280 protein-coding genes and 3 tRNA genes (1 of these 283 cut by a window edge) are annotated in these 323,997 nt (G+C 34.6%); 135 read left to right on the forward strand and 148 right to left on the reverse strand.

Annotation, left to right across the window (positions count from 1 at the left end; genetic code table 11):
* On the reverse strand, positions 1 to 76 hold the 5' portion of the coding sequence (locus WBG07_RS10790) for an acyl-CoA thioesterase (protein WP_340201178.1). Its footprint begins 437 nt before the window's first position; the window shows 76 of its 513 coding nt (coding positions 1-76); it begins with the start codon at positions 74 to 76; its stop codon lies off the left edge, out of view.
* Between the two features lie 94 nt (positions 77 to 170).
* Positions 171 to 1,112, reverse strand: coding sequence for an HU domain-containing protein (locus WBG07_RS10795; protein ID WP_340201181.1), 942 nt, complete (start codon positions 1,110 to 1,112; stop codon positions 171 to 173).
* Between the two features lie 223 nt (positions 1,113 to 1,335).
* Between WBG07_RS10795 and dprA the strand changes: the two genes are divergently transcribed.
* Complete coding sequence (gene dprA, locus WBG07_RS10800) at positions 1,336 to 2,439, forward strand: DNA-processing protein DprA (RefSeq protein WP_340201184.1); 1,104 nt, start codon at positions 1,336 to 1,338, stop codon at positions 2,437 to 2,439.
* A 2-nt stretch (positions 2,440 to 2,441) separates the two neighbouring features.
* On the opposite strand, the gene trpS is transcribed toward dprA, so the two are convergent.
* The gene (trpS, locus tag WBG07_RS10805) at positions 2,442 to 3,410 is read right to left on the reverse strand and encodes a tryptophan--tRNA ligase (RefSeq protein ID WP_340201187.1); all 969 of its coding nucleotides are present in this window, start codon (positions 3,408 to 3,410) and stop codon (positions 2,442 to 2,444) included.
* 76 nt (positions 3,411 to 3,486) lie between these two features.
* Between trpS and WBG07_RS10810 the strand changes: the two genes are divergently transcribed.
* Complete coding sequence (locus WBG07_RS10810) at positions 3,487 to 4,245, forward strand: lysophospholipid acyltransferase family protein (protein ID WP_340201189.1); 759 nt, start codon at positions 3,487 to 3,489, stop codon at positions 4,243 to 4,245.
* 64 nt (positions 4,246 to 4,309) lie between these two features.
* On the opposite strand, the gene WBG07_RS10815 is transcribed toward WBG07_RS10810, so the two are convergent.
* The 4 genes from WBG07_RS10815 to recA all read right to left on the reverse strand — a co-directional run bounded on the left by WBG07_RS10815 (position 4,310) and on the right by recA (position 8,143).
* On the reverse strand, positions 4,310 to 5,989 hold the full coding sequence (locus WBG07_RS10815; protein ID WP_340201193.1) for an outer membrane beta-barrel protein: 1,680 nt from the start codon (positions 5,987 to 5,989) through the stop codon (positions 4,310 to 4,312).
* Between the two features lie 2 nt (positions 5,990 to 5,991).
* Positions 5,992 to 6,534, reverse strand: a complete 543-nt coding sequence (locus tag WBG07_RS10820) for an RNA polymerase sigma factor (RefSeq protein ID WP_340201195.1) — start codon at positions 6,532 to 6,534, stop codon at positions 5,992 to 5,994.
* 35 nt (positions 6,535 to 6,569) lie between these two features.
* A complete protein-coding gene (locus WBG07_RS10825) occupies positions 6,570 to 6,980 on the reverse strand; it encodes a hypothetical protein (RefSeq protein ID WP_340201198.1) in 411 nt (136 codons plus the stop codon).
* A 155-nt stretch (positions 6,981 to 7,135) separates the two neighbouring features.
* Positions 7,136 to 8,143, reverse strand: a complete 1,008-nt coding sequence (gene recA, locus WBG07_RS10830; protein ID WP_340201201.1) for a recombinase RecA — start codon at positions 8,141 to 8,143, stop codon at positions 7,136 to 7,138.
* A 227-nt stretch (positions 8,144 to 8,370) separates the two neighbouring features.
* Between recA and trhO the strand changes: the two genes are divergently transcribed.
* The 7 genes from trhO (at position 8,371) to WBG07_RS10865 (ending at position 17,960) form a co-directional block, all read left to right on the forward strand.
* Positions 8,371 to 9,402: an oxygen-dependent tRNA uridine(34) hydroxylase TrhO gene (gene trhO / locus WBG07_RS10835; RefSeq protein ID WP_340201203.1), complete on the forward strand. Its 1,032-nt coding sequence runs from the start codon at positions 8,371 to 8,373 to the stop codon at positions 9,400 to 9,402.
* Between the two features lie 112 nt (positions 9,403 to 9,514).
* Complete coding sequence (locus WBG07_RS10840) at positions 9,515 to 10,687, forward strand: PSP1 domain-containing protein (protein ID WP_340201206.1); 1,173 nt, start codon at positions 9,515 to 9,517, stop codon at positions 10,685 to 10,687.
* A complete protein-coding gene (locus tag WBG07_RS10845; protein WP_340201209.1) occupies positions 10,687 to 11,169 on the forward strand; it encodes a gliding motility lipoprotein GldH in 483 nt (160 codons plus the stop codon). Before WBG07_RS10840 ends, WBG07_RS10845 begins: the two co-directional genes overlap by 1 nt.
* Before the next feature lie 12 nt (positions 11,170 to 11,181).
* Positions 11,182 to 13,512 (forward strand): penicillin-binding protein 1A, encoded by a 2,331-nt coding sequence (locus WBG07_RS10850; protein ID WP_340201212.1) that lies wholly within the window; start codon positions 11,182 to 11,184, stop codon positions 13,510 to 13,512.
* A 120-nt stretch (positions 13,513 to 13,632) separates the two neighbouring features.
* Positions 13,633 to 14,334, forward strand: coding sequence for a CoA transferase subunit A (locus WBG07_RS10855; RefSeq protein ID WP_340201216.1), 702 nt, complete (start codon positions 13,633 to 13,635; stop codon positions 14,332 to 14,334).
* A 1-nt stretch (position 14,335) separates the two neighbouring features.
* Positions 14,336 to 14,992 (forward strand): CoA transferase subunit B, encoded by a 657-nt coding sequence (locus tag WBG07_RS10860; protein WP_340201220.1) that lies wholly within the window; start codon positions 14,336 to 14,338, stop codon positions 14,990 to 14,992.
* 661 nt (positions 14,993 to 15,653) lie between these two features.
* Positions 15,654 to 17,960, forward strand: a complete 2,307-nt coding sequence (locus WBG07_RS10865; RefSeq protein WP_340201225.1) for a M43 family zinc metalloprotease — start codon at positions 15,654 to 15,656, stop codon at positions 17,958 to 17,960.
* A 172-nt stretch (positions 17,961 to 18,132) separates the two neighbouring features.
* On the opposite strand, the gene WBG07_RS10870 is transcribed toward WBG07_RS10865, so the two are convergent.
* The 5 genes from WBG07_RS10870 to WBG07_RS10890 form a co-directional block, all read right to left on the reverse strand.
* Positions 18,133 to 19,290, reverse strand: coding sequence for a methionine aminotransferase (locus WBG07_RS10870; protein ID WP_340201230.1), 1,158 nt, complete (start codon positions 19,288 to 19,290; stop codon positions 18,133 to 18,135).
* 727 nt (positions 19,291 to 20,017) lie between these two features.
* The gene (locus WBG07_RS10875) at positions 20,018 to 20,413 is read right to left on the reverse strand and encodes a hypothetical protein (RefSeq protein WP_340201234.1); all 396 of its coding nucleotides are present in this window, start codon (positions 20,411 to 20,413) and stop codon (positions 20,018 to 20,020) included.
* 242 nt (positions 20,414 to 20,655) lie between these two features.
* The gene (locus tag WBG07_RS10880) at positions 20,656 to 21,009 is read right to left on the reverse strand and encodes a VOC family protein (RefSeq protein WP_340201236.1); all 354 of its coding nucleotides are present in this window, start codon (positions 21,007 to 21,009) and stop codon (positions 20,656 to 20,658) included.
* Between the two features lie 184 nt (positions 21,010 to 21,193).
* Positions 21,194 to 22,735 carry a BBE domain-containing protein gene (locus WBG07_RS10885; RefSeq protein WP_340201239.1) on the reverse strand — a complete coding sequence of 514 codons (1,542 nt, stop codon included), beginning with the start codon at positions 22,733 to 22,735 and terminating at the stop codon, positions 21,194 to 21,196.
* Positions 22,736 to 22,969: 234 nt separating this feature from the next.
* Positions 22,970 to 23,287, reverse strand: coding sequence for a DUF3784 domain-containing protein (locus WBG07_RS10890; protein ID WP_340201243.1), 318 nt, complete (start codon positions 23,285 to 23,287; stop codon positions 22,970 to 22,972).
* A 318-nt stretch (positions 23,288 to 23,605) separates the two neighbouring features.
* On the opposite strand from WBG07_RS10890, the gene WBG07_RS10895 reads away from it, so the two are divergent.
* Complete coding sequence (locus WBG07_RS10895; RefSeq protein ID WP_340201247.1) at positions 23,606 to 24,229, forward strand: hypothetical protein; 624 nt, start codon at positions 23,606 to 23,608, stop codon at positions 24,227 to 24,229.
* Positions 24,230 to 24,367: 138 nt separating this feature from the next.
* On the opposite strand, the gene WBG07_RS10900 is transcribed toward WBG07_RS10895, so the two are convergent.
* Positions 24,368 to 24,973: an OmpA family protein gene (locus WBG07_RS10900; protein WP_340201250.1), complete on the reverse strand. Its 606-nt coding sequence runs from the start codon at positions 24,971 to 24,973 to the stop codon at positions 24,368 to 24,370.
* Between the two features lie 265 nt (positions 24,974 to 25,238).
* The gene (locus WBG07_RS10905; protein WP_340201253.1) at positions 25,239 to 27,185 is read right to left on the reverse strand and encodes an OmpA family protein; all 1,947 of its coding nucleotides are present in this window, start codon (positions 27,183 to 27,185) and stop codon (positions 25,239 to 25,241) included.
* A gap of 705 nt (positions 27,186 to 27,890) precedes the next feature.
* Here WBG07_RS10905 and WBG07_RS10910 point away from each other — a divergent pair.
* Positions 27,891 to 28,160, forward strand: a complete 270-nt coding sequence (locus tag WBG07_RS10910) for a hypothetical protein (RefSeq protein WP_340201256.1) — start codon at positions 27,891 to 27,893, stop codon at positions 28,158 to 28,160.
* On the opposite strand, the gene WBG07_RS10915 is transcribed toward WBG07_RS10910, so the two are convergent.
* From WBG07_RS10915 to WBG07_RS10930, 4 genes are all read right to left on the reverse strand, one after another.
* Complete coding sequence (locus WBG07_RS10915) at positions 28,157 to 28,906, reverse strand: succinate dehydrogenase/fumarate reductase iron-sulfur subunit (RefSeq protein ID WP_340201259.1); 750 nt, start codon at positions 28,904 to 28,906, stop codon at positions 28,157 to 28,159. The two genes, WBG07_RS10910 and WBG07_RS10915, sit on opposite strands and share 4 nt — an antisense overlap.
* 172 nt (positions 28,907 to 29,078) lie before the next feature.
* On the reverse strand, positions 29,079 to 31,082 hold the full coding sequence (locus tag WBG07_RS10920) for a fumarate reductase/succinate dehydrogenase flavoprotein subunit (RefSeq protein ID WP_340201260.1): 2,004 nt from the start codon (positions 31,080 to 31,082) through the stop codon (positions 29,079 to 29,081).
* An 11-nt stretch (positions 31,083 to 31,093) separates the two neighbouring features.
* The gene (locus WBG07_RS10925) at positions 31,094 to 31,759 is read right to left on the reverse strand and encodes a succinate dehydrogenase cytochrome b subunit (RefSeq protein WP_340201262.1); all 666 of its coding nucleotides are present in this window, start codon (positions 31,757 to 31,759) and stop codon (positions 31,094 to 31,096) included.
* Between the two features lie 168 nt (positions 31,760 to 31,927).
* The gene (locus tag WBG07_RS10930; protein ID WP_340201265.1) at positions 31,928 to 34,780 is read right to left on the reverse strand and encodes a VPS10 domain-containing protein; all 2,853 of its coding nucleotides are present in this window, start codon (positions 34,778 to 34,780) and stop codon (positions 31,928 to 31,930) included.
* Between the two features lie 128 nt (positions 34,781 to 34,908).
* On the opposite strand from WBG07_RS10930, the gene WBG07_RS10935 reads away from it, so the two are divergent.
* Complete coding sequence (locus tag WBG07_RS10935) at positions 34,909 to 36,204, forward strand: aminopeptidase P family protein (RefSeq protein ID WP_340201267.1); 1,296 nt, start codon at positions 34,909 to 34,911, stop codon at positions 36,202 to 36,204.
* Positions 36,205 to 36,377: 173 nt separating this feature from the next.
* Here the strand turns inward: WBG07_RS10935 and WBG07_RS10940 are convergent, their stop codons facing one another.
* Both WBG07_RS10940 and WBG07_RS10945 read right to left on the reverse strand, forming a co-directional pair.
* Complete coding sequence (locus tag WBG07_RS10940; RefSeq protein ID WP_340201269.1) at positions 36,378 to 37,199, reverse strand: ankyrin repeat domain-containing protein; 822 nt, start codon at positions 37,197 to 37,199, stop codon at positions 36,378 to 36,380.
* A gap of 784 nt (positions 37,200 to 37,983) precedes the next feature.
* Positions 37,984 to 39,162 (reverse strand): hypothetical protein, encoded by a 1,179-nt coding sequence (locus WBG07_RS10945; RefSeq protein ID WP_340201271.1) that lies wholly within the window; start codon positions 39,160 to 39,162, stop codon positions 37,984 to 37,986.
* A gap of 428 nt (positions 39,163 to 39,590) precedes the next feature.
* On the opposite strand from WBG07_RS10945, the gene WBG07_RS10950 reads away from it, so the two are divergent.
* Together WBG07_RS10950 and WBG07_RS10955 are read left to right on the forward strand one after the other, a co-directional pair.
* Positions 39,591 to 40,085 (forward strand): hypothetical protein, encoded by a 495-nt coding sequence (locus tag WBG07_RS10950; protein ID WP_340201273.1) that lies wholly within the window; start codon positions 39,591 to 39,593, stop codon positions 40,083 to 40,085.
* A gap of 75 nt (positions 40,086 to 40,160) precedes the next feature.
* The gene (locus tag WBG07_RS10955; protein ID WP_340201274.1) at positions 40,161 to 40,343 is read left to right on the forward strand and encodes a hypothetical protein; all 183 of its coding nucleotides are present in this window, start codon (positions 40,161 to 40,163) and stop codon (positions 40,341 to 40,343) included.
* Between the two features lie 89 nt (positions 40,344 to 40,432).
* Here WBG07_RS10955 and brnQ read toward each other — a convergent pair whose 3' ends face one another.
* Entirely contained in the window at positions 40,433 to 41,719 is a 1,287-nt protein-coding gene (gene brnQ / locus WBG07_RS10960) for a branched-chain amino acid transport system II carrier protein (protein ID WP_340201275.1), read from the reverse strand.
* A 35-nt stretch (positions 41,720 to 41,754) separates the two neighbouring features.
* On the opposite strand from brnQ, the gene WBG07_RS10965 reads away from it, so the two are divergent.
* Positions 41,755 to 42,531 carry an alpha/beta fold hydrolase gene (locus tag WBG07_RS10965; RefSeq protein WP_340201276.1) on the forward strand — a complete coding sequence of 259 codons (777 nt, stop codon included), beginning with the start codon at positions 41,755 to 41,757 and terminating at the stop codon, positions 42,529 to 42,531.
* Between the two features lie 88 nt (positions 42,532 to 42,619).
* Complete coding sequence (locus WBG07_RS10970) at positions 42,620 to 42,883, forward strand: hypothetical protein (RefSeq protein WP_340201277.1); 264 nt, start codon at positions 42,620 to 42,622, stop codon at positions 42,881 to 42,883.
* On the opposite strand, the gene thiL is transcribed toward WBG07_RS10970, so the two are convergent.
* Positions 42,880 to 43,935: a thiamine-phosphate kinase gene (gene thiL / locus WBG07_RS10975; protein ID WP_340201279.1), complete on the reverse strand. Its 1,056-nt coding sequence runs from the start codon at positions 43,933 to 43,935 to the stop codon at positions 42,880 to 42,882. The two genes, WBG07_RS10970 and thiL, sit on opposite strands and share 4 nt — an antisense overlap.
* A gap of 86 nt (positions 43,936 to 44,021) precedes the next feature.
* Here thiL and WBG07_RS10980 point away from each other — a divergent pair, with 86 nt between their 5' ends.
* The 7 genes from WBG07_RS10980 (at position 44,022) to sufD (ending at position 51,646) form a co-directional block, all read left to right on the forward strand.
* Positions 44,022 to 45,278, forward strand: a complete 1,257-nt coding sequence (locus WBG07_RS10980; protein WP_340201281.1) for a choice-of-anchor B family protein — start codon at positions 44,022 to 44,024, stop codon at positions 45,276 to 45,278.
* 7 nt (positions 45,279 to 45,285) lie between these two features.
* Positions 45,286 to 46,617: a lactonase family protein gene (locus tag WBG07_RS10985; protein ID WP_340201282.1), complete on the forward strand. Its 1,332-nt coding sequence runs from the start codon at positions 45,286 to 45,288 to the stop codon at positions 46,615 to 46,617.
* A 168-nt stretch (positions 46,618 to 46,785) separates the two neighbouring features.
* Positions 46,786 to 47,115 (forward strand): HesB/IscA family protein, encoded by a 330-nt coding sequence (locus tag WBG07_RS10990; protein ID WP_340201283.1) that lies wholly within the window; start codon positions 46,786 to 46,788, stop codon positions 47,113 to 47,115.
* A gap of 68 nt (positions 47,116 to 47,183) precedes the next feature.
* Positions 47,184 to 48,629, forward strand: a complete 1,446-nt coding sequence (gene sufB / locus WBG07_RS10995; protein WP_340201285.1) for a Fe-S cluster assembly protein SufB — start codon at positions 47,184 to 47,186, stop codon at positions 48,627 to 48,629.
* A gap of 14 nt (positions 48,630 to 48,643) precedes the next feature.
* Positions 48,644 to 49,537 carry an N-acyl homoserine lactonase family protein gene (locus WBG07_RS11000; protein WP_340201287.1) on the forward strand — a complete coding sequence of 298 codons (894 nt, stop codon included), beginning with the start codon at positions 48,644 to 48,646 and terminating at the stop codon, positions 49,535 to 49,537.
* Positions 49,538 to 49,559: 22 nt separating this feature from the next.
* Entirely contained in the window at positions 49,560 to 50,315 is a 756-nt protein-coding gene (gene sufC / locus WBG07_RS11005) for a Fe-S cluster assembly ATPase SufC (protein ID WP_340201289.1), read from the forward strand.
* Between the two features lie 14 nt (positions 50,316 to 50,329).
* Positions 50,330 to 51,646, forward strand: a complete 1,317-nt coding sequence (sufD, locus tag WBG07_RS11010) for a Fe-S cluster assembly protein SufD (protein WP_340201291.1) — start codon at positions 50,330 to 50,332, stop codon at positions 51,644 to 51,646.
* A gap of 3 nt (positions 51,647 to 51,649) precedes the next feature.
* Here sufD and WBG07_RS11015 read toward each other — a convergent pair whose 3' ends face one another.
* A complete protein-coding gene (locus tag WBG07_RS11015) occupies positions 51,650 to 52,990 on the reverse strand; it encodes a serine hydrolase domain-containing protein (protein WP_340201292.1) in 1,341 nt (446 codons plus the stop codon).
* A gap of 94 nt (positions 52,991 to 53,084) precedes the next feature.
* On the opposite strand from WBG07_RS11015, the gene WBG07_RS11020 reads away from it, so the two are divergent.
* On the forward strand, positions 53,085 to 54,299 hold the full coding sequence (locus WBG07_RS11020) for an aminotransferase class V-fold PLP-dependent enzyme (RefSeq protein ID WP_340201294.1): 1,215 nt from the start codon (positions 53,085 to 53,087) through the stop codon (positions 54,297 to 54,299).
* A gap of 7 nt (positions 54,300 to 54,306) precedes the next feature.
* Here WBG07_RS11020 and WBG07_RS11025 read toward each other — a convergent pair whose 3' ends face one another.
* From WBG07_RS11025 to WBG07_RS11040, 4 genes are all read right to left on the reverse strand, one after another.
* Positions 54,307 to 56,013: a hypothetical protein gene (locus WBG07_RS11025; protein WP_340201296.1), complete on the reverse strand. Its 1,707-nt coding sequence runs from the start codon at positions 56,011 to 56,013 to the stop codon at positions 54,307 to 54,309.
* 34 nt (positions 56,014 to 56,047) lie between these two features.
* A complete protein-coding gene (locus tag WBG07_RS11030; RefSeq protein WP_340201297.1) occupies positions 56,048 to 56,770 on the reverse strand; it encodes a hypothetical protein in 723 nt (240 codons plus the stop codon).
* A 383-nt stretch (positions 56,771 to 57,153) separates the two neighbouring features.
* Positions 57,154 to 57,822 (reverse strand): hypothetical protein, encoded by a 669-nt coding sequence (locus WBG07_RS11035; RefSeq protein ID WP_340201298.1) that lies wholly within the window; start codon positions 57,820 to 57,822, stop codon positions 57,154 to 57,156.
* Between the two features lie 315 nt (positions 57,823 to 58,137).
* Positions 58,138 to 58,803 carry a hypothetical protein gene (locus tag WBG07_RS11040; protein ID WP_340201300.1) on the reverse strand — a complete coding sequence of 222 codons (666 nt, stop codon included), beginning with the start codon at positions 58,801 to 58,803 and terminating at the stop codon, positions 58,138 to 58,140.
* A gap of 312 nt (positions 58,804 to 59,115) precedes the next feature.
* On the opposite strand from WBG07_RS11040, the gene WBG07_RS11045 reads away from it, so the two are divergent.
* From WBG07_RS11045 to WBG07_RS11070, 6 genes are all read left to right on the forward strand, one after another.
* Positions 59,116 to 60,159 carry a zinc metalloprotease gene (locus tag WBG07_RS11045; protein WP_340201301.1) on the forward strand — a complete coding sequence of 348 codons (1,044 nt, stop codon included), beginning with the start codon at positions 59,116 to 59,118 and terminating at the stop codon, positions 60,157 to 60,159.
* Positions 60,160 to 60,240: 81 nt separating this feature from the next.
* Complete coding sequence (locus WBG07_RS11050) at positions 60,241 to 60,663, forward strand: hypothetical protein (protein ID WP_340201303.1); 423 nt, start codon at positions 60,241 to 60,243, stop codon at positions 60,661 to 60,663.
* A gap of 31 nt (positions 60,664 to 60,694) precedes the next feature.
* Complete coding sequence (locus tag WBG07_RS11055; protein ID WP_340201305.1) at positions 60,695 to 61,117, forward strand: SufE family protein; 423 nt, start codon at positions 60,695 to 60,697, stop codon at positions 61,115 to 61,117.
* 5 nt (positions 61,118 to 61,122) lie between these two features.
* Positions 61,123 to 61,449 carry a DUF59 domain-containing protein gene (locus tag WBG07_RS11060; protein ID WP_340201306.1) on the forward strand — a complete coding sequence of 109 codons (327 nt, stop codon included), beginning with the start codon at positions 61,123 to 61,125 and terminating at the stop codon, positions 61,447 to 61,449.
* Positions 61,449 to 61,955, forward strand: a complete 507-nt coding sequence (locus WBG07_RS11065) for a DUF2480 family protein (RefSeq protein WP_340201307.1) — start codon at positions 61,449 to 61,451, stop codon at positions 61,953 to 61,955. The genes WBG07_RS11060 and WBG07_RS11065 overlap by 1 nt, the downstream gene beginning before the upstream one ends.
* Positions 61,956 to 62,042: 87 nt before the next feature.
* The gene (locus tag WBG07_RS11070) at positions 62,043 to 62,924 is read left to right on the forward strand and encodes a DUF3078 domain-containing protein (RefSeq protein WP_340201310.1); all 882 of its coding nucleotides are present in this window, start codon (positions 62,043 to 62,045) and stop codon (positions 62,922 to 62,924) included.
* 44 nt (positions 62,925 to 62,968) lie between these two features.
* Here the strand turns inward: WBG07_RS11070 and hflX are convergent, their stop codons facing one another.
* Positions 62,969 to 64,186 carry a GTPase HflX gene (gene hflX / locus WBG07_RS11075; RefSeq protein WP_340201312.1) on the reverse strand — a complete coding sequence of 406 codons (1,218 nt, stop codon included), beginning with the start codon at positions 64,184 to 64,186 and terminating at the stop codon, positions 62,969 to 62,971.
* Positions 64,187 to 64,261: 75 nt separating this feature from the next.
* Here hflX and WBG07_RS11080 point away from each other — a divergent pair, with 75 nt between their 5' ends.
* Both WBG07_RS11080 and WBG07_RS11085 read left to right on the forward strand, forming a co-directional pair.
* On the forward strand, positions 64,262 to 65,248 hold the full coding sequence (locus WBG07_RS11080) for an endonuclease/exonuclease/phosphatase family protein (RefSeq protein WP_340201314.1): 987 nt from the start codon (positions 64,262 to 64,264) through the stop codon (positions 65,246 to 65,248).
* Between the two features lie 202 nt (positions 65,249 to 65,450).
* A complete protein-coding gene (locus WBG07_RS11085; protein WP_340201316.1) occupies positions 65,451 to 68,753 on the forward strand; it encodes a M4 family metallopeptidase in 3,303 nt (1,100 codons plus the stop codon).
* A gap of 50 nt (positions 68,754 to 68,803) precedes the next feature.
* Here WBG07_RS11085 and WBG07_RS11090 read toward each other — a convergent pair whose 3' ends face one another.
* The 6 genes from WBG07_RS11090 to hemB are packed head-to-tail and all read right to left on the reverse strand — an operon-like array spanning position 68,804 to position 73,779.
* Entirely contained in the window at positions 68,804 to 69,517 is a 714-nt protein-coding gene (locus tag WBG07_RS11090; RefSeq protein ID WP_340201317.1) for a 3'-5' exonuclease, read from the reverse strand.
* Positions 69,510 to 70,673 carry a serine hydrolase domain-containing protein gene (locus WBG07_RS11095; protein ID WP_340201319.1) on the reverse strand — a complete coding sequence of 388 codons (1,164 nt, stop codon included), beginning with the start codon at positions 70,671 to 70,673 and terminating at the stop codon, positions 69,510 to 69,512. Before WBG07_RS11095 ends, WBG07_RS11090 begins: the two co-directional genes overlap by 8 nt.
* 43 nt (positions 70,674 to 70,716) lie before the next feature.
* Positions 70,717 to 71,190: a methylated-DNA--[protein]-cysteine S-methyltransferase gene (locus tag WBG07_RS11100; protein ID WP_340201321.1), complete on the reverse strand. Its 474-nt coding sequence runs from the start codon at positions 71,188 to 71,190 to the stop codon at positions 70,717 to 70,719.
* Positions 71,190 to 72,266 (reverse strand): CNNM domain-containing protein, encoded by a 1,077-nt coding sequence (locus tag WBG07_RS11105; protein WP_340201323.1) that lies wholly within the window; start codon positions 72,264 to 72,266, stop codon positions 71,190 to 71,192. Before WBG07_RS11105 ends, WBG07_RS11100 begins: the two co-directional genes overlap by 1 nt.
* A gap of 25 nt (positions 72,267 to 72,291) precedes the next feature.
* On the reverse strand, positions 72,292 to 72,792 hold the full coding sequence (locus tag WBG07_RS11110; RefSeq protein WP_340201325.1) for a DinB family protein: 501 nt from the start codon (positions 72,790 to 72,792) through the stop codon (positions 72,292 to 72,294).
* Between the two features lie 12 nt (positions 72,793 to 72,804).
* Entirely contained in the window at positions 72,805 to 73,779 is a 975-nt protein-coding gene (gene hemB / locus WBG07_RS11115; RefSeq protein ID WP_340201326.1) for a porphobilinogen synthase, read from the reverse strand.
* 52 nt (positions 73,780 to 73,831) lie between these two features.
* Between hemB and WBG07_RS11120 the strand changes: the two genes are divergently transcribed.
* The gene (locus WBG07_RS11120) at positions 73,832 to 76,468 is read left to right on the forward strand and encodes a DEAD/DEAH box helicase family protein (RefSeq protein WP_340201328.1); all 2,637 of its coding nucleotides are present in this window, start codon (positions 73,832 to 73,834) and stop codon (positions 76,466 to 76,468) included.
* 77 nt (positions 76,469 to 76,545) lie between these two features.
* On the forward strand, positions 76,546 to 76,719 hold the full coding sequence (locus tag WBG07_RS11125; RefSeq protein ID WP_340201330.1) for a hypothetical protein: 174 nt from the start codon (positions 76,546 to 76,548) through the stop codon (positions 76,717 to 76,719).
* Positions 76,720 to 77,091: 372 nt separating this feature from the next.
* Here the strand turns inward: WBG07_RS11125 and hemF are convergent, their stop codons facing one another.
* Genes hemF through hemA form a run of 6 tightly spaced genes read right to left on the reverse strand, consistent with a single transcriptional unit; the run spans position 77,092 to position 82,446 of the window.
* Complete coding sequence (hemF, locus tag WBG07_RS11130; RefSeq protein ID WP_340201332.1) at positions 77,092 to 77,997, reverse strand: oxygen-dependent coproporphyrinogen oxidase; 906 nt, start codon at positions 77,995 to 77,997, stop codon at positions 77,092 to 77,094.
* Positions 77,994 to 78,536, reverse strand: coding sequence for a GNAT family N-acetyltransferase (locus WBG07_RS11135; RefSeq protein WP_340201334.1), 543 nt, complete (start codon positions 78,534 to 78,536; stop codon positions 77,994 to 77,996). Before WBG07_RS11135 ends, hemF begins: the two co-directional genes overlap by 4 nt.
* Before the next feature lie 3 nt (positions 78,537 to 78,539).
* Positions 78,540 to 79,565 (reverse strand): uroporphyrinogen decarboxylase, encoded by a 1,026-nt coding sequence (hemE, locus tag WBG07_RS11140; protein ID WP_340201336.1) that lies wholly within the window; start codon positions 79,563 to 79,565, stop codon positions 78,540 to 78,542.
* Positions 79,566 to 79,625: 60 nt separating this feature from the next.
* Positions 79,626 to 80,282: a uroporphyrinogen-III synthase gene (locus WBG07_RS11145; protein WP_340201338.1), complete on the reverse strand. Its 657-nt coding sequence runs from the start codon at positions 80,280 to 80,282 to the stop codon at positions 79,626 to 79,628.
* Entirely contained in the window at positions 80,279 to 81,193 is a 915-nt protein-coding gene (gene hemC, locus WBG07_RS11150; RefSeq protein WP_340201340.1) for a hydroxymethylbilane synthase, read from the reverse strand. Before hemC ends, WBG07_RS11145 begins: the two co-directional genes overlap by 4 nt.
* Complete coding sequence (gene hemA / locus WBG07_RS11155; RefSeq protein ID WP_340201343.1) at positions 81,190 to 82,446, reverse strand: glutamyl-tRNA reductase; 1,257 nt, start codon at positions 82,444 to 82,446, stop codon at positions 81,190 to 81,192. The genes hemC and hemA overlap by 4 nt, the downstream gene beginning before the upstream one ends.
* A gap of 200 nt (positions 82,447 to 82,646) precedes the next feature.
* On the opposite strand from hemA, the gene WBG07_RS11160 reads away from it, so the two are divergent.
* From WBG07_RS11160 to WBG07_RS11200, 9 genes are all read left to right on the forward strand, one after another.
* Complete coding sequence (locus WBG07_RS11160; RefSeq protein WP_340201345.1) at positions 82,647 to 83,543, forward strand: AraC family transcriptional regulator; 897 nt, start codon at positions 82,647 to 82,649, stop codon at positions 83,541 to 83,543.
* A 200-nt stretch (positions 83,544 to 83,743) separates the two neighbouring features.
* Positions 83,744 to 84,769 carry a ferrochelatase gene (gene hemH / locus WBG07_RS11165; RefSeq protein ID WP_413788823.1) on the forward strand — a complete coding sequence of 342 codons (1,026 nt, stop codon included), beginning with the start codon at positions 83,744 to 83,746 and terminating at the stop codon, positions 84,767 to 84,769.
* 245 nt (positions 84,770 to 85,014) lie between these two features.
* Positions 85,015 to 86,376, forward strand: coding sequence for an MATE family efflux transporter (locus tag WBG07_RS11170; protein ID WP_340201347.1), 1,362 nt, complete (start codon positions 85,015 to 85,017; stop codon positions 86,374 to 86,376).
* 74 nt (positions 86,377 to 86,450) lie between these two features.
* Positions 86,451 to 89,588 carry a VPS10 domain-containing protein gene (locus tag WBG07_RS11175; RefSeq protein WP_340201348.1) on the forward strand — a complete coding sequence of 1,046 codons (3,138 nt, stop codon included), beginning with the start codon at positions 86,451 to 86,453 and terminating at the stop codon, positions 89,586 to 89,588.
* A gap of 11 nt (positions 89,589 to 89,599) precedes the next feature.
* Positions 89,600 to 90,151, forward strand: coding sequence for a CopD family protein (locus WBG07_RS11180; RefSeq protein WP_340201349.1), 552 nt, complete (start codon positions 89,600 to 89,602; stop codon positions 90,149 to 90,151).
* A 101-nt stretch (positions 90,152 to 90,252) separates the two neighbouring features.
* Positions 90,253 to 91,665 carry a sensor histidine kinase gene (locus tag WBG07_RS11185; RefSeq protein WP_340201677.1) on the forward strand — a complete coding sequence of 471 codons (1,413 nt, stop codon included), beginning with the start codon at positions 90,253 to 90,255 and terminating at the stop codon, positions 91,663 to 91,665.
* Between the two features lie 3 nt (positions 91,666 to 91,668).
* Complete coding sequence (locus WBG07_RS11190; RefSeq protein WP_340201350.1) at positions 91,669 to 92,451, forward strand: enoyl-CoA hydratase/isomerase family protein; 783 nt, start codon at positions 91,669 to 91,671, stop codon at positions 92,449 to 92,451.
* A gap of 77 nt (positions 92,452 to 92,528) precedes the next feature.
* Positions 92,529 to 94,082 carry a hypothetical protein gene (locus tag WBG07_RS11195; protein ID WP_340201351.1) on the forward strand — a complete coding sequence of 518 codons (1,554 nt, stop codon included), beginning with the start codon at positions 92,529 to 92,531 and terminating at the stop codon, positions 94,080 to 94,082.
* Positions 94,083 to 94,147: 65 nt separating this feature from the next.
* Positions 94,148 to 95,221, forward strand: a complete 1,074-nt coding sequence (locus WBG07_RS11200; RefSeq protein ID WP_340201353.1) for a PA0069 family radical SAM protein — start codon at positions 94,148 to 94,150, stop codon at positions 95,219 to 95,221.
* Here the strand turns inward: WBG07_RS11200 and WBG07_RS11205 are convergent.
* The 7 genes from WBG07_RS11205 to WBG07_RS11235 form a co-directional block, all read right to left on the reverse strand.
* Positions 95,213 to 95,659, reverse strand: coding sequence for an arsenate-mycothiol transferase ArsC (locus WBG07_RS11205; protein WP_340201354.1), 447 nt, complete (start codon positions 95,657 to 95,659; stop codon positions 95,213 to 95,215). The genes WBG07_RS11200 and WBG07_RS11205 overlap by 9 nt on opposite strands.
* Positions 95,660 to 95,669: 10 nt before the next feature.
* Positions 95,670 to 96,326 carry an HD domain-containing protein gene (locus tag WBG07_RS11210; RefSeq protein ID WP_340201355.1) on the reverse strand — a complete coding sequence of 219 codons (657 nt, stop codon included), beginning with the start codon at positions 96,324 to 96,326 and terminating at the stop codon, positions 95,670 to 95,672.
* Positions 96,326 to 97,060, reverse strand: coding sequence for a lysophospholipid acyltransferase family protein (locus tag WBG07_RS11215; RefSeq protein WP_340201356.1), 735 nt, complete (start codon positions 97,058 to 97,060; stop codon positions 96,326 to 96,328). Before WBG07_RS11215 ends, WBG07_RS11210 begins: the two co-directional genes overlap by 1 nt.
* A gap of 198 nt (positions 97,061 to 97,258) precedes the next feature.
* Positions 97,259 to 97,669 carry a BrxA/BrxB family bacilliredoxin gene (locus WBG07_RS11220; RefSeq protein WP_340201357.1) on the reverse strand — a complete coding sequence of 137 codons (411 nt, stop codon included), beginning with the start codon at positions 97,667 to 97,669 and terminating at the stop codon, positions 97,259 to 97,261.
* A gap of 512 nt (positions 97,670 to 98,181) precedes the next feature.
* Entirely contained in the window at positions 98,182 to 98,529 is a 348-nt protein-coding gene (locus WBG07_RS11225) for a toxin-antitoxin system YwqK family antitoxin (protein ID WP_340201358.1), read from the reverse strand.
* Between the two features lie 216 nt (positions 98,530 to 98,745).
* Positions 98,746 to 100,062, reverse strand: a complete 1,317-nt coding sequence (locus WBG07_RS11230; RefSeq protein WP_340201359.1) for a RagB/SusD family nutrient uptake outer membrane protein — start codon at positions 100,060 to 100,062, stop codon at positions 98,746 to 98,748.
* An 11-nt stretch (positions 100,063 to 100,073) separates the two neighbouring features.
* The gene (locus WBG07_RS11235) at positions 100,074 to 103,052 is read right to left on the reverse strand and encodes a SusC/RagA family TonB-linked outer membrane protein (protein WP_340201361.1); all 2,979 of its coding nucleotides are present in this window, start codon (positions 103,050 to 103,052) and stop codon (positions 100,074 to 100,076) included.
* Positions 103,053 to 103,280: 228 nt separating this feature from the next.
* On the opposite strand from WBG07_RS11235, the gene aspS reads away from it, so the two are divergent.
* The 4 genes from aspS to WBG07_RS11255 all read left to right on the forward strand — a co-directional run bounded on the left by aspS (position 103,281) and on the right by WBG07_RS11255 (position 107,520).
* Positions 103,281 to 105,029 (forward strand): aspartate--tRNA ligase, encoded by a 1,749-nt coding sequence (aspS, locus tag WBG07_RS11240; protein ID WP_340201362.1) that lies wholly within the window; start codon positions 103,281 to 103,283, stop codon positions 105,027 to 105,029.
* A gap of 119 nt (positions 105,030 to 105,148) precedes the next feature.
* Positions 105,149 to 106,939, forward strand: coding sequence for a chloride channel protein (locus tag WBG07_RS11245; protein WP_340201364.1), 1,791 nt, complete (start codon positions 105,149 to 105,151; stop codon positions 106,937 to 106,939).
* A 50-nt stretch (positions 106,940 to 106,989) separates the two neighbouring features.
* Positions 106,990 to 107,244 (forward strand): hypothetical protein, encoded by a 255-nt coding sequence (locus WBG07_RS11250; RefSeq protein WP_340201366.1) that lies wholly within the window; start codon positions 106,990 to 106,992, stop codon positions 107,242 to 107,244.
* An 81-nt stretch (positions 107,245 to 107,325) separates the two neighbouring features.
* Entirely contained in the window at positions 107,326 to 107,520 is a 195-nt protein-coding gene (locus WBG07_RS11255) for a cold-shock protein (RefSeq protein ID WP_340201368.1), read from the forward strand.
* A gap of 68 nt (positions 107,521 to 107,588) precedes the next feature.
* Here WBG07_RS11255 and WBG07_RS11260 read toward each other — a convergent pair whose 3' ends face one another.
* Positions 107,589 to 108,038, reverse strand: coding sequence for a nucleoside deaminase (locus WBG07_RS11260; RefSeq protein WP_340201370.1), 450 nt, complete (start codon positions 108,036 to 108,038; stop codon positions 107,589 to 107,591).
* Between the two features lie 38 nt (positions 108,039 to 108,076).
* Here WBG07_RS11260 and WBG07_RS11265 point away from each other — a divergent pair, with 38 nt between their 5' ends.
* Entirely contained in the window at positions 108,077 to 109,849 is a 1,773-nt protein-coding gene (locus WBG07_RS11265; RefSeq protein WP_340201679.1) for a 1-deoxy-D-xylulose-5-phosphate synthase, read from the forward strand.
* 55 nt (positions 109,850 to 109,904) lie between these two features.
* Here the strand turns inward: WBG07_RS11265 and WBG07_RS11270 are convergent, their stop codons facing one another.
* The 6 genes from WBG07_RS11270 to WBG07_RS11295 form a co-directional block, all read right to left on the reverse strand.
* Positions 109,905 to 110,612 carry a hypothetical protein gene (locus WBG07_RS11270; protein WP_340201371.1) on the reverse strand — a complete coding sequence of 236 codons (708 nt, stop codon included), beginning with the start codon at positions 110,610 to 110,612 and terminating at the stop codon, positions 109,905 to 109,907.
* A complete protein-coding gene (locus tag WBG07_RS11275; protein WP_340201372.1) occupies positions 110,609 to 114,076 on the reverse strand; it encodes a thrombospondin type 3 repeat-containing protein in 3,468 nt (1,155 codons plus the stop codon). Before WBG07_RS11275 ends, WBG07_RS11270 begins: the two co-directional genes overlap by 4 nt.
* A 197-nt stretch (positions 114,077 to 114,273) precedes the next feature.
* Positions 114,274 to 115,608 (reverse strand): deoxyguanosinetriphosphate triphosphohydrolase, encoded by a 1,335-nt coding sequence (locus tag WBG07_RS11280; RefSeq protein WP_340201373.1) that lies wholly within the window; start codon positions 115,606 to 115,608, stop codon positions 114,274 to 114,276.
* 136 nt (positions 115,609 to 115,744) lie between these two features.
* Positions 115,745 to 118,168 (reverse strand): ribonucleoside-diphosphate reductase subunit alpha, encoded by a 2,424-nt coding sequence (locus WBG07_RS11285; RefSeq protein WP_340201374.1) that lies wholly within the window; start codon positions 118,166 to 118,168, stop codon positions 115,745 to 115,747.
* Between the two features lie 121 nt (positions 118,169 to 118,289).
* Positions 118,290 to 119,273, reverse strand: a complete 984-nt coding sequence (locus WBG07_RS11290) for a ribonucleotide-diphosphate reductase subunit beta (RefSeq protein WP_340201376.1) — start codon at positions 119,271 to 119,273, stop codon at positions 118,290 to 118,292.
* A gap of 452 nt (positions 119,274 to 119,725) precedes the next feature.
* The gene (locus WBG07_RS11295) at positions 119,726 to 120,295 is read right to left on the reverse strand and encodes a DUF3109 family protein (protein ID WP_340201378.1); all 570 of its coding nucleotides are present in this window, start codon (positions 120,293 to 120,295) and stop codon (positions 119,726 to 119,728) included.
* Between the two features lie 149 nt (positions 120,296 to 120,444).
* On the opposite strand from WBG07_RS11295, the gene WBG07_RS11300 reads away from it, so the two are divergent.
* From WBG07_RS11300 to WBG07_RS11310, 3 genes are read left to right on the forward strand one after another with little or no spacing between them, the layout of a single operon-like run.
* The gene (locus tag WBG07_RS11300; protein ID WP_340201380.1) at positions 120,445 to 120,648 is read left to right on the forward strand and encodes a hypothetical protein; all 204 of its coding nucleotides are present in this window, start codon (positions 120,445 to 120,447) and stop codon (positions 120,646 to 120,648) included.
* Positions 120,648 to 121,250 carry an FAD-dependent oxidoreductase gene (locus WBG07_RS11305; protein ID WP_340201382.1) on the forward strand — a complete coding sequence of 201 codons (603 nt, stop codon included), beginning with the start codon at positions 120,648 to 120,650 and terminating at the stop codon, positions 121,248 to 121,250. Before WBG07_RS11300 ends, WBG07_RS11305 begins: the two co-directional genes overlap by 1 nt.
* A 9-nt stretch (positions 121,251 to 121,259) precedes the next feature.
* Positions 121,260 to 121,817, forward strand: a complete 558-nt coding sequence (locus WBG07_RS11310) for a DUF1697 domain-containing protein (protein ID WP_340201383.1) — start codon at positions 121,260 to 121,262, stop codon at positions 121,815 to 121,817.
* Here WBG07_RS11310 and WBG07_RS11315 read toward each other — a convergent pair.
* Positions 121,811 to 123,409, reverse strand: coding sequence for a S41 family peptidase (locus tag WBG07_RS11315; RefSeq protein WP_340201384.1), 1,599 nt, complete (start codon positions 123,407 to 123,409; stop codon positions 121,811 to 121,813). The genes WBG07_RS11310 and WBG07_RS11315 overlap by 7 nt on opposite strands.
* A gap of 9 nt (positions 123,410 to 123,418) precedes the next feature.
* A complete protein-coding gene (locus WBG07_RS11320; RefSeq protein ID WP_340201385.1) occupies positions 123,419 to 123,850 on the reverse strand; it encodes a deoxycytidylate deaminase in 432 nt (143 codons plus the stop codon).
* A 578-nt stretch (positions 123,851 to 124,428) separates the two neighbouring features.
* Here WBG07_RS11320 and WBG07_RS11325 point away from each other — a divergent pair.
* Positions 124,429 to 125,151: a thioesterase II family protein gene (locus WBG07_RS11325; protein WP_340201386.1), complete on the forward strand. Its 723-nt coding sequence runs from the start codon at positions 124,429 to 124,431 to the stop codon at positions 125,149 to 125,151.
* Between the two features lie 30 nt (positions 125,152 to 125,181).
* Here WBG07_RS11325 and WBG07_RS11330 read toward each other — a convergent pair whose 3' ends face one another.
* The 6 genes from WBG07_RS11330 to WBG07_RS11355 form a co-directional block, all read right to left on the reverse strand.
* On the reverse strand, positions 125,182 to 125,766 hold the full coding sequence (locus WBG07_RS11330; RefSeq protein ID WP_340201387.1) for a HupE/UreJ family protein: 585 nt from the start codon (positions 125,764 to 125,766) through the stop codon (positions 125,182 to 125,184).
* Positions 125,767 to 125,884: 118 nt separating this feature from the next.
* Entirely contained in the window at positions 125,885 to 126,631 is a 747-nt protein-coding gene (locus WBG07_RS11335; RefSeq protein ID WP_340201388.1) for a hypothetical protein, read from the reverse strand.
* A 209-nt stretch (positions 126,632 to 126,840) separates the two neighbouring features.
* Complete coding sequence (locus WBG07_RS11340) at positions 126,841 to 130,347, reverse strand: efflux RND transporter permease subunit (protein WP_340201390.1); 3,507 nt, start codon at positions 130,345 to 130,347, stop codon at positions 126,841 to 126,843.
* A gap of 6 nt (positions 130,348 to 130,353) precedes the next feature.
* A complete protein-coding gene (locus WBG07_RS11345) occupies positions 130,354 to 131,520 on the reverse strand; it encodes an efflux RND transporter periplasmic adaptor subunit (protein WP_340201392.1) in 1,167 nt (388 codons plus the stop codon).
* Positions 131,521 to 131,559: 39 nt separating this feature from the next.
* Entirely contained in the window at positions 131,560 to 132,909 is a 1,350-nt protein-coding gene (locus tag WBG07_RS11350; RefSeq protein ID WP_340201394.1) for a TolC family protein, read from the reverse strand.
* Between the two features lie 5 nt (positions 132,910 to 132,914).
* Positions 132,915 to 133,520 carry a TetR/AcrR family transcriptional regulator gene (locus WBG07_RS11355; RefSeq protein WP_340201396.1) on the reverse strand — a complete coding sequence of 202 codons (606 nt, stop codon included), beginning with the start codon at positions 133,518 to 133,520 and terminating at the stop codon, positions 132,915 to 132,917.
* A gap of 124 nt (positions 133,521 to 133,644) precedes the next feature.
* Here WBG07_RS11355 and WBG07_RS11360 point away from each other — a divergent pair, with 124 nt between their 5' ends.
* A complete protein-coding gene (locus WBG07_RS11360) occupies positions 133,645 to 134,619 on the forward strand; it encodes a polyprenyl synthetase family protein (RefSeq protein WP_340201397.1) in 975 nt (324 codons plus the stop codon).
* A 5-nt stretch (positions 134,620 to 134,624) separates the two neighbouring features.
* Here the strand turns inward: WBG07_RS11360 and WBG07_RS11365 are convergent, their stop codons facing one another.
* The 4 genes from WBG07_RS11365 to WBG07_RS11380 are packed head-to-tail and all read right to left on the reverse strand — an operon-like array spanning position 134,625 to position 138,961.
* Positions 134,625 to 135,782: a lycopene cyclase family protein gene (locus WBG07_RS11365; RefSeq protein WP_340201398.1), complete on the reverse strand. Its 1,158-nt coding sequence runs from the start codon at positions 135,780 to 135,782 to the stop codon at positions 134,625 to 134,627.
* Positions 135,783 to 136,433 carry a carotenoid biosynthesis protein gene (locus WBG07_RS11370; protein ID WP_340201399.1) on the reverse strand — a complete coding sequence of 217 codons (651 nt, stop codon included), beginning with the start codon at positions 136,431 to 136,433 and terminating at the stop codon, positions 135,783 to 135,785.
* Between the two features lie 12 nt (positions 136,434 to 136,445).
* Positions 136,446 to 137,918 (reverse strand): 1-hydroxycarotenoid 3,4-desaturase CrtD, encoded by a 1,473-nt coding sequence (crtD, locus tag WBG07_RS11375; protein ID WP_340201400.1) that lies wholly within the window; start codon positions 137,916 to 137,918, stop codon positions 136,446 to 136,448.
* Positions 137,919 to 137,965: 47 nt separating this feature from the next.
* Positions 137,966 to 138,961 carry a hypothetical protein gene (locus WBG07_RS11380; protein WP_340201402.1) on the reverse strand — a complete coding sequence of 332 codons (996 nt, stop codon included), beginning with the start codon at positions 138,959 to 138,961 and terminating at the stop codon, positions 137,966 to 137,968.
* A gap of 174 nt (positions 138,962 to 139,135) precedes the next feature.
* Here WBG07_RS11380 and WBG07_RS11385 point away from each other — a divergent pair, with 174 nt between their 5' ends.
* The 4 genes from WBG07_RS11385 to WBG07_RS11400 all read left to right on the forward strand — a co-directional run bounded on the left by WBG07_RS11385 (position 139,136) and on the right by WBG07_RS11400 (position 143,187).
* Positions 139,136 to 139,798, forward strand: coding sequence for a metal-dependent transcriptional regulator (locus WBG07_RS11385; protein ID WP_340201404.1), 663 nt, complete (start codon positions 139,136 to 139,138; stop codon positions 139,796 to 139,798).
* Positions 139,799 to 139,801: 3 nt separating this feature from the next.
* On the forward strand, positions 139,802 to 140,626 hold the full coding sequence (locus tag WBG07_RS11390) for a ZIP family metal transporter (RefSeq protein ID WP_340201406.1): 825 nt from the start codon (positions 139,802 to 139,804) through the stop codon (positions 140,624 to 140,626).
* A 73-nt stretch (positions 140,627 to 140,699) separates the two neighbouring features.
* Complete coding sequence (locus WBG07_RS11395; RefSeq protein WP_340201408.1) at positions 140,700 to 142,742, forward strand: S9 family peptidase; 2,043 nt, start codon at positions 140,700 to 140,702, stop codon at positions 142,740 to 142,742.
* A gap of 82 nt (positions 142,743 to 142,824) precedes the next feature.
* Positions 142,825 to 143,187: a dihydroorotase gene (locus WBG07_RS11400; RefSeq protein WP_340201410.1), complete on the forward strand. Its 363-nt coding sequence runs from the start codon at positions 142,825 to 142,827 to the stop codon at positions 143,185 to 143,187.
* Between the two features lie 59 nt (positions 143,188 to 143,246).
* On the opposite strand, the gene WBG07_RS11405 is transcribed toward WBG07_RS11400, so the two are convergent.
* The 4 genes from WBG07_RS11405 to WBG07_RS11420 all read right to left on the reverse strand — a co-directional run bounded on the left by WBG07_RS11405 (position 143,247) and on the right by WBG07_RS11420 (position 147,869).
* On the reverse strand, positions 143,247 to 143,867 hold the full coding sequence (locus WBG07_RS11405) for a S1 family peptidase (protein ID WP_340201412.1): 621 nt from the start codon (positions 143,865 to 143,867) through the stop codon (positions 143,247 to 143,249).
* A gap of 461 nt (positions 143,868 to 144,328) precedes the next feature.
* A complete protein-coding gene (locus tag WBG07_RS11410; RefSeq protein WP_340201413.1) occupies positions 144,329 to 144,943 on the reverse strand; it encodes a response regulator in 615 nt (204 codons plus the stop codon).
* A 26-nt stretch (positions 144,944 to 144,969) separates the two neighbouring features.
* The gene (locus WBG07_RS11415; RefSeq protein ID WP_340201414.1) at positions 144,970 to 145,332 is read right to left on the reverse strand and encodes a sensor histidine kinase; all 363 of its coding nucleotides are present in this window, start codon (positions 145,330 to 145,332) and stop codon (positions 144,970 to 144,972) included.
* A gap of 152 nt (positions 145,333 to 145,484) precedes the next feature.
* Positions 145,485 to 147,869 carry a hypothetical protein gene (locus WBG07_RS11420; RefSeq protein WP_340201416.1) on the reverse strand — a complete coding sequence of 795 codons (2,385 nt, stop codon included), beginning with the start codon at positions 147,867 to 147,869 and terminating at the stop codon, positions 145,485 to 145,487.
* 270 nt (positions 147,870 to 148,139) lie between these two features.
* Here WBG07_RS11420 and WBG07_RS11425 point away from each other — a divergent pair, with 270 nt between their 5' ends.
* On the forward strand, positions 148,140 to 149,663 hold the full coding sequence (locus WBG07_RS11425) for a DEAD/DEAH box helicase (RefSeq protein WP_340201418.1): 1,524 nt from the start codon (positions 148,140 to 148,142) through the stop codon (positions 149,661 to 149,663).
* A 60-nt stretch (positions 149,664 to 149,723) separates the two neighbouring features.
* On the opposite strand, the gene WBG07_RS11430 is transcribed toward WBG07_RS11425, so the two are convergent.
* The 7 genes from WBG07_RS11430 to WBG07_RS11460 form a co-directional block, all read right to left on the reverse strand.
* Complete coding sequence (locus WBG07_RS11430) at positions 149,724 to 152,975, reverse strand: S41 family peptidase (protein ID WP_340201419.1); 3,252 nt, start codon at positions 152,973 to 152,975, stop codon at positions 149,724 to 149,726.
* A 112-nt stretch (positions 152,976 to 153,087) separates the two neighbouring features.
* Positions 153,088 to 154,602, reverse strand: coding sequence for a carboxypeptidase-like regulatory domain-containing protein (locus WBG07_RS11435; protein ID WP_340201421.1), 1,515 nt, complete (start codon positions 154,600 to 154,602; stop codon positions 153,088 to 153,090).
* A 314-nt stretch (positions 154,603 to 154,916) separates the two neighbouring features.
* Positions 154,917 to 155,756, reverse strand: coding sequence for an ROK family protein (locus WBG07_RS11440; RefSeq protein ID WP_340201422.1), 840 nt, complete (start codon positions 155,754 to 155,756; stop codon positions 154,917 to 154,919).
* Between the two features lie 5 nt (positions 155,757 to 155,761).
* Entirely contained in the window at positions 155,762 to 157,009 is a 1,248-nt protein-coding gene (locus tag WBG07_RS11445; protein ID WP_340201423.1) for an MFS transporter, read from the reverse strand.
* A 69-nt stretch (positions 157,010 to 157,078) separates the two neighbouring features.
* Positions 157,079 to 159,178, reverse strand: coding sequence for a ferrous iron transport protein B (gene feoB / locus WBG07_RS11450; RefSeq protein ID WP_340201424.1), 2,100 nt, complete (start codon positions 159,176 to 159,178; stop codon positions 157,079 to 157,081).
* Positions 159,175 to 159,420: a FeoA family protein gene (locus WBG07_RS11455; RefSeq protein ID WP_340201426.1), complete on the reverse strand. Its 246-nt coding sequence runs from the start codon at positions 159,418 to 159,420 to the stop codon at positions 159,175 to 159,177. The genes feoB and WBG07_RS11455 overlap by 4 nt, the downstream gene beginning before the upstream one ends.
* 114 nt (positions 159,421 to 159,534) lie before the next feature.
* A complete protein-coding gene (locus tag WBG07_RS11460) occupies positions 159,535 to 160,203 on the reverse strand; it encodes an SCO family protein (RefSeq protein WP_340201428.1) in 669 nt (222 codons plus the stop codon).
* Between the two features lie 174 nt (positions 160,204 to 160,377).
* Here WBG07_RS11460 and rseP point away from each other — a divergent pair, with 174 nt between their 5' ends.
* Positions 160,378 to 161,697 carry an RIP metalloprotease RseP gene (rseP, locus tag WBG07_RS11465; protein ID WP_340201430.1) on the forward strand — a complete coding sequence of 440 codons (1,320 nt, stop codon included), beginning with the start codon at positions 160,378 to 160,380 and terminating at the stop codon, positions 161,695 to 161,697.
* A 70-nt stretch (positions 161,698 to 161,767) separates the two neighbouring features.
* Positions 161,768 to 161,841, forward strand: a tRNA-Asn gene (locus WBG07_RS11470).
* Between the two features lie 275 nt (positions 161,842 to 162,116).
* On the opposite strand, the gene WBG07_RS11475 is transcribed toward WBG07_RS11470, so the two are convergent.
* The 8 genes from WBG07_RS11475 to WBG07_RS11510 form a co-directional block, all read right to left on the reverse strand.
* Positions 162,117 to 163,670, reverse strand: a complete 1,554-nt coding sequence (locus WBG07_RS11475) for a thiol-activated cytolysin family protein (protein WP_340201432.1) — start codon at positions 163,668 to 163,670, stop codon at positions 162,117 to 162,119.
* A 241-nt stretch (positions 163,671 to 163,911) separates the two neighbouring features.
* Positions 163,912 to 164,661, reverse strand: a complete 750-nt coding sequence (locus tag WBG07_RS11480) for a hypothetical protein (protein WP_340201434.1) — start codon at positions 164,659 to 164,661, stop codon at positions 163,912 to 163,914.
* A 55-nt stretch (positions 164,662 to 164,716) separates the two neighbouring features.
* Entirely contained in the window at positions 164,717 to 165,259 is a 543-nt protein-coding gene (locus WBG07_RS11485) for a hypothetical protein (RefSeq protein WP_340201436.1), read from the reverse strand.
* Between the two features lie 130 nt (positions 165,260 to 165,389).
* Positions 165,390 to 165,923 (reverse strand): hypothetical protein, encoded by a 534-nt coding sequence (locus WBG07_RS11490; RefSeq protein ID WP_340201438.1) that lies wholly within the window; start codon positions 165,921 to 165,923, stop codon positions 165,390 to 165,392.
* A 59-nt stretch (positions 165,924 to 165,982) separates the two neighbouring features.
* A complete protein-coding gene (locus WBG07_RS11495; protein ID WP_340201440.1) occupies positions 165,983 to 166,525 on the reverse strand; it encodes a hypothetical protein in 543 nt (180 codons plus the stop codon).
* A gap of 38 nt (positions 166,526 to 166,563) precedes the next feature.
* On the reverse strand, positions 166,564 to 167,118 hold the full coding sequence (locus WBG07_RS11500; RefSeq protein WP_340201442.1) for a hypothetical protein: 555 nt from the start codon (positions 167,116 to 167,118) through the stop codon (positions 166,564 to 166,566).
* A gap of 20 nt (positions 167,119 to 167,138) precedes the next feature.
* Entirely contained in the window at positions 167,139 to 167,681 is a 543-nt protein-coding gene (locus tag WBG07_RS11505; RefSeq protein WP_340201444.1) for a hypothetical protein, read from the reverse strand.
* Between the two features lie 43 nt (positions 167,682 to 167,724).
* A complete protein-coding gene (locus tag WBG07_RS11510; protein ID WP_340201446.1) occupies positions 167,725 to 168,327 on the reverse strand; it encodes a hypothetical protein in 603 nt (200 codons plus the stop codon).
* A 296-nt stretch (positions 168,328 to 168,623) separates the two neighbouring features.
* On the opposite strand from WBG07_RS11510, the gene WBG07_RS11515 reads away from it, so the two are divergent.
* The 13 genes from WBG07_RS11515 (at position 168,624) to WBG07_RS11575 (ending at position 190,543) form a co-directional block, all read left to right on the forward strand.
* Positions 168,624 to 170,498, forward strand: coding sequence for a tetratricopeptide repeat protein (locus WBG07_RS11515; protein WP_340201447.1), 1,875 nt, complete (start codon positions 168,624 to 168,626; stop codon positions 170,496 to 170,498).
* A gap of 61 nt (positions 170,499 to 170,559) precedes the next feature.
* On the forward strand, positions 170,560 to 172,431 hold the full coding sequence (locus WBG07_RS11520; RefSeq protein ID WP_340201449.1) for a hypothetical protein: 1,872 nt from the start codon (positions 170,560 to 170,562) through the stop codon (positions 172,429 to 172,431).
* A gap of 750 nt (positions 172,432 to 173,181) precedes the next feature.
* A complete protein-coding gene (locus WBG07_RS11525) occupies positions 173,182 to 175,230 on the forward strand; it encodes a tetratricopeptide repeat-containing sensor histidine kinase (RefSeq protein ID WP_340201451.1) in 2,049 nt (682 codons plus the stop codon).
* The gene (locus WBG07_RS11530; RefSeq protein WP_340201453.1) at positions 175,220 to 175,870 is read left to right on the forward strand and encodes a response regulator transcription factor; all 651 of its coding nucleotides are present in this window, start codon (positions 175,220 to 175,222) and stop codon (positions 175,868 to 175,870) included. Before WBG07_RS11525 ends, WBG07_RS11530 begins: the two co-directional genes overlap by 11 nt.
* 809 nt (positions 175,871 to 176,679) lie before the next feature.
* The gene (locus WBG07_RS11535) at positions 176,680 to 177,024 is read left to right on the forward strand and encodes a zinc-ribbon domain-containing protein (RefSeq protein WP_340201455.1); all 345 of its coding nucleotides are present in this window, start codon (positions 176,680 to 176,682) and stop codon (positions 177,022 to 177,024) included.
* 532 nt (positions 177,025 to 177,556) lie between these two features.
* Positions 177,557 to 177,892 carry a hypothetical protein gene (locus WBG07_RS11540; RefSeq protein ID WP_340201457.1) on the forward strand — a complete coding sequence of 112 codons (336 nt, stop codon included), beginning with the start codon at positions 177,557 to 177,559 and terminating at the stop codon, positions 177,890 to 177,892.
* An 81-nt stretch (positions 177,893 to 177,973) separates the two neighbouring features.
* Entirely contained in the window at positions 177,974 to 182,305 is a 4,332-nt protein-coding gene (locus WBG07_RS11545; protein ID WP_340201459.1) for a CusA/CzcA family heavy metal efflux RND transporter, read from the forward strand.
* A gap of 10 nt (positions 182,306 to 182,315) precedes the next feature.
* The gene (locus tag WBG07_RS11550) at positions 182,316 to 183,464 is read left to right on the forward strand and encodes an efflux RND transporter periplasmic adaptor subunit (protein WP_340201460.1); all 1,149 of its coding nucleotides are present in this window, start codon (positions 182,316 to 182,318) and stop codon (positions 183,462 to 183,464) included.
* 150 nt (positions 183,465 to 183,614) lie between these two features.
* Positions 183,615 to 184,013, forward strand: coding sequence for a DinB family protein (locus WBG07_RS11555; RefSeq protein ID WP_340201461.1), 399 nt, complete (start codon positions 183,615 to 183,617; stop codon positions 184,011 to 184,013).
* Positions 184,014 to 184,464: 451 nt separating this feature from the next.
* Positions 184,465 to 185,772: a TolC family protein gene (locus tag WBG07_RS11560; RefSeq protein ID WP_340201463.1), complete on the forward strand. Its 1,308-nt coding sequence runs from the start codon at positions 184,465 to 184,467 to the stop codon at positions 185,770 to 185,772.
* 36 nt (positions 185,773 to 185,808) lie between these two features.
* Complete coding sequence (locus WBG07_RS11565; protein WP_340201465.1) at positions 185,809 to 186,891, forward strand: efflux RND transporter periplasmic adaptor subunit; 1,083 nt, start codon at positions 185,809 to 185,811, stop codon at positions 186,889 to 186,891.
* 19 nt (positions 186,892 to 186,910) lie between these two features.
* Positions 186,911 to 190,117 (forward strand): efflux RND transporter permease subunit, encoded by a 3,207-nt coding sequence (locus WBG07_RS11570; protein WP_340201466.1) that lies wholly within the window; start codon positions 186,911 to 186,913, stop codon positions 190,115 to 190,117.
* A gap of 237 nt (positions 190,118 to 190,354) precedes the next feature.
* Entirely contained in the window at positions 190,355 to 190,543 is a 189-nt protein-coding gene (locus WBG07_RS11575; RefSeq protein ID WP_340201468.1) for a YgaP family membrane protein, read from the forward strand.
* A 168-nt stretch (positions 190,544 to 190,711) separates the two neighbouring features.
* Here WBG07_RS11575 and WBG07_RS11580 read toward each other — a convergent pair whose 3' ends face one another.
* From WBG07_RS11580 to WBG07_RS11595, 4 genes are all read right to left on the reverse strand, one after another.
* Positions 190,712 to 190,903 carry a hypothetical protein gene (locus WBG07_RS11580; RefSeq protein WP_340201469.1) on the reverse strand — a complete coding sequence of 64 codons (192 nt, stop codon included), beginning with the start codon at positions 190,901 to 190,903 and terminating at the stop codon, positions 190,712 to 190,714.
* 649 nt (positions 190,904 to 191,552) lie between these two features.
* Positions 191,553 to 192,218, reverse strand: coding sequence for a response regulator (locus WBG07_RS11585; protein WP_340201472.1), 666 nt, complete (start codon positions 192,216 to 192,218; stop codon positions 191,553 to 191,555).
* 11 nt (positions 192,219 to 192,229) lie between these two features.
* Entirely contained in the window at positions 192,230 to 194,176 is a 1,947-nt protein-coding gene (locus WBG07_RS11590; RefSeq protein ID WP_340201474.1) for a tetratricopeptide repeat-containing sensor histidine kinase, read from the reverse strand.
* Between the two features lie 82 nt (positions 194,177 to 194,258).
* Positions 194,259 to 194,420, reverse strand: a complete 162-nt coding sequence (locus tag WBG07_RS11595) for a hypothetical protein (protein ID WP_340201476.1) — start codon at positions 194,418 to 194,420, stop codon at positions 194,259 to 194,261.
* Between the two features lie 381 nt (positions 194,421 to 194,801).
* Between WBG07_RS11595 and WBG07_RS11600 the strand changes: the two genes are divergently transcribed.
* Positions 194,802 to 195,503, forward strand: coding sequence for a hypothetical protein (locus tag WBG07_RS11600; protein ID WP_340201478.1), 702 nt, complete (start codon positions 194,802 to 194,804; stop codon positions 195,501 to 195,503).
* 21 nt (positions 195,504 to 195,524) lie between these two features.
* Here the strand turns inward: WBG07_RS11600 and WBG07_RS11605 are convergent, their stop codons facing one another.
* From WBG07_RS11605 to WBG07_RS11615, 3 genes are all read right to left on the reverse strand, one after another.
* Positions 195,525 to 196,625 carry a hypothetical protein gene (locus tag WBG07_RS11605; RefSeq protein WP_340201480.1) on the reverse strand — a complete coding sequence of 367 codons (1,101 nt, stop codon included), beginning with the start codon at positions 196,623 to 196,625 and terminating at the stop codon, positions 195,525 to 195,527.
* A 249-nt stretch (positions 196,626 to 196,874) separates the two neighbouring features.
* Positions 196,875 to 198,077, reverse strand: coding sequence for a histidine phosphatase family protein (locus WBG07_RS11610; RefSeq protein WP_340201482.1), 1,203 nt, complete (start codon positions 198,075 to 198,077; stop codon positions 196,875 to 196,877).
* Positions 198,078 to 198,139: 62 nt separating this feature from the next.
* Positions 198,140 to 199,456: a phosphoglycerate mutase family protein gene (locus WBG07_RS11615; protein ID WP_340201484.1), complete on the reverse strand. Its 1,317-nt coding sequence runs from the start codon at positions 199,454 to 199,456 to the stop codon at positions 198,140 to 198,142.
* 289 nt (positions 199,457 to 199,745) lie between these two features.
* Between WBG07_RS11615 and WBG07_RS11620 the strand changes: the two genes are divergently transcribed.
* From WBG07_RS11620 to WBG07_RS11655, 8 genes are all read left to right on the forward strand, one after another.
* On the forward strand, positions 199,746 to 200,906 hold the full coding sequence (locus WBG07_RS11620; RefSeq protein ID WP_340201486.1) for an alpha/beta hydrolase-fold protein: 1,161 nt from the start codon (positions 199,746 to 199,748) through the stop codon (positions 200,904 to 200,906).
* Positions 200,896 to 202,308 (forward strand): leucyl aminopeptidase family protein, encoded by a 1,413-nt coding sequence (locus WBG07_RS11625; RefSeq protein WP_340201488.1) that lies wholly within the window; start codon positions 200,896 to 200,898, stop codon positions 202,306 to 202,308. The genes WBG07_RS11620 and WBG07_RS11625 overlap by 11 nt, the downstream gene beginning before the upstream one ends.
* Before the next feature lie 10 nt (positions 202,309 to 202,318).
* Positions 202,319 to 203,527, forward strand: coding sequence for an ATP-grasp domain-containing protein (locus WBG07_RS11630; protein WP_340201490.1), 1,209 nt, complete (start codon positions 202,319 to 202,321; stop codon positions 203,525 to 203,527).
* A gap of 13 nt (positions 203,528 to 203,540) precedes the next feature.
* On the forward strand, positions 203,541 to 204,257 hold the full coding sequence (locus WBG07_RS11635) for an alpha/beta fold hydrolase (protein WP_340201491.1): 717 nt from the start codon (positions 203,541 to 203,543) through the stop codon (positions 204,255 to 204,257).
* Between the two features lie 83 nt (positions 204,258 to 204,340).
* The gene (locus WBG07_RS11640) at positions 204,341 to 205,441 is read left to right on the forward strand and encodes an ATP-grasp domain-containing protein (RefSeq protein WP_340201492.1); all 1,101 of its coding nucleotides are present in this window, start codon (positions 204,341 to 204,343) and stop codon (positions 205,439 to 205,441) included.
* A gap of 11 nt (positions 205,442 to 205,452) precedes the next feature.
* On the forward strand, positions 205,453 to 206,553 hold the full coding sequence (locus tag WBG07_RS11645) for a carboxylate-amine ligase (RefSeq protein WP_340201494.1): 1,101 nt from the start codon (positions 205,453 to 205,455) through the stop codon (positions 206,551 to 206,553).
* Between the two features lie 104 nt (positions 206,554 to 206,657).
* Complete coding sequence (locus WBG07_RS11650; protein ID WP_340201496.1) at positions 206,658 to 207,494, forward strand: type 1 glutamine amidotransferase; 837 nt, start codon at positions 206,658 to 206,660, stop codon at positions 207,492 to 207,494.
* Entirely contained in the window at positions 207,494 to 208,684 is a 1,191-nt protein-coding gene (locus tag WBG07_RS11655) for a hypothetical protein (RefSeq protein ID WP_340201497.1), read from the forward strand. The genes WBG07_RS11650 and WBG07_RS11655 overlap by 1 nt, the downstream gene beginning before the upstream one ends.
* A gap of 33 nt (positions 208,685 to 208,717) precedes the next feature.
* Here the strand turns inward: WBG07_RS11655 and WBG07_RS11660 are convergent, their stop codons facing one another.
* Entirely contained in the window at positions 208,718 to 210,223 is a 1,506-nt protein-coding gene (locus tag WBG07_RS11660; RefSeq protein WP_340201498.1) for a hypothetical protein, read from the reverse strand.
* 5 nt (positions 210,224 to 210,228) lie between these two features.
* Positions 210,229 to 210,771 carry an RNA polymerase sigma factor gene (locus WBG07_RS11665; protein ID WP_340201500.1) on the reverse strand — a complete coding sequence of 181 codons (543 nt, stop codon included), beginning with the start codon at positions 210,769 to 210,771 and terminating at the stop codon, positions 210,229 to 210,231.
* A 259-nt stretch (positions 210,772 to 211,030) separates the two neighbouring features.
* Here WBG07_RS11665 and WBG07_RS11670 point away from each other — a divergent pair.
* Positions 211,031 to 211,102, forward strand: a tRNA-Arg gene (locus tag WBG07_RS11670).
* Positions 211,103 to 211,691: 589 nt separating this feature from the next.
* Here WBG07_RS11670 and WBG07_RS11675 read toward each other — a convergent pair.
* From WBG07_RS11675 to WBG07_RS11690, 4 genes are all read right to left on the reverse strand, one after another.
* A complete protein-coding gene (locus tag WBG07_RS11675) occupies positions 211,692 to 212,144 on the reverse strand; it encodes a DUF1569 domain-containing protein (RefSeq protein ID WP_340201501.1) in 453 nt (150 codons plus the stop codon).
* 140 nt (positions 212,145 to 212,284) lie between these two features.
* Positions 212,285 to 212,662 (reverse strand): hypothetical protein, encoded by a 378-nt coding sequence (locus WBG07_RS11680; RefSeq protein WP_340201502.1) that lies wholly within the window; start codon positions 212,660 to 212,662, stop codon positions 212,285 to 212,287.
* Between the two features lie 227 nt (positions 212,663 to 212,889).
* Entirely contained in the window at positions 212,890 to 213,213 is a 324-nt protein-coding gene (locus WBG07_RS11685) for a hypothetical protein (RefSeq protein WP_340201503.1), read from the reverse strand.
* Between the two features lie 61 nt (positions 213,214 to 213,274).
* The gene (locus tag WBG07_RS11690; RefSeq protein WP_340201505.1) at positions 213,275 to 214,228 is read right to left on the reverse strand and encodes an NAD-dependent epimerase/dehydratase family protein; all 954 of its coding nucleotides are present in this window, start codon (positions 214,226 to 214,228) and stop codon (positions 213,275 to 213,277) included.
* A 273-nt stretch (positions 214,229 to 214,501) separates the two neighbouring features.
* On the opposite strand from WBG07_RS11690, the gene WBG07_RS11695 reads away from it, so the two are divergent.
* The 4 genes from WBG07_RS11695 (at position 214,502) to WBG07_RS11710 (ending at position 220,525) form a co-directional block, all read left to right on the forward strand.
* A complete protein-coding gene (locus tag WBG07_RS11695; protein WP_340201506.1) occupies positions 214,502 to 215,017 on the forward strand; it encodes a hypothetical protein in 516 nt (171 codons plus the stop codon).
* A 13-nt stretch (positions 215,018 to 215,030) separates the two neighbouring features.
* Positions 215,031 to 215,537, forward strand: a complete 507-nt coding sequence (locus WBG07_RS11700) for a nuclear transport factor 2 family protein (protein WP_340201507.1) — start codon at positions 215,031 to 215,033, stop codon at positions 215,535 to 215,537.
* A gap of 75 nt (positions 215,538 to 215,612) precedes the next feature.
* The gene (locus tag WBG07_RS11705; RefSeq protein ID WP_340201509.1) at positions 215,613 to 219,824 is read left to right on the forward strand and encodes a thrombospondin type 3 repeat-containing protein; all 4,212 of its coding nucleotides are present in this window, start codon (positions 215,613 to 215,615) and stop codon (positions 219,822 to 219,824) included.
* Positions 219,821 to 220,525 (forward strand): hypothetical protein, encoded by a 705-nt coding sequence (locus tag WBG07_RS11710; protein ID WP_340201511.1) that lies wholly within the window; start codon positions 219,821 to 219,823, stop codon positions 220,523 to 220,525. Before WBG07_RS11705 ends, WBG07_RS11710 begins: the two co-directional genes overlap by 4 nt.
* Positions 220,526 to 220,727: 202 nt before the next feature.
* On the opposite strand, the gene WBG07_RS11715 is transcribed toward WBG07_RS11710, so the two are convergent.
* From WBG07_RS11715 to WBG07_RS11725, 3 genes are all read right to left on the reverse strand, one after another.
* Positions 220,728 to 221,435 carry a tetratricopeptide repeat protein gene (locus WBG07_RS11715; protein ID WP_340201513.1) on the reverse strand — a complete coding sequence of 236 codons (708 nt, stop codon included), beginning with the start codon at positions 221,433 to 221,435 and terminating at the stop codon, positions 220,728 to 220,730.
* A 64-nt stretch (positions 221,436 to 221,499) separates the two neighbouring features.
* Positions 221,500 to 222,306, reverse strand: a complete 807-nt coding sequence (locus WBG07_RS11720) for an SDR family oxidoreductase (RefSeq protein WP_340201515.1) — start codon at positions 222,304 to 222,306, stop codon at positions 221,500 to 221,502.
* Entirely contained in the window at positions 222,299 to 224,617 is a 2,319-nt protein-coding gene (locus tag WBG07_RS11725; protein WP_340201517.1) for a M28 family peptidase, read from the reverse strand. The genes WBG07_RS11720 and WBG07_RS11725 overlap by 8 nt, the downstream gene beginning before the upstream one ends.
* Positions 224,618 to 224,848: 231 nt before the next feature.
* Here WBG07_RS11725 and WBG07_RS11730 point away from each other — a divergent pair, with 231 nt between their 5' ends.
* On the forward strand, positions 224,849 to 225,316 hold the full coding sequence (locus tag WBG07_RS11730) for a CBS domain-containing protein (protein ID WP_340201518.1): 468 nt from the start codon (positions 224,849 to 224,851) through the stop codon (positions 225,314 to 225,316).
* Here the strand turns inward: WBG07_RS11730 and WBG07_RS11735 are convergent.
* The 4 genes from WBG07_RS11735 to WBG07_RS11750 are packed head-to-tail and all read right to left on the reverse strand — an operon-like array spanning position 225,313 to position 230,874.
* Positions 225,313 to 225,663, reverse strand: a complete 351-nt coding sequence (locus WBG07_RS11735) for a hypothetical protein (RefSeq protein WP_340201520.1) — start codon at positions 225,661 to 225,663, stop codon at positions 225,313 to 225,315. The genes WBG07_RS11730 and WBG07_RS11735 overlap by 4 nt on opposite strands.
* A gap of 5 nt (positions 225,664 to 225,668) precedes the next feature.
* A complete protein-coding gene (locus WBG07_RS11740; RefSeq protein WP_340201522.1) occupies positions 225,669 to 226,169 on the reverse strand; it encodes a DUF6265 family protein in 501 nt (166 codons plus the stop codon).
* A 7-nt stretch (positions 226,170 to 226,176) separates the two neighbouring features.
* Positions 226,177 to 229,332 (reverse strand): VPS10 domain-containing protein, encoded by a 3,156-nt coding sequence (locus WBG07_RS11745; RefSeq protein WP_340201524.1) that lies wholly within the window; start codon positions 229,330 to 229,332, stop codon positions 226,177 to 226,179.
* Positions 229,333 to 229,338: 6 nt separating this feature from the next.
* Positions 229,339 to 230,874 carry a carbon-nitrogen hydrolase family protein gene (locus WBG07_RS11750; protein ID WP_340201525.1) on the reverse strand — a complete coding sequence of 512 codons (1,536 nt, stop codon included), beginning with the start codon at positions 230,872 to 230,874 and terminating at the stop codon, positions 229,339 to 229,341.
* A gap of 188 nt (positions 230,875 to 231,062) precedes the next feature.
* On the opposite strand from WBG07_RS11750, the gene WBG07_RS11755 reads away from it, so the two are divergent.
* On the forward strand, positions 231,063 to 231,395 hold the full coding sequence (locus WBG07_RS11755; RefSeq protein WP_340201527.1) for a single-stranded DNA-binding protein: 333 nt from the start codon (positions 231,063 to 231,065) through the stop codon (positions 231,393 to 231,395).
* 237 nt (positions 231,396 to 231,632) lie between these two features.
* Here the strand turns inward: WBG07_RS11755 and WBG07_RS11760 are convergent, their stop codons facing one another.
* The 3 genes from WBG07_RS11760 to WBG07_RS11770 all read right to left on the reverse strand — a co-directional run bounded on the left by WBG07_RS11760 (position 231,633) and on the right by WBG07_RS11770 (position 237,282).
* Positions 231,633 to 234,212: a CHAT domain-containing protein gene (locus WBG07_RS11760; protein WP_340201529.1), complete on the reverse strand. Its 2,580-nt coding sequence runs from the start codon at positions 234,210 to 234,212 to the stop codon at positions 231,633 to 231,635.
* Between the two features lie 15 nt (positions 234,213 to 234,227).
* Entirely contained in the window at positions 234,228 to 236,183 is a 1,956-nt protein-coding gene (locus tag WBG07_RS11765) for a PKD domain-containing protein (protein ID WP_340201531.1), read from the reverse strand.
* Positions 236,184 to 236,307: 124 nt separating this feature from the next.
* Entirely contained in the window at positions 236,308 to 237,282 is a 975-nt protein-coding gene (locus tag WBG07_RS11770; protein ID WP_340201533.1) for a hypothetical protein, read from the reverse strand.
* Between the two features lie 140 nt (positions 237,283 to 237,422).
* Here WBG07_RS11770 and WBG07_RS11775 point away from each other — a divergent pair, with 140 nt between their 5' ends.
* The 15 genes from WBG07_RS11775 to WBG07_RS11845 all read left to right on the forward strand — a co-directional run bounded on the left by WBG07_RS11775 (position 237,423) and on the right by WBG07_RS11845 (position 253,050).
* Positions 237,423 to 238,004: an RNA polymerase sigma factor gene (locus WBG07_RS11775; RefSeq protein ID WP_340201535.1), complete on the forward strand. Its 582-nt coding sequence runs from the start codon at positions 237,423 to 237,425 to the stop codon at positions 238,002 to 238,004.
* Positions 238,005 to 238,009: 5 nt separating this feature from the next.
* Entirely contained in the window at positions 238,010 to 238,744 is a 735-nt protein-coding gene (locus WBG07_RS11780; protein WP_340201537.1) for a hypothetical protein, read from the forward strand.
* A gap of 1,346 nt (positions 238,745 to 240,090) precedes the next feature.
* Positions 240,091 to 241,080 carry an AraC family transcriptional regulator gene (locus tag WBG07_RS11785; protein ID WP_340201539.1) on the forward strand — a complete coding sequence of 330 codons (990 nt, stop codon included), beginning with the start codon at positions 240,091 to 240,093 and terminating at the stop codon, positions 241,078 to 241,080.
* Positions 241,081 to 241,184: 104 nt separating this feature from the next.
* The gene (locus WBG07_RS11790) at positions 241,185 to 241,556 is read left to right on the forward strand and encodes a hypothetical protein (protein WP_340201541.1); all 372 of its coding nucleotides are present in this window, start codon (positions 241,185 to 241,187) and stop codon (positions 241,554 to 241,556) included.
* Positions 241,546 to 242,037, forward strand: a complete 492-nt coding sequence (locus tag WBG07_RS11795; protein ID WP_340201543.1) for an anthrone oxygenase family protein — start codon at positions 241,546 to 241,548, stop codon at positions 242,035 to 242,037. Before WBG07_RS11790 ends, WBG07_RS11795 begins: the two co-directional genes overlap by 11 nt.
* A 51-nt stretch (positions 242,038 to 242,088) precedes the next feature.
* Entirely contained in the window at positions 242,089 to 242,493 is a 405-nt protein-coding gene (locus tag WBG07_RS11800; protein WP_340201545.1) for a DUF5367 family protein, read from the forward strand.
* 66 nt (positions 242,494 to 242,559) lie between these two features.
* Entirely contained in the window at positions 242,560 to 243,405 is an 846-nt protein-coding gene (locus WBG07_RS11805) for an NmrA family NAD(P)-binding protein (protein ID WP_340201547.1), read from the forward strand.
* A 23-nt stretch (positions 243,406 to 243,428) separates the two neighbouring features.
* On the forward strand, positions 243,429 to 243,590 hold the full coding sequence (locus WBG07_RS11810) for a hypothetical protein (protein ID WP_340201549.1): 162 nt from the start codon (positions 243,429 to 243,431) through the stop codon (positions 243,588 to 243,590).
* A gap of 475 nt (positions 243,591 to 244,065) precedes the next feature.
* Positions 244,066 to 245,553 carry an ArnT family glycosyltransferase gene (locus WBG07_RS11815; RefSeq protein WP_340201551.1) on the forward strand — a complete coding sequence of 496 codons (1,488 nt, stop codon included), beginning with the start codon at positions 244,066 to 244,068 and terminating at the stop codon, positions 245,551 to 245,553.
* A 177-nt stretch (positions 245,554 to 245,730) separates the two neighbouring features.
* A complete protein-coding gene (locus WBG07_RS11820; RefSeq protein ID WP_340201552.1) occupies positions 245,731 to 246,864 on the forward strand; it encodes a glycoside hydrolase family 26 protein in 1,134 nt (377 codons plus the stop codon).
* 136 nt (positions 246,865 to 247,000) lie between these two features.
* The gene (locus tag WBG07_RS11825; RefSeq protein WP_340201554.1) at positions 247,001 to 247,351 is read left to right on the forward strand and encodes a ribose-5-phosphate isomerase; all 351 of its coding nucleotides are present in this window, start codon (positions 247,001 to 247,003) and stop codon (positions 247,349 to 247,351) included.
* 209 nt (positions 247,352 to 247,560) lie between these two features.
* The gene (locus WBG07_RS11830; RefSeq protein ID WP_340201555.1) at positions 247,561 to 248,709 is read left to right on the forward strand and encodes a helix-turn-helix domain-containing protein; all 1,149 of its coding nucleotides are present in this window, start codon (positions 247,561 to 247,563) and stop codon (positions 248,707 to 248,709) included.
* A gap of 129 nt (positions 248,710 to 248,838) precedes the next feature.
* Complete coding sequence (locus WBG07_RS11835; RefSeq protein ID WP_340201557.1) at positions 248,839 to 250,482, forward strand: serine hydrolase domain-containing protein; 1,644 nt, start codon at positions 248,839 to 248,841, stop codon at positions 250,480 to 250,482.
* 341 nt (positions 250,483 to 250,823) lie between these two features.
* A complete protein-coding gene (locus tag WBG07_RS11840) occupies positions 250,824 to 251,999 on the forward strand; it encodes a DmpA family aminopeptidase (RefSeq protein WP_340201558.1) in 1,176 nt (391 codons plus the stop codon).
* A 187-nt stretch (positions 252,000 to 252,186) separates the two neighbouring features.
* Entirely contained in the window at positions 252,187 to 253,050 is an 864-nt protein-coding gene (locus WBG07_RS11845; RefSeq protein WP_340201560.1) for a hypothetical protein, read from the forward strand.
* An 861-nt stretch (positions 253,051 to 253,911) separates the two neighbouring features.
* Here the strand turns inward: WBG07_RS11845 and WBG07_RS11850 are convergent.
* Positions 253,912 to 254,748 (reverse strand): hypothetical protein, encoded by an 837-nt coding sequence (locus WBG07_RS11850; RefSeq protein WP_340201562.1) that lies wholly within the window; start codon positions 254,746 to 254,748, stop codon positions 253,912 to 253,914.
* A 251-nt stretch (positions 254,749 to 254,999) separates the two neighbouring features.
* On the opposite strand from WBG07_RS11850, the gene WBG07_RS11855 reads away from it, so the two are divergent.
* The 5 genes from WBG07_RS11855 (at position 255,000) to WBG07_RS11875 (ending at position 257,972) form a co-directional block, all read left to right on the forward strand.
* A complete protein-coding gene (locus WBG07_RS11855; RefSeq protein ID WP_340201564.1) occupies positions 255,000 to 255,656 on the forward strand; it encodes a hypothetical protein in 657 nt (218 codons plus the stop codon).
* 8 nt (positions 255,657 to 255,664) lie between these two features.
* The gene (locus tag WBG07_RS11860; RefSeq protein WP_340201565.1) at positions 255,665 to 256,312 is read left to right on the forward strand and encodes a hypothetical protein; all 648 of its coding nucleotides are present in this window, start codon (positions 255,665 to 255,667) and stop codon (positions 256,310 to 256,312) included.
* A gap of 89 nt (positions 256,313 to 256,401) precedes the next feature.
* The gene (locus WBG07_RS11865; protein WP_340201567.1) at positions 256,402 to 257,070 is read left to right on the forward strand and encodes a sensor histidine kinase; all 669 of its coding nucleotides are present in this window, start codon (positions 256,402 to 256,404) and stop codon (positions 257,068 to 257,070) included.
* The gene (locus WBG07_RS11870; RefSeq protein WP_340201569.1) at positions 257,071 to 257,721 is read left to right on the forward strand and encodes a response regulator transcription factor; all 651 of its coding nucleotides are present in this window, start codon (positions 257,071 to 257,073) and stop codon (positions 257,719 to 257,721) included.
* A gap of 89 nt (positions 257,722 to 257,810) precedes the next feature.
* Positions 257,811 to 257,972, forward strand: a complete 162-nt coding sequence (locus WBG07_RS11875) for a hypothetical protein (protein ID WP_340201571.1) — start codon at positions 257,811 to 257,813, stop codon at positions 257,970 to 257,972.
* 402 nt (positions 257,973 to 258,374) lie between these two features.
* On the opposite strand, the gene WBG07_RS11880 is transcribed toward WBG07_RS11875, so the two are convergent.
* The 5 genes from WBG07_RS11880 to WBG07_RS11900 all read right to left on the reverse strand — a co-directional run bounded on the left by WBG07_RS11880 (position 258,375) and on the right by WBG07_RS11900 (position 266,590).
* Positions 258,375 to 259,277 (reverse strand): histone deacetylase family protein, encoded by a 903-nt coding sequence (locus tag WBG07_RS11880; RefSeq protein WP_340201573.1) that lies wholly within the window; start codon positions 259,275 to 259,277, stop codon positions 258,375 to 258,377.
* 68 nt (positions 259,278 to 259,345) lie between these two features.
* A complete protein-coding gene (gene metG, locus WBG07_RS11885) occupies positions 259,346 to 261,427 on the reverse strand; it encodes a methionine--tRNA ligase (RefSeq protein WP_340201575.1) in 2,082 nt (693 codons plus the stop codon).
* Between the two features lie 253 nt (positions 261,428 to 261,680).
* Positions 261,681 to 263,270, reverse strand: a complete 1,590-nt coding sequence (locus WBG07_RS11890; protein WP_340201577.1) for a T9SS type A sorting domain-containing protein — start codon at positions 263,268 to 263,270, stop codon at positions 261,681 to 261,683.
* 214 nt (positions 263,271 to 263,484) lie between these two features.
* Positions 263,485 to 265,113 carry a DUF1501 domain-containing protein gene (locus WBG07_RS11895; RefSeq protein WP_340201578.1) on the reverse strand — a complete coding sequence of 543 codons (1,629 nt, stop codon included), beginning with the start codon at positions 265,111 to 265,113 and terminating at the stop codon, positions 263,485 to 263,487.
* Between the two features lie 7 nt (positions 265,114 to 265,120).
* Complete coding sequence (locus WBG07_RS11900; RefSeq protein WP_340201580.1) at positions 265,121 to 266,590, reverse strand: DUF1800 domain-containing protein; 1,470 nt, start codon at positions 266,588 to 266,590, stop codon at positions 265,121 to 265,123.
* Positions 266,591 to 266,863: 273 nt separating this feature from the next.
* On the opposite strand from WBG07_RS11900, the gene WBG07_RS11905 reads away from it, so the two are divergent.
* Both WBG07_RS11905 and WBG07_RS11910 read left to right on the forward strand, forming a co-directional pair.
* Positions 266,864 to 267,223, forward strand: a complete 360-nt coding sequence (locus WBG07_RS11905) for a YraN family protein (protein ID WP_340201582.1) — start codon at positions 266,864 to 266,866, stop codon at positions 267,221 to 267,223.
* Between the two features lie 71 nt (positions 267,224 to 267,294).
* Positions 267,295 to 267,954, forward strand: coding sequence for an aspartate kinase family protein (locus WBG07_RS11910; RefSeq protein WP_340201583.1), 660 nt, complete (start codon positions 267,295 to 267,297; stop codon positions 267,952 to 267,954).
* Positions 267,955 to 267,969: 15 nt separating this feature from the next.
* Here WBG07_RS11910 and mfd read toward each other — a convergent pair whose 3' ends face one another.
* The 6 genes from mfd to WBG07_RS11940 form a co-directional block, all read right to left on the reverse strand.
* Positions 267,970 to 271,371, reverse strand: coding sequence for a transcription-repair coupling factor (gene mfd, locus WBG07_RS11915; protein ID WP_340201585.1), 3,402 nt, complete (start codon positions 271,369 to 271,371; stop codon positions 267,970 to 267,972).
* A gap of 71 nt (positions 271,372 to 271,442) precedes the next feature.
* A complete protein-coding gene (locus WBG07_RS11920) occupies positions 271,443 to 272,594 on the reverse strand; it encodes an aminotransferase class V-fold PLP-dependent enzyme (RefSeq protein WP_340201587.1) in 1,152 nt (383 codons plus the stop codon).
* A gap of 45 nt (positions 272,595 to 272,639) precedes the next feature.
* The gene (pdeM, locus tag WBG07_RS11925) at positions 272,640 to 273,281 is read right to left on the reverse strand and encodes a ligase-associated DNA damage response endonuclease PdeM (protein ID WP_340201589.1); all 642 of its coding nucleotides are present in this window, start codon (positions 273,279 to 273,281) and stop codon (positions 272,640 to 272,642) included.
* 32 nt (positions 273,282 to 273,313) lie between these two features.
* Complete coding sequence (locus WBG07_RS11930) at positions 273,314 to 275,773, reverse strand: ligase-associated DNA damage response DEXH box helicase (protein ID WP_340201591.1); 2,460 nt, start codon at positions 275,771 to 275,773, stop codon at positions 273,314 to 273,316.
* A complete protein-coding gene (locus WBG07_RS11935) occupies positions 275,760 to 276,674 on the reverse strand; it encodes a hypothetical protein (RefSeq protein ID WP_340201592.1) in 915 nt (304 codons plus the stop codon). The genes WBG07_RS11930 and WBG07_RS11935 overlap by 14 nt, the downstream gene beginning before the upstream one ends.
* A gap of 93 nt (positions 276,675 to 276,767) precedes the next feature.
* Positions 276,768 to 277,574: a class I SAM-dependent methyltransferase gene (locus tag WBG07_RS11940; RefSeq protein ID WP_340201594.1), complete on the reverse strand. Its 807-nt coding sequence runs from the start codon at positions 277,572 to 277,574 to the stop codon at positions 276,768 to 276,770.
* Between the two features lie 137 nt (positions 277,575 to 277,711).
* On the opposite strand from WBG07_RS11940, the gene WBG07_RS11945 reads away from it, so the two are divergent.
* Positions 277,712 to 278,260: a hypothetical protein gene (locus WBG07_RS11945; RefSeq protein WP_340201596.1), complete on the forward strand. Its 549-nt coding sequence runs from the start codon at positions 277,712 to 277,714 to the stop codon at positions 278,258 to 278,260.
* Between the two features lie 147 nt (positions 278,261 to 278,407).
* Here WBG07_RS11945 and WBG07_RS11950 read toward each other — a convergent pair whose 3' ends face one another.
* A complete protein-coding gene (locus WBG07_RS11950) occupies positions 278,408 to 279,997 on the reverse strand; it encodes an ATP-dependent DNA ligase (RefSeq protein WP_340201597.1) in 1,590 nt (529 codons plus the stop codon).
* 7 nt (positions 279,998 to 280,004) lie between these two features.
* The gene (locus tag WBG07_RS11955) at positions 280,005 to 281,033 is read right to left on the reverse strand and encodes a ligase-associated DNA damage response exonuclease (RefSeq protein WP_340201599.1); all 1,029 of its coding nucleotides are present in this window, start codon (positions 281,031 to 281,033) and stop codon (positions 280,005 to 280,007) included.
* Between the two features lie 93 nt (positions 281,034 to 281,126).
* Between WBG07_RS11955 and WBG07_RS11960 the strand changes: the two genes are divergently transcribed.
* Positions 281,127 to 281,558 carry a TerB family tellurite resistance protein gene (locus WBG07_RS11960; RefSeq protein ID WP_340201680.1) on the forward strand — a complete coding sequence of 144 codons (432 nt, stop codon included), beginning with the start codon at positions 281,127 to 281,129 and terminating at the stop codon, positions 281,556 to 281,558.
* Positions 281,559 to 281,681: 123 nt separating this feature from the next.
* On the opposite strand, the gene fbp is transcribed toward WBG07_RS11960, so the two are convergent.
* Complete coding sequence (fbp, locus tag WBG07_RS11965; RefSeq protein WP_340201600.1) at positions 281,682 to 282,692, reverse strand: class 1 fructose-bisphosphatase; 1,011 nt, start codon at positions 282,690 to 282,692, stop codon at positions 281,682 to 281,684.
* Positions 282,693 to 282,813: 121 nt separating this feature from the next.
* Here fbp and WBG07_RS11970 point away from each other — a divergent pair, with 121 nt between their 5' ends.
* The 3 genes from WBG07_RS11970 to WBG07_RS11980 all read left to right on the forward strand — a co-directional run bounded on the left by WBG07_RS11970 (position 282,814) and on the right by WBG07_RS11980 (position 286,488).
* On the forward strand, positions 282,814 to 283,287 hold the full coding sequence (locus tag WBG07_RS11970) for a GNAT family N-acetyltransferase (RefSeq protein ID WP_340201601.1): 474 nt from the start codon (positions 282,814 to 282,816) through the stop codon (positions 283,285 to 283,287).
* Between the two features lie 2 nt (positions 283,288 to 283,289).
* Positions 283,290 to 284,558, forward strand: a complete 1,269-nt coding sequence (locus WBG07_RS11975; protein ID WP_340201602.1) for an aspartate kinase — start codon at positions 283,290 to 283,292, stop codon at positions 284,556 to 284,558.
* Positions 284,559 to 284,670: 112 nt separating this feature from the next.
* Complete coding sequence (locus WBG07_RS11980) at positions 284,671 to 286,488, forward strand: GNAT family N-acyltransferase (protein ID WP_340201604.1); 1,818 nt, start codon at positions 284,671 to 284,673, stop codon at positions 286,486 to 286,488.
* Between the two features lie 354 nt (positions 286,489 to 286,842).
* Here the strand turns inward: WBG07_RS11980 and WBG07_RS11985 are convergent, their stop codons facing one another.
* From WBG07_RS11985 to WBG07_RS12085, 21 genes are all read right to left on the reverse strand, one after another.
* Positions 286,843 to 287,154, reverse strand: coding sequence for an ArsR/SmtB family transcription factor (locus WBG07_RS11985; RefSeq protein WP_340201605.1), 312 nt, complete (start codon positions 287,152 to 287,154; stop codon positions 286,843 to 286,845).
* Between the two features lie 66 nt (positions 287,155 to 287,220).
* Positions 287,221 to 287,574 carry a TM2 domain-containing protein gene (locus tag WBG07_RS11990; protein ID WP_340201606.1) on the reverse strand — a complete coding sequence of 118 codons (354 nt, stop codon included), beginning with the start codon at positions 287,572 to 287,574 and terminating at the stop codon, positions 287,221 to 287,223.
* Between the two features lie 154 nt (positions 287,575 to 287,728).
* Complete coding sequence (locus tag WBG07_RS11995) at positions 287,729 to 288,121, reverse strand: VOC family protein (protein WP_340201607.1); 393 nt, start codon at positions 288,119 to 288,121, stop codon at positions 287,729 to 287,731.
* A 14-nt stretch (positions 288,122 to 288,135) separates the two neighbouring features.
* On the reverse strand, positions 288,136 to 288,516 hold the full coding sequence (locus WBG07_RS12000) for a hypothetical protein (protein WP_340201608.1): 381 nt from the start codon (positions 288,514 to 288,516) through the stop codon (positions 288,136 to 288,138).
* A gap of 7 nt (positions 288,517 to 288,523) precedes the next feature.
* Complete coding sequence (locus WBG07_RS12005) at positions 288,524 to 289,030, reverse strand: DUF4199 domain-containing protein (RefSeq protein ID WP_340201610.1); 507 nt, start codon at positions 289,028 to 289,030, stop codon at positions 288,524 to 288,526.
* Between the two features lie 88 nt (positions 289,031 to 289,118).
* On the reverse strand, positions 289,119 to 289,535 hold the full coding sequence (locus tag WBG07_RS12010) for a response regulator transcription factor (protein WP_340201612.1): 417 nt from the start codon (positions 289,533 to 289,535) through the stop codon (positions 289,119 to 289,121).
* A gap of 128 nt (positions 289,536 to 289,663) precedes the next feature.
* Complete coding sequence (locus tag WBG07_RS12015) at positions 289,664 to 290,605, reverse strand: 2-hydroxyacid dehydrogenase (RefSeq protein WP_340201614.1); 942 nt, start codon at positions 290,603 to 290,605, stop codon at positions 289,664 to 289,666.
* Positions 290,605 to 290,970 carry a cupin domain-containing protein gene (locus WBG07_RS12020; RefSeq protein WP_340201615.1) on the reverse strand — a complete coding sequence of 122 codons (366 nt, stop codon included), beginning with the start codon at positions 290,968 to 290,970 and terminating at the stop codon, positions 290,605 to 290,607. The genes WBG07_RS12015 and WBG07_RS12020 overlap by 1 nt, the downstream gene beginning before the upstream one ends.
* A 36-nt stretch (positions 290,971 to 291,006) precedes the next feature.
* Entirely contained in the window at positions 291,007 to 292,359 is a 1,353-nt protein-coding gene (gene mgtE, locus WBG07_RS12025) for a magnesium transporter (RefSeq protein ID WP_340201617.1), read from the reverse strand.
* Positions 292,334 to 293,131, reverse strand: a complete 798-nt coding sequence (gene rsmA / locus WBG07_RS12030; RefSeq protein WP_340201618.1) for a 16S rRNA (adenine(1518)-N(6)/adenine(1519)-N(6))-dimethyltransferase RsmA — start codon at positions 293,129 to 293,131, stop codon at positions 292,334 to 292,336. Before rsmA ends, mgtE begins: the two co-directional genes overlap by 26 nt.
* Positions 293,132 to 293,134: 3 nt before the next feature.
* Positions 293,135 to 293,560: a hypothetical protein gene (locus tag WBG07_RS12035; protein ID WP_340201619.1), complete on the reverse strand. Its 426-nt coding sequence runs from the start codon at positions 293,558 to 293,560 to the stop codon at positions 293,135 to 293,137.
* Entirely contained in the window at positions 293,553 to 293,873 is a 321-nt protein-coding gene (locus tag WBG07_RS12040; RefSeq protein WP_340201621.1) for a DUF4286 family protein, read from the reverse strand. The genes WBG07_RS12035 and WBG07_RS12040 overlap by 8 nt, the downstream gene beginning before the upstream one ends.
* A gap of 211 nt (positions 293,874 to 294,084) precedes the next feature.
* On the reverse strand, positions 294,085 to 294,876 hold the full coding sequence (locus WBG07_RS12045; RefSeq protein ID WP_340201622.1) for an alpha/beta hydrolase: 792 nt from the start codon (positions 294,874 to 294,876) through the stop codon (positions 294,085 to 294,087).
* 69 nt (positions 294,877 to 294,945) lie between these two features.
* Entirely contained in the window at positions 294,946 to 295,533 is a 588-nt protein-coding gene (locus tag WBG07_RS12050; RefSeq protein ID WP_340201624.1) for a Crp/Fnr family transcriptional regulator, read from the reverse strand.
* A gap of 28 nt (positions 295,534 to 295,561) precedes the next feature.
* Positions 295,562 to 296,215 (reverse strand): hypothetical protein, encoded by a 654-nt coding sequence (locus WBG07_RS12055; protein WP_340201626.1) that lies wholly within the window; start codon positions 296,213 to 296,215, stop codon positions 295,562 to 295,564.
* A gap of 97 nt (positions 296,216 to 296,312) precedes the next feature.
* The gene (locus WBG07_RS12060) at positions 296,313 to 297,053 is read right to left on the reverse strand and encodes an SGNH/GDSL hydrolase family protein (RefSeq protein WP_340201628.1); all 741 of its coding nucleotides are present in this window, start codon (positions 297,051 to 297,053) and stop codon (positions 296,313 to 296,315) included.
* A 231-nt stretch (positions 297,054 to 297,284) separates the two neighbouring features.
* Positions 297,285 to 297,914: a hypothetical protein gene (locus WBG07_RS12065; protein WP_340201629.1), complete on the reverse strand. Its 630-nt coding sequence runs from the start codon at positions 297,912 to 297,914 to the stop codon at positions 297,285 to 297,287.
* A 15-nt stretch (positions 297,915 to 297,929) separates the two neighbouring features.
* Positions 297,930 to 299,714 carry a tetratricopeptide repeat protein gene (locus WBG07_RS12070; protein ID WP_340201630.1) on the reverse strand — a complete coding sequence of 595 codons (1,785 nt, stop codon included), beginning with the start codon at positions 299,712 to 299,714 and terminating at the stop codon, positions 297,930 to 297,932.
* A gap of 314 nt (positions 299,715 to 300,028) precedes the next feature.
* A complete protein-coding gene (gene serS / locus WBG07_RS12075) occupies positions 300,029 to 301,300 on the reverse strand; it encodes a serine--tRNA ligase (RefSeq protein ID WP_340201631.1) in 1,272 nt (423 codons plus the stop codon).
* 84 nt (positions 301,301 to 301,384) lie between these two features.
* Positions 301,385 to 302,743: an HTTM domain-containing protein gene (locus WBG07_RS12080; RefSeq protein ID WP_340201632.1), complete on the reverse strand. Its 1,359-nt coding sequence runs from the start codon at positions 302,741 to 302,743 to the stop codon at positions 301,385 to 301,387.
* Positions 302,712 to 303,644: a bifunctional riboflavin kinase/FAD synthetase gene (locus WBG07_RS12085; RefSeq protein ID WP_340201634.1), complete on the reverse strand. Its 933-nt coding sequence runs from the start codon at positions 303,642 to 303,644 to the stop codon at positions 302,712 to 302,714. The genes WBG07_RS12080 and WBG07_RS12085 overlap by 32 nt, the downstream gene beginning before the upstream one ends.
* 79 nt (positions 303,645 to 303,723) lie before the next feature.
* Here WBG07_RS12085 and WBG07_RS12090 point away from each other — a divergent pair, with 79 nt between their 5' ends.
* Together WBG07_RS12090 and WBG07_RS12095 are read left to right on the forward strand one after the other, a co-directional pair.
* Positions 303,724 to 307,416 (forward strand): reprolysin-like metallopeptidase, encoded by a 3,693-nt coding sequence (locus WBG07_RS12090; protein ID WP_340201636.1) that lies wholly within the window; start codon positions 303,724 to 303,726, stop codon positions 307,414 to 307,416.
* Positions 307,417 to 307,442: 26 nt separating this feature from the next.
* Positions 307,443 to 308,357: a PorP/SprF family type IX secretion system membrane protein gene (locus tag WBG07_RS12095; protein WP_340201638.1), complete on the forward strand. Its 915-nt coding sequence runs from the start codon at positions 307,443 to 307,445 to the stop codon at positions 308,355 to 308,357.
* On the opposite strand, the gene pth is transcribed toward WBG07_RS12095, so the two are convergent.
* From pth to WBG07_RS12110, 3 genes are read right to left on the reverse strand one after another with little or no spacing between them, the layout of a single operon-like run.
* Positions 308,358 to 309,029 (reverse strand): aminoacyl-tRNA hydrolase, encoded by a 672-nt coding sequence (gene pth, locus WBG07_RS12100; protein WP_413788824.1) that lies wholly within the window; start codon positions 309,027 to 309,029, stop codon positions 308,358 to 308,360.
* A gap of 31 nt (positions 309,030 to 309,060) precedes the next feature.
* Positions 309,061 to 309,660 carry a 50S ribosomal protein L25/general stress protein Ctc gene (locus WBG07_RS12105; protein ID WP_340201639.1) on the reverse strand — a complete coding sequence of 200 codons (600 nt, stop codon included), beginning with the start codon at positions 309,658 to 309,660 and terminating at the stop codon, positions 309,061 to 309,063.
* Between the two features lie 24 nt (positions 309,661 to 309,684).
* Positions 309,685 to 310,626 carry a ribose-phosphate pyrophosphokinase gene (locus tag WBG07_RS12110; protein ID WP_340201641.1) on the reverse strand — a complete coding sequence of 314 codons (942 nt, stop codon included), beginning with the start codon at positions 310,624 to 310,626 and terminating at the stop codon, positions 309,685 to 309,687.
* Positions 310,627 to 310,868: 242 nt separating this feature from the next.
* On the opposite strand from WBG07_RS12110, the gene WBG07_RS12115 reads away from it, so the two are divergent.
* Positions 310,869 to 310,950 (forward strand) — tRNA-Leu (locus WBG07_RS12115).
* Between the two features lie 380 nt (positions 310,951 to 311,330).
* On the opposite strand, the gene WBG07_RS12120 is transcribed toward WBG07_RS12115, so the two are convergent.
* Positions 311,331 to 311,660, reverse strand: coding sequence for a hypothetical protein (locus tag WBG07_RS12120; protein WP_340201643.1), 330 nt, complete (start codon positions 311,658 to 311,660; stop codon positions 311,331 to 311,333).
* A 167-nt stretch (positions 311,661 to 311,827) separates the two neighbouring features.
* On the opposite strand from WBG07_RS12120, the gene WBG07_RS12125 reads away from it, so the two are divergent.
* From WBG07_RS12125 to WBG07_RS12200, 16 genes are all read left to right on the forward strand, one after another.
* The gene (locus tag WBG07_RS12125; protein WP_340201646.1) at positions 311,828 to 312,745 is read left to right on the forward strand and encodes a tyrosine-type recombinase/integrase; all 918 of its coding nucleotides are present in this window, start codon (positions 311,828 to 311,830) and stop codon (positions 312,743 to 312,745) included.
* 540 nt (positions 312,746 to 313,285) lie between these two features.
* Positions 313,286 to 313,972, forward strand: coding sequence for a DUF6602 domain-containing protein (locus WBG07_RS12130; RefSeq protein WP_340201647.1), 687 nt, complete (start codon positions 313,286 to 313,288; stop codon positions 313,970 to 313,972).
* Positions 313,969 to 315,003, forward strand: a complete 1,035-nt coding sequence (locus WBG07_RS12135; protein WP_340201648.1) for a phospholipase D-like domain-containing protein — start codon at positions 313,969 to 313,971, stop codon at positions 315,001 to 315,003. The genes WBG07_RS12130 and WBG07_RS12135 overlap by 4 nt, the downstream gene beginning before the upstream one ends.
* A 224-nt stretch (positions 315,004 to 315,227) precedes the next feature.
* Complete coding sequence (locus tag WBG07_RS12140) at positions 315,228 to 315,722, forward strand: MarR family winged helix-turn-helix transcriptional regulator (protein WP_340201649.1); 495 nt, start codon at positions 315,228 to 315,230, stop codon at positions 315,720 to 315,722.
* Positions 315,719 to 316,189 (forward strand): OsmC family protein, encoded by a 471-nt coding sequence (locus WBG07_RS12145; RefSeq protein ID WP_340201651.1) that lies wholly within the window; start codon positions 315,719 to 315,721, stop codon positions 316,187 to 316,189. Before WBG07_RS12140 ends, WBG07_RS12145 begins: the two co-directional genes overlap by 4 nt.
* A 21-nt stretch (positions 316,190 to 316,210) precedes the next feature.
* The gene (locus WBG07_RS12150; RefSeq protein ID WP_340201653.1) at positions 316,211 to 316,576 is read left to right on the forward strand and encodes a cupin domain-containing protein; all 366 of its coding nucleotides are present in this window, start codon (positions 316,211 to 316,213) and stop codon (positions 316,574 to 316,576) included.
* A 3-nt stretch (positions 316,577 to 316,579) separates the two neighbouring features.
* Positions 316,580 to 317,023: a VOC family protein gene (locus WBG07_RS12155; protein ID WP_340201655.1), complete on the forward strand. Its 444-nt coding sequence runs from the start codon at positions 316,580 to 316,582 to the stop codon at positions 317,021 to 317,023.
* 21 nt (positions 317,024 to 317,044) lie between these two features.
* Positions 317,045 to 317,863 carry a PhzF family phenazine biosynthesis protein gene (locus WBG07_RS12160; RefSeq protein WP_340201657.1) on the forward strand — a complete coding sequence of 273 codons (819 nt, stop codon included), beginning with the start codon at positions 317,045 to 317,047 and terminating at the stop codon, positions 317,861 to 317,863.
* A 16-nt stretch (positions 317,864 to 317,879) separates the two neighbouring features.
* Complete coding sequence (locus WBG07_RS12165; protein ID WP_340201659.1) at positions 317,880 to 318,473, forward strand: GNAT family N-acetyltransferase; 594 nt, start codon at positions 317,880 to 317,882, stop codon at positions 318,471 to 318,473.
* Between the two features lie 8 nt (positions 318,474 to 318,481).
* Positions 318,482 to 318,826: a n-acetylglutamate synthase gene (locus WBG07_RS12170; protein ID WP_340201661.1), complete on the forward strand. Its 345-nt coding sequence runs from the start codon at positions 318,482 to 318,484 to the stop codon at positions 318,824 to 318,826.
* Entirely contained in the window at positions 318,827 to 319,558 is a 732-nt protein-coding gene (locus tag WBG07_RS12175) for a carbon-nitrogen hydrolase family protein (RefSeq protein WP_340201662.1), read from the forward strand. It begins immediately after the preceding gene.
* 14 nt (positions 319,559 to 319,572) lie between these two features.
* Positions 319,573 to 319,860 carry a DUF1272 domain-containing protein gene (locus WBG07_RS12180; protein WP_340201663.1) on the forward strand — a complete coding sequence of 96 codons (288 nt, stop codon included), beginning with the start codon at positions 319,573 to 319,575 and terminating at the stop codon, positions 319,858 to 319,860.
* A 675-nt stretch (positions 319,861 to 320,535) separates the two neighbouring features.
* Positions 320,536 to 321,186 carry an AbiV family abortive infection protein gene (locus tag WBG07_RS12185; RefSeq protein WP_340201665.1) on the forward strand — a complete coding sequence of 217 codons (651 nt, stop codon included), beginning with the start codon at positions 320,536 to 320,538 and terminating at the stop codon, positions 321,184 to 321,186.
* A gap of 17 nt (positions 321,187 to 321,203) precedes the next feature.
* Complete coding sequence (locus WBG07_RS12190) at positions 321,204 to 321,872, forward strand: hypothetical protein (protein ID WP_340201666.1); 669 nt, start codon at positions 321,204 to 321,206, stop codon at positions 321,870 to 321,872.
* A 53-nt stretch (positions 321,873 to 321,925) separates the two neighbouring features.
* Entirely contained in the window at positions 321,926 to 322,378 is a 453-nt protein-coding gene (locus WBG07_RS12195; RefSeq protein ID WP_340201667.1) for a hypothetical protein, read from the forward strand.
* Between the two features lie 234 nt (positions 322,379 to 322,612).
* On the forward strand, positions 322,613 to 323,812 hold the full coding sequence (locus WBG07_RS12200) for a hypothetical protein (protein ID WP_340201669.1): 1,200 nt from the start codon (positions 322,613 to 322,615) through the stop codon (positions 323,810 to 323,812).
* Positions 323,813 to 323,997 lie beyond the last annotated feature (185 nt).

Consider the following 323,997-nt stretch of genomic DNA (forward strand, 5'->3'; position numbering starts at 1 on the left):
TTAAAGGATTGGTTTCACTAGGAAGAACAAGATCTGTCATGATAGTTCTTGAATTCTCAGGAGTTCTAGGTTCCATAAACTAATTTTTTGCAAAGATATGGTGAGAATAGACTAAGAAATAGTAATTCAATAAATAATTAAGAATTTGTTTGAGAGAACATGGAAGGGATTTATTTCGTTTCAGAAACAAATAACCAAGCTTCAGGAGAATCTGTTCTTTTGATTTTTCGCAGAAACTCTAATGCTTCTGGAACATCAGAAAAGCTAGCGTAAGACACCTGATGTAACCCGTAACGATTCATACCAATACGCTCGGCGTTGTATCCTTTTTCCTGAAGTTGTTTTACCTTCCTCTCAGCATTCGCCTCAATTCTAAAAGCTCCTGCAACTATATGATATTTATAAGATTCTTTTACTACATTTAAATGTACAGAGGGAAGTAAAATAGGATCTGTATCGAAGAAAGTAGCACGCTGTATAGTTTGTTCTACCCGCTCCACGGCTTGATCTTCTGCAATTTGCAGTTGTTCGTCACGATAATTTTGGAAAAATATATAACCAGTTGCTCCTATGGCCAAAGTAACCAATGCAATAGCTGCATATTTTAAATAGGGTCTTTTTGCTCTTCTTTCTGGCGTAAAAAGAACCGGAACTTTTGCCTCAATTTTTTCAACCTCTTCCTTCAAAACTTCACGACTGATGGAAGGAGAAACAAATGAACTAAGACCAAAAGAAGGTGTGTGGTAATTTAAATGATAAGAAGGTTCAAATACAATACGACCTTCTTCTGTGTATTGAAAAGAACCAATATTCTTTAAGGTAATATCTTCGTTTTTGGTTAACTGAGATTTCCAGAAATCAACTAACTTCTCTAATTTTTTAATAGCTTCTTCGTAAGGAATATTTTCTACATCAGAAATATACCTAGCTAACAAACCATCATTAGAATGTAATTGCTCATTAAAAGAAACCACTTTAGAGGGCGGATAAAACGCATTGGTGGTTTCATGAACTTTAGAAGGTTTTCTATGCGTAAGAAATGCACCAAAGTTAGGAATGGTAACACACTGATATCGATATAATAAATCACTTATATAATTCTCTACCCTCATTGACACAAATATTAAAAAATTTTAACGCTATGAAAAGCACTGAGGTGATTTTTTATTAACAGATAACACGCTTTTTTTCAACCATCTTGTTTTCAATTCTTAACAGTTGATTTTTATAGAAATAGTGTAGCATTAATTCTTATTTTTGAAGGAAAAATCAATTAATTTTTGAAAGACATTATTTCAATTAAAATTATCTTTAGCATGAATATATTAAACATGTATGAATTATAATGATTTAAGAGCTGCTATAGCACTCCAGTCAACTCCTAATATTGGAGATGTTAATGCTAAAAAATTGATTGCTCATTGTGGTAGTCCTGAAGCTATTTTTAAAGAACGTAAAGACAGATTGCTTAAGATAGACGGTATTGGAGCCTATACTATAGCACATCTTTTTGATTCTATTTATTTAAAAAAGGCAGAGGAAGAAATTGCCTATATTGAGAAGTATAATATTAAGTATCATTTTTTTTCTGATGAAGACTATCCTGTGCGATTGAAACACTGTATAGATAGCCCTATTTTATTATTCAGGAGTGGAAACATAGATTTGAAAGGAAAAAAGATACTCAGTATTGTTGGTACCCGTAAAATAACGAATTATGGGATGTCTTTTTGTGAACGCCTATTGGAAGAACTAGCTCCTTTAGATCCCATTATTGTGAGTGGCTTTGCGTATGGGGTAGATATAACCGCACAGAAAGCTGCTTCAAGATTGGGGATGCAAACAATAGGTTGTTTGGCTCATGGTTTAAATCAAACCTATCCTAAAATTCATACGCCTTATAGAGCTAAGATTGAAAAAAATGGAGGTTTTTTAACGGAGTTCCATAGTACCTCCCAGCCAGATCGTGAGAATTTCTTAAAAAGAAATCGAATTATTGCTGGAATTTCAGAGGCAACTGTGGTAATAGAATCTGCTGAGAAAGGAGGAAGTTTAGTTACTGCTGCAATTGCTAATTCTTATAATAAAGACGTATTTGCCGTTCCCGGAAGATCTGAAGATAAGTTTAGCGTAGGCTGCAATAATCTTATTAAAATGCAAAAAGCACAAATGCTTACTTGTGCTGCAGATTTAGTTTACCTGCTGGGGTGGGATGTGGAAACCATTGCTACACCGGTCATACAAAAACAATTGTTTGAAGAGTTGAATACTGAAGAGCAAAAAGTGTATAGCTTTCTTATGAAAAATGGAAAAGAATTACTAGACCTTATTGCTTTGGAATGCAAACTACCTATTCATAAAGTATCAAGCTTACTTTTGGGCATGGAATTAAAAGGCGTAGTGAGACCTTTACCTGGTAAACTTTTTGAAGCAGTATAGAATTAATAACCTAGTTTTATGCGAACGCGATGTAAAACTTCATCAGCAACTTTTGAAGCTTTGGCTGCACCAACTGCTAATGCTTCATCTATTTTCTCCGGATGATCCATATAAAAATGGAACTTTTCTCTTACATCAGAAAAACGTTCTAAAATAAGTTCAAACAAGGCTTGTTTGGCATGGCCATAGCCGTAACCTCCTTTTTGGTAATTACGCTTCATTTCGGCACTCGCTTCTGGAGTAGCTAATATTTTATACAAAGCAAAAACAGTATCGTTTTCTGTACTCTTAGGCTCCTCTAAAGGAGTACTATCTGTTTGAATACTCATTACTTGCTTTCGTAGTTTTTTATCAGATAGAAAGATATTGATCAAATTCCCTTTGCTTTTACTCATTTTTTGACCATCTGTACCGGGGATATACATAGTATCTTCTTGTACTTTTGCTTGTGGAAGCACCAATGTTTCCCCAATCAGATTATTAAATCGGGCAGCTACATCACGGGTCATTTCAAGGTGTTGTAATTGGTCTTTTCCTACAGGAACAATTTCTGCATCATACAGAATAATATCAGCAGCCATGAGCATTGGATATGTGAATAAACCAGCATTTACATCTTCTAAGCGCGCTGCTTTGTCCTTAAAAGAATGCGCTAAGGTGAGCCTTTGATATGGAAAAAAACAGCTTAGATACCAAGATAATTCGGTTACCTGAGGGACATCACTCTGGCGATAAAAAACAGTTTTGCTTACATCAAGACCTGCAGCTAGCCAGGCAGCGGCAGTAGCATAGGTATTTTCTTTTAATTGTTCCCCGTTTTTAATCTGCGTAAGCGAATGCATATCTGCAATAAATAGAAAAGATTCATTGGTAGTATCTTCCGCCATCTTAATCGCCGGTATGATAGCCCCCAAAAGATTTCCTAAGTGAGGTATTCCGGTACTTTGCACGCCTGTTAATATTCTTGCCATATCAATTCTTTATCAAAGAGGCACAAAGGTAAAAGAATTACTAAAAAACCTCATCAAATTTGTTATTTTTGGTGGCATGATTGTTCTGTTAAGGAATCTTTTTTACATAATTTGGCGTATCTGGTTTTACATCTTGGTCGCAATCCCTATTATTATTCTTTTTCCGGTGCTATTAGTATTATCTTCAAGAGATAAATTCTATAAACAGTTTTTTTGGTTAGCTAGAAATATTTGGGCTCCTTTTGTTCTTTTTGGAATGGGTTTTTTTCCTATTATTAAAAAGGAAGAAAAAATAGTGAAGAATAAAAGCTATATGCTAATAGCTAATCATACTAGCATGACTGATATTATGTTAATGCTTCGCACCTCTCATAACCCTTTTGTCTTTGTTGGTAAAAAAGAACTGGCTAAAATTCCTTTGTTTGGACTGTTTTACAAACGCGTATGTATTATGGTAGACAGAACCAGTGCCAAAAGTCGTACAGCCGTGTATAAAAGAGCGCAGGCAAGATTGAACAGTGGGTTAAGTATTTGCATCTTTCCAGAAGGAGGTGTTCCAGATGATGAGAGTATTTTGTTAGATGAATTTAGGGATGGTGCTTTCAGGTTAGCAATAGAATATCAAATTCCTGTGGTTCCCATTTCTTTTGCAGATAATAAAAAGAGATTTCCGTTTCGCTTTTTTGGTGGCTCCATGGGAAAAATGCGCGTACAAGTGCATCATTTTCTGCCTACAAAAGGTATGAAAATTGAAAATAAAACAGTTTTAAAAGAACAGGCATATACGGTTATTAAAAACCAACTTAAGAAGTTTCAAAAAGAGAAGGCCGCATAAAGCGACCTTATCTCCCATCATTGCTTTTTTTCATAGCAATAATCAACCTAACCAACTAATAATTCTAAAACCTAAAACTTAAACCTGTATAGACACCTATAGTATAAGGTCTAAAGCCACCATCTTCATTTGAAAATGTATTCAGTTGATACTTAAAGATAGGTTCAAGGTTTAATAGTATTTTATCAGATAATTTATAATCAAGACCAAAACCAATATTGGTGCTAAAGCTGGTATTGTTTAAGTTGTTGGCTTCTCCTATATTAGTTACAAGATCATCTGAAGCAACAGAGATTGCATTATCTGTAAGAAATAAAGAACTAAATCCTCCAATAATATGTATACCCAACTTTCTATCTATCAACCTATATTTTAACTCTAAAGGCACTTCTAAATACCCTAACTCCTGCGTTAAGATTCCATTAACTCCGGGAGCTTCTATATTTATCTCCCTATCAGCAATATTAGGGGTATTATTCAAAGGGCGATCACTAATTCTAAGATTAGCGGTAGTATTTGCATAAGCAATTGTAGCAATAGGAGCCGCCTGAAGTGCTTGAGAAGTAATGGCAATATCATCAGTTTCGTATCCGTAATTCACCATATTAACACCAGAACGGATGCTAAGACGATTGGAAATCTCATAAGCTACGTTAATGCCATAGCTCATATTAATATTCCCAGATTTAGAATTATCAGCAAACTGCGAATGAATGGGAGAGCCCTCCCCTAAAGTATTATAGTATACAGGTGCTATAGAAGGATTCACACTCCATTTGGCAACGTTGACAGTTTCTTCTACATCCTTTTCCTTTAATGCTTCCTGTTCTGCAATAGCATCATAAATAGACGTTTTCTTTTCTAAAACGTTTTGGTCTGAAACACCTGTTTTTTGAGTTTCTTGTTTTTTGAATTTTTCATTTTCAACAATTGTATTATTTGTTGAATTTTTCTCAGGCAAATTTTGATTATTTACAATCACAGCTTCTTGTTCTTCCTTGTTAGAAATGGGAAGCTTATTGGAAGTTAGAGAATCTTTTTTTATAGTTTTCTCAGGATTATTATGTTCAACAACTGCATCTATATTTTTGTTTTCAATGATGGTTTGCTTCTTTTTTATTCTATCCTGCCGGAGGGGAAGCTCTTTTTCTTTAGTCTTAATATTATTGTTAGATTCAACCACTACTGCATCTTCAGCTTTGTTATGTGGTACAGTAATTAATTCCTCTTTCTGAGTCGTATGCGTATTAGATTTTAAAGTTTCTTTTGTTTGCTCAACAACATGTTCTCTTTTCTGTCCCTTAGAAGGAGAAGGTATTTCACCATTATTTTTCTCGCTAATTACAACTGTTTCTTCTTTTTTAGGAGTATCAGAGACATTGGTAAGAGTGTCTATCTCTACAACAACTTCTTCAGCAGTGATTTGTTCTTTATCAAGCTGAAAAAGCTCTTTCTCCTTGTTTTCATTTTCAGGTGTTTTGTCTCTCTTTTCTTTAGTATCTGTAACAGGTAACTGCTGCGTATCAATATTAGAACTTAAGAAATAATAGCCAAGAGTAAATAGTAGCGCTAATGCCGCAGCTATACCTCCCAAACGCCACCAAACAGGGATCACTCTCCGCCGCTTATCTGGTTTTTCATCCAGTTTACTTTCAATTTTAGACCATAAAGCATCCTCAGGCGAAACATCAAGATCTTTGAATCTTTCTCTAAATAAACGGTCTATATTTTTTTGTTCACCCATAATTAAAGTGAGTTAATTTTTTTTTTTGATTGATAATCTTCAATCTTGTTTTTTAAAATCATTCGTGCTCTAGACAAATTTGATTTAGAAGTACCTTCAGAGATGTTCAACATCTCACTTATATCCTTGTGAGAATAGCCATCTAAAACATACATTGAAAATACAAGTCTATACCTATCTGGTAATTCTTGTATAATACTTAATAAATATTGTAATGACACGTTTTCATCTTCTACATATACATCTACCTCTTCTGGTATATCATCAGAAATAATATCAAAAACACCTTCTTTTCTATACTTTTGAAGGTTGGTATTAACAGTTATTCTACATATCCAGCCTTCAAAAGATCCTTTAAAATTATATTGATCTATTTTATTAAAAATAGTAATGAAGCTGTCTTGTAAATTATCATCGGCTTCGGTTTTATTTCTTGAATATTTTAAACATATTCCATATAATTTGGACGAAAATAGCCTGTACAATTGTTCTTGGCCTTTTCGTTCTCTTTTTTTGCAAAGATGAATGAGTTGTTCTAAACTCACAAATTGTTGGTTTTAGTTTAAATTAGTAAGAACGTCTATTCTTCAATAACCGGAACTTCTATAACAAGATAATCAGGGTCTCCATTTGCATCATTTCCACGCCAGAATCTGAATGTATAGATCCCCGTATTAAGTACTACGAAGTCAAAAGAAACTTCTACTTCTTGGTTTATCTCATTACAGGTCGTTCTATCAAAAACAGAAGTAACTAAGGTTACAGAACGTTCGTTTTCTCCGGTTCTCAAATAATCAAAGCCTTCAAAGAAATAACAATCATTTGGCCGTAAATAACTTACCTTAATATTGTATGACTCATTTAATTCAAAGGATTCTGGCAGCGTTGCTCCCGTCACTGGAATAGCTTCAAAGTGAAAATTGGCACCATCATCAAGACTACAAGAGGTGATAGTTGCAATTAGTAGGCATAAGGCAAAAATCTTCTTCATAAAAATATCTTTTTAATAAGATGCTTAATTACTAAAAAGGTTGCGTAATCACAAATATTTTTGATAGATATGATATAGAATAATGAGGTTTCTATTAAAAATGATTTATTTGCTTTATCATAGGTACTAAAAAAACCGGCTTCTGCCGGTTTTTGTTAATCTTTTAAAGCTTTAAGTGCCTCCCTTATTTTTATTTCGAGTTCTTCTAGTAATTCAGGATTATCCATGAGCAGGAGCTTTACAGCATCTCTTCCTTGGCCTAATTTAGTATCTCCATAACTAAACCAAGAACCACTTTTTTTAATAATCTCATATTCTACTCCAATATCTAATATTTCTCCAATTCTTGAAATACCCTCCCCATACATAATGTCAAATTCGGCCGTTCTAAAAGGAGGCGCTACCTTGTTTTTAACAACTTTTACGCGTGTTTTGTTACCAGCAACACCACCATCACTCGTTTTTATTTGGGTAGAACGTCTTATGTCTAACCTTACAGAAGCATAGAATTTAAGCGCATTTCCTCCAGTTGTGGTTTCTGGATTTCCAAACATAACACCAATTTTCTCCCGCAATTGGTTGATAAAAACAACAGTACATTTTGTTTTACTAATGGTACCAGTTAATTTTCTAAGCGCTTGAGACATTAATCTGGCGTGAAGCCCCATTTTTGAATCGCCCATTTCTCCTTCAATTTCACTTTTAGGGGTAAGCGCTGCTACAGAATCTATAATTACAATATCAATAGCTCCAGATCTAATAAGGTTATCTGTAATTTCCAAAGCCTGTTCTCCATGATCTGGTTGTGAAATGATTAAATTATCAATATCAACACCTAGTTTTTTAGCATAAAAGCGATCAAAAGCGTGTTCTGCATCTATAAAAGCAGCAATTCCACCCGCTTTTTGAGCTTCAGCTATGGCATGCAAGGTTAGCGTTGTTTTACCTGAAGATTCAGGACCGTAGATTTCAATAACCCTCCCTTTTGGATAGCCACCTACACCTAAAGCGATGTCAAGGCCAATAGAACCTGAAGGAATAACTTCAACATCTTCAGCAACACTATCACCCATCTTCATAACGGCACCTTTGCCATAGGTTTTATCTAATTTGTCTAATGTTAGTTTAAGGGCTTTTAATTTCGCATCTTTTTCAGAACTCATACTGTATTTTCTATTGAATTAACTACCGCTAAAATACCACTTCTTTTTACCACTTACAATGCATCTAATACCTTTTAATTAACACTTTTTAAAAGCTGTTTTTAGAACTATTTCTTTCCATTAATAATACTATATATAGCGGCCTAATGATGGTAAAAATGATTGTATGATTATTTTAAAAATAATACATTTGTCAAAGATTCTTTAACCTTTAAAATTAGTATAGCATGCAACTGTACAATAATTTAAGTGCTAAGGAAAGAGCAGCATTAATAAACGAAGCAGGCAAAGACAGGCTTACGCTCTCTTTCTACAAGTACCATCATATTAAAAATACTCGAATTTTTAGAAATCATCTGTTTCTCGCTTGGGATGAACTTGAAGTTTTAGGTCGTATTTACATTGCGGCAGAAGGGATTAATGGGCAACTTTCTATACCAGCAGATAATTTTATCAAATTTAAAGAGCATCTAGATAGCATTAGCTTCTTAGAAAATGTTAGGCTTAACATTGCCATAGAACAAGATAATATGTCTTTTCTTAAGTTAAAAATAAAAGTGAGACACAAAATTGTAGCTGATGGCTTGAATGATCATACTTTTGATGTTACCAATAAAGGAATTCATGTAGGTGCAGATAAGTTTAATGAGCTTATTGAAGACCCGTACACCCTATTAGTAGATATGCGAAACCACTATGAAAGTGAGATAGGGCATTTTAAAAATGCCATAACTCCAGATGTAGATACCTTTAGAGATTCGCTTCCTATCATAGAAAATAATTTAGCCCCTCATAAAGAAGACAAAAAGCTGGTAATGTATTGTACTGGAGGCATTCGTTGTGAGAAGGCAAGTGCTTATTTTAAGCATAAAGGATTTAAAAATGTCTATCAATTAGAAGGTGGTATTATAAATTATGTAAGGCAGGTTGAAGCAAAGGGATTAGACAATAAGTTTGTAGGGAAAAATTTTGTGTTTGATGACCGAAGAGCTGAGCGGATAAGTAATGAAATCATTGCAAATTGCCATCAATGTGGTCAAGCTTGTGATACACATACAAACTGTGAAAATGAAGCGTGCCATTTGCTTTTTATTCAATGTGATCACTGCAAGAAAAAAATGAACAATTGTTGTTCAAATGAGTGCAAAGAAGTAGCTGCCTTGCCTTATGAGGAGCGAAAAGCACTTCGCAAAGGAACTATAAAACCTAATAATATTTTTAAGAAAGGAAGGTCTGAAGTATTAAAATTTAAGGAATAAGAGTGGACTATTATCTTAATTTATCATCTTAATAAATAATAGTATCTTTACCTTTTTAGAAATTATTTACGAATCTTACTCGGTTTTTTTGATACCGATTAATATATAAAAAATGGGTTGTAACAGTTGTTCGACCGGAAAAGACGGACAACCGCGTGGTTGCAAGAATAATGGTACTTGCGGTAGCGATGGTTGTAATAAATTAACTGTTTTTGACTGGCTTTCAAATATGTCTCTGCCTTCTGGGCAGAAAAAGTTTGATTGTGTTGAAGTACGATTTAAAAATAGCAGAAAGGATTTTTATAGAAATAAAGAAAATCTAACCTTATCCATAGGCGATATTGTAGCAACTGAAGCCGCCTCCGGACACGATGTAGGTATTGTTACTTTAACTGGGGAACTCGTTAAAGTTCAGATGAAGAAAAAGAAAACAGACTGGAATAATCCAGAAGTTCCCAAGATCTATAGAAAAGCTTCTCAAAAAGATATTGATGTTTGGTCTAGAGTTAGAGATAGGGAAGAATCTGTCAAAAAGAGATCTAGAGAATTAGCTATTTCTTTAGGGCTTCACATGAAAATCTCAGATGTAGAGTTTCAAGGAGATGGTTCTAAAGCTACTTTTTTTTATACCGCAGAAGAACGTGTAGATTTTAGACAACTTATCAAAGAAATGGCCAAAGCATTTAGCATTCGTATTGAGATGCGTCAAATAGGCTTTAGGCAAGAAGCTGCTAGGCTTGGTGGAATTGGTTCTTGTGGCAGAGAACTTTGTTGTTCTACATGGCTAACAGATTTTCGTTCGGTAAATACCTCAGCAGCAAGATACCAGCAACTTTCACTCAATCCGCAGAAACTGGCTGGGCAATGTGGTAAATTAAAGTGCTGCCTAAACTATGAATTGGATTCTTATCTGGATGCACTTAATCAATTTCCTAAAATGGATGTTCGACTTAAGACCCAGAAAGGGAGGGCCGGATGCCATAAAATAGATATCTTTAAAGGCCTTATGTGGTTTGCTTACGAAAAAGATGGGATGAACTGGCATAAACTTACCGTTAGGCAAGTAAATGAGATTATTGACGCCAATAAAAAAGGTGGCGAAGTAGCAAGTCTGGAAGAATATGCTTCAGAATTAATGGAAACAAATACTAAAAAAGAGTTTGAGAACGTTGTAGGTCAAGATAGTTTAACTAGGTTTGATACTCCCAAAAAACACAAAAGCAGAAGGAAAAATCGCAATAAAGGACGTTCTAATTACAAGAAAAAATCGAATTCTCAGAAATAATGCTTAGGCAATTTTCATATTTCACTATACTATTTTTATTAGTATCCTGCGATTCAAAGAGTGTGTATTCTTCCTTTGAAAGTGTAGATAATAGTTGGAAAGAAGGAGAAAAGATTTCATTTGATTTTAAATCACCAGATTCCATCCAAAAATATAATTTATATGTATTAATAAGGAATGATGAAAATTATGCCTTTAGCAATTTGTATTTAATTGTTGGGATGGATTTTCCTAATGGGAATCGTGTTGTTGATACTCTTCAGTATGAAATGGCTAAACCAGATGGTACTTGGTTAGGAGAAGGGTTCACTTCTTTAAAAGAAAGCAAACTTTGGTATAAAGAGGATATTATTTTTTCCGTACAAGGAGAATATAAAGTACAGATAGAGCATGCTATGCGTATAAATGGCAAGGTAGAGGGCGTAAAGACCCTTGAAGGAATAAAAGATATTGGCTTTAAAATAGAAGCTACTACAAATTAAAAACGGATTAAGATGGTAAAGAAGAGTTCTAAAACTTCTGTTACTCAACCTGCAGGATTTAGAAAGTATATTTGGTGGTTTTGGAAATTACTTGGAACCATGTTACTGTCCATTGTATTGATATTTCTATTTGCATCATGGGGTTTTTTTGGAAAATTACCCACCTTTGAAATACTAGAGAACCCAAAAACGAATCTTGCAACTGAGATCATATCTTCTGATGGTGTAACCCTTGGAAAATTTTATTTCAACGATAACCGTACTCCAATATTTTATAAGGATTTACCTGAGCATCTGGTGGAAGCGTTGGTAGCTACAGAAGACGAACGTTATTATGAACACTCAGGGATAGACGCAAGGGGAACACTGAGAGCAGTACTTTTTTTAGGAACAAAAGGAGGTGCAAGTACCATTAGTCAGCAATTGGCTAAACTATTGTTTACAAATCAAAGATCTAAAAATATAGTAGGCCGTGTTATTCAGAAAATTAAGGAATGGATTATTGCTACTCGCTTAGAAAGACAATATACTAAACAGGAAATCGTAGCGATGTATCTTAATATTTATGATTTTGGCTATAATGCAGACGGGATTCGTTCGGCGGCTCGAATTTACTTTGGTAAAGAACCAATTGATCTCAATATTGAAGAATCTGCTATGTTAGTAGGAATGCTTAAAAACTCATCTTTATTTAATCCTATTAGAAGGGAAGAAAGGGTCACAAAACGGCGTAATGTGGTTTTGAAGCAAATGGAAAAGAACGATTATATTACAACTGCAGTTAAAGATTCGCTTCAAAAACTACCACTGCAAATAAGATTTAATCCAGAATCACATAGGGAAGGTATTGCCACCTATTTTAGAATGTATTTACAACAAGATTTTCTAAAAAAATGGATTAAGAAGAATCCAAAAGAAGACGGTTCTGAATACAATATCTATTTAGATGGATTAAAAATTTATACTACCATAGATTCCAGAATGCAAGCGTATGCTGAAGAAGCGGTAAGTGAGCATATGAAAAGGCTTCAGACAGAATTTTTTGTTCAGAATACTCCAGAAAGAAACAAAACAGCTCCGTTTCTGAATGTGAATGAAAAAGAAATCAGAGGTATTTTAGGACGCGCCATTAAACAATCTGATAGGTGGCGAAAAATGAAGGCTAAAGGAATTAGTGAAAAAGAAATATTTACCTCTTTTAGCAAAAAAAGAGAAATGTCCGTTTTTAGTTGGAATGGAGAGAAAGATACCATAATGACGCCTTTAGACTCAATTAGATATTACAAGCATTTCTTGCGAACTGGTATGATGAGTATGGAGCCGGAAACAGGGCATGTAAAAGCTTGGGTGGGAGGAATAGACTACAAACACTTTCAGTATGATCAGGTATATATGGGTGCCAGACAAGCGGGATCTACTTTTAAACCCTTTGTATACACCACCGCTATTGATCAGCTCCACTTGTCTCCATGTGACTCGCTTCCAGATGTATATAATTGTATAGAGGCAAATAAGTTTGGAAACTTAGAGCCTTGGTGTCCTAAAAATTCTGATGGAAAGTATTCCGGCGAAATGCGAACGCTTAAAAATGCATTAGCCAATTCAGTAAATACAATTACTGCCAAATTAATGGATAAGGTAGGCCCTCAACCCGTTGCGAATCTTGCCAAAAGATTAGGGATTACTGCAGATATTCCAGAAGTACCTTCTATTGCACTAGGAACACCAGACATTACAGTATATGAAATGGTAGGAGCATATGGTACTTTTGCAAATCAGGGAGTTTACGTAAAGCCTGTAATGATAACTCGAATTGAAGACAAAAATGGAAAAGTACTCTATGAGTATGTGCCTGAAACCCGAGATGTATTAAGTCCTGAGGTTGCCTATGCTACAGTAAATTTAATGCAAGGAGTAACTGAGGCGGGTTCTGGATCCCGTTTGAGGCATGCGTGGGCAAAAGATCAGACGCTTTACAAAGAAATAATTACTGGATATCCTTACAATCTTACAAATCCAATAGCAGGAAAAACAGGAACTACTCAAAATCAGAGTGATGGATGGTTTATGGGTATGGTACCAAACCTAGTAACTGGTGTATGGGTTGGTGGAGAAGATAGAGCAACTCACTTTAGATCTACTTCTTACGGACAAGGCGCTAGTATGGCCTTACCCATCTGGGCGTTGTACATGAAAAAATGTTATCTAAATAAAGAATTGGATATTTCAAAAAGCGCTTTTGAAAAACCTGAGGAGATGACTATCAATACAGATTGCTCTAAGAAGCCGGAAGGTAAAGTGGAAGTAATAGACACAGAAGAATTAGATGGTATAAACTTCTAAGTACAGAATAATTTGTAATTCTTTAACCGGATTAGGTTCTCATTTCATTATTTCAAAATTAACCAATTTATAGGAGTGGTCTTTTGAGAATTTCGTAATTTTCCCTAAAAATAACACGAAATGATTAACAAGAAAGTAAAGTCAGTTCATGTGGCACTTTCAGGTGTACAGAGCAGTATGACATTTATGTTTGGTGGCTTTGGTCTCTGTGGAATTCCTGAAAATAGTATTGAGGAATTGGTCAACCTTAAAGTAAAAGATCTTACCTGTATTTCTAACAATGCTGGTGTAGATGATTTTGGACTGGGGTTATTGCTGCAAAATAGACAGATTAAAAAGATGATTTCTTCTTACGTAGGTGAGAATGATGAATTTGAACGACAAATGCTTCATGGTGAATTAGAAGTTGAATTGATCCCTCAAGGCACATTAGCAGAACGCTGTCGAGCAGCACAAGGAGGATTTCCCGCTTTTTATACACCAGCTGGTTTTGGCACTGAAGTGGCACAGGGCAAAGAAACAAGGGAATTTAATGGTAAGATGTACGTCTTAGAACATGCATTTAAAGCCGATTTCGCTTTTGTGAAGGCATGGAAAGGAGATGAAGCCGGCAATCTTATATTTAAAGGAACCGCACGTAATTTTAATCCTTGTATGTGTGGAGCAGCCAGAATAACGGTTGCGGAGGTAGAGGAGTTGCTCCCTGCAGGCTATTTAGACCCAAATGAAATTCACATCCCAGGAATATTTGTTCAACGCATTTTTCAAGGGAATAAATATGAAAAAAGAATAGAGCAAAGAACCGTAAGATCAAAAAACTAAGATGAGTTTAACAAAAAATCAAATTGCACAACGCATAGCCCGAGAGGTAAAAGATGGGTATTATGTAAATCTGGGAATTGGGATACCAACGTTAGTAGCCAATTTCGTCAGGGAAGATATTTCTGTTGAGTTTCAAAGTGAAAATGGGGTTTTAGGTATGGGACCTTTTCCTTTTGAAGGTGAAGAGGATGCAGATCTTATAAATGCTGGCAAACAAACCATTACAACGCTCCCAGGAGCTTCTTTTTTTGATTCGGCAATGAGTTTTTCTATGATTAGAGGTCAACACGTAGACCTTACCATACTAGGCGCTATGGAAGTAGATGAAAATGGTGATATTGCCAATTGGAAGATTCCAGGTAAAATGGTAAAAGGAATGGGAGGGGCAATGGATTTGGTTGCTTCTGCAGAAAACATTATCGTAGCTATGATGCACACTAATAAAGCAGGAGCTTCTAAGCTTCTTAAAAAATGTAGCTTACCTCTAACGGGCGTAAAATGTGTTAGAAAGGTGGTTACTAATTTGGCCGTAATGGATATTACTGACAGAGGTTTTTTATTATTAGAGCGTGCACCAGGGGTTAGTGTGGAAGCTATAAAGAACGCTACCGAGGGTAATTTAATCATAGAGGGTGCTATTCCTGAAATGAAATTTTAAAGCATTTTGTAAGTAATTTCTGCAAAAACGTGTATTTCATCGATTTTTTAATGTATTTTATCGATTATTCCGAAATATTTTGTTATGTTTGATCAAGTTTTTACCCCAAAGCTTAGTAACATGAAAATCAAATTACAATTAACCTCAAGATCAAACTTTCACCCCAATCAAGATTGGAATTCCCAAGATTCTTATTTTGAAGGATTGCGCTCAACTACTAAACTTCTAAGAAGTTTAATAATTGTAGCGAAGAAAGTTTTTATGCTTTAATGAAAAACGTGAGTCTGATACTTTTTTGCCCCAAAAAGGAGTATCTCACTGTAAAGGATCAACGCAGCCCCAAACAATTCACCTGCAGCCCCTGAAAGTGGAACCACTCAAAATTGTTATAATAAGTTAATAGTTATGTTTGTTTAGTCTTTACAATTATCAGACTCACGTTTCATTAAATTTCTTCCTTTCATTTCTAGTTGTTAACAAATATTTAATAAGAATTACGGGATAACCGTAGTGCTTTTGAATTTTAGAGAACATTTTACCTAAAATGTTGTGATTAATATACTTAAAAGCTGTTTTTCATCGAATAAATCACACTAATTTGGTTGTTTTCATAAATTTTTAACAAATTTGTAAGATTATATACCAATTAAATCTCTTAAAAATGATTAGAAAAATTACACTTTTACTCTTTATGTGTTTGACCGTGGGTGTTATGTCTGCGCAAAAAGCACAAAGAGATTGTGCTTCCATGGAAAATTTGGAGTACAGAATGCAGCAAGACCCGCAACTTGCGGATCGTATGGCAGAAATTGAAACTTATACTCAATCCAAGATTGAGGAATTAAGGCAAAACAGAATTGATGGAAATATAATCACTATTCCCGTTGTAGTGCACATTATTTATAGCAATGCACAGGAAAATATCAGTGATGCACAAATTCAGTCACAAATTGATGTTCTGAATGAAGATTTTCGTCGTTTAAATGCAGATGCTGATGGAACATGGCCTCAGGCCGCAGATACGCAAATAGAATTTTGCTTATCAACCATCGATGAGAACGGAAATGCAACAAATGGGGTAACCAGAAAATCTTCTACAAGAACTTCATGGGGTACTAATGACGCTATGAAAAGTTCAGCAAACGGTGGTGTAGATGCCTGGGATACTACAAAATACCTTAACATGTGGGTATGTAATATTGGAGGAGGAATTCTTGGATATGCTCAATTTCCAGGTGGTAACGCTGCTACAGATGGTATTGTAATGAGTCCTCAATACTTTGGTAGTTCTGCTAAAGGTACAGGGTTTTATCTTTCTGCTCCTTTTGATCTAGGTAGAACAACTACTCATGAAGTAGGTCATTTCTTAAACCTTAGACATATTTGGGGTGATGGTAACTGTAACTTTGATGATTTTGTAGCAGATACTCCTGATTCAGACGCACCAAACTTTGGATGTGCAGAAGGAACTGTTTCTTGTGGAACCGTAGATATGGTTCAGAACTATATGGATTACTCGGATGACGGTTGTATGAATTTGTATACCCAAGGTCAAACAGATCGTATGAGAGTTACCTTATTACCAGGTGGTGTAAGAGAGTCTTTAGGAGCATCAGATCAATGTGGTACTCCACCAGATCCAACCTGTGACGATGGAATCCAGAATGGAGATGAAGAAGGTGTAGACTGTGGTGGTTCAGATTGCCCTGCATGTCCAGATCCAACCTGTGATGATGGAATCCAGAATGGAGATGAAGAAGGTGTAGATTGCGGTGGGTCTTCTTGTGAGCCATGTGAGACTGGATGCTCTGAAAACGGAGTAACGCTATCTATTACTTTTGATAACTTCCCTAACGAAACATCTTGGGTATTAACAGATGCTAGTGGTTCAACAGTAGCCTCTGGAGGTACTTATGGTAGTGAGCCAGACGGTTCAACGCTTACAGAAGATATTTGTCTACCAGATGGATGCTATACTTTTACATTGAATGATAGTTTTGGTGACGGTATTTGCTGCGCCTTTGGAAATGGCTCATATAGCCTTACAAGTGCAGACGGAACTGTATTGGCATCAGGTGGTGACTTTGAATCTTCTGATTCAACAGATTTCTGTGTAGGTGAAGGTTCAGAACCCACATGTGATGATGGCATCCAAAATGGAGATGAAGAAGGTGTAGATTGTGGTGGTTCTGCTTGTGCACCATGTGAAATAGGAGGAATAGATACACTAAATCAAGTATTCTTTGAGACTGGGTTTGATGGATGGATTGATGGAGGTAGCGATTGTGGTTACTATTCTGGTCCACGTTCTTGGGAAGGTGTTTCTTCAATCTATATTAGAGACAACTCTGGTACAAGATCATCACTAACTTCTCCAGCCTTAGATATGTCTTCGTACAATCAAGTAGAAATTGAATTCTATTTCTATCCTTTCAGTATGGAGAATGGTGAAGATTTCATCGTAAGTTTCTATGATGGTGCAAGCTGGATTGATGTAGCTGCTTATGCTGCTGGTACTAGCTTTAACAATAATGGTTTCTATGTGGCAACTATTACGTTGAGTTCTAATGATCTTAACTTTGCCGCTAACTCTGCATTTAGATTTACAAATGATGCTTCTAATAATTCAGATCTTATTTATTTAGATGAGATTACTATTAAAGGAATCTCATTTGCTAGAGAAGCAAGATTAAACGGTGAGCCTAGATTATTACGCTCTATGAGAGATGGTGAAGGTACTTTTGATGCATTGCTATATCCAAATCCGGTAACTAATGGTGTGCTTAACATCAATACTTTTGGTGCAGAGAGTGCTAAATATCGTATTATGAACCTTCTTGGACAAACCGTACAGGCTGGTTCACTTAAAGAAAGAAACTTAAACGTAAGCGGTCTGCAGGCAGGTGTTTATATTTTCGAGTTAAATGATGGTGAAGAAATTACAACAGAGAAATTTGTGAAACAATAATTCTAATTCCATATTATATGAAAGGGCTGCCACTGGCAGCCCTTTTTTATTCTGATTTATCTATTTTAACCTGTGAATTTTTTTTAACGAAGTAATTATATTTCTGGGGTATAATTGAAATTGTATTTTTTACATCAAAAGGGATTCTATAATTTATAATTAAAACGTTTTTTTAGAGCTTATTCAAAATTGCTGCTGCTTTTTCCAAAGTTTGAGTCTCTTTAGCAAAACAAAACCGTAATAAATGATCATCCCTTTCATTTGTATTAAAAACGGAAACAGGAATAGACGCTATGCCATGTTCTTTTACCAACCTAATAGCAAATTCTGTAGCTCCTTCTTTAGTGATTTCGCTATAATCTAATAACTGAAAGTAAGTGCCTTTACAAGGGAGAATTTTGAATTTTGAATTTTGTATGAGAGCTCTGAAAGTATTTCGTTTATGTTCATAGAAATTAGGTAAAGAAATATAATGATCCTCATCCTTTAAGTAATCAGCAAAAGCTTTCTGAACGGGATGATGGGTACTAAAGACATTAAATTGATGCGTTTTTCTAAATTCATGCATTAATTTTTCTGGTGCTACACAATAGCCTGTTTTCCAACCTGTATTGTGAAATGTTTTACCGAAGGAAGCACATATAAAAGTGCGTTCTGCTAGCTTAGGAAATCTACAAGCACTTTGATGTACCTCTCCATCAAAAATGATATGCTCATAAACTTCATCACTAATCAAAATAATATTAGTGTCTTTTAATAAATTTTCAAGAATACCCATATCACTTTTGCTTAAAATAGTTCCTGTAGGGTTATGAGGAGTATTAATAATGATCATCTTTGTTTTAGCGGTAATTTTTTCTTTCACCGTTTCCCAATTCACTTGAAAAGAAGGAGCTGCTAATTGAATGAGCACTGGGATACCTCCCTGCAACGCAATAGCAGGCTCGTAACAATCATATGCAGGCTTAAGCACTAATACTTCATCTCCCGGTGAAATAAAAGTTGCTATGGCAGTAAAAATAGCTTCTGTAGCACCTACTGTAACTGTAACTTCAGTATCGGGATTATAAGAAATAGCATGCATTTTTTCAATTTTTTTTGCAATTGCCTCCCGCAATTCTAGCAAGCCCGGCATGGGTGCATATTGGTTAAAACTTCCATGCATAGCTTTTGTTGCCAGCTGTGTAAGCAAAGGGTCGGCGGGAAAATCTGGAAATCCTTGTGATAGGTTGATCGCATTATGCTCATAAGACAGACGACTCATAATGGTAAAAATGGTAGTCTTAACATCAGGCAACTTTGAATTAAATTGAATGGGTGAGGCTTGCATAAAACTATTTTCTATGCAAATTACAGTTTTAAACAGACTTAAACTGCTATTTTTTTCAAAGTTAATAAAAGAAGCTGCTTTCAATTCTAAACACCGGAAAGGGTCAAAGAGAAAGGTATAATTCCAAGAAAAGCAATCTTTATTTTAAATGCCAAAAGCCTTAAAATGTATTAAAGAATCACCATGGGAGGTATTTCTAGCTGTTTATTGAAGAAAGTAACTTGGTATAATGAGTGAGCTAGTTAAGCTCAGGTAAAAGAATCGAAGTGATTTTTGGGCTTAATCTAAAAAAAAGGCTTTGCTAATACAGTAAAACCGTAATGTAAATAAAAACTTACCGTAAAAATTTCCATAATACGATAAACCGTAATTGATCCTTCAATAATTTTTATAACTTCGACATCAGAAAATTCTTAATAATGTGTTCGCCCTCCAAATAGTAATCCTCATTAATTTGAGATGTTAGCAAAAGAAATTCATAAGGAAATTAGCTAAAGATTAAAACCTCATGACGGACTAACTAACGGTTTTATTTTTGGATGGGAGCACCGTCTTCTCGTAATCAATCAGAGGGCGGTGTCTCTTTTAAAGGTTTCAGACATTAATTTGTCTGTTTTTAGAAATGACTTAATTTGTTTAGTTAATTATATTGAGTAGGGTTGGAGATTTCTCCAGCCTTTTTCTTTACCGATATTTAAGTGAATTATTTTAAGTAGTATTTTTCCGTTTAAGGAAATCGTCTATATTTTTGGGAAAATCCTTCATTGGAAATAAAATCAAGTATTAAAGCTCCATTTTTCACCTCAAAAAAAATAGTTTTAATGAATTCATTTGAGCAACTAGTGTTTATGATGCCCGTTTCTATGGAGTAGGTACCAGATGCAATTTGCTCTTCTGAATATGGATCACATAAAGATTTATTGGTAACTACAGAACCATTTTCTAGAAATTGCAACGTCTTTTCACTTCTAACGGGTTGAAAAGTTCCGCTTCCGTCTCCAGGATCGGCCAGTTGTTCTACCAAACGCCAAGTACCTGAAGTAATATCTATATTTTTTGTATCATCATCATCACATGAACTTAATAGTAAAAATGCTAGAAAAGGAATTGCTAATTTTTTCATCTTTTGAATTATTGTTCTCTCTAATACGATTCAAAAAGTACAAAATAGTTGCTTGTTCAAATAAATTTTTTCATGCATAACACCTTTAAGGATAACTTAAAGAATTGGTTTCATTCAATGGTCCAAACGCTCACTGCTTTGAATTTAACAACCTCTACCTGCTCTTTTAACGGCTTGCTTTGCTTATGTTTTGCGTACTTACCTGAACAGGAATTAAGATTTCCTATCTATTTTGGCAGATACTATTTATCAGACCAAATAGCAAGCTCATTACCTGAAGGATCTTTAAACTGAAAACGTTTACCACCGGGAAAAGAAAAAATATCTATACAAATAGAACCGCCTGCGGTTATAATATCACTTTTAATTTTATGGAGGTCTTCATGATATAAGACCACTAGTGCACCGTTAAGAATTTCCTCTTCTGTAGTTTCAAAACCTCCCGCTACACCACTTTCTTTTTCTTCAAAAGAGGCATAGGTAGGCCCATAATCTGTAAAAACCCATCCAAAGACTTTTGTGTAAAACGTTTTTATAGCATCTAAATCTTTTGCTTTGAATTCTATATAATTTATATGGTTGTTTTGTTGGCTCATAGCTATATAGGTTAACTGAAAGAGTTTACTATTTTAAAGATACTTAATAAGTATCATTTCTGTAAGTTTTGTATTTACGTATTTTGTTATGCGTAATGAAGTTTCAGTGTATTGCTAAATGAAATACGCAATTGGTCACTTTTTGATGAATTTAAATCTTATATGGAACTCATGATGCTCATAATTATGTTTCATCCAAAGAAACAGGAAAAGACTGTGCGTGGTTAAAATAGTTGTTAGGATCCCATTGTTGTTTAGTGCCTACTAATCTGGGTAAATTGTCTAGAAAATACAGTCTAAGCGCTCCTTCTTTACCTACGATATCATTTAAATCAGAATCGCAGTAATTATAATAACATCCATCAACATTGTTATTTGGGTCAAGAGCCGGACTGGGTGTGCCTCCTGTAGCTGCATAAACAGTACTATAAAAATCTCGAATCCATTGTAAATGAAAGGCATCTTTACTTTCATCTGTCCAATAGGTTTGATATTGTAGCTTCATAATAGAACTGCGTTGTGCAATAGCAGTAGTACTAGGGTTTATGGTATTGATTCGTCCACCATAGGTGTCTACTTGGAGTAAACTTTGTTGCATATCAACCAGCGTAAGTCCATTTGGAACTATATGTAAATATTCATAAATAGCTTTTATGTGTGCAGGTGGAAATGCTTTTCTCATATAGGCAGATTTGTATTTTCCACGTTGGTTGGCACCAGATCCATTTAGGGTTTGGGATATTTCATAATAGGTGTATTCTGTAGTATGTGAAGACGAAGGGTGTACTTGAATATTACCATGTCCAAAAATAGGAGCCTGAGGAGTATGATGTGATGCTATAGCTGAAAGTTCCTGAAGTTGTTGCTGGATTAAATTATAGGCAGCTTCTCTTTTGAGGTCTTTGGTAATGGTAGTTTGAATAATTAATTGAATTTCCTGATTGGCCACATGCAGCAATTTGAACAACCCAAATTGATTGCGTGGTGTAGTAGCAGAGAAATTAGCATACCAATCTAGTAGCTTCTTAAAAGCAGGGAGATTTAGAGCATCCCATTTAAAGGCAATAGTAGTTAAAAGGGCGGTTTGGGGTACTGTTGGCAATTCTTTAAAATAGTAGCGTGTAATCACTCCAAAGTTTCCACCACCACCTCCGGTACTTGCCCAAAATAAGTTGCCAGCATCATTATCTGAATCTGCGGTAACATATACCGTTTTAGCTGGCTTACGGGCAGATGGTTTTACTACAATCTCTAATCCAGTAAGCCAATCCGTAGTCAAGCCATTTAGACGGGAAAGCAACCCATATCCACCTCCGCAAATATGTCCGCCAAGCCCAACAGAATAGCAAGATCCGGCAGGAAGTACTTTACCATAATCTCTGAATAAGGTTTTAAATGCACTCCAATTGGTACCACCAGAACCAAGGTAATAACCTTTGTCTGCCTCATAGCCCACATCATTCATAGGACCTACATCTATTATTGCTTTAGTATCATTGCTAAATACAAAATTTTCATAGCAATGTCCTCCTCCTTTTATCTTCACTTTATCTCCATAATTAATAATCGCATCTTCTAACGCTTGTGCCGTGCCTTGTGCATTATAGCACAAGTAGATGGCTTCACAATTACCAGCAAACCATCGGCGATTAAAACCTTGTAAAAAACTTGGGAATTGAGGTGTGGCGTCTTCTACAGCTATCTTTACGTAGTTGTTAGTGTCCATTGGTTTTTTGATTAGGTATATTTGAATTATGTAATTCAAATATACCTAATCGTCTTGATTTAACCTTCTGTATTTGTGCGTATTAATTTATAAAAAATGTAGTTTAAATAAGTTAATTCTTATTAAGAACCTAGCAAATGAATAGTGTTTTAGAATCTTGCATTACTTATAAATAGACCAAAAAAACACTAAACGATTTATTACAATAGATAGTGATGGAAACAGAATTTTAATCTATTTCTTCTTTTTGATTTTATATTTATTGGAATTTGATTTGATCAATAAGTATGGAAACCCTATTAAGATTGCTAAAAATAAGGCATAGAATTCTATCATTTGATTTTTTAAATATTCTGCCACAAAATATCCAATAATCAGAATAAACGCCATGCCAAACATGGAATTTCTAAAAACGGTGGCAATCCCTTCTATATCATAGTTTTCTTTTTCCTTCTGAGGCATTGTATTATACCCAGCAATTAGAAAATATAACTTCCCATACTTGATGAGTATGCCTAGAATGACAAAAACAACGGCTACAAAAATCATCATTTAGTTTTTTTACTAAATATTTTTCTTAAAGATATGAATTTTTTAAAAGTAGCTCACTAAAAAGTAGTGTTTGTATTGGTCTTATATTAATAGCAAGGCACTGAAACGGTTTGTATGAATAACCAATATGAAAATAATTGAAATAGTATCTAGCAGCCGCGAAATCTATACGAGATTATGGAATAATAGAAAAAGATCATGAATGCTTTTAGTATGGTTTTAAAGAATGAGTTTGGATAAGATTCTATTAGAAATTTTTTGTGAGATTTTTCTATGGGGGAATTGCATTTTTATTCATACTTCTAACAAACCACATATATGGACAACGAACTGAGAAATACAACACAAGACCCTGCTAGGCAAAGGAATGTAGCTTACCAGAGAAGAGTTTTAAGAAACAATGTACTACCAGGTCTAGTTATGGGCGAAATGGGAAATCTACCAATGATGCATATGGAAAACCTAGTCCGTATGATGGAACGCGAGTATGAAAGGCTTAACCCTGAACAGAGACGAATATTAAGACGATATATTATTGCCCCAACTACTGTGCTTGTGGCTGCTGTTGGAGCTATTAATATCTTTAACAACCAAAAGCATCAAAATGACCGCACCACTGCTAACATTAATTCTGCTTTGTGGAGCGTTGCTTTGGTACCACTATTAGCGCTTATAGCAGAGTCTGTAAAAGATGCAATTAACCGTTCACAGGAGATACCACAAAGACAGGATGATGAAACAGCATCGCTAAGTATGCACTCCGCCCCAGAATTAGATACTTTGGGTGGTATGGAAATGGGTAACCTTCAAGAATTAAACAATCTTGCGGTCTTACCGGAATCCATTAGTAACAGTTCCCAGCAGTTCCCGGTAAATCGGCCTGAACCTTCAATACTCCCACCCCAAAGGCCTAAACCTGCTAGATCACGAAGTTTTCCTTGAATAAAAGAGGTTGATAAACCCATGGATGGATTAGTTAAAGACAAAACAGAGCTTTTGGGGAAGCTCTGTTTGGATCAATTAACACTAATTACAAATAAATAAAAAAATGAAAAAAATAGGTTGGAGTTATAGTAAAGACTATGGATTAACAATAATAAATTCAGATCTTCTGTTGAATTGATGAGCGCTTTCACTACATTCAATTCCATCACCACATTCGTTGACAAGTTGTTGTTCACCAAAACCTTTGGCACTTATAATACGGTCTGGATGAATACCTTTTTGTATTAAATAATCTTTAGAAGAGTTAGCTCTTCGGTTTGATAATTTAAGATTGTAAGCTTCGCTTCCACGTGAATCTGTATGCGCTTCAATACGAATAATCATACTTTTGTTAGCATTCAAAACAGCTACTAGTTTATTCAATTCTACACTTGCATCTGGTCTAATGAAGGACTTGTCATAATCAAAGAAGATTTCATCGGTTTTAATCTTGGTAATTCCGTTTTCTACCACTATAAGATCAGAATAATTTTCATTTGCATTATGAATCGTTTCTCTGCTACCATAAGTTAATTTGTAGGTGTTACCTGTTAAGTTTGGGGCAAAAAAGGCACTGTTTGGGGTCGAAGCAGAGAAACGACTCTCTTCTTTTGCGTTTATATCCGTAAAAAAAGAATTGATAGAAACACATGTGAGGGCTATATATATAAATATTGTCTTAATGTGTAATGGTATTGCCATAGCATTATAAATTTAAAGCTCGTAATAGGTAATAAGATTGGGTTCTTAATTTATAATTTCAAATATAAGAGGCTTTTTAACAGGCTTTTAAAATATGTTGTGAGTACATGTCAATCTGTTGTGAACTGCCATTTAAACGTAATTCAGGTGAGGTTATTTGTATTATAAAATGGTATTCTAGATCATTTTAAGTTTATAAATATGTAAAAAGCAGGGCAAATAGACCCTGCTTTTTCAAAAATTAATAAGTAATAACCAGATATCTTTAAGGATTGATAATTATGAATTCTGATCTTCTATTGCGTTCGTGCACTTCTTTGGCACATACTACTGTGTCATTACATTCATTCAGTAGTTGTTCTTCTCCATATCCAATCGCACTAACAATACGATCTGTATCAATACCATTGGCTACAAGATATGCCTTAGATGCCTGAGCACGACTTTCTGATAATATTTTGTTGTACACTTTACTGCCGCGAGCATCTGTATGTGCTTCAATTTTGATAATTAGGTTTTCATGCTGTTTTAGGACTAAAACAATTTTATCAAGTTCAAGAGCTGCATCCTTATTGATGCTAGACTCGCCAAATCCAAAGTGAATACCGTTATTTTTTAGTTTTGTGATTCCATTTTCAACAATAAAATAGCTTTCTGATTTAACAACATCTTCCGTTTTAGATTTGGTAATACTAGCATTCATGTCTTGTTTTACAATTACTTCTTCTTTTGCTTGTACAGAAAGCTCATTTGAATCTACTAGCATCTTAGATGCTTCAACTATTGTTTTAAATAAGATAGGAGAAGCTGGCTCTTTAGAAAGATGCTTGCTTTTAGTGGTGGCAAGTTCTAGACTCTGGGTTGGTGTTTGAAAGGCATAGATATCATCTTCTCCTTTTCCTCCAGCACGGTTGGAAGCAAAATACCCTTTATTGCTTATAGAATTAATTACAAATGAGAAATCGTCATTTTCACTATTATAGGGCGTTCCCAGATTTTGAACTTTGTTGAATCCGCCTTCCTTTAATAAAGTTGCCTGAAAGATATCCAAATTTCCTAATCCCAAGTGACCTTCAGATGAAAAGTATAGTTCTGTATCCGTCACAAAAGGAAACAATTCTTTTTGAGAAGTGTTGATTTCAGGTCCTAAGTTACGAGGGATTGAGAAACTCTCGTAGGGTAAAATATCTACTACAAAAATATCTGTATCACCAAGTGTTCCAGGCATATCGGAAATAAAATATAGTTTTTTACCATCGGGACTCACAGCGGGATGCGCGGTAGAATAAAGATCGCTATTAAAAGAAACTTCTTTAGGCCTAGTCCAGCTTCCTTTTTTAAAAGTAGACATGTAAATTTTTAAATGACTTACTCCATTTTTATCTTTTTTAAGTTTTTTATCAAAGTTAGTACGTGTAAAAAACATGGTTTTAAGATCTGGAGTAAAGGCAACACCTGCTTCGTGATATTTGGAATTAATAGTCTCAGGAAAGGGCATTGTTTTTTCAAGATCCAAAGTTTGACTGTTAATGTTCGCGATATATAAATCCATATAAGAATCATCATTAGTAGCTGCATAGACTAGTTTGTCATTGCCTAAAAATACAGGTGAAAATTCTGAAGATGTGCTATTTATTGAAAGGCTAGTAAGGATTAATTTAGAATGATTAATTACAGGCAAAGGTAAATTACCAGCACTAGTTTTGGCGGGGATATTACCTATTTCTTTTTTATACCTACGTAGTATTCTTTTAGCTTTCCCCTGCTTGCCTATACCTTTTAGCGTATTAGCATATTGAAAGAGCATAGCAGGTGTCATTTGTTTTCGGTGTTTGTTATAAAGCTCTTCATACCAAATATTAGCCATATACATTTCGGTATTGAGATAATGTGCATTGGCCGCTTTTTTCAAAATTTCAAAGCTGTAGATTGGTGCTTGATCAGCCAAAATCTTTTCATAGAGAACAGCCGCTTGTGTATAAGACAAGTTTTTAAAATAAGTGTTTGCTTTTTGTAATAAGCTTACATTAGGTCTTTTGTTAAGTGCTTTTAAGAAAGGAGCACTGTTAATACCCGATGAAGTAAGAGGTTTTTCGAGACTGGTAAACGCATAATTTTCCTGCTGTAAGGCAAGACTATTTTTATTGTTATAAGTCTGTGCATGAGAAAGAGCAAAGAACAGGGTAAGAATTAGGACAAGACGGAGTTTCATGAGAGTCAAGATTTAATGGTTATACTATGTATTTAGGTTATCTATTATAAATTAGTTGATATGAAGGCAACAAGCCTATTGGATATGAATGTTTGTAAAAAAAGAATTTGTTGGTGATACCTCTTTGATGATGCTTCCACACAAGAAGTTGAAAAGTAAGCACGTACTGATAAAGAGAAGCCAACAATAATTGGCAGGCATATAAGTAATAAGCACTAAGGTTATAACACCATAGTGTAGATTGTTGAGGGCCCATAAGTTCAATTTCTAAGCATCAATAGGAGATGCTTTATTAGGTCTTAAATAGGATACAGAGGTATCTATTTATAAATCAAATATATAAGAGAATAAAGAGAAGTAGCGATTAATGTTGTGATCTGTTAGGTTTCTGTGGTGAATAGATGCTTTTTGTATAGAATAGGAGGGTTACAACCTTTTAAACATCAGGTAATTATCTTTTTATATAAAAGTAAAATTGCTTTGAAATTAGAATAATCTTTTAACTATGGCATTAATTTAATAACAAATGAACAGCTTAAAATCCCCAACATATATGAAACTCATGTATTTTAAAAGGGAAGAGATCTGCATTTAAGAATTTTAGGCTATTAGATTTTTAGATGATTCGCTTGGAGATAAAAAAACTACTATACTTGTAATTAATCAATTAGGTTTTTAATGAGCTATTGTGTCAAAAGAATGGGAATGTTTTGTCTGTTATGTATGCGTTATCAAATGGCTCAGATTCCTCATGGTTTAATAACCCCGAAATCTGTTTTAGATTGGGTTCAAACTACTCCTTATGAAATTTTATTTCAGCGAGATTTTTACAATAAAAAGTATAAAGGAATGCCTTTTGTGGAACAAATTGCTGAGGAACTTACATTTAGAATGGATAATTTAGACACTTCAAAAAAAAACATCCCATTTCTCAATGGGATGTTACATGTAATTATTATACAGTTAAGCAATTAGTCTGCTGTTACAGTTGCTTTTAAATATTCCCTGTTCATGCGAGCAATATTTTCTAAAGAAATACCTTTTGGGCATTCTACTTCACATGCGCCTGTATTCGTGCAGTTACCAAAACCTTCCAAATCCATTTGTCGAACCATATTGATAACACGGTCTGTAGCTTCAACTTGACCTTGTGGCAACAAAGCAAATTGTGAAACCTTAGCCGAAGTAAATAGCATTGCACTTGCATTTTTACAAGCAGCTACACAGGCACCGCAACCTATACATGTAGCAGCATCAAAGGCACGGTCTGCATCGTGTTTTTCAATAGGAATTGCATTGGCATCAACAGTGTTTCCAGAGGTATTAACGGAGACATATCCACCTGCTTGTTGAATTCGGTCAAAAGCGCCACGATCTACAATAAGATCTTTAATAACCGGAAAAGCTTTGGCTCTAAAAGGCTCAATATAAATAGTATCTCCATCTTTAAACCTTCTCATATGCAACTGGCAGGTAGTGATACCGCGATCAGGGCCATGGGGTTCTCCGTTGATCTGCAAAGAGCAGGAACCGCAGATACCTTCACGGCAATCATGATCAAATTCTACAGGTTCTTCTCCTTTTTCAACAAGACCCTCATTAAGAACATCAAGCATCTCTAGGAAAGACATATCTGGAGATACCTCAGCGATATCATAGTCTACTATTTTACCCGATGATTTAGCATCTTGCTGGCGCCATATTTTTAGTTTAAGATTCATATCTCAAAGTTATTTATTATTTGTTATCAGGTTCTTTTGAGTTTTATATACAATTCATCAATTATATTTTCAAATGAACCTAATTAACTGATTATATTTTTCTTTTTCTACACACTTTTTTTACTTTATAAACAATGACATTGGAAAACCTATAGGCCATGTCCAACTTTCATTACTTATAACTACGTGTTTTAAGTTCAATATTTTCATAAGTAAGCTCTTCTTTGTGTAAAACAGCTTTTGAAGGCTCTCCTTTGTATTCCCATGCTGATACAAACCTAAAATTCTCATCGTCTCTAAGAGCTTCTCCTTCCGGAGTTTGGTATTCTTCTCTAAAATGTCCTCCACAAGATTCATTTCTGGTCAAGGCATCTTTTGCAAACAATTCTCCTAATTCTAAGAAGTCAGCTACCCGCATGGCCTTTTCCAATTCTTGATTCTTGGTATAGGCAGTTCCTGGAACTTTTACATTGGCATAAAAATCTTCTCTTAACTCTTTGATTTCTTTGATGGCTGATTTTAAATCTTTTTCATTACGGCTCATGCCGCATTTATTCCACATGATTTTACCTAATATTCTATGGTAAGAATCTACGGTTTTGGTTCCATTATTATTAACGAATCTTTCTAATTGAGCTTTTACATTTTGCTCTGCTTCTTCAAATTCAGGAGAATCTGTTGAAATTGGCCCAGTTCTGATGTCATCTGATAAGTAGTCACCAATAGTATAAGGAAGTACAAAATAACCATCTGCCAGTCCTTGCATCAATGCTGAAGCACCCAAACGATTCGCACCATGATCTGAAAAGTTTGCTTCCCCGGCAGCATAACAACCAGGTATGGTAGTCATTAAATTATAATCAACCCAAACACCTCCCATGGTGTAGTGAACTGCTGGATAAATCATCATAGGAGTTTTGTATGGATTCTCATCTACGATTTTCTCATACATCTGAAAAAGGTTTCCATATTTATTGGAAATTACCTCTTCACCTAGTTTTATGACTTCCTCCTTGGAAGGGTTGTGATTACCATGAATAGCAGCTTGCTCTTTTCCATAACGTTCTATAGCTGCTGCAAAATCCAGATATACTGCTTCTCCAGTTTTGTTAACCCCATAACCTGCATCGCATCTTTCTTTAGCAGCTCTGGAGGCTACATCTCGTGGCACTAGGTTACCAAACGACGGATAACGTCTTTCTAAATAGTAATCTCTATCTTTCTCTGGAATAGCGGTAGGTTTTAAGCTACCTTCACGAATTGCTTTTGCATCTTCAATTTTTGCTGGAACCCAGATTCGTCCATCATTACGAAGTGATTCAGACATCAGCGTAAGCTTAGACTGGTGATCCCCGGAAACCGGAATACAAGTTGGGTGAATTTGTGTAAAACAAGGATTTGCAAAGTATGCCCCTCTTTTGTGTACTTTCCAACCTGCGGTAACATTACTACCCATCGCATTTGTAGAAAGAAAAAATACATTGCCATAGCCACCAGAAGCAATTACAACTGCATGTGCAGAATGTCTCTGAATCTCTCCAGTAACTAAATTACGAGCAATAATACCTCTTGCCTTGCCATCTACAATTACTAAATCTAGCATTTCATGCCTATTGTAAGGCTTGATTTTTCCACGATTAATTTGACGGTTCATAGCGGCATAAGCACCTAATAAAAGCTGCTGTCCGGTTTGTCCTTTTGCATAGAATGTTCTTGATACCAATACACCACCAAAAGAACGGTTGTCTAGAAGGCCACCGTATTCACGGGCAAAAGGAACTCCCTGTGCCACGCACTGATCAATAATATTAGTAGAAACTTCTGCCAATCTATAGACATTGGCTTCGCGCGATCGATAATCACCCCCTTTTACGGTGTCGTAAAACAAGCGGTAGGTAGAATCACCATCTCCTTGATAGTTCTTTGCGGCATTAATACCTCCCTGAGCTGCAATAGAGTGTGCACGGCGCGGTGAATCTTGATAACAAAATGTTTTAACGTTGTAACCTAATTCTGCAAGTGTAGCAGCAGCAGCACCTCCTGCAAGACCAGTCCCTACTACAATTACATCAATGTTACGCTTATTAGCTGGATTTACCAGATTAATATCATTTTTATGCTTTGTCCACTTATCTCCTATGGAGCCTTGTGGTATTTTAGAATCTAATGTTGCCATAGTCAATTTTTTTAATGTCCGTTAAAATGATGAAACACTGCAATAAAAATGAATCCTAACGGAATAAGAATTGCATACGCTTTCCCCAATTTTTTTAGGAGGGGTGTGTACTTATTATTAAAACCCATAGACTGGAAAGCAGATTGGAAGCCATGAAGTAGGTGTAATGCGAGCAATATAAAGGCAATTACATAAGCTCCTACACGAAGCGGGCTATGAAATTTTTCTACCGTTTCATGATAATAGCGAGTAGGGTCTTCTGGCAGCACCTCTATATATTTGTAATTCATTTCTGGAAACCAAAAATCAATAAAGTGAAGAATTAAAAAGGCTAAAATCACCAAGCCACTTATAAGCATATTACGTGACATCCAGGAAGCATTTTCTCCTCCAGCGTACTTAGCATAACCTACAGGTCCTCTGGCTGCCCTGTTTTTGGCTTCAAGAATAAAGCCCATAACAAAGTGAAACACGACGCCAAAAATCAAAATTGGCTGCGCCAGAAATTGGACAAATGGATTGTTTCCCATAAAATGAGACCACTCATTAAAGGTGTCTGGACTGAATACTGAAGTAATATTAATAGTAAAATGTTGTAAAAGAAAAACCAGCAGAAAAAGTGCTGAAAGAGCCATAGAAACTTTTCTAGCTATGGAGGAACTAATGATTTTGCTCATTGGGTATTTAATTTAAAGTGGCACAAAATTACAGTACAGCCTACTCATTAACAAACTTTAAGAAGGGTTTTCCCCTTATTTCCAGTTAATTTAGAATAAGTTTAAGCCTTGTTTAACTTTCATTGTAAATCCAACTTGTTTTCAAGGGCTTGATTAAACAGTTTACGGTTAGTTAACGTCAAATTTAGCGGTTTTCTGAGTTCCATTACCAGAAATAACTACTTTATAACTTCCTTTAGGTAAAAAGTAATCTCCGTTAGCTGCTTTGGATAATTCTTCATTCTTATGTTTTTTCAGAAAACTTTTTCGTCCTTTTTCGCTTACGGTAATGTCATATGGGACGTAATTAAATCCAGCATCTGCTGTGAAATCAAAAGTATGCATTAAAATTCCTTTACTAGACATAATTTCTACTTTGTATTCTCCAGCTGTAGAGCTATACATTTGGAAGTTTATAGAAGGCTTATATGCTTTTAACCATTTACTCCAAGTGCTACCCCACCTTCCTGTTTTTCTAATGGATGGAATATTAAAAATATGCAATACCTTGTCTTTAATTTGGTCTGTGAAAAGCTGTAAAGGTTCAATATTGGTTTTGTAGATACTTCTACCATGGGTTCCTACCAGTAAATCTTTTGCTTTAGCTTGTATTTTCAGATCATGCACCGCGACATATGGAATGCCCTTATGAAACGCTTGCCAATTGCTTCCAGTATCAAACGAAACATAGACCCCATTATCTGTACCGATAAATAAAAGGTTTTCATTTTCAGAATCTTCAATAATTACATTCACCGGAACATTAGGTAAGTTATTAGAAATTGATTTCCAAGTAACCCCATTATCATTGCTCATATATACGTAGGCATTAAAATCATCCCAACGATACCCATTTAAAGTTACATAGACTCGGTCTTTTTTATGTTTTGAAGCAACAACACGACTCACCCATAAATCTTTAGGAAATGTGCTGGAGATTAACTTCCAGTTAGCACCCCCATCTTTGGACATGTGTACAAGACCATCGTCGCTTCCGGTGTAAAGTAAACCAAATTGAAAAGGAGATTCATCAATAGTGGTGAGTGTACCATAGGCTACATTTCCCTTCTTACCACCACTTGTAAGATCCTTAGAAATTGGTACCCAATCTTCTCCCTGATTCATAGATCTATGTAATTTATTTCCACCTAAGTATAAAATATCCTGATTGTGTGGTGAGAGTAGTATAGGAGTTTGCCAATTAAATCGGTACGGGCTTTCACCTAATTCATGTTTTGGCTGAATATATTCTGAAGTATCTTCTGCTAAGTTTATTCTGTAATAATTACCAAACTGAAAACCAGTGTAAACTATATTAGGATCTCTGGAATCTATTTGAATTTGCATTCCGTCTCCCCCCATAATACTCTTCCATGGGTATTGACCGGTTTGATGCCATCTACTATTTTGCTCAGCGTCATGTGGTCCCATCCAAACCCCATTGTCTTGTAATCCCCCATAAACATGATACGGTTCTTGATGGTCTACGTTAATAGCATAAAATTGTCCTACAGACGGAGAGTTGTTTTTTATCCATGTTTCTCCATCATCATAACTAATGTTAACGCCTCCATCATTTCCATTAATAATATGGCCGGGCATTTTTGGATTTAACCAGATCGCATGATGATCTGCATGCACATTTTCCCGATTGATAGAGGTAAAGGTCTTACCACCGTCTTTTGATTTTATGATGGGAACTCCTGCAGTATAAATATGCTCTTTATTGGTAAGATCTACTTCAATTTGTGCAAAGTAGTAGCCATAGCTGTAAAAAAGATCATCTATGTATCCTTCATGTGTTTTTTTCCAGTTTTTTCCGCCATCATCACTTCTATATATTTCAGCACCTACAACAGGAGTATCAAAAAGCATGGCATTGGCATTTTCTAAATATTTTGCCAAATCTGCTGGTTGTACAGTACCACTCCGCACCATTTGCTTAACATTATCTGCACGGTATTTTTCTTGAAACCCATTAAGTTTTAAATAGGTGTTTAATTTTTTATCGTCAAGCTTCAAGAAAGCATCTAGGGTCATTGATTTAAAGTCTTCTTTAGAGAGCGTTTCAGATTCTTTTTTCTCTTCTGATTTTTTTCTTAAATACTGACTATCATGCACGGCGTAGACGGTATTTTCATCATAAACTGCTAGCCCAATACGTCCAAGCCCATTTCCTGTAGGGAAGCCACTGTCTTTGGTAGAAATTAGTTGCCAGCTGCTACCGCCATCAGTACTTTTATAAATTCCCGAGTGCTCACCGTTTCCAGTAAAATTCCAAGCTTTTCTATCTTTTTGCCAAGCAGCGGCATACTGAATATTGAAATTATCAGGTGCAAAAGCTAAATCTATAATACCTGTATTTTCATTTATAAAAAGAGTTTGTTTCCATGTCTTACCTCCATCTGAGGTTTTGTAGATACCTCTTTGTTTATTAGGAGAGTATAAATGTCCAGTAATACCAATCACTACTTCATCAGAATTAGAAGGATTGAGGAGTATTCTACCAGTATGATGTGAATCTGGGAGTCCTACATAATCCCATGTTTTACCATTATTTGTTGATTTCAGGATACCAATACCTGCATAAGAAGAGCGGGAAGCATTGTTTTCTCCCCCACCTACCCAGATGGTTCTTGTAGACCAGTCAACAGCAATATCTCCAATATTTTGCGTGGGTGCTGAATCTAAGATAGGTGTAAAACTAGTGCCATTATTTTTGGTGTGCCATAGACCGCCCGAAGCATAGGCAACATAAAATTCAGTAGGGTTATCTGGATTTACATCCAAATCTACTACACGACCACTCATTACTGTAGGGCCAATATTATCAAAAGGAATATTTTTCACTATTGAATTGGCACGTAGTTGTTTGGTTTTTTCAATAGAACTTTTAATTGCTTCTTGAGAAGAAGCGGGCTGTTGTGCAGATGTGGTCATAAATAAACACATGGCAAAGCCCAAGAGTATATATTTTCGCATTAGATGGTTTTTTAGTGTTGATGAAATTAGAGAATGTAATATTGCTGTCAAAACTTTTAAAAAGAGTTTAACAAGAATTGACATCTAAGTTGTTATTTTTGAAGATATAAACTAACTGAATTTAAATCATGAAGTACCACCCGATAGACCGAAATCTTTTTGTAAAAAATCGTTCAAAATTTGCGGCTCAGATGAAGTCTAAGAGCCTTGCAGTTTTTAATTCAAATGATATATACCCTATTGGCGCAGATAGTACTTTGCCTTTTGAGCAGGCAAGAGACATTTTTTACCTAAGTGGGGTAGATCAGGAAGAATCTATTTTGGTGTTGTTTCCGGATGCTTTGAATCCCAAACACAGGGAAATCTTGTTCTTAAAGGAGACCAATGAGCATATTGCCATATGGGAAGGTGAAAAACTATCCAAGGATAGAGCCTTTGCTACCAGTGGTATTAAAAAGGTATATTGGCTTACTGATTTTGAGAAGGTTTTTTATGACTTAATGACAGAAACAGAATTCATTTATTTCAATACAAATGAGCATTACCGGCAGACTGTTAAAACGGAAACCAGAGAAGACCGATTTATAAAAGCAACTAAGGCCAAGTTTCCAGCCCATAAATGGGAACGAAGCAATCCTATTTTGCAGGATATTCGCGGGGTAAAAGAACCAGAAGAAATTCATATAATGCAAACGGCCTGTGATATTACGGAGAAAGGGTTCAAGAGAGTTTTACAATTTGTAAAACCGGGGGTATGGGAATATGAAATTGAAGCGGAGTACCTGCATGAGTTTATTAGAAATCGCTCTAAAGGATTTGCCTATACACCTATTGTAGCTTCTGGTTACAATGCAAATGTTTTACATTATATACAAAATAATAACCAGTGTAAAGAAGGTGATATGTTGCTAATGGATGTAGGTGCAGAGTATGCCAATTATTCTAGCGATATGACTCGTACTATTCCGGTTAACGGGCGTTTTACAGATCGGCAAAAAGCAGTCTACAATGCAGTTTTAAGAGTAAAAGATGAAGCCACTAAAATGTTGATACCTGGAACGCTCTGGGAAGCGTATCATAAAGAAGTTGGAAAACTCATGACATCTGAATTGTTAGGGTTAGGATTACTGGACAAAGCCGATGTACAAAATGAAAGTGTAGACTGGCCGGCGTATAAAAAATATTTTATGCACGGTACTTCTCACCATATTGGATTAGATACACATGATTACGGGGCATTAAAAACCCCTATGAAGGCAAATATGGTCTTTACCGTAGAGCCAGGTATTTATATTCCAGATGAAAATATGGGGGTACGTATAGAAGATGATGTGGTTATTCAGGAAAATGGAGCGCCAATTAATTTGATGAAAAACATACCAATCACGGTAGAGGAAATTGAGGATTGGATGCATGCAAAGTAAATTATTTTGAAATCCGTCTTTGTAATTTTTAAAACTTTAATAATAGCGTACTCATTTAAGTGAAAAACGTACGCTTTATCTTGTAGATACGTAAGTCGCATATACTATCTGATAAATCTGAATGCTTCTAAAATCATTAAAACCCGTACAATGGTATTTTGTATCAAATAATATTAACGGTTGGGTCGATTGGCTTTTCTTACAGGATTACTTTTAAAATGCTTAACCGCTACATCTTTAATAACTTTTAATAGACCGTTAAGAGGCTTTAGAAACCCTTTAGCTTCTTTCTTGGAATGCATAGGATCAACAAATTTTACCGGATTAATTTCAAAATGTTTAACCGCTACATTTTCAATAACTTTTAAGCTAAGATCAGGTATTCGTGAGCTGTTAAGAGGTTTTAGAAGCTTTTCAAGTTCTTTCTTGGAACGCATATGATCAACAAAGTCATTGAAAAAAGGGTCTCTAAAATGAAACCTAGAATCTACATCATATCCAGCTTCTACTATATTAGAGGCAACTTCTATATCTTGGTTAATTAAAGCATGTTTAATAGCTTTCTCTATTATATCTTCGCCTATATTTACAGGCAGACCTACTTTTAGTAAATATTGTTGTGCCTCTTGAAAATCTAACATCCCCGAACTTCTTCCAATTCTATCAAAATTAGCTCCTCTTTCCGAAAGAACCTTGCCCAAATGATAGTTCCCATTATTGACAGCTGTATCCATAGCCGTCCATCCATCCTCAGATGCGGCATGTATATTGACTCCACCATGATCTAATAAAGAAGTGACTACCTTGAGGTTCAAATCGCGTGGGCTAACACCAGCAATAGCCATAAGTAGCGTACGACCACCTCTACTTCTGTCTACCATATTAGGATTTGCCCCACTATCTAAAAGTGTTTGGACATTACTTACGTTTCCTTGCTCTAAAGCCTTAATTAGATTCTTATCAATTCTTGAGTCTGCATCAATAATTAGTTTCATATACCTAAATTTTTAAATTTATAATTGGTTTTTGAGGAAGAGTGTGTCATATTCAAAAACCGTTTAATACCTTATTAATATTGATTCACAGTAAAAACGATTAAATCATAATTAACCCTTCGATTATCAATAAGTACATAAAAAGCGTTTAAACCCCCTATCAACCAAGTGATAAAACTTGAAAAGGTTCCCGAGCCTTGACCTTCCTTCTTGGATGCATGTAAAGCAAAATATTTTGAAATGCGTCATAGTAATTTAGGTGATTTAAAACTCCTTTTCGATTTTTACTTAATAGCTATTGAATACCAAAAACCAACCATTTAAAAACAATTGGCCTCAATTTTCAAAGGAAATGGTGTAAAAGGAATTGGAAGAAAACAGGCAGTTTCAATTATCAATAAACATGGAAGTAGCTTGTAGTTGGGCAATTGCTTTTTTCAGATTTTAAACTTTAGCAAAAAAGAAATAGGGAAGCAGCCGTGTATTTACATAGAATAGCTACCAACACCAAATACAGAGGGTGTCAATTGGTGAAAATTATAGCCAATTAGGTAATCACATTTGCCAAACAATATCAAAAAGACTTTATACGTATGGATACAGTTGGTGAGAATAAAATTGCACATTATCAAAAATGCGGCTTCATAATATTTAAGGCTTTCACAACTTAAAAACACCAACACCTTACCGGCACATTATCATAACGCTATGGTGAGCTTATTTAAAATAAAAATAACCCTGTAGCCATCAAGAGTACAGGGTTATTTTATGTATTGTTTTATGATTAATCAATAATAGCTGTTACATTGAGACTTCCTACATTACCTACTGCCCCAAATTGATCTCTGCATACAGCAACATACCAATCCGGACCCCACCAGGTTCTTGAGATTCTGAATGATTTTTTCTTCTTTGTTTCACTTAGGCTTATGTTGAAAGAGAATGCTGGATCGCAGTTTTCGTCTAGAGAAGCTCTATGTGCAATAGCAATTCCTCCCATAAACAGGGTTTTGGTGAACCTGCGTTTTTTCCATCTTCCCCTTCTCCTTTTCCAACCAGTGATTTTGGATTTGATAATTTTATAGGCAACATAGTTTCTGACTTTTGCAACTACTCTAAGCCGTCTACTTCCATTGTTTCCGGTTTCAACTTCTTTTCGCCAAGTTCTGCATCCGTTTGCCCTACTTAGAAAAGACCCACCATTATTGGAATTGATCTCTACGTCTTCTGTAAATGTTTCCACCTTACCTAAAATACTAGCCTGAGAATCCTCGTTCAAAAATAGAGATGCAATCTCATCGTCTATATAAAAATTCGAAGGGTCCTTTGATACATCTAAATCTTCTCCACTTGCCGCAAGCCAGTTGTCTGATAAAGTTTTTACTTTGTTCCATAAGGTGGGAATTGGCATACGGTCTGAAACGCATTGTTGAATGTTTTCTGCAAAAACTCCGTCATTCCACATAAGTTCTTCTATACCATTAAGAATCTCCTCATCTACATCATTGGATATAGCAGCTTCAAGGGTATAATAATTAACAATTGAAGGATTTTTTTTAGCTTCAACTAACAACTCTTCTAATCTTGCTTCTACCGTATCCTGAAACCTTCTATCCACATCTTCAATGGCTTCGTATAGGCTTTGCATGCTTCTTTCATCAGGAAAAACAAGATACCCTCTTTCCGAATTTATTCCACTTAGATCAATCAAACTACAGAGACTAGATTGAAGTGAGCGAAGTTCAGATACAGAAGATGCATAGGAGCTATAAAACGTTTTTTGACCAGAAAGAAAAGTCACATCCGAATTGGATTCTCTAGCAGTGACTTCATTGATTGAGGTGCTTTCCTCATTCGTTGATTCTACTGAATCTTTAGAGCATGAATAAATTGCAATTAATACAAATAATACACTTACATTTTTTAAAACCGAAATCTTAGGTTTAAAACTAATTTTTTTCATAGCAAACAATTTTATGTTAGTAAATTACTTTAATAAATGTAAGAAAAATATTTATTTTTTTTTGAAAAAACAATCATAAATTTTACTTCTTAGAAGACATTTATAAAAATAGTTGTGATTGATTTAATTGGTTTTTCTATAAAAAGTAGTGGATACCTGATGATAGTTTATTTATGGTGTTAAAACTATCTTTTTTCTATCAATTAAGTTGGTTTTTTCTTTTTGACTGTATCTTATTAATTTCAAACATAAAATAGTTCATTTTTTGTTGGGGGCTTTTGTAATTCTATCATACTATTCTCTAAACCATTTAGTTTTTGGTCATTAATTCCAATAACTAGTAAATAATAGTAAATGGAGGTCCAATATTAAAAAGATGCAAAGTCTTTTCTTGGAAATCCCAAAACATAACCTACCAAATACGTAAGATGGAGACGAAAATTGTAATTATTAATAGAAGATCTGTTTGGCTAACCTTTGGTTATCTTTCAAATAGTGAAGAAACCTGTGAGCGTGAGATTTCAAAACCTGTAGTTTGCTACTTTAAATTGTCACAGCCTAGAAATTTAAATTATGGGGAGCCCATAAAAAATGAAAACGAAGAGATTTTGGTGTTTGCTAATAAGATAGAAGCCCAAAAAGAAGTATGCGAAATATTAAAGGCTAAAATCTATCCTCCTAATTTTAAACATCCTTTGGAGTATACGATCTCTGATATTGCCGAGATTATGCATAAGCAATTAGTAATAGATATAGGTTATATAGATTCAGAAGAACCCACAGAATCTTTAGAGGGAACCATATTCTATTGTTCTTTTGCTGGCAACCCATCATACCTTCCTATGTCTGCTAGCATAAAATTACGTACAAATGAAGAAAGAGAGGTTAATGTATTTGAGATAAAAAAGATTAGGAAAAATTGAAATTATTTTTAGATAAGCTCAAAAAACGAGGCTTTTACTTTATATTTATATAAGAAAAAACTTAAATAAATAAAAATGAAAAAAGCAAAGTTAAATCAGTTGAATTTAAAGAAGTTAACCGTTTCTAAACTAAGTGAAAGTATTAAAGGAGGGAAGCATACAGTTGAGGTGTCAATAGTTTATGACACTATTGTCACTTGTCAAAATGATACGGAACGTAGCACCTGTGCAGATTCAGTAAGAGTATGTTGGGCTTAAAGAACTCATTGATTACAAAATGCTGCTTTCTGCGGCATTTTGTAATTATATCTAACAACAGTTAATGTTTTATCAAAAAAATCCTGAATCTAAATAGAATTAACTTTAGAGAGATATAAACTCCAGAAATTTACAAAAACAAAAACAATACTAGCAGGTAGCAGCCATGCCAGACTATAGCCTGCAAGTGGTAATAATTCAAGAATTGAATTCATTTCTTTGGTAAAACCAATTGAGGTTAAAAAATCTGGAATACTAAAAATAAGGGTTGTAAATACGACGGCTCTAAAAACCAAAACCGAAGTAAAGCGTTCTGGTATGATATTGAGAAGTATTAAAATAATAGTAACAGGGTAAATAAACATAAGAGCGGGCAGGGCAATATCAATAATATAATGTACATCAAACTGGCCCATAATTACTCCAAGTATAGAAGCAATTACCGCAGTAATTGTGTATACCTTAGAGGAGCCTTTAAAAAGTCCTTTAAAATAATCTGCAGTCCCCGTTACAATCCCCACGGCTGTGGTAAAACAAGCTAATGAAACCAGTACACTAAGTAAAGAAGTGCCAATGGCACCCAATGTCTTGTTACTTATTCCGGTAAGAACTTCTATACGGGTGGCATCTGGGGAAAATTCATTTCCAAATAAAGCCCCAGTAAGTATAAGTCCGGTGTAAATAAGAAATAATCCGGTACCTGCTAAGAGCCCTGCCTTTGTAATAAGTGATTTTTTCTCTTTAAACGAACCAAAGCCTTTTAAATTAAGTGAAATAATGAGTACTCCACCCACTACCACTCCACCAATGGCATCAAAGGTTTGATAGCCTTCAATTAATCCACTAACTAATGGCAATTTATAATTTCCACCTGTCATGGAATCATAAGGTGCAAATACGGCCATGCCAATAATAAGGAGAAGTATACCAATAATTAAAGGAGTTAAAATACGCCCTAGAATGTCTAGTATTTTAGATCTATTTAAAACAAATAGGAGCACGAGAATGAAATAAATGGTGCTTGTGAGCCACGATGTTGTTCCAAAAAAAGGAGCAATAGCAATTTCATGTGTAACTGAGGCTGTTCTAGGGGAAGGTAATGTGATGGAAATGATGTACACACACAGACAATAAATCACACTAAAAACAGGAGATACTTTTTTAGCAAAATCAAACATTGTGCCTTGAAGCCTTGCGTGAGCAAAGATAGCCATGATGGGTAAAAGCACACCGGAGATTAAAAAACCTAAGGCAACAATAATCCAATCTTCCCCAGCATTAAAACCCAAAAACGGAGGTAAAATAAGGTTACCAGCACCAAAAAAAAGAGAAAACAAGGCGAATCCGGTAATTAGAGTTTCTTTCGATTTATTCATTTGGTGGAGTTATCTTTGCGAAAGATAGTTCAAAAATGGTTTTAGCATATAAGGGAATTGAAATTTTTTATTCTGATGAGGGAAGTGGAGAATCTGTTGTATTCCTTCATGGATTTATGGAAAATATATCCATGTGGGAAAGTTTACTGCCTTCTATTCGTAAGCAGCGGCGAGTAATCTGTATAGATCTTCTAGGTCATGGAAAAACAGGGAATCTTGGTTATATTCATACCATGGAAATGATGGCAGATGCTGTTTTAGCAGTATTAGATTATTTAAGCATCAAGAGGAGTATATTTATTGGGCATTCAATGGGCGGCTATGTTGCTCTTGCCTTAGCAGCTAAAAAGCCGCATAGAATTTCAAAACTTGTTTTGATGAATTCTACTTGGAAAGATGATAATCTGGAAAGAAAAATGAATAGAGATCGGTCTGTTGAAGCAGTAAGAAAGAGTCATAGGGTTTTTGTAAATCTTTCCATACCAAGTTTATTTGCAGATAAGAATAGAACGCTCCTAAAAAAAGAACTTGCTAAAATCAAGAAAGAGGCTTTAAAAATTTCACTGCAGGGAATCATTGCAGCTTTAGAAGGAATGAAAATAAGACCAGACTACACTAAAATAGCAAAAAGACTTGCAGTAGATAAGTATCTTATTCTTGGGAAAGAAGACATTCTAATTGATGAAAGGCAACTGATTTCTCAGGCGGGGGAGTTGGGTTTTTCTTCACTATTGTTGGATGGAGGACATATGTCTTACATTGAAAATAGAACAGAAGTATTATTGCTACTCGCTAAAATTGTTCATAACTAGAAATTTTTGTTAAAAATTAAGGGACTGATTGCTTGGCTATTAGAAATTTTTGTTTATATTTATCGTCCAAATCTTAATTACCCAAATCATGAATACCCCTACAAAAGCACCGAGAAGCTCGGTTGGCAGACTACTTTGCCTATTCTTCGGACACCGTTTTATGATCACCAAAAAAGTAACCGCTCATATTAATGAGTTTGAATGTACTTGTTGCAAAAAACAAGCAACCATTGATGTACAAGGAAATTTGGCTTCTTTAACACCTCAACTTAAAGAAATCAATGAAACTTTGGCACTGTTGCATCAGAAGCGAATGGCACATACCCATAGACCTACACATTCTGCAGCTTAATCTTTTGTTTCATCAAATGAGTTCCAACCTTTTGCCTTAATAGGTATTTTGGTATTAGCTCTTGTGATAAGATGTAAACCCTCTTTTTCCTCGGTCATATGCCCAATGACGGTTAAATTAGGGTTGCCTTTTATTTTATCAAATTCCTTTTGGTCTATGGTAAATAATAATTCGTAGTCTTCCCCACCACTAAGTGCGATAGTAGTACTGTCTATATTAAATTCCTCACAAGTATTAATAACTTGTGGGTCTAAAGGTATTTTATCTTCATATAGATTGCACCCTACTTTACTTTGCTTTGCTAAATGAATAATTTCAGAAGAAAGACCATCACTAATATCAATCATAGAAGTGGGTTTAATTTCTAATTGTTTTAGCAATTCATAAATGTCTTTTCGTGCCTCTGGTTTGAGTTGACGTTCCATTAAATAGGTATACATAGACAAATCAGGTTGATTATTTGGATTTACCTTAAAGACTTCTTTTTCTCTTTCTAAAACCTGTAAACCTAAATAAGCAGCACCAATATCACCACTCAATACTAATAAATCATTTGGTTTTGCTCCACTTCTGTACACAAGCTCGCTTTCCTGGGCAATCCCAATGGCGGTAATAGATATTACCAAACCTTTAGTAGATGAGGTGGTATCTCCCCCTACTAAATCTACTTTATATAATGTACTAGCTAACTTGATACCAGAATAGAGTTCTTCTAGTGCCTCTAGAGGAAATCTGTTAGAAACAGCAATAGAAACAGTTATTTGAGTAGGCATGGCATTCATGGCATAGATATCTGATAAATTAACCATTACTGCCTTGTAGCCCAAATGTTTTAAAGGAACATAACTTAAGTCAAAATGAACGCCTTCAATAAGCAAGTCTGTAGAAACAACTGTTGAAACATCATTAAAATTCATTACTGCCGCATCATCACCAACTCCTTTAAGCGAAGTTTCTTGTTGCAAAGAAAAATCAGTAGTTAAATGATCTATAAGTTTAAATTCGCCAAGAGTGGAAAGCGGCGTTCGTTTCGGATTTTTATCTTCAATCATGGCGCAAAAGTAAAAAACAAGTGGTTTAAAATACATTAATTAACAATTCAAAATATGAAAAACCCATTTTTTTAAAATAAATTTACATGACAACCCTAAAGTTTGAGTTAATGATGAAGGTAAATAAGTTGTTAGTAAGCATTATCATACTATGTACATATTCATGTGTTTCTTCTAGTGATGATGTAATTCAGATAGATAATCCAGATCCAACAAACGCGAGTCCTGCGTCTTGCGAAAATGGTTTTGCAGGCGCCTACCCATGTAAAGGCTACGATTTACAAGCGCAGATTCCTCTTTCTATTCTTGAAGCTATCTCAGCAAGTGATATTTGGGGATGGACGGATAGTGCTACAAATAAGGAATATGCAATTTTAGCACTTGATAACGCAACCGTATTTATTGATATAAGCAATCCTAAAAATCCCGTCATTTTGGGTAAGTTGGCAACCGCTACTGGTTCAAGTAGATGGCGTGATGTAAAAGTATTTAATAACCATGCTTTTATAGTCAGCGAAGCAGCGGGGCATGGCATGCAAATTTTTGACCTAACTAAGTTGAGAAATGTTGCAAATCCGCCACAGCAGTTTAATACAGACACTAATTTTACGGGTTTTGGCAATGCACACAATGTTGTTATCAATGAAGCTTCAGGCTTTGCCTATGCTGTAGGAACTGCTAGAAATGACATTTATAATGGCGGAGCACATTTTGTAGACATATCTTCACCTCAAGCCCCTGTAGCTTCGGGAGGTTTTGCCAGTGAAGGTTATACACACGATGCACAGGTAATTACCTACCAAGGTCCAGATACAAGATATGTGGGTAAAGAGATTTTTTTAGGAAGTAATGAAAGTCGTTTAGTAATTGTAGATGTAACCAATAAGATGAGCCCAGAACTCATATCATCTATTACCTATAGTAATCGTGAATATACACATCAAGGTTGGTTCACAGAAGATCAACGCTATTTTCTATTAGGTGATGAATTAGATGAAGTAGAATTTGGCTTTAAATCCAGAACATTAATTTTTGATTTATCAGACCTTGAAAACCCATCGTTACATGATCAATATTTGGGCACTACAAATGCGATAGACCACAATGGTTATGTAAAGGGGAATGAATTTTTTCTGGCAAATTATACCGCAGGAATAAGAGTGTTAGATATCTCAGATATAGCGAATAAGAATATTTCGGAAACAGGATTTTTTGATACTTATCCGCAAAATAATAATGCAAATTTTAGAGGAGTTTGGAGCGTCTATCCATACTTTTCAAGTGGAAATATTATTATAAGTGATATCAATAATGGATTTTTTATTATTAGAAAAAGCAATTAGCTTTAAGATGAAATTAAAGAATGAATACATATTAATTTTAGCGCTACTCATTTTATTGGGATGTAACTCAAATGACGATAATCAGCAAGACGAGACATTAGCGAATTTTAAAGCAGAGCTAGATTGGATGCGTAATTATGGAGGCAGTGCAGACGATACTGCTCAGGATATAATTACCACTTTAGACGGAGGTTTTGCCGTTTTAGGCTATACAAATAGTATTGATGGAATTATTGCAGATAAAACAACACCTGTGAATGATTATTGGTTATTAAAGTTTGATAGCGAAGGTAATTTACAATGGAATAAGACTTATGGAGGGTCTAAAGATGATAGGGGGCAAGCATTAATTCAATCCAATGATGGTAGCTATGCTATTGCTGGCTACAGTATGAGTTCAGATGGAGATGCATCTGCCAATCAAGGTTTTCATGATAATTGGATTTTAAAACTCAATACTTCCGGAGAAATTTTATGGGAAAAAAGCTTTGGTTATGCAGGTCATGACCATGCCTATGATATTATTCAAACTTCAGATGGTGGTTATTTTGTGTCTGGTTTTTTAGATGTTACAGGTTCTGGAGGAGCTGGAAACACAGGTCGTTCTTCCGTTTCAGCGCATGGTGTGGGAGAGTTTTGGGCAACTAGGTTAAATGCGTCAGGTGCTATTGTTTGGCAACGTTATTTTGGTGGTACAAATAATGATCGTGCACACGCAGTAGTACAAGCCAATGATGGAGGCTTTGTTTTAGCGGGATATACAGAGAGTGATGATTTTGATATTTCTGAGAGTAATGGGAGTTACGATTTTTGGGCGCTTAAGATTAGTGCAGATGGGGCGCAGTTATGGGAGCGCACTTATGGTGGTAGTGGAATAGATAGAGCAAATGCTATTGTGAAAACCTTAGATAATGGATATATTATTGTAGGCGGTTCTAACAGTTCAGATGGTATGATAAGCCGTAATTTTGGCAATAGTGATGTTTGGGCTATTAAAATCAATGATGCCGGAAAAATGGAATGGGAGCGCAGTTATGGCGGGTTAGATTTTGAAGACGCTGAAGGAATTACTGCAACAGCAGATGGAGGTTTTCTGATTACCGGAAACTCTAAGAGTACAGATAATGATTTGATTGAAAATAAAGGAGAAAACGATATTTGGGTATTTAAGATCAATGCATCAGGACAGTTAAAATGGCAAAAAACAATGGGAGGAACAGGACTTGACCTCGGATTTGATGCTTTTCAATCTCCTAATGGGAACTATGTAATTATTTGCGGTGAAATAGTAAACGCACTTAATGGAACTAAAGATGCAACAATTATTAAGCTCAAATAGAAAGAAATGATTTTTTCTTAGCAGCAGGAGTAACTACAATGTAAGGCTAAGGTGTATTATTTAATAAGAAAAAACTATTTTAACATTTGTTATATATATGTTACAGATTGCTATAAATAGCTTTTTATACACTATTTTTGTAATTAATTAGAATCAATCTATATTAAAATGATTAAAGTTTCAGAACAAGCTAAGGCTAAAGTGATACAACTCATGACGGAAGAGGGTTTTGATGCTACTAAAGATTATGTACGAGTAGGTGTTAAAAGTGGAGGATGCTCTGGTCTATCCTACGAGTTGAAGTTTGATGATCAAATAGCAGATGAAGATAAACTTTTTGAAGACAATGCAGTCAAGATTATAGTAGATAAAAAAAGCTTTCTTTATTTAATAGGCACAGTACTTGAATATTCTGGTGGTCTCAATGGTAAAGGATTCGTTTTTAACAACCCAAATGCCCAACGTACTTGTGGATGTGGGGAGAGTTTTTCATTATAAACATACTTAAAACTAATAAATCAATATGCATTGCTTATAGCAAGTAATATTGATTTTATTCCAAACAAATGGCATATACCGAAGAAGAATTAAAAAAAGAACTTGAAACCAAGGAGTATGAATATGGTTTCTATACTGATATTGAATCTGATACCTTTGCAAATGGCCTAAATGAGGACGTTGTTCGAGGTATTTCTAAAAAGAAAAATGAACCAGAATGGATGACCGAGTGGCGATTAGAAGCCTTTAGATATTGGTCTGAAATGAAAGAACCAGAATGGGCAAATGTGCACTATGAAAAACCAGATTTTCAAGGAATTTCCTATTACTCTGCACCAAAGAAGAAAGATAAATATGAAAGTCTTGATGAGGTAGATCCAGAATTATTAGAGACTTTCAATAAATTAGGAATTTCTATTGATGAACAAAAGAAGTTGGCAGGTGTAGCAGTAGATATTGTGATGGACTCTGTTTCTGTAGCAACTACTTTTAAGAAGACTCTAGGTGAAAAAGGAATTATTTTTTGTTCTATTTCTGAGGCGATTCAAGAACATCCTGAGTTGGTTAAAAAATATTTAGGGTCCGTAGTGCCTCAAAGAGATAACTTCTATGCTGCTCTTAATTCTGCGGTGTTTTCAGATGGTTCTTTCTGCTATATACCAAAAGGAGTTCGTTGCCCTATGGAACTCTCTACTTATTTTAGAATTAATCAGGCAGGTACGGGTCAATTTGAACGTACCCTAGTTATTGCAGATAAAGGTAGTTATGTAAGTTATTTGGAAGGATGTACAGCCCCTAGTAGAGATGAAAACCAATTACATGCAGCCGTGGTAGAATTAATAGCTTTAGACGATGCAGAGATTAAATATTCTACCGTACAAAACTGGTATCCAGGCGGAAAAGATGGCAAAGGAGGAGTGTATAATTTTGTGACTAAAAGAGGTATCTGTGAAAAAAATGCCAAAATCTCATGGACACAAGTAGAAACAGGTTCTGCAGTAACTTGGAAATATCCATCTTGTATATTAAAGGGTGATAACTCTGTAGGAGAGTTTTATTCCATTGCTGTAACCAATAACTATCAACAAGCAGATACAGGAACTAAAATGGTTCATCTAGGGAACAATACCCGCAGTACCATTATTTCCAAAGGGGTTTCTGCAGGTAAATCTCAAAACAGTTATCGCGGACTAGTACAGGTAAGTAAAAGAGCTGAAAATGCACGTAATTTTTCACAGTGTGATTCTTTGCTAATGGGAAACCAATGTGGTGCTCATACCTTTCCGTATATAGAAGTTAAAAATAAAACCGCACAGATAGAGCATGAGGCTACTACCAGTAAAATTGGAGAAGACCAAATTTTCTATTGCAATCAAAGAGGTATAGATACTGAAAAGGCAATTGCCCTTATTGTGAACGGTTTTAGTAAAGAGGTTCTAAACAAACTCCCTATGGAGTTTGCAGTAGAAGCCCAAAAATTACTGGAAATAAGTCTAGAAGGATCCGTAGGATAATATTCATTTAATTTATGAATCAACTAATAATGATACGAAATTTATTGATAATTACAGGTTTCACCTTATTTGTTTCCTGCAAGGAAACGCCAAAAAAAGCGGATGAAATAACGGTTCAAAAAGAAGAAGTAAAAAAACCTATAGTTAAACTTTATACTTTTAATGGAGGTTCTGTACTGGTAAACAAATTAGAACTCTTTTCACAAGACACTACCTATCAGGGAAAAACAAAACAATTTTCAGATGCATTTTATGTAATTAGTCATCCCAAAGGAAATCTTATATGGGACTCGGGTTTACCAGAAGGATTGGTAGGGCTTCCTGAGCCTTTTACTTCACCAGACGGCGCTTTCACAATTTCAAGAAAAGATTCCGTTAAAAACCAGCTAAAAACAATAAATCTTGTACCAGAAGACTTTACATATGTTGCGCTTTCACATACTCATTTTGATCATACCGGTACTGCAAATGTTTTTAAAAATGCAACTTGGTTAGTACAGGAAGCGGAATATGATTATGTAACTAGTGAAGAGGTTCAAAAAGCAAATACAGATGTTTATAATTCAATTAAAGAACTCACCAATGTTAAAAAACTAAACGGAGATTTTGATGTATTTGGAGATGGTAGCGTTGTGATCAAATCAATGCCAGGCCATACACCAGGTCATCAGGTGTTGTTTTTAGACCTTTCTGAACATGGTCCAGTGTTATTGTCTGGAGATTTATACCATTTCAATGAAAATAGAACACACCAAAGAGTTCCAAGTTTTAACTTTGATGCGGATATTACTCTAGAAAGTATGGAAGCTTTTGAAATGTTTGCCAAAGAAAAAAATGCAACAGTTTACATACAGCATGAGCTTGATGATTTTAATAAAATGCCTAAGGCACCAAAATATTTACAATAAAAACGAACAATACTAACAGCATATGTTAACGATTAAGAATCTTAAAGCAGGAATAGAAGACAAGGAGATTTTAACAGGAATCAATCTTAATGTAAAACCAGGTGAGGTACATGCAATTATGGGACCTAACGGGTCTGGTAAAAGTACATTATCTGCTGTAATTGCAGGTAAAGAAGAGTACGAAGTAACAGAAGGTGAGATTCTATTTGAAGGAGAAGATATAAGTGAATTGGCAGCAGAAGAACGCGCTCACAAAGGAATCTTTCTCTCTTTTCAATATCCTATAGAAATACCCGGTGTAAGTGTAACCAACTTCATTAAAACAGCAATTAATGAAACCCGCAAGGCACAAGGTCTGGCAGATATGCCAGCAAATGAAATGTTGAAAAAAATTCGCGAAAAGGCAGAGCTACTTGAGATAGAAAGAAAATTTCTTTCCAGATCTCTAAACCAAGGTTTTTCTGGGGGAGAAAAAAAGCGAAATGAAATTTTTCAAATGGCGATGTTAGAACCTAAATTAGCGATTCTTGATGAAACAGATTCAGGTTTAGATATTGATGCATTGAGAATTGTTGCCAATGGTGTGAATAAATTAAAAAGTAAAGACAATGCGGTAATCGTAATTACACATTACCAGCGATTATTAGAATATATAGTGCCTGATTTTGTACATGTACTTCACAATGGAAAGATTGTGAAATCTGGAGGAAAAGAATTAGCCCTTGAACTAGAAGAAAAAGGGTATGATTGGATTAAACAGCAAGTAGAAACCGTTTAGGTTACCTAATTATTATGGAACTAAAAGATAAACTAGTATCCTCTTTTATGGCCTTTGAAGAAAAGGTTGATGTAGATTCATCTGTGCATGAAATGAGGTCTGAAGGAATTGAAGTATTTGAGAAAAATGGGTTTCCTACTAAAAAAGACGAAGCCTGGAAGTATACCTCATTAAATACATTGCTCAAAAATAACTATAGCGTTTTCCCTAAAAAAGAATCTGCGTTAGATTTTAAAGATGTCAAGCGTTATTTTATTCATGATATTGAATCTTATAAAGTAGTTTTCATAGATGGACTGTACAGCTCTCATCTCTCAGAAACCACTCATGAAGGTTTAGATGTGTGTCTAATGAGTGCTGCACTTAGCAAGCCAAGATACAAAGCCACGGTAGACAAATACTTTAATAAGACAGCTCAAAAAGAGGATAGTCTTACTGCTTTAAACACTGCTTTTTCCTATGAAGGAGCATATATCAAAATTCCAAAAGGGAAAGTAGTTGATAAGCCTATTCAAATAATTCATTTTTCTACTGGGAGTGAATCAGCAATGATGCTTCAACCACGTAATCTTATTGTAGTAGAAGAGAACGCAAGTGTACAGATAATTGAAAGACATCAAAGTCTTACGAGTAATGAAGTCTTAACCAATGCAGTCACTGAAATATTTGTAGATAAATATGGGATGGTTGATTATTATAAAATTCAAAATGACCTGATTTCTGCATCTCTTATAGACAATACATACATTTCCCAAGAGCGTAATAGTAATGCTAGTGTGCATACCTTTTCTTTTGGAGGTGCCTTAACACGTAATAATCTTAATTTCTACCAAAAAGGGGAGCATATAGAATCTACACTTAAGGGAATTACTATTATTGAAGGCAAGCAACATGTAGATCATCATACGTTAGTACATCATGCACAACCAAATTGTGAAAGTCATCAAGATTATAAGGGTATTTATGCCGAGAAAAGTACGGGTGTATTTAATGGTAAAATATATGTGGATAAAATAGCTCAAAAGACAAACGCTTTTCAACAAAACAATAATATTCTACTAGATAATAATGCTACTATCAATACAAAACCACAATTAGAAATTTTTGCCGATGATGTAAAATGTTCTCATGGTTGTACTATTGGTCAGTTAGATGAGAACGCCATGTTTTATATGCAATCTAGGGGAATACCCAAAAAGGAAGCAAGAGCCTTATTAATGTATGCGTTTGCCAATAATGTATTGGAGAGTGTTAAAATACCTCAGGTAAAAAGCCGAATTAATAAATTAATTGCAACTAAACTTGGCGTGAATTTAGGTTTCGATTTATAATATTTAAGATGGCTTAACGGAAGCGAGGATTTCTTTTAAAAACGCGTTGAAATCAATATTTGATAATCCAAAGCGTACCACAATCATATCGTGAGAAGGAATAATAAATACCCGTTGTCCCTGAAAACCATCTGCATAGTAGATACTTTTAGGGACATCTGGTAATTTAGCTCCAGCATTTAGCCAGAAATGAGCCCCATAATCTTTACCTGAATTGGGCGCTGGCGTTGTAACATACGAAACCCAATTGGGATTAAAAACTTGTGCTCCATTCCAGTTCCCTTTGTGTAAATAGAGTACCCCAAATTTTGCCCAATCTCTAGCAGTTCCCCAGCCATAAGAAGATGCTACATAATTTCCATCAAGGTCAGCCTCCATTAACATAGAATGCATTCCAATTTTGTCAATTAATGCTTCATAAGGAAAATCTAAGTACTCTTGATGTGTAGCAAATTGATCTCTTAGAATTCCTGAGAGTAAATTACTAGTTCCAGAAGAATAATTCCATACTTCTCCGGGATTGGCTATTGCGGGCTTATAAATTTGAGGGGTTGTCATGTTGCTTTCCAAAAACAACATTTTAGTAACATCGCTTATAGTGCCATAATTCTCATCCCATTCAAGTCCACTATTCATTTGCAAAAGATCACTCAAATCAATAGCCGCTCTATTATCATTTTTCCATTCTTCAATGGGAGCTTTATCTGTGATAGACAATTTCTTTTGATGTTCCAAAACACCGTATAGTGTACTAATAATACTTTTGGTCATAGACCAACCTAGGAATACTGATTTTTCATTAAAACCTGCGGCGTAACGTTCTCCAATGATGTGATCTTTGTAGAGCACTAATACAGCTCTGGTCTGCTTTATGTTTTCATTCTTCTTATCAAATGCATTAGAAATAGCATTCTTTAATTGATTGTAGTCAAGGGAACTAAATAAACTATCAACTGGCTCTCCTGAGCCAAAGGGATAGGCTATAGAATCAATTTTATTTTTAGTGCGATTAGGAGTTAAATAAGGCTTATTTGGGTCATAGGTTTCATTTATAAGAACACTACCAAGACCTTCTCTGTAAATAGCTGTTCTTTCTAACATACCAAAGACCGAAGCACTTGCTTTTTTTATATTAAAATCAACCTCATCTTTTGCCAGATTTACGGGGCTAAACGCATTATCTGTTGAATCAGTCAAGGCAAGATTTCGATGTCCTACAAAAACTGAAGAACTGGTATTTTTGGCAGAATATCCTGATATGATATTTAATTTTGGATAATTGGATATCAGGGCAAAAATGAATATTCCAAGAAGTAAGATTAGAAGCCATTTAAAGATCTTCATAAGGCATAAGTTTTTAGTACAAATCCTTCCAAATATACCAAAATAACTACAGAAATAGTTAGTACCTTTGTATTGAAATTAGAAGGATTGAACTATGTTTGACGTACATGAAATAAGAAAAGATTTTCCCATTCTTCAAAGGCAGGTAAATGGATATCCGTTAGTGTATTTAGACAACGCTGCAACTTCTCAGACACCTACTCAGGTAATAGATACCATTGTTGATTATTACTCAAGGTATAATGCAAATATTCACAGAGGGGTACATACCTTATCGCAAGAAGCTACAGATGCATATGAAAATGGAAGAAATAAGATTCAGGCTCATTTTAACGCTGCAAAAGCCCATGAAATTATTTTTACCTCAGGCACTACACACAGTATCAATATAGTAGCTAATGGCTTTTCTTCCTTTTTAACGAAAGGAGATGAAATTATTGTTTCTGCTTTAGAACATCATTCTAATATAGTACCCTGGCAAATGCTTTGTGAGCGCACAGGTGCCATCATGAAGGTGATCCCTATGAATGAAGAAGGAGCGCTTTTAATGGATGTCTATAAAGAATTGCTTTCAAGCAAAACAAAGTTGGTATTTTGCAATCATATTTCTAATGCATTAGGAACCATTAATCCAGTAAAGCAACTAATTGAGATGGCTCATCAAGTGGGTGCGGCTGTATTAATTGATGGAGCACAGGCAGTACCTCATATTAAAGCCGATCTGCAAGAGCTTGATGTTGATTTTTATGTTGCCTCCGCTCATAAAATGTGTGGTCCTACTGGTATAGGGATGCTGTATGGAAAAGAATCTTGGCTCACCAAGCTTCCACCTTATCAAGGAGGTGGTGAAATGATTGACGAAGTTACTTTTGAAAAAACTACGTATGCAGGTCTACCCCACAAATTTGAAGCGGGCACACCTAATGTATGCGGTGGTATTGCTTTTGGTGCCGCTTTAGATTATATGAATAGTATTGGTTTTGAAGAAATAGCAGCACATGAAAATGAACTCTTAAGCTATGCTACGGAACAGCTATTAGCCATAGAAGGACTTAAAATCTATGGGACTTCAGAAAACAAAACTTCTGTAGTTTCATTTAATCTAAAAGGCATTCATCCTTATGATGTAGGTACTATTGTAGATAAATTAGGCATAGCAGTGCGTACAGGGCATCATTGTGCACAACCTATTATGGACTATTATAAAATTCCTGGAACAATCCGCGCCAGTTTTGCTTTTTATAATACCAAAGAAGAAGTAGATGCGTTGATAAAAGCGGTAAAAAAGGCTAAAGAAATGTTGTCTTAAACTATGTTTAAATCATTTTTGGTTTTTTATCTCTTTTACCCCTTCTTTTTTCCTTGCCTTCCTTGCTTTCATTTTTGCTCTTAAGTTTCTCGGTGTCATTTTTAGCTGTGGGAGTGCTCGCTAGCTTTTCAAGGTTTTCTTCTTTGTTACTTTCTTGAGAGGTTGAAATGCCAAAATTAGCTTGTATTTCTGCTGCAGAAAGCCCTTTTATCTGTTCAAAATTTTTCTGTGTAATAGCTGCAAGATTAGCATCCAAAGGCATGGTAAATTCAAAATTTTCCCCTGTTTCTTTAAGTATATTAATAGCATCTTCCAGTAAATGGTCAAGTGCTTGAATGGTATGTTTGCCAAATTCTTCTATACTTACTTGATCAATGGTGAGTCCATAATTAAGAAGTCCATTTGTTTGGTTATGGTTTAAAGTTATTGCTTCTGCATAGGCTTGTTGAGAAGTTAAGCCATTAGCAACCATCATATCCATAACGTTTAGGATTCGCTCAGAAAACGTTTCTACTAAATCATCTACTGAAAGTTGATGATCAACAATTGCACGAAGCTTGTAGGGTTCCATATTATTTACGTCTTCAAAATGCATTCCTTGTTCTGCAATTGCTCTTAAACTATATTCAGGAGTAGATTTTACCTGTTCTATGCCCAAAGTAGATTTAAACATAGTTTTCGCTTGAAGTTCTGTAATTTCACGAGCTTGCGCATAGTTATTTATAAGTGCTGTTTCAGTAATAGTAGTGGCGTATGTTCCATTTCTGTTAGGATCAATAGCATTTACTGTTTTTAAACCGAAGTCCTTATCTGTTATCATATTTAAGGTAAGTCCTAACAAAAGACCTTCTGTTTGTATTTCGGTAAGAGTACTAATATCATCAACAGTTAAATTCTCTTTTTTATAGCTGTTTTTTTGCGATTCATTTTTCACATCTACATTTTTCTTGAACGGCCTTATACGTTGAGAACCCAAAGCAACTAGATGATGAGGCTTTAACGAAGCATTTTTAGCTTTTTCAGGTGACAACATCATATCTTGTATCGCTTCTAATTGCACATAATTCATTCCAGTTATTTTTTGTACAATATCCATTCTGTTAAGAGGTCGAGCTGGTAAAAAGCTACGTAGGGTATTTGTAACAGAAGATGAAGCACGTAAATCGGCAACTACAAGAGGATTACGGTTTGATAGTACAAATTGAAGGAACCCTCTTTCAGGACGGCGTAATTCTCTATTGAAAACCCCTAAAGAATTTGTGTTGTAGATTGGAGCATTATTGCCAATAGGTGGTTGACCGTTATTCAGCATAAGATCATTTAAAGGTTTGTTGGTAACAGCAGCTAGCATTAAATCGTTATTCCAGCTAAGTTTTGTAGGATTTATACCTGACTTTTCTGAAACATCTTGTGTTACCTTGTCCAGATATGCTACCATATGGTTTCTAATATCACCAAGGGTAGCTCCCTTCCCAGGTTCTGGGATTCCAAATGGATTTGGAATCTCTAGCGTCTGGAGTCCCCAAAAAAGATTTGGTTCATTAAAATGTGTAACAAAAAGATCAGTATCCTCAGATGGAGTACTATTATTTAAAATGGCTTCATTAATATCTTTGAGTTCTTGTTGAAGTTTGTTTTGATCACTTCGCTCTGGAAGCAAAATAGAGTCTAGTCTTCCTTCAATAAAGCTTTGTTGTTCCGTATTTAAAGCCATGGTTTAATTTTATGTTCTTATAATTACCAATATACTAAAAACTCAAGAATCTAACTTTAGATTCATTTGAAGATACTTGTGAATCTAGGCGGGTAGTTGAATTACTTCTAATCCGTTTTTCCGGAACAGCCGCTAAGTTACTTAATGCCAATTCCATGCTTTTTGTATCGTGGATTGCATTTTCTGGAGTTTCCGATTGATTTTCACCAGATAAGCTGTTGCTATTTTCAGCGTTATTAGCTTGTTGAGAAGTTAATTCTACAGAGGATGATTCCACATTTTCTTGTTGATTTCCGAGTTCTTCATCTCGCATTGCTTCTTGTTCCTGTCTTAAATCAGTACTTGAAGCAACAGTAGGAGAATCTGTTTGATTTTGTATTGATCGCTTTGCTAAAAAACCTAAGGCAAAAGTTGAAAGGGCTATAACCACTGCATTAAAGGGGATAAGACTTTTATCTGCTTCTGATTTATTCTTTTTTGCTAAGAGAGCTATATTATATATGCTCGTAATTGCTGAAGCAGTAAATCCAATCGCATTAAATTTTAATGCTTGTTGGTTGATACGTGGTAAACGTCTTTGTAAGGCGTTAATTGGATTTTGACGAATAGGAGTTCCTACTCTTTGTCTTAAATCATTTGCATTAATAATAGGGGGCTCATTTAGATTATTATTTCCTTGAGCCGGCTCCTGTGGCTCGTTTAAGCCATTATTTACTTGAACGGGTTCTTGCGCTGTATTTGGGAGTTCGTTTTGCATGATGAAATAGTATTGATATTTTTTAAATAGCCCTTATTTAAAAATTTAGTTGTTAATTAAAGTATACTGTTTTTATATTAGGTATTATTTATGATCAATTTCCCCTAGAAAAATCTAGTTTTTTAGGAAGGTTTACAATAATAGTAAAGTATTCAACCCATACATATTGGTATAAATACAAATTTTATACAATCAGTATACCTAGTACTTCTTTTTTGAATACTGAAGAGAAATTACCGTGTTTAAAAGAAATCTAAACTTTTTTTGTCATTTGTAGTTTTGTTCTTAGCATGATCATATTAAATATAACAGATCAATTCTTCATCATTAACTATATAAAAATGCCTGTGAGATTTTAAAATAGATACTTATACTAGGCACCATTAAATACTGAAAGATCTCGTTTTAGATTCATTTGAGGAGATTTGTGAATCTAGGCGGGTAGTTGAATTACTTCTAATCCGTTTTTCCGGAACAGCCGCTAAGTTACTTAATACTAATTCATTGCTTGGTTTGTCGCTGATTGCATTTTCTGGAGTGTTAGACTGATTTTCTACTGTTAAGTTATTACTATCTTCAGGGTCATTAGTTTGTTGGGCAGTTAATTCTATGGATGCTACGGCAGTTTCTTGTTGATTTCCTAGTTCTTCATCCACCTGAATTTCTTGCGCTTGTCTCAAATCATTACTTAAAGCAACAGTAGCGTCATCTGTTTGATTTTGTTGAATACGCGCATTTTTTCGCCTTGCTAGTATACCAAAGGTAAAAGCTGAAATTGCTACAATTGCTGCATGAAGGGGAATGAGATTCTTATCTTCTTCGGATTTATTTTTTTTTGCCAACTGCATGATGTTGTAGAAACTAATTACTCCTGCACTAGCAAACTTAGCTGCATAAACTTTTAATGCTTGTAGGTTAATACGTGGTAAACGATTTTGAGAAGGGTTGCCAACTCTTTGTCTTAAATCGTTTACATTAATAACTGGGGACTCGTTTAAGCCATTATTTACTTGAACGGGTTCTTGCGCTGTATTTGGGAGTTCGTTTTGCATGATTAAATAGTATTGATATTTTCAAATAACCCTTATTTAAAAATTTAGTTGTCAACTAAAGTATATTGTCTTTATAGTAGGTATTATTTATGATCAATTTCCCCTAGAAAAATCCAGTTTTTTAGGAAGGTTTACAATAATAGTAAAGTATTCAACCCATATATTGGCATAAATACAAATGTTATACAATCAGTATACCTAGTACTTTTTTTTTGAATACTGAAGAGAAATTACCGTGTTTAAAAGAAATCTAAACTTTTTTTGTGATTTGTAGTTTTGTTCTTAGCATTATCATATCAAATAAAACAGATATTATTAAATACTAAAAGATCTTAATTTAGGGCTGAATTCTGTTGAAGCTTTTTGTTGATTTTGCATAGTTGAACCTAAAGAATTACTGCTCGTTGTTCTTTCTGGAATCATAGCTAGATTACTTAATGAAAATTCATTGTTGTTATCATTCTCAGTATCTCGAGAGTTAAGAATCTCAGGTTCTATTGTTTCTTCCGCAGTTTCTTGTTGATTTCCAAGTTCTTCATCCTGCATTGCTTCTTGTTCCTGCCTTAAATCGGCACTTAGCGCAACGGTGTCACCGTCATATGTATTTGTTTGATTATTAGTTCTATTTCTTTTTAAGCGCAAGACTATTGCCGTAGCCACTAGTAAATCTGTTGTTGCAAGTATAGTAGCAATTAGCGGAGCCAGCTTCTTTTCTTCATCAGACCTGTCTTTTTGAGCAAGTGTTTTAATACTGTAAATGTTGCCAACACCAAGGATAATAGTTCCCATAGCATTTCCAAATTCTTTAATAGTATTTCTTGTTTCAGGGTTAAGAGTTTGAAATTGTTCCTGTAAAGCACGAATTGGATTTTGCCATATAGAATTTGCGGGAGCTACTTCTCTTAAATTGTTGTTTACATTAGTAGGATTTTCATTTAATCCTGTGTTTACCTCAATTGTATCTGGTATTTCATTTTGCACGATATCTTCTTTTCTTTTTAAATGTTAATTAGCGTTTATAGCATCTTTGTATTAAGTACAGCTTAGAGTGAATACCCCCTAAAATTTTGCTTTGTATTTTTTGAATAGCACATAATACTGGCTAAAGGGATTTTTAAAATTAAGGGTATGCATAAGGTTTTAAATAGACAATTGGCGAATAAAATGGAGATTAGTTAGCGCTAATTAATCTATTTATTGATAAGATTTTTTGTAAAATTATTAACTTTTAGTTAATAATTTGTTAAAAATTTATATATTCGGGTGCGAAAATTTAACCAAAACTTTATTTACATGAAAAGAATTTTTCTTACAATGGCTGTTGTTGCCACGATTTTAACCTCTTGTTCTGAGGAGGCAAAAACAGAAAACAACAACACTATTCAGGCTATGGAATTAGATGAAAGTGTTAAAAACAGCTTTTCTAGAAGTTGTGAATCTATGGGTGTTCTAGACAAACAATTGGCAGAAAACCCTATGCTTGCCATTAAGATGGCAGAAATTGAAAAACATGGATATGAATACGCACAAAGAGTAGCTGCCAAAAAGGGAGGAAATGGAAACGGAAATGGCGGCGGTGGCGGCGGTGGCGAAGATCCTACTCCAGATAATTTAGGAACCATAAATATACCAGTGGTTGTTCATGTGATTTATAGCAATGCTAATGAAAACATTAGTGATGCTCAAATCAATTCTCAAATAGATGTGTTAAACGAAGACTTCAGTAAAACTAATTCTGATGTTAATCAAGTTCCGGCAGAGTTTGCAGATGTAGCTTCTGATGTAGATGTTCAATTCTCCTTAGCGCAAGTAATCAGAGTATCTTCTACCAGAACTTCATGGGGTACTAATGACGCTATGAAATCTTCAAATAATGGCGGTTCAGACGCGGTTGACACTTCAAAATTCTTAAATATTTGGGTATGTAATATAGGAGGAGGTATTCTTGGATATGCTCAATTTCCAGGAGGTAATTCGGCTACCGATGGCGTAGTGGTAGGGCCGCAATTTTTTGGTTCTCAAGGATTTTTGGCAGCACCATTTGACAAAGGAAGAACTACGACTCACGAAGTGGGTCACTGGTTGAATTTACGCCATATATGGGGAGACGGAAGATGTCGTCAAGATGATTTTGTGGCAGATACACCCTCTTCAGACAGACCAAATTACGGATGCCCTTCTTATCCAACAGAACATTGTCGAACTAATGATATGACTATGAATTATATGGATTACGTAGATGATGCTTGTATGTACATGTTTTCAGAAGGACAAAAATCTAGAATGCGCGCTTTATTTACTACAGGTGGTGTTAGAGAAAGTTTCTTAACCCCTTAACTCCTGTTAATTTTATCATATAAAAGGCGCCTTTAAGGCGCCTTTTTTGTAATATTATACTTAATTTCAAAATTGTATGCTATGAAACTCTTACTACTCATTTTGACACTGGCTTCTATTAAAAGCTGTGCACAAACCAGTGATGCAGTAATCACTTATAATGCTTCTACAAGAGGTTTTTATTACAATGTAATAGTAAACAAAAGCGGTATGATCGTGCAAAAAACAAGAGGTGCTGAAAAAGGACAGGAATTAAAGATGACAGAGGCACAATGGAAAGAAATTACAGAAATACTTGAAAAAATAGATCTTTCTCAAATGGAGAGTCTAAAATCAGACACTACAAAAAGTCAGGTAGATGCCGCTGCCATGGCAACATTGGAGGTTAAACTTGATAAAGATAACATACATACCGCTTCATTTGATCATGGTAACCCTCCCAAAGAATTAGAAGCATTAGTAAATGCTATTTTATCATTGTCTGAAACTATTGAAAAGCAGTAATACTTATTGTATTTTTGTATAAAATCTTAAAATGACTATTAAAGATATACAACAAGACATTGTTGACGAGTTTTCTATGTTTGACGATTGGATGCAACGATATGAGTATATGATTGAACTAGGGAAGTCATTACCAATTATTGATGAGCATTACAAAACAGACGAACATATCATAAAAGGTTGTCAAAGCAAAGTATGGGTGCATGCAAATCTGGAAGGAGATAAACTAATGTTTACAGCAGATAGCGATGCTATTATTACAAAAGGGATTATCGCCATATTGATTCGTGCTTTTTCAAACCAAAAACCGGCAGATATCATTAAAGCAGATACTGCTTTTATTGATGAAATTGGCCTAAAAGAACATCTTTCGCCTACAAGAGCAAATGGTCTTGTAAGTATGATTAAACAACTTAAGTTATACGCGGTTGCTTATCAAACCCAATTAAACTAATTGCTATGTCTGAAACAACAGTAAGTACAAATGAGCTCGGTGAAAAAATAGTTAGAGTGCTTAAAAGCATTTATGACCCGGAGATACCTGTAGATATCTATGAATTAGGTCTTATTTATGATGTTTTTGTAAATGAAGATTTTGATGTCAAAATTTTGATGACACTAACTACACCCAACTGCCCAGTAGCAGAAACATTGCCTGTGGAGGTAGAAGAAAAAGTGAAATCAATAGATATGATAAAATCTGCTGAAGTTGAAATTACATTTGATCCGCCATGGAGTCAGGATTTAATGAGTGAAGAGGCAAAATTAGAGTTGGGATTACTATAATGGACAAAGAGATTGTAAACAGAGTTGCGCAAAGTAAGTTGGTCACTTTTGATCTGGAAGACTATTACCCAGAAGGCAAAAGAGTGATTATTGATATTAAAGATTGGTTGTATGAAGGTTTTGTGCTTCGCGAAAAGGATTTTAGAGAAAAAGCGAAGGCGCATAATTGGGAAACGTATCAAAATACATTCGTGGCATTAACATGTACCTCAGATGCAATTATTCCTGCCTGGGCTTTTATGCTGTTAAGTACTTATCTCAATCCTTTTGCAAAAAAAGTAGTTATTGGTGATCTTGAACTATTAGAGACAACGCTATATCAGGAAATCATTAACAAACTAGACCTTTCTGAACTTAAAGGTCTCTCTATCATCGTTAAAGGATGTTCACATAAACCAGTTCCTCAAAATGCTTACTTATACCTATTAAAAAAACTACAGCCAATTGCTAAAAGTATGATGTATGGTGAAGCATGCTCTGCTGTACCTCTTTATAAAAAGAAATAAAATTTGTATTCTTTTTCTTATCCGAATTATTTGTGAACCATAAACTATTCATATTTTTGTAACTTGAATTTTAACGAATAAAAAGTTATGAAAAAAGTTATTTTATTGTTAGTTGTTGTTGGTTTTGGAATATTTACAACCAACGCCCAAGATGATAAAAAAGAACCACCAAAGGAGGGTTGGACTACCAAGGGGAACATCTCTTTTCTTTTAAACCAAGCGTCATTTTCAAACTGGATAGCAGGAGGAGAGAATAATATCTCAGGAACCCTAGGCCTTAATTATGATTTTAATTATTTAAAAGGTGATTGGACTTGGAATAACAAAATTATCGCTTCCTATGGTTTGGTAAAAACAGAAGGCAGTGAATTTGCAAAAAAAACGGATGACCGTTTAGAAATTAATTCGTTATTAGGAAAAAAAGCAGGAGGCAATTGGTATTATTCTGGATTCTTAAATTTTAAAACTCAATTTGCAAAGGGATATGTTTTTGGAACTGATCCAGTTACTAATGAAGAAATTAGAACAGAGCAAACAAATTTCTTCTCTCCGGCCTATCTGCAATTTGGTCCTGGTATGTTATGGAAAAAGAGTGATAATTTAAGTGTAAATATTGCGCCAGCAACGGCACGTTTTATTTTTGTAAATAGTGATTTTACTCTGCCAAATGACGCCTATTTTGGTGTTGAAGAGGGAAATAGCACTCGATTTGAGCTAGGAGCTTCTCTTTCTGCTTATTATAAGTTTGAATTGATGGAAAATGTATCTTTTGAAAATATTCTTAATTTGTATACGAATTATTTAGAAGACCCTCAAAATGTGGATTTAGATTACCAGTTAAATATAGTGATGAAAATCAATAAGTATTTAAGCACTAATTTAGCTTTGCAAACCATTTATGATGACAACGCTATTGGTAGATTGCAGGTAAGACAGGTATTTGGATTAGGAATTAATTATGGTTTTTAACAAAAAACGTATATATAAAAGGGGCTTCATTTGAGCCCCTTTTTTTATAAATTCATATCTTCTTTATATTCCGGATATAAAAACTTATTGTAAGGAAAACGTGTTACGTGAATTTTTCGAACCTCTTCATACACTTTCTTCCTAAATTCCTCAAGGTTTTCTTTATTCAGAGCAGAGATAAACAATACATTTTCTCCCATTGTTTGCATCCAGGTACGTTTCCACTCCTGTAAGGTAAAATGTGATTTTGTTTTTTCGGTAACCAAATCATCTTCCTCAATAGTGTCATAAGTATATTGATCGATCTTGTTAAAAACCATAATCACAGGTTTATCAACACACTTAATTTCTGCAAGAATTTGGTTTACAGACTCAATATGCTCTTCAAAATTGGGATGTGAAATATCTACTACATGCAACAAAAGGTCTGCTTCTCTTACCTCATCTAAGGTGCTTTTAAAGGATTCTACTAGCTGTGTGGGGAGTTTGCGAATAAATCCAACCGTATCACTTAATAAAAATGGAAGATTGCCAATTACTACTTTTCTAACCGTGGTGTCAAGTGTAGCAAAAAGTTTGTTTTCTGCAAAAACTTCACTTTTACTAATAACATTCATAAGAGTAGATTTACCCACATTGGTATAACCAACTAGCGCTACCCTTACCAGCGCACCCCGGTTGCCTCTTTGCGTAGCCATTTGCCGGTCTATGGTTTCAAGCTTTTTCTTTAGCAAAGAGATCCGGTCTCTAACAATACGTCTGTCTGTTTCAATTTCGGTTTCTCCAGGTCCTCTCATACCAATACCTCCTTTTTGTCTTTCAAGGTGGGTCCATAAGCCTGTTAACCGTGGCAGCAAATATTTGTATTGAGCTAATTCTACCTGTGTACGTGCATAGCTCGTTTGGGCACGTTGGGCAAAAATGTCAAGAATAAGGCTGGTTCTATCCAGAATCTTAGACTTTAATAATTTCTCTATATTTTTTTGTTGAGCTGGAGAGAGCTCGTCATCAAAAACAATGGTTCCTACATCATTTTCATCTACAAAAGTTTTCACCTCCTGCATTTTACCAGAACCAATGAATGTTTTAGGGTTGGGGACATCAATTTTTTGTGTAAACCTTTTTAAAACTTCACCTCCTGCAGTATATGTTAAAAACTCAAGCTCATCCAAATATTCTTTGGCTTTCTTTTCATCCTGCTCTTGGTTAATAACTCCAATGAGCACTACCTTTTCATAATTTAATGTGTTTTTTTCTAGCATAGATACTTATCGAATTGCAAATTTAAGCATTTGCTTGCTTGGATTTTAGTAAATTACCAGTTCAAGATCATTCCTATGAAGAAAGAGTCATTTTTTAAGCGTAATTCCAAAGATACTTCAACTTATACAGTTGCTTTTTATAATTTAGAAAACCTTTTTGACACCAAAGATGATAAGAGAACTCTAGACGATGATTTTCTACCGAATTCAGAAAAAAAATGGACACCTAAAAAGTATGAAAGCAAACTATTTAAATTAGGCAAAGCAATTTCCAATGTAGGTTTTGATAAAACCAGAAGACCTCCATCTATTATTGGGTTGGCAGAGGTTGAAAATAAAAATGTGGTAACAGACTTGATTGAATCAAAACATTTAAAAAATAAAAACTACGGAGTTGTGCATTATGATTCACCAGATGAGCGCGGTATAGATACGGCGCTTATTTATCAAAAAGACACCTTTGAAGTTAAAGACACCAAAACAATCCCACTGCTTTTGTTTAATGAATTTGGGGAACGTGATTATACCAGAGATGTACTGCACGTTACAGGTGAATTAAACAAAGAGCGCATTCATGTGTTAGTAAATCATTGGCCATCCAGACGAAGTGGTGCAAACGAAACTAGTGATAAACGTATAGCAGCGGCACAGAATGTAAAACAAGTAGTGGAAGGAATTCAGAATCAAGAAGAAGATCCGGGTATTTTGATTATGGGAGACTTTAATGATGATCCACACAGTGAAAGTATTAAGAATCACTTATTAACCTCCACCCTTATAAATCCTATGGAGCAATTGATGGGGCAAGACAGAGGAAGCCTTAATTATAGGAAACAATGGAATTTATTTGATCAAATTATTCTTTCTCATAATTTTCTAAAAATGGAAAGAGGAACTCATCATTTTGCGCACGCAGATATCTTTGATGAACGCTTTCTTGCAGAATGGAAAGGCAGCTATAAAGGGAATCCCTTTAGAACCTATGTAGGTAAAAAATACTTAGGCGGTTACAGTGACCATTTCCCTGTATATGTGCAACTTAAGTATACAAGAGCCGATTAAGAAATCTAATTTTTACGGTAAAACCATACTATTTAGTCAGGTTTCTTTAACACCTGATGAGACTTTTTTGGGAAAAATTAAACAGTTATGTTAATAAAGTGCATTTCATCGAATTGAATTGCTCTTTCATCTACTTTTTTAACTTTTTTTAACATATTTGTTAGAAACCAATCACTTAAATATTAAATTTTAAACACTTTACATGAAGAAAAATTTACTCAAAAGTACTTTCTTATTAACTTTAGGATGTTCCTTGCTATTGAATGCACAGGAAACAGATAATATTGTTAGTAGGGTAAGTGACGACAACGGAAAGCCTAAGCTGGTAGTTTTTCAAAAATCAGCCGCTTATCAACTAAACGAACCTATGAAAGTTCTTCGTGAACAGCTTAAACTTTCAAGTAATGATACTTATTCAAGACTTCGTTCTGAAGTAGATAAAATAGGATTTACCCACGAAAAATATCAACAATTTTATAAAGGAATCAAAGTAGAATTTGGTACCTATTCAATTCATGCCAAGAATGGGAAGGTTTCTTCTATTTCTGGAGAATATTATGAAATTACGGATTTAATTACCACTCCTAAATTATCTAATCAGGATGCGTTCTCTAAAGCAATTAGTCATATTGGAGCACAAAACTATTTATGGGAGTATCCAGAAGCAGCGAAAGAAATGGATAATTACCAAAAACCAAAAGGAGAGTTGGTAGTGATTCCATTATTTGATCAACAATCCAGAGGAAATATTTACAAACTAGCCTATAGATTTGATATTTATGCAACTAACCCTGTAAGTAGAGGAGATCTTTATATTGATGCTTTAACAGGAGAAGCCTTGTTTTATAATGCCATTATAAAACACGCTACTACTTTTGGTCATGTTGGAAAGGTATCCAAAGAAGAACTCGCTAAAGCAAAAAAAGCAGTAGGAATGATGGTTTCTGGGACTGCTCAAACACGATATAGCGGTACTCAAACAATTGAGACTACTTTAAGTGGTTCAAATTATACCCTGAACGATGCTTCTAGAAAAGTATACACCAGAGATGCCTTGAATCAGGCTCCTGGAAGTACTTATCCGTATATCAACAACTATGCTGATTTTACAGATAATGATAATAACTGGACAACATCAGAGCATAGTATCAACAAAGATGACGCTGCACTTGATGCACATTGGGGTGCGATGATGACTTATGATTATTGGTCTAGTATTCACGGAAGAAATAGTTATGATAACTCTGGGGCGCAGATAAGAAGTTATGTGCATGTAGATAATAACTATGACAATGCTTTCTGGAACGGTTCTGTAATGTCTTATGGAGATGGAAGCTCCAATGGAAATGAAGGAAACGGAAACTTTGATGCATTGACAAGTATTGATGTAGCGGCTCATGAAATTGGTCATGCCGTATGCTCATTTACGGCAAATCTTGCCTATCAAAGAGAGTCAGGTGCTTTAAACGAAGGTTTCTCTGATATTTGGGGAGCAGCGGTGGAGCATTTTGCCAAAGGAAATGGAAATGATACAGCACCTTCTGCGGCAGTTTGGTTGATAGGAGATGAAATTGACCGCAGAACTGGCTCATCAGCCTTACGTTCAATGAGTGATCCAAAATCAAAAGGACAACCAGATACTTATGGAGGTACTTATTGGATAAATCCTAACTGTGGTACACCTACACGATTTAATGATTACTGCGGAGTACATACCAATTCAGGATTACTAAACCATTGGTTTTACTTATTATCTGCTGGCGGGTCTGGAACTAATGATATAGGAAGCAATTATACGGTCTCTGCTATAGGAATTTCTAAGGCAGCAGCCATTGCTTATAGGTTAGAGAATGTGTATTTATCTGCTAATTCTACACATGCAAATGCACGTTCATTTGGAATTCAGGCAGCTATTGATTTATACGGTGCAGGATCTGCAGAAGAAATTGCTGTAACCGACGCTTGGTATGCTGTAGGGGTTGGCTCTTCATACGGTGGTGGCGGTACTACTAATTACTGCGCATCTCAAGGAACCAATGTTGGAGATGAATTTATTGGGACTGTACAATTAGGAAGTATAAATAACACATCAGGATCAAATGGGGGCTATGCAGATTTTACGTCTCTTAGTACAGATCTATCTAAAGGAGCTTCGGCAACCATTACAATTACTCCTACATGGACAGGAACAGTCTATGCAGAAGGCTATGCAGTTTGGATAGACTATAACCAAGATAACGACTTTGATGATGCTGGTGAATTGGTATACAGTCGTACTGCTTCAACCACTACGCCCGTATCTGGAAGCTTTACAGTACCAACGTCTGCAACAGATGGAGCTACCAGAATGAGGGTTTCTATGAAATATAACGGAATACCAACAGCATGTGAAACCTTTACGTATGGAGAGGTTGAAGATTATACAGTAAATATTGGAGGCAGTGGAGCAGATACACAAGCACCAACTGCTCCTTCTGCCTTAACTGCTTCTAATGTAACGCAAACTACCTTAGACCTATCTTGGAACGCGGCTACAGATAATGTAGGTGTTACGGAGTATGATGTATATCAAGGTACTACCTTATTAGGATCAACAGCAAATACCTCTACAGGTATAACAGGTCTAACTGCTTCTACAACCTATAGTTTCTCAGTACAAGCCAAAGATGCAGCAGGTAATATTTCTCCATCTAGTAATGTTGCTACGGTCACAACTCAGTCTGGAGGTGGCGGAGGCCCCGTAAGTGATGTACTTCATCAAGGTTTCTTTGAAACCGGTCTTGACGGATGGGTAGATGGCGGTTCTGATTGTTTCAGATACTCAGGCACTTTCTCTTATGAAGGAAGTCGTTCTATGAGGCTAAGAGATAATTCAGGAGTTCCTTCTTCTATGACTTTAGGCTCTTTTGATGTTACTTCTTACGATGAAATTGATGTAGAGTTCTATTTCTATGCAAATAGCATGGAGAATGGAGAAGACTTTTGGGTAAGGTTCTATGATGGTTCTTCATGGAACACTGTGGCTACCTACGCTAGTGGTAGTAGTTTTAATAACGGAAGTTTTTATTCTGCAACAGTCACTATTAGTAAAGCAAACTATAGCTTTCCAACGAATGCTCAATTTAGAATTCAATGTGATGCGAGTACCAATAGTGATCAAGTCTATATTGACCAGATTACGATTACGGGTAAGAGCGGTGGAGCGGGTGTAAGTACATTTAATGCATTAGCTTTAGGCGGAGGAGTTCAAACTTTTACAGGCGAAAATGGCGTTGAAATTGATGGTTTCAATATCTATCCTAACCCAGTTTTAAATACACTTTCTTTAAAACGAATAGATAACGCTGAGGCTACTTATAGTATTACCAATTTAATTGGACAGACGATGATGTCTGGTAAACTTCAAGACAATCAAATTAATGTGTCTTCATTGGCAAAAGGTGTTTACCTTATTTCCGTAAGCGATGAAGAAGAAACAATGATTAAAAAGTTCATTAAACAATAAATAACACAAACCAACCAAAGAAAAAACCGAGCTGAGAGGCTCGGTTTTTTTTATACACTTAAAATATCACTGTCTTCAAGCAATGGTTTTCCTTTAAGTCTTAAAAGTATTTGAGCAACTGCTATAGTATCCCGCTCACAGTATTCTATAATCCTATCAATATCATTATCATTGTAATAAACGTCTCGTACCTGGCTACCATCTATATCACCCTTTGGAGAGGGAATTCCTAAGATGTTAGTTAATAATTTTAAAGAGGTATAATGTTTATAATCACCAAATTTCCATAGCTCCATCGTGTCAAGATGAGGAATTTCCCATGGTTTTTTACCAAAAAGATTCAGCTTGGTGGGTAAAGTAATATGATGAATAATCATACGTCTTGCGATGTATGGAAAATCAAACTCTTTTCCATTGTGTGCACAAAGCAAATGAGCAGGTCTATTAAAATGGGTTTCTAGCAATGCTTTGAATTCTTTTAACAATTTCACTTCATCTCCATGGAAGGTAGTAACTCTAAAGTTTCTTACACTTCCTTTTAAGACAAAATAACCAACAGAAATACAAATTATTTTACCAAATTCTGCCCAAATTCCTGCCCTATCATAAAATGCTTCTGCACTGTATTCATCTTTACGTTGGTATTTTGATTTTGCTTCCCATAACTCTTTGCGCACTTCATCAAGCTCTGCAAAATCCATATATTCTGGAACTGTTTCTATATCTAAGAATAGAACATTTTCAAAATTAAGTTTACTAATCATACAATCCTGTCATTTTATAAGCTTCTTCTATATAGATGTAGATATCGTCTGTAAAATTAGTTTTTGGTCGGTAATATTCGGTTCGCCTATGTCCTAAACGCACAATAATCATGTTATCTTCTGGTTGTACGATAACATATTGACCCAAATGCCCGCGCATCATAAAAAATTGTCTATCAAGATGAAAAGGTAACCACCAACTATATCCATATGCAGGAGTTTCCTTAAATCTTGGTGTAACAGACATTTTTACAAAAGCAGTATCTAAAATTTGTTTTCCCTTCCAGTTACCTAGATCCTTATATAATTTTCCCATTCTTGCAAAATCTCTGGCATTACTTCCAATACAGCAATACGCTTTTTCTAAACCATTTTCTTTACTATCTAATTGCCAAACCGCATCATTTTCTGCACCCATAGGTTGCCAAAACCCTTCTGATAAATATTCGGCAAGTGTTTTCCCGGAAGCCTTGCCTATTAGCATTCCTAATAATTGAGTACTTCCGCTTAAATATTTAAATTCCTTCCCGGGTTCTTCAATAATTTTCAGATTTAGCATGATCTTATCTAATTCATCTTCAAAATAAGCTCTGGTAGTAACAGAAAAAGGGCTATAGTATGCTTCATCCCAATCCAGACCACTAGACATGGTTGCAAGATCTCCTACAGTGACTTTCTTTGCAAAATCACTAGTAAATTCTGGATAAAAGTCTGTGAGAGGTTGATCTACACTTTTAATATACCCATCTTTAATTGCTTTGCCTAATAAAGCAGAAACGATACTTTTAGCCATAGAAAAGGAATTACTCTTGGAATCTTTTGTGTAATCTTCTCTGTATTCTTCAAACCAAATGCTATCATTTTTAATAATTAGGAAAGCAACAGTGCCGTTTTTTACATGAAGTTTGTTCAGAATTTCTGTAGAAGTAGCATTATTATAGTCTTTGTGAAGAGACCAAGATTGCGGATTGGAAGATTTTTTAATAATTCGGGTATCAAAAACTTTATAATCATCTAGATATGCCGTTTTATGTCCTTGCCCGTAAATGGTTCTTGCCGCTTTGAGAATATAATCATAATCAAAAATGTAAAGGGCTGCTACAAAAAGGGCAATTAGAATAAGTAACCATTTAAAAAAAGATTTGACAAAACGCATATTATAAGATTTTACGTACTAAATATAATCTATTTTATGAATACTAAAAAAGGGATTGTTGCGGAGATGGATTTTCATGTTCTAACAGCCATTTTTTGCGCCATAGACCGCCTGCATATCCAGTTAATGAACCATCACTACCAATAACTCTATGGCAGGGAACAACAATCCAAAATGGATTTTTACCATTAGCAGCAGCTACTGCTCTGATGGCTTTTTCGTCACCTAACGTTCTTGAAAGTTCTAAATAGGAGACAGTGGCTCCATAAGGGATTTCCTCCAATGCTTTCCAAACACGTTTTTGAAAACTAGTACCCTCTGGTAGTAAGTTAAGATCAAAATTTGTTCTTCTTCCTTCAAAATATTCTTGAAGTTGATACACTACATCCTCCAGTTCGGGCGGAATTACAGTTGTGGTTTTAATTTCAGCATCTAAGATATGTATAGAAGTTAAACCCTTTGCAGAGCCTTTTATATAAGCCATTCCTAGAGGAGTTTTTATATAAACCTCTTCCATTATTCTTTTGTATCTGTACCTTGAATAATACCTAAACGTTCTGCTCTTTTTTGCCAATTGCGACGCGCTAGTAGTTGTAAATCTTCTACATGATCACTTTCATCTACAATTTCTAATCCTAGTAATGTTTCTATGATGTCTTCCATAGTGACCAAACCGCTAACCGAACCGAACTCATCTACCACTAGTGCAATATGATCTTTGTTAGAAATAAAGGTTTCAAATAAATCAGGTAAAGGTGTAGATCTTTTGGTAATTAGTAAATCTCTTTTTATGCTGGACATGCTAGCGCTACCATTCCCATTTATAATTTCCTCTAGCAATTGATCTTTTAATACAAAACCGGTAATATTATCTTCCTTACCTTCAAAAACAGGTATTCTTGAGAAGCGTAATTTTGGATTGGCTTTAAAAAAGTCTTCTATAGGCGTTTCTCCCTTTTCAATTTTTATGACCGTTCTAGGAGTCATTATATCTTTAGCTTGTACTTCTTTAAATTTTAACAAGTTTTTAATCACCTTACTTTCAGATTCTTCAAAAACACCTTCTTCTTGTGCAATCTCTGTCATTGCCGTAAAATCTTCCCTGCTAAATACAGAGCCATGGGCACTTTTCCCACCTATAAGTTTTGTGGTAAGCTGTAAAAGCCATAAAATACCAGTATATTTTAAAGGAAATATAATAATATCTAATGTAGTAGCAGCAAACCCAGAGAGTTGTTTCCAATAAGTAGCCCCAATAGTTTTTGGAATAATTTCTGAAACAATAAGAATAAGTGCTGTCATAATCGCAGAGACAATACCTACTACATTATTTCCTGTGCCAAAAGCCTCTTCTGCAGTAGCGCCTACACCAATGGCTCCAACAGTATGAGCAATAGTATTAAGGGTAAGTATAGCAATTAAGGGCTTATCTATATCATTTTTAAGGGCTTCCAGTTTTTCTCCAGTTTTTTTACCTTCCTGTTTTTTTACATTTATGAAAGTAGGAGTTATACTCAGTAAAACTGCTTCAAGTATGGAGCAAAGGAAAGAAACTAAAATCGATAAAATTGCAAATGTTAAGAGACCTGCCATAAAGTTTTGATATTTATTATTCTATTTACCACCCACTATACCGCGGAGGTTTAATATTTTTAAGGTTAAGATAGACAACAAGTTGCCCTCTGTGGTGAGTAACATGGTCTTGTAAGAGATTCAAAATTTGAAGCTTACTTTTTTTACCTGCAAAAAATTCAACTTGCTCTTTTAAAGCTTCATCTGGGATATTTTTGACCACTTCTTCAATCGCTTTAAAAGACTCTCGAAGATATACAATAAGAGTTTCTTTTGTAAAGTACTCTGTTTTTTTTGATACTTTTTTTTGTTTGAAATACGTACTTCCTAACCAATTCATATTACTTTGAATATGCAAAAGTTGTTCTTCAAAAGACATTTGTCTTTCAGAAGGTTTGTAATCATAAAATTCCTCTGGCATAGCCTCTGCTATTTCCAATAGATAATTTTTAGAATTTTCCCATTTAATCAAGAAAGCAGAAATAGGTGTATCCTGTGCTGATGCATATAATGGAGTTAATAATATAAAAAATAAGTATTTCTTCATGTACATTATTTTTTATGATATCAACTGTACTACTTCTTTTGCAAAATAACTAGCTATAACATCAGCTCCTGCTCTTTTAATAGCGGTAATTTGTTCTATCATAACTGCATCATGATCCAACCAACCCTTTTCTGCAGCCGCTTTTAACATTGCGTATTCTCCACTTACTTGATAAACGGCTACGGGCACATCTACCGCGTCTTTAATCTCACGAACAATATCTAGATAACATAAACCGGGTTTCACCATAACAATATCTGCACCTTCGTCTACATCCATTTCTGTTTCTCTAATGGCTTCAAAACGGTTTGCAGGATCCATTTGATAGGTTTGTTTATCACCAAAACCAGGAGCAGAGTCCAGCGCATCTCTAAAAGGACCGTAAAAAGCAGAGGCATATTTTGCACTGTAACTCATAATACCAGTATTTAGGAACCCTTCTTCTTCTAATGCTTCTCTAATAGTGAGAATACGTCCATCCATCATATCACTAGGTGCTACAAAATCGGCACCAGCATTTGCATGGGAAACGCTCATTTCTGCAAGAACCTCGCAGGTTTCATCATTTACAATTTCTCCATTTTCTACAATTCCATCATGTCCGTAAGAAGAATAAGGATCTAATGCTACATCTGTCATCACCACCATTTCAGGAGCTGCATCTTTTACTGCCTTAATAGCTCTTTGCATTAACCCATTGCTATTAATTGCTTCCGTACCTCTGTTATCTTTTAAAATATCCGGAACTTTAACAAACAGAAGTACTGCTTTTAGCTGCATCTCCCAAAGCGCTTTCACTTCTTTTTGTAAAAGGTCTAGACTATACCTGTAGTAACCAGGCATTGAAGGTATTTCTTCTTTTACTTTTGTGCCTTCCACCACAAATAAAGGTACTAAAAAATCATTAGGGGTAATATGTGTTTCTCTTACTAAGCTTCGGATAGCATGATTTTGACGTAACCTTCGGTTTCTTCGTAATGGGAACATATATTTTACTATTTTTAAAAGCACAAAGTTAACCATTAAAAATGAGTGTTTCTTGCCGAATTTCTTAGACGATTTACAATTTAAATTTCCATGGAGAAGTTACCAGACAGTCTTTCTTGAAAACCTAGAAAAACATAGTACGGACCAACATTTGCATTTGATTGCGCCTCCAGGATCTGGCAAAACAATTTTGGGTCTTGAAATTGTACGGCGCATCAATAAAAAGACATTGGTATTAGCACCTACACTCACCATTAGAAATCAATGGAAAGACAGGTTATCCACCTTTTTCACGCATCAGGATTCTTTTAAAAAGTATTCTTTCGATATAAAAAAACCAAACGAAATTACTTTTAGTACCTATCAATCCCTACATGCTTTTTTCAAGAGTTTTGATGAAAAAAAGGACTTCTTTAGCTTTTTTCATGATCATGATATTGAATGTATTGTTTTAGATGAGGCGCATCATTTAAAAAATGAATGGTGGAAATGTCTCATCGCTCTTAAAGAAGATAAACTTTTTACTGTAGTAGCGCTCACGGCCACCCCTCCCTATGACAGTGAGCAACTGGAAATTTCAAGATATTTTAATCTTTGTGGCCCTGTAGATGAAGAGATTGCAGTACCCAGCCTAGTCAAAGAAGGTGATTTGTGCCCGCATCAGGATTATGTCTATTTTTCAACACCTGAAGAAGCTACTATAGAGGCTATTGTAAGATACAGAAGAAAAATTTCTGATTTTGTAGATCAGATAAAGGAGGATTCCGTTTTTCTGAATTTTTTGAAATCACACAGGTTTTATGCAGCTACAGAGGAGGCTTTTGATGACATTTATAAAACGCCAGAATATTTTTCATCCCTATTAATTTTTCTGAACGCATCAGGAATAGAAATTCCCAGAGCTAAATTGAAGGTATTGGGTTTTGACAATGAAAAAATAGAATTTCCAGCTTTAGATTATCAATGGGTAGAAACACTATTTCAACATTTATTGATCAGAGATCGAGAAAATATGTTGGAGGCTGAAGACTATTTAAAAAAACTAGAAGGGCGGCTTAGAAAATTGAGCATTTTGGAATCTGGAAATGTAAATATTGTAGGTGATGATAAACTCTATCGCTCTTTGGCTAATAGTCCGGTAAAAATGAAAAGCATTGTAGAAATTTGTGCTTCCGAATATCAAAACTTAGGAAACCAACTTAGATGCGTGGTGTTAACAGACTATATTAGAAAGGAATTCCTGAAAACACCAGATGATCTTTTTGATACCATAAATCGTATAGGGGTAGTTCCCATATTCAGATATTTAAGAAAGCACTCTATACACAAATCTTCCTTAGGGATATTATCCGGCTCACTTGTATTAGTTCACAAGAACGCATTGGCAGACAGAATGGTTGAAAGTAGCTTTAACAAACATTATGGAGTAACCGAATGGGAAATTGATAAAGATTTTGTGATTATTTCTGCTAAAACTTCGGGAAAAACAAGGCTTACAAGTATGGTTACCAGCTTGTTTGAAAAAGGAGCGATTAAAATACTTATTGGTACTAAATCATTATTAGGTGAAGGCTGGGATGCACCTAGTATTAATTCTTTGATTCTAGCCTCTTTTGTAGGTTCTTTTGTAACCTCAAACCAGATGCGAGGACGAGCAATTAGATCTCAAAATGGAAATAAGAATAAAACTGGAATTATCTGGCACTTGGCAAGTGTAGATCCAACAATACCAGATGGAGGAAAAGATATAGCAAAATTAAAACGTAGGTTTAAGGCATTTGTTGGAATTTCAGAAAGTGAACCAGCCTATATTGAAAATGGGTTTGAGCGTTTAGATTTACCTGAAATTTTTGAAGTAAATAGATTGGAAAATCTAAATGAAGCAACCTTGGTAAAATCTCGGCAAAGAGCATTAATTGCAGAGAAGTGGCAAAATGCGGTAGCTAAGGGTTCTGGGATGTTGAGAGAGCTAAAATTAGGGTCTGAGGGTAAATATCCTTATCAAAAACAAAAGAAACTCTATTATAGAGATGCCGTAATGTATACATTTTTTGAGCTTTTGATTGGCATTTCATTTTTTTTACCAGAGTTTCTATTGAGAAACTTTAAAATACTAATGGAAAAAGGAATTTTATATTTTGTCTACATATTATTAATAGCACTTGCTTTAGGATTTGGACGAAAATTTTGGAAAGCATTATCGCTTTTAGTAAGATTTGGCACTCGGCATACCAAAGTAGACAACATTGCAAAGGTTATTGTCTCTGCACTTGCTGAGATGGGATATCTAACCACTTTAAAAGAGACTGTTAGTATTGAAACAGAAGTTCGCTCTAATGGAGAAGTGATATGTATAGTGGGTGGATGTAGTGATCTGGAAGGAGAATTGATAATTAAAGCGTTAGAAGAAGTTGTTGATGAAATAAGAAACCCGAGATATTTGTTAACGAATAAAAATTGGTTCAGAAAGCAAGTTAAAACAGAGCAGCAGTATCCTGTTCCCGAAATTTTTGGAGGCAAGAAAGAGTACGCACAACTTTTTCAGCAACATTGGAAAGCAAAACTGGGAAAAACGAAGCTCATTTTCACTCGTAATCCTGAAGGTCGTAAGCTATTGGTGCGTGCTAGAATTTATCATATCAGTAACGCTTTTAAAAAGAAAACCCGCAAAGCGGTTATTTGGAGGTAGTATTAATTAACATTTTTTGCGTAAGAAAAAATAAGAAATTTACTACTTTTATAATATAACTTTAGAAAACAAATAAGATGAAAAAAAGTAAAATCAAGTTTCTAAAGATTAGAAAAAGTATAATTTCTAATTTAAATGTGGAACAGGTTAAAGGAGGATGGGTTACTAGCGGATGTACGTATCTGGCACCTTGTGGTCCATCAGGAGAGTGTACAACCGGTAATGGATGTTTAAAACAATGTGAGCGTTAACTGTGAATGTTACAATGCGTAAAAAAATTAATAAAAAAGAAAAATAAAAAATTTAGAACTAAAGAAGAATTCCATAGCTGTTTTTTTAAATATTCAGGAAATTAAAGGGAGAAGAAGTGGAGCCTGTACTTCTAGCATAGACAATATGCATTGTTATTTTGCTTGCCCGGAGAGCGTGCACGCCTCATGTTGATAATTGATATTAAATTCAATACAGTTAAAGGGTATTATTGGGTTGCAAAATCTTATACGAATAAAAAGGTGAGCGATTTTTGTTAGGATGCTTAAACTATCAGTAGAAGAAACAATGTATATTGTACGAACTAAATATTAATAAACCTTATTTGATCCTTTGCAAAGAGGTTTATCCTTTTATCTAACCCATTCTTTAGGGTTGCTCAAAACCTTTAAAAGCCTTTCCTCTTCAGTTCCTTCTTTTGGGTGATGATCATAACGCCATTGAACATGAGGGGGCAAACTCATTAAAATACTTTCAATTCTACCATTTGTACGTAGGCCAAATAAAGTTCCTTTGTCGTGCACCAAATTAAATTCAACATACCTTCCTCTGCGAACTTCCTGCCAGTCTCTGTTTTTCTGACTATATAAATTATTTTTTCTTTTTTGAACTATGGGCACGTATGCTTTTAGAAAGCTATTGCCAACATCTGTAACAAAATCATACCACTGCTGCATAGTTTTTCCATTTTCCGCCTTGCAATAATCAAAGAAGAGTCCGCCAACACCTCTTGCTTCATTTCGATGCGTATTCCAGAAATAGGTGTCACATTTTTCTTTAAAGTTCTTATAAAAGTCAGGGTCGTGTTGGTCGCAAACAGTTTTACAGATTTCATGAAAATGAGAAGCATCTTCATCAAACAGATAATACGGAGTTAAATCTTGTCCGCCTCCAAACCAACTATCTACTATTTCACCAGATTTATTATACATTTCAAAATATCTCCAGTTGGCATGAACAGTTGGAACAAAAGGGTTTGTAGGATGCAAAACCAGACTAAGACCACAGGCAAAAAAGTCAACCTCTCCAACTTTAAAATAATGTTGCATTGCGGGAGGTAATGCTCCATGTACTGCGGAGATATTAACGCCCCCTTTTTCAAAGACAGCTCCATTTTCAATTACACGGGTACGGCCTCCGCCACCTTCTTCGCGCTCCCAGAGGTCTTCTTTAAAAGTGGCTTTGCCATCAACTTCTTCCAAAGCAGTAGTTATTTTATCTTGTAACTGCTGGATATACTTGTAGAATTCGGTTCTCATGGTTTATAATCATCTTTAAGAAGCCCAAAATAGACTACATCGTGTACCTGCCCATCTGGATCTTTAAATTCGTTTCTCAGAATACCTTCTTGCAAGAAACCGTTTTTTAATGCTACCCGCTGACTCCCAATATTGGATGGATCTGTACAAATAAAAATTTTATTCATTTTCATTTGTTCAAAACAAAACTTTACAATGATAGCTACTCCTTTTGATATGATACCTTTTCCTTGTAATTTTTCATCAATAAAATACCCTAACTCACACATAGGAATTTTTCTATTAATACTTTTAATGTTAATAAGCCCTACTAGGGAAGAGGTCTCTGTATCAAAAATAAAAAAATAGTATCCTTTTTTTTGCTGTTGCGTTTTTATGTTCTTCTCAAGAAATTCTTTTGTTTTCTCGAGAGTTGAACAGGCGCGAATGGTATATGGAAATCCAATTTTAAGATGCCTTATATTTTGGTTTATTAAACTGTAAAACGTTTCATAGTCTACCTTTTCTGGATGAATAAAAGTATATTGGTCAAAGAGCATACATTACTGTTTATATTCTTTTACGGCATCTACAAATGCTTTGGCATGATCAACGGGAATGTTGGGTAAAATACCATGTCCTAAATTGGCGATATATTGATCTTTACCAAAAGCGGTAATCATTTCATGAACCATTTTCTTAATTTTCGGAATTGGAGATAGAAGTCTTGATGGGTCAAAATTTCCTTGTAATGTTATTTTACCTCCACTGAGATAACGTGCATTTCTAGGAGAACAAGTCCAATCAACCCCAATAGCAGAAGCATTACTTTTAGCCATATCATTTAAGGCAAACCAGCATCCTTTTCCAAAAACAATAACTTTAGTTAATGGAGCTAAGGCTTCTACAATCTGATTCATATAGAACCATGAAAACTCCTGATAATCAACAGGAGATAACATGCCCCCCCAACTATCAAATAATTGCACGGCATTCACCCCTGCTTTCACCTTTTCTTTTAAATATAAAATGGTAGTATCTGTAATTTTTTGAAGCAGCGCATGCGCTGCTTCAGGTTGTGAAAAACAAAATCCTTTAGCAGTGTCAAAAGTTTTGGAACCTTGACCTTCTACTGCATAACAAAGTATGGTCCAGGGAGAACCTGCAAACCCTATAAGAGGTACTTCATCATTAAGAAGTTCTTTAGTATGTTTAATTGCCTCCATTACGTACCCTAATTCTTCATCAATATCAGGAATGATCACTTGTTCTACATCTTTAGCAGAGCGCACTGGATTTGGTAGCCAAGGACCTACTCCAGGTTTCATTTCCACATGAATGTTCATTGCTTGCGGAATTACCAAAATATCTGAGAATAAGATGGCGGCATCTGGTTTTATAATGCGAATAGGTTGAACCGTTATTTCAGAAGCTAATTCTGGAGTACGACAACGGGTAAAAAAATCGTATTTATTTTTAAGAGCCATGAATTCTGGCAGATACCTTCCTGCTTGACGCATCATCCATACTGGCGGACGTTCTACAGTTTCTCCATTTAAAGCTCTAAGAAAAAGATCGTTTTTTATCATGAATACTATATTGTAGGTGTAAAAACTTCACTAAAAGCGAAATTATATTTTAATTCTTAATTAATTTATCATTTTTGAATGTTTAATTACTTGTACCAGAACATTTTCTATGGAGGGAATATTTGCGGTTATAATTTTGTTAGTATGTTTTTGAGCCAATGTTGCCGTTGTATGACCAATACAAAAAGCAATGGTGTTGGAAAGAGCGTTGAGTTGCACATAACTTTCTACAGCACTGGGGCTAAAGAAAAGAACTCCGTTATACCTACTATCCATTTTTTTGGGTGTTAAAAAAGTATTATAAGTAATAATTTCTTTTAAAGCTATATTTTTGGCTTTAAGCGTGTTTGGTAAGATGTCTCTTCTTTTTGCACCACAAAAAAAGGTAAATGATTTTTCTGCGTATTCTTTTACAAGAATGCTTGAAAGATTTTCTGCATCATTTGCAAATGCAATTACTTGTAGGTTTTGGGATTCTGCAAAAGCTTTTGTTTTGGTTCCCACGCAAAAACAATTTTGTATTTCTATTTTATGATCAAGTACAATTTTTAAAGCATTCATACTTGTAAAAATTGCATTTTGAATAATTAGTGGCGAATTAAATGGTATTGCTTTAATTTGAATAAAGTTGGTGTGTACAAAAGAGACATCGGCGTTCAATAATAGTTGTTGCTGTGCAGCGCTAAGTATTTTTGTAGAAAGTACTCGAAAACTCATTTGAGTTGCTGCTTAATTTGTTCCATAATATTGGCTCCACCTTGATTCAGAATCTTTTTCGCCCAATATTCACCATGGCCTTTTGCTTCATTTAACGGAATAGTTTCATTACATTCAATCTTCTCCTTTCCATCTAGAGAGAATACGGCACCTTTAAAGTGCAAATCGTTCTTTACAATTGTTGCTAAAGCTCCAATGGGGGCAGTACATCCTCCTTCAAGTGTTCTAAGAAAATTACGTTCAATACGTACAGCGATTTCCGTTGGTAAATGATTTAGTTTTGCCAGCGCCTCTTTACAATAAGAATCTTGTTCTTTTACCACCACTAACATGGCTCCTTGGGCTGGTGCTGGAACCATCCAATCTAATACCAAATGATTTTTGGGAGTAAGGTGAATTCTTTCTAAACCAGCTTTAGCAAAAATGGCTCCGTTCCAGTTGTTATCTTCCAGTTTTTTAAGTCGGGTATTTACATTTCCTCTAAGATCTGTGATCTGATGATTAGGATATTTATGAAGCCATTGTGCTTTTCTTCTCAAACTCCCAGTAGCTATGAGACCATTTGATTCAAGAAAAGATAAATTTTCGTTATAGACAAGGATATCTTCTGTTGCGGCTCTTTTCAAAACGGCTGCCTGAACAATACCTTTTGGGAGCTGCGTTGGTACATCTTTCATGCTGTGCACAGCAATATCTATATCCCCTTTAATCATGGCAACATCAAGAGTTTTAGTGAAGATACCAGTAATGCCTAATTCATAAAGTGGCTTGTCAAGTACCAGATCTCCCGTAGATTTAACAGCGGTTAATTGGGTATTGTAACCTAGGGCTTCTAATTTATCTTTAACGGTATTTGCCTGCCAAAGCGCTAATTCACTATCTCTGGTGCCTATGCGAATGGTTTTGTTCATTTTTTGAGATCCTCCAGTTTGAATATCTTTTGAATAAGATCAATGCTATCATCAGAATTGTCTACGTGTTCCTTTAAATGATTCGCAAAATGGGTGGTTATTTTTTGAATGATTCGGTTTGAAATTATTTCTGCTTGAGACTCATCGAAATCATTAATTTTTTTTCGTTGGAAATCGATTTCAGCATCTTTCATCGATTTTAGTTTTTTCTTTAGGGCCTGAATGGTTGGAGCAAACTTTCGGGTTTCTAACCAAGTTATAAATTCATTTTTAACTTCCTGTATAATTTCTTCTGCCTGCGGTATAAATTGTTTTCTCTTCTCAAGCGTATTATCAGTTATTTGCGATAATTGGTCCAGATGCACTAAAGTAACATTAGGAAGCTCTTTTACATTTTCATCTACATTTTTGGGTATAGATAAATCGAGAATGAGCAATGGTTTAGTAGAATGAATAAGTTTTTTTGATATCGTAGGATGTTGTGCCCCAGTAGCCACTACTAAAACATCCGTATTTTCTATCTCCGCTGAAAGTTCGCTGTATTCTTTAACCAAGAGATTAAATTTTCCAGCAATTTTTTCTGCTTTTTTCTTGGTGCGGTTTATTAGCGTTATATGGTCATTACGGGTGTGCTTTACAAGGTTTTCGCAAGTATTTCTCCCAATCTTTCCAGTGCCAAAAAGCAGAATGTTTTTTTCAGAGATATAGGGAACTCTGGCCAGAATATATTGTACAGATGCGAAAGCGACCGAAGTTGCACCAGAAGAAAGTTTGGTTTCATTCTTAATTCTTTTACTTGCTTGAATTACGGAATTGCATAAACGTTCTAAGAAAGGATTGGCTAATTGTAATTCTTTTGATTTGGCAAAACCTTGCTTTATCTGGCTAATAATCTCAAAATCTCCTAGAATCTGACTGTCAAGCCCAGTGCCTACTCTGTAAAGATGCTTAATCGCTGCTCTATTTTTATGTACGTAAGCCACTTTTTCAAATTCTTCTACGGTGCCGTGAGAATGTTCACAAAGGAGTCTTATAAGTTGAAAGGGATGTGCTGCAAAGCCATACATTTCAGTACGGTTACAAGTAGATATCAAAATAAGTGAATCAATACCTTCTCTTTTGGCTTGAACCAAAATATGGTGCTTTTGTTCTTGGTTTAGACTAAAACGTCCACGAATGGTTGCGTCTGCCTTTTGATAACTAAGGCCTATCGCATAAAACGTAGCATGTTTAGAGAGGTGGTACCCTTTCATACAAAGATTCAACTGAAATTTGAAGCAAAAATAGAAGGGTGCTGCGCTAAAAAATAACGCTCAAAGGACTTTTTACAACGCTGGAAGTGATTTTAAAGAACACAAGGCTTAAAATAAGGTAAATATACTACATTTGTAGGGTTAATAGGAGTTCTACACTTTTTTGTTTAGAACAATTCTAAATAATAAAAAGAATTTTTATGGAAAGCAATAAGGAAGAAAATAACGCTCAAAGGTCTGTTAAGGAATTGGAGGTTGAAAAAGGATTTATTGTTTTGACAATGCAAAACGAAACCGATATTCATCAACGAATGACACGTGAAATAGATAGCTCATTCATTCAGTTTCACTTTAGTTTAAAAGGTGTTTCTACCTTTAATTTTAATCAGGGAAGATATCAATTAGATGTTCATGAAGATAAGTCGTTGCTGTTGTATAATCCGCAACGTGATTTACCTATAGATATGGATATTGCCCCTAAATCATGGTTAATTTCGGTACTGATTTCCATTCAAAAATTTCATTCTTTATTTTCTAATGAGGCGGGGTATGTAGATTTTTTAAGTACAGATAATAAGGATAAAAAGTATTACCAAGACGGTGTTATTACACCGTCTATGAGTGTTGTGTTACATCAGATTATTAATTTTAATTTACACACATCGGTAGAAAATTTATACACAAAAGGAAAAGTATATGAGCTACTGGGTTTGTATTTTAACAAACCTGAAGATGCAGATATTGAACAATGCCCATTTTTAGTAGATGAAGAAAATGTTTTAAAAATTAGAAAAGCAAAAGATATTATCATTTCACATATGGCAGAACCTCCCGGTTTACAAGAACTGGCGAATCAAGTAGGTCTTAATTTAAAAAAGCTTAAAGTTGGTTTTAAAGAGTTGTATGGTGATTCTGTCTACAGTTTTCTTTTTGATTACAAAATGGAATATGCTCGTAAAATGATGGAGAGTGGTGAGTATAATGTCAATGAAGTTGGGCTAAAAGTTGGTTACAGCACTTCAAGTCATTTTATAGCTGCTTTTAAAAAGAAGTTTGGAACCACTCCAAAAAAATATTTAATGGCTCTTGGGAGTTAGTATTTTTCTATAGTAGCTCCGTTATTAAAAACACTTCTCAAAATTAGAATTTTTTGATATGTTTTGACTTTTCTCAAAATTATGTAAACGTATAATTAAGTAGTATTTTTGAAAAAAAAATTGAAGTGAAACGGACAGCATAAGAGTATTTATTTAAAAATATTTGCTCAAGTCCTTTTTTGCGATTATAAATAGTGAAAATGGGAATTAAAAAAGGAGTGTTATTAGTAAACTTGGGTTCCCCAGATAGTCCGGAACCAAAAGACGTTAAAAAATATCTGGGAGAATTTTTAATGGATGAACGTGTTATTGACCTTCCAGGGTGGCTTCGTACTTTTTTAGTAAAAGGAATTATTCTAAATACGCGTCCAAAAAAATCGGCTAAAGCGTATAAAAAAATCTGGTGGGAAGAAGGTTCTCCGCTGATTGTTCTCTCTGAGCGTTTACAAAATAAAGTGAAGGAAATTACATCTGTGCCCATATCACTAGGTATGCGTTATGGAAAACCTTCTATAGAAAGTGGCTTAAAGGAGCTTCACGAACAAGGTGTTAATGAGGTGTTATTGATTCCATTGTATCCGCAATTTGCGATGGCAACTACTGAAACTATTTTGGTATTGGCAGAAGAAATACGCAAAAAACAATTTCCAGAAATGCAATTTACTTCGGTACCTGCCTTTTATAGTCATCCAGATTATGTAAGGGTGCTTGCCAATTCTATTCAGGAATATTTAAAAGATAAAGAATGGGAATATATCTTATTTTCTTATCACGGAATTCCTGAGCGTCATATTCGGAAAACAGACATTACAAAATCACATTGTAAAATAGATGGCCTATGTTGCAAAACTGCTTCACCTGCACATCAGTTTTGCTACCGCCATCAATGCTATGAAACTACAAGGCAAGTAGCAGCATATTTAGAATTAAAAGAAGGTTCTTATTCAACTTCTTTCCAGTCTCGCCTAGGTTTTGATCCATGGCTACAGCCGTATACGGATAAAACAGTAAATGCTTTTGCAGAGAAAGGGATTAAGAATATGGCAATTGTAACTCCTGCATTTGTTTCTGATTGTCTGGAAACCTTAGAAGAGATTGCAATGGAAGCGAGAGAAGAATTTGAAGAGAGAGGAGGGTCACATTTTCATGTAGTTCCTTGTCTTAACGACGATCCTGCCTGGATAAAGGTTATGGGAAGATGGATAGATGAATGGGCAATGAATTAATTCAAAACCATATTTTAGTTTAGAGGGAACACTAGTGCTGTTAATTTCTTTGGAAAGAGGTCATTTTATTACTCAGATGAGGTGTTTCTAAATGCCTAAAGTCAGATTAATTAAAAACTAAAAATTCCAGTGATTCCCCAATTTTAATGGGCTTTGTTTTTAACTGTCTAAAAATATCTCTTTTTAGAGTAGTTCAATTATTTTGTCTTTTAAACTGTATCTTCGCCAGTATTAAAAATGGTTAAATGGCGAGTGTTTCTTCAGCTGAATTAGGTACCGATTCAATTGGAAAGTTATTGATAAAACAAGCAGTTCCAGCTTCTATTGGAATTCTTGTTATGTCTTTAAATATATTGGTAGATACCATTTTTGTAGGACAATGGATAGGCTCTACAGCCATTGCAGCAATCAATGTGGTGCTTCCGGTTTCTTTTTTTATTGGTGCATTGGGTATGGCAATTGGTATTGGCGGCTCTTCTATTATTTCTAGGGCATTAGGTGCAGACAATCACAATAAAGCCCTTCGTTCATTTGGTAATCAAATTACACTTACATTACTACTTACTATAGGCCTTGTGGCTTTAGGGCTATTTTTTGTAGATACATTAATTCCCGCATTTGGAGGTAAAGGGGCTATTTTTGAATTTGCTAAAATCTATTACATTATTGTTGTTTGTGGAGTTCCATTCCTGGCTTTATGTATGATGGGTAACAACGTAATTCGCGCAGAAGGAAAAGCAAAATTTGCTATGATCGCTATGATTATTCCTTCCATTAGTAACCTGGTGATGGATTACGTTTTTATAAACCTTCTAGACTATGGGATGCATGGTGCAGCCTGGGCAACCTCCATATCTTACTTTTTATGTTTTTCATATGTAGCGTGGTTTTTTCTATCCAAAAATTCCGAATTAAAAATTGGATGGAAGCATTTTGGATTAGACTTATCTATCGTAAAAGAAATTAGCTCTTTAGGTTTTGTAACCTTGTCAAGACAGGCAGTAGTGAGTGTCACTTATTTATTTATGAATAATATTCTGTACGATTTGGGAGGCGAATCATCAGTTACCGTTTATGCTATTATAAGCCGAATGCTTATGTTTGCCTTATTTCCAGTATTAGGGGTTACACAAGGTTTTTTGCCTATTGCAGGATTTAATTATGGTGCAGGAAAATATGTGAGAGTAGAAGAAACAATCAGAACTGCAATGAAGTATTCTATAGGGTTGGGCCTTTTTATTTTCATATTTATAATGATTTTCCCAGAAGGGATCACCAAAATTTTTACAGATAATCCAGAAGTGGTCAGTAGTGCTCCAGGAGCCATGCGATGGGTTTTTGCTGCCACCCCAATAGTAGCGGTACAATTAATTGGCGCGGCTTACTTTCAGGCAATAGGTAAAGCGATTCCCGCCTTATTGCTTACCCTTACTCGTCAAGCACTATTTTTTATTCCACTTATTTTTATGCTCCCTTATTTTTTTGGTGAAATAGGAGTCTGGATTTCTTTTCCAATTTCAGATCTTATGTCAACTATTATTACTGCCCTATATTTACATAGAGAAGTAAAGAGAACCCTGAAAAAAGATGCGCCTCCAGCTTCCTAAAAGGACTTAATTTTTAAGGCGGTTATATTTTTTATTCCTATTTTTAGACATAGCTAACTCAACAAAATTTTATCATGCGTTTTTCCTTCAACAGTGCCTTTCTGGCCGTTTTGTTTTTACTCTTTTTTCAAACGGATGTTATTTCACAACGAAATAAAAAATCGGTTTCTGAACCGCTCTATCCAGAGAAAGTGTACGATGCGTTGCAGTATCGGTTGGTGGGACCTTTTCGTGGAGGTCGCTCTGCAGCGGTTACGGGTGTGCCGGGTAAGCCTAATCTTTTTTATTTTGGAGCAACGGGAGGAGGAGTCTGGAAAACTGAAAATGGTGGACGCAGCTGGGAAAATATTTCTGATGGTTTTTTTGGAGGTTCTGTAGGGGCTATTACAGTTGCTAAAAGTGACCCTAATGTAATCTACGTAGGAGGTGGTGAAGTAACTGTTAGAGGTAATGTATCTTCTGGATATGGTATATGGAAAAGTGATGATGCAGGAAAAACATGGAAAGCTTCCGGCTTGGAAAAATCAAGACATGTACCCAAAATAGCGGTACATCCAAATAATCCGGATATTGTATATGCCGCGGTCTTGGGAGATATCTATAAGGCAAGTAATGAGAGAGGTGTTTACAAAAGTATTGACGGAGGTAAAACTTGGAAAAAAACCTTATTTACAAATACTCAGGCAGGGGCGGTAGATTTGATTCTGGATCCTAATAATCCAAGAATTTTGTATGCAGCTACATGGAGGGTACAGAGAACACCCTATAGTCTCAGTAGTGGTGGAGAAGGATCTGCACTTTGGAAGAGCACAGATAGCGGAGAAACGTGGCAAGAAATTTCAAAGAAAGAAGGTTTCCCAACAGGAACTTTGGGGATTATAGGCGTAACAGTTTCTCCACAGAATTCTGAAAGAGTATGGGCAATTATTGAGAATAAGGATAAAGGAGGCGTTTATCGTAGTGAAGATGGCGGCGATACCTGGAAATTGATCAATAGTGAAAGAAGCTTAAGGCAACGTGCATGGTATTATACCCGTATTTATGCAGATACCGAAGATGAAGATGTAGTGTATGTGGTGAATGTAAGATATCATAAGTCTAAAGACGGAGGTAAGAATTTTAGTATGTACAATGCACCACATGGTGACCATCATGATTTATGGATTGCGCCAGAAGATGCTAAAAGAATGATTATTGCGGATGACGGTGGTGCTCAGGTAAGTTACGATGGTGGAGAAACCTGGAGTACGTATCACAACCAACCCACAGCACAATTTTATCGTGTAACGGTAGATAATCATTTCCCCTATCGTATTTATGTAGCACAACAGGATAACTCAACTATTAGAATCAACCATAGAAGTGACGATGGTTATATTGACGAAGATGACTGGGAAGAAACCGCTGGAGGAGAATCTGCACATATAGCGGTAGATCCTAAGAATAATGATATTGTATACGGAGGAAGTTATGGTGGTTTTCTAACTAGGGTAAATCATAAAACAGGAACCGTAAGAGCAATCAATGTTTGGCCAGATAACCCAATGGGATATGGAGCAGAAGGTATGAAATATCGTTTTCAATGGAACTTTCCCATTATTTTTTCAAGACATAATCCCAATAAATTATATACATTTTCAAATCATGTTCATGTAAGTACAAATGAAGGACAAAGTTGGGAATTAGTAAGCCCCGATCTTACAAGAAATGACCCTGAAAAGCTAAAGTCTTCTGGAGGACCAATTACGCAAGATAATACGGGAGTTGAGTATTATTGTACCATTTTTGCTGCAAATGAAAGTCCCCTAAAAGAAGGTTTATTATGGGTAGGCAGTGATGATGGATTAATTCATATTACTAAAGACGGTGGAAAAAATTGGACTAATGTAACCCCAAAAGGTTTGCCGGAATGGAGCATGATAAACAGCATAGAGCCCTCTGCATTTGATGAAGGCACTTGTTATGTAGCGGCTACAAGATATAAGTTAGGTGATTTTCAACCATATTTATACAAAACAACAAACTACGGTGAGACTTGGACACGTATCAATAAAGGAATTGACAAGGAACATTTTACAAGAGTATTACGTGAAGATGCCAAACAAAAGGGTTTGTTGTATGCAGGTACAGAAACAGGTATGTATGTTTCTTTTAATGATGGAAGTAGTTGGCAAAAATTTCAATTAAACCTACCTATTGTTCCCATAACAGATTTGGTAGTTAAAGATGACAATCTGGTAGTAGCTACGCAAGGAAGAAGTGTATGGATATTGGATGATTTAACTCTTTTAAGACAATTAAATCAGGAGTTAATTAAGAAAGAAATGGTATTGTTTAAACCCAAAGACACCTATAGAACGAAAGGCTGGGTAGGTAAAGCTACTAAAACTGCCGGAGCCAACCATCCAAATGGTGTGATTACCTATTTTTACCTAAAGGACGTTGATATGGAGAAAGATTCCGTTTCTCTGGTTTACAAAGATGTGAACGGCAAAGAAATAAAAATATTTAATAATAAGGCAAAGGAGAAATCAGAACAACTTAAAATTAAAAAAGGAGCCAATGTTTTTGTTTGGGATACTCGCTATAAAGGTGCAGAAAAACTACTGGGAATGATTTTATGGTGGGCAAATCTTAATGGAGCCAAAGCAGTGCCTGGAGCATATGAGGTAACCTTAGATGTGAATGGTAAGAGTAAGACGCAAAAGTTTAACATACTGCCAGATCCAAGAGCAGAGGTAGATGTAACAGGAATGCAAAGCCAGTTTGATTTTGTGAAGGATGTCAATGAAACAGTGGATAGGGCACATCAATCCATTAAAAAAATTAGAAAAATAAATAAACAATTAAAGGCATTCCAAAAACAATATAAAGAGAATGAATCTGTTAAAGAGTTAGTTGAAAAAGCAAAAGAGCTGGAAAAGGAATTTACTAAAATTGAAGAAGCGCTTTACCAAACAAAAAACAGAAGTAACCAAGATCCTTTGAATTTCCCTATAAGGCTTACTAACAAATTAGCACATATCAATAGTTTGGTTACTATAGGTGATTTTCCTCCAACCGACCAGGATATAGCGGTTAAGAATGAGTTGTCTAAGGCTATTGAGGAAAAATTAAATGCTTTTGACAAATTGGTAAGTAATGAAATAAAACAATTTAATGAAGCATTTAACAATGCCAAATTACAATATCTTTTTATTGAGGATAAATAAAATAAAGATGAATGTCTGAGTATTATAACTATATTAAATCTTTACATCTCATTTTTGTGATCACTTGGTTTGCAGGACTATTTTATATGCCCAGATTATTTATTTATCAAATTGAAGCATCACAAAAAGAATCACCAGATCGCGAAATATTAGGTAAACAATTAAAATTAATGGCTAAGAGGTTATGGTTTATCATAACTTGGCCTTCTGCTATTCTTGCTACTTTTTTTGCAATTTGGCTATTGCTCATTCAACCAGCTTGGTTAGATCAGAGTTGGATGCAGGTAAAATTGGTTTTTGTAGGGCTACTTCTTGTGTATCATTTAAAAAGCCATCAAATCTATAAACAACTTCAAGGAGATATCGTCAAGTATACCTCTGGTTTTATGCGTATCTGGAATGAAGGTGCCACCCTTATTCTATTTGCGGTAGTTTTTCTTGCCATCTTAAAGAGTTCAGTGAATTGGATCTTTGGGGTAATAGGTATTTTTGGTTTAGCCATATTATTGATGTTAGGAATAAGGTTGTACAAAAAAATTCGGACTAAAAATCCGGACGCATGAGATCTTTGAAGCAGGTAAAATGGCTTGATTATTGCTGTAATTGCATGAAAATATAGTTTGTGAGTAAAAAATTATCACTTAGAACCCGCATTTTCTTAACCATGATCCTTCTGGTGGTTATTGCTTCTATACTTATTGCAGGAGTAACCATCTATCAATATCGGGAACAATCAAAAGATTATCATAGAGATCGTTTAGAACGAAAAGAAGAGCAAGTAAAAGCAAGTGTAGACTATGTGATTTTGAAAACTACCTATCCAGTAGAAACTTCATATCTGGATCTTATTTTTAAAGATGAAATTTATCAGATTGCAGACGTGCAAAATGTAAATTTCAATATTTATGATCTTGAAGGAAATCTCATTAAAAGTTCTCGTCCTAAGTTTGAAGAAGACAGTATTTCTAGATGTTTAAGTGGAGATGTATTATATGGCCTTTCCATGTCTCCAACCGAGCGGTTCGTAGAGAAGAAAATAGCTGCTGGAGGCCGTTTCCAATCTTCTTATACGTATATAACAGATAAGAGGTTTAAACCTATTGGGATTTTAAATCTCCCCTATTTTGAAGACGATTCTTTTAATGCTATGGAACTTAAAGAATTCCTGATTCGTCTTGGATTGGTTTATCTCTTCATGTTGGTAATTGCTATTTTTCTTGCTTATGTGATTTCAAAGTATATAACAAGATCCTTAAAAACCATTTCTCAGAAAATAGATCAGACCAGACTTAGCCACCGCAATGAAAAAATAATTCTAAAAGGGGCAAGTCAAGAGATTGAAACATTGGTAGGCGCATACAATAGTATGATTGATGAGCTGGAGGAAAGTGCCGTGAAATTAGCACGCAGTGAAAGAGAGCAAGCCTGGAGAGAGATGGCAAAACAAGTAGCTCATGAAATAAAAAATCCTTTAACACCTATGCGATTAAGTGTTCAAAGTTTCCAACGTAAATTTGATCCAGAAGATCCAGATGTAACTAAGAAACTAAATGAGTATACACATACCTTGATTCAACAAATAGATACCATGAGCAATATTGCTTCTGCTTTTTCAAATTTTGCAAAAATGCCGGCACAGCAAAATGAAACGCTTGATGTGGTTAAAGTAGTTAAATTGGCATTAGATATCTTTAGTGAACAATACATTTCTTTTATTGCAGAAGAAGAAAGCATTATAGCGAAGCTTGACCGTACTCAGCTTATACGAGTGGTGACCAATCTGGTCAAAAATGCAACCCAAGCTATAGATGAAAATAAAGAACCCAAAATTGTAGTCTCGGTTGCTACAAAGAATGATACCGTTGAGATTATGGTTGCAGATAATGGTAAGGGAATACTAGAAGAGTTTCGAGATAAAATATTTGAACCAAAGTTTACCACTAAAAGTAGCGGCATGGGGTTAGGTCTTGGAATGGTTAAAAATATTGTGGAAACCTATCAGGGAAGTATTAACTTTACATCACAAACTGGAAAGGGAACTGTTTTTACGGTTACTTTCCCCATAGAAAAAATATAAATCATGAACTTTGAAAACATTCTGATAGCGAAAGAGGGTCATTTAGCTATCATTACCATTAACAGACCCACCAAACTCAATGCACTTAATAAAAATACCATTGAAGAACTCCATAAAGCTATTGATGAGCTTGATAAAAATGTAGATATAAAAGTAATTGTTATTACAGGGAGTGGTGAAAAGGCTTTTGTAGCTGGAGCAGATATTTCTGAATTTTCTGAATTTTCTGTTAAAGAAGGCGGTAAGCTAGCCAGAAAAGGTCAGGAAATGTTGTTTGATTTTATTGAGAATTTAAAAACTCCTGTAATCGCTGCAATTAATGGTTTTGCTTTGGGTGGAGGATTGGAACTAGCAATGGCTTGCCATTTTAGGATCGCTAGTGATAATGCTAAAATGGGCCTGCCAGAAGTCTCTCTAGGTGTAATTCCAGGATATGGAGGAACGCAACGGTTACCTCAATTGGTAGGTAAAGGAAGAGCCATGGAAATGATCATGACAGCAGGAATGATAGATGCAGAAAAAGCACTTTCTTATGGCCTTATAAACCATCTGGTTCTGCAAGAAGAGCTGCTACCCTTGTCTAAAAAAATTGCGGGAAAAATAGGTAACAACTCTTCTGTGGCTATAAGTTATGCAATTGAAGCTGTCAATGCTGGTTTTAAAGCAGGAATAGATGGCTATGATGTAGAGGTAAAAGCCTTTGGAGATTGTTTTGGAACAGCCGACTTCAAGGAAGGAACCACTGCTTTTTTAGAAAAGAGAAAAGCCAACTTCCCAGGGAATTAAAATTTAAAATTGATTTTTACGTTTCATCATAAAGAAGAATGCCCTTTTCTTCTTTTAATCACTTAACCTTTTCAACCATGAGAATCTTATTCTTTTTTTTTACTGTATTCTTTTTTCAATTCCAGATAACTGCACAATCTATAGAAACTTCTTACAAGGCAGGTGAAAGTATGAGTGACCGCTATAAATTTTCTAATATTATAGCAACTGAAAATGATGGGAATGGAGGAGTAGTAATCGTGAGAGCATATTACGGAGGCATGATCATTAGGTTACAAGGCTATTATATTGAACATTATAATGAATCTTTAGAGCTCATTAACAAATACAATTATAAGGCAGATGATGTTGAGATAATGGGTGTTGTTGCAGGCGAAAATGGAATATCAATAATTGAAGTAGGATATAATAAAGAAAGCGGACATTACATTTACTGGGCAAATACTACCAAACTAGATAATTTTCAGTTTAGGAAAAAAGAGCTATTTAGATTTAAAAGGGAGCGAGAAAAAAGAATAAATTTTCTTACCAAATACGAGGTGCCATTTAATGATAAGTTTTATTCTCAGCTTTTGTTTGATAGCAAGAAATCAGTATTTATGATTTCTATTGATAGTAAAATCAAAAGTAGAGACCTTCATAAAGTTTACTTTTTTGATGCGAATCTAAACAACTTATTAGCATATGAACTGAAGGAAGAAACGTTAGACAGACATCTTGTTTTTGAGAATCTAGAGTACAATAAGACAAATAACTCTTTCTATCTGTTGTCTAAAGCATATGAGCAGGGGAAAAGAACCAAAGCTATCTCTTTAAAGTACCGGTATCAACTATTTCGTTTTACCAAAGAGTCACCACCCATTATGCAATACTTTGAAAAGAATGACCTTTTTGCGAGTTCTTTAAAACTCATTGCAGATAAAGAAATCCTTAAATGTGTAGGATTCTATTCAAATTTTAGTGATCGTAAATACAGAGGTTTGGTCTTTGTTGCTTTAGATGCTAATACGCTATCCATAAAAGATCAACTATTTAATCCGTTTTCAGCACAATTTATGACCGATAAATACGGTGCAGAAACAGATAAAGAATTAAAAAATCTAGGCTTTCGGGATCTGCATATACAAGAAGACGGATCTATAATATTTAATGCTGAAGAGGAGTATGTTTCCAGTAAATATAAAAACAATCCAGACGATTCGCGAACGCAAATTTTTATTTACCATTATAATGATATTGTTTGTGCCAAACTAAATGCTAACGGAAAAATGGAATGGGCAAGAAATATTAACAAAGCAGAAAGAACCATGGGAGATGAAGCTTATGTTTCCTATACCTCTGTAGTTAAAGATGGCAATACCTGTTTTTTTGTCAATTCGGGATCTGTGCCTCAACGAATTTCCGGAGAGCGAATTTTATTTAAAAAAGGATATTCTAAGAGTCCTGAGGTTTATATGATTGTGGTAAAAAATAATGGGGACTTAAGTTACAAACAAGTCACAAATAAAAAGGATATTAGGCTTCCAGTAATGGTGAGCAAAGGAGTAGTGGCTCCAAATAATGAATCAGTATTTTTTCTAGCAAGAAGAGGCAATCGTAAGCAACCCATTAGGGTTCCCATAGAGTTTTAGAATTAACTTTTAACGATTCTATTTATTGGATAAATTCCGTATTTTTGGAAAATATCCAATAAAAAATGTCAAACTCAAAACTTATTAAAGGTCGGGGAGCTCAAATTCAAGTGAACAATCGCTTTGATACGTTTACCAACGAACAGCGAAGTGACTTTTTAGAATATTGCAGGTTAGAAGGTGAGGAAGCAATCAAAAGTAAAACTCAGTACTTAGAGGTTTTTCCAAAAACCATTGTAAACAAGGTAGATAGTCCAGATGTAGGTATGGAGTATTCCTTAAACCCATATCAGGGATGTGAGCACGGTTGTATTTATTGCTACGCAAGAAATACTCATGAATATTGGGGATATAATGCAGGACTTGATTTTGAACGAACCATTCTTATTAAGAAAAATGCACCTGCCTTACTAGAAAAAAAATTACAGAGTAAGCGTTGGAAAGCTCGTCCTATAGTACTTTCAGGAAACACGGATTGTTACCAACCCGCAGAGCAAAAATATCGTATTACCAGAGCTTGTTTAGAAGTGTTTTTAAAATATAGGCACCCAGTGGGTATTATCACCAAAAATGCATGGCTACTTAGAGATTTGGATGTATTAAAAGCGCTGGCAGACCATAAGTTGCTAAGAGTAAATATAAGTATTACCTCACTACTTGAAAGTACTAGAATACTTCTAGAGCCAAGAACGGCTAGTATAAAGAAACGACTTAATGCAGTAGAGATACTCTCAGAAAATGGGATTCCTGTTAATGTAATGATAGCTCCTATTATTCCTGGAATCAATAGTCATGAGATACTTTCACTAGCAAAAAAGGCTGCAGAGCTTGGCGCAGTTTCCATTGGTTTTACGGTGGTTAGATTGAATGGAGCTGTTGGTAAGGTTTTTACAGATTGGATTGAAAAAGCAATGCCAGATAGGGCACAGAAAGTGCTACATCAAATTGCCGAATGTCATGGGGGAAGTTTGAATGATAGTAGGTATGGAATAAGAAATAAAGGAGAAGGTAAGATCGCAGAACAAATACATAGTTTAATAGCTTTAGCCAAGCATACTTATTTTAAAGATAAAACAGTTCCTAGAATGAATTGTGATTTACATGAAGGCTACAAAGATAGACAGTTGAAGTTATTTTGAATGGACAAGAAATTGCTCAAAAAATTCATCTACTTTTAGTTGTAATGCAGGAAGAATAATTTTAGGCTCTGTAATATAATCATCAGCAAAAGACCAATACTCAATGCGTTCTTGATATTGTGGAAATGAATTTTTCATCATAGGTTCGTGTTCTTCTCTATCCATAGCAATAACTTTTGCAGGAGCCTCAAAGTCTTCTATATTTGTGATTTCTGGCCATTTAGGAATTGGTATTTCTAATCCTTGTGTTTCCAAATACTTTTTTGTGTGAGGAGAAATAGGACCTTCATTATTTGGAGAAGGTCGTAAACCTTTAGAGTAGGCTCTAATAGTAAGATCTTGAGCACTAGCAAGATGATTAAAATAAAGTTCGGCGAATCTACTTCGGTAATAATTACCAGTACAAAAGAAAAGAATATGATTATTTTTTAGCTGCATAATTTTTAGTTTAAATGGGTTCACCATTCCATTCTCTATAAAATTGCTTTAGATACTCTTCCATAAATTGGTGGCGTTGCTGTGCAATTTGTTTACCCGTTTTAGTATTCATCCGGTCTTTAAGGAGTAGTAATTTTTCGTAAAAGTGGTTAATGGTTGGTGTAGTAGATTTTTTATACTCTTCACGGTTCATATGTAGATTAGGTTTAATATCTGGGTTATAAAGTGAACGATTTTTGAAACCACCGTAATTGAAAGCTCTTGCTACTCCAATGGCACCAATGGCATCTAATCTATCTGCATCTTGAACTATGTCTAGTTCTTTAGAACTAAATTCTTGTTTTTCATTGCCACCCTTAAAAGAAATATGTTTAATAATATTTTCAACATGGGTTATTACGGTTTCTTCTGCCTCTACTGATTCAAGAAAAGTTCGAGCTATCTTAGGGCCAATTGTCTCGTCACCATCGTAAAATTTGGAATCTGCAATATCATGTAGTAAAGCACCTAAACCAACTATTAAGGAATCTGCTTTTTCACCATTTGCAATCAACAAAGCGTTATTGAATACACGTTGCGTATGAAACCAATCATGACCTCCTTCGGCATCTGCCAAAGTCTCCTTTACAAAAACAATGGTTTTTTCAATAAGAGTTGAGTGTTTCATTAAATATGTATAGCATCTTTAATTGTTTTTTCAATATGCTCAAGTAGTTCTTTAGGAGTCTTATCAGCTACTGGAATGGGGGCATGTACTTCAAATTTTACAAATACTCCTATACCCATAGGAAACTTGCCATATTCAAGTAATTTCCAAGAATTGTTAATACTAACAGGCACCACTATAGCGTCTGGAACAAATTCAAAGAGTGTTTTAAGACCGGCAACAGCAAATTTTTTCGGGTTTCCATCTCTACTTCGTGTTCCTTCTGGAAAAATCACAGCTGCTCTCTTTGTTTTATGTATATATTTTGCAAATTCTCTAAGATCTGCAATCGCCTTTGCCCTATCTTTTCTATCGATTAATACAGAGCCTCCATGTCTTAAATTATAGGAAACACTTGGAATTCCTTTTCCCAGTTCTTTTTTACTTATAAATTTTGGATGGTATTTACGCATATGCCATATAATGGCAGGAATGTCATACATACTTTGATGATTGGCAACAATAATTATAGGCTGTCCTGTGGGAATGGGTTCTGAATATTTAAAACTATATCGAGTACCCAAGATATTAGTACAACGCATAATAAAGAAGTTGAGAACATCTACACTTTTTTTATGCGCTTGATAGCCAATTACATTGAAACAAAACCATTGAATTGCATGAAAAATGACTAATAAAAGCCCAAAGGCAATAAAGTATAAGACCGATAATGGATAAGCAACTAATTTTTTCATCTGTCAAAAATATAAAACGCAAACGAGAAATAATTAATCATTTTTTATTCTCTTGATGAAGTATTCCAAACCTTGGGTTGGTGTAAAATTTACCAGATAGAATTGCGTTTTTTGAAAACAAAGAAATGGTTAACAATCTATTGATTAATAAAAAAAACCGCCTAAGCGGTTTTCTATATATTTCAAGGAATATCTTAACTAGCAATGTTCGTTATATGCGTCTATAAGATTGTCTGAAATTAGCTCTGCTGGCCTACCTTCAATATGATGCCTTTCTAACATATGAACTAATTCTCCGTCTTTAAATAAGGCTATACAAGGAGATGAAGGAGGAAAAGGAACCATATAAGCTCTTGCTTTGTCGGTAGCTTCACGATCTACTCCTGCAAATACGGTTACTAAATTATCAGGAATTTTTGTGTTTTGTAAAGATACTCTGGCTCCTGGACGTGCGTTAGCAGCAGCACATCCACATACTGAATTAACCATCACAAGGGTGGTTCCTTCCTTACTCATTGCGGCATCTACTTCTTCCGCAGTATGGAGCTCTGTAAACCCTACCTTAGTAAGGTCTTCTCTCATAGGTTTTACTAATTCTGCTGGATACATATCTACAATTTTTATTTTTTTCTGTGGTACAAAGATACATATTTATTTATCGGTATGCGCTAAGCACATCTGCAAAGTAATTCTTATTGCATAGAATATATAGTTTTAGTTAGTTAAGATAAATACTACAATTTTTAATTTAATTAAAATGTCATTTTGCATTCATATTTATTAATTTCAAGTATAACTTTTAATTTGTTAAACATGAAAAAGCAAAATCTTAAAAAATTACAGCTTTAGAAAACAGCTATTAGTAAACTAGAAGCAGCCTGTGTTAAAGAAGGAACTTATACTCAACCAATCCAAGTCTATGAATGTTGGGAGACTGTTTTTGTAACTAGATGTAATGTAAGGTTATACTGTGAACTTTTCGATCTTGATGTGAATTAAGAGGTATGAGAGGTTAGTGGTAGAATAAATACTTAGAGCATTTTATAAGTAAACTTGTATTAATAAGAGAAAAGCCTGAAATTTCTATTTCAGGCTTTTATATAATTTTTAAGGATTAAACATTAATTAATTACGATAGATTTGGCATTATCCCATTTGGTGACGTTTACAATACGTCCTTCTGTATAGTCAACTTCACTTAGTTGTGTATCATTCCAAAAGAACCATTTGCCTACTTTCTTACCTACATTGTATTCGCCAATAGCAATTTTATCACCTTCATTGTTGTATGCAATCCACTCCCCATGGGGTTTCTCATTTTTATAAAAACCAATTTGAGCAACTTCTCCATTATCATGATAATAAGTAGCTTTCACTAGTTCTCCTTGCTTTTCCAGAACGGGTTTATTCTCCTGAGCAAATAAGGTTACTGTAAATATAAGTGCGAATATGAGGACTATCTTTTTCATGTAGTGAATATTTTAAATTAATGTTTACATAGCATTTACATTACAAAAGTACATAAATTTTACAATATTCAAACATTCAGATAACATTTAATTTACATTAAGTTAACATTAATTGCTTAATAAACTGTGATTCAACAAATTGACCTCATGTTCTAGGATTATAAAAAAAGGGCATTCTTTAAGAATGCCCTTTTATGGATATTGTTAAATGAATGATTATTGATTTTCATTTAGTGGGATAGGAAACTGTGTCCATACATCATCATCAGTTCTATCTATAGGTAGTTCACTTAATTTTTCAAATCTTCTCATATCTATCCATCGATGTCCTTCTGCGTATAAAGAGTATCTTCTTTGTATTAAGATTTCATTCACCAAATCTTCTGGTGTTACTCCTCCTGAATAATTCTGAAGGCCGGCAGCGTTACGAACGATATTTATTGCAGCAACCGCTTCATTAGGATCGCTAATATGATTAGCTTCGGCATACAATAAAATCAGTTCTTCATTTCTAATAATGGGTATAGGCGATGTGTTTGAAGTATATACAAAAACATCATAATCACCTGTCAACCCATCTAAGGTTAATGAAGAATTCCTCAAAACTACTTTTGAAAGTCTTTCGTCTCCTGTTTCTGCATCGGGCACAAAGTCTGGTTGAGCAATTCGTGCACCTGCTGTGGATGAATTTAAAGCAAAGAACATTGGATTAAACACATCGTTACCATCTGATGAGAATACATAAAATGCTCCTGTATTTAAATCGCCAGTAAGATCAAAAAATGAATCATCAAGAAAATTAGACAATGCCGAAAGATCTCCCTGATACGCCGCTATTCTTGCAGAAATTGCTTTATTAACTTCAAGAAATGAAGCGGGGGTAGAAAATCCATTAAAGCCATTTGATAATTCAAAGGGAAAAGAATCTCCTCCAGCACTTAAATTGGTAGCGCCTTCTTCTAATAAACTTCTTATAGCCGCTAGAGAAGCAGTATAATCTAAAAACGGTCCTAAATTAGCAGGATCTTCCACGTCAACACGAATACCGTTGTTATATGTAAGATTTAGATTAAGTAATAATTCATACGCTTTGATGGTTTTAGAGAAACCACGAATAGCATCTTTTTCTTCATCAGAAATAGCAGAATTAGTAATATCTACAGCCTCTAATACAACATTGGTACTTTTAACCACGTTGTAGCGGGAAGCCCATGGATTTGTAATGTAAAAGGTATTATTATCTAGAATGGCAGTACCACGTCCTAACAAATCTGAAGTAAATCTAGGGTCTGAACTTGAGAATCTGTAATATTCTCTGCCAATTACCCCTACATCGTCATAGTAAGTACCTAATCTATTTCGCATGCTCGCTTGCATTCCTCCTAATAGATCTTGAATATCACCCAAAGTTGGATTTTCTAGAATTGCTTCCAGTCCAGGACTGTTGAGGTCTGAAAACTCTTCTACTTCACACCCTGTAATACATACAGTTGCGATAAGAGCTAAAGATATATTTTTGATTGTTTTTCTCATGATTATCGCTTTTAAAAATTAACTGAAAAATGGAACATAAAACGCTTGGAAGAAGGGAATGGTGTCACTTCAACACCCGTAGAAATTCCATTTGATCCAAAATTTGACACTTCAGGATCATAACTGTTGTAGTCAAAGATATTAATCAGGTTTGTTCCTGTAAATCCTAACTTTGCTCCAGATACAAACTCTCCAAACCATTTCTCTAAAAGAGAAGAGGGTAAATTGTAATAAAAACCAAGTTCTCTCAACCTCAAGTAAGAAGCATCTTCTACAAATACAGCAGCAGAAGTTCCTAATTGACTCACTCGGTAGTCTCCATTAGGCAATGTTCCAGAAGGATCTAAGCCGGTATCGTCATAATCAGCACTTGTGCCATTAAGATCTGTCAATAAGGTAGTAAGATTTATATTATCTCCTCCTTGTTTCCAATGAAACAAGAATGAAAGCTCAAAGTCTTTGTATGCGAAGTTGTTACTAAATGTCATTTGAAAATCAGGTTCTGCATCGCCAAATTTTACTAAGCCGTCTGGGCTTATCCCTACGATTTGAGTAGCACTTTTTCCTTCTTCTATTCTAAAAGTACCTAAAGTTGCACCAAAAGCTCCTAGATTAAAAGCGGGTACATTAAGTTCTGTAATTTCAGATTGGTTTTTCCAGAAATTTACATCACTACTCCAACTAAAAGTTTCTGTGCTATAGGGAGCAAAATTAAGGCCTATTTCAAAACCGTTATTCTTAAGACTACCAGCATTCACTACTTCCGTAGTAAATCCGGATGACGGTTCATTTGCTGCATTTAATATAAGATCGTCTACTTGTTTATTGTAATAAGTAAAGCTAACACCTATTTTATTATTGAGAAAACCAGCATCAAAACCAAGTTCCAGTTCTTTTTGTCTTTCAGGGCCTAAATTTGGATTTCCTAGTACCCCTGCAAGGCTTATACCATTAGTACTTACCCCACCAATTCCCGCGATAAGAGTACTATTGAATGAAGTAAATAATTGTCCGAATGCCGGAAAGTTACCAGCTTCACCATAAGCAACCCGTAACTTTAAACGATCTATCTCCTGTAGACTCCAAAAATCAAAGTTGTGAAGGTTGGCCGCTAGAGAAGCTTTTGGATAGTAATAGAATTTGTTGGCATCTCCATTATTAGAAGACCTATCTCCTCGTAACCCCAGAGTACCAATAAGTTTATCTTGGTAGTTTACCTCTTCCTGTACAAAAAAACCAGAATCTTCTTGTCGTAACCTAAATTGAGTTGCCTGTTGTGATCCGGCTTGATCTATATTAGTTTCTGATGCAATAAGGTCTTGCGCAGTAATAAGATAAGAATTACGATTAAAATTTTCATTTGTCAAACCTGCCTGAGTACGAAAGTTTAAGTTATTATCTGTAAAATAGTTGTGAATAAGAAAGGCTGAAAAATTCAGATTTTTATTTACAGTGCTTCCTTGAACAGATACCCCATTTACTCCTCCATTAGAAGGTTTTTGAAATTGCAATTCTTTAGGAAAAATGGCAAGAGTGGTCAAATCATAACTATCTAAACCAGCACGCGCTAATAATTTAAGACTAGATTTACTATTTTTATAGATATCCCAGTCAAGTGATCCACCCATAATGATTCGGTTTACCTGTTCATTATTTGTAATCAAATCCCTTGTTTGAAGCGGATTTGATGCACCACTAGGGTTATCTGGATAATTACCATTCTCATCTGGGAATAAATCTACCCAAGGCGGTAAGCCAGTAAGTGTAACTCCAATGGTAGTTCCGGAATTATCATTATTAAAAAATCCTCGGTCAGTAGAAGAATTAATGTAATTAGTATTGAGGCTTAGTTTTAAGTTATTTGAAACCTTATGCTCCATATTAAGACGTATGGAAGTTTTTTCATATCCTGTTCTTTTTACAATACCATTTTCGTTTTTATGACTAAAGCCTGCAAAAAAGGTGGTCTTTTCACCACCACCACGAGCACTAATAGCGGTATTGCTTATGAATCCGTTTTCACCGTAAAGCTCGTCTTCATAATTTGTTAGGTTTCCAGCATCCCTCGCCGCTATGAAATCTGCTACAGCATCATCTCCAAAAGAAGCTCTAACGCGATCTTCATTATAATTTCTAAGCCCAAGAAGGTTTATGGCAGCTGTAAAACCAACAGATTGTGTAAAATCAAACTGTGTTTTACCTTGCTTTCCTTTTTTAGTAGTTATGAGTACAACCCCGGCTGCTGCTCTAGAGCCATAGATAGCCGCTGCGGAAGCACCTTTTAGTATTTCAATATTTTCAATATCATTTGGGTCTATATCCGCAATACGATTGGAAGGATTATCTTGATTGGAAGCACTACCGCCTGCAGCAGCAGCAGATACGGCGTTTAAACCAGCTGGAATAGAAGAATTATCAACATAAACTCCGTCTACAATGTAGAGCGGTTGTGAATTTCCAAAAACAGACGTAATACCTCTAAGTTTTACAGATAAACCTCCACCAGGTGCTCCAGAATTAGCACTTACGATGGCCCCAGTAAATTTTCCAGCTAAAGCTCCGTCAAGTGTTTGTGGTTGCGCAATCCCAACTAGTTTTTCTGCCGAAATGGATGAAACTGCATTGGCAGAGTTAGCTCTTTTAACGGAAGTTGCAAGACCAGTTACCACCACTTCTTCTAATCCGGTAGCGGCTTCGGATAGTGATACTGTAATATTTTGAGCAGAAGGAACTAAGATTTCTTTATCTGCAAAGCCTAGGCTTGTAAAAACAAGTGTAACCGGAAAGTTGGTAACCTCTAAACGAAAGTTACCATCAAAATCGGCTGTAGTTCCTATTGTAGTTCCTTTCACAACCACATTCGTACCAGGAATAGGCAAACCAGATTCGGCTTCTGTAACCGTTCCGGTAATTACTTCCTGTGAAAATAAGGTGAAGGAACAAAACAACATAAGAACCAACGAAGCCCTTTTAAATACATTTTGTTTCATAATAATTAAGGATTTAAATTTTTAGTTTTTGTGTGAGTTCTGGTTTGTATATTTTGTAAATTTTTTCATAAAATTAACATAATTATTAAATTAACCTTATAGATATGCTAAAATTCGCGCATTTATTATATCATACTTCTGATTTTCAATCGTTTATTTCTTTTATTTACGTGATTATTGTTCATGCTATTTCTTTAGTACCTTTGCAGCGCAAAAATAGGAATTGGTATGTATAGAAGTCATAACTGCGGGCAGCTTAGACTTGCAGATGCTGGTAAAAAGATAACCTTAGCTGGCTGGGTTCAAAAGACAAGAGATAAAGGATTTGTAATTTGGGTTGATTTAAGAGATCGCTATGGTCTTACTCAGTTAATTTTTGATGCAGAACGCACTCCAAAAGAGGTATTAGATAAGGCAGGAGCCCTTGGCAGAGAATTTGTTATTCAAGTAACTGGTGAGGTTATAGAGCGGGTTTCCAAAAATTCCAAAATTCCAACTGGGGAAATAGAAATTTTAGTAGAAAAACTAACAGTTCTTAATGAAGCGCTGATTCCACCATTTACTATTGAAGATACTACTGATGGTGGAGAAGATTTGCGAATGAAATATCGCTATCTTGACATTAGAAGAAACCCTGTTAAAGAAAGCTTATTATTCAGGCATAAAGTTTCTATGGAAGTGAGGAATTACCTTTCACAACAAGGATTTATTGAAGTAGAAACGCCTTATTTAATAAAATCAACACCAGAAGGTGCCAGAGATTTTGTGGTTCCTTCACGTATGAATGAGGGGCAGTTTTATGCACTACCACAATCTCCACAAACGTTCAAGCAGTTGTTAATGGTTGGTGGTATGGATAAGTACTTTCAGATTGTGAAATGTTTTCGTGATGAAGATTTAAGGGCAGATAGGCAGCCAGAATTTACACAAATAGATTGTGAAATGTCATTTGTAGAACAAGAAGATATATTACAAACATTTGAAGATCTTACCAAATATCTTCTAAAATCTATTAAGGGATTAGAGGTAGATGAGTTTCCGAGAATGACATATGCGGAAGCTATGAAAACCTATGGCAATGACAAGCCAGATATTCGTTTTGGGTTGAAATTTGGTGAACTTAATGAAGTTGCCCAACATAAGGACTTTGCAATTTTTAATTCGGCAGAATTAGTAGTAGGAATTGCTGTTCCTGGAGCTGCTACTTATACAAGAAAACAAATAGATGCATTGACAGATTGGGTAAAACGCCCTCAGATAGGTGCCTCAGGAATGGTGTATGTTAAATATAATGAAGATGGGAGTTTTAAATCATCAGTAGATAAATTTTATGATCAGCAGGACTTGGCAAACTGGGCGGAAGTCACTGGAGCGAATAAGGGAGATCTTATTTTAGTTCTATCAGGGTCTGTAAATAAGACCAGAACGCAGTTGAGTGCCCTTAGAATGGAGATGGCAGAGCAATTAGGTTTTAGAAATCCAGAAGAATTTGCACCGCTTTGGGTGGTAGATTTTCCATTGTTAGAATGGGATGAAGAATCAAATCGCTATCATGCAATGCATCATCCTTTTACATCTCCAAAACCAGAAGATATTGAACTTCTTGATACCAATCCTGGAAAGGTAAGAGCTAATGCTTATGACCTTGTCTTAAACGGGAATGAAATTGGAGGAGGATCTATCAGAATTCATGACAAAACTTTGCAGGCACGTATGTTTGAGCTTTTAGGCTTTACAGAACAGGAAGCAAAAGCACAATTTGGATTTCTAATGGATGCCTTTCAATATGGGGCGCCTCCACATGGAGGAGTTGCCTTTGGGTTTGACAGGTTGGTTGCCATCTTGGGAGGTCAAGAAACCATTCGCGATTATATTGCGTTTCCTAAAAATAATTCAGGACGTGATGTGATGATAGATGCGCCAGCAGTTCTTGATCAAGAGCAGTTAGATGAGTTAGGCATTGCCTTGAAGTCTTAAGAAAGATCTGTTATAGTATGATTTATCGTAAATGATATGTTGTGAGTGCTCATGGTTACTATTGATTTTTTGTTACATTAGTAGAGATAATAATGTATTCCTAAGTGATCCCATAAGTCATGCATAACATAAAAAGATCGTTGCTAACCCGGTTTCTCATTTGGAAGGCAAAGCATATATCTCATAAACAATTTGTTGCATTTCTCAGTATTTTAATAGGAATTATCTCCGGTTTTGGAGCACTACTGATTAAAAATTTAACACATCTTATTCAGCATTTGTTAGAAGGTAATCTGGTACAATATTATCACAAAGCCTTTTACTTTGTGTTTCCAGTTATTGGTTTCACGATTGTATTTCTTTTTATAAAGTATATAATCAAAGCAAGGGTAAGTCATGGTATTCCATCTACGCTGTTCGCTATTTCAAAGCGTAAAGGAATTATGAAGAGCTACCAAATGTTTGCCTCTTTAATTGCAGCACCTATTACCGTGGGTTTTGGAGGGTCTGTAGGTCTTGAAGGACCTACGGTAGCAACGGGGGCTGCCATAAGCTCCAATATTGCCCGAATGTTTCATATGAATCAAACAACCCGTACTCTTTTAATTGGTTGTGCTGCGGCTGGCGCAATGTCTTCTATTTTCAAGGCACCTGTAGCTGCGATCATATTTGCGGTAGAGGTTTTTAGTTTAGATCTTACATTGGCATCATTATTACCACTATTATTAGCTTCAGTCTCAGCAATTATTACCTCTTATTTCTTTTTTGGTTCAGATATTTTACTGCCTTTTCGTATTGAAGATAAATTTGTAATTAGTGATGTACCCTTCTATCTTATTCTAGGAGTTATAGGCGGAATTACATCCATTTATTTTACGGAAGCTTATGATAGGATACAGCGCTTATTTGATAAAATGAAATCAAAGATGAGGCGTTTGATTTTTGGGGGATTAGGCATTGGTATTCTTGTGTTCTTTATACCTCCATTGTATGGTGAAGGTTTTAATGTGATCAATAATCTGGTTCAGGGAAACCCCGAATTAGCTTTAAAAAACAATTTTTTTCAACTTGACCTTTCAAATGTGTGGGTTGTAATTGGTTTACTCGCAGGATTGGTCTTTTTTAAGGTAATAGCAAGTTGTCTTACCTTTGGTGCTGGAGGGGTAGGTGGTATTTTTGCGCCTACTTTGTTTATGGGAAGTATTATGGGTAACTGTATTGCTAAGATACTAAACAATATAGGATTAGGAGTTCAGGTTTCAGAAAGTAACTTTACCTTGGTAGGGATGGCTGGTGTGATGGCAGGGGTTTTACATGCACCATTAACGGCGATATTTTTGATTGCAGAACTTACAGGTGGTTACGAATTATTTATTCCTCTAATGATTACCGCTGCAATATCCTTTTCACTTACAAAGTATATATATCCGCATTCTGTTTACACTATGGAACTCGGTAGAAAAGGAGAACTTCTTACACATAATAAAGATCATGCAGTACTTACGCTTATGAATATTGAAAGAGTCTTGGAAACTAATTTTATTACACTATATCCAGAAATGAATTTAGGAGAAATTGTGCATAACGCAGTCGTAAAATCCAATCGTAATATTTTCCCTGTTGTTAGTAAAGAAGACCATTCTTTATTAGGAATTATATTGTTGGATGATTTAAGACCTATTATGTTTGATCGCTCATTATACAATGATCTTACAGCTCAAGATGTAATGCAGCATCCCCCTGAAATTATTGAAGCAGACAAAGATAAGATGACTCAAGTGATGAAAAAATTTCAAGACAGTAGTGCTTGGAATTTACCTGTAACTGAAAACGGAGCATATAAGGGATTTATATCTAAATCTAAATTACTTACTGTCTATAGAAGAAAGCTCATTGAAGTTACCAGATAAAATCATAACTAGTTTAAAAGTGTAACTTTACAGACTAAAAATTTTCTTGAATGAAATGGATTATTAGAATTATTTTCATCTCCATCTTATTGGCCATCTGTGTGGGCTATTATTATAAGAATTCTGGCGATCACATTTTTGGAGATCGTTTAATTGGGATTGCCATTTTAGCGTCAGCCTTTATTTTAATGCCCATATTTATTTACTATTATTCTAAGGGGAAAAATATAAAAGATTATATGTTTACTCAAGAGAATCTCAATAAAATGCATCAGAAAAACTCTGAAAAGCCTGATAATCAATAAATTTTTTACAAAAATATGTTTTTATTTTCGTGACTATTAATTATATTATATTTTTGTTTTTTAATTAATTTATTTATTACAATGACAGGTACAGTTAAATTTTTCAATGAGTCTAAAGGATATGGATTCATTACAAACGACGAAACAGGTAAAGACATTTTTGTTCACGTTTCAGGTTTAAATGGGGTAGAACTCAGAGATGGTGACAAAGTAGAATATGAAGAAGAAGAAGGAAGAAAAGGTAGGGTTGCTGCTGATGTAAGAGTAATCGATTAAATAATATTTTATTTTGATTGTCAAGCGCTAATTTGAATTAGCGCTTTTTTTATACCTTAGAATGAGGTTTAATTTAGGTTTCTTTTTTCTATAAAAAAGCGTTTTAACAAAGCACTAGATTCATTCTCCAAAACACCTCCAGAAATAATGGTTTTAGGATGTAATTTAGTTCCCATAACTCCACAGCCTCTTTGATTATCTATAGCTCCAAAAACAATTTTATGGATTTGACTCCAGTACAAAGCTCCAGCACACATCTGGCAAGGCTCTAGCGTGACATATAAAGTACAGTTCTTTAAATATTTGCCACCTAGAAAATTGGCTGCAGCAGTGATGGCTAACATTTCTGCATGTGCCGTCACATCGTTAAGAGTTTCAGTCAAATTATGCCCTCTAGCAATAATACGGTTATCAATAACAATTACAGCACCTACAGGAATTTCTCCTTTATCATATGCAGTATTAGCTTCCTGAAGTGCTTTGCGCATAAAGTAGTTGTCATCAAAAATGTTTTCCATTGAAACAAAAATACAATTTCATGGCGTACTTTTGTACGATGCCAAAAGATTTACTTTCTCAAATAAATGATCCTGCAGACTTAAGGAAAATTGATCAACGATTGCTTCCTGAGTTGGCTCGTGAATTAAGAGCGTTTATTATTGACATAGTTTCGGCTAAAGAGGGGCATCTCGGAGCAAGTCTGGGAGTTGTAGAAATCACCATTGCCTTGCATTATGTTTTTAATACTCCGGATGATTTGCTGGTATGGGATGTTGGGCATCAAGCGTATGGACACAAAATACTTACTGGAAGAAAGGATATATTTGATACGAACCGACGTCTTGATGGGATAAGTGGATTTCCCAAAAGAGGGGAAAGTGCATATGATACTTTTGGAACCGGACATAGCTCAACGGCTATATCGGCAGCATTAGGTATGGCAATTGCTTCTAATTTGAAGGGAGCACTAGAAAAACATCATATTGCAGTAGTAGGAGATGCTTCTATTGCTAGTGGAATGGCGTTTGAAGGCTTGAACCATGCAGGAGTAACTGATGCTAATTTACTGATTATTCTCAATGATAATGCGATTGGTATAGATCCAAGTGTGGGAGCACTTAAAGCATACCTTACAAATGTAAAAAATGACAAAAAATTAGCTGCTAATAATATTATTAAAGCACTAAATTTTGATTATTCGGGACCTATTGATGGGCATAATCTGGAGTTACTTTTGAAAGAGCTGGAGCGTCTTAAGAAAATTAAAGGACCTAAGTTATTGCATGTAATAACTACAAAGGGTAAGGGGCTTAAGAAGGCAGAAGAAGATCAAGTGCTTTATCACGCTCCAGGAAAATTTAATAGACATACTGGAGAACTACTTGCTAAAAGCGATGAGAATCTACCACCAAAATACCAGGATGTTTTTGGCTACACACTGGTAGAATTAGCAAGATTAAATAAAAAAATTGTGGGTATTACGCCTGCGATGCCTACCGGAAGTTCTTTAAAGTTTATGATGGAAGCTATTCCCGAAAGGGCTTTTGATGTAGGTATTGCAGAACAGCATGCAGTTACATTGGCAGCAGGTATGGCAACACAGGGTGTAATCCCTTTTTGTAATATCTATTCTACTTTTTTACAACGTGCCTATGATCAGGTAATTCATGATGTGGCCTTACAAAAGCTTCCTGTAATTTTCTGTTTAGATCGAGCCGGATTGGTAGGCGAGGATGGAGCTACCCATCACGGCGTATTTGACTTGGCTTATCTTAATTGTATTCCCAACCTCATTATTTTCGCACCAAGAAATGAAATAGAGCTTCGTAATATGATGTTTACCGCTCAGGAAAGACTTGATTTACCTATTGCGATTAGATATCCAAGAGGAAGAGGTGTAACCATAGATTGGCAAAAACCTTTTAAAAGAATAGAAATCGGCAAAGGAGTTTGCTTGAAAGAAGGTAATAGGATTGCAGTATTAAGTATTGGTAGTGTAGCAAAAAACGTAACAGCTGCTATTGAAATAATGGAAGACGCTACAAATGTGGCTCATTATGATTTGCGATTTTTAAAGCCACTGGATAAAAAATTATTACATCATATTTTCAATAAATTTTCTAAAGTAATTACCATTGAAAATGGTGTTAAAAAAGGTGGTTTTGGAGAAACCGTTGCTGCTTTTGCAGCTACTCACAATTACCATTTGGAGATTAGAATCTTAGGAATTCCTGATACTTTTATTGAGCATGGCACTATAGAACAACTTGAAAAAATTTGTTTTTTAGATCCTTCTTCTATCACCTCTGTATTACAGAATTACGTTTAAATAAAAAGCCATAACACAAAGGTTATGGCTTTTTCATTCTCATGTAAACTTACTGCTAATTCGTTTTGAATTGAAATAATTCTGAAGTGGATGTATTACCTTCAGCATCACGTGTTACTACCTGCCAGAAATAGACTGTTGATGCGGTAACATTTACATTCAAGGTAGTACCTGCTTGAGTGGCTTGTAAATTTGTTGGTGGATTTGCTGTACCAAAGAAAATATCGTATTGCGAAATATCATTATCAATATCACTTCCAGACCATCGTAAAGTAATGGAACCAGAAGAGCCATCTACAGTTTCCCCAATGTTTGGGGCTACAGCCGCCGCAGGAAATGGCGCAAAATTTTCAATAGGCTCACCTGCATTATAAAACCTAAAGGTTTCACTACGTGCAGTTTGTGAAGTACCGTTAGCTCTTGATTCAACCTGCCAAGAATATGGAGTGCCTCTAGAAATGGTAATATCGATATTTGTATTAGTAGTAGCGCTACTATTAGTTAATTGATTGGTTTCAAGATTCCTAAGAATTACACCATAAGAATCTGCATTTTGGGCAGCATTCCATCTAAAGGTAACCCTACTTTGTGAAGCTGATAGAATGGTACCTTCATTACATTCGGTATTGTTTTCTGGAAATATTAGGGTAGCCGCAGAGGGAGGGGTTACATTACCGCCACCACCTCCGTCGTCACCATCACCGCCTCCGCCACAGGCAAAAAGAAACATACAACCTATAGTTACAAGCATTAATTTTTTCATTTTCTAATAATTTTATAATTGAATTCTGAATTATTTTGAGTGACAATTTTTACTACATAAATGCCTTGCGATAAATTTGTTACAGGCACATTGATACGACTGTTACTAACTTCAAAGTCTTTAGAGATCATTCGTTGTCCGTTAATAGAGAATACTTGAATCTGAACCTGACGATCATCAAACTGCCCCATATTTATTTCCAATGAGTTCCCGGTTAATGGATTAGGGAATAATTGTATTTCATCGCTTAGGAGGAAACGTTCTGTGTAAATACCTTGGCATTCTTGATCTGTTTTTACTGTTAGTATGTTTTCAGTAAAAGGAAGATTCAATGTAATTTCACTTTCTTGCGTGGTATAACTTATATCATTTAAGGTGATATAGTAATTATCACCACCTTCTAGTGTTAAGGTTACTTTTTTGTCTGGCGCACTAAACCTTGCAAATACGGCTAGATCTTCAGGCTCCGTAATCGTAACATTAAAACATTGTTCATATCCAACTTCTCCTTCAACCGTAACGCATATTTCATAATCACCCGCTTGTAAATTGTCTTGTGTAAACGTAGTGGTGAAATTTATACTTTCATTTACGCCGTTACCTGTTATTACTGCGGTGTAATCAAGGGAAGTCTGAGCAGTAATGCTAATGCTTCCGTTGTTGCTAGATCTACAGGTTTCACTTTCTATTTTTAAGGCGAAGTTATTAGCTGGAAGCGAGAATATTTCGCAACCTGTAACATCTACTACGGTTCCTGATGCAGTATTAGGACAGAGATCGTTGTCATCTGTAACACCATCGTTATCGGCATCATCATCACATACATCTCCAATACCATCATTATCTGCGTCTGCTTGATCTGCATTTGGAGTATCTGGGCAGTTATCTGTTGCGTTTGGCACACCATCAGAATCATCATCAGCGGTAGTATCCACTTCAAAAGTTCCAGTAAAAAAACCACGACCGTAGGTGCATGCCAAAACTGTATTATCTGTTGCACGATAGTCTAGATCATTTACAGAGACATTACTCATTCCATTAAAGGAAGCTTCCCAAACAGGACTGGTATCATTGAAATTACTGGTTTTCCATACACCAAGTGCAGTACCAACCAATACTTCATTTCTACTTAATGGATTTTGAAGAATGGTAAATACTGGTAAATTAGGAAGATTTCCTTCTTTTGGGAACCAAGTGGCACCATTATCATCTGTAACCCAAATGCTAATTACCCCAAAATTATAAAAGCTAATCATAATATCATTACTGGTTTCTCCAAATTCTATATCTGAAATACTACCCACAAATTGAGGCCCTGTAATCTCGGTCCATGAAGGACTTGCCGTATTTGCATTTGCAACAGAGAATAGACGATTACTTTCTGTACCTACCAATAAGCGAGTTGAGGAAGTTTCAAAAGGAGAAACCTTCAAAGCGGTAATAAATTCTCCGTCAAGGCTAGGGTCTGTAATAAATTCTTCTACTACATTAGCTTCTCCGTTGGTTAAATTTGATAACCTTGCGATACGTTCGTTTCCTGCATCTTCTGCATTGAAGTAAAAAATATCCAAATTTGAATCTAAATCTGCAGCATTTATAAAATCACCTCCGTCTGGACTTGGTAATAGATAGGCGTCCGAAGAGGCTGTTAAAGGAAGTTCAAAAAGAAAATAATCTATAAATTGTCTACCTCCAATAAAATATTCACCTTGTTCGTCAAATTGACCATAGGTTCCATCACCACCAGAGATGTCTGTAAGCCCATTTACACCTGCATTAAGATCAACTTCTGCTAACACCCCATTATCTTGGGTTCCACCTACAAAGTCGTCACCATTACCCAAATCTTGTGAATTGATTGACCCGTTATAGAATTGGGTAACATTTAGATTTGTAATTCTCAGTTCTATATTTTGATTAGGTTCAATACCACTAGTAGCCGCATCAGCAGTATAGTAAGTACCTCCATCTGTCCCAAAAACTATTTGATTTGCGTTACCAGGTCTAAAAACAATTGCATGAATATCTGCGTGTACTAATGATACATCTAAATTAGCAAGCTGGTTATTATTAGACCATTTAGATATTTGAGCCCAACTTACTGTGTTTGCCGTTTTATTAACAACGCCCCTAAAAGTATCAATACCTCCGATGTAGAGGATATTGTCATCGGTTGGATCAACTTCTATAGGGAGGTTATAAAATGCCTGCCCTCGCGCATAGTCTGTAGCGGGGATTTGTGTATCTGCGTCATCAGGTTCTGGAAGTGGTGTTACAGTGGTAAAAGAATCTGTAGTGATAAAGAGATCTGCTTCGTTATTAACTTCTGTAGCTATGTAAAATACATCTGAACTTTGCGAAGAGACTTCAAGTTCTGTTCGTTGTGCATTGGGAACTGTGTGACGCAGGGTAAAATTGGTTCCATTAGAAGATTCATAAATACGACCTCCAGGGACGCCAAAGATATCACTAGTTGTGGCAACCCAGATGTTGTTATCAATATCCAACTCAAGATCGTTGGCATTAATATTTTGACCACTTACCGTTATGTTTATACGTTGCCAGTTGTTACCATTATTTGTAGAGCGATAAATACCCCTATCTGCTCTACCTAATACGTTGAAAGGAGGTTCATTAAAACCAGTATTTGCAAATGGACTACTTCCAACTGCAATGTACAATTCGGTAGTGGTACCTACATCTCTTGCAATAATATCGTTTACATAAAAGATACCATTAACATTTAAAACATCTCCATTTTGTGTTGATGTGCCATCTGGCCCACCAAAAATTTGTTCCCAGTTGGCACCGCCATCAGAAGATTTATATACTCCGTTACCAATAGCATCTCCCTGTACATAAGATTCACCGGAAGCTATATAAAAAGTATTTAAATCATTTGGGTCAAAAATAATTTCTTTTACTGAAATATTTTCAGGGACACCTGTAACCATAGTCCATGAAGAATTGGCATCTGTAATGTTTTGATTTACCCAAAGTCCACCAGAAACACCACCCGCAAATACACGTTGGTTTTGTGCGTCATTAGGATCAAACATAATGGCTCTAACACGACCAGCAATATTATTAGGGCCTCTTTCCACCCATGCATTATCAATAGCACCTGGAACTCTTGAAAATCTATTTTTGCCTTGATTATCTTTCAGCATTTGAGATTGTATTTTGGCAACCTCGTTATAGGTAGGATAACCTAGAGAAGGATCCATTGTTCTTTCAAAAAGCATTTCATAATAACGATTAGGAGGAAGTCTCCTTGCTTTTCGTTCTTTTTTAGATAGTTTCTTGGTTTCGCGGTAAGGGCTTTTCTCAAGAAATTTTTTATGATTCTTACGAAGTTGAGCAATATCAGAAGAATCGGACTGAATTTGATTTTTAGTAAATACTAACCATACAATACCAGCTGAAACAACCCCAAGAAGGGCTAGCAGTAATTTCTTTTTCATTTGTTTTTTTTTAATTGTCGTGCTAGAAATGAAGTAATTAATACTTTGCAATATGCTAATCATGTATTAATTGTCAATTGAAAAGGTTAAATTATTTCAACTTACGAATTCATTTAAAACAGTCGTATAAGGTACTACGAACTTACATTTTGTCAAAAAAATATCGATGAAAATAACAATTTAACAATACAAGGAGCCTATTTTATCATTTTTTTATACAATCTTGTTACTTTTCCATCGGTTAAACTTGCTACAAAACAGCAGATTTGTAAGATGGTGAGATAGACAGAATTACCTTTGTGTTGGTATTTGGAGGGCACTAGGCTCATAACTAGTTTATCATAATTATCTGCAATACCCTGTTGGGTATGTATTGCTGCATTACAGAAGACTTCTAGTAATTTATTTATAATAGCGTATCCATTAATCTCTTTTTCTACAACCTCTCTTGAGTGATAAATTTTTTCAACACTTACTTTGATTATATCATTAATCTGAGCCTTAAAAGATGATTTTTCTAGTAATGAAGTATGAAATTTATTAGCGAGAATAGCATCTTCATTTTCAATAAAAATATTTACAGCCTCATCAATTAAAGTACTAATTGCAATAGCACGTAAATAGCTGAGTCTATCTTCTGTAGTGGTTAGCATGGCATATTTTTTTGAATTAATTCTATCTTTCACTAGTTTGATGAGGTATTCTAATGCGAAAGATTCATCAATCAACCCAAGATTTATTCCATCTTCAAAATCAATTATGGTATAGCAAATGTCGTCTGCCGCCTCTACTAGAAATGCTAGGGGATGCCTTGCATAAGCGATATTTTTATGGGTTCCTGTAGGGGTAAGCCCTAATTCTTCGGCAACTTCGTTAAAGAAATTTGCATCACTTTGAAAAATTCCAAATTTTTTATCGGCTATATGGGAGGTAGGTTTCTTGGGAAGGGATACTTTTGGGTATTTAATAAACGTTCCAAGGGTAGCATAGCTTAATCTAAGACCGCCTTCTACTCCTTCACGAGTTTCTGTAAGTATTTTAAAGCCGTTAGCGTTGCCTTCAAAATCTATTAAATCTTGATATTCTATAGGTGAGAAGTATTCTTTAAATTTTTTTCCATTTCCATTTTTAAAGAAAGCGCCTATGGCTTTTTCTCCACTATGGCCAAAAGGAGGATTGCCTATATCATGCGCTAAAGCGGCAGCGGCAACAATAGCTCCAAAATCGTTAAATTGGTATCCGAATGTTTTATTTAAGTAAGGATGTTTTTCAAGTATTTTTCTGCCAGCCAATCTACCGATACTTCTACCTACTACCGATACTTCTAAACTATGGGTTAGCCTGGTATGCACAAAATCTGTTTGTGACAAAGGTATTACCTGTGTTTTATCTTGAAGACTTCTAAATGCTGCTGAGAAAATTATTCGGTCATAATCTACCTCAAATCCTAGTCGAGTTTCGTCTTGTTCTTTACGAATACGTTTGGCTTTGTCTCCATATCTTTTGAGTGAAAGTAATTGCTCCCAGTTCATTGCTTGTGTTGAAATTGAAGGGTTTTAGTGATTAATGAATACAATCTAAAATGGAATAGGTTGCATATAAAAAATGGTAAATAAAAAGGGAAGCATTACACTTCCCTTTTCTGGTTAAGTTCAAACAGATTAAAAATTAAGAACCACACATAAGACAATCATCATCCTCGCTTTGGCGAGACTTTGCTAACATTTCTTTCAACTCTTGGGGCGTCAGAGGTTCTACTGCTACTGGAGCTTCGTTAATAGTCGCTTTTGTAGCTATAATTTCCGGAACTGGTTCCGATTTTTTTGTGTTGTCTAGGGTAAATTTAATAGCATCTACCGCAGATTTGGTCCTAAGATAATACATTCCAGTCTTAAGTCCGCTCTTCCAAGCATAAAAATGCATAGAAGTTAGTTTTGCAAAGTTAGCATTTTCCATGAAAAGATTAAGCGATTGTGACTGATCAATAAAATATCCTCTATGTCTTGACATGTCAATGATGTCTTTCATACTTAATTCCCATACGGTTTTATAGATTTCTTTGAGGTCTTCAGGAATGGCATCTATATTTTGTACGGAACCATTTTCACGCATTAACTGTTGCTTTAAATCTTCGTTCCACAACCCTAGTCTTACCAGATCTTCAAGTAAAAACTGATTCACTACAATAAATTCTCCAGAAAGTACTCTTCTAGTATAAATATTAGATGTATAGGGTTCAAAGCACTCGTTATTGCCTAGGATTTGAGAGGTAGATGCAGTAGGCATCGGAGCAACTAATAGGGAGTTACGCACCCCATATTTTGCTATATTTTTACGTAATTTACCCCAATCCCAACGATCACTTAATTCTTCATCTTTTACACCCCAAAGATTGTGTTGAAACTGTCCTTGTGAAATAGGAGAGCCTTCATAGGTTTCGTAGGCACCTTCTTCTTTGGCAAGTTCCATAGATGCAGTTGCAGCTGCAAAGTACAAGGTTTCAAAAACTTCCTGATTTAATTTTTTGGCTTCATCAGAAGTAAATGGCAGGCGTAGCATAATAAACGCATCTGCTAAGCCTTGCACTCCCAATCCTATAGGGCGATGACGTAAATTAGATTTTTTAGCTTCTTTTACAGGGTAGTAGTTTCTGTCAATAACCTTGTTTAGGTTTTTCGTTACCCGTTTGGTTACTCTAAACAATTCTTTGTGGTCAAACGCATTGTTTTTTATAAACATAGGCAATGCGATAGAAGCCAGATTACATACGGCTACTTCATCTGGTGACGTGTATTCTAAAATCTCAGTACAAAGATTAGAAGATCTTATGGTACCCAGATTTTTTTGATTTGACTTTCTATTCGCAGCATCCTTGTAGAGCATATAAGGAGTACCGGTTTCTATTTGAGATTCAAGTATTTTTTCCCATAACTCTCTTGCATTAATAGTTTTTCGTCCTTTACCTGCAGATTCATATTTGTGATACATGGCTTCAAATTCATCTCCATAGGCATCAAATAATCCCGGACATTCATTAGGGCACATAAGTGTCCAAGTGCTGTCTTGCTCAACTCTTTTCATAAAAAGATCTGGAATCCACATTGCGTAGAACAAATCACGAGCACGCATTTCTTCTTTACCGTGATTTTTCTTTAAATCAAGAAAGTCAAAAATATCAGCGTGCCAAGGCTCTACATAGATAGCAAAGCTACCTTTTCGCTTTCCACCTCCTTGGTCTACGTACCTAGCTGTATCGTTAAACACCCGTAGCATTGGTACGACTCCATTAGAGGTTCCATTAGTACCACCTATGTAGGATCCTGTTGCACGTATATTGTGAATAGACAACCCAATACCACCAGCTGACTGAGAAATTTTGGCGGTTTGCTTAAGGGTGTCATAAATGCCATCTATACTGTCTTCTTTCATTGTTAATAAAAAACAAGAAGACATTTGAGGTTTTGGTGTACCTGAGTTAAAAAGTGTGGGTGTGGCATGTGTAAAAAACTTTTTAGACATCAATTCGTATGTTTCTACTACGCTATCGATATCATCAAGGTGAATACCTACAGAAACCCTCATCAACATATGCTGTGGTCGCTCTACAATCTTACCATTTAGTTTTAACAGGTAAGAACGTTCTAATGTTTTGAAACCAAAAAAGTCATAACCAAAATCACGATTATAGATAATGGTTGAATCCAGCATATCCGCATTATCCATAATTACTTTATAGACTTCATTTGAAAGTAGTGGTGCTTTTTTACCAGTTCTAGGGTTAATGTACTGATAGAGATCAGTCATTGTTTCTGAAAACGACTTTTTTGTATTTTTATGAAGGTTAGATACAGAAATTCTTGCTGCAAGCCTTGCATAATCTGGATGCGTAGTGGTCATAGTTGCAGCAATTTCGGCGGCCAGATTATCCAGTTCGGAGGTAGTAACACCATCATATAAACCTTCAATGACACGCATAGCTACTTTTACAGGATCAACCAGATTGTTTAATCCATAACAAAGTTTTCTTACCCTTGCGGTAATTTTGTCAAACATGATGGGTTCTTTACGGCCATCTCTTTTTACTACGAACATATATATTTTATTTTATGCCTAAAGGCAAAATTAGTTAGGTGTACACCTGCGAACAGCATACAGAGGTATTGTTATATTGTATAAAACCAGGCCGTTAATGCCCGTGAATAGTTCTGCTTAATTAAAAGTCAGCATCAAAACTAATTTTCTTACTGGATTCATTGTCTTTATTAAGCACTCCAGCTTTTTGGTATTCTGAAACTCTTTTCTCGAAAAAGTTTGTTTTACCTTGTAAAGAAATCATGTCCATAAAATCAAAAGGATTGGTTGAATTGTAAACCTTAGGGCATTGTAATTCTACCAGTAATCTATCTGTCACAAATTCAAGATATTGAGTCATTAATTTAGAGTTCATACCAATTAAACTAGCGGGTAATGACTCTGTAATAAACTCTCTTTCGATAGTAAGGGCATCTACTATAATTTCAGTAATACGTTCTTTAGAAACTTTATTAACAAGATGATTGTTGTGCAAGTGTACTGCAAAATCACAGTGCATTCCTTCATCCCGTGAAATCAATTCATTAGAAAAAGTAAGTCCGGGCATAAGACCTCTTTTCTTCAACCAAAAAATGGAACAGAAAGCACCAGAGAAAAATATTCCTTCTACAGCTGCAAATGCGATAAGACGCTCTGCGAAGTTTGGTGAATCAATCCATTTAAGTGCCCAATCTGCTTTCTTTTTTATTGCAGGAAAGTTTTCAATTGCTTTGAACAAAGTATTTTTTTCAACCTCATCTTTTACATAGGTATCAATGAGTAATGAGTAGGTTTCTGAATGAATATTCTCCATCATAATTTGAAAACCGTAGAAAAACTTTGCCTCAGAATATTGTACTTCATTGACAAAATTCTCGGCTAGATTTTCATTTACAATTCCATCAGATGCAGCAAAAAAAGCAAGAATATGCTTCACAAAATAACGCTCATCAACACTCATTTTGTTGTTCCAATCATTTAAATCCTGATGAAGATCAATTTCTTCAGCGGTCCAGAAACAAGCTTCCTGTTTTTTATACCATTCCCAAATATCATGGTGTTGGATTGGAAAGATTACAAAACGGTTTTCATTTTCTTGTAAAATGGGCTCAAAAGCTTCAGACATGTGTTTAAATTTTTTAAGGAATCAACAATTTTTTTTGGGATGATTCGGGTTAACAAAGATTCAAAAATGTACTCGGATTTGAAAGCTTGTTTGCTTGATAATAATACAAAGTTTTTAACATGAGTTGTTGAAATGTAAAGTGCGTAGTGATAAATATTGAGATTGTTAACTTATTGTTAAGTAGAATATTATTTTCAAAAAAGCCCTTCATACATAACGAAATGAGTACAATAAATAAACCACTCTAAAATAAGAACATAAATTCTTACAAAAATAGATTGTATATCTTGTAGAAATCTTTCAAATTCTTAATATCAGGTTTTGAAAATGTGAAAAATGGAAGAAATATGAATTTTTTGAACTGAAAATTTATTTTAACCCATAGAAAGATGACAAAATAGTAAAAACGTAATTAAGAATATTACGGTTGAACTTTTTTGAACAAAATTTATTCATCGGTTCAAATCTTTGGCCACCTCTTCAAGTTCTGCATACCATTGCTCACCAAATTTTCGTATCAATGCTTGCTTTACAAATTTGTAAACCGGTACTTGAAGCTCTTTACCTAAACTGCAGGCATCATCACAGATGTACCATCTATGATAATTTACAGCAGCAAATTCTTTATATTGTTTAACACGTACTGGGTATAGATGGCATGAAATAGGTTTTTTCCAAGAAATTAAGCCAGAGTTATATGCCTCTTCAATTCCGCAAAGTGCGGTTTGTTTCTCATCAAAAATTACATAGGCACATTCATTGCCGTTAACTAAGGGAGTTTCCCATTCTCCATCCTCACCTTTTATATAAGTGCCTTCTGTTTCTAAAACTGCAATACTTTCAGGTCTTAAAAAAGGTTTCACGGCAGCATAAATAGTATTAAGAATGGGGAGTTCACTTTCTTCAAGGGGTGCTCCTGCTTCTCCGTCTACGCAACAGGCTCCTTTACAAGCCGAAATATTACAAACAAAATCATTCTCGATGATCTCTTCTGAAACGATAGTTTTACCTAATTGAAACATTGGATAAAGGTACATTCAAAAATAGAAATCCAAAAGGCTTAACAACTTTAATTTTAGAGTTATATCGTATCTTTGCAAAGTGAAAAAGATGTTCTAAACTTTACCATGTTTTGAAAAGTAAGAGTGGTCATTAAATTAATTCAAAAGCTATGAAAATTTTTACATTGATTTTAATAATTATTGCTGTTGCCCTTATAGGATATAATGCAACAATTGTAGATTTTAGCGCTCCTTTAGAAGGAAAGAGTCAGATTGCATTAATCCTAATTGTAGCCTCCTTATGTGCTATAGTATTATTGATTATAATGACCCTATCTAAAAGGATACAAGAAAAACTAAGAAACGGTAATTAATGTTTGATGTATTAATTATTGGTGGAGGTGCTGCTGGTATGCAATGCGCATTGGTTTTAGGATCTGCAGCCAAAAAAGAGTTCGCAGCTTCAAAGGCTATGGCGATTGTGCTGCATCAAAAAACCTCACATTTGCAAACGGCTCTTTTTAATAACGTTTTAGGAATTCCAATAGGGACTACAGGAAAACAAATTTTAGAGTATGGAAAACAACAACTCACAGATCTTTACCCGGAGGTAATTAAAATAGAAAAAGAAAAGGTGCAATCAATTAGCGAAGAAGAAGCTTTTTTTAACGTTATAACCAATAAAAGTGCCTATAAATCCAAAATTGTTGTAGTCGCAGTTGGGTATACAGATCTTTTCTCAATTAAAGGACTTGAAGAATATAGGGCTCCTCATCCAATGGCACAACCTGAAAAAAACAGAATCTGGTTAAAAAATGAAAATTACATTATTAAGCCAAGACTCTACGTAGCTGGAACTCTTGCTGGGGGAAGAAGTCAGTTTGCTATTGCAGCAGGAAGTGGTGCACAAGTAGCTACGGATATTCTAACATTATGGAATAATGGAAAACACGTAAAGATTCATGACAAAATATAAGGGTTCTGAATGTTCAATGAGCGTCTTAGAATGAGTAAAAAGTATGTTTTATTGCTTAGAGCGGTTAATGTTGGTGGTAGAAACCTCATTAAGATGGCGAATTTAAGACATGCTTTTGAGGAGCATGGGTTTTTAAATGTAAAAACATATATCCAAAGTGGAAATGTTGTTTTTGAGGTGAACAATAAATTCCATTTACTTTTAAAACAAAAAGTAGCCACTATTCTTAAGGAAAATTTTGATTACGAATTGGCTTTTGTTCTTATTGATTTTGAAATTTTCTTGCGTATTTTAGATACTATACCGGCGTCCTATACTAAGTTAACTGAGCATAAAAAAATATTTGTAAGTTTTTTAGCAGAAAAACCTCTTGAAGAAAATATAATCAAGCTGCACTCTTTCTCTAATGACAATGAAAATTATTTGGTAAATGGCACTGTAGTATATGTGTGGTGTTTAAAAGATGGAAGAAAGCTTAATTTTAGTAATAAATGGATAGAACGCTTGCTGCAAGTTTCTGCTACCACAAGAAACTTAAATACAGTAAAAAGGTTAGCAACCTATTGATTCGTAGATTTACTTAATTCAATGGTCTTTAAAATCATATTATTATCTTCGTTTTTTATCCTTTCGTATGCATTAGAACCAAAAAGCTGTTGTGCAATAGTAGCTTTAATATACTTTTTAATTACACCGTAATAACTTCCAAAGTTGAGTGCTAATTTATTAGACTGCGCATAATCAATAAACTTAGATACCATGGTGTCTTCCACATAATAGGAATCAATAAAATCATTTTCATCATATACATCAAATAGATTTCTATCCTTTTCAAGTTCTTCAAATATAAAGTAGGAGAGAAAGCCTGATTGAAGTACATAGGTTAATGATTCTTCTTCTCTATTAGATGTCAACGGTACGAAAACATCTGGAATTATTCCACCACCACCATAAACCACTCTTCCTTTAGGCGTAGTAAATTTAAGAGAGTCCGCAACTTTAATGCTATCTACAGATTTCATTTCTCCGTTTTGGTATCTATCATAATAATCATTATAATAATCATCTGTACCATTTTCATAAGAGCGTTGTATTGATCTGCCCGTTGGGGTATAATACCTGGAAATGGTTAATCTAACTGCGGATCCGTCTGGAAGTGGCATTTCTCTTTGTACCAAGCCCTTACCAAAAGAGCGTCTGCCTACAATGGTTCCTTTGTCATTGTCCTGTAGGGCTCCAGCTACTATTTCACTAGCAGATGCAGATTTTTCATCAATAAGTACAAATACTTCTCCATTTTCAAAATCTCCCTTCCTAGTGGCAAAACTTTTTTCTATAGCCCCTTTTTTATTTTTAGTGAAGAGTATTAATTTATCATCTTCTAAGAACTCATCTGCAATTTGCTCTGCAATGCCAAGGTAACCTCCAGGATTATCTCTTAGGTCTAAGATTAGTTGAGAAGCTCCTTTTGCTTTAAGTTCAGTAAGCGCCTTTTTGAATTCTCTATAAGTAGATTCTGCAAATCTGTTGATTTTAATATATCCCAAAATATCCGTGAGCATATAAAATGCATCTACACTTTTTATAGGGACCAGTGCTCTGGTAACCTCGATAACTAATTTTTCTTGAGTTCTAGGGCGAAAAACCTCTAGACTCACATTTGTATCTGGCTTTCCTTTAAGCAAACTTACAATATCTTCACTCCTCATGTTTTTACCATAAATAGTATCATTATTTGCTGTAAGTATACGATCTCCTGCTTTAATACCCGCATTGATACTTGGTCCGCCTTCTATAGAGCGAATAACGGTGAGCGTATCTTTATACATATAAAAACTTACTCCAATGCCTACAAAATCACCTTTCATGTTTTCCGTTTCTTTTTGCATATCCTTTTTAGGGATATATACGGAGTGTGGGTCAAGCTTATTTAGAATGTTGTTTACAGTAATGTCTACTATACTATCTGTGTTTACATCATCAACATATTCATAATCTATATAATCAATGAGCCTATTGAGTTTATCTTTCTTTGAGTTGGTCGTAAAAAGTTTTTCTGGAGTATCATGAAACCTCAATTTACCACCAATAAATATGCCCAGTGCAATGCACCCTGCAATAACCAATGGAAGCCAATAATAATCTTTTTTGTTTGGCATTTATTTAATCTAATAATCTAAGTCCGAAACATGTTCTAATTGAACGCCTGCTTTACTTAGAAATTGTAATCCTGAATTGTCTTTATAGGCATTTTCATATACAACCCTTGTAATTCCTGCCTGATGTACTAGTTTACTACATTCCTTACAAGGAGATAAGGTTATGTACAGCGTGGCTCCTTTACAGGATTGAGTGGAAGCAGCTACTTTTAAAATAGCATTTGCTTCTGCATGTAAAACATACCACTTTGTGTAACCTTCTTCATCTTCACAAGGATTTTCAAAACCTGTTGGAGTGCCATTATAGCCATCAGAAATAATCATTCTATCTTTTACAATAATTGCTCCTACCTGTTTGCGTTGGCAATGAGATAATTTACCCCATTCTCGAGCCATTCTTAAGTAAGCCCTGTCGTATTTAAGTTGTTTTTTGCCCGACATCTATTCAATTATCTGATGTTACAGATAAATTTTTAATTTAATGCATTTGTTGTTAAAGAGATTTGAATATTTAAAATAAACGTGTTTCTCCTTAATAGTAACGAATATACTTGCTTTACCGTCCAATAACAACCGCTTAAAGTTAAAAATCATTTAAAAATCAATATCATGAACAAAACAATCATCTTAAATTATTGTCATAATAGATAGCTTAAAAAATCTATATGCATAGAAGATCGTCAAAATTTTGATCTCTACTAAATTATAATTAGGTGAAAATAACTAAGATTAATTTCAAACTAGAGATTAAGCAAATATGTTCTTAAGCTTCACTTGATTTTGAAACGGCAATTGTCTTTATGAAAGTAGAAATGGGTACAAATTGTATTCAGCTTTTTACAAATGTGGATCTTAGTTAGATTAATAAAAAGCAAATCCGTAAAGAGTTTAGATAGTTTGTGCCGATAAGAATTACAAAATAACAATTCTTTTTAGAGGAATATCTTCTATAAAAGCAGCCATAATTTTATGATAAGTTATTGTAAATTACGTTTTTTGCATTTCTAAAAGAATGAATTATGAAGATTATTGGAATTCCTTTTGCGGGAGGAGATAAAAATGGATTTAGAGCTTTTAAAAAGTACATTCCTTCTGGTATTGAATGGATCACTTTGGAACTCCCGGGAAGGGGTAGAAGATTTGGGAGTAATGTTTTAGAAACTATAGAAGAGGCAACTCAGGATTTGTTGGAGCAGCTAAAGCCTCTTATTGCTTCAGAACCCTACATGATATACGGACATAGTATGGGTACTTTACTAGGATATGAACTTACCAAGAAATTGATTGAGCTACAGCTACCATTACCTGCTTGTTTATACTTTACGGGAAGAGCAGCCCCGGGAGCAAGGGATTCTGAAAAAAGAGCAGGTTTGCCTCCAAAACAATTCTGGGAAAAGGTAAAGGAAATAGGAGGATTGCCAGAAGAAATACTGGACCATGCTGAGCTTTTAGAGTTGTATTACCCAATATTAAGTGCGGATTTTAAAATGATTGAAGAGTATAAATATGAACCGTTGAAAACACCGCTACCTGTGCCAATTTTTATTGCAATGGGTACAGATGAGTTTGGGGACGGGCTTGATAAAACTACTCGTGAGCAAGTGAAAATGTGGGAACGTGAAACTAGTCATCCCTGTCATTTTAGTGAAGTACCAGGAAACCATTTCTTTATTCTCAAACACCCAGAATTAGTAGTACGTAAGATTACGAAAGCATTTATAGATGTGTTGTCAACTCACTAAGCACTATAATGTGAACACTAATTAATTTTTTTATGGAAAAGTATCTATCAATAAAGGAATGGCAAGCCCTAATACCACTGAAGATACTACCAGTGTCCATTCTTTTTTGTTCAGTTTTAACAAAGTAGCTCCTGAAAAACTTAAGGCGAGAACAGCAGCAACTACTAAGATTTGTGCAAGTTCTATACCCAATGCAAATTCTAGGGTGGGTGCTAATTTTGCATTGTCTACAGCAACAATTTCCTTAAAATAATTTGAAAACCCTAAACCATGTATAAGCCCAAAAAATGTAGTAATAAAATACATGATAATAAAACGTTCATTGCCTACAGACTTTCCTGCTGTAATAATATTGAATGCAGCCGTACATACAATTGTAAGTGGAATCAAAAATTCTACTAGTACACTTTTAATACTAATCCATCCATAAATAGAAGCTAATAGAGAGAGCGTATGGCCAGCCGTAAAAACGGTAACCAGACCTAAGACTTTTTTCCAATCTTTAAATGTATAGGGAATGGTGAGTACAATAAAATAGATTACATGATCATATGCGTTTACGTCCAGTACATGAAAGAGCCCTAGTTTTACGTAATACAAAAATAAATCAAACATATACAAAAGTTATTACTTTTCAAACATACAATTTATTTGGGAGGTAGCAGAGAATGAAGTTTTGATTCTAGTAAATTCTCATTTTTTAATTTCTAGTGAAACCTTAAAAACTATTAACTTAATTTATTAGTTTATGGTAAACATTCAATATGTTTTTAATTTCAAAAGCCATTTCTTTTGGTAAAATTTGAGTTCTTCCTCCGTTTTCTCCAATAAAAGTGATTTTAAATTCATTTTCATGTTTAGCAATTGCTTTAAAGAGTTCCAAAAAATTAGTAGTATTAGTTTCAATGGAGCAATATTCAGCGGTTTTGCTATTAGATTTTACCCAATTTAGATAATAAGGAAATTTTTGATTATCTACCTCTATCAACGATTTATATATATTGAGTTTTTGAACTCCATCTGTATAATTAACAAACTCTAAATACATTTTCTGCTCGCTATTAATGAACAAATAGAGATAAACTCCAGTGTTATTTTCTTTAATAACGCTTCTAAAGGATTCATCCGGTTCTATGTAGTATTCGGTGCCAGATTTTTCAAATGACAAATTATAAGCACCTACTAAACTATCAGTTATTTTAGTGAGATCTGCTGTTGGAATTTTAATATACTCAAGGTTGTCCAGATATATTTTATGATCTAATATTCTGTCTTTAAAATCTCCTTCATCAGCTATTGATAGCATACCATTCAACATTTTAACAAGAGCATTTCTTTTCTTTTCTGTTCCTGCATCAGCTGAGGTTATTGTTGAAGTGTAGACCTCTTTTGCTAATTGTTGATTTATATTTTTTTGAGTAAAACTCAGAAAAGGAAAGAGCACTAAAAAGAGGAGTACTATTTTTTTAAAAGTTTGCATAGTTAATTTGGCTTACCACAAAACTAATTGAATTCAACTAAAGCAGCAAGCATACAAGAATGCTCTTAATTATTCAAAGTTTAGTTAGTAGAAACAAGTTATTAAGAATAGATTGCTTAATGAAAATAAGTTGATAAATGATCAAACAAATTCCGTTTCAAATAATATTTAAAAATAAAAAACCGAAGTTTTTCACTCCGGTTTTAATGTTAAGCTGCTTCTTGCAAATCTCCGGTGTTTGAAGTAGTTGCTTTTTTCTTTAAACCACGTATATACAGTTTTAATTTATATACCATAAAGAATAATACGGGCACTACAATTAATGTAAGGAAGGTGGCTATAATCAATCCATAAATCACCGTCCATGCTAATGGTCCCCAGAAAATCACATTATCACCGCCAACGTATATTTTGGGATCAAACTCACTAAACAAGGAGAAGAAATCAATATTAAAACCTGTTGCTAATGGTATTAACCCTAACACCGTTGTAATTGCTGTTAATAATACTGGACGTAAACGTGCTTTACCACCTTTAATTACCAGCTCACGCACCTCTTCTTTAGCGAGCATTTCATCATCCTCTAGTTCCATTGCTTCCTGTTTCCGATCTATTAATAGCTGTGTATAATCTAGCAATACCACACCATTATTTACCACAATTCCAGCGAGGGATATAATTCCCATCATGGTCATCATGATCACAAAAGAAGATCCGGTAATTAAAATTCCTCCAAATACACCTACAAAGCTTAAGAAGATAGCAATCATGATAATGGTGGGCTTAGAAATAGAGCTAAATTGAAAAATCAATATCAACATTATAAGACCCAACCCAGAGAAAAACGCTCCCATCAAGAAAGACATTTGCTTGTTCTGTTCTTCAATTTGGCCTGTATAATCAATTTTTACTCCTTTTGGTAAACCATCATAACTTTCCATTTCTGCTTGAATCTGATTTACAATAGCTTGTGCGTCTGTAAACCCTGGCTTTAATCCAGAGTATACTGTAACTACACGCTTTGCTTGTTTGTGTTTAATAGCACTAAAGGCAGAAGTGTTTTTTTGTCTGATTAGGGAAGATATTGGAATCTCTTTTATCTGTCCGGTAGACTGTTCTCTAAAAATAATGTTTTGATTAAAAAGTGCACTCGTGTTATAACGGTTCTCTTCATTGAAGCGTATGTAAATATCGTAATCTTCTCCATCTTTTTTATAAATACCAGCTTTTTCACCAAAGATAGATCGCCTAAGTTGGTTACCTACTTGTCCTGCAGCAACCCCTAATTCTCCAGCTTTTTCACGATCTACTGAAACCTGCATTACTGGTTTACCTTTGTTTACATCAATTTTTAGTTCCTCAATTCCATCCAAATTTTTAGAATTAATGAATTCACGCATGCCTTGTGCAGCAGCAATTAATTCATTGTATGAATCACCCTCCAACTCTATATTAATTGGGTAACCCGCCGGAGGACCTACTGCATCTTTTTCAACGGAAATGGCTACTCCGGGGTAAATACCTTTAAGACCATCCTGTATTTTTTGTCGCAATAGTTCACTGTCTTTACCATTGCGATATTTATATTCTCGCATGGTAGCAGTAATTTTCCCTCTATGAGGCATTTCGGCTGCTGATCCTCCATCAGTTTGTGGATTTCCAGCACCTTCACCAACCTGAGAAACTGCAGATTCTACCAATACATTTCTAGTACCCTCAGTATAATTATCAGAATTAATAATCTCGTATACTCTTTTTTCTATTTCTTTGGTAATTGAGTTGGTTTTATTGATATCGGTACCTTCTGGATACTCTATGTAAACAATAATCTGATTGGGCGTATTATCTGGGAAGAATTCAATTTTTGTACGTTGACTCCCAACAGACATTCCAAATAATATGAATACCAAAATCAATAAAGCAAAAGTTCCACCTACAAGGAAAATAGATCTCTTTGTGTAAAGTGCGTAGTTTAGAAACTTTTCATATTTACGCTCCAACCAAACCAATGTGTTTCGTTGGAAATAGTTTGCTCCTTTTTTAAGGAAATATTTATACACCCAAAACATAATGGCAGTTACAATCATAAGAGACCCTAGTCCGCGCACTTCACCACCAAAAAGAAGAATGAGCATTCCAAACCCTCCTAGTAATATACTTAACCTAATAAGTTGCTTAACACTTAGGATCTTTTCTTCTGTTTGCATAAATTGTGAAACCAACATGGAATTCATAAAAATAGCTACAAAAAGAGAAGACCCTAGCACTACGGACAGAGTAATTGGAAAATAGATCATAAACTGCCCCATAACCCCTGGCCATAATCCTAATGGAATAAAAGCAGCTACAGTAGTGGCAGTAGAGATGATGATAGGAAATGCTATTTCACCTACACCTTTTTTGGCAGCCTCAATACGAGACATACCTTCTTCTTCCATAAGCCTATATACATTTTCTACTACAACTATCCCATTATCTACCAGCATCCCTAACCCCATAATTAGCGCAAAAAGGATCATCGTGTTCATTGTATACCCCAAAGCTTGTAATATCATAAAAGACATAAACATAGACATAGGTATTGCAAATCCAACAAAGAGTGCATTTCTAAACCCTAAGAAAAACATTAAAACACCCACAACAAGGAGAATACCAAAGATGATATTATTGACAAGGTCATTTACATTATTGAGTGTTTTTGCAGATTGGTCATTTGCTTTTGTAACTGTTAAGTCTGGTGGAAATACTTCTGCCTCTGCTTTTTTGAGAATTTGATCAATTTGCTCTACAGCACGAATCATATTTTTCCCAGCACGTTTTTTTATATCAAGCATCACTACGCTATGGCCAAATTCTCTGGCAAAAGTGGTTTTGTCTTCTTCTGAGAAACTAACTTTAGCAATATCTTTTAGGTAAACCGCTCCTTTTTCTGACTTTACGACAAAATTTTCCAATTGATCTGGTTGAACAATTTCCCCCATAATTCTAATGGTTCTTCGTTGTCCACTGGTTATCAAGTTGCCCGCAGAAATTGTCATATTACCGTTTCTAACTGCGTTTATAACATTTTCAAAGCTTATTTTTGCAGCCATCATTTTATAAACATCTACGGCAATCTCTACTTCCTTTTCTTGTGCACCTCGAATATCTGCTTGCTTAATTTCTTCAAGATCTTCAATTTCATCTTCAAGATATTCGGCAAATTCTTTTAGTTTTTCAATTGGATAATCTCCTGAGATATTAATATTTAGAATAGGAATCTCTTCTGATAGGTTTAAATCGAAAACATTTGGTTCTACCTTTGCATTGTTAAAGGTAGGCCAATCTTCTCCTGCTTTTTCGCTATCAGTTTCATCTTTCACTTTCTGTTTTGCTGCTTCAACCGTAATATCTTCATCAAATTCAACCGTTATAATTGAATAATCTTCCTGGGAGGTAGAAAGAATTTCTACTACGTTTGAGACATTTTTTAACTTATCCTCTAACGGATCGGTAATTAAACGTTCAATATCTTCTGCGGTGTTGCCAGGATATAAAGTGCTGATATAGATTTTAGTTTCTTTAATTTCCGGAAAATCCTCCCTTGGCATACTATTGTATGCGGAGAGTCCCAAAATTAAAAAGATAAAGATAGTGACCCAGATGGTTGTTTTATTATCGATAGCCCAGGAGGAAAGCTTGAATTCTTTACCCGTCTGTTTTTTCTTATTGCTCATCTAAAATTAATTTTGTTTGATAGCTACTTCTTGTCCTTCTTTTACGCTTCTAGCACCTTCCAGAATAATTTCATCTCCTGTTTTTAAACCTTCTAAAACTTCCACATAGTCTCCCTGAGTTTTGCCAGTAACTATCAGATTCTTTTTAGTAACTGGAATATTTTCACCTTCTTTTTGAAGGATAGTGTATACATATTGTTCCCCTTCGGCATTTTCAGAAATAATATTCTGCGGTATTAAAATAGCATTCTCATTAGTGTAATCGTTAATTAAAAGTTTGGCGGTAAGATTAGGCTTAATATTGCCTGATTTATTAGGAACAGAAACCTCTATTTTAAAAGATCGGTTACTCGGATTGATAAAACTGCTCACTTGTTTTATTTTGGTTTCCAAAGACTCATTGAGTACCGGAAAATCTACCTTTACATTGGTTGCCTTTTTAACCGTGGTTAAATAGGTTTCTGGCACTTCTGCTTCAATAAACATATCATTGAGATTTACAATACGTGCAACAGCTGTGCCTGCGCTTACAATTGTTCCTTGATCTGTAAAAATTTCATCTACCACTCCATTAAATGGAGCAGTAACCACAGTTTTTGACAATTGATTTTTCATTTGTGCAATTGCTTTCTCTTGAGCCTCATAGTTACTTTTGTATTGTAAGTATTGAATTTCAGAACCAATTTTTTGCTCCCAAAGCCTTTTTTGTCTTTCAAAAGTAGTTTTAGCTAAATCAGACTGCACTTGCATTTGTGCCAATTGTTGGCTAAGGCCACCATCATCAATTCTCCCTAAAACCTGGCCTTTGTATACTCTTTGTCCTTCTTTTACAGGGACACTGTATAACAAACCATTAAATTCTGCGAAAACAGAGATATTTTGTTTGGTATCTACACTGCCTTGAAGCTCAATATAATGATTAAACAAGCTATCCTTTACAATAAATGTTGTAATCAGTTCCAGTTTCTTTTCAGTATCTAGTTTACTGATTGCCACATCAAGAAGCTTAATTTCTGCTTCAAGGGATTTATTTTTTTCGTTCAAGGCTGCTTTCTTCTCTTTAAGTGTAGCAAGATTGCCTTCACTTATAATGTCTTCAACAGACTTCTCTGTACTACTGCCGCAGGAGATAAGTAAAAGAGTAAGTAATAGGCTGGAAAATATATGTTTCATTACTTGTTTGGTTTTGTTAGTTATACTTTATAGAAATGTTTATCTAAAAATGTCGCCTGAGTATTGTATGGTTTCCAGAATAGTTTGAGCTGTAATTACATCTATCATGGCTTGTAAAAATTCACGTTGGCTGCTATACAGCTGAAGTTGCGCCTGCCTTAGTTCAAAACTAGAAGCAATTCCCTCTGTATATTTTATCTGATTTTTTCGTTCAATTCTTTCGGCAAGATTCAAATTCTTTTTAGATGTTACGTATTGTTCAATTGAAAATTGGTAGTTACTTAACGCTCTTTTGTGTTCAAATTTTATATTTAATTTCGTTTCAGTAAGCTCTGCTTTTGCTTTTTCAAAATTAATTTTAGCTCTCTGAGTTCGTGCAGATCGCTGTAAAGAACTAAAAATAGGAACTTGCAAACTTACCCCTAAAAGAGAGTTTCCAAACCAGCGTTGATCTCCGTTAAGAAAAGTAAACTCATCACCAAAACCTTGATATCCTCCATTAATAAAAGCATCTAATGAAGGGAGTGCTTTACTTTTTTCAAGTTTTACAAGCAGTTCCTGTGATCGCTGATTGTTAAAAGCAATTTTATAATCAATGTTATTCTCTATAAGAAAGGGAGCAGAGTCAAATGGATTCTCTGCATTTTTCATGGTAAGTGATTCTAAAGTATCGGTAGTTGTAACCTTGGCATCAAGGTCTAGACCTAAAGTAATATTAAGCATTTGATAAGACAGTGATAGTAATCTTTTTAAATTACTTAGATCACTTTCCAGATTAGCAAGGGTAATTTGTAATTGTTCTAAATCTTCTTCTTCCGTGAGTCCGTTTTCAAAAATCTTTTGAGTTTCATTTACATTCTTTTGCAGTGCTGCTACATTTCTTTCGGCAATGAATAGACTTTCTTGTGTAAGTAATACATTACCATAAGCTTGAATCACCTGTTGTCTTACTTGTAAATCTGTTTTTTCCTTTGCATTTTTTGATATTTCCAGAAATACTTTAGAGGATTGAAGACCTACCAAATAAGAACCATCAAATATAACTTGTGATAAAGTAGCAAATGCATTTACATTTTGTTTTGTTCCAAAAATAACTTCTGAAAATTCCCCGGGTTCTCCTCCAAAAAATTCTGCAGGGATAAGAGAGACTTGTTGTTTTAAGAAATTTTGGTAATCTACAGTAGCACTTATTTGGGGTAACCCAATAGAAATAGCTTCCCATTGCTGTTTTTTAGCTGCTTCAATATCTCGAGAGGCATTTTTGGCGATTCTATTATTTTCAAGGCCAAAAGCAACCGCTTCATCCATGGTAAAGCTATATGATTTTTCTTGCGCTATAGCAAGATGGCATAAAAATAAAACAGGAAGTATGAAGATGATTTTTTTCATCGTTGTTACGATTGATGCGTGTTTATAAATTGATTAAGAATTTTAAGTCCTTTACTAGTAACTATTGCTCTTAAATGATATTCGAGATAATTTTCCATCAAATGATTCATATCAAATTGGTCCTGAGGAAATAATTCACGAGATTTAATCCCTGTCATACCAGTAAAGTACATTCGTGAAACAAAATCTACATCCATTGTGTCTCTAAAAAGATTTTGTGCAATTCCTTTTTTAAGATTGTCCTTTACGCTTTCATGCATCACTTCAAACTGTTTCAACATGAGACGGGCATAAATTTTTGGATAATATTTGCTAAGCTGATATTGAGGAGAACTGCGTTCATCTTTCAAATGCTCCATCACAAATTTTTTAATATGGTAAAGTTCTTCAATAGGATTAGGTGCTCTTTCGCAGATTTCGTCAATACCTATACAAATGCGGTCAAATAAATCAAATGTACAGGCCTCCACAAGTTTGGTTTTGTTTTCATAATGCGCATAAATTGTTTTCTTTGAGATTCCCATTTTATTGGCGATATCATCCATTGTTACACTTTTGAAGCCAAAAGTGAGAAACAAATCTTTTGCGTTATGGAGTATATTTTCTTTCATTAACAGGTACAAATGTAGTGCAGGAAACTTTAAAAACATTAAAAGTTTCCAAAGTTTTACAATTTTTTAACAAACCTTTCAGTTTTGCTATGATTCGATTTACTGTATTTTTACAAAAAAAAGGATGTTAACAATTCCTGAATACCATACTAGTTTTGTTAAAGCGCTCTCTGAGAGAGTGGAAACAAAAGAACCCGCTAATTTATATGACCCTGTCTCCTACATTCTTCAATTGGGCGGTAAAAGGCTTAGACCTATACTTACATTAATGTCTACAGATATTTTTGGAGGTAATCATAAGGATGCGATGGATGCGGCATTGGCGGTAGAAGTTTTTCATAATTTTTCCTTAGTCCATGATGATATTATGGATGATGCGCCCCTAAGAAGAGGTAATAAAACAGTACATGAAAAATGGGATTTAAACACGGGAATTCTTTCTGGAGATGTTATGCTGATTATTGCATACCGGTTTTTTGAAGCTTATGAGCCTGCGATTTTTAAAGAATTGGCAAAGTTATTTAGTAAAACAGCTATTGAAGTATGTGAAGGACAACAATACGATGTAGATTTTGAGAGTAGAGATGATGTTGAAATTGCAGAATATCTCAAAATGATTACTTGTAAGACGGCGGTGTTAGTAGCAGCAGCTATGAAAATGGGAGCCATCATTGCCAATGCTCCAAAAGAAGATGCGCAATTTATTTATGAATTCGGACTTAATTTGGGGATAGCATTTCAGCTTCAAGATGATTATCTTGATGCTTTTGGCGACCCGGAAAGATTTGGTAAGCAAGTAGGAGGAGATATTATTGAGAACAAAAAAACTTTTCTATATCTAAAAGCAAAAGAACAATCTTCAAAAGAAGAATCAAAACAGTTACAACATCTTTTTACCATTCAGCCTACAGACCCTGAGGAAAAAATTAATACCGTGTTAAGTATCTTTGAAGAAAGCGGAGCTGCAGAAATTACACGAAAAGAAATTATTAATTATACGGTGAAAGCATTTGATGTGCTAAACAAATTACAAATAAGTGATGAAGGAAAGGTAATTTTAAGTGATTTTGGTAATGCTCTAATGGATAGAAAATTTTAGCAAGTTTATTTAGATTTAATTTTTGAGACAAGGTATCTAAAAAAAGCTTTTGTAAAATGAATGTCAGCTACCGAAGCCATAATTCTTATTTCTTCTAGAATGGTCGTTTTATCTTCTAAAAATTTAAAAATTTGTTGTGCCTTATTTCTTTTAAATAACCTTGAAAAGATAGAAGCTCCTAAATGATTTTTTTGTTTTAAAATATCAAGTAATATTCCATCATAAAAAGTAAATCTATTTGCACTATTAAACTTTTTAATAGGATCATTTCTTTTGATAATGCTAATAAGTTCTTGAGCTTTTCTTTGCGAATTTTTAAAAGTATATCCAGTACTAGCTTTTGTCCATCCGCCAGCAATTCCAATTCTTAAAAAGTTAGCAGTATTATCTGAAGTAAAATCAAAAGTGGTCATTGGAATGCTTCCTCTTTCAACATCTACAATCTCATATGCTCCAGCTTGTTTTTCATCAAGATAGTTTTTAATTGCCAGCTCATACTCAGCATCTGAAAGAAGGGTTTCAGAAAACAAGGTATATTCAACTAAGGCTTCATTTACTGAAAATGGCAGTACATACATAAATCTAGTATTCCCTTTTTGAGGAATAGCAAAGTCCATAAAGGTTACTTCTTCCGGATTAAAAATAGGATTCTCCGTCTTTACAAACCAGCCAATAAAATGCTGTTGTAGCAATGGATATTTTTTTTGGGTGCGCATTGCTTCCGGATTAAAAGCACTACTAAAGACTTTTGAAGCTTCGTAGATTCCATTTTCTGTAACTACATTTACGTGAGAGTGTTCATCTTTAATTTGCGTTACGCGCTCATATTTAATGTCAAAAGCAACATGTTGTTCAAGAGCAGCCAAAATAAAGTTATATAAATCAATTCCTTGAATCATTTTATAAGTATACGGTTCTAAGGAAATACTTTCGGTAAAAAAATCGCTGGCAAACAGAGCGGTATTCCATGATTTATAAACAATGTCTTCAAAAATACCCTTTCCTTCTTCCCAAAAGCACCAGGTTCGGTCATTTTGAGTTTTTGGAGTTTTGTCAAGAATTAGAATTTTTTTTGAATCAAAATAAGAATCTTTTGCCATTAAATAGGCGAGTTGCAATCCTGCAGCACCAGCTCCTACTATGATGTAATCGTAATCTCTCATTTAGATATATAAGAAAACCGTAAAGTATATAGTAATAGCTGTGAAGATATGAAAAGAGAGCATGAAATGTCCTTTTTTATAAAATTTCTGGAATGTGAAACAGGAAATTAGTGAAATAAAATACCAGCCTATATAATTTTGAACAGGTGCAAATCCATTATCAAATCGCCAATAATCAAATCTTGGAGCTGATACTTCAATAAGCACGTCTAAAGATGTCATAAGTAATGCTGCAATAGCAGCAGATAAAAAAGTGTTAGGGTGTATTTGTCTACTTATATTTGAAGTAATATAGGTGAGAATTGCCCAATTAATACCAATAATAATCGGGACATCAAGAACTTTAATCCCTAGATTTTCTCCGTAGACATAATCTCCAAAAATAAGACCAAAATTAACCCCTAAAACCTCCGCAATATAACCTATGATAAATGGAATCAACAACAGTAAAAGAATATTTTTTTTATGATTGGACACCCAAATTATAAGGGCAAATAGAACTAATAAATTAATTGGAGTTAAAGAAATAAACCATTCCTCAAAACCAAAAGCGATTCCAATAATCGCACTTAAATGCAATAACCAAACAATACCAATAGCTATTCTATCTTTGTCTTTTTTTATTTTGTTCACAATTCCCCCTGCCTCCATAAAAATATCTCTTTAATTATACTTTTTCTCAATTAACTCTGTCACTATTTTGCCAGAAAGTAAGCAAAGCGGTATTCCGCCACCTGGGTGCACACTACCACCGCAAAAATAAAGATTTTCAATACGTTGGCTAAAATTAGGATGTCTAAGAAAAGCTGCAAACTTATTATTACTTGCAGCCCCATATAGAGACCCTTGATAAGACTGGGTTTTTTGTTCTATTAATACTGGGTCAAGAATTGCTTCTTCTTCAATAAGCTCTTCAATATTAACCTGCAAGAGTCTTGATAATTTTTTTAGAATCTGTTGTCTGCTTTTACTAACGAGTTCTTTCCAATTCTGCCCTGTATTTCCTGGAACATTAATCATTACAAACCAAGTTTCACAATCTTTTGGTGCATCATCTTTTTTTTCTTTGCTAGTTATGTTTATATATACCGTAGGATCTTCATAGATCTCTTGTTTTTGAAAAATGGTATCAAACTCCTCCTTGTAATTCTCGCTAAAAAAAATATTATGCAAGTCTAATTCTTTGAATTGCTTTTTTATTCCCCAATAGAAAATAAGTGCAGAACTGGAACGCTCCTGAGTTAAAACTTTTTCAGGTGCTTTTTCATTTTTTAATAGTTTTCTATAAGTGGGTACTACATCCATATTGCTTATCACAATGTCTGATGCGTGAAAAGCACCATTGGCAATTACTCCTTCTGTTTTTTTATTCTTTACTTTAATTTCTTCTACTTTGTGATTAAAGAAAAAATTCACCCCAATTTCAGTGGCAAGTTTATAAAGGCTCATAGTAATATGATGCATTCCTTTTACTGGAAAGAAAGTGCCAAAATGTTGCTCTAAATGTGGAATCATGCTCATAATACCAGGAGTGAGATAGGGAGAAGAGCCATTGTAAGTAGCAAACCTATTGAAAAACTGCACCAATCTAGCATCTGAAAAAGCATTTTCGTTTACGGTATTTAGTGTAGAAAGCACGTCTAAACTACCCAGATTTGCCAATGCTTTTACGGTTTGTTTGTTAAGAAAAGTTTCAGCTTTGTGTAAAGATTTTTCCAGAAAAAGACTAGCAGTTAGATCATATTTTTTTTTGTTATTGGCAAAATAATTTAAGATCTCTTCCTTATTGGTTTTAAAAACCTCACTAGCATGCTTGGCAAACTTATTTTTATCTGAATATGCCGTAAATTTTGTACCATCTTCATAGAAATATTTACAGATAATCTCTTTTCTAAAATAAGTAAAATAGTCTTCGGGATTCTTATTAGTATCTAAGAAAATAGCATCTACAAAATGTGGCATTGTAAATAAAGAAGGCCCGGCATCAAAGCGGTATGCTCCTAGTTTTACTTGCGACAATTTACCTCCGGGATATTCATTTGCTTCAAATACATCAACTTCATATCCGGAATTTCTTAATCTAATGGAAGCTGCGAGTCCTGCAATTCCAGAACCTACAATAGCGATCTTTTTCATAGTCTCGTATTGCAAAGATACAAATTGCCTTTTGGTTTAAAAAGTGGTTATTCTATGTAAGGAACTTTATAAGAAGTAATAACAGGAATGTTAATCTTCTTGGTAACATAGTCTCTCTCTTTTACAATCGCAATTATTTCAAAACTCACATGAATACCATAAATATTATCTGGATTATTTATACCTAAGAACAATTTTCTTTTAGAATTTTTACTTACTTCAACAATACCAGATTTATAGTTTTCACGGGAAGCACTTAATTGATATTCAAATTCTTTTTTATTTATAAATATTCTTGCATTTTTCTCATCCATTAGATAGATATCACAGATATCTGCTCCAGGAGGTGCACTCAAATTACCTACAGAATTTTGCAAAGACCTATCTTGATCAATGAATTTGCTAAGACTCCCAGCAAGATCAAACGTTTTAAGTGTATTTTGAATATCTGCTTCATTTCTTGAGGCAGTAAATACATAAAACCACTCTATAGTATTTTCCGGTAGATTCACAGGAAAAATGATTCGGTTTTTACCTCCTTTAATTAATGCGTTGGACCTGCTATTTAGATAGAATTTTTCTTGCTGTAGAGGTTGAGTCTTCTCTACTTCAATAATAGTTGAATATGAAGTAGGATAGGCATAGGTAGTATCTTTTTTCACCTTGTAACCAATTTTCAAAGCATTTTCTTTCTTGCTTATTAATTGAACTTTAAATTGGTAGGAAGTAGATTTCTTAGAAGTATTTTTAATCACAAAACGATAAATCCCCTTCTTTCCACTGACAAGATTTCTTGATAATTTCTTAATTTTCTCTTCTTTAAATAATAGTTTATTTGGAAAGGAAAAAAGTGAAAATTCAGCAATTTTACTACCTTTTATTCGCTGTAGTCTTATCTCAATTTGATCACCCGTATTGGCGGCTATCAAAAATTCTTTTTCTTCTCTAGGATTTAAAATTTCTGAAACATTCACCAACTGTTGCTGTGCATTAAGTGATGTAAAAAGAAAGATCGTAATTAAAGACAAAACAGGTCTACTCATGTTAAGCGGGTTTCTTCAAAAATAGTAAAAGAAATAGTAAATAGGTTTCAAATTAGCACCAGATAGCGAGAATCTTTTGAATTCTTCTTATTAAACAAAGTATTCAATCATAGCCCTTGCTTTTAGAAGTGCCTAAAAATATATTTGTATAAATAAAAATGTATTTTTGCATGTATGAAAAACATAACCTTTTCAGAAGAAAATTATTTAAAAACAATCTATCATCTTTCAAAAGAAGACAGTAAAGGGGTTTCTACCAATGCCATTGCTTCAAAAATTGAGACTAAAGCATCTTCTGTAACAGATATGCTTAAAAAGTTGGCGGAAAAGAATTTAGTAGAATACAAAAAGTACCAAGGTGTAAAACTCACTCCTTCTGGAAGATTAAATGCAGCCAGAATAGTTAGAAAGCATCGTTTGTGGGAGGTGTTTTTGGTAGAAAAACTTAATTTTTCTTGGGATGAGGTGCATGAGGTGGCAGAACAATTAGAGCATATTAGATCTGAAAAATTGATCAAAGAATTAGATGCTTTTTTACAACATCCAAAAGTAGATCCGCATGGTGACCCTATTCCAGATGAAAATGGAAATATAATTACTTTTCATAAAAACGTATTGGCTTCTTTTAAAAAATCAGATCGTGGTATTTGTGTAGGTGTAAAAAATTCGTCTTCAGATTTTCTTCAATACTTAGACAAATTAAATTTAAGTTTGGGAGATACGCTAGAGGTTTTGGAAATAGAGCCATTTGATGCTTCTATGGTCATAAAAAACGGTACAAGAACAATTATTATCTCTGCGCTTACAGCACAGAATATTTATCTGCAAAAAATATAACTTATGTTTAATACAATTATTCAATTTTTTGAATCTATAGACCCTGTCTTAGGGGCTTTTTTGGCAACTCTTTTTACTTGGGTTGTTACCGCTGCTGGGGCATCTTTAGTCTTTTTTTTTAAAACGATGAAGCGAAGCGTATTAGATGGGATGCTTGGGTTTACAGGAGGGGTTATGGTTGCAGCGAGTTTTTGGAGTCTGCTTGCACCGGCTATTGAAATGAGTGAGGGTGACGGTTTTGTAAAGGTTATGCCTGCCGCTATAGGGTTTGGATTGGGAGCACTCTTTCTTTTTGGATTGGATAAATTATTACCGCATTTACACATCAACTTCAAACCAGAAGAGAGTGAAGGAGTAGATAGCAATTTTCATAAAACTACCTTGTTAGTCCTTGCCATTACCTTACATAATATTCCTGAGGGATTAGCGGTAGGAGTTTTATTTGGGGGGGTTGCTGCAGGAATCCCAGAAGCATCAATAGCTGGTGCAGTGGTCTTAGCCATGGGTATAGGGATTCAAAATTTCCCAGAAGGAATAGCGGTTGCAATGCCTTTAAGACGACAAGGTGTAAGCCGTAAAAAGAGCTTTTGGTACGGGCAACTCTCTGCGATAGTTGAACCAATTGCAGGAGTTGTTGGTGCACTTGCTGTTACTTTTTTTACACCTATTTTACCCTATGCCTTAGCATTTGCAGCAGGTGCTATGATTTTTGTTGTGGTAGAAGAAGTAATTCCAGAGACCCAACGTGATAAATATACAGATATCGCAACCCTTGGTTTTATAGGAGGTTTTTTAGTTATGATGAGTCTTGATGTAGCCCTTGGATAAAAGCCTTTTTCAATTTCTCTTTGTGTAAGTTTCTCAGAATATGTAAGTTTAGATGTTTCTAAAAACACTAAACATGCAAATCAGGAAATTTATTTTAGTAATAACCCTCTTGGGCATTTCTATTATTTACAGTCAACAAAAGGAAAACACATTCTTTGAATATTTAGATGTATTTGAATTGGAATACGCTTCCGATCCTCAAATCTCACCAAATAGCAAACAAATTGTCTATAGAAGAATGGGATTTGATATCCAGAAAGATAGATCTAAAGGAAGTCTTTGGATTGTATCTTCAAAGGGTGCAAATCATCAAAAACTAACTTCACAAGAAGCAAATGAATCACAACCAAGATGGTCACCAAATGGCAACCAGATTGCATTCGTAAGCAGCACAGACCAAGGGAGTGAACTTTTTGTGTACTGGAAAGATAGTAAGCAATTTGCACGCATTACGCAACTTAAAGAAAGTCCGTCCTCTATCTCTTGGTCTCCAGATGGTAAGCAGATTGCCTTTTTGATGAAGGTGCCTAAAGCACCTCCGGTAATTGCTAAAATGCCAACTAAACCAAAGGGTGCAAAATGGGCAAAAAGTCCTAGAATCACAGATCGCTTAAAACATGAGGCAGACGGAAGAGGATATCTTTCACCGGGATTTACGCATGTCTTTATAGTTCCATCAGAAGGGGGTACACCACAACAACTTACTTATGGAGATTTTAATCATTCTGGTACTATATCATGGCACCCTAATAATCAGGAAATGTATGTTTCGGGGAATAGGAATGAAGATTGGGAATACGATTATGTAAATAGTGAAGTATATAAAATAGGCATAAAAAATAAAACCATTGTGCCTTTAACGGATAGAAAAGGACCAGATTTTAGACCTGTTGTTTCACCTGATGGTAAAAAAATAGCGTATTTGAGTTTTGAAGATAAGGTTCAGGCATATCAGTTAAGGCAACTGCATATTATGAATACTGATGGATCTGATAAACGCATTATATCACAAAACCTAGATCGTACTATTTCAAGATTTCAATGGGATTCTAAAAGTAAAGGACTTTATATTTCTTATGATGAATATGGAAATAGCAAAATTGATTACATCAATTTAGAAGGAACTACAAAAAGACTGGCTAATAATATGGGGGGAACTTCTATAGGAAGACCTTATGCCGGAGGCTCTTTTAGTGTTTCTAATGAAGGGGTTATTGCCTATACGCATTCATTACCTGCGTATCCGGCAGAGGTAGCAATATTAAAGCCAAAAGATAAAACACCCAAACTGATAACTCAATTGAATAATGATCTTCTGGGAAATAGAATACTTGGAGAAGTGGAAGAGATTTGGTACAAAAGTAGTATAGATAAAAGAGATATTCAAGGATGGGTTGTCTACCCGCCAAATTATGATCCTTCTAAAAAATACCCATTACTAGTTGAAAATCATGGAGGGCCTATTTTAAATTACGGAGATCGTTTTTCAGCAGAAATACAGTTGTATGCAGCAGCCGGATATATTGTTTTTTATCCTAACCCCAGAGGGAGTACTAGCTATGGGGAGGAATTTGGAAACCTTCTTTATAACAATTATCCCGGTGAAGACTATAACGATGTGATGGATGGAGTAGACGAATTAATCAAAAAAGGGGTTGCCCATGAAGATCAATTGTATGTTACTGGCGGGAGTGCCGGAGGAATCATGACCGCTTGGATTATAGGGAAGAATACCCGTTTTGAAGCTGCTGTGGTAGCAAAACCAGTGATGAACTGGATTAGCAAAACCTTGGTAGCCGATAACTATTACGGATATGCCAACTATAGATATCCGGGACAACCTTGGGAAAATGTTCAAGGGTACTGGAAATTTTCACCAATCTCTTTGGTTGGAAATGTGCAAACCCCTACAATGGTGATGGTAGGAATGAATGATTTAAGGACCCCACCAAGTGAAGCAAAGCAGCTATATCACGCATTAAAACTTAGGAAAATAGAAACGGTTTTGGTGGAGATTCCAGAAGCATCACATGGCATTGCTGCACGCCCCAGTAATTTGATTACTAAAGTTGCCCATACACTGGCGTGGTTTGAGAAATATAGGATTAAAAAATAGAAACACAAATTTGCAAAAAATTGAATTAATTATTAAATTTAAAAATATAATAGTATAAAATTAATAATTAATCAATTTAGTCATGTTTAAAAACACAATTATTGCGATATTCTTAATTTTATTATTTTTAGGATATCACCCATTAAGCGCACAACAAAGTAGTCTTTTAGGAGATACTTATGTCATTAAATCAGTTCCTCACGATACATATCTGCATATCAATTTCCCTAAAAAGAACTTTATTATTAAAAAAGGTGGAATCGCCGATATGAAATCCGTTATAGGTGTTAAGGTAAAAGTATTGTATTCAACAACAAACAAAGAAGGCATTAAAGTAGCAACGGTTCAAAGAACAGATGGGCGCGCCTTTTTTAATGCTTACAGAACTATTACCGTTGAACTAGATGAAGCGGTATCTTCTGGTGAACTGCAGAAAAGTAGTTAACTTACACAATTACCCCCACACTGTAAAAGCAACCTTCAAAACAAAGGTTGCTTTTATCATTAGAGCGTCTGTAAAATCTCTAGTAATGCAGAATTATTAACTGCGCAATTATAAAGCCCAAAGTAACCTTCATCGTACATACCTATTACGGTACCGTCTTCAATATTAATAATTGGTGAGCCGGAAGAGCCGCCTAGAGTTGAACAATCATGATAGAAGTAATCTTTTGTTTTACATGAATTGGAATTTAATTTTGCCGGAGCGATTCTCTTTATTTCATAGTTATGATTAAATATTTTTTTTATTGCATTTCTATGTTCTTGGCAAGCTACTCGTTCATGTGAAGGATAGCCAATAGCAGCAATTTGAATTTCTTTTTTTATTGAAGTATTTTTTTGAGTGATTGTTAATCCTAATATCTGCTTCCTATCTTTTGGTTTAATATCAATTTTAAAAATTGCTATATCAGGAGAATTCCTATCAGCAATATAGTGTAAACTCGAAATTTCAAATTTTTGGGAATCAGATTCCAAGGGATAATCATCAAAACTAATGTAGGAACTAACCAGATCATTTTTTTCATCAAAAAGTTGGTCCGCTACATGTTTATTAGTGAAGATATAATCTGTTCCATCTATAATCCATGCCGATCCTTTATTTTTGTTATCTCTAATGACCATGCCTACACCAGATAAATTTCTATTTATTTGCTCTTGATTACTTTCAAAGGTTGCTTTCCAATATTTATTATCATTATGTAGAAACGTGTTTTTATTTATAAAAAAAGATGGACGGAGTTTTGGGTACTGAATTCCTAAACAACTTATTTTCTTTTCTGTTAAGACTATCTTTTCCCTTAAAAAAGGAAAACTTTTTAGAATACATGGAATAGCTGAATTAGTAGGAGGGCAATTTGCGTTGGGAGCATTTAATTTTTTAAAAATTTGTAATTCTTTACGAATCGTACTAATAGGAAAACTGATTTCTTCATTAAGTATGTATTTTTTAATCTCTTCTTGTAAGTCATAGCTTAAGCCTCCTTTAAAATGATCATCTTAAAATTTTAGATTTAAAAAAACAATCTAATAGTTTTAATTTTCAAAGTGATCAAAATGGACATTTTTTTTCATAACTTGAATCTTTAAAAATTGTATTTTTTCTCAATAGCATAGCGAAGTAATTCCCCAGAACCTTTCAGTCCTAAGGCACTAATCATGTTTTTTCGATGGGTTTCTACGGTAGTTCTTCCTATAAAAAGAAGGTCTGCAATTTCCTGATTGGTTTTCCCTTGTGCAATCAATTTTAAAATTTCAATTTGCCGTTTGGTAAGAATGCTATTTTTATGTGAATGTTCTTGTTCAGGTAGAATAATATTAGCATCATAGAAGGTTTCGCCATTGGCAACTTTTCTAATAGCTGTTAAAAGGTCTTTTAAACTGGAATTCTTAAGTAGATAGCCTTTGGCGCCTGCTTGTACCATTTCTGTTATGGCAGCATCTTGTTCAAACATAGTAAAAGCAATTACTTTGGTTTGAGGATAATCTTGAATGATCTTTTTGGTGGCTTCTATGCCATCCATTATGGGCATCCTAATATCCGTAACCACAACTTGAGGTCTTTTTTGCTCCACCAATTGGAGGAGTTCTTTGCCATTATTGGCAAAGCCAACCATTTCAATATCTTCTTCGTATTCCAAAAATAATTGGACGCCTTCTATCAAGGCGTTATGGTCTTCGGCAAATACAATTCGTATCATAGTGGAATGTCAATTATAAGGGTGATTCATTTACTTTGGAGTGCTATTATAGTTAATGTTCCGTTAAGATTCTCCACCGGTCTTTGAATGGAATGAAGCCCTATAGTGGTCTTAGGATCAAAGCCTTTACCGTTGTCTTCTACCAATATGTTTAAACGCTCTTCATGATAAGTCAATTGAATAAAAGCTTCCGTAGCCACCGCATGTTTTATAATATTGATGATCAATTCCTGAATCATTCGGAACAGACTTGCTTTCAACGAATTTCCTAAGCGCTTGTCCAGTCTGATGTCTATCACATCAATCACCAGTTGATTGGTAGCAAAATTTTTGACTGCCGACACCAACCCTTGATTGGCAATGACTCCAGCATTTCGCGTATTTACCATTTTACGTACTTTTTAATAGGCTTCTTCAATTAAGCAATCGATTTTGTCTAGAAGCCGACCTTTTCGAATTCTTAAATCTCGAAAAGGAGTAGTATAAACAAAAAGCAAACGGATGTAATTTCCGTTTGCTTTTTTATTTTCATAGGCAGCAACTAATCTTTCTTCTTAAGAAGAATCGCTTTTTCATTTCCATCCTTATCGGTGTATTTAATCTCAAGTTGAGATTCAACAGCCTTGGTAATTCCCTTTATTTTGGCCATCTCAAGAAAATAAATACCCAATGCTTTTATACAAAATTGAAATGCCCACCCGCTTTGCATATCTCTAAAAGCTCTTTTAACCACTTTCTCATATTTAGGGTCTTTGGTTTGAATGGCAAATAGCAGGTCTTCAAGCCCATTCAAAAAGCTTTTGATATTTTTAGCTGGATTGTTTATTCGTATAATCCCTCCAAACCATTTATTATCTCCTGCCTGATTGGGATTGTCATATTTTCCTTCCAATCTACTTAGATCAAATTCACGGGTTTTAAAATAATCTTCGGCTTTCTGGCTATAATGTGCAAAACCAACTTCATTTGGGATTCCTGTTAAACCTTCATTTCTAAAATAGTAATTCCAAAGTTCCCCATACGCCTGTCCGCGAAGCTGACTATCTTTTCGATACTTAAAATCTGCGTCATAGGGCATTGCTTTTCCAAATGCTTGCGAGATAAGTCTAAGGTTTTTATCAGGCTGATTTACTATCAGGTTAGTCCAATCTGCTTTAAGGCTATCAAAAGCTTCGGCTGTAAAATTAAGTTTAAAAGAGAAGCTTATATCTTCTGATTTTGTTTTGTGGTTTAAGATACTCCATAATTCATCTGTACGATTATCTCCTTCCTTTTCAGAGACAATATTCCAGAGTTTTGCCATATCCATAATTTGAAGAAACTTGTCTTTTTCAGAACGCCTGAGTTTTCCTTCTCGATGTTCTAAAAAGAAAGAGAAGCCGTAATCAAAATCACTAACCGTGGGTTCTTTTTTAAATTCATCCATAGAGGCGTTGAATGCTACCCAATAATCATTTCCAAAACCACCTAGATCTCCTGTTTCTTCATATTTGCGAATTCCATCAAAAGCAACTTTCTCTACCTTAACGTTATCAATAATAGTTTCCTGTATCTTGCTTTCAATCTCTTTGGTATCTGAACCTCCAAACTTATAATTACCAATACCTAATGAAATTCCCCAGTTACGGGTTATTTTCAAACTTTTCTCTTTAAGATACTCTTTTACACTGATCTTGTTTTTATTGGTAGCTTTAGTGGCAAGGTCTACAAAAGAAGTGGTATTGAATAAAACCAGGTCTTTATGTGTTTTTGTAAGAATGCTTTCATCCATTTCTGCCTTTAGAAGAATATCGGTAGAACTCATTCTGGAATATTCATAGTTAAATCCAGCTTCAATTTTGGTTTTAGCTGCTTCGGCTATTTTAGTTTTAATATCCCCTCGTATTTCACCAATTTTATTAAGTAAACCAGTTACTTTATCTACTTCATCTTTAAGTTTTAATCTATCAATAAGTAAGGTAACTACTTTTTGTTCATTTTCTTCCAAATCTACTAAGCTAAGATTAGCCGCAGAAGCATCTTTAAGTTTCTTTTCCAGATCAGTTATTTCTTCTATATCTAAAGTAGTTACTGCTTCTAATAGTTTGTCTAATTGTTTTTCAAGAAAATCAGATACTGCTTTTGGGTTGTTAAAGGCAGCAGAAGCTCCTAGTTTAGCATTTGCTTTGGTTTCTGAAGCAACAGCACTTTTAACAAAAAGCCCATAACGGGTTCCGGAAACTTTTGTAAAGATGAGTTCATAATTTCCCGTTAACGAGAAATTCACTCCTATTTTGGCGCCTAAATCAATATCTAAAGCAATACTTTCACTGCTTTTAATAAAATCTGTGAGGCCGTCAAGCCCGGCTGAAATTACATCGGTAGTTTCAAAAGCAAGCGAGAGACCTATATTGGCATTGGTAACTACTGCCAATGCCTCTCCTACTTTTAGCTTTTTTACCTGGGGCAAAAAATACCCAAAAGACATTCCCTTTAAGTCGCTTAAAAGTGCATCCCTAACTTTATCTTCTTTACCGTGTTTGAAATAGGCAATAGTTTTTAATGCAGCCCCTGTCTCAATTCCAAAATCTACTCCTTTTACATTACCCGATGCGCCCGCAGTTACCCCAAAGGAAAGTGCGTGCTTTAATATTGGATAGTTTGTATTTAATTTTAGAGCTGCCTTTTTATCATTTCCTAAAATACCATCTTTATCTTTATCTCCAGGCTCATTAAATAGTTGTGTTGTATGTGATAGATTTGCACTACTTCTTAGTTTTAAATCAGTAGAATCACTTTCCAGAATAATTAATGGAGGCAGTTCGTAAGTAATAATTTCTTTGAGAGCGGTTGGGTCACTCAATTTCTCACCTGAAGTAATTTGATCTAGGTTTAATTTTTTGAGGAAATCAGCGTCTTTGAGACCAATCTTGTCTAGAATATCCATAAAGTTATTTTTGGTTTGAATTGAAGGTTAGTGTCTTATATATGACATTTTTTTCTGAATGTTAAATTGTAAGATTATTGGAATCTCCCTAAAGGTAATCAAAAATATAAAAATGAGAATCCTGACTTTTGAGAACTATTAAATTTAATATTGTGAAGTTGATAATAGAGGTGTAATATTTTTTGGAATATCAAATAAAATACCAAAACTGTCTAAAAAATTGTAGGTAACCTTAAAAATAGCTTAATTTTGCATGTTTCATCGAATTCAATGCAAGAACAAATAACAACCATAGGGACAAAGGATAAGGAGTTGTATGATTATCAACTCAAGGATTTGGATGCAATTTTCAAAAAGATTGATGCGTCAGGGCCTAATGGTAATATCTTATATCAACTTCCAACAGGAGGTGGCAAAACAGTGATATTTTCTGAAATTGTTCGTAGATATATAACCAATCAGAAAAAAAAGGTATTAGTACTTACGCATCGAATAGAGTTAAGTGTGCAAACTTCCAAAATGCTAAGTGGTTTTGGAGTTAGAAATAAAGTAATTAATAGCAAGGTTAAAGAGCTTCCGGATCAAGATGAATTTATGTGTTTTGTGGCCATGGTTGAAACACTAGCAAACCGATTACAAGACAAGAAGTTTGAAATGAAGGAGATAGGTCTTGTGATTATTGATGAGGCACATTATAATTCTTTTCGTAAACTTTTCAGTTATTTTAATAAGGCTTTAATTCTGGGGGTTACTGCAACACCTTTGAGTTCTAATATTAAACTCCCAATGAAAGATCATTATGAGGAGTTATTAGTAGGTGAAAATATTTCATCATTAGTTAAAAAAGGTTTTTTAGCAAAACCTGAAATTTATACGTTTGATGTGGGGCTTCAAAGTTTGCAAGTTGGTGTAAATGGTGATTATACAGTGAAATCTTCGGAAGAACTGTATACAGCAGATGGGATGCAGGCTAAATTGATCACTGCTTATGAAGAAAAAGCCAGAGGAACAAAAACCCTCATATTTAATAACGGAATTAATACCTCTCTTTTTGTTTATGACACTTTTAGAAGAGCAGGTTACCCTGTTAGACATCTTGATAATACCAATACAGAGAAAGAGCGTAAAGAAATCTTAGAATGGTTTAAACTAACTCCGGGTGCCGTGCTTACATCGGTAAGTATTTTAACAACGGGTTTTGATGAGCCTACGGTAGAAACAGTGATACTAAATAGAGCCACCCGTTCCTTAACTCTTTATTTTCAGATGATAGGAAGAGGTTCCAGGGTCTTGCCTAGTAAGTCTACTTTTCAGATTATTGACCTTGGAAATAATGTAGCTAGATTTGGTCCATGGGATGCCCCTATAGATTGGCAGGAGATTTTTCATCATCCAGAATATTTTCTGGAAAATATTTGTACGGATGAGGAGATTGAAAGACATTTTATTTTTGAAATGTCTGATGAACTAAGAGCAAAATTCGCAAAAACCAAAGAGATAGATTTTGATATTAAAGCTGCTTACAAGAAGGCACTTTCTCAAGGGAGACCCTCTAAAACGGCCTTAAAATGGTCTATAGAACAGCATGCAAAAATGTGTGTTGAAAATGCAGAAAATGCGACTGAAGCTAGAAATTTGGCCTTTTTGTTAAGAGAAGATATCGCCTATAGAATTAAGCGATATACCTATTTAATTATGAATAGCACCAAAAACTATCGCAACTGGTTAGAAGAAGATTATATGCGTAAACTTCGTTTACAGATTGTACAGAGTTTTTCTGGTGTGCGTGGTTAATTTATAGAATCTTTATAAAACAAAAACAAGTACCCGCATGCGAGTACTTGTTTTATAATTCTATTCCTTATTATAACCAGCTGGGCGTTTCCAGCGAACAGGAGCCGCGGGTTCTGGTTTGATTTTAAATTCCTGAGTTTTCAAAAGTCTTAAAGCTTCTTCCACTGCTTTTTCCAGTTGAGGATCTTTACCTTTCAACACTAGTTTTGGTTCTTGAATTACGTTTATATCTGGGGTAATGCCTTCCCCTTCTACAGCCCATTCACCATTAATATCATAAAAACCACCTCTAGGTGCTACCATGCGGCCTCCATCAATAAATCGAGGAGTATCCCAGGTGCCTACAAGTCCGCCCCAAGTTCTAGTGCCAATGAGAGGACCTAGCTTGGCAGCTTTAAACATATAAGGCAATAAGTCTCCTCCAGATCCGGAGCGCTCATTAATAAGCATTACTTTTGGACCCCAGATACCAGAAATTGGTGTGGTCCAAGGTCTCCGGTCATTTGCCTTGCTATTAAAATATCCAAACGGTTTGCGAGACATAATATCAATCATATAATCTGCTGCAGAGCCACCTCCATTATTTCTTTCGTCTATAACAACACCCTTTTTATCTTGTTGAGAGAAGTAGTATCGGTTAAAAGAAGTAAAGCCATTACCGCTAGTATTGGGTACATAAACATAAGCAAGCTTACCACCAGATAGTTCGTCTACTTTTCTTCTATTGCCTTCTACCCAATCAATGCTCCTTAAACTACGCTCGCTGCGAATAGGGGTTACTAAAACTTCTTTTGCTCCTTCGTTAGAAGGTTTTGAATTTACTTTTATGCTAATGGTTCTTCCTGCTGTTTGTTCTAAAAGGCTATATGGATTTAGAGGCTTCTTTAAATCAACTCCATTTATAGCTATTAAATAATCTCCTTCCTTAACTCCTATGCCCGGAAGTGCTAGTGGAGCCTCTGTATTAGGATTCCAGTTTTCTCCCGTATAGATTTTGGTTATTTTATAGAATCCTTTTTCTTCTTTCAGATCGCAACCCAATAGTCCTATTGGTACACGATCAATATCAGGAAAATCACCCCCAGAAACATAAGAATGTCCAATAGCAACTTCACCACTCATAATGTCTACAACATAATTTAAATCTGTACGATGTTTTACATGATTTATCCAGGGGGCATACCATTCATATACTTTGTTCCAAGGGGCTCCATGTATATTATCTACATAAAGAAAGTCACGCATAAAACGCCACCCTTCTTTAAAAATCTGATGGTATTCTTCTTGTGGATTTACCTTAACTTTTATATTCATTTTTAGCTTGCCATCTCCTTTTTTGGGCGGACTGGCAGTACTGTTTAGATACCAATTACTTCCATTCCTCCAAAGTACCTGCTTCCTATTTTCAGAAACCGTAATGGCATTAACACCGGAAGCAAATTCCGTAGCCTCCATTTTTTTTATATCGTAAAGATGAATTTTTAAACCCCTAGCATTTGGAACAGCTTCTGCAATAAAAACTTGATTTTTAGGTGCTTTTTCTAAGGCTACGTAATTTTTATCTTCCAATTTTAATGCTACAATTCGGTTCCATAGACCGTCTTTATCTATGGTTACAGTAAACGTATTTTTTTTATCGGATGTTTTTTTATCATCTTTCTCAGCCTGATCATCTACTGGAGGCAATGCTTTTTCTTCATCACTTTCTGGAAGGTTAGGGGCCTTGTCTTTTTTGGAGAGCACTAATGCATATAGACTTCGGGTAGTATCAGGATCGTAAGAACTCATATCTAACCATCCAGAACTCAATCCGTAATTTGTACTTGCGAGGAAGTAAATATATTTACCGTTCTCTTCCCAAACGGGGCTAATTGCATCTGCAATACCATCTGTAAGTTGAATAGTTTCTTTGGTGTCTACATGATATGCAAAAATTGCTTTAAAATGACTTTCCAATTGCCTTGCATAAGCAATCCATTTACCATCTGGTGACCACACAGGATTCATTGCGCGATTAGGATGTGCATACCTGTCTGTAGCTGCTTTAGCTGCCTTACCTGTTTTGAGGTTCACTACCCAAATATTATAATCTGTATCTGTATAAGCAATATGCTCACCTGTAGAAGCCCATGCTGGGCGATAATAGAATGTTGGATTTGGCAAAGAAATGGTTTTCTCTATCTCACCTTGCTGATCTGCTAAAACTAATTTATATTCTCCTGAATTATCTGAAAACCAAGCTATTTGATCTCCTTTTGGAGACCATACAGGAGATCTATCTGCAACCCCAGAAGAATTGGTGAGATTACGCCAGCTTCCTTTTTCTTTTGGAATCGTAAAAATTTCTCCCCGATGTTCAAAGATAGCACGCTGCCCAGTTGGGGAAAGATTAGGATTTTGAAGCATGGTACCTTTTACTTCTTCCCATCTGGTTCTGGCAAAATTCATATCGCCTTTAACTTCAATTTTAAGTTGTTTACTTTCCCCATTGGTTGGGTTCAACAGATGCAAATAGCCTCCTTGTTCGTATACAATAGAATTTGGCCCTGCATCTAGACTCTTTACATCAAATTTTTTATGAAATGTATGTTGTGTTTCTGTCTTTGTACCAAGATTGTAAGACCAAATATTGCTTGCGTAATCTCGCTCTGATAAATAGAATATTTCACCTCCAAACCAAACGGGGTCAAGATGCCTCTCTTTGGTTGTTTGAGGAGTAGTAGTTAATTCTTTTGTTTTCATATCAAGAATCCAAATGGGCATGGCTTGTCCGCCTCTATAATTACGCCATTCAGCATCCCATGAAGTGATAGGAGTATAGGCTATTTTGGAGCCATCTGTGTTAAATTCTCCATAGGCTGCGCGGGGAATTTCAATAGCTTCTGGCAAGCCGCCTTTCGCATCAATAGTATATAATTTATTAATTTGAGTAGGTCTACCTTCTCTTGAAGAACGAAATAATATTTTCCCGTCTGGTGTCCAGCCTTGAACAAAATCTCTTGATGGATGCCAAGTTAATCTTTTTGGGCTTCCCCCTTCCGAAGGAATTATGTAGACATCTTGGTTGCCATCGTACTCTGCACTAAAAGCAATCCATTTTTCATCAGGCGAAAAATGTGGAGCCAATTCACTTCCCTCATTACTAGTAAGTCTAATTGCATTACCTCCATTAATAGAGACCTTCCAAAGATCGTTTGCGTAAACAAAAACAATTTCATTTGAAGATATGGTAGGTTGTCTTAATAGTTGAGTTCCTTGCGCCATTAGGCTAGTAACCCCTAAGAGTGTTAGAATTGTATACAAATATTTCATATTATGGCAGTTATTTTGTTGGACATCAATATATTAAAAATTAATACTAAAACTACTATTAAATTAAAAACACTAACTAACGTTCATAAAAAGTTTTGATAATCAATTGAGATTATTCTTCAGCTGTAAATTCTTTAATGGCTTGATTGGGTTCTATTATATTGTAACCTTTCCAAAACTCAGGATCATATGCCGGCATATAAGTAGGAAGCTGATCTTTTTTCTCTTCTAAACTTTGGAAATAGGAAGAAGTAATTTTTTCAGTATCAAAAACAACCAATTCATATTTGCGCACAAAATTAGTCGCCATATCAAGCTTCAATACCAACTCATTTTGTTTGCGACGGCCTTTCACATTTTTATTTTTTTCTACTATTTTTAAAGGACGACGAATACCAAATCTACCGCCGGTTTCATGCTCTAGAAATAAGAGGGAGTAAACGGCATTTGCTTCTTTGGAGAATATCATTTTTCCTTTGGAAAGATATTCATTAAATGAAATCCCAAGAAGATTAAAAGTGCGAAGTGATTTTACATTTGCATAATCTGCCCTAATAATGGCAAAATCGTCAATATCTATATAAAGCGTTCCCTTATAATCAGCATTGCCTTTAGGCTTAAAATTTAGAACATAAACTGGCTGGTTCCCAATATAACTGTAGTCTTTTAATTCAAATGTGTACTTTCTTGATTTATTAATAAAGTTAAGATTAGTATCATCCATATAAAAGAGGTTATCCATAAGCCCCTTTACAGTTTTTTTGCGGTATTCTGCAAAGTTCTTTCGTTCCTCTTCTTTTTCTTTCTGTTCTTTGAGTTCTTTTTCTAGGGTCTCTTTTTCAGTAGTTTCATCTGTATTTAGAACTTCATCAGCATCTACTTTGGTACCAAACCATCCAGATTTTATTTTTAGATAAGAGTCTGGTTTGATGTTTTTTTTCAGAATTTCATTAAACTTATTTTCCATCGCCTCTATCCCGATTTCATTATTTTTATCATATAACTCAGAGGCTTTGATCAATTTTATTTTTTGCTGATCTTTTTCTTGATTTCCATAAAAATCACAAAGTATTTCTGAGTAGTAAGCATATTTTTTAGGAATGATATCTAATACACTGTCTAGAAATTGTTTATTGAGTGCCGGGATTGTAGATTTTTTAAATGTATAATTGGTTTTGGAAAGATTTTGAAAGTCAGATTCTCTTAAAAACAGTCTTTTTCTACTCAAATCCTTACCATAATTTTTATCAAGATTTTCTTTTACTTTTTCAATAATTTCTTCTACAGTAAAATTCTTGCTACTCACAAAAACCTCATTGAGTTCTATTGTCCTAGGGTTTAGAACAATAACTTCCTCAGTAAATTTATTCAAGGGTTTAGCAATGGTTTCATAACCCATGCAAGAAATAAAGAGCGTGTCTGATTCTTTGACGGATTCATTTAATTGAAGGCTGAATTTACCTTCTTCATTTGAGATGACGCCCTTTTTATTCGCCAATAGCACAGTTACATAGGGAATTGGCTTTTGGGTGGTAGAATCTATAATTCTGGATGTTATTGTTTGGCCGTAAGCGAAGGAAGTACAAATTAGTAGAAGGAAGAGAAAAGATTTTGTGAGAATTTTCATGGGTGGGTTGTTAATTCATGGCTAAATAAAGAATCACAACCGTAACCACAAGGTGCGTTTAGAATATTTTAAGTACGATTTATTGTTTTTTTAACGAATAAGATAAAAACTAATGGCAACCACAATTATCTGTACAACATGTTTTTTTAGCGATTTTTTTCTGTCCAGAAAAGCTGTAATTAGGGAAAAAGAATTTTTTGACGAGAAAAACAACTGCGATTATTACAGTGAGGTAAACCAATATGTTTTGAATTATGGTGTCCATAACTTTGTATATGGTTACAAAAATACGAAATTTACATTCATATTGTATTTTATGATTCCGTAAACTCAATACAAAGTGCGGCAGCTCCTAGAATTCCCATATTAGCCTGTTCAGAAGTATGAACATTAAAATTTGAAAGCTGTTTCTGAAATGGAAAAGTGGCTAATTTTTGATTCATAGATGATTCAAAGAATGGAAATGCTTTAGCAATAGCTCCTCCTAATACAATAGCCTCAGGTGCATAAACATGAAGTATTATGGATATTACATTGCCAAGATGTTCACCGTATTCCCTAAAAATAGCAAGCGCTTTCTGATCGTTTTCAAGAGCTTGTTGATATGCAATAGCTCCGGTAGTACCATGCTTTTTAAAGAAAAAGCTTCCGGTATATTGTTCTATGATTCCGTTTTTGTAAGGGAGTATTCCAATCTCACCTGCACCACATAATACCCCTGAATATAAGTGATTTTTAATAATAATACCTGTACCCAGGCCTGTACCTAAGGTGACTCCTAGAAAATTAGCATACTGTTTTCCAACCCCAAAGTAATTTTCACCAAGTACAAAACAGTTGGCATCATTATTTACAAAAACAGGGATTCCAAATGCTAACTCAAGGGTTTCTTTTAAATGAACCTCTTTTAACAATGGAATGTTCTGAATGTTGTAAACAATTCCGGCTTCAGGATCTACAATTCCTGGGATTCCAATGCCTATCGCTCTGAGTGTATGTGATTCAAATAACGAAACAAATGATTTTACTTTTTCTAAAAACAGTTTAACATCTTCTTGTCCAGAGATAGAGATGCGATGCGTTTTTAGTAGATGATCTCCGTGTAATAATCCACCTTTAATACCGTGGCCTCCTATATCAATACCTAGAAACATAATAATTAAACGTTTTTTAAGGAAATGGTTTTATTGGTAATAATGGGCTTCGCCCAAAAACCAATACTCAGAATATAAACTAATGGTAATAACATAAATAACATACCAAATTGGATGGAAGTATACTCACTCAACCATCCAATCAAGAATGGAATAATGGCTCCTCCGGCAATTCCAGTGCAAAGAATGCCAGACAAAGTTCCATGTTGGTTTTTAACAGAATTAAGTGCAAGAGAAAAAATAATGGACCACATTACTGAAATAAAAAATCCGGCTAAAGGAAATGTAACTAAGGAAACAGATCGGTTTCCAAATAGGGCAAAAACCAAAGAAATAATGGTGAGTAATGTAAAGGCTATCAAGACTTTTCTGCTATCAAAAAATTTCAGAAGAATGAGTCCCAAGATGCATCCAAGAGTAAGCATTCCCCAGAAGTATGCAACCACATCTGCACCTAGATTTTGTGGGTTCACCGCATGATACTTCTCTAAAAACACAGAAATCCAGTTTCCAATACCTTGTTCTACGCCCACATAAGCAAAAATGCCTGCGAAATACAACATGGCAGTCTTGTTTTTGAGAATTTTAAAATAATTTGATTTGGCTCCTATTTTTTCATCTTCAGATTTTTCAAAGGAGGGAAATTTTGTTAGGGAAATAATACTAAGAAGACCGATGGCTAAAAAGGCAAACAAAATATACAAGCCAATCCAAGATAAATCTGGAGGCACCAATGATGTTAGTTTAGTAACCAACCAATTCGGATTCTTTGAAACTATTGATTGATATACATACGGGCTTGCAAAAGAGGCAAGTCCAAACACTAATTGAGCCATTACGGAATTAAAAGCAAAATTTGATTCTCCACCTGCAATCCTTAAAAGGGGATTAATTACTACTTGAGCTACAGCCATGCTGCTACCCAAACAAAAAAGTGTCGCCAAAAAACTTAGATAAGCAGGAAATAGGGTGAAACCCAATGAAGCTAAAGCAACCAGAATGAATGAAGTTTTGAGGATTAATTTCTCTGTATATTTTTCAGCGAGAAATCCTGCGGGAATAGACATGATGCCATAAGCAATAAAAAATGAAAAAGGAAGAAATCCAGTAGCGGTAAGGCTCAAGTCAAAACCTTCCCTAACATCGCTAATAATTGAGTTTAAAATATTAGTAATAAACGAAATGACAAAGAAGATAAAAAATACCAATAGAATGATATGGTAATAGGGTTTCCTATCTTGAGATGTGATCATTAAACTTCAATTTCGCAGGGAAGATACAAATTATTATAGAAATTCTATGGAATGGATATGGTTGTTAGATTACTTAAGTAGTTGATATGCAATTAAAGCCACTAGATAGGCAAATAAGCTCATAGTTACTAATTGAATAATAGGCCATTTCCAACTATTGGTTTCTCTTTTTACAATAGCTAACGTACTCATACACTGCATTGCAAAAGCATAAAATAAAAGTAATGAAATACCAGAGGCTAGGTTGAAAAGGGCGGTGCCATCTTTTTCTCTAACTTCTGCGGCCATTCTGTTTTTAATGGTTTCTTCTTCATCATTCCCCACACTATATATAGTAGCCAAGGTACCTACAAAAACTTCTCGTGCTGCAAAAGAGCTTATAAGAGCAATGCCTATTTTCCAGTCATACCCCAATGGTTCTATAGCAGGCTCAATTGCTTTACCTACAATACCAATATAGGAGTTTGAAAGTTTATAAGCTGCTACTTTTGTGTTGAGCTCTTCGGTAGAGAGATTTGTATTTCCGGGTTGTGAACTTATTATTTGGGTTGCGTTTGAAAAATTATCTGTAGGGCCATTTGAGGCTAAGAACCACAAAACAATGGATATGGCAAGAATTATTTTACCAGCTCCAAAAATAAAACTTTTGGTTTTTTCAATAACCGTTAAAGCTACATTCCTTAGCAGTGGTAACTTATAATTAGGCATTTCAACTACAAAGAAACTTCGGGTTTTAATACGTAAAATTTTGTTTAGAATCCATGCAGAAAGCACAGCAGCACCAAATCCTAAGAGGTAGAGTAGCATGAGTGTTATTCCCTGAAGATTAAGTCCTAAAAATGTTTTATTAGGAATTACAAGAGCGATAATAATAAGGTATACGGGAAGCCTTGCAGAGCATGTGGTGAACGGGGTTACTAAAATAGTAATTAATCTTTCTTTCCAATTTTCAATATTACGTGTGGCCATCACCGCAGGAATAGCGCATGCAGTGCCAGAGATTAATGGAACTACACTTTTGCCGCTTAATCCAAACCGTCTCATAATTCTATCCATTAAGAAAACGACTCGGCTCATATAACCAGTTTCTTCAAGAATTGAAATAAAGAGAAATAAAAATGCAATTTGAGGTATAAAAATAACAATACCTCCGAGTCCAGGAATAATACCTTCAGCAATTAGATTGGTAAAAGCACCAGTTGGAAGTGTATTTTTTGTCCAATCACTAAAACTAGCAAAAAATCCGTCAATAAAATCCATGGGATACCCGCTCCAATCATAAATTGCTTGAAAAATCGTAAGTAGTATTAAAAAGAAAATTAAGTAACCATATACTTTATGAGTGAGGATTCTATCCAGACGACTTCTTAAATCTCTGGCAGCATTAAGATCTACTTTATACCCCTCTTTTAATACACCATTAATAAATTGATATCTAACGATCGTTTCTTTTTGTTGTAACCGTTTTAGTTCTGATTTTGATTTGGTTGAAAAATTAGAAGTATCCTTAACTAGTTTCCGGTCTAATTTTACAAAATTCACATCTTGTGTAATGACTAACCATAATTTATAGATAGATTGTTTTGAAAATGCTTTTCGTAAACCTTCAAAATATTCAGGATCAATAATACTTGCATTTAGGCAAGGTTCTGTTGAGAGATTTTTATAGTCTAAAATAAGTTCCTTAATATGTTCTATTCCCGTGCCTTGTCTTGTACTTACGAGTGCAATTTTGGTACGCAGTTTTTCTTCCAAAAGAGAAATATCCAAACTAATGCCTTTACGCTTCATTCGGTCTGCCATATTTATGACCAGAATAACTGGAATCTCTAAATCTTTTATTTGAGTAAATAATAAAAGGTTTCGTTTCAGGTTTTCTATATCAGTAACCAATATGGCAACATCTGGAAAATCTTTGTCATTTTTATTAAGCAATAACTCAATAACTACGTTTTCATCTAGTGAAGTAGCATTTAAACTGTATGTACCTGGAAGATCTAAGATATGTGCTTTAATACCTCTAGGGAGTTTGCAGACACCTTCTTTTTTCTCTACCGTAATTCCGGGATAGTTACCTACTTTTTGATTAAGCCCCGTCAATTGATTAAAAACAGATGTTTTTCCTGTGTTTGGATTGCCAATGAGGGCTACTTTAATTTGCTTACTCATAAAGAGGATTTTTCCGAGATAATATCTATTTCAATATGAAGAGCTGTTTCTTTCCGTATCGCTAAAAAAGAACCATTAATGTTAATATACATGGGGTCTTGAAAGGGAGCGTATTGAATTAGCTCAACCGTATTTCCGGGGAGGCATCCCATTTCAAAAAGTTTGATAGGTATCAAATCTGCTGAAATGTCTTTTATGATTCCTTTTTCTCCCCTCTTAAGATTTGCGACGGTTACCTTCAATTTTTATTTAGATTCATTATAATTAAGAACAAAAATAGTATAAAAAAATAGGATAGAGAAGTAGGTGAACCGGTTTTTAAGAATTAGGGCTATTGTAAATTGATTTCTAGTAATTTAATACTCCTCTTTAAGTATTTGTAGATCAGCTAATAGCTTTTGTATTTCTTCAGGATTTGTTCCGTCATAAAATCCTCTAATACGTTTTTCTTTATCTATTAGAATAAAGTTTTCAGTATGAATCATATCATAAGGTCCGCCATCACCATCCGTTTTTACGGCCAGATATGATCTTCTTGCTAATTCATAAATCTGCTTTTTATCACCTGTTACTAAATTCCACTTTTTAGCAATCACTCCTTTTTCTGCGGCATATTTCTTTAGTTGGGCTACAGAATCAATTACCGGTGTAACCGAGTGTGATAATAGCATGACTTCGGGGTCATTCATAATCTCATTTTGAATTTCCGCCATATTTCCAGTCATAATAGGGCAAATGGTAGGGCATGTGGTAAAGAAGAAATCTGCAATATATATTTTTCCATTATAATTTTTTTCGGTGATCGTATCACCATTTTGATTAATTAATTTAAATGGAGCTATTGTATGGTATTTTCGAATATGCTGCATGGAGTCATCAACCAGTTCATTATTTACATCTGAAGGCTGATAGATACGTAATTTCTGTTTTGGTTTTAAAGCATTGTAGAATAGGGTGATAATGATACTGGAAAGGATTAGAAGCGTAATTCCAAGTATTTTAAATTTTTTAAAAAAAGATAGCATAAACTCCCGAGTAATTAGGCACAAAATTACATATTTTTTGTGGTGTTGAAAGGGTATTTAAAGGCGATTTATCTTAAAACGATCTTAAAAAAATGTAACCTCTTCAAGTGGTCTTTATATACTAAAATGAAAACCGTACTTTTGCGTGTTTTATAAATGATGTAATAAGATTTTATGAGTCCGATTTTAATTAAGACCCTTGGCCTTCTGTTGAGTTTATCATTCCTTATAGTTCTTCATGAACTAGGTCATTTTATACCCGCTAAACTCTTTAAAACGAGAGTTGAAAAATTCTTTTTGTTTTTTGATGTAAAATTTGCGCTTTTCCAAAAGAAAATCGGTGAAACTGTATATGGAATCGGATGGTTACCTCTAGGAGGTTATGTTAAGATTTCTGGAATGATTGATGAGAGTATGGATAGGGAGCAAATGGCACAAGAGCCTAAGCCTTGGGAATTTAGATCTAAACCAGCTTGGCAACGACTTATAATTATGGTTGGCGGGGTTACAGTGAACTTAGTGCTAGGCTTTCTTATCTATATGATGATTCTTTTTGTATGGGGACAAGAACAGTTAAAACCAGACCAGATGCCTTATGGATTTGATGTGGCCAATGAGCTTAAACAGTTTGGTTTTCAAACAGGAGATGTAGTACTAGATGTAAACGGACATGAATTGGATAATGCACTAGAAATCAACCGATATCTTCTGGTAAGAGATGTTTCCAAAGTTCGTGTAGCCCACAGTAATGGTAAACAAGAGACTTTGATGCTTCCTGATAGTATTGGAGATTATATTTTTAAATCAGGAGTACGCGCACCTTTTGTGCCTAGAAGAACAAATGTACTAGATACGGTTCTGACGGATGGGAAAGGGTATGAAGCTGGTCTGAGAAATGGGGATGAAGTTATTGAGGTAAATGAATTTAAAATTGAATTTTTTGATCAGATAAAGCAGGCATTAAATAAAAAAGAATCAAATGCCATTTCTTTTGTTCGTGATGGAAGAACGCAGACAATTAATGTAATTCCTGATAAAGATGGGAAGTTAGGAATAAGTAGCCTTACCTATGTAGAGTTAAACCCTTCAAAAAAAGAATTTTCTTTTGGGGAGTCTATCTCAAAAGGGTTTAGTTTTGGTTATTGGACACTACATGATTACGTGGTTCAGTTTAAATATATCTTTACCAAGAAAGGAGCTACGCAGGTAGGAGGCTTTGGAACGATAGCAAGTTTGTTCCCATCTGTTTGGAATTGGCAGCAATTTTGGGAGACTACGGCATTGATTTCAATCATATTAGCATTTATGAATATTCTTCCTATTCCTGCTTTAGATGGCGGTCATGTAATGTTTTTATTGTATGAGATGATCACGGGAAGAAAGCCTAGCGAGAAGTTTTTAGAGTATGCACAAATGGTTGGCTTTATACTATTAATAGGTCTCTTGTTGTTTGCAAACGGGAATGACCTTTATAGATGGCTTTTTGATAAATAAAAAAATAGACTATTTATTTGGGTTGAATAAAAAAACATATATATTTGCATCCGCAAAAAGGATAAAACCTTCCTCCTTAGCTCAGTTGGTTAGAGCATCTGACTGTTAATCAGAGGGTCCTTGGTTCGAGCCCAAGAGGGGGAGCTTATCAAAAGCAGTTACATTTTCACGTAACTGCTTTTTTATTTTAATGACAGGTTTAAAAATTCCCTTGTCTGGTTCCCTAAAACAGTACTTATCATCTTTAAAAAGTAGATCTTTTTATAAGTAGGAAGAACAAGAACAGCATCTATATCTTCATTAAAGAACTCATATTAGGTTAAACAATCATTTTGGTCAATGAAATTAATGGATGTGCTAACTTTGGTTCTTAGACTAAGACACTGACCTTACTATTTAAGATAACTATGTAGAATGCATTAATCAATACGCCAAACATAAAAATAGGCGCGCATATCACTTCCATAATCATCCTCCAAGTTTATGCGCACATAATTTTGTTTCTCTTTCTTTTTTTCTTTGACATTTTTCAACAAAATTTTTCTGTGTACCGCTCCAAAGTAATCATCATTTTTTATATCCTTTTCACTAAACTTCGCATATAAATTAATATAATCTTTATCAAGATCGGGTTTATACACTTCTACTTCAATACCTTTTTTAATACCATAAAACTTGTTTTCGTCCACACCAACAAAATTGCTTTTACTTCTACTCCAGCTTACATTCTTTATACGCTTTTTGTTTTGGTATAAACCAGCGCTCATACTTCCAAATATTTCTACACGTCCAGTTTCATTATCGTTATTAACACAGTTAAAACCATAAATTTCAATGCCAAATTTTTGATAGGCTTCGTAACATGTTCTAATAGGATATTCTGATGACAATACTAATCTCGCTACTGGTGTCCCTTTTTTAATATAACGAAGTTTGTATGATAACGGCGCACCTGGAGAATCTTTAGAATAGTTCCCTCCTGTAGAAATAAACTTATATACATCCTGTGGTGAATTAATAGCTTGAGCAGCTCCACCACCATCACCTCCAACTATCAAAGCTTTAATAGTTGAGGATTCAAATGTTTTCTTATGTTTCCCATCAATAGCAACACCTCCAGAACTAAAAGATGCATTAAAAGCAGCATTTACTTCTGTTTCACTTTTATCTGTTTCTATAGTGTAAATTACCATACGTCCGTAAGCAACAGAGGCAACATAAACAGGACTTGTTGCTCCTAAACTTTCAAAGTCTGGCAAAGTGGTAAACAAATCACTAGGTAAACTCGGTGGATCCATATCTATGGTATAGTACTTTTGAATATATTTTAAAAGAAACTTGTTCTTTTTAGTATTAGAATTAAAATTGAAAGCTGTACTAACTTTTTGCCCTGCCGATTTATAATTAGCACCAATAGCAACATTAATTTGTTCTTCAGAAAACACTTGCTTAATTTCAAAATTAACACTCGCCACAGTAGAACCTGTAACTTCTTGATCCAATAATGATTTAATACCTTCTCTTACAGTTGATAGTTTAGGATCTTCAATTTTAATAACAGGGCTACCGCTTATATTGGTTAAAGATGCTGATAGCGCTATAGGTGCTCTATTTACAGAAATGGGTTTATACTCACCAGTAGTAACAGAAGCGCCATCTAATAATGCTCCCGGAAAAATAACGTCAGTTGTAGGATCAAGTGTGATCATTTCGTTAAAACCAGGGGCCGCTTTATAGGTTCTAACAACACATTCTTGTACATCATCATCAGGATTTCGTATTGCCTTAGCACTGTCTATCTCCACAGGAGTACTAGTTTCTTCTGGTTGATTAAAAAGACTTAAGGCATTTACTTTAGTATTAAATTCATTGATAAGAGTTTTGTCTTTAGTACAACTAGTGCTTATAACAAATGATAAGAGGAAAATGCATTTACCAGTAAGGGCGTGGTAGTTAAATAAAGACTTACTCATAATTAATAGTTTTATTATTATTTTTTAAATATATGAAAAGTGCTAACATACACTTTTAGTGTACTTAAATCAAAATACAGATTAAAGAAAAAACTAGACCTATTTAAGAAACAGATTTGTATGGCTATTTAATGAATTCATAAAGTTCAAAAAAACCGCAGTTTCCTGCGGCTTAATCTAGCGTTTGTTGAGCGCTAGCGGAATCCAAAAATTAACTTCGGATTTCTTAATACGATCTGTTTTAATCAAACCTCAGCCCTTTCCAACCATCTTCACCTCTTTTTCGTATACCGGGCTTCACAATACCTCCACTAGGTTTCCATCTAGCATAATTTGCTCCCTTAAAAAAGTAAATATGCTTGTTTTTTGGGTTCACAACGGCAGCGTCAATGTTTGCATGAAATTCTTTTGGTAATGATTTCCAACCAGTAACTCCAATTGTTCTTACTGAACCTACTAAACCTGTACCTGATTTCCATTTGCAATATTTATTGCCTTTAAAAAAGTAAATATGTTTATTTGTAGGGTGTACTACTGCCGCATCAATACCTGATTTGAATGATTGTGGTAGCGATTTCCAGCCACTAACTCCTAGAGTTTTAACTCTACTAATTAAACCTTTTCCGGGTTGCCAAATACAATATTTGTTGCCTTTAAAAAAATAAATATTCTTGTTTTTTGGATGAACTATAGATGCATCTATACCTGATTTGAATTGATTAGGTAATGATTTCCACCCATCGACCCCCAGACTACGCACCTTACTTGCACCAACAGCTAGATTCCATTTTAGATATTCATTACCAGAGAAAAAATAGATATGTCCATTAGTATGCGTTACCGCTGCAGTTATATTCTTCTGCTTTGGTGCAGTAGGCGTTCCTCCAGTATCAACAACAGGATAGATACCACAACTTATACACAGCAAAAGCAAGGATAAAAAATAAACCGATGTAAGTATTCTCTTTGTGGTGATTTGTTTTGTTTTCATGATTTCTATTTTTTTTGGATTCTTTATTACTTGCTACTAAGTGCATGTAAATCTTTTAATCTCTGATATGTTCAATGGTAACATATACCCAAAAGATAATACCATCAAACCTATCTAAAAGGATAACTCTACGTGTTGGGTTGTCATCATCAGTGAATGATGTAGGCCAACCAGCCTCAAAACGAAGCGTTTTTTCTCCTAAGAAATCATCAGGGTTTCCATCAGGATCTTTATCCCACAAATTGGCATTCACCTCTATCATTGCGTCACTATTTATCTTTTCTTTGGCAATGGTAAAAACATGCTCAGATTCCTCGGAATTTATACCCGTATACGGACCTATTTGTTCATAATTTTCACGACTTCTTTCCCATAAAATCTGTTCATCACTGCCTCCACCTAATTCTAATTTTGTGCTAATCGTACCATACACCTCTAAAACATCACCTTCTGAGGCAGGAAATCGGTAGGCTTCTAGCCCGACGATCTTTATGCGAATGGATTCTGTTTTTTCAGCTTCCGCCGCTTGATCATCACTACTGCAAGAACATAGCAGCGAAATCATGAGTATTTTTAATAAGAAATGTGTTGTTTTCATAATATCTGCGCTTTTTTGCATTGTTTTTTATTGCTTATGGTTAGTCGTAGAGCCATTAAAGCTTATATGTATTCAGCAGTGAATCTTACTAAAAGCGTAATGCCGTCAAAATCATTGAGCATTAATTGTTTTAATCTCTAATATGTTCAACAGAAAACCGAACAAGAACTTTTACTCCACTAAATTCTGTGAGTTGAAAATCAAATTCTACTGGATTGTTTTCGTCATCTATAATACTAAAAATACCTACCCGTTGAAACCTTAATTCGTTTCCTAAGTAGTCATCATTACCATCAGGATCTCTATCATACATTATTGTATAAAATCCAAACTCAGCACCACTCCGCAACTCATCCTCGGTTACAGTAAAAATACGCTCAGAACCTTCTGAGTTTATTAGAAATTCCTGCGTACCAACAGACTCATAAAAATCGCGATTCCTTTCCCATAAAAAGTGTTCGTCAGTTTCATCGCCTATAGTTAAAACTGTACTTATACGTCCATAAAGTTCTAAAGCATCACCTTCTGCACTAGGAAACTCTGGTGCTAAAATTGCAACCGCCTTTACTCTAAAAGATTCTTGAGTTACCCCATCATCACTGGTACAGCTTATAGCGGATATTAATACTACTGTAAATAAAAATTTTATAATTGTTGTTTTCATAATTTTTAATTTTTTGGATTCTTTTTTTTGATTAAACCAAGTGGTATAGCTATTGAAGGTTATATATATTCAGCAGTAAATCTTACCAAAAGCGTAATGCCTTCAAAATCATTGAGCATCAATTGTACTGGAAATAACGTACCCTCATTTATTGAGACGGTATTTAAGTTGTCTATCTGAAATGATTTTATAGATTCTCCTAGAAAATCATTAGGGTTTCCATCGGGGTCTTTATCCCACATTTTAGCACGAAATTCTATGCTTGTATTTTTAATTTCTTCTTCAGTAATGGTAAAAACGTGTTCAGTATCCTCAGAAACTATGCTTGTTTCTATTGATCCTACCGGTGCCCAATTTGCCTGATCTCTATTCCATAAAATGCGCTCATCACTCTTCTCATTGAGCACTACTAATTTTGTACTTATAAAACCATATACTTCCAGCACATCACCTTCGGTTGAAGGAAAATTTGGAGCTATCAGTGCCACTGCTTTTATGCTAACAGACTGGGTTTTCACCTCAGTCATTTCATCATCACTACTGCAAGATAATAGCACTGTTATAATAAATAGCTTTAATATAAAATGAGTCCTTTTCATCATTCATTGGTTTTAGGATCGATTAATTGTAGATGAATTATTTAATCTCGTATGTGTTCAACTGTAATTCGTACGACTAACGTGATACCATTGAATTCTTTAAGAACAAGACTCCCTCTAGTTTCGTTATTAGTCAATTCCGTATAAATAATGGCTCGGGAAGAAGTGGATTCTTTTCCTAAGTAATCATCAGGATTACCATCAGGGTCTTTATCCCACATAATCGCCTCGTATTCAATTCTTGCTCCATCATTTAACTCTTCTTCAGTAAGTGTAAAAACAACTTCTGAACCCTCAGAATTTATGACGTATTCAGTTGAACCTACGGGTTCCCAATTTGAAGTATTTCGCGTCCATAGTGTCCGCTCGTCTGCCTGATCACCAACTGTGACTCGTGTTCTGATTTCACCGTATATTTCTAAAACATCTCCTTCAGTTGATGGAAATTCTGATGCTATCATCGCAACGGCTTTTACCCTAAAAGATTCTGTTTTTACGGGTTCTGGGGTATCATCTTCAACAGTGCATGCAAAATTTATTATTAGCAGTAATAGCAATAAACATTTGGTAGTCAATTTAAATTTTAGTGTTTTCATGATTTATTTTTTGGATTAAACTATTCTCTAATATGTTCTATGGTCAAGCGCAACCATAACTCAGTTCCACTAAATTCTTTTAGTGGTAGTCTAAAGTGAGCAGGGTTGTTGTCGTCATCTAAATTTGTAAAAACCTCGATAGCTGTAGGAAATCTCAATTCTCCTAAGAAGTCATCTGTATTACCATCAGGATCTCTATCTAACATAGAAGCAAAAACTTCAATTTCTGCCCCATTGATTATATCTTCTTCTGTAACCGTAAAGATGTGTTCTGATGCATCTGATTCAATAAAAATTTCTGTTTCTCCAACAGTTTCAAAATTATCTCTATCTCTATCCCATAAAGTATGCTCAATACCTCGATCGCCTGTAACCAATTTTGTTCTTATGGTTCCGAATACCTCCAAGGCACCACCTTCATTATCGGGAACTTTTGGAGCTTGTAACGAAATGGCTTTAATTTTAAAAGACACTGTTTTAGCAGCTAATCCTTCATCATCGCCGGCACAAGAATAGAGCAAAATGCTGATCAGTAGTGTAAATAAGAAATGTGTTGTTTTCACAGTATTTTTGTTTATTTCGGATTCGTTTTGCAGTTACCTATGACTATTCTTCTCCTAAATACTCCAGAATAAATCGTACTCTCAAAGTGACAAGATTGTCTAAGCCTCCTGCGGTAAAACTAAGTTGTTGAAGAATTGGCTCATTTCTACTTCTTATTGTTGCCGTCCCAAATGGCAGAAATGTTTCCCCCAAGTAGTCGTCAGGATTTCCGGGGGGGTCATTATCCCATAACTTGGTATATATTAGTATCCTGGCTCCGTTGTTAATTTGTTCTTCAGTTACGGTAAAAGTCTGTTCAGAACCTTCAGAATTAATTACAGTTTCAGCTGAACCGACGGATTCAAAATTTGAACTTGATCTTGTCCATAAAACAAGTTCTTCACCGCTGTCACTTGGTAGAGGTATTTCTGGCTTAGCATAGGGGTCTAAGACCAATACAGCACTAATTTTACCATAAATTTCTAAGGCACCCACTTCGTTAGAGGGAATATTGTCTGCAAGCATTGCTGCTGCTTTTACTTTAAATGATTCCTTTACTTCAGGCTCAATTACATCGTCTTCAACCGTACAGCTAAAAAATGACAGTAGCGTACACAAGATAATTGTGAGAACGGTTTTTTTTGAAATAATTTCTTTTGTTTCCATACTGTTATGTTTTTTTGGATTCAATACAGCAAACCTACTTATGAAAGACCTTCTCACCTAATTTTGACACTAGACAAAGTATAGACAAACAATGAATGCGTTGAATAGACAGAGCATCAAATTTGTAATTATTAAAAAACGTAACATTCTATTTTTCAACATTTTAAAGTATAATATTGTCAGGAACAAAATAGTAAAGTATAGACATTTCAAGTCTATCACACTTTGAAGGATTTACGTTTGGAGGATTTAAAGTGATTTAATTTGTAAATTAGTTGAAACAAAGCCAATTGATTATGAATGGTATTTATAAGATCATCTTTTTTTATTTTCTGCTAAGTTCTCAGCTTTTAATATCTCAAAATCAAACAAAGGTGGATAGTTTAAAAAATGAACTAACCAAAGCTAGCCATGATTCGACCAAGCTGAAATTATTTGAAAAACTTTATAGCGCAGAATTGTATAGGAACCCCCAAGATGCTAAAAAATATGTAACCAACGCAATGCACCTTGCAAAAAAACTAGCTAGAAACAAGTCATATAACCAAGCAGTTTATGGAATTGCTACTTACTATTATCTTGTTAAAGATTTAGACTCATCTAGACATTATTATACTAAATCATTAAATCTTGCAAGAAAATATACTCATAAAGAATTAGTAGCGAAATCCATCTCTTCTTTAGCGTTAATGGAGAAAGACTTGAACAAGGCACTAAAGATGAGAGACAGTGCTAATTCAATATTACTTGAAATTAAGAATTATTTGAATTACGCCATAGGAATCTCAGAACGAGCTAAATTAATCAATCAAAAAGGTGATCATACCAAGGCTTATGAAGAAGCTTATAAGGCTCTTCGTATATTAGATACTATCAATGCAGAACCTTATAGAGCAGCTGATATAAATGTCCAACTTGGAGAGATTGAAGAAAAAAGAGGAAACAGAAAAGAAGCTATAAAATTTTACCTAGACGCCTTAGAAATATTTATTAAAACCAATGATTTTGTTTACCAAAGTAACGTTTATAACCGTTTAGGGTTTACCTATTTTAATTTGAAAGAATACCCTGATGCTATTAAAAGTCTTGAAAAAGGATTAGAATTAGCCGAAAAATATCGGTTAAAATCAAACTATTCTGAATCATTAGGGTATTTAGGGATTACATATTTACATTTAAATGAATTTGATAGAGCTAGAGATTATTTAGAAAAAGGGATTGCCTTTGACAAAAGGTTTAAAAGAGATGACCCCTCGAGTTTTAAACTTTTACATTTAGGACGTGTAGAGGCAGCGGTTAAAAATTTCGATAAGTCATATAATTATTTTAATGAAGCTTTAGCACTGGCAAAAAATAATAAAAATAAAATTATTGAGCGTGATACTTACCGTTCTTTTGCAAATACCTATGAGCTATCTAATAACCTAAATGAATCAATAAAATACACAAAACTGTATGTGAATCTTAAAGACAGTCTATTGCGTGCCTATAATAACAAAGAAATTGAAAATTTAAAGATTGCGTACCAAACCGAGAAAAAAGAAGCTGCCCTAGCCCTACAAGAAGAAGAAATAAAAACACTTAATGCAAATGCAGAAAATGACAAGCTTATAAAAATTTTGTATGGTGGCGGCACTATAGCAGGTATTGTATTATCTGGATTATTGTTTTTTGGATTTAGCCAACGCATGAAGAAGAATAAGATTGAGCGTGAAAAACAAGAAGAAATTTATAAACAAGAAATTACGTTTAAGCAAAAAGAATTAGCAAGCCAAACGCTACATTTGGTGCAAAAGAACACATTCTTACAAGAACTAAAAGAAAACCTTGAAAACCTTAAAAACTCACCTGAAAAATTCAAAGTGGAATTTCGGAGAATCGTGATGTTACTAAAAAAAGAAAGTGCTACAGATAAAGATTGGGAAGTCTTTAAATCTTACTTTACTGAAGTCCATGATAATTTTGACAACAAATTAAAAGCCATTAATGCTTCCATTTCTGAGAAAGATTTGCGTCTTGCCTCCTTTATTAGAATGAACTTATCTACGAAAGAAATTGCCGCAATACTCAATGTATTACCCCAAAGTGTACTGACCTCAAAATATCGATTGAAAAAGAAATTGAATATTGAAAAAGAGAATGACCTATATGGTTTTCTTAGCAACTTATAGGCGATATGATTGAACTTCAAATACCCTATATGTAAACTACATCCACTAAATATGCCAACTCATGAACAAACCATTTTACTTCTTATTTGCCTTTCTTTTTCTATCTACTTTAGGATTTTCACAAAATAAGACCAAAATAGATAGTCTTTTGCAACTATATGCCTCAAGCAAAGTAGATAGTATCAAGTTAAGAACAAGTAATAGGATAACTTCTTACTACCTATATAGAGATATTAAAAAAGCAAAATCGTTTGCATTTCAACAATTAGATTTATCAAAAAAATTAAATGACATTCAGGGGGAAATAAAAGCTTTAAATCATTTTTCAACTATCTACAGTAATTTAAGTCAATATGATTCTGCACAATATTACATTAAAAGAACACTGCAATTGGCAAAGTTGACCAATAATTTAGTACAACAATCCATTTCAAGACATAGTATGATCATTATGGAAATTGATAGAGGAAATTTTGAAAAGGCAATGGAATTGAATAAGGAAAATATTTCTTTTAATCGAGAAATTAAGGATACCTTAAGACTTGCTATGTCCTATGAAACAGAAAGTTCCATCTTCACAGAAAAAGGGCAATACTTACTGGCATTAAAAAGCGTTATGAAAAGTCTTGATGTTTATGAAAATTTAAAGGACAGTATTAGGATTGCCGATGTGTTCAACAAAATAGCCATTATTGAGAATTCCCTAGAGAATTTTGACTCATCGATTCAAAATAGCAAAAAAGCGCTAAAAATCTATGAAGATTACGAGGATATTGAGTATCAATCGGTCATTTTAAATATTTTAGGGATATCATATAAGTCTAAACGTGAGTTTGAAATCGCTAAAGAATACTTTACTAAGAGCATGGAAATTTCAAAGACCAATGGATATAGAACAATTTATTTGGTGAGTCTTGCACATCTTACCGATGTTTATTTGGAGACCGATGACAACGAAAAAGCTAAAAAATTAATCGACGAAGGAGTAAAGATTTCAACTGAACTTAAAAGTAAACGCATGGTTTTTTATTTCAACGTGCGTTTGGCCACCTATTTTAAAAATACCGGAGGTTTTGATAAAGGCTTAGCATTGCTTAATGAGCTTATCAAAGAATTTCCTAAGGAAAAGGAATATCTAATATCAGCTTACAAAATTAAGAGTGAGATATTTCGAAAACAGAATCGATATAAAAGTGCACTTGAAAATTACGAACGCTATAAAACAATCCAGGACTCAACTTCAAAAAAAGCAAATATCTCCAAAATCAATGAATTGAGAATCATTCACCAAACAGAGCAAAAAGAAGCCGCTTTAGCCCTTCAAGGAGAAGAAATAAAGACATTAAACGCCCAGGCAGAAAATGACAAATTAACTAAAACCTTATACGGTGGAGGTGCTATTGCGAGTGTTACTCTTTCAGGATTATTATTATTTGGATTTCGTCAACGCATGAAAAAAAATAAAATAGAACGTGAAAAACAAGAAGAAATTTATAAACAAGATATTGCGTTTAAGCAAAAAGAATTAGCAAGCCAAACGCTACATTTGGTGCAAAAGAACACATTCTTACAAGAACTAAAAGAAAACCTTGAAAACCTTAAAAACTCACCTGAAAAATTCAAAGTGGAATTTCGGAGAATCGTGATGTTACTAAAAAAAGAAAGTGCTACAGATAAAGATTGGGAAGTCTTTAAATCTTACTTTACTGAAGTCCATGATAATTTTGACAACAAATTAAAAGCCATTAATGCTTCCATTTCTGAGAAAGATTTGCGTCTTGCCTCCTTTATTAGAATGAACTTATCTACGAAAGAAATTGCAGCCATATTGAATGTATTACCCCAAAGTGTATTGACCTCAAAATATCGTTTAAAAAAGAAACTAAATATTAAAAAGGAAAATGATATTTATAATTTCTTAGTGAATTTATAATTTTTAAAAGTGTTTCTTCGTTTATTTTGGCGTCAAAGTTCAAAATGAGATTATTTGCTCATTATAAGTATCAAAACTGTTATTAGATAATAACTTTAGATATATTTTGAGTTGTATTCATTTTGCCTACTGAAGTGACCCTTGGTATATGAACTTTTGACAGTTCATTTTCTAGCCGCCCAATAATTCTTAATAGATGGAATGCCATAAAGAGATAAATGATGTTTTTCTTAGATGACTCAATCACAAAATTATGGGATAGGTATGATTAGATTTTTTTCGTCGTAAATCTGGTATCAATGTCAAGTTCGTTTGCATACCTAAGGTAAAATTTGTACACCACTCTTTTTTAATTGATTCGTGTTGAAACCCAATAAAACTAAATCACAAATTTATATAATGTATTCGTGTAAAAATTCTCTGCTAATCAGCGGGTTTTTGATTCAATTTCAAGAAGCACAACATTTCTTACTTATTCAAGTATACTACCAAACCATCTGTCCTATCCGGTTAGTTTGCCAAATACCATCATTCAGATACTTAGGGTTGTTTTTTATATGTAAACAGACTAAATAGCTAGATGAAACTAAGCCAGTAAAATATCTTTCTAGAGGTTGTTTAAAATTTTTTGGGAAATATCGTTTAGAATAGCACACGAGTAATAAGACAATTATTTATTACAAATAAAATACGAAAAATACCTGTTTTCTGGGGTTTTTTAAAAATCTATAGTTAGTATTTTTACTTGTAATGAAATTTCTACTGAAAATAATCTTATATCTAAGTATTGCCACTCCTGTAGTCATGGTATCTCAGTATCATCAAAATGAATTACCGAAACTTTCAGAAAATAATAATATCACTGATTTAAGTGAAAAAGAAATTACAGAAGAAGTATACCAAATGTATAAAAATGGGGAGGTTGAGAAATCATATAAGCTAGCGCATCAACACAGGAAAGAATTAAAAACAGATTATGGTTTAAGCATTACGAATTTCACCTTAGCTAACTATTTTAAATATAAGGCTTTAATAGACTCATCTTTATATTATGTTGATCAATCACTAAAGTATAATAAGTCTTTGACAGACTCCTTAAGAATAAGAGGTAGATGCAAAGCTTTTGATGTCATGGGTAATTGTTATAAAACGAAGGGCTTATTAGAAGAAGGTAAAAAATGGTACCATAAAGGAATGGTAGAAGCTGAGAAGTTTAATGAAAAAGACCTATATTATTTGCATATGCATGGTTTAGCAGTAGTTTATATTGAAATGAAGGATTATACTAGTGCGCTAGAATTGTTTAAGCAGCTTATTGATATTGATGATGATCAATTAGAATATACTAGTTACGTTAATATGGGAGTTATATACGGTAAGTTAAAGAACTATGAATTGTCTGAAAAATATTTAAAAAAAGGACTCGAATTAGGCAAATTAAGAAAAAAGAATCAAAAAGGCCTAGCCGTGATAACTTCAAACCTTGCAAATAATGCACATGAACAGGAAGAATGGGATGAAGCTATTAAACAGTATCAAAAAGCCTTAGATATTACTGAAAAGAATGATTTCCATCGTTTAGGACTTTCGATAAGAAAAAACATAGGAAGTGTATATATGGAAACTAAAAAATATAAAGATGCAGAACATGTTTATGGTTTAGCACTTCATGATGCTATAAATTTAGGACTCTTAAAAGATCAATTAAATATTTATAAAGATTTAAAGGAAATGGCCATAGAGCAAAGAAATTATAAAAATGCCTTGAATTTCACTTCTGGATATTTTAAAATCAAAGATTCTATTGCCAAGCTTCAAAAAGACAAACAAATAAATGAGCTAGAAGTAAGATATCGCACTTTTCAGAAAGAAAAAGAAATTAAAGTATTACAAGTTGAGAATACCAATAGAGAACTGGAAATCTACAATCAAAAAGAAGCAATCCAAAATTTAAAACTTAAACAAGAACTTCAGGCGGCTCAAACAGAGCGACAAAAAAGCAGTAAAAATATTATTCTTTATACCTTTCTAATCTTATTAGTTCCTATTTTGGGCTTAATGATTACTTATTATCAAAAACTCCAGACCCAAAACGAGTTAAATAAAAAACAAAACGAAATTAGTAAACAAAGGATAGAAGGAATCTTGAAAGATCAAGAATTACAAGTAATAAAGGCTGCTGTAGAGGGTCAAGACAAGGAAAGGAAGCGAATAGCTCAGGAACTTCATGATAGTATTGGAGGTAATTTGGCGGCCATTAAACTTCAATTGAGTAATACCTCAAATCTTCAAAAGAATCATCTAAATTCCATTAACGAACAAATAGATGATACGTATGAGCAGATACGCAGTCTCTCTCACAACCTGATGCCTAAAAAGTTTAGCAATAACAATTTCTGTGATGTGCTGGAAGAGTATTTCATGAATATTGGAAACGCCAGTAATCTTAACACCTCCTTTTCGGTGCATCCCAGAAAGAAAATAGACCAATTAAGTGAAGAAGTACAAATGGAAATATTTAAAATCATTCAGGAATTAGTAACCAACATGCTAAAACATGCAAAAGCTGGGGTTGCAGAATTACACCTTAATCTCGTAGAAGATTACCTGAATATTCTCTTTGAAGATAATGGAGTAGGGTTTGATCCTGAAAATCTAAAAGACGGAATAGGTATGAGAAGTATCAAAAGCCGTATCGAGAAAATATATGGAAGTATGGCAATAGATTCAAAGTATAAAAGAGGTACTGTAATAAACATAGAAATCCCAATTCCCTTAATAATTTCCAATGATGTATAATCTAATTATTGTTGACGACCATAAAATGTTTTTAGATGGTCTATTGAGCATTCTTAAGACAGAACAAGATTATAATATTGTACTTACTGCAAATGATGGAAAACACATTGTGAAATATCTTGATATAAACCCCGATGAAAAAATAGATTTAATTATCACAGATATTTCAATGCCAGAAGTAAACGGGATTTCTCTTAACAAAATAGTTAAAGACAAAAAGAGAGCTATAAAAACCCTAGTGGTGAGTATGCATAAAAATGTGGAAATGATAGAAAATCTGATAGAAAATGATGTAGATGGTTATGTACCTAAAAACGCAAAAAAAGAAGAGTTACTCATAGCAATACAAACGATACTACAAGGGGAGAAATATTTTTGTAAAGAGATCAAGGATATCTATCTTGAAAGTAAGTTTACAAAGAAAAAAGAAGAACAAGAAGAGGTAACCCTCACAAAGCGGGAAATTGAAGTTATTACATTGATCGCAAAGGAATATACTACGCAAGAAATTGCAGATGAGTTATGTTTGAGTAAGCATACCATAGAGAGTTATCGAAAAAATCTGATTTCAAAACTCCATGTGCGGAACCTTGCCGGATTAACTAAATATGCACTAAAGAAGAAGTATCTCAAGGCTTAATAATACTCTTATATAAAATTTCACCAAAAACAGCTACTAGCTGTTTTCTTTACGTTCGCCCCTGTGCGATCAAAGAAAATGAAAGTAATAATCTAAAAATAAGATTGTTAGATTAAAATAGTGTAAAAATTTTGAAATGATATTTTATAGATTTTATATCGAACTTAGGTTAATTATATTTATTTACTCCCTGTTTTCAGGGGTTTAACTTTCACTATAAATAGGGTTTAAATTACAAAAAACAGATAGTATCTTTATAATGAGATTATTTGATAAAAGAAGAATCAACATTATTATTATTTAGTTGGTTCTTCTGATTCAAAACTAGAAAATGAACCAAAAATTAATGACTAAAAACAAAACGTTATGACCTAAGGAATCACTCTAGTCTTATTTGGTATATAATTGTGTATTACCTTAATAGTTTAAGAGTTTGTGCGAAGGTTTGGTTTAACCAATAGATTCTTTTTATCAAAAATGAAGACGCTGTTGAGAAAAGAATCCTTTAAAAAACTAAGTTTTTGCTAAATAAAAAAGACTTCAATTATTAAGGATTTGGGTAGGAACATAGGTCATAATTGCATCATTCTTTTTTCAATCTTTTACAATATAGAAATTAATTGTTGGAGGGCAAGCAACATCTGTATTGTATAACCTGATTTCTGTTAAGATATATATCTTAAACGAAATCAGGTTTTTATTCCAAAACAAAAAGAAAAACTAATCAATATGGCATACAATTAATCATTGGATGTTATATACAATGCGAATCTTAAAATTACACTTGTATAAATTAAACTTTTTGTGTTATGCTAATTTTTGGATCAAGAGCCACAAATATTGGTTCTCTAAAGATTGAGAATTCTCAATGTGAATATTGTCAAACTGGGAGAACACAAATCATTACTAATTACGGAATGTATTTTCATATTTTCTGGATTCCTGTATTCCCATTAGGAAACAAAACATTTGGTGAGTGTACTCATTGTAAAAGAACCTTTAAAAAGAAAGAATTTAATCCTGAATTAAGAGAGATTTATGATGAAAAAAAGTGGATGATAAAAAGACCTATATGGCATTGGTTAGGGTTAATTTATATTATTTTATTAATTGCTTTAATTGTTATTTATAGTGAATTCTATCAACTAAAATAAGGTCAGTTCAAAGCGTACATTGATTTAGTCAAAAAAACATCTACCACAAAGAACTGGAATTAGCAGTGTTTTCCCCCTTTCCTACAGGGTTCTCTATAAGCCTTTAGAATTAAACACATTCTAAGGGCTTTATTTACAGGGATGTCTTTTTTGCCATTTAAAAGGTTCAACCCTGTTTATGGATTAGTCTATAAATTTTATACCAGAATTTTCAATATCAAAAATCTTTCTGAATTTTTTTAAGCTTTTTTCTGGTAATATTGGAAAAATTCAACAGAATTCACATACAAAGTTTTTGGGTAGTAATCGTGTAAAATGTATTCAAAAATTGAAAACATAAATGTTATTTTTTTGAAGGGTTTCCCATTATTTCATTTGTAATAGGAGTATCTAAAAGAATATGGTAGGCAGCAGCTTTGTTGGCTAGGATGCTTTTGAGAGCTTGTTTCTTTTGTATATCTTTGTTAGTATGTGTAAGTTAGCTTCAATATGTGTATCTTTTTTTATTTTATTCCAGAGTATTGGGATAACAATGAATGATATAGTGCAAATAGATAAGTTTGTTGAGCACGCAAAATTCCACAGTGAGCAATACGGTGATAATGTACTTGTATTTATTTCTAAACACTATGGAGAGTTAAAAGCGAACCACGATAAGGAACATCAAGAAGAAAAAGAAGACCACGACCAATTACCTTTTCAACAGCAGTCTCAAGGTACTTCTTTTACTGCCTTTGTTTTAAAATTACAAAAAGAAGAATTTAAAGTATTTGAATTTACCGAATTCAGAACACACAGTTTCTTTTATCAAGCGCCTTCCTCATCCCTTCATTCTGAAGGACTCTTTCAGCCACCTCGGTTTTCTTGAGTAATAAAGACCTATTTTATTTTTAATTCCTTATTCACGATTGTGTTCTGGGAATGTTAACATCGGTTATTCTATCAAAAAATGTTATCATATATTATCAATTTCAGCATAAAGAATAAGTTTATTATTCTTTTATTTACCGCTTTTATCATAGGGTTTGGATTGTATTCTCTATCGCAAATCCCTATTGGTGCTGTGCCTGATGTTACTAATAATCAAGTACAGGTTATCACCACATCGCGTAACCTCTCTACACAGGATATGGAGCAATTCATTACCTATCCAGTGGAGTTAGAAATGGCAAATTTGCCAGGTGTAAAAGAGATTCGCTCTGTCTCAAAATTTGGTTTATCGGTAGTCACCATTGTTTTTGATGATGCCATGGGAACCTACCTGCCGCGACAACTTATTGCTGAGAAAATAAAGGCGGCAACCGAGAAAATACCTGAGGGATTTGGAACCCCTGTAATGGGACCAATCACTACGGGACTTGGAGAAATCTACCAATACATACTTGATGTAGAACCAGCCTATAAAAACCTATATTCTGCTACAGATTTGCGTACCATACAAGATTGGGTTGTAAAACGCCAGCTATCCGGAATCCCAGGAGTGGTGGAAGTTAATACGTGGGGAGGTTTTTTAAAGCAATATGAAGTTGCTATCAGTACCGAAAAACTCAATGCGATGAATATTACCGCTCATGATGTTTTTACGGCACTTGAAATGAACAATAGTGTTTCTGGTGGCGGGTATATAGAGAAAGTAAATCAAGCATTTTTTATACGTGGGGAAGGATTGGTTTCTTCCTTAGAAGAGATTGAGAATATTGTTATCAAAAATGAAGACAATCTGCCCATTTACATAAAAGATGTTGCCAATGTTGGTTTTGGAAGCGCGACAAGATTTGGAGCGATTACAGGAAACGGTGAGGGCGAAAAAGTATTGGGACAGGTAATGATGCTCAAGGATGCCAATTCTAAAAAGGTCATTGACGCTGTCAAAGAACGTGTCGTACAAATTTCCAAATCATTACCAGAAGGCGTTTATATCAATGCTTTTCTTGACCGTAGCGAACTTATAGCAAAAACAACTTTTACAGTTTCGGAAAATCTCATTTTCGGTTGTTTAATCGTTATTTTTATAGTGGTACTATTACTCGGAAACTTTCGCTCAGGATTGGTGGTGGCTTCTGTTATTCCATTGTGTCTGCTTTTTGCTTTATCCCTGATGTATATTTTTGGAGTAGATGCCAACTTGATGAGCCTAGGTGCTATTGATTTCGGAATCATTATTGATGGTGCCGTTATAATAGTTGAGTTTATTGCCTTTCAAATAACACAAAAGAAAGAAGAACTAAATGTAATCACCAAGGCGGAAAAACAATCCATTAAAGATAAGATCATTTATAAGGGAGCATCAAAAATGATGAACTCTGCTATTTTTGGTCAGCTCATTATCTTAATAGTATTTATTCCAATTCTCTCACTTTCTGGAGTAGAAGGTAAAATGTTTAAGCCCATGGCGTTAACCTTCTGTTTTGCTTTGATAGGTGCTATGCTATTGTGCTTTACCTATGTGCCAGTAGCTGCTTCTCTTTTTTTAAAACCTTCTAAAGCATCTGATAAGAATATCTCTGTGCTGTTAATGAAATGGTTCAACAAAATCTATGCGCCTACTATTCACTGGGCATTGCAGCGTAAGCGGGCAGTATTAGGTATAGCTAGTTCCCTGTTGGTCTTATCAGTTTATGTATATAGCTCTATGGGAGCTGAATTTGTACCTACGCTAGATGAAGGAGATTTTGTAATTCAGCCAGTTCTTAAAACCGGAACTTCCCTTAGCAATACCGTTGAAATCACTACTGAAATTGAAAAGATTCTACTCAAAAAGTTTCCAGAGGTAAAACAGGTAGTAACCCGCATAGGTGCTGCCGAAGTTCCTACAGATCCTATGTCTATGGAACAAAGTGATGTGATTATAGTCTTGAAGCCTAAAAACCAGTGGACTTCCGCTACCTCAAAAGATGAGCTGGCAGATAAATTTAAAGAAGCGCTTACAATTATTCCCGGTATGGAAGTGGAATTTACACAACCCATCGAGATGCGTTTTAATGAGCTCATCACAGGAGTGCGCGCTGATATTGCGATAAAGATTTTTGGAGATGACCTTGAAATCCTAGCTAAGAAAGGAAATGAAATAGGTGCTTTAATTGAAAATGTTCCGGGAGCAGCGGATATTTCTGTTGAGAAAATTGCTGGACTACCAGAAATGAATGTGAAGTTTAATAGAACTAAAATTGCCCGTTATGGCCTAAATATCCAACATGTAAACGATATGGTGGCAATGGGCTTTGCAGGACGAAGTGCTGGAAGTGTTTTTGAAGGAGAAAAGCGTTTTGACTTAGTAGTAAGATTGGATAAAGAAAAACGAAAAGACATAGATAATCTTAAAAATCTTTATATTGATTTACCCAATGGCGGAAAGATTCCCTTAAGCGAATTGGCAGACATTACGTATCAAAAAGGGGCAGCAAAAATAGCTCGTGATGATACACGGCGCAGGATTGTTGTTGGAATTAATGTGCGAAACCGAGATTTACAATCTGTAGTTGATGATATCCAAGCATTAGTCAATGAAAACCTAAAATTGCCTGTAGGTTATACCATAACCTATGGAGGGCAATTTGAAAACCTTCAAAGTGCGAAATCTAGGTTGATGGTTGCTGTACCTATTGCACTTATCCTAATATTTATAATGCTCTATTTTGCTTTCAATTCGGTTAAAGAAGCTTTGATGATCTATTCAGCCATTCCATTGGCAGCGGTGGGTGGGATACTCTTATTATGGATTCGCGATATGCCCTTTAGTATTTCGGCAGGGGTTGGTTTTATTGCTTTATTTGGGATTGCTGTTTTAAACGGAATTGTATTGATTGAACATTTTAAAGAACTTAAAAAAGAAGATTTCCGTGATATGGAAGAACTCATAAAAAAAGGAACAAAAGATAGATTACGTGCAGTATTGTTAACTGCAATGGCAGCAGCGTTTGGTTTTTTGCCTATGGCCATTTCAACTAATGCCGGAGCAGAAGTTCAACGCCCGTTAGCAACCGTGGTTATTGGGGGCTTAATTACCGCTACGCTATTAACATTAGTGGTTTTGCCTGTGTTGTATGCCTATTTCAATAGCCCGAAAAGAGAAAAGAAAAAACCTAGTGGTAAGAACCTCACAAGCTTAAGTATCCTTTTATTTTTAGTCACCATAAGTGCAAATGCACAGCAAGATGCTATGAACCTTGAAACATTAATTCCAATGGCAATTGAAAATAACGCAGGGCTCAAGGCTAATTTATTACAGATAGACCAATCTGATGCACTTATAAATAGCGCTTTTAGTTTTGACAAAACACAGGTGTATTATGGTTTTGACGAAAACAATCGAGCTGTAAATGATGAGCCATTACGAGTATTAGGAATTCAGCAAGGCTTTCGTTTTCCAACTGTTTATTTTTCCGAAAAGAGAGTAAATAAGGCCAATGTAGCGGTAGTTTCCAGTGCTTATGACATTAGGAAAAAAGCATTAGAGCGCAGGGTGACTAGTGCTTATTATGAATATCAAATTGCACAGGTAAAACAAGCTGTTTTCAAAAATTTGGATAGTCTTTACTCCAATTTTGCAAGCATGGCAGCAAGACGTTTTGAATTAGGGGAAACCAATTATCTTGAAAAGATTACGGCAGCTTCAAAGCAAAAACAAATCAATTTAAAATATCTAGAATCCCAACAACACGTGGAGGTAGTTTACAATACTTTGGTAAAATTGATTCAAGCTAAAGATACGCTTGTAATCGCAAAAGAGTCCATTCTAAAAACAATGCCGGATACTATTGATGTAAGTACAAATATAGAACTCCAATATTATCAAAATAGAGTTTCGCTATTGCAAGCAGAACGAAGTTTTGAAAAGCAACAACTCTTACCAGATATAAACCTCAACTATTTTCAAGGCACAAATTCTGGATTGAATACTAGTTTATACGGATATCAAATCGGTTTAAAGATTCCGCTTTTATTTGGAGGTCAGTCTTCCAGAATTAAAGCAGCGGGGATTGCAGAAGAAATTGCGTCTGAAGAGTTCAAGGAGTACAAAATTCAACTCAATACAAAGTTCAATGTACTTAAAGCTAAATTAAAACAATTAGGCAATTCGCTTTTATATTACGAAAAAGAAGGAACGGTCTTATCCAACGAGATTTTAAAAACAGCAAATGGAAGTTTTAGAAATGGTGAGATTGATTTTTATCAATATATCCAAAGTTTGGAAAGTGCCTACGAGCTTAAATTGGACTATTTGGACAAACTAAATGAATATAACAACATTGTAATTGAAATCAATTACTTAACCCTATAAACCAAGCAATATGCAACGGATTATTTATAACATAGCAATTCTAAGTTTGGTACTGATATTTTTCAATTGCGGAAATAAAGAAGAAAAAAAAGACCAGACCGTACTTCAAAGAGAACAAATGAAAGAGAATAGCATCTTTGTTTCTAAAGCACAGTTTGAGCGCAGTAAAATGAGACTTGGAGGTATAAAAGAAATACCTTTTCCCCTCATAGTAAAAACTACGGGAATGATAGATGTGCCGCCAGAAAATAGAGCGGTTGTCAATGCCACAATGGGGGGCTATATCAAGACCACTCCTTTGTTAATAGGTGATAAAGTGCGCAAAGGAGACGCGTTAGTCACTATTGAAAATCCAGAGTTTGTGAGTATGCAGCAAGAATATATGGAAGTAAACGGGCAGCTTATCTATTTGAAGGCTGAGTTTGAACGACATAAAACAATGATCTCTGAGAACATAACGTCGCAAAAAAGCTTTCTTCAAGCAGAGAGTGCCTACAAAACTGCGATGGCTCGCCACCATGGACTGCGCAAACAATTAGTGATGCTCAACATAGCACCATCACAAGTTGAAAAAGGAAATATTAGTTCAGTAGTTACTATTTATGCTCCAATTACCGGTAGTATAACTAAAGTTAATGTGACAAGGGGAACGTATGTTTCGCCTGCTACCGCAATTCTGGAAATTGTTGATAATGACCATATCCACTTAGAATTAGCTGTATTTGAAAAAGATATATTGAAATTGAAAAAAGGGCAGCAGATCAATTTCAGGACTCCAGAGGCTTCTAATGACATTTACAAAGCAAAAGTACATTTGATAGGTACCGTCATTGAAGATAGTAGAACCATAAAAGTACACGGACATTTAGACAAAGAATCGGAAGTAAATTTCCTAATAGGGATGTTTGTTGAAGCAGAGATTGTTACAGAGTCCGTTTTAGCGAAAGCATTACCAGAAACAGCTGTTGTGGCTTTTGAAGACCATTTCTTGGTTTTGGAGTTAGTAGAAGAAGATAATAGCGGATACTATTTTAAGGAAGTATCCGTGAAAGTAGGAAATGCCTATGATGGAAATACAGCCTTGACCTCCTTGGAAAATCTGAGCATAACATCCAAAGTATTGACTAAGGGAGCTTTTAATTTAATTACAAATGAATAATCAAAAAAGCGTGAAATTGAACATAGTAGATGCTCCAAATCCTGCAAAAAGGGGTATAAAATAGTTGCAATTGCCCTAATAGGGATTTTAGTTTTAAGCTGTTCTAGCGAAACAGATAATTCTAATGTTAAGCAGCTGCTTATTCAACAATTGAAAAATTCACATACAAATCAGGATTGGTTTGTGCCCACTAAAATTGCAATTGAAGGACTCACGGTAGCACAATCCAATTGGAAAGAAAATACATCAAATCACTCAATTGCAGAATTGGTTTCTCATTTAATTTTTTGGAATGAAACAAATCTTAAAGCATTTAAAGGAGATACCCCAACTAACTGGGATAATGACAACGAACATACTTTCAAGAAATTCAAGGCCACGGATTGGAAAATAGCTGTGAAAAAATTAGATAGTATTCAAACCGAATGGGAACGAGTAATTGAAAAAGCAACTGACGATCAAATTGATGAATGGAAGGGAGAAATTGCTAGTATGTCTGCTCATACAGCATACCATACAGGACAAATTCATAATGAATGGTGGAAATAAATCCATTTTTATAGGAAGCTTTTACTTTTGGGTTTTTCGTCATTTAGTTCTGGCTTTTCTGGTAGACTAAAAAACCTGAAATATATTCAATACCTATTCGCAATTTTCTTCTTAACCATTTTAAGAATCAAGGCATAGGGAAATTTGGAAACGGGTATTATAACGGTAGTATAAAATTTGTTTTCTTTAAAGATATCTATCGGATTTTACATCAATGTAAAGTATATTGACACATCCTAACATTTTTACCTTAGTACTTACCTTCACGACCTCTATATCCTAATTTTATATATTTAGAAAAGTAAAAAAAGTAAATGCAATAATACGCTGGCATTGCCTTGCTGGAATGCTCTCAGTAATTATATTATTTTGAATTACTTTCTCCTTTGGTAACAAATGTTACTGCGCAGTATAAACTCTAGATTTAAATTTGTCCTATTAATTTTCGACAATGAATAAGAGAATAATACTGATAATTAGTTTAGTTGCATTACTTCAACAAGTAAATGCACAACAAACTACGTTAATTACAAAACAAGATGTAATTAATAAGGTGTCACAAAACAATACGGCATTAAAGATTTCAGAGCAGAGTTATCAAGAAGCACGTGCAGACTACCGGCAGACTAACGCAATTTTCTTACCAAATATCACTGCATCACATACAGCAATTGCAACCACCAATCCCTTGATGGCATTCGGTTCAAAATTGAATCAAGAAATTTTAACGCAGAACGACTTCAATCCATTGTTATTAAACGATCCTTCTCAAATAGAGAGCTTTGCAACCCGATTTGAAATTCAGCAACCTATAATCAATGTTGATGGGATTTACCAGCGTAGAGCGGCTAAGAGCAAAATGCATGCCATAGAACTTGAAAAACAACGTACCAAGGAGTATTTGGAACTAGAAGTAGAGAAAGCGTACATGCAACTACAATTGGCGTATAAAGGTGTTGAAGTATTAGAAAAGGTTTTAAGAGCAGCAGAGGCCAATTTAAAGTTAGCCAATGACCGTTTTAAACAAGGATATTTACAAAAAGCCGATGTACTCACAGTTGAAGTTCGCGTTACCGAGGTAAAAAACCAGCTACAGACCGCAGAAAGTAATGTTGCAAATGCTTCTAACTATCTATCATTCTTAATGGATGATAAAGAGTATATTATTTATAAACCTGAGGATAATTTTCAAAAAAATGATACGGTATTTAAAAGTAAAGGAACCATTTCACAAAATAGGGCAGATGTACAGGCGATGGAACTGGCGTCAAAAGCCTATAAATTCATCAGCCGAGCAGATAGGATGGCATTTTTACCGAGATTGAATGCCTTTGGATCCTATGAATTGTACGATAATGAAATATTCCAAGCCGGAGCCAATGGTTATACCTTTGGTGCGCAACTGAGTTGGACTGTTTTTGAAGGTTCTAAACGCTTCGGAAAAGCGCAAAAAAGTAAGGCCGAATATGAAAAATCACGGTTACAGTACGAGCAATATAAATCACAAAGTCAGTTAGAGCTCAACAGAGCCAGACGCATGCTCACAGATGCAGAGAACAAATTAAAATTGACTAAGCTAGCCTTGTTACAATCTGAAGAATCACTTCGTATTAGAACCAATCGTTTTAAAGAAGGACTAGAAAAAACAACAGATCTTTTACTAACCGAAACTCAATATTCACAAAAGCAATTGGAATATTACCAAACAGTATTTGAATACAACTATGCACAGGCTTACGTGCAATTCTTAACTAAATAAAAAAACAATAGGGCAATTAAAACAAATATGAGCATCATGAAAAGAATATTTTATATAGCAGCCTTAGTAACAATTATTCAAGTTTTTTACGCATGTGGTTCTGATGATAAAAAGCAACAAACCGCTACAACGGCAGCTGTACAAGTAATGGTTCAAAAAGCAGTGGCGTATGGTGGTAAATCTTACTTAACAGCTAGCGGAAAAATTCAGGCAAGCAACAGTGCCAATTTGAGTACTCGAATGATGGGGTTTGTTAACAAAATCCATATAAAAGTGGGAGATGAAGTACAAAAAAGACAATTGTTGGTATCCATAAACAATACCGATTTACAGGCAAAAGCTGCTCAAGCTAGTGCTAGCATTACGCGAGCTACCGCGAGTTATGAGAATGCAAAGAAGGACTATAATCGCTTTAAAAACTTATTTGCAGAAAACAGTGCCTCTCAAAAAGAAATGGATGATATGACCGCTCGTTTTGAAATGACCAAGGCACAACTGGAAGCTGCAAAACAAATGAAAAATGAGGTCAATGCACAGTTTAGTTACACAAATATCCGTTCGCCATTTAAGGGGGTCATAACTAATAAGTTTATAGAAGAGGGTGATATGGCAAATCCAGGCATGCCATTGGTGGCAGTTGAAACCCCAGGAAGGTTTGAAGTAACCGCAATGATTCCTGAGAGTGAAATATCCCGAATCATGCCTAATGTAGATGTACAGGTTATGATAAAATCTTTAAATAGAACCATAAGAGGAAAAGTAACGGAGATAAGCACTTCCGCAAGAAATACAGGTGGGCAATACTTGGTAAAAGTAGATCTAGATAAAACAGATGCCAAGATTCTTTCAGGAATGTATGCAACGGTGCAATTTCCAATTGAAAAAGTATCAAAAAACAACAATAAAGTATTAATCCTATCAAAAGCATTAGTCGCAAAAGGGCAATTATCTGGTGTGTACACGGTAAGTCAAAATAATACAGCAGTATTGCGATGGCTGCGCCTAGGCGAAACTTTTGGAGAAAGTGTAGAGGTGTTGTCGGGTCTGTCCGCAGAAGAATTATATATCATCTCTTCAGAATCAAAACTTTACAACGGTGTAAAAATCACAGTTCAATAATCGTAAACAACAAGAAAAAATGAAAGATGGTTTAGCAGGAAAAATAGCAAAGAGCTTTATAAACTCAAAGCTTACAGTGCTACTGATGATTGTTTTTATGGTTATTGGGGTGTACAGTTCATTTCTTATTCCAAGAGAAGAAGAGCCACAGATTGATGTTCCTATGGCCGACATTTTTGTAGGTTATCCTGGAGCCAGTCCTACCGAGGTAGAATCTCGTGTAATAAAACCGTTAGAGAAGTTAATCTCAAATATTAAGGGCGTGGAATACGTGTATTCTACATCAATGAAGGAGCAGGGAATGGTCATTGTTCAATTCTATGTAGGCGAAGATATTGAGCGTTCGTTTGTAAAACTTTACAATGAGATTAACAAGCATATGGATATCATGCCTCAGGGAGTAACCTTTCCTCTGGTAAAAACAAGAGCTATTGATGATGTTCCGATGCTTGGTTTAACCTTATGGAGCAAGAATTATGACGATTATCAATTAAAACAAATAGCAGAAGAACTCACCGATGAAATTGAAAAGGTAAATGATGTTGCCATCACTAAGAAAATTGGAGGTCGAAGCCGTCAAATGCGTGTTGTCTTAGACAAGGATAAGTTGGCTGCTAGCGGACTGGATTTTCTTTCGGTTGCGGAAATGATAAGAGCTAACAATCAACAACTAAGTGCTGGAAGTTTCAACAAAAATGATACTGAGTTTTTAGTAAATACAGGGGAGTTTCTAAAAACGGTTGATGACGTAGAAAACTTAGTGGTGGGTGTACAGCAGAAACAACCCATTTATTTAAAACAAGTAGCTTCTATTGTTGATGGGCCAGAATTACCCCAAAACTATGTGTCTTTAGGTTTTGGTCAGGCCAGTGAGTATGCTATAGAATACCCATCAGAATATCAGGCGGTAACCATTTCTGTAGCAAAACGAAAAGGGGCAGATGCCATGAAGATTTCAGATATTATCCTCAGCAAGGTAGAGCAGCTTAAAAAAACACTGATACCAGACGATGTACATGTGGAAGTCACAAGAAATTACGGTGAAACAGCATCACAGAAAGTATCAGAATTATTAATGCACTTAATTGGTGCCATTATAGCTGTTACCTTGGTGGTAATGTTGGCTATGGGTTGGCGTGGAGGTCTTGTGGTCTTTTTATCGGTGCCCATAACATTTGCCTTAACCTTGCTTAGCTACTATGTGCTAGACTACACATTAAACCGAATTACCTTGTTCGCATTGGTATTTGTAACAGGTATTGTAGTAGATGATTCTATCATTATTGCCGAAAACATGCATAGGCATTTCAAAATGAAACGCCTACCATTTAAGCAGGCAGCCTTATACGCCATAAACGAAGTTGGTAATCCAACCATTCTGGCAACCTTTACGGTGATTGCTTCGGTATTACCCATGGCTTTTGTTTCTGGGTTAATGGGGCCATATATGAGTCCTATGCCTATAGGGGCATCTATTGCAATGCTATTGTCTTTATTTGTTGCCTTGACTATTACACCTTATTTAGGATACCTGTTTTTGCGTGTAAAAGATAAAAACGGGAGTGTTAAAGTTAATGATACAAACGAGGTTGAGCAGACGCAGTCTTCTTTTATCTATAGAATTTATAATAAGTTAGAGAGACCACTTTTAGAAAATAAGACCAAACGTTGGATTTTTTTAGGAGTTACAGTTTTTCTATTATTAGGTTCTTTAGCTATGTTTTTCACCAAATCTGTTGCTGTTAAAATGCTACCTTTTGATAACAAAAATGAATTCCAAGTAGTTATAGATCTGCCAGAAGGTTCCACATTAGAACGAACTGCAGTGGTAGCAAAAGAAATTGCACAGTATTTGGCTCTAAGACCAGAAGTGGTTAATTATCAAAGTTACGTAGGTACTTCGGCACCCATTACTTTCAATGGGTTAGTTCGCCATTATGACTTACGTGGTGGAAGCAATATGGCAGACATCCAAGTGAACCTTACAGACAAACAGGATAGAACTGCTCAAAGTCACGATATCGTAAAATTAATGCGACCTTCTATTCAGAAAATTGCTGAAAAATTCAATGCCAATGTAAAACTTGTTGAGGTGCCTCCAGGACCCCCAGTCTTGTCAACTATCGTAGCAGAGATATATGGTCCTGATTATGAGAAACAAATTAAAGTGGCAAATGATGTAAAGAAGATCCTCAAAAAAACGGTAGACGTAGTAGATATTGATTGGATGGTAGAAGACGATCAGATTGAGTATGACTTTATTATTGATAAGGAAAAAGCCATGTTATACGGCGTTACGCCTAAGCAAATTGCCTACACTATGAATATGGCGCTGTCTAATGGTGCTGTCACTACACTCTATGACGAGAATTCCTCTGAACAAATTGAATTAGTGCTAGCGTTAGATGAAAAGGAAAAGTCAACTCTATCAGATATTTCACAGATTAAAATAAAGTCTAATCAAAATAGTATGGTATCGGTAGGAGATTTGGTGTCTATTGAGGAGCGTACTAAAGCGAAAAGTATTTTTAGAAAAAATCAGAAACGGGTGGTTTATGTAATGGCAGATATGGCAGGTAAGCTTGAAAGCCCTGTATACGCCATCTTAGGAATGGAAGAAAAATTAAAGGACATTAAACTGCCTAAAGGTTATGAATTAGAAGAAAAGTATTTGGATCAGCCTGAATTTGAGGATAATTATACGGTAAAATGGGATGGAGAGTGGCAAATTACTTTAGAAGTATTTAGGGATTTAGGAATTGCTTTTTTAGGGGTTATTATTATCATCTATATGTTAATTGTAGGTTGGTTTCAAAACTTTAAAGCTCCAATAGTAATGATGGTTGCCATTCCATTATCAATGGTAGGTATTGTAATTGGTCATTGGCTAATGGATGCCTTTTTTACAGCTACGTCTTTTATCGGTATGATTGCCCTGGCGGGTATCATGGTTAGAAATTCAGTGCTGCTTATTGATTTTGTTAACATACGATTAAAAGATGGAATCCCTCTTAAAGAAGCCGTTATTGAAGCGGGTGCTGTAAGAACAATGCCCATTTTGCTTACCGCCGGAACTGTAGTAATTGGTGCGTTTGTTATTTTGTTTGACCCTATTTTTCAAGGGTTGGCTATATCATTAATGGGGGGTACCATAGCATCTACGGTCTTAACTCTGTTAGTCGTTCCATTAGTGTATTATTTAATTGAACGTAAAAATTATAAATAGTATAAAATCACATAGAGATTGGTAGCTATAAAAGTGAAGATTCTTTGTTGATGACAAATAGTTGGCTTCTAAGTGATTTATAACTGAGTCACGAATCCACTTTCTTTTAAAGATAACGATAAGATTGGTATGTATTCAAAATGATCAAAAGGGTTAAATGATAATTTAGAAACCAACAATCAAATCAGGACTGTGCTAGGGTCCATTCAAAGCATTTTTAAATTAAAAAATAGTAAAATGAAAAATAGAATTGTACGTGGAATTGCAGGAAGTTTTATTCTTATAAGTTTAATATTAGCTATCTATGTAAATATTAATTGGTTATGGTTTACCGCTTTTGTTGGGGCCAACCTTTTACAATCCTCCATAACAAAATGGTGCCTTATGGATGATATTTTGACCAAATTTTTTAAGGTTAAAGACTAAAAGTGAAGCATACCTAGATCTCATTCTTTGGATTATACTTATGATGTAATCTCACATCAAGATTTATTGAATTTTTTGGGAATTCACTTTTAAAAATAACAAACAAAAAAAAGCTACTTTAAAGAAGTAGCTTTTGTAGATATTAAAATTCATTTTTTATTAATATTTCTAGCAAATTCCGCAAGAAAAGCAGTTGGTTTCATAGCTATCACAGCCACCATTAGTATCTGGACCGGGACAAATAATGACAGTTTCAGCATTACAGACTCTAAGTGTTCCTCCTGAGATAGAATTAGTTGCCTTAAGATTTGCTACTTTACGAACATTCAATTTTAAATTCTTTAAACTTTTTCTTTTCATAATTTCTTTTTTATTAAATGTAAGTAAATATTACTATAATCATGTTAATTAAATTATAATATAAAAAAGAAAAATAATATATTTAGACATACCATGTAAAACACTTTTCAGGAAGAAACTGACAAGACTATACAATCATAGAATAATTACGAGATTATCTTAATAAATTAGTTCGTTATTTTTAAATAGAAAAAGGTATTCTTCTTCTTGTCTTGGTGTCGGTTTTTCATAAACAATATCTACACAAATATGTATGTCTCAATTATCAACTGTTGTGGTTATAAGCACTTATATTCAAAAAGATATTTAAATATCTATTTTTTAATGATTAGCTTTTATAGATAAAAATATGCCAGTACTAGTTATTATAACCAAACATTCAAATATTTAGCTAAATCTGGAAAGGAAAAGCTAGAGGAGAATGGATAACAGGAATGGTTAGAGAATAAAATAAAGTTTCTTATTGAATACTCTCTCAAATGTACCTAAAAATCCATACGAACCTGTACCTTTTGTTATTTTAGTTATACTTCAATTAGTAGCCTGTTATATTACCACATTTTAAAGGAAAGAAAGTTGATCTACCTTGAAATTTTCGCAAAATCCATTACTGGATTAATTTAATAGCAACTAGATAATTAATGCATAGTTAAATAAGCCCCAAATCTTTTACAACTGCTATTAAATGAGTTGAATTAGTTGCATTGAAATGTGATTTCATTCGATTGATCTTTTTTTCAATACTACTTAAACTAGAAGGTGTAATTTCTTCGTTTTTCAACTTTTCTGCGATTTGTTCTTGTGTATGCCCGGTTGCTAGAAAGTTTAGTAAATCAAGATCATAGGCATCAATTTGCAGGCTATTAGTATTGTGTAATGCACCAGATACCTGGGGAGATAGGAATCTATTTTGAGCATATACAGCAATTATAGCTGTTTGAAGTTCTTTAAGACCTTTCCTTCCTTTACAGACATAGGCATTTACATGATAAATATCCATGAGTTTTCGTACTGTTTGCATTTTATCTTCTACAGAATAGACAATAAGCTTTAAATAAGGAGATTCTTTTTTGAGTTTTTCAATTAAACCTACTCCCGACTTGATTTTTTGAACTCGATGATCTTTTACAAATGATAAGTCTGTGATGCACAAATCATAAGGTTCTTTTTCAAGTTCTGCTTTTCTAATTTTTAAATACGCATCATCACAATATTGAACATAATCTATATGATCAATATGAAGTTCTTTTAAAATTTTTTTTACGCCCTCACTGATGTTATCAATGTCCTCGGCAAATAGAATCTTTTGAAACATAATTAGTTTGATTAAAGAGGAAAATTCATATGGACCTTTAATCCTTTTCCTTGGTTGTTTTCAAAATTAAGAGTTCCTTTTATCGATTGAGTACGGGTTTCCACAATTTGGAGTCCATTTGACGAAATCATTCTGTTTTTTGGAAAGCCTATGCCGTTATCACTGTATAGAATTTGGACATTTTTATGGTTTATTGAAAATCTTACAAATACTTGAGTTGCTTTGCTGTGTTTTTTCATATTTGTCATTAATTCTTGAAGAACCCTATAAACCACTTGCTTTTTGATTTCATTTATGGTTTTCCAATTGATGTTTTTAAGGCCTATAATAGTTAATTTAACTTCTCTTGCCGCATAAAATTCTAACAACGCCATTAATTCGTCTGGATATTTGTCTCCCGTATTTATGATGCCTGTTTCTCTAGAAATATTTCTTGCTTTGGTATACACATCGTCTAGTTTATCTACTAAGGCAGTATTTTCTTCCTTCTGCTGAATAACAGTCATTACTTGATAAATACCATTGGCAATTTCATCATGTACCTTTTTAGATATCCTATTTTCAGTCCGGTAAATTTCTTTGATTTTTTCTCTGCGTGATCTTATAATAAGAAACCAAATACTGCTAACACCAGAAATCAGGAATAATAAGGCTCCAGCTACAGTTCGCAAATTTTTATGGCGTTCTTCAATGAGGCGTAATCTGTTTTGAGTGTTTCTAATTTTTAATCTAATGTTTTCTTCTTGTACTAAACTATTATCATATTTAATTTTTGAAAAATATTCAAAATCGCGAATTCTAACCTTTTTAATACTATCTGAAATTTTCGTATATCTTTTTGCGCAGACTTTACTTTTGTCTGGAGGTAAAAGGGTAATTAGTTTACTTAGAGCTTCCAATTGATCTTCTGAATTATTAATAGCCTTTGCAGTTTCCAGATGCTTTTTTATGTATTGAATTTGTTTTTGCGGATCTTTATCACTAAAAAAATGGGCTAAATGCGCATAATTTGCTTGCAAGCCTTCTAAGTCATTTTCCGAAATTCTAATTTTTAGTGCTTTCTCAAGTTCGGGTAAAATATTTATTTCGTTATTAATAAGCCATTTACTATAAGCAAGATTATCAATCACTTTGGCTAAAAGGCGAGGTTCTTTTTGAAGTATTTTTTCATTGAGAATAGGTTCTAAAATAGTAATCACTTTAGTATGGTCACCATTAAACCGGTGTACTACCGTAATATTATTAAGTATTCTCAAACTATCTATTTTGTTAGAAACATGTTTTAAAGCATTGCTGTATTCTTGAAGCGCATTGCTATACAATCCTTGTTTTCTATAGCTTATGGCAATAGTATTATGAGCAACATAAATATTATTTGATCGATTTAAAGGGGTAAGATATCGCAATGCTTCTGTTGCATCTGCTTGACAACCTACAAAATCGCCAAATTTTTCCTGAATTATAGCCATTTCTTTAAGCCGTTTGCCAATGTTTAAACTATCATTGATCAATAAAGACCATTTTTTTGATTCAGATGCATATTTAAAAGCGAGTTTTAGATTGTTTTTATAATCATTAATAATACTTTTTCTATAATTCCCTCTTGCGATATATGCAGTGTCTTTTAATCTAATAGCATGATAAATCAGACTATCAGAAATAGAAAGAGATTGATTATAGTTTTTTAGTTTGTTTAAATAAAATATTTTGTAATCAAGAAAAACTAGATAGAGGCTATCATTTTTACTGGTAATGTTTATTCCTTTATCAATAAAAGGAAGTAGCTCTTTTGCAGAAAGAGTATCCTTTAAACTTTTAATTTTTTTTAATTGAATTGCTGATTTGGATGGTGGTAAAACAGCTGCTGCAGAATTGGTTTGCTCGCATGCAATAAAAATATTTGATAGTGATAACAGAAATAAAAATAATAGCAGAATAAAAAAATAAGGTCTTTTCATAAAATGTAAAATATGAAAAAAGAAAAAGCTACGGAAAAATTTTCGTAGCTTTTTGTAAGTGATTTATCAATATAAATTATACTCAGGGAGTATCTTCATTTTTTGTTTCATGAGATTCATCACCTCCTTCATCACTTAGTTGATTTTGATACAGTGTATCTATTTCAGAAGTATCCCGTTCTGAGCAGGATATGATCATCGTGTTTACTAACAAAACTATGATAATTAATAATAACTTTTTCATTTTTCTCCTTATTTAAGATTTGACATAAGGGTGATGGCCCTGAAGTTTTCAGAGTTGTTTCTTTCTATCACCCACATTTTGTTTTCGATGTAAATCGAATAAGGAGCGCTCCTTTTATTTTGAGAAGTAGAAAAAACCTTCAACAGGATTTAAAAATGACCTCTCATACCACTTTTAGCACCATGTATTACGGCTTTCCGTAAAATCCGGTTAAACAGTTTTGTTATGTTAGCTAAACATAACAGAACATGTTTCTGAGTTTGAATTAAAAGGATATGAATTGTTTAAAAGCAGACAGACTCTTGACAGATTCTTGACATTTTTTTGACATGAAAAGAAATATTGTGATAAGCAAAATTTGAAAGAATCAATAGAGGGCAGATGAATGTAAATATTTGGATTCAAAAATTAATGAAGCAGGTATTTGAAAAGGCTAGAAAAGATTCATTGGAGTCTACCGCAGATGGTTTAGCAAAGTACCTTAACTATCACTTTCAGGATGAATTTGACATTGCTATTAGTACTAGAAATTTTACTAGATATTATAATGGGTATATCAAACAAAAAATTAAAAAAATTAAACCTGGTAAACCTATAAGAGATGCACTTAGTAAATATGTAGGATACGATAGTTTTGAAGATTTTGTAGTAGAGAATGAATCTGAAAATGATAAAAAATACAGGAGGATAACGATCAAATACCGGAAGTTTAAAAGAAGAATATATTTTCTTGTGGGACTTAGTATGGTTTTAGGATTTATGCTAACATTATTTGTGGTGAAATATTACAAAAGAAATTGTATGGTATGGGTAGAAGACCATTATGAAAAAGTAAGATGTTCTGGAGATCTTTTAGAGAGTAAGATAGATGAAATTAAATTGGAAAAGTTTAGAAAAGTAAAGGTCTGTGATACAACAGCATTTTTTAAAAATGGACAACCAGCTATTTGGTATTCAAAAGAAGATGGTCAGCTAGAATTTTTCACCTACCCAGGCTTGCATCCTATAACAAGTAAAACGCTGGACGATATCACCTTCTATATGATAGAAACTTATAAATTAAGAGAAATGAAATGTGATTAATACATAAATAAAAAAAGATAATTAGTTTAAAAGTATTTTGAAAGGAGAAAATGGCAACTCTATAGCATCAATAAGTTTTTTGTTTTTATCAAAAATCATAATTCCTTTAGTACCTTCCAAATAGTCTGCAGTAAAACCTACAAGAAATACTTCATTTGTAATGTCATAAACAACTGCTAATGGTAAAAATCTTGTTTCTTGCAATGGTTCAAAAGAAATATTGATGTTTGAGTTTACATCAATAAAAGTATTTTCTTGTGTATTAATATCAAAAATACCTGGATAAAAACGTAAAAAACTGGGCTGCGCAGCTGGATAACGATAATAAACTATGTTATTATGTATAATTGGCTCAGTAAGATTTCCAAAGCTAAGGAATGGGGGTATGGTGCCTAAAGTCCGAGTCTTGATTTTGTTAAATGTTGTTAGATCGTATTCAAAATATTTTTTAGAGTTTTGAAAAATGGAGAGATTTCCATTGGTGTTTTTGAGAATAAATGGAATGTCTTCATAAACAATAGTATCGTCAACAGAAAGAGTATTAATATTAAAAACAATTGTTTTATAAATCCCCTCATCAACAAAACTAATAAACAACTTTTGATTAAAGTACATGGGCAATCCGGTCAAAGATGCTCTAGAAATAGTAGCCAAGAGTATGTCATTTACTTCTTTATTTTGGCGATCTATTATTCTCACATACACTTGCCCAGAACCAATAGGTTTTTCATATCCAACATAAATATGTTGAGGTGAATGTACATTCCATATCAAAAATTCATTTTCTTCAAGGCTAAAATAAGATTCATATTTTTCAAAAGCTCCGGTGCTTAAATCTTTTTGGGATGCACTAAATTCATTCTGATTTCTATCATAAAAAGAAATTATATTATCAGCAAAAGTAATTCCCTGAAGGGCAGATCTATTGAGTCCAAGCTCATCGGTTAGACTAATTGTAGAAGCTTGATTAGTTGAAGCATCAAAAGAAAATTCGTAAAAAGTACCTTCTTCTTCTCCAATTGCAATGAAATTAGATAAAGCTTTTTCATTTTCTTCATTGTCTGAACTACACGAATTCAAAAAAAGAAGTATGAAAAATACATAAGAGAAGATTCTTTTCATGGGATGGGGTTTTTTGATGATAATCTATGAATATATGAAATATCTGGTTACGTTTAAGCAATAAGGTCAACAAATTAATATTATCTTAATTATTATAATAAGAGAAGTTCTCAGAATTTGCCTACAAGAATAAATGGTCTTATGAAAGCGTTTTTTTATGAAACTTAATGAGCTGAAATTTCTGGCTCAAGAAACTTGATTTGAACTGTTCAGTGCTTAAAAATTAAATCATTCATCAAATTTTTGTAGTTAAGGCGTTCTTGCGGGTTTCTGTTTTTTAGAGCTTTCATTATTGGCTGATAGCATAGGGCTATTAGCTCTTTTTCTTTCTGTAGTTAATCGTTCAGGTAATACGGCAAAGGCTTCAAAAGATGTTGAGGAAGCATTTGTAGCTACACCAACTTTAACATCTTCTTCGGAGTTGTTCTGTGTTTCAACTTTTTCAGGTAATACAGCCTTTTTTTGGTCAACCCCCAAAGTATTCTCCGAGATTACACGTTCAATATCCTGATTGAACTGATGGGCAAGTTCGGAAAGAGCATCCTCAATCAACCCGAAATTTTGATCTTTTAAAAGATTTTCTGATGGAGTCAGTAGACTTAATGAATCATCAAACTCCTGTTTGGAAGTTTCATCCATTTCTATCTTTTCAATAAGGTCTACTTTTAGTAGGATTCCATTCTCGTCAAAAGAAATATTTAGATCCCAAAGGGCTGAGTTTTCTATTTTTCCAACTTTATTAGGAAAAAATTCGTTTGAAAATTTTTCCATAATACCTCCATGAATTAAAACAACTGGTATCCCTTCATCACTTTCCTGTTTAAGTTGTTTATAAACTTTTTCAAGTCCCTTTTTGGTTCGCTCTACTACTTGTTTATCAGATTCTCCACCTTTCATTACTTGGTCTACATCAATTTCATCATCTAAGACAGTATAATTAGCATAATAAGATTTGTCTTGAGAGAATCGGTCAACATAGCGTCCTGAAGTTTCCATCAAATCTGGTATAATAAATACCTTTTGGTCAGCTTCTTTAAAATTATCTAATACACCTTCTAACGAATTTATGGTTCTTGCAAATGGAGAAGAAAATGCGGTTGTGGAAATCTTCAATTGTTTTTTATCTAAATAGGCTTTTAAAACTTTGCCAGAATGTGATGCTTGAAGCGTGCCTTTCTCAGTAAGTGAAGGGTCAAAATAAGCGGTAGGATCAACTTTTTCCAAGAGATTGTAGGCAAGATCATCTCTTTTATCTCTGTACTCTTTTATTAGTTGATTAAATGCAGCATTTATCTCTGGTGTGTTACCATGTTTTTTTGTGATTTCATCTCTTAATTTTTGGAGTTCTTTCTTCCAAATGGCACTTATTTGTTTACCTGCAACATTATGCAAACCTTCGCCATGTCTGGACATTATAATTCTGATTTCAGTATCTTTTAGTGATTTTGGCATCTTTCTTGTTTTTAATTGTTTTTTTAAGTATTTACAGCAGAAGAAATCCCCCAAATTAATTTTTAAAGACCTGAAAGACCATTTGAGCAAGCATCGTAAAGGCGGTTGATAATGATTGTTATTTCAATTTTTGAGAGCTTATAACCGTAAATTTCAAAGAGTAAATCTTTAATATTGGAGATACTCATTCCTTTTTCATAAAGAGTAAGAATAATCCTTTCCAATGGAGTGATGGTATTTAGAAGATTCAAAATAGCTGTAGGTTCAAACTTGATGTGGTTGGTTGTTCTTTTGTTTTGGGAGCTATTTTTTTTTGGATTGTTATTTTTAATGGTTGTGGGATTAACAGCTAAGGTTTGCAAATGAGAAGCATCATCGCTTTTGGCATAGTTACAATTTTTAAGAGAATTATGATTGGTGGGTAGTTTGTTTATAATTAAATATACAATCTCTCGCTGTGCCTTTTTAGCAAGAATAGAAAGTGCCTCTTCAATAAGTCCAAAATCTTGCTCTTTTAAAATATCTTCGGATGGTTGAATAGTGGTTAACAGATTTTCAAATTCTTCTTTTTGGGCATCATTTAATTCAATTTTTTCAATAAGTTCGGCACTTATAAGATTCCCGTTAACATCAAAAGATAAGTTGAGATCCCATAAGTCAGAGTTTTCAATTTCCTGAATTTCCTGATGAATAAATTTGCTGGAGAATATTTCCATAATGCCTCCCTGAATCATTATAATAGGCACTCCTTTAATTTTATTACGTATAAGATGTTTATAAATTTTCTCAAGGCCTTTTTTGGCACGTTCGGCAGTTTGCCAATCAGTCTCTGTATTACATATAACTTTATGTACATCAATTCCACCTGCCAAAATAGTGTGATTACCACAAACTTTATTCAAAGAGAAGCGGTCAACATATCGACCAGAAGGTTCCATTAATTCAGGAATAATAAATATTTCAGAAGGAAAATCTTTAAAATTTTCTAAAACTTCTGTTAATGAGTTTATAGTTCTCGAAAAAGGTGATGTGAACGCATAAGGTGCAATGCCTAGTTGATGGTGAATTAAATAGGTCTTTAAAACCTTACCAGAATATTTTGCCTGAACTTTTCCTTTTTCGGTAAGATTTGGATCGAAATAAGCAGTGGGATCAACTTTTTCTAGGAGGTTGTAAGCAATCTCATCTCTTTTAGTATTATAATTTTTTACATGTTTGTCAATAATGTGATTTATTTCAGGAATGTTTTCAAAGTTTTTAAAAATGTGATTTCTCAGCTTCTCCAGTTCATTTTTCCAAATAGAACTTATTCGTTTGCCAGCAACATTATGCAAGCCTTCACCGTGTCTTGATATAATAATTCTAATGTCAGTTTTCATTTATTGTTTGGGCAGTTTTAGGTTCTAAATTGAATTTAAGTACCCCAAACAAACATTACCCCCTAAATAAAATTTGTGATATTCTTAAAAACTTTACAAAATATATAACATACCGTTTCAACCAGTTTTAGAAATAGCCAAGAAGCATTTGTTAAATTCATTTTATTTTAATTATTATTATTATTCTTAAAATAAAAGAGGATAATTCATACAATTTTTAAATAATACATAATGATACACTTAATAGCTATTATCTTTAAAATTTAACATCTTTGTAAAAAAAAGTAGCGTGTCAGATCTTAAGACCTTTCTTATTAAACTTACTTCTTTAGAAGAAGATGCCCGACCTGTATTTGTTGCAGGTAATTTCAATAACTGGAATCCCAAGCATCCAGATTTTGAGATGGTTAAAAAAGAAGATGGATCTTATGAGCTTTCAGTGGATGTAAGCAAATGGGAAAGAAAAAAAATCAAATATAAATTTACCAGAGGAGGTTGGGAAAATGTGGAGATAGATCGTTACGGTAATATTACAAAAAACCGTAAAGCCACTGTTTCCAAAGGATTTGTAGAAGAGGTAGTTGAAAAATGGCGGGTGAATTGGGCGCCATTTAAAAAAGTATTTTTCCCCATTGTAGAATTGGTTTCAGAAGCGTTTGAGATGCCTCAATTAAATCGTTCAAGAAAAGTATGGGCTTTACTTCCATATGATTATTATGAATCAGACAAAAGCTACCCTGTTCTTTATTTGCAAGACGCTCAAAACTTATTCAGCGAAGGCTCTGAATATGGAAATTGGGAAATAGATAAAAAGTTATCTATTCTAGCAGAATATGGAAGAGGAGATATTATAATTATTGCAGTAGAACACGGTGATGAGAATAGGCTCAAGGAATATATATTCGGCAGAAATCCATTAGTAAAAAGAGGAGAAGGTAAAAAGCATATTAGATTTGTCACAGACACGTTGAAACCATTTATAGATAAAAAGTATAGAACTTTATCAGGAAGGGAATATACGGGTATTGGGGGAAGTTCACTAGGAGGACTTATAAGTATCTACGGAGGTTTTCTATATCCAGAAGTGTATAGTAAATTAATGATATTTTCCCCATCTCTTTGGGCTGTGCCAGAAATAAGCTTTCCGATGCTTCAATTTTTCAATCCGTTTCAAACAAAATTGTATATTTATGGAGGCTCAAGAGAAGGTTCCAGAATGGTAGCGTATATTCAGGAGTTTGTGACTCGTATGCGCACCGAGAGTAAAGGAAGCCATGCAGATTTAAAGTTTAAGGTGAGCATTAATCCAAAAGGTGAACATACTGAGTTTTACTGGAGCCAAGAATTTCCAATAGCCCTTGAATGGTTATATTTCAATAGCAGAATGGATCCCCTAGACATAAAAGCGCTCAAAGAAAGAAAAAATAATTTAGCTGCGAATGATCAATAGTAAAATAACGGAAGGTCTTGATTCTTCTGGATTACAACTAATTTTAGTACCGGAAGAAGATGTTAAAAATACCTTACAGCTTTTTTTAGGGAATAAGTTACCACCTCTTTTTAAAGCTACCTATAATGAGATTCAACTATATGAAAAAGAAGAAACCTTATTTTTCTTAGTTGGAATAGGTAGTAAAACTTCTATTTCAGACATTCGTAATGTAGCGCTCAACTTTTCTGTTAAGTTTGGAAAAAAGATTCAGGAAAATGAATTAAACATTCATATTCCTAAAAGCTATACTATAAATCAAAGGCTATCTTTTTATAATGGTTTATTTTTAGGCGCATATTCTATTAAGGAAGAAAATGACCATTTTCTGTTTAGAAAAGACGTAGAAATAAAAGTAGCTACTACTGATTACGGAATAGCCAAAGAGGCAAAGGTTTTAGCAAATGCGCAGGGTATCTGTATGAATTGGCTTAATAAACCTGCAAATAAGAAGAGCGGTCCTGTAATTGCAGATTATGCAGTTAGAATGGCGAATCAATTGGGTTTTAAATGTACAGTATTAAACAGACAGCAGGCTACAGCAGAAGGTTTGGATGCTTATTTGGCTGTAAATCGCGCCAGTGAGTTTGATGCTTCCTTCATTGTACTAGAATACAAACATGATAAAGCAGTAAAAAAAATAGGTCTGGTAGGTAAGTGTGTCACTTTTGATACTGGTGGAATTTCCATAAAACCTTCTCAAAATCTTCATTATATGAAAAGCGATATGGGTGGAGCAACTGCTGTATTGGGCGCTTTTCATGCTATTGCAGAAATGCAATTACCTATACATGTTATTGGAATTCTTCCGGCAACAGATAATGCAGTTTCTGAAAAAGCATATCTACCAAGTGATGTCATCAACTCACACGCTGGAAAATCTATAGAAGTAATAGATACAGATGCAGAAGGAAGATTGACATTGGCAGACGGATTGTCTTATGTAATCAAGAAATACAACCCAGAGATAGTAATAGATATTGCCACGCTTACCGGAAGTGCTGTTCGTACATTTGGATATGAATGTGCGGCCTTATTTGGTAACAATGAAGAATTACTTAGAGATTTACATTTTGCAGGAGAAGCTTCTGGAGAAAAAGTTTGGCAATTGCCTATGTGGGAAACATATGCAGAAAGTCTCCATTCTGATATTGCAGATATTAAGAATTACAGTGGTAAACCTATAGCAGGTGCTATTGATGCTGCTGTATTTTTACAAAACTTTACCCATAACCATAATGCATGGGCACATTTAGATATCGCCGGAGTAGCTTTTGGGAACACCCCATTTGGAAAAGACAAAACAGCTACCGGTTATGGAGTTCATTTATTAATTGAATATATTAAAAGAATTATAGATTAAAAACGAGAACATGGCGCATACCATCATATGTATATCAAGCTATTATAAGGGGAGTGACTTTATGAGGGCATGTAAGGCTTTAGGAAATACGGTTTATCTTATTACATCAGAAAGTTTAAGAAGTGAATCTTGGCCTTGGGAATCTATAGATGAGGTTTTTTATATGGAAGAAATAAAGCCTTTTAAATGGAATCTAGATCACCTAGTACTGGGAATTTCACATTTAATGAAGTCCGTAAAAGTAGATAGAGTGGTCGCTTTAGACGATTTTGATGTAGAGAAAGCTGCTTTTATTAGAGAAAACTTTAGAATTCCAGGTATGGGGCAAACCACACAACGCTATTTTAGAGATAAATTAGCTATGCGAAAAAAAGCACTGGATGAGCAAATATTGGTGCCCCAATTTACAGCTATTTTTAATGATGACGACGTTAATTTCTATGCGGATCAAGTTTCACCCCCTTGGGTGCTCAAACCCCGCTCAGAAGCCTCTGCTTCTGGTATTATAAAGATACACTCCAAAGAAGAATTATGGCAAAAAATAGACAGTCTTGGTGAAGAAAGACATAAATTTTTGCTTGAACAATTTCGTCCCGGTAAAGTGTTCCATGTTGATACACTGGTTTGTAACGGGAAAGTAGTTTTTACATCAAGTTCTAGATATTTAGATCCTCCAATGGCAGTTTCTCACGAAGGAGGAGTCTTTAGAACCATGACATTAAACCCCAAAAGTGAAGATGGTATGGAGTTAAAAAGACTTAATAATATATTACTTAAAAAATTCGGGTTGTTTTATGGCGCGTCACACTCTGAATTCATTAAAGATAATGAAACCGGAGAATGGTATTTCCTTGAAACTTCGGCAAGAGTTGGAGGTGCTTATATTGCAGATATGGTAGAGGCATCAACAGGAATAAGTTTATGGAAAGAATGGGCTATAATAGAAAATAAAATTCTTGCAAATGAGTCTTACCAACTACCCATTAATACTTATAAAGCAGCTGGCTTGCTAGTATCACTTGCTAAAGAAAAGCATCCGGATACAAGTATATTCACAGATGTAGAAATTGTAAAACGATTACAGAAAGAATACCATGTTGGATTTGTTTTTAGTGCAGAAGATGAAGAAATCATTCAGGATAAACTAGATCAGTTTGCAACTATTGTCACTGAAAAGTTTTTAAATATTATACCTCCAACGGATACACCAACCAATTAAAGAAATCAAATTAATGGCGCAGATTCAAGAATTTCAATACTACTCAAATATTCTAGGAAGAGATATTGCAGTAGAAGTTACTGGTCACTGGGGGTATCCGGTTGTAATGTTTCCAACAAGTTATGGAAGTTACCTTCAAAATCGAGATTTTGGGTTAAACCACTCCGTTTCAAGTCTGGTAGAGGCAGGAAAGGTTAAGCTGTATAACATTCAAACCTTAGATGGAGAAACCTTTTATGGAAACCATTTAAACAGTGATCAAAAAATATACAATTACGATTTGTATATGCAATTTATCATCAAAGAATTTACTCCTTATTTGCAAAAAGAGAATAATTCACACCGTTTTGCGGTTGCAGGCTGTAGTTTTGGAGGATATCACGCAGCAAATGTAGCCTTTAGATTTCCAGATGTGGTGTCACATTTAATTTCAATGTCAGGAGCATTCAGCATTCGAAATTTCACACCTAATACTACTAATGATAAGGTCTATTTTAATTGCCCTAATGAATTTATGAAAAATGAAGAATCCTGGAAATACCATCATATGAAAATCATATTGGGTACTTCAGAATGGGATATTTGCAAAGACAAAAATCAGCAAATGGCTGCTATTTTAGCTCAAAAAGATATTCCGTATTGGTATGATGAAAAAAAATGGGCAGAGCATGATTGGCCTTTATGGAAAATGGCTTTTCCTGAATACATGAATTCCTGTTTTGGAAACTAAATCAAAATAAGGCTTAAACTTGCAGCGAAGCATTCATATTTTTAATATATTGAAACAAATCTAGATAATCAAAAAATAAAAGCGTGAAAAAAATAGGGATATTGTTTGGAATGGAAGATACATTTCCATGGGCATTCATCGATAAAGTAAATGAATTAGGAAAAGGTAAATTTTTGGCCGAACCAGTTTCAATTGATAAATTGCAGCAGGGCATAGATTATGGCTATCATGTAATTATAGATCGTATTTCGCAAGATGTGCCATTCTATAGAGCATATTTGAAGAATGCTGCCCTTAAAGATACTGCGGTAATAAATAATCCTTTTTGGTGGAGTGCAGACGAAAAGTTTTTTAACAATAGTCTGGCAGTTGAGTTGGGTGTGCCTGTTCCAAAAACAGTCTTATTACCTTCTCATGATAGACCAGAAGATACCTCAGAGACCTCTTTTAGAAACTTAAAATTTCCTTTAGATTGGGAATATATTGAAGATTATATTGGTTTTCCTGCTTATATGAAACCGCACGATGGTGGCGGATGGAAAAGTGTCTATAGAGTAGAGAGCTTGCAGGATATGTTTGATAAGTTATCTGAGACCGGGCAACTTGTGATGATGCTTCAAGAGGAAATTGTGTTTGATGATTACTACCGTGTCTATTGCTTGGGGCAGAAATATGTGCACATAATGCCATATGAGCCAAGAAATCCGCATCACCTCAGGTATGCTGCCACTCCAAAAACAGAAGGAGCAGTGCATAAAGAATTAATGAAAACTATTAAAGAGTATACCCTAAAGTTAAACAAGGCATTAGGTTATGATTTCAATACAGTAGAATTTGCTATCAGAAATGGAGTGCCTTATGCCATAGATTTTTGTAATCCTGCTCCCGATGCAGATATCCATTCTGTTGGGGAGGAAAATTTTGATTGGATTGTAACCCATGCGGCAAAGTTTGCTATTGAAAAAGCAAGAGCTCATAAAGCGGGTAAAAATAATTGTAGTTGGGGAAGTTTTGTGGAAGATTCCATTCCTTTGCCCGTCGTAAAAGTGCCTACGGTGAAAAAAACGCCAATGAAGAAAGTAACTATTAAGGCAAGGGCATCTAGTGAAGTCAAGAAAGCTCCAGCAAAAAAGAAAACAGTTGCTAAGAAGACTTCTTCAGCAAAGAAATCAACTAAGAAATAAAAACCTATCGTATGCATAAATTTACCATAGGTATAGAAGAGGAGTTTCAGGTAATTGATGCTGAAACTCGTGCACTAGTTTCTCATATGTCTAAAATTATAGAAGGAGGGAAAGTAGTACTTAAAGAACAGATTAAATCTGAAATGCACCAGTCTGTAGTAGAAATGGAAACGGGTATTTGTGAACACATCACACAAGCACGTGATGAAATTACCTATTTAAGAAGCAATCTTGTGAATGTTGCTAAAGAGCAAGGTCTTTGCATAGGTGCTTCTGGAACTCATCCTTTTTCAAAGTGGACAGATCAAAGTATCACAGATAATCCAAGATATGATGAGATCGTAAATGAAATGCGTGATGTAGCGCGTTCTAACCTTATTTTTGGTTTACATGTGCATGTCGCAATTCCCAGTAGGGAAGAAGGGATCCGGATTATGAATGTTGCAAGGTATTTTTTACCACACATCTATGCATTATCCACAAATTCTCCATTTTGGTTAGGGCGCGAAACAGGATTTAAATCATATCGTTCAAAAGTATTTGATAAATTTCCAAGAACGGGAATTCCTCCATTTTTCTCTAGTGTATCAGAATATGATGAGTTTGTGAACTTATTAGTCAAAACTAAATGCATAGATAACGGAAAGAAAATTTGGTGGGATATTAGATTACACCCATTTTATCCAACTTTGGAGTTTAGAATTTGTGATATGCCTTTACGAGTAGATGAAACTATTTGTCTTGCCGCAATTATGCAATGTGTAATTGCCAAGATATACAAACTCCATAAAAAGAATTTAAGCTTTAGAGGCTACAGGAGGGTTTTAATTAATGAAAATAAATGGAGAGCAGCGCGTTATGGGATAGACTCAAAACTGGTTGATTTTGGTAAAGAAGAAGAGGTCTCTTTTCCTGGTTTGATAAATGAATTAATGGACTTTATAGATGATGTTGTAGATGAATTAGGCTGCAGGAATGAGGTGAATTATGTTTATCAGATGTTAGAACAGGGTACTGGGGCAGATAGACAATTGCATGTATATCAACAAAATAATGGCGACCTTAATAAGGTGGTAGATTTTGTAGTGGCAGAAACTGCATACGGACTTTAATTTATAACAAGTTATATATATTTTAGTTGTTAAAGAAGTTAAAGTGCTTATTTTTACGACCTTGTTGAGTCTCACAAATTTCCGGCGCATTAAAGATTGAATGAATGAAGAAGCGAGCATTAAGAATAGCTATATTAGATATGAATAACAACGTTCCTAATCAGGGTTTACGTTGTATAAAAGCACATGTAGAACAGTTTCTTTCTAAAGACGGAGATCAAAACACGTATAAAGTATTTGATGTTCGTGCTAAAAATGAAATTCCAGACATTGCTGATTTTGATATTTTTATATCTTCTGGCGGTCCTGGAAGTCCACTTCCTGAAGGACACAAATGGGAATCTCTGTACACGAATTTCTTAAATCAAGTATTGGCTCATAATACTATGAATGAACAAAAGAAATATCTTTTTCTGATTTGCCATTCTTTTCTAATTGCTTGTTTGCATTGGGAATTAGCAACCGTTAATATGCGAAAATCCTATTCTTTTGGAGTTATGCCTGTTCATAAGACCGATGCTGGTAAGGCAGAATCACTGTTAAAACCTTTGCCAAATCCGTTTTATGTAGTGGATTCTAGGGCATGGCAAGTGGTACAGCCTAAAAAGAAAAAATTGGAAGCAATGGGGGCTAAGATTCTTAACCTAGAAAAAAAGAGACCCCATATTCCTTTAGAAAGAGCTGTGATGACTATTCGTTTTACTGATGAAATTTTTGGAACACAGTACCATCCAGAAGCAGATGCTGAAGGAATGCGGTTCTATTTTCAGCAAGAAGAAAAAAGACAACAAATTATAGATGAATATGGCGAATCAAAATATTTGGATGTGATAGCGCATTTAGATGATCAAGATAAGATTATGCTCACCCAAGAAGTGATCATACCCGGGTTCTTGAGAGATGCTGCGGATGCCATAAGAAACCCTAGAGTTTTTGCCTAATGAGGAGTAAGGTTCGCCACTGGTTTAATTCTGTTTTTTCAGATGATAAACATCATGCATTACTTCAACATTTTGAAGATAATTATCCCGGTCAATTAGGATATAGGGTTTCTGAATCTCCTATTTTTATCACAGACAACTTTAAAGAGCAACTGCTACAAGCAAGTGATCAAATACTGGAACAAGTACAACGTATTCCTGACGAAATTCTTTCAAAAGCAACCCCTTCTTCAATGCGAGTACCAGGAGATCACGGGAGACCACATTTTATGTCTATTGACTTTGGAGTCTGCGCAAATGATAAAGGTGAATTAGAACCACAACTTATAGAGATGCAAGCTTTTCCCTCTTTATTCTGTTATCAACTAGAGTTAGGAAAACAATACTTTAAACAATACGGTCTTGAAGAGGAACACAATTTTTTGTTTAATAACTTTACATCAGAAAGTTATGTAGATGCTTTTAAGAAGTTAATTATTGAAGATGCTGCACCAGAAAATGTAGTGATTCTTGAATTGCATCCTGAAAAACAGAAAACCCGTATTGACTTTGTGCTAACAGAAAAATATTTGGGCATTAAAACGGTCTGCCTTTCCAAGGTTATTAAAGAAGGAAGATATTTATTTTATGATAAGGATGGAATAAAAACACCCATTCATCGCATTTATAACCGGGTTATTTTAGATGAGTTACTTCAGTATGGCTCTTTAAGTACAGCGTTTAAAATGCAAGATGAAGTAGAAGTAACATGGGTTACCCATCCGGATTGGTTTTTTAAAATATCAAAAGTGATACTTCCATTACTTGATCATCCTAATGTACCTAAGTCTTACTTCGCCGATGAATTTCCAGTGGGTGAAGATTTACAAAATTATGTATTAAAGCCTTTGTACTCTTTTGCGGGACAAGGAGTTAAATTATCACCAAGTATAACGGATATAAAGAACCTGAAAACACCACACGATTATATTCTACAGAAAAAAGTAACGTATGCACCGGCATTTTTAGACACCAATAAAGAGTTGGCACGTGCAGAAATCCGCATGATGTATATTTGGCCTAAAGGTGCCAAAAAATCAGTTCCAGCTATTAACTTAGTAAGAATGACTAAAAGCGAAATGATCAATGTAGATCATAACAAAGCAAATACTATTTTTACTGGAAGCAGTATTGCTTTATTTGCAAAATAAAAACGATCATTTCTTTTTAATGGCTTTGAAGTGCTAGAATTTTAGTTTAAGCCCACCATAAATCCCAAAAGTATAGACATTAATATTGTTTGGATTATCCTTGAACGGTTTTAGCTGGTATTTAAAAACGGGTTCAACTGTAAACAGCCAGTTATTTGCAAAATTATAATAGATACCAGTACCTGCATTCAAACTAAAACTAATATCAGAGACTTCAGTAGCATTACCAATAAAAACGGATCCGGATGGTGAGGTAGCAAATACCTCATTTCTATCTAGCAACCAGGTACTAAACCCAGCAACTCCGGCAAACTCTAATTTACCAGTTTTAAACAAATAATTAACTTCTAAAGGAACTTCAATATAACTGAGTTCATGCTTGAGGTTAACTAGGCCAGTATCGTTAAATAGTTGGGATAACTGGGTTTTAGAAACTAGCCTTGGAGCTTCTATTTGATAACTTAATAAATCAGTAGCGTTATTATTATTATCAAACTCAGGAATATTTTTCGTAAGATATCCTAAGCGCAATTTGTTGGCACCAAAACGGAGTTGGAGCCTTTCAGAAGCTTTGTAATAAAAGAAAAAACCATAACCCATATTCCATGTCCCTTCAGTTTCATTTTCGCTTAGTGTTCCATCCAAAATAGAACCTTGTTTAAAGAAATTGTAATAAATAGTTGCTCCATGAATTGAAAAAGCCAAACGTTTCTTCTTGGAACCCTCTGTTATGAGGCTATCTTTTGATTTCTCTTTCTCAATTTCTGCAAGCAATGCCTTCTTTTTTAAATCTAAAGAATCCTTTTTCAACGAATCACTAACTAATTCGTTGGAAGTATTCTTATTATTTAGAGCATTCAAGGCACTTAAATTTTTATTTTTAGAAGTATCGCTACTTTTCTCTTTGGTTTTTGAACCTGAGTTTTGCAAAACAGTTTCTTTAGTTTTAATCGATTTTTTAAGAGAACTATTCACCTTTATTTCATTAAACGCTACTGTGTCAATATTATTTTTAGAGGCAGTTTTAGAATATTTTGGGAGGGTAGTTTTATTGGTTGAGGTACTTTTGGTTATTGTTGGGTGATTTAATGTTTGAGAAGTTGAAACCTGATTACTGGTTACCTTTATTTTTTGTGTATTCTTTGTTTCCTCATTCTCAGGAGTCGCCTTGTCAGCATTAATCTTATCGATATTTGGGAGGGTGTCTACATATTCATTGCTTTTTAAATAATTGTTGTTTACACTATTAAGAGTATCAGCTTCTAAAATAGTAGATACATTTATTTTATCACGATTGGTCTCGTTTAGATTTTCTGGAAGATCTGTTGTTTCAACAAGGGTTGAATAGTGCCAAATAACACTGCTGCCTATAATCAATAAAAGTACAAATGCAAGTCGGCTCCAAAGCCAAACCGCTCTTCTTTTTTTGTCCTTTTTGAGTTGGGTTTCCAATTGTGTCCAGAGTAAATTAGAGGGAGCTTTTTTCCCTTCTTCTAATGTTTCTTTAAACAATCTTCCTATGTCTTTTTTAGTTTCCATGTATTTTAGGTCGCTTGTTTCTTTTCAAGCACTAATAATTTCTCTTTTAAAATTGCTTTTGCTCGGTGTAAATTAGATTTAGAAGTTCCTACCGTAATGTTTAGGAGATTTGCAATCTCTAAATGTGTATAGTCATCCAGTTCATAAAGACTAAACACCATACGGTACTTATCGGGGAGTTCTTGAACGAGTTTTAACAGGGTATCTAAGGAATAAGAAAAAGCTATTACTCCTTCTGATTCCGGTTTTTCAATAGCCGTTACATCTTCATTAATTATGTCATAGACAACTTTTTTCTTATATCTATCTATGGCTTTATAAATTACGATACGTTTCATCCATCCTTCAAAAGAACCTTTTCCTTTATACTTTCTAATGCTTTTAAAAATGGCCATAAATGCCTCTTGTAAATTGTCTTCTGCCTCCTCTATGTTACCACAATATTTGAGACTCAGAAAAAACAGGATGTCTTTGTATTGCTTGTACAAAGATTCCTGAGCTTTTAGATCGTTCTTTTTGCAACGCTTAATAAGTGTTTCTAAGCTCAAAAGTGGAATATTCCTTTATTTAAGAGTTTAATTAGTTCTAATATTAAAAATTATAAATTGATTATCTTCTTATTTTGACAGTAAAGTTCAATAAACAGTCAAGTAAGTAGACTTACTATTTCATAGTCTATGAAATGAGAAAAGGGTTGCGTTAAATAGCCAGATAAAAAAGTATTCCTAAATTTGCGTTGGTATTGTTATAGTTCAATGGATAGCCCCGAGGAATCGGGGGAAGTTTCCCGAGACTATAAAATAGATTGGCCCCATAGTTCAATGGATAGAATAGAAGTTTCCTAAACTTTAGATCCAAGTTCGATTCTTGGTGGGGCTACGTAGGAGACGCACCAAACGTGCGCAGCACGCAAAGCATTTGCTTTGGAATGGGAGCTTGTCCCGATTCCTCGGGGATTCTTGGTGGGGCTACGTAGGAGACGCACCAAACGTGCGCAGCACGCAAAGCATTTGCTTTGGAATGGGAGCTTGTCCCGATTCCTCGGGGATTCTTGGTGGGGCTACGTAGGAGACGCACCAAACGTGCGCAGCACGCAAAGCATTTGCTTTGGAATGGGAGCTTGTCCCGATTCCTCGGGGATTCTTGGTGGGGCTACGTAGGAGACGCACCAAACGTGCGCAGCACGCAAAGCATTTGCTTTGGAATGGGAGCTTGTCCCGATTCCTCGGGGATTCTTGGTGGGGCTACGTAGGAGACGCACCAAACGTGCGTAGCACGCAAAGCATTTGCTTTGGAAAATAGAAATATTTGTTTTTGATTATTTCAGTATTAATTAGGGAGCGTATTTTTGAACTCTTTTAGATTGATTTTTGAATAAGGTTTTACTCATATTCTTAAAATTCAAACGCTTCCTTAGCCTGCCACTATACTTTAAGGAGCTTGGGTTTATATCTAAGGGATTTTCTTTTTACACCCCAAATTGAGTCAAATGGTGATCGAGGTGTTTACTCAGCATATTATTCCACTCTTTTTTTGTTAGAACTCCAAAGGAATGAGATTCTTTTCCATCAAAATAGTCTTCTCCAAGTTGTTGTGTTTTATTTATATAGTCAACTAAACGTTTTTTTTCTAATTCAAACTTTTTACTGTCCTTTATTATAAATTCTGGAGCTGTTCGTCCGTTTTTTTTAAATGGCTTTTCACTTACTACAAGTTTCTTCACAAATAGTTTAAAGATCAGTTTTTTAAGGCCTTTTGGTTTTGGGGGAGTAGTATCGTAAATCATTTCGTAGGATACATTGCAATGTGCGAGCATTTTCTCTACATTCATTTGTCCCCAATTTGGTCTTGTAGTGGGTGTTAATTTATCAATGCGGCTTATAAATGCGGCCGTGTCTTTTGGATCGAATACATTTTTCATTTTCCTTTTGATTTAGTTGGTCACTTCTGTTTCAAAGGGCTTTTTAAATACACCTTATTAACAGCATAAGAACCATAGAGCATATGATTACGATGCTTTTGATTAGCACTAAGTCAAATATAAATATTTTGCTTTAATATTTAGATATCTAATATCCATTGATTCAAATTATCAACGGGATTAGGCATTTTTTCTTCTAACAGTTTCTTTAATATTTCTGGCTTAAAAGAGATCTCTTTACTTTCAATCACCCAAAACAAATAAGCCTCTGGACCTCCGTTTAAATAGGGGGCAGGAGAAGAAGGATAAAAGAGTATTGGAGGTTTTTCATTGGTAGATGGGTAGTTCATAATATGTGCCAATTCTTGTACCACATTCCATGCATATTTATGGCCTAAGTCAATCTCAAATTTCACCCACCAATAACCTTCTTTATTACTACCTTTTCCAATAGACGATCTAATTGCAGGAATTCTTATTAAAAATTTTTCTAAAGACTCAAAAGTGCTGTTGTCCATCAGTTTTTTCTTGTATTCGTTTTACCTAATTTTTTTAATATTTAAATTATGTTCTATAAACATGTTCTAAATTCGTTATAATTCCACCTTATCCATACTAACCACATCCTCCATATATTCAAAACTCATTTGAGTATCTTCTTAAAACAAGTCGGAAATAATCATAATAAAACCTTCTCTTTTGTTAAAAGTATGGAGTCCACAGCGGGGACACCCCAATTGCGAGCTTATATCCTTACTACTTTATATTTCATCAAACTTGGCAAGAGAATATGCTTATAGTTTTTGATTTCCAGAGCATTTGCAAACCAACCAATATGATGTTGATGCAAGCCAAAAGCCTTACACTTAACAACTTTCCAAAACACTGTTTTTTGAAGCATAGTTGTAAGGCATCTTAGTTTGTTTTTCATCTCATTTTCTAAACGGAGATACCCACTCTTAGCGATTTCAATTGTTCCTTTGCCAAAGTTAGAAAAATCAATAATTTCTGGATGAAGAGAAACCGTAAATACTTCTTTTTTAATATTTTTCTTAGTTCCTACAAACATTCAATTATTCATTAAAAAGGAAATTTAATCCCAAGGAGTTGTATGGGTACTTAAAAACAAGTTAAGAGGCATTGCTAGTACCTAATTCTTTTAACATAATCTGAGTAATTTTATCCAGATCATACGTATGTTGCCATTGCCAATCTGTCCTAGCTTCACTATCATCTATGCTCTCTGGCCAACCATCTGCAATTTCTTGGCGGTAATCAGGTTTATAGCTGATAGTAAAATCAGGTTTTATTTTTTTAATGCTGTTGGCAATCTCTTCTGGACCAAAACTTATAGCAGCTAGATTATAAGAAGAACGAATCTTAATAGATTCCTCGGGAGCTTCCATGATTTTTATAGTAGCATTTATGGCATCCTCCATAAACATCATAGGTAAAACAGTGCCTTTTTTCAAAAAACAAGAAAAATGCTCGTCGTTGGCGGCTTTGTGATAGATCTCTACCGCATAATCGGTAGTGCCACCACCGGGAGGAGTCTTATAGCTGATAAGTCCGGGATAGCGAATACTCCGAACATCTACCCCGTATTTTTCATAAAAATATTCGCACCAGCGTTCACCAGCCAACTTGGTAATGCCATAAACAGTCAATGGCTCAATGATGGTTCTCTGTGGGGTGTTTACTTTAGGGGTAGTAGGACCGTATACTGCAATAGAACTTGGCCAAAATATCTTTTTAACAAGATTTTCTCTTCCCATATCTAAGACATGAGAGAGGGAATTCATGTTAAGTTCCCATGCTAATTGTGGATTCTTTTCAGAAGTTGCAGATAATAGTGCAGCCATTAGATATACATCTGTAATCTTATATTTTTTTACCACATTAACCAGAGATTGTTTGTCTTTTGCATCTACTATTTCAAAAGGACCTTTGCCTAAAAGTTGCTCACTACCTTCTCGAATATCAGCTGCGATTACATGTTCATTTCCATGACGTTTTCGCAATGCCAAAGTGAGTTCGGAACCAATCTGTCCGCATGCACCGATGATAAGAATTTTTGTTTCCATTAAATTTTTTAGAAAAACCTAGGTCAAAGATAAATATTTCACCTTGTATTTTTTAATTAAAAACAAGAGCTTATATTAAATATTTCATAAAAAAAGTACATTTGACAAACTCCTAATTATTAATAATTTAAATATTGGGCTTAATTTTTAAGAAAATCCCTATGTTTATGATGGGTAAAAATTCAAACTAATATGGTATTTTTAAATGTTGAATATGAAAAGAATTAGTTATTAATGAAAGAAGTGGTATCCACAAAAAAGAGATTCATAAATATGCGTTCCTATTTTAGAAGATCTATTGTCTTTTTAGCTTTCTTTCTTGGTTTGTCTTGTGAGGATAAAAAGAAAGAAACTACAGTGACAACGAATAACCTAGAAGCTACCGAAGTAATCCAAGAGAAACTTCCAAAACTAGTTGTACTCGTGGGAAAAGCAAAAGAAAATGTGGAACAGTGGACAGAGTTTACCGATTTTGATATTGAAATGCAACGTATTTATGAAAAAGAAATAGATCTTGAGACGCTATTTATAGAATTATTGAGAAAAGAAGTAGAGTTAAGAGATTCAAACTTTCCTGAAAAATTTGAGGTTTCAGCGGTGAAAAGTAGATTATTAGTACTTAGAACCTATCTTGGCAGGGCAAAGGCAGCACTTGAAGAAAACAACCCTGATGTCATCCATAAAGAAAAAATAGCAATTCTAAATGCATATAATGCATTTAGAATTCAGTTAATGGATGTTTGGAAAAAGAATATAGCTGAGGAATTTCTTAAAAACGATTCCATTTAAATAATAGATATCTATGAGATATAAATACTTAATAACCATCTTTTTAATACTCATTACGAGTGTTAATATACTAGCGCAAAAAACTGAAAAAGAAGTCATAAATGAAGTTTTAGATGCATGGCATCTGGCAGCTTCAAATGCCTCTTTTAATGCGTATTTTGACTTAATGACAGAAGATGCTGTATTCATTGGCACAGATGCAACCGAAAACTGGCAGAATGATGACTTTAAAACATTTGCCAAACCGTATTTTGATAATGGAAAGGCATGGTCTTTTACGCCAATTGAACGAAATATATATCTAGAGGAAACGGCAAACTTTGCTTGGTTTGATGAACTTTTAGATACGCAAATGAAAATCTGCCGGGGCAGTGGCGTCTTAAAAAAGGTATATGGAAAATGGAAAATCACACATTATGTGTTATCTATAACAATTCCTAACGATAATGTTGATAAAGTTGTTAAAGATAAAGCAGATTTCGATCATAAATTGATTGATGAACGGAAAAAGAAATATTAACATCTAAATTCTTAACATTTTTTTTAGATTTTTAAAAACTTCTCATATATTTAGCCCTTAACTTGATATTTTACTATGAAAAGGTTATTAATCCTCTTCGCCTTTGCATTTTCTGCAATGGCGTATTCACAATTTAATGAAGGTGCCCCCTGGATGGAAGAACTCCAAAATAATTCAGCGAGAGGACCTCAACAACCCTATTCTATTTATGAAATAAGCGAAGCTTTTGATGAATATTGGGAAAATAGAGACTACACCAAGAAAGGGAGTGGTCATAAACCCTATAAAAGATGGGAAAGTTACTGGATTCATCTAGCAGATGAAAATGGATATTTACCAACTGCAAAACAGCAGTGGGAAACCTACCAGAGAAAGCTAAATGGAATTGGTCGTTCCAATCCTACCAGTAACTGGCAACCTCTGGGTCCTTTTACCCATTTAGCACCTGGAAATCGTTTACCAGGACAAGGAAGAGTAAATGCAATTGCGATTGATCCTGTAGATGCCAATGTATGGTATGTGGGTGCTCCTGCGGGGGGGATCTGGAAATCTGAGAATGCTGGAGTTGATTGGACGCCACTATCCGATAAATTACCTCAAATTGGAGTTTCCGGAATTGCGATAGACCCTACAGATACAGACATTATTTATATTTCAACTGGAGATGATGATGCGGGTGATACCAGAAGTGCAGGTGTATTTAAAAGTATAGACGGCGGTCTCACCTGGAATCAAACTGCTTTGAATCCATCTAATACACCAAGTTCTATGAACGAAATTTTGATGGACCCAGGCAATTCAAGTACGCTTTGGGTAGCCACTAATGATGGTGTTTACAGAACCAGTAATGGAGGAGACAACTGGAGTTTATCTCTTGCGGGGCAGAATGTAAAAGACATTAAACTAAAACCCGGAACCAGCAGTACTATCTACGCCGTTACTAACGATAGATTTTACCGTTCTACAGATTCAGGGGTTACTTTTAACCCAATCACAATAGGGTTACCAACCTCCTCTGGAAGACTTACCATGGCTGTAACACCAGCGAATGCGAACTATATTTATATAGTGAGTGCCAATACGCGCTCTAATGATTATTCATTTCAGGGAATTTATAAGTCTATAAACGGTGGAGATTCTTTCTCTAAAACAGCTAGTAATACAGAGATTTTAGAAAGCTCTCAAGCATGGTTTGATTTGGCAATTGAAGCAAACCCAAACAATGCAGAACAAATTTTTGTAGGATGCCTTAATATATGGCGCTCTAATGATGGGGGAACTAGCTTTTCAAAACTCAACAATTGGTTTACCAAAAATGCCGCCTATACACACGCAGATATTCATACCTTGAGGTATTTTAATGGTGATCTTTATTGCGGTAGTGATGGAGGTATCTATTCTTCATCAGATAATGGTACTTCTTTTACAGATCATACTTCTGGTTTAGCAATAAGTCAGTTTTACCGTATTTCAGTGGGTAAAGATGATGCGAGTAAAGTAATAGGAGGCCTGCAAGATAATGGAGGACATTCTTTAAAAGATGGACAATGGAGAAACTATCATGGAGGTGATGGTATGGATAATGTGATGGATCAATCAGACAACGCACTGATTTATGGATTTACACAATATGGAGGCTCTCTTAATATTTCATCAAATGGAGGCGAAAGTTTGATTGGAATTGTTCAGGAACCAAATTCGCTTCGTGGAAATTGGATTACCCCTTTAGCAATGGACAAAAATGGAACGGTTTACGCTGGATATAATGCACTTTTCCGTCTAGATGGATTATCTTGGACTAAGCTTTCAGATAACTTCTTTGCAGATGCAGACGATCTTGAGATAGATCCTATTGATCCTTCTATTATTTATGTTGCCATAAACCGTGCCTTATTGAAAAGTACAGATGCTGGTGCTACGTTTACAAACATGTATACCTTTCCCTCAAATATTACAGAAATTGAGGTGAATAACAACGACAATTCTATTGTTTATGCAACCACAGCAAGCAATGGTAATTATGGGGTATTTAAATCTGAGAATGGTGGAAATGACTTTACCAGTATACGAGGAAACTTACCAACAGATCAACCTTTCCTTGCGATCGTTCATCAAGGAAGAAATACTACCAACCCTATATATGTAGGGACTAATATAGGGGTCTATCGTTTAGATGATACGCTAACAGAATGGGAAGAGTATTATACCAACCTACCTAATGTACCCATTCGTGATATGGCAATTAGCCTTTCAGATGGAAAACTTGTTATAGGAACTTATGGACGTGGTGTATGGGAATCAGCAATTCCAGTTGAAATTCCAGATACCGATATAGGTCTTTTGGCTATAAATCAGCCTACCGGTAGCCAAATATTTTGTGGTGGAGCCGTTCCTGAAATTGAAGTGAAAAACAATGGTACCTCGCCTATCACAGAGGTAACAGTTACTTATTCTATTAATGATGGAACCGATAGTGTTTATAATTGGACAGGGAATATTGCTGTAGACGGTGAAGGAAGTATTCAATTACCACCATTGACGTTTGAGAATGGAGAGTCAGTATTAAAAGTTAATGTATCTATTCCAAATGATGCGTATGGTGATAATAACGATTTAGCAGTTACTTTCTTTGGAAATGTAGAAGGGAATGCAGCAGAGGTAAATTCTTTTGAGGATGAAACGGACGCATTAATTGCCTATAATGAAGCGGGCGGCACGCCAGAATGGGAACGCGGCATCCCTGCGGGCACATTATTAAATAGTGCAGCAAGCGGAACTAGTGTTTATGGGACTAATTTAGCTGGAGATCATAACAACAATGTGAAAAGTTATTTAGTAACAAGATGCTATGATTTCTCTACCATCACCAATCCAGTCTTTAAGTTTAAGATGGCTTATGAGTTAGAGATTAATTTTGACATTATGTATGTTGAATACTCTACAGATCAAGGAAGTAACTGGAATGTTCTTGGAACCAAGAATAGCGGTCCAAATTGGTACAATAGTGATCGTACCAATGCTTCTTCTGGTGCTTCAGACGATTGTCAGAACTGTCCCGGGGCACAATGGACCGGAACCAATGCAACTATGACCGAATATTCATATGATTTTTCTTCAAACGTAGCAAATGGGGATACAGATCTTAGAAGTGAAACTAATGTAATGTTTCGTTTCGTATTTCATTCAGATCCAGCAGTACAGGAAGAAGGTGTAGTAATTGATGATTTTGTTATTGAAGGCGAGCAGGATGACGATGATGATGATAATGATGGTGTTTTAGACGATGTGGATAACTGTCCTTCCATTGCGAATGCAGATCAGTTAGATACAAATAATGATGGCGAGGGTGATGTTTGTGACGATGATGATGATGGAGATGGTATTCTGGATGTAGATGATAATTGTCCGCTTACACCAAATCCAGATCAGGCAGATGCAGACAATGATGGACAAGGAGATGTATGTGATAATGATAGTGATAATGACGGGGTACTTAATGAAAATGATGTTTGCCCAAATACTCCACAAGGAACCACCGTAGATGTCACTGGTTGTGAAGTATTCTCATTACCAGCAACTAATTTTTCTATCAAACTTTCAGGTGAAACTTGTATTTCAAGTGATAATGGGAAGATCAATCTAACTGCACAAGCAACTTATACCTATACGGCAGCGGTTACTGGGCCAAACGGGTTTGATGAAACATATCCGTTTACGAATTCTTTAGAAGTAGCAGATCTTGCGGCTGGAGAATATACTATTTGTGTTACTATGGCAGAACAGGCAGGTTATGAGCAATGTTTTAACGCAACGGTATCAGAACCTGAAGATTTATCCGTATTCTCAAGAGTTAATGGTATTAAAAAAGAAGTGACCCTTTCTTTAGAAGGTGGCGACCGTTACTTTATTACACTTAATGGAGTCACTGTTACTACTACCGACGATGAAATTACAATGGAGCTTCCGTATACAGAAAACACGCTTCAGGTGAAAACAGATAAAGATTGTCAAGGTGTTTATGAAGAAACTATTCTATTGAATGATCAGATATTGGTATATCCAAATCCTTTAACTGGAAACACGTTATTTGTAAATCTTGGTGAGTTTAATCAGGAGAAAGTATTTATTTCTGTGATTTCGCTTCAGGGACAAAAGGTATTAGCCAAAGAATATCCTGTTAGTAACGGGCAAATTCAGATTAATGTAGGCGGATTGGCTCAAGGAGCTTATCTACTTAATATAAAAACGGATGGTTCACTCTTAAACTATAAAATTATCAAGCGATGAAAAAGTTAACATTATTATATACCACAATACTAGCTATTGCGATTACATCCTGTGGTGGAGGAGGAGATGACGTACAAGAAAAACCTGAGGTAACGCCTCCATCGGCAGCAACCCTCATTTTTCCTGAAGACAATACAGAATGCAACGAAGGAACGGTGATTTCAGATACGCAAAGTACTGTAACATTTAGGTGGAATGCGTCTGATAATACGGATTCATATACAGTCAATGTTAAAAATTTGAATACCAATAGTACAACAAGCCAAAATGCTTCCACGAATCAGTTAGACATTACCATTTTAAGAGGAGTTCCTTACTCCTGGTCAGTTGTTTCAAGAGCCAATGGCGCTTCACAAACGGCAACTAGTCAAACATGGAAGTTTTATAATGCTGGTTTACCAGTGGAGAGTTATATACCGTTTCCTGCAGAAGCAATTAGCCCTACAACAGGGGCAGATGTAGATGCTTCCTCAGGAGCGGTCACCTTAGAATGGGAAGGAGAAGATATTGATGATGATATTCAGAATTATGATGTTTTCTTTGGTGTGGATAATCCTCCTGCTACAAAAGTAAACACAGTAACCGCTTCCAGTATTAGTGTAGATATAACAGCTGGTAATGTGTATTACTGGAGTATCGTTACACGTGATCAAGAAGGAAACACTTCTAACTCAGAAGTATTTCAATTTAGAGCTAATTAATAGTAGACTACCTGTACTAATTTTAGTTAAGCCCGGCTTTCTATAAGTCGGGCTTTTTATTTAAATTATTTAAAAGGAGTTTTCTTAATTATTCTATAGTCTGAGCGTAAGAAAATGATTTACCCTCAAGTTCATAACAAACCCAATCTGCAAAAGATAGTAGAACGTGCTAACTTAAATAGCAATATTCAATAGAAAATTATTAGTTTTTAGGCTTCTTATCCTCAGGTAGATTCTTTCTTGATAAAAGTGCTTTTTTACTCAGTTCTGCTAGGTTAAAATTAGGAGAAACCGCTAGTGCTTCGTCTAATAAAGCGACTGCACTGTCAATATTATTTGCTTGATCTTTATTAAATTCTATCAATGCTTTTAAATGAATAAAAGCAGCTTTTAAAGATACTTCATAAGGAACCTGACTTTCATAAAAACCTTTTAGATCTTCCTTTTTAGCATTTGTAATTCCGTATTCAATTTTTTCCATCGCTGCATCCGTCTTTCCCGTTTGAATTAAAAGATCCGCCATTTCATAAGCCATATAAGGATTGGGTTTTCTGCTAAATAGAACTTCATACTGTTCCAATGCACGTTGAGGTTGTTTTAACGCTTTTAGAGATACCGCCTTTACTTCAACTGCGAGATCCGAATCAGAAGAAATTTTATCTACACCAATAGTATTTAATGCCTGAATATATTTACCACCATTAGCGTATAAATATGCTAAAGTATCTTTTCTTGACTGTGATGGTTTCAGGAGGTTTAAATGCGTCATAGCATTAATAATACCTTGCATATCACCTTGAGACCGCATTTGTTGGTAGAAATTCTCATAATGTTGTACCAATGCAGCTTTGTCTTGTGCTTGCAATGATACCACTGTGATTAACATTAATCCTAGAATAATCTTCTTCATGTGTTGTTTATTTTTAGTGGGATCAAATCTATTAAAATTATTGTAGATAACTCTTAATGAGATGCTAAAGGTTGATGTCTTTTTGAAAATGATAGTTCAAGTCTTCTGTTAAAAATGAAGAGTCAATATATTTTCCTGTGAATGGTGAAGATTCATATTGAGGAGGTGGGATGTTTCTTTTCAATGCAGCATTTGTATAATATACTTCTTTTGAAGGATGTAGGGGGTAGGCAGCATTATAAGTTTTGCCTAAAGGCTCTTGTGCAATTAGTTGTTTGATAATGTTAATACAATCTTCCTGATGAATCAGATTTACAAAAGCGTTTGGATGTTTAATATCTTGTTTGCCGGAAAGATAAGTAACCGGATGTCTGTCTTGCCCAATCAATCCTGCAAATCTGAGGATGGTGGTATTAAATGAAGTTTCTTTTTTCAGAAGTTTTTCACTCTCTAGTAATTGTTTTCCGCTTTCAGTTTGGGGAATAGGTAAGGTTTGTTCTGTGATCTTACCTGTTAGGTTTCCATAAACAGAAGTACTACTAACGAAGATTAAATGCGTGATGTTACTATTCTTAACCGCTGAAATTACATGCTTTATTTTTGCTACAAAATTGGCAGACGAATTTCTCCTTAATTTTGGAGGAATGTCTACGATCAAAGTATGCACCCCGTCTATAAAATTTGTGATGTCACCTTCAATCCCAGACTCATTCACTTCAATTAGAAAAGGCAGAATAGCAGCACTGTCTAAAATGGATAATTTGTTTTGAGAAGTAGTGGAACCTTTTACTTGAGATCCTTCTTTAATTAAGGAAGTTGCCAAAGGTAATCCCAACCATCCGCAACCTAAAATAGCAATTGATTTATTCAAAAGAAATAGTTTTTTTAACGATAATTGCATCATTCAATATGAATGGTTTAGGAATGCAATTTTCTGGTCTGGGGGGCACCGAGAAAAGTTCATTCATTAAGAGGTCATAAGAGGATTCAAAAACATGAAGTTTGATAGGTTGATTTACAGGAATAGACATTTCAATCTCTGTAGGATCATTGTTGCTTACATAATGTGTAATTAAGCGTTTTCTAGTTTTTACGCTTTCAAGAAATTTTTTAGATAATGAGCTTCCATTAACAGTACATGAATTAATAACCGCCCCTTTTTCAGTAAAAACAGTAAGTCTGTTGATGGTTCGTTTAGATTTAATACAGATTTCTAAGAGACGTTCATTACCTACTACGGTATCTTTGGAAATTAGAATCTCTGGCAAAGGAATTGCTTTAGGTGTGGCAGTAGACGCATAAGAAAGCTTGGTTCTGTATTTACTGGTAAAAACAGTATTTAACATATTGGTTTCAACGTTCTTTTTGTCATTTACATATTGCTTTACCCAGTCAGCAGGCATTACATCATAAGTTGCCCAGTAACTTTTATTTGAATTGCCATCTTGCAGGTATACAAGACTTGTTGGTTTTGGGGTATTTTTAGTGAAACCAGCATCAAAATGAGCAGACATAAAGAATATAAACCCTAAGAGAATGCCAAAGTATCCTAATTTTTTTAGTTTAGGAAACTGATGAAAGGTAGCTATAAGCAATCCAAAAATGCAAACGCTCAAAAGTGCGGAAAGTACAAAAGGAGAAAATTCTGTACTTCCCACATTCATTTTAAAACCTAAGCCTACGGGAAATGCTTGAATAAAAGGGGTTAGAATCCAAATAGCAGGAATCCCTAAAAGCGTTATAAAGACAAGAGAAGATTTCTCATATACACTTATCATATATAGGATAGCCAAAGATGCAAATGCAGGAATAATAAAGAAACTGGCTCCTTTAAGATAGAAAGATGCAAGTGAAGTTATCACAAACCACAAAACAATGGGCGCTATTAATAAATTAGCCGCACTTATTTTCTTAAACTTACTGTAGACCCAGAAGCAAATACCTATAAATGTTAGTATAAATGCACTTATATATGTATATCCATTGTAAGGGAATTTGTGTAGAATTTCATCATATTGAGGATAAAAGCTATGTAGAATAGTATAGGCAAAAAATCCAAGAACCATGCAAATAAGTAAGGAAGCTAAGAAAGGAACAAAACCTTTAAGACTGTCTGTAATAGAAATTGTTTTTCGTTTGATTCCAATAATAAATATGATCACAAATAGCAGTATGGAAATAATCAATGACGGGAGTATCCATGAAAATGGATAATAGACCATTTTAAAGAATGGAACCGTAAAATAGACATAATCATTTGATGCTTTCAATGAAGAGATGTCATTTTCTGAGAAATAGTCTAATAAAGGCATTAAATAGCTACCTAAGTGCGCCACCGTATTCTTGTCTAAGCGGTCATACCTGTCTAAAGCAGAATGGTAATCAAAATGATCGTCAATAAAAGCAAAATTAAAACCATCAATATTTTTGTCTTCTCTAAAAACGGTAAGGTCTGTATCATTTGGCAACATTTTATAGATGCTGTATGCCAAAGAGTTTGCAACGGGATAAGAGGGGTCTGCTTTATAAAATTCTTCAATAAGTTTGCTGTTTCCGCCATTAGTTTCAATAAGCATATAAGCAGGGCCTCCGCTTCCTCTGGCTTCAAAATTAAGAACAAGTCCTATTTCTTCTGCCCATGGATGCTTATTTACAAATAAATCGGCTCCGTTTAGCCCAAGTTCTTCTCCATCGGTAATTAAAATAATGATATCATTGGTGGGTTTCTTACCAGCTGCTAAATAAGCTCTGAGACCTTCTAAAATAGTAGCCACTCCACTTCCAGCATCACTAGCCCCATAAGAAGAATGTGGGCTGCTGTCATAATGGGAAAGCAATAAAAGTGCTTTCCCTTTAGAAGTACCTTCAATTCTTGCCATGATATTGGTTGCCTTACTAAGGTTGCCATAATCTCCACTGTTCATGCCTTCGTGGATTCCGGTTTGCAGACCTAATTTTTGTAACTCGTCAATAACATAATCTCTAACTTCGGCATGTGCTGGTGCTCCCACATAATGTGGCTTTTCTGAAATTTTCTTCACGTGCTTTAAAGCACGTGCCGCAGAGAATTCAGTTTTAGGAGCGTTTTCTGGATTTATTTTTTGTGGAAGGCGGTTATAAAATGTAGTATAGACTGCCGCTACCAGAATCAGAAAACTTATAACTATAGAATATTTTTTCAATTTTTTGAAATTTAGCCAGGTTAAAAAAATTATGAGCAAATGTAAATCATATCGTAGCTTAAAACTACTAGTATTTGATAGGGATAAGCTACAAAAAAACAACTTTTGCTACTCTTGTATTTAAGCCCTTTAAAAATAAGGAATTCATAATTTTTAACAGCAACCTTTACCAAATAATTATTTTAATTGACACAAAATGAGTAACTTTAATATGAACCAAAAAATAAACGTATGGGCATCAAGAGTTTTCAAGGAGAGCGAGCAGAGCTAAAAAAGGAATATAATGCTCCTATATTAGTATCAGATTATATGAGTAAAAAGCTGGTAACTTTTACACCAGATCAATCTATTTTAACAGTAATGGAGATGTTTACAAAGCATCGCATCTCTGGGGGTCCAGTTTTAGGAGATAGGGGGCAATTAGTAGGAATTATTTCGGAAGCAGATTGTATGAAACAGATTTCTGAAAGTAGGTATTTTAATTTGCCAATTTTGGATAAAAGTGTAGAACGATTTATGACCAAAGGGGTGGAAACAATACCGCATGACACCAATATATTTGATGCGGCTTCCATTTTTTATAAAAATAATAGAAGAAGACTTCCAGTACTAGAAGACGGAAATCTTGTGGGACAAATTAGCCGAAAGGATATTGTGGTAGCTGCGTTAAAACTTCAAAGTATGAACTGGCAGCACTAATTCTCTCGTTTTACCAACATATAATAGTCATTATCTAAGAGTCTGTACCCAAGGTCGTATACAAAGTAGTAAGTGTGTCCGGTTTTTGTGGTATAAATACTAGTGAAATAGTCAAAATCAAAACCTTTATCTATCAATCTCAATTTGGTAGTTTTAGGTTTTGAAGCTGGATTCATTTGTTCCAAAATGCGGTAATTTTTCCGGAGTCGGTTATTGATATTTCTAATGAGATTTTTACTGTCTTTATTTATGCGGTTATTGTAGATATTTCTGCAGTAGTCGCTACAAAATTTCTTATCGATTCTACCTACCAGCTTCTCCCCACATTCTAGGCAACTTTTCTCCATCACTGCTATTGCTTTTTATAATTGAATTTTACTTCACTTTCGTGCTCACCATCTTCACTAATCATTACATAGATATTCATTTCAGTATCACTCACTTTTTCAAAAGTGAAATTATCAAAATAAACAATACTGCCTTCCTTTTTAATAAATTTAAAGTCTACAGTTTCATCTTTTGTTTCCCAGCCTTTTAAATTACTGTGAAAATGTTTCAGTTTTAAAACAAGACCTTCTGGCATTTCCATGATGGCTCCAACTTCATAAAAATTAACCTTATTATCTATGATATGACGAAATACAAACATCATAGAACCCGCTTCTGGTGCACTCCAGATTTCTTCTGCAATACCACCAAAGGCTTCTCCTCTCCAATGACCTTGAATCCAAGAGAGTTCATTTAATGCTATTTGCTCTATAGCAGTATCCTGAGTAAGTGTAATTGTTTTTTCTCTTTGAGAGAAGACAAAGGCAGACATAAAAATCAGTAATAAAAAAATGCTTTTTTTCATGGCTCTATTATTTATTATTAAGAATAATAGCAGGCAAATCTAGTGCCTTGAATTGTTCATTAAAGGCATGCATTTCCTTACTAATTATTTGATCTCTCATGGTTGTATATTGCTTCCAATCTTCTTGAAGATCCTTTAGGCGTTCTTTAGCTCCTTCGGTAAGTTTTGGGTCTGCCGTATCAGCATAACTTCTAAGGTACATAAGCTCTGCATTCAACTGGTTATTAAAATTAATAACATCTTGAAAGGTCTTTTGTTTTGGTTGAATTAGATTTTCTTCCCAAGTATTAATCTGTGCAATGAGACTGTCTGCTAGTTTAAGTAAGCCAGACACTTTATCTCCTGCTCCCAATAGGTTTTTATAGTTCTCTAATTGAGATTTTGCAGAGCGCATGGTATTTACAGATTGGTGAATATCACGAATCATTCCTTCAATGGTAATAAGGAATTGTTGTTGTTCTTCAAAATTTATTTTGGAGACTTGCATACGCGGATCCTGAAGAATTTCTACCTTGGTTTTTACACTTTTATCTTCTAAGGTAAGTTGTAAAGTATAGGTTCCCGGTGCTACGTTAGAACCTTTGTAATTTCCAAAAACAAAAACATTATCTACAGCCGGAAGCATTTCTCTGGTAAAATCCCAAGTAAACCTGTTTATTCTGGCTTTAGATGATAGTACCTCTGGTTTTTCTGGACCACCTGGCCAAGTTTTAAAGTCTTTTGGTTTTTTATTGGTGTACGTTTTAAGGATGTTTCCTTGTAAATCTATTATTTCCAGTTTAAGTGAAAGGGAATCCGCAGCTTCTTTTAGGTAATAATCTATGGCAACTCCTTGCTTAGGGTTCTTGCCAAGGCCAGGCGTAAATTCATCTTTGCTACCCCCAAAAAGTCGATAAGTGTCTTTGGGTTGATAGATTGCTAATACTTGTTCAGAATCTTTTTTCAGGTATTGTTGTAAACCACTCAGATCATCTAAAATCCAAAAAGACCGTCCCGCTGTAGCAGCTACTAAATCATTATCCTGAATAGTCAGATCGTTAATAGGTACTACTGGAAGATTCAATTGAAACGGCTCCCATACCAAACCATTGTTTTTAGAAATATACATTCCGGTTTCTGTTCCCGCATAAAGCAGTCCTTTTAGTTTAGGATCTTCTCTCACCACTCTTACAAATGTATGTGGAGTATCTATCCCATTGGTAATTTTCTCCCAAGATGCTCCATAGTTGGTGGTTTTGTATATATAAGGATTTAGGTCATTGAGTTTGTAACGCATTAAGGTGATGTATGCAGTAGCTTTATCGTGTGGAGATACTTCTATAGAATTTACAATACCTTCCTGCATTCCCTTAGGGGTTACATTCGCCCAGTTTTTGCCCCCATCTTTAGTAATATGCACGAGACCATCATCTGAGCCTGCCCATAAAACTCCTTTTTCATGCACAGATTCTGTGAGATACATAAGGGTGTGATAGTTTTCACCACCAGCTGCTTCATTGGTAAATGGAAACCCTCCGGGACCTAATTGCGATTTGATATTTCGGGTAAGGTCTGGACTTATTTTTTCCCAGCTAATTCCTCCATCGGAAGTTTTGAAAACCACATTTCCAGCGTGATAAATGGTATTTCTGTCATGAGGAGAACTAATGATAGGAGCATTCCAATTATAGCGATATTTAAAATCTTTTGGAGCATTGCCAAGAGCAAGCTCTGGATACTCTTTTATTTCTTTAGAAATTCCTGTTTTTTTAATCCATTGTTCAATGATTCCTTGATAACAACCTCCATAAATTATTTTGGGATTGTCTGGGTCAAATGCTAAATAGGCACTTTCACAGCCTGCTACAGAATACCAGTCTTTCCATCCAATGCCTGAGCCAGCTGTTCTACTAGCGATGGCAATTGCTGAATTGTCTTGTTGCCCACCATAAACAGCATAAGGAACCTTATTGTCTGTAATCACCCGGTAGAATTGTGAGGTTGGTTGATTTTGTTGACTAGACCAACTTTTACCACCATTTAGAGAAACATTAGCCCCTCCATCATTGGAGTTAATCATATATTTTGGCTGCTTAGGATTTATCCATAAGTGATGGTTGTCGCCATGCGGAGTAGCAACCTTGGTAAAATTTTTTCCACCATCAACAGAAACCATTACAGGAGCATTTAACACATAAACAATATCTTCATTTTTTGGATGCGCAAAAATTTCCATATAGTACCAAGAACGGGCTATATTGATTCGGTTTTTATTGATTTGAGCCCATTTTTTTCCTGCGTCATCAGATCTGTATACGCCACCTTTATCACCATCCGCTTCAATAACTGCCCAAACTCTATCAGAATTTGCTCTTGAAACGGCAACACCTACTTTACCCATTACTTCTGGTAACCCTGTTATTAATTGATTCCAAGTGTCACCACCATCTGTGGATTTATAGAGACCAGAATTTTTTCCACCAGATTTCATGGTATAGGGGAAACGTTGATGCTCCCATAAGGCAGCATAAAGTATTCGTGGATTAGTCATGTCCATTCGCAAAGAAGATGCGCCTGTGAGGTTATGCGTAAATAAAATCCGTTTCCAGTTTTTTCCACCATCTACTGATTTGTAGATGCCACGTTCTTCAGATGGTCCGTATTGAGCCCCCTGCACGGCGACATAAACAACATCAGGGTTTGTAGGATGAATGACTACATCTGAAATATGCATGCTATTTTCCAAGCCTAGATGTATCCATGTTTTACCCGCATCTGTAGATTTGTAAACGCCATCTCCACTAGAAGTCATTACGCCTCTTATAGCATGTTCCCCCATGCCCACATAGATTACATTGGCGTCTGATTCTGAAACGGCGATAGCACCAACCGTTCCTGTTTTTAAAAAACCATCTGAAACATTTTTCCAAACAATACCGCCATCTGTTGTTTTCCACACACCACCTCCCGTACTGCCCATATAATAGGTTAGCGGATCTGAAATCACACCGCAAGAAGCTACACTTCTGCCACCTCTAAACGGACCAATATTACGCCATTTAAGGTTTGTAAAAGTCTTCTCAATAAGAGGTTGATTTATTTCTCTCTTCTGTTTTCTTTTTTGTGCATTAGAAAGAATGGGTACAATCAAAAGCAACAATATGGATAAACGGAAAATTTTCATGGTATTTTATTTAGCTAAATTTACTTTTTTAAGTTCGTATAGGTCATGTCTACGGTCTTTGAGGATACGAACACTTCCATGCTCATGAAGTTCTTTGAGCAAATCTAGGTTGACGTCTACAATTAATGTCATTTCTGTATTAGGAGTAGCTTCTGCTTTGATTCCGTTGGTAGGAAAAGAAAAGTCGGAAGGTGTAAATACAGCAGCTTGGGCAAACTGGATATCCATATTATTTACTTTAGGTAGGTTGCCAACACAACCTGCTATGGCCACATAACATTCATTTTCAATAGCACGAGATTGCGCACAGTGCTTCACACGGGTATAGCCGTTTTGTGTATCTGTTAGAAAGGGAACAAATAGAATTTTCATTCCTTGATCTGCTAGTAATCTTGGGAGTTCGGGAAATTCCACATCATAGCAAACTACAATGCCTATTTTACCACAATCTGTATGGAACGTCTGAATTTTATCTCCACCCGTCATTCCCCAATGTGCTACTTCATTTGGGGTAATATGAATTTTGGTGTACATCTCGTAAGAGCCATCTCTTTTACAAAGAAATCCTACATTATACAATTTACCGTCTTCTACATAAGGCATACTTCCGGTAATAATGTTAATATTATAGGAAATGGCAAACTCCAGAAATTTTTGGCGAATGGGTTCTGCAAATTTTGCCAATTCTCTAATGGCATCTGCTTCTGATAAATGATTGTAATCTGCCATAAGCGGCGCTATAAATAACTCGGGGAAAAGTGCAAAATCACTTTCATATCCGGAAACAGTATCAATAAAGAATTCAGCCTGATCAAAAAGAGCTTCCAGATTACCAAGAGGCCTCATCTGCCACTGAATAAGACCCAGGCGAATAATTGATTTTCGGGTATTAATGAGTTTAGGACTTTTATCGTAATAGATATTATTCCATTCCATCAGTACCGCATAGTCTAAAGAACTCACATCTCCTTCCAGATAGTTTTTCATGACTTTTTTAACATGAAAATCGTTACTCAATTGAAAGGATAACACCGGATCGTGTAATTCTTTCATTCTAACTTTTTCAATGTATTGTTTGGGAGACATATCGTTAGCATGTTTCACATAATTTGGAATGCGCCCAGCAAATACAATGGACTTTAGGTTGAGTTGTTCGCTTAATTCTTTTCGAGTATCATAGAGCCTTCTTCCCAAACGGAGTCCGCGAAATTTTGGATGAATAAATACATCAATACCATAAAGTACGTCTCCATTGGAGTCATGAGTAGAAAATGTATATTTTCCGGTAATATCTTCATAAGTATGATTGTCATCAATAGAATCATAATCAACAATTAAAGACAATGCTGCTCCTACTACTTTATCATCTGCTAAGACTACTAGCTGGCCTTCCGGAAAGATTTCTAATAATTTTTCTATATGATGCTCTTTCCAGTAGGAGCTTTCCAGTTCTTGATAGGCTTCTTGCATAGAAGCTTTTAATTCTCGATAATCATCAAGTTTGAGATTTCGTAATTCTATTTTGCCAACAGCTGTATTCATTTTAGATACAATTTTTAATGGGACACATAAACGTTTACAAACGACTACAAACGTTTACAAACGATTTTAAACGAAAGCAATTATTTACGAACCGAATATAATTGATTTGCTACAACATCTTTGCATTATCGATTTGAAATCGTATAGCAATATCTTAAAAATACTTATTAACTTTTAATTATTAAATCATGAATGCATTAAGAAACAAAGTACAATTAATTGGAAACCTAGGTAACGATCCTGAAATTATTAATCTTGACAGCGGTAAAAAATTAGCGAAGTTTTCTATTGCCACCAACGAATCTTATAAAAACGCAGAAGGCGAAGTAGTAAAAGATACCCAATGGCATAACGTAATTGCTTGGGGAAAAACAGCGGTAATTATTGAAAAGTATTTGGTAAAAGGCAATGAAGTTGCCGTTGAAGGAAAACTAACAAATAGAACCTATGAAACTAAAGAAGGTGGAAAACGATATATTACAGAAGTAGTTTGTAATGAGTTATTGATGTTGGGGAAGTAAACGGCACTTTTCTAATACATACAATTTAACACCAAGGGTTTGGCTTTTTTAGAGCTGAACCCTTTTTTAAATAGATTTAGTTTAAAATGATTCTCATCCTCATAAAGATATGCCATAGTGTTTTATTACTTTTTGTTTTAGTGGATGGGTACTCCAGTCTTCCTATGTATTGGTGTACGAGTTGTAGCCACATTTAAGGGGGGTGATCATAATTGAATACCCAAATTCAAGCTAACTTCACTCAACAATATTTTTAAGAATGGACAAGTTGACGAGATGAATCCTAAACCAATACACCAAAAACAAACCACCCAACAAAAACAAACCACCTAAAAGATAGTACACCGTTAGGCTAGACTCCTTGGGTTGGTTGAGACTTCCATAAAACACAAAAGAGCTCCAATAGTAGGGAGACTTTTTGAGAGTACTAATCTGGTCACTTTCTAAATAACTCAATTTAGCATGATGGTTGGCAAGGTATTCGGATTGGTGTGTTGCATAATCTGAATAAAAAGAACGCATTATTTGAGAAGTAGCCAAATCATTTATAGGCCAAAGAGAGAATAAGATATTTTTTGCACCAGCATATTGAAAACCGCGTGAAATACTCATAGGGCCTTCGCTTTTATAGACTTTTCCCACGCCTGTTTCGCAAGCACTTAGTACTACCAAGTTTGCATTTATATTCAGCGCATATATTTCATTTAAGGTCATAGCCCCATCATAGAAGCTAATATTTACAGGATTTTTGGCATTTCCGGCGCTTGCATGTGTAGAGAAGTGCAGTATATTGTAGTTTGCTTCATTTTTTATAAAATTGGCTTTAGTAGCTTTATCGTGCATCAACAGTTTTGCAGTCATCTCCTTGCGTATATAGATGGCTTCTTCTAAAGAGTACGTAAGTTTTTGATTGGTATTTTTAAATACTGGAAATACCCCTAAAACTTGAGGCATATCATTTCTTTTAGACTGCTCAAGATAAAAGGGAATGGCGGTGTTATATAAGACACGATGCTTTTTAATTACAAAAGGCATTTTCGTATAATTAGTGGTGGCAGCCTCAGCCGTTAATAAGGCTTCAAAAGGAATAAAATTTAATAACCCATCTGGAATAACAATGATATTCTCATGGGAAGAAAGCTGCTTGAAACCTAGCAATTGATACATCTCAAAAGCATATTTTTTAAATGTAGGGATATCATTGTTTATAATAGAAGCATTGTTAAAGAGGTTATTGAAAGCAACAATTTTATTTTGGGTAGTTTCACTTAGTGCGATCTTATTAAATACCACAGAATCTGGGGTGATACTAAATTGATAAATAGCCCGGGTACCATAAAAGTATTCCACCAAAGTAGCATCGTCAGTTTTAAGTTTTTTTTGCAGCTGTTTGCTATCAAAAGGAGTAAGGTCTCTTTGATGGATGGCATCAATGCTTTTTTTCAGTGTTTTTAGTTCAATACTAATGGTATGCAAACGTTGACTTAATTGGGTGATGATAGCAGCTTTTGAAGAGCCCATTTGTTCTTTAATCAAGAGATTAGTGTACCGCTCTTGTGCTGTTAACAGTTGATGTTCTTTTTGTAACAAAGAGTCGCTAGGGAACTGTGTTAACAATGCTTTTTTAAGAAATGCTTCTTTCAGAATAAGAGATCTACTTCGTTCTGCATACTGCAAAGCAGCGTTAAAGTAAGAAGCACTTTTTTCTTTTTCATACTCAGAGTAAAGCAGGGCAATACATTTTTCTTGACGTACTCTGTTTCGTGCTAAGGTTTCAATTTTGGATGCTTGCGAGGTGAGATTGCGGTATAATAAAGAGGATACATAGGTACTTAAATCATAACACTCCAGTGCTTGCGGGGTAGTAGGTTGATTGGCTGCTAACAAGTCTAAAATAACCGTAAAAGTAGCATCTGCATAGAGGTCTTCTTTCTTGGGGAGCCCTTTGCCGTTAAAATTAGGAAGCAGTAACCGCAATGCCCTTTTTAGGTTTTTTGAGGCAGCAGCATAGTTAGTACCCATTAAATAAAGCTGCGCCTCTTCTACGGCTAGTTTGGCTTTGGTTCTTATAGATAATGTATCTTTTTCAAGGAAGTCTTTTTTATACTTAAAATAGCGCAATGCGTTTTGAAAATCCTTGTTTTTTATCGCAAGCTGGTATTTTACTTCATTCGCATTGTAGGTATTTTTGCTGGTTATCGCATTAATTTGGTTTAAAGCAATAAGGCTGGTATTTCTAATATTTTCAAGCTTTTGGGCTTGTTTGGTAGTGAGTTTTTTGATTTTTAAAGCTTCATATGTAATAGAAAGAACCGTTTCATGCTTCCCCATGGTTTGATAAAGCAGCCCCAAATTAATAGCACCTCCTATTCTATGTGCTGTATGATTATTTTTTTCGGCTAGAAAGATATATTGCTTAATAGTACTCTCCGCATTCGTATAATCGCCTCCTTTAATATATAAATTCCCCAAAGGTTTCAGGCAATTTTCAGTGATGTCGTAATCAGATAGTTTAGAGAGTTGGTAGTTGTTAAACCGTGTCCATGCCTCTTCGTAACTTTTGGTAGCTTCCTCAGGACTTTTATATCGTAAATAGTAACCTTCAAAACAAAGCAAAAACACAAATGCCAATTGCTCATCCCTTGTTTTTAGCAGATTTCTAAAAGGTGCTATTTGTTTTTTAAAGACCTGATAAGAGGCATCATTTTGGTTTTCAATAAAGTTTTCGGTAGCCACATAAATTTGCTCCTCAAGTGATTGCGACATTGCAACACAACCCATGAATAAAACCCATATGTAGACTATTTTTTTCAGCACAAAATACGTTTACTATTAGAATTTCCAGATGGCATACAATTGCAGATAATTAAAGTTGTCTTCAAAATTCACTACATACCGCGCCCCTAAACTAGGCCCAATACGTGCAAACCCGGCAGTGACTTCTATTAGAAAACCAGTTCTTACATTCGTAAATGAATTAGAGCTGTTAAAAGATACTTCTTCTGTATTAAAAATGGGCGCATCAGGGGAGGTACCTTCAAACTGTGTTACAAGAATATTTTGCGCTTGTTTTTCACTTACAGAGATGGTTCCTTGTACACCGGCACCCAACCCTATATAATTATTTACGTTGTACCGCAAGAGAACCGGCACTTCCCAATCTACATTATCATAACTGGTATTGGTTGCCGTTCGTTCTAAAAACTGAAATCCTTGCGCACCATCTACAATTCTTTCTTCCACCTGGGTATTGCCATTATAGCTGTGAAAACTATTTAGTAATTCTACCTGCCAGTAGAGCCTGTAGGATTTATAAGGAGAAATAGTAGCTCCCAGAAAATAACTATTAGAATTATCTAAATTGGCAAAGGAATTATAGCCTGCTTTCACCCCTATAGAAATTCCCGGAAGAAACCGTGTGGTAGAATAATTGGTAATTATAGGTTCATTTTTGTCGAAAATAATGGATGTTCTGCTTTTGGTTTTCTTTTTATGAAAGTCTTTTGAAAACTTGATCTTGTATTTTACAAATCCCTTGGTAGAATCGTACTCTTTTACATTTTTCTGTTCGCTTCCGGGCAAATAAATATTCTTAAAAGTAAAAATAGCCTGCGTTTTTGTATAGGTAGTATCTAAGCAACTATACGCTACCTCCTTTTTAGGGCAGATGTCGCATTTAGGGTACATATCCGTTACTTGAAGCGTAGCTTTATCCAGCATGTCTGGAATGTCTGTTTCTAAACGAATGGTTCTGGCAGGCCCTTCCCCATTATTTTGAAACTTGATTTTGTATTTCAAGGTTTTAGAACGCACAAATCTGTAATTCAAAAAGGTAGCATTAGAAGACATTTTGTTAGGATCGTGCGAAGTCACAATCTCCATTTCCATTTCCTTTACTTTATGATTATCAAAATTAGCATCTGGAACGTACACCCCTCTTACCGATATAATGGCGCTGGTATCTTTGAGCATTTCTGGTGTTGTTTTTAAGGTAAAGAATATATTGCGTTCTTCATTGGGCTCCATAGAATTAAAATCAAACGAACTCCAATTCTTATAGTAGGTCTTGGCATCTTCAAGGGTTAAGGCAAGATTCATTTTTTCGGTTGAATCCTGTAACTGAGCATTATTGGTAAGGTAATTATGGGTTATAGAAGCTAGATAGGTATGGGTATCATTGGTTTCATTAGTATAAGCAAATACATTTTCTAGTGTCGCTTTTTCACCATGGTGGGTTCTGGTAGCTACCAACTCAAAATTATTGGCGTTGTATTTGTGTTCGTTATAGAATAGGTAGATTTTACCGTTGGTGGCATAATTTTTTAGATTTTTATACCTGAGAATAGCCACCATTTCTTCATTTGGAATGGGTTCTCTATTCCGCAGCAACTCAAAATCTGTTTCCATAGAAGCAGTTTCTTTCATAGCGGTAGTTACGGTATCTATGGCTACTTTTTTAGGCCTGGTAGTGGGCGGTTTTCCGGTGTCGTAATTATTAGTTGCCCAAAGGGTTACCTCATAGGTTCCTTTTTTACTGTAGGTGTGTTTTGGGTTTTCTTCGGTGCTATAATGTCCGTCGCCAAATTCCCAGTAATGGGTATAAAAAGCTTTAGGTGCCCCCGCAATTTGATTTAGCGGTGGTGTTTCCGGAGTAAAGTTTACGCTGTTTCCGTTGAGGTTGTATTTTATAGACGCTTCCCTGCTTAATGTATCATTTACCTTAATTTCTTGTGCTGTCCCAGCAATAGCTACTAATATGAAGAGATAAAACAGTCGTAATTTTTTCATGATTAGGTTAAAATTAAAGGTGTTGGTAGAGATTGAAAATAAGCATTAATTTCTAATTAGATCTAGAAAACATTAAAATCCGAAAGCCTGAACTTTCGGATTTTTAAATAAGGTAGGGATTGTATTACGGCAATCCGTTAATGATGGTAGTTAGTTCTGCTTCCGTAGCAATGGTGGTTTCACCTAAGGTAAATGTGAATACATCGTTAGCGGCTATGGTTACTGCTTTAATAGCATACCTCCAGTTTCCATTATCTTCGGTTGCAAAAATGATATGACACTCTAAGCCCACAGGCACTTGTCCATAATGCTCGCTAAATAATCCCGTTCCGGCATCGTAGGTATCTAAATTTGCCAATCCTGTTTCTTCTCCATCATACGATAAGTATACATTACTGTTTTGATTGTCAAAACCATCTGGCACACCTACTAAAATTGTTGTTTTGGGTCTTGGATCGTTGTAAAATCTATCTACATTGCTCCATCCAAAAGATTGGAAGAATGCATAGTATTGTCCGCCTTCACCAAATACACCCCCTTGTCCTGCAGCAGCATCTTCTTCTCTCCAGGCAAGGTTGTCATTTTCATCTATTTGGCCTTCCCAAAGAGTCATTGCAGGGTCTGTACCTCCGGTAAGATCAGAGGGTATAATCAACTGTATGTTACAGTTGGTTTCTAATGCAACCCCGTTTTGAGTAGCTTCCATAAAAAACTCACCTCCAGATATTAATAGAGCCTTGTCTCCGTTTGGTAATATCCCCATAGTAGGTTTGTTGGTACTTAACATGTTTCCTTTTTCAAAAAGTTCTACATATTCTAAATCAACCGTTCCAGATACCACATCTCCATTTAGGGTTAAGCAGTTGGTATTGATGTTGATTTGAACCCCGTTATCTGAAGTAAGGTTGATATTGCTACCATTGGCTTCAAATTGAAAGTTTTGTGTGTTGTTTTCTAAGGCAGCATCTTTTAAGTCTTTAAATGCTTGTGGGCTGGGGCCATCAAAAAATTGAACATCTACATCGTCATTAGTAGTACAACTGGTAAACATAAAAGCGGTTAAGAATGCGGTTCCTAGAATTGTTTTTAAATTTTTCATAATTTCTAAAGTTTATAATTATTATTTTGTTTTCAAATTGTGCAGCTTTAGTGCTGTTACAACTTTATATCAAAAGCCTTTGGAAATTGTTACCCCTATTTTGAGAAAAAAATTTAAATTCGTTGAAAACAAAGGGTTTAATGAGTGAAAAAAAAATACATGAAGACCAAAAATATATAGATGGTCTACGGGAAAACAACTCATTTATAATACAGGCGATCTATGATAAATTTGTTCCTAAGGTTGTCAATTATATAAAAGGGAATAGTGGAGACGCCGCACAGGCAAGAGATGTTGTACAAGAAATATTAGTCACCATATATGAACAGGCTACGTATAAAAAACTCCAATTAACCTGCCCCTTTGATGCGTATTTTTTCTTGCTGTGTAAGCGTAAGTGGTTAAATGAATTAAAAAAATCTTCTTATAAGGAGGTAACAATTAATGAAGAAGTCTTATCTAAAGGTGACGATGTAGATGAACTGGCTTTTAGCACAGAACTCTTTGGAGAAAAGCAGCTTTTATTTACCCGAATGTTTCAAAAGTTAGGCGAGGCATGTAAAGATTTATTAAAGGCTACCTTTAAAATTAAATCTATGGAAGAGGTTGCCGCTAGTTTAGGATTAACCTACGCCTATGCCAGAAAAAAGAAATCGCAGTGTATTGGGAAGTTAACAAAGCTCGTTCAGGAATCGCCAAAATTTAACCAGCTTAATAATTAGTTGTAATGGAAGATCAAGACTACATATTATTTGACAATTATATTTCAGGGGAGCTTACAGAAGATGCTAAGATGGCCTTTGAAAATAGATTGCGTACGGATGCGGCTTTTAAAAAATCGTATGAAACCTATCAAGAGGCAACCCATTTTTTAGCGCAAAAATTTGAGCATGAAGAAGCAACGGTAGCATTTAAAGAAAATTTACAAAAAATAGGAGATACGCATTTTAAAGAAACGCCCACTTCAAAGAAGGTACGCAGTTTTACTTTTTTAAAGTATGCAGTAGCTGCGTCTATCATTCTAATGATGGGCATCTTTTTGTTTGACCAAAATACAAGTCCGTCTTACGAAGATTTTATAACGTATGATACCTTGAGTTTAACCGTTAGAGGAGGAGAGACCAATGCCACCCAAAAAGCAGAAGAAGCTTTTAATACCAAGAATTTTAAAGTAGCAGAAGGCTATCTAAACACCCTTTTAGAAGCCGATGCTGATAATCAGGAATTGTTACTATACAAAGGAATCACCCTTTTAGAACAAGACAAGCTGGAGGAAGCAACGGCGCTATTTGAAAAAATACAACACGGCAATTCGGTATTTAAAAACAAGGCAAGCTGGTATTTGGCGTTAACCCATCTTAAAGCGGAAAAGTTTGCAGAGTGCAAAGCTAGTTTGGAAAGCATACCCGAAGATGCCGAAAGCTATGCACAGGCGCAGAAGCTCTTAGAGGCATTGGAGTAAACGATGCAACTGGCTATAGCGTAGGGTGGAGTATTTGGTAAATTCCCTTAGCTGTTTGGGTGTATAGAAGTGCCACCAACGCCCAATACGCATGCGGTATTCTATCGTTTATAATCTACACGAGGGGTTTTTGGAGACTGGCAATAGCTACCTGCTTATAAGAAACTTGTTTTATTTTGGCTGCTACCACAGGCTTTGTAAAAAGGCTTATTATAGGCTTTAAGGCAGCGTATCTTTTATTAGAATGCTTGCGGTAGGCGCTGGGGGCTTTTTGGGCTCGGAAAACCTGTTTTTAAAGGTGTAGTGGGTTAAGTGAACTTATTGGCATTTTTAAAAGTGGGTAAAATTTTTAAAAACACCTATTGCGGAGGAGTCTCTCGCAAGGATCAGTCAACGTAAACAAGGTTGCAGGGTTGGAGAAGCAAAAAAGATCAGAAAAGATACTTTTATTTAATATTCTAATGGTAGTCTGGATAGCTATGATGGTTAAGTTAGGGATCAAATATTATGGAGAAGTGTCTACTTGTTTTTCATTTCTTTTGCTCCTCCAAAAGAAACGAAACAAAGAAAAGAGGCCTTCGCCAATGAATTTTTTGACTTTAAAGTCAAAAATCAATTCCAAAACTTCGCGTCGCTTCGTACCTCCGCTCCTGTTCTTGAAGCTTTTGGAATTTATTCTGCGCCGAAGGGATTCACTGCGTAGTGCTTTAATTAAGAAGGAGCGTAGCGACGGAACTCTAAGGTTTTGGGTACCAAACACTATCACAAAAACGTATCAAGATTCAAATCTGGACACAGAGGTGTTTGAAGTGCAGTCTTAGTATGAGAAATCTTTTAGATTGCTAACCAAATGCTTTTGAGCATATAATTCTTTCCGAACCCCTCGACTTTGCTCCATTTGCCGCTCTGGGATTTTTGATTAGGTTTTTAATTGTGATTGACCCCTACTATAAGGGATTCTTTTGGTTTCCCCACGCCGCCTGGCTGCTTCACTAAAAACAGCTACTAGCTGTTTTCTTTACGTTCGCCCCTAGACAAGCAAAGAAAATGAACGCAAGTAACTTATATGCAACAATTTTAATAAATAAAATACCCTATTTAAGGTTAAAAATAAAACTGAAATTAGATCGAACTCACGTTATCTAAAATCACGTTATCTAAAATCATCAAAATAGGAATGAGATACTTTTTTAGCCCAATATGTATACAATAGCTAAAAATTAGCTTTTCTCATAAACAAAAGTAGAAATACGTATTTTTATTCTAAATCTTTGGTGGTTTTGAGACAAACTGCCATTGGCAATAATTATAAAGAAATTGAAAATCTGCAATATTAGTTCTAAAAAATGAAATACTTTTCTATAAATCTATATCTCAAGATGCTTAATTGTGCGATAGCTGAAGGCATGTCTAGAAATGATTTTATGGAATTGCCTACATCAATAGATGAAGCAGAACATTTACAGGTTATTGCTGCGGACGAATTTCTGGATTTACATGAATTATTGGACGATAAACTTGGTCCTGGATTTGGGATTCGTGTAGGTCAACAAATGCTTATTGAGGATTATGGTGTTTTAGGACTTTCGTGGCGCACCTGCTCAAGGGTAGGTGAAATTTTTGAAAGGAGTGAACGCTACTTCAAATTATTATCCAACACCTTTGTATGGCAAATTCAAAAAGAAGAAAACGTCTCTCATGTCACTCTCAACAGGGAAGCTCATAGAAGAGGCATGGAACTATCCACAGAAGCAAGTTTATCTGCAGCGGTTGTTGTATTACAAGCCATTTCTGAAAAACATATTTCACCAACTCAAGTCAGTTTTAAGCACAAGTCACCAAAAGACTTAACCAGCTTCAATATAGCATTTAATTGTCCTATATTATTTAATCAACCACAATATGCGATAAGCTATAAAACAGAAGACCTTAATTTAAGAACAGCCAAAGCCGATGCCAGCATTAATAGTTACCTCTTACAACAAGTTGATGAAAAAACTAAAGGCATTAAAATCCCAGGCACAAAATTTGTCAGAGATGTCGAATCTCTCATAAAAGACGCACTACCCACCGGAATTCCAAGTATTCATAATATTGCGGACCTTACTGCTATGAGTAACCGAACGCTTACGAGAAGACTTTCGGAAGCAGGTGTTACTTATCGTGACTTAATTAAAAAGACTCAAGAAAACATCGCAAAGGATATGCTGGGGAATACTACACAAAGCGTTGGCGAAATTGCATTCTTAACAGGTTTTTCCGAGCAAAGTGCATTCAATCGTGCTTTTAAAAAATGGACAGAACAAACACCATCAGAATTTAGAAAGTCCATCTAAAATTAGCCATTTGGCCCAAAATGTCAAAATCTTGTCTTTAAGTGTCAAAAAACTCTTTTGAACACTTCACATCTTTGTATCATCAAATTAATTAACACAATTTAATGATGGTTACGATAGTAAAATTTATAATAGGAATTATTATAACACTTTTAGTTAATTCAACAGATACTTATGAATCAATTGACACAAATAACGAACAAAGTGAATTGTATGCATCAAGTTATTTAAGTAAATCCCATAACGAAAAAGCATTCCAAATTTTAGATAACAAATGCAACGTTTGCCATAACAAACGGAACAAAAGGCGTGTATTCACAACAGAAAATATGAATTCTTGGGCAAATGATATTTATACGCAAGTCTATGTTAAGAAACGAATGCCTAAGGGTAAAAAAATAAAACTCAACTCTAATGAGTATCAAGAATTATTAACCTGGATATCATCCACTAAAACTTCAACCAATGGAATTTAAACTAAAGTTTATCGTGCTAATGCTTGGTATATTATTTACTGGTCTTACAGCTGGACTTTGCTTTACTTGGTCTAATGCTGTTACACCTGGGATAGGTCGGCTAGACAACTTAACCTTCTTAAAATCTTTTCAATCAATGAATAGAGTTATCATAAATGGCAGTTTTATAGTGGTGTTTTTTGGACCTGTATTATTACTTTTTTTCAATAGTTATTTATTTAAGAGTAACGGCACCAGCTTTTGGCTATTTCTAATTGCAGCAATACTCTTTTTTATAGGAATTGGCTTGGTTACCATTTTTGGTAACGTTCCGCTAAATGAAGTTTTGGACAAGTCCAATTTAGAAAAACTTTCAAAAATTGAATTACAAGAGCTTCGAAACAAATTTGAAAACCCTTGGAATCGTTGGCATTCCATAAGAACACTCTCATCATTTAGCGCTTTCGTGCTCTTAATCATAGGTATGCTTTACACAAAATAAGACAAGCCATCAAAGAGCCATAACAAATCATCAATCAAAAAACGAACAGTTATGAAACATTTAAGAGCTATTAGTATTGGAATTATAATTTGGATTATCGGCGTGAGCTTATATGCGTTATCCTTTTATGTACCACTTTTAGAAAATGCAGAACAACAAGCTAATATATGGCTGTCTATAGTCATAGTACCAGTGGTTTGGTTGGGAGCAAAATTGTATTACGGAAAGAACATTAGTACTCACGGATTATGGATTGGTCTGATTTTCTTAACGATTTCAGCAATTTTAGATACACTCATTACTGTTCCCTTTACAATACTTCCCTATGGAGGAACCTATTATGATTTCTTCGTCGATTTCAGCTTTTGGTTTATTGCACTAGAGTTTATTGCTACGGTAATCTTGTATTGGTACACCAAAGTTTATCCCAAAAGAAAATCAGCATACTATTTATAAAAGTAAAATCAAAAAATTTCCGTCTGCGTGGAAATGAACATTAACATCTATTTAAAACGAAAAACAATGAAAACAGAAAACATTTTAGTTATCGGAGGAACTGGAAAAACAGGTCGCCGAGTTGCAGAAAACTTAACTCAATTAGGTCACAACGTACGCGTTGTAAGTAGAAAAACTAATCCAGCATTTGATTGGGCAAATTCTGACACCTACAATGATGCTTTAAAAAATATGGACAGAGCCTACATCGTATATTATCCTGATTTGGCCTTGCCTGGCTCTAGAGACGCTATCACGACACTTACTAAAAAAGCTTTAGGTGCTGGTTTAGAAAAAGTGGTATTACTCTCTGGTAAAGGTGAAACTGAAGCTGAAGCTTGCGAGGAAATCGTAGCAAATTCTGGCTTAAACTATACATTAGTTAGAGCATCTTGGTTTAATCAAAATTTTAGTGAAGGTGCATTTTTAGAATTTGTACTAAATGGCACTGTTGCGTTACCAATGCCAGAAGCAAAAATTCCATTTGTCGATGTCAATGATATAGCAGATGTAGTTTCTAAAGTTATAGTCGATGATACTTATAATGGACAAACCATAACCGTCACGGGACCTCAAAAAAGAACCTTTAAAGAAGTCGTTGAAATTATGGCTGAAGCCACCAACAAACAAATACAATTTATGCCAATTTCTATTAACGAATTTAAGGATGGAATGAGAAAAGCAGGACTTCCAGATTCTTATGTATGGCTCTTCGGTTATTTATTCCAAGAAGTATTAGGAAATCCTGAGAACCAAGAGGTCTCTGATGATGTTGCCAAAGTATTAGGTAGATCTGCTAAAGATTTTGAAACCTTCGCTAAGCAAACTGCTGCAACTGGTATTTGGAATCAGTCAATTGCTCAGAGTTTATAACTTAAACATCTAAAAATCAAAATGTGAAAAATAAACATATAACATTAGGTTTAGTTTTTGGAGCAGGAATTGGACTTTGCATTGGAGTCTTAATAAATAGTATTGCCATTGGTTTGTTATTAGTAGCTGGTGTTGGTTTAGTCCTTGTAGCTGTTCTTGGAAATGGAGTTAAAAAAAGAGAATGAGAAATAGGAATTGAAAACACAAAATCTTAATTGAACTATGGCTAACAAGGGTAAGCGTTGCACAAGCCTTTTGTAGGTAAAAACTGGATTATTTTAAGCCCTATTAAGGGCTTTTTCCAATTTATTTCTCTTTACTGGAGGCTAAATTTAGAGGCTTTTAATGAAGCCAAAACCAGCCTTGGAGTAATGATCTTATAGCTTACATAAAAGTGATGCTTTCAACCTCACTTTTCATTTTATTTTGAGTGAATGTTAAGTAATTCGCAAAGTTTATTACATATTGGAAGACAAAACAGCATCTCTGGAATACTATTTAAAATCATCAAAATAGGAATGAGATACTTTTTTAGCCCAAGATGTATACAATAGCTAAAAATTAGCTGCTCTCACAAGCAAAAGTAGAAATACGTATTTTTATTCTAAATCTTTGGTGGTTTTGAGACAAACTGCCATTATCTGCAAGCTGAAATAACCAATGAAGAAATATCTACCAATAATTTTGATTTTGTCCTTTATCAAACTAATCATACAATGGTTTGGAAATGGAAACTACGGATTCCACCGTGATGAGCTACTTCACCTTTCTGTAAGTGAACACTTAGCTTGGGGCTTTATGGAATTTCCCCCTCTTATAGCCTTTATTGGAAAAGTTTCTTATTGGTTTTTTGATTATTCACTGTTGGGAGTACGCCTTTTTCCAACCCTTGCGGGTGTTGGGATTTTGGTTTTATGTTGTTTAATTGCTAAAGAGCTCGGTGGGAAATCAAAAGCGATTTTCCTAGCAGGAATATGCATTTTGGCATTTCTACCTTTTTATCGCAATCATACCTTATTCCAACCTGTTGCGTTTGACCAATTATTCTGGACGCTTGGGTTTTACTTTTTTATCAGATTCATTAACACAGAACATATAAAATTCTTAATGCTCTTAGGACTCACTTTAGGCTTGGGCTTATTGAATAAATACACCATTTTAGTTTGGGCTTTTGCCATGTTCGTTGGACTGTTTTTCTATAAAAAAGGGAATGCTTTTAAAAATAAGTGGTTTTACGTTTCTGCATTCATCTCATTATTAATATTCTTACCCAATATTATCTGGCAAATCCAAAATGATTTCCCGCTATTACGGCATTTGCAGACATTAAATGAAAATCAGCTTGAGAAAATAAGTACATCAGCGTTTATTTTAGAACAACTTGAAATTACGCCACCATTTATTATGTTCCTTTGTGGTCTAATTGGATTATTGTTCAGTAAAAGGTTAAAGAATTACAGAAGCATCGGAATTGCTTCATTAGTCATATTTTTGACTATGTGGGTACTGAAAGCAAAAACATACTATGTATTTGCATTATATCCAGTCGTATTTGCGGCTGGTGCTGTTGTTATAAGTAATCTATTGGTAAAAAAGCCATTTATCATCTATTTAGTAGCTGCATCGGTATTACTGCCTATGGTCTACTTTATTCCGCAACTAACTCCTATTCTTCCTATTGAAAAATACGTTGAATTTTATCAAATAGAAGAAGATAATGGCCGCATAGAATTAACTGGAGATTATGCAGATATGTTTGGTTGGGAAGAACAAGTGAAATTAGTAGATAGTGTTTATCAAACTTTAAGTATCGAAGAAAAAAATAATTGCGTATTGTGGGCCGAGAATTATGGAGAAGCAGGAGCTCTCAAAATTTTAGGCAATCAGTATGGTCTTCCAAATCCAATAAGTAGGCACGGAAGTTTTTGGACTTGGGGATATGGTAATAAAAATGCCGATGTATGGATAAGTTTAGGTAATGAGAAACCCTCTGTAGAATATGTTTTTGAAGAGGTTGAATTGGTGAAAATGATCACTCACAAATATGCAATCAATGAAGAGAACGGAATCCCACTTTACATCTGTAGAAAACCAAAAATTGATATAGAAAACTGGTGGAAAGATTATAAAGATCATGTATTTGATTAAAAAAACCAGCAGGTAAAAACGTATGTAAAAATCATGGTTCTAGGCTTAAACGGAAGGTAAATAAAAAATATAGCTCAGTAAAAATACAAGAAGTAAGTACAGATTCGTTACTTTTCATAGGCTAACCGCTGGAATTAATATAGTAAAAGTGTTCATAAAATAAAAAATCTATAGATTATGATTTTTAGTAAAAAAATATTTAAACCCAATGCTTTATATTTCATCACTTCCATAATGTTATTTTTATCATCATTTGTGATGTCTCAAGAAAAAAAGCCTAAAGGTTCAGAATTAGCAGCACCTGAAATTGAAAAGATGGTATCAAAAATTAATACTGAAGTTAATCCTGAATTTGTTTACGATTTTGACAAGACAAAATTTGTTCCTCAACAGGGAAAAAAATTACTTATCATGGGACAAACGGTTGAAAGTATAAAAGAGTATAGAGATAGCTTTCAAAATGAACCGGTTCCAAGTGGTTGGTCTGCTTATTGGGGAGTAACAGAATTTAAAGGTGTTACAAAGTCTCATAAAAACGATACGGGCAGTACACAAAATCATCAAATGTTAATTGATAGCTTTCCAAATACAGTTATACAAAGTGCAATGTGGATGGTAGGCAAATGGGATGTTGCAAAAAAAGCAGGCAAAGGAGACTATGATAAGGTTATCAAAAAATATGGTGCTTGGGCAAAATCTACTAAGAGACCTATTTACCTAAGAATAGGCTACGAATTTGATGGGCCTCATAACGAACTAGAACCCAAGATATATATAAAGGCATACAAGCACATCGTTGATCTTTTACGAAAAGAAGGTGTGAATAATATTGCATTTGTTTGGCACTCTTACGCTGCTGTACCTTTCAAAAACTACCAACTATCTGATTGGTATCCTGGTGATACTTATGTAGATTGGATAGGCATCTCAGTTTTTGGTCATGCATACGGTAATTCTGATTTTGGTACACATTGTGATGACGTTCTACAGTTTGCCAAACTAAAGAAAAAACCTGTAATGATTGCTGAATCTAACCCAATTAAAGGTATTTATAATGACAATACTGATGTTTGGGATCAGTGGTTTGTTAATTTTTTCACCTTTATTTATAATAAGAATATCAAAGCCGTTAGTTTCATAAACGAAGATTGGGAAAGACTCTACATTCAAGGAATTTCCGATTGGAAAGATTCTCGCCTTTTTAATAATGAAAAAATAGCAAAGGCATGGTTTATGGAAACCAATAGAAACGTTTATTTAAAGCAATCGCCTGAACTCTATGGGCAATTAGGATATAAAAAACAAAAATAGCTAGTGCATAAATTCGCTGCTAGTTTTATGCAAACATTGTCAACAAGCAAAAAATGGATAAATGATTGAAGATGAAATAAATGAAATTGCTGAAATAAGAAAATTGAAAAACGAATGAGAATAATTGAGATAAGTAATGCCTAAAGTTCAGTATAGCATATATGTCATAGAATTATCCAAACGGGTATTTTCTGAAAATTCAAGGTTTAGGGCAGCAAATCCACAATTTAATGGAGTTTTGCAGTGCCTATATGTTGGAATGACAAGTAAAACTCCCAAGGAAAGATTTCTACAACATAAAACAGGATATAGAAATAAGAAAGGTTATAAACTTTCTTCAAACATAGTCCAGAAGTACGGTATGTATTTAAGACCTAGTCTTTACAATCATATTGACCCATTACCAACAAGAACAGAAGCACTAAAAATGGAAGAAAGGCTTGCACTAGAATTAAGGAGGCAAAGATATGCTGTCTGGTATAATTAAATGCCAGTTAGTGTAACTACATTAGCCGTTGCACAAGTCACTAATTAAAAAGAACTGTCTTCTTTTTAGCCCAAGATAAATACAATCGCTAAAAATTAGCTTTTCTCACAAGCAAAAGTAGAAATACGTATTTTTAATCTGAATCTTTTGGTAGTTTTGAAGCAAACTGCCGTTGTGTACAATGATGAAAACAATAAACTTTATAACTAATGGATAAACTTACAATAGTAGGCACTATTACTTTTGTTATTCTGTTTTTTTCCGTATTGCTGTCCTTTTTTCTACTAACTGTAAAACCTAAAAACAAAATAGGAAATATATTATTAGCCATATACTTTATTGCATTTGCAATACATATTAGTGTTTTCTTCTATTCTCAATATATAGAGTTTCCATCTGTTATTGAAATGTTACGAGATCAAATTATTGATGTATCGAGTCCGCTACTTTTTTTGTATCTATTGTCTAATATATACTCAGATTTTAAACTTCGCCTTATACACCTTTTACATTTGCTTCCTTTAATTATTGGCATTTTAATATTCACGCCTCGATTTTATGGAGTTAGTGAAAGCGATAGAATACTTTTTACTGAAAATTTCAACTCGCAAATTGAAGTGAAAATTAGTTATGCAGTTAGCACACTGATTAGCTTATTTTACTTGATTTTAATGTTTATTGAATTAAAAAAATACAAAAAACTACTAATAGAAAATTATTCAAATACATCTTCTTTTAACTACAAATGGCTATATCAATTAACCTTAGTTGTTTCGTTTATTTTTGCATTTTCTCAATGTAAACAATTGTATAAATTGACAGGTAGTGATGTAGATACCTTAAATTTAATGCGTCTGTTACTTATAGTAGTTTTATTAGGCTTTCTATTTTGGATTGTATTGAAAAGTATGTATCAACCGGAATTATTTAAGGCCATTGATTCTAAACATCTTTTAATAACTGAAGAACTAAAAAAACCGTATGTAGTTACAGAGGTGGATAGTGTAGTAAAGTCAAAAATTAAAGATCTGGAGCATTTCATGCAGGAGAAAGAACCCTTTCTGGATGCTTCCTTAACTATTCAGAAATTAGCGTATCAATTTGGAATACCTTCACGAGAATTATCTATTTTAATCAATCATCATTTAAATCAGCATTTCTTTGATTTCATAACAACGTATCGTATAAAAAAAGCAATCACATTAATAAAAGATCCTTCAAATAAAAAGCTTACTTTTTTAGAAATTTTGTACGATGTTGGCTTTAATTCTAAATCTCCTTTCAATAAGGCTTTTAAAAAACATACAGGATTAACACCAACGGAGTATCGCGCAAAAATCTTAAAAACAGCACGTTAGAATAAAGTAGCACGTCTTTTGAAAAAGTAACACGTACTTATAGTGTAAAAAAGCGTACTACTTTATTTAGTTGTACGCCATATTAATTACTTCTTTTCACTTTTGTCTTGAATTTAAAATACAACAAAAATGAAAACGCTTTTTTTATCAATCTTTACTTTGCTAAGCTTCTCTGCTTTTGCACAAAATAGATCGCAAGACATCAATACTCAAAAAGCAAATACGTTGCTCAATGAATATTTAATAAAAAATACCCCAGGAATAGCTGTTTCTGTAATTAAAGATGGTAACGTCATCTTTAAAAACAATAGGGGCTATTCCAACTTAGAGCACATGATTCCTATCACAGATTCTACAAAATTTGTTGTGGGCTCCATATCCAAACAATTTACAGCATTCTCAATCTTACTATTAGAAGATGAAGGAAAACTTTCTATAGATGAGGCCATTGTAAAATATTTACCTGAACTTAATGGATTACCACATAATGTAACCATCAAGCATTTTCTAAACCATACTAGTGGATTTAGAGATGTAACAGATTTGAATAGTCTAAAGGGAAGAACAGATTTAGATCGTACAAGTCAAGCACAAATGGTAAATCTACTATTAAGACAAAAAGGATTAAATTTTATCCCAGGCACTAGATTTCAATATTGTAATTCTGGGTATGTGCTATTAGCGGAAATTGTGGCGCGTGTTTCTGGAGTGACATTTGCAGAGTTTGTACATAAAAGAGTTTTTGAACCTCTTACTATGAAAAACAGCCTTTTTTTAGATGACCCAGGTCTAGTGATTAAAAACAAGGCACTTTCTTATGTTAAACGAAATAACAAGTATTATTATATCCCACTTAATAGGTCTATCGTTGGATCTACAGGACTTTATACCACAATTAGCGATTTGTCTCTTTGGGCTAACAATTTTGACCATATAATCATTGGAAGTGAAAGTATATTTAAAAAAATGGAGACAAAAAGTCATTTAAACAATGGCGAAATCATTCCGTATGCATTAGGTCAAGAATTAAAAGTTTACAAAGGTTTAGATGTTATTTTTCATGGAGGTGGAGATGCAGGTTATAGATCGTATTTATTAAGAGTGCCTGAACATAAACTTAATATTGCTGTGTCTGGTAATTTTGAATCATTCAATCCTTTAAATATTTCTTATGGTTTGATAGATATTTTTTTATCTGATGACATTGAAAACCCTATCAAAAAAGAACTGCCCAATTACACACATAAGAATTTAAAAAAGTTTGAAGGAGATTATCAAGTTTTTCCAGGTTTATACATAACTATGATAGCCCACCAGGATTCTCTTTTCTTTAAGAGTTATGGCAATGATGATAAATTGAAATTACCTGTTTTTGGAGAAAATGAATTTGAGTTTCCAGCAAGAGCACATAGTAGGTTCAAGTTTACAAAAAATGGTCTTAATTGGCATTTTTCAGACTTCCATTATCCAGCAAAAAAAGTTGTTCTGAATCCTCCAATATATGCTGATATAGATTTAAATGAGCTTACAGGAATTTACAGAAATAGTGAAGTTGAAACTTCTTATGAATTTATCATAAAAGATAATATGATAATAGCTACCCATAACTTTAATAATGATATAGAACTAAAGCCAATAGACAAAGATAGTTTCATAACTGATGTACCATATATGGGTCGAGTGGAGTTTACAAGAAACAGCAAAGGAGACATTGATGGGTGTAAGATATCGGGACAGAATTCCTATGATGTATTTTTCTATAAAAGTGAATAAAATAATGACACCTAACACCGGTAAGTATTGTACGAGCCTTTAGAATGAATAAAAACTCGGTTTTTAAACCGTCCCTACACTTTGGGATAAGCGGTTTTCTCTATTTGCATGATAATGTATACTAAATTCAAGGTTCCTAAAACAGATTTACAGACGGTGGTAAAAATTAGTTGGGGGAATGCGTTTACTTAAATTAAAATCAATTATTTATTCTAACTAATTTACAAACCCCAAAAAGTAAGGGCTCACGTATTATAATCGGGTTGTATTTGCTAACTTAGGTGCTTAGAATACGCAACAAACTAAAGAAACACATTGCACCACATTAAAAGCCAATCAACATGAAAAGAATTTTTATCGTTTTTTTAGTAATGCTACTTAGCTTGCAATCTTACGGACAAAAACCAAGAGCAAGAGATTTAGGAGTTCCATTTGTTGGCAAAACAGGAGCATTTAATGCAATCACAGATGTGAAAGGAGTAGAGGTAGGATATAGCACTATAATTTCTGGAGAAGGCGAAAATATAATTGGCAAAGGCCCTGTAAGAACTGGAGTTACTGCAATATTTCCAAGAGGAAAAGCCAAAAAATTCAGTCCGGTTTATGCCAATTGGTACAGTCTAAATGGAAATGGAGAAATGACAGGTACCACTTGGGTTACCGAATCAGGATTTTTAGAAACACCAATTATGATAACCAACACTAATAGTGTAGGTGTTGTTAGAGACGCAGTATTGAAGTGGTATGTAGATACAGATTGGTATAGGGGAGAAGATTGGTGGTACACCTATCCCGTAGTAGCTGAAACCTATGATGGTTTCCTTAACGACATCTATGGTTTTCACGTCAAAGAAGAAAATGTAATGGAAGCTATAAAAAATTCATCGAGCGGAAAGATTGCTGAAGGAAATGTTGGGGGAGGAACTGGAATGATGTGCCTAGGCTTTAAGGGAGGAACAGGAACGTCCTCAAGAGTTTTTAAAATCAAGGATTCAACATATACAGTTGGAGCAATTGTTCAATCAAATTTTGGAGCTAAAAGAAACCTATCCATCGCGGGTGTTCCTGTGGGTGTTGAATTAAAAGACACTTTAAAATACACATTTAATGCACCACCAAAATCAAGGAGACAAGAAGGAGATGGTTCAATTATAGTAATTATAGCAACAGACGTACCTCTTTTACCTCATCAACTAAAAAGAATTGCTCAAAGAATACCATTAGGAGTTGGCATTGTAGGTGGACGAGGAAGTAACGGCTCGGGAGATATTTTTTTAGCCTTCTCAACAGCAAATGAAAAGGCATTCAATCGTGATGAAATGACCACTGTAGTAACCATGGCAAATGATTTACTTATGCCAGTTTTTGAAGCGACTGTTCAAGCTGTTGAAGAAGCAATTATTAATGCAATGGTGGCCGCTGAAACTATGGAAGGAATCAACGGAAACAAAGCCTATGCATTACCACACGATTTACTGATTAAAACCTTGAAAAAATACAATCGCTTGAAAGAATAAGGATTTACAACCATGGCAGATAGCTGTATACACTTATTGATTTTTCTGAAACCTATGATATAAATCTTTTCTGGCTTTAGTAAAACCAACTTTTAATTTTAAGATCCTTTAATAAAAGAAATACTTACTTTTAGGATTCATTTTGGGTAGTTGTAAATAAATTACCGTTAGCAAATAATAGATTCAAATGAAATATCTCAATATCTTTTTAGCAGTCTTATTTTTTCCATTTAGCAATCTACAATCACAAGAAATTTCTGTGCTTAGTAATGAATATACCTCCATACAAAAACTGGAAATATTTGCAAAAGGATGTAATTCCTCTCAAGTAAAACAGTTAATAGCAAAAGATACCACATTTAATATAAACTATGGAGGGATTACACTAACCCCTGTTCAATTAGCAATAGATGCTTTTATAGAAGCAAACAACAATAAATCGCTTAGGAAATGCGATGAATGTATTTCTACCATTCTTGCTATCATGCAAGACAAGCGCTATGATTTTAAGGTGCAACCATTAAGACAAAAAACAGATCTGGTACATGTTATTTCTCAAGAAATAAAAATTAAAAACGAGCCTCCTATCAAACAACGTTATGAGATTCTCTTAAATGGAATTCTTAGTACTTTAGAAAAGAAACCTAATTTTCAAATCACTTATTCATTTCCAACAAACACATTTAATTTGCCAGAAACCCCGCTTCAGGCCGCTGGCGCATTTGGTGATGAATCTTTATGTATTTTAATTAAAAGATATCCCTATATACTGAAAGAAATAGACCAAAGAAGCGATACCAATAAGTATACCCCTTTAATGTTTGCTGCTAGGCTTAATAATATAAAGGCTACAAAAAAATTGCTTTTTTTTGGCGCAGACTATTTAGAGAATTTTACCGGTTATAATGTCAATGGTATAGCGGTGATTGGCATCGCCCAAAGTGCTGGACATATTACTTTGTCAAACTTGATTAAAGAGTATAAAGATGGAAAAATTAATTTTGAAGGGTGTGAGAGAAATTTTCTAATGACTCCATTGACAAGCCAATGATTAGGGAAGAAGATTTTAATTTATAAATATACCTGTTTTCATCACTCTTAATCTAACTGATTAAATGATCTCATGTTTTAGGATTAACTCCATTTAATAAAAAAAATCTGATTAACACACAATAGACTGTACCCAAAAGTTTAGACGAATTTATAATTAATTTTGATAATAATGAGGCTGATATTGTATCGGGCTCATTTTGTTTAAATTTGATTCTTTCGTTATCGTAGTAGTTGATGTATAATAAAAACTAATAAAAGATCTTTTATCAACATTAGCTTAACTTGGAAAATTGATTATAAAGGCAGCCAAAAAAGGTGGGATTCCTATTATGTTTTGAAATTTGTAAGAAATATAGTATTTTTAAGAGAGTAATACATTAAATATATATATCATGATAAACAAAATTTCAAAACTAGGAAACAAATTAACCAAAAATGAATTAAGAAAAATTACGGGGGGATTGTTGTATTGCGACAGCGATTTTCCATGTCCCACCAATCAGTGTTGTAATGGCTGGTTTTGTGTAAGATCGTATGGAAGTACCGGAACTTTTTGTTAACTAATTTACCTTATTCCATTAAGAGCTAATTTGTCTAAAAACTGTGTTGAGTTACATCTCTATTACAAGTTGATTAGCCCTGTCAATGTAGGAATTGTATTTTGGTGCGTAAATCCGAATTGTTTCGTTCATAGTATAGCTAATATTAAGCTGGAACAATTTGCTGTCTAGCATTTTTTAGCTTGATGGCTACAATTTGTCTGCAAACTAAAAACATTATAAGAATACATCAACTCCACTTTGGGTATGTAATAAAGAATACCCCATATTTCAAAATCAAATAATTTCACCTTCTTTATTTAAGGACAAGAGCATTTAACCTTTATAGTAGCAGAGGCACATTGCCAATTAGGATATCCTGTACAAATAGATACATAATAGTATCTAGGATTGTTATTTGATAGATTACCTCCAAACAAGATTTCACCTTGTCTATCAGGGTCGTATCCTAAAAAATCATCACCAAAACTATGTTGCGAAGAAAGTTCTTGTAAGTTTAAACTTGATGGAGCTTCACCATCAAACCATTTTCCCCACTCGTATTCTTTTGGTCTGTACCAATTTTGATAATCAAATTCCCAAACACCTACCCAATATTTATCTTCGCAAGCAGTATTAGTTGGGTCAATAATAATTTTAGAGGGACAAACTTCAATAGGAATTTCTGGATCTGGCACTAACCCATTAATTGTGAAAGCAGGTATAGCAGGATTCCTTTTAACTATAAATGAACTTGTATAACCTGAGTTTTGAATTCTCCATCTCCAGAGAAATCCTCTAACCTCAAGCATTATGTTCGCTCTATAATGTCCTTCTGAAAGGTTAAAACCACTATAAATATCATTTATCCAACAACTACTACTTGATGGATACATTCTTGTAGAAATTAGAATATTATCTTTGTAAAGTTTAATTGTAAATCTATATCTATTTGCTCCCCATCCATTATATGGACATTGAGAATCGTTAGCATAAGAGGCTTTTAGACGAACTTCTTTTGTTTCTCCACATATATCTATATCTGAACTTGAAAAGTTGTTTGTGTTAGGCTCTGCCCATTCTAAAGTTAAATTTTGAGAATTGGCTAAATGAGTACTAATAAATAGAATCATTAAAATGTAAATAAATTTTTTCATTATATTTAGTATTAAACTCACCTACTCTGTTTACAGTTTTCGGCTTCCCTGTTTTTATAATATCACAAATCTCTAGATACTTCTATGGGTAATTGAGGGGTGATGCACCTCAAAACAGTAGTTGCATTGCGTTAAAATGATGGGGTTATTTAACCTTGTCTATTTGGGTTTTTCTACGCGAGGTTGATTTGAGTTATAATTGTTCTTTTGTGGTCTAACTAAAAAAATTTAATAGCTTAAAACCCACAATTATGAAAGTAAAACTCTTAACTTTAGTAGTATTTTTAGGAATAACAACTATCTTAATAAATGGCTGTGCCTTTTTAAAAGGAAAGGGAAGCACTTCCAACGAAACCTCTATTTGCATGAATTATGCTAAGTCTGAAAAGCCTTTATTGTCCTTGAAATTAGTTCATGAAATGACCCAGTTATATCAAAGTAATCCAAATATAGACGACACCAAAGCTATTAGATTTGACCTGGAAACCCTCAAAAATTTTATATATCACCTAGAAATAGAGGCGAAAAAAAATAATATTCCAAGTAAAGATTTAGGGATTAGAATTTACTATTCCCGTTATCCTAAATTATCCACTTGGTATGATGCTTTTCAAAGAGATTTATTTGGGTTTACAGGTAATGCAATAACAAGGCAATACGAAATGAGACACACCTTGGTAATGATACCCACCATCCATAGAGATTCAATAAACTATGATTTCAATCCCTTAGAGCCCGGCACATATAGTACCGGACTGCAAGTAGCAAGGTTCCTTTCATCATCTGAACAAGATACGCTAACTAGTAAAAAATATACTTTTGCATTATCTGTTACCCAACCTGTTACAAACGCCCAAAATCATGGCGATCTTTATCCTCCTTTTGGAGGTGCGGGGCTTGCGTTTTAAAACTACAAATGGAAGATCTTATACCCATATTAAAAAGCATCCTGTTCTTAGTTCAACTAGTAGCTGCACTAGCAGGATGTTTTTATTTCTTTAAATTAAAGACCAGTTACTGGAAATGGTTTGGGGTTTATTTGGTGATCTTGTTTATTCAGCAGCATCTTTTAAAATACGTATTTCCTAATATGGTAGCTTCAAAAAATGTGTATTATTTATTGTTTGGAATCCCACTAGAGTATATATTTCTTTATTGGCTCTATGCCAAACAGTCTTTAAAAAAAGAAAAACTATTCTATATTTTTAGCATCCTTTATATAGTAACAGTGCTAATTTCATGGTTCGTCCAAGAAACGGATGATGCCCTAAGTATTTCCTTAAATACAGGTTCTTTACTCCTCACCGTTTTAGTAGTTCTGGAATACCTAAAACAAATAAGTGATGATAGTATTCTTAAATTTCGAGAAAATAGTATGTTCTATATAAATGTAGGCGTCATATTATTTTATATTGGTGCGCATCCATTTCATGTCTTTCAAAAATACTTATATGCCGATTATAAGGTTTTTATTGAATATTATTACGTATATTTTTTAGGGGCAAATTGTAGTATGTATTTACTATTTATAGCTTCGTTTGTATGGGGGAAAAAGAAATCATAATTATATCATTGGTTATATTCAATGTTATTTTCATTGTCTTTATTGTAGCAATCGTTATGTTTAAGGGGCAATATCGTATTAAAAAGAAAATGCATTTAGCCCAGATTCAAGATATTGATGAGACGCATAAAAAAGAGCTGTTGGAAACTGAAATCGAAATTCAGCATCAAACCATGAAACATATTGGGAGGGAGATTCATGATAATATAGGGCAGAAACTTACTTTAGCAAGCTTATATACACAGCAATTAGCTTTTGAAAATAAAGTGCCTCAGATCACTAAAAACATTGAGGATATTAGTGAAATCATCAATCAATCCTTAACAGAACTTCGCCAATTGTCAAAGTCATTAACAGATAATACCATTGAAAAATCATCCATTTCTGTTTTAATTGAAAATGAGTGTAAAATTATAAACGACTTAAAGAAATGCAACGTCAGGTTTAGAAATGACACTCAAATTGATCTTAAATCGTATCAGATTAAAAGTATTCTATTAAGAATAACCCAAGAATTTTTGCAGAATAGCATAAAGCATGCCCATTGCAAAAACATTGAGGTACTATTAAGTAAAGACCCATCAACTATAATCTTATCTCTAAAAGATGATGGACGCGGTTTTGATATGGAGCAATCAAGAGCTAATGGAATTGGTCTCAAAAATATTGAAAAAAGGACAGAACTCATAGGAGGAAAGTTTAGCCTAGAGAGTCAACCTCAATTTGGGACTTCCATAATCATAAAAATTCCAACCTAAATGAAGCATACCATTGTAATTATTGACGACCATGTATTGATTGCGAATGCTTTAAGTAGTATTATTTCTAATTTCTTCCAATTTGAAGTGCTTTATACCTGTGAAAATGGGTTAGATTTTCAAGAAAAAGTGAAAAACATGCCGTTGCCCGATATTGTATTATTGGATATTAGTATGCCTCTTATGGACGGATTTGAGACTGCCAAATGGATAAAAGAAATGCATCCTCAAGTTTTAATAATGGCGTTGAGTATGCAAGAAGATGAACAAAGTTTAATTAGAATGATCAAGAATGGTTCTAAGGGGTATATGCTTAAAAATGTACATCCTTTAGAACTGGAAAATGCGTTGAATAGTCTCGCAAAAAATGGACATTTTTTCCCGGAGTGGGCAGCAAAAAAAGTATTTACCAGTATTCGTGAAGATACAATTGATGCCAGCTCAAAACTTAATTTATCAGATCGTGAAAAAGAATTTCTCAGGTATACGGTCACCGAAATGACCTATAAAGAAATCGCTGAAAAAATGTTTTGCAGCCCCAGAACCATAGAAAATTACAGAGACAGTTTGTTTGAAAAACTCGAGTTAAAATCCAGAGTAGGTTTAGCAGTATATGCCATTAAAAATGGGTATTCTGGATCATGTTTATGAGGAAGCATCTTAAAATTAAACCAATTTTATAAGTATTTTATTACAAAAAATACGTATATTGATAATAAGAAAATACTTAAAATTTTTAAATGATGCTTAAAAATATATCAAGATTTGCAGAGAAATTGAGTAAAACAGAACAAAGAAACATTATAGTAAAAGGGGGTAGAATTCCATACTGCCCGTTTAGCAATGATCCTTCTACAGATTGGTGTTGTGATCTTCCCCGAGGTTGTCCTTCCGATTTTTGATTTTTAGAGTTGAATCTAAAATAGTCATTAAGATTATCTTTTAGAGTGTTAAAACAAAAATTTTTCACTTGAATAAAGTTGTTACATGTATTTACAATCGAAAAAAACTTAAAAATGTTTAAAAATATATCAAAAATAGGTTCAGAATTGTCTAAGAAACAGCAAAGAGGTATTAACGGAGGTAAAAAACAGTGTTATAGGTTTGGTGTTTGTACCGACTATGGAATTCACTGTGCGGAAACAATATGTATGCTAACGATCTAAGAAAAGTTAATTAATAGGATGGTATCAAATAGTTGGAGCAAATACAGGGTATTTATGTGACGGGTCTTTGATTGATATATAAAAGAGCAGTCTGCATTAGGTTTCTGGAAAGCGGTTGTAAACCCATAACATGAAAGCTTAAAAATAAATGGTTTGTGCCAACCTGAAGGTGTTGGCATGCGCCTCAATAATTACTTTTATATCTTTAGAATACCCGCCACCCATACTACATTGCACGGGAATTTGATATTTTCTACAGGTTTCCAATACAAAAAGATCCCGTTCTTTACAGCCATCCATACTCAAAGCTAATCTGCCTAGTTTGTCTCCTTCAATAACATCTACGCCACAGAGATAGAAAATAAAGTCTGGTTTCACACTGTTGATAAGATGGGGGAGTGTTTTGCTAAGAATAGTTAAGTATTCATCATCTTTTGTGCCGTCAGCCAACGCTATATCAAGATCGCTTTTCTCTTTTTTGAATGGATAATTTCCTTTTCCATGCATGGAAAAAGTATATACGGAGGGGTCACCTTGAAAAATTTCAGCAGTACCGTTGCCCTGATGTACATCCAAATCTACAATCAATATTTTTTTTGCCAGTTTCTTGTCTTGCAAATACCTAGAGGCTATAGCTTGATCATTTAGCAAACAAAAAGCTTCCCCACGATTGCTGTAGGCATGGTGAGTGCCGCCTGCAATATTCATGGCAATACCATTTTCTAGTGCAAATTCACAACCTTTAATGGTGCCATCTGCAATTATGACTTCTCTTTTTACTAACGCTGCAGATAGTGGAAAACCAATTTTCCTAGCGGCTCTTGGTTCAAGAGTTAACTGCGTTAGCTTTTGATAATATTCCTGAGAATGTATTCTTACTATGATTTGATCCTCAGGAATTTCTGGCTCAAAAAAATTTTCAGGAGTACAGGTGCCTTCATATAGCAATTGCTTTGGGAGCAAATCATACTTTATCATCGGGAAACGATGCCCTTCTGGTAAAGGATGTTTATAAATAGGATGATAGGCAATTTTCAGCAAGAATAAAGCTTTAAATAATTAGAAAATTTCAATAATAAATAGTATTTCTTTGTTTGAAACCGATACTATTAATTAATAGTTTGCCCATTAGCAACACCGTCTTCATCAGGGTTAACAAATACCAGTTTTCCTTCGGTATTTTCAGTCATTAAAATCATTCCCTCACTTTCTACACCTCGTAGTTTTCTAGGCGCAAGATTAGCTAAAACAGTTACTTTTTTACCTACAATATCTGCTGCATTAAAACTTTCGGCAATACCAGATACAATGGTTCTAACATCAATTCCGGTATCCACTTTGAGTACCAAAAGTTTGTTTGCTTTCGGCATTTTTGCAGCTTCCAGAATAGTACCCACTCTTAAATCTAATTTTGTAAAATCATCAAAATTGATGGTTTCTTTTTGTGGTTCTACAGGAGTTTCCATGATTTCATTCTGTTTCTTGGTAGCTTCCAATTTATCTAATTGATGCTGGATAGCGTCATCTTCAATTTTAGAAAACAACAACTCCGCTTTATTGATTTCTTGCCCTGCTGGAAGTAAGGTTTCTTTTGAGGTTACATCATTCCATTGAAGCTTGGTATCTGCCAGTGCTAAGATGTTTTTCAATTTGGAAGAAGTAAAAGGCAAAAAAGGTGCTGAAAGTACCGCTAGACCAGTGGCAATTTGTAAGGCCACAAACATGATGGTTTTTACCCGTTCTTTATCTTCTTTAATCTTTTTCCAGGGCTCCTCATCTGCAAGGTATTTGTTACCTAACCTTGCCAAATTCATAAGTTCATTAAGGGCTTCCCTAAAGCGATACCGCTCTATAGATTTACTAATTATTGCAGGATAGGTTTTAAGAGTTGCAAGAGTCTCTTTGTCTATCTCTGAAAAAATTGCGGGCTCAGGAACAATCCCCTGGTAATATTTATGAGTAAGAACGGCTACCCGGTTGATAAAGTTTCCAAAAATAGCAACTAGCTCATTATTATTACGAGCCTGAAAATCTTTCCAGGTAAAATCATTGTCTTTGCTTTCTGGCGCGTTGGCAGTAAGCGTATATCTTAAAACATCTTGTTGGTCTGGAAATTCTTCTAAGTATTCATGCAACCATACCGCCCAATTTTTAGAAGTAGATAGTTTGTTTCCTTCTAAGTTTAGAAATTCGTTAGCGGGAACATTGTCTGGAAGAATATAACTACCTTCTGCATGCAGCATTGCTGGAAATATGATACAATGAAATACAATATTATCTTTTCCTATAAAATGTACCAATTTAGTGTTTTGATCTTTCCAGTAAGGTTCCCAGTTTTTTCCTTCACGGGCTGCCCATTCTTTGGTAGCAGAAATATAACCAATAGGCGCATCAAACCATACATACAGAACTTTTCCATCCGCTCCCTCTACAGGAACAGGAATACCCCAATCTAAATCTCGGGTAACTGCTCTTGGTTTTAAGCCATCGTCTACCCAGCTTTTTACTTGACCGTAGACATTGGGTTTCCAGTCTTTTTTATGCTGATCAATAATCCATTCTCTGATAAATGAATCATATTGATCTAAAGGAAGAAACCAATGTTTGGTTTTTCTTAGTGCGGGCTTGCTTCCAGAGAGGACAGATTTTGGGTTGATAAGGTCAGTAGCATTTAAAGAGCTACCACATCTTTCACATTGATCTCCATAAGCTTCTTCATAATTACAGTTTGGACATGTGCCTACCACGAATCGGTCTGCCAGAAACTGCTCCGCTTCCTCGTCATACAATTGTTCTGTAACCTCTTCTATAAATTTACCATCATCGTACAATGTTTTAAAAAAATCGGAAGCTGTTTTATGATGAATTTCTGCGGAAGTTCTAGAGTAATTATCAAAGGAAATTCCAAAATCATTAAAAGATTTTTTTATAATGGCGTGGTATTTATCAATAATTTCTTTTGGAGAAACTCCTTCTTTTTTAGCACGCATGGGTATGGCAACCCCATGTTCATCACTACCACATATGTAAATAACATCTTTACCAATACCTCTAAGGTAACGGGCGTAAATATCTGCGGGTACATAAACCCCTGCTAGATGGCCTATATGAATGGGGCCGTTTGTATACGGTAAGGCAGCAGTAATAGTATATCGCTGCGCGGATGAATCTTTTAGAATCTTCTCTGACATTTGTAATTTCTTAGCTGTGCAAAAATACAGATTTTGACAATGTAGTGCATCAGGAAATAAAACCCATTTTTATTTTCGTTAATTAGTAGGTTACAAGTAAAAAACTACTAACCTCTATCCATCCCTTTTGGATTTAAAATTTTAAATAGTAGATGTTTCAAAAAGTCTTCCACAAAAAAAGAAGTTACCTTTTCAGATAACTTCTCCTTAATTTAAGTGTTAAAAAAAATCTCTATTTACATGATGTAGTACTTTATTCGTTAACCAAAATTTTAATAACACGTCTTGATGCTTCTGTACGTATTTCTACAAAATACAATGCAGGGCTCAATTGTGTGTCTAAAGAAATTTGGTTGGTTCCTTCTCTTAATCCCTTGATTTTTTTTGTGTATACCGTTTGCCCTACCACATTTGTGATGGAGATGATTGCATTACCATTAGCAACATCCATAGGTAAAATAAGGTTAACTTCTCCATTTGAAGGATTTGGATATAATTTATAATCACTCTTTAAATTAGAATCCAAACTTACCGGACTTTGAACTCTATTGGTTGTGCTATTTGTTAGTCTGATATTATCAATTCTTGAAGTAACATTTCCTGATTTTTTTCTATATAACCTAAACCAGTTCAATCTCGTCTTATCAGGAGTTCCTCCGCTAATTCGAGCATCACTAAACTTTAAACGAATGTAGTTCCATCCATCATTTAAGGTAGATCTGCTAATTTCCCAATTATATTCATTTGTATCTGCCCTACCACCAGAGCCTAGTTCTACCTGATCTGAACTGCTTAAATCACTAATGTCATTAACGTAATACCAAAACTCTAGTGCTGTTGCACCCTGTGCATTTATTGATGAAAAAGTTCTTCTAAAATCATCTGTTCCAGAACCAACAGATTTTAGTGAACCGCTTCCTTCTTTATAATTGCTAGAAATAGATAACGTGTTAGAAGATGAACCAGACCACCCACTTTTACTGTCACAAGTATTTATAACCCAATTTGTACTTGGAGGGTTTGACCCGCCAGAGGCAGGTTTAAGGGTGAAGGTTGCTAGTACATTTTCTCCATTACCTCCCACACAATCTGTGCCTCTGAAATGTAATTGATCGGTTCTGCTACCATCAGTAGTTTTCATCCCAATTGCCATGGCATCATCTCCCTGTTTCCAAGATTCTATAACATTCATAATTCTTGTGTTAGAAGTACGACTCCTATAGATTCCAATATTAAATGGGTTATCATCATACATTACAGCGGCAATTTGCAAGCCTTTATTGTATGATCTGATTTCTTTATTTACATACGCAAGTCCTCTGTATCTTCCTCTTCCACACCCACTGCGCCATAGATCTCCACCATATCTACGATTTGTATTAGCATCGGTCCATCTGTACTCTGAGTTTTCTTTGTCTTCCCTGATTTGTCTTAATGCATTTAAATCAACATTACGTAAAGTTACCAGATATACGAAAGCTTTTGAATGACTGCCAAAATCAAAATCTTTTTCCCCAGTTCTGTTATGAACATAGTAGTAAGTTTGTAGGTTTACATCACTGAAACTTGCTTCATGTCCTTCTCTAGTTATTCTATTGATACCAGAGGGGCGTTCACCGTCTAAAGATCTAGAATCACTTTGACCTACAAATATTATAGAAACATCATTGTTTCGGGTATTGGAACTGGAAGTTACGGTTATGTTTGAACGACTACTGCTACTATCTCGGTCATCGCCAATTACTCTAATATCAGAACCCGAATATCCTTGTGCGCTTAAATTTAAGGAACAGCATAGCGCAAGAATAATAGCTATTCCATAAGAATGTAATTTAGTTTTCATAATTTTCTACTTTTTCAATAGTTATCTAAATAATAGACTTCAAGATAACCTTTACAAAGAGTAGATAATTCTTACAATTAAATAATTGGTTGTGATAATGTAATAATTGGCAAAATGGACCTGCCAATAATTTGAAGAATATGAATAATTTGAACAAATAATTTATTAATACTATAAAAAAACCTCCCATTGGGAGGTTTTAACTGTCAAATTATTAAGATCGGACGAGAACCGATTTACTGTATTTCTGATTTTTATAAGTAACTCTATAAATGTATTGGCCTGTAGAAAGGCGAGTACCCATACTATTTTCAATCGGAATGGTATAAGAGCCTTCAATCATCATTTCGTTTTTAATAGTGCCGATGTGTTGCCCAAGAATATTATAAAGCTGCATGTCTACCAATCCGGCTTCAGGTATTTCAATGTAAATGGAAACTTCACCTGTGTCTGGATAAACCGGTTTATGATCAAAGCCTTCTATGACTACTACTGGGGTATCATCATCGTCATCTGGCGGATTAACAATACCGTTACAATCAAAACCAAGGTCTACCAATTGTAAAGGCCTTCCAAGAAGGTATTCTTCTACCAATTGCTGGTCTATACAAAGCCATTTATTCATGACCGTGCCATAAAGGTCTCGGAAGTCTGATGTAAATTTTAGATTTCCATTATCTAAATCGCTTAGACTTGGATGTTCTCCAATAAGTCCATTTCCATTTAGCGCAGGTCCAAAGAATAAAGTAGGAGCAGAGGCACCGTGATCTGTACCTAGCGAACCATTTTCAAATACCCTTCTACCAAATTCAGAGAAGGTCATACTTAACACTTTATTTTGCTTATCTTGAAAACCGAGATCTTCGTAAAAGTTATTGACTGCTAAAGATAAACGAGACATAAGTCTTTCATGATTAATAGGCTGGTTGGCATGCGTATCAAAACCTCCCATACTTACCATATAAACTCTTGTGCCTAAATTACCTTTAATAAGTCTGGCTAAAATTGCTAATTGCTTTGCAAATCCGTTATCATCATACTCTACATCGTTGGTACCTCTTTCATAAGCCTCATGTATTACACCTGCATATTTATAGGTGGTATTGGTAGTACCTCTTAAAAAACGAAGTTGATCACCATACATACAATCAGGAGTATTTTCCACATCATATACCAAACCTAATTCTGCAATACGTTCTAGCTGATTTGGGTTTGCTGTGGTAAAAGCATAATTAGTCTGTGTACCTTCAAATATTAGATTTCCAAAACTACCAATTTGAATCGCTGCAGGAATGGCAGGTGGCTCCACCAAATAATCAGGATAAATATCTTCAAAATAGCGACCCATCCAACCGGTACGAATTCGGGTTAGATTTTCTGTGGAAGCCCAAATATCTGAAGAGGTAAAGTGAGAGAGATTTTGTTCTGGATACCCTGTTCCATGAACTACTTTCATAGCACCTTCTCCCCAAAGAGGTTCCAGATTTTTCATGTATCCAGCCATTCCAAAATCATCATTTAGCTTTATTACTTTACTTTCTGGAATATAGATGGAAGGGCGGTTATTTGCATATACATCAAATTGATTTAGAGGAACAATTGTGTTTAATCCGTCGTTTCCTCCATTTAGGCGAATGAGCACTAATATATTGTCGGTATCTGCATTGTTAATGGCCATACTGAGCGGTGATAGTGAAGAGGCACTCATCATATTGCCGCCTATCATCATGGTACCAGCTCCTGTAATTCCTAAAGCTTGCAGAAAAGATCTTCTACTCCAGAACGTGTGTTCCAGATCGTGTTGTTCTTCTTTTGTTATTTTTTTAGAATGTGAATCGCACATAGTGGGGCTATTTAAGTTGAAATTCGGGTTCTTTACTAATATGTAGCAATAATTGCAAAACCTGATAAGGTGCGCTCTCCCAGTACAAATTCCATGAATTATCTTCATAGTAGTTATCTGGAACATCACTTTTAAAAATATCTGATGCTACTTCATAATCGGCATCTGTAAGGAGCCCTTTAGGTACAACGGCATCCACTATTTCACGGGTAACATAGTATGGGTCTGAATTATCTCCTGCTAGGTTGAGTCCAAAAGTCCTAAACTGTTCCTGATCTAGGTTCCAGTTGTAGTAAAGAAACCATTCCATTATAGACCATCGTCCAATAAGTGCATTTGCACTAATCCAATTACGATTTCGGCGCCAACCAGCAACATCTACCGGATTAAAAAGACTTTGTCCTATCAAACCGTTGAAATAGATCACACTTTCCAAAACTTCATCATTATATTGAAAAGAAGTTTCATTGATAAAATCAAAAATTACGTCATATGGACTTTTAATAATAACCCCAATAGACTCATCATCAAAAAAGTGTTCACTTTTAAATAATTGTCGTAAAACAGGAGCTAATTCCCAATTTCCGGAAATAAAGGTGGCTGCCATTTCATTTACAATAGCATCAGGCGCTTCTGGATGCACAAAGTAAGTATAGAGCTTGCGGCAAATAAAATTGGCAATTTCATCTTGTCTTTCGGTGAATAGAATTTCAATGACATCGTCATAATTCCAAGCACCGGTCTGGCCGAATATAGTTTTTGTACCTGCGTCAAACTGACTGGGATCAAAAACAAAACCACTATAATTATCGTCTTCAATAGCACGACGTACGTAGCCTGTTAAGGCTTTGGAAGTCTCTACAATATCTGTTTCGGTATATCCATTTCCTTCTCCAAGCGTAAACAATTCATATAGTTCACGGGCATAGTTTTCATTAGGGCGATTTCGGCGATTTCGGTTGCCATCTAAATAACGTAACATGGCATTTGTTAAACCAATTTCTCTAGTGAATTCTTTGAAATTACCAAGTGCATGCACCTGTAGTTTGTTAATATAGCCATATAAAAACCCAGGGATATCATAAACATTGAGTTCTGTAACAAAATGATTACTCCAGAAAAAGCTTAAACGATCTCTTAAAGAATCGTCTATCATCGCTCTACTGTATGTTAATGCCCAACTTTTACGTTGTGCATTGACCATTTCATTTCTCAAATCATTATCCTGCGGATAATTTATACGGGTCCAGTTGGCCCATTCGGGTGCTGGAGTTGGGGGTAAGTTGATTGCTTGGTCCACAATTTCATCTACCAAATCACCAGGATTCCGAGAAAGACCTGCATTAATTGTTGGTACGGATGCACTAAAACCTAAACGTCTGTACAAGTGATGAATTCTGGCTATATCCCATGGTTTCTCTGCTGAGGGAACATAGGGATCCAGCGTGGAGGTGTTGCAATTTTCAAGTATTTCCATAAGACTTAAGGGCGTAAGTTTTGTCTAATATATTAAAAATTAGCAGATTAAACATATGTTTTCTTAAATTAAACGCTCATCTACCTAAAAATAGTATTTTAGAAACAAGATATTCAAAAGCTTTTATACTTTGTTATATACGATATAGCGAGTGCTTTTGGATTATATAGAATTGTTAAAATACGGAAATCCACAAATATACATGAGACTTTGGTTTAAAAATATGTTGATTTTTATCAAATATAATCTATTGAATTATAAAACTATTTAAGTATGGCAGAACATAATGAGTTTGGAAAGATAGCAGAAGAAATGGCTTGCGTACATCTTCAAAAAAAAGGGTACGAAGTGCTAGAGCGTAATTTTTTTTATGATCGTGCAGAAGTAGATATTATAGCTAAAAAGGAGGATTTGATTGTATGCGTAGAGGTAAAAGCAAGAAGTTCTTCAGATTTCGGAAATCCGCAAGACTTCATTAGTCAAAAGAAAATAAAGTTATTGGTCAAAGCAATGAATGAATATGTAAATAGGTTAGAAATAGAGGTAGAGGTACGCTTTGATGTAGTGGCTATTGTAAAATCTAGAAGCAACTTCTCTATAGAACACCTGGAAAATGCTTTCTACCATTTCTAAATTTTTTTAACTTTTTGTTTTATTTAAAACAAAAAGTACTATTTTTGCCATGTAATCAAATTTTATAACCAATGAAAACGATTTCTTCTGTGGTGGAAGGATATATTAAATCTAAGCCATTTCTGCAAAGCGCGCTATCTCAAGGAATTATAAACCTTACCTCGTTGTCACGTATGATAAAGCCTGAGATTGAAGAACATTTAGGTAAAGAAGTAAGAAACGGAGCTGTTGTGATGGCTTTGAAAAGATTGTCTGACGATCTTGAATTTAGAGCAACCCATAAAATAGTAAAAACACTTAAAAACATTGGGGAAATAACAGTGCGTTCGTCTCTTAATGATTACACGTTTAAGGTTTCTGATACTTTATTACATAAGATGGCATTACTAATCACTAAAATTGAAGATAATAAAACTGCATTTTATACATCTTCTCGTGGAGTGAATGAAACTACCATTGTTGTTAGTAGTAATATTTCAAATGAAGTTGAGGAAGTTTTTAGAAACGAGATCCTTATAGAAAAATTGGAAAATGTATCTTCCATTACAGTAAAATTGCCAAAGGAAAATGTTTCCATTCCCGGGATTTACTATTTCATTTTTCAAAGGCTTTCTTGGGAAGGGGTAAATATTTACGAAGTAATTTCTACTACGTATGAATTTACCATTTTGGTAAGTGAAGAGCAAATAGATAAAGCATTTAAAGTGATTAAAGATTTAAAATCTATTTGAGACTAAATCACTAACTCAAGAGGAAACTGTTTCGGTTTTTTGAACAAAGGGTTGCATTACCTGTAATGCTTTATCTACTGATTTAATATTTTCAAAAGTAAGTAATAGTCTTAACCCATTTCTGGTTTCTTTTTCCTTGAGTCTACATAGTTTAGGATTTTGTTGTACGTATTTCACCACTTCTCCAAATATTTTACTTTGGTAAAAACCACTTTGTTGGTCTGAGATAAAGTAACCAATCATTTTTCCTTGCTTTAAAACTACTTTTTCAAGTCCCATTTTAGTAGCAATCCATTTAATTCGTACACTGTTCAACAAATCTAAAGCTTGTATTGGTAATGGGCCAAATCTGTCTTTTAGATTCATTTCATAAAGATAGAGTGCTTCTTCGTCTTTTAAATTGGTTAATTCATTGTAGAGATTTAATCTTTCAGAAATATTATTTATATAATCATCTGGATATAACAATTGAAAATCGGTATCAATTTGGGTATCTTTTAAATACACTTTTTCTCCTTCATCACCTTGGTCGTAGAGTTCTCTAAATTCATTTTCTTTGAGTTCTTCAATGGCTTCATTAAGAATTTTTTGATAGGTCTCAAACCCAATTTCATTAATAAATCCGCTTTGCTCTCCCCCTAATAAATCGCCAGCACCTCTAATCTCTAAATCCTTCATGGCAATATTAAAACCGCTTCCAAGTTCTGAAAATTGCTCTAATGCCTGAATGCGTTTTCTCGCATCATTAGTCATGACTGAATATGGAGGGGTAATGAAATAACAAAATGCTTTTTTATTGCTTCGCCCTACACGCCCTCTCATTTGATGAAGGTCTGATAATCCAAAATTGTTGGCATTGTTAATAAAAATAGTATTGGCATTGGGTACATCAAGCCCACTCTCTACGATACTTGTAGATACTAAAACGTCAAACTCTCCATTCATGAAAGCGAGCATTAGTTTCTCTAGTTTTTTACCATCCATTTGTCCATGACCAATACCGATACGGGCATCTGGCACTAAACGCTGTATCATTCCGGCAACTTCTCTTATATTTTCTATACGATTGTGAATAAAAAATACCTGACCTCCTCGCTGGATTTCATAATTTACGGCATCTCTAATATTTTCTTCGCTAAAACGAATCACATTACTTTCAATTGGGTATCTGTTGGGTGGAGGAGTAGTGATTACGGAAAGATCGCGAGCCGCCATTAAACTAAATTGTAACGTACGAGGTATGGGAGTGGCAGTTAAGGTAAGTACGTCTACATTTTCTTTGAGTGTTTTTAGTTTTTCTTTCACCGCAACGCCAAATTTTTGCTCTTCATCTACTACTAACAACCCAAGATCTTTGAATTGAACTTTAGGGTTTACCAATTGATGCGTGCCAATAATAATATCCACTTTGCCTTTTGAAAGATCTTCAAGGGTCTCTTTTCTTTCTTTGGCGGTTCTAAACCTATTTATATAGGCAACTGTTACTGGGAAATCTTGCAAACGTTCACTAAAGGTTTTGAAATGTTGAAATGCAAGGATTGTTGTAGGAACTAAAACAGCCACCTGTTTTCCATTATCAACTGCCTTGAATGCTGCTCTAATAGCAACCTCGGTTTTGCCAAAACCTACATCACCACAAACCAATCTATCCATAGGACGTTCGCTCTCCATATCGGCTTTAATATCTTCTGTAGCACTGCTTTGATCTGGTGTGTCTTCGTATAAGAAAGATGCTTCTAATTCCGTTTGTAGGTAACTATCTGGATGGTATTGGTATCCTTTTTTTGTCTTACGTTTTGCATATAATTTTATAAGGCTGAAGGCAATTTCCTTAACCCGGCTTTTTGTTTTTTGTTTTAAACTTTTCCAAGCACTACTTCCAAGTTTATATATTTTAGGGGGTTTACTGTCTTTGCCACTATACTTGGTAATTTTATGAAGTGAATGTATACTTACATATAAGATGTCACGGTCTCCATAAACTAATTTAATAGCTTCTTGTTTTTTACCTTCTACTTCAATTTTTTGAAGCCCTCCAAATCTACCAATACCATGATCAATGTGGGTTACGTAATCACCCACCTCTAAATTGGTTAATTCTTTTAGGGTAATGGCTTCTTTTTTGGCATATCCATTTTTAAGATGAAACTTGTGGTAGCGTTCAAATATTTGATGATCTGTATAACATGTAATTTTGTTTTGTGAATCTACAAAACCCTGAAACATGGAAAAAACAATAGTTTTATAGGGTACAGCCTCTTCCATTTCTTCAAAAATATCATGAAAGCGTTTGGCTTGTTGTTGACTTACACATGCAATATAGTTAGTATACCCTTTTTCTTTACTTTCTCTTAGGTTGGTGATAAGAAGATCAAATTGTTTATTAAAAGAGGGTTGTGGAGTTGTTTCAAAATTAAGAATGCCTTCTGATTCTTTAAATGCTTTTTCAGAGGCATTGTTAGCTTTGGTTCCAAAAAAGTGATGGTTTCCAATCTCTACAAGCGTAAAATCAAGTAATTGGTTTTTAAGAAGTTGTGTATTACAAAAAAGTTCTTCTGGTTTTGCGTGTTTAATTTCTTTAGAAAGTGTTTGAAAAGTTTCTGCGGCTTTTTGAAACAACTTATCAATACGATCAAGTAAAAAATCGGTGTTTTTTGCAAAAATAACTGTTTTGGAAGCTATATATTTTAGAAAACTTTCTCTAGACTCTTCCAATAGTTTGTTTTCTACATTGGGAATAATACTTATTTTTTTGGTACGCTCTGTTGAAAGTTGTGTTTCTACGTCAAATGTTCTTATACTGTCTACTTCATCCCCAAAAAATTCAATTCTATAAGGTTCATCGTGAGAGAAAGAGAACACGTCTACGATACCTCCACGTACCGAAAATTCTCCAGGTTCACTCACAAAATCTACCCTTTTAAAATGATATTCAAAAAGTACCTCATTTATAAAATCTAAGGAGATGGTATCACCAACCTGAATTTTTAAGGTATTTTTTTCTAATTCTTTTCTGGTAACCACTTTCTCAAATAAGGCATCGGGATAGGTGATAATCACCGCTGGCTTTTTGCGTGAATTTATGCGGTTGAGTACCTCTGCTCTGAGCAGGATATTTGCATTATCTGTCTCTTCAATTTGGTAAGGTCTCCGGTAGCTGCCTGGGTAGAAAAGTACTTGTTGTTCTCCTAGCAATTGTTCCAGATCATTCAAATGATAGGCTGCTTCTTCTTTATCGTTTAAAATAATAAGAAAGGGAAGATTAGATTGTTTAAAAGCATTTGCAATTGCAAATGATAAGGAAGAACCTACTAACCCTTTTACCTGAACTTTATTTTGAAAAATGGTAATAGCATTTTCCAGTTTTTGTTGTGACAAAGACTGTGAAAGGGTTTCCTGAATGGGATTCTTTTTCAACTATTTTTTTTGCAAATATACAAAGTCAATTTCTTTATGACTTTAAATTATGCAGTTGAAAGACCTTCTTCTTAAAGTAATTTCAAAACTGTTTTTGAAAATTTCTCAAGGTCGTCTTTGGAGTTGTAGATGCTGGGAGAAACTCTTATGGCATCTCCTCTGTAAGAAACAAAAATATTTTCTTGCTTAAGTTTTATTTTTAAGTCTTCAATATTGGTTTCAGATGGCAAAAATACCCCAAAAAGATGGCTAGATCTATTAGTTTCCTCTTCTATAAAGCATCCTTTATCCGTAAGTATTTGAATAGTATCTTTTGTGATACTAAAACAATAGTCTTGAATGGCATTAGGAGTCCATTCCAATAATTGTTCAATAGCTTTCACTAGCATAGGAACCAGAATAAAATTACTGGATTCTCCCATATTAAATCTTCCTGCACCTGGTTGATATTGCTCTTGATATTGTACCAGTCTACTAAAATCTTCGCTATACAAACGGTTCATCCAGTTTTCTTCCATAGGTTTTCCGTCATGGAAAGCGTCACCATAGTATGCCATCCCTAAAGAATAGGGGCCTAACATCCATTTATATCCTCCACAAATCAATGCATCTGGTCTTATGTCTTGTATGGAGAATGGGTAGGCGCCAATACTTTGGGTGCCATCAATAACTAGTAAAGCATTATATGAGTCACACGCTTTTCTTATATTGATTAGATCAAAGAGTGTTCCATCTGCCCAATGTACTTGAGGAATAGCTACTACTTTGGTTTTTTGGTTTATGGAATTCAAAAGTTCTTGATTCCATTTTTTACCACGACCCTGCTCAATTTTGGGTGAAGTAATAGTTTTGATTACGACCTTATTTTTTTTGGCAACTTCCTGCCAGATGTACACATTACTTGGAAATTGTTCATCAATTAAAATAATTTCATCTCCAGATGTAAAGTCAATATTGTGAGCAACATTGGCCATGCCATAAGAAACAGATGGAATGATTGCAGTATAAGAAGCTTCTGGAGTATCTATTAATTGAGCAAAGCGTTGTCTTAAGAGGGCTCTTTCTTCAAAAAAATCAGTATCTGAAAGTTCCCAGGGATGCATCTTGCTGTCCACCCCTTTATAACCCGCTTTAGCAATTGTTTTAAGTAACGGCGACATATAGGCACCGTTAAGATAGGTAATGCCTTCTGGAATATCAAATAGGTGTTTTTGAGAAATCATGAACTTTAAATTTGAGAATGAATTTAATAAATTAAAACAGAGGCTTTACGTTGAGACTAAAATGACTTCTTCTGGAGTAATTACAAAAATCTGGTCTTCTTTCTTTGGCATTAAAGTGAAATTACCGGTAAAATCTCCAAATGCGGGAAGAATAAGTTGTTTTTCACTTTTAAAAAAGCAAGGAAGTTTAAGCACTTGTTTCCCTTCTCCTTTAAGTTGAATTCCTGGATGGATATGTCCACAAAAATTAAAAATATCAGGAGCGGTCTCAACAGGGTGATGGGTTAATAAAAAGGAGTCCAGTAACAACTCTGCTGCTAATGCGATGTTTAAAGATTCAAATTTATGCGGACTTATAATATCATGATTTCCTGTAACAAGAATAATCTTTGCCGTTTGTTTTTTTACCCACGTTTCAAAGAGTGTCCACTCTTTGTTTAAATGACTGTGAAAAAGATCTCCGAGAAAGCAAATAGTTTTTGGGTTAAAATAGAGTACTGTTTTATCCAACCTAGTATAATTTTTTTTGGTAACCGATATAGGTACTGGGAGTCCGTTTTTTCTAAAATGGGTGCTTTTTCCTAAGTGTACATCAGCAATCATTAGCATAGCGCGTTCCTCCCAGAACAAAACTCCTTCTGGATGAAGCACAAAATTTTGATTTTTTAGGTGGAGGTTTTCAGTCATTAGGTAAAGATAAAATTAAGAAAGTGATCTTGTTATTTATTTAATTGCAATGTCATTCTTTTGATACGATCCTGTAATTTTTCTGAGGTAAGTTTTTCCCGGAGTCTATCCGTTATTATAGGAAATGAAAAAGGGGTAGGCTTTTCACATTTTTTCCAAACAATGGTTTGAGATTCAATTCGCTCTAATGCCTGAATTAGTCTTCCCTTTTCTAAAGTGTGCTCAAAGGTTTCTCGGAATGCTTGCTGAAAAAGTAAATTAGCAGGTTCAAAATCTCTAAATACATTGAAGAGTAATTGAGAACTGGATTGAAGGTGTTTATTTTTAACAACTTTATCAGGATACCCTGTAAACACTAAACCACCAATTACAGCAATGTCTCTGAATTTGCGTCTTGCCATCTCTGTAGCATTTAGGCTTTTTTGAAGATCTTCACTTAAATATTGGGGAGTGAATAATTCATTATCAATCACTTGCTGCATATCAATCTCTTTATCAGACAACAACTCAAAACCATAATCATTAAAAGCAATGGAGAAAGTAATAGGTTGCAAAAGACTAATTCGATATGCTAACAAGCTACCCATAGCTTCATGAACAAATCTCCCTTCAAACGGATAAAATATGGCATGATAACCTTCTCGCGTTTTAAAGGTTTCTACAAGAAATTCTTTGTTTGAAGGAACAATGGACTCTTTTTGCTGTCTTGTAAAGATGTGCTGCAAAGCTTTCATTTCCGGAGAGGGTTTCAGACTCACTTGAAACGAATACAATTCTTCTCTTAGCAATTCGCTCATTTGAGACGAAAGGGTCATTCTACCACCCATCCAGCTAGGTACTTTTGAAGTTTTTTGTTTTGATTTTTTTACGAGTGCTTGCATTTGTTTAATACGGAAGAGTTCTAGATTTCTACCTGCAAAAGTAAATACGTCTCCTGGGGATAGTTTGGAGATAAAATATTCTTCAATAGTACCAATAAATCCACCAGAAATGTATTTAACCGTCATTACTGCATCACTCACAATAGTGCCTATTGATAGTCTATGACGCATGGCCACCCCGCGATTGTTAACCTTGAATTTTCCATCTTCTTCAATCTCTACCTTTTTAAATTCATCATAGCTTTGAAGGCTCTCACCGCCAACTGTTATAAACCGTAATATTTCATTCCATTGGTTGTCTGTAATTGTTTGGAAACAGAAAGTAGATTTAATTTCTGGAAAAATATCTTCTGGATAAAAACCATTTGAAACCGCAAGCGTAGTTAAATATTGCACAAGTACATCAAAACTTAGCAAATATGGAATGCGATCTTCAACTACTTTCTGTTTAACCGCTTTTTGTAGCGCAGCGGCTTCAATAAGTTCAATAGCATGTGTGGGCAGAAAATAGATTACACTTTCTTTACCAGGCTGGTGACCGCTTCTCCCTGCCCGTTGCATAAAACGAGCAACCCCTTTAGGGCCTCCTATTTGAACAATGGTTTCTACAGGAGCAAAGTCTACCCCTAAATCAAGACTTGAGGTACAAAAAACGGCTTTTAAAGATTCATTACGAATGGCATTTTCTACCCATTGCCGGGTTTCTTTGTTGATACTTCCATGGTGCATGGCAATTTCTCCCGCAAATTCTGGGTACTTAGCAAGAATAGCTTGAAACCAGATTTCGCACTGCGCACGAGTATTTGTAAATAGAAGGGTAGTTTTGCTTTTTTGAATTATTGGCACAACGGCATCCAATAAATGAAGTCCTAAATGACCTCTCCATGGAAAGGTCTCCATTTTTTTTGGTATAATAGATTTTACCGTAATCTTTTTCTTGAGATTTGCTTTAATAAGCACAGAATTTTCTAAGGCTTCAGATGCTGGTCCTAAGAGCACTTCCATAGCCTGTTGAAGGTTACCAATGGTAGCAGAAATTCCCCAAATGCGCATTTTAGGACTAATTGTTTTAAGCCTAGAAAGAGCCAGTTCTATTTGAACCCCCCGTTTTGAGCCTAAAAGCTCATGCCATTCATCAATAACTATGGCAGTTACGTTCTTAAAAGTTTTATCATATTCCTTAGATGCCAGTAACAAATGTAAACTTTCAGGTGTTGTAATAAGCAAATCAGGCATTTTGCGTTTCTGGGCGGCCCTTTCTTTTTGTGAAGTATCTCCGGTTCTAATACCTACTTCGAATGGCACATCTATCTCATCACAAAATCTTTGTGCCGCCTGTTTTATTTCTAATGAAAGCGCACGCAATGGGGTAATCCAAATGGCTTTAAGACCTTTAACAGGTTTTGTTTTAAATTCTGGATTATTTATCATGTAATCCAATACAATAGGAATCCATAGGGCATATGTTTTCCCGCTACCTGTAGGAGCATTAAGCAACCCATTTTTACCTTTTAAAAATGCATTCCACGTATTTTTCTGGAAAGGAAAAGGTTTCCAGTCCTGATCTTTAAACCATTTTAACGCCGGATTGAATACCTCATTTTTGGTCATTACTATTTAGTATATTTTTTTCATATTGGTTATGAATGGTTAAAATGAGTAACCCAAATACTACTGCTACAACAATCAGTAATGTATTTATGAGTCCGTCTACCGAAAAAGATAACCTTATCAAAATAGTGGAAATAACAAATCCGGAATTGCGTATGACCTTATGAAACATGTTGGTGTGAAAAAAAGAAAGTAACAGTAATAATACATCTACAATGATGAGAATTGTAAAGAATTCATCAAAAAACACATTGTTAATGTCTTTGAATAAAACAGAAGTCTCATCCGTTTCATAAATAGTATTTAATGTCCAACTGCTAAAGATGTAAACTGCCAGTCCTATTAAAATTGGCACTAAAAACACAGCTATGGTCTTTTTAAAACTTATAAACCTCTCGATATTTATACTACTAGATTTTTTTTTGCTTTGAATAGTGTATCTAAGTCTACTTTTTATGTAAAATAAATATAGCAGATAAAATAATAAAACCGAAGCAATTAAATCATAGGTAAATTGCAAATCATTTTTAATCTGAAACCAATCAGAAGATAATTCTAATGAAGAGAGGTCTTTAAACAATCTTCTAATAATAATTAGGGTAATAATCTCGTATTGCTTGCTAATGTAAGTAGTAATTGATCTGGGTAAGTAATAAACCAATAAATACACTTCATAAATTAGAATAAATGAGAAAGGTGTATAAATTGCCGCAACAGGGTTTTTGAATAAATCACTATCTGTGGAGATATTGATAAGGCCAAAATCCTTTAAATAGATAAGAATAAGATGCAGTAGAAAGCTAACTATGGAAATAATTAGAATAATACGTTCTCCACGCTCTTTTACATGATCTGAAAGCAGTTTTTGATAAATGGTGTTAAGAAAGTTGGGTTTAGCCATATCGGGAACATTGTATTTTTATTCATCTAAAAATGAAATAAAACTTTAATCTTTAGAAAGGTACTAAAGAATATGCAAAAAAGAAGTATCAAATTAACCATCCTTTTTAATACCAACAATGGAGTAGACCATTGGAATTTTGCTTTTCAAATGTTTAATACGGAATTTGCCCGGTTCAATTTTTTCGGTTTCCTTGAAACAATCATAAGGAGAATAGTCAAACTCTTCAAAAGAAGTAATTTCTATATTATTTTTAATAAGGTTATTAATCACATCACTTAAGGAATGATTCCATGATATATAGTCTTGTTGAATGGGAGCATTTTTCTCTGCATAGGTGCCTTCTTCTTTCTCTACGATGGCTTTTTTGTTGAAGTAGTTATATTTAATTTCTTTAAAATAATCATCAAACATCCATACCACCGGATGAAATTCTACAAATACAAATTTTCCATTTGGTTTTAAGAAATGGGCAATCAATTGACTCCATTTATTAATATTTGGAAGCCAGCCTATGGTGCCGTAACTGGTAAAAACCAGATCAAATTGCTGATCTAGATATTTGGGTAAATCATAAAGGTCGCAACAAATGAAGGAGGTATTACTTTTAATTTCTTGGGAGAGCTCCTTTGCTTTTTCTATCGCTTTGTCTGATAGATCTACTCCGGTAACGTGAGCTCCAAGTCTGCTTAAAGACAGCGAGTCTAATCCAAAATGACATTGCAGGTGTAGGATGCTTTTACCTTGAATATCACCAAGTAGATTTAGTTCTATAGAATTTAAGGAGGATTTACCGTTTAGGAAACCGGGAAAATCATAGAAGGTACTTGCCACATGAATGGGAACTTTGTTGTTCCATGATGCTTTATTAATTTCTTTATAATTTTCGATTGGTTTCATAAAAAATAAAAAGATTAAGATAAAAATACTTCAATTATTAGTATGTTTTTTGATAAAAGATCTTGTAGAACCCTTTTTTTTAATTTTTGGCATAGAGATTGGTGAATAATTGTAATAACCAATTAAAATCAAAGATCATGAAAAAACTAATAGGTTTATTATTTGTAGTGCTTTTAAATGTTTCGTACGGAAATGCACAAAGAGGGGATACTGCTGGTATTACACAAGATATTTATGAAGCTAAGAAAGCACTGGAGCGAAAAAGGAAAAGTGATCTTGAGTACAAAAAAGCACAACAAACCATTCGCGAAAATGCAGCACTTTTAGAAGAAAACCGAAAATTGGTTCAAGCGGCTAGGGCAAGAAAATATAAGGCTTATAAAAGATCACAAAACACAAACTATAATGGTAGGGATTACAAAGGAGATTCCAGAAAAACCTCTTCAAATGTTTCCAGAAGTCCTGCTGGATCTTCCGGATCTGCAAATTGTGTAGGGTGCAATACCGCAACCTATGTTGATGAAAGTGTAAACGGTAATGCTTTAGGAAAAAAGGCAAATAAAGCCATGGGGAATCCTACCGGAAATCTGAAAGAGAGTTTTTGTGGAAAATGTGACTCAGGTAATTCTAACGATTCTGGAAGTTCTAATGATTCCGGATCTAATGATAAATCTGGATCCAATTAGAAATAAATAAAGAGCTAAGTTTATTACTTAGTTCTTTATTTACTTTATCAAGTATTGCCTTAATATGTTACTCTTTTAGTGTGCTTACAAGAAAATATACGATGATAACTTCTAATGCTGCTGCAATGCCTTATAAGTTGGGTTGATTTAAGAAATAGCTAATGTTTTGAGATCGTCTAGCGTATTTGCTTCTTCAGGCTTTTTATCTTGTCTCCATCTTAGAATTCTTGGAAATCTAACCGCAACTCCGCTTTTATGTCTAGAGGAAGGTGCAATACCTTCAAAGGCCAGTTCAAAAACTAATTCGGGTACTACCTGTCTCACCGGACCAAATCTATCTACCGTATTTTTTTTGACAAAATTATCTACTTTTCTAAATTCGGCATCTGTAAGACCAGAATACGCCTTTGCAAAGGTCACTAGTTCCCCTTGCTGCCAAAGTGCAAATGTATAATCTGTAAATAGATTTGTTCTTCTTCCGTGCCCCCGCATAGCATAGGTAAGCACGGCGTCAATGGTAAGCGGATCTACTTTCCATTTCCACCAATCTCCTTTCTTTCTGCCAACTAGATAAGGAGAGTCTTTTTTCTTCAACATTAAACCTTCGCTTTTCTTTTTGCGGGCAAGTGCTCTTTCTTTTGAGAGCGTTTCCCAATTGTTAAACTTCATGGTTTCTGAAAGATGCAAAGGAAGCTGTGGAGATTTTACGGTATGATATAATTCTTCTAATAGTATTCTTCGTTCTTCAAAAGCGATAGAGCGAATGTCTTCTCCCTGCCATTCTAACAAATCATATGCTTTAAGAATTACTGGTGTTTTTTCAAGTAATTTTTTTGAAACTGTTTTTCTGCCAATTCGTGTTTGCAAATCATTAAATGTTCCAATTTCGTTGTTTGGGTATGGTAATAGCTCACCATCTATTACTGTACCATCTGGAAGCGAATCTAAAAAGCTTTCAAACTCTGGATACTTATCGGTAACCAATTCTTCTCCGCGACTCCAAACAAAGATTTCTTTATTTCTTATAATTACTTGTGCTCTAATTCCATCCCATTTATGTTCTGCGAACCAATTTTTTGCCTCGCCTAACTTTTCAAGATCACTTTCTAATGCGTAAGCCAAGTAAAAAGGATAAGGTCTGCTTAATTGATCTTTTGGGTTTTCTTCAAGAATTAATTTTTGAAAGGTAGTGGTTTGAGGTGTCCAGTTTCCCATTAATTTATAGGCAAGAATATCTTCCTCAATATGGGTTGCTTTGGAGAGTGCCCGAGTCATTAATTTTTGGCTAACTCCAATTCGAAATCCTCCTGTAAGAATCTTATTAAATACAAAACGTTCATAATACCCTAATTGTTTCCAATGGCTTTGTAGGTATTCTTTTTTATCTTCTTCTCTTGCCTTGCTTAAGGCTATTATTTGTTCAATGAAGGTGCTTAGACTCTTATGTGTTTTTTCTTTGGCAGTGGGTACTACCAGTGCAATAGTTTCAGCAAGATCACCAACTATATGATAAGATTCTTCAAAAAGCCAAAGAGGAATATTAGATATTTCAGACGCCCATTCTCTTAGAAGAGTGGTGTTTACAGGTCTTTTAGGTCTGCGGTGAGACAATAATGCAATGGTCCATAGTTTATCAGTATCATTGGCATCTTGAAAATAATCAGCTAAAGCATTTACTTTACTGTTGGTTTTATTCGTACTATCTAATATTTTAATTAATTGGGCAAATTCGTTCATAGGTCAACTAGGCAGATTCTTTTTGATCATCGTTTTCTTCTTTTGATTCTAGATTTTCACCTTCATACTGGGTTTTTTCGGTTTTAGCATCATACCCTTGCTCTCTAAGGTATCTGGAAAAAATATCTGTATAACCATGGGTAGCAATTACTTTTTCACATCCGGTATTTTTTATCGCTTCTAATAGTTCTTCCCAGTCTGCATGATCTGAAAGTACAAAACCTTTATCGATAGCTCTTCTGCGCCGAGCTCCTCTAAAGGCCATCCAGCCGCTGGCTGTAGCTGTTACAAAGGGAGCAAATTTGCGCAACCATACAGAACCGTGTGTAGAAGGAGGTGCAATAATAATATTTCCTTTAATGGCTTTTTTATCTGTATCTCGAGTAATCAGTTCTGTGGGAGGTAACTCCAATTGTGGTCTTAAAACTTCTGTCATTTTCTCAATAGCACCATGTGTATATATTTTACCAATAGAAGGATCCAGATGTTTCAATAGACGTTGTGCTTTACCTAGAGAATACCCAAAAAGTACGGAAGTTTTACCTTCAGATTTATTCGCCGCCCACCATTCATTTATAGCATTAAAAACTTCTACTTGAGGGCTCCATTTAAAAGCAGGCAATCCAAAAGTACACTCCGTAATGAAAGTATGGCACTTTACATTTTCATAAGGAGTAGAAATACCATCTTCACTTAGTTTATAATCTCCCGTAAAAACCCACACTTCTCCTTTGTGTTCTACCCTTATTTGAGAAGATCCTGGAATGTGACCTGCCGGATGAAAACTAAATTTTACATTGTTAACTATAAATTGCTCACCATAGGCTTTTCCAGTTACATTGATATCACCTAGACGGTGTTTTATAATAGGTACATTATTAAGTTGAGTTATATACCGTTGATGCCCCCATCTGGAATGGTCTGCATGCCCATGAGAAATCAAAGCTTTTTCAACGGGTTTCCACGGATCTAAATATATCTTTGCAGCATCACAATAAATGCCTTTATCTGTAAAAGCTAGTAACGGTTTTTTCATAGCTGTGTGAAGTTATGAAAAATATCATACATTTCATTTCATTAAGCTATTGGAATAGCTATCTTTGCCCTGCTTAAAATTAAAATCATCATGATGTCAATTTCAGAATTATATTCAAGCGGTTTTAGAGAGCGAAACCGCGATCACTTTGCAGCAATTGTGCGTGTTGCACTTTCTGATGGGATAATAAACGAAGCTGAAAAGGCTTTTTTAGACAGGTTAGCTAAAAATTTAGATATTTCAGATAAGGATTATGAGAAAATATTAGAGAATCCTACTGAATACGCTATTAATCCTCCGGTCTCTTATGAGAAAAGGCTAGAGCGACTTTATGATCTTGTAAGAATGGTATATGTAGACCGCATTACCGATGAAGATCAGATGAAAATTATGGAGAGGCTTGCTGTAGGTCTTGGATTTACACCCGAAAATGTAGAGTTTATCGTTAAAAAAGCAATGCAGTTGATAACGGTTGAATCTGATTTGGATACTTTTAAGGAAGAAATGAAAAATATGAACCGATAATTAGAAGTTCTATTATAATTAATTAAAAGCAGCTATAAACGTTTTATGGCTGCTTTTGTTTTTTTGAGATACAGGATCATTCTCTAAACTTAGGCATTGGAAAAAATAGTGTTTCCCTTAAAGTTAGTTGCTGTATTCTTTCATAAATTCTTCTGCTTTGTCTACCATTTTAGAGCTTCCACAAAAGAAAGGAATCCTTTGATGTAGTTCTGAGGGTTGAATATCTAAAATAGGTTGAAAACCATCGCTTGCTTTACCGTTGGCCTGTTCTGCCAACAGTGCCATTGGATTACATTCATACAGCAAGCGTAATTTGCCATTAGAAGCCACACTGCTTTTTGGGTAAAGATAAATACCTCCTTTAATCATATTTCTATGAAAATCAGAAACTAAAGACCCAATATAACGAGAAGTATATGGACGGTCTTCTTCTTCTTTCTGACAATATTTAATATAGTCTTTTACACCTTGTGGGAAATGAATATAGTTTCCTTCATTCACAGAATATATTTTACCGGTTTCAGGAAATTGCATATTTGGATGTGATAAATAAAATGTGCCTATTGCAGGGTTTAGAGTAAAGCCATTTACCCCATGACCGGTAGTATAAACCAACATTGTAGAAGTGCCATAAATAACATAACCAGCTGCTACCTGCTTTCTTCCAGGTTGCAAAAAATCTTCAAGCGTAACAGGGGTTCCAATTGGGGTAACTCTTCGATAAACCGAGAATATAGTGCCTACGGATACATTTACATCAATATTAGAAGAACCGTCTAGCGGATCAATAAGAACAATATATTTATTCTGATGATTTTTATCATTACTGTTTACGCTAATAAAATCATCTTCTTCTTCTGAAGCGATACCACAAACAATCTCCCGATTTATTAATGTTTGGATAAACTTTTCATTGGCAAGAACATCTAATTTTTGTTGATTTTCTCCTTGAATGTTGGTGTCTCCTGCCGCGCCTAAAATATCTACTAATCCTGCTTTATTTACTTCATGATTTACAACTTTAGCTGCAAGTCTTATTGCATTAATTAGCTTGGAAAGCTCGCCTGAGGAGTATTGAAATTCTTTTTGATTTTCAATAATAAATTCTCCAAGTGTCTGGTTTTTTCTTGACATTCTCGGTTAGATTGTAATTTTGCACACAAATATCGATAAAAATGTGAAACTACATCGTTTTCGTGATAACTATATTTTTTACATTTATAACTTTGTGTTTTATTTGAAACAAAATTTAAAAATGACAATTAGAGAAGCACGTATTGAAGACATGAAAGCTGTATTAGGACTTATTCATGAATTGGCTGTTTTTGAAAAAGAAGCAGGTGCTGTAGAAATTACTTTGGAGGATTTAAAAAGAGACGGATTTGGTGAAAACCCCCTTTTTCATTGTTTTGTGGCAGAGGTAAATCAACAAATTGAAGGAATGGCTTTGGTCTATCCTCGATACTCCACATGGAAAGGACCTACTATTCATCTTGAAGACCTTATCGTAAGAGATGGAAGTAGAGGTAATGGATTTGGTATGGCATTGCTCACAGAAGTAATTAAATACGGTGCAAAGAGGGGAGTCAAAAGAATTGAATGGGCTGTTTTAGATTGGAATAAGCCGGCAGTTTCTTTTTACGAACAAAACGGTGCTAACATATTGCGTGATTGGGATATTGTGCAAATGGACGAACAAGGAATTAAAAAATTTATTTCAAAGCTTTAAATATGAATATTTTTAAGTTTGGTGGAGCTTCTGTTAAGGACGCAGATGGGGTTAAGAACCTAGTTAAGGTACTGGAAACTGTAGGGTATGAAAATACATTACTAGTAGTCTCTGCAATGGGTAAGAGTACGAATGCGCTAGAGATAGTGGTAAAGAATTATTTTGAGAATGATAAATTACTCCAAAATAGCTTGCAAGAGGTTAAACAATACCACCTAGACATTATGCTAGAATTGTTTGATGCAGCCAGTAATAGAGCAGAAAAGCATCCTGTATTTTGGAAAGTTGAAGGTCTTTTTGCAGAGCTCAACTCTTTTCTTTCTTTAAATAAATCGCCTAATTACAGTTTTGTTTATGATCAAGTGGTTAGTTTTGGCGAATTGCTTTCAACTACTATAATAAGTCAGTACTTAATGGAGGCAGGTATTAAGAACACTTGGCTGGATGTGCGTAATTTTATTAAAACAGATGCTAATTATAGAGATGGCAATGTAAATTGGGAGGAAACCCAAATTAATATTAACGATGGTGTTAATAAGTCTTTATTAAATATTACTCAAGGTTTTATTGGTAGTGATGGTAATAATTTTACCGTTACTTTGGGAAGAGAAGGCTCTGATTACACTGCTGCTATTTTTGCTTACTGTTTAAATGCACAGAATGTAACTATCTGGAAAGATGTACCAGGTGTTTTAAATGCAGATCCCAGGTATTTTTCAAAAACACAACTTTTGCATCAAATCTCTTATGAGGAAGCTATAGAACTTGCATTTTACGGAGCTTCTGTAATTCACCCTAAAACTTTACAACCACTGCAACGAAAAGAAATTCCGTTGTATGTAAAATCCTTTATTAATCCAGAAGGTTTGGGTACGGCTGTGAGTAAAGGGCAGAGATTAAATCCTAAAGTATCTTGTTTCATTATCAAGAAAAACCAAGTGATGCTTTCTCTATCTTCCAGGGATTTTTCTTTTATTGTGGAGGATAATATGAGTGAAATTTTCTCTCTATTGCATAAATATAAAATGAAAGTGGACGTTATTCAGAATTCCGCCATTAGTTTTTCGGTATGTGCAGATAATAAGTATAACAATTTACATGAGCTGATAAAGGTACTTGAAGCTAAATTTCAGGTAGATTATTATGAAAATGTGTCTTTATATACAATCAGGCATGCCACCGGAGAGGCTGTTAGTGGTGTTGAAAAAGATAAAAAGGTACTACTCAAGCAACGGCTTGAAGATACAGTTCAATTAGTGGTAAGTGAGTAATTAGCGTAATTTTTTTACTACAACTTTTTATTTGTGCAAGGAATTCTTTTATACCTGAATTATAGTTTGAATCAAATTTGATTACATTTGTAATTCGTCTAATCAATTATAAATGGGGCTTGTTACTGCTAAAGAAATTGCTAAAGTAATTAAGGTTGATAAGTATGGATTTTTAGGAACATTTATGGGCTGGATACTCATGAAGGTACTTAAGATATCTACAATGAATCAAATCTACAATCGCAATAAGGATTTAGCAGACGTAGATTTTTTAAATGCAATTCTTGAAGAATTCGAAATCCGGTTTGAAATCCCGGAAGAGGATTTAAAAAGACTTCCAAAAGACGGAGCCTATATTACTATTTCCAATCATCCTTTGGGAGGTATAGACGGGATATTATTGTTGAAATTATTGCTAGAAAAGCGTCCTGATTTCAAGATCATAGCTAATTTTCTTTTACACAGAATAGAACCATTGGTACCATATGTTATGCCGGTTAACCCATTTGAAGATCATAAAGACGCTAAGAGCAGTTTAGCTGGTTTCAAGCAATCTTTAATGCATCTTAGGGAAGGGCATCCTTTAGGTATTTTTCCTGCAGGGGAAGTTTCTACTTATAAAGATGACAAACTTATAGTAGATAAACCATGGGAAGAGGCTGCCATGAAGCTTATAAAAAAGGCAGAAGTACCGGTAGTCCCCATCTATTTCCATGCAAAAAACAGTAGGCTTTTTTACCGGTTATCCAAACTAAGCGACACACTTAGAACGGCTAAATTGCCTTCTGAATTACTATCTCAAAAAAATAGAATTATTAAAGTGCGCATTGGAAATCCCATTTCGGTGAATGCACAAAAGGAAATTCCTGCACTTGATGAATTCACAGAGTTTTTACGAAAAAAAACGTACATGCTCTCTAATGCTTATGAAAAGAAGAGTATTTTAGAAAAAGTGCCTTCTACATTAAAAATTCCTAAGGCACCCAAAAAAATTGTAACACCGATATCTCCTGAGCTTATGGAAGCAGAGGTAAATACATTAAGGGATACGGAACACAGGTTGTTAGAAAGTAAGAATTACGAGGTATACTTGGCCAGTTCCAAAGAAATTCCGAGTATTTTACAGGAAATTGGCAGGTTGCGAGAGATTACCTTTCGGGAAGTAGGGGAAGGAACAAATCAGTCTATAGATTTAGATCAATTTGACAGTTATTATCACCATATGTTTTTGTGGGATAGGGTAGCTCAAAAAATTGTAGGAGCTTACAGAATGGGCTTAGGCTCAAAAATATTTACTACCCATGGGATTGACGGATTTTATCTTCAGGATCTCTTTAGATTTGAACCAGAGTTGCACAAAATGATGAGCCAGTCTATAGAAATGGGTAGAGCCTTTGTGATAAAGGAGTACCAGCAAAAACCCATGCCATTATTTCTACTTTGGAAAGGTATTGTTCACACTACTCTTAGGCATCCTGAGCATAAATATCTCATTGGTGGTGTTAGTATTAGTAATCAGTTTTCAAATTTCTCAAAATCTTTAATGATTGAATTTATGAAGTCTAATTACTATGACCCTTATATAGCTCAATATATTAAACCAAAAAAGGAGTTCAAAGTAAAACTAAAAGATGCTGATAAAGATTTTATTTTTGACTCAACTGAGGCAGACTTAAATAAATTTGATAGACTAATAGATGAGGTGGAACCCGGAAGCCTCAGATTACCAGTTCTTATTAAAAAATACATCAAACAGAATGCTAAAGTAATCGCATTTAATGTAGACCCACTCTTCAATAATTCTGTAGATGGCCTCATGTATATAAGAATTGCAGATTTACCTGAAAGCACTGTAAAACCCGTGATGGAAGAATTTCAGGCAGAATTGGAGCGAAAGTTTGCAGAAGGGAATGGTGAAATTGATAGTTAAACCCTAGTTACCCAATCTACATATAATTATTTTATAAATTCTTCTAGTATATACAAACTATATACACAAGGGAGATTTTTCATAGACAGCCAGCCTAGGCCAAGTATATTACTACATATTTATCTCAATGAAAGAGTTGAATTGGATATCTATCTAAAATAATAATTTTGAATCAGGTTAGAAAGAAAATAGAAAAAGTATCTGAAGGTGTTCTTTTGGTATTAACAATATACTGGGAAAGAAGTTTACCAATAATAATATTCTAAAACTAAATCGCCAACTCTAAGAGCTGGCGATTTTTTACTTAATAATTTTTGGAATGCAGTCATAGTATATTTATAACTATGAATTTTTTTATTGCGTATTTCTGAAAAATGAATTAGCTACTTGGTGTGTTTCATACCAATTGTCAATATTTATGGTATACCGTATGCGTTTTCCCTGAGAAGTGCCTTTAATAAAACCAGCTCTTTTGAGCTCGCATAGATGTTGCGAAATGGTGGCTTGCGCCAATTCCATTTCCATCACTATATCATTACATGTAGATTCTGGGTTTTTACTAATATATTCCATGATTGCAATACGCGCAGGATGCCCTAAAGCTTTAAAAAGCTTCGCAGTTCTGTTTTGTTGTATTGTATGAGCATAAAATTTAGAAAATCCCATAATAGAGCATATTGTGATTTTATGATATTTAAAACCCAGTGAAACTAAGCTAACGATTATATTTTTTTAAAACCATGGTTTTTTACCAGCTTGATAGGTATTGTAAAACTCTTCATCAGACTTAGTGAGGTAGATGATACCTTCAATTAAACCAATAACCGCCGGAATCCAAACTAAAAATGCACCAATCAATAGACAAACTAATGCGTATGATATTAACGTAGCACCCAATAAAATGAATCCTTCCTTTTGATAGCCTAAATAAAATTTGTGTATTCCTAATGATCCTAGTACAATCGCTAAAATACCGGCAATCATTTTCTTGTTATCACCGCTTTGTATAGCTTCTTTTGCACCTTCTGTAAATTCCTTGGCGGTATCTTTAATTTCATCGCCTAGATCTTTGTTATCTTCTGACATAAGTTTTTTTTTGGTTAGTGCTCTAAAATTAGAAAAAAAAAGGAAATATAAAAGAAAACTAAGCTAGGATTTTGGAAAAATCTACTGTTTTTCTTTAAACCTGAACATAAGTAAGTTTTTTCCTTCAATTTAATTGGATTGTCATTTTTTTATTCTATAAAAGTTCTTCATCAATAGGCTCCCAAAGTTCAATTTTATTTCCTTCAGGATCCATAATCCAGCCAAACTTCCCATAGCTATATTCTTCTATTTCTCCCACAATAGTCACTCCTTCATGATGAAGGATCTTTAATAATTCAACTAAATTTTCAACTCTGTAGTTCATCATGAAATTTTTTTGACTCGGCTCAAAATACGTTGTTTTCGCATCAAAAGCGCTCCACTGCGTTATTGCTCTTTCTTCCGGATTATCATCATTCCTCCATATAAAACTACATCCATATTGGTCAACAGGTAATCCTAATCTTTCCTTATACCATTCTTTTAATTTTTTTGGGTTTTCAGACTTAAAGAATACACCACCAATACCGGTAACACGTTTTTTCATTTTTACAATGGGTTTTATAGATTAGAGAATTTGATTATTTGTATAAGTTGAAATTCCTTTTCAATTATTTTTTCAATTTCAATGAGTAGCGCAGCCTCCATATTTTTTAAATAAAAACAATTCTTGCCTTTCAGTAACTTTCTCAAAGACCGAGAGCGATCTGTAAAATCATCTGGATGAGTGCAGATAGGAAAATAATACAGTCTTATGTCCTTTAGTTTGGATATGATACTCACAAAAAAGAAACCGTCTACTTTTTTATTATCCTGCATTGCTTCTTTAGAACCGTAAACTTCAAATAGTTCAGGATTATTTTTTCTAATTCTAAGTGGAGGCATCCATTTAGAAAATAACTCAATTAATGCCTGTTGCAAGTTGGCTAAAGATAACATCATAATGCTATTAGTTTCTTTTTAAAATAAACGCAGATAGAATGGAAATGATAACCCCAATAATAAACACAGTAGCAAACATTATAAAACCTGCAACTAAGGGATTGGCATAAATTTCCATAGAGGCTTCTAGTTGTTCTTTTTGAAGTTTAAATTCTTCAACCGACACTGTTTTTTCTAAATTCTCAAGTGTATAAGATGCGTACTGCTGCGGAAAATCTGGATTAATATATTTAATATAAATAGCATCTACAATACCAAATGCAATAGATGCAAAAAGCGAAATAAGAATGCCTATGAGCAAAGCCTTGCTAAAAGTTACAGCGCCATTATTTTCTTGATCTCTATAATGTTTGATTGCAAAAAATACAAAAAGAAGCGAAGTAACTATAGAGGCATACCCAATAACTTCTTGACTACTAAAGCTAAGTTGTTTACCAAGAACTAATGCCAAAGTAAATAAAATGAGCCCAGAGAGCCCGGAGTAAAGTCCAAATTTTAAAATCGTTTTTTTCATTTTAAAGACATTTAAGTTTATAAAACAAAACTGAAATTTATGATTGATTTGGGCCTCATACTAAAGTACCATTTTAATTAAGTTGATATTAAAATTCAATAAGATGAAGGATTTTCGCTTTTTGAATAGCCTCTGTTCTTCTTCTCGCATCTAGCTTTACTAGGACATTTGAAACATGGGTTTTTATAGTGCTTTCGGTAACAAATAATTTGATAGCTATCTCTTTGTTAGACAAGCCTAAGGCAACAAGACTTAATACTTCATACTCTCTTTCTGTAAGTCCTGTTTTTGTAATGTTTTCTTTTTTGATTTGTGTTTCGTTCTTAAGAGGACTTCTTAGACTTTTTTTATGGAGTATAACCCCAATCATAAAAAACGTAATAGCGATTCCAGCAATCATCATTTCAATCGTGGTTTCCCCCGCAAGAAGTGTATACTTACTTATTTGGAATAAAGAAAGTACGGCAACAATTAATACGGTAAAAATAATAATGGTTTGTTTCACAACCTTAAAGTTAAGAAACCTGTGCCATATTATGGAGAGAGTAATTTAAATAATAGGACGCTATGTTGAAGAATAGGTGTTTATTACAATAAAATGAAAAGTATATTTATATCCTTTCAAATGAGGGTTTAACGATATATCTTTTCAATTTTGGATATAATCACTTCTGCAAGTTTTCGTTTGCTTTCATGGGTCCATCCTGCCACATGCGGAGTTAATATCACATTTTGTGCATCAATAAGATATTTTAATGCCTCGGGCACTTGAGATGCTTCTGCAAATAGATTTTCAAAGGAAGCTTTTTCGTATTCTAGCACGTCTAAGCCTGCACCTAATATTTTTCTTGATTTTAAAGCTTTCACCAAATCTGCGGTAACCACACTTTTCCCTCGCGCAGTATTAATGAACCAAAAGGGTTTGCTAAATGATTCAATAAATGCGTCATCTATCATATTTAGGGTAAGTGGCGTTTGAGGTGTATGAAGGCTTAGTACATCTGTTTTACTATGAAGTTCTTTGAGACTTACCTGTTTGGCATTTTCGTCTGAAAGGTTGGGTTTAAGGTCGTAAAAAATCACTTCTGTTTCAAACCCCTTGAGCTTTTTTGCAAAAGCTTTCCCCATATTTCCATAGCCAATAAGCCCTACCGTTTTTCCATCCAGTTCATGGCCTCTATTGGCTTCTCTTTGCCAACTGCCAGAATTAATTTCGTAATTAGCTTTCTTAAAGTTGTTAAATAAAGAAAGCAGCATTCCAAGGGTGTGTTCGCCTACTGCGTTTCTATTACCTTCAGGGGCCGCAACAAGCTTAATTCCTTTTTTTGAGGCATGGTCTATATCAATGTTTTCTAGTCCTGCACCTACCCGTCCAATAAATTTTAGGTGTGTTGCTTTATCTAAAAAGGTTTTGTCGATTGGAAATCGGCTTCTAATGATGATTCCCTCGTATTCATGAATTATTTTCTGAATAGTTTCTTTAGAATCGGTATAGTTTTCATGGCTTTCAAAACCTAAAGCATTCAGCCCTTCTATGAGTATGGGATGATTGGTGTCAAGATGAAGAACTTTCATTATATTTTAGGGTAATGGGTTTGTGTTTTTTCATGTTTTACCTCACCGGTATGCGCAGTAGTTAATTTTTCAAAAAGCATCAACAATACTTCCTCTCCTTCTTTCGTTTTTGGATTGTGTTCTACTCCCTTAGGAACTACTATTATTTCACCCTCATTAACAACCTCAATACGGTCTCTGAACTGCATATATAAGGTACCTTTTAACACTTGAAAAAGCTCATCTTCATTTTCGTGCGCATGCCAGACAAATTCTCCTTGAATTTTAGCAAGTAAAACTTGCATATCATCTACGATTGCAATTTGATGTGGATGCCATTGCTGAGAAAATTCAGCATGTTTTTTTAATAAGTTGATTGATTTCATCCTTGATTTTTTTAAGAATAAGAAGCCATAATTTTTTTAGAATCCAAGAATAATTTTGGACAAATAGAAAAACAGAAAAATCCCAAAAATATCATTACTTGTGGTTATAAAAGGTCCGGTAGCAATAGCTGGGTCAATTCCTTTTTTATGCAAAATGATAGGAACAAAAGTCCCAATAAGCGCTGCGACTATAATAACACAAAGCATAGAAATAGCGATGGTAAAACTAAAAATTAAATCTAGTTTTGTAAGCATGCCAAAAATAATAACGAGTACGCCCAATACACAACCGCTTATTAGACTTAAGCCTACTTCTTTTAATAATCTATTGAATAGACTCCCTTTCACATTGTCATTTGCAAGACCCTGTACAATAATAGCTGAAGACTGTACCCCTACGTTTCCTGCCATTGCCGCGATAAGGGGCGTATAGAAAAAGAGTTTTTCATATTTACTTAAAGCCTCTTCAAAACCTTCCATTATAATAACACTACCTAGTCCACCCAATAAACCTAGAACAAGCCAAGGGAGTCTTGCTCTTATAAGTTCAAAAACAGTGTCATCTGCTTCTACTTCTTGGGTAATACCCGCTGCTAACTGGTAATCTTTCTCTGCTTCTTCTTTTATGACATCTACAATATCATCAATAGTAATACGTCCAACAAGCCTACCTAATTCATCAATTACCGGGATGGCTTCCAAGTCATATTTAGACATTACTTTGGCTACCTCTTCTGCTTTTTCATGTACATTTACATAGTCTACTTTTGGAATATAGACTTCGCTTATTTGCGTTTTAGTAGAAGTAGTGAGTAGGTCTTTAAGTGAAAGTCTTCCTTTTAATTTATCTTCATCATCCACTACATAAATAGAATGCACCCGAGTTACATTTTCTGCCTGTGCCCGCATTTCTTTTACGCAGGTAAGTACGTTCCAGTTCTCATTTACTTTTACTAGTTCTTTTGCCATCAAACCACCTGCAGTGTTTTCATCATACCGAAGTAGTTCTACAATATCCTTGGCATGCTCTGCATCTTCAATCTGAGAGATTACTTCTTGCTTTCTATCGTCTGGAAGCTCAGCAATAATATCTGCGGCATCATCTGTGTCTAGTTCAATTAATTCTTCCGCAATTTCTCGTGACGAAAGATTTTTCAAGATATCTTCACGAAAATCGTTGTCCAGTTCAGTAAGAATATCAGAAGTCTTGTCACTGTCTAGTAACTTAATAAGATAGGTGGCTCCATAAATATTAAGTTCGCTAATAATTTCAGCAATATCTGCATAATGCACTTCTTTTAACAAAGACAATAACTCTTTATCGTTTTTGTTTTCTATGAGGGTTTCAATTCCCTCTATAAGGTCATTTGTTAATTGAAACGGAGTCATTAGCTATCTTTTGAGTGAGGTCTATAAACTGAGGAACGGTTAACTGTTCTGGTCTTTGCCCAAAGATAGTGTCTTCTTTTAAATTATCAGAGAGGTTGAAGGTTTTTAAACTATTGCGAAGTGTTTTTCTACGATGGTTAAACGCGGTTTTAACCACTCTAAAGAATAACTTTTCATCACATGGCAACGTAAAATTGTCTTTACGGGTAAGCTTCAATACACCGCTTTTTACCTTTGGAGGCGGATTAAAAACATTTTCTGAAACCGAAAAGAGATATTCAGCATCGTAAAAAGCCTGAACTAAAACCGATAGTATGCCATAGGTTTTGCTTCCTTCTTTTTCACAAATGCGCAGTGCCACTTCTTTTTGAAACATTCCTGAGAACTCTGGAACAGATGCGCGCATTTCTAATAAGCGAAAAACAATTTGCGAGGAAATATTATACGGGAAATTACCAATAATTTTAAAAGAGCGATCTCCTAAAAAATGAGTAAGATTACATTTTAAAAAGTCTTCGCTTATAATTCTACCTTTAAGTTCAGGGAAATTGGTTTCCAGATAAACCACCGATTCTTTATCAATTTCAATAACCCAGGTTTCTATTTTTTTCTGTAATAGATACTTGGTCATTACCCCCATTCCTGGACCAATTTCAAGTACCAAATCACCCTCTTCATAGTTTAGGGTATCGGCAATTTTAGCAGCGATATTTTCATCATTTAAAAAGTGCTGCCCCAGATGTTTTTTGGCTTTTACTTGATCCTTAGACATATGTTAAGAACTTATTTTTTTCTGGATAGTATCCTCTATCTCCAAACGTTCTTTTTTTCTAAGCCAAGATAATTCCATATCTATTTGGTTGTTGTCTTTGGTGATAATAAAAGGCTCACTGCCTCCTTTTGAGACATAGAAATGCTTAATGTCTTTAAAAAATATTTTTCGGTATTTGTAGCGTACAAAGTCTTCCTGGAGCTCTATTACCGGTTTGTTTGAGGTAATAACTATATAGACCACAAAAAGTGCTATTACTAAAAAAACACCCAGCAAAACAAACATCAGTACCCGAGCCCATACAGATTGAATACCTCCAAGTATAGAGATTATTATAAAGTCATACAAAAGATATCCTAGGATAACCATAAATATGAGCAATGCAATTTTAGCGTAGTACAGATTATTGGCTTTGAATATTTTAGTCATTGTTATACTCGTTTAATAGTTCAAGTTCCGTTCTGAATGCTACAAATTTGTCTGCAAATTTTCTCAGTGCATCTTGGCGAAGACGTGCAGCATCTTCTGCATAATACTGCTGAAGCATTTCCTTACTTTCGGTATAATATTGAACCGAATAGGTAATACCGCCCATTTCTTCTTCTACTAAAACTTTCAGCATACGTGCTGAGGTGAATTTACCTGTAGCAAGCATGTCTGGAATATGGGATTTCTCCATCCATTGAATCCATTCATTATGACTACTTTCATCAATGTTTACGGTTACATTGTATATGTACATAAAACCTATATTGAAATGTGTTGCAAAGTTACAAAGAATACTCGGTTCAAAGTACTGGTTTGTTTATGTGTAGTTACCATTGTTGCACAATTGATTCGGCAAAACGAAAATAAAAGTATGGAAAGTCTGTAGCCTCTGAGCTTTGAGGTTCTTAGCATAAGAAGACTCAAGCTATTAATGGGATACTGCTTAAGATTGGTTCTCTTGTTTGTTAAAGTTCGTTATTTTTGAGCCAAGTATATGAGTATTCAGCAATTTCTTTCCAGCCGTGGTCTATGACCATTGAGTGGCCCCGTGCTTCAAATAATTTGAAATCTGAAATTACAGACGAATTATATTTTTTCACAGAAGCTTTACCCAATATTGGAGGTGCTAGATTGTCTTTTTCGCCTCCGGTTATTAACAAAGGCCCACGCTTCGTGTTTTCTGTATTCACTTTTGTTTCAGAACCAGCAAAGCTCGCTATTGCGGCTTGAAAAAGTGGTTTGCAAGGCGCCGGAATTGTCCAAAGTTCATAAAGTTCTCTCGCTTCTTTTTTTGGTAAAGCATTTGCAAATCCATAACAGAACTGTTTGAAAGTAAGTGAATAGGCCTTTTTGAAATTAAAAGGATTACCAAGTAACGGTAAAGAGGCTTTGAGTACTGAAAATGGCAGTTGCCATACACCTTTTAAGGGCGCAGGATTTAGCGCAATACAACCACTAACTAAATTTTGTCCTAATAGAATCTGCGCAATTAGGCCACCAAAAGAATGCCCAATAACAATTGGTTTTTCTGGAAGTGTCGTTATTATTTTAGCATAATGATCTACAACTTCAGTAACTCCTCTATTGGCAATAGCATTTGGGTTAGCGCGACTTTCAGCAACAGTGGGAGATTCTCCTGGCCAGCTTGGATTAAGTGTTTTATAACCTTGTTCATAAAAAAATACCATCCATTGTTGCCATGAAGATGTATGCATCCATAATCCGTGAATGAATACGATTGTTTTTGTTGGTTTCATTTTTGTCTTTTATTTATGTAAAAGTCCAACAAACAATGCTGTGAAATTTTAACTCAAGTTAAAATCGTATTACTTCTTTGAAATTCTTTTTCTAATTCTACTTAATGAAGGTCCCTGTATCCCTAAATAGGAAGAAATATGATACAATGGAATGCTGTTGAATATGTCTGGGTGGTTTTTTATTAAATCCAAGTAACGTTCTTCTGGTGTTTTAAAGATGAAGCTTTCCATTCTTTCAATAGTTATATCAAATGCTTTTTGTGCCATTAAGCGACCAAATCGTTCCCATTTATGAGATTGCTTGTAAAGAGTTAGCAAATCATTAAAGTTGATATAATAAATTGAAGCATCTGTCATAGCTTGGGTATGATATTCGCAAGGTGTTTGATTAATGAAACTTTTAAATGGAACTACAAACTGATCTTTTGAATAAAGAAAAATATTTTTTTCGTCGCCTGTTTTGTTGTCGATAATATAAGAACGAAAAGTGCCCGTATTTATGAATCCTAAATAGGTACAAATGTTTTTATGCTGATTGAAGTATTCACCTTTTTTATATTCTTTGGTGTGCCAAAAAGAAGTAGACCTATTAAAATCATCTGCGTTCAAGTTAGCAAATTGGTTAAGGGCAAAGGCGAGTATTTCCAATCCTGTCATTAATTAATGGTGCTAAGTTGGTAGTGGTTTAATCTGTTTGTAAAACCAAATTCTTAAATCGGCCAGAGGAGCCGAACCCGGTCCAAACACCTATTTTATTCGATTTGATTTTAGTTAACCTGTCAACGGATAAAATAGGTTCTGCTATTTCATTTAGATAAACTTTAATTGTATCATCATTTATCTTGATAATTGCCTTGAACCAACCATCGGGATTTGGAGGGTCTGAAATTTCATCCTCAAATTCTCCGGTTCTGTTGTTTCTTAGTTTTCTCCAAGTAAATTCTGGATGACAAATGTATTGAACCATATGGTCTTTTCTAATTTGCTTTTTAGCAACAAAGTTGAATGGCCGGAAATATAAGGCTTCAAAAGTACTGTCATTTTGAATGTTAAAAGCGATTCCAATAAAACTTTTACCTGGATTGTTTTCACCTAAAAGTTCAACTTCAATGATTCCTTTTTCAAATTCTACATCTTCCAATATTCCCAAACCATCACCATCTTTCGCATTCATTTCTATAGCACCTGAAGCGTCTCCATAAAGAGATATTACCCTATTTACGGCTTTTATTTTCTTATTTTGTAGTTGATCTGCCAAGTTGATTTGCTTCTGACCAAACGAATGAATAGAGATTAGACAAAGTATTATAAGAACTATTTTCATTTTTTCATTTTCCATATTACGCGGTGTTTTCAATTACTACCAATGGTAAATATATGCGGTGTTACCAGCTTTAGCTTGGTACGAAAATTATGCACAATGTGCTCTGTAGTTTTTATTCTTCCAATACATTTATAAGTTCATTATAATATCTGGCAGCAATAAAGTCTGCACCCATTTCATTGTAATGTACAAAATCAGCTAAAAAACTATCAGTAAACCCTGTAAACATATCAACGGGTATTACTTGAGAAGTTGGAGTTGCTTGTTGGTCTGCAATGGTTAGAATATCTTGTTGTATTTGATTGAAAGCATTGGTAAATTCAGGTGTCATAAAGTCTGAACGACCTTGCGCTGGTTGTTCAATGATAATGGTTACATTTGGGTTGTTTTCTTGTAAAACGTCAATAATTGCATTAATGTTTGAAATGGTTTGGTTATAATCCAAACTTTGCAAAACGTCATTTCCACCTGGTGAACTGAACAGAACAATATCTGGCGAACCTGTTTCACCAAGCCAATCATTTAGTCCATTCAAAATTTGTCCTGAAGTCCAACCACCTCTTCCCTCATGGTCTATATCAAATTCGCTATTAGCTAAGGTTGGATAAGAAGCATTGTCAGATTGAGTTCCTATAAAATCAAAAGTCCAATCGTTTTCTTTTAAATCTTTCCAAAGTTCATATCGGTAGCTTTCATATGCTGGTCTTGCCCCTTCAACTCTTGATGCTCCCAAAGGCAGTATCTTGTTTATAGAAGTGTTTTGTGGTTTAGGATTGGAATCATCATTCTGGTCACAGGCATTGAACATCAATAATGATATTCCAATCAGCAAAACTTTAATGGTCATTTTCATTGAACTGTAGTTTTTTAATTATAAAGAATGTTTAATTTATGGAATCCAGGGCAGTTGAAAGAAATAGACTTTCGGGTTTTCGCTGAGCCATAACGCTGTATTTTGTTTTTAATTTATTCTTTCTTAAAAGCCAAATCAACTATTTGGCAGTGTGGGTCATTTATACTGAACCATTCTTAACCAACGAAGCACTGTTAATTAAATACGTGCTATGTTCTAGTATGTTTTCATTTAACAGGTCTGATGGAAATAAACGTATTCGGTTCCATTCCAATAAATCTGTCCACCTCCAACATCAGATTTCTCTACTTGCATGGATGGGTTCGTAAGAATTAGAGATCCGTTCTTGTTAAAGTTTCCATTTTCGTCAAGTCCCGGTTCGTTTACCTTTTCGCGATTTACTTTCCAAATATCTATGTAAATCATGTCATCTGATAGTTGGTTTTTAATGAGAGTCCCTGCACCAATTATGAAAACTTCATTAGTTTTTCCATGAATAATTGCAAACCCTACTTTGTCTGTCTTTGTTTGTTTTATTGGAATTGCCAAATCAATAGTACCGTCACCGTTAAAATCAGTTTCCAGATATAGAGGATTTAATCTGTTATCAAACTCATATTCTTCTTGAAATTTAAGTCCATCACCTAATGCAAACCACTCAGGGAGTCTTTCTTTTATATACCATTCTGTTTGTGTGAAATCCTCTTTGTCAGATTTTTCTATATAAATTGTGTCAACCGTTTTTTCTACAATTCTTATGGTGTCCTGTACGATTTTGGTTTTGGTTTTCTCCTTTTTTTCAATGTTTGAATGGCAAGAGACTAAAGTTCCAATGGTTAGTATGATTATTAGTTTGTTCATTTTTATGCGCTATCACTAGTTAATAACATCTCCTCTTAGCTGGCGATATGTTTTTCTGGCTTTTACAAAATAAATACTATTTGGGTGATTAAAGATGATTTTTTCGTAGAACTCTTTTGCTTTTTCCGGTTGATTAAATACTTTTCTATAAAGCTCTGCCAGTGCAAAAGTAGCATCATCGGCTAAAATATCATCCCCGTAAAATTCAATGATTTTAATGTAGTTAAGCTTCGCTTTTTCAGGTTCTTTTAGTGATTCAAACAATCTGGCTTGCATGAGCAAGGCTTCATCTTCTATGCGTTCCCCCTTATGATCTTCTAAAATGCGATTTAATAAGGTAATGGCACTCTTATTTTTATTTTGATAGGCTAATAAATCTGCTTTAGCATAAATTTTTAAGGCCGTCTGGGTAGAGTCTTCCAAAGAATTGTCTGAGATTAGCAAACTTAGTTGCATGGCATCATTCGCAATTAATTGAGTGGTTGAAGATCGCAATACTTTAAGCTGCGTAAATGCCCAGTCAAAATCTCCTTTGTAAAAACTGGTTTTTGCTACCTTAAACCTTGCGGTTTGAGCGATCACATCATTTTTAAGAGATTTTTGTACTTGCGCATAATAGATAAGCGCTTGATTAAATTTTTCGTCATACACTAAAATATCGCCAAGATTGAGTTTAATTTTTGCGAGTTCATAGCGGTTTACGGGCAATTCAAGGCTTTCTTTTAAGAGTGCTTCACCAGCTGCTATTTGGTTGTATTGAAAAGCTAAAAAGCGGGCGTAGGCAATTTGCAAGGGAATAGTTTCGGTAATGATTCCGTAGTCTTGTATAAGTACCTTAAACTCCTCATTAATATCTTTATAATCTTTAATTTTAGCCTGCTCAATGGCCATTTCTAATTTTAGTAAATGCGCATTTAATTGTAAGGATTTATCATTTGATTGCTGGATAACATAATCAAAAATGGTGGTGGCTATTTCAATAATTTCATCTTCTTTGGCAAGTACTCCTAAATCCATTATTCTTTCAAGAGCCAAATTGTCTGACCTTTTTAAAATTGCTTTTTCTTGTATAAAAGCATTTTTATATTGTCTTTGTTGTACATAGAGCCAACTTAACATTTCATTCCATAACAAGTCAGGTTCTGTTTGTAATTTTTTTAATAGCACTCTTTTAAGCTTTACATTATTTTCACTCAACGGACTATCTTCTAAAAACTGACCAATACGATTCATAATGGTTCTTTTGTAACCATTATTACTCCTAATTAATTCCAGATAACTGGAAAACATTTTTTCAACATCGCCTAACTCCCCATAAATTTTTGCAATTTCTAAGTTGATATTAGTGTTGGGATTAACTTTGACCGATTTTTCATAAGTACGCAAAGCGTATTGTAATAAGGATTTTTTCTTGAAGCTAGCACCAATCATAAAGGCATACCCGGGATTCTCATCTACTTGTGCCAATGCTTTATCGTAATAGGCTGTTGCTAACTCCGTATTCCCTTGAAGGCTATAATTGTATCCTAACTCTACTAAGAGATTAGGCGAGTAAAAAGATTTTTTAACAAATGGAAGCAATAAGGCTTCTACCTTTTCATACTTCTCCAATTGTTGGTAACTTATGATTAGGTTCTGAAGAAAATCAGATCTTTCAGGATTTTGCTGATACAATTTTTCATAAAAAGAGAGTGCTTTTTCAAACTCTCCATTTTCAAAATACTGCCGGGCTAATGCGTCATTTTGTGCATTGCCTGCCATATAAAACAGCCCTAAAAAGAAAAAAAGAAGTGATCTCACTATGAAAGATTTCTACCAAATATAAGCCATGAACTTATTATAAACCGTTAATATTTTTAAAAAATAAGCCTGAACAGTTGCTCAGGCTTATAAGACCAAAAAAATAATAGCGTGCTATTAACGAATATACTTATCATTCGATTCTATCATTTCTGTCGGTATCAGTTTGATGATTAAGAATCTTAATTCAAACAATTCCAAAAATATCTATGTTATAACTATCGAAAAAAAATTGTGCGGAAAAGCACTTAAGATATAAACATTGATAAGATTTGGTGACACAAATATATATTAAAAATCTAATATTTAAAAAGTTAGTCTATACGGTCAAACCCTGTGTATGAGTGAAGTACCTCAGGAAGTATAATGCCTTCTGCGGTTTGAAAATTTTCAAGAATTCCGGCTAACACTCTTGGCAATGCCAAAGCACTTCCATTTAGGGTGTGTGCCAACTGGCTTTTTCCATTTTCATCTTTGTATCGCAATTTCAATCGGTTTGCTTGAAAGCTTTCAAAATTTGAAACAGAGCTTATTTCTAACCATCTTTTTTGCGCAGCAGAATACAATTCAAAATCGTACGTAAGTGCTGAGGTAAAGCCAAGGTCTCCACCGCAAAGTCTAAGAATTCTATAAGGTAATTCTAATTCTTTTAAAATGTCTTTAATATGGTTAACCATCCCGTCTAATGCTTCGTAAGATCTTTTTGGATGTTCAATACGTACAATTTCTACCTTATCAAATTGATGAAGACGATTCAAGCCTCTTACATGGGCTCCATAACTTCCAGCTTCTCTTCTAAAGCAGGGAGTATAAGCCGTACAACAAATAGGGAAGCGGTCTTCCGTAAGAAGCACATCTCTAAAAAGGTTCGTAATAGGTACTTCTGCTGTAGGGATTAAATAAAGATCGTCTTCACCAACATAATACATCATTCCCTCTTTATCTGGTAACTGACCAGTGCCATACCCAGAAGCTTCATTGATTAATAAGGGAGGCTGGTATTCTGTATAACCAGCAGCCGTATTTTTATCAAGAAAATAAGCAATAAGTGCTCTTTGCAATCGGGCACCCTTCCCTTTATAAACAGGAAAACCAGCTCCCGTAATTTTATTGCCTAATTCAAAATCAATAATATCATATTTCTGCGCAAGCTCCCAATGCGGCAAAGCCTTATCATGCAATGTTGGAATAGCACCCTCTTTAAAAACCTCCACATTGTCTTCATCTGTAGTACCCTTGGGAACAGAAGGGTGAGGAACATTTGGAATGGTATAGAGAAGCTTTTTGAGTGTTTCTGCTTTTTCGTTTAGCTGCTCATTTAGCAATTTAGATTGCTCCTTAAGGGTAACGGTTTCCTGTTTTAGTTCATTTGCCTTTTGTGCCTGTCCAGATTTAAAAAGCTGTCCTATTTCTTTTGACAACTTATTAGATTGAGAAAGGGTTTGGTCTAATTTTGTTTGAAGGCTTCGTCTAGACTCATCTTGAGCAATCACGTCTTCAATAAGTGCAGAAGCATCCATATTTCTTGCAGTCAATGCAGTAATAATGGTTTCTTTATTTTCTCTAATAAATTGTACTTGTAACATAGTTTTTGGACTGAAGTTAAAGGCAGTGCTATTTTAAATTAAGAGCACAAATTTAGTGTAAATATCAAAACGAAAAGTTCAGATTTAGTCTTTTTCGATAGGGCTAGAAGGTAATATCCAATCATGATGTGAAAAATGAGACCATTTTACAGTAGCTAAATCTACATCAGGATCAATGAGTGTTTTGAGAGGCCCGCCATTTACCCGTATTTTTCCAACTGCATAGATTGCCAGATCTTTTCCATCAGCCAAAGCTTGTTTTTTTAGGCGCTGCACAAATTGCCAAATTACATCTGGTTTAGAAGTAATCATTCCTGCTTGCTTAGGACTCAGAAAATCTCTAGGCGAAATATGGGTGATTTTTCCGGTTTTTTTATCTACTGTTTTAAAAGAGATATAGCCACCTTTGGTTCTTAGCATCATTCGCCAACTCATTCTATGGCCTTCTTCAGTCCATAAAACATCATCTTTAATAAACCAATGCCTTAGCGGGAGTCCTATCTGAATCAAAAAATAGAAGGCTGCAAGTATTAAATAAACATTTTTTTTAGAAGGAATTTTCAAAATAACAGCCTCTGTGTTTAGCGGTTTTTTGTTTTTTAGAAAAATGCGTCGAATGGTCTCTGGAGGATAAAAAAACACAATAAATGCAAGAGATAAAAATGGAAAAATGCCAATTTGAAATACAATTGAATTGAAAACATGAAATACGATGGATGCAATAAACATAAGGTTTCTAGTAGGCTTCCAAAGTAATAAAGGAACCACTAGAAGATCAAAAAAGATCCCGGTGTAAGCAATAAAATAATGGAGGGTTTTATTGCCCAAAAATTCACCTATCACAGGGTAACTAGTTCTTGAAGCCATTAAGGTTTCAATAGCAGTAGTGTCTAACCAGTCTGGGTAAATTTTAGCAACAGCAGCGTAGGTGTAAACGATCCATAATTGAAAAATTATGAGTAAACTGCACCATCTGGGCATGGTGTAAGATTGCAAGGCAGGATTTCTTTTGACATCTGCAGATAGGTACTTATTGGCAGGCAAAAGACACATTATAAGGCAAATGAGAATCAATAAATAATAATGATTGTTATAAGAGGCCTTTTGCATCAAATAGGTGGCAGTCCACATAATACCAAAAACTACCATGCTTAAACGGTAGCGATAGCCTAGCATCACTAGAAGGCCAAAAATGCCCATAATAGCATAGTAAAAGTACATTCCGTTGCCGGGAAGAGGTTGCAGCCATTCAAAACCAATAAAGCTAAAGGTAAATTCTGGCTCTATGAGGGTTTTCTTTATCCAACCTGTAAAAATAGCGCCTACAGATTCAAGAAAAATAAGTGCACCAAATAGAATTCTGAAAACAACGAGCGGTGCATTGTCAATTTCTTCAAATAAGAATTTGAGGCTATTTTCTCTTTTGAATAAACTCCAATGCATTTTTTCGATCGTTCTTTAGTTGCTTTTTCAAAATATCAACAGAGTCAAATCGCTCTTCATTTCTTAAACGGCTTAATAAATGCACCTGCACCTGCTGTCCGTATAAATCTGCATTGAAATCAAAAAAGTTAATTTCAACCGTTTTGGTCGTTCCGTTTACGGTAGGATTAAAACCAATATTCATCATTCCGTAGACCAGCTTATTGTTTAAAGTACTCTTTACAACATAAACACCGTTGGCCGGAATTAACTTGTAGTCTTCTTCTATTTTCAGATTTGCTGTGGGGAAATCTATTTGTCTACCTAAACCTTTGCCATGTTCAATTATTCCGGTGAGCATAAACTCATACCCTAAGTATGCATTGGCAGTGGTTATGTCTCCTTCATTTAAAGCATTTCTTATTTTTGTAGAACTAACGGAGACTTCATTTATTTCCTCTGCTGAGATTTGTTCTACATCAAAGCCAAAAGTATTTCCAAATTCAATTAAATCCTTAATGGTAGCTGTTCTATTTCTGCCAAAACGATGATTATGACCAATGACCATTTTATACACATGAAGCTTATCTACCAATATTTCTTTAACAAATTGTTGTGCAGTATATCTTGAAAATTCTCTGGTAAAGGGTTCAACAATTAATTGGTCAAGTCCCGTTTTTTCTAATATTTGCTGTTTTTCTTTAAGCGTTGTAATAAGTTTAAGGTCTGAATCTTGCTGCAACACCATTCTTGGGTGCGGAAAGAAAGTAAGTAAGGTAGACTTAAGATCATTTGCCGAAGCCCCTGCAACCAATTTCTGAATAATTTTCCGGTGCCCTATGTGCACTCCATCAAAAGTTCCAATAGTTACTATGGTACGAACTGGATTGTTAAAATTTGCTATGTTGTTGAAGGTTATCACTTAAAAAATACAAACCAAAAATAAAAATAACTTAAGTTTGTTGCTAGTACATTGTTAAAGTAAAAAATTACACTCCTTTATGAAGACAAACTTACGGTATGTTTTTACAATCACCATATTTTTTCTTTCCTTTTATTTTATTCACGGGCAAGAGCTTGATTGGGCAAAGATATCTCCAAAGCGTAAAGCATCAAATTCTACGCTACAACAACTAAAAAAAGAAGGTTTTTCTGTATTAACTTTAAATGAGAAAGCTTTTAGAAATCGACTAAAAGGGGCACCGCTAAGAAATAAAAGTACAAGAGCCAGTGAAAAACGAATTAGTTTGCCAGATGATCAAGGAAATTTGATTAGCTTTTCTTTTTATGAGGCTCCGGTTTTATCATCGGGTCTTAGTGACTTGTATCCTGAAATTAAATCTTTTGTAGGTTATGGACTAAATAAACAAGTGCGAGTTAGGTTTAGTGTTTCCAAGGCAGGAATACAGCATATGATGACATTTGCTAATGGGCGCACGGTATTTATGGAAAAGTATACTAAAGAGACTAATCAATATATTACCTATACGAGGGAGGCAAGAGGCACTTTTAAAGGCATAAACTGTACTACCCCATTTCTTAAAGGCAATAAGGTTAATTATACCGCTTTAAGAGATAATAATGACCAAACATTACGTACCTATAAATTGGTAGTGTCTACTACTGGAGAGTATACAGATTTCCATGGAGGTACTTTAGAAGATGCTTTTGCTGCCATTAATGCGACCGTAACCAGAGTAAATGAAATCTATGAAAGAGATTTTGGAATATCCTTGGAAGTAATAGATGAAACCAGAGATGTGATCTTTATTGATCCGGCAACGGATCCTTACGAAACTTCAGGTTTAAATACAGCGCTACAAACGGTACTAACAGATCAAGTAGGAGACGAAAATTATGATATAGGTCATTTATTTCATCTGGCACCTGTAAATGGCAATGCAGGGTGTATTGGTTGTGTATGTGAAGATGGAAGAAAGGGAAGTGCATTTTCATCTACTCCAGAGCCTGTGGGTGATATTTTTGATATTGATTATGTATCTCATGAAATGGGACATCAATTTGGAGCCAATCACACCTGGTCTTTTGAATCAGAAGGTCTTGGTGTAAATGCAGAACCCGGCAGTGGAACAACCATCATGGGCTACGCGGGAATTACAGGCATTAATAATGTACAATTAACCAGTGATCCTTACTTTCATTATTATAGTATAGATCAGATCACAGATTTTATAGCCACTACTTCTTGTGATGTAGAAACTCCCATTACCAATAACCCTCCAATTGCGAATGCAAGTGGTAATTATGTAATCCCTAAAGGAACGGCTTTTATATTGGAAGGATCTGCAACAGATGTAGACCTTTCAGATCCAACTTCTGAAGATGTGCTTACGTATACTTGGGAGCAGATAGATGATGGTATTGTAACTACTACTAATTTTGGCCCTTCCAATAGGGTTGGAGCTAATTTTCGTTCTTTACCTCCAACTACAAATCCAAACAGATATTTTCCCAGGCTGAGTAGAATAGTAACCGGCAATCTTACCCAAGTGAACCCTTCTCTTAATGACGCATGGGAAACCGTTTCCGAGGTAGGAAGAACCTTTAATTTTGCGCTAACGGTAAGAGATAACGTGTCTGGTGGAGGTCAGACCTCGTCAAGCCTTGTGGAGGTTTTGGTAGATAATGATGCGGGCCCCTTTAGCGTTACTTCACAAACTAATGCTACAAACTGGAAGTCGGGTACTGTAGAAACCATTACATGGGATGTAGCAGATACTAACAAGGCTCCTGTGAATGCTATTGAGGTAGATATTCTTCTTTCCTTAGATGGCGGCAGTACGTTTCCAATAACCTTAGCTCAGAATATAAGTAATAGCGGATCACATAGATTAATAGTGCCAGGAGGCATAGATACTACTAATGGCAGGATAATGATTCGTGCTGCCAATAATATTTTTTTGGCAGTTAATAGCGGGAATATTACCATAGAAGGTTCAGAATTTGTATTGAGTTTACCTTTTGTAGAAGCTATTGTTTGCCAGCCAGAAGATCTAAGAATAAATTTTGAGTATAATACCTTTTCTGGTTTCAATGAAGAGACTAGTTTTACTGCTTCGGGTGTTCCCGCAGGTATTAATGTAAGTTTCACTCCTTCAAATGCTACTCTCAATGGAACAGAAGTAGAAATATTGATTACTGGATCTTCCAATGTAACCCCAGGTTCTTATCCTTTGACAATTTCCGGAATCTCCAATTCAGTTACTCAAAACATTACGTTTAATCTTGAAGTTTCTGCAGATGTGCTAAACGAAGTTGTACTGCAAAGCCCTTCAGACGAGGCTAACGACGTTTTTTTTACAGACCCATTTACCTGGCAGCAAGACCCTCTTGCCTCATTTTACGATATTGAGATTGCTACAGATGTAGCCTTTACAAATATTATTGAGACAGCTACCGTAATAACTACTTCTTATATACCCACTCAATTAACTTCTTTAACCACCTATTACTGGAGAGTGAAAAGTAGAAATGATTGCGGTGAAAGTATTTTTGGAACACCATTTAGTTTTACGACACTTGAAATTAATTGTAAAACATTCCCGTCTGGAGATACTCCAATAGTAATTCCAGATATCGGTACCCCAACAATAGTTACTACTATCTTTATTCCAGACAATCTTAAGCTTACCGATGTAGATGTAACTTTAGATATTACGCATAGTTTTATTTCAGATCTTAGAATCAAACTAGTATCCCCTTTAGGTACAGAAGTAGTTTTGTTTTCACTTGATTGTAATGACAGTGATAATATTCAAGCAACTTTTGACGATGATGGGGCTAACCCTGTTTGCGGAGTGAACCCAGCTCTAAATGGCACTATAAAAGGAGTACAATTGCTAAGTGCTTTTAATGGAGAATTAGCCAGAGGGAATTGGTCACTGGTGGTAGAAGATACTTTTGATATTGATGGAGGCGCTATTAATAGTTTTGAATTAACGGTTTGCGCAGGAGGTGTTTTTCTACCAGATCAAGATGGAGATGGTATCTTAGACGAAGATGATAACTGCCCAAATATCGCAAATACCAATCAATTAGATACAGATGATGATGGAGACGGAGATGTTTGTGATGCCGATGATGATAATGATGGAATACTTGATGTAAATGATAATTGTACGATAAATGCAAACCCTGATCAGGCAGATAATGATGAAGATGAATTAGGTGATTTATGTGATAATGATGATGATAATGATGGTATTTTGGACGATCAGGATAACTGTCCTTTTACCGCAAATAGTGATCAATTAGATAATGATTTGGATGGAGAAGGAGATATTTGTGATGAAGATGATGATAACGATGGTATTCTGGATACAGCAGATAATTGTCCTTTTGATTTTAATCCAGACCAAAGAGATATAGATAACGATGGAGAAGGAGATGTTTGTGATGAAGATATTCTGGTCTCGGAAGCAGTGACTCCTAATGGAGATGGGATTAACGACACATGGAATATACTTAATATAGAATTATATCCAGATGCAGAGGTAAGGGTTTATAATAGGTCTGGAAATGAAGTTTTTATAGCTGTTGGTTATGCCAATGACTGGAATGCTACCTATAAGGATAGAAGTGAGCGATTACCAGCCGGACCTTACTATTATCAGATAGATTTAGCCCGTGATGGAACAATAGATTTTAATGGATGGATTTATATTACGTATTAATGTTGTTTTTTAATTTGACTCAAAGAATGAATTATAGTATCAAAAGATTTCTCACGGTTGTTTTAGTTTTTATAAGCTTAACTATTCAGGCGCAACAGCATCCAGACTATGTGTTTTACAGATATAACCTAAATGCATTTAATCCTGCGGCAGCCGGATATGAGGGAATTACCAGTTTTACATTGAATATAAGAAGCCAGTGGCAAGGTATTGATGAAGCACCTAGAACCCAAACTTTTTTAGTGAGCAGTGCATTGTCTGATAGGGTAGGTTTGGGAATTTCTATAATTAACGACCAGACTTTTATTGAGAAGCAAACTGCTTTCTACGTTGACTTCTCTTATAAATTGCAAATTGCAGATGAAACCAATCTTTTTCTTGGAATAAAGGCAGGAGGAAATGTATTAGATGTGAATGCAGGAGGGCTGCAAACATTTAACTATACCGCAGACCCTTTATTGATAGATCAAAGTAATTTTAATCCAAATATTGGAGTAGGGGTTCTTTTAAAAAACGAAGATTATTTTGTGTCACTTTCTTCACCTGGCATTCTTAATACAAAACGGTTTGATGAAATAGATGGAGAGGTAATTGAAGCGACTGATGAATTACATGTTTATTTGGCGGGTGGGTATACAATAGCGATTGCCCAAGACTGGTTGTTTAAACCTTCTGTTTTAACCCGAATGGTAAGTGGAGCACCTCTTTCTGCAACCATTACCGCCGCGGTAGAATTCAGAGAGAAATTTGAATTTGGTGTTGCCTACCGTACAGATAGCGGTGTAAGTGGCCTAGCGCTAATTCGGGCGACAGATTGGTTACAAGCGGGATATGCCTATGATAGTTCTTTACGGTCTCAACTTAACGATTTAGGAAGTGGAACTCATGAATTGATGTTGCGCTTCTTTCTTCCGGTTAAAAGCGAAAATAAGGAGTACTAGTTATGTGTTATTGAATTGATTCATAGTTCTTGCTATACCAGCAAGTGCAAAAGATTTAATAAGTTCAACAGAACGATTTAGGCGTTCAGGTAATTTTGCAGATTCTTCCTCATTCCATTCCCCTAGTACATAATCTACTTGTCTTCCTTTAGAAAATTCAGATCCCACTCCAAAACGATATCTATTATATTGAGATGTGTTTAGTTGACCTTCAATGTCTTTTAATCCATTATGTCCCCCATGACTTCCTTTTGTTTTCAGGCGTATTACCCCAAATGGGAGATTAATGTCGTCTGTAATAATCAATACATTTTCTATCGGAATTTTTTCCTTTTCCATCCAGTACTTTACCGCCTTACCGCTAAGATTCATGTAAGTAGCAGGTTTTAAAAAGATAAAAGTTCTTCCTTTAAGTTTATAGGTAGTTACAGCGCCAAGTTTAAGGTTTTCAAAAGAAAGCGCTTCTTCTTTGGCAAATTTATCCAGTATTTTAAACCCTATGTTATGACGGGTATTTTGATATTCCGGACCTATATTTCCTAGTCCTACAATTAAAAACTTTTTCATAGGGTCAGTTTCATCGCTAAGTGATTCGTCTGATTCACTGTAAAGATTTTTGAGATACGAAATAAATCTTTTAAGCATGCTGTAAAAATAAAAACATCCCGGCATAGCGGGATGTTTTTTATAGAAAATAAATTAATTATTTGTCTCCTTCTTTTTCTGCTTTGGCAGCATCTTGAGCTGCTTTCATAGCCGCACGAGAAATTCTTACCTGGCATACCACCGTGTTGTCTGGGTGTAATAATTTGTAATTATCATTAGTTACTTGAGTAACATACAACTTATTTCCAATTTCCAATCCTGAAATATCAGCAACGATATAATCAGGTAGGTTTGCTGGTAATGCTTTTACCTTAAGTTTACGTTTGTTAAGACGTAGTGCACCCCCTGCAATAACACCAGGTGATTTTCCGGTTACTTTAACTGGAACATCTAGTGACACTTCTTTATCATCAAATAAGCGGTAAAAATCTACATGAAGAATTTTATCACTCACTGGGTGAAATTGAATGTCTTGTAAAATTGCATTAATGGTTTTACCACCTTCTAGATCAATTACTACCGTATGTGCATCGGGAGTGTAGACTAATTTTGAAAATGCTAATTCATGCGCTGAAAAATGCAATGGTTCGTCTCCTCCGTATACTACGCAAGGAACCTGTTCAGCATTACGTAAGGCTTTTGTCGCTGCTTTGCCCACGCTTTCTCTTTGAGATCCTGTAATTGTAATTGACTTCATTATTTATATTTAAATATTAATTATTTACATTAAAAATTTAGAACTTATAGAGGTGTTTTCATGCACTCTTGTCATCACTTCTGCAAAAAGCGGTGCACAACTTAATACCTTTATTTTTTTACTTTCCTTTTTCAATGGAATAGAATCGGTAATAATAAGTTCTTCTAATTTTGAGTTTTCAATATGCTCATACGCTTTTCCTGAAAGAATGCCATGGGTGGTAACCGCTCTTACACTCAAAGCACCTCTTTCTATCATTAGGTCTGCTGCCTTGGTTAAGGTTCCTGCGGTATCTACCATATCATCTACCAATACTACATGTCTACCCGTCACATCACCTATAAGCTCCATATGATCAATTACATTGGCTTTTTTACGTTGCTTGTAACAAATTACTACTTCACTTTCTAAATACTTAGAATACGCATAGGCTCTTTTTGAACCCCCCATATCTGGTGAGGCTACCGTTAAGTTTTCTAGGTTCAAACTGCGTAGGTAGGGAAGAAAAATTGTAGATGCAAACAAGTGATCTACGGGTTTTTCAAAGAATCCCTGAATCTGATCTGCGTGGAGATCCATAGTAATAATGCGTGTGGCGCCTGCGGCTTCTAACAACTTTGCTACCAATTTTGCACCTATGGGAACTCTTGGTTTGTCTTTTCTATCTTGTCTCGCCCATCCAAAATAAGGCATTACAGCGGTGATATGTCTTGCTGAAGCTCTTTTGGCGGCATCCAACATCAATAACATTTCCATTAAGTGTTCTGGACCTGGATGCGTAGAGCCTATTAAAAATACTCTTGCGCCTCGCACAGATTCCTCAAAGGAAGGTTGAAATTCTCCATCACTGTACCTTGAAAAAGATACTTTTCCTAATTGTGCACCATAGACATCGGCTATTTTTTGAGCCAAATCCATACTTTGGGTACATCCAAAAATTTTAGGTTCAGGTGCTACGTAAGGCATTATTTAACAGTTACTTATTAATGACGTTTCTTAAAACGAGGTGCAAATTTAGAAATTTATTTGGAGACCGAAAGGAAATGTCTGCTATTTTTAACCAAGATTAAAATATATTTTTTAGATTTGCCCTCCATTTGAGTTGGGAGGAAGCTTGTAATAAGTGTAAATTAAGTTATAAGTGACTGAAAAAATGCTCGAGTGGCGGCCCCGAAGTATCGGGAGGTAGACGGAGCTTAAACAAAAATGCTCGAGTGGCGGAACTGGTAGACGCGCTGGATTCAAAATCCAGTTCTTTCGGGAGTGTGGGTTCGATTCCCACCTCGAGTACGCAGTACGAGAAGGCCTTTGCGAAAGCAAGGGCTTTTTTATGTAGAGAAACGAAATAAAATAGTGGGATCTGTTTTTTACTACCGATACTTCGGTACCCACCTCGAGTACGCAGTACGAGAAGGCCTTTGCGAAAGCAAGGGCTTTTTTATGTAGAGAAACGAAATAAAATAGTGGGATCTGTTTTTTACTACCGATACTTCGGTACCCACCTCGAGTACGCAGTACGAGAAGGCCTTTGCGAAAGCAAGGGCTTTTTTATGTAGAGAAACGAAATAAAATAGTGGGATCTGTTGTTTACTACCGATACTTCGGTACCCACCTCGAGTACAAAAGCTAAAGTTTACGCTTCGGCTTTTTATTTGAGCTACCATAGCAAGCTACTTATTTTTGAGTACGTGATAATCCCAAGGGTTAAAATGGAGCTTGTTCATATATTCCTGCTTGTGTACTATTAACATCTTTTTAGTGCCTTGTTCCATAATGGGTAAGTATCCGTATTCATAACAAAAATAATAAGTGCCTTTGGTAAACGGATAGACATGCGTAAATAGATCAAATCTATAGTCTAGTTTTTCTAATACCTGTTTTTCAACCGTACTTTTCCCACTGGGGCAGAAATGGGCAAGTAAGCTTCGGTTTCGCCTTAAGTCACTATTGATTTTTTGGATGGTGAGTTCATGGAAAGGTCTGTGTGTGTTATGATACATACTTCTGCATTGGGCATCACAAAATTTTTTGTCAGATCGGCCCTTTAATTCTTTAGCACAGGTTGTACAAAACTGTATTTTCACTTAACTGTGTATTTAGGCGTTTATATACGTATATAAACGTTTATTAATACGAATGTATCAATTATTTTTTAGATTTTTCCTACATGAAACTTTCGTCAGAACACTTATACGAATTCAGTAGCTCCCCAAAAGTAGGTATCGACTATACCCGGGCACTTGCTTTGATGCGTGAAGAATTACTACTTAAAAATTACAGCAGCCATACTTTAAAAACGTATTTACATATGTTCAGGAGGTTTCTGGAGTATATCAAACCGTTACCGCTGCATAAGGTTACCAAGACACATATTATTAATTATCACGTGTGGTTGGTGACAGAATGCAAGGTGTCTGCCTCTTATCAAAATCAAAGTATCAATGCGATCAAGTTTTATATAGAAAAAGTGCTTAAGTACCCCGTAAGTATTTATGAATTACCCAGACCTAAAAAGCAAAAAACCTTGCCTAAAGTACTGTCTGTAGAAGAGGTAAGCCAACTATTAGAAGTAACCCATAATATAAAGCATAAGGCTATACTGTCTCTTATCTATGGCGCTGGATTACGTATCTCAGAATGTATACAAATGAAACTCATAGATATAGATTCTGCCCACATGCGCATTTGGGTTAGAAATGGGAAAGGTAAGAAAGACCGGATAAGCCTTCTTTCGCTAGACCTACTACAATTACTAAGGGACTATTATCGTGTGTACCGCCCTAAGCAGTGGTTGTTTGAAGGACCTAACGCACAGCCATACAGCGTTTCTAGTATACGGCAGGTATTTAACCGTTCTAAACGCAAAGCCTTAGGCAATTCTTCGGCAACCGTACATACCCTTAGGCATAGTTTTGCGACGCATCTTTTAGAAAATGGTGTTAATTTGCGGTACATACAGCAGCTTTTAGGGCATAGTTCCAGTAAAACCACTGAAATTTATACACATGTGAGTACTACACATTTAACAAATATTAGAAGTCCTTTTGATTTAGTATTCAAAAAGGTATATTTGAAAGAAAAATAAACGCAATAAAGTGCGTATATTAACTAGTTAAGTTTAATTTCAAGCAGCCCATCGGACAAAACTTCACGGATGGATGCGTTAAAAAAGTAAGGATTGGCAAGTATTTTTAAGGCTTAGATTTTTTAAAAAGCGGGAAGTCAAAGTCTTTTCGATTGCATCGTGCAAATTCGTATTTGCAAACGTAGCTAACGTACTAAAGACTTTGGTTAAGATATCGAAAAAAAATGGTAAAGTCAAGAAATGCTTTTTTCTTCCCGAACCGCTTTGAGCTAAAAATAGGCCCGCGAGCAGGGTTTGATTTTAACGCTTTGCTTCATTGCCAGCTACGTTCCTTATCAGGGATAAAGCCCATAGCCGCCACTGATCCCTCCATCAAGTGTTGGCTTTTCATGATTTGCGCGGCCTGTTGAAACTCCGTTAGTTTACCCCACTGTAAGAAAGGGGAAAATTCCTTACATTTGGGTAGAACAACTAAACTTAACACTATGTAAAAAAGCATTAAAACGCTTTTTACACTTTACGTTACCTACAATTTAAAAAATGAACAGTCTTTTCAAAAGAAAATTAGAGAATATTCATAGTAATATGCTCGAATGTCACAGAGATAGTGAAAAGTATTCATCTTCTATAATTGGAGATGAAAGAGAAATATTTCAAACAAACCTCTTATCAAAAATACTTCCATCAAATTTCAGATTTGGTAGTGGTACAATAACAGATGCTAAAGGAATAGAGACTGGTCAAATCGATACTGTTATTGAATTACCTTTTTCTTTAAGTTTCCCTATTTCAACAGGGAACAATAGATTGTATTTAGCAGATTCTGTAGGAGCAGCATTTGAAATAAAGTCAAATCTATATAATCAATGGGATGAAGCTATTAAAAAGGTTAAGGAAATTCAAAACCTTAATCGTTATAAATTAGAAGATAATGAAGTGGCTCTTCTTGATGATTTGAAAATTCCAACATTTATAATTTCTTATAAAGGTTTTAAAAACATAGATACTATTTTCAAGAAATTGGAAGAAATAGAATCTAGATATTGGCCAAATGGAATTCTAATAATTGAAAGTGGAATATTTTTGGGTTTAAAAAACAATACACATTATGAATGCGTTGGAAATAGCTCAAGTATATTGGGTTTTGTTTCTCATTTATATACTTTTTTACATCAATATTCTAAAAACACAGTCGATTTAAATCAATATTCTGGATTATTAAAATGATTGCTTTTACAAAAAATATTGAAAGTGTCATTATCGAAAATTTCTCGAATGCAAAAAAATCAATTACAATAATAGTAGCTTGGTTTACGAATTCTAAAATTATTGAATCACTTATCAGTATTAAAAATAAATCTAATATTGAAATAGAAATTTTAGTAGATGATAATCATATAAACCAAAAATATTTTTTCGAAAAACATCTAGAAAACTTATTAAATGCTGGGATTTTAATAAAAAGACAAAATATTAAGAAATTCAATCATAATAAGTTTTCAATAATTGACAAGAAGAAAATTATTACTGGTTCATACAATTATTCAGTTAAAGCTAATAAAAATCTAGAGAACATCGTTGTTTTTGAAGATAAGAATATAGCGTCTTATTATCTCAGAATTTTTAAGTTTTTGACCCAAGAAAAATATATTGATGAAAATGTAGAGTTATTATTTGAGGATACTGAATTTGCAAATAAATTAATATCAACATATTATCCTTTTAACCGCATATTATTTAAACAATTAAAAGATAAACTTAAAATAGGAGAATGCTATACTTACCCGAATGGATTATACGATGAAATCTATTACGAACCAGGACTTATCTTTAATCAAAAATATACGTTGCATAAAGAATTAGTAAAAACAATTGAAAAGAAGAATAAAGGAGAGTTTTCATTTGAAGATATCGATTCCTCTTTAAATCAAGAATTTAATTTACCAATAGATAAAGAGTTAATTAAAAGCCATATCATAACATCCATTAGTGACTTTAATCATTCAACTCTTCAAGAAACAGCATACTATGACAAATCAGAAATTGATTACGAACAATTTGGAAAAGATTACGAGGAATTAGAATTTTCTGTAAATAAATATTACACTAGAAAATTTGAAAAAACATTTAATAAGAAAAAATTAAAAACTATTTCAAACAAAGAGATAGATATTATTATAGAAGACTATATATGGATTAATAATTTTGAACCATTCCTAAACGACAAGATTGTTTTGGAAATTTATAAAAAACTGTAGGTAACACCGTATATAATTTATTGCTAGTTCTAGCTTGCTTACGAAAATTCTTTCGAATTTTCTATTCCGTTTTTATTTGCTAAATTAGTTGCTTACACACGCAACAAACCATATACAATCACGTTGTGCGCAAGCTGAAAAACATCCTCATAAAAAAATAAAATATCAAGGTTAAAAAATTTGCGCAGTTAACTGCGTTTTGTATTTTTGTGTAAACATTTGAAATGATGGACAATGATTTAATAAGACAACTAGGCTATGCTAATCTTGATACAAGGCTAAAACGCATCAGCGATAAGATGTCGCATAGCTTGCGTGCTATGTACCGTGAATTTCAAATGGATACAGAGCCCAATTGGTATTTGGTATTGTGGATTGTAAATGAACAACCCAATATCTCTGTTATGGAAATCGCAGCGAGGTTGAAATTCACCCATCAGTCTGTTATTGTGATGACCCATAAAATGATAAAAAAAGACTATCTCGAGAGTGAAAAAGACTCCATCGATAAGCGTAAAACCATTTTTAGATTGACCAAAAAAGCAGAGGAAAAGCTGCCTTTATTTACGCAGATATGGGAAATAGGGAAAAAGGTGACATTGGAACTGCTTAATGAAAACACAGAGATCATGCATCATTTGGAAGAACTCGAAGCAAATCTCGATCGTGCCTCTTTTGGTCAGCGAATTTCTAATGAATTAAAGAAAATTAACCTATGAAAAAACATCATTACACAACCTTACTTGAATGGACGGGTAACGAAGGCAGTGGAACGAAGAGCTACCGTTCGTATAATAGAGATCATAGGATAGATGCAGAAGGAAAACAACACACAATCATGGGGTCTTCTGATCCGTCATTTTTAGGACATCCCTCTCGATACAATCCTGAAGAGCTTTTCCTTTCTTCCTTATCTTCTTGCCATATGCTTTGGTATTTACATTTATGTTCAGTGCATCAAATTATCGTTACTGAGTATCTGGATCATGCCAAGGGAATTATGGAGGAAAATGAAACCGGGAGTGGGCGGTTTACAGAAGTCATTCTTCATCCGCAAATAAAAGTGATGGATGCGGATATGATAGACAAAGCCAATGAACTGCACGAGGAAGCAAATAAGATGTGCTTTATCGCCAACTCTTGCAATTTTAAGATAGAACACAACCCAACTACGATGGTTGGTTAAAATCTTCTAATCCTCAATACCATGGAAATTAGAAAAATCAACTTAGTAGATCAACTTAGTACTTTCAGCGATCATTGGTCACCAAAGATTGTGGGGGAACTTAACGATCAACTGGTAAAGGTGGCCAAGTTCAAAGGAGAATTCATCATGCATCATCATGAAAATGAAGACGAACTTTTCTATGTAATAGCAGGCGAATTATTTATTGAACTGAAAGATAAAACACTGCATCTGCGTGCAGGAGAGTTTGTAATTATTCCAAAAGGTGAGGAACACAAACCCTACGCCCCTGAGGAAGTCCATGTAATGCTGTTCGAACCAGCATCGACACTAAACACAGGTAATATCGAAAATGACATGACGGTAACCCATTTAGATAAACTTTAGTATATGAGATTTGCCCATACCAACATCGTTAGTAAGGACTGGAAAAAGCTTGTGGACTTTTATGTTAAAACATTCGATTGTAAAGTCGTCCCCCCTATTCGCAAACAATCAGGAGAGTTTCTGGATAAAGGCACAGGGCTAAAAAATGCGCAACTAGAAGGCGCTCACCTGCTACTTCCAGGACATGGTGAAAATGGCCCAACACTGGAGATATATCAGTATTCAAGAATTGAAGAATTAATGCCAATTGTGCCTAATAAAAGAGGTTTTAGCCATATAGCCTTTGAAGTTGAAAATGTGGAAAAAATATTAGACAGTTTTATTAAAAATGGTGGTAAATCCTTTGGGGAGCTTACAAAGAAAGAAGTAAAGGGAGTTGGGGAACTCACTTTTACTTATGCCAGAGATCCAGAAGGAAATTTAATTGAATTACAGAGTTGGAAATAAAGCGCATTAAATACAACATAAATGACGAACAGAATAGAGACCTATATAGTTGACTCTTTTACGGATGAGTCCTTCAAAGGAAACCCAGCAGGTGTTTGTATTTTAAATCAACTACTGACTGACAGACAAATGCAATCCATTGCCAAGGAATTGGGTCTTTCAGAAATGGCATTTGTTACCAAAAGTGAGAATCAAGACAACTATTCGATCCGATATTTTTCTCCAGTTATGGAAATACCTCTTTGTGGACACGCCACACTAGCTGCCTCAAAAGTGCTGTTTGAAATTGACGCTAAAATGGTTGAGATCCATTTTAAAAATATTCAGAATTTGGATTTAATGATAAGGAAAAGTGGACATAAAATTGAAATGAAATTTCCTGTTTATGACACGACTCCTCAAAATGCCCCGGATGAATTATTACATGCGCTTGGGATTAAAACTATCATAAATAGTGAGTTCAATAAAGAAACAAACATTTTGCTTCTTGAAATTGAGAGTAGTCTAGTACTAGAAAAATTATCCCCTGATTTTGAAAAATTAAAACGCTCACATCATTCGATAAACGGAGTATTGGTTACGGCAATTTCTCAAAGAAATGGTTTTGATTTTGAATCAAGATATTTTTGGCCTTGGAGCGGAACAAATGAAGACCCTGTAACTGGAGGAACCCATACTTTTTTAGCGAAATATTGGAGTAAGCGATTGAATAAAAAGAAAATGAATTCATTCCAATGCTCCGAAAGAACTGGATTTATGGAAGTTGAACTCATTAGTGAGTGTGAAATATTGATAAAAAGTGAAGCTCAAATCGTATTAAAAGGAGAATTAAGACTATAAACAAACGATACATATCATGGAGATTGATTTACTAAACACTCATATACAATTGGAAAACGACAGGGTTTTACTGCTTCCCTTTGAACATCCAAGAAATGGGGAGCTCAAAAAAATAATCTTTAATGATGATATATGGACCTATATGGGAGCCTATGTTAGAACTGAAAGAGACTTTGCAAATTATTCAGACAGTGCGCTTAAAGATAAAAAAAATGGAATCTGCCTTCCATTCATAATCATTGACAAACGAAATAATAAAGTTGCCGGTAGCACTCGATATGGATATTTAAATCCTTTGAGTGAAAAATGTGAAATCGGTTGGACGTGGTACGGATTGGATTTTCAAGGAACTGGGCTAAACAAAGCCTGCAAGTATGAACTATTGAAATTTGGGTTTGAAAACATCGGGTTTAGAAGAATACAATTTAGTGCCGATAGTGAAAACATAAGATCACAGAGAGCTATAGAAAAGCTAGGAGCACAAAAAGAAGGTGTTTTTAGAAACAACTACATAGATTCTCGTGGGGAAAGTAGACATGATGTTTACTACAGTATAATTAACGCTGAATGGGACTCGATGAAAGCCACCTATTTTAAAGAGTTTATATAAAAAAGCACATGAATTACGATGGTAAAAAATTCAAGACTGTCCAAAATACCAGAAACGGTGAAACATCGGAAGAAACTATTTTTGAATACAAGCAAAGCGGAAATATTTTAACTTCTGAATATAAAGGTGGACAAATTGTGAAAGGCCATCTCATTGGGTTAGTAAACAAAGGTGGTATGATAGAAATGCGATATCATCAAGTGAACAATAAAGGGGAATTGATGACAGGAATGTGTTTTTCAAAACCAGAGATTATGGGAAATGGGAAAATTAGGTTGCATGAAGATTGGGAATGGACATCTGGAGATAAATCAAAGGGAAAGTCAATTTTGGAAGAAATAATAGTTCAATAAATGAGAATATGTCTTGTACAATCGTCTTCTGAAAAAGGAGAAATTCTTAGGAATATTCAAAATCACGTGAGATTGATTAAAAAAGCAATCCAATCAAAGGTTGATTTAATCATATTTCCGGAGTTATCTATAACAGCTTACGAACCTAAACTGGCAGAGAAACTTGCACGCAATATAGATGATGTTAGATTCAATTCTTTTCAAGAATTAGCGGATACAGATAATATAATTATTGGTGTAGGAATGCCAACCAAATCCGCTGATGGGATAAACATCAGTATGATATTTTTTCAACCCAATAAGAAACGATTGATTTATTCAAAGCAGATAATACATGATGACGAGTTACCCTATTTCGTAAGTGGTAAAAATCAACCTTTCCTAATCCATCAGGGTTTGAAAATCGCCTTTGGAATTTGCTATGAGACTTTAAAAAGAGAGCACTTTGTTAAAGCTGTAGAGAATCAGGCTAATATTTACATAGCAAGTGTAGCCAAACCCAACAGGGGAACCGACAAAGCTTATCTACATTTCCCTTCCATGGCAAAGGAATTTAACATTCCTATACTCATGTCAAATTGTGTGGGATACTGTGATGATTTTTTGAGTAATGGAAAAAGTGCTGCATGGAATAGAGACGGGGAATTAGTAGCCCAACTGGACCAAAAAAATCAAGGTTTGCTGATTTATGATACTGAACGAATAAAGGCAAACGTAATACAAAACATATAAAAATTGACCGAGTCATGGAATTAAGATTAAACTGTGAGAACTGTGGCAAAGCCTTAACTAACGGAAATGATATGGCTATGATTTGCTCTTTTGATTGTACTTTTTGTAAAGATTGTGTCGATACTATTCTGTTTAACGTTTGCCCAAACTGTGGTGGTGGATTTGAAAAAAGACCAACAAGACCTAAGTACCTCCTAGGCAAATATCCACCATCTGATAAAAAGATTTTGAATCCTGTTATCTTGGAAGAATTTCAAGAGAAGCTAAGTAAATATAAAAGTATTCATCCTTCAAAAAGATAGAAACCAATGAATTAGATTTTGAAGGATTTATCAAATAATGAGTTTTAATTCAAAAGTATTTTAAATGACAAAGCCTACGCACAACATTATGTATAGTGCATAGCACCCAGCGGGATGCTACGACACCATACACGAAACCGTTAAGTTTAATTTCAAGCAGCCCATCGGACAAAACTTCACGGATGGATGCGTTAAAAAAGTAAGGATTGGCAAGTATTTTTAAGGCTTAGATTTTTTAAAAAGCGGGAAGTCAAAGTCTTTTCGATTGCATCGTGCAAATTTGGATTTGCAAACGTAGCTAACGTACTAAAGACTTTGGTTAAGGTATTGAAAAAAAATGGTAAAGTCAAGAAATGCTTTTTTCTTCCCGAACCGCTTTGAGCTAAAAATAGGCCCGCGAGCAGGGTTTGATTTTAACGCTTTGCTTCATTGCCAGCTACGTTCCTTATCAGGGATAAAGCCCATAGCCGCCACTGATCCCTCCATCAAGTGTTGGCTTTTCATGATTTGCGCGGCCTGTTGAAACTCCGTTAGTTTACCCCACTGTAAGAAAGGGGAAAATTCCTTACATTTGGGTAGAACAACTAAACTTAACACTATGTAAAAAAGCATTAAAACGCTTTTTACACTTTACGTTAGCTGTAATTTTCTGACCTAGCAAACCATTCAAAAATATTGAGAGAAAAATTATCAAAATATAAATTCAAAAAAATTGCAACTGAATCTTTTAAAAATGGAATAAGACTACATTTTGATTCTGTTTTACTTCATAAAAATAAATCTTTTGCATCAGCATTTCAACTTTCAGTATTAGCATTAGAAGAATTTAGCAAGTCTCAATGGGTAGAACATTACTACGACGCATCCATAACTAATTCAGGATTTCCTGATAAGGATTTTGAACAAAAATGGTTGAACTTATTATATTTCCACCCAAGAAAACAAAAGGCATTTTTCGGTTGGGGAATTTCTAGAGATTATAGTGAAAAATTCATGAAGTTTGTTGAAGATGGAGGATTGGAATTAAAAAAACAAAAAGCTACATATGTTGGACTAGAAAAAAACCGAAGAAAAGTTAATGTAAATTCAAGAATTTCTTTGCCATCACAAATAAAAAGTTCTGATTCAAAGCAAATGATTTCATTAATAAACGATTTTTTAATAGATCGTTGCGATATGAAATCATTTCATGAAGTCCATTTTTGTATTCCAGAAAAAGATGAATTACTGAATGATTCCTTATATAAAAAATTAGGTGAATGGAAACATAAAAGTGGTTTAAGAAAATACCCATTATTTAAAACAAGGCTTAAAAATAGTAGATAAATAAAACAAACATTTAAATGATTCATGAGAGTTATTATTGGAGAAAAGAATTAGTGAAAATTTCTAAAAGCCTTAAAAAGAGAATTCAATATAAAAAAGCATGGAAGGACTCGAAGTATGCGAAATTTGAGAAAGAAATTATGTTCGGATTTTATATAATTCGTAAACTTCTAGAAGCAAATAAACTGACAAGTGATTTCAGTTCTTTAAAATTAGAGTGCAAGGTTTATTCAAGTAATGGAAAACAAATAACATTAATGAACAATCATCGATTCGACGAATGCTATGATTTAGAAAATCCAAAAACGGAAAAAAAAGATTTAAGGTTTTTTATTAATCAATTTGTACATAGTTACATATTTTCCCTAATAATTTCTGTGGTAAACAAAGAAATTGAATCTAAAATGGACGACGAAAGTTTAACCGAAGATGAGATTATTGAAATTTATGAAAATGCGGAGAAAGAATTAACTGGAGTGTTTTTCAACTCTGACGATAACAAGAACAAGTCTCTTTTTGAATTGGATATAAATACAATCAGAAAACTATTTAAGAAGGTTGGAAAATGTAATGTTACACGTGTTGAAATAAAATATAATGAACGGAAAAAGGATTATGTTTCAGTTCGTTTCTCGGGAGAACAAGAAATTTCCGAAGAAACTGAACAGATAATTAAAAAATTGTAAGAAGAATAACTACAGCTAACAACGTTTATAATTAATTTAAATTCTGAATAAAAATGCAAAGGTTTACGTTAGGAACTTACAATAGTTTTTATATGATTCCGAAAGGAGGATTTGAAAATCTTAAAGAACTAAATCTGGTTAAAATGAATTCGAATATAATCATTGAACGAAAGGTAAGTCTTTTCGAAAATAAGGTTATAATAACTAGATTGGATCAAGACAAATATAGACCGCAAAACAGCTCAAGTTTCTTTTTTGGAAGTGAGCCAGAAGTACCTGATGATAGTAATAGTGATTTGAATTCTAAAATGGATTTACGTATAACGGATATTGCTTCTTTTCCGAATTTCAAAATTTCATACTTTTTAAAACAAACTTTTGAGCAATATCATGGCAGCAATAGTAAAACAAGATATAAATTTCAAAAAATAAAGCTTCTAGTCAATAACGAAGAAGCTTACCTAATTTACCCAAATGGAATGGGACGAATTTACAAGAACATTTAAATAACAAACTACAGCTAACAACGTGTATAATTAATTGCTAGGTTATAGCCTACTTGGAAATTCCTTCGGAATTTCCTCTGGTTCGTTTTCTTTTACTAATTTAGTTACTAGCCAACGCAACTAACCATACACGAACACGTTATAGACAATGATACCCGTGATATGTTGCATTCATTTTTAAGAGGATACTACACTCCTTCATTCTATAAATTAGTTGTCAAAACGTTATATGATTTGAAAGACTTGAGGGAACTTGAAAAGTATCCTCAACCGTATTCCACTTTTTTCCACGAGTACCTTCACTTTCTTCAAGATATATCAACCACTTTTGGACTGATGAATGCCATCATGATTCTTAACCAAATTAAATATTCCAATCACTATATAATTAACTCCGAAGAGCCTTATACGGTTCCAATTCCCTTTGAGAGCGGACCACACATGAAGTTGGCCATTGAGATGCAAAAAGTGTATATAGGTAAATCTTATGGGATAAACTTTAGTCGAGTTTGCTATGTCCGAAAAGTTGATACCGACATATATATTCCATCTCCTTATGAACACTACTTGGATAGAATTGTAGTAGGTATTGAGTTTGATGATTCGTATACTAAAGAGATCGAATTTGGAGGAATTGGTCTGATTGAAAGTATGGCGCACATTGCCCAGGTGCGATTCAATCCAGATACTGTCCATGCCGACATGCCCTACAAAATTGCTGAACATGTAGCCCGTTTTATCTACCCAGAATTTGCCGAGAATCAATTATTCATTTTCTCATTGTGCGATGCTTGTCTAATGTCTTTTCATCCAGCCCAGTTGTTTTTCGATGTTTTGACAGAATTTAAAAGGGATGGCTATCTACCCACAACGGAAAAAGACATTTACGATCATGTTTATTCCATCGAAACAAATAAGGACAAAAACTTAATCGAACACTACAAGCAACTCTGCAATGAAGCCAAAACGGAACTGACCCATTATTTTACGACTGACGAATTCGATAACGAAAAGATATGGATTTCAACAATACTTGATCGAGCCTCAGACTGGCGAATAAAGCACCCTACGTTTATGGTTGATTTACTAAAACAGGAGCAGTTAAGGTCAGACTTATTCATTCAAATTATACTGGATTTAGGATCCCCTTTAATTGAAAACCTTGATAACGATGTCCATTTATTTACTCCAAGAGGTTTTGAAAATGTTCCATTAAGAATCGATACTTTTTCAGCGATTAACGAAATTTTTAAGCACATGGTTGAGGGAGAAACGAAATGCTCACTCCAAAACTATTGTAACAAATCCGTTGTTGGAGACATAACAGATCAACGTTGTAGTTCTTCCCCTTGGACCAGATCAAAGGACAAAGAGTTGTGCGCCTACGGTATATTGTGGAAAATGTGGGGACTAAGCGAGAAATTTCCTAATTAATGTCTATAACAGCAAGTAAGCTCAACCGCCGAAAGTGCTATATTTGTTAGGCGGCTGTGCCTACTTGCAGACCGTTAAGTTTAATTTCAAGCAGCCCATCGGACAAAACTTCACGGATGGATGCGTTAAAAAAGTAAGGATTGGCAAGTATTTTTAAGGCTTAGATTTTTTAAAAAGCGGGAAGT

The organism is Ascidiimonas meishanensis (assembly GCF_037782385.1).
Lineage (GTDB): Bacteria > Bacteroidota > Bacteroidia > Flavobacteriales > Flavobacteriaceae > Ascidiimonas > Ascidiimonas meishanensis.

Excerpts from the sequence above, each read along its gene's own strand:
- WBG07_RS11415 (WP_340201414.1), bottom strand. The coding sequence starts at position 145,332 with ATGGTAAATACGCGAAATGCTGGAGTCATTGCCAATCAAGGGTTGGTG.
- WBG07_RS11225 (WP_340201358.1), bottom strand. The coding sequence starts at position 98,529 with ATGAAAAAGATAGTCCTCATATTCGCACTTATATTTACAGTAACCTTA.
- WBG07_RS12140 (WP_340201649.1), top strand. The coding sequence starts at position 315,228 with ATGATGGACAATGATTTAATAAGACAACTAGGCTATGCTAATCTTGAT.
- WBG07_RS11200 (WP_340201353.1), top strand. The coding sequence starts at position 94,148 with ATGTCAAACTCAAAACTTATTAAAGGTCGGGGAGCTCAAATTCAAGTG.
- WBG07_RS11265 (WP_340201679.1), top strand. The coding sequence starts at position 108,077 with ATGCCAAAAGATTTACTTTCTCAAATAAATGATCCTGCAGACTTAAGG.
- WBG07_RS11435 (WP_340201421.1), bottom strand. The coding sequence starts at position 154,602 with ATGAAAATTCTCACAAAATCTTTTCTCTTCCTTCTACTAATTTGTACT.
- WBG07_RS11860 (WP_340201565.1), top strand. The coding sequence starts at position 255,665 with ATGGAAGATCTTATACCCATATTAAAAAGCATCCTGTTCTTAGTTCAA.
- WBG07_RS11835 (WP_340201557.1), top strand. The coding sequence starts at position 248,839 with ATGAAAACGCTTTTTTTATCAATCTTTACTTTGCTAAGCTTCTCTGCT.
- WBG07_RS11445 (WP_340201423.1), bottom strand. The coding sequence starts at position 157,009 with ATGATCACATCTCAAGATAGGAAACCCTATTACCATATCATTCTATTG.
- WBG07_RS11205 (WP_340201354.1), bottom strand. The coding sequence starts at position 95,659 with ATGCAGCTAAAAAATAATCATATTCTTTTCTTTTGTACTGGTAATTAT.
- WBG07_RS11285 (WP_340201374.1), bottom strand. The coding sequence starts at position 118,168 with ATGTTCGTAGTAAAAAGAGATGGCCGTAAAGAACCCATCATGTTTGAC.
- WBG07_RS11585 (WP_340201472.1), bottom strand. The coding sequence starts at position 192,218 with ATGTTTCAAAAGATTCTATTTGCCGAGGACATTGATAACATCAGTGAG.
- WBG07_RS11565 (WP_340201465.1), top strand. The coding sequence starts at position 185,809 with ATGAAAAGAATATTTTATATAGCAGCCTTAGTAACAATTATTCAAGTT.
- WBG07_RS12035 (WP_340201619.1), bottom strand. The coding sequence starts at position 293,560 with ATGACTAAAATATTCAAAGCCAATAATCTGTACTACGCTAAAATTGCA.
- WBG07_RS11105 (WP_340201323.1), bottom strand. The coding sequence starts at position 72,266 with ATGGCAGGTCTCTTAACATTTGCAATTTTATCGATTTTAGTTTCTTTC.
- WBG07_RS11260 (WP_340201370.1), bottom strand. The coding sequence starts at position 108,038 with ATGGAAAACATTTTTGATGACAACTACTTTATGCGCAAAGCACTTCAG.
- WBG07_RS11405 (WP_340201412.1), bottom strand. The coding sequence starts at position 143,867 with ATGGTCATTAGAGATAACAAAAATAAAGGATCGGCATGGATTATAGAT.
- WBG07_RS11955 (WP_340201599.1), bottom strand. The coding sequence starts at position 281,033 with ATGAAAAAACCGTTACTAGCTTTTACAGATAAAGGCATTTATTGTGAT.
- WBG07_RS11960 (WP_340201680.1), top strand. The coding sequence starts at position 281,127 with ATGTCAATTTCAGAATTATATTCAAGCGGTTTTAGAGAGCGAAACCGC.
- sufB (WP_340201285.1), top strand. The coding sequence starts at position 47,184 with ATGGCATATACCGAAGAAGAATTAAAAAAAGAACTTGAAACCAAGGAG.
- WBG07_RS10810 (WP_340201189.1), top strand. The coding sequence starts at position 3,487 with ATGATTGTTCTGTTAAGGAATCTTTTTTACATAATTTGGCGTATCTGG.
- WBG07_RS11350 (WP_340201394.1), bottom strand. The coding sequence starts at position 132,909 with ATGAAAAAAATCATCTTCATACTTCCTGTTTTATTTTTATGCCATCTT.
- WBG07_RS10900 (WP_340201250.1), bottom strand. The coding sequence starts at position 24,973 with ATGGCAATACCATTACACATTAAGACAATATTTATATATATAGCCCTC.
- hemC (WP_340201340.1), bottom strand. The coding sequence starts at position 81,193 with ATGAACAAAACCATTCGCATAGGCACCAGAGATAGTGAATTAGCGCTT.
- WBG07_RS11400 (WP_340201410.1), top strand. The coding sequence starts at position 142,825 with ATGTTTAAAAACACAATTATTGCGATATTCTTAATTTTATTATTTTTA.
- WBG07_RS11550 (WP_340201460.1), top strand. The coding sequence starts at position 182,316 with ATGCAACGGATTATTTATAACATAGCAATTCTAAGTTTGGTACTGATA.
- WBG07_RS11715 (WP_340201513.1), bottom strand. The coding sequence starts at position 221,435 with ATGAAGAAGATTATTCTAGGATTAATGTTAATCACAGTGGTATCATTG.
- WBG07_RS11370 (WP_340201399.1), bottom strand. The coding sequence starts at position 136,433 with ATGGAGGCAGGGGGAATTGTGAACAAAATAAAAAAAGACAAAGATAGA.
- WBG07_RS11300 (WP_340201380.1), top strand. The coding sequence starts at position 120,445 with ATGAAAATTTTTACATTGATTTTAATAATTATTGCTGTTGCCCTTATA.
- WBG07_RS10985 (WP_340201282.1), top strand. The coding sequence starts at position 45,286 with ATGAAATTAAAGAATGAATACATATTAATTTTAGCGCTACTCATTTTA.
- WBG07_RS10885 (WP_340201239.1), bottom strand. The coding sequence starts at position 22,735 with ATGGACACTAACAACTACGTAAAGATAGCTGTAGAAGACGCCACACCT.
- WBG07_RS11055 (WP_340201305.1), top strand. The coding sequence starts at position 60,695 with ATGACTATTAAAGATATACAACAAGACATTGTTGACGAGTTTTCTATG.
- WBG07_RS10920 (WP_340201260.1), bottom strand. The coding sequence starts at position 31,082 with ATGGCAACATTAGATTCTAAAATACCACAAGGCTCCATAGGAGATAAG.
- WBG07_RS11270 (WP_340201371.1), bottom strand. The coding sequence starts at position 110,612 with ATGAAAAAATTAATGCTTGTAACTATAGGTTGTATGTTTCTTTTTGCC.
- WBG07_RS12120 (WP_340201643.1), bottom strand. The coding sequence starts at position 311,660 with ATGTATCATAACACACACAGACCTTTCCATGAACTCACCATCCAAAAA.
- WBG07_RS11770 (WP_340201533.1), bottom strand. The coding sequence starts at position 237,282 with ATGAAAAATTTAAAAACAATTCTAGGAACCGCATTCTTAACCGCTTTT.
- WBG07_RS12095 (WP_340201638.1), top strand. The coding sequence starts at position 307,443 with ATGAATTATAGTATCAAAAGATTTCTCACGGTTGTTTTAGTTTTTATA.
- WBG07_RS11220 (WP_340201357.1), bottom strand. The coding sequence starts at position 97,669 with ATGTATCCAGCAGAATTAGTAAAACCTATGAGAGAAGACCTTACTAAG.
- WBG07_RS11645 (WP_340201494.1), top strand. The coding sequence starts at position 205,453 with ATGCATAAATTTACCATAGGTATAGAAGAGGAGTTTCAGGTAATTGAT.
- WBG07_RS11560 (WP_340201463.1), top strand. The coding sequence starts at position 184,465 with ATGAATAAGAGAATAATACTGATAATTAGTTTAGTTGCATTACTTCAA.
- WBG07_RS10825 (WP_340201198.1), bottom strand. The coding sequence starts at position 6,980 with ATGAAGAAGATTTTTGCCTTATGCCTACTAATTGCAACTATCACCTCT.
- WBG07_RS11380 (WP_340201402.1), bottom strand. The coding sequence starts at position 138,961 with ATGAGTAGACCTGTTTTGTCTTTAATTACGATCTTTCTTTTTACATCA.
- WBG07_RS12130 (WP_340201647.1), top strand. The coding sequence starts at position 313,286 with ATGAACAGTCTTTTCAAAAGAAAATTAGAGAATATTCATAGTAATATG.
- WBG07_RS12045 (WP_340201622.1), bottom strand. The coding sequence starts at position 294,876 with ATGAAACCAACAAAAACAATCGTATTCATTCACGGATTATGGATGCAT.
- WBG07_RS11390 (WP_340201406.1), top strand. The coding sequence starts at position 139,802 with ATGTTTAATACAATTATTCAATTTTTTGAATCTATAGACCCTGTCTTA.
- WBG07_RS10795 (WP_340201181.1), bottom strand. The coding sequence starts at position 1,112 with ATGAGGGTAGAGAATTATATAAGTGATTTATTATATCGATATCAGTGT.
- WBG07_RS10875 (WP_340201234.1), bottom strand. The coding sequence starts at position 20,413 with ATGAAAAAATTAGCAATTCCTTTTCTAGCATTTTTACTATTAAGTTCA.
- WBG07_RS10815 (WP_340201193.1), bottom strand. The coding sequence starts at position 5,989 with ATGGGTGAACAAAAAAATATAGACCGTTTATTTAGAGAAAGATTCAAA.
- rseP (WP_340201430.1), top strand. The coding sequence starts at position 160,378 with ATGAGTCCGATTTTAATTAAGACCCTTGGCCTTCTGTTGAGTTTATCA.
- trhO (WP_340201203.1), top strand. The coding sequence starts at position 8,371 with ATGCAACTGTACAATAATTTAAGTGCTAAGGAAAGAGCAGCATTAATA.
- WBG07_RS12125 (WP_340201646.1), top strand. The coding sequence starts at position 311,828 with ATGAAACTTTCGTCAGAACACTTATACGAATTCAGTAGCTCCCCAAAA.
- WBG07_RS11520 (WP_340201449.1), top strand. The coding sequence starts at position 170,560 with ATGAACAAACCATTTTACTTCTTATTTGCCTTTCTTTTTCTATCTACT.
- WBG07_RS11230 (WP_340201359.1), bottom strand. The coding sequence starts at position 100,062 with ATGAGAAAAACAATCAAAAATATATCTTTAGCTCTTATCGCAACTGTA.
- WBG07_RS11535 (WP_340201455.1), top strand. The coding sequence starts at position 176,680 with ATGCTAATTTTTGGATCAAGAGCCACAAATATTGGTTCTCTAAAGATT.
- WBG07_RS11255 (WP_340201368.1), top strand. The coding sequence starts at position 107,326 with ATGACAGGTACAGTTAAATTTTTCAATGAGTCTAAAGGATATGGATTC.
- serS (WP_340201631.1), bottom strand. The coding sequence starts at position 301,300 with ATGTTACAAGTACAATTTATTAGAGAAAATAAAGAAACCATTATTACT.
- WBG07_RS10840 (WP_340201206.1), top strand. The coding sequence starts at position 9,515 with ATGGGTTGTAACAGTTGTTCGACCGGAAAAGACGGACAACCGCGTGGT.
- WBG07_RS11740 (WP_340201522.1), bottom strand. The coding sequence starts at position 226,169 with ATGAAAAAAAGCATTTTTTTATTACTGATTTTTATGTCTGCCTTTGTC.
- WBG07_RS11775 (WP_340201535.1), top strand. The coding sequence starts at position 237,423 with ATGAGTGAAAAAAAAATACATGAAGACCAAAAATATATAGATGGTCTA.
- WBG07_RS10990 (WP_340201283.1), top strand. The coding sequence starts at position 46,786 with ATGATTAAAGTTTCAGAACAAGCTAAGGCTAAAGTGATACAACTCATG.
- WBG07_RS11190 (WP_340201350.1), top strand. The coding sequence starts at position 91,669 with ATGAACTTTGAAAACATTCTGATAGCGAAAGAGGGTCATTTAGCTATC.
- WBG07_RS11080 (WP_340201314.1), top strand. The coding sequence starts at position 64,262 with ATGAAGAAAGAGTCATTTTTTAAGCGTAATTCCAAAGATACTTCAACT.
- WBG07_RS11430 (WP_340201419.1), bottom strand. The coding sequence starts at position 152,975 with ATGAAATATTTGTATACAATTCTAACACTCTTAGGGGTTACTAGCCTA.
- WBG07_RS11460 (WP_340201428.1), bottom strand. The coding sequence starts at position 160,203 with ATGCTATCTTTTTTTAAAAAATTTAAAATACTTGGAATTACGCTTCTA.
- WBG07_RS12170 (WP_340201661.1), top strand. The coding sequence starts at position 318,482 with ATGAATTACGATGGTAAAAAATTCAAGACTGTCCAAAATACCAGAAAC.
- WBG07_RS11975 (WP_340201602.1), top strand. The coding sequence starts at position 283,290 with ATGAATATTTTTAAGTTTGGTGGAGCTTCTGTTAAGGACGCAGATGGG.
- WBG07_RS11990 (WP_340201606.1), bottom strand. The coding sequence starts at position 287,574 with ATGTCAGAAGATAACAAAGATCTAGGCGATGAAATTAAAGATACCGCC.
- aspS (WP_340201362.1), top strand. The coding sequence starts at position 103,281 with ATGTATAGAAGTCATAACTGCGGGCAGCTTAGACTTGCAGATGCTGGT.
- WBG07_RS11830 (WP_340201555.1), top strand. The coding sequence starts at position 247,561 with ATGGATAAACTTACAATAGTAGGCACTATTACTTTTGTTATTCTGTTT.
- WBG07_RS11700 (WP_340201507.1), top strand. The coding sequence starts at position 215,031 with ATGAGATATAAATACTTAATAACCATCTTTTTAATACTCATTACGAGT.
- WBG07_RS11905 (WP_340201582.1), top strand. The coding sequence starts at position 266,864 with ATGGCAGAACATAATGAGTTTGGAAAGATAGCAGAAGAAATGGCTTGC.
- WBG07_RS11895 (WP_340201578.1), bottom strand. The coding sequence starts at position 265,113 with ATGTGCGATTCACATTCTAAAAAAATAACAAAAGAAGAACAACACGAT.
- WBG07_RS11035 (WP_340201298.1), bottom strand. The coding sequence starts at position 57,822 with ATGCAAAACGAACTCCCAAATACAGCGCAAGAACCCGTTCAAGTAAAT.
- WBG07_RS11950 (WP_340201597.1), bottom strand. The coding sequence starts at position 279,997 with ATGAACGAATTTGCCCAATTAATTAAAATATTAGATAGTACGAATAAA.
- WBG07_RS11495 (WP_340201440.1), bottom strand. The coding sequence starts at position 166,525 with ATGATGAAAAGGACTCATTTTATATTAAAGCTATTTATTATAACAGTG.
- WBG07_RS11805 (WP_340201547.1), top strand. The coding sequence starts at position 242,560 with ATGAAAACAGAAAACATTTTAGTTATCGGAGGAACTGGAAAAACAGGT.
- WBG07_RS12005 (WP_340201610.1), bottom strand. The coding sequence starts at position 289,030 with ATGAAAAAAACGATTTTAAAATTTGGACTTTACTCCGGGCTCTCTGGG.
- WBG07_RS11820 (WP_340201552.1), top strand. The coding sequence starts at position 245,731 with ATGATTTTTAGTAAAAAAATATTTAAACCCAATGCTTTATATTTCATC.
- WBG07_RS11310 (WP_340201383.1), top strand. The coding sequence starts at position 121,260 with ATGTTCAATGAGCGTCTTAGAATGAGTAAAAAGTATGTTTTATTGCTT.
- WBG07_RS11160 (WP_340201345.1), top strand. The coding sequence starts at position 82,647 with ATGGAAAGCAATAAGGAAGAAAATAACGCTCAAAGGTCTGTTAAGGAA.
- WBG07_RS11170 (WP_340201347.1), top strand. The coding sequence starts at position 85,015 with ATGGCGAGTGTTTCTTCAGCTGAATTAGGTACCGATTCAATTGGAAAG.
- WBG07_RS11365 (WP_340201398.1), bottom strand. The coding sequence starts at position 135,782 with ATGAGAGATTACGATTACATCATAGTAGGAGCTGGTGCTGCAGGATTG.
- WBG07_RS11625 (WP_340201488.1), top strand. The coding sequence starts at position 200,896 with ATGATCAATAGTAAAATAACGGAAGGTCTTGATTCTTCTGGATTACAA.
- WBG07_RS11355 (WP_340201396.1), bottom strand. The coding sequence starts at position 133,520 with ATGAAAGAAAATATACTCCATAACGCAAAAGATTTGTTTCTCACTTTT.
- WBG07_RS11245 (WP_340201364.1), top strand. The coding sequence starts at position 105,149 with ATGCATAACATAAAAAGATCGTTGCTAACCCGGTTTCTCATTTGGAAG.
- WBG07_RS11060 (WP_340201306.1), top strand. The coding sequence starts at position 61,123 with ATGTCTGAAACAACAGTAAGTACAAATGAGCTCGGTGAAAAAATAGTT.
- WBG07_RS12020 (WP_340201615.1), bottom strand. The coding sequence starts at position 290,970 with ATGAAATCAATCAACTTATTAAAAAAACATGCTGAATTTTCTCAGCAA.
- WBG07_RS12055 (WP_340201626.1), bottom strand. The coding sequence starts at position 296,215 with ATGGAAAATGAAAAAATGAAAATAGTTCTTATAATACTTTGTCTAATC.
- WBG07_RS11385 (WP_340201404.1), top strand. The coding sequence starts at position 139,136 with ATGAAAAACATAACCTTTTCAGAAGAAAATTATTTAAAAACAATCTAT.
- WBG07_RS11785 (WP_340201539.1), top strand. The coding sequence starts at position 240,091 with ATGAAATACTTTTCTATAAATCTATATCTCAAGATGCTTAATTGTGCG.
- WBG07_RS11995 (WP_340201607.1), bottom strand. The coding sequence starts at position 288,121 with ATGAAAAAACGTGTTACCGGTATTGGTGGTGTATTCTTTAAGTCTGAA.
- WBG07_RS11540 (WP_340201457.1), top strand. The coding sequence starts at position 177,557 with ATGAATGATATAGTGCAAATAGATAAGTTTGTTGAGCACGCAAAATTC.
- WBG07_RS12040 (WP_340201621.1), bottom strand. The coding sequence starts at position 293,873 with ATGTACATATACAATGTAACCGTAAACATTGATGAAAGTAGTCATAAT.
- WBG07_RS11475 (WP_340201432.1), bottom strand. The coding sequence starts at position 163,670 with ATGAGTAAGTCTTTATTTAACTACCACGCCCTTACTGGTAAATGCATT.
- WBG07_RS11840 (WP_340201558.1), top strand. The coding sequence starts at position 250,824 with ATGAAAAGAATTTTTATCGTTTTTTTAGTAATGCTACTTAGCTTGCAA.
- WBG07_RS11735 (WP_340201520.1), bottom strand. The coding sequence starts at position 225,663 with ATGGAGAAAAGTTGCCTAGAATGTGGGGAGAAGCTGGTAGGTAGAATC.
- WBG07_RS11030 (WP_340201297.1), bottom strand. The coding sequence starts at position 56,770 with ATGCAAAACGAACTCCCAAATACAGCGCAAGAACCCGTTCAAGTAAAT.
- dprA (WP_340201184.1), top strand. The coding sequence starts at position 1,336 with ATGAATTATAATGATTTAAGAGCTGCTATAGCACTCCAGTCAACTCCT.
- WBG07_RS11865 (WP_340201567.1), top strand. The coding sequence starts at position 256,402 with ATGCATTTAGCCCAGATTCAAGATATTGATGAGACGCATAAAAAAGAG.
- WBG07_RS11795 (WP_340201543.1), top strand. The coding sequence starts at position 241,546 with ATGGAATTTAAACTAAAGTTTATCGTGCTAATGCTTGGTATATTATTT.
- WBG07_RS12060 (WP_340201628.1), bottom strand. The coding sequence starts at position 297,053 with ATGAAAATGACCATTAAAGTTTTGCTGATTGGAATATCATTATTGATG.
- WBG07_RS11615 (WP_340201484.1), bottom strand. The coding sequence starts at position 199,456 with ATGAAAACTGACATTAGAATTATTATATCAAGACACGGTGAAGGCTTG.
- WBG07_RS11395 (WP_340201408.1), top strand. The coding sequence starts at position 140,700 with ATGCAAATCAGGAAATTTATTTTAGTAATAACCCTCTTGGGCATTTCT.
- WBG07_RS11185 (WP_340201677.1), top strand. The coding sequence starts at position 90,253 with ATGATCCTTCTGGTGGTTATTGCTTCTATACTTATTGCAGGAGTAACC.
- WBG07_RS11910 (WP_340201583.1), top strand. The coding sequence starts at position 267,295 with ATGAAAACGATTTCTTCTGTGGTGGAAGGATATATTAAATCTAAGCCA.
- metG (WP_340201575.1), bottom strand. The coding sequence starts at position 261,427 with ATGTCAGAGAAGATTCTAAAAGATTCATCCGCGCAGCGATATACTATT.
- WBG07_RS11920 (WP_340201587.1), bottom strand. The coding sequence starts at position 272,594 with ATGATTTCTCAAAAACACCTATTTGATATTCCAGAAGGCATTACCTAT.
- sufC (WP_340201289.1), top strand. The coding sequence starts at position 49,560 with ATGTTAACGATTAAGAATCTTAAAGCAGGAATAGAAGACAAGGAGATT.
- hemE (WP_340201336.1), bottom strand. The coding sequence starts at position 79,565 with ATGATAAAAAACGATCTTTTTCTTAGAGCTTTAAATGGAGAAACTGTA.
- WBG07_RS11315 (WP_340201384.1), bottom strand. The coding sequence starts at position 123,409 with ATGCCAAACAAAAAAGATTATTATTGGCTTCCATTGGTTATTGCAGGG.
- WBG07_RS11360 (WP_340201397.1), top strand. The coding sequence starts at position 133,645 with ATGTTAACAATTCCTGAATACCATACTAGTTTTGTTAAAGCGCTCTCT.
- WBG07_RS11825 (WP_340201554.1), top strand. The coding sequence starts at position 247,001 with ATGCCTAAAGTTCAGTATAGCATATATGTCATAGAATTATCCAAACGG.
- WBG07_RS11570 (WP_340201466.1), top strand. The coding sequence starts at position 186,911 with ATGAAAGATGGTTTAGCAGGAAAAATAGCAAAGAGCTTTATAAACTCA.
- WBG07_RS11280 (WP_340201373.1), bottom strand. The coding sequence starts at position 115,608 with ATGAACTGGGAGCAATTACTTTCACTCAAAAGATATGGAGACAAAGCC.
- WBG07_RS11410 (WP_340201413.1), bottom strand. The coding sequence starts at position 144,943 with ATGATACGAATTGTATTTGCCGAAGACCATAACGCCTTGATAGAAGGC.
- WBG07_RS11525 (WP_340201451.1), top strand. The coding sequence starts at position 173,182 with ATGAAATTTCTACTGAAAATAATCTTATATCTAAGTATTGCCACTCCT.
- WBG07_RS11065 (WP_340201307.1), top strand. The coding sequence starts at position 61,449 with ATGGACAAAGAGATTGTAAACAGAGTTGCGCAAAGTAAGTTGGTCACT.
- WBG07_RS11780 (WP_340201537.1), top strand. The coding sequence starts at position 238,010 with ATGGAAGATCAAGACTACATATTATTTGACAATTATATTTCAGGGGAG.
- WBG07_RS11675 (WP_340201501.1), bottom strand. The coding sequence starts at position 212,144 with ATGAAAAATGTATTCGATCCAAAAGACACGGCCGCATTTATAAGCCGC.
- WBG07_RS11045 (WP_340201301.1), top strand. The coding sequence starts at position 59,116 with ATGAAAAGAATTTTTCTTACAATGGCTGTTGTTGCCACGATTTTAACC.
- WBG07_RS11100 (WP_340201321.1), bottom strand. The coding sequence starts at position 71,190 with ATGGAAGAGGTTTATATAAAAACTCCTCTAGGAATGGCTTATATAAAA.
- crtD (WP_340201400.1), bottom strand. The coding sequence starts at position 137,918 with ATGAAAAAGATCGCTATTGTAGGTTCTGGAATTGCAGGACTCGCAGCT.
- WBG07_RS11595 (WP_340201476.1), bottom strand. The coding sequence starts at position 194,420 with ATGAAAAAGTTATTATTAATTATCATAGTTTTGTTAGTAAACACGATG.
- WBG07_RS11845 (WP_340201560.1), top strand. The coding sequence starts at position 252,187 with ATGAAATATCTCAATATCTTTTTAGCAGTCTTATTTTTTCCATTTAGC.
- WBG07_RS11590 (WP_340201474.1), bottom strand. The coding sequence starts at position 194,176 with ATGAAAAGACCTTATTTTTTTATTCTGCTATTATTTTTATTTCTGTTA.
- WBG07_RS11935 (WP_340201592.1), bottom strand. The coding sequence starts at position 276,674 with ATGGCTAAACCCAACTTTCTTAACACCATTTATCAAAAACTGCTTTCA.
- WBG07_RS11530 (WP_340201453.1), top strand. The coding sequence starts at position 175,220 with ATGATGTATAATCTAATTATTGTTGACGACCATAAAATGTTTTTAGAT.
- hemB (WP_340201326.1), bottom strand. The coding sequence starts at position 73,779 with ATGTTCCCATTACGAAGAAACCGAAGGTTACGTCAAAATCATGCTATC.
- WBG07_RS11755 (WP_340201527.1), top strand. The coding sequence starts at position 231,063 with ATGAATGCATTAAGAAACAAAGTACAATTAATTGGAAACCTAGGTAAC.
- WBG07_RS10855 (WP_340201216.1), top strand. The coding sequence starts at position 13,633 with ATGATTAACAAGAAAGTAAAGTCAGTTCATGTGGCACTTTCAGGTGTA.
- WBG07_RS11650 (WP_340201496.1), top strand. The coding sequence starts at position 206,658 with ATGAAGAAGCGAGCATTAAGAATAGCTATATTAGATATGAATAACAAC.
- WBG07_RS10955 (WP_340201274.1), top strand. The coding sequence starts at position 40,161 with ATGAAAAAAGCAAAGTTAAATCAGTTGAATTTAAAGAAGTTAACCGTT.
- WBG07_RS11750 (WP_340201525.1), bottom strand. The coding sequence starts at position 230,874 with ATGAATACAGCTGTTGGCAAAATAGAATTACGAAATCTCAAACTTGAT.
- WBG07_RS11440 (WP_340201422.1), bottom strand. The coding sequence starts at position 155,756 with ATGTTTCTAGGTATTGATATAGGAGGCCACGGTATTAAAGGTGGATTA.
- WBG07_RS11490 (WP_340201438.1), bottom strand. The coding sequence starts at position 165,923 with ATGAAAACAACAATTATAAAATTTTTATTTACAGTAGTATTAATATCC.
- WBG07_RS10890 (WP_340201243.1), bottom strand. The coding sequence starts at position 23,287 with ATGATGATTTTTGTAGCCGTTGTTTTTGTCATTCTAGGCATACTCATC.
- WBG07_RS11145 (WP_340201338.1), bottom strand. The coding sequence starts at position 80,282 with ATGAGTTTTCGAGTACTTTCTACAAAAATACTTAGCGCTGCACAGCAA.
- WBG07_RS10905 (WP_340201253.1), bottom strand. The coding sequence starts at position 27,185 with ATGAAACTCCGTCTTGTCCTAATTCTTACCCTGTTCTTTGCTCTTTCT.
- pth (WP_413788824.1), bottom strand. The coding sequence starts at position 309,029 with ATGCCGGGATGTTTTTATTTTTACAGCATGCTTAAAAGATTTATTTCG.
- WBG07_RS12135 (WP_340201648.1), top strand. The coding sequence starts at position 313,969 with ATGATTGCTTTTACAAAAAATATTGAAAGTGTCATTATCGAAAATTTC.
- WBG07_RS12175 (WP_340201662.1), top strand. The coding sequence starts at position 318,827 with ATGAGAATATGTCTTGTACAATCGTCTTCTGAAAAAGGAGAAATTCTT.
- WBG07_RS11135 (WP_340201334.1), bottom strand. The coding sequence starts at position 78,536 with ATGCTCTTTGACCAATATACTTTTATTCATCCAGAAAAGGTAGACTAT.
- WBG07_RS11020 (WP_340201294.1), top strand. The coding sequence starts at position 53,085 with ATGTTTGACGTACATGAAATAAGAAAAGATTTTCCCATTCTTCAAAGG.
- WBG07_RS11015 (WP_340201292.1), bottom strand. The coding sequence starts at position 52,990 with ATGAAGATCTTTAAATGGCTTCTAATCTTACTTCTTGGAATATTCATT.
- WBG07_RS11320 (WP_340201385.1), bottom strand. The coding sequence starts at position 123,850 with ATGTCGGGCAAAAAACAACTTAAATACGACAGGGCTTACTTAAGAATG.
- WBG07_RS11815 (WP_340201551.1), top strand. The coding sequence starts at position 244,066 with ATGAAGAAATATCTACCAATAATTTTGATTTTGTCCTTTATCAAACTA.
- WBG07_RS11090 (WP_340201317.1), bottom strand. The coding sequence starts at position 69,517 with ATGATTAGTAAACTTAATTTTGAAAATGTTCTATTCTTAGATATAGAA.
- WBG07_RS11335 (WP_340201388.1), bottom strand. The coding sequence starts at position 126,631 with ATGCAAACTTTTAAAAAAATAGTACTCCTCTTTTTAGTGCTCTTTCCT.
- feoB (WP_340201424.1), bottom strand. The coding sequence starts at position 159,178 with ATGAGTAAGCAAATTAAAGTAGCCCTCATTGGCAATCCAAACACAGGA.
- WBG07_RS11340 (WP_340201390.1), bottom strand. The coding sequence starts at position 130,347 with ATGAGCAATAAGAAAAAACAGACGGGTAAAGAATTCAAGCTTTCCTCC.
- WBG07_RS11275 (WP_340201372.1), bottom strand. The coding sequence starts at position 114,076 with ATGAAAAAGAAATTACTGCTAGCCCTTCTTGGGGTTGTTTCAGCTGGT.
- WBG07_RS11290 (WP_340201376.1), bottom strand. The coding sequence starts at position 119,273 with ATGTCTGAAGCTTTTGAGCCCATTTTACAAGAAAATGAAAACCGTTTT.
- WBG07_RS11875 (WP_340201571.1), top strand. The coding sequence starts at position 257,811 with ATGATGCTTAAAAATATATCAAGATTTGCAGAGAAATTGAGTAAAACA.
- fbp (WP_340201600.1), bottom strand. The coding sequence starts at position 282,692 with ATGTCAAGAAAAAACCAGACACTTGGAGAATTTATTATTGAAAATCAA.
- WBG07_RS11510 (WP_340201446.1), bottom strand. The coding sequence starts at position 168,327 with ATGGAAACAAAAGAAATTATTTCAAAAAAAACCGTTCTCACAATTATC.
- WBG07_RS10850 (WP_340201212.1), top strand. The coding sequence starts at position 11,182 with ATGGTAAAGAAGAGTTCTAAAACTTCTGTTACTCAACCTGCAGGATTT.
- WBG07_RS12160 (WP_340201657.1), top strand. The coding sequence starts at position 317,045 with ATGACGAACAGAATAGAGACCTATATAGTTGACTCTTTTACGGATGAG.
- WBG07_RS10950 (WP_340201273.1), top strand. The coding sequence starts at position 39,591 with ATGGAGACGAAAATTGTAATTATTAATAGAAGATCTGTTTGGCTAACC.
- WBG07_RS12000 (WP_340201608.1), bottom strand. The coding sequence starts at position 288,516 with ATGATGTTATCTTTAGCCAACTTGCAACAGGCATTAATTGAGTTATTT.
- WBG07_RS10910 (WP_340201256.1), top strand. The coding sequence starts at position 27,891 with ATGTTTTGTCTGTTATGTATGCGTTATCAAATGGCTCAGATTCCTCAT.
- trpS (WP_340201187.1), bottom strand. The coding sequence starts at position 3,410 with ATGGCAAGAATATTAACAGGCGTGCAAAGTACCGGAATACCTCACTTA.
- WBG07_RS11050 (WP_340201303.1), top strand. The coding sequence starts at position 60,241 with ATGAAACTCTTACTACTCATTTTGACACTGGCTTCTATTAAAAGCTGT.
- WBG07_RS12080 (WP_340201632.1), bottom strand. The coding sequence starts at position 302,743 with ATGCATTGGAGTTTATTCAAAAGAGAAAATAGCCTCAAATTCTTATTT.
- WBG07_RS11325 (WP_340201386.1), top strand. The coding sequence starts at position 124,429 with ATGAAGATTATTGGAATTCCTTTTGCGGGAGGAGATAAAAATGGATTT.
- WBG07_RS11195 (WP_340201351.1), top strand. The coding sequence starts at position 92,529 with ATGAGAATCTTATTCTTTTTTTTTACTGTATTCTTTTTTCAATTCCAG.
- WBG07_RS10915 (WP_340201259.1), bottom strand. The coding sequence starts at position 28,906 with ATGAATCTTAAACTAAAAATATGGCGCCAGCAAGATGCTAAATCATCG.
- WBG07_RS11680 (WP_340201502.1), bottom strand. The coding sequence starts at position 212,662 with ATGGACAACAGCACTTTTGAGTCTTTAGAAAAATTTTTAATAAGAATT.
- WBG07_RS11970 (WP_340201601.1), top strand. The coding sequence starts at position 282,814 with ATGACAATTAGAGAAGCACGTATTGAAGACATGAAAGCTGTATTAGGA.
- WBG07_RS12105 (WP_340201639.1), bottom strand. The coding sequence starts at position 309,660 with ATGAAGTCAATTACAATTACAGGATCTCAAAGAGAAAGCGTGGGCAAA.
- sufD (WP_340201291.1), top strand. The coding sequence starts at position 50,330 with ATGGAACTAAAAGATAAACTAGTATCCTCTTTTATGGCCTTTGAAGAA.
- WBG07_RS11110 (WP_340201325.1), bottom strand. The coding sequence starts at position 72,792 with ATGAAGAAATACTTATTTTTTATATTATTAACTCCATTATATGCATCA.
- WBG07_RS12090 (WP_340201636.1), top strand. The coding sequence starts at position 303,724 with ATGAAGACAAACTTACGGTATGTTTTTACAATCACCATATTTTTTCTT.
- pdeM (WP_340201589.1), bottom strand. The coding sequence starts at position 273,281 with ATGACTGAAAACCTCCACCTAAAAAATCAAAATTTTGTGCTTCATCCA.
- WBG07_RS11600 (WP_340201478.1), top strand. The coding sequence starts at position 194,802 with ATGAATGTAAATATTTGGATTCAAAAATTAATGAAGCAGGTATTTGAA.
- WBG07_RS11660 (WP_340201498.1), bottom strand. The coding sequence starts at position 210,223 with ATGGAAACTAAAAAAGACATAGGAAGATTGTTTAAAGAAACATTAGAA.
- WBG07_RS10965 (WP_340201276.1), top strand. The coding sequence starts at position 41,755 with ATGGTTTTAGCATATAAGGGAATTGAAATTTTTTATTCTGATGAGGGA.
- WBG07_RS11025 (WP_340201296.1), bottom strand. The coding sequence starts at position 56,013 with ATGGCTTTAAATACGGAACAACAAAGCTTTATTGAAGGAAGACTAGAC.
- WBG07_RS11690 (WP_340201505.1), bottom strand. The coding sequence starts at position 214,228 with ATGGAAACAAAAATTCTTATCATCGGTGCATGCGGACAGATTGGTTCC.
- WBG07_RS11790 (WP_340201541.1), top strand. The coding sequence starts at position 241,185 with ATGATGGTTACGATAGTAAAATTTATAATAGGAATTATTATAACACTT.
- WBG07_RS10940 (WP_340201269.1), bottom strand. The coding sequence starts at position 37,199 with ATGAAACTAATTATTGATGCAGACTCAAGAATTGATAAGAATCTAATT.
- WBG07_RS11580 (WP_340201469.1), bottom strand. The coding sequence starts at position 190,903 with ATGAAAAGAAAAAGTTTAAAGAATTTAAAATTGAATGTTCGTAAAGTA.
- WBG07_RS10865 (WP_340201225.1), top strand. The coding sequence starts at position 15,654 with ATGATTAGAAAAATTACACTTTTACTCTTTATGTGTTTGACCGTGGGT.
- WBG07_RS11630 (WP_340201490.1), top strand. The coding sequence starts at position 202,319 with ATGGCGCATACCATCATATGTATATCAAGCTATTATAAGGGGAGTGAC.
- WBG07_RS11305 (WP_340201382.1), top strand. The coding sequence starts at position 120,648 with ATGTTTGATGTATTAATTATTGGTGGAGGTGCTGCTGGTATGCAATGC.
- WBG07_RS12155 (WP_340201655.1), top strand. The coding sequence starts at position 316,580 with ATGAGATTTGCCCATACCAACATCGTTAGTAAGGACTGGAAAAAGCTT.
- WBG07_RS10925 (WP_340201262.1), bottom strand. The coding sequence starts at position 31,759 with ATGAGCAAAATCATTAGTTCCTCCATAGCTAGAAAAGTTTCTATGGCT.
- WBG07_RS11850 (WP_340201562.1), bottom strand. The coding sequence starts at position 254,748 with ATGAAAAAATTTATTTACATTTTAATGATTCTATTTATTAGTACTCAT.
- WBG07_RS11250 (WP_340201366.1), top strand. The coding sequence starts at position 106,990 with ATGAAATGGATTATTAGAATTATTTTCATCTCCATCTTATTGGCCATC.
- mgtE (WP_340201617.1), bottom strand. The coding sequence starts at position 292,359 with ATGACTCCGTTTCAATTAACAAATGACCTTATAGAGGGAATTGAAACC.
- WBG07_RS10930 (WP_340201265.1), bottom strand. The coding sequence starts at position 34,780 with ATGCGAAAATATATACTCTTGGGCTTTGCCATGTGTTTATTTATGACC.
- WBG07_RS10880 (WP_340201236.1), bottom strand. The coding sequence starts at position 21,009 with ATGAGCCAACAAAACAACCATATAAATTATATAGAATTCAAAGCAAAA.
- WBG07_RS11980 (WP_340201604.1), top strand. The coding sequence starts at position 284,671 with ATGGGGCTTGTTACTGCTAAAGAAATTGCTAAAGTAATTAAGGTTGAT.
- WBG07_RS11575 (WP_340201468.1), top strand. The coding sequence starts at position 190,355 with ATGAAAAATAGAATTGTACGTGGAATTGCAGGAAGTTTTATTCTTATA.
- WBG07_RS11945 (WP_340201596.1), top strand. The coding sequence starts at position 277,712 with ATGAAAAAACTAATAGGTTTATTATTTGTAGTGCTTTTAAATGTTTCG.
- WBG07_RS12150 (WP_340201653.1), top strand. The coding sequence starts at position 316,211 with ATGGAAATTAGAAAAATCAACTTAGTAGATCAACTTAGTACTTTCAGC.
- WBG07_RS11330 (WP_340201387.1), bottom strand. The coding sequence starts at position 125,766 with ATGTTTGATTTATTTTTGTATTACGTAAAACTAGGGCTCTTTCATGTA.
- WBG07_RS12195 (WP_340201667.1), top strand. The coding sequence starts at position 321,926 with ATGCAAAGGTTTACGTTAGGAACTTACAATAGTTTTTATATGATTCCG.
- WBG07_RS11175 (WP_340201348.1), top strand. The coding sequence starts at position 86,451 with ATGCGTTTTTCCTTCAACAGTGCCTTTCTGGCCGTTTTGTTTTTACTC.
- WBG07_RS11985 (WP_340201605.1), bottom strand. The coding sequence starts at position 287,154 with ATGGGATTTTCTAAATTTTATGCTCATACAATACAACAAAACAGAACT.
- WBG07_RS11085 (WP_340201316.1), top strand. The coding sequence starts at position 65,451 with ATGAAGAAAAATTTACTCAAAAGTACTTTCTTATTAACTTTAGGATGT.
- hflX (WP_340201312.1), bottom strand. The coding sequence starts at position 64,186 with ATGCTAGAAAAAAACACATTAAATTATGAAAAGGTAGTGCTCATTGGA.
- WBG07_RS11480 (WP_340201434.1), bottom strand. The coding sequence starts at position 164,661 with ATGAAAACAAAACAAATCACCACAAAGAGAATACTTACATCGGTTTAT.
- WBG07_RS11180 (WP_340201349.1), top strand. The coding sequence starts at position 89,600 with ATGTCTGAGTATTATAACTATATTAAATCTTTACATCTCATTTTTGTG.
- WBG07_RS11930 (WP_340201591.1), bottom strand. The coding sequence starts at position 275,773 with ATGACCAAAAATGAGGTATTCAATCCGGCGTTAAAATGGTTTAAAGAT.
- WBG07_RS11485 (WP_340201436.1), bottom strand. The coding sequence starts at position 165,259 with ATGAAAACAACACATTTCTTATTAAAAATACTCATGATTTCGCTGCTA.
- WBG07_RS11745 (WP_340201524.1), bottom strand. The coding sequence starts at position 229,332 with ATGAAAATTTTCCGTTTATCCATATTGTTGCTTTTGATTGTACCCATT.
- WBG07_RS11610 (WP_340201482.1), bottom strand. The coding sequence starts at position 198,077 with ATGCCAAAATCACTAAAAGATACTGAAATCAGAATTATAATGTCCAGA.
- WBG07_RS11500 (WP_340201442.1), bottom strand. The coding sequence starts at position 167,118 with ATGAAAACACTAAAATTTAAATTGACTACCAAATGTTTATTGCTATTA.
- WBG07_RS11420 (WP_340201416.1), bottom strand. The coding sequence starts at position 147,869 with ATGGATATTCTAGACAAGATTGGTCTCAAAGACGCTGATTTCCTCAAA.
- WBG07_RS12050 (WP_340201624.1), bottom strand. The coding sequence starts at position 295,533 with ATGACAGGATTGGAAATACTCGCCTTTGCCCTTAACCAATTTGCTAAC.
- WBG07_RS11940 (WP_340201594.1), bottom strand. The coding sequence starts at position 277,574 with ATGAAACCAATCGAAAATTATAAAGAAATTAATAAAGCATCATGGAAC.
- WBG07_RS11545 (WP_340201459.1), top strand. The coding sequence starts at position 177,974 with ATGTTATCATATATTATCAATTTCAGCATAAAGAATAAGTTTATTATT.
- WBG07_RS11210 (WP_340201355.1), bottom strand. The coding sequence starts at position 96,326 with ATGAAACACTCAACTCTTATTGAAAAAACCATTGTTTTTGTAAAGGAG.
- WBG07_RS11655 (WP_340201497.1), top strand. The coding sequence starts at position 207,494 with ATGAGGAGTAAGGTTCGCCACTGGTTTAATTCTGTTTTTTCAGATGAT.
- WBG07_RS12015 (WP_340201614.1), bottom strand. The coding sequence starts at position 290,605 with ATGAAAGTTCTTCATCTTGACACCAATCATCCCATACTCATAGAAGGG.
- WBG07_RS11000 (WP_340201287.1), top strand. The coding sequence starts at position 48,644 with ATGAATCAACTAATAATGATACGAAATTTATTGATAATTACAGGTTTC.
- WBG07_RS11425 (WP_340201418.1), top strand. The coding sequence starts at position 148,140 with ATGCAAGAACAAATAACAACCATAGGGACAAAGGATAAGGAGTTGTAT.
- WBG07_RS10860 (WP_340201220.1), top strand. The coding sequence starts at position 14,336 with ATGAGTTTAACAAAAAATCAAATTGCACAACGCATAGCCCGAGAGGTA.
- WBG07_RS11605 (WP_340201480.1), bottom strand. The coding sequence starts at position 196,625 with ATGAAAAGAATCTTCTCTTATGTATTTTTCATACTTCTTTTTTTGAAT.
- WBG07_RS12180 (WP_340201663.1), top strand. The coding sequence starts at position 319,573 with ATGGAATTAAGATTAAACTGTGAGAACTGTGGCAAAGCCTTAACTAAC.
- WBG07_RS11685 (WP_340201503.1), bottom strand. The coding sequence starts at position 213,213 with ATGTTTGTAGGAACTAAGAAAAATATTAAAAAAGAAGTATTTACGGTT.
- WBG07_RS12110 (WP_340201641.1), bottom strand. The coding sequence starts at position 310,626 with ATGCCTTACGTAGCACCTGAACCTAAAATTTTTGGATGTACCCAAAGT.
- WBG07_RS12165 (WP_340201659.1), top strand. The coding sequence starts at position 317,880 with ATGGAGATTGATTTACTAAACACTCATATACAATTGGAAAACGACAGG.
- WBG07_RS11235 (WP_340201361.1), bottom strand. The coding sequence starts at position 103,052 with ATGAAACAAAATGTATTTAAAAGGGCTTCGTTGGTTCTTATGTTGTTT.
- WBG07_RS10945 (WP_340201271.1), bottom strand. The coding sequence starts at position 39,162 with ATGAAAAAAATTAGTTTTAAACCTAAGATTTCGGTTTTAAAAAATGTA.
- WBG07_RS11070 (WP_340201310.1), top strand. The coding sequence starts at position 62,043 with ATGAAAAAAGTTATTTTATTGTTAGTTGTTGTTGGTTTTGGAATATTT.
- WBG07_RS10845 (WP_340201209.1), top strand. The coding sequence starts at position 10,687 with ATGCTTAGGCAATTTTCATATTTCACTATACTATTTTTATTAGTATCC.
- WBG07_RS11710 (WP_340201511.1), top strand. The coding sequence starts at position 219,821 with ATGAAAAAGTTAACATTATTATATACCACAATACTAGCTATTGCGATT.
- hemH (WP_413788823.1), top strand. The coding sequence starts at position 83,744 with ATGGGAATTAAAAAAGGAGTGTTATTAGTAAACTTGGGTTCCCCAGAT.
- brnQ (WP_340201275.1), bottom strand. The coding sequence starts at position 41,719 with ATGAATAAATCGAAAGAAACTCTAATTACCGGATTCGCCTTGTTTTCT.
- WBG07_RS11295 (WP_340201378.1), bottom strand. The coding sequence starts at position 120,295 with ATGTTTCAATTAGGTAAAACTATCGTTTCAGAAGAGATCATCGAGAAT.
- WBG07_RS12065 (WP_340201629.1), bottom strand. The coding sequence starts at position 297,914 with ATGAACAAACTAATAATCATACTAACCATTGGAACTTTAGTCTCTTGC.
- WBG07_RS10970 (WP_340201277.1), top strand. The coding sequence starts at position 42,620 with ATGAATACCCCTACAAAAGCACCGAGAAGCTCGGTTGGCAGACTACTT.
- WBG07_RS11705 (WP_340201509.1), top strand. The coding sequence starts at position 215,613 with ATGAAAAGGTTATTAATCCTCTTCGCCTTTGCATTTTCTGCAATGGCG.
- WBG07_RS11345 (WP_340201392.1), bottom strand. The coding sequence starts at position 131,520 with ATGAAACATATATTTTCCAGCCTATTACTTACTCTTTTACTTATCTCC.
- WBG07_RS12145 (WP_340201651.1), top strand. The coding sequence starts at position 315,719 with ATGAAAAAACATCATTACACAACCTTACTTGAATGGACGGGTAACGAA.
- thiL (WP_340201279.1), bottom strand. The coding sequence starts at position 43,935 with ATGATTGAAGATAAAAATCCGAAACGAACGCCGCTTTCCACTCTTGGC.
- WBG07_RS11870 (WP_340201569.1), top strand. The coding sequence starts at position 257,071 with ATGAAGCATACCATTGTAATTATTGACGACCATGTATTGATTGCGAAT.
- hemA (WP_340201343.1), bottom strand. The coding sequence starts at position 82,446 with ATGAAAGGGTACCACCTCTCTAAACATGCTACGTTTTATGCGATAGGC.
- WBG07_RS12190 (WP_340201666.1), top strand. The coding sequence starts at position 321,204 with ATGATTCATGAGAGTTATTATTGGAGAAAAGAATTAGTGAAAATTTCT.
- WBG07_RS11765 (WP_340201531.1), bottom strand. The coding sequence starts at position 236,183 with ATGAAAAAATTACGACTGTTTTATCTCTTCATATTAGTAGCTATTGCT.
- WBG07_RS10980 (WP_340201281.1), top strand. The coding sequence starts at position 44,022 with ATGACAACCCTAAAGTTTGAGTTAATGATGAAGGTAAATAAGTTGTTA.
- hemF (WP_340201332.1), bottom strand. The coding sequence starts at position 77,997 with ATGAGAACCGAATTCTACAAGTATATCCAGCAGTTACAAGATAAAATA.
- WBG07_RS11695 (WP_340201506.1), top strand. The coding sequence starts at position 214,502 with ATGCGTTCCTATTTTAGAAGATCTATTGTCTTTTTAGCTTTCTTTCTT.
- WBG07_RS11800 (WP_340201545.1), top strand. The coding sequence starts at position 242,089 with ATGAAACATTTAAGAGCTATTAGTATTGGAATTATAATTTGGATTATC.
- WBG07_RS11215 (WP_340201356.1), bottom strand. The coding sequence starts at position 97,060 with ATGAAAAAATTAGTTGCTTATCCATTATCGGTCTTATACTTTATTGCC.
- WBG07_RS11855 (WP_340201564.1), top strand. The coding sequence starts at position 255,000 with ATGAAAGTAAAACTCTTAACTTTAGTAGTATTTTTAGGAATAACAACT.
- rsmA (WP_340201618.1), bottom strand. The coding sequence starts at position 293,131 with ATGTCTAAGGATCAAGTAAAAGCCAAAAAACATCTGGGGCAGCACTTT.
- WBG07_RS11730 (WP_340201518.1), top strand. The coding sequence starts at position 224,849 with ATGGGCATCAAGAGTTTTCAAGGAGAGCGAGCAGAGCTAAAAAAGGAA.
- WBG07_RS11890 (WP_340201577.1), bottom strand. The coding sequence starts at position 263,270 with ATGAAAACTAAATTACATTCTTATGGAATAGCTATTATTCTTGCGCTA.
- WBG07_RS11125 (WP_340201330.1), top strand. The coding sequence starts at position 76,546 with ATGAAAAAAAGTAAAATCAAGTTTCTAAAGATTAGAAAAAGTATAATT.
- WBG07_RS11900 (WP_340201580.1), bottom strand. The coding sequence starts at position 266,590 with ATGGAAATACTTGAAAATTGCAACACCTCCACGCTGGATCCCTATGTT.
- WBG07_RS10870 (WP_340201230.1), bottom strand. The coding sequence starts at position 19,290 with ATGCAAGCCTCACCCATTCAATTTAATTCAAAGTTGCCTGATGTTAAG.
- WBG07_RS11635 (WP_340201491.1), top strand. The coding sequence starts at position 203,541 with ATGGCGCAGATTCAAGAATTTCAATACTACTCAAATATTCTAGGAAGA.
- WBG07_RS10935 (WP_340201267.1), top strand. The coding sequence starts at position 34,909 with ATGAAGTACCACCCGATAGACCGAAATCTTTTTGTAAAAAATCGTTCA.
- WBG07_RS10895 (WP_340201247.1), top strand. The coding sequence starts at position 23,606 with ATGGACAACGAACTGAGAAATACAACACAAGACCCTGCTAGGCAAAGG.
- WBG07_RS11095 (WP_340201319.1), bottom strand. The coding sequence starts at position 70,673 with ATGCGTTTTGTCAAATCTTTTTTTAAATGGTTACTTATTCTAATTGCC.
- WBG07_RS11515 (WP_340201447.1), top strand. The coding sequence starts at position 168,624 with ATGAATGGTATTTATAAGATCATCTTTTTTTATTTTCTGCTAAGTTCT.
- recA (WP_340201201.1), bottom strand. The coding sequence starts at position 8,143 with ATGAGTTCTGAAAAAGATGCGAAATTAAAAGCCCTTAAACTAACATTA.